Origin of the sequence: Klebsiella quasipneumoniae subsp. quasipneumoniae (assembly GCF_020525925.1) — a bacterium.
Classification (GTDB): domain Bacteria; phylum Pseudomonadota; class Gammaproteobacteria; order Enterobacterales; family Enterobacteriaceae; genus Klebsiella; species Klebsiella quasipneumoniae.
Window position 1 is genome coordinate 1127155 of record NZ_CP084876.1, and the last position, 455208, is coordinate 1582362.

At 58.2% G+C, this 455208-nt stretch carries 404 protein-coding genes, 14 tRNA genes, 3 rRNA genes, 2 other RNA genes, 7 pseudogenes and 1 other annotated feature (1 of these 431 only partly in view); of the genes and pseudogenes, 254 read left to right on the top strand and 176 right to left on the bottom strand.

Annotation, left to right across the window (positions count from 1 at the left end; genetic code table 11):
• Positions 1 to 56 precede the first annotated feature (56 nt).
• The 20 genes from mltB (at position 57) to LGM20_RS05720 (ending at position 15788) form a co-directional block, all read left to right on the top strand.
• Entirely contained in the window at positions 57 to 1136 is a 1080-nt protein-coding gene (mltB, locus tag LGM20_RS05625) for a lytic murein transglycosylase B (RefSeq protein WP_023290770.1), read from the top strand.
• A gap of 325 nt (positions 1137 to 1461) precedes the next feature.
• Positions 1462 to 2172, top strand: a complete 711-nt coding sequence (locus LGM20_RS05630; protein ID WP_072413489.1) for a metal ABC transporter ATP-binding protein — start codon at positions 1462 to 1464, stop codon at positions 2170 to 2172.
• A complete protein-coding gene (locus LGM20_RS05635; protein WP_023290767.1) occupies positions 2169 to 3032 on the top strand; it encodes a metal ABC transporter permease in 864 nt (287 codons plus the stop codon). The genes LGM20_RS05630 and LGM20_RS05635 overlap by 4 nt, the downstream gene beginning before the upstream one ends.
• A gap of 7 nt (positions 3033 to 3039) precedes the next feature.
• Positions 3040 to 3918 carry a metal ABC transporter substrate-binding protein gene (locus LGM20_RS05640; protein ID WP_032453816.1) on the top strand — a complete coding sequence of 293 codons (879 nt, stop codon included), beginning with the start codon at positions 3040 to 3042 and terminating at the stop codon, positions 3916 to 3918.
• 138 nt (positions 3919 to 4056) lie between these two features.
• Positions 4057 to 4554 carry a nicotinamide-nucleotide amidase gene (gene pncC, locus LGM20_RS05645; protein WP_044524465.1) on the top strand — a complete coding sequence of 166 codons (498 nt, stop codon included), beginning with the start codon at positions 4057 to 4059 and terminating at the stop codon, positions 4552 to 4554.
• A gap of 90 nt (positions 4555 to 4644) precedes the next feature.
• Positions 4645 to 5703, top strand: a complete 1059-nt coding sequence (recA, locus tag LGM20_RS05650; RefSeq protein ID WP_004205686.1) for a recombinase RecA — start codon at positions 4645 to 4647, stop codon at positions 5701 to 5703.
• A 70-nt stretch (positions 5704 to 5773) separates the two neighbouring features.
• Positions 5774 to 6274 carry a recombination regulator RecX gene (gene recX, locus LGM20_RS05655; RefSeq protein ID WP_044524464.1) on the top strand — a complete coding sequence of 167 codons (501 nt, stop codon included), beginning with the start codon at positions 5774 to 5776 and terminating at the stop codon, positions 6272 to 6274.
• Positions 6275 to 6524: 250 nt separating this feature from the next.
• Entirely contained in the window at positions 6525 to 9152 is a 2628-nt protein-coding gene (gene alaS / locus LGM20_RS05660) for an alanine--tRNA ligase (protein WP_032453813.1), read from the top strand.
• 363 nt (positions 9153 to 9515) lie between these two features.
• Positions 9516 to 9701 carry a carbon storage regulator CsrA gene (csrA, locus tag LGM20_RS05665; protein ID WP_000906486.1) on the top strand — a complete coding sequence of 62 codons (186 nt, stop codon included), beginning with the start codon at positions 9516 to 9518 and terminating at the stop codon, positions 9699 to 9701.
• Between the two features lie 321 nt (positions 9702 to 10022).
• A tRNA-Ser gene (locus LGM20_RS05670) sits at positions 10023 to 10115 on the top strand.
• Positions 10116 to 10119: 4 nt separating this feature from the next.
• Positions 10120 to 10196: transfer RNA gene (locus LGM20_RS05675), tRNA-Arg, on the top strand.
• A gap of 150 nt (positions 10197 to 10346) precedes the next feature.
• A tRNA-Arg gene (locus LGM20_RS05680) sits at positions 10347 to 10423 on the top strand.
• A 188-nt stretch (positions 10424 to 10611) separates the two neighbouring features.
• A tRNA-Arg gene (locus tag LGM20_RS05685) sits at positions 10612 to 10688 on the top strand.
• 96 nt (positions 10689 to 10784) lie between these two features.
• Positions 10785 to 10861 (top strand) — tRNA-Arg (locus tag LGM20_RS05690).
• Between the two features lie 371 nt (positions 10862 to 11232).
• Positions 11233 to 11547 (top strand): BON domain-containing protein, encoded by a 315-nt coding sequence (locus LGM20_RS05695; protein WP_023290762.1) that lies wholly within the window; start codon positions 11233 to 11235, stop codon positions 11545 to 11547.
• A 125-nt stretch (positions 11548 to 11672) separates the two neighbouring features.
• Positions 11673 to 12239 (top strand): fructose-1-phosphate/6-phosphogluconate phosphatase, encoded by a 567-nt coding sequence (gene yqaB / locus LGM20_RS05700; protein ID WP_004205690.1) that lies wholly within the window; start codon positions 11673 to 11675, stop codon positions 12237 to 12239.
• Positions 12236 to 12664 carry a YqaA family protein gene (locus tag LGM20_RS05705; RefSeq protein WP_023290761.1) on the top strand — a complete coding sequence of 143 codons (429 nt, stop codon included), beginning with the start codon at positions 12236 to 12238 and terminating at the stop codon, positions 12662 to 12664. Before yqaB ends, LGM20_RS05705 begins: the two co-directional genes overlap by 4 nt.
• A 66-nt stretch (positions 12665 to 12730) precedes the next feature.
• A complete protein-coding gene (gshA, locus tag LGM20_RS05710) occupies positions 12731 to 14287 on the top strand; it encodes a glutamate--cysteine ligase (RefSeq protein ID WP_023290760.1) in 1557 nt (518 codons plus the stop codon).
• Between the two features lie 165 nt (positions 14288 to 14452).
• Positions 14453 to 14968, top strand: coding sequence for an S-ribosylhomocysteine lyase (luxS, locus tag LGM20_RS05715; protein ID WP_023290759.1), 516 nt, complete (start codon positions 14453 to 14455; stop codon positions 14966 to 14968).
• A gap of 52 nt (positions 14969 to 15020) precedes the next feature.
• Entirely contained in the window at positions 15021 to 15788 is a 768-nt protein-coding gene (locus LGM20_RS05720; protein WP_032456498.1) for an AraC family transcriptional regulator, read from the top strand.
• Here the strand turns inward: LGM20_RS05720 and leuA are convergent.
• From leuA to LGM20_RS05790, 14 genes are all read right to left on the bottom strand, one after another.
• Positions 15767 to 17443 carry a 2-isopropylmalate synthase gene (leuA, locus tag LGM20_RS05725; RefSeq protein WP_044524463.1) on the bottom strand — a complete coding sequence of 559 codons (1677 nt, stop codon included), beginning with the start codon at positions 17441 to 17443 and terminating at the stop codon, positions 15767 to 15769. The genes LGM20_RS05720 and leuA overlap by 22 nt on opposite strands.
• A 136-nt stretch (positions 17444 to 17579) precedes the next feature.
• On the bottom strand, positions 17580 to 19118 hold the full coding sequence (gene emrB, locus LGM20_RS05730) for a multidrug efflux MFS transporter permease subunit EmrB (RefSeq protein WP_002914342.1): 1539 nt from the start codon (positions 19116 to 19118) through the stop codon (positions 17580 to 17582).
• 15 nt (positions 19119 to 19133) lie between these two features.
• Positions 19134 to 20306: a multidrug efflux MFS transporter periplasmic adaptor subunit EmrA gene (gene emrA, locus LGM20_RS05735; RefSeq protein WP_004205697.1), complete on the bottom strand. Its 1173-nt coding sequence runs from the start codon at positions 20304 to 20306 to the stop codon at positions 19134 to 19136.
• A 125-nt stretch (positions 20307 to 20431) separates the two neighbouring features.
• Entirely contained in the window at positions 20432 to 20962 is a 531-nt protein-coding gene (mprA, locus tag LGM20_RS05740; RefSeq protein ID WP_002914337.1) for a transcriptional repressor MprA, read from the bottom strand.
• A 90-nt stretch (positions 20963 to 21052) separates the two neighbouring features.
• The gene (gene ygaH, locus LGM20_RS05745) at positions 21053 to 21388 is read right to left on the bottom strand and encodes an L-valine transporter subunit YgaH (protein WP_004205699.1); all 336 of its coding nucleotides are present in this window, start codon (positions 21386 to 21388) and stop codon (positions 21053 to 21055) included.
• Entirely contained in the window at positions 21378 to 22124 is a 747-nt protein-coding gene (locus tag LGM20_RS05750; RefSeq protein WP_023290756.1) for an AzlC family ABC transporter permease, read from the bottom strand. Before LGM20_RS05750 ends, ygaH begins: the two co-directional genes overlap by 11 nt.
• Before the next feature lie 180 nt (positions 22125 to 22304).
• Positions 22305 to 23303, bottom strand: coding sequence for a glycine betaine/L-proline ABC transporter substrate-binding protein ProX (gene proX, locus LGM20_RS05755; RefSeq protein WP_023290755.1), 999 nt, complete (start codon positions 23301 to 23303; stop codon positions 22305 to 22307).
• Between the two features lie 77 nt (positions 23304 to 23380).
• Entirely contained in the window at positions 23381 to 24448 is a 1068-nt protein-coding gene (proW, locus tag LGM20_RS05760; protein ID WP_044524462.1) for a glycine betaine/L-proline ABC transporter permease ProW, read from the bottom strand.
• A complete protein-coding gene (proV, locus tag LGM20_RS05765; RefSeq protein WP_002914328.1) occupies positions 24441 to 25643 on the bottom strand; it encodes a glycine betaine/L-proline ABC transporter ATP-binding protein ProV in 1203 nt (400 codons plus the stop codon). Before proV ends, proW begins: the two co-directional genes overlap by 8 nt.
• A 356-nt stretch (positions 25644 to 25999) precedes the next feature.
• Positions 26000 to 26962, bottom strand: a complete 963-nt coding sequence (gene nrdF / locus LGM20_RS05770; RefSeq protein ID WP_032453806.1) for a class 1b ribonucleoside-diphosphate reductase subunit beta — start codon at positions 26960 to 26962, stop codon at positions 26000 to 26002.
• A gap of 10 nt (positions 26963 to 26972) precedes the next feature.
• Positions 26973 to 29114: a class 1b ribonucleoside-diphosphate reductase subunit alpha gene (gene nrdE / locus LGM20_RS05775; protein WP_044524461.1), complete on the bottom strand. Its 2142-nt coding sequence runs from the start codon at positions 29112 to 29114 to the stop codon at positions 26973 to 26975.
• Complete coding sequence (gene nrdI, locus LGM20_RS05780; RefSeq protein ID WP_023290751.1) at positions 29087 to 29497, bottom strand: class Ib ribonucleoside-diphosphate reductase assembly flavoprotein NrdI; 411 nt, start codon at positions 29495 to 29497, stop codon at positions 29087 to 29089. Before nrdI ends, nrdE begins: the two co-directional genes overlap by 28 nt.
• Positions 29494 to 29739: a glutaredoxin-like protein NrdH gene (gene nrdH / locus LGM20_RS05785; RefSeq protein ID WP_023290750.1), complete on the bottom strand. Its 246-nt coding sequence runs from the start codon at positions 29737 to 29739 to the stop codon at positions 29494 to 29496. The genes nrdI and nrdH overlap by 4 nt, the downstream gene beginning before the upstream one ends.
• Positions 29740 to 29922: 183 nt before the next feature.
• Positions 29923 to 30354 (bottom strand): carboxymuconolactone decarboxylase family protein, encoded by a 432-nt coding sequence (locus LGM20_RS05790; protein WP_023290749.1) that lies wholly within the window; start codon positions 30352 to 30354, stop codon positions 29923 to 29925.
• 88 nt (positions 30355 to 30442) lie between these two features.
• Here LGM20_RS05790 and pdxR point away from each other — a divergent pair, with 88 nt between their 5' ends.
• Positions 30443 to 31813, top strand: a complete 1371-nt coding sequence (gene pdxR, locus LGM20_RS05795; RefSeq protein ID WP_044524460.1) for a MocR-like pyridoxine biosynthesis transcription factor PdxR — start codon at positions 30443 to 30445, stop codon at positions 31811 to 31813.
• 119 nt (positions 31814 to 31932) lie between these two features.
• Here pdxR and LGM20_RS05800 read toward each other — a convergent pair whose 3' ends face one another.
• Positions 31933 to 32280, bottom strand: coding sequence for a DUF883 family protein (locus tag LGM20_RS05800; RefSeq protein ID WP_032432206.1), 348 nt, complete (start codon positions 32278 to 32280; stop codon positions 31933 to 31935).
• 149 nt (positions 32281 to 32429) lie between these two features.
• Here LGM20_RS05800 and LGM20_RS05805 point away from each other — a divergent pair, with 149 nt between their 5' ends.
• A complete protein-coding gene (locus LGM20_RS05805; protein WP_002914291.1) occupies positions 32430 to 32792 on the top strand; it encodes a DUF2002 family protein in 363 nt (120 codons plus the stop codon).
• Positions 32793 to 32870: 78 nt separating this feature from the next.
• Here LGM20_RS05805 and alaE read toward each other — a convergent pair whose 3' ends face one another.
• Positions 32871 to 33320, bottom strand: coding sequence for an L-alanine exporter AlaE (alaE, locus tag LGM20_RS05810; protein WP_004205719.1), 450 nt, complete (start codon positions 33318 to 33320; stop codon positions 32871 to 32873).
• A 728-nt stretch (positions 33321 to 34048) separates the two neighbouring features.
• Between alaE and stpA the strand changes: the two genes are divergently transcribed.
• On the top strand, positions 34049 to 34450 hold the full coding sequence (gene stpA / locus LGM20_RS05815) for a DNA-binding protein StpA (protein ID WP_023290746.1): 402 nt from the start codon (positions 34049 to 34051) through the stop codon (positions 34448 to 34450).
• A 75-nt stretch (positions 34451 to 34525) separates the two neighbouring features.
• Here the strand turns inward: stpA and LGM20_RS05820 are convergent, their stop codons facing one another.
• On the bottom strand, positions 34526 to 34705 hold the full coding sequence (locus LGM20_RS05820; protein ID WP_023290745.1) for a YodC family protein: 180 nt from the start codon (positions 34703 to 34705) through the stop codon (positions 34526 to 34528).
• 204 nt (positions 34706 to 34909) lie between these two features.
• Between LGM20_RS05820 and lpxO the strand changes: the two genes are divergently transcribed.
• Complete coding sequence (gene lpxO / locus LGM20_RS05825; protein ID WP_044524459.1) at positions 34910 to 35812, top strand: lipid A hydroxylase LpxO; 903 nt, start codon at positions 34910 to 34912, stop codon at positions 35810 to 35812.
• Here the strand turns inward: lpxO and LGM20_RS05830 are convergent.
• The 3 genes and pseudogenes from LGM20_RS05830 to LGM20_RS05840 all read right to left on the bottom strand — a co-directional run bounded on the left by LGM20_RS05830 (position 35793) and on the right by LGM20_RS05840 (position 37328).
• A pseudogene (locus LGM20_RS05830) lies at positions 35793 to 36339 on the bottom strand (rhodanese family protein). The gene lpxO and the pseudogene LGM20_RS05830 sit on opposite strands and share 20 nt — an antisense overlap.
• Positions 36340 to 36346: 7 nt before the next feature.
• On the bottom strand, positions 36347 to 36646 hold the full coding sequence (locus LGM20_RS05835; RefSeq protein ID WP_002914277.1) for an ArsR/SmtB family transcription factor: 300 nt from the start codon (positions 36644 to 36646) through the stop codon (positions 36347 to 36349).
• Positions 36647 to 36722: 76 nt separating this feature from the next.
• Complete coding sequence (locus tag LGM20_RS05840; RefSeq protein ID WP_044524457.1) at positions 36723 to 37328, bottom strand: FMN-dependent NADH-azoreductase; 606 nt, start codon at positions 37326 to 37328, stop codon at positions 36723 to 36725.
• A 103-nt stretch (positions 37329 to 37431) separates the two neighbouring features.
• Here LGM20_RS05840 and LGM20_RS05845 point away from each other — a divergent pair, with 103 nt between their 5' ends.
• Positions 37432 to 38328 carry a LysR family transcriptional regulator gene (locus LGM20_RS05845; RefSeq protein WP_044524456.1) on the top strand — a complete coding sequence of 299 codons (897 nt, stop codon included), beginning with the start codon at positions 37432 to 37434 and terminating at the stop codon, positions 38326 to 38328.
• 32 nt (positions 38329 to 38360) lie between these two features.
• On the opposite strand, the gene LGM20_RS05850 is transcribed toward LGM20_RS05845, so the two are convergent.
• Entirely contained in the window at positions 38361 to 40148 is a 1788-nt protein-coding gene (locus LGM20_RS05850) for a sigma-54-dependent Fis family transcriptional regulator (protein WP_044524455.1), read from the bottom strand.
• A 263-nt stretch (positions 40149 to 40411) separates the two neighbouring features.
• Between LGM20_RS05850 and exaC the strand changes: the two genes are divergently transcribed.
• The 5 genes from exaC to LGM20_RS05875 all read left to right on the top strand — a co-directional run bounded on the left by exaC (position 40412) and on the right by LGM20_RS05875 (position 47764).
• Positions 40412 to 41932 carry an acetaldehyde dehydrogenase ExaC gene (exaC, locus tag LGM20_RS05855; protein ID WP_032453792.1) on the top strand — a complete coding sequence of 507 codons (1521 nt, stop codon included), beginning with the start codon at positions 40412 to 40414 and terminating at the stop codon, positions 41930 to 41932.
• A 699-nt stretch (positions 41933 to 42631) separates the two neighbouring features.
• Complete coding sequence (locus tag LGM20_RS05860) at positions 42632 to 43213, top strand: fimbrial protein (RefSeq protein WP_044524454.1); 582 nt, start codon at positions 42632 to 42634, stop codon at positions 43211 to 43213.
• A gap of 194 nt (positions 43214 to 43407) precedes the next feature.
• Positions 43408 to 44070, top strand: a complete 663-nt coding sequence (locus tag LGM20_RS05865; RefSeq protein WP_023290737.1) for a fimbrial biogenesis chaperone — start codon at positions 43408 to 43410, stop codon at positions 44068 to 44070.
• 36 nt (positions 44071 to 44106) lie between these two features.
• Positions 44107 to 46662, top strand: coding sequence for a fimbria/pilus outer membrane usher protein (locus LGM20_RS05870; protein ID WP_044524472.1), 2556 nt, complete (start codon positions 44107 to 44109; stop codon positions 46660 to 46662).
• Between the two features lie 7 nt (positions 46663 to 46669).
• Positions 46670 to 47764, top strand: coding sequence for a fimbrial protein (locus LGM20_RS05875; RefSeq protein ID WP_044524453.1), 1095 nt, complete (start codon positions 46670 to 46672; stop codon positions 47762 to 47764).
• Here LGM20_RS05875 and LGM20_RS05880 read toward each other — a convergent pair.
• Positions 47761 to 48450, bottom strand: a complete 690-nt coding sequence (locus LGM20_RS05880) for a fimbrial biogenesis chaperone (RefSeq protein ID WP_044524452.1) — start codon at positions 48448 to 48450, stop codon at positions 47761 to 47763. The genes LGM20_RS05875 and LGM20_RS05880 overlap by 4 nt on opposite strands.
• Positions 48451 to 48486: 36 nt before the next feature.
• Positions 48487 to 49038, bottom strand: a complete 552-nt coding sequence (locus LGM20_RS05885) for a fimbrial protein (protein ID WP_044524451.1) — start codon at positions 49036 to 49038, stop codon at positions 48487 to 48489.
• Positions 49039 to 49530: 492 nt separating this feature from the next.
• On the opposite strand from LGM20_RS05885, the gene LGM20_RS05890 reads away from it, so the two are divergent.
• Complete coding sequence (locus LGM20_RS05890) at positions 49531 to 50355, top strand: transporter substrate-binding domain-containing protein (protein ID WP_369816809.1); 825 nt, start codon at positions 49531 to 49533, stop codon at positions 50353 to 50355.
• Positions 50356 to 50410: 55 nt separating this feature from the next.
• Here LGM20_RS05890 and LGM20_RS05895 read toward each other — a convergent pair whose 3' ends face one another.
• The 9 genes from LGM20_RS05895 to speB all read right to left on the bottom strand — a co-directional run bounded on the left by LGM20_RS05895 (position 50411) and on the right by speB (position 58972).
• Positions 50411 to 51031, bottom strand: a complete 621-nt coding sequence (locus tag LGM20_RS05895) for a hypothetical protein (RefSeq protein WP_044524449.1) — start codon at positions 51029 to 51031, stop codon at positions 50411 to 50413.
• Between the two features lie 156 nt (positions 51032 to 51187).
• Positions 51188 to 51982, bottom strand: coding sequence for an SDR family NAD(P)-dependent oxidoreductase (locus LGM20_RS05900; RefSeq protein ID WP_044524448.1), 795 nt, complete (start codon positions 51980 to 51982; stop codon positions 51188 to 51190).
• A gap of 60 nt (positions 51983 to 52042) precedes the next feature.
• Positions 52043 to 52975: a 2-hydroxyacid dehydrogenase gene (locus LGM20_RS05905; protein WP_044524446.1), complete on the bottom strand. Its 933-nt coding sequence runs from the start codon at positions 52973 to 52975 to the stop codon at positions 52043 to 52045.
• A gap of 5 nt (positions 52976 to 52980) precedes the next feature.
• Positions 52981 to 53709 carry a class II aldolase/adducin family protein gene (locus tag LGM20_RS05910; RefSeq protein ID WP_032453783.1) on the bottom strand — a complete coding sequence of 243 codons (729 nt, stop codon included), beginning with the start codon at positions 53707 to 53709 and terminating at the stop codon, positions 52981 to 52983.
• Complete coding sequence (locus tag LGM20_RS05915) at positions 53710 to 55230, bottom strand: amino acid ABC transporter permease/ATP-binding protein (RefSeq protein ID WP_023290727.1); 1521 nt, start codon at positions 55228 to 55230, stop codon at positions 53710 to 53712.
• 30 nt (positions 55231 to 55260) lie between these two features.
• On the bottom strand, positions 55261 to 56064 hold the full coding sequence (locus tag LGM20_RS05920) for an ABC transporter substrate-binding protein (RefSeq protein ID WP_044524443.1): 804 nt from the start codon (positions 56062 to 56064) through the stop codon (positions 55261 to 55263).
• A gap of 19 nt (positions 56065 to 56083) precedes the next feature.
• Positions 56084 to 57151 carry an isopenicillin N synthase family dioxygenase gene (locus LGM20_RS05925; protein ID WP_044524441.1) on the bottom strand — a complete coding sequence of 356 codons (1068 nt, stop codon included), beginning with the start codon at positions 57149 to 57151 and terminating at the stop codon, positions 56084 to 56086.
• The gene (locus tag LGM20_RS05930; protein WP_044524440.1) at positions 57148 to 58011 is read right to left on the bottom strand and encodes a sugar phosphate isomerase/epimerase family protein; all 864 of its coding nucleotides are present in this window, start codon (positions 58009 to 58011) and stop codon (positions 57148 to 57150) included. Before LGM20_RS05930 ends, LGM20_RS05925 begins: the two co-directional genes overlap by 4 nt.
• Positions 58012 to 58021: 10 nt before the next feature.
• Positions 58022 to 58972 carry an agmatinase gene (speB, locus tag LGM20_RS05935; RefSeq protein WP_004145693.1) on the bottom strand — a complete coding sequence of 317 codons (951 nt, stop codon included), beginning with the start codon at positions 58970 to 58972 and terminating at the stop codon, positions 58022 to 58024.
• A gap of 115 nt (positions 58973 to 59087) precedes the next feature.
• Here speB and LGM20_RS05940 point away from each other — a divergent pair, with 115 nt between their 5' ends.
• Positions 59088 to 59999, top strand: a complete 912-nt coding sequence (locus tag LGM20_RS05940; protein ID WP_002914199.1) for a LysR family transcriptional regulator — start codon at positions 59088 to 59090, stop codon at positions 59997 to 59999.
• 194 nt (positions 60000 to 60193) lie between these two features.
• Here the strand turns inward: LGM20_RS05940 and LGM20_RS05945 are convergent, their stop codons facing one another.
• Together LGM20_RS05945 and LGM20_RS05950 are read right to left on the bottom strand one after the other, a co-directional pair.
• Positions 60194 to 60817 carry a hypothetical protein gene (locus LGM20_RS05945; RefSeq protein WP_044524439.1) on the bottom strand — a complete coding sequence of 208 codons (624 nt, stop codon included), beginning with the start codon at positions 60815 to 60817 and terminating at the stop codon, positions 60194 to 60196.
• A gap of 204 nt (positions 60818 to 61021) precedes the next feature.
• Entirely contained in the window at positions 61022 to 62143 is a 1122-nt protein-coding gene (locus tag LGM20_RS05950) for an FAD-dependent oxidoreductase (RefSeq protein WP_023290721.1), read from the bottom strand.
• 185 nt (positions 62144 to 62328) lie between these two features.
• Between LGM20_RS05950 and LGM20_RS05955 the strand changes: the two genes are divergently transcribed.
• The 8 genes from LGM20_RS05955 to LGM20_RS05990 all read left to right on the top strand — a co-directional run bounded on the left by LGM20_RS05955 (position 62329) and on the right by LGM20_RS05990 (position 70504).
• Entirely contained in the window at positions 62329 to 63228 is a 900-nt protein-coding gene (locus tag LGM20_RS05955) for a LysR family transcriptional regulator (protein ID WP_023290720.1), read from the top strand.
• 120 nt (positions 63229 to 63348) lie between these two features.
• Complete coding sequence (locus tag LGM20_RS05960) at positions 63349 to 64506, top strand: alpha/beta hydrolase family protein (protein ID WP_023290719.1); 1158 nt, start codon at positions 63349 to 63351, stop codon at positions 64504 to 64506.
• Between the two features lie 22 nt (positions 64507 to 64528).
• Positions 64529 to 65449 carry a VOC family protein gene (locus tag LGM20_RS05965; RefSeq protein ID WP_044524437.1) on the top strand — a complete coding sequence of 307 codons (921 nt, stop codon included), beginning with the start codon at positions 64529 to 64531 and terminating at the stop codon, positions 65447 to 65449.
• Positions 65449 to 65808, top strand: a complete 360-nt coding sequence (locus LGM20_RS05970) for a Rieske (2Fe-2S) protein (protein WP_044524436.1) — start codon at positions 65449 to 65451, stop codon at positions 65806 to 65808. Before LGM20_RS05965 ends, LGM20_RS05970 begins: the two co-directional genes overlap by 1 nt.
• Positions 65786 to 66769: a fumarylacetoacetate hydrolase family protein gene (locus LGM20_RS05975; RefSeq protein WP_032454935.1), complete on the top strand. Its 984-nt coding sequence runs from the start codon at positions 65786 to 65788 to the stop codon at positions 66767 to 66769. The genes LGM20_RS05970 and LGM20_RS05975 overlap by 23 nt, the downstream gene beginning before the upstream one ends.
• Positions 66770 to 66772: 3 nt before the next feature.
• Positions 66773 to 67564 carry a cyclase family protein gene (locus LGM20_RS05980; RefSeq protein ID WP_023290715.1) on the top strand — a complete coding sequence of 264 codons (792 nt, stop codon included), beginning with the start codon at positions 66773 to 66775 and terminating at the stop codon, positions 67562 to 67564.
• Positions 67565 to 67793: 229 nt separating this feature from the next.
• Entirely contained in the window at positions 67794 to 68996 is a 1203-nt protein-coding gene (locus tag LGM20_RS05985) for an MFS transporter (protein WP_224222701.1), read from the top strand.
• Between the two features lie 197 nt (positions 68997 to 69193).
• Positions 69194 to 70504 carry a carbohydrate porin gene (locus LGM20_RS05990; RefSeq protein WP_043521376.1) on the top strand — a complete coding sequence of 437 codons (1311 nt, stop codon included), beginning with the start codon at positions 69194 to 69196 and terminating at the stop codon, positions 70502 to 70504.
• Between the two features lie 136 nt (positions 70505 to 70640).
• Here the strand turns inward: LGM20_RS05990 and LGM20_RS05995 are convergent, their stop codons facing one another.
• From LGM20_RS05995 to LGM20_RS06005, 3 genes are read right to left on the bottom strand one after another with little or no spacing between them, the layout of a single operon-like run.
• Complete coding sequence (locus tag LGM20_RS05995; RefSeq protein WP_044524430.1) at positions 70641 to 73085, bottom strand: beta-glucosidase family protein; 2445 nt, start codon at positions 73083 to 73085, stop codon at positions 70641 to 70643.
• Positions 73060 to 73683: an NADPH-dependent FMN reductase gene (locus LGM20_RS06000; RefSeq protein ID WP_044524429.1), complete on the bottom strand. Its 624-nt coding sequence runs from the start codon at positions 73681 to 73683 to the stop codon at positions 73060 to 73062. The genes LGM20_RS05995 and LGM20_RS06000 overlap by 26 nt, the downstream gene beginning before the upstream one ends.
• Positions 73684 to 73703: 20 nt before the next feature.
• Entirely contained in the window at positions 73704 to 74798 is a 1095-nt protein-coding gene (locus LGM20_RS06005; RefSeq protein ID WP_014907086.1) for an LLM class flavin-dependent oxidoreductase, read from the bottom strand.
• A 202-nt stretch (positions 74799 to 75000) separates the two neighbouring features.
• Here LGM20_RS06005 and LGM20_RS06010 point away from each other — a divergent pair, with 202 nt between their 5' ends.
• A complete protein-coding gene (locus LGM20_RS06010) occupies positions 75001 to 75645 on the top strand; it encodes a TetR/AcrR family transcriptional regulator (RefSeq protein WP_012967405.1) in 645 nt (214 codons plus the stop codon).
• A gap of 11 nt (positions 75646 to 75656) precedes the next feature.
• Here the strand turns inward: LGM20_RS06010 and LGM20_RS06015 are convergent, their stop codons facing one another.
• The 3 genes from LGM20_RS06015 to LGM20_RS06025 form a co-directional block, all read right to left on the bottom strand.
• Positions 75657 to 76910 carry an MFS transporter gene (locus tag LGM20_RS06015; protein ID WP_044524426.1) on the bottom strand — a complete coding sequence of 418 codons (1254 nt, stop codon included), beginning with the start codon at positions 76908 to 76910 and terminating at the stop codon, positions 75657 to 75659.
• 268 nt (positions 76911 to 77178) lie between these two features.
• A complete protein-coding gene (locus LGM20_RS06020; protein WP_224222700.1) occupies positions 77179 to 78693 on the bottom strand; it encodes a GMC oxidoreductase in 1515 nt (504 codons plus the stop codon).
• A gap of 112 nt (positions 78694 to 78805) precedes the next feature.
• On the bottom strand, positions 78806 to 80263 hold the full coding sequence (locus tag LGM20_RS06025) for an MFS transporter (RefSeq protein ID WP_044524423.1): 1458 nt from the start codon (positions 80261 to 80263) through the stop codon (positions 78806 to 78808).
• Between the two features lie 220 nt (positions 80264 to 80483).
• Between LGM20_RS06025 and LGM20_RS06030 the strand changes: the two genes are divergently transcribed.
• From LGM20_RS06030 to LGM20_RS06045, 4 genes are all read left to right on the top strand, one after another.
• Entirely contained in the window at positions 80484 to 81257 is a 774-nt protein-coding gene (locus LGM20_RS06030; RefSeq protein WP_044524422.1) for a TIM barrel protein, read from the top strand.
• 20 nt (positions 81258 to 81277) lie between these two features.
• Positions 81278 to 82291 (top strand): sugar phosphate isomerase/epimerase family protein, encoded by a 1014-nt coding sequence (locus LGM20_RS06035; RefSeq protein WP_044524420.1) that lies wholly within the window; start codon positions 81278 to 81280, stop codon positions 82289 to 82291.
• Positions 82292 to 82302: 11 nt separating this feature from the next.
• Positions 82303 to 82695 carry a C-glycoside deglycosidase beta subunit domain-containing protein gene (locus tag LGM20_RS06040; protein ID WP_023290704.1) on the top strand — a complete coding sequence of 131 codons (393 nt, stop codon included), beginning with the start codon at positions 82303 to 82305 and terminating at the stop codon, positions 82693 to 82695.
• A 272-nt stretch (positions 82696 to 82967) separates the two neighbouring features.
• On the top strand, positions 82968 to 83447 hold the full coding sequence (locus LGM20_RS06045; RefSeq protein WP_044524419.1) for an RrF2 family transcriptional regulator: 480 nt from the start codon (positions 82968 to 82970) through the stop codon (positions 83445 to 83447).
• A gap of 63 nt (positions 83448 to 83510) precedes the next feature.
• Here the strand turns inward: LGM20_RS06045 and oqxB are convergent, their stop codons facing one another.
• Positions 83511 to 86663 (bottom strand): multidrug efflux RND transporter permease subunit OqxB, encoded by a 3153-nt coding sequence (gene oqxB, locus LGM20_RS06050; protein ID WP_044524417.1) that lies wholly within the window; start codon positions 86661 to 86663, stop codon positions 83511 to 83513.
• 23 nt (positions 86664 to 86686) lie between these two features.
• Positions 86687 to 87862 (bottom strand): multidrug efflux RND transporter periplasmic adaptor subunit OqxA, encoded by a 1176-nt coding sequence (gene oqxA / locus LGM20_RS06055; protein ID WP_044524416.1) that lies wholly within the window; start codon positions 87860 to 87862, stop codon positions 86687 to 86689.
• 333 nt (positions 87863 to 88195) lie between these two features.
• On the opposite strand from oqxA, the gene LGM20_RS06060 reads away from it, so the two are divergent.
• Positions 88196 to 88549: a helix-turn-helix domain-containing protein gene (locus LGM20_RS06060; protein WP_044524471.1), complete on the top strand. Its 354-nt coding sequence runs from the start codon at positions 88196 to 88198 to the stop codon at positions 88547 to 88549.
• 19 nt (positions 88550 to 88568) lie between these two features.
• Here LGM20_RS06060 and LGM20_RS06065 read toward each other — a convergent pair whose 3' ends face one another.
• A complete protein-coding gene (locus LGM20_RS06065; RefSeq protein WP_044524415.1) occupies positions 88569 to 89141 on the bottom strand; it encodes a flavin reductase family protein in 573 nt (190 codons plus the stop codon).
• Between the two features lie 211 nt (positions 89142 to 89352).
• Between LGM20_RS06065 and LGM20_RS06070 the strand changes: the two genes are divergently transcribed.
• The 4 genes from LGM20_RS06070 to LGM20_RS06085 all read left to right on the top strand — a co-directional run bounded on the left by LGM20_RS06070 (position 89353) and on the right by LGM20_RS06085 (position 92204).
• Positions 89353 to 90237: a LysR family transcriptional regulator gene (locus LGM20_RS06070; protein WP_023290699.1), complete on the top strand. Its 885-nt coding sequence runs from the start codon at positions 89353 to 89355 to the stop codon at positions 90235 to 90237.
• Positions 90238 to 90357: 120 nt separating this feature from the next.
• The gene (locus LGM20_RS06075) at positions 90358 to 91158 is read left to right on the top strand and encodes a hypothetical protein (protein ID WP_044524413.1); all 801 of its coding nucleotides are present in this window, start codon (positions 90358 to 90360) and stop codon (positions 91156 to 91158) included.
• 259 nt (positions 91159 to 91417) lie between these two features.
• A complete protein-coding gene (locus LGM20_RS06080; RefSeq protein ID WP_044524411.1) occupies positions 91418 to 91930 on the top strand; it encodes a hypothetical protein in 513 nt (170 codons plus the stop codon).
• Positions 91911 to 92204 (top strand): hypothetical protein, encoded by a 294-nt coding sequence (locus LGM20_RS06085; RefSeq protein ID WP_044524410.1) that lies wholly within the window; start codon positions 91911 to 91913, stop codon positions 92202 to 92204. Before LGM20_RS06080 ends, LGM20_RS06085 begins: the two co-directional genes overlap by 20 nt.
• A gap of 67 nt (positions 92205 to 92271) precedes the next feature.
• On the opposite strand, the gene LGM20_RS06090 is transcribed toward LGM20_RS06085, so the two are convergent.
• The 6 genes and pseudogenes from LGM20_RS06090 to smpB form a co-directional block, all read right to left on the bottom strand.
• The gene (locus tag LGM20_RS06090; protein ID WP_044524409.1) at positions 92272 to 93204 is read right to left on the bottom strand and encodes a hypothetical protein; all 933 of its coding nucleotides are present in this window, start codon (positions 93202 to 93204) and stop codon (positions 92272 to 92274) included.
• A 12-nt stretch (positions 93205 to 93216) separates the two neighbouring features.
• On the bottom strand, positions 93217 to 94737 hold the full coding sequence (locus LGM20_RS06095) for an AAA family ATPase (protein WP_044524408.1): 1521 nt from the start codon (positions 94735 to 94737) through the stop codon (positions 93217 to 93219).
• A gap of 238 nt (positions 94738 to 94975) precedes the next feature.
• Positions 94976 to 96087, bottom strand: a protein-coding gene (locus LGM20_RS06100; protein ID WP_148673949.1) for an IS3 family transposase whose coding sequence is annotated in 2 segments (ribosomal slippage) — positions 94976 to 95826 and positions 95826 to 96087 — 1113 coding nt in all. Because the reading frame shifts where the segments join, the coding sequence is not laid out codon by codon here.
• A gap of 80 nt (positions 96088 to 96167) precedes the next feature.
• Positions 96168 to 97186 (bottom strand): annotated as a pseudogene (locus tag LGM20_RS06105) (integrase arm-type DNA-binding domain-containing protein); the annotation flags it as partial.
• A 176-nt stretch (positions 97187 to 97362) separates the two neighbouring features.
• Positions 97363 to 97725, bottom strand: a transfer-messenger RNA (tmRNA) gene (gene ssrA / locus LGM20_RS06110).
• Positions 97726 to 97869: 144 nt separating this feature from the next.
• Positions 97870 to 98352, bottom strand: coding sequence for an SsrA-binding protein SmpB (gene smpB, locus LGM20_RS06115; RefSeq protein ID WP_002914164.1), 483 nt, complete (start codon positions 98350 to 98352; stop codon positions 97870 to 97872).
• A gap of 149 nt (positions 98353 to 98501) precedes the next feature.
• Here smpB and LGM20_RS06120 point away from each other — a divergent pair, with 149 nt between their 5' ends.
• Positions 98502 to 98939, top strand: coding sequence for a type II toxin-antitoxin system RatA family toxin (locus tag LGM20_RS06120; protein WP_008806099.1), 438 nt, complete (start codon positions 98502 to 98504; stop codon positions 98937 to 98939).
• Entirely contained in the window at positions 98929 to 99219 is a 291-nt protein-coding gene (locus LGM20_RS06125; protein WP_004206851.1) for an RnfH family protein, read from the top strand. The genes LGM20_RS06120 and LGM20_RS06125 overlap by 11 nt, the downstream gene beginning before the upstream one ends.
• Before the next feature lie 69 nt (positions 99220 to 99288).
• On the opposite strand, the gene bamE is transcribed toward LGM20_RS06125, so the two are convergent.
• The 3 genes from bamE to nadK form a co-directional block, all read right to left on the bottom strand.
• The gene (bamE, locus tag LGM20_RS06130) at positions 99289 to 99630 is read right to left on the bottom strand and encodes an outer membrane protein assembly factor BamE (RefSeq protein ID WP_004206850.1); all 342 of its coding nucleotides are present in this window, start codon (positions 99628 to 99630) and stop codon (positions 99289 to 99291) included.
• A 146-nt stretch (positions 99631 to 99776) separates the two neighbouring features.
• Positions 99777 to 101438 (bottom strand): DNA repair protein RecN, encoded by a 1662-nt coding sequence (gene recN / locus LGM20_RS06135; protein WP_044524407.1) that lies wholly within the window; start codon positions 101436 to 101438, stop codon positions 99777 to 99779.
• Between the two features lie 86 nt (positions 101439 to 101524).
• On the bottom strand, positions 101525 to 102403 hold the full coding sequence (nadK, locus tag LGM20_RS06140) for an NAD(+) kinase (protein WP_002914158.1): 879 nt from the start codon (positions 102401 to 102403) through the stop codon (positions 101525 to 101527).
• A gap of 124 nt (positions 102404 to 102527) precedes the next feature.
• On the opposite strand from nadK, the gene grpE reads away from it, so the two are divergent.
• On the top strand, positions 102528 to 103118 hold the full coding sequence (gene grpE, locus LGM20_RS06145) for a nucleotide exchange factor GrpE (RefSeq protein WP_004174800.1): 591 nt from the start codon (positions 102528 to 102530) through the stop codon (positions 103116 to 103118).
• Between the two features lie 118 nt (positions 103119 to 103236).
• Here grpE and LGM20_RS06150 read toward each other — a convergent pair whose 3' ends face one another.
• Together LGM20_RS06150 and LGM20_RS06155 are read right to left on the bottom strand one after the other, a co-directional pair.
• Complete coding sequence (locus LGM20_RS06150) at positions 103237 to 104523, bottom strand: HlyC/CorC family transporter (protein ID WP_023290690.1); 1287 nt, start codon at positions 104521 to 104523, stop codon at positions 103237 to 103239.
• Positions 104524 to 104542: 19 nt separating this feature from the next.
• Positions 104543 to 105334 carry a cytochrome C assembly family protein gene (locus LGM20_RS06155; protein WP_002914153.1) on the bottom strand — a complete coding sequence of 264 codons (792 nt, stop codon included), beginning with the start codon at positions 105332 to 105334 and terminating at the stop codon, positions 104543 to 104545.
• 163 nt (positions 105335 to 105497) lie between these two features.
• Between LGM20_RS06155 and ffh the strand changes: the two genes are divergently transcribed.
• The 7 genes from ffh (at position 105498) to LGM20_RS06190 (ending at position 111106) form a co-directional block, all read left to right on the top strand.
• Positions 105498 to 106862: a signal recognition particle protein gene (ffh, locus tag LGM20_RS06160; RefSeq protein WP_002914152.1), complete on the top strand. Its 1365-nt coding sequence runs from the start codon at positions 105498 to 105500 to the stop codon at positions 106860 to 106862.
• Positions 106863 to 107110: 248 nt separating this feature from the next.
• Positions 107111 to 107359, top strand: coding sequence for a 30S ribosomal protein S16 (gene rpsP / locus LGM20_RS06165; RefSeq protein WP_002914149.1), 249 nt, complete (start codon positions 107111 to 107113; stop codon positions 107357 to 107359).
• Positions 107360 to 107377: 18 nt separating this feature from the next.
• Positions 107378 to 107926, top strand: a complete 549-nt coding sequence (rimM, locus tag LGM20_RS06170; protein ID WP_004150977.1) for a ribosome maturation factor RimM — start codon at positions 107378 to 107380, stop codon at positions 107924 to 107926.
• A 31-nt stretch (positions 107927 to 107957) separates the two neighbouring features.
• Positions 107958 to 108725 carry a tRNA (guanosine(37)-N1)-methyltransferase TrmD gene (gene trmD / locus LGM20_RS06175; RefSeq protein ID WP_002914147.1) on the top strand — a complete coding sequence of 256 codons (768 nt, stop codon included), beginning with the start codon at positions 107958 to 107960 and terminating at the stop codon, positions 108723 to 108725.
• A gap of 39 nt (positions 108726 to 108764) precedes the next feature.
• Positions 108765 to 109112, top strand: a complete 348-nt coding sequence (gene rplS, locus LGM20_RS06180; protein ID WP_002914145.1) for a 50S ribosomal protein L19 — start codon at positions 108765 to 108767, stop codon at positions 109110 to 109112.
• Positions 109113 to 109231: 119 nt separating this feature from the next.
• Positions 109232 to 109690, top strand: a complete 459-nt coding sequence (locus LGM20_RS06185) for a DUF2946 domain-containing protein (RefSeq protein ID WP_044524405.1) — start codon at positions 109232 to 109234, stop codon at positions 109688 to 109690.
• Positions 109691 to 109747: 57 nt separating this feature from the next.
• Entirely contained in the window at positions 109748 to 111106 is a 1359-nt protein-coding gene (locus LGM20_RS06190; protein WP_044524404.1) for a PepSY-associated TM helix domain-containing protein, read from the top strand.
• 8 nt (positions 111107 to 111114) lie between these two features.
• Here the strand turns inward: LGM20_RS06190 and LGM20_RS06195 are convergent, their stop codons facing one another.
• The 3 genes from LGM20_RS06195 to LGM20_RS06205 are packed head-to-tail and all read right to left on the bottom strand — an operon-like array spanning position 111115 to position 113336.
• Entirely contained in the window at positions 111115 to 111597 is a 483-nt protein-coding gene (locus tag LGM20_RS06195; RefSeq protein ID WP_023290687.1) for an OmpA family protein, read from the bottom strand.
• Positions 111598 to 111610: 13 nt separating this feature from the next.
• The gene (gene dgcN, locus LGM20_RS06200; RefSeq protein ID WP_023290686.1) at positions 111611 to 112834 is read right to left on the bottom strand and encodes a diguanylate cyclase DgcN/YfiN; all 1224 of its coding nucleotides are present in this window, start codon (positions 112832 to 112834) and stop codon (positions 111611 to 111613) included.
• Positions 112827 to 113336: a regulatory sequestration protein YfiR gene (locus tag LGM20_RS06205; RefSeq protein ID WP_023290685.1), complete on the bottom strand. Its 510-nt coding sequence runs from the start codon at positions 113334 to 113336 to the stop codon at positions 112827 to 112829. The genes dgcN and LGM20_RS06205 overlap by 8 nt, the downstream gene beginning before the upstream one ends.
• 342 nt (positions 113337 to 113678) lie before the next feature.
• Between LGM20_RS06205 and aroF the strand changes: the two genes are divergently transcribed.
• From aroF to LGM20_RS06220, 3 genes are all read left to right on the top strand, one after another.
• Entirely contained in the window at positions 113679 to 114749 is a 1071-nt protein-coding gene (gene aroF, locus LGM20_RS06210; protein WP_023290684.1) for a 3-deoxy-7-phosphoheptulonate synthase AroF, read from the top strand.
• A gap of 9 nt (positions 114750 to 114758) precedes the next feature.
• On the top strand, positions 114759 to 115880 hold the full coding sequence (gene tyrA, locus LGM20_RS06215; protein ID WP_004206843.1) for a bifunctional chorismate mutase/prephenate dehydrogenase: 1122 nt from the start codon (positions 114759 to 114761) through the stop codon (positions 115878 to 115880).
• A gap of 62 nt (positions 115881 to 115942) precedes the next feature.
• On the top strand, positions 115943 to 116815 hold the full coding sequence (locus LGM20_RS06220; protein ID WP_044524403.1) for an SMP-30/gluconolactonase/LRE family protein: 873 nt from the start codon (positions 115943 to 115945) through the stop codon (positions 116813 to 116815).
• Here LGM20_RS06220 and pheA read toward each other — a convergent pair.
• The 4 genes from pheA to bamD all read right to left on the bottom strand — a co-directional run bounded on the left by pheA (position 116812) and on the right by bamD (position 119571).
• Complete coding sequence (pheA, locus tag LGM20_RS06225; RefSeq protein WP_023290682.1) at positions 116812 to 117972, bottom strand: bifunctional chorismate mutase/prephenate dehydratase; 1161 nt, start codon at positions 117970 to 117972, stop codon at positions 116812 to 116814. The two genes, LGM20_RS06220 and pheA, sit on opposite strands and share 4 nt — an antisense overlap.
• Positions 117973 to 117996: 24 nt before the next feature.
• Positions 117997 to 118121, bottom strand: a sequence feature (Phe leader region).
• On the bottom strand, positions 118073 to 118120 hold the full coding sequence (gene pheL, locus LGM20_RS06230) for a pheA operon leader peptide PheL (RefSeq protein ID WP_100250063.1): 48 nt from the start codon (positions 118118 to 118120) through the stop codon (positions 118073 to 118075). Its footprint overlaps the feature before it by 48 nt.
• A gap of 105 nt (positions 118122 to 118226) precedes the next feature.
• Positions 118227 to 118562 carry a ribosome-associated translation inhibitor RaiA gene (gene raiA / locus LGM20_RS06235; protein ID WP_002914111.1) on the bottom strand — a complete coding sequence of 112 codons (336 nt, stop codon included), beginning with the start codon at positions 118560 to 118562 and terminating at the stop codon, positions 118227 to 118229.
• Between the two features lie 271 nt (positions 118563 to 118833).
• A complete protein-coding gene (gene bamD, locus LGM20_RS06240; protein WP_004145664.1) occupies positions 118834 to 119571 on the bottom strand; it encodes an outer membrane protein assembly factor BamD in 738 nt (245 codons plus the stop codon).
• Positions 119572 to 119702: 131 nt separating this feature from the next.
• Between bamD and rluD the strand changes: the two genes are divergently transcribed.
• From rluD to LGM20_RS06280, 8 genes are all read left to right on the top strand, one after another.
• On the top strand, positions 119703 to 120683 hold the full coding sequence (gene rluD, locus LGM20_RS06245; protein ID WP_023290681.1) for a 23S rRNA pseudouridine(1911/1915/1917) synthase RluD: 981 nt from the start codon (positions 119703 to 119705) through the stop codon (positions 120681 to 120683).
• Positions 120680 to 121411: a purine nucleoside phosphorylase YfiH gene (gene yfiH / locus LGM20_RS06250; protein WP_023290680.1), complete on the top strand. Its 732-nt coding sequence runs from the start codon at positions 120680 to 120682 to the stop codon at positions 121409 to 121411. Before rluD ends, yfiH begins: the two co-directional genes overlap by 4 nt.
• Before the next feature lie 128 nt (positions 121412 to 121539).
• The gene (gene clpB / locus LGM20_RS06255; RefSeq protein ID WP_004206837.1) at positions 121540 to 124113 is read left to right on the top strand and encodes an ATP-dependent chaperone ClpB; all 2574 of its coding nucleotides are present in this window, start codon (positions 121540 to 121542) and stop codon (positions 124111 to 124113) included.
• A gap of 464 nt (positions 124114 to 124577) precedes the next feature.
• Positions 124578 to 126117: ribosomal RNA gene (locus tag LGM20_RS06260) — 16S ribosomal RNA — on the top strand.
• 85 nt (positions 126118 to 126202) lie between these two features.
• Positions 126203 to 126278 (top strand) — tRNA-Glu (locus LGM20_RS06265).
• Between the two features lie 178 nt (positions 126279 to 126456).
• Positions 126457 to 129358 (top strand): 23S ribosomal RNA (locus LGM20_RS06270).
• Between the two features lie 99 nt (positions 129359 to 129457).
• Positions 129458 to 129573 (top strand): 5S ribosomal RNA (gene rrf / locus LGM20_RS06275).
• Together the 16S, 23S and 5S rRNA genes with 1 tRNA gene alongside form the textbook arrangement of a ribosomal RNA operon.
• 610 nt (positions 129574 to 130183) lie before the next feature.
• Positions 130184 to 131482 (top strand): MFS transporter, encoded by a 1299-nt coding sequence (locus LGM20_RS06280; RefSeq protein ID WP_023290679.1) that lies wholly within the window; start codon positions 130184 to 130186, stop codon positions 131480 to 131482.
• 3 nt (positions 131483 to 131485) lie between these two features.
• Here LGM20_RS06280 and LGM20_RS06285 read toward each other — a convergent pair whose 3' ends face one another.
• The 5 genes from LGM20_RS06285 to trxC all read right to left on the bottom strand — a co-directional run bounded on the left by LGM20_RS06285 (position 131486) and on the right by trxC (position 137206).
• A complete protein-coding gene (locus LGM20_RS06285) occupies positions 131486 to 131809 on the bottom strand; it encodes a YfiM family lipoprotein (RefSeq protein WP_004201811.1) in 324 nt (107 codons plus the stop codon).
• A gap of 41 nt (positions 131810 to 131850) precedes the next feature.
• Positions 131851 to 133206 (bottom strand): CDP-diacylglycerol--serine O-phosphatidyltransferase, encoded by a 1356-nt coding sequence (gene pssA / locus LGM20_RS06290; protein ID WP_023290677.1) that lies wholly within the window; start codon positions 133204 to 133206, stop codon positions 131851 to 131853.
• Positions 133207 to 133326: 120 nt separating this feature from the next.
• Positions 133327 to 135978 carry a bifunctional acetate--CoA ligase family protein/GNAT family N-acetyltransferase gene (locus LGM20_RS06295; RefSeq protein ID WP_044524371.1) on the bottom strand — a complete coding sequence of 884 codons (2652 nt, stop codon included), beginning with the start codon at positions 135976 to 135978 and terminating at the stop codon, positions 133327 to 133329.
• A gap of 34 nt (positions 135979 to 136012) precedes the next feature.
• Positions 136013 to 136711: a tRNA-uridine aminocarboxypropyltransferase gene (tapT, locus tag LGM20_RS06300; RefSeq protein WP_044524370.1), complete on the bottom strand. Its 699-nt coding sequence runs from the start codon at positions 136709 to 136711 to the stop codon at positions 136013 to 136015.
• Positions 136712 to 136780: 69 nt separating this feature from the next.
• Positions 136781 to 137206, bottom strand: coding sequence for a thioredoxin TrxC (gene trxC, locus LGM20_RS06305; RefSeq protein WP_002914091.1), 426 nt, complete (start codon positions 137204 to 137206; stop codon positions 136781 to 136783).
• A 203-nt stretch (positions 137207 to 137409) separates the two neighbouring features.
• Between trxC and LGM20_RS06310 the strand changes: the two genes are divergently transcribed.
• Positions 137410 to 138495 carry a tRNA/rRNA methyltransferase gene (locus tag LGM20_RS06310; RefSeq protein ID WP_023290674.1) on the top strand — a complete coding sequence of 362 codons (1086 nt, stop codon included), beginning with the start codon at positions 137410 to 137412 and terminating at the stop codon, positions 138493 to 138495.
• A 55-nt stretch (positions 138496 to 138550) separates the two neighbouring features.
• On the opposite strand, the gene ung is transcribed toward LGM20_RS06310, so the two are convergent.
• The gene (gene ung / locus LGM20_RS06315; protein WP_023290673.1) at positions 138551 to 139240 is read right to left on the bottom strand and encodes a uracil-DNA glycosylase; all 690 of its coding nucleotides are present in this window, start codon (positions 139238 to 139240) and stop codon (positions 138551 to 138553) included.
• Between the two features lie 311 nt (positions 139241 to 139551).
• Between ung and grcA the strand changes: the two genes are divergently transcribed.
• Positions 139552 to 139935 carry an autonomous glycyl radical cofactor GrcA gene (gene grcA / locus LGM20_RS06320; RefSeq protein ID WP_002914084.1) on the top strand — a complete coding sequence of 128 codons (384 nt, stop codon included), beginning with the start codon at positions 139552 to 139554 and terminating at the stop codon, positions 139933 to 139935.
• A gap of 45 nt (positions 139936 to 139980) precedes the next feature.
• On the opposite strand, the gene srmB is transcribed toward grcA, so the two are convergent.
• Positions 139981 to 141312 carry an ATP-dependent RNA helicase SrmB gene (srmB, locus tag LGM20_RS06325; RefSeq protein ID WP_044524368.1) on the bottom strand — a complete coding sequence of 444 codons (1332 nt, stop codon included), beginning with the start codon at positions 141310 to 141312 and terminating at the stop codon, positions 139981 to 139983.
• Between the two features lie 132 nt (positions 141313 to 141444).
• Here srmB and trmN point away from each other — a divergent pair, with 132 nt between their 5' ends.
• Entirely contained in the window at positions 141445 to 142182 is a 738-nt protein-coding gene (trmN, locus tag LGM20_RS06330; protein WP_044524367.1) for a tRNA(1)(Val) (adenine(37)-N(6))-methyltransferase TrmN, read from the top strand.
• Here the strand turns inward: trmN and nadB are convergent.
• A complete protein-coding gene (gene nadB, locus LGM20_RS06335; protein ID WP_023290670.1) occupies positions 142167 to 143786 on the bottom strand; it encodes an L-aspartate oxidase in 1620 nt (539 codons plus the stop codon). The two genes, trmN and nadB, sit on opposite strands and share 16 nt — an antisense overlap.
• 328 nt (positions 143787 to 144114) lie before the next feature.
• Here nadB and rseD point away from each other — a divergent pair, with 328 nt between their 5' ends.
• From rseD to acpS, 12 genes are all read left to right on the top strand, one after another.
• Positions 144115 to 144210, top strand: coding sequence for a rpoE leader peptide RseD (gene rseD / locus LGM20_RS26605; RefSeq protein ID WP_223822583.1), 96 nt, complete (start codon positions 144115 to 144117; stop codon positions 144208 to 144210).
• Complete coding sequence (rpoE, locus tag LGM20_RS06345) at positions 144207 to 144782, top strand: RNA polymerase sigma factor RpoE (protein WP_002914074.1); 576 nt, start codon at positions 144207 to 144209, stop codon at positions 144780 to 144782. The genes rseD and rpoE overlap by 4 nt, the downstream gene beginning before the upstream one ends.
• A 32-nt stretch (positions 144783 to 144814) precedes the next feature.
• Positions 144815 to 145465 (top strand): anti-sigma-E factor RseA, encoded by a 651-nt coding sequence (gene rseA, locus LGM20_RS06350; RefSeq protein WP_032453736.1) that lies wholly within the window; start codon positions 144815 to 144817, stop codon positions 145463 to 145465.
• Positions 145465 to 146421 carry a sigma-E factor regulatory protein RseB gene (rseB, locus tag LGM20_RS06355; protein ID WP_004201821.1) on the top strand — a complete coding sequence of 319 codons (957 nt, stop codon included), beginning with the start codon at positions 145465 to 145467 and terminating at the stop codon, positions 146419 to 146421. Before rseA ends, rseB begins: the two co-directional genes overlap by 1 nt.
• A complete protein-coding gene (gene rseC / locus LGM20_RS06360) occupies positions 146418 to 146897 on the top strand; it encodes a SoxR-reducing system protein RseC (RefSeq protein WP_004201822.1) in 480 nt (159 codons plus the stop codon). Before rseB ends, rseC begins: the two co-directional genes overlap by 4 nt.
• 185 nt (positions 146898 to 147082) lie before the next feature.
• The gene (lepA, locus tag LGM20_RS06365) at positions 147083 to 148882 is read left to right on the top strand and encodes a translation elongation factor 4 (RefSeq protein WP_044524366.1); all 1800 of its coding nucleotides are present in this window, start codon (positions 147083 to 147085) and stop codon (positions 148880 to 148882) included.
• A gap of 15 nt (positions 148883 to 148897) precedes the next feature.
• Positions 148898 to 149872: a signal peptidase I gene (gene lepB, locus LGM20_RS06370; protein WP_004201827.1), complete on the top strand. Its 975-nt coding sequence runs from the start codon at positions 148898 to 148900 to the stop codon at positions 149870 to 149872.
• A gap of 249 nt (positions 149873 to 150121) precedes the next feature.
• Positions 150122 to 150802, top strand: a complete 681-nt coding sequence (gene rnc / locus LGM20_RS06375) for a ribonuclease III (RefSeq protein ID WP_002914065.1) — start codon at positions 150122 to 150124, stop codon at positions 150800 to 150802.
• Positions 150799 to 151704: a GTPase Era gene (era, locus tag LGM20_RS06380; RefSeq protein ID WP_023290667.1), complete on the top strand. Its 906-nt coding sequence runs from the start codon at positions 150799 to 150801 to the stop codon at positions 151702 to 151704. The genes rnc and era overlap by 4 nt, the downstream gene beginning before the upstream one ends.
• A gap of 11 nt (positions 151705 to 151715) precedes the next feature.
• Positions 151716 to 152453 carry a DNA repair protein RecO gene (gene recO, locus LGM20_RS06385; RefSeq protein ID WP_002914062.1) on the top strand — a complete coding sequence of 246 codons (738 nt, stop codon included), beginning with the start codon at positions 151716 to 151718 and terminating at the stop codon, positions 152451 to 152453.
• Between the two features lie 11 nt (positions 152454 to 152464).
• Positions 152465 to 153196 (top strand): pyridoxine 5'-phosphate synthase, encoded by a 732-nt coding sequence (gene pdxJ / locus LGM20_RS06390; RefSeq protein ID WP_004201834.1) that lies wholly within the window; start codon positions 152465 to 152467, stop codon positions 153194 to 153196.
• A complete protein-coding gene (acpS, locus tag LGM20_RS06395; protein WP_004201835.1) occupies positions 153196 to 153576 on the top strand; it encodes a holo-ACP synthase in 381 nt (126 codons plus the stop codon). The genes pdxJ and acpS overlap by 1 nt, the downstream gene beginning before the upstream one ends.
• Before the next feature lie 12 nt (positions 153577 to 153588).
• Here the strand turns inward: acpS and LGM20_RS06400 are convergent, their stop codons facing one another.
• Entirely contained in the window at positions 153589 to 153849 is a 261-nt protein-coding gene (locus LGM20_RS06400; protein ID WP_023290665.1) for a YfhL family 4Fe-4S dicluster ferredoxin, read from the bottom strand.
• A 56-nt stretch (positions 153850 to 153905) separates the two neighbouring features.
• On the bottom strand, positions 153906 to 154754 hold the full coding sequence (locus LGM20_RS06405; RefSeq protein ID WP_023290664.1) for a MurR/RpiR family transcriptional regulator: 849 nt from the start codon (positions 154752 to 154754) through the stop codon (positions 153906 to 153908).
• 235 nt (positions 154755 to 154989) lie between these two features.
• Here LGM20_RS06405 and yfhb point away from each other — a divergent pair, with 235 nt between their 5' ends.
• Both yfhb and tadA read left to right on the top strand, forming a co-directional pair.
• A complete protein-coding gene (gene yfhb / locus LGM20_RS06410) occupies positions 154990 to 155601 on the top strand; it encodes a phosphatidylglycerophosphatase C (protein WP_023318887.1) in 612 nt (203 codons plus the stop codon).
• A gap of 62 nt (positions 155602 to 155663) precedes the next feature.
• Positions 155664 to 156173 carry a tRNA adenosine(34) deaminase TadA gene (gene tadA / locus LGM20_RS06415; protein WP_023290663.1) on the top strand — a complete coding sequence of 170 codons (510 nt, stop codon included), beginning with the start codon at positions 155664 to 155666 and terminating at the stop codon, positions 156171 to 156173.
• Here tadA and mltF read toward each other — a convergent pair.
• Positions 156170 to 157786, bottom strand: a complete 1617-nt coding sequence (mltF, locus tag LGM20_RS06420) for a membrane-bound lytic murein transglycosylase MltF (protein ID WP_044524364.1) — start codon at positions 157784 to 157786, stop codon at positions 156170 to 156172. The two genes, tadA and mltF, sit on opposite strands and share 4 nt — an antisense overlap.
• A gap of 175 nt (positions 157787 to 157961) precedes the next feature.
• Between mltF and purL the strand changes: the two genes are divergently transcribed.
• The 5 genes from purL (at position 157962) to glnB (ending at position 166306) form a co-directional block, all read left to right on the top strand.
• Positions 157962 to 161849: a phosphoribosylformylglycinamidine synthase gene (gene purL / locus LGM20_RS06425; protein ID WP_044524363.1), complete on the top strand. Its 3888-nt coding sequence runs from the start codon at positions 157962 to 157964 to the stop codon at positions 161847 to 161849.
• 591 nt (positions 161850 to 162440) lie between these two features.
• Entirely contained in the window at positions 162441 to 163862 is a 1422-nt protein-coding gene (locus LGM20_RS06430; protein ID WP_072413789.1) for a sensor histidine kinase, read from the top strand.
• A gap of 29 nt (positions 163863 to 163891) precedes the next feature.
• Positions 163892 to 164578, top strand: a complete 687-nt coding sequence (gene qseG / locus LGM20_RS06435) for a two-component system QseEF-associated lipoprotein QseG (protein ID WP_044524361.1) — start codon at positions 163892 to 163894, stop codon at positions 164576 to 164578.
• Positions 164565 to 165902, top strand: coding sequence for a two-component system response regulator GlrR (gene glrR / locus LGM20_RS06440; RefSeq protein ID WP_023290658.1), 1338 nt, complete (start codon positions 164565 to 164567; stop codon positions 165900 to 165902). The genes qseG and glrR overlap by 14 nt, the downstream gene beginning before the upstream one ends.
• Positions 165903 to 165967: 65 nt before the next feature.
• On the top strand, positions 165968 to 166306 hold the full coding sequence (gene glnB, locus LGM20_RS06445) for a nitrogen regulatory protein P-II (protein WP_002914032.1): 339 nt from the start codon (positions 165968 to 165970) through the stop codon (positions 166304 to 166306).
• 74 nt (positions 166307 to 166380) lie between these two features.
• On the opposite strand, the gene hmpA is transcribed toward glnB, so the two are convergent.
• A complete protein-coding gene (hmpA, locus tag LGM20_RS06450; protein ID WP_044524360.1) occupies positions 166381 to 167571 on the bottom strand; it encodes an NO-inducible flavohemoprotein in 1191 nt (396 codons plus the stop codon).
• A 325-nt stretch (positions 167572 to 167896) separates the two neighbouring features.
• On the opposite strand from hmpA, the gene glyA reads away from it, so the two are divergent.
• Positions 167897 to 169150, top strand: coding sequence for a serine hydroxymethyltransferase (gene glyA / locus LGM20_RS06455; RefSeq protein WP_002914027.1), 1254 nt, complete (start codon positions 167897 to 167899; stop codon positions 169148 to 169150).
• A gap of 55 nt (positions 169151 to 169205) precedes the next feature.
• Here glyA and LGM20_RS06460 read toward each other — a convergent pair whose 3' ends face one another.
• The 6 genes from LGM20_RS06460 to hcaE form a co-directional block, all read right to left on the bottom strand.
• Positions 169206 to 169628 carry a DoxX family protein gene (locus LGM20_RS06460; RefSeq protein WP_023290656.1) on the bottom strand — a complete coding sequence of 141 codons (423 nt, stop codon included), beginning with the start codon at positions 169626 to 169628 and terminating at the stop codon, positions 169206 to 169208.
• 101 nt (positions 169629 to 169729) lie between these two features.
• Complete coding sequence (gene hcaD, locus LGM20_RS06465; RefSeq protein ID WP_044524358.1) at positions 169730 to 170932, bottom strand: phenylpropionate dioxygenase ferredoxin reductase subunit; 1203 nt, start codon at positions 170930 to 170932, stop codon at positions 169730 to 169732.
• 9 nt (positions 170933 to 170941) lie between these two features.
• Positions 170942 to 171754, bottom strand: coding sequence for a 3-phenylpropionate-dihydrodiol/cinnamic acid-dihydrodiol dehydrogenase (hcaB, locus tag LGM20_RS06470; protein WP_044524357.1), 813 nt, complete (start codon positions 171752 to 171754; stop codon positions 170942 to 170944).
• On the bottom strand, positions 171754 to 172071 hold the full coding sequence (gene hcaC, locus LGM20_RS06475; protein WP_044524356.1) for a 3-phenylpropionate/cinnamic acid dioxygenase ferredoxin subunit: 318 nt from the start codon (positions 172069 to 172071) through the stop codon (positions 171754 to 171756). Before hcaC ends, hcaB begins: the two co-directional genes overlap by 1 nt.
• Positions 172071 to 172589: a 3-phenylpropionate/cinnamic acid dioxygenase subunit beta gene (gene hcaF, locus LGM20_RS06480; protein ID WP_044524355.1), complete on the bottom strand. Its 519-nt coding sequence runs from the start codon at positions 172587 to 172589 to the stop codon at positions 172071 to 172073. The genes hcaC and hcaF overlap by 1 nt, the downstream gene beginning before the upstream one ends.
• Entirely contained in the window at positions 172586 to 173947 is a 1362-nt protein-coding gene (gene hcaE / locus LGM20_RS06485; RefSeq protein ID WP_044524354.1) for a 3-phenylpropionate/cinnamic acid dioxygenase subunit alpha, read from the bottom strand. The genes hcaF and hcaE overlap by 4 nt, the downstream gene beginning before the upstream one ends.
• Before the next feature lie 135 nt (positions 173948 to 174082).
• Between hcaE and hcaR the strand changes: the two genes are divergently transcribed.
• Positions 174083 to 174967: a DNA-binding transcriptional regulator HcaR gene (gene hcaR, locus LGM20_RS06490; protein ID WP_044524353.1), complete on the top strand. Its 885-nt coding sequence runs from the start codon at positions 174083 to 174085 to the stop codon at positions 174965 to 174967.
• Positions 174968 to 175289: 322 nt separating this feature from the next.
• Positions 175290 to 176426, top strand: a complete 1137-nt coding sequence (locus tag LGM20_RS06495) for a 3-phenylpropionate MFS transporter (protein WP_044524351.1) — start codon at positions 175290 to 175292, stop codon at positions 176424 to 176426.
• Here the strand turns inward: LGM20_RS06495 and csiE are convergent.
• Positions 176423 to 177700, bottom strand: a complete 1278-nt coding sequence (gene csiE, locus LGM20_RS06500) for a stationary phase inducible protein CsiE (protein ID WP_023290648.1) — start codon at positions 177698 to 177700, stop codon at positions 176423 to 176425. The genes LGM20_RS06495 and csiE overlap by 4 nt on opposite strands.
• 124 nt (positions 177701 to 177824) lie before the next feature.
• Here csiE and LGM20_RS06505 point away from each other — a divergent pair, with 124 nt between their 5' ends.
• Positions 177825 to 178463, top strand: a complete 639-nt coding sequence (locus LGM20_RS06505; protein ID WP_044524350.1) for a DUF1007 family protein — start codon at positions 177825 to 177827, stop codon at positions 178461 to 178463.
• On the top strand, positions 178454 to 179434 hold the full coding sequence (locus LGM20_RS06510) for a nickel/cobalt transporter (protein WP_044524349.1): 981 nt from the start codon (positions 178454 to 178456) through the stop codon (positions 179432 to 179434). The genes LGM20_RS06505 and LGM20_RS06510 overlap by 10 nt, the downstream gene beginning before the upstream one ends.
• 47 nt (positions 179435 to 179481) lie before the next feature.
• On the opposite strand, the gene suhB is transcribed toward LGM20_RS06510, so the two are convergent.
• A complete protein-coding gene (suhB, locus tag LGM20_RS06515; RefSeq protein ID WP_002913995.1) occupies positions 179482 to 180285 on the bottom strand; it encodes an inositol-1-monophosphatase in 804 nt (267 codons plus the stop codon).
• A 120-nt stretch (positions 180286 to 180405) separates the two neighbouring features.
• On the opposite strand from suhB, the gene trmJ reads away from it, so the two are divergent.
• The 11 genes from trmJ to sseB all read left to right on the top strand — a co-directional run bounded on the left by trmJ (position 180406) and on the right by sseB (position 189297).
• Positions 180406 to 181140 carry a tRNA (cytosine(32)/uridine(32)-2'-O)-methyltransferase TrmJ gene (trmJ, locus tag LGM20_RS06520; RefSeq protein WP_023290645.1) on the top strand — a complete coding sequence of 245 codons (735 nt, stop codon included), beginning with the start codon at positions 180406 to 180408 and terminating at the stop codon, positions 181138 to 181140.
• 256 nt (positions 181141 to 181396) lie between these two features.
• Complete coding sequence (iscR, locus tag LGM20_RS06525; protein ID WP_002913993.1) at positions 181397 to 181888, top strand: Fe-S cluster assembly transcriptional regulator IscR; 492 nt, start codon at positions 181397 to 181399, stop codon at positions 181886 to 181888.
• A gap of 178 nt (positions 181889 to 182066) precedes the next feature.
• The gene (gene iscS, locus LGM20_RS06530; protein WP_017900428.1) at positions 182067 to 183281 is read left to right on the top strand and encodes a cysteine desulfurase; all 1215 of its coding nucleotides are present in this window, start codon (positions 182067 to 182069) and stop codon (positions 183279 to 183281) included.
• A gap of 26 nt (positions 183282 to 183307) precedes the next feature.
• Positions 183308 to 183694 carry a Fe-S cluster assembly scaffold IscU gene (gene iscU, locus LGM20_RS06535; RefSeq protein ID WP_002913991.1) on the top strand — a complete coding sequence of 129 codons (387 nt, stop codon included), beginning with the start codon at positions 183308 to 183310 and terminating at the stop codon, positions 183692 to 183694.
• A 17-nt stretch (positions 183695 to 183711) separates the two neighbouring features.
• A complete protein-coding gene (gene iscA, locus LGM20_RS06540; RefSeq protein WP_002913979.1) occupies positions 183712 to 184035 on the top strand; it encodes an iron-sulfur cluster assembly protein IscA in 324 nt (107 codons plus the stop codon).
• A 74-nt stretch (positions 184036 to 184109) separates the two neighbouring features.
• On the top strand, positions 184110 to 184625 hold the full coding sequence (gene hscB / locus LGM20_RS06545; protein WP_023290644.1) for a co-chaperone HscB: 516 nt from the start codon (positions 184110 to 184112) through the stop codon (positions 184623 to 184625).
• A gap of 15 nt (positions 184626 to 184640) precedes the next feature.
• Positions 184641 to 186491, top strand: coding sequence for a Fe-S protein assembly chaperone HscA (gene hscA / locus LGM20_RS06550; RefSeq protein ID WP_044524348.1), 1851 nt, complete (start codon positions 184641 to 184643; stop codon positions 186489 to 186491).
• Position 186492: 1 nt separating this feature from the next.
• Positions 186493 to 186828: an ISC system 2Fe-2S type ferredoxin gene (gene fdx / locus LGM20_RS06555; RefSeq protein WP_004201872.1), complete on the top strand. Its 336-nt coding sequence runs from the start codon at positions 186493 to 186495 to the stop codon at positions 186826 to 186828.
• Position 186829: 1 nt separating this feature from the next.
• Positions 186830 to 187030: a Fe-S cluster assembly protein IscX gene (iscX, locus tag LGM20_RS06560; protein ID WP_002913954.1), complete on the top strand. Its 201-nt coding sequence runs from the start codon at positions 186830 to 186832 to the stop codon at positions 187028 to 187030.
• 107 nt (positions 187031 to 187137) lie between these two features.
• Positions 187138 to 188424 carry an aminopeptidase PepB gene (gene pepB / locus LGM20_RS06565; protein WP_023290642.1) on the top strand — a complete coding sequence of 429 codons (1287 nt, stop codon included), beginning with the start codon at positions 187138 to 187140 and terminating at the stop codon, positions 188422 to 188424.
• A gap of 96 nt (positions 188425 to 188520) precedes the next feature.
• Entirely contained in the window at positions 188521 to 189297 is a 777-nt protein-coding gene (sseB, locus tag LGM20_RS06570) for an enhanced serine sensitivity protein SseB (RefSeq protein ID WP_023290641.1), read from the top strand.
• Between the two features lie 66 nt (positions 189298 to 189363).
• On the opposite strand, the gene LGM20_RS06575 is transcribed toward sseB, so the two are convergent.
• The 3 genes from LGM20_RS06575 to sseA form a co-directional block, all read right to left on the bottom strand.
• The gene (locus LGM20_RS06575; protein WP_044524347.1) at positions 189364 to 190206 is read right to left on the bottom strand and encodes a hypothetical protein; all 843 of its coding nucleotides are present in this window, start codon (positions 190204 to 190206) and stop codon (positions 189364 to 189366) included.
• 101 nt (positions 190207 to 190307) lie between these two features.
• On the bottom strand, positions 190308 to 190958 hold the full coding sequence (locus tag LGM20_RS06580) for a DUF5066 family protein (protein WP_044524378.1): 651 nt from the start codon (positions 190956 to 190958) through the stop codon (positions 190308 to 190310).
• A gap of 164 nt (positions 190959 to 191122) precedes the next feature.
• A complete protein-coding gene (sseA, locus tag LGM20_RS06585; protein ID WP_044524345.1) occupies positions 191123 to 191980 on the bottom strand; it encodes a 3-mercaptopyruvate sulfurtransferase in 858 nt (285 codons plus the stop codon).
• A gap of 206 nt (positions 191981 to 192186) precedes the next feature.
• On the opposite strand from sseA, the gene LGM20_RS06590 reads away from it, so the two are divergent.
• From LGM20_RS06590 to LGM20_RS06645, 12 genes are all read left to right on the top strand, one after another.
• Complete coding sequence (locus LGM20_RS06590) at positions 192187 to 197136, top strand: alpha-2-macroglobulin family protein (protein ID WP_044524344.1); 4950 nt, start codon at positions 192187 to 192189, stop codon at positions 197134 to 197136.
• Positions 197137 to 199461 carry a peptidoglycan glycosyltransferase PbpC gene (gene pbpC, locus LGM20_RS06595; protein ID WP_044524343.1) on the top strand — a complete coding sequence of 775 codons (2325 nt, stop codon included), beginning with the start codon at positions 197137 to 197139 and terminating at the stop codon, positions 199459 to 199461.
• Positions 199462 to 199621: 160 nt separating this feature from the next.
• Positions 199622 to 200053, top strand: a complete 432-nt coding sequence (gene ndk / locus LGM20_RS06600) for a nucleoside-diphosphate kinase (protein ID WP_004144312.1) — start codon at positions 199622 to 199624, stop codon at positions 200051 to 200053.
• Between the two features lie 290 nt (positions 200054 to 200343).
• Positions 200344 to 201510, top strand: a complete 1167-nt coding sequence (locus LGM20_RS06605) for a dual-specificity RNA methyltransferase RlmN (protein WP_044524342.1) — start codon at positions 200344 to 200346, stop codon at positions 201508 to 201510.
• A 276-nt stretch (positions 201511 to 201786) separates the two neighbouring features.
• Entirely contained in the window at positions 201787 to 202770 is a 984-nt protein-coding gene (gene rodZ / locus LGM20_RS06610) for a cytoskeleton protein RodZ (protein WP_044524341.1), read from the top strand.
• Between the two features lie 26 nt (positions 202771 to 202796).
• A complete protein-coding gene (gene ispG, locus LGM20_RS06615) occupies positions 202797 to 203918 on the top strand; it encodes a flavodoxin-dependent (E)-4-hydroxy-3-methylbut-2-enyl-diphosphate synthase (protein WP_004201890.1) in 1122 nt (373 codons plus the stop codon).
• Positions 203919 to 204009: 91 nt separating this feature from the next.
• Positions 204010 to 205284 carry a histidine--tRNA ligase gene (gene hisS, locus LGM20_RS06620; RefSeq protein WP_044524340.1) on the top strand — a complete coding sequence of 425 codons (1275 nt, stop codon included), beginning with the start codon at positions 204010 to 204012 and terminating at the stop codon, positions 205282 to 205284.
• 34 nt (positions 205285 to 205318) lie between these two features.
• Positions 205319 to 205939 carry a YfgM family protein gene (locus LGM20_RS06625; protein ID WP_023290633.1) on the top strand — a complete coding sequence of 207 codons (621 nt, stop codon included), beginning with the start codon at positions 205319 to 205321 and terminating at the stop codon, positions 205937 to 205939.
• Positions 205940 to 205949: 10 nt separating this feature from the next.
• Positions 205950 to 207128 (top strand): outer membrane protein assembly factor BamB, encoded by a 1179-nt coding sequence (gene bamB, locus LGM20_RS06630; RefSeq protein ID WP_023290632.1) that lies wholly within the window; start codon positions 205950 to 205952, stop codon positions 207126 to 207128.
• A gap of 113 nt (positions 207129 to 207241) precedes the next feature.
• Positions 207242 to 208720 carry a ribosome biogenesis GTPase Der gene (gene der, locus LGM20_RS06635; RefSeq protein WP_004144309.1) on the top strand — a complete coding sequence of 493 codons (1479 nt, stop codon included), beginning with the start codon at positions 207242 to 207244 and terminating at the stop codon, positions 208718 to 208720.
• A 118-nt stretch (positions 208721 to 208838) separates the two neighbouring features.
• Positions 208839 to 209918, top strand: coding sequence for a Gfo/Idh/MocA family oxidoreductase (locus LGM20_RS06640; RefSeq protein ID WP_044524338.1), 1080 nt, complete (start codon positions 208839 to 208841; stop codon positions 209916 to 209918).
• A 49-nt stretch (positions 209919 to 209967) separates the two neighbouring features.
• Positions 209968 to 210186 (top strand): zinc ribbon domain-containing protein, encoded by a 219-nt coding sequence (locus LGM20_RS06645; RefSeq protein ID WP_004201901.1) that lies wholly within the window; start codon positions 209968 to 209970, stop codon positions 210184 to 210186.
• Here the strand turns inward: LGM20_RS06645 and xseA are convergent.
• Positions 210170 to 211561 carry an exodeoxyribonuclease VII large subunit gene (xseA, locus tag LGM20_RS06650; RefSeq protein WP_023290630.1) on the bottom strand — a complete coding sequence of 464 codons (1392 nt, stop codon included), beginning with the start codon at positions 211559 to 211561 and terminating at the stop codon, positions 210170 to 210172. The genes LGM20_RS06645 and xseA overlap by 17 nt on opposite strands.
• A 158-nt stretch (positions 211562 to 211719) precedes the next feature.
• On the opposite strand from xseA, the gene guaB reads away from it, so the two are divergent.
• Together guaB and guaA are read left to right on the top strand one after the other, a co-directional pair.
• The gene (gene guaB, locus LGM20_RS06655) at positions 211720 to 213186 is read left to right on the top strand and encodes an IMP dehydrogenase (protein ID WP_004151980.1); all 1467 of its coding nucleotides are present in this window, start codon (positions 211720 to 211722) and stop codon (positions 213184 to 213186) included.
• Positions 213187 to 213253: 67 nt separating this feature from the next.
• Complete coding sequence (gene guaA / locus LGM20_RS06660; RefSeq protein ID WP_008803811.1) at positions 213254 to 214831, top strand: glutamine-hydrolyzing GMP synthase; 1578 nt, start codon at positions 213254 to 213256, stop codon at positions 214829 to 214831.
• A gap of 61 nt (positions 214832 to 214892) precedes the next feature.
• Here guaA and LGM20_RS06665 read toward each other — a convergent pair whose 3' ends face one another.
• Genes LGM20_RS06665 through LGM20_RS06675 form a run of 3 tightly spaced genes read right to left on the bottom strand, consistent with a single transcriptional unit; the run spans position 214893 to position 216403 of the window.
• Entirely contained in the window at positions 214893 to 215642 is a 750-nt protein-coding gene (locus tag LGM20_RS06665; RefSeq protein ID WP_044524335.1) for an alpha/beta fold hydrolase, read from the bottom strand.
• Between the two features lie 9 nt (positions 215643 to 215651).
• Positions 215652 to 215906 (bottom strand): YdgH/BhsA/McbA-like domain containing protein, encoded by a 255-nt coding sequence (locus LGM20_RS06670; protein ID WP_044524334.1) that lies wholly within the window; start codon positions 215904 to 215906, stop codon positions 215652 to 215654.
• Positions 215907 to 215941: 35 nt separating this feature from the next.
• Complete coding sequence (locus LGM20_RS06675) at positions 215942 to 216403, bottom strand: DUF6130 family protein (protein WP_032453709.1); 462 nt, start codon at positions 216401 to 216403, stop codon at positions 215942 to 215944.
• 220 nt (positions 216404 to 216623) lie between these two features.
• Here LGM20_RS06675 and LGM20_RS06680 point away from each other — a divergent pair, with 220 nt between their 5' ends.
• Positions 216624 to 217349, top strand: coding sequence for an SDR family oxidoreductase (locus LGM20_RS06680; RefSeq protein WP_077255383.1), 726 nt, complete (start codon positions 216624 to 216626; stop codon positions 217347 to 217349).
• Here the strand turns inward: LGM20_RS06680 and LGM20_RS06685 are convergent.
• Positions 217346 to 218527 carry an MFS transporter gene (locus tag LGM20_RS06685; protein WP_044524332.1) on the bottom strand — a complete coding sequence of 394 codons (1182 nt, stop codon included), beginning with the start codon at positions 218525 to 218527 and terminating at the stop codon, positions 217346 to 217348. The genes LGM20_RS06680 and LGM20_RS06685 overlap by 4 nt on opposite strands.
• Positions 218528 to 218600: 73 nt before the next feature.
• Here LGM20_RS06685 and LGM20_RS06690 point away from each other — a divergent pair.
• A pseudogene (locus LGM20_RS06690) lies at positions 218601 to 219513 on the top strand (LysR family transcriptional regulator).
• A gap of 97 nt (positions 219514 to 219610) precedes the next feature.
• On the opposite strand, the gene LGM20_RS06695 reads toward LGM20_RS06690, so the two are convergent.
• Positions 219611 to 219784, bottom strand: coding sequence for a YfgG family protein (locus tag LGM20_RS06695; RefSeq protein WP_017900441.1), 174 nt, complete (start codon positions 219782 to 219784; stop codon positions 219611 to 219613).
• Between the two features lie 370 nt (positions 219785 to 220154).
• On the opposite strand from LGM20_RS06695, the gene LGM20_RS06700 reads away from it, so the two are divergent.
• Entirely contained in the window at positions 220155 to 222383 is a 2229-nt protein-coding gene (locus LGM20_RS06700) for a sensor domain-containing phosphodiesterase (RefSeq protein WP_044524330.1), read from the top strand.
• Between the two features lie 54 nt (positions 222384 to 222437).
• Here the strand turns inward: LGM20_RS06700 and ppx are convergent, their stop codons facing one another.
• The 4 genes from ppx to purM form a co-directional block, all read right to left on the bottom strand.
• The gene (ppx, locus tag LGM20_RS06705) at positions 222438 to 223970 is read right to left on the bottom strand and encodes an exopolyphosphatase (protein ID WP_004201914.1); all 1533 of its coding nucleotides are present in this window, start codon (positions 223968 to 223970) and stop codon (positions 222438 to 222440) included.
• Positions 223971 to 223973: 3 nt separating this feature from the next.
• Positions 223974 to 226034, bottom strand: a complete 2061-nt coding sequence (gene ppk1 / locus LGM20_RS06710; RefSeq protein ID WP_002913838.1) for a polyphosphate kinase 1 — start codon at positions 226032 to 226034, stop codon at positions 223974 to 223976.
• 178 nt (positions 226035 to 226212) lie between these two features.
• Positions 226213 to 226854: a phosphoribosylglycinamide formyltransferase gene (purN, locus tag LGM20_RS06715; protein WP_023290625.1), complete on the bottom strand. Its 642-nt coding sequence runs from the start codon at positions 226852 to 226854 to the stop codon at positions 226213 to 226215.
• Positions 226851 to 227888 (bottom strand): phosphoribosylformylglycinamidine cyclo-ligase, encoded by a 1038-nt coding sequence (gene purM / locus LGM20_RS06720; protein ID WP_004201922.1) that lies wholly within the window; start codon positions 227886 to 227888, stop codon positions 226851 to 226853. Before purM ends, purN begins: the two co-directional genes overlap by 4 nt.
• 263 nt (positions 227889 to 228151) lie before the next feature.
• Here purM and bglK point away from each other — a divergent pair, with 263 nt between their 5' ends.
• The 5 genes from bglK to LGM20_RS06745 all read left to right on the top strand — a co-directional run bounded on the left by bglK (position 228152) and on the right by LGM20_RS06745 (position 233511).
• Positions 228152 to 229045, top strand: coding sequence for a beta-glucoside kinase BglK (gene bglK, locus LGM20_RS06725; RefSeq protein WP_023290623.1), 894 nt, complete (start codon positions 228152 to 228154; stop codon positions 229043 to 229045).
• Between the two features lie 9 nt (positions 229046 to 229054).
• A complete protein-coding gene (locus LGM20_RS06730; RefSeq protein ID WP_023290622.1) occupies positions 229055 to 230485 on the top strand; it encodes a 6-phospho-beta-glucosidase in 1431 nt (476 codons plus the stop codon).
• A 226-nt stretch (positions 230486 to 230711) separates the two neighbouring features.
• The gene (upp, locus tag LGM20_RS06735; RefSeq protein ID WP_004201927.1) at positions 230712 to 231338 is read left to right on the top strand and encodes a uracil phosphoribosyltransferase; all 627 of its coding nucleotides are present in this window, start codon (positions 230712 to 230714) and stop codon (positions 231336 to 231338) included.
• A gap of 86 nt (positions 231339 to 231424) precedes the next feature.
• A complete protein-coding gene (gene uraA, locus LGM20_RS06740) occupies positions 231425 to 232711 on the top strand; it encodes a uracil permease (protein WP_023290621.1) in 1287 nt (428 codons plus the stop codon).
• 98 nt (positions 232712 to 232809) lie between these two features.
• Positions 232810 to 233511 (top strand): DnaA inactivator Hda, encoded by a 702-nt coding sequence (locus LGM20_RS06745; protein ID WP_020947395.1) that lies wholly within the window; start codon positions 232810 to 232812, stop codon positions 233509 to 233511.
• Here LGM20_RS06745 and LGM20_RS06750 read toward each other — a convergent pair.
• The 3 genes from LGM20_RS06750 to bepA all read right to left on the bottom strand — a co-directional run bounded on the left by LGM20_RS06750 (position 233508) and on the right by bepA (position 236390).
• Entirely contained in the window at positions 233508 to 234431 is a 924-nt protein-coding gene (locus tag LGM20_RS06750) for an Rpn family recombination-promoting nuclease/putative transposase (RefSeq protein WP_023290620.1), read from the bottom strand. The genes LGM20_RS06745 and LGM20_RS06750 overlap by 4 nt on opposite strands.
• A 126-nt stretch (positions 234432 to 234557) precedes the next feature.
• Positions 234558 to 234917, bottom strand: a complete 360-nt coding sequence (arsC, locus tag LGM20_RS06755; protein ID WP_023290619.1) for an arsenate reductase (glutaredoxin) — start codon at positions 234915 to 234917, stop codon at positions 234558 to 234560.
• A 9-nt stretch (positions 234918 to 234926) separates the two neighbouring features.
• Positions 234927 to 236390: a beta-barrel assembly-enhancing protease gene (gene bepA / locus LGM20_RS06760; protein WP_004201932.1), complete on the bottom strand. Its 1464-nt coding sequence runs from the start codon at positions 236388 to 236390 to the stop codon at positions 234927 to 234929.
• 51 nt (positions 236391 to 236441) lie between these two features.
• Here bepA and LGM20_RS06765 point away from each other — a divergent pair, with 51 nt between their 5' ends.
• The gene (locus LGM20_RS06765) at positions 236442 to 236558 is read left to right on the top strand and encodes a hypothetical protein (protein WP_032429201.1); all 117 of its coding nucleotides are present in this window, start codon (positions 236442 to 236444) and stop codon (positions 236556 to 236558) included.
• 54 nt (positions 236559 to 236612) lie between these two features.
• Positions 236613 to 237677 carry an AI-2E family transporter gene (locus tag LGM20_RS06770; RefSeq protein ID WP_004201933.1) on the top strand — a complete coding sequence of 355 codons (1065 nt, stop codon included), beginning with the start codon at positions 236613 to 236615 and terminating at the stop codon, positions 237675 to 237677.
• 60 nt (positions 237678 to 237737) lie between these two features.
• On the opposite strand, the gene bcp is transcribed toward LGM20_RS06770, so the two are convergent.
• Both bcp and LGM20_RS06780 read right to left on the bottom strand, forming a co-directional pair.
• Complete coding sequence (gene bcp / locus LGM20_RS06775) at positions 237738 to 238208, bottom strand: thioredoxin-dependent thiol peroxidase (protein WP_004201935.1); 471 nt, start codon at positions 238206 to 238208, stop codon at positions 237738 to 237740.
• Between the two features lie 3 nt (positions 238209 to 238211).
• Positions 238212 to 238778 carry a glycine cleavage system transcriptional repressor gene (locus LGM20_RS06780; protein ID WP_002913804.1) on the bottom strand — a complete coding sequence of 189 codons (567 nt, stop codon included), beginning with the start codon at positions 238776 to 238778 and terminating at the stop codon, positions 238212 to 238214.
• A 153-nt stretch (positions 238779 to 238931) separates the two neighbouring features.
• Between LGM20_RS06780 and dapA the strand changes: the two genes are divergently transcribed.
• The 6 genes from dapA (at position 238932) to ypfH (ending at position 245580) form a co-directional block, all read left to right on the top strand.
• Positions 238932 to 239810: a 4-hydroxy-tetrahydrodipicolinate synthase gene (gene dapA, locus LGM20_RS06785; RefSeq protein WP_023290616.1), complete on the top strand. Its 879-nt coding sequence runs from the start codon at positions 238932 to 238934 to the stop codon at positions 239808 to 239810.
• Between the two features lie 16 nt (positions 239811 to 239826).
• Positions 239827 to 240861, top strand: a complete 1035-nt coding sequence (bamC, locus tag LGM20_RS06790) for an outer membrane protein assembly factor BamC (protein WP_044524328.1) — start codon at positions 239827 to 239829, stop codon at positions 240859 to 240861.
• 228 nt (positions 240862 to 241089) lie between these two features.
• A complete protein-coding gene (purC, locus tag LGM20_RS06795; protein ID WP_002913801.1) occupies positions 241090 to 241803 on the top strand; it encodes a phosphoribosylaminoimidazolesuccinocarboxamide synthase in 714 nt (237 codons plus the stop codon).
• 119 nt (positions 241804 to 241922) lie between these two features.
• Positions 241923 to 242795, top strand: coding sequence for a KPN_02809 family neutral zinc metallopeptidase (ypfJ, locus tag LGM20_RS06800; protein WP_023290614.1), 873 nt, complete (start codon positions 241923 to 241925; stop codon positions 242793 to 242795).
• A gap of 9 nt (positions 242796 to 242804) precedes the next feature.
• Entirely contained in the window at positions 242805 to 244808 is a 2004-nt protein-coding gene (locus LGM20_RS06805) for a tRNA(Met) cytidine acetyltransferase TmcA (protein ID WP_044524327.1), read from the top strand.
• Positions 244809 to 244884: 76 nt separating this feature from the next.
• Positions 244885 to 245580 (top strand): esterase, encoded by a 696-nt coding sequence (ypfH, locus tag LGM20_RS06810; protein WP_023290612.1) that lies wholly within the window; start codon positions 244885 to 244887, stop codon positions 245578 to 245580.
• Positions 245581 to 245628: 48 nt separating this feature from the next.
• Here the strand turns inward: ypfH and LGM20_RS06815 are convergent, their stop codons facing one another.
• Genes LGM20_RS06815 through LGM20_RS06825 form a run of 3 tightly spaced genes read right to left on the bottom strand, consistent with a single transcriptional unit; the run spans position 245629 to position 247343 of the window.
• The gene (locus tag LGM20_RS06815) at positions 245629 to 245832 is read right to left on the bottom strand and encodes a YpfN family protein (protein ID WP_002913768.1); all 204 of its coding nucleotides are present in this window, start codon (positions 245830 to 245832) and stop codon (positions 245629 to 245631) included.
• A gap of 26 nt (positions 245833 to 245858) precedes the next feature.
• A complete protein-coding gene (dapE, locus tag LGM20_RS06820) occupies positions 245859 to 246986 on the bottom strand; it encodes a succinyl-diaminopimelate desuccinylase (protein ID WP_023290611.1) in 1128 nt (375 codons plus the stop codon).
• A gap of 3 nt (positions 246987 to 246989) precedes the next feature.
• Entirely contained in the window at positions 246990 to 247343 is a 354-nt protein-coding gene (locus LGM20_RS06825) for an ArsC family reductase (protein ID WP_023290610.1), read from the bottom strand.
• 366 nt (positions 247344 to 247709) lie between these two features.
• On the opposite strand from LGM20_RS06825, the gene ypfM reads away from it, so the two are divergent.
• Positions 247710 to 247769 (top strand): protein YpfM, encoded by a 60-nt coding sequence (ypfM, locus tag LGM20_RS06830; protein ID WP_100181659.1) that lies wholly within the window; start codon positions 247710 to 247712, stop codon positions 247767 to 247769.
• Positions 247770 to 247896: 127 nt separating this feature from the next.
• On the opposite strand, the gene acrD is transcribed toward ypfM, so the two are convergent.
• Positions 247897 to 251010 (bottom strand): multidrug efflux RND transporter permease AcrD, encoded by a 3114-nt coding sequence (gene acrD, locus LGM20_RS06835; protein ID WP_044524325.1) that lies wholly within the window; start codon positions 251008 to 251010, stop codon positions 247897 to 247899.
• A gap of 376 nt (positions 251011 to 251386) precedes the next feature.
• On the opposite strand from acrD, the gene aegA reads away from it, so the two are divergent.
• The 3 genes from aegA to LGM20_RS06850 all read left to right on the top strand — a co-directional run bounded on the left by aegA (position 251387) and on the right by LGM20_RS06850 (position 255134).
• Positions 251387 to 253369 carry a formate-dependent uric acid utilization protein AegA gene (gene aegA, locus LGM20_RS06840; RefSeq protein ID WP_044524321.1) on the top strand — a complete coding sequence of 661 codons (1983 nt, stop codon included), beginning with the start codon at positions 251387 to 251389 and terminating at the stop codon, positions 253367 to 253369.
• Between the two features lie 58 nt (positions 253370 to 253427).
• Entirely contained in the window at positions 253428 to 254024 is a 597-nt protein-coding gene (gene nudK, locus LGM20_RS06845) for a GDP-mannose pyrophosphatase NudK (RefSeq protein WP_002913754.1), read from the top strand.
• A gap of 63 nt (positions 254025 to 254087) precedes the next feature.
• Complete coding sequence (locus LGM20_RS06850) at positions 254088 to 255134, top strand: DUF1176 domain-containing protein (protein ID WP_023290607.1); 1047 nt, start codon at positions 254088 to 254090, stop codon at positions 255132 to 255134.
• Here the strand turns inward: LGM20_RS06850 and tkt are convergent.
• Together tkt and tal are read right to left on the bottom strand one after the other, a co-directional pair.
• The gene (gene tkt, locus LGM20_RS06855) at positions 255124 to 257118 is read right to left on the bottom strand and encodes a transketolase (protein WP_044524318.1); all 1995 of its coding nucleotides are present in this window, start codon (positions 257116 to 257118) and stop codon (positions 255124 to 255126) included. The two genes, LGM20_RS06850 and tkt, sit on opposite strands and share 11 nt — an antisense overlap.
• A 16-nt stretch (positions 257119 to 257134) precedes the next feature.
• Positions 257135 to 258091, bottom strand: a complete 957-nt coding sequence (gene tal, locus LGM20_RS06860) for a transaldolase (RefSeq protein ID WP_023290605.1) — start codon at positions 258089 to 258091, stop codon at positions 257135 to 257137.
• A 294-nt stretch (positions 258092 to 258385) separates the two neighbouring features.
• Here tal and maeB point away from each other — a divergent pair, with 294 nt between their 5' ends.
• The gene (gene maeB, locus LGM20_RS06865; RefSeq protein ID WP_023290604.1) at positions 258386 to 260665 is read left to right on the top strand and encodes an NADP-dependent oxaloacetate-decarboxylating malate dehydrogenase; all 2280 of its coding nucleotides are present in this window, start codon (positions 258386 to 258388) and stop codon (positions 260663 to 260665) included.
• Positions 260666 to 260719: 54 nt separating this feature from the next.
• Here the strand turns inward: maeB and hemF are convergent, their stop codons facing one another.
• Together hemF and amiA are read right to left on the bottom strand one after the other, a co-directional pair.
• A complete protein-coding gene (gene hemF, locus LGM20_RS06870) occupies positions 260720 to 261619 on the bottom strand; it encodes an oxygen-dependent coproporphyrinogen oxidase (protein WP_044524317.1) in 900 nt (299 codons plus the stop codon).
• Entirely contained in the window at positions 261619 to 262491 is an 873-nt protein-coding gene (gene amiA, locus LGM20_RS06875) for an N-acetylmuramoyl-L-alanine amidase AmiA (protein WP_004201984.1), read from the bottom strand. The genes hemF and amiA overlap by 1 nt, the downstream gene beginning before the upstream one ends.
• A gap of 211 nt (positions 262492 to 262702) precedes the next feature.
• Here amiA and LGM20_RS06880 point away from each other — a divergent pair, with 211 nt between their 5' ends.
• The 4 genes from LGM20_RS06880 (at position 262703) to LGM20_RS06895 (ending at position 265195) form a co-directional block, all read left to right on the top strand.
• The gene (locus LGM20_RS06880) at positions 262703 to 263128 is read left to right on the top strand and encodes a GNAT family acetyltransferase (RefSeq protein ID WP_002913637.1); all 426 of its coding nucleotides are present in this window, start codon (positions 262703 to 262705) and stop codon (positions 263126 to 263128) included.
• On the top strand, positions 263115 to 263564 hold the full coding sequence (locus LGM20_RS06885; protein ID WP_032453690.1) for a DUF2919 domain-containing protein: 450 nt from the start codon (positions 263115 to 263117) through the stop codon (positions 263562 to 263564). Before LGM20_RS06880 ends, LGM20_RS06885 begins: the two co-directional genes overlap by 14 nt.
• 61 nt (positions 263565 to 263625) lie before the next feature.
• Positions 263626 to 264201, top strand: coding sequence for an RpoE-regulated lipoprotein (locus LGM20_RS06890; protein WP_023290601.1), 576 nt, complete (start codon positions 263626 to 263628; stop codon positions 264199 to 264201).
• Between the two features lie 94 nt (positions 264202 to 264295).
• Complete coding sequence (locus tag LGM20_RS06895; RefSeq protein WP_023290600.1) at positions 264296 to 265195, top strand: Dyp-type peroxidase; 900 nt, start codon at positions 264296 to 264298, stop codon at positions 265193 to 265195.
• A 10-nt stretch (positions 265196 to 265205) separates the two neighbouring features.
• Here LGM20_RS06895 and LGM20_RS06900 read toward each other — a convergent pair.
• Positions 265206 to 265570: pseudogene (locus LGM20_RS06900) on the bottom strand (DUF559 domain-containing protein).
• 200 nt (positions 265571 to 265770) lie between these two features.
• Here LGM20_RS06900 and cysP point away from each other — a divergent pair.
• From cysP to cysM, 5 genes are all read left to right on the top strand, one after another.
• Positions 265771 to 266787, top strand: a complete 1017-nt coding sequence (cysP, locus tag LGM20_RS06905) for a thiosulfate/sulfate ABC transporter substrate-binding protein CysP (RefSeq protein WP_032444750.1) — start codon at positions 265771 to 265773, stop codon at positions 266785 to 266787.
• Positions 266787 to 267620, top strand: a complete 834-nt coding sequence (gene cysT / locus LGM20_RS06910) for a sulfate/thiosulfate ABC transporter permease CysT (RefSeq protein WP_002913626.1) — start codon at positions 266787 to 266789, stop codon at positions 267618 to 267620. The genes cysP and cysT overlap by 1 nt, the downstream gene beginning before the upstream one ends.
• Positions 267620 to 268495: a sulfate/thiosulfate ABC transporter permease CysW gene (cysW, locus tag LGM20_RS06915; protein WP_004201990.1), complete on the top strand. Its 876-nt coding sequence runs from the start codon at positions 267620 to 267622 to the stop codon at positions 268493 to 268495. Before cysT ends, cysW begins: the two co-directional genes overlap by 1 nt.
• On the top strand, positions 268485 to 269579 hold the full coding sequence (cysA, locus tag LGM20_RS06920; RefSeq protein ID WP_044524313.1) for a sulfate/thiosulfate ABC transporter ATP-binding protein CysA: 1095 nt from the start codon (positions 268485 to 268487) through the stop codon (positions 269577 to 269579). Before cysW ends, cysA begins: the two co-directional genes overlap by 11 nt.
• 118 nt (positions 269580 to 269697) lie before the next feature.
• On the top strand, positions 269698 to 270609 hold the full coding sequence (cysM, locus tag LGM20_RS06925; protein WP_044524311.1) for a cysteine synthase CysM: 912 nt from the start codon (positions 269698 to 269700) through the stop codon (positions 270607 to 270609).
• Here the strand turns inward: cysM and LGM20_RS06930 are convergent.
• Both LGM20_RS06930 and ptsJ read right to left on the bottom strand, forming a co-directional pair.
• Positions 270606 to 271001: a YybH family protein gene (locus tag LGM20_RS06930; protein WP_044524309.1), complete on the bottom strand. Its 396-nt coding sequence runs from the start codon at positions 270999 to 271001 to the stop codon at positions 270606 to 270608. The two genes, cysM and LGM20_RS06930, sit on opposite strands and share 4 nt — an antisense overlap.
• Before the next feature lie 163 nt (positions 271002 to 271164).
• On the bottom strand, positions 271165 to 272463 hold the full coding sequence (ptsJ, locus tag LGM20_RS06935; protein WP_044524308.1) for a MocR-like B6 salvage transcription factor PtsJ: 1299 nt from the start codon (positions 272461 to 272463) through the stop codon (positions 271165 to 271167).
• 82 nt (positions 272464 to 272545) lie between these two features.
• Between ptsJ and pdxK the strand changes: the two genes are divergently transcribed.
• The gene (gene pdxK, locus LGM20_RS06940; protein WP_023290594.1) at positions 272546 to 273412 is read left to right on the top strand and encodes a pyridoxine/pyridoxal/pyridoxamine kinase; all 867 of its coding nucleotides are present in this window, start codon (positions 272546 to 272548) and stop codon (positions 273410 to 273412) included.
• Positions 273409 to 273648 (top strand): hypothetical protein, encoded by a 240-nt coding sequence (locus LGM20_RS06945; protein ID WP_044524307.1) that lies wholly within the window; start codon positions 273409 to 273411, stop codon positions 273646 to 273648. The genes pdxK and LGM20_RS06945 overlap by 4 nt, the downstream gene beginning before the upstream one ends.
• A gap of 40 nt (positions 273649 to 273688) precedes the next feature.
• Here the strand turns inward: LGM20_RS06945 and crr are convergent, their stop codons facing one another.
• From crr to cysZ, 5 genes are all read right to left on the bottom strand, one after another.
• Positions 273689 to 274198 (bottom strand): PTS glucose transporter subunit IIA, encoded by a 510-nt coding sequence (gene crr / locus LGM20_RS06950; protein WP_000522253.1) that lies wholly within the window; start codon positions 274196 to 274198, stop codon positions 273689 to 273691.
• Between the two features lie 42 nt (positions 274199 to 274240).
• Positions 274241 to 275968, bottom strand: a complete 1728-nt coding sequence (ptsI, locus tag LGM20_RS06955) for a phosphoenolpyruvate-protein phosphotransferase PtsI (protein ID WP_004201998.1) — start codon at positions 275966 to 275968, stop codon at positions 274241 to 274243.
• A gap of 44 nt (positions 275969 to 276012) precedes the next feature.
• Positions 276013 to 276270: a phosphocarrier protein Hpr gene (ptsH, locus tag LGM20_RS06960; RefSeq protein ID WP_002913505.1), complete on the bottom strand. Its 258-nt coding sequence runs from the start codon at positions 276268 to 276270 to the stop codon at positions 276013 to 276015.
• 380 nt (positions 276271 to 276650) lie between these two features.
• Entirely contained in the window at positions 276651 to 277622 is a 972-nt protein-coding gene (gene cysK / locus LGM20_RS06965) for a cysteine synthase A (RefSeq protein ID WP_023290592.1), read from the bottom strand.
• Positions 277623 to 277795: 173 nt separating this feature from the next.
• Positions 277796 to 278557, bottom strand: coding sequence for a sulfate transporter CysZ (gene cysZ / locus LGM20_RS06970; protein ID WP_023290591.1), 762 nt, complete (start codon positions 278555 to 278557; stop codon positions 277796 to 277798).
• 230 nt (positions 278558 to 278787) lie between these two features.
• Between cysZ and zipA the strand changes: the two genes are divergently transcribed.
• The 3 genes from zipA to LGM20_RS06985 all read left to right on the top strand — a co-directional run bounded on the left by zipA (position 278788) and on the right by LGM20_RS06985 (position 282139).
• Positions 278788 to 279834 (top strand): cell division protein ZipA, encoded by a 1047-nt coding sequence (zipA, locus tag LGM20_RS06975; RefSeq protein WP_044524304.1) that lies wholly within the window; start codon positions 278788 to 278790, stop codon positions 279832 to 279834.
• Between the two features lie 69 nt (positions 279835 to 279903).
• Entirely contained in the window at positions 279904 to 281919 is a 2016-nt protein-coding gene (ligA, locus tag LGM20_RS06980; protein ID WP_044524303.1) for an NAD-dependent DNA ligase LigA, read from the top strand.
• A gap of 1 nt (position 281920) precedes the next feature.
• On the top strand, positions 281921 to 282139 hold the full coding sequence (locus LGM20_RS06985; RefSeq protein WP_004202007.1) for a DUF3820 family protein: 219 nt from the start codon (positions 281921 to 281923) through the stop codon (positions 282137 to 282139).
• On the opposite strand, the gene LGM20_RS06990 is transcribed toward LGM20_RS06985, so the two are convergent.
• A complete protein-coding gene (locus LGM20_RS06990) occupies positions 282136 to 283134 on the bottom strand; it encodes a bile acid:sodium symporter family protein (RefSeq protein ID WP_023290588.1) in 999 nt (332 codons plus the stop codon). The genes LGM20_RS06985 and LGM20_RS06990 overlap by 4 nt on opposite strands.
• Before the next feature lie 88 nt (positions 283135 to 283222).
• Here LGM20_RS06990 and LGM20_RS06995 point away from each other — a divergent pair, with 88 nt between their 5' ends.
• Positions 283223 to 284149, top strand: a complete 927-nt coding sequence (locus tag LGM20_RS06995; protein WP_032453682.1) for a LysR family transcriptional regulator — start codon at positions 283223 to 283225, stop codon at positions 284147 to 284149.
• Positions 284150 to 284236: 87 nt separating this feature from the next.
• Here LGM20_RS06995 and LGM20_RS07000 read toward each other — a convergent pair.
• From LGM20_RS07000 to LGM20_RS07020, 5 genes are all read right to left on the bottom strand, one after another.
• A non-coding RNA gene (locus LGM20_RS07000) (RtT sRNA) lies at positions 284237 to 284374 on the bottom strand.
• A gap of 95 nt (positions 284375 to 284469) precedes the next feature.
• Positions 284470 to 284545: transfer RNA gene (locus tag LGM20_RS07005), tRNA-Lys, on the bottom strand.
• A 4-nt stretch (positions 284546 to 284549) separates the two neighbouring features.
• Positions 284550 to 284625 (bottom strand) — tRNA-Val (locus LGM20_RS07010).
• A gap of 46 nt (positions 284626 to 284671) precedes the next feature.
• A tRNA-Val gene (locus LGM20_RS07015) sits at positions 284672 to 284747 on the bottom strand.
• Between the two features lie 45 nt (positions 284748 to 284792).
• Positions 284793 to 284868: transfer RNA gene (locus tag LGM20_RS07020), tRNA-Val, on the bottom strand.
• 259 nt (positions 284869 to 285127) lie between these two features.
• On the opposite strand from LGM20_RS07020, the gene gltX reads away from it, so the two are divergent.
• Positions 285128 to 286546, top strand: a complete 1419-nt coding sequence (gene gltX, locus LGM20_RS07025) for a glutamate--tRNA ligase (RefSeq protein WP_004202014.1) — start codon at positions 285128 to 285130, stop codon at positions 286544 to 286546.
• 52 nt (positions 286547 to 286598) lie between these two features.
• On the opposite strand, the gene LGM20_RS07030 is transcribed toward gltX, so the two are convergent.
• Both LGM20_RS07030 and LGM20_RS07035 read right to left on the bottom strand, forming a co-directional pair.
• Positions 286599 to 286991: a MerR family transcriptional regulator gene (locus tag LGM20_RS07030; RefSeq protein WP_023290586.1), complete on the bottom strand. Its 393-nt coding sequence runs from the start codon at positions 286989 to 286991 to the stop codon at positions 286599 to 286601.
• Positions 286992 to 286994: 3 nt separating this feature from the next.
• The gene (locus LGM20_RS07035) at positions 286995 to 287348 is read right to left on the bottom strand and encodes a YfeC-like transcriptional regulator (protein ID WP_004202017.1); all 354 of its coding nucleotides are present in this window, start codon (positions 287346 to 287348) and stop codon (positions 286995 to 286997) included.
• A gap of 219 nt (positions 287349 to 287567) precedes the next feature.
• Here LGM20_RS07035 and LGM20_RS07040 point away from each other — a divergent pair.
• The 3 genes from LGM20_RS07040 to LGM20_RS07050 all read left to right on the top strand — a co-directional run bounded on the left by LGM20_RS07040 (position 287568) and on the right by LGM20_RS07050 (position 290138).
• Positions 287568 to 287643, top strand: a tRNA-Ala gene (locus LGM20_RS07040).
• A 41-nt stretch (positions 287644 to 287684) separates the two neighbouring features.
• Positions 287685 to 287760, top strand: a tRNA-Ala gene (locus LGM20_RS07045).
• Positions 287761 to 287966: 206 nt separating this feature from the next.
• Positions 287967 to 290138 (top strand): EAL domain-containing protein, encoded by a 2172-nt coding sequence (locus LGM20_RS07050; protein ID WP_044524302.1) that lies wholly within the window; start codon positions 287967 to 287969, stop codon positions 290136 to 290138.
• Positions 290139 to 290186: 48 nt separating this feature from the next.
• On the opposite strand, the gene nupC is transcribed toward LGM20_RS07050, so the two are convergent.
• Positions 290187 to 291389 (bottom strand): nucleoside permease NupC, encoded by a 1203-nt coding sequence (nupC, locus tag LGM20_RS07055; protein ID WP_012540950.1) that lies wholly within the window; start codon positions 291387 to 291389, stop codon positions 290187 to 290189.
• A 346-nt stretch (positions 291390 to 291735) separates the two neighbouring features.
• Here nupC and LGM20_RS07060 point away from each other — a divergent pair, with 346 nt between their 5' ends.
• Positions 291736 to 292977 (top strand): Nramp family divalent metal transporter, encoded by a 1242-nt coding sequence (locus LGM20_RS07060; RefSeq protein ID WP_004202021.1) that lies wholly within the window; start codon positions 291736 to 291738, stop codon positions 292975 to 292977.
• Positions 292978 to 293034: 57 nt separating this feature from the next.
• On the opposite strand, the gene LGM20_RS07065 is transcribed toward LGM20_RS07060, so the two are convergent.
• Together LGM20_RS07065 and mgrA are read right to left on the bottom strand one after the other, a co-directional pair.
• The gene (locus tag LGM20_RS07065; RefSeq protein ID WP_023290584.1) at positions 293035 to 293394 is read right to left on the bottom strand and encodes a DUF2502 domain-containing protein; all 360 of its coding nucleotides are present in this window, start codon (positions 293392 to 293394) and stop codon (positions 293035 to 293037) included.
• 130 nt (positions 293395 to 293524) lie between these two features.
• Positions 293525 to 294517, bottom strand: coding sequence for an L-glyceraldehyde 3-phosphate reductase (gene mgrA / locus LGM20_RS07070; RefSeq protein ID WP_023290583.1), 993 nt, complete (start codon positions 294515 to 294517; stop codon positions 293525 to 293527).
• Positions 294518 to 294697: 180 nt separating this feature from the next.
• On the opposite strand from mgrA, the gene LGM20_RS07075 reads away from it, so the two are divergent.
• Positions 294698 to 296359 (top strand): alpha-keto acid decarboxylase family protein, encoded by a 1662-nt coding sequence (locus LGM20_RS07075; protein ID WP_044524300.1) that lies wholly within the window; start codon positions 294698 to 294700, stop codon positions 296357 to 296359.
• Here LGM20_RS07075 and LGM20_RS07080 read toward each other — a convergent pair.
• The gene (locus LGM20_RS07080; protein WP_044524376.1) at positions 296356 to 297591 is read right to left on the bottom strand and encodes an ion channel protein; all 1236 of its coding nucleotides are present in this window, start codon (positions 297589 to 297591) and stop codon (positions 296356 to 296358) included. The genes LGM20_RS07075 and LGM20_RS07080 overlap by 4 nt on opposite strands.
• A gap of 263 nt (positions 297592 to 297854) precedes the next feature.
• On the opposite strand from LGM20_RS07080, the gene glk reads away from it, so the two are divergent.
• Complete coding sequence (glk, locus tag LGM20_RS07085) at positions 297855 to 298820, top strand: glucokinase (protein WP_004202027.1); 966 nt, start codon at positions 297855 to 297857, stop codon at positions 298818 to 298820.
• A 54-nt stretch (positions 298821 to 298874) separates the two neighbouring features.
• On the opposite strand, the gene LGM20_RS07090 is transcribed toward glk, so the two are convergent.
• Positions 298875 to 299612 (bottom strand): LytR/AlgR family response regulator transcription factor, encoded by a 738-nt coding sequence (locus LGM20_RS07090; protein WP_023290580.1) that lies wholly within the window; start codon positions 299610 to 299612, stop codon positions 298875 to 298877.
• Positions 299613 to 299623: 11 nt separating this feature from the next.
• Positions 299624 to 301321, bottom strand: coding sequence for a sensor histidine kinase (locus LGM20_RS07095; RefSeq protein WP_023290579.1), 1698 nt, complete (start codon positions 301319 to 301321; stop codon positions 299624 to 299626).
• On the opposite strand from LGM20_RS07095, the gene LGM20_RS07100 reads away from it, so the two are divergent.
• Both LGM20_RS07100 and alaC read left to right on the top strand, forming a co-directional pair.
• Positions 301320 to 301418, top strand: coding sequence for a hypothetical protein (locus LGM20_RS07100; RefSeq protein WP_032428955.1), 99 nt, complete (start codon positions 301320 to 301322; stop codon positions 301416 to 301418). The genes LGM20_RS07095 and LGM20_RS07100 overlap by 2 nt on opposite strands.
• A gap of 286 nt (positions 301419 to 301704) precedes the next feature.
• Positions 301705 to 302919: an alanine transaminase gene (gene alaC / locus LGM20_RS07105; RefSeq protein ID WP_044524299.1), complete on the top strand. Its 1215-nt coding sequence runs from the start codon at positions 301705 to 301707 to the stop codon at positions 302917 to 302919.
• Between the two features lie 70 nt (positions 302920 to 302989).
• Here the strand turns inward: alaC and ypdK are convergent, their stop codons facing one another.
• The 3 genes from ypdK to LGM20_RS07120 all read right to left on the bottom strand — a co-directional run bounded on the left by ypdK (position 302990) and on the right by LGM20_RS07120 (position 305050).
• On the bottom strand, positions 302990 to 303061 hold the full coding sequence (gene ypdK, locus LGM20_RS07110; protein ID WP_099119320.1) for a membrane protein YpdK: 72 nt from the start codon (positions 303059 to 303061) through the stop codon (positions 302990 to 302992).
• 337 nt (positions 303062 to 303398) lie between these two features.
• Entirely contained in the window at positions 303399 to 304595 is a 1197-nt protein-coding gene (locus LGM20_RS07115) for a CynX/NimT family MFS transporter (protein WP_044524297.1), read from the bottom strand.
• Complete coding sequence (locus LGM20_RS07120) at positions 304592 to 305050, bottom strand: nucleoside deaminase (RefSeq protein ID WP_023290577.1); 459 nt, start codon at positions 305048 to 305050, stop codon at positions 304592 to 304594. Before LGM20_RS07120 ends, LGM20_RS07115 begins: the two co-directional genes overlap by 4 nt.
• 132 nt (positions 305051 to 305182) lie before the next feature.
• Here LGM20_RS07120 and cynR point away from each other — a divergent pair, with 132 nt between their 5' ends.
• On the top strand, positions 305183 to 306091 hold the full coding sequence (gene cynR, locus LGM20_RS07125; protein ID WP_044524296.1) for a transcriptional regulator CynR: 909 nt from the start codon (positions 305183 to 305185) through the stop codon (positions 306089 to 306091).
• Positions 306092 to 306121: 30 nt separating this feature from the next.
• Here the strand turns inward: cynR and LGM20_RS07130 are convergent, their stop codons facing one another.
• From LGM20_RS07130 to LGM20_RS26610, 4 genes are all read right to left on the bottom strand, one after another.
• Entirely contained in the window at positions 306122 to 306982 is an 861-nt protein-coding gene (locus tag LGM20_RS07130; RefSeq protein ID WP_044524295.1) for a hypothetical protein, read from the bottom strand.
• Positions 306983 to 307350: 368 nt separating this feature from the next.
• Positions 307351 to 307833, bottom strand: a complete 483-nt coding sequence (locus tag LGM20_RS07135) for a WbuC family cupin fold metalloprotein (protein ID WP_044524294.1) — start codon at positions 307831 to 307833, stop codon at positions 307351 to 307353.
• A 271-nt stretch (positions 307834 to 308104) separates the two neighbouring features.
• Positions 308105 to 308371, bottom strand: a complete 267-nt coding sequence (locus LGM20_RS07140) for a GGDEF domain-containing protein (RefSeq protein ID WP_072013429.1) — start codon at positions 308369 to 308371, stop codon at positions 308105 to 308107.
• A complete protein-coding gene (locus LGM20_RS26610; protein ID WP_077255382.1) occupies positions 308364 to 308903 on the bottom strand; it encodes an MASE4 domain-containing protein in 540 nt (179 codons plus the stop codon). The genes LGM20_RS07140 and LGM20_RS26610 overlap by 8 nt, the downstream gene beginning before the upstream one ends.
• A 340-nt stretch (positions 308904 to 309243) precedes the next feature.
• On the opposite strand from LGM20_RS26610, the pseudogene LGM20_RS07150 reads away from it, so the two are divergent.
• The 5 genes and pseudogenes from LGM20_RS07150 to LGM20_RS07170 all read left to right on the top strand — a co-directional run.
• A pseudogene (locus tag LGM20_RS07150) lies at positions 309244 to 309627 on the top strand (N-6 DNA methylase); the annotation flags it as partial.
• Positions 309627 to 311385 (top strand): annotated as a pseudogene (locus tag LGM20_RS07155) (restriction endonuclease subunit S). The pseudogenes LGM20_RS07150 and LGM20_RS07155, both read left to right, overlap by 1 nt.
• Positions 311386 to 311395: 10 nt before the next feature.
• Positions 311396 to 312496 carry a PDDEXK family nuclease gene (locus LGM20_RS07160; RefSeq protein WP_044524289.1) on the top strand — a complete coding sequence of 367 codons (1101 nt, stop codon included), beginning with the start codon at positions 311396 to 311398 and terminating at the stop codon, positions 312494 to 312496.
• A gap of 197 nt (positions 312497 to 312693) precedes the next feature.
• Positions 312694 to 320199: a sacsin N-terminal ATP-binding-like domain-containing protein gene (locus tag LGM20_RS07165; RefSeq protein WP_044524288.1), complete on the top strand. Its 7506-nt coding sequence runs from the start codon at positions 312694 to 312696 to the stop codon at positions 320197 to 320199.
• Positions 320196 to 322856 carry a DEAD/DEAH box helicase gene (locus tag LGM20_RS07170; protein WP_044524287.1) on the top strand — a complete coding sequence of 887 codons (2661 nt, stop codon included), beginning with the start codon at positions 320196 to 320198 and terminating at the stop codon, positions 322854 to 322856. Before LGM20_RS07165 ends, LGM20_RS07170 begins: the two co-directional genes overlap by 4 nt.
• 58 nt (positions 322857 to 322914) lie before the next feature.
• Here LGM20_RS07170 and LGM20_RS07175 read toward each other — a convergent pair.
• The 3 genes and pseudogenes from LGM20_RS07175 to LGM20_RS07185 form a co-directional block, all read right to left on the bottom strand.
• Positions 322915 to 324104, bottom strand: a pseudogene (locus tag LGM20_RS07175) (tyrosine-type recombinase/integrase).
• A 175-nt stretch (positions 324105 to 324279) separates the two neighbouring features.
• Positions 324280 to 324354, bottom strand: a tRNA-Arg gene (locus LGM20_RS07180).
• Between the two features lie 89 nt (positions 324355 to 324443).
• Positions 324444 to 325373: a formate/nitrite transporter family protein gene (locus LGM20_RS07185; protein ID WP_044524285.1), complete on the bottom strand. Its 930-nt coding sequence runs from the start codon at positions 325371 to 325373 to the stop codon at positions 324444 to 324446.
• A 289-nt stretch (positions 325374 to 325662) separates the two neighbouring features.
• Between LGM20_RS07185 and mlaA the strand changes: the two genes are divergently transcribed.
• Entirely contained in the window at positions 325663 to 326424 is a 762-nt protein-coding gene (gene mlaA, locus LGM20_RS07190; RefSeq protein WP_032453618.1) for a phospholipid-binding lipoprotein MlaA, read from the top strand.
• A 58-nt stretch (positions 326425 to 326482) separates the two neighbouring features.
• Here the strand turns inward: mlaA and fadL are convergent, their stop codons facing one another.
• The gene (gene fadL / locus LGM20_RS07195) at positions 326483 to 327805 is read right to left on the bottom strand and encodes a long-chain fatty acid transporter FadL (RefSeq protein WP_044524284.1); all 1323 of its coding nucleotides are present in this window, start codon (positions 327803 to 327805) and stop codon (positions 326483 to 326485) included.
• 373 nt (positions 327806 to 328178) lie between these two features.
• Between fadL and LGM20_RS07200 the strand changes: the two genes are divergently transcribed.
• The 4 genes from LGM20_RS07200 to sixA all read left to right on the top strand — a co-directional run bounded on the left by LGM20_RS07200 (position 328179) and on the right by sixA (position 332771).
• Complete coding sequence (locus LGM20_RS07200; RefSeq protein WP_023290542.1) at positions 328179 to 328463, top strand: YfcZ/YiiS family protein; 285 nt, start codon at positions 328179 to 328181, stop codon at positions 328461 to 328463.
• A 158-nt stretch (positions 328464 to 328621) separates the two neighbouring features.
• On the top strand, positions 328622 to 329932 hold the full coding sequence (gene fadI, locus LGM20_RS07205) for an acetyl-CoA C-acyltransferase FadI (protein ID WP_044524283.1): 1311 nt from the start codon (positions 328622 to 328624) through the stop codon (positions 329930 to 329932).
• Positions 329932 to 332076 carry a fatty acid oxidation complex subunit alpha FadJ gene (gene fadJ, locus LGM20_RS07210; RefSeq protein WP_044524281.1) on the top strand — a complete coding sequence of 715 codons (2145 nt, stop codon included), beginning with the start codon at positions 329932 to 329934 and terminating at the stop codon, positions 332074 to 332076. The genes fadI and fadJ overlap by 1 nt, the downstream gene beginning before the upstream one ends.
• 209 nt (positions 332077 to 332285) lie before the next feature.
• Entirely contained in the window at positions 332286 to 332771 is a 486-nt protein-coding gene (gene sixA, locus LGM20_RS07215; protein ID WP_004201794.1) for a phosphohistidine phosphatase SixA, read from the top strand.
• Between the two features lie 18 nt (positions 332772 to 332789).
• Here the strand turns inward: sixA and smrB are convergent, their stop codons facing one another.
• Positions 332790 to 333341, bottom strand: coding sequence for an endonuclease SmrB (smrB, locus tag LGM20_RS07220; RefSeq protein WP_004201792.1), 552 nt, complete (start codon positions 333339 to 333341; stop codon positions 332790 to 332792).
• A gap of 167 nt (positions 333342 to 333508) precedes the next feature.
• On the opposite strand from smrB, the gene prmB reads away from it, so the two are divergent.
• Genes prmB through LGM20_RS07250 form a run of 6 tightly spaced genes read left to right on the top strand, consistent with a single transcriptional unit; the run spans position 333509 to position 338066 of the window.
• A complete protein-coding gene (gene prmB, locus LGM20_RS07225) occupies positions 333509 to 334441 on the top strand; it encodes a 50S ribosomal protein L3 N(5)-glutamine methyltransferase (protein ID WP_023290538.1) in 933 nt (310 codons plus the stop codon).
• A gap of 42 nt (positions 334442 to 334483) precedes the next feature.
• Positions 334484 to 335569, top strand: coding sequence for a chorismate synthase (aroC, locus tag LGM20_RS07230; protein ID WP_044524280.1), 1086 nt, complete (start codon positions 334484 to 334486; stop codon positions 335567 to 335569).
• Between the two features lie 2 nt (positions 335570 to 335571).
• Positions 335572 to 336396: a penicillin-insensitive murein endopeptidase gene (gene mepA, locus LGM20_RS07235; RefSeq protein ID WP_023290536.1), complete on the top strand. Its 825-nt coding sequence runs from the start codon at positions 335572 to 335574 to the stop codon at positions 336394 to 336396.
• Positions 336396 to 337205, top strand: a complete 810-nt coding sequence (locus tag LGM20_RS07240; RefSeq protein ID WP_004201787.1) for a sulfite exporter TauE/SafE family protein — start codon at positions 336396 to 336398, stop codon at positions 337203 to 337205. The genes mepA and LGM20_RS07240 overlap by 1 nt, the downstream gene beginning before the upstream one ends.
• Complete coding sequence (locus tag LGM20_RS07245; RefSeq protein ID WP_023290535.1) at positions 337205 to 337753, top strand: elongation factor P hydroxylase; 549 nt, start codon at positions 337205 to 337207, stop codon at positions 337751 to 337753. The genes LGM20_RS07240 and LGM20_RS07245 overlap by 1 nt, the downstream gene beginning before the upstream one ends.
• 31 nt (positions 337754 to 337784) lie before the next feature.
• Positions 337785 to 338066 carry a YfcL family protein gene (locus LGM20_RS07250; RefSeq protein WP_023290534.1) on the top strand — a complete coding sequence of 94 codons (282 nt, stop codon included), beginning with the start codon at positions 337785 to 337787 and terminating at the stop codon, positions 338064 to 338066.
• Between the two features lie 159 nt (positions 338067 to 338225).
• Here the strand turns inward: LGM20_RS07250 and mnmC are convergent, their stop codons facing one another.
• Positions 338226 to 340214 (bottom strand): bifunctional tRNA (5-methylaminomethyl-2-thiouridine)(34)-methyltransferase MnmC2/FAD-dependent 5-carboxymethylaminomethyl-2-thiouridine(34) oxidoreductase MnmC1, encoded by a 1989-nt coding sequence (gene mnmC / locus LGM20_RS07255; RefSeq protein ID WP_044524373.1) that lies wholly within the window; start codon positions 340212 to 340214, stop codon positions 338226 to 338228.
• 158 nt (positions 340215 to 340372) lie between these two features.
• Between mnmC and fabB the strand changes: the two genes are divergently transcribed.
• Together fabB and LGM20_RS07265 are read left to right on the top strand one after the other, a co-directional pair.
• Positions 340373 to 341593 carry a beta-ketoacyl-ACP synthase I gene (gene fabB, locus LGM20_RS07260; RefSeq protein WP_002913291.1) on the top strand — a complete coding sequence of 407 codons (1221 nt, stop codon included), beginning with the start codon at positions 340373 to 340375 and terminating at the stop codon, positions 341591 to 341593.
• Positions 341594 to 341802: 209 nt separating this feature from the next.
• Complete coding sequence (locus LGM20_RS07265; protein WP_044524279.1) at positions 341803 to 342978, top strand: MFS transporter; 1176 nt, start codon at positions 341803 to 341805, stop codon at positions 342976 to 342978.
• An 86-nt stretch (positions 342979 to 343064) separates the two neighbouring features.
• On the opposite strand, the gene flk is transcribed toward LGM20_RS07265, so the two are convergent.
• Entirely contained in the window at positions 343065 to 344042 is a 978-nt protein-coding gene (gene flk, locus LGM20_RS07270) for a flagella biosynthesis regulator Flk (RefSeq protein WP_023290531.1), read from the bottom strand.
• A gap of 110 nt (positions 344043 to 344152) precedes the next feature.
• Between flk and pdxB the strand changes: the two genes are divergently transcribed.
• From pdxB to LGM20_RS07320, 10 genes are all read left to right on the top strand, one after another.
• Positions 344153 to 345289, top strand: coding sequence for a 4-phosphoerythronate dehydrogenase PdxB (pdxB, locus tag LGM20_RS07275; RefSeq protein WP_044524278.1), 1137 nt, complete (start codon positions 344153 to 344155; stop codon positions 345287 to 345289).
• A gap of 63 nt (positions 345290 to 345352) precedes the next feature.
• Positions 345353 to 346366, top strand: coding sequence for an aspartate-semialdehyde dehydrogenase (locus tag LGM20_RS07280; RefSeq protein WP_044524277.1), 1014 nt, complete (start codon positions 345353 to 345355; stop codon positions 346364 to 346366).
• Positions 346366 to 347178 (top strand): tRNA pseudouridine(38-40) synthase TruA, encoded by an 813-nt coding sequence (truA, locus tag LGM20_RS07285; protein ID WP_044524276.1) that lies wholly within the window; start codon positions 346366 to 346368, stop codon positions 347176 to 347178. The genes LGM20_RS07280 and truA overlap by 1 nt, the downstream gene beginning before the upstream one ends.
• 26 nt (positions 347179 to 347204) lie before the next feature.
• Positions 347205 to 347864, top strand: coding sequence for a DedA family protein (locus LGM20_RS07290; protein ID WP_002913221.1), 660 nt, complete (start codon positions 347205 to 347207; stop codon positions 347862 to 347864).
• 186 nt (positions 347865 to 348050) lie between these two features.
• Complete coding sequence (gene accD, locus LGM20_RS07295) at positions 348051 to 348971, top strand: acetyl-CoA carboxylase, carboxyltransferase subunit beta (protein ID WP_004201773.1); 921 nt, start codon at positions 348051 to 348053, stop codon at positions 348969 to 348971.
• A gap of 75 nt (positions 348972 to 349046) precedes the next feature.
• Positions 349047 to 350315, top strand: a complete 1269-nt coding sequence (gene folC / locus LGM20_RS07300) for a bifunctional tetrahydrofolate synthase/dihydrofolate synthase (protein ID WP_023290525.1) — start codon at positions 349047 to 349049, stop codon at positions 350313 to 350315.
• A complete protein-coding gene (gene dedD, locus LGM20_RS07305; RefSeq protein ID WP_023290524.1) occupies positions 350305 to 351000 on the top strand; it encodes a cell division protein DedD in 696 nt (231 codons plus the stop codon). The genes folC and dedD overlap by 11 nt, the downstream gene beginning before the upstream one ends.
• Before the next feature lie 218 nt (positions 351001 to 351218).
• Positions 351219 to 351707 carry a colicin V production protein gene (gene cvpA, locus LGM20_RS07310; RefSeq protein WP_023290523.1) on the top strand — a complete coding sequence of 163 codons (489 nt, stop codon included), beginning with the start codon at positions 351219 to 351221 and terminating at the stop codon, positions 351705 to 351707.
• Between the two features lie 33 nt (positions 351708 to 351740).
• Positions 351741 to 353258 carry an amidophosphoribosyltransferase gene (purF, locus tag LGM20_RS07315; protein WP_004180758.1) on the top strand — a complete coding sequence of 506 codons (1518 nt, stop codon included), beginning with the start codon at positions 351741 to 351743 and terminating at the stop codon, positions 353256 to 353258.
• A 137-nt stretch (positions 353259 to 353395) separates the two neighbouring features.
• Positions 353396 to 353980 carry a UbiX family flavin prenyltransferase gene (locus LGM20_RS07320; RefSeq protein WP_044524274.1) on the top strand — a complete coding sequence of 195 codons (585 nt, stop codon included), beginning with the start codon at positions 353396 to 353398 and terminating at the stop codon, positions 353978 to 353980.
• A 65-nt stretch (positions 353981 to 354045) separates the two neighbouring features.
• Here LGM20_RS07320 and LGM20_RS07325 read toward each other — a convergent pair whose 3' ends face one another.
• Positions 354046 to 354207 carry a hypothetical protein gene (locus LGM20_RS07325; RefSeq protein ID WP_044524273.1) on the bottom strand — a complete coding sequence of 54 codons (162 nt, stop codon included), beginning with the start codon at positions 354205 to 354207 and terminating at the stop codon, positions 354046 to 354048.
• A gap of 40 nt (positions 354208 to 354247) precedes the next feature.
• On the opposite strand from LGM20_RS07325, the gene argT reads away from it, so the two are divergent.
• From argT to hisP, 5 genes are all read left to right on the top strand, one after another.
• Positions 354248 to 355030, top strand: a complete 783-nt coding sequence (gene argT, locus LGM20_RS07330) for a lysine/arginine/ornithine ABC transporter substrate-binding protein ArgT (protein WP_004180753.1) — start codon at positions 354248 to 354250, stop codon at positions 355028 to 355030.
• Between the two features lie 267 nt (positions 355031 to 355297).
• Positions 355298 to 356080, top strand: a complete 783-nt coding sequence (gene hisJ / locus LGM20_RS07335; protein ID WP_002913209.1) for a histidine ABC transporter substrate-binding protein HisJ — start codon at positions 355298 to 355300, stop codon at positions 356078 to 356080.
• A 66-nt stretch (positions 356081 to 356146) separates the two neighbouring features.
• Entirely contained in the window at positions 356147 to 356833 is a 687-nt protein-coding gene (locus LGM20_RS07340; RefSeq protein WP_023290521.1) for a histidine ABC transporter permease HisQ, read from the top strand.
• A complete protein-coding gene (gene hisM / locus LGM20_RS07345; protein ID WP_002913207.1) occupies positions 356830 to 357546 on the top strand; it encodes a histidine ABC transporter permease HisM in 717 nt (238 codons plus the stop codon). The genes LGM20_RS07340 and hisM overlap by 4 nt, the downstream gene beginning before the upstream one ends.
• A gap of 7 nt (positions 357547 to 357553) precedes the next feature.
• Complete coding sequence (gene hisP, locus LGM20_RS07350; protein ID WP_002913206.1) at positions 357554 to 358327, top strand: histidine ABC transporter ATP-binding protein HisP; 774 nt, start codon at positions 357554 to 357556, stop codon at positions 358325 to 358327.
• 5 nt (positions 358328 to 358332) lie between these two features.
• Here the strand turns inward: hisP and LGM20_RS07355 are convergent, their stop codons facing one another.
• The gene (locus tag LGM20_RS07355; protein WP_044524272.1) at positions 358333 to 358860 is read right to left on the bottom strand and encodes a GNAT family N-acetyltransferase; all 528 of its coding nucleotides are present in this window, start codon (positions 358858 to 358860) and stop codon (positions 358333 to 358335) included.
• A gap of 128 nt (positions 358861 to 358988) precedes the next feature.
• On the opposite strand from LGM20_RS07355, the gene LGM20_RS07360 reads away from it, so the two are divergent.
• Positions 358989 to 359096, top strand: coding sequence for a hypothetical protein (locus LGM20_RS07360; RefSeq protein WP_032429195.1), 108 nt, complete (start codon positions 358989 to 358991; stop codon positions 359094 to 359096).
• Here LGM20_RS07360 and LGM20_RS07365 read toward each other — a convergent pair.
• From LGM20_RS07365 to yfcG, 3 genes are all read right to left on the bottom strand, one after another.
• Positions 359076 to 359969, bottom strand: coding sequence for a TIGR01777 family oxidoreductase (locus tag LGM20_RS07365; RefSeq protein WP_044524271.1), 894 nt, complete (start codon positions 359967 to 359969; stop codon positions 359076 to 359078). The two genes, LGM20_RS07360 and LGM20_RS07365, sit on opposite strands and share 21 nt — an antisense overlap.
• An 18-nt stretch (positions 359970 to 359987) precedes the next feature.
• On the bottom strand, positions 359988 to 360350 hold the full coding sequence (gene folX / locus LGM20_RS07370; RefSeq protein WP_002913200.1) for a dihydroneopterin triphosphate 2'-epimerase: 363 nt from the start codon (positions 360348 to 360350) through the stop codon (positions 359988 to 359990).
• A 65-nt stretch (positions 360351 to 360415) separates the two neighbouring features.
• Positions 360416 to 361045 carry a GSH-dependent disulfide bond oxidoreductase gene (gene yfcG / locus LGM20_RS07375; protein WP_023290519.1) on the bottom strand — a complete coding sequence of 210 codons (630 nt, stop codon included), beginning with the start codon at positions 361043 to 361045 and terminating at the stop codon, positions 360416 to 360418.
• 180 nt (positions 361046 to 361225) lie between these two features.
• Between yfcG and yfcF the strand changes: the two genes are divergently transcribed.
• The 3 genes from yfcF to yfcD are packed head-to-tail and all read left to right on the top strand — an operon-like array spanning position 361226 to position 363087.
• Positions 361226 to 361870 (top strand): glutathione transferase, encoded by a 645-nt coding sequence (gene yfcF / locus LGM20_RS07380; RefSeq protein ID WP_032453600.1) that lies wholly within the window; start codon positions 361226 to 361228, stop codon positions 361868 to 361870.
• Positions 361871 to 361926: 56 nt separating this feature from the next.
• A complete protein-coding gene (gene yfcE, locus LGM20_RS07385; RefSeq protein WP_023290517.1) occupies positions 361927 to 362478 on the top strand; it encodes a phosphodiesterase in 552 nt (183 codons plus the stop codon).
• A gap of 57 nt (positions 362479 to 362535) precedes the next feature.
• The gene (yfcD, locus tag LGM20_RS07390) at positions 362536 to 363087 is read left to right on the top strand and encodes an NUDIX hydrolase YfcD (RefSeq protein WP_002913197.1); all 552 of its coding nucleotides are present in this window, start codon (positions 362536 to 362538) and stop codon (positions 363085 to 363087) included.
• 90 nt (positions 363088 to 363177) lie between these two features.
• On the opposite strand, the gene pta is transcribed toward yfcD, so the two are convergent.
• Positions 363178 to 365325, bottom strand: coding sequence for a phosphate acetyltransferase (pta, locus tag LGM20_RS07395; protein ID WP_032453599.1), 2148 nt, complete (start codon positions 365323 to 365325; stop codon positions 363178 to 363180).
• 199 nt (positions 365326 to 365524) lie between these two features.
• Positions 365525 to 366727, bottom strand: a complete 1203-nt coding sequence (ackA, locus tag LGM20_RS07400; RefSeq protein ID WP_008803940.1) for an acetate kinase — start codon at positions 366725 to 366727, stop codon at positions 365525 to 365527.
• Positions 366728 to 367065: 338 nt separating this feature from the next.
• Between ackA and yfbV the strand changes: the two genes are divergently transcribed.
• The 4 genes from yfbV (at position 367066) to LGM20_RS07420 (ending at position 370683) form a co-directional block, all read left to right on the top strand.
• On the top strand, positions 367066 to 367521 hold the full coding sequence (gene yfbV / locus LGM20_RS07405; protein WP_002913194.1) for a terminus macrodomain insulation protein YfbV: 456 nt from the start codon (positions 367066 to 367068) through the stop codon (positions 367519 to 367521).
• Between the two features lie 87 nt (positions 367522 to 367608).
• Complete coding sequence (locus tag LGM20_RS07410; protein WP_023290515.1) at positions 367609 to 368103, top strand: YfbU family protein; 495 nt, start codon at positions 367609 to 367611, stop codon at positions 368101 to 368103.
• Positions 368104 to 368114: 11 nt separating this feature from the next.
• Complete coding sequence (locus LGM20_RS07415) at positions 368115 to 368774, top strand: sugar phosphatase (RefSeq protein ID WP_023290514.1); 660 nt, start codon at positions 368115 to 368117, stop codon at positions 368772 to 368774.
• A gap of 76 nt (positions 368775 to 368850) precedes the next feature.
• A complete protein-coding gene (locus LGM20_RS07420) occupies positions 368851 to 370683 on the top strand; it encodes an SLC13 family permease (protein ID WP_044524269.1) in 1833 nt (610 codons plus the stop codon).
• A gap of 45 nt (positions 370684 to 370728) precedes the next feature.
• On the opposite strand, the gene yfbR is transcribed toward LGM20_RS07420, so the two are convergent.
• Together yfbR and alaA are read right to left on the bottom strand one after the other, a co-directional pair.
• Positions 370729 to 371328: a 5'-deoxynucleotidase gene (yfbR, locus tag LGM20_RS07425; RefSeq protein WP_002913188.1), complete on the bottom strand. Its 600-nt coding sequence runs from the start codon at positions 371326 to 371328 to the stop codon at positions 370729 to 370731.
• 81 nt (positions 371329 to 371409) lie between these two features.
• Positions 371410 to 372627: an alanine transaminase AlaA gene (gene alaA / locus LGM20_RS07430; RefSeq protein WP_004201748.1), complete on the bottom strand. Its 1218-nt coding sequence runs from the start codon at positions 372625 to 372627 to the stop codon at positions 371410 to 371412.
• Positions 372628 to 373504: 877 nt separating this feature from the next.
• Here alaA and LGM20_RS07435 point away from each other — a divergent pair.
• The 14 genes from LGM20_RS07435 to nuoN all read left to right on the top strand — a co-directional run bounded on the left by LGM20_RS07435 (position 373505) and on the right by nuoN (position 390236).
• Positions 373505 to 374431 carry a LysR family transcriptional regulator gene (locus tag LGM20_RS07435; protein ID WP_032453594.1) on the top strand — a complete coding sequence of 309 codons (927 nt, stop codon included), beginning with the start codon at positions 373505 to 373507 and terminating at the stop codon, positions 374429 to 374431.
• A gap of 650 nt (positions 374432 to 375081) precedes the next feature.
• Complete coding sequence (gene nuoA / locus LGM20_RS07440; protein ID WP_002913181.1) at positions 375082 to 375528, top strand: NADH-quinone oxidoreductase subunit NuoA; 447 nt, start codon at positions 375082 to 375084, stop codon at positions 375526 to 375528.
• Between the two features lie 15 nt (positions 375529 to 375543).
• A complete protein-coding gene (gene nuoB / locus LGM20_RS07445) occupies positions 375544 to 376218 on the top strand; it encodes an NADH-quinone oxidoreductase subunit NuoB (RefSeq protein WP_002913178.1) in 675 nt (224 codons plus the stop codon).
• A gap of 87 nt (positions 376219 to 376305) precedes the next feature.
• Positions 376306 to 378114 (top strand): NADH-quinone oxidoreductase subunit C/D, encoded by a 1809-nt coding sequence (gene nuoC, locus LGM20_RS07450; protein ID WP_004201746.1) that lies wholly within the window; start codon positions 376306 to 376308, stop codon positions 378112 to 378114.
• Between the two features lie 2 nt (positions 378115 to 378116).
• Entirely contained in the window at positions 378117 to 378617 is a 501-nt protein-coding gene (gene nuoE, locus LGM20_RS07455; protein ID WP_002913160.1) for an NADH-quinone oxidoreductase subunit NuoE, read from the top strand.
• Entirely contained in the window at positions 378614 to 379951 is a 1338-nt protein-coding gene (nuoF, locus tag LGM20_RS07460; RefSeq protein WP_002913158.1) for an NADH-quinone oxidoreductase subunit NuoF, read from the top strand. Before nuoE ends, nuoF begins: the two co-directional genes overlap by 4 nt.
• A 33-nt stretch (positions 379952 to 379984) precedes the next feature.
• Positions 379985 to 382711, top strand: a complete 2727-nt coding sequence (nuoG, locus tag LGM20_RS07465) for an NADH-quinone oxidoreductase subunit NuoG (protein WP_044524268.1) — start codon at positions 379985 to 379987, stop codon at positions 382709 to 382711.
• Positions 382708 to 383685 (top strand): NADH-quinone oxidoreductase subunit NuoH, encoded by a 978-nt coding sequence (gene nuoH / locus LGM20_RS07470; RefSeq protein WP_023290510.1) that lies wholly within the window; start codon positions 382708 to 382710, stop codon positions 383683 to 383685. Before nuoG ends, nuoH begins: the two co-directional genes overlap by 4 nt.
• A 14-nt stretch (positions 383686 to 383699) precedes the next feature.
• A complete protein-coding gene (gene nuoI, locus LGM20_RS07475; protein WP_002913152.1) occupies positions 383700 to 384242 on the top strand; it encodes an NADH-quinone oxidoreductase subunit NuoI in 543 nt (180 codons plus the stop codon).
• A gap of 10 nt (positions 384243 to 384252) precedes the next feature.
• Entirely contained in the window at positions 384253 to 384807 is a 555-nt protein-coding gene (gene nuoJ / locus LGM20_RS07480) for an NADH-quinone oxidoreductase subunit J (protein ID WP_044524266.1), read from the top strand.
• Entirely contained in the window at positions 384804 to 385106 is a 303-nt protein-coding gene (gene nuoK / locus LGM20_RS07485) for an NADH-quinone oxidoreductase subunit NuoK (protein ID WP_004865088.1), read from the top strand. Before nuoJ ends, nuoK begins: the two co-directional genes overlap by 4 nt.
• Positions 385103 to 386944: an NADH-quinone oxidoreductase subunit L gene (gene nuoL / locus LGM20_RS07490; RefSeq protein ID WP_032453592.1), complete on the top strand. Its 1842-nt coding sequence runs from the start codon at positions 385103 to 385105 to the stop codon at positions 386942 to 386944. The genes nuoK and nuoL overlap by 4 nt, the downstream gene beginning before the upstream one ends.
• Positions 386945 to 387242: 298 nt before the next feature.
• Entirely contained in the window at positions 387243 to 388772 is a 1530-nt protein-coding gene (gene nuoM / locus LGM20_RS07495; protein WP_044524265.1) for an NADH-quinone oxidoreductase subunit M, read from the top strand.
• A gap of 6 nt (positions 388773 to 388778) precedes the next feature.
• Positions 388779 to 390236, top strand: a complete 1458-nt coding sequence (nuoN, locus tag LGM20_RS07500) for an NADH-quinone oxidoreductase subunit NuoN (protein ID WP_004201737.1) — start codon at positions 388779 to 388781, stop codon at positions 390234 to 390236.
• A gap of 56 nt (positions 390237 to 390292) precedes the next feature.
• On the opposite strand, the gene rnz is transcribed toward nuoN, so the two are convergent.
• Positions 390293 to 391213, bottom strand: coding sequence for a ribonuclease Z (gene rnz, locus LGM20_RS07505; RefSeq protein ID WP_044524264.1), 921 nt, complete (start codon positions 391211 to 391213; stop codon positions 390293 to 390295).
• A gap of 57 nt (positions 391214 to 391270) precedes the next feature.
• On the opposite strand from rnz, the gene LGM20_RS07510 reads away from it, so the two are divergent.
• The 7 genes from LGM20_RS07510 (at position 391271) to menE (ending at position 398860) form a co-directional block, all read left to right on the top strand.
• Positions 391271 to 391732, top strand: a complete 462-nt coding sequence (locus tag LGM20_RS07510; RefSeq protein WP_032428946.1) for a GNAT family N-acetyltransferase — start codon at positions 391271 to 391273, stop codon at positions 391730 to 391732.
• Positions 391733 to 391867: 135 nt separating this feature from the next.
• Complete coding sequence (menF, locus tag LGM20_RS07515) at positions 391868 to 393157, top strand: isochorismate synthase MenF (RefSeq protein ID WP_044524262.1); 1290 nt, start codon at positions 391868 to 391870, stop codon at positions 393155 to 393157.
• A gap of 82 nt (positions 393158 to 393239) precedes the next feature.
• Positions 393240 to 394910 carry a 2-succinyl-5-enolpyruvyl-6-hydroxy-3-cyclohexene-1-carboxylic-acid synthase gene (menD, locus tag LGM20_RS07520; protein WP_044524261.1) on the top strand — a complete coding sequence of 557 codons (1671 nt, stop codon included), beginning with the start codon at positions 393240 to 393242 and terminating at the stop codon, positions 394908 to 394910.
• Positions 394907 to 395665 carry a 2-succinyl-6-hydroxy-2,4-cyclohexadiene-1-carboxylate synthase gene (menH, locus tag LGM20_RS07525; protein ID WP_044524260.1) on the top strand — a complete coding sequence of 253 codons (759 nt, stop codon included), beginning with the start codon at positions 394907 to 394909 and terminating at the stop codon, positions 395663 to 395665. The genes menD and menH overlap by 4 nt, the downstream gene beginning before the upstream one ends.
• A 14-nt stretch (positions 395666 to 395679) precedes the next feature.
• On the top strand, positions 395680 to 396537 hold the full coding sequence (menB, locus tag LGM20_RS07530; protein ID WP_004201730.1) for a 1,4-dihydroxy-2-naphthoyl-CoA synthase: 858 nt from the start codon (positions 395680 to 395682) through the stop codon (positions 396535 to 396537).
• Positions 396537 to 397502 carry an o-succinylbenzoate synthase gene (menC, locus tag LGM20_RS07535; protein ID WP_044524259.1) on the top strand — a complete coding sequence of 322 codons (966 nt, stop codon included), beginning with the start codon at positions 396537 to 396539 and terminating at the stop codon, positions 397500 to 397502. The genes menB and menC overlap by 1 nt, the downstream gene beginning before the upstream one ends.
• Entirely contained in the window at positions 397499 to 398860 is a 1362-nt protein-coding gene (menE, locus tag LGM20_RS07540) for an o-succinylbenzoate--CoA ligase (RefSeq protein WP_044524258.1), read from the top strand. The genes menC and menE overlap by 4 nt, the downstream gene beginning before the upstream one ends.
• On the opposite strand, the gene LGM20_RS07545 is transcribed toward menE, so the two are convergent.
• The 3 genes from LGM20_RS07545 to LGM20_RS07555 are packed head-to-tail and all read right to left on the bottom strand — an operon-like array spanning position 398857 to position 401813.
• Positions 398857 to 400374 (bottom strand): tripartite tricarboxylate transporter permease, encoded by a 1518-nt coding sequence (locus LGM20_RS07545; protein WP_023290502.1) that lies wholly within the window; start codon positions 400372 to 400374, stop codon positions 398857 to 398859. The two genes, menE and LGM20_RS07545, sit on opposite strands and share 4 nt — an antisense overlap.
• A gap of 11 nt (positions 400375 to 400385) precedes the next feature.
• Entirely contained in the window at positions 400386 to 400817 is a 432-nt protein-coding gene (locus LGM20_RS07550) for a tripartite tricarboxylate transporter TctB family protein (RefSeq protein WP_023290501.1), read from the bottom strand.
• Between the two features lie 15 nt (positions 400818 to 400832).
• Entirely contained in the window at positions 400833 to 401813 is a 981-nt protein-coding gene (locus LGM20_RS07555) for a Bug family tripartite tricarboxylate transporter substrate binding protein (RefSeq protein ID WP_023290500.1), read from the bottom strand.
• Between the two features lie 133 nt (positions 401814 to 401946).
• Between LGM20_RS07555 and tctD the strand changes: the two genes are divergently transcribed.
• Both tctD and LGM20_RS07565 read left to right on the top strand, forming a co-directional pair.
• The gene (gene tctD, locus LGM20_RS07560; RefSeq protein WP_032453566.1) at positions 401947 to 402624 is read left to right on the top strand and encodes a transcriptional regulator TctD; all 678 of its coding nucleotides are present in this window, start codon (positions 401947 to 401949) and stop codon (positions 402622 to 402624) included.
• Positions 402611 to 404017, top strand: a complete 1407-nt coding sequence (locus LGM20_RS07565) for a sensor histidine kinase (RefSeq protein ID WP_044524256.1) — start codon at positions 402611 to 402613, stop codon at positions 404015 to 404017. Before tctD ends, LGM20_RS07565 begins: the two co-directional genes overlap by 14 nt.
• On the opposite strand, the gene nudI is transcribed toward LGM20_RS07565, so the two are convergent.
• Positions 404009 to 404434, bottom strand: a complete 426-nt coding sequence (gene nudI, locus LGM20_RS07570) for a nucleoside triphosphatase NudI (protein WP_044524255.1) — start codon at positions 404432 to 404434, stop codon at positions 404009 to 404011. The two genes, LGM20_RS07565 and nudI, sit on opposite strands and share 9 nt — an antisense overlap.
• Positions 404435 to 404572: 138 nt before the next feature.
• Between nudI and LGM20_RS07575 the strand changes: the two genes are divergently transcribed.
• The 7 genes from LGM20_RS07575 (at position 404573) to yfaU (ending at position 411981) form a co-directional block, all read left to right on the top strand.
• Positions 404573 to 405502: an Rpn family recombination-promoting nuclease/putative transposase gene (locus LGM20_RS07575; protein ID WP_032453563.1), complete on the top strand. Its 930-nt coding sequence runs from the start codon at positions 404573 to 404575 to the stop codon at positions 405500 to 405502.
• A 283-nt stretch (positions 405503 to 405785) separates the two neighbouring features.
• Entirely contained in the window at positions 405786 to 406328 is a 543-nt protein-coding gene (locus LGM20_RS07580) for a YfaZ family outer membrane protein (RefSeq protein ID WP_004201712.1), read from the top strand.
• Between the two features lie 102 nt (positions 406329 to 406430).
• Entirely contained in the window at positions 406431 to 407627 is a 1197-nt protein-coding gene (locus LGM20_RS07585; protein WP_044524253.1) for a nicotinamide mononucleotide deamidase-related protein YfaY, read from the top strand.
• 203 nt (positions 407628 to 407830) lie between these two features.
• On the top strand, positions 407831 to 408616 hold the full coding sequence (locus LGM20_RS07590) for an IclR family transcriptional regulator (RefSeq protein WP_044524252.1): 786 nt from the start codon (positions 407831 to 407833) through the stop codon (positions 408614 to 408616).
• 10 nt (positions 408617 to 408626) lie between these two features.
• Positions 408627 to 409832, top strand: a complete 1206-nt coding sequence (gene rhmD / locus LGM20_RS07595; RefSeq protein ID WP_044524251.1) for an L-rhamnonate dehydratase — start codon at positions 408627 to 408629, stop codon at positions 409830 to 409832.
• Positions 409833 to 409873: 41 nt separating this feature from the next.
• Entirely contained in the window at positions 409874 to 411163 is a 1290-nt protein-coding gene (locus tag LGM20_RS07600) for an MFS transporter (protein ID WP_032453561.1), read from the top strand.
• Positions 411164 to 411177: 14 nt separating this feature from the next.
• Positions 411178 to 411981: a 2-keto-3-deoxy-L-rhamnonate aldolase gene (yfaU, locus tag LGM20_RS07605; protein ID WP_023290492.1), complete on the top strand. Its 804-nt coding sequence runs from the start codon at positions 411178 to 411180 to the stop codon at positions 411979 to 411981.
• Positions 411982 to 412002: 21 nt separating this feature from the next.
• Here the strand turns inward: yfaU and glpC are convergent, their stop codons facing one another.
• Genes glpC through glpA form a run of 3 tightly spaced genes read right to left on the bottom strand, consistent with a single transcriptional unit; the run spans position 412003 to position 416049 of the window.
• The gene (gene glpC, locus LGM20_RS07610; protein ID WP_044524250.1) at positions 412003 to 413181 is read right to left on the bottom strand and encodes an anaerobic glycerol-3-phosphate dehydrogenase subunit GlpC; all 1179 of its coding nucleotides are present in this window, start codon (positions 413179 to 413181) and stop codon (positions 412003 to 412005) included.
• Entirely contained in the window at positions 413178 to 414437 is a 1260-nt protein-coding gene (gene glpB, locus LGM20_RS07615; RefSeq protein ID WP_044524249.1) for a glycerol-3-phosphate dehydrogenase subunit GlpB, read from the bottom strand. Before glpB ends, glpC begins: the two co-directional genes overlap by 4 nt.
• A complete protein-coding gene (glpA, locus tag LGM20_RS07620; protein ID WP_044524248.1) occupies positions 414427 to 416049 on the bottom strand; it encodes an anaerobic glycerol-3-phosphate dehydrogenase subunit A in 1623 nt (540 codons plus the stop codon). Before glpA ends, glpB begins: the two co-directional genes overlap by 11 nt.
• A 272-nt stretch (positions 416050 to 416321) precedes the next feature.
• Between glpA and glpT the strand changes: the two genes are divergently transcribed.
• Positions 416322 to 417668: a glycerol-3-phosphate transporter gene (gene glpT / locus LGM20_RS07625; RefSeq protein WP_023290488.1), complete on the top strand. Its 1347-nt coding sequence runs from the start codon at positions 416322 to 416324 to the stop codon at positions 417666 to 417668.
• Between the two features lie 9 nt (positions 417669 to 417677).
• The gene (gene glpQ / locus LGM20_RS07630; protein ID WP_044524246.1) at positions 417678 to 418748 is read left to right on the top strand and encodes a glycerophosphodiester phosphodiesterase; all 1071 of its coding nucleotides are present in this window, start codon (positions 417678 to 417680) and stop codon (positions 418746 to 418748) included.
• 71 nt (positions 418749 to 418819) lie between these two features.
• Here the strand turns inward: glpQ and yfaE are convergent, their stop codons facing one another.
• The 4 genes from yfaE to ubiG form a co-directional block, all read right to left on the bottom strand.
• Positions 418820 to 419074, bottom strand: coding sequence for a class I ribonucleotide reductase maintenance protein YfaE (gene yfaE, locus LGM20_RS07635; protein WP_004201692.1), 255 nt, complete (start codon positions 419072 to 419074; stop codon positions 418820 to 418822).
• Positions 419074 to 420204 carry a class Ia ribonucleoside-diphosphate reductase subunit beta gene (gene nrdB, locus LGM20_RS07640; protein ID WP_004140835.1) on the bottom strand — a complete coding sequence of 377 codons (1131 nt, stop codon included), beginning with the start codon at positions 420202 to 420204 and terminating at the stop codon, positions 419074 to 419076. Before nrdB ends, yfaE begins: the two co-directional genes overlap by 1 nt.
• Positions 420205 to 420305: 101 nt before the next feature.
• On the bottom strand, positions 420306 to 422591 hold the full coding sequence (gene nrdA / locus LGM20_RS07645; protein WP_032453556.1) for a class 1a ribonucleoside-diphosphate reductase subunit alpha: 2286 nt from the start codon (positions 422589 to 422591) through the stop codon (positions 420306 to 420308).
• A gap of 344 nt (positions 422592 to 422935) precedes the next feature.
• Positions 422936 to 423664 (bottom strand): bifunctional 2-polyprenyl-6-hydroxyphenol methylase/3-demethylubiquinol 3-O-methyltransferase UbiG, encoded by a 729-nt coding sequence (ubiG, locus tag LGM20_RS07650; RefSeq protein WP_044524245.1) that lies wholly within the window; start codon positions 423662 to 423664, stop codon positions 422936 to 422938.
• Between the two features lie 146 nt (positions 423665 to 423810).
• On the opposite strand from ubiG, the gene gyrA reads away from it, so the two are divergent.
• Both gyrA and rcsC read left to right on the top strand, forming a co-directional pair.
• Positions 423811 to 426444: a DNA topoisomerase (ATP-hydrolyzing) subunit A gene (gene gyrA / locus LGM20_RS07655; protein WP_004201688.1), complete on the top strand. Its 2634-nt coding sequence runs from the start codon at positions 423811 to 423813 to the stop codon at positions 426442 to 426444.
• A gap of 131 nt (positions 426445 to 426575) precedes the next feature.
• The gene (rcsC, locus tag LGM20_RS07660) at positions 426576 to 429416 is read left to right on the top strand and encodes a two-component system sensor histidine kinase RcsC (protein WP_023290484.1); all 2841 of its coding nucleotides are present in this window, start codon (positions 426576 to 426578) and stop codon (positions 429414 to 429416) included.
• A gap of 44 nt (positions 429417 to 429460) precedes the next feature.
• Here the strand turns inward: rcsC and rcsB are convergent, their stop codons facing one another.
• Both rcsB and rcsD read right to left on the bottom strand, forming a co-directional pair.
• The gene (gene rcsB / locus LGM20_RS07665) at positions 429461 to 430111 is read right to left on the bottom strand and encodes a response regulator transcription factor RcsB (protein WP_002913007.1); all 651 of its coding nucleotides are present in this window, start codon (positions 430109 to 430111) and stop codon (positions 429461 to 429463) included.
• A gap of 15 nt (positions 430112 to 430126) precedes the next feature.
• Positions 430127 to 432784: a phosphotransferase RcsD gene (gene rcsD / locus LGM20_RS07670; RefSeq protein WP_044524244.1), complete on the bottom strand. Its 2658-nt coding sequence runs from the start codon at positions 432782 to 432784 to the stop codon at positions 430127 to 430129.
• Positions 432785 to 433556: 772 nt separating this feature from the next.
• Between rcsD and ompK36 the strand changes: the two genes are divergently transcribed.
• The 6 genes from ompK36 to mgtE all read left to right on the top strand — a co-directional run bounded on the left by ompK36 (position 433557) and on the right by mgtE (position 440899).
• Entirely contained in the window at positions 433557 to 434648 is a 1092-nt protein-coding gene (gene ompK36 / locus LGM20_RS07675; protein WP_044524243.1) for a porin OmpK36, read from the top strand.
• Positions 434649 to 434751: 103 nt separating this feature from the next.
• Positions 434752 to 435804, top strand: a complete 1053-nt coding sequence (apbE, locus tag LGM20_RS07680; protein WP_044524242.1) for an FAD:protein FMN transferase ApbE — start codon at positions 434752 to 434754, stop codon at positions 435802 to 435804.
• Between the two features lie 73 nt (positions 435805 to 435877).
• A complete protein-coding gene (gene ada, locus LGM20_RS07685) occupies positions 435878 to 436942 on the top strand; it encodes a bifunctional DNA-binding transcriptional regulator/O6-methylguanine-DNA methyltransferase Ada (RefSeq protein ID WP_044524240.1) in 1065 nt (354 codons plus the stop codon).
• Complete coding sequence (alkB, locus tag LGM20_RS07690; RefSeq protein ID WP_044524239.1) at positions 436942 to 437595, top strand: DNA oxidative demethylase AlkB; 654 nt, start codon at positions 436942 to 436944, stop codon at positions 437593 to 437595. Before ada ends, alkB begins: the two co-directional genes overlap by 1 nt.
• A gap of 74 nt (positions 437596 to 437669) precedes the next feature.
• Positions 437670 to 439313 carry a multidrug ABC transporter permease/ATP-binding protein gene (locus LGM20_RS07695; RefSeq protein ID WP_044524238.1) on the top strand — a complete coding sequence of 548 codons (1644 nt, stop codon included), beginning with the start codon at positions 437670 to 437672 and terminating at the stop codon, positions 439311 to 439313.
• 149 nt (positions 439314 to 439462) lie between these two features.
• A complete protein-coding gene (gene mgtE / locus LGM20_RS07700; RefSeq protein ID WP_023290477.1) occupies positions 439463 to 440899 on the top strand; it encodes a magnesium transporter in 1437 nt (478 codons plus the stop codon).
• On the opposite strand, the gene LGM20_RS07705 is transcribed toward mgtE, so the two are convergent.
• Entirely contained in the window at positions 440862 to 442100 is a 1239-nt protein-coding gene (locus tag LGM20_RS07705) for a SulP family inorganic anion transporter (protein WP_023290476.1), read from the bottom strand. The two genes, mgtE and LGM20_RS07705, sit on opposite strands and share 38 nt — an antisense overlap.
• A 281-nt stretch (positions 442101 to 442381) precedes the next feature.
• Here LGM20_RS07705 and mqo point away from each other — a divergent pair, with 281 nt between their 5' ends.
• Positions 442382 to 444016: a malate dehydrogenase (quinone) gene (gene mqo, locus LGM20_RS07710; protein ID WP_032453547.1), complete on the top strand. Its 1635-nt coding sequence runs from the start codon at positions 442382 to 442384 to the stop codon at positions 444014 to 444016.
• Positions 444017 to 444071: 55 nt separating this feature from the next.
• Here the strand turns inward: mqo and eco are convergent, their stop codons facing one another.
• From eco to LGM20_RS07735, 5 genes are all read right to left on the bottom strand, one after another.
• Positions 444072 to 444563 carry a serine protease inhibitor ecotin gene (gene eco / locus LGM20_RS07715; protein ID WP_023290474.1) on the bottom strand — a complete coding sequence of 164 codons (492 nt, stop codon included), beginning with the start codon at positions 444561 to 444563 and terminating at the stop codon, positions 444072 to 444074.
• A gap of 174 nt (positions 444564 to 444737) precedes the next feature.
• Positions 444738 to 445847, bottom strand: a complete 1110-nt coding sequence (locus LGM20_RS07720; protein WP_032453546.1) for an AI-2E family transporter — start codon at positions 445845 to 445847, stop codon at positions 444738 to 444740.
• Positions 445848 to 446034: 187 nt separating this feature from the next.
• Positions 446035 to 446111, bottom strand: a tRNA-Pro gene (locus LGM20_RS07725).
• A 76-nt stretch (positions 446112 to 446187) separates the two neighbouring features.
• Positions 446188 to 447948, bottom strand: a complete 1761-nt coding sequence (yejM, locus tag LGM20_RS07730; RefSeq protein ID WP_044524237.1) for an LPS biosynthesis-modulating metalloenzyme YejM — start codon at positions 447946 to 447948, stop codon at positions 446188 to 446190.
• A gap of 18 nt (positions 447949 to 447966) precedes the next feature.
• Positions 447967 to 448194, bottom strand: coding sequence for a YejL family protein (locus LGM20_RS07735; RefSeq protein ID WP_004195346.1), 228 nt, complete (start codon positions 448192 to 448194; stop codon positions 447967 to 447969).
• 186 nt (positions 448195 to 448380) lie between these two features.
• Between LGM20_RS07735 and yejK the strand changes: the two genes are divergently transcribed.
• Positions 448381 to 449388: a nucleoid-associated protein YejK gene (gene yejK, locus LGM20_RS07740; RefSeq protein WP_004144267.1), complete on the top strand. Its 1008-nt coding sequence runs from the start codon at positions 448381 to 448383 to the stop codon at positions 449386 to 449388.
• Between the two features lie 13 nt (positions 449389 to 449401).
• On the opposite strand, the gene LGM20_RS07745 is transcribed toward yejK, so the two are convergent.
• Entirely contained in the window at positions 449402 to 450169 is a 768-nt protein-coding gene (locus tag LGM20_RS07745; protein WP_044524236.1) for a DeoR/GlpR family DNA-binding transcription regulator, read from the bottom strand.
• Positions 450170 to 450250: 81 nt separating this feature from the next.
• Here LGM20_RS07745 and LGM20_RS07750 point away from each other — a divergent pair, with 81 nt between their 5' ends.
• Positions 450251 to 450847 (top strand): NUDIX domain-containing protein, encoded by a 597-nt coding sequence (locus LGM20_RS07750; RefSeq protein ID WP_032453543.1) that lies wholly within the window; start codon positions 450251 to 450253, stop codon positions 450845 to 450847.
• Positions 450848 to 450867: 20 nt separating this feature from the next.
• On the opposite strand, the gene LGM20_RS07755 is transcribed toward LGM20_RS07750, so the two are convergent.
• On the bottom strand, positions 450868 to 452154 hold the full coding sequence (locus LGM20_RS07755; RefSeq protein WP_044524234.1) for a serine hydrolase domain-containing protein: 1287 nt from the start codon (positions 452152 to 452154) through the stop codon (positions 450868 to 450870).
• Between the two features lie 103 nt (positions 452155 to 452257).
• Between LGM20_RS07755 and LGM20_RS07760 the strand changes: the two genes are divergently transcribed.
• The gene (locus tag LGM20_RS07760) at positions 452258 to 453145 is read left to right on the top strand and encodes a LysR family transcriptional regulator (protein WP_044524233.1); all 888 of its coding nucleotides are present in this window, start codon (positions 452258 to 452260) and stop codon (positions 453143 to 453145) included.
• Positions 453146 to 453203: 58 nt separating this feature from the next.
• On the opposite strand, the gene rplY is transcribed toward LGM20_RS07760, so the two are convergent.
• Together rplY and LGM20_RS07770 are read right to left on the bottom strand one after the other, a co-directional pair.
• A complete protein-coding gene (gene rplY / locus LGM20_RS07765; protein ID WP_044524232.1) occupies positions 453204 to 453488 on the bottom strand; it encodes a 50S ribosomal protein L25 in 285 nt (94 codons plus the stop codon).
• A 136-nt stretch (positions 453489 to 453624) separates the two neighbouring features.
• On the bottom strand, positions 453625 to 455208 hold the 3' portion of the coding sequence (locus LGM20_RS07770; protein WP_044524231.1) for a DEAD/DEAH box helicase. It continues 174 nt past the right edge of the window; 1584 of the gene's 1758 nt are visible here — the last part of the coding sequence; the start codon falls outside the window, past its right edge; the stop codon is at positions 453625 to 453627.

Here is a 455208-nt window from a genome sequence, read left to right on the forward strand (position 1 = left end):
GTCGTCGCATGCTTTACCATAATTATCCCTTGCTGAATTTGTTAAACGGAATTCCCATGTTGAAGCGTCGCTCTCTGGCTGTACTTCCCCTTTGTGTGCTCCTCGCTGCCTGCAGCAGCAAACCCAAGACTCCCGCGGAAACGGAGATGGCGAGTGGAACCGGCGGCTTTTTGCTGGAACCGCAGCATAACGTGATGCAGATGGGCGGCGACTTCGCCAACAACCCGGCAGCGGCGCAGTTCATCGATAAGATGGTGGCGAAGCACGGCTTCGACAGGCAGCAGCTGCAGGAGATACTGTCGCAGGCGAAGCGTCTGGACTACGTTCTGCGGCTGATGGATCGTCAGGCGCCGACCGGCCTGCCGCCGACCGGGCCGACCGGCGCCTGGCTGCGCTACAAGAAACAGTTTATTACCCCCGATAACGTGCAGAACGGCGTGGTGTTCTGGAATCAGTATCAGGACGCGCTCAACCGCGCTTATCAGGTCTACGGCGTACCGCCGGAAATCATTGTCGGCATTATCGGCGTGGAGACCCGTTGGGGCCGGGTGATGGGCAAAACCCGCATCCTCGACGCGCTGGCGACTCTGTCGTTTAACTATCCGCGCCGTGCTGAATACTTCTCCTCCGAGCTGGAAACCTTCCTGCTAATGGCGCGCAGCGAAAGCGACGACCCGCTGGATCTGAAAGGCTCATTCGCCGGGGCGATGGGTTACGGCCAGTTTATGCCGTCCTCCTATAAGCAATACGCGGTGGACTTTAACGGCGACGGCCATATCAACCTGTGGGACCCGGTGGATGCGATCGGCAGCGTGGCCAACTACTTCAAACAGCACGGCTGGGTGAGCGGCGATCTGGTGGCGGTGCAGGCGCTGGGCCAGGCGCCGGGGCTGGAGAATGGTTTCAAAACCAAATACAGCGTTTCGCAGCTGTCGGCGGCGGGATTAACCCCGACCCAGCCGCTGGGCAACCATCAGCAGGCCAGCCTGCTGCGCCTGGACGTCGGCACCGGCTATGAGTACTGGTACGGGTTGCCTAACTTCTACACCATCACCCGCTACAACCACAGCACCCACTACGCCATGGCCGTCTGGCAGCTTGGCCTGGCGGTTTCTCAGGCCCGCGGCGGTTATTAATACTGTCATCCGGCTGACCGATCCCAGCCTCCCCGGATAGCGGCGCGTAGCGTCTTATCCGGGCTACGGTCTGTTATCCGGCTGGCAGCCCCGGTAAGCGCAGCGCGACCGGGGGACTTCTCGTTTATCCTCCTGCTTTTTCCCGTTTGCCTGCCGCTTGTCGACCTTTGTTACATTTCCGCTCACCGACGCTGATTTACAATCTTATTTCGCCTCTGTATTGTTATGTTATAACATTAAATGGGGGGTGGGATATGTTCACATCGGTTTTTATGGCATCCGGCGCGGCGCGCCTGGCCATCGCGGGAACGCTGCTGGCGGCGCTATGGCTGGCGACCTGGTGGGCGGTGACGCTGCCATGATTGAACTGGAACAACTGGTAACCGGCTATGGCGGGGTGGCGATCACCCCTCCGCTGAGCGGGATGATATGCCCCGGCAGCCTGACGGCAATCGTTGGCCTCAATGGCTGCGGAAAATCGACCCTGCTGAAAACCCTCGCCGGGTTTCTTCCGCCGGTCAGTGGCTGTCTGCGCTGGCAGGGAAAGCGGCCGGTGATTGGCTGGCTGGCGCAGCGCCATGCCCTCGAGTCGCAGTTTCCTCTCAACGTGCAGGATGTGGTGAGCCAGGGCGCATGGCCCGGCGTGTCGCTGCTGCGCGGTCTGGGCGGCGATACCCGGCGACGCATCGGCGCGGCGCTGGAGCGGGTCGGGCTGGCGAGCCTGGCGAAAACCCCGATCGAAGCGCTCTCCGGCGGCCAGTTTCAGCGCATGCTGTTTGCCCGGGTGCTGGTGCAGCAGGCGCCGCTGGTGATGCTCGACGAGCCCTTCACCGGCATTGATGAAGCGACCAGTCGCGAACTGATGGATTTGATCCTCGACATGCACCGGCAGGGGCAGACCATCCTGGCGGTGCTGCATGATAACCAGCGGGTAGCCGACTTTTTCCCGGAGACGCTGCTGCTGACCCCCCGGCGCGCCTGCTGGGGCGCCACCCGGGCGGTTCTCCCGGCCTTCAGCCAGGCGAGGTCGGCATGATCTGGCACACCTTCTTTCAGCCTTTTATTGAATTCGGCTTTATGCGCCGGGCGCTGGTGGTCTGTCTGGCGCTGTCGCTAAGCACCACCATGCTGGGCGTCTTCCTGCTGCTGCGGCGCATGAGCCTGATGGGCGACGCGCTGTCGCACGCCATTCTCCCCGGCGTGGCGGTGGGCTATCTGCTGAGCGGCATGTCGCTGCTGGCCATGACCCTGGGCGGCTTTGTCGCCGGCATCGCGGTCGCGCTGGTGGCGGGATGGGTGAGCCGGCGGACGCCGTTAAAAGAGGACGCCAGCTTTGCCGGATTTTATCTGGGATCGCTGGCGCTGGGCGTCACCCTGGTGTCGCTGCGCGGCTCCAGCGTCGACCTGCTGCATCTGCTGTTTGGCTCCATTCTGGCGGTGGACCGTGACGCGGCGCTGTTTGTCAGCGGCGTCGCCAGCCTGACGCTGCTGTGCATCGCGCTGTGCTACCGCGGTCTGGTCAGCGAGGCGTTCGACAGCGCCTGGCTGCAGGTGAATCACCGCCGGCTGCCCGCGCTGCTGCATGGGCTTTTTCTGGCGCTGCTGGTGCTTAACCTGGTGGCGGGGTTTCAGGTGCTCGGCACGCTGATGGCGGTAGGGGTGATGATGCTGCCTGCGGTCGCCGCGCGCTGCTGGGCGCGAACGCTGCCAGGCATCCTGCTGCTGGCGGCGCTCTCCGGCGCGCTCTGCGCCTGGCTGGGTTTGAGTCTCTCCTGGGCGGCCAGTCTTCCCGCCGGGCCCGCCATCGTGCTGACCGCCAGCGCGCTGTTTTTTATTTCGCTGTTTTTTGGCACGCGCAGCCGGCTGCTGGTCGGCTGGCGCAAATTGATGGGGTAAGGAAATGATGAAACGTAGTGCAATAGTGGTCGCGCTGGCCTTCGGCCTGATGGCGCAGGGGGCGATGGCGAAAACGCTGAATGTGGTAAGCAGTTTTTCGGTGCTGGGTGATATGGTGCAGCAGGTCGGCGGGGAGCATGTTCATGTGGATACCCTGGTCGGCCCGGATGGCGATCCGCACACCTTCGAGCCGTCGCCGAAGGACAGCGCGCTGCTCAGCAAGGCCGACGTGGTGGTGGTTAACGGTCTGGGACTGGAAGGGTGGCTGGATCGCCTGATTAAGGCCTCTGGTTTTAAGGGCGAGCTGGTGGTGGCGTCGAAGGGCGTCAAGACCCATACCCTCGATGAAGATGGCAAAACGGTGACCGATCCCCACGCCTGGAACAGCGCGGCGAACGGCGCGTTGTATGCGCAGAATATCCTCGATGGACTGGTGAAAGCCGACCCGGAAGATCAAGCGGCGCTGACGAACAGCGGCAAGCGTTATATCGAGCAACTGACGGCCCTCGACGGCTGGGCGAAAGGGCAGTTCAGCGCCATTCCGCAGGCAAAGCGCAAAGTTCTCACCAGCCATGACGCCTTCGGCTATTTTGGCCGCGCTTATCACGTGACCTTCCTCGCGCCGCAGGGGCTCTCTTCAGAGAGCGAGGCCAGCGCGGCGCAGGTGGCGGCGCTGATTAAGCAAATCAACGCGGACGGCGTCCATACCTGGTTTATGGAGAACCAGCTTGACCCGCGACTGGTGAAGCAGATCGCCAGCGCCACCGGCGCGCAGCCCGGCGGAGAACTCTATCCTGAGGCGCTCTCCGCTCCGGGTGGCGTCGCGGATAGCTATGTCAAAATGATGCGTCATAACGTAGCGCTGATCGCCGCCAGCATGAAGTAGTCGTGCGATTTCTCATCCCGGCGCCGCCGGGATGATTCATTTTGGATGTCCCCTCGTAAATTCCACACCTCGTCCCCATATCTCTGTGGAAAGTGCTATCTTTGATGGCCTCTTTATCCGGAGCAAAGCGGGGCGATAATGACCGATTCAGAATTAATGCAGCTAAGCGAGAAGGTCGGCCGGGCGCTGAAGGCGCAGGGCGCGACGGTGACCACGGCGGAATCCTGCACCGGCGGCTGGATAGCGAAAGCCATCACCGATATTGCCGGCAGCTCAGCGTGGTTTGAACGCGGTTTTGTGACCTACAGCAATGAGGCCAAATCGCAAATGATCGGCGTCAGCGAAGCGACGCTGCGGGACAACGGCGCGGTGAGCGAACCGGTGGTGGTGGAGATGGCGATCGGCGCGTTGCGCGCCGCGCGCGCGGACTATGCCATCTCGGTAAGCGGCGTCGCCGGGCCGGGTGGCGGCAGCGACGAAAAGCCGGTCGGGACGGTGTGGTTTGGCGTCGCCAGCGTCAGCGGGCAAGGGGTGACGCGGCGGGAATGCTTTGCCGGAGACCGCGAAGCGGTGCGTCGTCAGGCGACGGCCTACGCGCTCAATCTGCTCTGGCAACAATTTCTACAAAAGACTTGATACTGTATGACTATACAGTATAATTGCCTCAACTGAACAAATATTAACGGCGAAGCGAACAGGCTTCACCCTGCATGATTAGGAGTAACAATGGCGATCGACGAAAACAAACAGAAAGCGTTGGCGGCTGCACTGGGCCAGATCGAAAAGCAATTCGGTAAAGGCTCCATCATGCGCCTGGGTGAAGACCGTTCTATGGACGTAGAAACCATCTCCACCGGCTCGCTTTCTCTGGATATCGCGCTGGGCGCCGGCGGTCTGCCAATGGGCCGTATCGTCGAGATCTACGGGCCGGAATCCTCCGGTAAAACCACCCTGACGCTGCAGGTTATCGCCGCAGCGCAGCGCGAAGGTAAAACCTGTGCGTTCATCGATGCGGAACACGCGCTGGATCCGGTCTATGCGCGCAAACTGGGCGTGGATATCGACAACCTGCTGTGTTCTCAGCCGGATACCGGCGAGCAGGCGCTGGAAATCTGTGACGCGCTGGCGCGCTCCGGCGCGGTTGACGTTATCGTCGTCGATTCCGTCGCGGCGCTGACGCCGAAAGCGGAAATCGAAGGCGAAATCGGCGACTCTCACATGGGCCTCGCGGCGCGTATGATGAGCCAGGCGATGCGTAAACTGGCGGGTAACCTGAAGCAGTCCAACACGCTGCTGATCTTTATCAACCAGATCCGTATGAAAATCGGCGTGATGTTCGGTAACCCGGAAACCACCACCGGCGGTAACGCGCTGAAGTTCTACGCCTCCGTGCGTCTGGATATCCGTCGCATCGGCGCGGTGAAAGAGGGCGATAACGTCGTCGGCAGCGAAACCCGCGTCAAAGTAGTGAAGAACAAGATTGCGGCGCCGTTCAAACAGGCTGAATTCCAGATCCTCTACGGCGAAGGCATCAACTTCTTCGGCGAGCTGGTTGACCTCGGCGTGAAAGAGAAGCTGATTGAGAAAGCGGGCGCCTGGTACAGCTACAACGGCGACAAAATTGGTCAGGGGAAAGCGAACGCTATCACCTGGCTGAAAGAGAACCCGGCGGCGGCGAAAGAGATTGAGAAGAAAGTGCGCGAACTGCTGCTCAACAACCAGGACTCTACGCCGGACTTCGCCGTTGACGGCAACGACGCAGAAGAAACGGAACAAGATTTCTGATATCGTCTAACAGAGTGATAAAGGGCTGCTTATGCGGCCCTTTTGCTTTTCTTAGATTATTGAGGTGCCTGTGACTGAACCTTCATCACGCCGATCCGGCTATGCTCGTCTGCTGGACCGCGCTATCCGTATCCTGGCGATGCGCGACCACAGCGAACAGGAGCTGCGGCGCAAACTGGCCGCTCCGGTGATGAGCAAAAACGGCCCCGAGGCGCTGGACGTCACCCCTGAAGAGCTGGAGCAGGTGATGGCCTGGTGTATCGAAAACCGCTATCTCGACGATAATCGTTTTGTCGGCCAGTTCATCGCCAGCCGGAGCCGCAAAGGCTATGGCCCCGCGCGCATTCGTCAGGAGCTCAGCCAGAAAGGCATTGCGCGCCAGGCCGTTGAACAGGCGATGCGCGAATGCGATATCGACTGGGTGAGCCTTGCCAGGGCGCAGGCGCAGCGTAAATACGGTGAACCGTTACCATCCGCCTTTACTGAAAAAGTGAAAATCCAGCGATTCCTGCTGTACCGTGGCTACCTGATGGAAGATATCCAGGAAATCTGGCGAAATTTTGCAGATTGACCCATCCGGGATTTTACTTCGCCGTAAAGAAAACTTATCTTATTCCCACTTTATTCCGTCGGGCCGCTGGTTGTGACAGTGCAGGCAGCGTCCTGGGCGATTATTCCTTTACACAAAATCATTCAAGCTGCATCAGGGCGGCAAGAGAGACTATCTTCCGCAGCGCACGTCAGTTCGGTGCCGGAAGAGCAAGCGCAGCCAGGACAGAGGCGACTTGAAGGATGACGTGTAGCTTGATTTCAGGATAATTATGAGCAAGAGCACCGCTGAGATCCGTCAGGCGTTTCTCGACTTTTTCCATAGCAAGGGACATCAGGTAGTTGCCAGCAGCTCCCTGGTGCCGCACAACGATCCGACCCTGCTGTTTACCAACGCAGGGATGAACCAGTTCAAGGATGTCTTCCTTGGTCTCGACAAACGTAATTATTCGCGTGCGACCACCGCGCAGCGTTGCGTGCGTGCGGGTGGTAAACACAACGATCTGGAAAACGTCGGTTACACCGCGCGTCACCACACCTTCTTTGAAATGCTGGGCAACTTTAGCTTCGGCGACTACTTCAAGCAGGATGCCATCAAATACGCGTGGGAACTGCTGACCGGTGAGAACTGGTTCGCGCTGCCGAAAGAGAAGCTGTGGGTCACCGTTTACGAGACCGATGACGAAGCATTCGACATCTGGGCCAATGAAGTAGGCGTCCCGCGCGAGCGAATCATCCGCATCGGCGACAACAAAGGCGCGCCGTTTGCTTCAGACAACTTCTGGCAGATGGGCGACACCGGTCCGTGCGGCCCGTGCACCGAAATCTTCTTTGACCACGGCGATCACATCTGGGGCGGCCCTCCGGGAAGCCCGGAAGAAGACGGCGACCGCTACATTGAGATCTGGAACATCGTCTTCATGCAGTTCAACCGTCAGGCTGACGGCACCATGGAGCCGCTGCCGAAGCCGTCCGTCGACACCGGTATGGGCCTGGAGCGTATTGCCGCGGTGCTGCAGCACGTTAACTCCAACTATGACATCGACCTGTTCCGCGATCTGATCGCCAGCGTGGCGAAAGTCACCGGCGCCACCGATCTGACGAACAAGTCGCTGCGCGTAATCGCCGACCACATTCGCTCCTGCGCCTTCCTGATCGCTGACGGCGTTATCCCGTCGAATGAAAACCGCGGCTACGTGCTGCGTCGCATCATTCGCCGCGCGATCCGTCACGGCAACATGCTGGGCGCGAAGGACACCTTCTTCTGGAAACTGGTTGCCCCGCTGATTGCCGTGATGGGCTCCGCCGGCGAAGAGCTGAAGCAGCAGCAGGCTCAGGTTGAGCAGGTGCTGAAAACCGAAGAAGAGCAGTTCGCCCGTACTCTGGAGCGCGGACTGGCGCTGCTGGATGAAGAGCTGTCGAAGCTGAAAGGCGACACCCTGGATGGCGAAACCGCCTTCCGTCTGTACGACACCTACGGCTTCCCGGTCGACCTGACCGCGGACGTCTGCCGCGAGCGCAACATCAAGGTTGACGAAGCCGGCTTTGAGGCCGCCATGGAAGAGCAGCGCCGCCGCGCGCGCGAGTCCAGCGGTTTCGGCGCGGACTACAACGCGATGATCCGCGTTGACGGCGCCTCTGAATTTAAAGGTTACGATCGTCTGGAGCTGAACGGCAAAGTGACGGCGCTGTTTATCGACGGCAAAGCGGTGGATAGCGTCAGCGCGGGTCAGGAAGCCGTGGTGATCCTCGACCAGACCCCGTTCTATGCGGAGTCCGGCGGCCAGGTGGGCGATAAAGGCGAACTGAAAGGCGCGGGCTTCTCCTTCGCGGTCAGCGACACGCAGAAGTACGGCCAAGCCATTGGTCATATCGGTAAAGTCGCCAGCGGCTCCCTGAAAGTGGGCGACGCGGTGCAGGCCGATGTGGACGAGGCTCGCCGTCAGCGTATCCGTCTGAACCACTCCGCGACGCACCTGATGCACGCGGCGCTGCGCCAGGTGCTCGGCACCCATGTGGCGCAGAAAGGCTCGCTGGTCAACGATAAAGCGCTGCGCTTTGACTTCTCGCATTTCGAAGCGATGAAGCCGGAAGAGATTCGTGCAGTGGAAGATCTGGTCAACGCGCAGATCCGTCGTAACCTGGCTATCGAAACCAACATTATGGATATCGATGCCGCGCGCGCATCCGGCGCCATGGCGCTGTTCGGCGAGAAATACGATGACCGCGTCCGCGTGCTGCAGATGGGCGACTTCTCCACTGAACTGTGCGGCGGGACTCACGCGGCGCGTACCGGTGATATCGGCCTGTTCCGCATCACGTCTGAGTCCGGTACCGCCGCTGGCGTGCGCCGTATCGAAGCGGTGACCGGTGAGGGCGCGATAGCCATGCTGCACGCGCAGAGCGATCAGCTCAGCGATATCGCACAGCTGCTGAAGGGCGACAGCCACAATCTCGGCGAGAAAGTTCGCGCCGCGCTGGAGCGTACCCGTCAGCTGGAAAAAGAGCTGCAGCAGCTGAAAGAGCAGGCTGCGGCGCAGGAGAGCGCAAACCTCTCCAGCAAAGCGGAAGAGATTAACGGCGTTAAGCTGCTGGTCAGCGAACTGGCCGGCGTGGAGCCGAAGATGCTGCGTACCATGGTTGACGACCTGAAGAACCAGCTGGGTTCGACGGTTGTGGTGTTGGCTACGGTCGCAGACGGTAAAGTTTCCCTGATTGCCGGTGTGTCTAAGGATGTGACAGATCGCGTGAAGGCTGGGGAGCTGGTTGGTATGGTCGCTCAGCAGGTGGGCGGTAAAGGGGGCGGTCGTCCGGATATGGCGCAGGCCGGTGGTACCGATGCGTCTGCTCTCCCTGCAGCGTTAGCCAGTGTGAAAGGCTGGGTCAGCGCAAAACTGTAATAACTATAAGCGCATATACCCTAAATAATTCGAGTTGCAGGAAGGCGGCGACGCAGCGAATCCCCGGGAGCTTACTCAAGTAAGTGACTGGGGGGAGCGAGGAAAGCCAACACACATGCAACCTGAAGTATGACGGGTATAGGTGCCGTAACCTCAGGGAAATGGCACCTTGCGCGAGAAACACCGATAACGATAAAGTCGGGTTGAAATTGTGTATATCGGCTAAACTTAGGTTTAACAGAATGTGATGCCATGACTGCTTATACCGCAAGGTATTTGTCATCGCTTACTTTTTGGCGTTATATGATGGATAATGCCGGGATACGAGAGACCCGACTCTTTTAATCTTTCAAGGAGCAAAGAATGCTGATTCTGACTCGTCGAGTTGGTGAGACCCTCATGATTGGAGATGAGGTCACTGTGACAGTTTTAGGGGTGAAGGGTAACCAGGTTCGTATTGGCGTAAACGCCCCTAAAGAAGTATCTGTTCACCGTGAAGAGATCTACCAGCGTATTCAGGCTGAAAAATCCCAGCAGTCCAGTTACTAAGGTTTCCGCGCCTCGCTGTTCAGTGAGGCGCATCACTTACCGTCGCTTTTTCCCTTTTTCTGTTTTTTCCCCTGCGCCATACCGCTTTTCATCACCCTTTGCTGCTTTGGTCGTTTAGCGTTATGCCTGCGTCAGGGCTGATTTCCTGTTGATAAATTGCCCTTTTTGCCGTTTTTGCACGCGAATTGCGTGCGAAGTGTGCAAACGAAAAAAGGTCTCGAAAAAGTGTTTGACTTATAAGTACCAGAAAGTAATATGTGCGCCATCGCAGCGACGAAGAGCAGAAACAAGTTCTTCGAAGCACTCGAAAGAGGCGTGTGTGGTGAGGTGGCCGAGAGGCTGAAGGCGCTCCCCTGCTAAGGGAGTATGCGGTCAAAAGCTGCATCCGGGGTTCGAATCCCCGCCTCACCGCCATTTTGCATCCGTAGCTCAGCTGGATAGAGTACTCGGCTACGAACCGAGCGGTCGGAGGTTCGAATCCTCCCGGATGCACCATCTTCTTTCTGAATTAAGAGAGAAGAGCGCTGTGAAAGCAGCGGCCCGCAGTGCGAGGCATAATCGAGTCACTCTACCGATTAGGCCGTCATACTCAGTGTGGCATGTGTTAGTTGTGACACTGACGCGTAGTAAAGCAAGTTTCCCGATGCATCCGTAGCTCAGCTGGATAGAGTACTCGGCTACGAACCGAGCGGTCGGAGGTTCGAATCCTCCCGGATGCACCATATTATCCTTAGTAACAGCAATATCGTTGTTACATGGTCTGCGAAATTTTCGCCAGCACCAGGGAGGATAACGTTGCGTAAGCAACGGCCCGTAGGGCGAGGCGTAGACGAGTCATCCTCCCGGATGCACCATTCTTGCCTGATTCTGATTATTCAGATGAATTCTGTAGTAAACTAGTTATTCCGATGCATCCGTAGCTCAGCTGGATAGAGTACTCGGCTACGAACCGAGCGGTCGGAGGTTCGAATCCTCCCGGATGCACCATATTCTCCTTAGCAACAGCGAAAATGTTGTTTCATGGTCTGCGAAATTATCGTCAGCGCCAGGAGAGTAACCCCGCAGTACAATCGCTTTCCCGATGCATCCGTAGCTCAGCTGGATAGAGTACTCGGCTACGAACCGAGCGGTCGGAGGTTCGAATCCTCCCGGATGCACCATATTCTCCTTAGCAACAGCGAAAATGTTGTTTCATGGTCTGCGAAATTATCGCCAGCATCAGGGAGGATAACGTTGCGTAAGCAACGGCCCGAAGGGCGAGGCGCAGCCGAGTCATCCTCCCGGATGCACCATATTCTCCTTAGTAACAGCGAAAATGTTGTTTCATGGTCTGCGAAATTATCGCCAGCACCAGGGCGGATAACGTTGCGTAAGCAACGGAACCCTCTTCACGCTTCCCTCGCCATCCCGATAACCGCGTTTTTCATCCCAGTTTCATCCGACTTTTTTATTGGCAAGCCGCGCTTTCCACTATAATTTATCCTTGTATATCAGCGTTATCAGGCTGAGATAAATGCAAGGAGAGAAATCCATGAAATGGTTCAAAGCAATACCTGCTTTTTGCGCGACGCTGCTGGTGGCGACGGTCCTCGCTGGCTGTGCCGGTTCGTCCACCAAAGAAAGTACCGGCGGTTACATTGACGATACCGTGGTGACCACTAAGGTGAAAACGGCGCTCTTTAACGATAAAGACATCAAGTCCTCTGAAATCAGCGTCCAGACCTTTAAAGGCCGCGTCCAGCTGAGCGGATTTGTCTCCTCCGCGGAAAGCGCTAAACGGGCGGTGGAAGTCACCCGTCGGGTGCAGGGTGTGCGAATGGTCGAAAACGATCTGCGTATTAAATAAGGCCGGCTATCCGGTCTGATGCCTGAAGGCGCCTGTGGGCGCCTTTGTCGTCTGCGCCGCTGGCCGCGACAACGACCGGCTTTTGCGTTACAGTAACCATTCATTAACCGGTTGGTGAGAAGACGATGTACGAAGGTTACGCAGGACTGATCTTTGATATGGATGGCACCATCCTCGATACCGAGCCGACCCACCGTCAGGCATGGAACGAGGTGCTGGGCCGCTACGGTATGCGTTTCGACGAACAGGCGATGGTCGCCCTCAATGGCTCACCGACCTGGCGGATTGCCCAGGCGATTATTGAACTCAACCAGGCGGATCTCGATCCACATCGCCTGGCGCAGGAAAAAACCCTGGCCGTTAAGGCGATGCTGCTGGATAGCGTACGCCCATTGCCGCTGATCGAGGTGGTCAAAGCGTGGCACGGCCGTCGCCCGATGTCGGTCGGCACCGGTAGTGAAAGCGCCGTCGCCGAAGCGCTGCTGGCGCACCTGGGCCTGCGTCATTACTTCTCCGCGGTGGTGGCGGCCGATCATGTGGTCAACCATAAACCCGCGCCCGATACCTTCCTGCTGTGCGCCGAGCGCATGGGCGTCGCGCCGGAAAAATGCGTGGTCTTCGAAGATGCCGACTTTGGTCTGCAGGCGGCGAAGCGCGCGGGAATGGACGCTGTAGACGTGCGTTTGCTGTGAGCGACGCGCTGTCACTCCTCTCGCTGTTTGCCAGTAGCTTTTTAAGCGCCACGCTGCTTCCCGGCAATTCGGAGGTTGTGCTGGTTGCGATGCTTCTTACGGGGGTTAGTCATCCGTGGTGGTTAGTATTAATAGCAACAATCGGCAATAGCCTTGGAGGGGTAACTAACGTTATTCTGGGGCGCCTGTTTCCGCTGCGTAAAACCTCGCGCTGGCAGGAGCGGGCGGCCGGCTGGCTTAAGCGCTACGGCGCGGTGACGCTGTTGCTAAGCTGGGCGCCGGTTGTCGGCGATTTACTGTGTTTGCTGGCGGGATGGATGCGCATTTCCTGGGGACCGGTACTCTTTTTCTTATGCCTTGGAAAGGCGCTGCGCTATATCGTCATTGCGGCAGCGACGCTTCAGGGCATGACGTGGTGGCACTAATTGGACTGATAGTTCATCCATTACAATTATGCTTATTCAAACGATTTCGACAGGCGGGAGGTCAAATTGATCCCGGACGTATCACAGGCGCTGGCCTGGCTGGAAAAACATCCGCAGGCCCTGCAGGGTATTCAACGTGGTCTGGAGCGGGAGACGCTGCGCGTGAACGCAGACGGTACGCTGGCGACGACCGGTCACCCTCTGGCGTTAGGCTCAGCGCTGACGCATAAATGGATTACCACCGATTTTGCCGAAGCTTTACTCGAGTTTATTACGCCGGTGGACGGCGATATTGAGCATATGCTGACCTTTATGCGCGATGTCCATCGCTATACCGCGCGTCAGCTTGGTGACGAGCGGATGTGGCCGCTGAGCATGCCTTGCTATATCGCCCCCGGTCAGGATATTGAGCTGGCGCAGTACGGCACCTCTAACGTGGGACGCCTGAAAACGCTGTATCGCGAGGGGCTGAAGAACCGCTACGGCGCGCTGATGCAGACTATCTCCGGCGTGCACTATAACTTCTCGCTGCCGATGACGTTCTGGCAGGCGAAGTGCGGTGTGGAAGACGCTGAAAGCGGGAAAGAGGCCATTTCGGCAGGCTATTTCCGCACGATTCGTAACTACTATCGCTTTGGCTGGGTGATCCCGTATCTGTTCGGCGCCTCGCCGGCGATTTGCTCTTCATTCCTGCAAGGAAAGCCGACGTCGCTGCCCTTTGAGGAGACGGGCAACGGCATGTACTACCTGCCGTACGCCACCTCGCTGCGCCTCAGCGACCTCGGTTATACCAATAAGTCGCAAAGCAATCTCGGAATTACGTTTAACGATCTGCACGAGTATGTGGCAGGATTGAAGCGCGCGATTAAAACGCCGTCGGAAGAGTACGCCAAAATCGGGCTGGAAAAAGACGGTAAGTATCTGCAGATCAACAGCAATATCCTGCAGATTGAAAACGAACTCTATGCGCCGATCCGCCCGAAACGCGTCACCCGTCGGGGCGAAACCCCGTCCGATGCGCTGCTGCGCGGCGGCATTGAGTACATTGAAGTGCGTTCGCTGGATATCAACCCGTTCTCGCCGATCGGCGTTGACGCCCAGCAGGTGCGTTTCCTCGATCTGTTTATGGTTTGGTGCGCGCTGGCCGACGCGCCGGAGATGAGCAGCGATGAGCTGCTGTGCACTCGCACCAACTGGAATCGGGTGATTCTGGAAGGCCGTAAGCCGGGCTTAACGTTGGGCATCGGCTGCGAAAGCGCGCAGTTCCCGCTGGCGCAGGTAGGTAAAGATCTGTTCCGCGATTTACGCCGCGTGGCGCAGACGCTGGACAGCATTCACGGCGGCGAGGCCTATCAACAGGTCTGCGATGAGCTGCTGGCCTGTTTTGACGATCCGGAATTAACCTTCTCAGCCCGCATTCTGCGTTCTATGATTGAAGAAGGGATTGGCGGAACCGGCCGTGCGCTGGCCGATCGTTACCGCACCCAGCTGCGTGAAGAGCCGCTGGAGATCCTGAGCGAAGAAGACTTCATCGCCGAGCGCGACGCGTCGGTGGCGCGACAGAAGAAAGTAGAAGCGGAAGACAGCGAGCCGTTTGAGGCGCTGTTGGCGCGGCACGCGTAGCGGTCGAAGCGCTGGAAAAGAAAAAGGCCACATCACTGTGGCCAAACTTTCATCTCTGATTCAGGGATGATGATGATAATAAATGCGCGTCTTTCATATACTGAGACTCGCGGCTGAACAAAGAGTTCATTTTATTTTAAAAAAATTCACTCCCGGAGGTGACGAATGCCGTTGTTAGATAGTTTCACAGTCGACCATACCCGAATGGAAGCCCCAGCGGTGCGTGTCGCGAAGAAAATGAACACGCCGCATGGCGATGAAATCACCGTATTCGATCTGCGCTTCTGCGTGCCGAACCAGGAAGTGATGCCGGAGCGCGGTATCCACACCCTGGAGCACCTGTTCGCCGGCTTTATGCGCGATCACCTGAACGGGAATGGCGTGGAAATTATCGACATTTCGCCGATGGGCTGCCGCACCGGGTTCTATATGAGCCTGATTGGTACGCCGGACGAGCAGCGCGTCGCCGACGCCTGGAAAGCGGCGATGGCCGACGTGCTGAAGGTGCAAGATCAGAACCAGATCCCGGAGCTGAACGTCTACCAGTGCGGGACCTATACCATGCACTCGCTGGAAGAGGCGCAGGAGATCGCTCGTCATATCATTGAGCGCGATGTGCGCATCAACAGCAACGACGAACTGGCGTTGCCGAAAGAAAAACTGCAGGAACTGCACATCTAGTGCTTCCGCCGCGGCCCGACGCCTGTCGCCGGGCCGCTCTCCCGACGCCGCCATGACGACCACCACCACCTTCTCCTTTCAGCACCGCCCGCTGGTGCCCTTTGCCCATGATTACGCTCACGGTGACCAGGAAGACTGGCATCAGCATGACTGCGCCCAGCTGCTGCATATTTTAAGCGGCGTGGTGCGGGTGGCGACGCCGGCAGGCTACTGGGTGGTGCCGCCCGGGCGCGGCGTCTGGCTGCCGGCGGGAACGCCTCACGCGCTGCGCATGACCGGCAACGTCGCGGCGCGCACGTTGTTTATCGATCCGCTGGCGCGCGCCGATCTTCCGGCGGGCTGCCAGATCGTACAGATCACGCCGCTGCTGCGGGAACTGATCGTCTCTTCCCTGGCGCTGGCCGAGCGCTATGCCCCCGCCAGCCGCGACGAACGGATTTATGAGCTGATCCTCGATGAGATCCGCGGGATGGCGATCCTGCCGTTTGGCCTGCCGGAGCCGCAAAGCGAAACGCTGCGCCGGCTGTGTCAGCAGGTGCGCGAGGCGCCGGGCGACGTCTGGAGCAGCAGCCAGGCGGCGAAGGCGTGCAGCATGAGCGAGCGAACCCTGAACCGCCATTTTCAGCAGCAGACTAGCCTGACGTGGCGCGAGTGGGTGCGCCGGGCGAAGCTAATGGAAGCGTTGATTCGCCTGGCGCAGGGCCACTCCGTGCTGCGGGTGGCGCTGGAGCTGGGCTACGGCAGCCACAGCGCCTTCAGCGCCATGTTTCGTCGGGTGATGGGCGTCGCCCCCAGCGACTATTTTCGTCCCCCGGCCTGATCGGCGGCGCTGAGCGCATTGCACAGCGCCTGCAGCGAGGCGCGCGCCACGTCATTATCGATACCCACGCCCCAGTAGCTTTCTCCTTGCGGAAAAACGCAGCGGATATAGGCCACCGACCGGCTGTCGCTGCGCGCGCCGAGGGTATGCTCATGATAGTCCTTGATCATAAACGGTTGCCGAAACAGCGCGCTGAGGCCGCTGGCTGCGGCGGAGAGCAGGCCGTTGCCCTGGCCCTGCAGGCGTCGGGTTTCGCCGTGGTGACGCAGCGTTGCCTGCAGGGAAAGCTGGCCATTCTGCTGGCTGGCGCTCTGATAATCGACCAGCGTCAGCGCAGACTGCGTCTGCAGCCCGTAGCGCGTGCGGAACAGCTGCCACAGCGCATGGTGGGTCATCTCTTTGCCGTCGCTATCGGTGGCCTGCTGAACGTGCTGGCTGAAGTCCTGCTGCAGCCCGCGGGGCAGCTTCAGGCCATGATTTTGTTCGATAAGCCAGGCGCTGCCGCTTTTCCCCGACTGGCTGTTGACGCGGATCACCGCCTCATAGCTGCAGCCAATATCCTGCGGGTCAATGGGCAGGTAGGGCATCCGCCATGGGTCGCCAGGCTGACGGGCATCAAACCCTTTTTTGATCGCATCCTGATGGGAACCGGAGAAGGCAGTGTAGGCCAGACTTCCCGCCCACGGGTGGCGCGGGTGAACGGGGATCTGATTGCAGTTTTCCACCACTTCCACCACCCGGTTCATCTGCTCGAAGCGAAGCTCAGGGTCGATGCCCTGGCTGTAGAGATTCATCGCCAGCGTCACCAGACAGACATTGCCGGTGCGTTCGCCGTTGCCAAACAGGCAGCCTTCCACCCGGTCGGCACCGGCCATCACCGCCAGCTCGGCGCTGGCGACGCCGGTGCCGCGGTCATTGTGCGGATGCACGCTGATGCAGACTTCGCCGCGGCGGGAGAAGTGGCGGCAAAAATATTCGATCTGATCGGCATAGACATTCGGGGTGTTGACTTCCACCGTCGCCGGCAGATTGACGATCATCGGTCGCTCGGCGCAGGGCTGCCAGACATCCGCCACCGCTTCGCAAATCTCAAGCGCAAACTCGGGCTCGGTGAAGCAGAAGGTTTCAGGCGAATATTCATATTGCCAGCGGGTCTCTGGCTGCTGTTCGCACTGCTGACGGATAAGCCGGGTGGCGCGGGTCGCGAGGGCGATCACCTCGGCCTTGTCCATGCCGAAAACCAGCTCGCGGAACAGCGGCGCGGTGGCATTGTAGAGGTGGACGGTGGCCCGGCGGGCGCCGCGCAGCGCCTCAAAGGTGCGCAGGATCAGCGGGTCTCGCGCCTGGGTCAGCACCTGGATAGTGACATCCTCCGGGATGCGCTGTTCGTCAATCAGCTGGCGGACAAAGTTGAAGTCGGTTTGTGAAGCGGAAGGGAAGGCGACCTCAATCTCTTTAAAGCCGCACTCCAGCAGCAGATCCCAGAACTGCAGTTTGCGGGCGCTGTCCATGGGCTCCGCCAGCGCCTGGTTGCCGTCGCGCAGGTCGGTCGACAGCCAGCGTGGGGCGTGGCTGATTTGCCGGTCCGGCCAGCGGCGGTCGGGCAGGGTAATCGGCGGATAGGGACGGTACTTTTCAGCAGGATGGCTCAGCATAGTGTTCTCCTTAATAGTCAGCCTCTATCCTGCCCGAGCGCCGGCTGGCGGGCTTTCGCAAACGAGACAGAAACTAGCGAGAACTGGACAACCTGACGCCGTAAAAAAGGGACCCGCAGGTCCCTTAATGTGAGGCTTAGTGCGCGCCGCCGCCGCCGCCGCCGGCGCTGAACGGGGGTCTGGCGAACCACACCAATCCCAACAGCAGGATGAAAATGGCCGCTGAGATCCAGAAGATTTCGTTGGCGGAGATAATCAGTCCCTGGTTGGTTATCTGCTGCGCTATCCAGCCGGACGCCTGCTGCTGCGTCATTCCCATCCCCTGCAGCTGATCGTAGATCTGCTGCGCATTGGGGTTGAACGGCGTCACCGATTCGGTGAGCTGCGCATGGTGCAGCGCCTCGCGGTTGGTCCACAGGGTGGTGGTGATCGAGGTCCCGATGGAGCCGGCAAGGGTACGGGTGAAGTTCGACAAGCTCGACGCCGCCGCCAGCCGTTCCGGCGGCAGGCCGGAGAGGGTGATGGTGGTCAACGGCATGAAGAAGCAGGCTACCGCGAAGCCCTGGATAAACTGCGGCCACGCCGAGGCGCCAAAGTCCATCCCCGGTTCGAAGGTCCAGGCGCGCCAGTAGAAGCAGACGGCGTACATGATAAAGCTGAAGGTGACCAGCCGTCGCATATCGAGCTTATGCGCAAAGCGGCCGATAATCGGCGACAGAATGACCGGGATCACCCCCACCGGCGCTGACGCCAGGCCGGCCCAGGTCGCGGTGTAGCCGTAGACCTCCTGCAACAGCTGCGGCAGCAGCACGATGGCCCCGAAGTAGAGCATGTAGGCCAGGCTGATACAGAGGCAGCCGATGGTGAAGTTGCGCGACTTAAACAGCGACAGATCGACAATCGGGTTATCGTCGGTCAGCTCCCAGACGATCAGGAAGCTTATCGCCACCACCGCCACGATGGTCAGAATGATAATTTCATTGGAGGAGAACCAGTCCAGCTCTTTACCCCGGTCCAGCATCACCTGCAGGCTACCGATACCGATGATCAGCAGCGCCAGGCCGACGCCGTCGATACGCCGCTGTTCGGTTTTGGTTTCCCGGTTGCGCAGGGTCTGCAGGGTCATCAGCACCACCGCCACGCCAATGGGCACGTTGATAAAGAAGATCCATCCCCAGTGGTAGTTATCGCTGATATAGCCGCCGAGGATCGGGCCGCAGATGGGGGCGACGATCACCGTCATCGACCACAGCGCCAGGGCGATAGAGCGTTTCGCCGGCGGATAGTTGCTGAGCAATAGACTTTGCGACAGCGGGATCAGCGGCCCGGCAACAATCCCCTGAATGACGCGGAAAAAGATCAGCATCGTCAGGCTGTTGGAGACGCCGCAGGCCCAGGAGGCGATGGCGAAAGCGGTGGTGGACCACAGGAACAGCTTCACCTCGCCCACGCGCTTGGCCAGCCACCCGGTGATCGGAATGGAGATGGCGTTAGCGACCCCGAACGAGGTGATGACCCAGGTCCCCTGGCTCAGCGATGAGCCAAGGTTACCGGCGATGGTCGGGATCGCCACGTTGGCGATAGTGGAATCCAGCACCTGCATGAACGTCGCGAGCGACAGCGCAATGGTCATGATGACCAGCTGCGCGCCTTCCAGCGGTTTTTGCTGTTGCATTACACTCACCCCGAATTATCCGGCGTTGGCCTGAATGATCTCGTCTATCAGTTTATTGACCGGATCGAGAGCGATTTCACGGGCATTGCTCTCGTAGACCGGGGAGCTCCGCACCTGGCTTGCCAGCATTTCGCCATCGCGATCGGTGGTGTTAACTTCCACCAGCGTCGAGAGGCCGATGCGCAGCGGATGTTCCGCCAGCTGTTTTTCATCCAGCTCGATGCGGACCGGCAAGCGCTGTACCACTTTGATCCAGTTGCCGGTGGCGTTCTGCGCCGGCAGCAGGGAGAAGGCGCTCCCGGTTCCCATATCCAGACCAACCACCTTGCCGGTGTATTTCACGTCATCGCCATAGATGTCGCTGATTACGGTGGCCGGCTGGCCGATGCGCATATGCGCCAGCTGGGTCTCTTTAAAGTTAGCGTCGATCCACAGGTTGGTCGCCGGAACCACCGCCATCAGCGGCGTGGTGGTGCCGATCTGCGCCCCAGGCTGTACCGAGCGGCGGGAAACGTAGCCGCTAATCGGGCTGACGATCTGCGTACGCTGTAGGGCCAGCCAGGCGTTACGCACTTCGGTCGCCGCCTGCAGCACCGCCGGCTGCTGTTCCAGTTTGGTACCCAGCACGATCGCCTGGTTGGCGTTGTACTGCTGGATTGCCACGTCAAGCTCGGCCTGCGCGCTGGCGACGGTGTCGCGGGCGTGCTGCAGCTCTTCGCGGCCGATGAGGTTCGCGGCGCCCAGCGGGATGCGGCGGTTCAGGTCAGCCTGCGCCTGGGCGAGGGCGGTCTTTTTGACGTCAATATTCGCCTGCAGCTGCTTGCTGTTGATCATCTGCTGACGGGTTTGACGCACGCTGGCGGCCAGCTGCGTTTTGGCTTTCTCAAACGCCTGTTGGGCATCGGTCTGATCGAGAGTGACCAGCGGATCGCCTTTCTGCACATAGTCCGTGTTGTCTGCCCAGACTTTGGTCACGCTGCCCGAGACCTGGGCCATAATTTGCACCTGGTTCCCTGCCACGTAGGCATCGTCGGTCTCTTCGTAGTGACGCAGTACCAGAAACCAGTAAATCCCATATGCCACGGCAATAATAATGAAGAGCAATGTCAGCAACAGAAGGGCGCCTTTACGCTTTCCTTTTTTGCTGCCTGGTTGCTGCGGGGTTTGGCTCTCCGCATTTGCGCTCATGTTATTCTCCACGATCTTATTATTTCACATCGGCTGAGCCGACCTGTTTATCAGAAAGGCCAGCAGAGATCTGCTGGCCTGGCTGTTTTCCTTGCAACGTAAAAATGGGCTGAGCGACGCCGCCCTTAGCGTAGAGAGTCCGCCAGCACGCCTTCTTCTTCCATTTGGTCAAGGCGGCTCAGGAGTTTGCGGGTAATGTGTTCGAGCTGATCTTTTTCGCTGGTGCTGAGTGAAGACCACAGTTGGTGCAGGCAGTTATGCTGCGGCGGCAGGACTTCACGCAAAAACTGATGGCCCTTTTCGGTCAGCTGCAGATGCAGACAGCGTCGATCGTTATCGCTCTCGCGGCGTTCAATCCAGCCGCGTTTTTCCAGTTCATCAGCGATACGGGTGGCGTTAGTACGCGACGAGCCCAGCGCACAGCTCAGCTCGGACGGCTGAATGCTGTGGTTTTCCTGCGACTCCAGCGTAATCAGCGCCATAAATAATGTCTCGTTAATTCCCTGCGCTTTGAGCATTTTATTGCGATTTTCCAGCAGCTTACCTTGCATATGCATGCAAAGACGAGTTAACAGAATCTCCTGGAACGGGAAATCTTCATGGCGGCTGGCGCGGAACTTGAGCATTTGCTCAATGGGAGTAAACGAACTATCCATTTGGGTATGACCTCATTAATTACAGCCGATATAATAACTATTGTGACAAATAAATCAAATGAATTATTGACCAAAATTGATACGCAAAGCTTAGAGCCCGCTGGCGATTTTCCAGGCCAGACCGTAGGCCAACGCCGACAGCAGGGTCGGGATAATAATGCTGCGGGTTTTCCAGAAGGCGCCCCCCAGCACCAGGAAGCCGATCAGCGTCGGCGCCAGGCGATGGGCATCGGCGAGGATCTCCGGCACGCTGGAGACCACCAGCAGCGCGCAAATCGAGGCGATGCCGATGGTATCCAGCAGCACGCTGACCGGGCCACGACGGGCAGGCCGGGCATGACCCGCGCGCAGACGCAGGGGAAGATAACGAAACAGATAGTTCACGCCGCCGACAATCACTCCGAGCAGAAGGACCTCACTGTTCATCCGGCATCCCCTTCAGCATGGCCTGGACCAGCGCCGTCAGACACCCGCAGACAATCCCGGCGAGGATCGCCGCCGGAATGGAAAATAACAGAATGCCGCCCAGCGCGCCCGCCAGCGCCGCCGTGACGCACAGCGATTGCTGGCGCTGGAAAGAGGCCAGCAGGAAGCTCATAAACAGCGCCGGCAGCATAAAGCCGAGCGCGGCTTCCACCGCCGGATAATCCACCAGCAGGCCGTTGCCGGACCAGGCGCCGGCCAGCGTGCCGCACACCCACGATGCCCATGAGGTAAACGCGAGACCGAGCATCCAGTTTTCGCTCCAGCGTCGGTTGTCGCGAACCAGCCTGGCGGTGGCGGCGGCGAAAACCTCATCGGTCAGGCCGAAGGCCCAGAGGGCGGTCTTCTTTTTGTCCAGCGCGGTATGAATGCGGCTGCGCAGCGAGGGGCCATACAGCACGTGGCGGACGTCCATCGCCATCACCGTCAGGGCGGCGACCCACAGCGAACTGCCGGCGGCCAGCATGGCGGTGATCACAAACTGGCTGGCGCCGGCGTAAATAATGCAGGAGAAAAACAGGCTTTCCAGCGGGGTGAAACCCAGCCGGGTGGCGTTCAGTCCGAAGGCGAATGCCACCGGAAGGTAGCTGATGACGATGGGGAGACTGTCTTTAATGCCTTCGCCGACGGTAGCGACACGTTCAGATAAGGCACAGGTTAAGGGCGCGGGGTTTTCCATATGAATAACTTATCGCTGGATCCATGTGAAGGTGGCAAATTGACCGATGTCCCCACCTTAACAGAGCGCGACGCGCCTTAACACTATGAAAATGCCCGTAATCCGCTTTTCCATGACCCTGACGGGATGAAAGGCGGGGAAGGGGCCCGGATAAGGCGCCGGGCCTTATCCGGGGGCGGGTTACTGCTGCGCGGCGAGCGCGGCTTTCACCCAGCTGTCGAACAGCGGCTGGTGGGCTTTAATCCAACCATCAACATGACCGTTAATGTCGGCTTCGGAAGCATGGCCTTCGTGCATCATCGCATTCTCGGCGTTGATGTCGGCGATCGGCAGCTTCATGACGCTAAACAGAGTGGCGGCGGCCGGATTTTTCTCCGCCCAGGCTTTGTTGGCGACAATGTGCATGGTGTTGACCGGGAAGCCATAGTTGGCGCCGTTGGCCAGTTTGGTATCGATGTTTTTTTGCTCGCCCGGCAGGGAGGAGAACGGCACCTGCAGCCAGACGACGTCTTTGCCAGGCTTCAGCACGTCGCTAACCCAGTACGGCGTCCAGGTGTAGTAGAGCACCGGTTTACCCTCTTTATAGCGGGCGATGGTGTCGGCCATCATCGCCGCGTAGTTGCCCTGGTTATGGGTAACGGTTTTGCTCAGGCCATAGGCGTCAATCTGGTGGTTAATCACCGCTTCGCAGCCCCAGCCCGGGGTGCAGCCGGTGAGGTCCGCTTTACCGTCGTTGTTAGTATCAAACAGTTTGGCGATCTGCGGATCTTTGAGCTGATCGATAGAGGTGATGTGGTACTGCTCGGCGGTTTTTTTATCGATCAGATAGCCCTGGGCGGCGCCTGAGACGTACACCCCCTTGCGGTAAAATTTGTTATCACCGCCCGCCGCGGCGTACATGTCATCGTGCAGCGGCTGCCAGTTGGTGGCGATAAAGGTAGTATCCCCGGCGGCAATCGAGGTATAGGCAACGTTATAGTCCACTTCGCTCGGTTTTTCGACGGTGTAGCCAAGCTTCTCCAGCGCGCGGCTGACCAGCAGGGTCTGGAAGCTCTCTTCGGAGATAGTGCTCTGGGCCGGCTTGACGGTAATTCCTTTCCCCGGCAGGTCGGCGGCGAAGGCGCTGGTGGCGATCAGGGTGGCAAAGGCGGCGGTGGCCATCATCGTGCTATGTCGCATGGTGGTTCCTCTTATTGTTTAACGGGAAGGCGGCACCCCGGCATCGGCTGGTGCCGGGGTGCGGCGCTGTTATCGACTTATCGACAGAAAGGGCGAGTGAGAAGCCCCAGCGGGCCGGTGGTGTACCAGCGGCGGTTGCCGCGACTGCGGGCGTCGCGGCCGACGGCCTGGGTGAGGCGGTCAAGAATAATCGCCAGGATCACGATCCCCACGCCGCCGACGGTGGCCAGGCCCATATCCAGGCGGCCAATGCCGCGCAGCACCATCTGGCCAAGACCGCCGACGGCGATCATTGAGGCGATCACCACCATCGACAGGGCCAGCATCAGCGTTTGGTTAACCCCGGCCATAATGGTGGGCATCGCCAGCGGCAGCTGAACTTTAAACAGCAGCTGGCGCGGGCTGGCGCCAAACGAACGCGACGCTTCGATCAGATCCGCAGGCACCTGGTTTATACCGAGGATGGTCAGACGGACGATCGGCGGCAGGGCGAAGATAATCGTCACCACCACGCCGGGCACGTTGCCGATGCCGAACAGCATCACGATCGGCACCAGGTAGACGAAGGCCGGCGTGGTCTGCATGGCATCCAGCAGCGGGCGGATAATTTTCGCCGCTCGCGGACTGCGCGCCAGCCAGATCCCCAGCGGCAGGCCGATGATCATGCAGAACAGCAGGGCGGTGAGGACCAGCGCCAGGGTGACCATCGCCTGCGACCACGCGCCGATGGCGCCGATGGCAATCAGCGAGACCAGGGTGGCGACCCCCATGCCGAGGCTGGAGATCTGCCAGGCGATCAGCGCGAAGACGATAATCGCCACCGGCGCCGGCATCCCCAACAGCAGCTGCTGGAAGGCGCTGAGGATGTAGTCGATCGGCACGCGGATCCCCTGGAACAGCGGGCGGAAGTGCAGCACGATCCAGTCGATGGCGTGGGTCACCCAGCTGTCGAGCGGGATCAGGGTCTTATGGAACGGATCCATGATACTGAACTGTTCCGGCTGCGGCGCCGGGGCGCTGTGCAGCCAGTCGGCGCCGCCGCCATTAGTCGGCGCGGCAGTTGAGGCGCCACCCCAGGCGTCTGCAGCCTGAGCGGCGCTGTCGGTTGCCGGGGCGCTGTCCCACGGATTGGTTTGATCAGCCATGATTCACCCCCTCGCGATCTAAAGCCTGGAGCAACATTCGTTTGGAAATGATGCCAATATATTGTTGTTCTTCATCCACCACCGGGACGGCGCACGGGGCGTGGCCGACGTGGGAGAGCAGATCGCTGAGCGGCGTTTGCGCCTCCACCGCCAGCGGGGCGTCAATCAGCGCCGCCTCGATCCCCTGGCCGGCGCTGAGCGCGGTTTTCAGAGAATCGATCGAGACAATCCCGACAAAGCGATTACCGCGCTCAATGACATAACCATATTCCCGGTCTTCATCCTGTAATAATTTCAGCGCAGAGCGGGGGCCAAAACCTGGCGTTTTACGAATCAGGCCGACCGGGCTACGACGGGCAATATCTTTCGCGCTGAAGACCTGGCTAATATCGACGCCGCGGAAGAAGGTGCGGACATAATCATTGGCCGGATTATTCAATATTTCATCCGGAGTGCCGACCTGAACCACTTCGCCATTTTGCATAATGGCGATACGATCGCCAATTCGCATGGCTTCATCAAGGTCATGGGAAATAAAGACAATGGTACGCTGATGCTTAGCCTGTAATTTGATCAGCTCATCCTGCATTTCGGTGCGAATGAGCGGATCGAGCGCGGAGAAGGCTTCATCCATTAACAGAATATCGGGATTAATCGCCAGGGCGCGGGCTAAACCGACGCGCTGACGCATCCCGCCGGAGAGTTCATCCGGCCAGGCGTGGGCATAATTCTCCAGCCCCACCTGACGCAGCGCTTCCCGCGCTTTTTGCTCTCGCTCAGCGGCCGGGACGCCGGCAAGCGCCATGCCAAACGCCGTATTGTCGAGCACGCTCATGTGCGGCATTAGCGCAAAGGACTGAAAAACCATCGCAATTTTTTTACGACGCACCTCGCGCAGCTCGGCGTCCGACATTTTGGCGATATCGACCCCGTCAATCAGCACCTGGCCGCGGGTGGGTTCAATCAGGCGATTGAGAAGGCGAACCATGGTGGATTTCCCCGAGCCGGAGAGCCCCATGATGACGAATATCTCGCCTTCTTCAATGGCCAGACTGGCGTCTTTGACGCCAAGCGACAGCCCCGTTTTTTCCAGTATTTGCGCTTTGTTGAGTCCTTTCTCAATATATTTGAAAGCACGATGAGGGTGCTCGCCAAATATCTTATAAAGATTTTTGATTTCTAATTTAATTGCCATGCAATAGAGAAGTTCCTGTTATTTGTTTATTGCGATATGGTACCCAATGGTGATAATGATCTTTTTACACCCTAACATACTCAGATTCTGTGACAACCCTCAATGGCGAACTCTCGGCAAAATGGAGTGAGGGACATGGCGGCACAGCCCCCGTGATATAAGGGCTGAGCGGTAATTTGTTGTGGGTAATATTTTTTGATTATCTTTGGATAATTCGACTGAAATGGACCGGTTTTCTGCTAAATATGACGAAGTGATGACGGTTAGACCATGGAGAGAATATTTGGTGGATTAATCGCGATTCTGTGAAATTGATCACCAGGAATATGCGGGCGATATTCCTGATGAAAGTACGGTTAAAAGTCCCAGTCGTCGTCGGCGGTCTCTTCCATTTTTCCTATCACGTAGGAGGAGCCGGAGCCGGAGAAAAAGTCGTGGTTTTCATCGGCGTTGGGTGACAGCGCCGCGAGGATCGCCGGGTTAACCGCCGCCATCTCCGCCGGGAACAGCGCCTCGTAGCCGAGGTTCATCAGCGCTTTGTTGGCGTTGTAGCACAGGAAGGCGCTGACGTCGTCGAACCAGCCGCTCTCGCCGTACAGTTCCCGGCTGTAGGCCAGCTCGTTGTCGTACAGATCCATCAGCAGATCGAGGGCGAAGTTTTTCAATTCTTCGCGCTTACCGGGGCTGACGATCTCCAGTCCTTTCTGATACTTGTAGCCGATGTAATAGCCATGCACCGCTTCATCGCGAATGATCAGGCGGATCAGATCCGCGGTATTGGTCAGTTTTCCCCGACTGGAGAAGTGCATCGGCAGCCAGAAGCCGGAATAGAAGAGAAAGGATTCGAGGAACACGCTGGCGATTTTTTTCTTCAGCGGCTCGTCGGCCTGATAGTAGCCCAGCATCAGCTGCGCTTTGCGCTGCAGAGGTTCGCAGCTTTCGCTCCAGGCGAAGGCGGCATCCACCTCTTTGCTGTGGCACAGCGTGGAAAAGATGGAGCTGTAAGAGCGGGCATGAACCGCTTCCATAAAGCTGATGTTCGACAGCACCGCCTCCTCATGCGGGGTCAGAGCGTCCGCCATCAGCGCCGGCGCGCCGATGGTGTTCTGAATGGTGTCGAGCAGGGTCAGCCCGGTAAAAACGCGAATGGTCAACTGTTGCTCCGCCGCGCTGAGGGTTTGCCAGGCGGGAATGTCGTTCGACAGCGGCACTTTCTCCGGCAGCCAGAAGTTGCTGGTGAGACGATTCCACACCTCCAGATCTTTATCGTCATCGATGCGGTTCCAGTTGATCGCGCTGACGCGCGTTAAATGGGTCATCCTGTTCTCCTTACAGCGCGCAGGACACGCAGCCTTCAATTTCAGTGCCTTCCAGCGCCAGCTGGCGCAGTCGGATGTAGTACAGCGTCTTAATGCCTTTCTTCCAGGCGTAGATTTGCGCCTTGTTGATATCGCGGGTGGTGGCGGTATCCGGGAAGAACAGGGTCAGCGACAGCCCCTGATCGACGTGGCGCGTCGCCTCGGCGTAGGTGTCGATGATCTTCCGGGGGCCTATCTCGTACGCATCCTGGTAGAGGGCCAGATTATCGTTATTCATAAACGGCGCGGGGTAGTACACCCGTCCGGTTTTCCCTTCTTTGCGGATCTCAATCTTCGAGACGATCGGGTGAATGCTGGAGGTAGCATGGTTGATGTACGAGATCGAGCCGGTGGGCGGCACCGCCTGCAGATAGCGGTTGTAAATGCCATAGCGCATGACGTCGTCGCGCAGCTGGCGCCAGCTTTCCCGGTCGGGCAGGGAGATGCCGGCGCGGGCGAACAGCGCGCGGACCCGTTCGGTTTTCGGCTGCCACGACTCCTGCAGATATTTGTCGAAGTATTCCCCGCTGGCGTAGCGCGACTGCCCGAAGCCGGCGAAGCGCTGGCCGCGCTCGCGGGCCAACAGCATCGAGGTGTGCAGCGCGTGCCAGGTCACGGTGTAGAAGTAGATATTGGTGAAGTCCAGCCCCTCCGGGCTGCCGTAGGCAATGCCTTCCCGCGCCAGGTAGCCGTGAAGATTCATCTGCCCCAGGCCGATGGCGTGGGAGGCGGCGTTGCCGGCCGCCACGGAGGGGACCGACTGAATGTGGCTCATGTCGGACACGGCGGTCAGGGCGCGCACCGCGGTGGCGATAGTGAGGCCGAAATCCGGCGAGTCCATGGTGTGGGCGATGTTCAGCGAGCCGAGGTTGCAGGAGATATCTTCCCCGATATGGGCATAGCTGAGATCTTCATTATAGGCGGACGGCGTACTGACCTGCAGGATCTCGGAACACAGATTGCTCATGGTGACCCGCCCGGCCACCGGACTGGCGCGGTTCACCGTGTCTTCAAACATGATGTACGGGTAGCCGGATTCAAACTGGATCTCCGCCAGGCGCTGGAACAGGTCGCGGGCGCGGATCCAGCGTTTGCGAACCCGATCGTCGGCTACCAGCTGTGGATAGAGGTCGCCGATGGCGCAGTCGGCGAAGGGTTTGCCGTACAGCCGTTCGACATCATACGGCGAGAAGAGCGCCATCTGCGCGTCTTCTTTCGCCAGCTGGAAGGTGATGTCAGGGATCACCACCCCCAGCGACAGGGTTTTGATGCGGATTTTCTCATCGGCATTTTCACGCCGGGTATCAAGGAAGCGCAAAATATCGGGATGGTGAGCGTGCAGCCAGACCGCCCCCGCCCCCTGGCGGGCGCCGAGCTGGTTGGCATAGGAGAAGGCGTCCTCCAGCATCTTCATCACCGGCACCACGCCGGAGGACTGATTTTCGATGCGCTTGATCGGCGCCCCGGCCTCGCGCAGATTGGAGAGTAAAATGGCCACGCCGCCGCCGCGCTTCGACAACTGCAGCGCCGAGTTCACCGCCCGGCCGATGGACTCCATATTATCTTCAATGCGCAGCAGGAAGCAGGAGATCAGCTCCCCGCGCTGCTGTTTGCCGGCGTTAAGGAAGGTGGGCGTGGCCGGCTGGAAGCGGCCGCTGAGTATCTCCTCCGTCAGCTGCCGCGCCTGCTGTTCATCGCCCCGGGCCAGCGTCAGGGCCACCATTACGCTGCGTTCCGCGAAATCCTCGAGGTAGTGCTTGCCGTCAAAGCTCTTCAGCGCGTAGCTGGTATAGAACTTCCAGGCGCCGAGGAAGGTCTGGAAGCGAAACGCGGCGCGCCGGGCATGGGCGAACAGCGCCAGCACAAACCCGCGATCATAGCCGGCCAGCAGCTGTGGATCGTAATACCCCTCGCGGACGAGCCAGCTGAGTTTATCCTCCTGGCTGGCAAAGGCGAGGGTGTTGGGCTGAACCTGGGTCGCCATAAAAGCCTCAACCGCCTGGCGATCTTTCTCAAACGGGATGCGGCCCTCGCTGTCGTACAAATTCAGCATCGCATTGAGGGCGTGAAAATCCACGGCGGCGGTTATACGTTCTGCGGTTGTCGTTGCCAAAATTCGCTGACTCCTTTACGCACGTTATCGATATCGTCGGGGGTTCCCATCAGCTCGAAGCGGTAGAGATAGGGCACGGCGCATTTCTGCGCGATGACATCCCCGGCGCGCCCCCAGGCGTCGCCAAAGTTGCGATTGCCGGCGGCAATCACCCCGCGGATCAGCCGACGGTTATGTACGTCGTTTAAAAAGCGGATCGCCTGACGCGGCACGGCGCCGGCGGTACCGCCGCCGCCATAGCTGGGAACGATGAGAATATAGGGCTCGTCTACCTGCAGAGGTTCACGCTCGTTCAGCGGGATGCGCACCGCCGGCAGCCCCAGGCGCTGCACAAAGCGATGGGTGTTCTCCGAACGGCTGGAGAAGTAGACGATGAGGCTCATGCGCTGGCCGTCGCGACGGAGGGGCGCAGGCGATTGATCATATCCGGGCGGAAGCCGCTCCAGCGCAGGTCGCCGGCGATCACCACTGGCAGCTGGCGAAACCCCTGCTCGCGCAGGGTGTCGGCGGCATCCGGCTGCTGGTCGACGTTGACCATTTCAAAGGCCAGTCCCCGGCTCTCCATGGCTCGTCGGGTGGCATGGCACTGCACGCAGTCATTTCGAGTGTAAATAGTAATGCGCATGATTCGTATTTCCATTTAAGATAACAGCACGGCGCTAAACGTAGCGTCGAACGTTGTGGGCCATTCGATAAGGAAATACTAGATGTAGTTATTTAAAACTTCAACCACTCAATATATAGCGTTTTTGGCAAAGCGTTCCCCCGCCGGGGTGGCCAGGCGGAGGAGGGGGAAGGCTGCGCGAAACTACAGACGCATGGCGACGGCGAGGCGGTTAAAGGCGTTCATCAGGCTGATGGCGAAGGTGAGATCGCTTATCTGACGTGGGGTAAAATGTTCGCGCAGCGGCAGGTAAACCTCATCTTCCGCATGGCTGGCGGCGATGTCGGTGACCGACTCGGCCCAGGCAAGCGCCGCGCGTTCGCCAGGGGTAAAATGGTCGCTCACCCGCCAGCCGGCCAGGGCATCCAGCTTGCTCTGCGCCATGCCGCCTTTGCGCAGCGCCTGGCTGTGCTTCTCAAGGCAGAAGGCGCAGCCGTTGATCTGCGACACGCGTAAATAGACCAGCTCCACCAGGGCGCTGCCCAGCTCGCTTTTCTCCAGCGCGAGGCTGGCCTGCACCAGCCCTTTATAGACTTCCGGGCTCAGTTCACTGAATGGCTGACGTAATTGGCTCATGGTGTTCTCCTCTCTAAGACGGCAGCCAAAATAGCACTATAATGGACTGCAAAAGATAGCCATATTGTGATGAAAAAAGCAGACCATAATGGAAGCCAGCCACCTCCCTCTCTATCAACGCATCGCCCGCCAGCTGAAATCCGCCATTGAACGTGGCGAACTGGCTCCGGGCAGCCGTCTGCCCGCCAGCCGGGTGTTTGCCCAGGAGCAGGGCGTCTCCCGGGCGACCATCGAAAACGCCTGGGGCGAACTGGTCGCCCAGGGCTGGCTCGAGCGACGCGGGCAGGCGGGAACCTTTGTCAGCGAGCGGCTCAGTCCGCGCCAGCTGGCGCCTGTGCCGCCAGCGCAGCCTGCCGCGCCGGCGGAGCCGTTGCCGTTTCAGATGGGGCTCCCGGCGCTGGATCTCTTTCCGCGCGGGCTGTGGGCGCGGGTGATGGGGCGCCGGCTGCGGACGCAGTCGCGGTTCGATCTGGCGCCCGGCGATCCCGGCGGCGACCCGCTTCTGCGTCAGGCGATCGTCGACTATCTGCGCCTGTCGCGCAGTATCGACTGCCAGCCGGAGCAGGTCCTGATCGCCGGCAACTATGCCACCGCCATGAACCTGATCCTGCGTACCCTGGCGCAGCCGGGGCAGCATATGTGGATGGAGGATCCGGGATATCCCTTTATCCGCCCGGTGGTCGAGGCCGGGCAGCTGGTGGTGGATGCGATCCCGGTGGACGACGAAGGGATGGATATCGCCTGGGGCCAGCGCCATCACCCGCAGGCGCGGTTTGCCCTGCTCACCCCGGCGCATCAGAGTCCGCTGGGAGTGGCGCTCTCGCTGCCCCGGCGTCGCCAGCTGTTGGCATGGGCCGCGGAGCGTGACGCCTGGATCATTGAGGATGATTACGATAGTGAGTTTCGCTATCGCGGCAAACCGCTGCCGCCGCTGAAAAGCCTTGATGCGCCACAGCGGGTCATCTACGCGGGCACCTTCAGTAAGTCGATGTTTCCGGCGCTGCGCACCGCCTGGCTGGTGGTGCCGACCGCGCTGGCGGCGCGTTTTCACCAGACCGTGGAGCGCCAGCCCTGCACCGTTCCCACCCTGTGGCAGCAGACGCTGGCGGATTTTATCCAGCAGGGCCATTTCTGGCGTCATCTGAAAAAAATGCGCGCCAGCTACAGCCAGCGCAGGGAGTGGCTGGAGTCGGCTCTGCAGGCGCAGGGCTTTCAGGTCACGCCGCAGCAGGGAGGGATTCAGTTGGTCATGCCCGTCAGCGGCGACGATCGCCTGCTGGCCCAACGGGCGGTGGCGGCCGGGCTGGCGGTACAGGCGTTGAGCGACTGGCGGATGCGCCATACCGGCGAGGGGGGGTTACTGATGAGTTTTACCAATATTCGCTCGCCGGCAATGGCTGGCGCGCTGGCCCGGCGACTGAGGGAGGCGATCGGCGGCGTCACGCCCGCTGGCGCATAAAAAACCCCTGCGGCCAGAGGCGCGCAGGGGCTGACGCGTATTTGTTATCTTCATTGCTTTCCGTGAAGCTGGCGGGCTTCCGCGCGCTTATCGCGCAGCGGCAGCAAACGCTATAGCTATTATCGACGTAAATTGAGCAATACGCCAATAAATACCCCGACGGCGGCGGCGGCGCCCACGCTGTGCCACGGTTTATTGCGCACGTAGGTGTCGGCGCAGCCCAGCGCATCGCACGCTGCCTGGCGCGCATCCAGCGCCGCCTGCTGCACCCGGTTGTGGCCATTAAGGCGGGCGCGGGTCTCTTTTAACAGCGACTGCGCTTTGGCACGCGCCGCTTCCGCTTCCTCTTTCGCGTCACTGCCCCACGATTTCAGCACCTCTTCCAGCGTGTCCGCTAATTGGCTGACATCGTTATGAATATCTTCGGCGTTCTCGTCAAAATTGTTGCGGTTCACATGGTTAGCCATCGTTATCTCCCTTAATTCCATCGAGTGAGTAAGTGTAGGACAAGATTTTGAATTATGCTTACTGCTGTGGTTTCTGGAATATTCCGAAAGCACTGCCCTTAATGAATAAGGTAAGGTCAATGTGCGGTAAAAGATAACGAGGAATCAGTATGTATTTAAGACCCGATGAGGTGGCGCGTGTTCTTGAAAAAGCCGGCTTCACCATGGATGTTGTGACGCAAAAAGCGTACGGCTATCGCCGCGGCGATAATTATGTTTATGTGAACCGCGAAGCGCGCATGGGGCGAACAGCGTTAGTTATTCATCCAGCGTTAAAAGAGCGCAGCAATATGCTGGCTGAACCGGCTTCAGATATCAAAACCTGCGACCATTATGAACAGTTTCCGCTGTATTTAGCCGGGGATGCGCAGCAGCATTATGGTATTCCGCACGGCTTTAGCTCACGCATGGCGCTTGAGCGTTTTCTTAATGGACTGTTTGGCGAAGCCCAGCCGGCCATGTCGACGAATTAATTCGCTGGATAAAAACCCGGGAGAAGCTGGCTGGCGGGAGGAAGCGACTGGCAGAGCCAGTCGCTGTTAACGTGTCGGTCAGGCTTTTGCCTGCTGGTAGGGCGCCACGCGGAACAGGCGGCGGCAATAGTCGAGGAAGTAGCCGTAAGCGGCGCCCATCATCATTGAAACCGCCAGGTTCGAGCTCACCGCAGCGACAATCTGGTGCCAGTCCGCACCCACGCTCCACAGAATGGCGACATAAACCGGCGACTGAAAGGTCACGTAGGCCAGCACGTCGGCCATATTTTTCATCCAGCCGGCCGGAGTGATGCGCCGGGCCTGACGCATCGCAAAGTCGCGATATATCCCGTAAGGGACAGCAATAATAATGTTGACCGGGATCGCCACCAGGCGCGACGATAACGACTGCTCAAACGTCATACCAGAGAGAAAAATTTCGATCATCATGTTGACGACGGTGCAGTAAACCACCATCGCAAAGGTGTCTGCAACCGCATGCCGCAAGCGGGAGTGCGCAGAGAACATCGGAGTGCTCCTCGAAAATGAAGTCAATAACGCCGAAAAATGCGCGTTGGTATAGCGTTTTTGGGCTGCCTGTTTTGATGTGCGTAGAGTATATCTCTGCATTAAAAGTGGCAACTAGCTATAAATTTTTATTTATTGCCTTTTTGTCGATAAAATACTCTGCGAAGGTCGGTTTTTTGCCCGTTACGCTACTTTTAGTGCTGGTTTTATTAAATTCTTTTAATTTCAAATGGTTGTGCTGTTTTGTGCCATGATATCTGACCAGGGGGTCGGTATCTGACCGCCCGCTGTGGCGCAAAATCGCGTTAGCCTGTGATAAGGATCATGTTTAGATGTTTTTATGCCATTATGCCGGTTTTTGTGGTGAAAAATTCTAAAACGATATGTGGCGTTTTATTCTTAATGACTGAGTAACTATTCATTTGGCCGCGCGGCGAGGGCCTGCGCATTCACCGACGATAAGAGGATAACCCGCTGACCATAAAGGTAATATCGCCTTCTTGATATATTTCCCTATCTCACCATCCGCCGTTTTTATTTATTCAGGGTCTTATTGGCCTGCGCTGGCGAAAAAGAAGCGGGGATTTCCCGATATAAGGTAGTTGGAAAAGGTTTACTCTCTGCATAATATATTTATCTGGATAACCGAAGGCTGGAAATAAATAAACGTTTCTATTACACTTGCCGCGTTGTGTCTTTTAATTTGCTATTTGGAAATTTTTAATTTTATGTCTTCAATGTTACACAAACTGAATAATATCCGTTCACTGCGCGCGCTGTCCCGTGAATTCTCCATTGACGTGCTTGAAGAGATGCTGGAAAAGCTCAGGATCGTCACTGAAGAAATACGTACGCAACAGCAGCTGGCGGCGCAGCAGCAGGCGGAATATCAGGAAAAAGTGAATACCTGGCTTGAGCTGATGCGCGCCGACGGTATTTCTCCTGACGAGCTGGTGGCCGATATTCAGCCGCCGATGGCGGGCGGTAAAAAGCGGAAACCGCGCCCGGCGAAATATCGTTATACCGATCATACCGGCGCCGAGAAAACCTGGACCGGCCAGGGAAGAATGCCGAAGCCGATTGCCCAGGCGGTCGCCGAGGGGAAATCGCTGGACAGCTTTTTAATTTAAAACCGATGCGGCCAGCGCCGCGACGGCGGAAAGACCCACCGCCCGGCCTGGCCTTATGATCTGCAGCGAGGGGCTTCAGCAGACGCCGAAGTCCCCCTCTTCCTGATAGGACGTCACCTCGTCTGACTTCAGCGTATAGCGTTCTCCCTGCTCCTGCGCGGCCTGAACCACCACCAGATCCTCGCCCTGCACTTCGACCACTTTCAGTTTTGGCCCGCCCGCACGCGGTTGTACCAGATCGCCGACAGAAAACATCATTCACTCCTCACTGTTAATACCACGGATGAACCTAAACCATAGCTCAACGCCCGCGCACTGAACACCGGGTGTGCTCTTTTTTGTTAAAACAATTTGGAGGTATATGTATTAATGTTGTTAATGTTTTGCTGGCGCCATACCGCTGCTGACAAGGGGGACGGCGAGGGTAGGGTTACCATCAATCAGGTCAGGAAAGACACCATGAAGTATATCATTCTGTTGATCATTGTTATTGCTGTGCTGTATGTCCATTACCGCGGACGGGTGCGCTATCGTTTCTGGCGACAGCTCTCCGACCATTCCACATTTACCGCGCCGTTGAATGGATTTATGTATTTATTTTCCCGCGTGCCGAATACGCCTTATCTGCGCCCGGAGATGTTTCCCGAGCTGGCGATATTGCAACAAAACTGGCTGGTTATTCGCGAAGAAGGCATCCGCCTCCAGCAGCTGGAGCAGATTAAAGCGGCCGATAAATATAACGATGCCGGATTTAACTCATTTTTTAAAACCGGCTGGAAACGCTTTTATCTGAAATGGTATGAGGATGCCCATCCCTCCGCCAGCCAGCTTTGCCCACAAACTACCGCGCTGCTGCGGGATATTCCGTCGGTGAAAGCGGCCATGTTCGCCACCCTGCCGGACGGCAGCCGTCTGCCGCGCCATCGCGACCCCTACGCCGGTTCCCTGCGCTTTCATCTTGGCCTGGCGACGCCGAACGATGACCGCTGCTTTATCGAGGTGGATGGTCAGCGCTACAGCTGGCGCGACGGGGAAGGCGTGCTGTTTGACGAGACCTATATCCACTATGCGGAAAATACCAGCGGTGAGAATCGGCTGATTCTGTTCTGTGATATTGAACGGCCGATGCGCTACCGCTGGGCGCAGAAGGTCAACCACTGGCTGGGGCGCAATCTGATGAGCGCCGCCTCGGCGCCCAACGACGCCAGCGATCGCACTGGCGGAATTAACCGGGCGTTTCGCTATATCTACCTGATCCGCATTGTCGGCAAGCGGCTGAAAAAATGGAATAAGACGGTCTATTACGTCGTCAAATGGCTGCTTTTCGGCGGCATTGCCTGGCTTATCTGGAGTGCGTTTTAACTCCCCTGGCACCGGTTCCACGGCATGATCGCCAGCAGGCGCGCCATGCCGCAAAAGCCGGTTATCCCGGAGAAAGTGAGCCCGGCGCCGACCGCGCCGCTGAGCAGGAAAAAGCCGCCGTTCACGGTATAGCCCAGCAGCACCCCCAGTAAGATCAGAGCGCCAGCGGCGATTTGCACCTGGCGCATCAGCGGCAGCGGTTGCGATTTATCTTCCTCAACCGGGAGCCCCGCGGCTTTCCATGCCTGAATCCCGCCCGCCAGCAGGCTGACCTGCGCCGGCGCGGCGGCGGCGGCCAGACGAATGGCGTTGTTCTGCGTCCGGGAGCCGGCCTGGCAGTGGAAGATCACGCGCTCGCCGGCCCGGGCGTTTAGGGTCGCGCCGCCGTTCAGGGTGGCGAGCGGCACCAGCTCGGCATCGGGAATATGTTCGCGCGCGTATTCATCCGCATCGCGGATATCTATCAGTCTGGCGCCCTGGGCAATCTGCACCCGGGCTTCGGCAGGGGTTAAGGTGGCGATGGTCATAGGATCCTCACGGGCAATAGAGCGTTTTCAGCGTGTTGATCACCTGCTGTACCGCAGGATGGGTGATGAAATAGTGGATGCGCTGAGCGTCGCGTTCGCTGTCGATCAGCCCCTCGTCACGCATCCGCGCGAGGTGCTGCGAGGTGGCGGAAGGGCTCAGGCCGGTAGCGCGGGCCAGTTCACCGGCGCTGGCCCGCGGCGCGTCGCATAGCATGCACAGGATCAGCAAGCGATGAGGATTGCTCATCGCTTTCATCAGCGCGGCGGCTTCGCCGGCGCGGGCCTGCAGGTCTTCGGGTGTGGTCATGTATTTTAGCTTTTTCTAAATTTAGATAACTCTAAAATAAAAAAGCCGCCAGCGCCAGCCCCTTTTTCCCCGCGACTCAGGCCGGAACGGCGAGATCGGCTATCTGCGCCCGGGCGCTGGCGATCCCGGCGTCGCGACCGTGCGGGCGGTTATCCAGCCCTTCGGCATAGATAAATTCCACCTCATGGATCCCCATCAGCCCCAGCACCGCGCGCAGATAGGGGGTGACGGCGTCGGTGGTTTCTCCCTGGTGAACACCGCCGCGGCTGCTGACGACCACCGCCCGGACGCCCTCGACCAGCCCCTGCGGCCAGCTGTCGGTGTAGCGAAAGGTTTCCCGCGCCCGCGCCACGAGGTCGAACCATTTCTTCAGATCGGTCGGGACGTTGAGGTTATACATCGGGGCGCCGATCACCAGCAGGTCGCTGGCTTTTAACTCGGCGATAAACTGGTCGGAGAGCGCTACCGCCGCGCGGATGGCCGGCCGCGGATCCGCCGCCCCGCGCAGGGCGGCAAACAGCGCGCCATCCAGCGTCGGCAGCGCCATAGCGCTGAGATCGTGTTCGCGGATCCGATCGTGGCGGCCCGCCGCCTGGCGCGCTGCGATAAATTCGTTAATCAGCTGATTGGTCAGGGAAGTTTCGCCATTAATGCTGGACTTTAATACCAGAACGTTAGCCATGATGAGTGCCTCAAGTGAAGGATAGAAGCAGAGACTAACACTGTCTTTTTTCTCTCTGGAGTGACATTATTTTCCTCTATTGTATCCCGTAAGGAACCAATCTGTGCGCGACGATCTGAACGCGATCCCCGTGTTTGTCACTGTGGTCGAGAGCGGTAACTTTGCCAGCGCGGCGACGATCCTCCACGTGACGCGTTCGGCGGTGGGAAAAACCATTGCCCGGCTGGAAGCGCGTCTCGGCGTGGCGTTATTCCAGCGCACCACCCGCAGGCAACTGCTGACGGAAGAGGGAGAGCAATTTTATCACCAGTGTCGGGAGGCGCTGGGACGCATTCGCGAGGCCGAAGAAACGCTGCAGCGCGGCAAAGGCGAGGTGCAGGGACGGCTACGGATTTCGCTGCCGGTGCTGTTTGGCCAGCGCTGCGTGGCGCCGCTGCTGTTCCGCCTGAGCCAGCGCTATCCATTGCTGAAGCTCGAGCTCCACTACAGCGACCGGCAGGTCAATCTGCTGGAAGAGGGGTTTGATCTCGCGGTGCGTATCGGGAGCCTGGCCGATACCGGGTCGCTACGGGCGCGGGCGCTGGGGGAGCATGGCATGGTGCTGTGCGCGGCGGCGGAGTACCTGCGTCGCCAGCCGGCGCCGCAGACCATCGCCGGGCTGAGCGAGCACCGCACCCTCGGCTATCTGCATAACGGTCAGCTGCAAAAATGGCAACTTTACGACCCGCAGCAGGGCGAAGTGCGCTTCACCCCGGAGGCGTGGCTGGTGCAGGATGACTTTGCCGCCATCGCCGCGGCGGCGCAGCAGGGAATGGGCATCGCCTGGCTGCCGGACTGGCTGGTGGCGCAGGCGCTCGCCGACGGGACGCTGCAGCAGGTTCTGGCGCCCAGCGACCGTGTGCGTTTCGCCATTCACGCGGTGTGGCCGGAAGGGCCGTGGCTGCCGCAAAAAACGCGGGTGACGATCGATGCCCTGCGGGCGGGGCTGGGTCTGGCGTAGCGTCCGCGGCCGGCGCGCTTTAGGCCATCGCCTCAGCGGCGTGGCCGTCCGGCACGGGCGGCGCGGCGGTATAGCGTGCTGCGGGCGATGCCCAGCATCTGCGCCGCCCGGCTGACGTTGCCGTTGACCCTGGCGAGGGTATCGACAATCAACTGCTCGTCATGGGCCTGTAACCCCCCGCGCGGCAGCGGCGCAGGCGCAGCGCGGTATGCGTCCGGCAGCGCATCGGGCGTCAGCGTGTCGCCCTCATCGGCCAGAGCCAGCATCACCTTCAGGACGCTCTGCAGCTGGCGCACGTTTCCCGGCCACGGCAGCTGGCTGAGGTGGGTCAGCAGCGCGGTGGACAGCGTCACCCGGCGCGAAGCGCCGCCCAGGTCGCGCCACAGGGTGGCGATAAAGGTTTCCAGCGCCGGCCACTCGCGTAGCGGAGGCAGTGCCAGGGCGTACTCCCGCAGGCGCCACAGCAGATCTTCGCGGAATTCGCCGGCGCTGACCCGCTGGGTCAGGTTGCGGTGCGTGGCGCAGATCAGGGCGAAGTTCACCGGCACGCTGCGGCTGGCGCCGAGCGGGGCGACCTCTTTCTCCTGCAGTACTCGCAGAAGGCGGGTCTGCAGCGCCAGCGGCATATCGCCGATCTCATCAAGAAACAGCACCCCGCCCTCGGCCTCGCGGATTTTGCCGATATAGCCGTTTTTGCTGGCGCCGGTAAACGCCCCTGGCTGGTAGCCGAAAAGCTCGGACTCGATCAGCGATTCCGGGATGGCGGCGCAGTTAATGGCGACGAATTTACCGCTGCGCCAGCGGCTGTGCTGGTGCAGCGTGCGGCTGACATACTCTTTGCCGCTGCCGGTTTCCCCCTCAATACAGAGCGCGATGCCGGCGTTAAGCAGCCGGAGCAGCTTTTCGCCTTCCCGCGGGCTGGTGAAGGGGAGCTGCATGGCCGGCGGGGCGCTCACCGCCACCCGGCGGCGGGTGGGCTCGCGCAGGCGATAGTGATAGCGGCCCTGCGGGGTGTTCAGGGGCAGGGGAACGCTGACCGCCGTTTGCGTCAGCGTCGGAAAAAGCGACGCAAAGGTGAGCTGGCCAAACTGCGCCGCGCTCAGGCCGAACTCGCGCATCGCCAGCCGGTTGCCGGCGGTAAGGACGTTGTCGGAAAAGACCAGCAGCAGTTCCTCCACGCTGTCGAGTTTGTCCACCTGCCGGTGGAGGCTCATCAGCCACTGCTCAGGATGCAGGCTCTGCTTCACCCACAGATACTCAATCTGCTTTGCCGCCGCTTTCACCCAGCCAAAGGTGTGCTGGTGGGGAAAATCCGCCGGGCCGGAGATATCCAGCACGCCGGCGATGCTTCCGTCCGGCCGCTGGAGCGGCATCGCCGCGCAGTACAAATTCTGGTTGCGGGTGAGAAAGTGCTGACGCCCATCGATTTCGCAGCCGTCGTCAATCGCCAGCGCGGTGCCGATGGCGTTGGTCCCGCGTCCGCTTTCGCTCCACAGATTGCCCGGCGCCAGCGCGACGCGCTGAGCCTTCTGCATCGCCTGGGTATCGCCGACGGTATGGAGCACCAGGCCGCCGGGGTCGGAAAGGATCACCACCGACTGCAGGTCCGCCACCTGGCGCGACAGGGCTTCCACCACCGGCTGCGCCAGCTGCTGCAGGCTGCGGTGGCTGGCGAGCCGGTCCGCCAGCTCGCCAGCGTCGAGGCGGGGAAAATCCTCGGTGGCGGGATCCAGACCGTAGCGCTGGCAGCGAGACCATGAATCGCTCAGCAGGGGATTGGCGTTAACCTCTGGGGCGAGAAGAAAGGGATTGCCTGGCACAGGGCACCTCTGGGTCGATGTTGCTGTGTTGCAATATTGTAGCTATTTGGTTTATTTGGTGTTGCGATTTGCAACACATAAGTGGAAACCCATGCGACAGTGGCTGACCATCTGCCCAGTCAGTGAATACAACCTGTTAATAAATAAACCTATTTAGAGAAAACGAAAAACTGGCATAACCCCTGCAAAGTGAGAAGCGTTCGGCGGCAAGTTTAAAAAATCAATATGCCGCTGCGTCTCAACCCTACAGAAGGAGATTTGCGATGCGTTATGCACACCCTGGCCAGCCCGGCGCCCTGGTTTCATTGAAATCCGCTTACGGCAACTTTATTGACGGTAAATTTGTCGAGCCGCTGAGCGGTGAATTCTTTATGAATACCTCCCCGGTAGACGGCAGCAACATTGCGCAGTTTCCCCGGTCGGACGCCAGAGACATTGACTTCGCCCTCGACGCCGCCCACCGTGCGGCGCCGGCGTGGGGCAAAACCTCAGTGCAACAGCGCTCCAGGCTGCTGCTGCAGGTCGCCGACCGTATTGAACAGCATCTGGAATATCTGGCGGTGGCGGAGAGCTGGGACAACGGCAAACCGATCCGCGAAACGCTGAATGCGGACCTGCCGCTGGCGGTGGATCATTTTCGCTACTTCGCCGGCTGCCTGCGCGCCCAGGAGGGAAGCACTGCCGAAATTGACGAAACCACGGTGGCTTACCATTTCCATGAACCGCTGGGGGTGGTCGGTCAGATTATCCCGTGGAACTTCCCGCTGCTGATGGCCGCGTGGAAGCTGGCCCCGGCCCTGGCGGCGGGTAACTGCGTGGTGCTCAAGCCGGCGGAACAGACGCCGCTGAGTATTACCCTGCTGCTGGAGCTGATCGGCGATCTGTTCCCGGCGGGGGTGCTGAACGTGGTGCAGGGCTTCGGCAAAGAGGCGGGCGAGGCGCTGGCCACCAGCAAGCGTATCGCCAAGCTGGCGTTTACCGGCTCCACGCCGGTCGGGCGACATATTCTCGCCTGTGCGGCGGAGAATATTATCCCCTGCACCGTCGAGCTGGGGGGCAAATCGCCCAATATTTACTTCGCCGACGTGATGGAGGGTGAAGAGGAGTTTATTGAGAAGGCGGTGGAGGGGCTGGTGCTCGGTTTCTTCAACCAGGGTGAGGTCTGTACTTGCCCGTCGCGGGCGCTGATCCATGAATCCATCTATGAGCCCTTTATGGCGCGGGTCATGGAGAAGGTGGCGCAGATCCGTCGCGGCGATCCGTTAGATACCGACACCATGATCGGCGCCCAGGCTTCCCGCCAGCAGTTCGACAAGATCCTCTCTTATATTCAGATTGCCCGGGAAGAGGGCGGACAAATCCTCACCGGCGGCGAGCGGGCGGCGATCGCGCCGGCGCTGGATAATGGTTTTTATATTCAGCCCACGCTGATTAAAGGTCGCAACGATATGCGCTCCTTCCAGGAGGAGATCTTTGGGCCGGTGATCGGGGTGACCACCTTTAAGGACGAAGCGGAAGCGCTGGCTATCGCCAATGAGACCCAGTTTGGCCTCGGCGCTGGGGTGTGGACGCGCGATACCAATCTCGCCTATCGCATGGGGCGCGGTATTCAGGCCGGTCGCGTATGGACCAACTGTTATCATGTCTACCCGGCACATGCGGCGTTCGGCGGCTATAAACAGTCCGGCGTCGGGCGGGAAACGCACAAGATGGCGCTGGATGCCTATCAGCAAACCAAAAACCTGCTGGTGAGCTACGGCACCGCGCCGCTGGGCCTGTTCTGAAGGCCATCTCATTACTGATTGATCCTCAGTCCGCAATCCGTTCGGGTTGCGGATTTTTTTTGCGTCAAAATAACCCTCTGAACGGGAGCGGTTACGGTGGCGGATAACGGCAATACATTTGGGTTAATGAAGTAATAGCTTTCATTTGAAAATTAAAATACTTCCAGAACAAGAAATTACAGCGCGGATCAGGAGCGCTTTGCCTTAATTTGTGTAGAAATGATGAAGATTAATACCAGGAAAATTCCTAATTTTTTCGTGGCGCCGGGCTTGAGCACAATAAAACAAGACGCTTTTTTGAACAATTACCTTTAAATTTGTTAATGAAATGGACATGTTGTTGTTGAGAGGTATTTAACTTTCTTTTGTATAGATATGTAAATTAACATTGAAATGCGATTTCAAAAAATAACTTTATGCCGAGCATAGTCGTTAACCTGTATGTAACATTTCATCAGGTTGCCTTTTTTTACATCGGGTAATATATTTATTTCGCACATCAAAATAACTCTTTTTCTTCTGCTTGTTATTCATGGCCACCTTTCGGCGAAATAAAGCGGAGTCAAAGGACGTGTGCCGATTATCCTGCGGAAGGAACGCAATGAACATTTACAGGGAGGAACGGACGAGCCGTTTCGCGATAGCCATGGGGCTATTGCCGATGACGGGAAAATATATTCGTTAACGATGAGATAAATAATGAAAACGCAACTTCGTATTATGGCAATTCTCATGGGAGCGCTGGTTTCTGGCGCTGCAATTTCTGTTACTACGCCAACCATTAACGTTAACCCTGGCACCAAGGCGGGTACCCAGGGTACCGGCGGACAGGTTATCTTCAATGGATCAATCACCGACAGCTCCTGCAATATCGACAGCGCATCCACCAGCCAAACGGTGGATCTGGGCAAATGGGCCAGCACCTATTTTACCAGCACAGGTTTTGAAACCACCAAAACGCCTTTCCATATCAGTGTGAAAGATTGCCCCGCCAGCGTAAAAAATGTTGCAGTGCTGTTTGACGGCGCGCGCGATCAGTCGGATAACACGCTGTTGGCGACCACCGGCGGCGCCGCTGGCGTGGCGATCAAGCTGTATGAAGATGACAAGTCTACGGCGGTCAGCCTCGGCAAAGCGTCTCAAGCCAAAAATGTCGTTGCGGGCGCGACTGCCGGCACCGGCACTGCCGACCTCAAGTTTTTCGCCGACTATATCTCCACCGGTGCGGTGACGGCAGGCGATGCTAACGGTACGGCTAATTTCAATATGATTTATAACTAATCATATTGCGCGCTATTCAGAGTCAGTCCACTGCGTCCTGATTAATTGCAGATAGCTAAAGTGATAATTGTCATAAAGTCACGGAATATATTCGTGACGGTATAGTTGTTTTTGCTAATTATCCCGACGGGTACTGGCTCTGATATTCCCTGCTTTATTTTACTGTTTGTTCAACCTTTACCTGATGGTAAGTCATGATGAAGAAAATAATTGCCGTTGCGGCCTTTCTGCTGTGCTCCACGGCAGCACAGGCCGGTATTGTCATGGGTGGAACCCGTGTGATTTATCAGGAAGGGAAGCGTGAAGCCGCTATTTCAGTCACTAATGCCGATACCCATACGCCCTATCTGGTGCAGTCGTGGGTGGAAAATTACGCGGAAAACGATAAGGCCAAGGTGCCCTTTATTGTTACGCCGCCCTTATTCCGTCTCGATCCGGAGCAAAATAACGTCCTGCGCATTAACTTTATTGGCGCCTCGCTGCCCAGCGACCGTGAATCGGTCTACTGGCTGAACGTCAAAAGTATCGCCCCGACGCCCAAGGGCGAGGTGAACAAGCTGCAGGTCAATATTAAGTCGAAATTCAAAATCTTTTATCGCCCCAACGGCCTGGCGGGCGACCCGGCTAAAGCCTGGCAGCAGCTGAAGTTTAGCCAGTCCGGCGGCCATCTGACGGTGGCAAACCCCACACCCTATTTTGTCTCTTTTTACGCCGTCGAGGTGGGCGGGCAGGCAATCGACGAGCCTGGCATGGTGGCCCCCTTTGGCGAGAAAACGTGGCCGGTGAGCGGGCACGGCACCGTCAAATGGCGGGCGATTAACGACTACGGCGGCGTCAGCGATTACGCCCAGCAGTAATTCCCCTTTGTGATGAGCTTACCGGACGGCGCCAGCATGAAAAGAATAACAACAGCCAGGGTGCGGGAGTATGCCGCGTTGCCCGTCACCGCCGGACGGGCGCTGGCGCTGGCGACGCTGCCGACGATGATGTGTTGTCTCAGCCCGCTGAGCCGGGCGCTGGCCGACGACTATTTTGATCCGGCGGCGCTGGAGTTTGCCGACCCGCAGCAGCAAACCTCCGATCTGCACTACTTCGCCAAACCCGGCGGGCAGCAGCCGGGGACTTATCCTGTCACCGTGGTGGTTAACGACCAGGAGCTGGGCCAGGCCAATATCACCTTTGTTGACGATGGCGGACAGCTGCAGCCGGTGCTGACGCCCGGGCAGCTGGCGGATTATGGGGTCAACGTCAGCGCGTTTCCGGCTTTTCAAACGCTGCATGAAGGTGAGACCTTCACCCGGATCGAGAAGTTTATTCCCGACGCCAGCAGCCGCTTCACCTTCGCTAACCAGCGCCTGACGCTGAGCATTCCCCAGGCGGCGATGAACGTGCAAAGCCGCGGCTATGTCGATCCCTCGCGCTGGGACGATGGCGTGCCGGCCGCGTTTGTCGATTACTATTTTTCCGGCGCGCAGATAAAGAATGCCGATGAAGGGGAGAGCAGCCGCTCAAACTATCTCAATTTACGCAGCGGCGTGAACCTGGGCGCCTGGCGGCTGCGCAATATCTCCTCAATGCAGTACGACCAGCAGCGCCGGCACTGGGATTCACAGAGCACCTGGCTGCAGCGCGACGTCCGCTCGCTGAAGAGTCTGCTGCGGATCGGCGATACTTACACCACCGGCGATGTGTTTGACAGCATCCCGTTTCGCGGCGTCCAACTGATGTCTGACGATGAGATGCTCCCGGACAGCCAGCGCGGCTTTGCCCCTACCATCCGCGGCGTGGCGCACAGCAATGCCAAAGTGACCGTCTCCCAGCACGGGTATGTGATCTACGAAACCTTCGTGTCGCCGGGGGCGTTCGCCATCAGCGATCTTTATCCCACCTCGCAGAGCGGCGATCTGGAGGTGAAGGTGACCGAGAGCAATGGTTCGGTGCGCACCTTTACCCAGCCCTATTCCGCCGTGCCGTATATGCTGCGCGAAGGGCGCGGCAAATTCAGCCTCAGCGCTGGTCGCTACCACTCCGGGGCGGATTCGGTGCGCTCGCCGGAATTCCTGCAGGGCACCCTGTTCTATGGTCTGTCGGCGGGATTTACCCTCTACGGCGGCACGCAGCTGGCCCAGGACTATCAGTCGTGGGCGCTGGGCCTGGGCCGCGGCTTTGGCGAGTTCGGTTCGCTGGGAGGCGACGTCACTCAGGCCGTCACCCGTACGCCGTCGGGCAAGCGCTATGCGGGCCATTCGCTGCGCGCTCAGTATCAGAAAGATTTCGTCAGCTCGGGCACCACGTTCAGCCTCGCCAGCTATCGCTACTCCTCCAGCGGCTATTACGATTTTGCCGAAGCCAGCGCCCTCGAAAGCGCGCAGGGGCAGGTGGACAACCGGCGCCGCCGGGAGGAAGTGTCGGTGTCACAACGCCTCGGCGGTCTGGGCAGTCTGGCGGTTTCCGCCTGGTCGCAGGAATACTGGCACCGGCAGAGTCGGGATGAGACGGTGCATCTCGGGTTCTACAGCGCCTGGAAAGGGATCTCCTGGGGCGTGGGCTATTACTACACCCGCGCCAGCGGCCAGCAAAAAAATGACCGCTCCTGGTCTTTCAATATCAATATTCCGCTGGGCGGTCCACTGTCCGACAGCGCGGTGAGCTACAACACCACCTCGGACAGCAATGGCTATACCTCGCAGCAGGTGTCGCTGTATGGCGCGGTGCCGACGCGGCCGAATCTGTTCTACTCGGTTCAGCAGGGCTACGGCAACCAGGAGCGGGGCACCAACAGCAGCGTCGCCCTGGACTACCACGGCGGCTTCGGCAACGCGCAGCTCGGCTATCGCCATGACACCGCCAGTAATCAGCTGACCTGGGGAGGCGCCGGCTCGGTGGTCGCGCATCCGCACGGCGTGACCTTCGGTCAGACGGTGGGCGAGAGCTTCGCCATCGTCCGCGCGCCGGGGGCTGCCGGCGTGGCGGTGCAAAACGGCAACAATGTGCACACCGACTGGCGCGGCTATGCCGTGGTGCCGTCTCTGACCACCTACCGGAAAAATGTCATTACCCTCGACACGGAGTCGATGGCGGATGATACCGACGTCGACCAGCAGGGTCAGACGGTGATCCCCGGCGGCGGCGCGGTGGTGATGGCCAACTACCGGACCCGCATAGGCAACCGGGTGCTATTTACCCTGCGCAATGCGCAGGGGCCGTTACCCTTTGGCGCCAGCGCACGGTTGGTCGGGACGGAGGAGGGCGGCAATGCGCCGGGCGGCATGGTAGCCGACGGCGGTCAGGTGTACCTCAGCGGCGTGCCGCAGGAGGGAACCCTGGCGGTGAGCTGGGTCGTCAATAACCAGTCGCAGAGTTGCACGATGCATTTTCATCTTGCGGATAACCCACAGCAGAGTCTGAATACGGTGAAAACCGTCTCCGGGCTGTGCCAGTCACGCTGAGGCGGCTATGAAATCTGTTTTTCGTCTACTTCCTTTTCTCTTTTTGCTGGCGTTGAGCGGCTATCTTCCCGGCGCGCGGGCTGAAAACTGCCGCGCGAATATCGGCCAGACCACCGTCAATATTCCCAATATCAAGTATTTGCCCACGCTGCCGGTCAATACCCAGATGACCAGCGCGATGGCGGATAACGGCAGCGGGATCCCCTTTTCCTGCGACCTGCAGCTGCCGACGGCGAGCGCCAAACGCATTGTCTACAAACAGCTGAAAACCGGCGGCTCGCCGGTGGTGATTAACGGACAGCACGTCTACCCCAGCGCCATCGACGGCATCGGCTACTCGCTTAGCTTCCAGTGCGCCGGCGGCCCGATGCGCGCTATCGACGGCAGCCACTCCGCTGGCGGCGAGTCGGTGGTGGTCTGCGACAGCACGATGCTCCCGGCGCTCATGACGCAGCAGCAGACGACGGTCAGGATCGCGGTAACCTTCTATAAGACCGGTACGGTAAAGCTGGCGGACGGGACGCATACCAACTCGTCGCCGCTGCCGCAGGTAGGGGAGGTGACCATTGAACAGCAGGCCAACGGAAACGCCGGCTTTGTCGCCAGCGCGCCGGTCAGCATTGATATCGCCGCCCTGAACGTGGACATTGGCAGCAGCGGCAGCTGCCAGGTGGCGACCTCAACGATCCAGGTCAGTCTGGGCACGGTAAACCGGGCGGAGTTTCACGGTCAAGGGAGCACCGGCGGCCAGGCGAAGCGCTTTTCGATCCCGGTGTTCTGTCCGTCGCCGACCGATGTGCGCATCGGCTTTTTCGGCGTCAGCGTGGAGAGTGATACCCTGGCGCTAAGCAAGGCCAGCAACAGCGCCAGCGGCGTCGGCGTGAAGCTGACCTACGGCAATAACCCCGGCGCGGCAGTGTCCGATGGCACCAGCGTTAAAATCAATGAGGCCAGCAACTTGCCGATCCTGAAAAGGGTAACCGGCAGTAACGCCGGCACGGCTGAGGCCATTAATTTTAACGCCCAGTATGTGCAAACTGACGCCACGGTGACGGCGGGCACAGCCGACAGCATGGTGACCTTCGCCCTCGAGTATAACTAGCGTGGGGCCGGAGCATAGGCCGCCTGAAGGGGGATCGCCACCACCGCGCCGTCATCGTCGATATAGTTCAGCTTGTACAGGCGAGCGCTGTCGGTCGTTGACACGGTATAGCTGCTGTACGGCCGGAGCATCACGTTTCTCATCGGCGAAATGTGGCCTTTATTATCGATCAGCGCCCCGTTGACCAGGGTGATATGCAGTGGGCCTGAGTTAGTTAAGCGCAGGTTATTGCCGCTCTGCTGCCACTGCAGCTTTCGCACCTCTCTGGCGAGGGTGGTGGCGATGGCGGGAGGACGATAAAAGAGCTTCAGGCGGGTGCGGACGATAAACTGCAGCGTATGGTTACCGTCTGACGGCGGCGGATTCTCCTGAATATTGACCCAGTACAGGCTTTCCCGATCGGCGGGGAGCCCGCCGCCGAGATAGATAAAGCGCAGCTGGGCGGTTTGCTGGGGGGATAAATAGACCAGCGGCGGGGTCGCCACCATCGGCAGGCCGACGCGCGACCTGTTGAGCCCGGCGTCCAGCCAGATCTGCACTTTATAAGGTGTGCGGCTGCGGTTATGAATGTTCAGGGTGGCGGCTTTGTCTTTTCCTGAGTAGACCACCCGCGTGGCATCGATGGTGATCCCGGCGCAGGCCTGAAAGGTCATGGCGCTAAACAGCACAGCCAGCTGTATTTTCATCTTCGCTCCCTTTACGTCTCATCCCTGACCGGGAAGCTATTCCTGCATAATGGTAAACCGGGCCGTTGCGTTGCCGTCACCGGGGAGTACGTGGGCTTTATCCCAGGTGTAATAGAAGGCTTTCAGACTGAAGGTGCCGGAGCCGCCGTCCACCGGGATCTCAATGCGGGGATCGTGCTGTGGATCGAGGTGTGCATCGAGGCCGAGCGGCGTCCCCGTACGGTCGGTGAGCAGAATACCCACGCTGCCGGCCGGCTTACCGCTATCGTTGAGGGCCAGCACATGATTTTCAGGCGTGGCGGTGGGAGAGGGGCCATCCACCACAATGTAGTAGGTGCCTTTCTCGCAATCTTTGACGCGAATATCGACGCCGACCGCTGGCCCGGTACCCGACTGGCTGTTTTTCAGTCTCGACAGCGGAATATCGCCCATGCTGATGTCGATGACCCCGTTATTGCCCGCCCCTTCGAGTTTGCAGGCGCCGTTCACGACCCTGCCGATGAAATTTAGCGTGCCGTCTGCCGCGTAAACCGGGCCGGCGGCCAGTCCGACGAAGAGCATCGCCAGACCCAGGGTGGTTATTTTCATGTTCATTCCTCCTGTCGTGCCGGTAAACCTGGCGCCAGGGTCATTATTTTGCGGGTCAGATACGGCACAAAATGACTTTAATCGGGCATGTTTTTTATTAATTCATTTATTTGGCAAATATATTGTCGCCTGGAATTAATATATGGTTGTTATTTATTACCTGCGTTTTCCGGGATAGTACTGTGGAGGAATGCTGGAGTAAATAAGACGGTAGTTGTCGATGTCTGAACGCGAAATATCGTGTATTTAAATAAATTATTCATTAATTCAATTGGTTACTTCGCTCTTGCTGCTGTTTTTTGTGCTTAATTCGGCACGGCGTCAGTCTGGAAAATACGATCGCTGGCGTAAAGCTACGCCCGGCGGATGAGAAATCATTCACCGGGCGATAGCCCTGTTTCGTTTTCAGATTTGCGATCGGCAACCCGATCGTCGGGTTGTATGTCCCGATGTTTAAAAATAGGATGAATTCCCTGTTACGCGCTGCGGATGATGTTGACTGAGAAGCGGCCGGCCACCCCGGCGCGAAAACCCGATAACAAAAAGGATGGCGAGATGAAACTGACGGTGGGGCTGGCGCTGACGCTGGCGATAATGACCTGTGGCGCCCAGGCGCGCGATATGCAAACCATCGAGCGCAGCGGTGAACTGAAGGTCGGCGTGCCGGGCGACTACGCCCCGCTAGCGTTTCGCAATGCCGCCGGCGAGCTGCAGGGCTATGACGTGGACATGGCCCGCGATCTCGGGCGCACGCTGGGGCTGAAGGTGAGCTTCGTCTACACCAGCTGGCCGGCGCTCGCCGCCGATCTGCAGGCGGACAAGTTTGATATTGCGATGGGCGGCGTGACGCAGACCCCGGCGCGGGCGAAGGAGTTCGCCCTCAGCCACCCGGTGGTGGCGAACGGTAAAATCGCCTTAGCCAACTGTCAGGCCGCCCCCCGGCTTGGATCGCTGGCGAAGATAGACCGTCCGGAGGTGAAGGTGGTCGTCAACCCTGGCGGCACCAACCAGAGCTTTGTCGATGAGCATATTAAGCAGGCGCAGATCATTCGCGTGAAGAACAACGTCGATAACCTGGAGGCGCTGCGGCAGAAAACGGCCGATATGATGGTGACCGATCTGATCGAAGGCGACTATTACCAGAGCAAAGAGCCCGGCGTGTTCTGCGTCGCCAACGAGACGCCGTTCGCCGGCACCGCCAGCGACAAGGTGTATATGATGAGTAAAGATAATCCGGCGCTGCTGGAGAAAGTGAACCAGTGGCTGGATAGCCAGGATAAAGAGGTTCTCAAACGGAAGTGGAAAATTCGCGGTTAAGCGCTGAGGCGCCCCACCGCCGACGGGCGCGTCCGGCGGTGGTTGTCGGCCGCGGTCAGCGCTGCGGCGACAGCGTCTGTCGCGCCAGGTCGCGGAAGTAGCAGGAGTAGCCGAGGGTGGCGGTCAGGCACAGCATATAGCCAAACGACTCGCTGCCTTCCTCCACCGTATTTTTCACCACCCGAGCGTAGTTCTCATCCAGCACGGCGTACCACAGGCCGTGCATACCGAACAGCCGCGAGAAGACCAGAATCGCCAGCAGGCCGCTGATCATCATCCCGTAATACGGGGTGCGGGTATAATCCGCCAGCTGCGACAGGGTCTGGCGCAAATGGCGCAGCGGCATCAGCAGGGACCCTGCGGTAGCCAGCAGGGCAAACCACACCCAGCTGCCATGGGAGAGTAAATCAAACAGGCCATCCAGTTCGCGGATCAGCATGGCGAGGAAGAAGCCGCCGATGAGGATATTGCTATAGCGCAGGTGGGCATATTTGCGCGCCAGCAGAAGATGAACCAGCACGATGACGGCCAGCACGCTCTCCTGAACCACTTCGGTGAGCGACACCTCCGGGATGTCGTTGCCAAATACCCGAATATCCACCCACAGGCAGAGTACCGCGATGGCGGCCGCGACCGCCGCGCCGAGAAAGAAAAGCAAGCTTCGTAACAGAGACATTAACACCACAACTTATATTTAAAACAAATATCATAAGTTTTGGGAATACATGTTCCTGTTCACTTTGTGCGACTTTGCGGCTGTTTTTTAACGTTTTGCGCTTTTTAGCGCCGGGAAAGACGACAGGGGAGGGGGACTCCCCTGAATGAGAGGACGTCAGAGAATATCATCCACCACGCCGCCGTCAACGCGCAGCGCGGCGCCGGAGGTGGCCGACGCCTGCGGCGAGCAGACGTATACCACCATATTGGCGACCTCTTCCACCGAGGCCGCCCGCTGGATCACCGAACTCGGACGATGGGTCATGACAAACGCTTTCGCCAGTTCCTCCAGCGACTGGCCGGTTTTCGCCACTTCGTCTTTCAGCATTTCGGCAAAGCCGTCGGAAATCGTCGGCCCCGGCAGAACGCTGTTAACGGTCACTCCGCTGCCGGCGACATATTTCGCCAGGCCGCGGGCCAGCGACAGCTGGGCGGTCTTGGTGACGCCATAGTGGATCATATCCGCCGGGATATTGCGCGCCGATTCCGAGGAGATAAACACCACCCGCCCCCAGCCTTTACTGACCATCGCCGGCAGCAGCCCCCGCGACAGGCGCACGCCGGACATGACGTTGGTCTGCCAGTAGTTTTCCCAGGTCGCGTCATCGGTGGCGTAAAAATCCTGCGGGCCGTAGATCCCGGCGTTATTGACCAGAATATCGACGCCGGTCACGGCCTGCAGCAGATGTGCCGCGCCGTCGGCGCCGCTGAGGTCGGCGACGGCGGGGCGCGCTTTCGCCCCCGGCACCTCATTTTGCAAGCGGGCGATCGCGGCGTTCACACTCTGCTCGCTGCGCCCGTTAAGGATGATCTCTGCGCCGCTCTCCGCCAGGCCTTTGGCGATAGCAAAGCCAATACCCGCCGTGGAGGCGGTGACCAGCGCGACTTTCCCCGATAAATCAATCTTCATGTTCCTGCCTTCTGGTTGTGGATCTCCCATTAAGCGTAGCAGCGGCGGTATCGGTAGGGATCAGTAACCGGCGTGCTTATTGACCAGGTTTTTGAGCGGCAGCCCGCGACGCTGGCGCTGAATGTTCTCCAGCAGCTGGCGGGCGATCACCTCGGCGGGGGCCGCAGAGGCCATATGCGGGGTGATCACCACCTGCGGATGGCGCCACAGCGGATCGTCCGCCGGCAATGGCTCCTGCGGGAAGACGTCGAGCACCGCTCCGGCGAGCTGGCCGCTCTCCAGCGCCGCCAGCACATCCTCATTGACCATATGCTCTCCACGCCCGCAGTTGATTAACACCGCCCCGGCGGGAAGCCGGCTGAAGAGCGGCGCGGCGAGAATACCCCGGGTCTGCGCGGTGAGCGGCAGGAGGTTAATCAGCCCGTCAAGCGACCCGAGGAAGCTATCGAGCGCCTCCTCGCCGCGGTAGCAGGTGACGCCAGCCAGCTGCTTCTCACTGCGCGACCAGCCGGAGACCCGATAGCCAAGGCGGGCCAGCTGGTCGGCGATATAGCCGCCAATTTCGCCGAGGCCCATAATGCCGATATGGAAGTCGGCGGCGGCGCGCTGGGGATAGAGCTTCCAGGTTTGGGTCCGCTGGTGGGCCAGCGCCCGGTCAAAATAACGCTGGAACCACAGCACGCCCCACAGGGCATATTCGAACATGCCGTGACGAAAGTCCTCATCGATCACCCGGCACAGCGGGATATCGCTGGCGAACAGCGCGGGCGGCAGATGATCGACCCCGGCGGACGCGGCCTGGATCAGCTTCAGCCCTGGCGAGCGGGTCAACAGCTGCGGGCTAGGGAACCAGCAGCTGGCGTACTGCGCGTCGCGCGCCGCCTGGTGATGGGGCAGGAGCGCGGTGACGTCGGGAAACTGCTGCAGGGCGGCGCAGATATCGCGGGCGAAATCCGCGTCGTTACAATCCACCACGATAGTGATATCGGACATAGGCGTTAGTCTTTGTAAGAAGTATCGAGACGGTCAAGACGGCGCAACCACGCCTGCCAGACCTGTTGACGTTCATGCTCCACGCCCATCAGCTGCTCGCAGGCGTGCTGGCTGAGGTGCGGGGCGATGGTGTGGATCGGGCTGAGGGCCGCCAGCTGGGCGGCGGCCATCTGGATCTCGCAGGCACGATTGAGGTAGAACATGATGTAAAAGGCGTCAGCCACGGTACGGCCCACCGACAGCAGGCCGTGGCTCTGCAGGATCATGGCGATATTATTCCCCAGCGAGCGCTGAATGCGCGCCCGTTCGTCGAGGTCAAAGGCCACCCCTTCATAGGGGTGGTAGCCGACGCGCTGGTAAAACTCGGTGCTGATCTGGTTGAGCTGCAGCAGGCCGTCCTCGCAGGCGGCCACCGCCATCCCCGGCAGGGTGTGGGTGTGGATCACGCAGTGGGCGTCTTCCCGGGCCATATGCACCGCGCTGTGGATGGTGAAGCCCGCCGAGTTAGCCGGCGCCTCGCCCTCTACGACCTTGCCCTGCATATCCACCACGATCAGATTGCTGGCGGTGACCTCATCAAACATCATGCCGAAGGGATTAATTAAAAAGCGCGGCTCGCCGTCGCCGGGCAGGCGCACGGAGAAGTGGGTGTAGAGGGTATCCTCCCAGCCGAACAGCGCCGCCAGACGGTAGGCGGCGGCCAGCTGCTGGCGCAGGTGTTGCTCAGTTGCCATTTAGTGCACTCCCATAAATTCACGGATTCGTTGCAGAGAAGGGGCCTCCAGCGGGCTGCGGATCACCTGCGGGGCGATGTCGGCCTGCACCACGCCGTTCTCCATCAGCACCACGCGGTCGGAAATCGACAGGGCGAAGTCCATCTCGTGGGTGACAATCAGCATGGTCATACCTTCGCGGGCCAGCGACTGAATAACCTTCAGCACCTCGCCCACCAGCTCGGGATCCAGCGCCGAGGTCGGTTCGTCAAACAGCATGATGTCCGGCTTCAGCGCCAGCGCCCGGGCGATCGCCACGCGCTGCTGCTGGCCGCCGGAGAGCTGTCCGGGGTACTTGTGGGCATGGGCCAGCAGACCGACGCGGTCGAGCAGCGCCAGGGCCTGCTCGCGGGCGACCGGCTGATCCAGCAGCTGGTGGTAGCGCGGGGCCAGCATCACGTTGTCGAGCACCGTGCGGTGGGGGAACAGGTTGAAGCTCTGGAAGACCATGCCGATGCGCCGCACCCCGGCGCGCATCTGGCGCTTATCGACGATGGCTCCGCCTTTCAGATAGTCCTCGCCGTAGAGAATGATCTCCCCGCCATCAATGCTTTCGAGGGCGTTGATGGTGCGGATCAGGGTTGTTTTGCCGGAGCCGGACGGGCCGATGATGCTGATCACCTCCCCGTTATCTACCTGCAGGTCGATGCCTTTCAGCACCTCATGCTGGCCCCAGGATTTGCGGATGCCCCGCAGATCCAGCGCCGGCGGCGCGCCGTTGACGGCCGGGGTGTTGATCGCTTCCGTCATCGCCGGCAGGCTCTGGCGCAGCGCCTGGCATTCCGCCTCGCTGAGCGTTTGCGGACGCTTGCGCTGAATATCGAGGCTATTCTCCAGCGCCCGGAACAGCCAGGTGAAGACGGTAACCACCATGACGTAGTACACCGCCACCGCCAGCAGCGTCTCCATCACGAGGAAATTTTGCGCATACAAGCGCTGGCCGGTGAGCAGCAGCTCGGGTAAGGAGACTACCGATAAAATCGAGCTCAGCTTAATGATGGTGATGTATTCATTGATCAGCGTCGGCAACGAGATGCGAAACGCCTGAGGAATAACAATCAGCCGCTGGATGCCGATAAAGCTGAAGCTCAGCGCATGGCCCGCCTCGCTTTGCCCTTTGGCCACCGACAACAGCCCGCCGCGATGGATCTCCGCCATATAGGCCGCTTCGGTGACGGTCATCGACACCAGCCCGGCGATAAACGGCACCCCGAGCAGCGGCTGGGTCAGCGGAAACAGCTGCGGCAGGTTGTAGACAAACACCAGCAGCACCATCAGCGGCACGCTGCGGAAAAACCAGATATAGAGTTCGACGGGGATCTTGATCCAGCGCGGCGCCGAGAGCTTCGCGCAGGCTAGCAGAAAACCGACCACCAGGCCGATCCCCCAGGACAAGGTGCTGATCACGATAACCGTCACGCACGCCTGCCAGAATGCCCCAATGCTAAATAATGAAAAAAAGTATCCCCAATCGAACGCCATACTGACTCCTGTTGCGCAGTGCTTATTGTCTTAATCGATGCTTTCTAAGTTGTATTTTTTGATCAGCGCGGCATATTTGCCGTTGGCTTTGAGCGTGGCGAGGGTGGCCTTGATCGCCTCCGCCAGCTCGGTGTTGCCTTTGGCGACATAGATCCCCAGCGGCAGCGGGTAGACGAGGCGCGTCGAGCTTATCCCCAGGCGACCGCGGCTCTTATCGACGATAATCTGCGCCGCCGGGGCTATCTCAAGCTGGGCGTCGATGTTCTTCGACAGCAGCGCCTGGGAGGCTTCCGGCGCCGTCGGGAACTCCTGAATAGTGATGGCCGGTTTGCCGTTTTTCAGGCACCACTCATCGGAGTGTTTTTTCAGGCTGGTCACCCAGGTGGTGCCTGCCTGCAGACCGACCTTCACGCCGCACAGCTCATCTTCGGTTTTCGGCTGCGCCGCGCCGCCCTTCAGGGCGATGATCGACGCGCCGGAGAGGGCGTAAGGGATGGCGTCGGCCTGTTTCTGGCGCTCCGGCGTCACGTACATCCCGGAGATCACCGCATCATATTTCTTGCCGATGCCGAGGATCAGGCTGGTGAACTTGGTGTCGATCAGCTGCGGTTTGGCCTGCAGATGCTCGGCAATCAGCGTCGCGAACTCCGGGTCGAGACCGACGATATTGTTATGGCTGTCATAGGACTCAAACGGCGGGTAGGTGACCTCCATCCCCACCTTAAAGACGCCCTCGGTCAGCAGTTCCGCCGCCTGGGTGACAGAGGAGAAACAGGCGCTGACGGCGAGGGTAAGCGCGACGCGGCGCGAGATTTTTTTCAGGGTGCTAGTCATCATGGATCCTCACGGGTGGTTAGGGTTTTTTTTGCTGTGCCTGTTTTTTCAGATGGCCAAAGGTATGGGTGCCGCGCGCGCGCGCCGGCAGCTGGAGCTCGCCGCGATTGACCTTCTCGCGCAGATAGCGATAGGTTTGCAGCGCCTGGCTCCACATATGCTCGCCGATGCTCAGCTCCTGATATTCGCTGGCTTCGCCGGCGGCGAGAAAGGTCGGCAGCGGGCGGATCAGCGTGTGGTAATCGCAGGCGAAAAACAGCGGGAAGGAGTACCGCTCCTGCGGCACTTTGCGCACCCGGTGGGCTGTAGCAACAAATGTGCCAGCGCTGAGCACTTCCAGCATGTCGCCGATATTGATCACGAACGCCTCTTCTCCGGCGGCGTTCGTGACGGGAGGCGCGTCGATCCACACGCTTTCTTCATTGAGGACTTCAAGCCCGGGCTGGTCGGCGAGCAGCAGGGTGAAGCACTCATAGTCGGTGTGTGCACCAATTCCGGGAACATCTTCGACGCTGGCGTCGAACGGGTAATGGATGAGCCGCAGCTTGGCCGGCGGGCAGGTCACCATCGGTTTGAAATACCCTTCCGGCAGACCGAGCGCGAGGGCGAAAGCGTCGAACAGGCGGTGGCCGAGGGCGAAGACCGCGTCGTAGTAGGCCAGCACCCGCGCGCGGAAATCCGGCAGGTCGGGCCACTCGTTGGCGCCGATCAGCGGCGTACCGGCGAGCACCAGCGGATGGTCGTCCGCCGCCTGGAAGCCAATATCGAAGGCCTCTTTATGGTCCGGCTTGCCGGCGCCGTAGATCTCTTCTCCTTCCGGGACGTAGCCCTTATGGCTTTTGGAGCGGCCGATGTAATAGTTCATCTTCTCCGCCATCGGCAGGGCGAAGATCTGCTTCGCCGCCTCGCGGACGCCGGCGATCAGCGCCGGGTCGATGCCGTGGCCGGTGATGTAGAAAAAGCCCACCTCGAGCGCCGCGCGGCCGATGGCGTCGGCCACCGCCTGGCGCCTGGCGAGATCGTCGCCGGCCAGATCGCGGATATCGATGGTCGGGAGTTCAGTAAAAGCGTGCTTCACGGCGGTCATGGCTGCGGTTCCTGTTCAGTGAGCGTTAAAAACTGCTGAAAGTGGGGCTGCTGGCGCGCGGCCATCCAGGCGTTGAGCGACCAGAGGTCGGCCACCGGAACGTTGGTGAACGGCAGATGGTGCAGATAGCCGTCGGCGCCAAACTCCGGCGTCAGGGTGGTCTGCGGGTAGCCGCGCCGGCGCTGCGAATGCCAGATTTGCTCCCAGAAGCGCTCGGCAAAGGCCAGCGCCGGCTGATACTCCGGCGCCGCCGGGTGCGGCACCTGCGGCCCCTGGTCGTAGCCCACCCGGGCCTGCACGTGATGCACGCGGTCGATAAAGGCGCTGAAGTCATCGCAGGGGTCATCCAGCAGGCGCTCGCTGACCACCACCCAGTGGCTGATGTCGGCGGTAAAGCGCAGCTGGGGGAGCTGCTGAATGATCTCCAGGGTGAGCCACGGGCTGTACAGCGAGGTGGCGCGATGGGTTTCAAAGCTGCAGGTCAACCCAAACCCGGCGGCCAGCTCGTGCGCCTTGCCGAGAAAATCGACCTGCTGCGCCAGCGGCCAGCGATCGTTGCCCGCCAGCAGATTGACAAAGCGCGGGTTGAGGCCGCTGGCCTCGGCGAAGCGGATCCGCAGGCGCGCCAGATGCTGCTCCGGCGTTTCATGCTGAGCGGGGAGCACCCCGCCGCCGCTGAAGAGAATGGCGATATACTCTAGCCCCGACGCCTGCAGGCGGTCGGCGAGCTGCCGCCGCTCCTCCGCCGTTAACGGGACGCGGGCTTCGATACCGCAGCAGCCGACGCGCTGCAGTTCATCCAGCGTTTGCGGCCAGGGGGTCGTCACTCCCCAGAGGGTGCGAAAGCATTTCAGCTCCATGGCGGCTTCCTCAGGCGTACTTCACGCCGGGCAGGACGCAGAGCATCTCGTACAGCAGGTTGGCCGCCAGCTGGGAGGTATTACCGCTCACGTCATAGGGGGGCGAGACTTCAACCAGATCGGCGCCAATCAGGTTCAGGCCGCGGCAGCCGCGGACGATCTCCAGCGCCTGAATGGAGGTCAGGCCGCCGACTTCCGGCGTCCCGGTTCCCGGGGCCCAGATAGGATCGAGGCTGTCGATATCAAAGCTGAGATACACCGGCCCGTCGCCCATCTGCTGGCGGACTTCGGCCATCAGCGGCGCCAGCGAGGTATGCCAGCACTGCTCCGCCTGCACCAGGCGAAAGCCCTGGTCGACGCCCCACTGGAAGTCCCCGGCGGCATAGCCCTGGGCGCGCTGGCCAATCTGCACCACCCGCTTGAGGTCGAGTAGTCCCTCCTCAACGGCGCGGCGGAAGGTGGTGCCGTGGGCGATTTTCTCACCGAACATCTCATCATTGGTGTCGGTATGGGCGTCGACGTGGATGAGCCCCACCGGCCCATGTTTTTTGGTCAGCGCCCGCAGGATGGGCAGGGTAATGGTGTGGTCCCCGCCGAGGGTGAGGGGGATCAGCGGATAACTATTCAAACCGGTGTAGTAATCTTCAATAATTTGCACCGATTTGAGCAAACTGTAGGTATTGATCGGCACATCGCCGATGTCGGCTACCGACAGCGAGTCGAACGGCGCGGCGCCGGTCGCCATATTGTACGGACGGATCATCACCGATTCGGCGCGAATATAGCGCGGTCCGTAGCGCGTGCCTGAGCGCTGCGAGGTGCCGATATCCAGCGGAATGCCGACAAATGCCGCATCAAGTCCCTGTAAATCTTCGATAAACGGCAGGCGCATCATCGTGGCGCGGCCGGCGAAGCGTGGCATCTCATTGCCACCCTGCGGTTGGTGAAAGAGGTTATCCATGTCTGCTCCTGAATCTGACGGATGAAACGTAACAGGAGAGATAGTGCGCAACCCGCGCTGGACTTTACATCGTCTGGCGTAAATACTCAGTTCATTTATTGGTGAACTAAATACGATGCATCACGACGCCAGCCTCAATATTCGTCAGCTGCAGGTTTTCGAGGCGGTGGCCCGCCTGGAGAGCTACAGCCGGGCCCAGCAGGAGCTGGGCATTTCGGTCTCCGCTATCAGCAATGCGATGTCGCAACTGGAGGGGCAGCTCGGCTTCACCCTCTGTCAGCGTGGGCGCGGCGGCTTTTCCTTAACGGAAAAAGGACAGCAGTTTTTACAGCAGGCGATCCGCGTGCTGAGCGAACTCAATGAGCTGGAGCGGCAGTCGGCCCTGCTCAAAGGGGAGCACAGCGGCACCCTGTGCATTTCGACGCTCGACTCCATCGAGACCGAAACGGCGCTCTCGCTGCCGGTGGTCTTGCGCAGCTTCAGCGACAAATTTCCCCATGTGCATATCAAACTGATTATTCGCACCCCGGCGGAGCAACTGAACGGGGTGCTGAACAACCATATCGACCTGGCAATCGGCAGCTACAACTCGCAGGTGCATAACATCATCAGCGAGCCGCTGTATCGCGAGCAGCACTGGCTCTATTGCAGCGATCTGCACCCGATGTTCTTCAGCCGCCAGCTCGATAAAGAGCAGATCAGCCAGTGTCCGCTGGTGACCCGCAGCTACTGGAACACCAGCGATCTCCGCCGCCGGGGCTTCAGCAAAGGCAGCGCCACCGTTGAGACCGTCGACGCCCAGCTGCTGCTGATCCTCTCGGGGAAATATATTGGCTATCTGCCGGAGCATTACGCCTGGCCGTGGATCAAAGAGAACCGCCTGCGGGTGCTGTTGCCCAACGAGTTTGGCTTTCAGTCGCCGTTCTCGGCCATCTGTAAGCGCGGGCGCAGTAATGAACCCTATCTGAAAGCGTTCCGCGATCTGCTGAAGAAAAACACGGTGGCGCGGCCGAAGTGGAATTATTAAGCGGGGCGGGCGCTTCCCTCCGCCGTGGTGGCGGGGTTCGCGCTCAGCGCGCGGTCCGGCGGGGGTGTTTTTCTGTTCAAAAAATGAACGGCGGCCGGTAGCCCGCTTGTGCTGGGGCTGCCGGGCAACTGCCTCCAGGTTATCCACAGGGTTAGGGGCCGCTGATGTGGACAGGTCGCCGGGCGGTGGGCGGGTTAGCGATTCGCTTTGATGGTTTTTTCCGCGATCGAGAGGGTGGAGAGTTTATGCAGGCAGATCAGCGCCAGACAAACCCCGCAGGCGAACAGATAACTTGCCATACAGAATTTTTGCAGACGGGATAAATGATTAATCCGCTCAATCACCGCCGGGCTGGCGAGGCCTTCATACAGGAAAGGCAAAGCCGTTAAGAAGCCGCCAATAAAATAGAGCGCCAGACTGATGACTTCGACGCATTTGCGATAGAGCCAGAAGCGATAGCCCGGCTTTTTCCATTTGAATATCCGCTTTTCATTATTGACGGAAATTAAATGCTGGCATTTGCTGTAATTATCAATATCGCTGACCGGATTTTTGCATTTCAACAGTATTTTTCTTTGTTCCATGGTCAGGTTTTTATCTTTGGTCAGCGCGGCGATACCATATTCGTACGCGATCCGTTGCAGATTAGGGTCGTCGCTGTTTTTATGCAGCGCAGCGGCGAACTCACTGATGTTTTTGCGCGAGGTGAATATTTTATCTTTAGGGAATACCCAGCCAGAACGCACGGCAAAAATTTGAATAATCAGCGGGATAATAGCGATAGCATATTTTAAGATCTCAGTCGGAATAATATTCATCTCCGTATTTTCCTTTCCATGATAACGGGGCGGGCTGAAATATACCTTAGCCATCATGATGGAGGGGTGTCAAATATCACGAGGCACGCCGGTATATTTTCCATGGCGAAAGGTGAGCGTCTGGTGAAAGAGGGGAGAGGGCGGTCGTGTCGACTAATGAACAAGAGAATACTCCGCCGGCCTGGCCGGCGGAGGGGGCGGCGTTTATATCGGTCTCGCCGTCAGGGTCATCATATCGCCGATCGCCCGCTGGCGGTCAAAATGGCGATCGCGGTGGATCTCGCTCTCGCCCACCTGCAGCGAGGCGGCCCAGATCTGCTGACAGCGCGGCCGGCGGCGGGCGTCAAAATGCGCCAGCGCGGCTGCGACGCTGTCGGTCTGCTGCAGCGCTTCGCGCAGCACGATGGCATCCTCAATCGCCATGCCCGCCCCCTGACCGAGGTGCGGGGTGGTAGCGTGAACCGCGTCGCCCACCAGTACGACACGTCCCTGATACCAGGGATCGTCGACGAATAGCTCCTCCAGCGGCTTATAGACGACCTCGTCGTTGTTAACGATATGCTCGCGCAGGCTCCCCGGTAACCCCGCGCCGGGCGGCAGACGGCGGCGCATCTCTGCCGCCAGCTGGTCGCGGGCGTAGCGGGGGTTATCCGCTTCGTGGGAGGTGATAAACAGATACATCAGATCTTCCCCCAGCGGCACCAGCCCGCAGTTGCAGCTCTCGCCCATAAAGCACATCAGATGGTCCACCTCCGGCGGACGCGGAAAGTTGTAGCGCCAAACGCCCTGACCGGTAAAGCGGGGACGATAGCGCTCGCCATACAGCATGCCGCGCACCCGGGAGTAGATCCCGTCGGCGCCTACCAGCAGATCGTAGCGCCCCTGGCCGCCGCGGCTGAAGCTCACCTCCACGGCATCGTCAACCTGACGAAAGGCGTCAATACTCTCGCCAGTGGTCAGTCGGACCCCCAGCTCCCGGGCGGTGGAACAGAGGACGTTGTGCAGGGCCAGGCGGGAGATGCCGACGTTAGCCGGGAACTGTTCACCCGCCAGCCGCTGGCCGGGAAAGCTGGCCAGCTGGTGGCCGCTCAGGGTGTGCACTGAGACGCTGTCAAACGGCCAGGCGGCGTCCAGATAGCGTTCCAGCACCCCAAGCCGCTGCATTTCCCGCACGACATTGTTCTGCTGAATGATACCGACGCCGTAGACCCGCCACTGCGGCTGGATCTCCACCACGTCGACGGCGACGCCGGCCTGGCGGAGGGCGATGGCGGTGCACAGACCGCCGATGCCGCCGCCAACGATTAATACGTTATTGATGTTCATCGTAGCTGTTTTCTCCAGGGTACAGAGTAGAGGACGTTAACCAGGCCAGCGGCGCGCTGACTAATCGCGATAAAGAATGATCGCTATCGCAAAAAACGATATCGCCGTGGAAATTGAAAACAAAAAGTTGCAGAAAAGTTAAATTAAGCCACAGGATAAGCACGCCATTTCTCGCCGGGGGACCCATGCGTTACCAACATCTTGATCTGAACTTACTGGTGGCACTGGATGTGTTACTCGATGAACAGAACATCACCCGCGCCGCGGGCCGGTTGCATATGACCCAGTCTGCCACCAGCGGGGTGCTCAACCGGCTACGCACCTACTTTGAGGACGATCTGCTCACCCAGGTGGGCAGAAAGATGCGGCCCACGCCGCTGGCGGAAGAGCTGCGGGAGCCGGTCCGCGACGTGCTGATGAAAATTCAGACCTCCATTGCCCGCCGGCCGGTGGATGAGCCGGCAACCAGTAAGCGCCATTTCCGCATTATGGCCTCGGATTACGTTATCAACGTGATGCTGAAGGATGCGCTGCAGGCGGTACACCTGCAGGCGCCGAATATGACCTTTGAGTTTTTCTCGCCGGACGCCCAGTCCACCGGCATGCTCAACCGCGGCGAGCTGGATATCATCGTGGCGCCGGAGCGTTTTATGGCCGCCGACCATCCCGCCGAAGCGCTGTTTGACGAAGAGTTTGTCTGCCTGGCCTGGGCGGACAATCCCCACACCGGCGAGGCGCTGACCCTTGAAGCTTGGCAACAGCTGGGGCACGTGTCGGTGGTCTTTGGCCGCGAGCGGCAGCCGGGGCTGGAGGGCAATCTGTTTGCCGAGTCGGGGCTGAGCCGCCGTATCGAGGTGGTGACCCACAGCTACCACTGCGTTCCGCAGCTGCTGATCGGCACCTCGCGGATCGCCACGCTGCACCGGCGGCTGGCGGAGCAGTACGCGGCGATGCTGCCGCTGCGTCTTTTCCCGGTCCCGGTGACGCTGCCGGTCATGCGCGAATTTATTGGCTGGCACCGCTCGCTGGATAACGATCCTATCTTCGGCTGGCTGAAAGCGAAAATCGTCGCCAGCGCACGCTAACCCACTGGTATTGCTCCCGTCGATACCTGACATCCTGAGACATGATTGGTCGCCCGCAGGTGCTTTATGTGACAGTGCCTGCGCTACAGCGATTGCGACTGAATGTTGAAGGATGACCCTATGTTTCGCTATTTCCCTAAAAACTATGTCTGGAACCTGTCGGTGGATCTCTCCATCGAGATGGGCGCCCGCATCGGTGAGATCGAAGAGATGTGCGCGCCGCTATTGGCCGCGTCCGAGCATCCCGACGCCGAAGGCACCCGCGCGTTCCGGGAAACCTGGTCCCGCATGGCCGATAAATTATGCGCGCTGGCCGGCGAAGATGAGGCGCGGGGGCGGCGGCTGTCGGCAGGAGAGAAATATCTTCGGGCGGCCAACTATTACCTGACCTGCGAGCGCCTGCAGGCGCATGGCGCGCCGGACCGCGATGCGCTGTACCGCCGCTTTCTCGATGTCTTTGCCGCCGGGCTGCACCATACCCATGCCAACTGTCAGCGGGTGACTATTCCCTACGAGGGCAAAACCCTGTCGGCGCTTTACGTCCGCGCTGAAGGGGCGACCGGCCGCGCGCCGCTGCTGGTGCAGGTCAACGGTCTCGACTCCACCAAAGAGATGAAATATCTGGTGGGGCTGCCGCAGTGGCTGGCGCGGCGCGGGGTCTCCTCGCTGGTGGTCGACCAGCCGGGAACCGGCGAAGCACTGCGTCTTCACGGCATGCAGGCCCGCTATGACAGCGAGCACTGGGCCAGCCGGATCGTTGACTGGTTGGAACAGCACCCGGAGGTGGATGCCGGGCGCATCGGCATGGAAGGGGTCTCGCTGGGCGGCTATTACTGCCCGCGGGCGGTGGCGTTTGAGCCGCGCTTCGCCTGCGGCGTGGTGTGGGGCGCCAATCACGACTGGCGGGAGGTACAGCAGCGCCGCCGCGAACGCGAAGGCGATTTTCCGGTACCGCACTACTGGCAGCATGTGCGCTGGGTGTGGGGGGGCGAGGATATCGACGCTTTTATGCGCATCGCGGAGAACGTCCATCTCGACGGCATTCTCGACCGCATACGGGTGCCTTTCCTCGTCACCCATGGTGAAAAGGACTCGCAGATCCCGGTGAAATGGGCGCAGCGCACCTACGACCAGCTGGTGAACAGCCCGCGCCGCGAGCTGAAAATTTTTACTGACCGCGAGGGCGGTGTGCAGCACTCCAGCTTCGACAACTCGATTAACGCCGGGCACTACATCGCTGACTGGGTGGCGGAAGCCCTCGGCGGCCGGGTGGCCTGAACACGCATAAGGAACAACCGCGATGAATATTCTTGGTCCGGATTATCTGGTATTTGGCGTCGATGACCTGGCGGGCTGCCGACAGTTTCTTCTCGACTACGGTTTACGCGAGCAGGAGAACGGTTTCTTTAGCGCGCTGGATGGCACCGGGGTGCTGCTGCGGGAGCGTGACGATCCATCGCTGCCCGCGGCGCTGCCCAGCGGCAGCCAGCTGCGGGAAACCGTCTATGGCGTGGCGGATAGCGCCACCCTTGAGGCGATCGCCGAGACGCTGCGCCGCGATCGCGAGGTGAAGCTCGGCGCCGACGGCGTGCTGCGCTGCGTCGATGATGCCGGCTTTGCCCTCGGGTTTCGCGTCAGCCAGCGCCAGCCGCTGCAGCGGGAAGGGGAGAAAATCAACGCCCCGGGGGATCGCGCCGGGCGGCCGGTCAACCAGACCGGGGCCAGCGCTGACATGGCGGCAGAGCCGCGCTCGCTCTCCCATGTGGTCTATTTTGTGCCGGACGCCGCGCGCGCGGAAGCCTTCTATCAACGGCTGGGCTTTGTCTGTACCGATCGCTTCACCCACGTTGGCCCCTTCCTGCGGCCCGCCGGCACTCAGGATCACCATACCCTGTTTCTGATCCAGGCCCCGCCGTTTATGACCGGTATTGAACACTTTACCTTTCATCTCGGCGGCCCCACCGAGCTGATGATGGCCGGCAGCCGCTTTCAGCAGAAGGGGTATCAGACCTTCTGGGGGCCGGGGCGCCATCAGCTGGGATCGAACTGGTTCTGGTACTTCAACAGCCCGCTCGGGTGTCACATCGAATACGACGCCGATATGGATCAGCACGATGACCACTGGCAGCCGCGCGAAGCGCTGCCGGGAGCCGATAACTCGCAATATTTCCTGCTGGGGTATCGCGAGAAGTGGGCCCCCGGTCCGGATAACGCCCGCTGATGGTTCGCCTGTGCCGTGCCGACATCCTGGCCGAGGGCCAGGCGCGGGGATTTGACCCTACGGGCAGCGGGCAGGCGACGGTGATTGCCTGCCGCTATCAGGGAATGCTCTATCTGTGGCGTAACCGCTGTCCGCATCTGGATACCCCGATGAACTGGCGGCAGGACGCTTTTTTCAACGCCCGGGGCGACCGGCTGGTCTGCTTCGCCCACGGGGCGATTTTTATGCCGGACAGCGGCCTCTGCGTGCAGGGCGCCTGCGTAGGCCAACGTCTGAGTCCGCTGGCTGGCGATGTGGACGCCGACGGCTGGCTCTGTCTGCTGGAGGAGGCAGGTCATGAAACTGGCAACACGAGATAATGGTGAACGCGACGGCTGCCTGGTGGTGGTCTCGGGGGATTTGACGCTGATGGCCGATGCGGCGGATATCGCACCGACGCTTCAGCAGGCGCTGGAGCAGGCCGCGCGGGTCTGGCCTGCGCTGCAGGCGCGCTATCAGGCGCTCAATGCGCGCCGCTACCCGGCGGCGCAGCCCTATGATCCCCGGCGCCTGCTGGCGCCGCTGCCCCGCGCCTGGCAGTGGCTGGACGGTTCGGCCTTCCTCAGCCATGGCGAGCGCATGCAGCGGGCCTTTCATCTGCCGCCGATTGCCGGCGCCGACCAGACGCCGCTGATGTATCAGGGCAGCGGGGACGACTTTCTTGCCCCCCACGCCGGGATAGTCTGCCGCCGGGTCGAGGACGGTCTCGACTTTGAGGGCGAGTTCGCGGTGGTGGTGGACGAGGTGCCGCAGGGGTGCTCGCCGCAGCAGGCGCTGAGCTGTATCCGCCTGATCGTCTTGCTCAACGATATCAGTCTGCGGGCGCTGGCGCCGCGCGAGATGCAGACCGGGTTTGGTTTTATTCATGCCAAACCCGCCTCGGCCTTTGCGCCGGTGGCCCTTACCCCGGATGAACTGGGAGAGGCCTGGCAGCACGGGCGGGCGGCGCTGACGCTGCAGGTGACCCGCAATGGCGAGCCGTTTGGCTGCCAGTCGGGCAGCGAGATGCATTTCCATTTTGGCGAACTGATTGCCCATGCGGCGCAGACCCGCCGCCTGCGCGCCGGGACGGTGGTGGGTTCCGGTACGGTGTCCGGGCCGGACGCCAGCCGCGGCGCCAGCTGTATCGCCGAGGTGCGGGCCATAGAGATGCTGGCCTTCGGCGAGCCGCGCACGCCGTTTTTGTCCCCGGGGGAGCGGGTGACGATGGAAGCCCACGCCCCTGATGGCCGGCCGCTGTTTGGCGTGCTGGATCAACATGTTGTGATGTTAACGGAGTAAACCATGATCAATCTTTTACAGGGGCGTCGGCTGATCGACCTCTCCGTCACCCTGGATAACAATCCCTGGACCGACCCGCCGCCGCTGCTGCCGAACATTGAGTATCAGGATCATCAGCAGGGATGGCCGGAAATGGCGGCGATGTTTCCGGGACTGGAAAAAACGCAGATGCCGGGAGAGGAGGCCTGGGCCTCGGAGCGCCTGACCGTGACGCCGCACAATGGCACCCATATGGATGCTCCATGGCACTATAGCTCAACCACCAACGGCGGCGAACCGGCGTTTGGCATCGATGAGCTGCCGCTGGAGTGGTGCCTGCGCCCCGGCGTCCGGCTGGATTTTCGCCATGTCGCCGACGGGGCGATCCTGCAGCCGGAGGATCTGCAGCGCGAGCTGGCGCGGATCGATTATCGCCTGTCGCCGCTGGATATTGTGTTAATCAATACCGCCGCCGGCGCCCGCTACGGCCAGCCGGATTATCTGCAGCGCGGCTGCGGCATTGGCCGGGCGGCAACGCTGTGGCTGCTGGAGCAGGGGGTACGGGTGGTCGGCACCGACGCCTGGAGCTGGGATGCGCCCTTCCACTTTACCCGCGAACGCTTTCAGGCCAGCGGCGACGCCGGGCTGATCTGGGAAGGACATAAAGCCGGCAGGGAGATCGCCTATGGGCAAATGGAGAAGTTGAGCAACCTGGAACAGCTTCCCGACCACGGCTTCTGGGTGAGCTGTTTTCCCTACAAGATCCGCCGCGGCTCGGCCGGTTTTATCCGCGCGGTGGCGATTGTCGACGCCTGAAGGAGTCGATGGTTATGTTAATTTAATGTGAATGCATTGTATTAATTGTGATAGCAATCGCAGTCCATGCCACCTGCATCCGGTAGGGTAGAACGGTATGTGTGCTGAGTTCGCTGCGGCGTGTTCAGCCAGGATACCGGGGCGACAGAGCGCCTTTCTTTATCGATAAAAAATAGAACTGTAATTCATATTCTAAATAAAAAGAAGTGACGGAGAGCGGAAGATGGTGATGCACAAGGTTTCAGCAACCCCGTGCGAGGCGGGGGCCGTACAGGCGATTTTACTGATGTTGGCGGCCCTGTTGCCGATCATGGGGACCTTGACCATGCTGCCGGTGATGCCGCTCCTGTTCGGCCATTTTGCCGCGCAGCCGCACGCCCAGCTGCTGGTGCCGATGATCATCACCATTCCGGCGGTGAGCATGGCGCTGCTGGCTCCGCTGGCGGGGAGGGTGGGCGATCGCCTGAGCCGTCGTCGCCTGCTGATTGCCGCCACTGCTCTGTACGCGGGGTTTGGCCTGCTGCCGGTGATGCTCGACGATCTGTATGCCATTCTGCTGGCGCGGCTGGTGATGGGCATCGCCGACGCCTTTATTCTTACCACCGCCAATGCGCTGATTGGCGACTACTTTGCCGGCGAGGCGCGCAGCAAATGGCTGGCGGTGCAGAGCGGCATCGGTTCGATACTGTCGACGCTGATCGTGCTGGGCGCTGGCCTGCTGGGCACCCTGGGCTGGTATGGCCCGATCTACCTGTATGCGCTGGCGATCCCGGTCTTTATCGGCCTGTGCCTGTTCACCGCTGAGCCGGCGACCCGCCGTCGCGCGGACAGCGTCGCTGACGAGGAGCCTGTCGCTTTTCCAGGGCGCAAAATGGCGACGATCGGCCTGATTACCCTCGCCAGCGCAATCCTCTACTTTCTCGAGCCGCTGCAGATAAGCCAGGTGTTCAGTCAGCTCGGGCTGACCTCCAGCAGCCAGATCGGCATCGCCACCGCCGTTGCGGGCATTGGCGTGCCGCTGGGCGCCTGGCTGTATGGCCGCAGCGCCAGGCAGCGTGTCGACAGGCAGTTTTTCCTTTTTTACGCCATTTTTGGCCTCGGTCTGCTGTTTATCGCCGTGGCCCACAATCCGCTGGCCGGCGTGGCGGCAGCATTCGTCGCGCAGGTTGGTAACGGAATGCTGATCCCTCTGATGCTGGCCTGGATGTTGGAAGCCCTGCCGGCGCCGCACCGGGCGACGGGGATCGGCATCTGGCACACCTTCTTTTTCCTCGGCATGTTCATCAGCCCGGTTCTGATGACCTTGCTGAACGGCATGACCGGCAGTATGCAGGACAGCCTGCTGCTGTTTGCGCTGCTGACGCTGGCTATCGCCGGCGCGACGGGTATCGCCAGCGCCCGGATGGGGGGCCGCCGCGCGCTGGCTCGTTAATTTCACCTGACGACATAATTACCACACGCCCGCCGGTCTCCCGGCGGGAAGGGGAGGCCATTATTTAGAAAAAGCGTACACCTTATTTAGCGTTAACTTTCAGCCTAATTAATCCCTGTAAATAAACGTATTGTGACTAATTTATTTTTCACGATATGGCGCATCTTACCTGCAAAAAATAAAAATGAGGGTTTATTATGAGTCTCTGCTGTACCGACGTAAGTAAGAAAATAGTGTTTCCACTTTCGGCGCTGACGCTGGCGATATTCTCCAGTACCGCGCTGGCCGATACCTGGACCTGTGAGCAACTGGATAAACTGAATACCCGCTCCGCGCAGGTCGTCAGCCCTCCGTCGACCTGCGAATCGCTCATCGGCGATATTGGCGGCTTTCGCAGCGCGCTGGCCGACCGCGGGTGGGGCGTCCAGTTAAGCTGGAACCCGATGGTGATGTACGATCTGAAAGGCCAGTCCGCCGACCCGCAACAATATGCCGGGCAGAATTTTACCTGGTCGCAAAATATGTCGCTGAACGTCACCTACGATTTAAGCCGAATTGGTTTTAGCAAAGACGCGCAATTTACTTTTTCTCCCCAGTGGGCGACCTCTAATTATCATGATAGCTATCCGGAACTGCATAATATTGCGGTGCTGGCGGTGAACCAGCCCTTATTAAACGGCCAGCTGGAACTGCAGTATGGTTTTTATCCGTTAATTCGTCAGTTTTACGGCATGGTGCTGGGGGGGAACTCCTCGTCAGCCGCGCTGGGGCCGACCAGCGTGATCCCGGTGCAGGTGGGGATCAGCCTCAACGCGCCGACGCCGACCTTCACCGCCATCGTCCGCGACAGCGATAAGAAGTTCTATAACAACTTTGCCGTCAGCCGCAGTATGTCGCCTGCCGGACATCTCGACGACGTGGAGCAGAACCCCTCGGGGCTGAAATGGCACGTCGATGGCGCCAACCCGATCCTGGTTAATGAGTTTGGCTTTAAGCAGGCGGCGGGCGAGTCGCAGCGATCGCTGTGGTTCCGCGCCGGGGCTATCTATAACACCTCGCACTACCAGTATTTTGACCAGCCCGGCGACAGCAGTAGTAACTATGCGTTCTACGTCGCCAACACCATGCAGCTGACCCAGCCGAAAAAAGGGCTTCCGCTGGGGCTGTATCTCGATGTGAAAGCGGACTACGCGCCGGACGATCGCAATGCTTACACCAGCGACTTTCAGGTGACCTTCTTTGACATCGGCCTGTTTCCGGGCCGCGAGCAGGATATGACCTCGCTGGGCTACACCCGCTCCTTTATCAGTAAAAAGTTCCGCGATTATGTCGGCGAGGCGGGGATGGAAGCGCCGCAGAGCATCAACGCCATCTCCCTGTCGCACGCCCTGCGCGTGACGAAAGGTATTTACTGGATCAACGGTATCACCTGGCAGGATAACCCGACGCTGGTGCCGAAGCATGAGTCGGCGGTCCTCTGGCAGTCCTCGATGTACTGGAACTTCTGACACCGATCGCCTCAGGCTTTTAACCCCGCCCGCCGGTACGCTGCCGCCGGGCGGTTTTTTTTTCGCGAATCGGCTGGCGCAGGAATAAAAAAAGAGGGCCGGCATGTTGCCGACCCTCTTTGACATCGATCCGGGCTTAGCCCCGGTGGCTGATTTTCCCGTCGGGAGTCAGCACGAAATCGAAGGTTGCCCGGATATCGTCGCTGGCGAAACCCACCGCCAGCTGCCAGGGGCCGCTGGCCAGGCGCCATTCCTGGGCTGGCACCTGCCAGCGCTGCAGCGCGTGACGCGGCAGGGCAAGGGTCAGGGCGACTTCCTCGTGCGCCGGGACGCTGACCGCCGCAAACTCCGCCAGCGCCGACCAGGCCGTCTCCGGCCCCCGCAGGTAGAGCTGGACCACTGCTTTTCCGGCGCGGGCGGCGCGGTTTTCCAGCCGGCAGCGCAGCTGCAGAGCGTCCACCTCGTCGCCTGTCAGCGCGGCGGCGCTCAGGGTGATATCGGCATACCCCAGACCGTGACCAAAGGCCCAGGCGGCGGGGCGTTCGCGGGCGTTAAACCAGCGATAGCCCACCTGCTGGCGCTCGTGGTACCAGAGGTCCCCTGCGGCGTCCGGCGTCAGGCTGCGCACCGGATAGTCGTCCAGACGCTGGGCGAAGGTCACCGGCAGGCGACCGCCAGGCTCACGATCCCCGGCCAGCACCGAGGCCAGCGCCGGGCCAAACTCCTGGCCCGGATACCAGACGACCATGACCGCCGCCGCGTCGGCGAGACACCCGGTATCCACCGGATGGGCGACGTTGAGCACCACCACCGTCCGCGGATTCGCCGCGCAGACGGCGCGGATCAGGGCGACCTGATGCGCCGGCAGCGCGGTAGCGTCCCGGTCGATGCTCTCCAGACCGGCATCGGCCGTTTCCCCGATCACCAGCACCACGCTGTCGGCCGCCCGGGCATGGTCGACCGCCTGCTGCAGCAGGTCGATGGTTTGCGGGGGCTGGCAGCCGAACCAGATGCCGTGGGCGATACTGCTGCCCAGCGCCATCTCGGCCCGGAAGGTCAGGGTTTCCCCCGCCTGCAGCGGGAAGTCGAGACGGATATGCGGGGCTTGCATCAGCTTGCCCATGATATCCCCCTCCAGCGCCTCGCCGTTAAAGGTCGCCATGCGCTCGCCGTTCAGCTGCAGGGCGATCTCCCCGGTGCCGCCGATCCAGAAGCCGTAGCGGCCGCTCACCGGCGCGGTGAACTGGCAGCTTACCGTCACGGTGGCGCGTTCGGTCAGGCGCAGCATGTCGCCGACGCCCGGCATATCGCGGAACCAGATCAGCGAGGAGGCGTCGCGCACCTCCTGATGAACCACGCCCCCGTCGGCGGTGGCGTAGGCAACGTCCAGGCCGCGCTCGCCGGCGGCGGTGCGCAGCGGCAGATGATGCAGAGGCGGGATGCGGTAATCGCTCTCCACCCCCTGGGCATAGCTTATTTCGACCCCTGCGGCGGAAAAGCGCTGGCGAATGGCCTCCAGAGGAGAGATCAGCCCCGGCATCAGCGCCACTCTGGCAAAGGTCCCGCCCTGGAAGCAGGGCGTCGTGGCGTTGGGGCCAATCACCGCCAGCCGCTGTCCCGCCTGCGCGGCGAGGGGCAGCAGCCGCTGGCGATTGTGCAGCAGGACAAACCCCGCCGCCGCCGCCTCTTCGAGGGTGTGACGCCGCTGCGCCTCGGCGGCGGCAGAGCCATCCCAGGGCAGGGGATGGCTGACCCGTTCGGCCAGCCGCGCCAGCCGGATGGCGGCATCGTCCAGCCGCCGGGCGTCGCTGTCGGTGTCCATCAGCGCGGGCAGCAGGCGCTCGCCCATATGGCGGGCCGGGCCCGGCATCTCCAGATCCAGCCCGGCGCGGAAGCTGGCCGGGCCGTTCTGGGTGCCGAACCAGTCGGACATCACCAGCCCGTCCCAGCCGAGATCGCGCTTCAGCCACTGGCTGATGGCCTGATGCTGCTCGGCGCAATAGATCCCGTTCACCCGGTTATAGGCGGTCAGCATGCCCCAGACGCCGCGGCTGGCCGCCACTTCGAACGGCCAGAAATAGACTTCGCGCAGGGTGGCTTCATCGACAACCACGTTCATGGTCCGCCGATCGGTTTCCGAATCATTGCAGACCATATGCTTGACGATGCAGCCCACCCCCTGACGCTGGACGCCGTCGATCCACGCCGCGCCGAGCTCGGCGATATGCCGCGGGTCTTCGCCGAAAAGCTCAAACGCGCGGCCGGCAAGGGGGCTGCGCAACAGGTTCAGGTTAGGCGCCAGCAGCGCCTGCGTTCCGGTGCGCAGCGCCTCCTCGCCGATGACGCCGCCAACCCGGCTGACCAGCTGGCGGTCCCAGCTGGCGCCAAGCGCCAGCCCGCAGGGGCTGAGCAGGGCAATATCCCGCTCGTCAACCCGGCCGCCGGTGATCCCCATCGGGCCGTCGGACAGGGTGACTGAACCCAGCGTGGAGTGGGGGATAGGGTGGGTGGACCACATCCCCATCCCGGCGGTGAGCCGCGCTTTTTCGGCAACGCTAAGCGACAGACTGAGCGCAGGCATCGGCATGTCTCCGTAAGGGGGCATCGGGGGCGAAGGCCAGCGCTTGTTCGGCTACGGTGGCCAGCGCGCGCTGGACCGCGTCGTCGGTGCAGCGGCCCTCGCTGTCGAACAGCGACACGCCGGCGGTGTTGAGGGTCACCCCCAGCGGAGTCGGCCAGCCGCGCAGGGCGTGAACGATCCCACGCATGGCGCCGAGGGTGGTGTTGCAACCCTGCCAGCCGGCGGCGGTGACGATGCAGCCCACCGCCCGGCCATCAAGATAGACCCGGCTGTCGCCGCGCAAATCTTCCAGCAGGTCGATGGCGTTCTTCACCAGACCAGACACCCCGCCGTGGTAGCCCGGCGAGGCCAGCAGAATGCCGTCGGCCTGGCGCACGGCGTCGACAAACGCCGTTTCCTGCGGCGTGCGGGTGGTGACTTCCGGGTTAAACGGCGGCAGGGCCGCCAGTTCAGCGCCGCCGAACAGCTGGGTCTGCGCGCCGAGCGTGCGGGCGTGGGCCAGCGCGGCGGCGAGGGCGCGCTCGGTGCTGGAGCCCGGGCGGGTGGTGCCGCCGATGCCGATCAGCAGCGGTGGGCGTGAGAAAGCAGGTTTATTCATAGCAGGATCTCCCGGTCGGATTAGCGAAAGCGCGGCAGGATCTGGTCCGCAAACAACGAGATCGACTGCTGGCTCAGGCGCAGGCGCTCCTCGGTCAGCGGGCCGTTGGTGAAGCCGAGCAGCACGTTGCCGATGCCCAGCTGCTGATGGCGTTCCAGCTCCTCGGCGACGGTCTCCGGGCTGCCGTACAGGCACCAGGTTTTGATCCACTCTTCGCTGAAACAGTCCGGATGGCGGTGCAGCGTAACGCCGCTGAACTCTTCCGCCCGCTTGTTGTACTCATATTCCCGGTCGATGGCCTGCTGGTACCAGCCCATGATCTGCAGCATCTCTTCGCGGGCCTGCTCGTCGGTGGGGGCGATATGGACGCACTGCCAGGTGTGGGTGGTCCACGAGAGGCAGTGGTTCACCACCTCGTCGCTATGGCCGGCGTTGAGCAGGGCATCGCGGTAGCGGGTGAAATAGTGGGTCAGCTGGCCAAACGGATCGTTGCTGGCCGGGATCGGCGGAGTAAACGCGGGAATAAAGGCCGGCCAGCCGTTATCGGCGGCGCGCTGCATGCTGGTTTCACGCAGCGCCACCGGCATAATGCGGTTGAACGGTTTTTGCCAGGGGGCAGGAACGATGCGCTGGACTACCGCGCCCTTATAGTGGCCGGTTTCGAAAATGATCGGATCGTCTTCAATATTTTTCTCCCACAGCCGCTGGACCAGATCGAGGTTCTCCTGCAGCAGGCTGGAGGCGTCCTTGTAGTTCACGCCAAAGCCGATCATCTCTTCCGGCGTGGTGCCGCTGCCGATGCCCACCAGCAGGCGGCCTTCGGTGAGTTGATCCAGCAGGTTAACGCGCTCGGCGAAGCGCACCGGGTGGTGCAGCGGGACGGTGGTCACCGACATGCCGAAGTGGATCTTTTTCAGCTGGCCGGCCAGGTAAGCGGCGAAGACAAACGGATCGCTGGACATCGGCGCATAGCCGGTGAAGTGATGGTCTGGCATAAAGACCGCATCGAAGCCGCGATCTTCGGCCTGGCGCGCATGATCGATCAGCGACTGCATGACAAAACGATCCTGCTCGGGGGCGGTGGAACGGCCGACGAGGAAAACAGAGAAACGCATAGCAACTCCTGGGTTGTGTGGTGGTTGTTATTATTAAATAGAACTAGAATTATGATTCTAGTTGTTTATCAAAGAATGAAAATGACCGCCATCACACTTTTGCCACATCGCCGACGGGGGAGTCGGGTGGGCAATTTGCAGCGTGGTCGCTAACTGCAATACACTGCGGGGGTTTTCTATGGATAAAGAGGTGAGAACTGCGATGACCGATCTTCCCGCGATGCGCCAGCCGAAACAGGACCGGAGCCGGGTGGCGCTGGAGCGGCTGATGGCCGCCAGCCGTGAAATCCTGCATGAAGGCACCTTTGAGCTGCTGACCATTGCTGAAATCAGTAAACGCTCGGGCGTTTCTGTCGGCTCGATCTATGCCCGCTTCGGCGGCAAAGAAGATCTGTTTATCGCCGTCATGATGGAGGTGATGCAGGAGCTGGACGCCGAATGGCAGCAGCTGATCCAGCAGCTGCACGCGCGCAATCTGCCGCTGCGCCAGCGGCTTCCGGCGCTGATGGATGTCCAGGCGGAGTATCTGCGTCGCCATGCCGGGATCCTGCGGCCGTTTATGGCGCGGGCGGATGATGAGCGCGTGGCGGGGATTGGTAAAGCCGCTTACCAGAAAAATGAGCAGACCTTTATCGACCAGCTGCTCGACGCCGCGGCGGAGATCCGCCACCCGGAGCCAGAGCAGGCCGCCCGCTTCTGCTTTACGGTTTCGTATGCCGCGCTGGCGCGCTTCCTCGGCCTGGGGTCGGCGGCAGAAGCCGCCGGCGAGGGCGACTGGGAACAGCTCAAACGCCATCTGGGCATGATGTGTCTGAGCTATCTGGTTACCCCCGTCGAGGCGGGCTAAGCCGCGGGATTTTACTTCGCTAACTGCCAGGCGCTGGCCTGCTTGTGCTGACGCAGGCGCTGGCTATGGCGGGAGAAGGTATAAAGAAATATCGCGGCGGCCAGCACCAGCACCAGCGCCGCGATGCCGAGCGTCAGGAAGGCGCTCAGCACATCGTTCCCGGCCCGCAGGCGGATCGCGCCGACGATAATCGGGCTGACGAACATGCCCGCGAAGAAGGCCCCGGACCAGGCGCCCATCGCCCGGCCGCAGTAGGCGGGCGGAATCAACGATCCTACCCAGTAAATCATCGCATTAATCGCCATGCCGGCACCCAGCTGCTGGATGGCGGAGCCGATCCCCATGGCGATCAGCGTCCGCGATTCGCCCACCACCAGCATTCCGATCCCCATCAGGCAGAGCATGATGGCGAGCACGCGCTCCGGCGTATAGCGGCGGGAGACCAGACCGAACAGCAGCGAACCGACCGGCACGGCGAGGCTGACCAGCGACATAATCAGGCCGATACGCTGTGGGCTGGCGTTTTGCAGGGTATGAAAGGCGTTGGCGCCGTTGATGGTGTACACGTAATAAATGATGGCGCAGACAAAGGTAAGCATGCTGAGGGCGATCACTCGCGGCCACGGAAACGGATTATGCTGCGCCGCCTGGGCGGCGTGCTGTGGACGGGCCGCCTGAGCGGGTTCGAACATCCAGAAGTACATCGCCAGAAACAGCAGGATGGCGACAAAGTAGATCATAAAGGCGCCGTTCCAGCGCAGGGCGGTCAGATAGCCGGAGCTGGCCAGCACCAGCACCGCCAGCGCCGGGCCAATCACCCCCTGCACCGTCAGCCAGAAGCGGCGCTGTTTGTCGTCAAAGTAATCGATCAGCATGGTGTTAGCGATGGTCAATACCACCGCCTCCGCCAGCCCGACGCCGAGGCGGCTGCAAAAGATGACGGTCAGGGAGGTGATGTACAGCGGCATTGTGCCGCAGATGCCATACAGCAGCGTGGCGCTGAGCAGCAGTTTGCGGCGGCCAAATTTATCCGCCAGCCAGCCGGTGCAGGGCCCGGCGATGGCGATCACCAGACCGGGCGCGGTGAGCATCAGCGGCACCAGGGTTTCGACATAAGGCACGCCGGCGAAGTGCTGGATCAGCGTCGGGACCGCCGGCGCCAGGGAAACGATCGCCAGGATGGGCAGAAAGGCGGTCAGGGCGATGATGATGCCCTGGATCGCGCCGGCTTGCGGCGCGTGGGGCGGATTCAGACTATGGCTCACGACGTTCTCCTTTTATCGCGCGGGTCGCCTGTCGTTGGCGGCGGCGCGGTTTTTTAGTATGCAGGTCAGGGATACAGGTGGCGGCGGGAATAGCCGCGGATTTAAGAGTAGGAGCAGGAACGGCGCGGGGAAAAATTGTGATTACGTATGTGATCCATCACAAACAAAAATACCATTGGTTTTGTATGGTTTTTGCGGCAATAAAAAGGCGACCGGTGTCGCCTTTCGCGGGGAGCGGGGCCGCTTGTGCCCCGGTGAGCCAGAGGCGCTACAGCAGCCGCGCCACGATATCGTCAGCGGCGAGGATCGCCAGCGCGACGCTGGTCAGCGTCGGGTTGCAGGCGGTTGAGGTGGGGATCGCCCCGTTGCCGCCGACGTACAGATTGTGAAAACCCCAGACCCGCGAGCGGCGGTCGGCCACGCTGTTGCCGTCGTTCGCTTCTCCCAGGCGACAGGTTCCCTGGTAATGCAGCGAGGTGCCCGCCGGCAGGATCATGGCCTCCCCGCCGGGCGCCACGCGGCCCAGCGCGGCGCCGACGCGTTCAGTCACTGCCACCGCCTGCTGTAAACGGCGGCGATCGCCGTCGGTTAACTGATAGTTCAGCTGCATTTTCGGCAGCCCTACGGCGTCGGTTTCATCACTGAAGACGATCCGATCCTCCTCGCGCAGCTCCTTGGCGAGGAACAGCCCCAGGCCCACCACCGGCTTCGCCGGGGTACCCGACGGCTGGGCAAAGGCGATCGGCGAAGTATCCATCTGCATCAGTTGACCGTGGAACGGAAAATCGGGCTCATGGAACGGCAGCCAGGTGACGCCGGAGACATTGTCCCGTCCGTCGCGCACCGGGGAGGTCGGCGCGACGGCGGCCGGCGGGGCGTCCACTTCAATCAGGGCGATCACCTGCGGCTGATCGTTGAGCCAGCGCCCCAGCGCCCGCGGACGGATGCCCGAGGCGTACAGCAGCTGCGGCGTACGCAGCGCATCGGCGGCGACCACTACCGCTTTGGCCGTCACCACATACTGTTCGCCGGTACGCAGATCGCGCAGCTCCGCCCCGCGGGCGACGCCGTCCTCGCTGAGGATCCGCGTGCACAGGGTGGCGGTGCGGATCTCCACCCCGCGCTGGCGGCGGGTCTCTTCCTCCGCCAGCTCGCCGAGCACCGCGTCGACGCCGGACCAGCGCGGCTTGCCCTCCGGCGTCGCGGCGCAGGCCAGCGGCATAGGCTGCGCCAGCCGCGCCGGCGGACGGTCGCTGGCGAAGTGCTGATTAAGGGCATCGACGATTTGCCGGCCGATGGCGGTGGCCGGAAATCCTTCGCGGGTCACCTGCAGATAATGCTCTGCCGACTCCCAGGCGTCGGCCATCTCCCGGGGATCGAGAAAGGGAATGACTTCGCTGCCGCCCGGTCGCGGACAGGCGCAGGTCCAGTGGACGCCCATGCCGCCGAGGTTAGTGGAGAGCGCGGCGGCCGGCATGCCGCTGTGGGGCGCCGTCGGGTCGAGAAGATGGGTGCCGGGCCGCGCCTGCAGGGCGTCTGCCGGCAGGTTTTCTGGCAGGGCGGCCAGCGGAAACGCCCGGGCGCGGTCGTAGGCCGTTTCCCGCTGCGCTGGCGCCAGGTTGCGGATATTAACCCCGGTGGCGGGCGTCAGCGCTTCGCCGGCTTCCACCACCAGGATCCGCGCGGCGCGGCGGTCGGCAATCCGCCGCGCGAAAGCGGCGCCTACCGGGCCGCTGCCAATAATCAGTACATCGATGTTCTCATCCATATCAGTCCTTGCCATTGTTGTTCTCCGGGCGCATGCCCGTTGCAGGTGTACAGAAAATAGGTACTACAGCTTTGTGCGTCCTGATAAATGGTTCCTCATGATAGCAGCCATTGCCGGACGCGATAGGTCATGGCTTCCCTGGCGGGGGAAGCACCGAGACGGGCAGCAGGCGGCTGAGGGCGGCAATCGCCAGCAGGATCAGGGCGCCAAGGGTCAGCAGGGTGATAAACGCCCCGCGCCAGGCGTCCGGCGCGGAGGCGCTTTGCGCCAGATAGAAACCGCCAAGGGTCGCCATGCCAAGGGCGGCGCCAAACTGCTGGCCGGTGCGAAATAATCCCGACGCCGCGCCGGCATGGGCCACCGGGATCGCCGCCATGGCAAAGGCCGGCAGCGGGGCGGAGATAAGCCCCATCCCACAGCCGCACAGGCCGAACCCGAGACCCAGCGCGGTCAGCGGCAGCGTCCCCGGCGCCGCGGCGATCCCGTAGCCCATCAGCAGCAGGCCGCTCATCTGTACGGCCACCCCGACCAGCGTCACGTTACGCCCAAGACGAGGCGATAGCCGGCGGCCGGCGACGGCGATGGAAAACATCGCCCCGAGGGCGAAGGGGATGTGCAGCAGGGCGGTATGGAACGGGCTGAAGCCCAGCCCGCTCTGCAGCACCAGCGCGGTGGCCAGCAGCAGCGAGGCGGTGGTCAGCTGATAGAGCAGGGTGATGACGATCCCGGCGCGAAAGAAGCGGTCGCGCAGCACCGCGGGGGGTAACAACAGCGTGCCGCCCCGGCGTTCACGGCCCAGCAGATGACGCCAGAGGAGGGCCACCGTGATGAGCGACAGCAGCGGCGGCAGCGCCATCCATAGCGGCCAGCGCAGGGCGGGGCCTTCGATCAGGGTGAGCAGCAGCGCGCCGCCGCCCACCACCGCCAGCAGGGTACCCAGCGGATCGATACCTTTGGCCGCCGGGCTGCGCACCGCCGGCAGCGCCCGCCAGGCCAGTATCACGGCGACGACGATCACCGGCACGTTGATCAAAAAGATCGGCCGCCAGCTGAGGCCGAACAGATTGCTTTCGATGATGATCCCGCCGAGCACCGGGCCGAGGATCCCGGCGGCGCCGCCGAGCAGGCCGAAAATACTCATCACCCGGAAACGTTCGTGCGGGCGATACAGAACCTGCATCAGGGAGAGGATTTGCGGGCCCATCATCGCCCCGCTGGCCCCCTGCGCAATACGCATCGCCACCAGCATCTCCGGGCTGGCGGCCAGCCCGCAGCCGGCCGACGCAGCGCCAAACGCCAGCAGGCCGCTGATAAACAGCCGCCGGTAGCCATACAGATCGCCGAGCCGACCGCCGGTGAGCAGCAGAATGGAGAAAAAGAACAGGTAGCCGGTGACCACCCATTCAATTTGCCGCGGGCTGGCGAGCAGATCCCGCTGTACCACCGGGATGGCGACATTAATGATCGAGACGTCGATGATCTCCAGCACCAGCGCTATCGAAACCACCAGCGTGGCCAGCGTGCGCTGCCGCTCGCTGGTATAGGGAGGCGCCTGAACCGCGGCCGCCGAAGCGTTATTGAGCATGATGTACCTTCAGATTTGGTTAAAAACTTGTTAAATATTGTTGACAATTTATAGCAACCAGAGATTAGAATTAGAGCACTCATTCTGGTTATGCCGCGTCAGATCCTGCTGTTGACCGCGAAGCCAGAAGGGAAGGCGTCACACTGCCGCTCCGAAACAGAATAAGAATTCTTATTCTAATTTTGTTTGTTTTGATCTGGCAAGTAGAGAAGGGGGTCGGATGTATTTGTCCGCATGTATTGAATGGCTGTTTCGTGAAGAGTATCCCGATTTCAGCGATCGGGTCCGGGCGGCGAAAGCGCAGGGATTCAGCCACGTTGAGTTTCATCTCTGGCGTGATAAACCGCTGACGGCGCTGGCGCAGGCGCTGGAGGAGACCGGCGTGAGGCTGTCGAGCTTCGTGGTGGAGCCCCGGCGCAGCCTGGTGGATCCGGCGGAGCATGAGCAGTTTCTGGCGGCAGTGAGCGACAGCCTGGCGGCCTCGCGCCAGCTGGGGTCGCCGCCGCTGGTGGTGGCCTCCGGCTTCAGCCGCGAAGGGGTGGCGATCGCCGAACAGCAGGCGCAGGCGATCCACATCCTGCGCCAGGCGGCGACGCTGGCGGAAGCCGCCGGGGTCACTCTGCTGCTGGAGCCGCTCAACACCCGCATCGATCATCCGGGGATGTTCTTAAACGACACCCGGCTGGCGCTGGACATTATCGAGGCGGTCAACAGCCCGCGGCTGCAGCTGCTGTTTGACGTCTATCACTCGCTGGTGATGGAAGAGGAGATGGAGGAGGTGCTCGGCGGCAGAATGCACCGGGTGGGACACGTGCAGATAGCGCAGGCGCCGGAACGTAACGAACCGGATCCGCGCAGCGGCGAGTGGCCAGAAGTGATCGCCCGGCTGCAACGCCTGGGCTACAACGGGGCCATTGGCCTGGAGTATAAACCGTCGCTGCCCGCAGCGGCCTCGGTGGCCCGCGCCCGCGAAGCGACCGGCTTATCCTGTTAACCAACTTACCTGGTACTTTTATGACTCAGAAAATAAAACGCGGCGTCAGTCTGTACAGCTTTCAGAATGAGACCTATCTCGGCAAGATGTCCCTCGATCAGGCGATCGGTCACTGCGCGACGTTCGGCGCCCGCGGCATTGAAGTCGTCGGCGAACAGACCTTCGCCGGCTGGCCGGAGTGCGGCATGCCGGAGGCGGCGATCGCCGACTGGCGCCGTCTGATGCAGCGCCATGACACGGTGCCGGTGTGCCATGACTTTATGCTCGATTATAAACGCTATAAAGACCGGCCGATGCCGTTTGACGAGCAGGTGCGCAGCGTGCAAAACGACATCGATTTTGCCGCCCGGCTGGGCATGCGCTTTATCCGCTCTCTGGTTTCCGTGGCGCCGGAGGTGCTGGTGGCGGCGGCGCCTTATGCGGAAGACAAAGGGATCACCATTCTGCTGGAGGTGCACGCCCCGCTGCATTTCGACCATCCGTGGATTATTCGCCATGCCGAAGCCTATGAAAAAGCCAACACCCGGGCGCTGGGCTTCCTGCCGGATATGGGGATGTTTTTAGCCCGCTTCCCGCGGGTGTGGAAAGAGCGCTTTATTCGTAACGGTTGCCCGCAGGCGGCGGCGGATTTTATCGAGAAAGCCTATGAGGAGCGGACGCTCAGCGAATACGTGATCCTGGATGTGATGCAAAAATGGGGGCCGGGCCCGCAGCTGGCGATGGCGGAAACGCTGCGCCACAACGCGGCGTTCGAGCCGAAGCGGATGCTCGATTTTATGCCGCGGATCCACAACATTCATGCCAAATTCTACGAAATGACCGACGAGATAAGCGAATGGTCAATTCCCTACGATGAGATCTTCCGCGTGCTGCAGAAGGGCGGCTATGAGGGGTATGTGTGCTCCGAGTATGAAGGCAACCGCTGGGTGGAAGATGCGCAGGAGGTGGACAGCCTGGAGCAGGTCCGCCGCCAGCAGCTGATGTTCTGTCGCCTGTTAGATGAAACCCCACCCCCGGCGCTGCTGGGTCAGTAAGGAGCATTATCATGTTTGATCAGCATATTATCTGCCGCGAAGGTTTCGGCAACGTCACCCGCGACGGGGAAGTTATCGGCGTGCGCTTTTTGGCCCGTCTGCCTTACTACCGCGGTCTGGGTCTGTCGATGGTGGAAGATATCGCCGTGACCCTCAACGGCGAAGCCATCCCGCGGCAGGCGATCCGCCTGGCGCTGCGCGGCCGGGAGTGGACGCTCGACGAGCTGGAGAGCGTCTACGACGACCGGTGGAACTTCGGTGAAAAGGCGACCATCACGGTGCTCAAACCCGGCGGCCTGCCGGCCGGCTGGCATCGCCTGAAGGTGGCCGAGAGGCTGCGGATCTCCTATCTGCCGTTTGTGCCGGTGACCACCTTTGAAACCGAGCTGGAGTTAACGGCGTAACCTCCCGCAGGATCCGCTGCCGTTATGGCAGCGGATTTCTATACCACGGGGCAGCCACCGGGGAGCGCTGAGGAGATTGCCGTCCAGTCAAACCGCTTCGGAAGAGCGCGGTTTCTCAGCCCGCCTGTGCAGACGAAATAGGAAAATTTACTTCGCAGGCTAACCGCAGATTGCTTCAAAAAAATTCCCGTATTTGTTATATTGTTGTTCATTGATTACTCACCTCTGCGGTGCCAAAAAGAACAAGATTCACCGCAACCCAGGACAATACCATGTTAGATTACCGCTTCCCGACAGCTTTGCAGATGGTTCTCAGCGTAGCAATGGCGGAGCAGATGGGTGAACGTTCGACGAGTGCGATTCTGGCCTACGGCCTGGAAGCCAACCCGAGCTTTATCCGCAAATTAATGGTTCCGCTCACCCGTGACGGCATCATTGTCTCCACGCTTGGCCGCAACGGCTCTATTCATCTTGGCCGCCCGGCGGACAAAATCACTCTGCGTGATATCTATCTTTCCGTTATCGAAGATAAAAAACTGTGGGCGTCGCGCCCTGACGTCCCGGCCCGCTGCGTGGTCAGCGCCAACGCCTGCTGGTACTTCAAATCGGTCGCTGACGAAGAGGAGCAGGCTTCGCTGAACGTCCTCGCTCGCCATACCGTGGCCAGCGCGCTGGAGGCGCTTAAAAACGCCGATACCAGCGGCTGCGACCCGGTACCGGAAATGATCGCCCGCTTTAAAAAAGCGCATTAATCCTGGTCCTGACGAAAAAAAACCGCCTTCAGCTGAAGGCGGTTTTTTGTTATTTGCCGCAGGCTAGGCGGGCAGATCCTCCTCGACCGGCTTACTGCGGGTCACCAGTTTCCGTAGCGTCACGTAAAACACCGGCGTCAGGAACAAACCGAACAGCGTCACCCCCAGCATCCCGGAGAACACCGTGATCCCGGTGACGCCGCGGACTTCCGCCCCTGCGCCGTGGCCGAGGATCAGCGGAATGGTCCCGGCGATAAAGGCGATGGAGGTCATGACAATCGGGCGCAGTCGCAGGCGGCACGCCTCCAGCGCGGCTTCCATGATGCCTTTGCCCTGAATCTCCAGCTCGCGGGCAAACTCGACGATCAGAATGGCGTTTTTACAGGCCAGGCCCATCAGGACCACCAGCCCCACCTGCACGAAGACGTTGTTGTCGCCCCCGGTCAGCCAGACGCCAAACAGCGCGGAGAGCATCGTCATCGGCACGATAAGGATCACCGCCAGCGGCAGGGTCCAGCTTTCATACAGCGCCGCCAGCACGAGGAACGCCAGCAGCACCGCCACCGGGAAGACGATCAGCGCCGTATTGCCCTGGGTGGCCTGCTGGAAGCTGAGATCCGTCCATTCAATATTCATTCCATTCGGCAGCACCTGTTTAGACATGGCATCCAGCAGCGTCATCGCCTGCGAGGAGGAGAGGACGCGCGGATCGGCATCGCCAATCAGGTCCGCCGCCGGATAACCGTTGTAGCGGATCACCGGATCCGGGCCGTAGGTGGTACTGATATTCACCATACTGCCGATCGGCACCATTTCGCCCTGATTATTGCGGGTGCGCAGATTGGCGATATCTTCCACGCTCTCGCGGTACGGCCCGTCAGCCTGGGCCATCACGCGCCAGGTACGCCCGAACTGGTTAAAGTCATTGACATAAGACGAGCCGAGATAGGTCTGCAGCGTGCCGAACAGATCGGTCAGCGATACTCCCTGCGCTTTCGCCTTATCGCGATCGACCTGGACATCCAGCTGCGGCACGTTAGCCTGGTAGGTCGAGATCGGGAAGTGCATCCCCGGCGTCTGCATAATCGTCCCGGACATGGCATTCACCGCGCTTTGCAGCGCGCCATAGCCCAGCCCGCCGCGATCCTGGATGTAAAGGGAGTAGCCGGAGCCCTGACCCAATCCTAAAATCGGCGGCGGCAGGATGGAGAAGCCAAATCCCTGCTGGATTTGCGCAATTTTGGCGTTGATCTCCGCGTTGATTTCCGCCGCCGAGTGTTTGCGCTGGTCGAACGGTTTCAGGCCAAAAAAGACCGTCCCGGTATTCGGCGTGTTGGTGAACTGCAGCGCGTTAAGACCGGGGAAGGCGACCGCATAATCGACCCCTTCGGTATTCATCCCGATCTCGCTCATTTTGCGGATCACCGCATCGGTGCGCGCCAGCGACGAACCTTCCGGCATCTTCACGCCGCCAATCAGGTACAGTTTGTCCTGGGTGGGAATAAACCCGCCGGGGACGACTTTAAACATCACCCCTGCGGCGCAGAGCAGCAGCAGGTACACCACAAACACCGCGCCACGGCGGCCGAGGGTTTTGCTCACCAGCCCCTGATAGCCGTTCGAGCTGCGCAGGAAAAAGCGGTTAAACGGACGGAAAATCCAGCCGAACAGACGATCGATCAGCCGGGTAGGGAGGTCTTTTTTCGCGCCGTGCGGCTTTAACAGCAGGGCCGCCAGCGCTGGGGAGAGCGTCAGCGAGTTGATGGCCGAGATCACCGTGGAGATGGCGATGGTCACCGCAAACTGCTTGTAGAACTGACCGGTCACGCCCGAGAGAAACGCCATCGGCACGAACACCGCGCACAGCACCAGCGCAATAGCGATAATCGGCCCGGAGACCTCTCGCATCGCCTGATGCGCCGCGGCAAGCGGCGCAAGCCCCTCTTCGATATTGCGCTCGACGTTTTCCACCACCACGATGGCGTCATCCACCACGATACCAATCGCCAGTACCAGCCCGAACAGGCTCAGGGTATTCAGCGAGAAGCCCAGCAGATAGAGAATGCTGAAGGTACCGACCACCGATACCGGCACCGCGATCAGTGGGATAATCGACGCGCGCCAGGTCTGCAGGAACAGGATCACCACCAGCACCACCAGCACCACCGCCTCCAGCAGCGTCTGCACCACCGCGCGGATGGAGTCGCGCACGAACACCGTCGGGTCGTACGGCGCCGCCCACTTCATATCTTCCGGGAAGCGGGTGGCCAGCTCGGCCATTTTGGCGCGCACGGCGTTCGACAAATCGATGGCGTTAGCGCCCGGGGACTGGAAGATACCGATCCCGACCGCATCCTTGTTGTTGAGCTGGGAGCGCAGCGCATAGCTACCGGAACCCATCTCGATGCGCGCCACGTCGCGCAGGCGGACCAGCGAGCCGTCCTGCGCTGTTTTCAGAATGATATTGCCAAACTCTTCTTCGGTATGCAGACGGCCCTGGGCGTTAATCGAGATCAGGAAGTCGCTCTCCTGCGGCAGCGGCTCGGCGCCAAGCTGTCCGGCGGAGACCTGGACGTTTTGCTCCTGCATCGCCGTGACCACGTCCGAGGCGGTCAGCCCGCGCGCCGCCACCTTATTGGGATCCAACCAGACGCGCATCGCATATTCGCCGGAACCAAATATCTGGATCTGGCCGACGCCGGGCAGGCGCGCCAGCTCATCCTTCACCTTCAGCGTGGCGTAGTTGCGCATATACAGCGAGTCGTACTTACCGTTTGGCGAAAACAGATGCACCACCAGGGTCAGCGTCGGGGACTGTTTCTGGGTGGTGATCCCCAGACGGCGCACATCCTCCGGCAGACGCGCCTCCGCCTGCGCGACCCGGTTCTGCACCTGAACCTGCGCCTGATCCGGGTCGGTACCCGGGCGGAAGGTCACGGTGGTCACCAGCACGCCGTCGGAGCCGGCGACCGATTTCATGTACATCATGTTTTCAACGCCGTTGATCGCTTCCTCCAGCGGCGTCGCCACGGTCTCGGCAATCACTTTCGGGTTGGCGCCGGGATACTCCGCGCGCACCTGCACGCTGGGGGGCACGACGTCAGGATATTCGCTCACCGGCAGCAGCGGGATGGCGATTAACCCGGTGATAAAAATTAAAATCGACAGCACCGCGGCGAAAATTGGCCTGTCGATAAAAAAGCGGGAAAAGTCCATGTCTTGGATTCTCTGATTAGGGATCAGTTGAGGGCGGCGCTAGGGGTCATGGCAACGGTTTTGGCGTTAACCGGCATACCCGGCATAAACACTTTTTGTAAGCCGTCGACGATGACGCTATCCCCAGGCTTCAGACCCTGCTTCACGACGCGTAAACCGTCGGCCAGCCGCCCCGGCGTGATATCACGTCGCTGCGCTTTGCCATCTTTATCAACGATATAGACATATTTACGATCCTGATCGGTGAGCACCGCTTTGTCGTCGATAAGCGTAGCCTGGAACGCCGCGCTGCCCGGCAGACGCACGCGGGCAAACAGACCCGGCGTGAACAGCCGCTGCGAGTTATCCAGCAGGGCGCGCATGCGGATGGTGCCGGTGCTCGGCGTTAACTGATTATCGAGAAAATCCACTTTGCCCTGATGGGGGTAGCCCTCCTCGCCAACCAGGCCAATCTCCACCGGGAGCGCCTGATTATCGCTGGACGCGCCTTGCCCGCGGCGGGCGAGATTCTGATAGTGCAGGTAGGTTGACTCGTCGACGTCAAAGTAGACGTACACCGTCTTCTGCGAGACCAGGGTGGTGAGCACGCTGGCGGTGTCGCCCGCCGTGACCAGGTTGCCGCTGGTGATCAGCGCGCGGCTGGCGCGGCCGTCGATAGGGGCGGTCACTTTGGTGAAGTCGAGGTTAAGCTGCGCGGCATCCACCGCCGCCTGCGCGGCGCGAATATCGGCCTGCGCCTGTACCGCGGCTGACCGGCGCTGCTCCCACTCTTCACGGGAGACGAGGTTGGTATGAACTAATTTATCGGTGCGGTTCGCCTCGCTTTGCGCCAGGCTGGCCTGCGTTTTGGCTCTCGCCAGCGTCGCCTGCGCCTGCTCCAGCGCGGCGCGATAGGTTCTGTCGTCTATCGTGAACAGCACCTGGCCCTTTTTCACCTCCTGGCCGTCGGTATAATTCACTTTATCAATATATCCCGAGACGCGGGGGCGGAGCTGAACGCTCTCCACCGCTTCAATGCGACCGTTGAAACTATCCCACTGACTGATCGACTTCACCAACACCTTAGCGGCGCTGACGGCAGGCGCGGGCGGCGCGGCGTTTTGCGCGACGCTGTCGTCGCAGCCGACGAGCAGAAAAGAGAGCATCATCGCGCCGAGCGCGGTCAGGTGAATGTTTCCCCAGGTTTTTTGCAGGCTCATTATTTTTATTCCAGTCATTGTAGCCGCCGGGCAAGACGCAGCCTGAGAGGCTGCGCTACTTCCTTTGTCCGGGCTGGCTTAAGGCCATTTGTGTCGATCATCGCCACAAAATTGTAACAATCTCGAATACACTATCGCGGCGATTGTAGGAAGGCGCTTAACTAAGTGCAAGAATAATTGTTGCACTTTATGTGCGATCCTCACCGGAGAAAAAAGGCGCGATCCTGGCAGGGTTTTAAATGCAACAATAAAACTTGCATTTTGTGTAAAACCAGGCCACCTTTTAATGCAACTGCTAAAGATGCTTTTAACCGGCCGCGAGGGGGAAATATGATGAACACTGGCGCCATCATTCAGGATCTGATCGACTGGATCGACAACCATCTTGATAGCCGTCTGGATATTGATACCGTTGCCCGGCGAGCCGGCTATTCGAAGTGGCACCTGCAGCGGATCTTCAAAGAACATACCGGGCACCCCCTCGGGGAGTATATCCGGGCGCAAAAGCTGCAAAAATCGGTCGAACGCTTAGCCCACAGCAACGAGCCGATCCTCAACGTGGTGATCGCCCTCGGCTTTGACTCCCAGCAGTCTTTCAACCGCAGCTTCAAGCGCCAGTTTGGCCAGGCGCCCGGCGTCTGGCGCCGGAGTATCAGCCGCTCTGCCGCGCAGACATCTCGTCAGTGATGCTCATGACCGGGGAGGGTCAGTCCTTACCCGGTCCATGATCGAATTTGCTGCCTTTGCCGATGGCATAGAACTGCCCGCCTGCGACATAGTGAACGGTCCGTAGTTCGTCCGGCGCATCATCAAAGATCCAGTGTCCGTTGCGGAATACCCGGTCATCGCTCCAGGCGGCGACGATGTCGCCCATAAACAGATTGTGCTGTTGCTGGATGTCCGGGTAAGGCATCACTTTGCACACCAGCCAGCCCGCGCAGCCGGCGACAAGGGGGAGATCGAACCCCGGCTGATAAAAGAAGGGGATGGTGTCGTTTTTATCCGGCGCATCGGCATAGCTGCGCCCGCCAGCGTAGAGGACGGTTGCCATCTGGCTGACTACGGGGATCTGCACGACGAAATAGCCGCTCTTTTCCACCAGCTGACGAGTGAAGGCCTGGGGGCCGATATAGGCCACCACTTTTCGCTCGCCTGCCAGCCCAACCCAGGCGGCTGACATGACATTTTCGACGCCATCATATTTTGCGGAAATCATGGTGGTGGACCCGACCTGCAATAAACGATACGCCTTACGTAATTCGACAGGCTGAACGGACATTATTTTTCCTTTATGCTTGTTATTTAACGTGTTGATTCTCTGGATGTTTATTGAGGGAATGGTCATTTTTGGCCCCTCACGCGATATCCACAGCGCAACGATACGCCAGGCGATTAAGCGCAAAAAGATGCGTAAATTGTTTTCATTATTCATAATCAACGAATAATCATGCCGCCTGTCGGTAGGCTGCTCGCTACAGGGGAGAAAGAAGGTGGATCGTATCCAGGCTATGCAGATGTTTATGCGCGTCGCGGAGGCAGGGAGCTTCGTGCGTGCCGCGGAAACCCTTTCCCTGCCGGCCTCCACTGTCACCAGTACCATTAAAAACCTTGAGAAATACCTGAAGGTGCGACTGCTGAACCGGACCACAAGGCGGGTGAGCCTGACTCCGGAAGGGATGCAGTATCTGGCGCAGTGCCGGGAAATTCTCGCCCTCATCGAACATAGCGAATCCAGCCTGAGCGAGTCTGTCGCGCGGCCTCAGGGGCGCCTGCGGGTTGATATGCCCGCGGGCATCGCGCATTTCATCGTCATGCCCCATCTGCAAGACTTTTACCGACGTTACCCTGATATCTACCTGATGATCGGGGTCAGCGATCGGCAGGTCGATCTCATTCAGGAAGGCGTCGACTGCGTGATACGCACGGGAGAGCTGAACAACTCCAGCCTGGTGGCCCGGCCTCTGGGCCGCTTTCGCTGGGTCACCTGCGGGTCACCGGACTATCTCAGGGAATATGGCGTGCCGCCATCACCGGAGGCGCTCTCTCAGCACCGGGCCGTGCATTATTTCTCCGGCCAGGCGAGGCGGGCCGATGAGTTCCGCTTCCTTCGCCACGGCGAGACTTTTTCTGTACCCGTCAGCGGCACCGCCGCGGTGAATGAAACGGGGCTTTATATAAAAATGTGCCTGGCAGGATTTGGGCTGGCGCAGCTGGCGGAGAATATCGTGGCTGACCACCTGCGGGAGGGGAGGCTGGTGGAAGTGCTGGCGGACTGGCAGCCGCCCCCGGTACCCGTCACGTTGCTCTATCCGCACCAGCGCTTTCTCTCTCCCGCCGTGCGGGCGTTTGCTGAGTGGATGAGCGAGGTGGTTTGAGGGGATTATCGTTTCGGGAGCCCCTCATGGGAGCGCAGGGCTCCTGCAGAAATATCTGGTCTGCCGATCAATCACTCGATATTCTGTAATGCTTTGTCTTTTTTGTGAACAGGAAAAAGTATGTTTAATACGCTCCCCGATTTACACAGAAGTTTTGCAGAGCAACTGAAGCTTAAATTACAGTCTGACCCGCGGATCCTCGCCCTTCTCGCCGGCGGCTCGTTTATCCATGGCGGGTTTGATCAATACTCCGATCTCGATTTCGTGGTGGTGGTCGACCCTCTCTATTATGACGAAATCATGGCTCAGCGTATGGCGTTCGCCGGAACCCTCGGCCATCTGCTACATGCTTTCACCGGGGAACACGTCGGCGAGCCTCGGCTGCTGATCTGTCTGTTTGGCCCGCAACTTCTGCATGTCGATCTCAAATTTATCACCCTGGACATGCTCACTCAGCGCGTTGAGGAGCCTGCCGTGCTATTTACCCGTGATAGCGATGCTCTCCAGCGCCAGCTGGCAAAATTTAGCGCTTACTGGCCGAACATGACGCCGGAGTGGTTTGAGTCCCGAGCCTGGATCTGGCTGCATTATGCCGGGGTTAAACTGGGCAGGGGCGAACTCTTCGAAGCGCTGGGGATGCTGTCCTTCTTCCGCGAACAAGTGCTGGGACCGATGCTGTTCCGTCGCGCCAATCTACCGCAACGCGGGGTACGCCGAATAGAAGCCCTCGGCATTGATCCCGATGGCCTGCTGACTTCCACTCTGGCAACGCACGATCGTCACTCTGTCGGGATTGCCATCCGAAGGGCTGCCGACGCTTATGTCAATCTGCGGGCTGATGCGCTGCCTGACAATATTGCAGACGATGCGGCGCGGTGGGCGGTCTTTGCCATGCTGGACGCCTATTCTGACAGGGAGTAAATCTATCCCTCCGGCCGCTGACGCGGCCGGAGTATGAAAGATGTCGTTGGTGGTCTAATCCTGAGAGGGATGGGTTGCCGGGTTAGCGGTAACGCGAAAACAACAGAGCTTTTCGTTGGGCCTATCAATGGGCCTAAAAGGTTCGGATTTAATTAGCTCTCTTCGGACTTCGCGGGACAAATTGAGGGCACAAAAAAGTCCGCAGAGCTTGCGCCGTGCGGGCTCTTAGGACTTCATCGGATGACTCTTGTAATCACCGATGGAGAATTTTGGTGGGCTGCTAGCCGGATGTGGTGAAAAAGGTGACTACGAGAAGGCGATCAACACCAAGATTGGTCAATCGAAAACCTGTTTCTCACTTCGAAATAACGATGTCACATTCCCAGTCCAGCTATCTAAACCACGATTTGACGAAACAGGGACTGGCACCGGTTCAGTGATCCTCGATGGCCTCGTAGAGCAGGGCTTAATGGCTTTTGTTAAAGGCTGGGATAACAACACGCTTGAGACAACAGATGAAGGTAAACAAGCCAAAATCTGGGATGCTAAGGAAGGTGTTTGTATTGGTCGCCGCGTTGTTGATGAAGTGAAGGAATGGACTGAGCCGGGGAATGGTAATCAGAAAGTTGTTCGTATCACCTATACTTGGAAATTAACTGATGTTCCATCATGGGTGGACAAAAGCGCGTTTTCTGGTGTGAAAGGGATGAATGAAGCTGCTGATGGTGCCATGAACCTTGTTAAAATCAGCAATGGCTGGAAAGCGAACTAAGGAAAACAATACCATCAAGTGTCCGTCTTGCCTGAAAGAAAGTCAGAGAGGCGTCCATGTCTGCACCGGCTGCATGGCAACTGTTTTATATGGAGCCTTCCCCGGCTGGTATGCTTTCGTGGCTATCTTCTTGTCCTTCAGCCTGTTTATATTGATTGGAATGTTTACAGGCATGGCGGGTGCTACTATCAGTCTGCCTATAATTTTTATTGTGGCTTTTATAGCTGGTAAGGCGATCTTCTCTGATAATGTTGTGTTTAGGCGTAAACTTTAATTTTTATAGAGAATACCATTCGTTAAACTTTTAATACTGAATGGTATTCTCTTGTTGATGGTGAAAGTTACCGGATGTTGATAATATTTGTGTTTGGTATTTTATTATATATATCTAAGAACAACTTACCAAGTAAGTATTTTTTATACTCTCTTTTGTCAAATCTTAAAAAGTTACTTTCTGAATTATTCCTAAAATAGGATATCCCAGTAGATAATGCATGCTCAAAATTTAATTTTGCAGTAGCGAACTCTATTGCTTCGATTGTCAACTCTTGATATCTTTCAATTATCAAGAAAGTATCTATGGAGTTTTTAACTGAAGTGTTTTCTGGATCGAAAGATATTTCTATTCTTATTTTCTCTGGTGATGAAATCATGCCATCTGTGAATGTTAAAACACCATCGTCATGTGTTAGAACGAAATTTATATTTTCATCATCCCATAATGGGTTCAAATGTTCATTTTCAAAAAAATCAATTGTACCTTTAAGGCTTGAGTTACATGCACTACAGCTTGGGATTAAATTATTAATAACTAATGCAAGGTGGGGGAAATCATCCTTACTATAAAAATGATCTAATGTGGGGCGGAAACCTCGATTCTTTTTTTGTATCGAAAATGCATATGCTTGATTGCAATATGGACATGTTCTAGTTATTGATTTATTACATAACGTATATGCATTCCATGATCCAGATTTTCTAACAAATTTATTGTAATTAAAAACAGCTCTTATTGCTTTATCGAACTGTTTCGATATGTCGGGTGTTATTAACAGTCTACTTTTATATTCCTTATATATATTTATACTGTCCAATATGTCAGCTTTACCTGCTAGTATTAATAAATGATGTACCTCTGCAATGAAGTTTTTAGCTTCATCTCTTCCTGTGGAACGACGAGTTTTTTTATTTAGAAAATCACATATCAAATCATTTAAATAACAAGTATGTAATTGTAGTGCATTTTCCCAATTGTTTTTAATTGAAATAATCATATATAAATACCCTCAAGCCTTATTCTGCATAATTAATCGTTCAAGTTCATTTTTTATTAGAGGGTTGTCTATATTTTCTATGATGTAATAATCTTCTTCGGTCAATGTATTCTCGGGTATTTTACTGATGACTTTTTCAATTTTATTTGTTGCAAACTCCCCGATAGTTTTAGTTCCGAAAGACTCATTTAGTAAAATATAAAGAGGAGATGCAAATCCACTCAAGGTGTTATTTTCAACTGGTAGTCTGCTTATAAAATCTTTGGGGACGTCTGTCGCTAGCAATGGAGAATGTGTAGCTAAAATAAGTTGTAAGTGTTCTATCCCCAGAGATACTTTCAGCGAGCCTAACATTTTATTCAAACTGGAAATATATTTCCTTTGCCATTCCATATGCAAAAAAGCATCACCCTCATCTATTAATAAAAGTATTGACCTAATACCTCTATCTGAAAGTTTAGTAATGGAATCTGATATAGCACCAATTTGAGCTAAGATAGCAATCTGCCCAGAACTCATTTCAGAAAATTCAATTTTGAAAATATCATTCAAATTGTATTTAGTTAATATCTTCTGACCTTCATAAGGATTTATTTCGAACTCGAATCTTAAGTATGTTTCATTGAAGCGTGAATCTCTTATTATGTTATGATTATTTACTTCACGCTCTAAAATATTTACCAAACTATCTATTTTACTTTCACACTCCAAATGCAATTTATTTTCCCTGAATTTTCTACTTAAACGAACATTTAAATTTAAATATTTGTTTAACAAGAAAGTTACTACACTATCATTAAACTGTTTTTTTGTACTTGCCCACTCTATTACACTAAATATGAAAAAAAGTTTATCCTCACCTACTTTATGATGTATTTCATCAATCAAATGACCGGAGCAAGTCTGCAATATATAATCAATCTCTGCTTGAAGGTTTTTATTGGTGCTGTATTTTATAGTGTCGGGATTGTTATTATCTTTGTTCGCATCAATTTTTTCTCGTAATGATAATATTTCAACGAGACCATGGTTTAGTAGTATACTACTCTGATTAAGATCTTTATTATCTAAGGCTATATTTAGTATCAATCGTGCTATTTTGCTAATATTTGTTGCTTTCATCGCAACAATCTTTGGGGAAATATCAAAGTCAGATATTAAGTCTTTATGTCCTATAAGATCAAATACGGTGTTTTTTCCATTCGGGGTTGGAGATGCATTTATAAACCTACTATCTCTGATATCCAACTTTGGCCTAAATGGTAGTGGTGTAAAATAAACAACACCCCAGCGTTTAATTTCAGAATGCTCTATTCTCTCGCCGCGAGAGTTTAATATAGAACATTCACTTACTATTCGCATATTATTTTTAGGGAAGAAATAATTAATTATACTACATAAGCATTTTGTCTTTCCTGAACCATTTATACCAATAAGTAAAGATAATGAATCCATCGAATAAATGTTAATATCGACAGTTCCATTTTTTCTTAGTTTTATTTCTGTTCCATTTATTATTATTTCACTGATCATGATTTTCCTTTGTGCATTATTATCAAACAAATGATTTAAGTGACATAAAAATTAGATGATATAAAAATATCACGTATCTTATCCACGTTGCAATTCATATTTATCCAGAATTTCATGGTCGAAAAGTTGGTTTGCCAATGTTTATTTTTGACGATTTAAGCTGATTGTCTTTAGGAGAGAAATCAATTCTGTTATCTGTTTCTGATTGATCTGTCTTGGGGCTGTAAGCGCACCCGTTTTAGTTCCACGCACTTTTTGAGATTTCCGGGGTTTCAGCCATCAGCCGGTATTCTTCCGGCGTCAGGTTATTCAGGGATTCGTGGGGGCGCTCGCCGTTATATTCAGCCAGCCAGCGCTCTGTAATTTCCCGTGCTTCATTCAGTGTTCTGAACAGATAAAAATCCAGTATTTCTGTTCTGTATGTCCGGTTGAACCGTTCGATAAAGGCATTCTGCGTTGGCTTGCCGGGCCTGATAAACTCCAGCATCACACCATGCTCTTCTGCCCATTGTGCCAGCGTCAGCGAGACCAGTTCCGGACCGTTATCCATCCGCATCTTTAGCGCATATCCGCGGTTTGCCACGATCCTGTCCAGCACTCTCACGACTCGCTGCGCCGGGATATTCAGGTCAATTTCGATCGCCAGTGCTTCGCGGTTAAAATCATCCACCACGTTGAAGGTCCGGAAGCGTCTGCCGCACACCAGCGCATCGTGCATAAAATCGATGGACCAGCTCTGGTTCATCGCCTCTGGCGTCACCAGCGGAACCGGATTGCGCACTGGCAGGCGCTGTTTTCCCTTACGGCGAAAATTCAGTTTCAGCAGGCAGTAAATCCGGTGAACGCGCTTATGGTTCCAGCTTTTGCCCTGCCTGCGCAGCACCTGAAAAAGCTTTTTAAATCCGTATCGCGGATAGCGTTCAGCCGCCACGGTCAGCGCCATAATGACTGGCTCATCACGTTGCGTATCCGGCTGATAACGAAATACCGTCCTGCTCAGCGACAATATCCTGCATGCCTGACGTAAGCTCATGGCAAACTGCGCGGTCAGATAGCTGACCAGCTCACGCTTTATCGCTGGTTTTAAAGCTTTTTTTCAATAACGTCTTTCAATGCGCGGCACTCGAGGCTCAGGTCCGCAAACATCTGTTTCAACCGGCGGTTTTCATCTTCGAGGTCCTTCATCTTTTTGATATCAGAGGCTTCCATACCGCCGAACTTCGCTTTCCAGTTGTAGTACGAGGCCTCAGAAATCCCGGCTTCGCGGCACACATCTTTGACGGTGCGTCCGGCTTCGACGGACTTCAGAACGGCAATGATCTGGTGTTCGGTGAATCGGGCTTTGCGCATGGCGATCTCCTCCAGGAACATAATCAGTATGCAGGAAGATCTCTAAATGTGAATGGTCCGCTTTACCGGGATACTTACACAACCAGTTCACCGCCAAGCCCCATACGGATTAGTGCTGCATTAGCAGTTTGCTCATGTATATGGGTCAGTGGCGTTTTTATGCTGGGGAATACCCATTCACGATGACTGCTGATAGGCTGCATATTTTCGAGTATACGGAGTGCTTCTTTGCTGAGAGGCACTTTATGCGGACGTTTCATCTTCATAAATTCAGGTGGGATGTTCCAGATTTTGTTCTCTATATCGATATCTGCCCACCGAGCTCGTACAGCTTCCCCCGGACGGACCCACGTCAACAATTGCCACTCAATTAGCATACGGGTTTCCAGACGGACTGAGGCATTAGCTAGAGCAGCCATAAATCTTGGCAACTCGTTGGGGGGAAGGACTGGCATGTTTTGTTTTTGGGTTTGCTGAAGCGCTGGCCAAGGTTATCAGCAGGATTGAATTCAATGAGTTCTTCTGTCGCGGCGTAACGGAAAATTTCGTTCAGGCGGGAAATGATACGGCGTAAGGTTTCGAGAACACCACGTTGCTCAATGGGATCAAGATGCTGCTTCAATAGTTTAGGACGGATCTCTTTTATTGGAACATTTCCAAGAGCGGGGAAGATATTTCGTTCAAGACTACGCCAGATGTCAACTGCGTGGTCTTTAGATATACCGGAAGTCTTAATCTTCTCATCCAACCACTTTCGAGCAACTGCTTGGAGCGTGTGTTCGGTAGCATCTTTTAGAGCATTAGCTTTATCTGTGTTGTGGATCTGAGGGTCAGTGCCATTAGCAAGCAAGGATAGATATTCATTACGTAAAGCCCTTGCTCTTGCTAACGTGAGGTGAGGGTAGGTTCCAAGGCTCATCTTCGTGCGTTTTTTAGTTACTGGCACTGCATATCTGAAATACCAATTTTTCTTCCCCCCTTTTGAGAGTGGGGCTATTCGTAGCATTAGGCCATCGCCATCGAATAGATTGATTTCTTTGTCTGCAGGTTTTGTGTTTTTGATTTCAGTGTCTGTGAGTTTCTTAGCGAGTTTTGCTATTTTGGGACCCTCAGTTTTTGGACCCTTTGCAATGGGTCCCAAAAAGGGGGCCATAAGTAGTGGTTCTCAGCAATTCCCAGTAGACTATTCTGGACACAAAAAAGCCCGCAGGGCTTGCGCCGTGCGGGCTCTTAGGACTTCATCGGATGACTCTGGTAATCACCGATGGAGAATTTTGGTGGAGCTGGCGGGAGTTGAACCCGCGTCCGAAATTCCTACATCCTCGGCACTACATGCTTAGTCAGTCTTTACATTCGCTTGCCAGCTGCGGACAGACACGCCACTAACAAACTAGCCTGATTAGATTTAACGCTTCAACCCCAGGCAGGGCATCCACGCGATCTCTTTTGGGTTTGACCTCTCTTTGATCCCCGTCTTAAGAGCGGAAGCTAGGGAGAGAGGGCTCAGAGCAGGTTATTAAGCTGCTAAAGCGTAGTTTTCGTCGTTTGCGACTATTTTTTGCGGCTTTTTACGAGGCCAACCGCCCCTCGGCATGCACCTTGGGTTTCGCAAATCCCGTCGAATCCAGAATCAGCCCCAATGTGTAGGTCAAGTATAACAGATTTGTGAATGTCGTTACCAGCCCCATAGCGCAGGATTCTTTCAGCAGGGGTGGACGAAAAAGCAGCATCAACAAAGATATAGCGTAAGGGCCAGCGAGAGCCGGCCCTCAGGGGAGGGGGTTAGCGTCCGGCGTGCTTCATAATACGCGCCTTATCCAGCGCCCATTCACGATCTTTCAGATCGGTACGCTTGTCATGCTGTTTCTTACCTTTGGCGACGCCGATTTTCACTTTGCACCAGGCATTCTTCCAGTACAGCGACAGGGCGACAACGGTGTAACCTTCGCGGTTAATGCGGCCGTATAGCGTGTCGAGTTCGCGCTGGTTGAGCAGCAGCTTACGGGTACGCGTCGGGTCGCAGACATAGTGGGTGGAAGCCACGGCCATGGGCGTAAAGTTGGCGCCGAACAGGAAGGCTTCGCCATCCTTCAGGATGACATAGCTATCGCCGATGTTGGCTTTGCCTGCACGCAGGGATTTGACTTCCCAGCCCTGCAGGGCGAGACCAGCCTCGTATTCATCTTCGATAAAGTATTCGTGACGGGCGCGTTTATTCAGCGCAATGGTGGCTGATCCAGGTTTGTGGGCTTTTTTCTTAGTCATAATGTCCTGAAGTCATCGTCTTATACACAGTTACCTCGATCGCATCCTGCGAGGTGTACTGCGCATCTTAGCACGAGTTGCGGCACAGCGTTTTTTTTAGCAGCAGATAAATGATATTATTTGCACTGTGTTTAAATGTGGAACCTGCTATGCCTCAGATTAGCCGTACTGCGCTGGTGCCTTTCAGCGCGGAACAGATGTATCAACTGGTAAACGATGTGAAGTCCTATCCTGATTTTCTGCCAGGCTGCACCGGTAGCCGCGTGCTGGAATTCGGGCCGACGCAAATGACGGCGGCGGTTGATGTGTCCAAAGCCGGCATCAGTAAGACCTTCACGACCCGGAATACACTGACCAGCAACCAGAGCATTTTGATGAGCCTGGTGGATGGCCCGTTCAAGAAGCTGATTGGCGGCTGGAAGTTTATTCCGCTGAGCCCGGAGGCGTGCAAAATCGAGTTCCATCTCGATTTTGAGTTTACCAATAAGCTGATTGAGATGGCCTTTGGCCGGGTCTTTAAGGAACTGGCCGCCAACATGGTGCAGGCGTTCACTTCGCGCGCCAAAGAGGTCTACAGTGCCAGCTAATATTCGTGTTGAGGTCGCTTACGCGCTGCCTGAAAAGCAGTACCTGCAGCGGGTCACTCTGGACGAGGGGGCGACGGTCGAGCAGGCGATTATCGCCAGCGGCCTGCTGGCGCTGCGTGATGACATCGATCTGGCGAAAAACAAGCTGGGTATTTACAGTCGTCCGGTTAAGCTGCACGACGAAGTCCATGACGGCGACCGGGTGGAAATCTATCGCCCGCTGATCGCAGATCCGAAAGAGCTGCGTCGCCAGCGGGCGGAGAAAAACGCCGCGAAGTAAACCGCAGCAGCAGACCCGCTATCGGCCATAAAAAAAGCGCTCATTGAGCGCTTTTTGCTTTTCCGGGCCTTACTGACTGGTCAGCGCGGGCTTGTTATCAATGTTGGTTAACACGCCGCCATTGTTGAAGGTCAGGGTCAGGGTCTGCTGAGTCACTTTCTCGTGGCCCGGCTCCTGACGGAATACATAGAACCAGGTGTTGGTGCCGAACGGATCCGACATCATTGGCGTTCCGAGAGCATAAGCAACCTGCTGTTGCGTCATACCGACACGAATTTTTGCTACATCGTTAGGTGCCAGATAGTTACCCTGGTTGATGTCAGGACGGTAAACCACTCGTTCCAGAGTGGAACAGCCTGCGGTCAACATAAGAAGAACCGCTGCGGCAGCAGTCAGCGTTTTACAGCGCATAGTGATTTGATTCCTTTTTGGGCCCGAGCAGTACGTGGCTCATCTGTAATATGCCGATAATAATAGACCTTCGCGCCGATGGAAACCTCCGGCTGCGGTCAGCAGGCAATTTGCTGTTCACTATGACCCTGTGAAAATCAAAAAGTTTACGCCGCAAGCAACTCTTTCGCGTTCGCCAGGGTGTTGCGCGTGACCTCGCTGCCGCCCAGCAGGCGAGCCAGCTCCTGCAGACGAGCACGCTTATCCAGCGGCTGCATATGGGTTTCGGTCATCTCGCCATCGGTCTCTTTGCAGACAAAGAAATGATGGTGGCCGCAGCCTGCGACCTGCGGCAGGTGGGTAACGCACATCACCTGCGTGGACTCGCCCAGCTGGCGCAGCAGCTTGCCGACCACCGCCGCGGTCGGGCCGCTGATGCCGACGTCCACTTCGTCGAAGATCAGCGCCGGGGTTTCCATTTTACGCGCGGTGATCACCTGAATCGCCAGCGCAATACGCGACAATTCGCCGCCAGAGGCCACTTTCGCGATCGGCTGCAGCGGCTGCCCCGGGTTAGTGGTGACGCGGAACTCAATATGATCGGCGCCGTCGGCGGTGAGATGGCGTTCATCGAAAGCGACCTCAATCGCGAAGACCCCGTGCGGCATCGAAAGTGAGTGCATACTCTCGGTGATAAGCTGGGTTAGCTCGTCGGCGCTGGCCTGGCGCAGGGCGTGCAGCTGGCGCGCGGTCTCCAGCGCCTGCTGATGATGTTCGACCACCTGCTGGCTGAGGGATTCCAGCGAGCCGGCGCTGTCGTCCAGCAGGCGCTGCTCTTCGAGCATCGCCTGATAAACCGCCGGCAGATCTTCCGGCATCACCTGGTGTTTACGCGCCAGCGCGATTTGCCGGGAAATCCGCTGCTCAAGTTCGAACAGACGATTAGGATCGAGGTCCAGACGGTCGTGATAGTGGCGCAGCTCATCGCTGGCCTCGCTGAGCTGAATGGCCGCCTCTTCCAGCATATCCAGCACGCCGGAAAGCTTGCTGTCCATACCCACCAGCTCGCTGACCAGCTGCTTCGCGGTATAAAGCTGGCTCTGCAGGTTGGCTTCTTCGCCGTCCGCCAGTACCGTCAGGGCGTGCTGACAGGTGCTGAGCAGCTGACCGCTGTTGGCCAGGCGTTTGTACTCTTCGTCAATCTGCTCAAACTCTCCCGCCAGCGGGTTAAATTCGTTCAGCTCTTTAAGCTGGTACTGCAGCAGATCGGCGCGGGCGGCGCGCTCCTGGCTCTGCTGCTGATGCTGGGCCAGCTCGCGGCAGCTCTGGTGCCACTGGCGATAGTGCTCTGCCATGCGCTGAGTGAGCGCATACTCACCGGTATAGCCGTCGAGCAGCGTTTTCTGGTGTTCGGGTTTGGTCAACAGCTGGTGCGCATGCTGGCCGTGGATCTGGATCAGCAGCTGGCCCAGCTCGCGCAGCTGCGAGAGCGGGACGGCGGTGCCGTTGATGAAGCCGCGCGAGCGGCCGTCGGCGCTGATCACCCGGCGAAGTAAACACTCACGCCCGCTCTCCAGCTGGTTCTCTTCCAGCCAGCGCTGGGCGGCCGGGGTATCTTTCAGCGCGAAGCGCGCGCACAGGTCGGCACGGGTGGCGCCGCGACGCACCATGTCGGCTTCCGCTCTGCCGCCGAGGCACAGCCCCAGCGCGTCGATGGCAATGGATTTCCCGGCGCCGGTTTCCCCGGTGATGGCGGTCATACCGCTGTGGAAATCAATTTCCAGTTCACGAACGATAGCAAAATTACTGATGGTGAGTTGCGCCAACATAGCTGCCTTCCTGTATGAAAAACCAATACTGTGTTTTCGTACAGTATAGACTGGTTTTTTATCCAGTAAAGAGGCAGCGATGTAAATCAGAACAATTTTTTCGACCAGCCGAGCTTGGTGCTTAATGTATTGAAATAGCTGTAGTCTTTGGGATGAATCAGATTGAGGTGGTAATCGCAGCGGCGGATGAGGACATCTTCGCCATCCTGGATCGGCAGGGCAATCTGACTGTCGCAGCTGATCTCCAGATCGCTGCAGCGGTGAGAGAAGCGCAGGCGGATGGTGCTGTCGCCGTTGATCACCAGCGGTCGCGCCGAGAGGGTGTGCGGGAACATCGGCACCAGGGTGATGGCGTCCAGCGACGGGGTGAGGATCGGGCCGCCGGCCGACAGCGAATAGGCTGTTGAGCCGGTCGGAGTGGAGATAATCAGACCATCGGAGCGCTGGGAGAAGGCGAAGACTTCATCGATATAGACTTCGAACTCAATCATATGCGCCACTTTGCCGGGGTGCAGCACCACTTCGTTGATGGCGGTGCTGATGCGTTTCTGGCAATCCTGCTGGCACACCTGGGCTTCCAGCAGAAAGCGTTTCTCGGCGATGTAGTGGCCTTCCAGCACGTCGGCGAGCTGCTGCAGGGCGTTGTCCGGGTCCAGGTCGGTGAGAAAGCCGAGGTTGCCGCGGTTAATGCCGATGACGTTAATGTCATAACGGGCCAGAGTCCGCGCCGCGCCGAGCATATTGCCGTCGCCGCCCACGACCACCGCGAGGTCGGCCTGTTGGCCAATCTCCGCCAGCGTGCCGGTTTTCACGTTGCTGAGCTGGAGTTCATGGGCGATCTGCTGTTCAACCAGCACTTCATACCCTTTGCTGCACAGCCAGCGCCAGAGCATTTCATGTGTGGTCAGGGCGGTGGGGTGACGAGGATGTCCCACAATGCCGATACACTTGAAATGGTTCTTCATGATCTGGATGTCCTTGCGTTAAATGAAATAGTGACAATCTGTCCGCTTCCCTTGAAACCCGGAAACTGATCCCCATAATAAGCGAAGTTAGCGAGATGAATGCGAAAAAAACGCGGAGAAATTCATGAGTAGTAAAGAACAGAAAACGCCTGAGGGGCAAGCCCCGGAAGAAATTATCACGGAGCAGCACGACGACGTTGAGGCGGTAGAGCCTGAAGTTTCGGCTGAGCAGGTGGATCCGCGCGATGAAAAAATTGCGAATCTGGAAGCCCAGCTGGCTGAAGCGCAGAAACGTGAACGTGAAGTGATGCTGCGTGCCAAAGCCGACGAAGATAACCTGCGTCGTCGTACCGAGCAGGATATCGAGAAAGCGCACAAATTCGCGCTGGAAAAATTCGTCAATGAACTGCTGCCGGTGATCGACAGCCTGGACCGCGCGCTGGAAGTGGCCGACAAGGCTAACCCGGAGCTGGCGCCGATGGTGGAAGGGATCGAACTGACCCTCAAATCTATGCTGGACGTAGTGCGTAAGTTTGGCGTGGAAGTGATCGCCGACACCAACGTTCCGCTGGATCCGAACGTCCACCAGGCCATTGCGATGGTCGAGTCTGAAGACGTGGCGGCGGGCAACGTGCTGGCCGTGATGCAGAAAGGTTACACCCTGAACGGCCGCACCATTCGCGCCGCGATGGTGACGGTAGCAAAAGCGAAATAACGTTTGCTGCCTTGCTCAACGGCTGCCCGCGGGCGGCCGTTTTTTATGCCATCGCTCCCGGCGCGAGAAAAAAAACGGCGGGCCCCAGCCCACCGTGATGTTAATTCCTTCGCTCGCGCTACTCCGCGACGCTCTCGCGTAATGATTTCACCGGCATCACTTTCACCTGTTTGATCATGTTGTCCTGCACGTCGAGGATATCAATATCATACTGCTCAATGCGCACGCGGGTGCCCGGGACCGGGATCTCTTCCAGCGCTTCAAGGATGATGCCGTTGATGGTGCGCGCTTCATCTTCCGGCAGGTTCCAGTTGAACGCTTTGTTGATCTCGCGAACGTTGGCGCTGCCGTCGATTATCACCGTACCGTCGTTGAGCGGGGTCACCTCCTCCGCCAGGGTGGGTGACATGGAGGTGGTGAAGTCGCCGACAATCTCTTCAAGAATATCTTCTACAGTAACCAGCCCCTGAATATCGCCGTATTCATTAACCACCAGGCCGACTTTCTTTTTATTGCGCTGAAATTTCACCAGCTGGGTGCTGAGCGGCGTCCCTTCCGGAACAAAGTAGATCTCATCTGCCGCCCGCAGCATGATCTCTTTTGTGAACTCTTTCTTCTCCGTCATCAGGCGGTAGGCTTCACGGACGCGCAGCATGCTGATGGCATCGTCCAGCGAATCGCGGTAGAGCACAATGCGGCCGTGTGGGGAGTGGGTCAGCTGGCGGACGATAGATTTCCAGTCGTCATTGATGTCGATGCCGACAATCTCATTGCGCGGCACCATGATGTCGTTAACGCTGACCTTCTCCAGGTCCAGCACCGACAGCAGCATATCCTGATTGCGTCGTGAGATTTGTGAACGGGATTCATTCACAATCGTGCGCAGTTCATCTTTACTCAGGGCGCTGCTGATGACGGTATCGGTGCGGATGCCCATCATGCGCATCAGCATGCGGGTGATGGTATTCAGCAGCCACACCAGGGGCATCATCAGCACCTGCAGGGGCGCCAACAGGAAGCTGCTGGGGTAGGCGACCTTTTCCGGATAGAGGGCGGCGATGGTTTTCGGCAGGACTTCGGCAAACACCAGCACCACAAAGGTGAGCACGCCGGTGGCGATCGCGACGCCGGCATCGCCGTAGAGGCGCATGCCGACGATGGTGCCCAGCGCCGAGGCGAGAATGTTGACGAGGTTATTGCCGATGAGCACAAGGCTAATCAGGCGGTCCGGCTTGCGCAGCAGCTTCTCCACGCGCTTGGCGGGGCGGTTGCCTTGTTTCGCCATATGACGCAGCCGGTAGCGGTTCAGCGTCATCATGCCGGTTTCGGAGCCGGAGAAATAGGCAGAGATAATCACCATGACGATCAGCGTTATGATCAGCGTGGTGGTGGAGATATGTTCCACGTAGGATTCCTTAAAAGACTTAGCTCACGAACTGTTGCAGCACGCGGCTACCAAAATAGGCCAGCGTCAGCAGACCGGCGCCAGCGACGCTGAACCAGACCACACGACGTCCGCGCCACCCTTCATGATAGTGGCCCCACAGCAGGACGATATAGACGAACCACGCAATAATCGACAGCACCGCTTTATCAATGTTTTCGCTGCTGAACAGATTGTGCATATAGAACAGACCGCTACACAGCGTCAGGGTCAGCAGCACCACGCCGACCTGGGTGATGTGGAACATTTTGCGCTCAATGCTCATCAGCGGCGGCATTTCGCTACTGAAGGCCAGCTTTTTGTTCTTTAACTGGTAGTCGATCCACGCCAGCTGTAGCGCATACAGCGCGGCAATGATCAGCGTGGCGTAGGAGAAGAGCGACAGGCCGATATGCACCAGCATCCCCGGGGTGGTTTCCAGGTGGGTGATATATTCGTTAGGCACGAAGGTGGCGAAGGCCAGATTGATCAGCGCGAAGGCATAGACGATAGGCAGCAGCAGCCAGCCGCGATTGCGCGAGGCCACGATAGTCATGACCGTACAGATCATCAGGCTCACCAGCGACCCGACGTTCAGTAAGCTGAGGTTTTGCCCGCTCTCGCCGCCGGGGAATATCCGTGCTTCCAGCGCAAAAGCATGGCAGATCAACGCGATAGTCGCTGATAAAATCGCCATTCGCCGCCAGCTGCTGTTTTTTTGCAGCAAGCCGGGGATAATCAGCGCGAGGCTGACGGAGTAGGCGACAAGGGCGAGTAGAGCAAAAACAGGCATAGGTGTCGGCTGTTGGATAAATAAGAAAGAGAAGCAGTATAACGTCAGCAGGCCTCTGCTCCAACCGTTGCAGCACATTCAGATTGATGTCGTGTTATACTCCGCCACATTCGTTTTGTGTGTCGCTGCGGCGACCGACCGTTTCCACCTCAGGCGAGAGACAATGTTTGATAATTTAACCGATCGTTTGTCGCGTACGCTGCGCAACATTAGCGGCCGCGGACGCCTTACAGAAGACAATATTAAAGACACCCTGCGCGAAGTGCGCATGGCGCTGCTGGAAGCGGACGTTGCGCTTCCGGTGGTACGTGATTTCATCAGCCGCGTCAAAGAGAGCGCGGTCGGCCATGAAGTCAATAAAAGCCTGACCCCGGGTCAGGAGTTCGTCAAAATCGTCCGCAACGAGCTGGTGGCGGCGATGGGCGAAGAGAACCAGACCCTCGACCTGGCGGCGCAGCCGCCGGCGGTGGTGCTGATGGCGGGCCTGCAGGGCGCCGGTAAAACCACCAGCGTCGGTAAGCTGGGGAAATTCCTGCGCGAGAAGCACAAGAAGAAAGTGCTGGTGGTTTCCGCGGACGTTTACCGCCCGGCGGCGATCAAACAGCTGGAGACCCTGGCCGAGCAGGTCGGCGTCGACTTCTTCCCGTCCGACGTCGGCCAGAAGCCGGTTGATATCGTCAACGCGGCGCTGAAAGAAGCGAAGCTCAAATTCTACGACGTGCTGCTGGTGGATACCGCCGGTCGTCTGCACGTTGACGAAGCGATGATGGACGAAATTAAGCACGTCCACGCCGCCATTAATCCGGTTGAAACCCTGTTCGTCGTCGATGCGATGACCGGCCAGGATGCGGCGAATACCGCCAAAGCCTTTAACGAAGCGCTGCCGCTGACCGGCGTGGTGCTGACCAAAGTGGACGGCGACGCCCGCGGCGGCGCGGCGCTGTCGATTCGCCATATTACCGGCAAGCCGATTAAATTCCTCGGCGTCGGCGAGAAAACCGAAGCGCTGGAGCCGTTCCATCCGGACCGCGTCGCCTCTCGCATCCTCGGCATGGGCGACGTGCTGTCGCTGATCGAAGATATCGAGAGCAAAGTCGACCGCGCGCAGGCCGAGAAGCTGGCCTCCAAGCTGAAGAAAGGCGACGGTTTCGATCTCACCGACTTCCTTGAGCAGCTGCGCCAGATGAAAAACATGGGCGGCATGGCCAGCCTGATGGGCAAGCTGCCGGGTATGGGCCAGATCCCGGACAACGTGAAAGCGCAAATGGATGACAAAGTGCTGGTGCGTATGGAGGCGATCATCAACTCGATGACCCTGAAAGAGCGCGCCAAGCCGGAAATCATCAAAGGTTCACGTAAGCGCCGTATCGCCGCCGGCTGCGGGATGCAGGTGCAGGATGTGAACCGTCTGCTCAAGCAGTTCGACGACATGCAGCGCATGATGAAGAAGATGAAGTCGAAAGGCGGCATGATGAAGATGATGCGTGGCATGAAAGGGATGATGCCGCCAGGCTTCCCGGGCCGCTAATCGGCCTGGCTTGTTTGCCATTTCGCCACCGGGGTGTGCTCGCCATCCTCACGTACTACGTGTACGTTCCGGTGGCTGCGCGCACGCCGGCAGCGAACTGACTGCACCGCCGACGGCCTTTTACAGCAGACTTATCAACTGCTGATTGCATTTTCCCCAGAAATCAGTAAAATTTTCGGGCTTTTAATATGACACCGGGCTCCGTTCCTCGATGGGGCCCGGTTGTTTTATTCACACAAGAGGATGTTATGGTAACTATTCGTTTAGCACGTCACGGCGCTAAAAAGCGTCCGTTCTACCAGGTTGTTGTCACCGACAGCCGTAATGCACGCAACGGTCGCTTCATCGAGCGCGTTGGTTTCTTCAACCCGATCGCTAACGGTGCGGAAGAAGAGACTCGCCTGGATCTGGATCGTATCGCTCACTGGGTTGGCCAGGGCGCTACTGTTTCCGATCGCGTTGCCGCGCTGATCAAAGCCGCTAACAAAGCAGCTTAATCTGTCACGGTGGTCATGATGAGCAAGCAACACACCGCACAAGCACCTGTTGATCCGATCGTATTGGGGAAAATGGGTTCTTCCTACGGTATCCGTGGTTGGCTCAGAGTGTTTTCCTCCACCGAAGACGCCGAAAGCATTTTTGACTATCAGCCCTGGTTAATCCAGAAGGCGGGTCAGTGGCAGGTCGTTGAGCTGGAAAGCTGGCGCCACCACAATCAGGACATCATCATCAAGCTGAAAGGCGTTGACGATCGTGATGCCGCGAATCTACTGACTAATTGCGAAATTATCGTGGATTCATCGCAGTTGCCGGAGCTGGAAGAGGGTGACTACTACTGGAAAGACCTGATGGGCTGCCAGGTAGTGACAACGGAAGGCTATAGCCTCGGTAAAGTCATCGATATGATGGAAACCGGGTCTAATGACGTGCTCGTCATCAAGGCAAACCTGAAAGATGCATTTGGTATCAAGGAGCGGTTGGTTCCGTTCCTCGATGGGCAGGTTATCAAGAAAGTCGATCTCACTACGCGTACTATCGAAGTAGATTGGGATCCTGGTTTTTAAATTCTCCGGATAAACGGTAAAAGACGGCGCTATGTGGATTGGCATAATTAGCCTGTTTCCTGAAATGTTCCGCGCAATTACCGATTACGGGGTAACTGGCCGGGCAGTAAAAAATGGCCTGCTGAGCATCGAAAGCTGGAGTCCTCGCGACTTCACGCATGACCGGCACCGTACCGTGGACGATCGTCCTTACGGCGGCGGACCGGGGATGCTAATGATGGTGCAACCCTTACGGGATGCCATTCATGCAGCAAAAGCCGCGGCAGGTGAAGGCGCGAAGGTGATTTATCTGTCACCTCAGGGACGCAAGCTTGATCAAGCGGGCGTCAGCGAACTGGCAACGAATCAGAAACTGATTCTGGTGTGCGGTCGCTACGAAGGGATAGACGAGCGCGTAATCCAAACCGAAATTGACGAAGAATGGTCAATCGGCGATTACGTTCTCAGCGGTGGCGAGTTACCGGCAATGACGCTGATTGACTCCGTTTCCCGGTTCATTCCGGGGGTACTGGGCCATGAAGCATCAGCAACGGAAGATTCCTTTGCTGATGGGTTGCTGGATTGTCCCCACTATACCCGTCCTGAAGTGTTAGAAGAGATGGAAGTACCGCCAGTATTGCTGTCGGGAAACCATGCTGAGATACGTCGCTGGCGTCTGAAGCAGTCGCTGGGCCGAACCTGGCTTAGAAGACCTGAACTTCTGGAAAACCTGGCTCTGACTGAAGAGCAAGCAAAGCTGCTGGCGGAGTTCAAAACTGAACACGCGCAACAGCAGCATAAACATGATGGGCAGGCGTGAGCCCCCAATATCAGTTTACCCAGGATAAGAGATTAAATTATGAGCAACATTATTAAGCAACTTGAACAAGAACAGATGAAGCAGGACGTACCTTCCTTCCGTCCGGGTGATACCGTGGAAGTGAAAGTATGGGTTGTTGAAGGTTCCAAAAAACGTCTGCAGGCATTCGAGGGCGTGGTTATCGCTATTCGTAACCGCGGTCTGCACTCTGCATTCACTGTTCGCAAAATTTCCAACGGCGAAGGCGTTGAGCGTGTCTTCCAGACTCACTCTCCGGTAGTTGACAGCATTGCTGTTAAACGTCGTGGTGCTGTACGTAAAGCTAAACTGTACTACCTGCGTGAGCGCACTGGTAAGTCTGCTCGTATCAAAGAGCGTCTTAACTAAGATTCGCTTTCGCGACATCCTTACAAAAAGGGCTGGCCTCAGGGCCGGCCCTTTTTTTATCTTTGTTGTAACCATCGTGATGTAAATCATTTACAATACGCCCTCTATTCGGAGGGGCGGTGGTCAGCAACAGTTTTCAGCAAACGACACCTAAACGGCGAGCCGCCTGGCTGGCGCTGTTGGCGATCCTGCTGATCGTCGTGGCTCCCCTGATCTCCGTCTCCCTGCAAAAAGACCCCATGAGCGCCATGCCCGGCATGCACCACGCCATGATGATGGACAGCTCGCCAGCGAGTATGGCGCAGATGCCTGGCCACGAGATGGCGACGACGCATAGCGCAGACGGCGCTACGCATACCGGACACGAACTGCCGCTGGATCATGCCGAAGCGTGTGGCTATTGCGTGCTGTTAGCCCATGTCCCGGGTCTGCTTTTCGCGCTGGCGCTGTTCGTCGCCATGCTCCTGCGGCGCATTCGCCTGCCGGCTTCTCGGCCGGTATTAAAACACTGGCGTTACTTTCCCTGGCTTTACCCCGAAACCCGCGCCCCGCCGCGGCTGTCTGCTTTTTCCCTTTAATAAAAATGAATCTGCGCACTGCGCAACGACCTCTTTTTGCTTTGAAAAAGGAAAAGTATGACAACCTGCACCTCGCGCGCGGCATGGCTGAACCTGCTGCGTCGCCTCCATTTCTATATCGGGCTGTTTATCGGACCGTTTATCTTTGTCGCTGCCCTGACCGGCACGCTGTACGTGGCGACGCCGCAGCTGGAAAACTGGCTCTATCACGATGCGCTGTATGGCCTTCCCGAAGGCACCCCGCAGCCGCTCAGCGCCCAGATTGCGGTGGCAGAAGAAGCGACCCAGGGTAATCTGCGGCTGCTGGCGGTACGTCCGGCCCCCGCGGTGGGCGAGACCACCCGCATTATGTTTGCCGATCCGAGTCTCGGGGAGTCGGAATCCCGGGCCATTTTTGTCGATCCGATCGCGCTGCGGGTGAAGGGCGATATGACGGTCTACGGCACCAGCGGCATCCTGCCGCTGCGGCAGTGGATTGACTATGCGCATCGTTCGCTGCTGCTGGGCGACAGCGGGCGGCTCTACAGCGAACTGGCTGCCTCATGGATGTGGGTGGCCGCGCTGGGGGGCATTGCCCTGTGGGCGATGACGCGTCCAAAACGGCGGCTCAATAACGCCCTGCAGAATCATCGTCGGCTGCACGTGACGCTGGGCTGGTGCTTACTGCTGGGCATGCTGCTCTTCTCCGCCACCGGCCTGACCTGGTCGCAATGGGCCGGCGGCAACGTGGATAAAATGCGGGCGGCTTTCGGCTGGTGGACGCCGCAGGTCAATACCCTGCTGCACGGTGAGGCGCCGATGGCGCACGATCCCCATGCCGGGCATCATAGGGAGGCGATGGCCATGAACCAGCATCAGCCAGCGCAGTTTGACCAGGCGCTGGCGGTGGCCCGTCAGGCGGGGCTGAACGCCAGCCGGCTGGAGATCCGTCCGCCGGTGTCAGACGAACGCGCCTGGACGGTGAATGAGATCGACCGCCGCTGGCCGACGCAGGTGGACGCGGTGGCGATCGATGGCGCCTCGATGCAGGTGGTGGATCGCACCCATTTTGCCGACTTTCCGCTGATGGCGAAGCTTACCCGCTGGGGCGTCGATTTCCATATGGGGATCCTCTTTGGTCTGGCGAATCAGCTGCTGCTGGTGGGGTTTGGCTGCGCGCTGTGCGTAACCATCGGCGTGGGGTACCGGCTGTGGTGGATACGCCGTCCGCCACAGGCCCTCTGGGATCCGGCGCTTTCCCTGCTGCAGGCATGGCTGTCGCTCGCCTGGCCTGCCCGTGGGCTGGTGCTGGGGATAGCGTTAGCCCTGGGGCTGGCCATGCCGTTGATGGGGATCAGCCTGGTGCTGTTCATTGCCGTTGACTACCTGCGCTGGCGCGCGGCAACGGCAATGAGGATAGCGAAGTCCAGCGATTAAGCGGACGTCTACGGCGTGCTGATGACCACCGTGACCCGGCGGTTTTCAGCGCGCCCGGCCGCGGTATCGTTGCTGGCGATCGGGTATTTTTTGCCAAGGCCGCGGGTGACTAAATTACTGCGCGGGATATGGGCGCCTTCCGCCCAGGCATCGGCTACGCTGTTGGCCCGCTTAAGCGACAGGGCTTCGTTATAACTATCCTCACCATAATTATCGGTGTGGCCTTCAAGGCGGCTATGTGTAATCCCGGTTGTCGCCAGCCGCGAGGCCATTTGGGTGATCTGCTGGCGGCTGTCGGGACGTAGTCGGTAGTCATTCTTGTCAAACAGGATGCTATCGGATAAGCCCAGGGACCAATCACCATTGCTTTCAGTGAAGCCATAAGATTTCATCGCCGCCACCTGCTCAGGGGTAAATTTTCCCTGAGGAGCCTGGCAACCTGTCAAAAGCGCCGCCGCCATCAGGGCGGGGGCGAAATATTTCCTGATCATAATGCGTCCTTTATTATTTCAGCATCTGCTGGATACGTTGGTTTTTCATCCGATACATATTCTGATCGGCAAGTTCTTGCAGTGATTCCGCCGTGGCGTGTTCCCACGCCAGGGCATAACCGACGCTCAACGAGAGCGTGGCGCTATGGCCATTGTGCAGGTTGAATGGCGGAAGAAATTGTTCTGACAGCGCCTGGCACAGGGCCTGGACTTCTGCTTCCGAGCGCACCTCGCGCAGCAGAACGGCAAACTCATCGCCGCCAAGACGCCACGCCAGATGGCGTTTACCGGCGAAAGTCATCAGGCGGCTGGCGACTTCCATCAGCACTTTATCGCCCGCCGCATGTCCCCAGTTGTCATTGATCAATTTGAAGTTATCGCCATCAAGAAACAGTAACGCTGAGGTCTGGTGATCCACTTCATTTTTCATCAGCTCGGCGAGCGCGTTGCGAAAGGCGGCGCGGTTAGCCAGGCCGGTCAACGGATCGTGTAACGAGCTGCGCAACAGCTGAGCATTTTTGGCCTGCAACTGGCGCTGCCAGTCCTCCATCTCCCCCAGCAGACTGTTAAAGTCCTGGGCAAACAGATGGAACTCCTCGATACGCTCCTCCGGCACCCGCCGGGAGAAGTGGCGGTTTTCGCGAATATCATGCACGACCTCGGTGATGCTCTGCAGGGCGGCGACGATCCCCCGGTGCAGGGAGTGGGTCAGCAGCAGGCCGATGAATGAGGCGAGCAGAATGCTGCCGGTCAGTACCAGAATCGAGATGCCGAGAAAGTGGCTAATCAGTTCATCCAGCGCGGTCAGTCGCAGCTCGCCGATTTGTTTCCCCTGGTGCCAGATGGGCTGCACCGTGGGCTCCGGAAACAGCCATTTACTGATAAGACCGCTCACTTGTTCTTTGTTGGCCAGCGGTTCGTGGCGCCAGGCGGCGAAGTGCTGCTTCTGGCCGTTGAGCACGATCGCCTGGGAAATCTGCCCTTGCTTCCCCAGCGAAGCGAGGGTCTCCTCTGCTGCCGCGCTGTCGCCAAACACCAGGGCGGCTTCGAGGCTGCGGCCCATGGTCGCGGCAGTGAGCTCAAGATTTTTCTGCGCGTACTGCTTGAGCGTGAAAATAGAGGCCGTGCTCAGCAGCAGCCAGACCAGCGTCATGGAGATCACCACGCTTATCACGCTAATGCGACGCAGCGCGCGTTTGAACGTCGGGCGCGATGTCTGTGAAAAGTCCTTATTCATGTGGTTTCTTCCGGGCAAGCATCAGGACGTCCGGGTTAACCCGAACCCCGCTGTGCGTCAGAACGTCCAGATTAACGGAGAAGCGGACCCTGTCGTCGTTGATGATCAGGCAAAACGCGCTACCAATTGAGCAATCCGTATTTTGTTCTGCGATGAGTAACAGCGGCCTCGAGCCATAGCGGCGAGTTAATTCCGACTGTTGGGTCGGCGTTTCGCTGCCAAAATAAAAACCATCGCAGGTCGTTTTTAACGCTTCTTCACTATTACGTACTATCACCGGTTGATAAGGCAATGCATCCGGCGCTTCATGAGCCAGGCTATGGGTGAAGCGTGATGAGGCAAAAATGCATAGCTTCGGCGCCCCTGTTAATGACGGCCAACGGGTGTAGGTCACGATCCCGGAAACAATAGCGCGAACATGTTCTGAAGGTCCGGCAGCAAAAACAGGAGATACCGCGATGAGAAAAAATACAGTCAATAAAAGACGGTGTAATACTGTCATTAACGCTTCCGTCAAATTCGCCATAGCGCGGGAATAGCCGCTGCCGATGCCCGGCGAAGAATACCACTGATAGCAAAACCCGTCATTAGATGCGCCCTTTGCTTTGGGACAAATCTCACCAGGATTTTTCGTAATGCCGATGGCGCTGGCGAGCAATTTTGGCGCGATTTCACCATCTGTAAATATTATTGTACGGTTAATGGCGTGGTAAGGGCCAATTAATTTATCGCTGTAAAGTAAAATTTACGGAATATGGATTGAATTCTTTACTTCGTATGGTATCGTTACGTCATGCCCGCTGAGGCAACCCTTATCGCAAACGAGCTACACAGGATCGCAATCATGCAAAAAGACGCGCTGAACAACGTACATATTACCGACGAACATGTATTAATGACCCCGGAGCAACTGAAGGCGGAATTCCCCCTGAGCGTTGAACAGGAAGCGCAGATCGCGCACGCCCGTGAAACCATCTCCAATATCATCGCCGGTCGCGATCCGCGCCTGCTGGTGGTCTGCGGTCCTTGCTCCATTCACGATCCGGAAGCGGCGATCGAATATGCTCGTCGGTTTAAAGCCCTTGCCGCAGAGGTCAGCGATAGCCTCTACCTGGTGATGCGCGTCTATTTTGAAAAACCCCGTACCACCGTCGGCTGGAAGGGGCTGATTAACGATCCGCATATGGATGGTTCGTTTGATGTTGAAGGCGGCCTGAAGATTGCGCGTCGTCTGCTGGTCGAGCTTGTGAATATGGGACTGCCGCTGGCGACGGAAGCGCTGGATCCCAACAGCCCGCAGTACCTTGGGGATCTGTTCAGCTGGTCCGCCATCGGCGCGCGAACCACGGAATCTCAGACGCACCGCGAAATGGCCTCTGGTCTTTCCATGCCGGTAGGCTTTAAAAATGGCACCGACGGTAGCCTGGCCACGGCTATCAACGCTATGCGCGCCGCGGCGATGCCGCACCGCTTCGTCGGTATCAACCAGGCCGGGCAGGTCTGCCTGCTGCAAACGCAGGGTAACCCGAACGGCCATGTGATCCTCCGCGGCGGTAAGGCGCCGAACTACGGTCCGGAAGATGTGGAGAAATGTGAAAAAGAGATGGCGCAGGCGGGACTGAAGCCGTCGCTGATGGTAGATTGCAGTCATGGGAACTCCAATAAAGATTTCCGTCGCCAGCCGGCCGTGGCTGAATCCGTTGTCGCGCAGATCAAAGATGGCAATCGCTCCATTATCGGCCTGATGATCGAGAGTAATATCCACGAGGGCAATCAGTCCTCTGAACAGCCGCGTGAGGCGATGAAATACGGCGTTTCGGTAACGGATGCCTGCATCAGCTGGGAAACCACCGATGCGCTGCTGCGTGAACTGGATAAGGATCTCCGCGGCCACCTGGCGGCCCGTTTGGTGTAAGAGGAAAGTATGGTTGCTGAACTGACCGCGTTACGCGATCAAATTGATGAAGTGGATAAAGCGTTGCTTAGCCTGCTGGCTAAGCGCCTGGAACTGGTGGCCGAAGTCGGCGAGGTGAAGAGCCAGTATGGCCTGCCGATTTACGTCCCGGAACGCGAGGCGGCGATGCTCGCCTCCCGGCGTGAAGAGGCGGCTGCGCTCGGCGTTCCGCCGGATCTGATCGAGGACGTTCTGCGTCGCGTGATGCGGGAATCCTATTCCAGCGAAAACGACAAAGGCTTTAAAACCCTTTACCCGAATCTGCGGCCGGTGGTGATCGTCGGCGGCGGCGGGCAGATGGGGCGTCTGTTTGAGAAGATGTTAACGCTGTCCGGCTACCAGGTGCGCATTCTGGAAAAAGAGGACTGGGCGCGGGCGACGGATATCGTCGCTGATGCCGGTATGGTCATTGTCAGCGTGCCGATTCACACCACCGTGGAGACGATCGCCAGGCTGCCGCCGCTGCCGGCGGATTGCATTCTGGTCGACCTTGCCTCGGTTAAAGCAGAGCCGCTGCAGGCGATGCTGGCGGCGCATCAGGGCCCGGTACTCGGCCTGCACCCGATGTTCGGTCCGGACAGCGGCAGCCTTGCCAAGCAGGTGGTGGTCTATTGCGATGGCCGCCAGCCGGAGGCCTATCAGTGGTTCCTCGAGCAAATTCAGGTCTGGGGCGCGCGCCTGCATCGCATCAGCGCGGTGGAGCACGATCAGAACATGGCCTTTATTCAGGCGCTGCGCCACTTTGCCACCTTCGCCTATGGTCTGCATCTGGCGGAAGAGAATGTGCGCCTTGAGCAGTTGCTGGCGCTCTCGTCACCCATTTACCGGCTGGAGCTGGCGATGGTGGGCCGTCTGTTTGCCCAGGATCCGCAGCTCTACGCCGACATTATTATGTCCTCGGAAAACAACCTGGCGCTGATTAAGCGCTACTACCAGCGGTTTGGCGAGGCGATCGGTCTGCTGGAGCAGGGCGATAAGCAGGCGTTTATCGATAGCTTCCGTAAAGTCGAACACTGGTTTGGCGATTACGCCCAGCGTTTCCAGAGCGAGAGCCGCACGCTGCTGCGTCAGGCGAACGATAATCGGCAGTAAAGCGAAAAAGATGTATACAATAAAGCCAGCGACCGCTGGCTTTTTTTATAGGGATGACAACGATGGCTGAACCACAACCGCTGTTTGACTACACCGGATACCTGCCGGAATGCCCGACCTGGAGTGAGGCAGAGCAGGCCCTCTACTGGGCCGATATCATGGAATGTGAAATTCACCGCTACGATACCCGCAGCGGCGAACACCAGGTGCTGCAGTTTCCGGAGGAGGTCGGCTGTTTTTCGCTGCGCGAGAAGGGCGGTTTTATCGTTGCATTGCGCAGCGGTATCTGGCTGACCGACGCCCACGGTCTGCTGCGGCGGAAAGTCTGCGATAACCCGAGCAACCCGGAACTGGCGCGGTTTAACGACGGCGGGACCGATCGCGACGGGCGCTTTTATGCCGGCACCTTCTGGGGCCCGGGGGATTACAACGGCGCGCTGCTGATGCGGGTCGATAACGACCTGAAGCCGACGGTGATCCAGTGCGACATCCATGGCGCCAACGGTCTGGCGTTTAGCGCCGACCGGCGCTGGATGTATACCTCCGATACGCCGAACGCCGTGATTTACCGTACGCCGCTGGATGAGCAGGGTGAGCCTGGCCGGCGCGAAGTCTTTCGCCGTTTTCTGCCGGGCGAAGGGATCCCGGACGGGGCGGCGATTGACGTGGAGGGATGTTACTGGAGCGCAATGTTTGACGGCTGGCGGATCGCTCGTTTCTCTCCGCAGGGTGAGGAGCTGGAGTCCTACCCGATGCCGGTACGTTGCCCGACGATGGTCTGCTTTGGCGGGGCGGATATGAAAACGCTCTACATCACCACCACCCGGGAAAACATGGCGGACGATGAGCTGGCGCAGTATCCGCTGTCCGGCGCTATCTTCACCCTGCCGGTGGCGGTGGCAGGGATGAAGAAATTGCCGTTCCGCGAACGCTAAACCGGATCCACCGGCACGACGTTTTCGCTGGGGTAGCAACCGAGAACCTTCATGGAGCGGGTGATCTCCGCCAGCTCCTTCAGCGCCTTGCGCATGGGCAGCGAGTCCAGGTTTGCCTGAATATCGAGATAAAACATCTCTTCCCATGGATTGCCATGGATTGGGCGAGACTCCAGTTTGGTCATGATCAGATTGTGATTGCGCAGCACCAGTAAGGCCTCCACCAGGGCGCCCGCCTGCTGACCGGTCGCCATTAACAGCGTGGTCTTCGCCGGAACCTGATCGGAGACGTTCACCGCTTTGCGCGCCAGAACGAGGAAGCGCGTAATATTCTGCGTCTGGTTGGCCTGGCAGTGCTCCAGCACCTGCAGACCGTACAGGGCGCCGCCCGCTTCGCTGCCCAGTGCCGCGACGGCCGGGGAGTTCGCCTGCGCGACTTTTTCCATCGCCGCTGAGGTGCTCTCGGTATATTCAATCTTCCAGTGCGGGTAGCGGCTCAGATACTGGCTACACTGCTGGAACGGCTGCGGATGGCTGTAGACGGTCTGAATTTTATCGGCATCCGTCGAGGTGCTGACCAGTACGCAATGATCGATAGGGATCGTCAGTTCGCCAACGATCGACAGGCTGGTGTGCTGCAGCAGATCGTAGACGTCGTTGATCCCGCCGGAGCTGGTGTTTTCAATCGGCACTACGGCGTAATCGGCCTGACCGGTCTCCACCTGATTAAAAATATCGGCGAACTTCGCGCAGCCGCTTTCAATAAACTGCTCAAAGTGGCGAGCGGCGTACTGACGCGCCGCCAGATGCGAATAAGAACCTTTGGGACCGAGGAACGCCACGCGAGCCGAATGCGGGTTAATTTTATTCAAGTGCTGCTGCAACAGGGTTTGCTGGGTCAGAACAGAGTCTTCGATAATCAGCTGGAACAGGCGGGTGATGTAGTGTGCATCCAGATTATGACGCTTGCCGAGGGTCATCAGACGCTCCAGCAGATCGCGTTCGCGGTCAATATCACGCACCGGACGATGTGAGGCCAGTTTGGCTTTACCAACCTCAACAGCCAGCCCGCGACGCTCCGCCAGCAGAGCAAGCAGTTTCTCATCCAGCGCGCTTATCTTGTCGCGCAGCGCCAGTAATGGGTTTTCCTCGGTCATAGATGTTGCCTTTGTTGTTATCAAATAAAAAAGGCCTCCCGGGTGGGAGGCCTTATTGTTCGTCTTCGCATTCTTTCTTATACGACGAATTGCCTCCCGGTCAGGGGAAGGTAAAAAAGAATGCGAAGAAGAACGGGACGAGTTTCATGATGAATTCCTTTAAGTAGTGGGGATTACAGTACCTGTACTGTTTTCACTCTGTCAATAAAAAACGCGCCCGAAGGCGCGTGGCATGACACAACTTAAGTTAAGGATTACTCTTCTTCTTCCACAAAGCCTGCCTCTTTCACCGACGTCGCGGCGCGGCGGGCTTCCCCTTTGTGTTGCACTTTATTGAGCTGCCGTTCCAGCTTGTTGATCAATTCGTTAATGGCGGCGTACATATCTTCATGACGCGCACTGGCAACCAGATGGCCGTTTGGCGTGTTGATGGTTGCGTCAGCGATAAAACCCTGCGGCTCCTTAGACAGAATGATGTGCGGGTTAATTAAATGAGTTTGCCACTTATCCAGTTTGGCGAGACGGTCTGCGACATGCTGGCGGATTGCCGGAGTAATTTCCATTTGTTTACTGGTAATGTTCATTGTCATAAATTTTACCTCTTGTCTTTCCCGTCTTGGTGAATCCAGCATACCTTTCCCAATGTCAAAATGTGTGATCTAAATCACATTTTATTGTCACTTTTTGTCAATGAATTCATTTTGTGAGACAGGGCAGGAAGAGATGAGATTTTACTTGTCGAACCCGACAAAGCAGGCCATATTTGATGAGTTAACCCGGCGCTAAACCGCTTCAGCTAGCCAGGATAATGGATAAAAAAACGGCAGCCAGAGGCTGCCGTTTGCGATCTATGAATCAGGCTCAGGTGTTCTTGCTGTTCGCGGCGATAATCTTCGCGACTTTGTCCGCCTGAGCGTTCATCTGCATTTGACGATAGGCGTTTTCCATCTTCGGCAGGGCATCGCGGGTGGCCTGGGTATCCGGATAGTTACGCATCATACCTTCCACGCGGTTAACGACGGCAACCCATGCGCCGCGGTCGGTGTAGTAATCCACCACCGACAGCTCATACTTCGCCAGGCGATCTTTCAGGAACACCATGCGCTTATAGGCGTCAGTGGCATACTGGCTGTTCGGGTAACCACGTACCAGTTTGGAGAAGTCATTGAAGGCATCGCGCGCGTGCTGCGGATCGCGGTCGGAACGATCGACGCCGAAGAAGCCCTGCAGGGCGCTGTCATCCAGAGCCATGTTGGTCAGGCCGCGCATATAGATGACGTAGTCGATGTTCGGATGGGTGGGGTTCAAGCGCATGAAGCGATCGATGGCGGCCTGAGCCAGCGGCAGATCGGCGTTTTTGTAATACGCATAAATCAGATCCAGCTGTACCTGTTGGGAATAAGGGCCGAATGGATAACGGTTATCCAACGCTTCCAGTTGCGTTATCGCCTGTTTCCAGTTACCGTCCTGCAGTTTTTGCTGGGCGGTCGCGTAGATTTCATTCGGCGGATTATCAGGCACCTCTTCCTTAGAGCCGGAGCAACCCACCAAAGCCAGGCTCAGTGTGGCGGCTGCCACCAGGTATTTCATGCGCGTCATGACGTTTTGACTTCCTCAAAATGTTTATGCGGGAGAATCTCTGTTCCTGCTCCCGATTAAGACCAGCTACAATAGCACACTATATTAAACGGCAAAGCCGTAAAACCCAACGTTAAACGAAGAAGCTGTATATGGCACAACGAGTACAACTCACCGCAACGGTGACCGAAAATCAACTCGGTCAACGCTTAGATCAGGCTTTGGCCGAATTGTTCCCTGATTATTCGCGATCGCGGATAAAAGAATGGATCCTCGACCAACGCGTATTAGTCAATGGCGCCATTGGCGATAAACCGAAAGAAAAAGTGCTGGGGGGAGAACGCATCGCTATCGATGTGGAAATCGAAGAAGAGGCGCGCTTCCAGCCGCAGGATATTCCGCTCAATATCGTTTACGAAGATGACGACATCCTCGTGATCAACAAACCGCGCGATCTGGTTGTACATCCTGGCGCGGGCAACCCCGACGGTACTGTGCTGAATGCGCTGCTGCACTACTATCCGCCTATTGCCGATGTGCCGCGTGCGGGTATCGTCCACCGTCTGGATAAAGACACCACCGGTCTGATGGTGGTGGCGAAAACCATTCCAGCGCAAACCCGGCTGGTGGAGTCGCTGCAGCTGCGCGAGATCACCCGTGAGTACGAAGCGGTGGCGATCGGTCATATGACCGCCGGCGGTACGGTGGAAGAGCCGATCAGCCGTCACCCGACCAAGCGTACCCATATGGCGGTGCACCCTATGGGCAAGCCGGCGGTGACCCACTACCGCATTATGGAACATTTCCGCATTCATACCCGTCTGCGCCTGCGTCTGGAAACCGGGCGTACGCATCAGATCCGCGTGCATATGTCGCATATTACCCATCCGCTGGTAGGCGACCAGGTGTATGGCGGCCGGCCGCGTCCGCCGAAGGGCGCGTCGGAGGAATTCATCACCGCGCTGCGTAAATTCGACCGCCAGGCGCTGCACGCCACCATGCTGCGTCTGTACCATCCGATTACCGGTATTGAAATGGAGTGGCATGCGCCCATCCCACAAGATATGGTCGAGCTCATCGAGGCGATGCGCGCCGATTTTGAAGCCCATAAGGACGATATTGACTGGTTATGACTAAACTGATTGTACCGCAGTGGCCAATGCCCGGCAGCGTGGCGGCCTGTAGTTCTACCCGCATCGGCGGCGTGAGTCTGCCGCCCTATGACTCGCTCAATCTGGGCGCCCATTGCGGCGACAATCTGCAGCATGTCGAAGAAAACCGGCGGCGGATGTTTGCCGCCGGCGGCTTGCCGTCTTACCCGGTTTGGCTGGAGCAGGTTCATGGTACCGATGTGCTCACGCTGGACGGCGGACCCTATCCGTCGAAACGCGCGGATGCCTCTTATAGCCGTACGCCAGGGACTGTCTGCGCGGTGATGACCGCTGACTGCCTGCCGGTCCTGTTCTGTAACCGCGCGGGTACCGAAGTCGCTGCGGCGCATGCGGGATGGCGCGGCTTATGCGAAGGGGTTCTGGAAGAGACGGTCGCCCGTTTCGCCGATAAAGCCGAAAACATTATGGCGTGGCTGGGGCCCGCCATCGGTCCGCAGGCGTTTGAGGTGGGGCCAGAAGTTCGCGACGCTTTTATGGCGAAGGATGAGAATGCGCACCGTGCTTTTCGTCCGGCAGGCGAAAAATATTTTGCTGATATCTACCAACTGGCTCGGCAGCGTCTGGCAAACGTCGGCGTTGAGCAGATTTTCGGCGGCGATCGCTGCACGCTAAGCGAAAAGGATGATTTTTTCTCTTACCGGCGCGACAAGACCACCGGTCGTATGGCAAGTTTCATTTGGCTGATATAACCTAGAGAATCAAGACGATCCAGAAGGCAAACTTATTTTTCGCATAGTTCAGGTCTTTAACCTTGAATAATTGAGGGATGACCTCATTTAATCTCCAGTAGCAAATTTGACCTGTTATGGGAGGAGTTATGCGTCTGGATCGTCTTACCAATAAATTCCAGCTTGCTCTTGCCGATGCCCAGTCGCTCGCACTCGGGCACGACAACCAATTCATCGAACCTCTTCATTTAATGAGCGCCTTGCTGAATCAGGAAGGGGGATCGGTACGTCCTTTATTAACCTCGGCGGGCGTGAATGCCGGGAAACTGCGCACTGACATCGAACAGGCTCTGAGCCGTTTACCGCAGGTGGAAGGCACCGGCGGCGATGTACAACCTTCTCAGGATTTAGTGCGGATCCTGAACCTTTGCGACAAGCTGGCGCAAAAGAAAAAGGACAATTTTATTTCGTCAGAACTGTTTGTTCTGGCGGCGCTTGAATCACGCGGTACGCTGACCGACCTTTTAAAATCCGCCGGAGCAACAACCGCCAACGTGACCCAGGCGATTGAACAAATGCGCGGAGGTGAAAGCGTGAACGATCAGGGTGCCGAAGACCAACGTCAGGCATTGAAGAAATTTACCGTCGATCTCACCGAGCGTGCCGAGCAGGGCAAGCTGGACCCGGTTATCGGCCGTGATGAAGAGATCCGCCGTACCATTCAGGTACTGCAGCGCCGTACCAAAAACAATCCGGTGCTGATTGGTGAACCCGGGGTGGGTAAAACCGCTATCGTCGAAGGCCTGGCGCAGCGTATCGTCAACGGCGAAGTGCCGGAAGGGCTGAAAGGCCGCCGGGTGCTGGCGCTGGATATGGGCGCGCTGGTGGCCGGGGCGAAGTACCGCGGTGAGTTTGAAGAGCGTCTGAAAGGCGTGCTGACCGACCTGTCGAAACAGGAAGGCAACGTCATTCTGTTTATCGATGAACTGCATACCATGGTTGGCGCGGGTAAAGCCGATGGCGCGATGGATGCAGGCAACATGCTCAAGCCGGCGCTGGCGCGTGGTGAACTGCACTGCGTCGGGGCGACGACGCTTGACGAATACCGTCAGTACATTGAAAAAGACGCTGCGCTGGAGCGCCGCTTCCAGAAAGTGTTCGTCGCCGAGCCATCGGTAGAAGATACCATCGCTATTCTGCGCGGCCTGAAAGAACGTTATGAACTGCACCACCACGTGCAGATCACTGACCCGGCAATCGTGGCGGCGGCGACCTTGTCGCATCGTTACATTGCCGACCGTCAGCTGCCGGATAAAGCCATCGACCTTATCGATGAGGCGGCGTCCAGCATCCGTATGCAGATCGACTCGAAGCCGGAAGAGCTGGACCGTCTCGATCGCCGTATCATCCAGTTGAAACTGGAGCAGCAGGCGCTGAAGAAAGAGTCTGATGAGGCGAGTCTGAAGCGTCTTGATATGCTCAACGAGGAGCTGGCGGATAAAGAACGGCAGTACTCGGTGCTGGAAGAAGAGTGGAAAGCGGAAAAAGCGTCCCTCTCCGGCACTCAGACCATCAAAGCCGAGCTGGAGCAGGCGAAAATCGCCATCGAACAGGCGCGTCGCGTCGGTGACCTGGCGCGGATGTCTGAGCTGCAGTACGGCAAAATTCCGGAACTGGAGAAACAGCTGGCGGCAGCCACTCAGTCCGAAGGGAAAACCATGCGTCTGCTGCGTAATAAAGTGACGGATGCTGAAATCGCCGAAGTGCTGGCCCGCTGGACCGGTATCCCTGTCTCCCGCATGATGGAAAGCGAGCGTGACAAACTGCTGCGTATGGAGCAGGAACTGCATCACCGGGTAATTGGCCAGGATGAGGCGGTTGAAGCGGTATCTAACGCGATTCGCCGCAGCCGCGCTGGGCTATCCGATCCGAACCGACCGATTGGTTCATTCCTGTTCCTTGGTCCGACCGGGGTCGGTAAAACCGAGCTGTGTAAAACGCTGGCTAACTTTATGTTCGACAGCGACGACGCGATGGTGCGCATCGATATGTCCGAGTTTATGGAGAAACACTCCGTCTCGCGTCTGGTCGGTGCGCCTCCGGGATACGTCGGTTATGAAGAGGGCGGTTACCTGACCGAGGCGGTGCGCCGTCGTCCTTATTCCGTCATCCTGCTGGATGAAGTGGAAAAAGCGCACCCGGATGTGTTCAACATCCTGCTGCAGGTACTCGACGACGGGCGCCTCACTGATGGGCAGGGGAGAACGGTCGACTTCCGTAATACGGTGGTCATCATGACCTCGAACCTCGGTTCCGATCTGATTCAGGAACGGTTCGGCGAGCTGGATTACGGACATATGAAAGACCTGGTGCTGGGAGTGGTCAGCCAGAACTTCCGTCCTGAGTTCATCAACCGTATCGATGAAGTGGTGGTCTTCCATCCGCTGGGTGAGAAACACATTGCTTCTATTGCCCAGATCCAGCTGCAGCGTCTGTATAAACGTCTGGAAGAGCGCGGATATGAAGTGCGGATGTCCGATGAGGCGCTGAAGCTGCTAAGCGCCAACGGGTACGATCCGGTATACGGCGCGCGGCCACTGAAACGCGCTATTCAGCAGCAGATTGAGAACCCGTTAGCCCAGCAGATCCTTTCTGGTGAGCTGATTCCGGGTAAAACCGTCGAGCTGGTAGTGAAAGACGACCGTATCGTGGCAGTGCAGTAAGTCACAAAACGACAAAAACGGGCCCAGCGGGCTCGTTTTTGTTTAAAAACCAGGCAAGAATTAAAGCTCAATACCTGATTTGGTTGAAAAGTGAGCGGTTGAATTCTTTTTTTGAATTTATCCTTGTCACTTCAGAATTACCCCCTATAATGCGCCTCCACTGACACGGAACAACGGCAAGCAAGCCGCCGGGACAGCAGGATTCAACAGCGAAAGCAACGTTGAAAACCGACAGAGAAAAGCAAAATAAGCGCTTGACTCTGAATGAGGAAAACGTATTATACGGGACCTCGCGACAGAGCGCTAAAGCGCGTCGCAACTGCTCTTTAACAATTTATCAGACAATCTGTGTGGGCACTCAAAGTGACATGGATTCTTAACGTCCCCGGACGAAAAATGAATACCAAGTCTCAAGAGTGAACACGTAATTCATTACGAAGTTTAATTCTTTGAGCATCAAACTTAAATTGAAGAGTTTGATCATGGCTCAGATTGAACGCTGGCGGCAGGCCTAACACATGCAAGTCGAGCGGTAGCACAGAGAGCTTGCTCTCGGGTGACGAGCGGCGGACGGGTGAGTAATGTCTGGGAAACTGCCTGATGGAGGGGGATAACTACTGGAAACGGTAGCTAATACCGCATAATGTCGCAAGACCAAAGTGGGGGACCTTCGGGCCTCATGCCATCAGATGTGCCCAGATGGGATTAGCTAGTAGGTGGGGTAACGGCTCACCTAGGCGACGATCCCTAGCTGGTCTGAGAGGATGACCAGCCACACTGGAACTGAGACACGGTCCAGACTCCTACGGGAGGCAGCAGTGGGGAATATTGCACAATGGGCGCAAGCCTGATGCAGCCATGCCGCGTGTGTGAAGAAGGCCTTCGGGTTGTAAAGCACTTTCAGCGGGGAGGAAGGCGACAAGGTTAATAACCTTGTCGATTGACGTTACCCGCAGAAGAAGCACCGGCTAACTCCGTGCCAGCAGCCGCGGTAATACGGAGGGTGCAAGCGTTAATCGGAATTACTGGGCGTAAAGCGCACGCAGGCGGTCTGTCAAGTCGGATGTGAAATCCCCGGGCTCAACCTGGGAACTGCATTCGAAACTGGCAGGCTAGAGTCTTGTAGAGGGGGGTAGAATTCCAGGTGTAGCGGTGAAATGCGTAGAGATCTGGAGGAATACCGGTGGCGAAGGCGGCCCCCTGGACAAAGACTGACGCTCAGGTGCGAAAGCGTGGGGAGCAAACAGGATTAGATACCCTGGTAGTCCACGCCGTAAACGATGTCGATTTGGAGGTTGTGCCCTTGAGGCGTGGCTTCCGGAGCTAACGCGTTAAATCGACCGCCTGGGGAGTACGGCCGCAAGGTTAAAACTCAAATGAATTGACGGGGGCCCGCACAAGCGGTGGAGCATGTGGTTTAATTCGATGCAACGCGAAGAACCTTACCTGGTCTTGACATCCACAGAACTTAGCAGAGATGCTTTGGTGCCTTCGGGAACTGTGAGACAGGTGCTGCATGGCTGTCGTCAGCTCGTGTTGTGAAATGTTGGGTTAAGTCCCGCAACGAGCGCAACCCTTATCCTTTGTTGCCAGCGGTTAGGCCGGGAACTCAAAGGAGACTGCCAGTGATAAACTGGAGGAAGGTGGGGATGACGTCAAGTCATCATGGCCCTTACGACCAGGGCTACACACGTGCTACAATGGCATATACAAAGAGAAGCGACCTCGCGAGAGTAAGCGGACCTCATAAAGTATGTCGTAGTCCGGATTGGAGTCTGCAACTCGACTCCATGAAGTCGGAATCGCTAGTAATCGTAGATCAGAATGCTACGGTGAATACGTTCCCGGGCCTTGTACACACCGCCCGTCACACCATGGGAGTGGGTTGCAAAAGAAGTAGGTAGCTTAACCTTCGGGAGGGCGCTTACCACTTTGTGATTCATGACTGGGGTGAAGTCGTAACAAGGTAACCGTAGGGGAACCTGCGGTTGGATCACCTCCTTACCTTAAAGAACCTGCCTTTGTAGTGCTCACACAGATTGTCTGATGAAAGTAGAGAAGCAAGGCGTCTTGCGATTGAGACTTCAGTGTCCCCTTCGTCTAGAGGCCCAGGACACCGCCCTTTCACGGCGGTAACAGGGGTTCGAATCCCCTAGGGGACGCCACTTGCTGGTTCGTGAGTGAAAGACGCGTGCCGATATATCTCAAAACTCATCTTCGGGTGATGTTTGAGATATTTGCTCTTTAAAAATCTGGATCAAGCTGAAAATTGAAACGACACACTGTTTAAGTGTGTTCGAGTCTCTCAAATTTTCGCAATCTGAAGACATCTTCGGGTTGTGAGGTTAAGCGACTAAGCGTACACGGTGGATGCCCTGGCAGTCAGAGGCGATGAAGGACGTGCTAATCTGCGAAAAGCGTCGGTAAGGTGATATGAACCGTTATAGCCGGCGATGTCCGAATGGGGAAACCCAGTGCAATTCGTTGCACTATCGTTAACTGAATACATAGGTTAACGAGGCGAACCGGGGGAACTGAAACATCTAAGTACCCCGAGGAAAAGAAATCAACCGAGATTCCCCCAGTAGCGGCGAGCGAACGGGGAGCAGCCCAGAGTCTGAATCAGCTTGTGTGTTAGTGGAACGGTCTGGAAAGTCCGACGGTACAGGGTGATAGTCCCGTACACCAAAATGCACAGGTTGTGAACTCGAAGAGTAGGGCGGGACACGTGGTATCCTGTCTGAATATGGGGGGACCATCCTCCAAGGCTAAATACTCCTGACTGACCGATAGTGAACCAGTACCGTGAGGGAAAGGCGAAAAGAACCCCGGCGAGGGGAGTGAAAAAGAACCTGAAACCGTGTACGTACAAGCAGTGGGAGCACCTTCGGGTGTGACTGCGTACCTTTTGTATAATGGGTCAGCGACTTATATTCTGTAGCAAGGTTAACCGTATAGGGGAGCCGCAGGGAAACCGAGTCTTAACTGGGCGTTAAGTTGCAGGGTATAGACCCGAAACCCGGTGATCTAGCCATGGGCAGGTTGAAGGTTGGGTAACACTAACTGGAGGACCGAACCGACTAATGTTGAAAAATTAGCGGATGACTTGTGGCTGGGGGTGAAAGGCCAATCAAACCGGGAGATAGCTGGTTCTCCCCGAAAGCTATTTAGGTAGCGCCTCGTGAACTCATCTTCGGGGGTAGAGCACTGTTTCGGCTAGGGGGTCATCCCGACTTACCAACCCGATGCAAACTACGAATACCGAAGAATGTTATCACGGGAGACACACGGCGGGTGCTAACGTCCGTCGTGAAGAGGGAAACAACCCAGACCGCCAGCTAAGGTCCCAAAGTCATGGTTAAGTGGGAAACGATGTGGGAAGGCACAGACAGCCAGGATGTTGGCTTAGAAGCAGCCATCATTTAAAGAAAGCGTAATAGCTCACTGGTCGAGTCGGCCTGCGCGGAAGATGTAACGGGGCTAAACCATGCACCGAAGCTGCGGCAGCGACACGATGTGTTGTTGGGTAGGGGAGCGTTCTGTAAGCCTGCGAAGGTGACCTGTGAGGGTTGCTGGAGGTATCAGAAGTGCGAATGCTGACATAAGTAACGATAAAGCGGGTGAAAAGCCCGCTCGCCGGAAGACCAAGGGTTCCTGTCCAACGTTAATCGGGGCAGGGTGAGTCGACCCCTAAGGCGAGGCCGAAAGGCGTAGTCGATGGGAAACAGGTTAATATTCCTGTACTTGGTGTTACTGCGAAGGGGGGACGGAGAAGGCTATGTTAGCCGGGCGACGGTTGTCCCGGTTTAAGCATGTAGGCTGATTATCCAGGCAAATCCGGATAATCAAGGCTGAGGTGTGATGACGAGGTACTACGGTACTGAAGTAACAAATGCCCTGCTTCCAGGAAAAGCCTCTAAGCATCAGGTAACATCAAATCGTACCCCAAACCGACACAGGTGGTCAGGTAGAGAATACCAAGGCGCTTGAGAGAACTCGGGTGAAGGAACTAGGCAAAATGGTGCCGTAACTTCGGGAGAAGGCACGCTGGTGTGTAGGTGAAGTCCCTGCGGATGGAGCTGAGACCAGTCGAAGATACCAGCTGGCTGCAACTGTTTATTAAAAACACAGCACTGTGCAAACACGAAAGTGGACGTATACGGTGTGACGCCTGCCCGGTGCCGGAAGGTTAATTGATGGGGTTATCCGTAAGGAGAAGCTCTTGATCGAAGCCCCGGTAAACGGCGGCCGTAACTATAACGGTCCTAAGGTAGCGAAATTCCTTGTCGGGTAAGTTCCGACCTGCACGAATGGCGTAATGATGGCCAGGCTGTCTCCACCCGAGACTCAGTGAAATTGAACTCGCTGTGAAGATGCAGTGTACCCGCGGCAAGACGGAAAGACCCCGTGAACCTTTACTATAGCTTGACACTGAACATTGAGCCTTGATGTGTAGGATAGGTGGGAGGCTTTGAAGCGTGGACGCCAGTCTGCGTGGAGCCAACCTTGAAATACCACCCTTTAATGTTTGATGTTCTAACGTAGGCCCCTAATCGGGGTTGCGGACAGTGTCTGGTGGGTAGTTTGACTGGGGCGGTCTCCTCCCAAAGCGTAACGGAGGAGCACGAAGGTTAGCTAATCCTGGTCGGACATCAGGAGGTTAGTGCAATGGCATAAGCTAGCTTGACTGCGAGCGTGACGGCGCGAGCAGGTGCGAAAGCAGGTCATAGTGATCCGGTGGTTCTGAATGGAAGGGCCATCGCTCAACGGATAAAAGGTACTCCGGGGATAACAGGCTGATACCGCCCAAGAGTTCATATCGACGGCGGTGTTTGGCACCTCGATGTCGGCTCATCACATCCTGGGGCTGAAGTAGGTCCCAAGGGTATGGCTGTTCGCCATTTAAAGTGGTACGCGAGCTGGGTTTAGAACGTCGTGAGACAGTTCGGTCCCTATCTGCCGTGGGCGCTGGAGAATTGAGGGGGGCTGCTCCTAGTACGAGAGGACCGGAGTGGACGCATCACTGGTGTTCGGGTTGTCATGCCAATGGCACTGCCCGGTAGCTAAATGCGGAAGAGATAAGTGCTGAAAGCATCTAAGCACGAAACTTGCCCCGAGATGAGTTCTCCCTGAGACTTTAAGTCTCCTGAAGGAACGTTGAAGACGACGACGTTGATAGGCCGGGTGTGTAAGCGCAGCGATGCGTTGAGCTAACCGGTACTAATGAACCGTGAGGCTTAACCTTACAACGCCGAAGATGTTTTGGCGGATTTGAGAGAAGATTTTCAGCTTCGATACAGATTAGTCGATGCGTCCGCAGGACGTGTTGATAAAACAGAATTTGCCTGGCGGCACTAGCGCGGTGGTCCCACCTGACCCCATGCCGAACTCAGAAGTGAAACGCCGTAGCGCCGATGGTAGTGTGGGGTCTCCCCATGTGAGAGTAGGGAACTGCCAGGCATCAAATAAAGCAGAAAGCCCAGTCGAAAGACCGGGCTCTTTGTTTTGTCTGTTGTCTGTCGGTGAGCGCTCTCCGGAGGAGGACAAATCCGCCGGGAGCGGATTTGAACGTTGCGCAGCAACGGCCCGGAGGGTGGCGGGCAGGACGCCCGCCATAAACTGCCAGGCATCAAATAAAGCAGAAAGCCCGGTCGAAAGACCGGGCTTTTTGTTTTTGCGTTTAAAAAGAACCCCGTCCCGAAAGGTGCGGGGTTTTTTGCTGTGTGGTGTATGCCTCCCCCGGTGGCGCTGCGCTTACCGGGGCTACGGATCCGTAGCCCGGACAAGGTGCGCAGCACCGCCTCCGGGGAAAATCCCGCCATACCCGCACCATTATCTTCATTCAAAGCAACATAAAACCCCGTCATGGCAAACCCTTCGCCATAATCCACTTTTTCCTTGCCTCTGCGCTGGCGTTGATCGCGAAAACCGTGCTTGCGAAAAAAAATGTGAATGCAATCACATATAAAGATATAACAATTATATAACATTTAGTTTACTAACTAATTTGTCTGCGTGACGTGGTACGCCCGACAAGACAGACTGCAGTCTTTGCTGGAGCAATATAACAATGACAGAGAGTAGCATTACCGAACGGGCCGCGCCGGAGCAGGCCGATACCCGTCGTCGTATTTGGGCAATTGTTGGCGCTTCCTCGGGAAATCTGGTTGAGTGGTTTGATTTTTATGTCTACTCATTCTGCTCGCTCTATTTTGCCCATATCTTCTTTCCCTCCGGAAATACCACCACTCAACTTTTACAAACGGCAGGCGTATTCGCCGCCGGATTTCTGATGCGTCCTATCGGTGGGTGGCTGTTTGGTCGGATCGCCGACCGCCGCGGACGTAAAGCTTCCATGCTTATTTCGGTCTGTATGATGTGCTTTGGTTCACTGGTGATTGCCTGCCTGCCGGGCTACGCGGTCATCGGCACCTGGGCTCCGGCGCTGCTGCTGTTGGCCCGTCTGTTTCAGGGGCTGTCGGTCGGTGGAGAATATGGCACCAGCGCGACCTATATGAGTGAAGTGGCGATTGAAGGAAAGAAAGGCTTCTATGCCTCTTTCCAGTACGTCACGTTAATTGGCGGTCAACTGCTGGCGGTATTAGTGGTCGTGGCGCTCCAGCAGGTGCTGAGCGACGAAGATTTGCATGCCTGGGGATGGCGTATTCCTTTTGCTCTCGGGGCAGTACTGGCTATCGTCGCGCTGTGGCTGCGTCGCCAGCTGGACGAAACCTCGAAGCAGGAGACCCGGGCGCTGAAAGAGGCTGGCTCATTTAAAGGGTTGTGGCGTAATCGCCGGGCTTTCGTGATGGTGTTGGGCTTTACTGCCGCCGGATCGCTGACCTTCTATACCTTTACTACCTATATGCAAAAGTATCTGGTCAACACGGCGGGCATGACGGCCAGCACCGCCAGCGTGATCATGACCGCGGCGCTGTTCGTTTATATGCTGGTTCAACCGCTGTTCGGCGCCTTTTCGGATAAAGTTGGCCGCCGTACCTCCATGCTGTGCTTTGGCGTGCTGGCGACATTATTTACCGTGCCTATCCTGAGCGCCTTGCAAAAAGTGAGCTCACCCTATGCTGCCTTCGGCCTGGTGATCTGCGCCTTGCTGATTGTCAGTTTCTATACCTCGATCAGCGGCATCCTGAAGGCCGAGATGTTCCCGGCGCAGGTTCGCGCGCTTGGGGTAGGGCTGTCCTATGCCGTCGCGAATGCCCTGTTTGGCGGCTCGGCGGAATATGTCGCGCTGTCGCTGAAATCGGCGGGGATAGAGCACGCGTTCTACTGGTACGTGACGGTGATGGCGGCCATCGCCTTCCTGGTCTCCCTGATGCTGCATCGCAAAGGCAAAGGCCTGCGTCTTTAGCCGTTACTGGTGCGCCAGTTGCCAAACAGCGTAGCCGGTGGTCGCGCCGGCTACATCCCAGGCGAAATCCTTCCAGCTCCAGCCGCTGCCTGCCGGGCGGCTGTCCCAAAGCTCTTTTGAGGCGCCGAGGCTGACGGAAAACATCAGGCCGATAGCAGCGCTGCGGTCCCGGCTGTAACCCTGATGTTGCGCATATTCATTGCCGGCGGCAGACAGCATCGCCGAGGCCAGAAAATGCTGGGCTTTGTCCTGACCGGACCATGCATCATTTGCCATGTGGCTGCAGCCCGTTAACATCAGCGAAGCAATCACGATTATCGTACGCATAGCGCTTCCAGAAAAAAGCCCCGTCGAGGCGGGGCTGATTGTCAGAGAATACGGCTGATCAGCCGGTCAATGCGGATCCGCCGCAGTCGGCGGATCAGTTTACGCACTTTCACCGGATAGTCGGCAATACTTTGCAGATCCCGATAATGTTTCACCACCGTGGTGTGGGTGCGGATGAGCTTCAGCTCTTTCTCCCGCATGGCTCCCAGCTGCTGCTTTGGATCGTGGATCAAAATGGCATTTTCCAGATCGAGTCGCCAGGCGCGCGGGTTAAGGTTGTTGCCGGTGAGCAGCATCCACTCGTCGTCAACCCACATGCCCTTCAGGTGGTAGCTGTTATCGTCATCCTTCCACAGGCGGACGATCAGCTGATCGGTATTCACATAATACTGCAGCCGGCTGAGGAAACGCCGCAGGTTGATCTCATACAGATAAGGAAGCGCGCCGATGATTTTAAACGGCTGATCTTCCGGAATATAGAAATCGTTAGCGGTTTTATCGCCGACAATAATCTCCACCTGTTTACCGTCGCGCAGCAGCTGGATGATATTTCTTACCAGCACGGCAGGAAGGTTGAAGTAGGGGGTGCAGATCGTTAACTTGTGCTCGGCACAGGGCATCAGGTGAAAGATAGTTTTGTTCAGCAGGCTGGATTTCCCCAGGCCTACCAGCGGGGTGACGGAGAGTTCTTCGTCACCGGCGGTGCCGACAAAATGGTAGCTGCGGTCGCGCAGCTCCTGACGGTACTGGCGAATATCGTTTTTGATTTCCGGACTTTTTGGCCGATCCGGTCTGTCGAGACGATTCACGCCGCGTCCCTGAACCAGATTATTGTCGACCCAGTCGAACATGACGTCCGCCATTTTGCCGTTACGGATGCACTGATAGCGGTCATAGCGGTACTTATCATGCTGATGCAGATAAACATCGTTCAGGCTGGCGCCGCTGTAGAGGACGCAGTCATCGATAATAAAGCCTTTGAAATGGAGAACGCCGAGCGCCTCCCGGGTGTTAATCGGCACGCCGTAAACGGGGATCTCTACGCCCGGATTTTCATTGGCCATCCGACAATACCAGTCAGCATTGGTGTTGGAGGCGGCGGCGCCGATACGGCCACGTTGAGCGCGGTGCCAGTCAACGAGGACGCGAACATCCAGTTGCGGACGCTGACGTTTGGCGTCATAAAGGGCCTGCAAAATTCCTTTTCCGCCATCATCTTGCTCCAGGTAGAGCGCAATAATGCATATACGCTGAGTGGCGTTGGCAATCCGGGTCAGTAACGCTTCCCTGAAATCCGCAGGGGCGTAAAAGAACTCTACATCATCAACTGACTGAGAAAGCTTAGGGAGTTGGGCAAGGTGTTGTTGATGTTTATTACGCTTAAATTTTGACAACATCACAGTGCGTTTCTTCTCTGTTTATTGAAGGGTCTTCTGTACCATGCAGACGACGTAAGCGGGCAATAATACCATTACTACCCGCTAATGTGGTCAACAATTGCGGTCAGCGTCGCGCGATTATCCCTGATTCAGGGGCAGCGACAGACTGACAATCCCATCTTCCAGCTGAATATCAACGGTGAATCCCAGCTTTCTGGCGAGGCCGATCATGCCTCGGTTATTCGGCATCGTAATCCCATTCAGCCGTTGCAGGCCATGGCTTTGCGTATAGGCGATCAGCTTTTCCAGCAGCCTTCGCCCCAGGCCTAACCCTTTCAAATCTGAACGGACCAGCACAGCAAACTCGGCATCAATATTGTCAGGGTCGGAGATCGCCCGCGTCACGCCGAGGATCTCGCTCTGTTCCGCGGTGGTCCTGACGGCGACGAACGCCATTTCTCGATCGTAGTCGATCTGGGTCATATTGGCTAAGTCGTCATGGGTAAATTCGTTGATCTCACTAAAATAGCGATAATAGAGATCTTCTTTGGTGACCTGAGCGATAAACGCGAGCAACTGCGGTTCATCTTCCGGAAGGATCGGCCGGAACAGACAGCGATCGCCATTTTTCATCACCACCCACTCCTCCAGCTGGTGCGGATAGGGACGAATAGCGAGACGGCTTTCACTGTCGCCGCTAAAGGGAGCAAGCCCCAGGGTAACGTCCAGCGCCGTAAACTCGTTGCCGGAGGCGAGCAGGGGGTGAATATCCAGTCGCTGGATCTCCGGGCAGTCGACGATCAGGTTCGAGACCTGAACCAGCAGCTGGCTTAAGCCTGCGATATCCAGCGGTCGCAATGCGCTGCGGCCGCGGATCTTCTTATTTTTGATCGCCTGGATCACCAGATAACGCGCCAGGTTCATATTCAGCGGCGGCAGCGCCACAGCGGCCTGGTCCTCGGCCCGCCACTCCACGCCGCCTTCGCCCAGCATAATCAACGGGCCGAAGAGGGGATCGTGCTCAACCACCACTCTCAGCTCCTGGGCGCCGGCGCGATTGGCCATACTCTGCACCAGCAGGCCATGAATGCGCGCCTGGGGCCAGGCCAGCCTGACGCGATCGATCATCGCATCCGCTGCCTGCTGTACTTCTGCCGCGGTACGCAGATACAACATAACCCCCTGTACTTCTGATTTGTGCGGAATATCCGGGGAACGCAGCTTCAACGCAACCGGATAGCCTATCTGCTCAGCGATATGCACCGCTTCCGCGCTGTCAGCGGCGATCCAGGTTGGCAGTGTGTGGATACCGTAGGCCCGGAGCACCGGGCTGACCTCGTGGGTATCCAGCGTAGTGGCGCCGTCATCTATCGCTTGCTGGAGCAGAGCATGCGCTTCGCTGGTATTGGCGGTTAACGAGTCCGGCAGCACTGGAGTCTCGCGCAGCTGTTTCTGGTTACGGCGGTACTCGACCATATGCATAAAGGCGGTGATGGTGCCCTCCGGCGTACGGTAGGTGGGAAGGCCGGCATCGCTGAACAGCCGTCGCGCCTCCTGGGAAGAGAATTCGCCGCACCAGTTGGTCAGCACGGTGACATATTTGCCACGCGGATGGTGCTTCAGGGCGTCTATCAGCGCCAGGGCGCTCTCGGTGCCCGGCGCGGCGGCGCTGGGCGAGTGGATCACCAGCAGCGCGTCGTAGTCCTGACTGTTAAGCAGAATGTTCACCGCCCGCTGATAGTGTTCGCTGCTGGCGTCATCGCGTAGATCCAGTGGGTTGGCGATCTCAACGCCGCCCGGCAGCGCCTGGCGCAGGGCGCCGCGCGTCTCCTCGCTGAGGGTCGCCAGCTTACCGTTACGCAACCAAAGCTCATCCAGCGCCAGCGCCGCCGGCGCCGCGCCGTTGCTGACGATCATCAGTTTTTCACCGCGCAGCGGGCGCATATGGCTCAGGGTTTCTACGGCGGAGAACAGCTCATGGGTATCCTGGACCCGCAGCAGACCAGCACGCTGGATGGCCGCATCCCATGCCGGATCCATCCCTGAATTGACGTGCAACAGTTTCTGCGCCGCGGGACTACGGCCGCTTTTGATCACCAGGATTGGCTTGTTTCGCGAGGCGCTGCGCGCGGCGGAGACAAACCGGCGCGCGTCGCTGAGATGCTCAAGGTAAAGCAAAATGGCGCTGGTTTTGCTGTCGCGGGCCAGAAAGTCCAACAGGTCATCGACATCTATATCCAGGCTATCGCCCAGCGCGATGAAGTAGGAAAACCCCATCTCGCGCTGTTGCGCCCAGTCAAGGATGGTGTTGGAGACGGCGGCCGACTGCGAGATAAAGGCCAGTTTACCGCGGTGGATCGCGACCGGCGAAAAGCTGGCGTTCAGGCCTTGCCACGGCGCCAGCAGCCCCAGGCTGTTTGGGCCGAGCAGGCGCATCTGATAGCGCGCAGCGCATTCGAGCAGCGCCGGATACTGTTCCGGCTGCGAAGAGAGGATGATGCAGGTCTTGCAGCCTTTCTGCCCCAGGGCTTCGAGCAACTCGAGATTACGTCGCGCGTTGGTACAAAGCACCGCCAGATCCGGCGTAAACGGCAGCTTCTCAATGGTGGGCCACGCCAGCACCCCAAGCACCGCCTTCCAGGCGGGGGTCACCGGCAGTACCGGGCCATTGAAGCCGCCGGCTAGCAGGTTGCGCATCATGAGATAGCCAGCGCGCTGCGGCTTCATTGATGCGCCAATAACGGCGATGGATTTTGGTCGCAGCAGCGCTTCCAGGCCTCGTTGGCTCATACCGGTCTCCTTTCATCCCAGTGACCGAATGATTTTAAACGTTTTCCGCCTGGCCCGCTGTGATACTGCCCTTATGCTGGGTTTTTCCCGCCAGGTAGCGGGTCCGGAAGCGGGTGAAGTGTTCGCCAAGCGCTGCGGCGGCCGGCGCATCGCCCGCCAGATCCAGCAGGGCGATGGCCACTTCCGCGGTACAATATTGTCCGTCGGCGTGCGCCTCGCGCAGATGGTAGGCTGAGATGCGCGACAGATCGACGGAGATGATCGGCAGCGCGTCCAGATAAGGGCTCTTACGGAACATTTTACGCGCTTCGGTCCAGGTGCCGTCGAGCATGATAAACAGCGGCGGTTTGCCGGACGGCGGCGCGCTCAGGACCTGGCGCTCCGGTGCGGCGTAGGAGGCGGGGAACACCACCATCGGCTGGTAATCGGGATGGGCGACCAGATCGAGCAGCCCCTGCGGCGGCTCGGTTCTCGACCATTGATAAGCCTCGGTATTCGGCAGAATATCGGCGATGAGCCGGCCGGTGTTGCTGGGCTTCATCGGCTCCGTATCAAACATCACCAGGCAGAAACGACTGGTGGCCTGCGCCGGCGTTAACGTGGCGCACAGGCACTGCTTGAGCGGCAGCAGACAGCGCTGGCAGCGGCGGATGCGGTTGCCGCGAGCAAGGAAAGGGCGGGTGGCTCGCGCGAGACGTTCGGCGCGCAGGCGAAGGACAGCGTTATCAGTCATGGGAGTCGCTAGTGAAAAACGCTATTGTCGCAGAGGCGAAAACGGGGCACAAGCGGTGCCCCGGAAGGATTACTGCTGTCCGGCTTCGTTCAGCCAGCTATCAAATGGCGCTTTTGGCACCGCGCCATTAAGCATGTCGATCACTTCGCCATTTTTGAACATCATGATGGTCGGGATGCTGCGGATACGAAACCGTGCGCTAAGCTCACGTTCCGCTTCGGTGTTAACTTTCACAAAACGCATCTTCCCGCTACGCTCTTCCGCGACGTCTTCAAAGATCGGCGCGAAGCTGCGGCAGGGACCGCACCATGGCGCCCAGAAATCGACAACGACCGGCAGATCGTCCTTTAAGAGTTTATCCAGCGTTGCCCCGGTCGCGTTGATGACGTCGCCATCAAAAAGATCGTGACCGCAGCGTCCGCACTTTGCGCCATCCGCGCTACGATCGTCCGGGAGGCGGTTCAGAGCCTGACAACTGGCACAAACGGTATTCATAACTAACCTCTGGTTATGGGTTGCAACGTGGCACGTGGCCGATATGTTTCTGTGATGTTACATATTATCGATTAAGTGTTATTTAAGGACAATGCGTTTTGTTCGATGAGTGCAATAGAGGCCGTCTTTTAAACGAAATCATGGCGAAGCGATGACACATCGGGTAATCTGCGCGCTTCGCGCAGCGCAGGTGGAGAAAATTGATGAGCGACGAACTGAAAAATAAAAGCGGCAAGGTCAAAGTGATGTATGTCCGCAGTGATGATGATTCTGACAAACGCACCCATAACCCACGTACCGGGAAAGGGGGAGGTCGTCCAGGAAAATCTCGTGTTGACGGCCGCAGCCGCCCTGCGCGTGACGAACGAAACAGCCGCGGTGACGATCGTAAACGCGATGACCGCAAGCGTGATGAGCGCAAGCGCGATGATTTTAATCGTGACGATGCGTCCCCGTGGCGTACCGTTTCTCGCGCTCCTGGCGATGAGACGCCGGTAAAAGAGGATCATGGCGGGATCAGCGGGAAGAGCTTTATCGATCCGGAAGTACTGCGTCGCCAGCGTGCGGAAGAGACCCGCGTGTATGGTGAAAACGCCTGTCAGGCCCTGTTCCAGAGCCGCCCGGAAGCCATTGTCCGCGCCTGGTTTATCCAGAGTGTGACGCCGCGCTTTAAAGAGGCGCTGCGCTGGATGGCGGCTAACCGTAAAGCCTATCATGTGGTTGATGAAGCCGAGCTGGCGAAAGCCTCCGGGACCGATCACCACGGCGGCGTCTGCTTCCTGATCAAAAAACGCCACGGTACCTCTGTTGCCCAGTGGGTCGCGAAGGCCGCAGAAGAAGATTGCGTTCTGGCGCTGGAGGACGTGGGTAACCCGCACAACCTCGGGGCGATCATGCGCAGCTGCGCGCACTTCGGCGTGAAGGGTGTTGTGGTTCAGGATGCCGGCGTGCTGGAGTCCGGCGCGGCGATCCGTACGGCGGAAGGCGGTGCGGAACATGTTGAACCGATCACCGGCGACAGCTTCATCGATACTCTGGATCAGTTCCGTCAGGCGGGCTACGCGATTGTCTCGACCTCCAGCCATAATGGTACCCCGCTGTTTAAAGCCGAGCTGCCGAAGAAAATGGTGCTGGTGTTAGGCCAGGAGCGCGATGGCCTGTCGGATGCAGCCATCTCCAGCGCGGACCTCAGCGTCGCCATCGATGGTACCGGCAATGTCGAAAGCCTGAACGTCTCTGTGGCGACCGGCGTCCTGCTGGCGGAATGGTGGCGTCAGAACAAGGCGTAATACCTGTCCCTGAATATAAAAGCCAGCTGATGCTGGCTTTTTTTATGGCTGTCGATCACTCGCTTTCGGCGGGAAGGACCGGCATCCAGTCAATCGGCGCTTCGCCGCGATCGGCCAGCCACTGATTGGTTTGCACGAAATGGTTGCTGCCAAAGAAGCCGCGATGCGCGGAGAGCGGTGAAGGGTGCGGCGCCTTCAGTACGCAGTGGCGCTGGCGATCGATAATCGCGCCTTTCTTCTGCGCATGGGAGCCCCACAGCAGAAAGACCACCCCCTCGCAGTGCTCATTGATTAACGCGATTACCTTATCGGTAAACGTCTCCCAGCCGAGGCTGGCGTGCGAGTGCGCCTGCCCGGCGCGGACGGTCAGGACCGTATTAAGCAGGAGCACCCCCTGGCGCGCCCAGCTTTCCAGGTAACCATGGGTAGGGCGGGTAAAGCCAGGGATAGTGGCCTCCAGCTCTTTGTACATATTCAGCAGCGAGGGCGGGATAGCGACGCCGGGGCGAACCGAGAACGCCAGACCGTGGGCTTGCCCCGGGCCGTGATAGGGGTCCTGACCGAGAATGACGACTTTGACATCGCCCAGTTCGGTAAAGCGAAACGCATTAAAGACATCTTTTTGCGGTGGATAGATGGTGATCCCGGACTGGCGCTCTTCGGCGACGGTCTTCAGAGTATTGAGAAAATAGGGTTGTTGCTTTTCATCCGCCAGCACGTCATGCCAGGTTAAAGGGGTGGTCATCTTGCTCTCCTGCAAAGGGTCATCGCTATAGCTTAACGGCTTCTTTCTACAGAACAAAATCGGCACGGCTTGACGCGGGCCTTTATGCAAAAAAAATTGAAAATTTACAAAATTATTTATAGCGGCTTATGGCGTAACTTGATGTAAAACAATAAAATCCTTGCATAACCACTTAGAGTGAGTGGTTTTTATTGATTTACATCAAAGAATGCCGAGGGTGTGGCTGATATATATACACTCATACAACAATGGTTTTACCAATTGGCCGCGAAGAGGCCAAAATCGAATAAACACTGCCTGGGAGGCATCAAATGATTACTGGTATCCAAATTACTAAAGCGGCAAACGACGACCTGCTGAACTCTTTCTGGCTGCTGGATAGCGAAAAAGGCGAAGCGCGTTGCCTGTGCGCCAAAGGTGGTTTTGCGGAAGATGACGTGGTGGCAGTCAGCAAACTGGGTGAAATCGAATACCGTGAAATCCCGGTAGACGTGAAACCAGAAGTTCGCGTGGAAGGCGGTCAGCACCTGAACGTTAACGTGCTGCGTCGCGAAACCCTGCTGGACGCGGTTGAGCATCCGGAAAAATACCCGCAGCTGACCATTCGTGTTTCCGGCTACGCGGTACGCTTCAACTCCCTGACTCCGGAACAGCAGCGCGACGTTATCGCTCGTACCTTTACCGAAAGCCTGTAAGGCTAACGCCAGATGTGAAAACGCCGGGATATCCCGGCGTTTTTTTTACTCTTCGCTCGACACTGATGGTGTCCCGGTCGCGCTTGGCTTCCGGCGCTTACCGATATTTTTCGTATCGCGGTGGCGCTTCTTCACCCGCGGCTTCTCTTTTTCTTTCTCTTTTTTCTCGGCGCGTTTCGCCAGCACTTTCTTCGATGGTTTACCGGTCAACTTCTCGCTTGGCGCGCGGGTTTTGGGTCGCAATTCATCAATCACGCGAGCTTTCAGCGGTTCTTCAACGTAGCGGCCGATCTTGCCCAGCAGCAGGTGATCGTGCGCTTCAACCAGCGAAATCGCGGTGCCTTTCTTACCTGCGCGGCCGGTACGACCGATACGGTGCAGATAGATGTCGGCGGTGCGCGGCATATCGAAGTTAAAGACGTGGCTGACGTCCGGAATATCGATACCGCGGGCGGCGACGTCGGTGGCGATCAGCACGTTTACGCGGCCGTCGGTCAGACGCTTAATGGCTTCGTTACGCTTGGCCTGCACCATCTCGCCTTCCAGCCAGCAGGTGTTAATCCCCGCTTCACGCAGCCAGTTGGCCAGCTCATGCACGCGCTCGCGCTTGCGCACAAAGACGATAGCGCGGGTAGCTTCCGGCTGTTGCAGCAGATTCACCAGCAGCCTGGTCTTATGTTCGATATCGTCCGCGCGATAGTACCATTGATGGATTTTCTTACGCTCGCGAGTCGACGGGGTAGCGGAAACTTCAACCGGCTCTTCCAGCAGGCGCTCAGCGAAGTCTTTGATCGCATCGCCTTCCAGCGTCGCGGAGAACAGCATGGTCTGCTTGCGCCAGCGGGTTTCACCGGCGATGGTTTCGATATCCTGCGCAAAGCCCATGTCCAGCATGCGGTCGGCTTCATCGAGGATCAGGGTCTCGACGGCGCGGCAGTCGAAGTTCTCTTCTTTTATATACTGCAGCAGGCGACCAGTGGTGGCGACCACGATGTCCTGGTTTTCGCTGAACACTTCCGCGTGGTTCATGTAGGCTACGCCGCCGGTAATGGTGGCGATATCCAGATGGGTATGCTTCGCCAGCTCGCGGGCGTGGTCAGCCACCTGCATCGCCAGCTCACGGGTCGGCGTCAGGATAAGAATACGCGGCGGGCCGGATTTCTTACGCGGGAAATCGAGCAGGTGCTGCAACGCTGGCAGCAGATACGCCGCCGTTTTACCGGTGCCGGTCGGCGCTGAACCGAGAATGTCACGGCCATCGAGCGCAGGCGGAATAGCGGCGGCCTGAATGGCTGTCGGGCGAGTGAAACCTTTATCCTGGAGGGCTTCCAGCAGGTTTTCATCGAGTTCAAGTTCGGAAAAAGTCGTTACAGTCATGTTCTACCTCTGAGTGGGCCGCCGATTATAGACGTTACTGACGTAATGTTCATCTGTTTGTAAGGCTATCTGTTCTCCGGTATTGTGCATAGCCTTACGTTCAGGAGTTTTTTGTCGGCAAGGTTATTGAGGATGTCTCAGTCGAAGTTTGCGCTGCCGCGCAATGGTTTTACCTTCAAACAGTTTTTTGTCGCCCACGATCGTTGCGCGATGAAGGTGGGTACCGACGGCATTTTGCTCGGCGCCTGGGCGCCGATTGCCGGGGTGAAACATGTGCTGGATATTGGCGCCGGCAGCGGCCTGCTGGCGCTAATGCTCGCGCAGCGTACCGGCGATGATGTGCGTGTCGATGCGGTCGAACTGGATGAGGAGGCCGCCGCCCAGGCGCAGGAAAATGCCCTTGCGTCGCCATGGGCTTCGCGGGTTGAGGTCTGTCAGGTCGATATTCATCAGTGGCAGCCGCCGCAGACCCGACGCTATCAACTGATAATCAGTAACCCGCCCTTTTTTGCGGAAGGGGTGCCTTGCGCCACCTCGCAGCGGGAGCAGGCGCGGTATACCACGACGCTCGATCACGCTTCTCTGCTGACCTGTGCCGCTGAGCATATCACCGAAGAAGGCTTTTTTTGCGTGGTGCTGCCGGTCGATATCGGAAATGCGTTTATCGAACGGGCAACCGCGATGGGCTGGCACCTGCGACTGCGCACTGATGTGGCGGAGACCGAGATGCGGCCGCCGCATCGGGTGCTGCTGGCTTTCTCCCCGACGGCGGGGGAGTGTTTCAGCGACAGGCTGGCGATCCGCGGGCCAGAGCAGCAGTATTCAGAAGGCTTTACCGCTCTGACCGAGGATTTTTATCTCTTTATGTGAGCCAGGGGCGACAATATCGACGGACCGCTGTTCGGCAGCGGCTGCGGATAGTCGAGGGTGTAATGCAGTCCCCGGCTCTCTTTGCGCAACATCGCGCAGCGTACGATAAGTTCCGCCACCTGCACCAGATTGCGCAGCTCCAGCAGATTATTCGAGACGCGGAAGCGGGCGTAATACTCATCCAGCTCCTGCTGCAGCATGGTAATGCGCCGCAGGGCGCGCTCCAGCCTGCGGGTGGTGCGCACAATCCCCACGTAATCCCACATCAGCAGGCGCAGCTCGTGCCAGTTATGCTGGATAACCACCAGTTCATCCGGGATCTCCACCTGACTTTCATCCCACGCCGGCAGGGTGCTGACCTTCTGGGCCAGCGGCAGGCGACGGGCAATATCTTCTGCGGCGGACCAGCCGTATACCAGACACTCCAGCAGCGAGTTCGAGGCCATACGGTTCGCGCCGTGCAGCCCGGTATAGCTGACTTCGCCGATGGCGTATAACCCATCGACGTCGGTGCGGCCATTATCATCCACCATCACGCCGCCGCAGGTGTAATGCGCGGCAGGGACGACCGGCACCGGATCTTTGGTTAAATCAATTCCCAGACCGAGCAGCTTTTCGTAAATCATCGGGAAGTGCTGGCGAACAAACGCCTCGGGTTTATGGCTGATATCAAGGAACATACAGTCAACGCCAAGGCGCTTCATCTCATGATCGATGGCGCGGGCGACGATATCGCGTGGGGCCAACTCGCCGCGTTCGTCAAAGTCCGGCATAAAGCGGGTGCCGTCCGGGCGTTTAAGGTGGGCGCCTTCGCCGCGCAGCGCTTCGGTCAGCAGGAAATTGCGCGCCTGCGGATGATACAGCGCGGTGGGGTGAAACTGGTTGAATTCCAGATTCGCCACCCGGCAGCCCGCCCGCCAGGCCATCGCGATACCGTCTCCGGAAGAGACGTCGGGGTTAGTGGTGTATTGATAAACCTTGGCGGCTCCGCCGGTGGCGAGCACTACCGCCTTCGCGCTGCAGGTTTCCACGCGCTCTTTATTGCGGTTCCAGATCCATGCCCCGACCACCCGGCGCGTGCCCGGCAGGCCAATCTTATCCGATACGATCAAGTCGACGGCATTGCTGCGCTCAAGGATGCGGATATTGGGATGGGCGAGGGCTTTATCGACCAGCGTCGTCTCCACCGCTTTGCCGGTAGCGTCGGCGGCGTGAAGAATGCGCCGATGGCTGTGGCCCCCTTCGCGCGTGAGATGATAGCTCTCTTCGCCATTGGCCTGGACCTGGGTGTCAAACAATACGCCCTGATCGATAAGCCACTGGACGCATGGTCTGGCGTTGCTGGCGACGAAGGTGACCGCATGGCGATCGCATAACCCTGCGCCGGCGATCAGGGTATCTTCGACATGGGATTCAATACTGTCGGTCTCGTCGAAGACGGCGGCAATCCCGCCCTGCGCATAGAACGTCGAACCTTCGCTGATCGGCCCTTTACTCAACACCGTCACCGAACTGTGCTCTGCCAGGCGCAGCGCAAGAGAGAGGCCGGCAGCGCCGCTGCCGATAATCAACACATCACAAGAGAAGTCAGGAGTGGTATTCATCGTCTTTGTTTAATTTACTAAACACATTTAGCTCACAATAGCACCAGCTCGTGAGGAATCGTACAATTTTTTTTAACTGGCGTTGTGACGGCTAAACAGCAGGCGAGCGGAAACGGTCTGGAGCACGGCGAAAATGAGACGCGTGGCAGGTTGATAGCATTGGATTTTATAGTGAAATAAACGCCGTGTTACGATACCCTTCAGACGGGCCTGCGCTTTTTCTTATTGACTAACCTATCGTTTAGCAACCTGGGCATATAATGATTGATAACGATCTGCCGCCGTTGCCAGACAAAAAACAAAAGCGTAACGGAACTTTATTGTTTTCATACACTCCAAGAGTCAGCTTGCTCATAATGCAGATTTTGGGTGGTGTTTTGAAGACGCATGGGAATTGGGTTTGGGGAGACATTACCTCGGATGAGCGAGCAGTTAACGGATCAGGTCCTTGTTGAACGGGTCCAGAAAGGAGATCAGAAAGCGTTTAATTTGCTGGTAGTGCGCTATCAGCATAAGGTCGCGAGCCTGGTTTCCCGCTATGTACCGCCGGGCGATATCGCTGACGTCGTTCAGGAATCGTTCGTTAAGGCATGGCGTGCGCTGGACTCTTTCCGGGGAGATAGCGCTTTTTACACCTGGTTATACCGTATCGCCGTCAATACGGCGAAGAATTATCTGGTTGCTCAGGGACGCCGTCCGCCGTCCAGCGATGTTGACGCTAACGAGGCGGAAAACTTCGAAAGCGGCGGGGCGTTGAAAGAAATTTCGAACCCTGAGAACTTAATGTTGTCAGAAGAACTGAGACAAATAGTTTTTCGTACCATTGAATCGCTTCCGGAAGATTTACGCATGGCAATTACGTTACGGGAGCTGGATGGCCTAAGCTATGAAGAGATAGCCGCTATCATGGATTGTCCGGTTGGGACGGTGCGTTCGCGTATCTTCCGGGCGCGAGAAGCTATTGATAATAAAGTTCAACCGCTTATCAGGCGTTGACGATAGCGGAATACTGGAAAAGGGTATCAGGCATGCAGAAAGAAAAACTTTCGGCTTTAATGGATGGTGAAACGCTGGATAACGAACTGCTCAACGAGCTGAGTCGTTCTTCTGAGATGCAAAAAACCTGGGAGAGTTATCACCTTATCCGCGATACGCTGCGTGGCGATACCGCAGAGGTGCTGCAATTTGATATCTCCGCCCGGGTGATGGCCGCCATTGAAAATGAGCCCGTTCGTCAGACGGCGCCGCTTATTCCTGAATCTCAGCCCGCACCGCACCAGTGGCGGCAGATGCCGTTCTGGAACAAAGTGCGTCCGTGGGCTAGCTCACTGACCCAGATGGGCGTTGCCGCCTGCGTATCGCTTGCGGTTATCGTCGGCGTCCAGCACTATAATGGGCAGTCTGATGCCGCTCAGCAGCCAGAGGCGCCGGTGTTCAATACGCTGCCGATGATGGGTAAAGCGAGCCCGGTAAGCCTTGGCGTACCGGCTGACGTATCAGCAGGTAGCGGCCAGCAGGCTCAGGTCCAGGAACAGCGTCGGCGGATTAACGCCATGCTGCAGGACTACGAACTGCAGCGCCGCCTGCACGCTGAGCAGCTTCAGTTTGGCCAGGCCCAGACTCAGCAGGCCGCAGTCCAGGTGCCGGGTTATCAAACTTTAGGAACGCAATCGCAGTAATGAAGCAACTTTGGTGTGCCATGTCGCTCATGGCAGGCAGTCTGTTGTTCTCTGTCAACGCCTCGGCTGATACATCGTCCGGGGCGTTGTTGCAGCAGATGAACCTGGCCAGCCAGTCCCTCAATTATGAGCTGTCTTTCGTCAGCATCAGCAAACAAGGCGTTGAGTCGCTGCGCTATCGTCACGCGCGACTGAACAATCAACCGCTGGCGCAGCTTCTGCAGCTGGACGGTCCGCGCCGGGAAGTGGTCCTGCGCGGTACGGAAATCAGCTATTTTGAACCCGGCCTCGATCCGTTCACCCTGAACGGCGACTATATCGTCGATTCGCTGCCGTCGTTGGTTTACAGCGATTTCAAACGTCTCAGCGCAGCCTATGATTTTATCTCCGTGGGCCGTACCCGTATCGCCGACCGCCTCTGCGACGTGATCCGCGTCGTGGCTCGCGACGGCACGCGCTATAGCTTTATCGCCTGGCTGGACGCTGAGACCAAGCTGCCGCTGCGCGTCGATTTGCTCGACCGCGACGGTGAAACGCTGGAGCAGTTCCGGGTCGTCTCTTTCAACGTTGGCGATAACGTCAGCGCCAGCATGGAGACGCTGGCGAAAGCGAATTTGCCGCCGCAGCTGTCGGTGCCTGAAGGGGGCGACAAAGCCAACTTCAACTGGGCGCCAACGTGGCTCCCTCAGGGCATGACTGAGGTCTCCAGCAGCCAGCGTCGTCTGCCCACCTTTGATGGTCCGGTAGAATCACGTCTCTATTCCGACGGCTTGTTCAGCTTCTCGATCAATATCAACCGCGCCACCGCGGCCAGCAGCGACCAGCTGTTGCGCACCGGCCGACGCACCGTCAGCACGACGGTACGCGATAACGCGGAGATCACCGTGGTGGGCGAACTGCCGCCGCAGACGGCGAAGCGTATCTCAGACAGCATTAAATTCAAGGCAGTACAATGATCAAAGAGTGGGCCACCGTGGTTTCCTGGCATAACGGCGTGGCGCAGGTGCACTGCGACGTTAAAGCCTCCTGCAGCAGTTGCGCCTCCCGCGCCGGCTGCGGCAGCCGGGTATTAAACAAGCTGGGGCCGCAGACCAGCCATACCATCAGCGTGCCCTGCGAGCAGCCGTTGACGGCGGGGCAAAAAGTGGAGCTGGGGATCGCCGAGAGCAGTCTGCTGGGTTCGGCGCTGTTGGTCTACATGGCGCCGCTGGTGGGTCTGTTTGTGATGGCGTCGATCTTCCAGGTGCTGTTTGCCAGCGATATCGCTTCGCTGTGCGGCGCGCTGCTGGGCGGCGTCGGCGGGTTTCTGGTGGCGCGCGGTCTGTCGCCGCAGCTGGCAGCGCGCCAGTCGTGGCAGCCGGTGATTCTGAGCGTCGCGTTGCCGCCGGATCTGGTGCGTATCGAAACGCCTTCCTCCGACATGGGTCAGTGATTTCACTGGCCCTTATCTTTATTTACCCTTCCTGTTACAACGCCACAATTTCTGCGGTTATGCTGGATCTAACAGCATTTCCTGGTTTCAAGGATGTAGTGTAGAATGCGGCGTTTTCGGATTAAAAAACGTCAGGCACAGTACAGCGGCCTCATGATACTCGTAAGGCATAATTAACTCTAAATATGAAGAATATACGTAACTTTTCGATCATCGCTCACATCGACCACGGTAAGTCGACGCTGTCTGACCGTATCATCCAGATTTGCGGTGGCCTTTCTGATCGTGAAATGGAAGCCCAGGTTCTGGACTCCATGGATCTTGAGCGCGAACGCGGGATCACCATCAAGGCGCAGAGCGTCACCCTGGACTATAAGGGCAACGACGGTGAGACCTATCAGCTGAACTTTATCGACACCCCGGGCCACGTGGACTTCTCTTATGAAGTTTCCCGTTCCCTCGCCGCGTGCGAAGGCGCGCTGCTGGTGGTTGACGCCGGGCAGGGCGTAGAAGCCCAGACCCTGGCCAACTGCTACACCGCGATGGAGATGGACCTGGAGGTCGTTCCGGTACTCAACAAGATCGACCTGCCTGCGGCCGACCCTGAGCGCGTAGCGGACGAAATTGAAGATATCGTCGGGATCGACGCCCACGACGCGGTGCGCTGCTCGGCGAAAACCGGCGTCGGCGTGACCGAGGTGCTGGAGCGTCTGGTGCGCGATATTCCGCCGCCGGAAGGCGATCCGGACGCGCCGCTGCAGGCGCTGATTATCGACTCCTGGTTCGATAACTACCTCGGCGTAGTGTCGCTGGTACGAATTAAAAACGGCACCATGCGCAAGGGCGACAAGATCAAGGTCATGAGTACCGGCCAGGTCTATAACGCCGACCGTCTGGGCATCTTCACGCCGAAACAGGTTGACCGTACCGAGCTGAAATGCGGCGAGGTAGGCTGGCTGGTCTGCGCGATCAAAGACATCCTTGGCGCGCCGGTGGGCGATACCCTGACCGCCGCCCGCAACCCGGCAGACAAAGCGCTGCCTGGCTTTAAGAAGGTGAAACCGCAGGTGTATGCCGGCCTGTTCCCGGTGAGCTCCGATGATTATGAAGCTTTCCGCGACGCGCTGGGCAAACTGAGCCTCAACGACGCCTCTCTGTTCTACGAGCCGGAAAGTTCTACCGCGCTGGGCTTCGGCTTCCGCTGCGGCTTCCTCGGCCTGCTGCACATGGAGATCATTCAGGAGCGTCTGGAGCGTGAATACGATCTTGACCTGATCACCACCGCGCCGACGGTAGTTTACGAAGTGGAGACCACCTCCAAAGAAGTTATCTACGTCGACAGCCCGTCCAAGCTGCCGCCGCTGAATAATATTCAGGAGCTGCGTGAGCCGATCGCCGAGTGTCACATGCTGCTGCCGCAGGAGTTCCTCGGCAACGTGATCACCCTGTGCGTGGAGAAGCGCGGCGTGCAGACCAACATGGTTTACCACGGTAAACAGGTGGCGCTGACCTACGAAATCCCGATGGCGGAAGTGGTGCTCGACTTCTTCGACCGTCTGAAGTCTACCTCCCGCGGCTATGCGTCGCTGGACTACAACTTCAAACGCTTCCAGGCGTCGAACATGGTACGCGTCGATGTGCTGATCAACGGCGAGCGCGTCGATGCGCTGGCGCTGATCACCCACAACGATAACGCGCCGTATCGCGGCCGCGAGCTGGTGGAAAAGATGAAAGATCTTATTCCGCGTCAGCAGTTCGACATCGCGATTCAGGCGGCCATCGGCAACCACATCATCGCGCGCTCTACCGTGAAACAGCTGCGTAAAAACGTGCTGGCGAAATGCTACGGCGGTGACGTCAGCCGTAAGAAAAAGCTGCTGCAGAAGCAGAAAGAAGGTAAGAAGCGTATGAAGCAGGTCGGTAACGTTGAACTGCCGCAGGAAGCGTTCCTCGCCATTCTGCACGTTGGTAAAGACGGCAAATAACCCTAAGGAGTTGGCATGGCGAACATGTTTGCCCTGATCCTGGTGATTGCAACCCTGGTGACGGGCGTTTTATGGTGCCTGGACAAGTTCATTTTTGCACCGAAACGTCGTGAGCGTCAGGCCGCTGCTCAGGCAGCGACCGGCGAGCAGCTGGACAAAAAGACGTTGAAGAAAGTCGGCCCGAAACCGGGCTGGCTGGAAACCGGCGCATCGGTTTTCCCGGTGCTGGCGATCGTTCTGGTGGTACGTTCATTCATTTATGAGCCGTTCCAGATCCCGTCAGGTTCGATGATGCCGACTCTGCTGATTGGCGATTTCATCCTGGTGGAGAAATTTGCCTACGGCATTAAAGATCCTATCTACCAGAAAACGCTGATCGAGACGGGTCATCCGAAGCGCGGCGACATCGTGGTGTTTAAATATCCGGAAGACCCGCGCCTGGACTACATCAAGCGCGCGGTGGGGCTCCCGGGGGATAAAGTCACCTACGATCCGATTGCCAAGCAGGTCACTATTCAGCCGGGCTGCAGCTCCGGACAGGCCTGCGGCAACGCGCTGCCGGTGACTTACTCCAACGTGGAGCCGAGCGATTTCGTTCAGACCTTCTCCCGCAGCAACGGCGGCGAAGCGAGCAGCGGTTTCTGGCAGCTGCCGAAGGGCGAAACCAAAGCCGACGGCATTCGCCTCACCGAGCGTCAGGAGACGCTGGGCGACGTCACGCATCGTATTCTGATGGTGCCGATTGCTCAGGATCAGGCTGGCATGTATTACCATCAGAGCGGTCTGCCGCTGGCCACCTGGATTGTGCCGCCGGGTCAGTACTTCATGATGGGCGACAACCGGGATAACAGCGCCGACAGCCGTTACTGGGGCTTTGTGCCGGAAGCAAACCTGGTCGGGAAGGCCACCGCTATCTGGATGAGTTTTGAAAAGCAGGAAGGTGAATGGCCGACCGGCGTGCGGTTATCGCGCATTGGTGGAATTCATTGATTTCATCTGCTGAATTCACGCCGCTGCTGTTATCGCAGCGGCGCGAATTATTTAGTATTTAAATCCATTCAAACTAACGACATCCCGTGTCGTTGCGTATAGAATATCCCCCCGAAGTTTTTGGTTGTCGCTCTGCCGGGTGACACTGCACACGAAAGCGTATTGGTCTGTTTCAACTTACTGTTTGAAGCGTATGCTCAGGTCGGTTTCGTGTGCTGCATCTTTGACGCATTCATTTATTGGTAACGCATGAACCCCATCGTAATTAATCGGCTTCAACGAAAGCTGGGCTACACTTTTCATCATCAGGAGCTGTTGCAACAGGCATTAACTCACCGCAGTGCCAGCAGCAAACATAATGAGCGCCTGGAATTTTTAGGCGACTCCATTTTAAGTTTCGTGATCGCTAATGCGCTGTATCATCGCTTTCCTCGCGTGGATGAAGGCGACATGAGCCGTATGCGCGCGACGCTGGTGCGCGGCAACACGCTGGCGGAAATCGCCCGCGAGTTTGAACTGGGCGAATGCTTGCGCCTCGGGCCGGGCGAACTGAAAAGCGGCGGTTTCCGTCGTGAATCGATTCTCGCGGACACCGTTGAAGCGTTAATTGGCGGGGTTTTCCTCGACAGTGATATTCAGAACGTTGAACGCTTAATCCTCTCCTGGTACCAGACTCGTCTGGACGAAATCAGCCCGGGCGATAAGCAAAAGGATCCGAAGACGCGTCTGCAGGAGTATCTGCAGGGTCGTCATCTGCCGCTGCCGTCCTACCTGGTAGTCCAGGTGCGCGGCGAAGCGCACGATCAGGAATTTACTATCCACTGCCAGGTCAGTGGCCTGAGTGAACCGGTGGTTGGCACAGGTTCCAGCCGTCGTAAGGCGGAGCAGGCTGCCGCCGAACAGGCGCTGAAAAAGCTGGAGCTGGAATGAGCGAAGAAAAAAGTTATTGTGGGTTTGTCGCCATCGTGGGTCGTCCAAACGTTGGCAAATCCACGCTGTTGAATAAGCTGCTTGGGCAGAAGATCTCGATCACCTCCCGTAAAGCGCAGACTACCCGTCACCGCATCGTCGGCATCCATACCGAAGGGCCGTATCAGGCGATTTACGTCGATACTCCGGGCCTGCATATGGAAGAAAAGCGCGCCATTAACCGCTTAATGAACAAAGCGGCCAGCAGCTCTATTGGCGATGTTGAGCTGGTCATCTTCGTGGTGGAAGGCACTCGCTGGACGCAGGACGACGAGATGGTGCTCAACAAGCTGCGCGACGCGAAAGCGCCGGTGATCCTCGCGGTCAACAAAGTGGATAACGTGCAGGAAAAAGCGGATCTGTTACCGCATCTGCAGTTCCTCGCCAGCCAGATGAACTTCCTCGATATCGTGCCGATGTCGGCGGAAACGGGGACCAACGTCGACACCATCGCGTCGATCGTGCGTAAGCATCTGCCGGAAGCGATCCACCACTTCCCGGAAGATTATATTACCGATCGTTCTCAGCGCTTTATGGCTTCCGAAATCATCCGTGAAAAACTGATGCGTTTCCTCGGCGCTGAGCTACCGTACTCCGTCACCGTGGAAATCGAACGTTTCGTGACCAACGAGCGTGGCGGTTACGACATCAACGGCCTGATCCTTGTCGAGCGTGAAGGGCAGAAGAAGATGGTGATTGGCAACAAAGGCGCCAAAATCAAAACCATCGGCATCGAAGCGCGTAAGGACATGCAGGAGATGTTTGAAGCGCCGGTCCACCTCGAGCTGTGGGTCAAAGTGAAATCCGGCTGGGCCGATGATGAGCGCGCCCTGCGCAGTCTCGGTTATGTTGACGACCTCTGAGTTAACGCAACGTGGATGGATGGCAGCGCGCCTTTGTCCTGCATAGCCGACCGTGGAGCGAAACCAGCCTGATGCTGGACGTCTTCACGGAAGAATCCGGTCGCGTGCGCCTGGTTGCCAAGGGCGCACGCTCCAAACGCTCGAATCTTAAAGGCGCTTTACAGCCCTTTACCCCCTTGCTGGTTCGCTTCGGCGGCCGCGGCGAAGTCAAAACCCTGCGCAGCGCGGAAGCTGTCTCGCTGGCGCTGCCGCTCAGCGGCATCACCCTCTACAGCGGTCTTTACGTTAACGAGCTTATCTCCCGTGTGCTTGAGCACGAAACGCGCTTCTCCGAACTCTTTTTTGACTATCTGCACTGCATTCAGGCGCTCGCCGGGGCCAGCGGCTCGCCGGAGCCTGCGCTGCGGCGCTTTGAGCTGGCGCTGCTCGGACACCTGGGCTATGGCGTGGATTTTCTCCACTGTGCCGGGAGCGGCGAGCCGGTGGACGACACCATGACCTACCGCTATCGCGAAGAAAAAGGCTTTATTGCCAGCCTGGTGATTGATAACAACACGTTTACCGGGCACCATTTGAAAGCGTTGGCGAGTCGCGAGTTTCCTGATGTTGATACGTTGCGCGCCGCAAAGCGCTTTACCCGTATCGCCCTGAAGCCCTATCTCGGCGGCAAACCGCTCAAGAGCCGGGAATTGTTTCGCCAGTTTATGCCCGCGCGAAAGGCGCGAGCGGATAATACGAATAATGATTAACGAGGATTGTCATGGCTGAATTACTGTTAGGGGTCAATATTGACCATATCGCGACCTTGCGTAACGCCCGCGGCACCGCTTACCCGGATCCGGTTCAGGCGGCTTTCATTGCCGAACAGGCCGGCGCCGACGGCATAACCGTGCATCTGCGCGAAGACCGCCGCCATATCACCGATCGCGATGTGCGTATCCTGCGCCAGACGCTGCACACCCGCATGAACCTTGAAATGGCGGTCACCGAAGAGATGCTGACGATCGCCTGCGAAACCAAACCGCATTTCTGCTGCCTGGTGCCGGAGAAGCGTCAGGAAGTGACCACCGAAGGCGGACTGGACGTGGCCGGCCAGCGCGACAAGATGCGTGATGCCTGTCAACGCCTGGCGGATGCCGGCATCCTGGTCTCCCTGTTTATCGATGCGGATGAAGCGCAGATCAAAGCGGCGGCGGACGTTGGCGCGCCCTATATCGAAATCCACACCGGCTGCTATGCCGATGCTAAAACCGACGCCGAGCAGGCGAAGGAGCTGGAACGTATTGCCAAAGCGGCCACCTACGCCGCCAGCCTCGGCCTGAAGGTCAATGCGGGTCACGGTCTGACCTATCACAACGTGAAAGCGATTGCTGCGCTGCCGGAAATGCATGAGCTGAATATCGGCCACGCGATTATTGGCCGGGCGGTAATGAGCGGCCTGAAAGAGGCGGTGGCGGAAATGAAACGTCTGATGCTGGAAGCGCGCGGCTAATGGCCATCCTCGGGCTGGGTACCGACATCGTCGAGATCGCCCGCATCGAGGCGGTGATCGCCCGCAGCGGCGATCGCCTTGCCCGCCGGGTGCTGAGCGACCATGAATGGAGCATCTGGGAGCAGCACCAGCAGCCGGTGCGTTTTCTGGCGAAACGCTTTGCGGTCAAGGAAGCGGCGGCGAAAGCGCTGGGGACCGGGATCCGCAACGGGTTGGCCTTTAATCAGTTCGAAGTTTACAACGATGAGCTGGGCAAGCCGAAGCTGCGGCTATGGGGTGAGGCGCAACGGCTGGCGGAACGACTGGGGGTAAGCCATATTCATGTCACGCTCGCCGATGAGCGCCATTACGCCTGCGCCACGGTGATTGTCGAAAGCTAAGCCGGGAAGCGGTTAAATTTTATCCGCGTGGTGCATCAGGACGAATTTATCCCACAGCTGTTCTTCATTCTCGACGTGTGCCGGATCTTTCAGAATGGTATTTGGGATCGGGCACACCTTCTGGCAGGTGGGCGTGTCGTAATGGCCCACGCATTCGGTGCAGCGGTCGCTGTTAATCTCATAAATGCTATCACCCATCGAAATGGCCTCATTGGGGCACTCCGGCTCGCACATATCGCAGTTGATGCATTTTTTGGTAATTAACAGCGCCATCAGGAAAATCTCAGAAACAACACAAACAGGGCGGGCATTATACGCCCATTTTCTGCTCAGACCAGCTTTTTCACCAGCGCTTCGCTATGGCGAATGCGCTCCGGCGCCCGCTCCAGATCCTGCTGCACCAGCCCCATAAACAGCAGGTCGGTGAGCATCATTTGCGCGCTGGTGGAAGAGATGGCCGCGCTGCGCGTCGCCTGCTCTTCGGCGATGGTGTACAGGCAGTGGGTCGCCTGCTGCTGCAGAGCGTTAGGGCTAAAGCCGGTGATCGCCAGGATCCTGGAGCCCACGCGCAGCGCTTCACCGGCCGCCATATTGATCTCCCGACGCTCGCCGGAGTAAGAGATCGCCAGCAGCAGATCGTCGCTGGACATGGCCTGCACCGTCGCCAGCAGGGCGTGCATATCCTGCTCCGAAACAGCATTAACGCCGATCTTCATCAGCTTCCAGCTAAAGTTACGCGCTACCAGGCCGGACGCGCCAATCCCGGTGACGATCACCCGCCGGGCGTTGCGCAGCAGCGTGACGGCTTCCCGCAGCGTCTCTTCAGTGTTGACGTCCAGCGAGGCATGCATGGCGGCGACATTGTCTTTAATGAGTTTCTCGCCCACCAGACGCAGCGGGTCGTCACCGCGAATGTGGTTATGTACCGGAACGGAGTGCGGATCCGGGCTGCTGGCCAGCGCTTCACTCAGCGCCAGCTTCAGCGCCGGAAAGCCTTTGAACCCCAGTTTCTGGGCAAATTTAACCACGCTGGACTGACTCACACCGGCTTCCACCGCCAGCTGTTGCGAGCTGAGGTGCCGGGTGTCATCGGGTTGGCTCAGAATAAAATCGGCCAACTTTTTGTCGCTCGCCGCCAGGGTGGGATAGCGCTGACGAATACGCGTTAAACAGTTCATTGGAGCTCCGCTGGAGCCGTCCGGCTCGTGTCTGACAGAATTTTTATTCGATTATAAGGGGTATACCACGAATTAAAAATTCATAAGCCACAATTTTTCCTTCGCCTGCTAATTTAATTCTTCCTTAACGGCAGGGATGTTTTCCCTCTTCTTGGCATAAGACTGTTAAGCTTACCCTAACGAGAAGCGAATCCTGAGAGAAGGAGGCAGTTTGCAGCACAGTGAACGGAGAGTGGTGTTTTTCGATCTGGACGGAACCTTGCATCAACAGGATATGTTCGGCAGTTTTCTGCGCTACCTGCTGCGCCATCTGCCGCTGAACCTGCTGCTGGTGGTGGCGATGGGGCCGGCGATCCTTGCCGGGCTGGCGGTGTGCGGGCGGGCGGCGCGCTGGCCGATGAGCCTGCTGCTGTGGGCGTCAACCTTTGGCCGTCGCGAGGCGGTACTGAAGCGGCTGGAAGCGGAGTTTGTCGGCTGGTTTCGTCATCATGTGACGGCGTTTCCGGTGGTTCATGCGCGGCTGACGGCCTACCTGACCAGTACCGATGCCGACGTCTGGTTGATCACCGGCTCGCCGCAGTCGCTGGTGGAACAGGTCTATCGCGATACCCTCTGGCTGCCGCGGGTGAATCTGATAGCCAGCCGCACCGCGCGCCGCTGGGGCGGCTGGGTATTGACCCTGCGCTGCCTGGGCCATGAAAAGGTGGTGCAGCTGGAGAAAAAGATTGGCGCTCCGCTGCAGCTGTATAGCGGCTATAGCGATAGCGAGCAGGATAACCCATTGCTCGGCTTTTGCCAGCATCGCTGGCGGGTCACCCCGCAGGGAGAGCTGCAGCAACTGGAGTAATAGTGTGTAATTGATAGCTCCCATGTATAATGCGCCCCGCTTTTTCTGCTGGAGTGGCCGCTGTGTCTGACCTCGAACTCAATGATGAATACTGGATGCGTCATGCCCTGACGCTGGCGAAGCGCGCCTGGGAAGAGGGCGAGGTGCCGGTGGGCGCGGTGCTGGTGCATAACAATCAGGTCATCGGCGAGGGCTGGAACCGGCCGATAGGCCGTCACGACCCCACCGCCCATGCGGAAATTATGGCCTTACGCCAGGGCGGGCTGGTGCTGCAAAACTATCGCCTGATCGACGCCACGCTGTACGTGACCCTCGAGCCCTGCGTGATGTGCGCGGGCGCGATGGTGCACAGCCGTATCGCCCGCCTGGTGTTTGGCGCCAGGGATGCCAAGACCGGCGCCGCCGGCTCGCTGATGGATGTTCTGCACCACCCGGGAATGAACCATCGGGTTGAGATTAGCGAAGGCGTGCTGGCGGGATCCTGCTCTGCCATGCTGAGCGACTTCTTCCGCTGGCGGCGGGAAGAGAAAAAAGCGCTGAAGAAAGCCCGGGAGCAGAACGGGGAAAGTTAATACAGGTGGCCGGGGAGTTTCATCCGGGCATTATCCATCTGTTTATCGGCGCGAAACTTGAAAAAGGGCAGGGTGGTCTCCTGCGGCTGTTCGAGCTCATTGGGGAGCACCGCCGGGTAATCCTCCGCCAGGGCCAGCGTTTGCTGCTGCTGGCGCTCCTTTTCTGACAAATAGCCGACAAGGCTTATCTGATATTTGCGGATGTTTTCCACATAGGCGTAGGCCTCATGGCCGCGGGCATAGCCGTATTTAAGTTTGCTGTAATAGGGTTTCTGGCTCAGCAGGGGTAAACGCAGCTTAACGTCTGCCCAGCTGTTGGGATTGCCTTTCTGTTTGCGGGTGAGCGCCATGGCGTCCAGCATATGGGCATAGCCCATATTGTAAGCGGCCAGCGCAAACCAGATGCGTTCATCTTTCGGGATCGAATCCGGCACTTTATCCATCATATCCTGGAGATAGCGCATACCGCCGTCGATACTCTGCGCCGCATCGGTCCGGTCAGTCAGCCCCAGACTCTGCGCCGTATTACGCGTAAGCATCATCATGCCGCGCACGCCGGTAGGCGAGGTGGCCTGCGGATCCCAGTGGGATTCCTGCCAGCTGATGGCGGCCAGCAGGCGCCAGTCGATCTCGCGGGCGTACTTTTCAAACAGCGGCTGCACCTCCGGAAGAATGTTTTCCACCGCGCGCAGGAAGGTGCGGGTATCGACATAATCGAAATCGTTGCCGTGGCCGAGGTACTTCTCTTCCAGGCGCGCCAGGGTGCCGTCTTCATTAATATTGTTGAAGAAATCAAGCATCGCCGCCGACAGCGAATTATCGTCGTCCCGAGCGCTGAACCAGGTGACCGGCTGTTCGTCGGTGATATCGAGGGCTACCGCCAGCTCCGGATGGACGCGCTGAAACAGGCTGACGGCCACCGAGTCGGCGATGGTGTAATCGAGTTTGCCGTCAATCACCGCCTGCATCAGCGCGGTGGTGCCGCGCTTTTCGTCCACGCGCCAGGCAAGATCCGGGTATTTCTCCGCTTTCAGTACCTGGAGATCGTTGATCGCCACGTGACCCGGGGCGATGGCGAGCTGCTCGGCGGTCAGCGCCGCGAGGCTGCGCGGCCGGGTATTGCCGACGCGATAGACCAGCTGTTGGGAAACGGAGTAGTAGCCAGGGCCGGCCTGGTAGTTTTTCACCCGCTCCTGGTTATAGACCAGCCCGGCGGCCAGCATATCGGCCTGGCCGTCGTCGAGGTCGTCAAACAGCTGGCTGATGTTCTGGCGGACGGTTATCTTAAGCGTCACGCCGAGGTAGTCGGCAAACTGCTTCGCCAGTTCGTAGTCCAGGCCGAAGGTTTTATTGTTCATGGTGGCGAAGGTCATCGGCGAGTTGATGGTGCTGATGCGTAGCTCGCCGCGAGCGATAATGCCCGCCACCCGGTTCTCCGGTTTACCGGACCAGGGGATCGACGGCCACAGGGCAGCCGCCAGCAAAAGGGTGACAATGCCGATGAGCAGATAATTAATCTTTAATTTTTTCAGCGCGTTAATCTTCTGCAGCTTCAGGTTCCTCAGCAGGCGATGTCCGGAAAAAACGCAAGGTTGTCGTCGAATGAGCGGCATTCTGCTTAAGAATGCGCCAGTTGGCAACTTATTCGCGATGGACGTCACATTTATTGATAAACAGCATCAATGATTTTATTTCTACGCAAACGGTTTCGTCGGGGCGCAGGATTCACTATAATGACGCCCGTTTCCCCCCCTGGCTCACCCTGAAAGCTTCGAAGACGAGAGACTTATGATGGAAATTTTGCGTGGTTCACCTGCACTGTCGGCATTCCGTATTAATAAACTGCTGGCACGATTTCAGGCGGCCAACCTTCCGGTAAGCGCCATATATGCCGAGTATATTCATTTTGCCGATCTGAACGCCCCGCTGAGCGCTGACGATCGCGAGCGCCTGGCGCGACTGCTTAAGTATGGCCCGAGCTTAAACAGCCATACCCCGACCGGTAAATTACTGCTCGTGACCCCTCGCCCTGGCACCATCTCTCCCTGGTCTTCTAAAGCTACCGATATCGCCCATAACTGCGGCCTGGCTCAGGTTGTGCGTCTGGAGCGCGGCGTGGCGTATTATGTTGAAGCCTCGACCCTGACCGAAGCGCAGTGGGCCGCGGTGGCGGCGGAACTGCACGACCGCATGATGGAGAGCGTCTTCGACGCGCTGGAAGCGGGCGAAAAGCTGTTCGCTCACCATCAGCCGACGCCGGTGACCAGCGTTGACCTGTTGGGCGAAGGGCGTCAGGCGCTGATTGACGCCAACCTCCGTTTGGGGCTGGCGCTGGCAGATGACGAAATTGACTACCTGCAGGACGCCTTTACCCGTCTGGGACGCAATCCGAACGATATCGAGCTGTATATGTTCGCCCAGGCGAACTCAGAGCACTGTCGTCACAAAATTTTCAACGCCGACTGGATCATCGACGGCGAACAGCAGCCGAAGTCGCTGTTCAAAATGATCAAAAACACCTTCGAAAAAACGCCGGACTACGTCCTGTCGGCCTATAAAGACAACGCCGCGGTGATGGAAGGGTCTGAAGTGGGGCGCTATTTTGCCGACCACCAGACCGGACGCTATGACTTCCATCAGGAGCCGGCGCACATTCTGATGAAGGTGGAAACCCATAACCACCCGACGGCCATCTCCCCATGGCCGGGCGCGGCAACCGGCTCCGGCGGCGAAATCCGCGATGAAGGCGCCACCGGCCGCGGCGCGAAGCCGAAAGCGGGCCTGGTGGGCTTCTCGGTTTCCAACCTGCGCATCCCGGGCTTCGAACAGCCGTGGGAAGAAGATTTCGGCAAGCCGGATCGCATCGTCACCGCCCTGGACATCATGACCGAAGGCCCGCTGGGCGGCGCGGCGTTTAACAACGAATTTGGTCGCCCGGCGCTGAACGGCTACTTCCGCACCTATGAAGAGAAAGTCACCAGCCATAACGGTGAAGAGCTGCGCGGCTACCACAAACCAATCATGCTGGCCGGCGGTATCGGCAACATCCGCGGCGAGCACGTGCAGAAGGGCGAGATTACCGTCGGCGCGAAGCTGATCGTGCTGGGCGGTCCGGCGATGAACATCGGCCTCGGCGGCGGCGCGGCGTCTTCCATGGCCTCCGGCCAGTCCGATGCCGACCTCGATTTCGCCTCCGTCCAGCGTGACAACCCGGAAATGGAGCGTCGCTGTCAGGAAGTGATCGACCGCTGCTGGCAGCTCGGCGACGCCAACCCGATCCTGTTTATCCACGACGTCGGCGCCGGCGGTCTCTCCAATGCCATGCCGGAGCTGGTCAGCGACGGCGGCCGCGGCGGTAAATTCCAGCTGCGCGATATCCTGAGCGATGAGCCAGGCATGAGCCCGCTGGAGATATGGTGTAACGAATCGCAGGAACGTTATGTCCTGGCGGTCGCCCCGGAGCAACTGCCGCTGTTCGACGAGCTGTGCCGCCGCGAGCGCGCGCCTTATGCGGTTATCGGCGAAGCCACCGCCGAGCAGCACCTGAGCCTGAGCGACAGCCACTTTAACGATCAGCCGATCGATCTGCCGCTGGACGTCCTGCTTGGCAAAACGCCGAAAATGACCCGTGACGTGCAGACCCTGAAAGCCCAGGGCAGCGCGCTGGATCGCCAACCGATTACCATCGCCGATGCGGTTAATCGCGTTCTGCACCTGCCGACGGTGGCCGAGAAAACCTTCCTCGTGACCATCGGCGACCGCACCGTGACAGGTATGGTCGCCCGCGACCAGATGGTCGGCCCGTGGCAGATCCCGGTGGCCAACTGCGCGGTCACCACCGCCAGCCTCGACAGCTACTACGGCGAAGCGATGGCGATGGGCGAGCGCGCCCCGGTTGCTCTGCTGGACTTCGCCGCCTCCGGCCGTTTGGCGGTTGGCGAAGCGCTGACCAATATCGCCGCCACGCAGATTGGCGAGCTGAACCGCGTGAAGCTGTCGGCTAACTGGATGGCCGCCGCCGGCCACCCGGGCGAAGACGCGGGTCTGTATGAGGCGGTGAAAGCGGTGGGCGAAGAGCTGTGCCCGGCGCTGGGCCTGACCATTCCGGTCGGCAAAGACTCAATGTCGATGAAAACCCGCTGGCAGGAAGGCAGCGAGCAGCGTGAGATGACCTCTCCGCTGTCGCTGGTGATCTCCGCCTTCGCCCGTGTCGAAGATGTTCGTCATACCGTCACGCCGCAGCTTTCGACGGAAGATAACGCCCTGCTGCTGATCGACCTCGGTAAAGGGCACAACGCGCTGGGCGCGACGGCGTTGGCGCAGGTCTATCGCCAGCTCGGCGACAAGCCGGCTGACGTGCGCGATGTCGCGCAGCTGAAAGGCTTCTGGGATGCGATGCAGGCCCTGGTGGCGCAGCGTAAACTGCTGGCCTACCACGACCGCTCCGACGGCGGCCTGCTGGTTACCCTGGCGGAAATGGCCTTTACCGGCCACTGTGGACTGGAAGCGGATATCGCCGCGCTGGGCGACGACCGTCTGGCGGCGCTGTTCAACGAAGAGCTGGGGGCGGTGATTCAGGTCCGCGCCGCAGACCGTGAGGCAGTGGAAGCCATTCTGGCGGTTAACGGCCTGGCGGACTGCGTGCATTACCTCGGTAAAGCGGTCGAGGGCGATCGCTTCGTGCTGACCGCCAGCGGTCAGACGGTGTTTAGCGAAAGCCGCACCACCCTGCGCATGTGGTGGGCGGAAACCACCTGGCAGATGCAGCGTCTGCGTGACAACCCGGCCTGCGCCGATCAGGAGCACGAGGCGAAAGCCAACGACGCCGATCCGGGCCTTAATGTGAAGCTCTCGTTTGATATTAATGACGACGTCGCCGCGCCGTACATTGCCACCGGCGCGCGTCCGAAAGTGGCCGTCCTGCGCGAGCAGGGGGTGAACTCTCACGTTGAAATGGCGGCAGCCTTCCATCGCGCCGGCTTTGACGCCATCGACGTGCATATGAGCGACCTGCTGGCGGGCCGCACCGGTCTGGGCGATTTCCATGCCCTGGTGGCCTGCGGCGGCTTCTCCTACGGCGACGTGCTGGGGGCAGGCGAAGGCTGGGCGAAGTCGATTCTGTTCAACGAGCGCGTGCGCGATGAGTTCGCGACCTTCTTCCATCGTCCGCAGACCCTGGCGCTCGGCGTGTGCAACGGCTGTCAGATGATGTCCAACCTGCGCGAGCTGATCCCGGGCAGCGACCTGTGGCCGCGCTTTGTGCGCAACCAGTCTGACCGCTTTGAAGCGCGCTTCAGCCTGGTGGAAGTGACGCAAAGCCCGTCTCTGCTGCTGGAAGGCATGGTTGGCTCACAGATGCCGATTGCGGTCTCCCACGGCGAAGGGCTGGTGGAAGTGCGCGACAGCGCGCATCTGGCCCAGCTGGAGAGCAAAGGTCTGGTAGCGCTGCGCTTCGTGGACAACTTCGGCAAAGTGACCGAAACCTATCCGGCGAACCCGAACGGTTCCCCGAACGGTATCACCGCGGTGACCAGCGAAAGCGGGCGCGCGACCATCATGATGCCGCACCCGGAACGCGTCTTCCGCACCGTAAGCAACTCCTGGCACCCGGAAAACTGGGGCGAAGACAGCCCGTGGATGCGTATCTTCCGCAACGCGCGTAAACAGCTGGGTTAATCTTCCCGAAGCGTGTCTCGCGAACGTATCGGCCCCCTGCTCAGGCAGGGGGCTTTTTTTATCTGTGACGGCCGGCACGCCAGGGTGTCGGGAATCACCGACAACTGGCATATTGCGGTGTCGTCAAAAGGCGACACTTAAGTTATTGATTTAAATGATGAGTAAACTGGGGCATATTTAGTGTCGCTAATTGGCGACATTATGGATAAAAAGTATACAGCGCTGGAATGGTTGGATTTTATGGTGAAAGTCATATATATCAACGTGTTAATAAAATGTTTTGAAAGATGGCATAGTTCATGCATAATATTAACCAGTGGCTCATTCACCTTCTTATGTCAGCCCCTTCGGGACGCGCTACATAAACTTCGAATGACGCACAAACAGGTGCCTGCCGTCCAACTCCTGATAACAGCCTGGCTTTATCAGACATCGGGCGAAACGTCGAGTAAGGCACCGCCTCATTTCTCAACAAAGCCAGGCCTTGCGCCTGGCTTTGTTGTTTCTGCGGCGCCGTGGCGACGGGTATCGCTTTTCTCCGCCGCGCTCCTCAGTTAGCATCGACCAGAGCTAATGATTGAGACCACACCCTTGAAGCGACTCTCTCTTTTTCCCCGTTCGCTGCGTCAACTGGTGACGCTCTCCTTTGTGCTGATCCTGCTGCCGTTGCTGGTGCTGGCCTGGCAGGCCTGGCAGAGCCTCAATGCCCTCAGCGCCCAGGCGGCGCATATCAACCGCACTACGCTGGTCGATGCCCGCCGCAGCGAGGCGATGATCAATGCCGCGCTGGAGATGGAGCGCAGCTATCGCCAGTACTGCGTGCTGGACGATCCGACGCTGGCGCGCGTCTATCAAAACCAGCGGCAGCGCTACAGCCAGATGCTGGACGCGCACGCCGGCGTGCTGCCGGACGAGAAGCTCTGGCAGGCGCTGCGCCAGGATGTCAGCGATCTGGCGCAGCTGCAGTGTAACAACAGCGGCCCCGACGCCCAGGCAGCCGCCAGACTGGAAGTGTTCGCCAGTAATAACAGCGACATGGTCCAGGCGACCCGGGCGGTGGTCTATTCCCGCGGCCAGCAGCTGCAGCAGGAGATTGCCGAGCGCGGCCAGTTTTTCGGCTGGCAGGCGCTGGTGCTGTTTCTGCTGAGCCTGGCGCTGGTGCTGCTTTTTACCCGCATGATCATCGGCCCGGTGAAAGGCATCGAAAGAATGATCAACCAGCTGGGGGCTGGGAAGTCGCTGGACGACGCGGCATTGTTTACCGGCCCGCGCGAGCTGCGCTCGGTGGGCAAGCGCATTATCTGGCTCAGCGAGCGCCTGGCATGGCTGGAGTCGCAGCGACATCAGTTTCTTCGCCATCTGTCGCATGAGCTGAAAACCCCGCTGGCCAGTATGCGTGAAGGCACCGAGCTGTTGGCCGACCGTGTCGCCGGGCCGCTGACGCCGGAGCAGCAGGAGATCGTCGAGATCCTCGACAGCAGCAGCCGCAACCTGCAAAAGCTGATTGAACAGCTGCTGGACTACAACCGCAAACAGGCCGACGGCCCGGTAGCCCGGGAAGAAGTGGACCTGGTGGAGCTGGTGGAAAACGTCGTGGCGGCGCACAGTTTGCCCGCGCGGGCTAAACTGATGCATACCGAGCTGGCGCTGCAGGCGCGGCATTGTCTGGCAGAGCCTGCGCTATTGATAAGCGTAATGGATAATCTCTACTCCAATGCGGTGCACTATGGCGCTGAATCCGGTAACATTCGTATCCATAGCTACCGGCACGGAGAGCAGGTGCGTATTGATGTCGCCAACAGCGGCGAACCGATCCCGGCCGCGGAAAAGAATATGATTTTTGAGCCCTTTTACCAGGGGAGTCACCAGCGTAAAGGGGCCGTGAAAGGCAGTGGACTGGGGTTAAGCATCGCCCGCGACTGCGTCCGTCAGATGCAAGGGGAGCTCAGTCTGGTTGACGCCCCCGCCGGGCAGGTCTGTTTTCGCATTATGCTTCCCTCAGCGCCGGAATAATCCAACTAATGAATCGATATCGGGGAACTATGTCCCAATTCCTGGCCTGGCGCCGTTCCCTTAGCGGATGGCTGCTCTCAGGCATTGCTTGTCTGACGCTGGCGGGGTGTTCCGCCGGCTTCTCGCCGCATAGTGCGGAAGGTGCCGCCGCCCCCGGGCAGGCGCAGCATCAGGTGGCCGATTTTGTCGCGGTGGACTGCGCCGATATCTGGGCGCACAGCAGCGATGCCAGCGACAAAAACCCCCTCTACTGGCTGCGGGGCATTGACTGCGCCGATCGTCTCGCGCCGGCGCAGGCGCGAGCGGAGGCGAAACGCCATACCGACGACAGCTGGCAGGACGCGTTCCGCCGCGGCATTCTGCTTGCCGATGCCAAAATTACCCCTGACGAGCGCCGCGGGCTGGTGGCGCGTCTCGACACCTTCAGCCCGCAAATCGCCGTTCAGGTCCGCCCGCTGTATCAGCTCTGGCGCGACGGGCAGACCCGTCAGCTGCAGCTGGTGGAGGAGCGAGCCCGCTACGCGAAGCTTCAGCAGTCCAGCGATAGCGAGCTGGAGACGTTGCGCCAGCAGGAGCAGTCGCTGCGCGAACAGCTGGAGCTGACCACCCGTAAGCTGGAGAATCTGACCGATATTGAACGCCAGCTCTCCAGCCGCAAGCCGGGCGGCAATTTCGGCAGCGAAAAAGTGCCGGAGGTGATCCATGACGATCCGTAAACCGGCGCGTTTGCTGCTGGTGGATGACGATCCGGGGCTGCTGAAGCTGCTGGGCATGCGGCTGGTCAGCGAAGGCTATAGTGTGGTCACCGCCGAGAGCGGCCCGGAAGCGCTGCGCGTGCTGGGGCGTGAGAAGGTGGATCTGGTGATTAGCGATCTGCGGATGGATGAAATGGACGGTCTGCAGCTGTTCAGTGAGATCCAGAAGGGGCAGCCCGGCATGCCGGTGATCATTCTCACCGCCCATGGCTCGATCCCCGACGCGGTGGCGGCCACCCAGCAGGGCGTCTTCAGCTTCCTGACTAAGCCGGTTGATAAAGACGCCTTGTATCAAGCCATTGATGAGGCGCTGGAGCAGCGCTCGCCAGCCACCGACGAAGCCTGGCGTCAGGCCATTGTCACCCGCAGCCCGCTGATGCTGCGCCTGCTCGAGCAGGCCGGGATGGTGGCGCAGTCCGACGTTAGCGTGCTGATTAATGGCCAGAGCGGGACCGGGAAGGAGATAGTCGCCCAGGCGATCCACAACGCCAGCCCGCGTCATGACAAGCCGTTCGTGGCGATTAACTGCGGCGCGCTGCCGGAACAGCTGCTCGAGTCCGAACTGTTCGGCCATGCGCGGGGCGCCTTTACCGGCGCGGTCAGCAACCGCGAAGGGTTATTCCAGGCCGCCGAAGGCGGTACGCTGTTTCTCGATGAGATCGGCGATATGCCGGTCGCCCTGCAGGTGAAGCTGCTGCGCGTCCTGCAGGAGCGTAAGGTACGCCCGCTCGGCAGCAACCGCGATATCGAGATCAACGTGCGGATCATCTCCGCCACCCACCGCGACCTGCCGAAGGCGATGGCCCGCGGCGAGTTTCGCGAAGATCTGTTCTATCGCCTCAATGTGGTTAACCTGAAGATCCCGCCGCTCTCCGAACGCACGGAAGATATTCCGCTGTTGGCCAACCATCTGCTGCGTCAGTCCGCCGATCGCCATAAGCCGTTCGTTCGGGCGTTTTCCAGCGATGCGATGAAGCGGCTGATGGCCGCCAACTGGCCGGGCAATGTGCGCCAGCTGGTGAACGTGATTGAGCAGTGCGTGGCCCTGACCTCGTCGCCGGTGATCGGCGATGCGCTGGTGGAGCAGGCGCTGGAGGGCGAGAACACCGCCCTGCCGACCTTCGTGGAGGCGCGCAATCAGTTTGAGCTGAACTACCTGCGCAAGCTGCTGCAGATTACCAGGGGCAACGTCACCCACGCCGCGCGGATGGCTGGACGCAACCGCACTGAATTCTATAAGCTGCTGTCGCGCCATGAGCTCGACGCCAACGACTTTAAAGAGTAGCTCCGCAACATAGCGCAAGTTATGATACGGTAAGCAACCGGTTACGCGACTAAGACAGGAACACCATGAAAAAGATTGATGCGATTATTAAACCTTTCAAACTGGATGACGTGCGTGAAGCGCTGGCCGAAGTCGGCATCACCGGGATGACGGTAACGGAAGTGAAAGGCTTTGGCCGCCAGAAAGGGCACACCGAACTCTACCGCGGCGCGGAGTATATGGTTGATTTTCTGCCGAAAGTGAAAATTGAAATCGTGGTGACCGACGATATCGTCGATACCTGTGTGGATACCATCATCCGTACCGCGCAGACCGGCAAAATCGGTGACGGTAAAATCTTTGTCTTTGATGTCGCGCGCGTGATTCGTATCCGTACCGGCGAAGAAGACGACGCGGCGATTTAACGCTCGCCGCTCGCTGTAGTATTGCCGGGTGGCGCTGCGCTTACCCGGCCTACAAATCCCCGCGTCGTCGGGGCTTACAGCACCTTATGCGGCCCGAAGCATTCGTAATGAATGTTGCCGCTGCTCACGCCCAGATCTACCAGCTGCTTCGCGGCAAACTGCATAAACGCCACCGGGCCGCAGAGATAGAACTGCATTTGCGGGTCGCCGATCTTGCCGGCCAGGGCCGTTAAATCCATCAAACCTTCGCTATCAAACGCGCCGGATTCACGGTCCGCTTCGCTCGGGCTGCGGTACCAGACGTGAGATGTAAACTTCGGCAGGGTTTCACCCAGCGTTTTAACTTCGTCCGCGAAGGCGTGCACGTCGCCGTTCTCTGCCGCATGGAACCAGTTCACCTGACCCTGATGGCGGCTCTTCGCCAGCGCATCCAGCATCGCCAGCATCGGCGTTTGCCCGACGCCGCCGGAGAGCAGAGTGACCGGCGTCTGCTGTTCAACGTTAAGGAAGAAGTCCCCGGCCGGCGCCGCGAGATAGACCACATCGCCTTCGCTGGCATGGTTATGCAGCCAGCTGGAAACCTGGCCGCCTTCTTCGCGTTTAACCGCGATGCGGTAGCCCTTGCCGTCCGCTTTGCGGGTCAGGGAGTACTGGCGAATTTCCTGATATTCGAAATCTTCCGGCTTCAGCCAGATGGCCAGATACTGGCCAGGCTGGTAATCGGCGACCGGCTGGCCGTCGACCGGCTCGAGCTCAAAGCTGGTGATAAGCTGGCTGCGCGGGGTTTTCTTCACGATGCGGAACGCGCGGGTCCCTTCCCAGCCGCCGGTTTTACTGGCGTTTTGCTGATAGATCTCGGCTTCGCGGCCGATAAAGACGTTCGCCAGCACGCCGTAAGCTTTCCCCCAGGCATCAAGGACTTCCTGACCCGGGCTGAACATTTCATCGAGGGTCGCCAGCAGATGGCTGCCCACGATGTTGTACTGCTCCGGTTTGATCTGGAAACTGGTGTGTTTCTGGGCGATTTTTTCCACCGCCGGCAGCAGGGCGGGCAGGTTATCGATATTGCTGGCGTAGGCGGCAATGGCGTTGAACAACGCTTCTCGCTGGTCGCCGTTGCGCTGGTTGCTCATATTGAAGATCTCTTTGAGCTCCGGGTTATGCGCAAACATACGATCGTAGAAATGGGCGGTTAATTTTGGTCCAGTCTCTACCAGCAGGGGGATGGTGGCTTTGACCGTAGCGATGGTTTGAGCGTCGAGCATAGCGTGCTTCCTTGTGTGTTACCTTAATGATGTATTTTAAATGCATCTTAAGGAAATAACCCTGCGTTGTAAATGGTTCTTTAACACTTTCCGCCGTTGCAGTTACAACATGAAGAATTTGCATCACAATCCTGAAAAGAAATCCGTTGATACTGAGAGAGGCGTTATTGCTCAAAGCCTTGTGTCATGCGGAGCCAAACGTTTGCGTAAAATCCTTTGTCAAGACCTGTTATCACAGAATGATTCGGTTATACTGTGGGCCGTTGTCCAATCGGACCGCCTTTTTAGGCCGAAATTTTATTGTTAGCTGAGTCAGGAGATGCGGATGTTAAAGCGTGAAATGAACATTGCCGATTATGATGCCGAACTGTGGCAGGCTATGGAGCAGGAAAAAGTACGTCAGGAAGAGCACATCGAACTGATCGCCTCCGAAAACTACACCAGTCCGCGCGTGATGCAGGCGCAGGGCTCTCAGCTGACCAACAAATATGCTGAAGGATATCCGGGCAAGCGTTACTACGGCGGCTGCGAATATGTCGACGTGGTTGAGCAGCTGGCTATCGACCGCGCGAAAGAGCTGTTCGGCGCTGACTATGCTAACGTCCAGCCGCACTCCGGCTCCCAGGCTAACTTTGCCGTCTACACCGCGCTGCTGCAGCCGGGCGATACCGTGCTGGGGATGAACCTGGCGCAGGGCGGCCACCTGACTCACGGCTCTCCGGTTAACTTCTCCGGCAAACTGTACAACATCATCCCTTACGGTATTGATGAGTCCGGCAAAATTGACTATGACGACATGGCGAAGCAGGCACAGGAACATAAACCGAAGATGATCATCGGTGGTTTCTCCGCTTACTCCGGTATCGTTGACTGGGCAAAAATGCGTGAAATCGCTGACAGCATCGGCGCATACCTGTTTGTCGACATGGCGCACGTGGCAGGCCTGATTGCCGCTGGCGTGTATCCGAACCCGGTTCCGCATGCTCACGTCGTGACCACCACCACCCACAAAACCCTGGCGGGTCCGCGCGGCGGCCTGATCCTGGCGAAAGGCGGTAGCGAAGAGCTGTACAAGAAACTGAACTCTGCGGTATTCCCAAGCGCGCAGGGCGGCCCGCTGATGCACGTTATCGCAGCGAAAGCGGTGGCGCTGAAAGAAGCGATGGAGCCAGAGTTTAAAGTTTACCAGCAGCAGGTTGCGAAAAACGCCAAAGCAATGGTGGAAGTGTTCCTGAACCGCGGCTACAAAGTGGTGTCTGGCGGTACTGAGAACCATCTGTTCCTGCTGGACCTGGTGGATAAAAACCTGACCGGTAAAGAAGCTGACGCTGCCCTGGGGCGCGCCAACATCACCGTCAACAAAAACAGCGTGCCGAACGATCCGAAGAGCCCGTTCGTAACCTCCGGTATCCGTATCGGTTCTCCGGCAGTGACTCGCCGCGGCTTTAAAGAAGCGGAAGTCAAAGAGCTGGCTGGCTGGATGTGTGACGTGCTGGACAATATCAATGACGACGCGGTCATTGAGCGCGTGAAAGGCAAAGTCCTGGATATCTGCGCCCGCTTCCCGGTTTATGCGTAAGCGTTAGCGTTGACATCAAAAAGGCCGCGTTTGCGGCCTTTTTTGCGTCTGGGGATTAGCGGCGGTCGAGCGAAATCGCTCCGGGGCCGGTTACCGCCAGCAGCAGGAAAGCGCCGGCGATGCTGACGTTTTTCCAGAAGTTAATCATGTTCGGCAATACCGCATCGCCAGTCATATCCCAGTAGTGATGGCCAATCACCGCGGTGCCCAGGGTGTAGAAGATAAAGATGACCGCCAGCGGGCGGGTGAAAAAGCCCAGCACAATTAAAATGGCGGCAGGCACTTCCATAATGACGGCGATAATCGCCGCCAGGGTCGGCATCGGCGCGCCGGAGGCGGCCATGTACTGCACCGTACCGTCAAAGCCCAGCAGTTTGGGGTAGCCAAAAAGAATAAACAGAACTACCACGGCGATGCGGGCGATAAGCAGTAGCAGAGAGCGGGATGCGCCAAAATCAAAATAGCGGAGTGTGTTCATAATCAGCTCGTTATGAGAGAAGTGTCCTTTAAACGTAATACACGTTTTTGCTTCCCGCCACGTTAGTTCTGGCAACATCCCCGGTCTGCTGAACAACGAAATTACCGCGTTTTTAACGGGACGCTTTCATCGCATAGCGTTTCGGCGTTCACCGCTTGACCACTCTGGATGAGCTTGCGCAGCGTGCGGATCTCGCGACCGTGATTGAGGGTGACCGCGCCGGTTAACACGCCGTCACGCAGCTGGAACCAGATCGCTTTGCGATCGGCGGGCGCTCCCCGACACCACCACTTTTCGCCCTGCATATCGCCAATAAACTGCAGGTTATCTTCGTACTGATCGGTCCAGAACCAGCCTGGCGCCCTGGCGGGGCGTGGTTTGCCAAGCATGGCCGCAGCGGCAATCTGCGCCTGGATATTGGCATTTTCCCAGCTCTCGACGCGCGACAGCGAACCATCTGATTGCCGCGTCAGCGTGACGTCGCCGGCGGCAAAAATAGCCGGGTCCGAGGTCCTGCCGTCGGCATCCACGACGATGCCATTGTCGGTCTCCAGCCCGGCGCGGCGCGCGAGAGCATCGTTAGCCACGATGCCAATGCCATATACGACCGTCCCGGCGCGCAGGGTTTTGCCACTCTGTAAAGTGAGGGTGAGGTGGGTTCCCTGTTCCGCCTGTTCGATGGCGCGGTTCAACAGCACCCGTACCCCGGCCTGGCGATGGCGGGCCAGCAGGTAATCGCGGACCGGCGGCGGGGCGTTGCGACCCATCACCGTCGACGCCTGCTCCACCACCGTGACGCGACAGCCGCGCTGAATAGCGCTGGCGGCCAACTCCAGGCCGATGGTGCCTGCGCCGACGATAACCACCTCACTCCCTGGCTGCAGCGCCGCGCGCAGACGCGCAGCATCGCCGGCGTGTCGCAGGGTCAGGCAACGTTCCCCCAGCGCGTCGAGCAGCGGCAGCGGCCTGGCGGCGGCTCCGGTCGCCAGCAGCAGTTGTCGCCAGTGAAAGACGCGATTGTCTGCCAGCGTCAGGCTCTGCGCCTGACGATCGATATCGCGCAGCGTCACACCGAGATGCAGCTGGACGTTGTTGTCCTGCCACCAGCTGGCGGGGAGCACCGGCTGTCGCTGCGGATCTGCATCCAGCAGCATCGCTTTCGACAGCGGCGGGCGCTCATAGGGTAAATGGGGTTCATCAGAAAACAGGTGCAGGGGACCCTGGTAACCCTGCTGGCGGAGGGCCGCGGCGGCCATCGCCCCGGCCTGTCCACCGCCGATAATGGCAATCATCGGTTCGCTCATCATCACTCCTTAAAGGTTTAGTCCGGCGGCGACATGGCGGATCCCGCGGATCCCCAGCCCGCCATCGGCATTGATCATCACCCCGCTCAGCGTCCGATTATTCCGTCGGGAAGCCAGCATGACGTACGGGCCGGTGAAATCGACCGGTTCGGGGAAAAACTGCAGTGGCAGGATGGCGGCGATCTTCTCCGCCGTCAGGGAGTGCATTATCGTGGTGTCGCTTTGCCCCAGCGCCTGCGGGCCGCGCAGATCGGTCGCCATTCCGCAGGGACCAACGCCGTTGACCCGCACCTTCGGCGCCAGCTCGTAGGCCAGCTGGCGAATTAAGCCGGTCGCCGCATGTTTGCTGGCGGTGTAGAGCGGGCCGCCGCCGCCCGGATACCAGGCCGCGTTGGAGAGGGTCAGAATAATGCTGCCTTCGCTGGCGATTAATGCCGGGGCGCAGGCCTTAGCGCCGAGCAGATAGCCCAGCACGTTGACGTTGAACAGCTCATGGAAGCTATTCTCCAGCGCCTCCGCCGGGGTGTCCATCAGGGAGGCGTTATGATCCCAGATGCCGGCGTTGCCGATAAAACAGTCCAGACGGCCATAGGTGGTGAGGATCTGATCCACTGCGCGCTGATAATCACCGTAGCGGGTTACGCTGCCTTCCACCGCCAGCACCCGATCGCCAAAGCGCTGGCGCAGGCTGGCGACTTTCGCGCCGGACAGTTCGAGGGTCGCGACCTTCGCCCCCTCGTCAATAAAGCGCTCAATCAGCGCCAGACCCAGTCCGGAACCGCCGCCGGTAATCAACACCACGTTATCGCGTAAATCGCTCATCAGGCCTCCTCAGGAATATCAATAAACACCTCACCGCCTTCCACGTGCACGGTATAGGTGGTCAGCGGCTCGGTGGCGGGCAGACACAGCGCTTTGCCGGTTTTCAGGCAGAAACTGGCGGCGTGTAGTGGACATTCCACCGTCGCGTCGTCTTCCAGGTAGCCTTCGGACATCGACGCGTTGCCATGGCTGCAGCGATCGTTAACGGCATAAAACGCTCCGCCAATATGGAACAGGGCAATAACGGGAGAGGTCTCCAGGCGGAGGGCTTCCCCCTCCGGCAGCTCCACGGTGGAGCAGGCGAATATTCGATTCATCAGAAGAGTACGCTCAGGTTGTGGGACGCGATCACTGCCTGATCGAGCACGATCTCTCGAGCCGTCAGGCGCCACTCGCCGCCAGGCAGACGGCGGACGGTGTCCCTCCGCGTGCCGACGTAGCAGGTCTCGTCACGCTCCTTTTGCGCGCGATATAGCAGATAGTTAAGGCGCACGGCGAAGCGATCCGGTTGTCCGGTTTCGCTGATCTGCAGGTTGCTAATCAGATGGCGGGTGCGGGATGGCGGCTCCTCTGCCCATGCCATGCCGGTCTCCAGGCGAGCAATCCGGCGCTCAAGCTGGTCTTTGTTGTCATTAAAGATCCAGGTGGTCGGCGGCTGGACCCCTTTGCGACGGTCGCGGGTCTGGGCGTTGACGGTCGTGCGCATGGTGTAGCGGATCTCGTCGTCCAGCTGCGTCAGCCAGTCGCGAAACTGCCAGTCGTCCAGCAGACGCGCCTCTTCGTAGAGGAACTGGCTGATGCTGTAGTGCAGTTCAGCAGAGACTAAGGCGCTCATTTCATCACCTCCTGCTGGTAAGCGGCGGTTTTTTCCTGCACTTCCTGCCACGTTTCGCTGCTTAACAGATCGGCCCAGCGCTGGTACATACCGCGGGCGGCAGTTTCGGAAAAGATATAGTTGGTTATCCCCGGAATGCCGTCTGTGCGGCGTTTTTCCTCGCCTAATCCCATCTCCAGGCACAGGCTGGTGTGACGCGCCCGGTGTCCTTTCAGCAGTTTTTGAATTTCACACCAGTTTTCCGAGTCATCCTGCTCGAGGAAACCAGCCGGACCAAAGGCGCGCGTGGCGCTGTTTTCGAACGCCGCTTTGACCTCATCGGAGGCGGCTTTATCGGTGAGACAGAATGCCCAGACCTCGACCCGATCCGGTCCTCGCGGGTGCCAGACGCGCAGCGTGGCGGTACCGTTTAGCCACGAGAGGGTCGGGAAGATGTTATTGTGACCTGCGAGGCGCAGGGCGCGGACGGTGCCCAGCCGCTGCTCGGCTTCGGCAAAGGTATCGCGGTAATAGCGGGAGACCTCGCCGTCGACCCAGACGTTAGCGTCCGGCTGTTCGGTGAAGAAAAAGCCGCTGCCGTGCCCCTCCTGACCAAACTGCAGCGCGTCTTTGGCAGTCTCCCACACCGGGCGGGCGGTCTGTCCTTCGCCCAGGCGCTTTTCACTGCCATCATCTTTCGCGCCCAGCACCTGCACCGCCGAGGCGTGGCTGAACAGCGCGTGATACTGGTCGCTGGCGAACTGCTCGGCAGGGAATTTCCAGTTGCAGTCGATGGTCCACTTCTGTACGCCGCCAACGATCTCGGTCCCGCCTTCACGACGGTCGAGGACGCCGTCAAGATACCAGGCCATATCGCCCAGATAGTCACGCAGCGTGGGGGCTGTAGGATCCCAGTTGGCGAAAATAAGGCCTTTGTAACTTTCCACACACGGGACTTCATTAAGCCCCCAGTGGGACTTGCACAGCCCCTGCGGGTAGGCGCGCGGCTCGAGCGGGACGTCGATCAGCTCGCCGTCGATGCCATAAGACCAGCCGTGATAGGGGCAGGTGAAGGCCCGGGTATTGCCGCAGTCGGCGTAGCTCACGCGCATCGCGCGGTGACGACATTGATTTAAAAAGGCTTTAATGCTGCCGTCCTTTTGGCGGACCACCACCACGGCATCTTCACCCATGTACGTGTTAAAGAAATCCCCTGACCGCGGGATCTGGCTTTCATGGGCCAGAAACAGCCAGCAGCGGCCAAAGATCCGCTCCAGCTCAAGCTGATAGATCTCAGGGTCGGTATAGATCCGTGGGGTGACGCGACCGTTTTGCGGGTCGACCAGTTGGTAGACATCGGTTTTCATTTTGATGGTCATTTTTTTCATCCTGTGGGGTAAGAGGTATTGACCTTCTCTTTTTTGTGTCATCCTTATGTTGCTTGTGGGTTATCAATGTGTGAAATAGTTAATTTCTACCAGCTGAGATGTTTTATCGATAACAAGGAGGGGTTGATGGAATTGAGGCACCTGCGCTATTTCGTCGCGGTGGCGCAGGAACTAAACTTCACCCGCGCGGCAGAAAAACTGCATACCTCGCAGCCTTCGCTGAGCAGTCAAATTCGCGATCTGGAACAGTGCGTCGGCGTGTCGTTGCTTGAGCGCGACAAACGCAAGGTGACGCTGACGGCGGCGGGGGAGTGTTTTCTGCAGGATGCGAAGGCGATACTCGACCAGGCAGAGAGTGCCAAAATGCGCGCGCGAAAAATCGTCCAGCACGATAACCACCTGGCGATTGGTTTTGTTCCGTCGGCCGAAGTCAATTTGCTGCCCGGCGTTCTGCCCTTGTTTCGCCGCAAACAACCGAATACCCGGGTTGAGCTGGTCAGTCTTATCACCACCGAGCAGGAAGATAAAATTCGCAGCGGTGAACTGGATATCGGACTGATGCGCCACCCGATCTACAGTCCGGAAATTGACTATCTTGAGTTGCTCCACGAACCGCTGGTGGTGGTGCTGCCGGTAGATCATCCGCTGGCGAAAGCAGAGAAGGTGAGCGCCAGCCAGCTGGACGGCGTTGATTTTGTCAGCACTGACCCGGCGTACTCTGGTGCGCTGGCGCCGATCGTCCAGGCGTGGTTCGAACAGCAAAAAAGCCAGCCGCGTATTGTCCAGGTGGCGACCAATATTCTGGTGACCATGAATCTGGTGGGGATGGGGCTCGGGGTGACTTTGATACCCGGTTATATGAATCATTTTAATACTGGCCGGGTGGTTTTTCGTCCTATCGCCGGCAATGCCCCGACCATTGCGCTGCTGATGGCATGGAAAAAAGGCACCATCAAGCCGGCGCTGGCCGATTTTATCGCCACGGCCAGAGAGCATGCGGCTGCAGGATAATCTCCTGTCTGTAGCGGACCGCTGACGGGCGGCGGCGCCTGAACGTCGGTCGTAAGCTGTGATGAACTTCACGATTTTAACGCAAACTTTCAGGGTTATGTCTGTCAGCCTGTCTGGTCTGTCATCCTACGCCATGGCTACCTCCAACGCCTCGGGCACTGCGTTTCAGCCGCGGTATCCGCCGGAATGCCATTTTTTCCGCCAGGGGCGTCGCCCGGAGAACGAGGCACCATGGTGAATAAACCGCCTTTTTCCGCTTTCTGCCTGACTTGCGTCCGCCGGGGTTTATCGCCAGACTGTCGCCTCCATTCGGGAGGGAATCATGGTCTTGCACTCCACGCGCTGGCTGGCGCTCAGTTACTTCACCTACTTTTTTAGCTACGGTATTTTTCTGCCCTTCTGGAGCGTCTGGCTGGCCGGTAACGGACTGACCCCGGAAACCATCGGCATCTTGCTCGGCGCCGGTCTGGTAGCCCGTTTTCTCGGCAGCCTGCTGATCGCCCCGCGGGTGAGCGACCCCTCCCGGCTGATCGCCGCGCTGCGCGTGCTGGCGCTGTTAACCTTGCTCTTCGCGCTGGCCTTCTGGGCCGGCAGCCACGTCGCATGGCTGCTGGCGATCATTGTGGGCTTCAACCTGTTCTTTTCGCCGCTGGTGCCGCTGACGGATGCCCTGGCCAATACCTGGCAAAAGCAAATCACCATGGACTATGGCCGGGTGCGGCTATGGGGCTCTATCGCCTTTGTGATTGGTTCGGCGCTGACCGGCAAGCTGGTGAGCCTGTTTGATTACCGGGCGATCCTGCTGATGCTCAGCCTGGGCGTCGCCTCGATGCTGCTCGGCATGCTGCTGAAACCGTCGGTGATGCCCGAGGGGGCGTCGCGCCAGCAGCAGGGGGCCGGGCTGGCGGCCTGGCTGACGCTGGTGCGCCAGAGCTGGCGCTTTCTCGCCTGCGTTTGCCTGCTGCAGGGGGCGCACGCCGCCTACTACGGCTTTAGCGCCATTTACTGGCAGCAGGCAGGCTATTCGGCCTCGGCGGTGGGCTATTTGTGGTCGCTAGGCGTGGTGGCGGAAGTGGTGATCTTCGCGCTGAGTAAAAAGGTGTTCCGCCGCTTCAGCGCGCGGGATCTGCTGCTGCTCTCTGCCCTGTGCGGGCTGGTCCGCTGGACGCTGATGGGCTGGAGCACGGCGCTGCCGGGGCTTATCCTCGCGCAGATCCTTCACTGCGGCACCTTTACGGTGTGTCATCTGGCGGCGATGCGCTATATCGCCGCCCGCCAGGGCAGCGAAGTGATCCGCCTGCAGGCCGTCTACTCCGCGGTGGCGATGGGCGGCAGTATTGCCATCATGACCGTCTTCGCCGGCTTCCTCTACCAGCACCTGCACCAGGGCGTGTTCTGGGTGATGGCGCTGCTGACCATCCCGGCGCTGGCTATCCGGCCAAAAACGGTGGCGGCCTAGTCTTCGAGCATCGCGCAGATATGCTGCTGCTGGCGTTCAGTGAAGCAGTTCTCCGCGTGGATCAGCGGCGGTGAAAACAGCGGCAGCGCCGTCGCATAGGGGGTGACGATAAGCGTCACCCCTTTGGGCGCCCCCTCTTTCTGAAAGCGCTCTACGCTCTGGTATTTAATGTTCAGCGGCAGCAGCGTCAGTTCGCGCAACTGCTGCTCCAGGGCCGCCTCCATATCCGGATTATCATCGGTCAGCAGCAGAACCTGCTTCTCATGCAGGTCGCTTTTCTGCATCAGCCAGGCGCCAAAGATCACTGCGATTAAGCCGGTCTCTTCCTCATTAAAACGGACGTGCCAGGCCTCCTCGAATTCGCTCAATGCCGCCTGGGTGGTGCGCAGTAAGCGAGGATAGAGCCGGCTCACTTCCTCTGTGAGCGTGTTATCGATGCCGATAGCAAACACGCTGCGGATCAACGCCTGCGACAAGTGAATATAAAGCTGATCGCTCAGCCCCTGCTCGTCACTGAACGACCTGCCGGCGAGCATCTGGAAGCGGTGGATCAGGCCGGAAATAGCCAGCCGCAGGCGTCGATCCTGCGGGTGACCATCGCGGAGCGGATCGGGGGTTTTGAGCATCATAAACAGCAGCGAGAGGAAAAAAGGCTCTCCGACATGCGGCGTCGCGCCGACCCGACGCTGCCAGTGGCGGACAATCTCCTGCGCCAGGGTGAACTCGGCGGCGGTCTGCGCCCAGCGTTGCTGTTCATCATTGAAGTCGGGTGAATATCCCCGGTGATGCTCAAGCAGACAGTACTGCAGGTACAGGCGCAGAAACTGAACGTCCCGGCAGTCGAACTGGCGATTGAGCGCTCGCGCGCAGCGGTTCACCAGCGCCTGCAGGTTAGTATCATCGTACAGGGTACGGGCGATGCCTTCCTGTTTAAGCTGCGTTTTCAGCGCCGGGGTAAAATGATGGTTAACGAACTGCGGGCACAGGCGCAGGCCCCGCCGCAGCGCATGCAGCAGGCATAAACGTTGGTCGAGCGCGGCGCCTTCAATCCGATAGCTGCCGTCCACCTGTGACCGAAGGGTCAGGCGGTGGTAACGCTGAATTTCGCGTCCGGTCTCCTCAATATCCTGCCGGGCCGTGGTCTCATCAACGAGGTTGATTCTGCCAAGCCGTTCAGTCGTTACCGACTGTCCGGGCAGATAAAACATCAGGAGCACCTGGCTACGGCGCTGTGGACTGGAAAGCGCAGATGGTGGTTCAATGACGGTCATCATCTGGTAAGTTCCAGTTAGGGTTTCCGCTAAGAATAGACAATGACAGCGGCGGGGGCAGGGAAGTGCGCCCGCTTTAGCTCAGGATTGCTGGCGAAGTTCACAGAATTTTTCACGTGAGGAACAGATGAACAGAGTGAAACAATGCACCAGCGCGGCGTTTTTCATGGTTTTATCATGGACAGCCGCCGCGCATCCGCATAGCTTCATCAGTTTGCAGAGCGAGCCGGTGGTCAAAGAGGGCTTGCTTAGCGGGTTTAAAATGCGCTGGACGATGGATGAAATTACCTCATCGGATCTGCTCTACGACGCCAGAAACGCTAAACCAGGCAGCGAAGTATGGAAAAAACTGGCGGCGGAGGTGATGGCCAACGTGCTCGGCCAGCACTATTTCAGCGAGCTGTGGCACAACGGCCAGCGGGTGAAATTTGAAAATCGCCCCGACGGCTACGGTCTTGAGCGCGACGGCCTGCAGGCGGTACTAACCTTCACCCTGCCGCTGGCGACGCCGCAACCCGTTGCCGGACAGACATTTACCTTTTCCACTTTCGACCCGACCTACTATGTCGACATGTTTTATGACAAAGATAGCGATTTTTCCCTGCCCGCAGCGCTGCAGGCCGACTGTAAGGCAACGGTAATGACGCCAAAACCGAATGACAAAATGCTCTCATACGCCCAGTCGCTGGATAAAGCGGATGCGCCGCCGGAGGATATGGCGCTGGGCAGCTATTTTGCCCAGAAGGTGACCCTGACATGTCAGTAATTTTTACCCCGCGCACGCGCGCGTCGCGCTGGAAAGCGCTGTGGCCGTTGGCGCTACTGCTGGCCGTGAGCGTCACGGGCGGCTTCTGGCTGTGGCAGGCCTGGCCGCAGGTGCTGATGCAGAGCGCGTTCTGGCAGCGCGCGCTCAATCTGGAGCTCAGCCGCCTGCTGCAGGCGGTGGCGGAGAATCCGGCGGCGGCGGGGCTGTCGCTGCTTGGGTTCAGCTTCGTTTACGGGGTGCTCCATGCCTTAGGGCCCGGCCACGGCAAAATTGTCATTACCACCTGGCTTGCCACCCATCCTTCGAAGTTGAAATCGAGTATTAACCTGACGCTGGCCGCCTCTTTATTGCAGGGGCTGGTGGCTATCGCGCTGGTGGTAGTGGTGCTGGCGCTGCTGCAGCTGCCGGCGCGCCAGCTGCATCTCAGTAGTTTCTGGCTCGAGAAGGGGAGCTATTTGCTGGTGGGCGCGTTAGGTCTGCTGCTCTGCTTGAGGGCGCTGAAAAAGCTGCGTCTGCTGCTGAGCCGGCCAACGTTTACCGCGTTTACCCCGCATCATGTTCATAACGAACACTGCGGCTGCGGGCATCAGCATCTCCCGGCCCCGGAGCAGCTGCAGGCCGGCGACGACTGGCGGGCTCGCACCGTGATTGTCCTGTCGATGGGCATGCGTCCCTGCTCGGGGGCGATCATGGTCCTGCTGTTCAGCAAGGTGATCGGGGTGTTCAACTGGGGGATGGCGGCGGCGCTGGCGATGGCGGCAGGGACCTCATTGACTATCACGGCGCTGGCGCTGCTGGTGCATAGTTTTCGCCAGCTGGCGGTGAAGCTGGGTCGGCATCAGGCGCCGCCGCTGTGGCGCCAGGTGGGCTGGCTGACGCTGGCGCTGGCCGGCGGCGTGGCGCTGCTGGTGGCCGCTGTCGTGATGTGGAGTAGCGCGATCGCGCCAAGCGGCGGTTTGCGGCCGTTTTAGAACATAAAAAAAGGAAGCCGCGGCTTCCTTTTTACATCTGCAAGAGATTAACGCTTCAGCGCGTCGCTCAGCTGCTCGCGCATATTCGCCAGCATCGCTTTCACCACACGCGGGTTACCGGCAACGATGTTGCCCGTCAGCATATAGTTATGACCGCCGGTGAAGTCGCAAACAATAGCGCCTGCTTCACGGGCGATCAGCTCGCCTGCGGCGAAATCCCATGGTTTCAGGGCAATTTCAAAGTAACCGTCAACGCGGCCGGCGGCAACGTAGGCCAGATCCAGCGCGGCGGAGCCGGTGCGGCGGAAATCGGCGCATTCGGTGAACATGTTGCCGAGAATATTCATGTAAGTGGTGGCGTGCTGCTTCGCCTTGAACGGGAAGCCGGTCGCGATGATGGTGCCGTCGAGGTCGCGAGCGTTGCTGCCGCGCAGACGGTAGCCGTTCAGCTGCGCGCCCTGGCCGCGGGTCGCGGTGAACAGTTCGTTACGCATCGGATCGTAAACCACCGCGACTTCAGTACGGCCTTTGATGCGTACGGCGATGGAAACAGAGAAGTGCGGCAGACGTTTAACGAAGTTGGTGGTGCCATCCAGTGGATCGATAACCCATTGAACATCCTGCTCTTCACCAGCGTGTTCACCGCTTTCTTCGGTGATAATGGTGTGCTGCGGGTAAGATTTGCGAATGGTTTCGATAATAATCGCTTCGGCGGCTTTATCGACGTTGGTCACAAAATCATTGCTGCCTTTCTGGCTGGTTTCTACGGTGTCTGGCGTTTCGTAGTGTTTGGCAATTAAATTACCCGCCTTGCGCGCGGCGCGCACGGCGATGTTCAGCATCGGATGCATCGGTCTCTCTCACTGGATGTTAAAGAACGGGAAAAAACGGCGCATATAATAACAGCGAATTCTGCTTATGTCTCCGTTTTATGGTAGCATGCCCGAATAATCTTTAGCCGAAGAACCATAATGCTGCAAAATATTCGAATCGTACTGGTAGAAACCTCCCACACCGGCAATATGGGCTCCGTTGCCCGCGCGATGAAAACCATGGGCTTAACCAACCTGTGGCTGGTCAATCCGCTGGTGAAACCTGATTCCCAGGCCATTGCGCTGGCCGCGGGCGCCAGCGACGTCATTGGCAACGCGCAGATCGTCGATACCCTTGATGAAGCGCTGGCGGGCTGTAGCCTGGTGGTTGGCACCAGCGCGCGCTCCCGCACGCTGCCGTGGCCGATGCTCGATCCCCGCGAATGCGGCCTGAAAAGCATCGCCGAAGGCCAGCATGCGCCGGTGGCGCTGGTGTTTGGCCGCGAGCGCGTTGGCCTGACCAACGACGAACTGCAGAAGTGTCACTACCATGTGGCCATCGCCGCCAACCCGGAGTACAGCTCGCTGAACCTGGCGATGGCGGTGCAGGTTATCGCCTACGAAGTGCGGATGGCCTGGCTGGCGGCGCAGGAGCAAGCGCAGCCGGCGGTTGAGCACGAAGAAGCGCCGTACCCGCTGGTGGATGACCTGGAGCGTTTCTACGGTCATCTTGAGCAGACGCTGCTGGCGACGGGCTTTATTCGCCCGAATCATCCGGGGCAGGTGATGAACAAACTGCGTCGTCTGTTCACTCGTGCGCGCCCGGAAAGCCAGGAGCTGAACATCCTGCGCGGCATGCTGGCCTCGATTGACCAGCAGAATAAAGGCAAGTAACCGCGTTGATGCCGGATGGCGCTGCGCTTATCCGGCATGCAAATCACGCGGCCCTTGCTATCTCCTGGTGGGAGAGGGCCGGGGTGAGGGCGCCCGGCAACGCGGAAGGAAAACGGCACGGAAAGCCAAATACCTGACTAAAACAGTCAAGTAAATAGTTGACCAAATTACTCGGGAATGTCAGACTTGGCCCTGCTATGCAATACCCATATTAATAAAAAGCCCGGCCAGGGGCGAGTTTGAGGTTAAGTAAGACATGAGACTGACATCTAAAGGGCGTTATGCCGTGACCGCGATGCTTGACGTTGCGCTCAACTCTGAAACGGGCCCGGTGCCGTTGGCAGATATTTCAGAGCGTCAGGGAATTTCGCTTTCCTATCTGGAACAGCTGTTCTCTCGCCTGCGTAAAAATGGCCTGGTTTCCAGCGTTCGTGGCCCAGGCGGCGGTTATCTGTTAGGTAAAGATGCCGGCAGTATCGCCGTCGGCGAAGTCATTAGCGCCGTGGACGAATCCGTTGACGCCACCCGTTGCCAGGGCAAGGGCGGCTGTCAGGGCGGCGATAAATGCCTGACTCACGCGCTGTGGCGCGATCTGAGCGAACGCCTGACCGGCTTCCTGAACAATATCACCCTCGGGGAACTGGTGAATAACCAGGAGATCCTCGATGTTTCCGGTCGTCAGCATCAGCACGAAACCCAGCGCAATGCGCGCACCCAGGACGCGATCGACGTTAAGCTGCGCGCCTGAGTGACCCGTCCCGTTTCGGGCTGCGGCTGACAGGGCGAGGCAGCGCGAAACGGCGGGACAACGATTATAAAGAGCTTTCAGAATCAGGCCGGGATGCTCCGACATTCCGTGTACTCGGTCGTACATCAAGCCGGTTGCCTGATTCCTTGCATTGAGTGATGTACGGAGTTTAAGAGCAATGAAATTACCGATTTACCTCGATTACTCCGCAACCACGCCGGTGGACCCGCGTGTTGCCGAGAAAATGATGCAGTTCCTGACCATGGACGGGACCTTTGGTAACCCGGCCTCCCGTTCCCACCGTTTTGGCTGGCAGGCTGAAGAGGCGGTTGATATCGCCCGCAATCAGATTGCCGAGCTGGTCGGTGCCGACCCGCGCGAAATCGTCTTTACCTCTGGTGCGACTGAATCCGACAACCTGGCGATCAAGGGTGCAGCCAACTTTTATCAGAAAAAAGGCAAGCACATCATCACCAGCAAAACCGAGCATAAAGCGGTTCTGGATACCTGCCGTCAGCTGGAGCGCGAAGGCTTCGAAGTGACCTACCTGGCGCCGCAGAGCAATGGGATTATCGATCTGAAAGAGCTGGAAGCGGCGATGCGTGATGACACCATCCTGGTTTCCATCATGCATGTGAATAACGAAATCGGCGTGGTGCAGGATATCGCTACCATCGGCGAGATGTGTCGCGCCCGCGGTATCATTTACCACGTAGACGCCACCCAGAGCGTGGGCAAGCTGCCTATCGATCTGAGCCAGCTGAAAGTTGACCTGATGTCCTTCTCCGGTCACAAAATCTACGGTCCGAAAGGCATCGGCGCGCTGTACGTGCGTCGTAAGCCGCGTATTCGTATCGAAGCGCAAATCCACGGCGGCGGCCACGAGCGCGGTATGCGTTCCGGTACTCTGCCTGTTCACCAAATCGTCGGCATGGGTGAAGCTTACCGTATCGCCAAAGAAGAGATGGAAAGCGAGATGGCGCGTCTGCGCACGCTGCGCAACCGTCTGTGGAACGGCGTGAAGGATATGGAAGAAGTGTACCTCAACGGCGACCTCGAGCAGGGCGCGCCGAACATTCTTAACGTCAGCTTCAACTATGTTGAAGGCGAGTCGCTGATTATGGCGCTGAAAGACCTGGCGGTTTCCTCCGGTTCAGCCTGTACTTCCGCGAGCCTTGAGCCATCCTACGTGCTGCGCGCGTTAGGCATGACTGATGAACTGGCGCACAGTTCTATTCGTTTCTCTTTAGGTCGTTTCACTACCGAAGAAGAGATTGACTACGCCATCAACCTGATTCGTAAATCCATTGGCCGTCTGCGCGAGCTTTCTCCACTGTGGGAAATGTTCAAACAGGGCGTGGATCTGAACAGTATTGAATGGTCACATCACTAATTCGGCACCAATAAGGAGAATTCATCATGGCTTACAGCGAAAAAGTTATCGATCATTACGAGAACCCGCGCAACGTCGGCTCTTTTGACAACAGCGACGAGAACGTCGGCAGCGGCATGGTCGGCGCGCCGGCCTGCGGCGACGTGATGAAGTTGCAGATTAAAGTCAACAATGAAGGTATCATTGAAGACGCGCGCTTCAAGACCTACGGCTGCGGTTCCGCTATCGCTTCCAGCTCTCTGGTCACCGAGTGGGTGAAGGGTAAATCCCTGGACGAAGCGCAGGCGATCAAGAACACCGATATCGCCGATGAACTGGAGCTGCCGCCGGTGAAAATTCACTGCTCTATTCTGGCGGAAGACGCGATTAAAGCCGCGATTGCGGATTACAAAAGCAAACGTGAAGCAAAATAATTAGTTGAGGTTTTGTTATGTCGATTACTCTTAGCGACAGTGCAGCAGCGCGAGTCAATGCCTTCCTGGCAAACCGCGGAAAAGGGTTTGGCCTGCGCCTGGGCGTGAGAACCTCCGGCTGCTCAGGTATGGCCTATGTACTGGAGTTTGTTGACGAGCCGGCGGCTGAAGACACCGTGTTTGAAGACAAAGGCGTGAAGGTCGTGATCGACGGCAAAAGTCTGCAATTCCTCGACGGCACGCAGCTGGACTTCGTCAAAGAAGGCCTTAACGAAGGGTTCAAGTTCACTAACCCTAACGTCAAAGATGAGTGCGGCTGCGGCGAAAGCTTTAACGTATAATCGGTACTCCCCAACCCCACCGCGGTCACGCCGCGCGTGGGGTTTTCGTTTAGATGCATGACCCTGAGGTTACTATGGACTATTTCACCCTCTTCGGGTTACCAGCCAGCTATACCCTCTCGCTTGAACAACTGGCTGTCCGGTATCAGGATCTGCAGCGCCAGTACCATCCGGATAAATTTGCCAGCGCGCCCGCTGCGGAACAGCTTGCGGCGGTTCAGTATTCCGCCACCATTAACCAGGCCTGGCAGACGCTGCGCCATCCCCTGACCCGCGCAGAATACCTCCTCTCGCTGCATGGCTTCGATCTGGCCAGCGAGCAGCATACCGTTCGCGATACCGCGTTCCTGATGGAACAGCTGGAACTGCGCGAAGAGCTGGATGAGATCGGCCAGGCGAAAGACGAAGCGCGGCTGGAAGGCTTTATCAAACGAGTGAAAGCGCTGTTTGATACCCGCCATCAGCTGATGGTTGACCAATTGCATAATGAGAGCTGGGAAGCGGCGGCGGACACGGTTCGTAAGCTCCGTTTCCTCGATAAACTGCGCAGCAGTGCTGAAGAACTCGAAGAAAAACTGCTCGATTTTTAATTTTCGGAAGCAATTATGGCCTTATTACAAATTAGTGAGCCCGGCCTGAGCGCCGCGCCGCACCAGCGTCGTCTGGCGGCCGGTATCGACCTGGGCACCACCAATTCTCTGGTGGCTACCGTGCGTAGCGGCCAGGCCGAGACTCTGCCCGATCATCAAGGCCGCTATCTGCTGCCGTCGGTGGTGAATTACCACGCATCGGGGCTGACCGTCGGCTATGACGCCCGGGTGAACGCCGCCCAGGATCCCGCCAATACCATCAGCTCCGTGAAACGGATGATGGGGCGCTCCCTCGCCGATATCCAACACCGCTATCCGCATCTGCCGTATCAGCTGCAGGCCAGTGAAAACGGCCTGCCGATGATCCAGACCGCCGGCGGCCTGCTGAACCCGATTCGCGTCTCCGCCGATATCCTGAAAGCGCTGGCCGCCCGGGCCACTGAAGCGCTGGCCGGCGAGCTCGACGGCGTGGTCATCACCGTCCCCGCTTACTTTGATGACGCCCAGCGTCAGGGGACCAAAGACGCGGCGCGTCTGGCGGGTCTGCACGTGCTGCGACTGCTTAATGAACCGACCGCGGCGGCTATCGCCTATGGCCTTGATTCCGGCCAGGAAGGGGTGATTGCGGTCTACGATCTCGGCGGCGGCACCTTTGATATTTCTATTCTGCGCTTAAGCCGCGGGGTGTTTGAAGTGCTGGCCACCGGCGGCGACTCGGCCCTCGGCGGCGATGATTTCGATCATCTGCTGGCGGACTACCTGCGCGAGCAGGCGGGCTTCAGCGACCGTAGCGACAACCGCCTGCAGCGTGAGCTGCTGGATGCCGCCATCGCGGCGAAAATCGCCCTTAGCGATGCCGAGGTGGCGCACGTTGAGGTCGGCGGCTGGCAGGGCGATATCACTCGCAGCCAGTTTAACGATCTGATCGCCCCGCTGGTAAAACGCACGTTAATGGCCTGCCGCCGGGCGCTGAAAGACGCTGGCGTTGAGGCGCAAGAGGTGCTGGAAGTGGTGATGGTCGGCGGTTCCACCCGCGTGCCGCTGGTGCGCGAGCGCGTCGGCGAATTCTTCGGTCGCACCCCGCTGGCCTCCATCGACCCTGACAAAGTCGTCGCCATTGGCGCGGCGATCCAGGCCGATATTCTGGTCGGCAACAAGCCTGACAGCGAACTGTTGCTGCTCGACGTTATCCCGCTGTCGTTAGGGCTGGAAACCATGGGCGGCCTGGTGGAGAAAGTGATCCCGCGTAATACCACCATTCCGGTGGCCCGCGCCCAGGAGTTCACCACCTTCAAAGATGGCCAAACGGCGATGTCCATTCATGTGATGCAGGGCGAGCGTGAGCTGGTGCAGGATTGCCGCTCCCTGGCGCGCTTTGCGCTGCGCGGTATCCCGGCGCTGCCGGCGGGCGGGGCGCATATTCGCGTCACCTTCCAGGTGGACGCCGATGGCCTGCTGAGCGTCACGGCGATGGAAAAGTCGACCGGCGTGGAAGCCTCTATTCAGGTGAAACCGTCTTACGGTCTGACCGATGGCGAAATCGCCACCATGATTAAAGATTCGATGAGCTACGCCGAACAGGATATTCAGGCGCGCATGCTGGCTGAACAGAAAGTGGAAGCCGCACGCGTCCTGGAGAGCCTGACAAGCGCGCTGGCCGCCGACGCCGCGCTGTTAAGCGCCGCGGAGCGTCAGGCTATCGATGCCGCTGCGGAGCAGGTACGCGCCGCCGCGGCAGGCGACGACGCCGACGCCATTAAAGAAGCGATTAAAAATATCGACACACAAACCCAGGAATTCGCCGCCCGCCGTATGGATCAGTCGGTCCGTATCGCGCTGAAAGGCCAATCCGTGGACGAGGTTTAAAATGCCAAAAATTGTATTTCTGCCCCACCAGGACCTGTGTCCGGATGGCATCGTTGTGGAAGCTGAGACCGGTGAAACTATTCTGGATGCGGCGCTGCGTAGCGGCATCGAGATTGAACACGCCTGCGAAAAATCCTGTGCCTGCACCACCTGCCACTGCATCGTGCGTGAAGGCTTTGACTCGCTTGCGGAAAGTACCGAAGATGAAGACGATATGCTGGATAAAGCCTGGGGACTGGAGCCTGACAGCCGCCTGAGCTGCCAGGCGCGCGTCACCGACGAAGATCTGGTCGTTGAGATCCCGCGTTACACCATCAACCACGCACGCGAGCACTAATATGGCACTGAAATGGACCGACAGTCGTGAAATCGGCGAAGCGCTGTATGACGCTTACCCTGACCTCGACCCAAAAACCGTTCGCTTTACCGACATGCATCAGTGGATTTGCGATCTGGAAGAGTTTGATGATGACCCGAACGCATCCAATGAAAAAATTCTCGAGGCGATTCTGTTAGTCTGGTTAGACGAAGCCGAATAATTTTCGCATCATGATTTATGCGGCGGTATAAAGTCGGATGAATCATTGAGCGAGAGAACGTTACGGGCTGCCATACGGTGGCCCGTTTGCTAAGAAGGATAATGATAATGACCGAAGCCATGAAGATTACGCTTTCCACTCAGCCAGCCGATGCGCGCTGGGGAGAAAAGGCGTCTTACAGCATTAATCATGACGGCATCGCCCTGCATCTCAACGGCAAAGACGACCTGGGCTTGATTCAGCGCGCGGCGCGTAAAATTGACGGCATGGGGATCAAGCATGTCGCGTTAAGCGGCGAAGGCTGGAACACCGACCGCGCGTGGGCGTTCTGGGCGGGTTATAAAGGCCCGAAAGGCACTCGTAAAGTTGAATGGCCGACGCTGGACGATGCGCAGAAAAGCGAGCTGGATAACCGTCTGACCATTATTGACTGGGTGCGCGACACCATCAATGCGCCGGCGGAAGAGCTGGGCCCGGAACAGCTGGCGCAGCGCGCCGTCGACCTGCTGTGCAGCGTGGCGGGCGAGAAGATGAGCTATCGCATCACCAAAGGCGAAGATCTGCGTGAGCAGGGCTATCTCGGCCTGCACACGGTGGGCCGCGGCTCCGAGCGTCCGCCGGTTTTGCTGGCGCTGGACTATAACCCGACCGGCGATAAAGAAGCCCCGGTATACGCCTGTCTGGTAGGTAAAGGCATCACCTTTGATTCCGGCGGCTACAGCATCAAACAGAGCGCCTTTATGGATTCAATGAAATCCGATATGGGCGGCGCGGCGACTATCACCGGCGCCCTGGCCTTCGCTATTACCCGCGGGCTGAACAAGCGCGTGAAGCTCTATCTGTGCTGCGCCGACAACCTGATCAGCGGTAACGCTTTCAAACTGGGCGATATTATTCATTATCGCAACGGCAAAACCGTCGAAGTCATGAACACCGACGCCGAAGGTCGTCTGGTGCTGGCGGATGGCCTGATTGACGCTTCGGCGCAGAAGCCGGAGCTGATCATCGATGCCGCCACCCTGACCGGCGCGGCGAAAACCGCGCTTGGCAACGACTACCACGCGCTGTTCAGCTTTGACGATGCGCTGGCGAATCGCCTGCTGGCGAGCGCCCAGGCGGAAAATGAAGCGTTCTGGCGTCTGCCGCTGGCCGAATTCCACCGTCATCAGCTGCCCTCTAATTTCGCGGAACTGAACAATACCGGCAGCGCCGCCTATCCGGCCGGCGCCAGCACCGCGGCGGGCTTCCTGTCCCACTTCGTGGAAAACTACCACCAGGGCTGGCTGCACATCGACTGTTCGGCAACCTATCGCAAATCAGCCGTTGAGCAGTGGTCGGCGGGCGCGACGGGGCTTGGCGTACGTACTATCGCCAATCTGCTGACGGCTGAGTAATGGCCTTGCCGGGTGGCGCTATGCTTACCCGGCCTGGAAAATCCGCAGGCCCGTGCGGACGTAGCGCCGCCGGGCGATTTTTGAAGTAGCCAAACTATGTCCGAAACCAAAAACGAATTAGAAACCCTGCTGGAAAAAGCGGCTACCGAGCCCGCTCATCGTCCGGCATTTTTCAGCGCGCTGCTTGAGGCCACCGTCTGGGTACCAGGCCGCGCAGCCGATGGCGAGCAGATTGTCGAGGATAGTGCGCTGGATCTACAGCACTGGGAAAAAGATGACGGCACGTCGGTCATTCCGTTCTTCACTTCGCTTGAGGCCCTGCAGCAGGCGGTGGAAGATGAACAGGCTTTCGTGATGATGCCGGCCCGCACGCTGATGGCGATGACTCTCGGTGAATCGCTGTTCCTCAACCCGAAGCTGCCGAACGGTAAAGCGTTTACCCCGCGCGAAATCAGCCATCTGCTCGGGGAAGAGGGCAGCCCGCTCAGCACCCAGACGGTGCTGGAAGGGGGGGAAGCGCTGCTGCTGTCTGAAGTCGCCGAGCCGCCGGCGCAGATGGTGGATTCGCTGACCACGCTGTTCAAAACGCTGAAAACCGTCAAGCGGGCGTTCCTGTGCTCGATCAAAGAGCACGCCGACGCGCCCGCTAATCTGCTGATCGGCATTGAAGCGGAAGGGGATATCGAGTCCATCATTCAGACCACCGGCAGCGTGGCCACCGATACCCTGCCCGGCGATGAGCCGATCGATATTTGCCAGGTGGTGGAAGGCGAGAAGGGCATCAGCCACTTTATGATTGCCCATATCACGCCGTTCTATGAAAAGCGCTGGGGCAGCTTCCTGCGCGATTTCAAACAAAACCGCATTATCTGACAGCGGGGGCGGTTGCCCCCGGTTTCGGTATGCTTTCAGCTCGATGCAAAAGCGGGGTTGCAAAAGTTAATGCAGGGCGGCAACGATCCGCGGATAGGCTGACACCATGTTATAGAGCAGAAATCCCGTCACGCACAGCGTGACGACGCCGTTGAAGAGCGCCATATCCCCGCGCCAGGCACGGCACCTTTCCTCTCCCAGCAGATAGCGTAGCGCTGCTACCAGCCCGGCGACCAGCATAAACGCCAGTAACACCCCTACCATCTGCGCAATGACGATATACCAGCCCAGCGGCGTATTCACGCCCCGGGCGCTCATCAGCGCGATCTGCGCCGGCAAAATCGTCTGGAACCCGAGGGTGAGGAGCATCAGAAGGCGCAGATCCGCCAGCTGAGCGTCGAACGTGCGGGCCAGACGTCGGGCGTCACGCAGCAGCAGCACCCCTGATGCCACCGCCGCGGCAACGCTGACGTGCTGGAGAATAAAAATATAAAACGCCAGGGTCCCGGATCCGACCCGGGACAAAAAGAACAGATTGCAAAAGACCATGACCAACAGGCCAAATTTCATCGCCCAGGCACGGAGTACCTCGCCGGGCCAGCGGCGGCTTGACGCCGGGTTGTGCATCATCCATGCGGCAAGCGTCGATTTACCGTAACCGGGCGCGAGCAGCACCATCAGAAAACCCAGCAGCGCCTGATGACCATAGGTGATCAGCGGGACGTCTTCCAAAGTGACGCCGAGAAAGCGGGTATAAACGGAAACGGGCGCAGGAACCAGGCTTAACCATGTCCGGTTCCATTGCGGCCAAAAGTAGAGGATTGCGCCGCCGACCAGCAGGCCAGCTATGCCTCCCAGCCAGGGAAGGCGCGGGGAATAGGCAGAATGTGGGTTGGAGACTAATGCCATTTTCACTCCTTGTGGTGCCATCAGGTTATGGATTAAACGCTCACTCCTGGCGCTGGCCCCGACGGCGCGTGTTAATCGCGCTATCGGTGGGAAATGGAGAATTAGTCAGGACAACCTTCGAGCCTGGCGTAAAGATCCTCATGAATATATTCCAGCTCCAGCAAGGCGCCATCGCGTGACTCGTTGAGGGCTTGTTGATGCTGCCATTCGTCGTGGCTCTCCTTTCCACCGGTAAAAATCCCCTGCAAATATTCAATCAGCGACGATTCTGCCAGCCAAAGCTCATTCTCTTTACCCTCGAAGCGGACGACAGGATATTCACCCTGTTCATCACGCTCGGTGACATAGATAAATACCTGCTGATCCCCGGGATGGCAGAGGCGAATCAGGGCAGGAAGACGCGGATCGTCGTTCCAGACGGGCATTAGCTCTTCAAAATCCAGCCCGATCATATCAAGGCCATTCATATAATAAGCCTCTTCATCCAGTGAGTCGGAAAGCAGGACGCCATGTTCATCAATGGCGTTCAGAGCCGATTCCAGCACCCGTTGACCGTAGGGGCTTGTCAGCTGGCAATCGTAGGCCAGCAGCGCTTTCAGACTCTCCGGAAGCGCCACGGTTTCGCTATTTTGCGGATCACGGTATTTCCGGACGCGCAGGCGATCCACTTCGTCTACAGGCATCGGTTTCGGGGTGGGATTGCGGTTGTGCTTGTGTACGACATCCATGAGATCCGCTAATGAAAAAGCCATCATTCAATTTCCTTATATAGTGGGCGGCAGTAAAGCCAACACGGCAGGCGCAAGCCCTGCGGCAGCACAGAGTAGCTGGTTTAGCGACTGGCAGGAGAATGAGGCGGAGAAAATCAGAAATTATTTAGTGGCCGCGGGACGGGACGTCCGCGGCCATGCGGCGTTTACTGAGCGGCAGGAGCCGGTTCAATCGGCAGATCGCTGCGCGCCCCCCATTCGCTCCATGAGCCGTCGTACAGACAGACGCCGTTCACGCCAAGCGTGGTGAGCGCCAGCACGACCACCGCCGCCGTCACGCCGGACCCGCAGCTGGCGATAATGGGCCGATCAAAATCGACGCCCTGACGCAAAAAGATGTCGTTCAGCTCGTCGACGGTCTTCAGCTCGCCGTTAATCACCAGCTCTGTCCACGGGACGTTCAGCGCGCTGGGGATATGCCCGCGCCGCAGGCCCGGGCGCGGTTCGTCAGCCTGGCCGTTAAACCGGGCTGCCGGACGCGCATCGACAATCTGCGCCGATCCTTCATGGCTGACCAGCAGCACGTCTGTCAGGCGCTTAATTTGCTGAGGATCGAACCGCACGTCGAATTCTCCTTCGGCCACCTCCGGCACCCCTTGTTCCAGCGGCAGCTCGTCGCGACGCCAGCCCTCCAGCCCACCGGCCAGAATCGACACTTTCTCCACGCCAAAGGCGCGCAGCATCCACCAGGCGCGCGGGGCGGAAAACAGATTGCCTTCGTCATAGACGACCAGGTGCTTATCGCTGCAGACGCCCAGTTCGCGCATGGCCACGGCAAACGCCTCGGCGCGCGGCATCATATGCGGCAGCGGGCTGGTGTGATCGGACAGCGCCTCGATATCGAAAAACAGCGCGTTCGGCACGTGGCCGACGCGGTACTCCGCGGCCATATCGCGCAGGGCCTCCTGCCCGGCGGGCGCCATGCGGGCGTCGATAATCTGGATCTCCGGGTCATCAATATGTTCCGCCAGCCAGTCGGCGGCGACAAAAAACGAGGTGGACATAGGTGCCTCCGTTTTACTATTCATGACTGAATTGTCGGCGTTTTATCGGGTGCTGACAAGTTAAGGACGCCAGAGTGGGGACGACGTCACGGCACTTTTCTGATTAATCGGCAGAAACCCGCGTCATCACTGTTGAGAAGCGCCGCCTTAACGCATAATAAAAAGTGATAATTTGCATCAGGCCCACCGGCCGAGGGGTTAGAAGGATGAAACCATTTCGTTTAGCGGCGCTGTCACTGGCGCTCCTTACCGCATTTTCATTAACCGGGTGTGATGACAGCGGTACACCGCAGGCTACGGCCCCGACGCCGGCCGCCGATAGCGGCCCTGGCGCGGCGGCAAAACCGGACAGCGCCCAGCTGGCGGCGCTGGCGGAAAAAAGCCAGGGCAAAGCGCTGACGCTGCTCGACGCCTCGGAGGTGCAGCTGGATGGCGCCGCGACCCTGGTGCTGACCTTTTCCGTATCGCTGCAGCCGGACCAGGATTTCTCCCGCAGCGTGCACCTGGTGGATAAGAAGAGCGGTAAGGTTGATGGCGCGTGGGAGCTGGCGCCGAACCTGAAAGAGCTGCGTCTGCGTCACCTTGAGCCAAAGCGCGAGCTGATTGTCTCGGTCGACCCGACGCTGACCGCCCTGAACAAGGCGACGCTCGATAAACCGTTCGAGAAGACCCTGACTACCCGCGATATCGCGCCAAGCGTCGGATTTGCCAGCCGCGGCTCGCTGCTGCCGGGCAACGTGATCGCCGGGCTGCCGGTGATGGCGCTGAACGTCGATAACGTCGACGTGAACTTCTTCCGCATTAAGCCGGAATCGCTCTCGGCCTTCGTCAGCCAGTGGGAATACCGCAATTCATTAAGCAACTGGGAATCCGACGAGCTGCTGAAGATGGCCGATCTGGTATACAGCGGCCGCTTTGACCTCAATCCGGCGCGCAATACCCGCGAAAAGCTGCTGCTGCCGCTGAGCGACATCAAGCCGCTCCAGCAGCCTGGCGTCTACGTGGCGGTCATGAACCCGGCGGGTCATTATAGCTACAGCAACGCGGCGACGCTGTTTACCCTTAGCGACATCGGCGTGTCGGCGCATCGCTACCACAACCGGCTGGACGTCTTTACCCAGAGCCTGGAAAACGGCGCCGCCCAGTCTGGTATCGATGTCCAGCTGCTCAACGCCAAAGGGCAGACCCTGGCGCAGGCGAAAAGCGATAGCCAGGGCCACGTCACCCTGCAAACCGATAAAGAAGCCGCGCTGCTGCTGGCGCGCAAAGAGGGACAGACCACGCTGCTCGACCTCAAACTGCCGGCGCTGGATCTGGCGGAGTTCTCCATTGCCGGCGCGCCAGGCTTCAGCAAACAGTTCTTTATGTTTGGCCCACGGGATCTCTATCGTCCGGGCGAAACGGTGATCCTCAATGCGCTGCTGCGCGATAGCGACGGCAAGCCGCTGGCGGAACAGCCGGTGAAGCTGGAGGTGGTCCAGCCGGATGGCCAGGTGATCCGCTCGGTGATGAGCAAACCGGTTAACGGCCTGTACCAGTTTACTTATCCGCTCGACAGCGGCGCGGCCACCGGCATGTGGCACATTCGCGCCAGCACCGGCGACAACCAGCCCCGCGAGTGGGATTTCCACGTCGAAGACTTTATGCCGGAACGCATGGCGCTGAAGCTGACGCCGCAGGCGGCGCCTGTCGCGCCGAATGCCGATGTCGCCTTTGATGTCAGCGGCGCTTATCTCTACGGCGCGCCGGCCAGCGGCAACACGCTGCAGGGCAAACTGTTCCTGCGCCCGCTTCGCGACGCCGTCGCCGCGCTGCCGGGCTTTGAGTTCGGCGATATCGCAGAAGAAAATCTCTCCCGCAGCCTTGATGAAGTCCAGCTGACGCTGGATGAAAAAGGCCATGGCGAAGTGACCACCTCCAGCCAGTGGCAGGATAGCCATTCGCCGCTGCAGGTGGTGTTGCAGGCGAGCCTGCTGGAGTCCGGTGGGCGTCCGGTCACCCGTACGGTTAAGCAGCCGATCTGGCCTGCCGAGGCGCTGCCGGGGATCCGCCCGCAATTTACCCTGAAGGACGTTTACGACTACCGCACCGACACCACGGTGAAGCAGCCGGTGGTGGATGAAAACAGCAACGCCGCGTTCGATATCGTCTATGCCGACGCCAAAGGCGAGAAAAAAGCCGTTTCCGGCCTGCAGGTGCGGCTGATCCGCGAGCGCCGGGATTATTACTGGAACTGGTCCGATAGCGAAGGCTGGCAGTCGCAGTTCGATCAAAAAGATCTGCAGGAGGGCGAGGAGTCGCTGGATCTGCAGGCCGGCCAGATCGGTAAAGTGAGCTTTCCGGTAGAGTGGGGCTCCTATCGCCTGGAGGTGAAAGGACCGGACGATGTCGTCAGCAGCGTGCGCTTCTGGGCGGGCTACAGCTGGCAGGATAACAGCGAAGGCACCGGCGCAGCGCGCCCGGACCGGGTCACCATGAAGCTGGATAAACCGAGCTATAAGCCGGGCGACACCATCAGGCTGCACATCGCCGCCCCGGCGGCGGGTAAAGGCTACGCGATGGTGGAATCCAGCGAAGGGCCGCTGTGGTGGCAGGAGATTGACGTACCCGCCGAGGGGATGGACCTGTCGATCCCGGTGGATAACGCCTGGAATCGCCACGACCTCTACCTCAGCACGCTGGTGGTTCGCCCCGGCGATAAATCCCGCTCGGCGACGCCGAAACGCGCGGTGGGCCTGCTGCATCTGCCGCTGGGCGATGAAAACCGTCGCCTGACGCTGGCGCTGGAGGCCCCGGATAAAATGCGCCCCAACCAGCCGCTGACGGTGAAAGTGAAAGCCAGCGTCAAAGAGGGAGAGGCGCCGAAGCAGGTTAACGTTCTGCTCTCGGCTGTCGATAGTGGGGTGCTGAATATTACCGATTACGCCACCCCGGATCCGTGGAACGCCTTCTTTGGCCAGAAACGTTATGGGGCGGATATTTATGATATTTACGGCCAGGTGATTGAAGGGCAGGGGCGTGTGGCCAGTCTGCGCTTCGGCGGCGATGGCGACGAGTTAAAACGTGGCGGTAAACCGCCGGTTAACCATGTGACCATCATCGCCCAGCAGGCGCAGCCGGTAGTGCTGAACGATCAGGGCGAAGGGACGGTGACGCTGCCGATCGGTGATTTTAACGGCGAGCTGCGGGTGATGGCTCAGGCCTGGACGGCGGATGACTTCGGCAGCAGCGAAGATAAAGTGGTGGTGGCCGCCCCGGTCATCGCCGAGCTGAATACCCCGCGCTTCCTCGCCAGCGGCGACACCACCCGTCTGGCGCTGGATCTCAGCAACCTGACCGATAAACCGCAAACTCTGCAGGTACATCTTGCCGCCAGCGGACTGGTGACCTTGACCGAGGGTCAACTAACGTCGGTGCAGCTGGCGCCGGGGGCGCGCAGCACGCTGTTTGTGCCGGTGAGCGCGCTGCCGGGCTTTGGCGATGGCCAGGTGAGCGCCACTATCAGCGGCCTGAGCCTGCCGGGGGAAACCTTCGCCCCGCTGCAGAAGCAGTGGAAAATCGGCGTTCGTCCGGCGTTCCCGGCGCAGACCGTCAACAGCGGCGCCGTGCTGCAGCCCGGCGAAAGCTGGCAGGCGCCGGCGGCGCAATCGGCAGGTTTCGCCCCGCAGACGCTGCAGGGCCAGCTGCTGCTCAGCGGCAAGCCGCCGCTGAATCTTGCGCGCTATATCCGCGACCTGAAAGCCTATCCTTACGGCTGCCTTGAGCAGACCGCCAGCGGCCTGTTCCCCTCCCTGTATACCAGCGCGGCGCAGCTAAAAGCGCTGGGCATCAGCGGGGACAGCGACGAAAAACGTCGCGCGGCAATCGATGTCGGGATCTCGCGCCTGCTGCAGATGCAACTGGAAAACGGCGGCTTTGCGCTATGGGATAAAGAGGGGCCGGAAGAGTACTGGCTGACCGCTTACGCCATGGATTTCCTTGTTCGCGCGGGCGAGCAGGGCTATAGCGTACCGGTCAACGCCATTAATAAAGGTAATGAACGCCTGCTGCGCTATCTTCAGGAGCCGGGGCTGATGACCGTGCGCTACAGCGACGACGCCCAGGCAAGCCGCTTTGCCGCTCAGGCCTATGCCGCACTGGTGCTGGCGCGTCAGCAAAAAGCCCCGCTCGGCGCATTGCGTGAAATCTGGAGCCGTCACGACCAGGCGCGATCCGGCCTGCCGCTGCTGCAGCTCGGCATTGCGCTGAAAACCATGGGCGATGCGCCGCGCGGCGATGAGGCCATGAAGCTGGCGGTTGCCACGCCGCGCCATGATGAGAATCGCTGGCTGGGCGATTACGGCAGCTCGCTTCGCGATGACGCGCTGAAGCTGGCGCTGCTGGAAGAGAACAAGCTGCTGCCGGAGGCGCAAAACACGCTGTTGAGCACGCTGTCGGAAGAGGCCTACGGCCAGCGCTGGCTGTCGACCCAGGAAACCAACGCTCTGTTCCTTGCCGGGCGCACGCTGGCCGAACTGCCGGGCGACTGGCAGGCGCAAACCTCGCTGCAGGCCGAGCCGCTCGCTGGCGATAAAGCGCAAACCCGTAACCTCGACGGCGATCGGCTGGCGACGTTGCAGGTGAGCAACACCGGCAGTCAACCGCTGTGGCTGCGTCTGGACAGCAGCGGCTATCCGCAAAGCGCGCCGCAGCCGGGCGGCAACGTCCTGGGGATTGAACGCGCCGTTTTCGATACCCAGGGGCGGCAGAAGTCGCTGTCGTCGCTGCGCAGCGGCGAACTGGTGCTGGTCAAGCTGGAGGTGACCGCCAGACGCAACGTGCCTGACGCGCTGGTGGTTGACCTGCTGCCGGCGGGACTCGAGCTGGAAAACCAGAATCTGGCCAACAGCAGCGCCAGCCTGCAGGAGAATGGCGAAGCGGTGCAAAACCTCCTTAACCAGATGCAGCAGGCCGATATTCAGCATATCGAGTTCCGCGACGACCGCTTCGTCGCCGCTGTCGCGGTCAATGAAGGTCAGCCGGTGACGCTGGTCTACCTGGCGCGGGCGGTCACGCCGGGCACCTACCAGGTCCCGCAGCCGCAGGTGGAATCGATGTATGTGCCGCAGTGGCGGGCGACCGGGACCGCCAGCGGTCCGCTCACCGTGACGCCGTAAATGGGCGTAGTGCATCGGGTAAAACGCCGCTGGCGCTGGCTGGCGGCGTTTATTTTTCTGCTGTGGCTGGCGGTTCTGACCGCCGATCGCCTGTGGCCGCTGCCGCTGCATGACGTCACGCCTGCCCGGGTGGTCGTGGCGGAGGATGGGACCCCCCTATGGCGGTTTGCCGACGCGCAGGGCGTCTGGCGTTATCCGGTGACTCTCGCCGACGTGTCGCCGCGCTATCTGCAGGCGTTTATTCAGTATGAGGACCGCTGGTTCTGGCGCCATCCGGGGGTCAATCCCTTCGCTGTAGTGCGCGCCGCCTGGCAGGATCTCACCTCCGGGCGGGTCATTTCCGGCGGCAGTACCCTCACCATGCAGGTGGCGCGCCTGCTCGATCCCCACCCCCGCACTTTCGGCGGCAAGCTGCGCCAGCTGTGGCGGGCGCTGCAGCTGGAGTGGCATCTGTCAAAGAGCGAAATCCTGACCCTGTATCTGAATCGTGCGCCCTTTGGCGGCACCCTGCAGGGGATCGGCGCGGCCAGTTGGGCTTATCTCGGCAAGCCGCCCGCGCAGCTCAGCTACGGCGAGGCGGCGCTGCTGGCGGTGCTGCCCCAGGCGCCCAGCCGTTTACGTCCGGACCGCTGGCCGCAGCGGGCCCAGGCGGCGCGGGATAAAGTCCTTGCGCGCATGGTCAGCCAGGGCGTCTGGCCGAGGCTGGCGGTAAAGGAGGCGATGGAGGAGCCGGTGTGGCTGTTTCCGCGGCAGATGCCGCAGCTGGCGCCGCTCTTCGCCCGCCGGACGCTGGCGACCAGTCGTGAGGAAAAAGTGGTGACGACCCTCGATGCCGGACTGCAGCGGCAGCTCGAGGATCTGGCGCTGAACTGGAAGTCGCGCCTGCCGCCGCGCAGTTCGCTGGCGATGGTTGTCGTCGACCACACGGATATGAAAGTCCGCGGCTGGGTGGGGTCGGCGGATATTACGGACGACAGTCGCTTTGGCCACATTGATATGGCGTCGGCGGTCCGTTCGCCTGGGTCGGTGCTGAAACCCTTTATTTATGCGCTGGCGATGGATGAAGGACTGATCCATCCGGCGTCGTTATTGCAGGATGTGCCGCGGCGCTTTAGCGATTATCGCCCCGGTAACTTTGACAGCGGCTTTCACGGCCCGGTGAGCGCCAGCGACGCGCTGGTGCGCTCCCTGAATCTGCCGGCGGTCCAGGTGCTCGAAGCCTACGGGCCCAAACGTTTCGCGGCGAATTTGCGTAATGCCGGGTTGCCCCTGATGCTGCCCGCCGGCGCCGAGCCGAATCTGTCGTTGATCCTCGGCGGCGCCGGGGCGAGGCTGGAAGATATCGTCGCGGCGTACAGCGCCTTTGCCCGCCACGGGAAGGCGGCGCGGCTGCGCATGACGCCCGGAGACCCGCTGGTGGAAAGGGCGCTGATATCCCCGGGGGCGGCGTGGATCGTCCGGCGCATCCTGGCCGGCGAAGCGCAGCCGGTTCCCGATGCCTCACTCCCGCAAGCGGTGCCGCTGGCCTGGAAGACCGGCACCAGCTACGGGTATCGCGATGCGTGGGCGGTGGGCCTCAATGCGCGTTATCTGATTGGCATCTGGACCGGGCGTCCGGACGGTACGCCGGTGGTGGGGCAGTTTGGCTTCGCCAGCGCGGTGCCGTTGCTCAATCAGGTCAATAATCTGCTGCTCGCCCGCCCGGCGATGAGCCGCGGCGGCCTGCCGGTCGATCCGCGACCGGCAACGGTTAGCCGCGGGACGCTCTGCTGGCCCGGCGGCCAGGCGCTGCCGGCGGGCGACAGCAACTGCCGTCGTCGCCTGGCCAGCTGGCTGCTGGAAGATAGCCAGCCGCCGACCCTGCTGCTGCCGGGGCAGGAGGGCGTGCGCGGGATCCGCTTCCCGGTGTGGCGCAATGAACACGGCGAACGGGTGGCGGCGGATTGTCCCGGGGCGCGCGAAAGTGTGGTGGAGGTCTGGCCGCTGCCGCTGGATCCCTGGCTACCGCCGGGGGAACGTCGCTCCGCGCGTCTGGGGCCGGCATCGAAGGCATGCCCGCCGTTGCAAACTCAGGATGCCGCGCCGCTGGTGCTCTCCGGGGTCCGCGAGGGGGCGGTGATTAAACGTCTGCCGGGGGAGGCGCGGGTGATGTTGCCCCTGCAAACCAGCGGTGGTGAAGGGCGGCGCTGGTGGTTTATCAACGGCCAGCCGATAGATGCCGCCGGCGCGAGAACCACGCTAACTCTGGATAAGCCCGGCGAGTGGCAGCTGGTGGTGATGGATGAGGCAGGACAAACGGCGGCCGCGCGTTTTACCCTGCAATAACCAGGGTAAATTTGTTGTTGGCGGTTTGTGTTTTCAATACTCATCTTATTTTAACAAAATGTTACCTTCAGCCGTAGGCAGGGGCGGGGATGCTCATTATAATGCGCGCCAGGCCATACGATCGTATGCGCAACAACAGAACATTTAATTAGAGGTAATCATGGCTATTGAACGTACTTTTTCCATCATCAAACCAAACGCGGTGGCAAAAAACGTTATTGGCAGCATCTTTTCCCGCTTTGAAGCTGCAGGGTTCAAAATCGTCGGCACCAAAATGCTGCACCTGACCGTAGAGCAGGCTCGTGGTTTCTATGCAGAGCACGAAGGTCGCCCGTTCTTCGACGGTCTGGTTGAGTTCATGACCTCCGGCCCGATCGTGGTTTCCGTCCTGGAAGGCGAAAACGCCGTTCAGCGTCACCGTGACCTGCTGGGCGCCACCAACCCGGCAAACGCCCTGGCGGGTACCCTGCGCGCTGACTACGCTGACAGCTTCACCGAGAACGGCACCCACGGTTCCGACTCTGTAGAATCCGCTGCACGCGAAATCGCGTTCTTCTTTGCTGAAGGCGAGGTTTGCCCGCGCACTCGCTAATCCTCGTCGTCTTTTCGACCGTCGCGGCGTTGGCTACGCGCGTTCACCCCGGTCACATAGTTATCTATGCTCCCGGGGATTCACTTGCTTGCCGCCTTGCGACAATCGAAAAGCCATAGAGGATTAAGCACGCGGTTACGATTTTTTTATCATTGACTGCGTGCAGGCATGGCTTCCATGCGCCAGAATTTGTAGAATATAGCGCCCCTGGACGAGCTGTCGCTCTCCGGGGCGTTTCTTTTTCAACCCACCTGGGGCCATAACGTGTAATAACGAGGCCGGAAAACATTATGTCTGAACAAATTATCACGCCTGATACCGCCGCTCTGACGGTGCCGAACAAAGATGCCAAAATCAACCTGCTGGATTTAAACCGTCAGCAGATGCGCGAGTTTTTCAAAAACATGGGCGAGAAGCCTTTCCGCGCCGATCAGGTGATGAAATGGATGTATCACTACTGCTGCGACGACTTTGATGAGATGACTGACATTAACAAAGTCCTGCGCAGTAAACTGAAAGAAGTGGCGGAGATCCGCGCCCCGGAAGTGGTTGAAGAGCAACGCTCAACCGACGGGACCATCAAATGGGCGATTGCCGTTGGCGATCAGCGCGTCGAGACCGTCTATATCCCGGAAGAAGACCGCGCCACCCTGTGCGTCTCCTCCCAGGTAGGCTGCGCGCTGGAGTGTAAATTCTGCTCCACTGCCCAGCAGGGCTTTAACCGCAACCTGCGGGTTTCCGAAATTATCGGCCAGGTCTGGCGCGCGGCGAAAATCGTCGGCGCGGTGAAGACCACCGGCGTACGTCCGATCACCAACGTGGTGATGATGGGCATGGGCGAGCCGCTGCTGAACCTCAACAACGTCGTTCCGGCGATGGAAATCATGCTCGACGATTTCGGCTTTGGCCTCTCCAAACGTCGCGTCACCCTGTCGACTTCCGGCGTGGTGCCGGCGCTGGATAAACTCGGCGATATGATCGACGTCGCGCTGGCCATCTCCCTGCACGCGCCGAACGACACCATTCGTGACGAAATCGTCCCGATCAACAAAAAGTACAACATCGAGACCTTCCTCAACTCGGTGCGCGGCTATATTTCGAAGTCCAACGCCAACCAGGGCCGGGTGACCATCGAGTACGTGATGCTGGATCATGTCAACGACGGCACCGAGCACGCCCACGAACTGGCGGCGCTGCTGAAAGATACGCCGTGCAAGATCAACCTGATCCCATGGAACCCGTTCCCGGGCGCGCCGTATGGCCGCAGCTCCAACAGCCGCATCGACCGTTTCTCCAAAGTTCTGATGGAGTACGGCTTTACGACCATCGTGCGTAAAACGCGCGGCGACGATATCGATGCCGCCTGCGGTCAGCTGGCGGGCGACGTCATCGACCGTACCAAGCGCACGCTGCGTAAGCGGATGCAGGGCGAAGCGATTGACGTAAAAGCGGTCTGACAAATGATGGCCCGTGCAGCGCAGGCGGCACGGGTCATATTTATGACCAATAGCCAGGCGAAATACGCTGATTCGGTTAATAATTACGGTGCGTTTTTGTCGACTTTGAGGCAGTATGTAGCGGCACAACAACCGCTTAGCATTCAATTTTGATTCGTCTCTGTGATCGCGCGGCTGACAGTCCTATACTGTGAGGCTGACGTACCACAGATGTCTCGCGGCGCCGGCTTTTTCCCGCGCTGAACTTTAAATTTCACGTACCAGTAGTTGTAGCGAATGAATACTGAAGCCACTCAAGATCATCAAGAAGCAAACACCACGGGCGCGCGTCTGCGTCACGCCCGCGAACAACTCGGACTTAGCCAGCAAGCGGTGGCAGAACGCTTATGCCTGAAGGTGTCCACGGTTCGTGATATTGAAGACGATAAGGCGCCTGCCGACCTCGCTTCCACCTTCCTGCGCGGGTACATCCGCTCCTATGCTCGCCTCGTACATATCCCGGAAGACGAGCTGCTGCCGATGATGGCTAAGCAAGCGCCCATCCGCGCGGCGAAAGTCGCGCCAATGCAGAGCTTCTCTTTAGGTAAACGTCGCAAAAAACGCGACGGCTGGCTGATGAGCTTCACCTGGCTGGTGCTGTTTGTGGTTATCGGCCTGAGCGGCGCCTGGTGGTGGCAAGACCATAAGGCGCAGCAGGAAGAGATCTCCACCATGGCCGATCAGTCTTCCGCTGAGCTGAACAGCGGCGACACCAGCAGCCAGAGCGTGCCGCTGGATACCAGCGCCCCGGCAGCCCCGACCGCCGATAGCGCTGCGAACAGCGCGCCAACCGATACCGCCAGCGCCCCGACCACCAGCGCCCCGGCCCAGACGCCGGCGGACAATAACGCCGTTGTCGCGGCTTCCCAGGCCAATGTCGATACCGCAGGCGCGGCGCCGGCTACCCCAGCCTCGCCATTGCCGACCGATCAGGCGAACGTGACGAACCCGGCGGCGGCGGCGCAGGATCTGGTGATGAACTTTTCCGCCGATTGCTGGCTGGAAGTGAGCGATGCCACCGGCAAAAAACTGTTCAGCGGCCTGCAGCGTAAAGGCGGCAACCTGAACCTGAGCGGTCAGGCGCCGTATAAGCTGAAAATTGGCGCCCCGGCTGCGGTAGAGATCCAGTATCTGGGCAAGCCTGTCGATTTAAGTCGTTTTATCAGAACTAACCAGGTTGCGCGTCTGACCCTTAATGCCGAATCATCACCGGCGCAGTAACAGACGGGTAACGCGGGAGATTTTTCATGCATAACCAGGCTCCGATTCAACGTAGAAAATCTAAACGTATTTACGTTGGTAATGTGCCAATTGGCGATGGGGCTCCCATCGCCGTTCAGTCAATGACTAATACGCGCACCACTGATGTGGCGGCAACCGTAAATCAAATCAAAGCGTTAGAGCGCGTGGGCGCGGATATTGTCCGCGTCTCTGTTCCGACGATGGACGCCGCCGAGGCGTTCAAACTGATCAAACAGCAGGTCAACGTCCCGCTGGTCGCCGATATCCACTTTGACTACCGTATTGCGCTGAAAGTCGCGGAATACGGCGTCGACTGCCTGCGTATCAACCCGGGCAACATCGGCAACGAAGAGCGCATCCGCATGGTCGTAGATTGCGCGCGCGATAAAAATATCCCGATCCGCATCGGCGTTAACGCCGGCTCGCTGGAAAAAGATCTGCAGGAAAAATATGGCGAGCCGACGCCGCAGGCGCTGCTCGAATCCGCCATGCGCCATGTCGATCATCTCGATCGCCTCAATTTCGACCAGTTTAAAGTCAGCGTTAAAGCCTCCGACGTCTTCCTGGCGGTAGAGTCTTATCGCCTGCTGGCGAAACAGATCGATCAACCGCTGCACCTCGGGATCACCGAAGCGGGCGGCGCGCGCAGCGGCGCGGTGAAATCGGCGATCGGTCTTGGGCTGCTGTTGTCCGAAGGGATCGGCGATACGCTGCGCGTCTCGCTGGCGGCGGATCCGGTGGAGGAGATCAAAGTCGGCTTCGATATCCTCAAATCGCTGCGTATTCGTTCCCGCGGTATTAATTTCATCGCCTGCCCGACCTGTTCGCGTCAGGAGTTTGACGTTATCGGGACGGTGAACGCCCTGGAGCAACGTCTGGAAGATATCATCACTCCGATGGATGTTTCGATAATCGGCTGCGTGGTGAACGGCCCGGGCGAAGCGCTGGTTTCCACCCTCGGCGTGACCGGCGGCAACAAGAAAAGCGGCCTGTATGAAGACGGCGTGCGTAAAGATCGCCTGGACAACAACGACATGATCGACCAGCTGGAAGCGCGGATCCGCGCCAAAGCCTCGATGCTCGATGAAGCCCGTCGGATTGACGTTCAACAGCTTGAAGCAAAATAACGTGTTGGGAAGCGATACGCTTCCCGTGTATGATTGAACCTGCGGGCGCGAGGCGCCGGGGTTCATTTTTGTATATATAAAGAGAATAAACGTGGCAAAGAACATTCAAGCCATCCGTGGCATGAACGATTATCTGCCGGGCGAAACCGCTCTCTGGCAGCGCATTGAAGGCTCACTGAAGCAGGTGCTCGGTAGCTACGGTTACAGCGAAATCCGTTTGCCGATTGTAGAGCAGACCCCGTTATTCAAACGCGCGATCGGCGAAGTGACCGACGTGGTTGAAAAAGAGATGTACACCTTTGAGGACCGCAATGGCGACAGCCTGACGCTGCGTCCGGAAGGGACGGCGGGCTGCGTACGAGCCGGCATCGAACATGGTCTGCTGTACAATCAAGAACAGCGCCTGTGGTACGTCGGGCCGATGTTCCGCCACGAGCGTCCGCAGAAAGGCCGTTACCGCCAGTTCCATCAGATCGGCGCCGAAGTTTTCGGCCTGCAGGGGCCGGACATCGATGCGGAGCTGATCATGCTGACCGCGCGCTGGTGGCGTGAGCTGGGCATCTCCGATCATGTCAGCCTTGAGCTGAACTCCATCGGTTCTCTGGAAGCCCGCGCCAACTACCGCGACGCGCTGGTGGCTTATCTCGAGCAGTTTACCGATAAGCTTGATGAAGACAGCAAACGCCGGATGTATACCAATCCGCTGCGGGTGCTGGACTCCAAAAACCCGGACGTGCAGGCGCTGCTGAACGACGCGCCGGCGCTCGGCGATTATCTCGACGAAGAGTCGAAAGCCCACTTTGCCGGCCTGTGCGCGTTGCTTGACGATGCCGGGATCCGCTATACCGTCAACCAGCGCCTGGTGCGCGGCCTCGACTACTATAACCGCACCGTGTTTGAGTGGGTGACCACCAGTCTCGGTTCTCAGGGCACCGTCTGCGCCGGCGGCCGTTACGACGGTCTGGTTGAGCAGCTTGGCGGTCGTGCCACCCCGGGCGTGGGCTTCGCCATGGGTCTGGAACGTCTTGTTTTACTGGTCCAGGCAGTGAATCCGGAATTTAAAGCCGATCCTGCTGTCGATATATACCTGGTAGCCTCCGGGACCGATACTCAGTCCGCCGCCATGCGTCTGGCTGAGCAGGTTCGCGATGCGCTGCCCGGCGTGAAACTGATGACCAACCACGGCGGCGGCAACTTTAAGAAGCAGTTCGCCCGTGCCGATAAATGGGGCGCACGTATCGCCCTGGTGGTGGGTGAGTCAGAGATCGCTGACGGAAACGTGGTAGTGAAGGATTTACGCTCAGGTGAGCAAACTACCGTAACGCAGGAGAGCGTTGCCGCGCATTTGCGCACACTTCTGGGTTAATCTCCCGGGAATTATTAGTCAGGAGAAGGACTGCGTGGAAACTTTTAACAACGAGAACGATCAGGTCGATGCGCTGAAGCGCTTCTTTGCCGAAAACGGCAAAGCGCTGGCGGTCGGGGTGATTTTAGGGATTGGCGCGCTGGTTGGCTGGCGCTACTGGACCTCCCATCAGCAGGATACCGCCAGAGACGCGTCGCTGGCTTACGAAAAGGCGACTTCCGCGCTGAAATCAAATACGCCAGACGTGCTGTCAGGGGCGGAGAAGTTCGCGGCTGACAATAAAAATACCTACGGCGCCTTCGCCTCTCTCGAGCTGGCACAGCATTTTGTTGAACAGAACGATCTGCCGAACGCCGAAAAGCAGCTTCAGCAGGGGCTGGCGGCCGCGTCTGATGATAACCTGAAATCGGTTATCAGTATGCGTCTTGCCCGCGTTCAGCTGCAGATGAAGCAGGCTGATGCGGCGCTGAAAACCCTCGACAGCATTAAAGGCGAAGGTTGGACCGCGATTGTGGCTGATTTGCGCGGCGAAATTCTGTTGAGCAAAGGCGATAAGCAAGGGGCCCGTGCGGCGTGGGAAGCTGGCGTGAAAAGCGATGCTTCTCCTGCGCTCAGCGAAATGATGCGTATGAAAATGAATAATTTGTCCATCTGAGAGGGACTCGATGCAATTGCGTAAATTACTTTTGCCAGGGCTGCTTTCCGTTACCTTGCTGAGCGGGTGTTCGCTGTTTAATAGCGAAGAAGATGTGGTGAAAATGTCACCGCTGCCGACGGTAGAAAACCAGTTTACGCCGTCCACGTCCTGGAGCACCTCGGTTGGCGATGGTATCGGCGAATTTTACTCTAACCTTCATCCGGCCTTCGCCGACGGCGTGGTTTATGCCGCTGACCGTAAAGGCACCGTCAAAGCGCTGAGCGCTGACGACGGCAAAGAGGTGTGGTCGGTGAATCTGGCGGAGAAAGATGGCTGGTTCTCGCGTACCCCGGCGCTGCTTTCCGGCGGTGTGACCGTCTCGGGCGGCCATGTTTATATCGGCAGTGAGAAAGCGCAGCTGTATGCGCTGAATACCAGCGATGGTACCGTTGCCTGGCAAACCCGCGTCGCCGGCGAAGCGCTGTCGCGCCCGGTGGTGAGCGATGGCATGGTGCTGGTCCACACCAGTAACGGCCAGCTGCAGGCGCTGAATGAGACCGATGGCGCCGTGAAGTGGACGGTTAACCTGGATATGCCTGCGCTCTCCCTGCGCGGCGAATCCGCTCCGGCCACCGCCTACGGCGCGGCGATCGTGGGCGGCGACAATGGCCGCGTCAGCGCGGTATTGATGCAGCAGGGGCAGATGATTTGGCAGCAGCGTATTTCCACGGCCACCGGGCCGACGGAAATCGACCGTCTGAGCGACGTCGACACCACGCCGATTATCGTCAACGGCGTTGTCTATGCGCTGGCTTACAACGGTAACCTGACCGCGCTGGATCTGCGCAGCGGCCAGATTATGTGGAAGCGCGAGCTGGGTTCGGTGAATGATTTCATCGTCGATGGCAACCGTATCTATCTGGTTGACCAGAATGACCGCCTGCTGGCGCTGACTACCGATGGCGGCGTGACCCTGTGGACACAAAGCGATCTGCTGCACCGTTTGCTGACCGCGCCGGTGTTGTATAATGGCAATCTGGTGGTCGGCGATAGCGAAGGCTATATGCACTGGGTGAACCCGGAAGATGGCCATTTTGTGGCGCAGCAGAAAGTGGACAGCTCCGGTTTCCTGACCGACCCGGTTGTGGCCGATGGTCGACTGCTGATCCAGGCGAAAGACGGTACGCTGTACGCGATTACGCGTTAATTACCGCTGTCGTGAGTGATTAAGAAACGGCCCCTGGCAGACAGGGGCCGTTTTGACTTTTTTAAAAACGTCGTTATGACGATGTTGCTTAGTGATTGTATGAGGCATTTAACATGATACCTGTGGTCGCGCTTGTCGGGCGCCCTAACGTTGGAAAATCCACGCTCTTTAACCGCCTGACGCGCACTCGTGATGCGCTGGTTGCGGATTTCCCGGGGCTGACTCGTGACCGTAAGTACGGTCGGGCCGAAGTCGAAGGCCGCGAATTCATCTGTATCGATACCGGTGGTATTGATGGTACGGAAGAGGGCGTGGAAACCCGGATGGCGGAGCAGTCGCTGCTGGCAATCGAAGAGGCCGATGTGGTGCTGTTTATGGTCGATGCGCGCGCGGGCCTGATGCCGGCGGACATCGCGATCGCTAAACACCTGCGCTCTCGTGAAAAGCCCACCTTCCTGGTGGCTAACAAAACCGACGGCATCGACGTCGACCAGGCGATGGCGGACTTCTGGTCGCTCGGCCTGGGCGATATCTATCCTATTGCCGCTTCGCACGGCCGCGGCGTGACCAGCCTGCTTGAGCAGGCCCTGCTGCCATGGGTCGATGAGGTTAATCCTCAGGAAGAAGTGGATGAAGACGCTGAATACTGGGCAAAATTCGAAGCTGAGCAGAACGGTGAAGCGGAAGAAGAGCCGGAAGACGATTTCAATCCGCAGGATCTGCCGATCAAGCTGGCGATTGTCGGACGTCCTAACGTCGGTAAATCGACGCTCACCAACCGCATCCTCGGCGAAGATCGCGTGGTGGTCTACGATATGCCGGGCACCACCCGCGACAGCATTTACATCCCGATGCAGCGTGACGAGCGCGAATACGTGCTCATCGATACCGCCGGGGTGCGCAAGCGCGGTAAAATTACTGACGTGGTGGAGAAATTCTCGGTCATCAAGACGCTGCAGGCGATTGAAGACGCCAACGTCGTGCTGCTGGTGATTGATGCCCGCGAAGGCATCTCCGATCAGGATCTGTCGCTGCTGGGCTTTATCCTCAACAGCGGCCGCTCCCTGGTGATCGTCGTCAACAAATGGGACGGCCTGAGCCAGGAAGTGAAGGAGCAGGTGAAAGAGACCCTCGACTATCGTCTGGGCTTTATCGACTTTGCCCGGGTGCACTTCATCTCCGCCCTGCACGGCAGCGGCGTCGGCAACCTGTTTGAATCGGTACGTGAAGCCTACGATAGCGCAACCCGCCGCGTAAGCACCGCGATGCTCACCCGGATCATGAACATGGCGGCGGAAGATCATCAGCCACCGCTGGTTCGCGGCCGTCGCGTGAAGCTGAAATATGCCCACGCCGGGGGCTACAACCCGCCTATCGTGGTGATCCACGGTAACCAGGTGAAGGATCTGCCGGATTCCTACAAGCGCTATCTGATGAACTATTTCCGTAAATCCCTGGACGTGATGGGTACGCCAATCCGTATCCAGTTCAAGGAAGGGGAAAACCCGTTCGCCAACAAGCGCAACACCCTGACGCCGAACCAGATGCGAAAACGTAAGCGCCTGATCAAGCACATCAAGAAAAGCAAATAATCATTAAACCCGCTTCGGCGGGTTTTTTTGTGGCCGCCATGCCGGTAAATGTCAAAACCATCCGCCATAATCCCGCGATACTTCGCCGGGAACAGATCGGCTCAGGGGTGGACTAAACATGCAAATTGGATTTATCGGCCTCGGCGCGGTGGTGGAAACCGCCTATTTACCCGCGCTGCGTCGCCTCGGATACCGTATTGACAGCTGCCAGGGCTATGACCTGGACAGCAGCAGAGCGCTGCCGGGGATCCAGCGCTGCAGTTCGCTGTCGGCGTTGCTGGCCAAACCCCTGGATACGCTCTTCATCACCACGTCATCCCTCCAGCACCTGCCCGTGCTGGAGAGGGCGTTAGCCAGCGCCATTCCCCGCATCGTGGTGGAGAAACCGATAGTGGCCAACCTTGAGCAGGCCGCGCGGCTGCGGGCGCTGCTGGCACCGGCGGGGGAGGCCGGTCGGGTGCTGGCCCTCGACCACTGGATGGCGCGTGGGTTAGCCCTGAACGCTCTTGCTCCGCCGTGGCAGGCGGAAGAGGAGGCCAGAGGCCTGCCGCCGCCGCACCTTTCAGCGCAGGATATCGCCTGGATAGAAGGCTATTTGCAGGAGCCAAGCGGCTTTAACGCTGCCGGAGAACCGGTCGCGCTTAACTTCGCCACCGGCGAGTTGGATACCCGGCGGCTGCGTCATCCTGACGGCGTGATCCTCGATATCGGTACCCATGTCCTGGCGATGCTGCGGGAAACGCTGCTCGACTGCGGGGGCGATGTGACGCTGGACCTCGCCGTTCGGGCGGCGAAAGACCGTCTCGGCCGAGATATTGCTCATGGGGATACGGTCACTGCCGAGGGAGAGGCGCATCTGCAGGGACGCCTGGGCGATATCCCGCTGAATATCTGGCTTAACAAATATGCCGGTCCCGCGGGCGGGCAAAAGGGAATGCGGATAGGGCTGCGGGACGGGCGACTGCTTGCCCTCGATCGCGCCCCTGATGGCGAGGTGGCGACGCTACAGGACGGCGAGCGGATCCAGCGCTGGACCCGGCCCGGAGCGATCTATGCGCACTGTCTCGATGAGCAGATCCTTGGCGCGGAGAATGTGTTTACCCGGACGCCCGAAAGCGTGGCCGGGCTGACGCGGCGTCGGCTTGAGGAAGTGGAATGGCTGCTCAGGTTGCAGCAGCAATTACGCGGCCCTCATTAAACCCGGAACATGATAAAATAGGTGCAGATAAACGTTGAAAGGAATGGTTATGGAACTTGATTGCCCTCTGTGCCACGCGCCGTTAGATGTCAAAGGCAGCAGCGCGCATTGCGCTCAGTGCGAAAGGGTATTTGCCCTTGAGGCGCGCTGCCCGGAATGCCACCAGCCGCTGGAGGTGCTGAAGGCGTGCGGCGCGGTGGATTACTTTTGCCAGCACGGGCACGGCCTGATCTCGAAAAAACGGGTGGAGTTTATTCCGCTGGTTTAGGCGGCGATGGCTTTCTGGCCCGCGTTTTTTTCACCGGCGCAATCTGCCTCACTTCACTTTCGACCCAGCCGTCTTTCAGGCGGGTGGTGAGCAGATCGCCGGTTTTGACCTGTTTTGTCTGCTTCAACACCGTGCCGTCGCTCACCGAAGTGACGCTATAGCCGCGCGCCAGGGTGGCTAAGGGACTCACCGCCTCCAGATGGGTCACCGCGTGCCCAAACCGTTCACGCCGCTCGCTGAGGCGGCTACGCATCGTTTCCGCCAGCCGGTATTCCAGCTGCTGGACGCGCGATTGCGCCCGGTGGATACGCGGCTGCGGGTTATAGTGATTCAGGCGCTGAACAGTGCGCTTTTGCCGCTGCTCGGCGCGTTTAAGCTGCGATTCCACGGCGATGCGCATCCGCTGGCGCAGGCGTTCCAGTGCGGTCTGCTGGCGGGCCAGCCGCAGCTGCGGGTGCTGCTGCTGCAGACGATGGAACAACTGGGTAAAACGGCGCTGGCGACTGGCGAGGAAATAGTCCATCGCCATCTCCAGCCGCTGCTGCCCGGCCTGTAGCTGGCGCAGCAGCTCCTGCTGATTACGGCTGACGATCTCCGCGGCGGCAGAAGGGGTCGGCGCTCGCAGGTCGGCAACAAAATCAGCGATAGTGACGTCGGTTTCATGACCGACGGCGCTGACGATAGGGATCTGGCTGGCGAAGATAGCGCGCGCCACCCGCTCATCGTTAAAACTCCACAGATCCTCCAGCGAACCACCGCCGCGTCCGACAATCAGCACGTCACACTCCTGACGCGCGTTCGCCAGCGCGATGGCGCGCACAATCTGCCCGGGGGCATCGTCACCCTGGACCGCGGTCGGGTAGACGATCACCGGCAGCCCGGGGTCGCGGCGTCTGAGGACATGAAGAATATCGTGCAGCGCGGCGCCGGTTTTCGAGGTGATGACCCCGACGCAGCGGGCGGGGGAGGGGAGCGCCTGCTTATGTTTTTGATCGAACAGCCCTTCCGCGGTTAACTGCGCTTTCAGCTGCTCATACTTCTGCTGCAGCAACCCTTCGCCGGCGGGCTGCATGCTTTCGACGATAATCTGGTAGTCGCCGCGCGGCTCATACAGGGTGATGTTGGCGCGAACCAGCACCTGCTGCCCATGCTGTGGGCGAAACGTGACCCGGCGGTTGCTGTTGCGGAACATCGCGCAGCGCACCTGGGCGTTATCGTCTTTTAAGGTGAAGTACCAGTGGCCGGAAGAAGGCTGGCTGAAGTTAGAGATCTCGCCGCTGATCCAGACCTGGCCCATTTCGCGCTCAAGCAGCAGACGCACCGTCTGATTGAGGCGGCTAACGGTAAAAATTGCGGGGGATTGAGAGGGTAACATGTGAGCAAGATCAAACTTTAAATCAGCAGGTTATTCAGTCGATAGTAACGCGCTCAGAGGGGATGGCAAGTATTATTTGCAAAAAAGGGTAGATGCAATCGGTTACGCTCTGTATAATGCCACGGCAATATTTATCCACCCTGGTCGAGATATTGCCCATGCTACGTATCGCTAAAGAAGCCCTGACGTTTGACGACGTCCTCCTCGTTCCCGCTCATTCTACCGTTCTGCCGAATACAGCCGATCTCAGCACTCAGCTGACGAAAACCATTCGTCTGAATATTCCTATGCTCTCCGCAGCCATGGATACCGTAACGGAAGCGCGTCTGGCTATTGCCCTGGCACAGGAAGGCGGCATCGGCTTTATTCACAAAAACATGTCCATCGAGCGCCAGGCGGAAGAAGTTCGCCGCGTGAAGAAACATGAGTCCGGCGTGGTCACCGACCCGCAGACCGTTCTGCCGACCACCACCCTGCGTGAAGTGAAAGAGCTGACCGAGCGTAACGGCTTCGCCGGCTACCCGGTGGTTACCGAAGAGAACGAGCTGGTCGGCATCATCACTGGCCGCGACGTGCGTTTCGTCACCGATCTGAACCAGCCGGTCAGCGTCTACATGACCCCGAAAGAGCGTCTGGTTACCGTTCGTGAAGGCGAAAGCCGTGAAGTGGTCTTTGCGAAGATGCACGAAAAACGCGTTGAGAAGGCGCTGGTTGTGGATGAGAGCTTCCACCTGCGCGGGATGATCACCGTAAAAGACTTCCAGAAAGCGGAACGTAAACCGAATGCCTGTAAAGATGAGCAGGGCCGTCTGCGCGTAGGCGCTGCGGTCGGCGCCGGCGCGGGCAACGAAGAGCGTGTTGATGCGCTGGTGGCTGCGGGCGTTGACGTCCTGCTGATCGACTCCTCTCATGGCCACTCCGAAGGCGTTCTGCAACGTATTCGTGAAACGCGCGCGAAATACCCGGACCTGCAGATCATCGGCGGCAACGTCGCCACTGGCGCAGGCGCGCGTGCGCTGGCGGAAGCCGGCTGCAGCGCGGTGAAAGTGGGCATCGGCCCGGGCTCCATCTGTACTACCCGTATCGTGACCGGCGTAGGCGTGCCGCAGATCACCGCGGTTTCCGACGCGGTGGAAGCGCTGGAAGGCACCGGTATTCCGGTTATCGCCGACGGCGGTATCCGTTTCTCCGGCGACATCGCTAAAGCGATCGCGGCCGGTGCGGCGGCAGTGATGGTCGGCTCCATGCTGGCCGGTACCGAAGAATCCCCGGGCGAAATCGAACTTTACCAGGGCCGCTCTTACAAATCCTATCGCGGGATGGGCTCCCTCGGCGCGATGTCGAAAGGCTCCTCTGACCGCTACTTCCAGAGCGATAACGCCGCTGACAAACTGGTGCCGGAAGGTATCGAAGGCCGCGTGGCCTATAAAGGCCGCCTGAAAGAGATCATTCACCAGCAGATGGGCGGCCTGCGCTCCTGTATGGGTCTGACCGGCTGTGGTACCATTGACCTGCTGCGTACCAAAGCTGAATTCGTACGCATCAGCGGTGCGGGCATTCAGGAAAGCCACGTTCACGACGTGACCATCACCAAAGAGTCCCCGAACTACCGTCTGGGCTCCTGATTTCTTCGCCCGACCTTGCGTCGGGCGATTTATTTACTCTGTTTCACTTGCCTCGGAATTAGCGTCAATGACGGAAAACATTCATAAACATCGCATTCTCATTCTCGACTTCGGGTCACAGTATACTCAGCTGGTGGCGCGTCGCGTGCGTGAGCTGGGCGTCTACTGTGAGCTGTGGGCATGGGATGTCACGGAAGCACAGATCCGCGAATTTAATCCAAGCGGCATCATTCTTTCCGGCGGCCCGGAAAGCACCACCGAAGAGAACAGCCCGCGCGCGCCGCAGTATGTGTTCGAAGCCGGCGTGCCGGTATTTGGCGTCTGCTACGGTATGCAGACCATGGCGATGCAGTTGGGCGGCCATGTAGAAGGCTCTAACGAGCGTGAGTTTGGCTACGCGCAGGTTGAAGTGGTTAACGACAGCGCGCTGGTGCGCGGTATCGAAGACTCTCTGACCGCGGACGGCAAACCGTTGCTGGACGTGTGGATGAGCCACGGCGACAAAGTCACCGCCATCCCGTCTGACTTCGTCACCGTCGCCAGCACCGACAACTGCCCGTTCGCCATTATGGCCAACGAAGAAAAACGCTTCTACGGCGTGCAGTTCCACCCGGAAGTGACCCATACCCGTCAGGGGATGCGTATGCTGGAGCGCTTCGTGCGCGATATCTGCCAGTGCGAAGCCCTGTGGACCCCGGCGAAAATCATCGACGACGCCGTTGAGCGTATCCGCCAGCAGGTTGGCGATGACAAAGTGATCCTCGGCCTCTCCGGCGGCGTGGACTCTTCGGTGACCGCGATGCTGCTGCACCGCGCCATCGGCAAAAACCTGACCTGCGTATTCGTGGATAACGGTCTCCTGCGTCTGAACGAAGCCCAGCAGGTGATGGACATGTTCGGCGACCACTTTGGCCTGAACATTGTTCACGTCGAAGGCGAGCAGCGTTTCCTCGACGCGCTGAAAGGCGAGAACGATCCGGAAGCGAAACGTAAGATTATCGGCCGCGTCTTCGTGGAAGTGTTCGACGAAGAAGCGCTGAAGCTGGACGACGTCAAATGGCTGGCGCAGGGCACCATCTACCCTGACGTTATCGAATCTGCCGCTTCCGCTACCGGTAAAGCGCACGTCATCAAATCTCACCACAACGTGGGCGGCCTGCCGAAAGAGATGAAGATGGGGCTGGTTGAGCCGCTGCGCGAGCTGTTCAAAGACGAAGTGCGTAAGATCGGTCTGGAGCTGGGTCTGCCGTACGATATGCTCTACCGTCATCCGTTCCCGGGTCCGGGCCTCGGCGTGCGCGTGCTGGGCGAAGTGAAGAAAGAGTACTGCGACCTGCTGCGTCGCGCCGACGCTATCTTCATCGAAGAGCTGCACAAAGCTGACCTGTACAACAAAGTGAGCCAGGCGTTCACCGTGTTCCTGCCGGTTCGCTCCGTCGGTGTGATGGGCGATGGCCGTAAATACGACTGGGTGGTTTCCCTGCGTGCGGTGGAAACCATCGACTTCATGACCGCGCACTGGGCGCACCTGCCGTATGATTTCCTCGGCCGCGTCTCTAACCGCATTATCAATGAAGTGAACGGTATCTCCCGCGTGGTGTATGACATCAGCGGTAAGCCGCCAGCAACGATCGAGTGGGAATAACGCCCGCCCGTTAATCGTTTTTGATTTAAGCCCGCATCCTGCGGGCTTTTTATTGCCTGTCTCATTTCACCGCTTGCTCAATCACCCGGGCAATCTCCACCGGTTGGCTCACCATCGACACATGGCTTGCCGCCACCTCAGTGGTTTTCGCATCAATCGCCTTCGCCATCGAACGCTCCAGATCCGGATTGATCATCCGGTCATTCTTGCTGACCACATACCAGCTCGGCTTATCATGCCAGGCCGCATGCGTGACCTTTTCGGTAAAGGCCTCCGCGCGGATCGGGCCCTGGGTGGCGATCAGCCTGTTTTGCTCAGCAGCCTTAATATCTGGCGCAAAGTCCTGGCGTACCGATTTTTCAGGTAACCAGAGAAAACCCTCTGCGGTTTTAGCAATACCTGCGCTGCCCGGTGGGGCAGGGTAGCTCCCCGCCAGATCCGCAGTCGACTGGCCCGAGTCCGGGGCAAACGCCGCCACGTAAACCAGCGATTTGACCCGCGCAGCGTTACCCGCCTCGCTGATCACCGTCCCGCCCCAGGAGTGGCCTACCAGCACCACATCCCCGTGGGCCCGGGCGATGGCGCGCTGGGTTGCGGCGACATCCTCTTTCAGCGAGTTGAGCGGCAGCTGAACGGCAATGACCTCGGTATGCTGGCGTTGCAGTCTGTCGATCACCTGGTTCCAGCTGCTGCCGTCGGCAAAAGCGCCGTGCACCAGCACCACGGTTTTATTGCTACTCGCCAGTGCGGTACCGCTGGCGGCGGCCAGCAGCAGGCCCACCGCGAAGGTATGAAGAGACTGTTTTTTCATGGTGACGCCTCAACGGTAAATATCTGCGGTGCCCGACAGGGTGTTGTTCCCCCCGGCGGAGGTAATGCGAAACGCACCGGCGCCCGCTTTAACGGCTTTGGCCTGCAGTTTCGCCTCCAGATCCGCCAGCGACGTTGCGCCGCTGCTGTCGGAAACGGTGCCAATTTTTTGCAGCCCCTGAGGCTGGTTAATTTCCCGGGCAGCGAAAGCGGAAGACGCCATTGCGGCGGAGAAGGTCAGAACAGCAATCAGTAATGCTTTCATGGTTAAGATCCTCAAAAATAAGTGACTGGTGGCGTTCAGTGCATAACCGCAGCATGCGGCGGTACGATGAATTCGACGGTCTTGCGATCAACAGGTTTATGGGTTGGATCGGCGAGAATAAGGGTCACCTTGTGATGACCGGCAGGCAGGCCCACCAGAATAACCGGCTCGCCGCTGGCGTCGGCCCAGTGCCAGGGGTTGTCATCCACGATGACGTGGATATGGCCGATGCGCGGCGCCACTTTCAGCGCCTCGGGCCCGAACACCGGTTCAATACGCATGTTCTCGGCGCGGTATTGAATAAAGACCGCACCTTTACTCAGCGGGCCCGCCAGCGGCGGATCCACAATCAGTGTTGCCGGTGGCTGGGGCTGTTCGGGCGGTGCAACGGCGGCGGGGCCGTTAACATCCGCGGCGCTGAGTCCGCTAAGCGGTGCAGCCCAGGCGCAGCCTGATGTCAGCGCGAACAGCGTGAAGAGTAAATGTGGACGTATCATCGGGGTATCTCCTCATCGGGTCATCAATGGCGACAGCCTCATAAAACCATTTTTATGTATCGGGTCTGTTTGCTGTGGGCGGCTTTTTTGTATGGCTGCGTAAGCAGGGCGGCGTGGATACAGTGCGATACATTCCGCGCATGCGAAGGGCTGTATCTGCTGGCATGGTGTCTGCAGAGGCACCCGGGTGGGTGCTACAGCAAACAGGAGAATGACCATCATGAATCACGAAAAGGTAGCGTTGATTTTCGGCGGCGCGCGCGGTATCGGGGCGGCCATTGCGGCGCGACTGGCGCACGAGGGCTATCGGGTTGCCATCACCTGGGTATCACGCCCGGATCGGGCGCAGGCGCTGGTCTCAACGATTGAGCAACGGGGCGGTCAGGCGATAGCCATTGAAGCCGACAGCGCAGACCCCAGGGCTATCCAGGCCGCGGTGGATAAGACATTACGGCACTACGGCAGGCTGGATGTCGCGGTGGTAAATGCGGGCGTGCTGCGTCTCGGTACCCTTGAGGCCTATTCGCTGGACGATCTGGATACCACCCTGGCCGTCAACGTGCGTGGTGTCTTCCTTGCCATTCAGGCGGCGGTTAAGCCGATGGCGGAAGGGGGGCGTGTGATCACCATCGGCAGTAATACCGCGGTGCGTACCGGCCATGTGGGCAGTAGCGTGTATGCCATGAGTAAAGCGGCTGTCGCCTCAATGGTGCAGAACCTTGCGCTGGATCTGGCGCCACGGCGCATCACGATTAACAACATCCAGCCGGGGCCCATCGCCACCGATATGACTGCCGGAATGGCGGAGCAGATCGTCGGGCGCATTCCCTTGCAGCGTATGGGCGAACCGGACGAAATCGCCTCGCTGGCGGCCTGGCTTGCCGGTGAATCGTCCGGCTACATGACGGGTACAAGCCTGACCATCGACGGTGGCTTTGTGCTCTAGTCGCTAAGGGCAGGGATACCCTCAGCCTGGTGCGATGCCTGCCCCTTGACGATAGCCACCGCCAGTACGGCAATCAGCAGCGTTAACCCCCACGACAGCCACATCGCCCCGATCGTCCCTAAAGCCCGGTTCAGCCACGCATAGGCCAGCGGGGAGGCCGCCGCCATCAGCTGGGCCGGGATCAGCAGCACCCCGGTGCGTCTGGCGTACGCTTCAGGGGCAAACAACTGCAGCGGCAGCGTGGCTTTGACGATGGTCACCAGCCCGTTAATCGCCCCGTAGCCCAGCACAAAACCGGCGGCTGACCAGAGAAAAAGCGAGCTACTCAGGCCGAGCATAAAGCACACCGGCATAGCCAGCGCGGTAAGCAGCGTCAGGCGAAGCGGGGTGAGCCCCGCCCCGGCCACCACCTCCAGAAACCGTGCACCAGTCTGTCCAACGCCCCATAACATGCCGACGGCAACCGGCAGACCGACGCTTATGATAAATTCCGGCAGATGGGTGGAAGTGCCATTAGAGACAAAGGTGATCAGCGCGATAAACGCGGCGTACAGCCAGCCGTTTCGCCGATCCCGTACCGCGGCAGGGGCGGCGGGTTTATTGACGATAAAGCCTGTTTTATTGGGTAGCGACAGGGTTAACGCGGCGCTTAGCAAGCCGAACAGGGCATAGATCAGCAGTGCTTCCCGCCAGCTCATGGCCGCGAGCAGAGCCTCCCCCAGCGGCCAGAACACCACCGAGGCCAGCCCACCCGTCAGGGTTATGCGGGAGATCGTCCGTCGCGCCTGCTTGCCGTAGAGATTAACCAGCGCGGCAAACAGCGCGTCATACAGCGACAAACGCATGCCGATGCCGGTCAACAGCCAGGCGCTGTACCAGGCGACAAGCGAGTGTGCGTCAGCCATAAGCAGACAACCGACGGCGAGCAGCAGGGAGCCTGCCATCACCACGCGTTGCCCGCCAGCACGCGACAGCAGCCGGGCGACAAACGGCGAGAGGGTGGCCATCACCAGCATGGCGAGCGTCAGGCCTGAGTAGATTTGTGGGGATGACCAGCCGGTATCTGCCGACATCGCCCCGGCAAAGGTGCCGGGCATATAAAAAGAGATACCCCAGTTGATCAGTTGCTGAGCGCCCGCCGTGAAGGCGAGGCGTCGGGGAATAGCCGGTGTTTCCATGGTTTTTCATTCCGTTAAGACAGTTGTCCTGAGCATACCCGGCAGGCTATTGTTCTGGCAGAGCGGCCACCTTATGCGCGGTATAAGAGAAACTTTGCATGACAACACTGAACCTGGGAAACCTGGCGACCTTCCGGCTGGTCGTACAGCGCGGCAGCTTCTCCGCCGCCGCCGACGCGCTGGGGATCTCCCAGCCTGCCGTTAGCCTGCAGGTGCGTCAGCTGGAGCAATTTTTACAGACTCGGCTGCTGGAGCGCACCGGGCGTGGGATCAAGGCGACGGCGGCGGGTATGGCGCTGCTGGCCCACAGCGAGCAGATCGATCGGGCGGTGAATAGCGCGGTGCAGTCGGTCAGCGCATTTAGCCAGGAAGTTAATGGCTCGTTGACGCTGGGGACCGGCGCGACGGCATGCATTCATCTTCTTCCGCCGCTGCTGCAGCATCTTCGTCAGCAGCACCCGCTGTTGACGGTGGGGGTGACCACCGGCAACACGCTGGATATCGTCCGGGCGGTGGAGGAAAACCGGCTCGATCTTGGACTGGTTACCCTGCCCGTGCAGGGGCGCAGTCTGGCAGTGACCGCAGTGGTTGACGAGGAGTTCGTGGTCATTCATCCCAGCCACGAGGCGGGGATCCCGGCGGTGTGCACCCCTGAAGCGCTGCAGGCGCTGCCGCTCATTGCCTTCGAGGCGGGCAGCGGCACGCGGGATCTGATTGACCGCTGGTTCCGTTCGGCGGGCCTGGCGGTCACGCCGGTGATGCAGCTGGGAAGCATCGAGGCGATCAAACGCATGGTGCGGGCCGGGCTGGGCTACAGTATTGTGCCCCGCATGGCGGTGGAGCAGGCGGAGGATCGCTGTGGCTTAACGGTACATTCTCTGGCCCCGTCGCTGTACCGTCAGCTGGCGGTTGTCATGCGTCAGGATAAAGTGATTACCAAAGGAATGGCGGAAATGCTGCGTCTGCTACAGGCCGTGCGCTTATAAATCGCCAGCGGCAACACATGCCTCGTCAGGGATAGAGTCTCGAAAACGGGCGTCTCTGACAGCGGTTGGGGGCGCACCCGGCATCGGGCTCAACGGGTTACTCGCGGGCGGAAGGCTCGACGGTGAGCGTTGACTCCTGCGACGCTTTTTTATCCTGGTGATGGTACCAGGCGCCAATGGAGGAGTAGACAAAGCGTCCAAAGAAGAAGAGAAAGCTGATAAGCAGTACGATACGGGTCATGCGACGGTTAAATCGATGTCGTTTACGCATACTGGGTGCCTGACTCACAAAAGGTTCCTTGAAGTATACCCGAAGATGGGCGATGGGGGTATTAAGGCACAGGAACGAGGTGGGGTCAATTGATGCAGATGTAAAAGTGCGGCAGTGAAAACATTAATTAATGTTATATAAGATAATCGGCGTATTTACATGCTCACTTTATTAGCCAAGGAATGGTGAAAAAATAAGTTTTATTAATGTTGGTGTCAGCATTTGTTGATTTATATCAACAGCCTCATTCTCTTGGCCACTAAAATCAGCGGACGTTACCGTATCGTTATTACTTATGCGGTCAGCATGGGGTGGTTGGATGCCTGCCTGAATATGCCTCGCAGGAGCAGAGGCTCTCTGTAGAGCACCTATGAATTTATTAAAATACTATCAACAATATCGCGACAAATGGTGGGCCTTACCGCTTCTCCTGCCTGTGCTGTTATTACCCCTTGCCAGAGGGATGAATACATATACCGTGCTGAATGGTCACATGGTTTATCTTTATTATCTTCCCCTGGCGCTGGTGCTCAGCCTGATGATGTTTTTCGGCTGGGCGGCGATCCCCGGTATTATCGTTGGCCTGCTGCTTACGCTGGCCCGGGGCATGACGCCGGAACAGGCCTTTGGCGTACTGTTCCATTTTCTGATCCCCTGCGTACTCTGCTGGGGCGGATACCGCATCTTTGTTCCCCAACGGCAGCAGGTATCGCATGGTAACGTCAGACTGATGCCGCATCGTTTGTTCTGGCAAATGCTGCTCCCTTCGGTCATTTTTCTGATTCTGTCGCAGATCGCCGAGTTTCTGGGGCTGCATCCGCGCACAACGGAGATGACCGGCATCTCGCCGTTTAGTTTACGGTCGTTAATCACCTTTCAGGCGCTGATGGTAGGGTGCCTGACCGGCGTGCCCTTATGTTATTTACTGCTGCGGGTAATTCGTAACCCTTTTTATTTGCGCGGATTTATTTCTCAGGTTCGCTTACAAATTGATCCAAAAATAAAAAAAATTGAAATCATCAGCTGGGTGGCGATATTAATCCTGCTGCTGGGGCTATTATTGATGCCGCTTAATGATAGCAGCACTATATTTAGTACAAATTATACATTATCCTTACTGATGCCGGTGATGCTGTGGGGGGCGATGCGTTTTGGCTATCGCTTTATCTCGCTGATCTGGACGCCGGTACTGATCGCCGTGATCCATTTTCATTACCGTTATTTACCCATTTATCCAAGTTATAACACTCAGCTGGCGATCACCTCGTCAAGCTATCTGGTGTTCTCGTTTATTGTCGCCTATACGGCGATGCTGGCGACACAGCAGCGGCTGATCTACGCCCGCGTCCGACAGATGGCCTTCCTCGACCCGGTGGTACATATGCCGAATCTGCGGGCGCTGAGCCGGGCGCTGAACGGCGCGAGCTGGTCGACGCTCTGTTTTTTGCGTATTCCTGAGCTTGAGCTGCTGGGCCGCCACTACGGGGTGCTGTTGCGCATTCAGTATAAGCAAATGCTGGCGAATCACCTGCGTGCGCTGCTGCAGCCGAACGAAGCGGTATATCATCTTGCCGGTCACGATTTAGTGTTTCGTCTCAACAGCGAAGGGCACCAGGCGCGCATTCACTTAATTGAGCGCTCCCTGCGACAGTTCCGTTTTCACTGGGACGGGGTCCCCCTGCAGCCGCGGATCGGCATGAGCTATTGCAACGTCCGCTCGCCGGTGAAGCATCTGTATTTGCTGCTTGGCGAGCTGAACACGATTGCCGACATGTCGCTGGCCAGCGGCCATCCGGAGAATTTGCAGCGCCGCGGCGCCGGGCATGTCCAGCAGGATCTGAAAGACAAAGTGGCGATGATGAACCGCATCCTCAAGGCGCTGGAGCAAGACCATTTTGTCCTGATGGCGCAGCCTATCCAGGGTATTCGCGGCGACAACTACCATGAAGTGTTGTTGAGGATGAAAGGGGAGTCGGGGGAGCTGACAGGGCCAAACGAGTTCCTGCCGGTGGCGCACGAGTTTGGGTTGTCCACGCGCGTGGATCAGTGGGTCATTGAGCACACCCTGGCCTTTATGGATGCCAACCGGCGGGCGCTGCCCGGTCTGCGGCTGGCGATCAACCTCTCTCCGGTCTCGCTGAGCCGCAGTCAGTTTCCCGAGGAGGTGGAAAACCTGCTGCAGGCCTATAACATTGAGCCATGGCAGATTATCTTCGAGCTGACCGAAAACTATGCGCTCAGCAACCCCGAGCTGGTTTGCCAGACATTAGAGCGTCTGCGGGCGCTGGGCTGCCGGGTGGCGATCGATGATTTTGGTACCGGCTACGCCAGCTATGCGCGGTTAAAAACGATGAACGTCGATATTCTTAAAATCGACGGCAGCTTTATTCGCAATCTGCTCGCCAGCAGTCTTGATTACCAGGTGGTGGACTCTATCTGTCGTCTGGCGCGGATGAAGAACATGCAGGTGGTGGCCGAATATGTCGAGTCGCCGGAGATACGCCAGGCGGTTATCGCGCTGGGGATAGATTATATGCAGGGCTATGATATTGGCGTCCCGGTACCTCTGGCGCAGCTGGCGGAGGGGATGAGCGCCTGAAGCGGTAAAAAGCCGGGCGCGATGGCCCGGCTCGAATGCTATCCACAGAGGCGATCAGGCGTCTGGCTCTTCTTCCGCAATCTTCAGCAGCCACTCCGGCACACCTTCCCAGTACTGCTGCTCTTTTTCCAGATCCAGCAGCACCAGCGCATTCTGGCTAAACCAGTTGTGCGGGAAGGTCAGCGTCCAGTGGTGAGCTTCCGTCTGCAGCCGTAGCGTCGGCGGCGTTGTGGTGGCCTGACGCTGGTTATTCAGCAGCACGCCGAGGCGCAGCAGCTGGATCAGCGGCAGAAACTGCTTTTTCCTGAACAGCGTAAAGCGCGGCAGGTCGTCGAGTTTTATCGCTTTGCGATGATAGCGCACCAGCGTGGCCATCAGCATCTGCTGCTCCTGGTTGAAGCCCGGCAGGTCGCTGTTCTGCAGAATGTAGGCCGAGTGGCGGTGCATGCCGCTGTGGTTAATATTCAGGCCCACCTCATGGAGCATCACCGCCCACTTCAACAGCGCCGCGAGGTGTGGATTGGCCAGCTTCGGATTCTGCTCCTGCCACTGCTCCAGCATAAGGGTGGTGGTTTCCAGCACCCGGCGCGCCTGTTCGCGATCGATGTTGTACTGATTCGCCAGACTCTGCGCCGTGCGGCTACGAATATCCTGGTGGCGGAAACGGCCTTCCATTTCGTACAGCACGCCTTCACGCAGCGCGCCATCAGACAGACGAAGCTCTTTAATGGCTAACGCGTCAAACACGCCGCACAGGATCGCCAGCCCCGGGGCAAAGACCGCTTTACGGTCTTCCGAGAGGCCGGGCAGGCTGAGCGCGTCGAAGTTTTTATGCTTCAGCAGCTCACTGACCAGCATTTCGAGGCGTTCCGGCGTAATAAACCCGTCCTTCTCGCCCATCGCCACCAGCACTTCCTGGGCGGCTTTAATGGTGCCGGAGGCGCCCAGCGCCACGGTCCAGCCCTGAATACGGAACTGCCAGGCCAGGGTTTCCAGCTTTTGTACCGCCGCCAGGCGAGCGCGCTGAAAATTTTCTTTATTGATCGTCCCGCCCGGGAAGTAGGCTTGGGAGAAACTCACGCACCCCATGCGGCGGCTTTCCACCAGGCGGGGCTCAAAATCTTCACCGATGACCAGCTCGGTCGAACCGCCGCCGATATCAATCACCAGCTTACGGCCGCGCTCCGGCTGCGTGTGCTCCACGCCCATAAATATCAGGCGCGCTTCTTCGTTACCGGAGATGATCTCGATCGGGTAGGGGATCACTTTTTCCGCGCGTTTAAGAAACTCCGCCGCATTGGTCGCCTGACGCAGCGTATGCGTCCCGACGATGCAGACGCTGGAGGGAGAAAATCCCTGCAGGCGTTCGGCAAACAGCGACAGGCAGTTCAGCCCGCGGGTCATGGCTTCTTCGCTCAACACCGAGTTTTCATCGAGGCCATCGGCCAGATGTACGCGCTGTTTCAGGCGTCCGATGATCTGCATGGCGCCGTCGACGACACGGGCGATCACCATATGAAAACTGTTCGAACCAAGGTCAACCGCAGCGAACTCCTGCGGTCGAGGGGTTTTTTCGTTTATTGGCATAGGTTAGTCGGGTTGTTCGAGTGATTTGAGATAATCGTAAATCGCCATCTGAGCGCGCACTTTACGGCGATTGCCGCGCGGCACATAGCGATTACTCAGTTCTTTATCAAGATAGCGCGCTTTTACCGTATCGTTGAACAGGATATCAAAAATATCCAGCACCCGCTGTTTCAGGCGCGGGTCGAGCAGCGGGGCGGCAACTTCGATACGATAATCGATATTACGCGTCATCCAGTCGGCAGAGGAGAGCCAGACCTGCTTATCGCCACCGTTTTCAAAACAGTAGACCCGGTCGTGCTCGAGGAAACGGTCCACAATGCTGATGACGCGAATATTTTCGCTGATGCCTTCCAGACCGGGGATCAGCGAGCACATGCCGCGGATCAACAGGTTGACCGGCACGCCGGAGCTGGAGGCGGCATACAGTCTGTCCACCAGCCCTTTGTCCACCAGGTTGTTCAGCTTCAGGGTAATACCGGACGGTTGCCCGTTCTGCGCATTAGCGATCTCGCGGTCGATCATCTCATACAGCAGACGACGCGAGTTCTGCGGCGACACCAGCAGGTAATCGAAGCTAACCGGGCGGTAGGGGTTTTCAATAAAGTTAAACACCCGGCGGACTTCATTGGTAATGCGCGCATCGGCGGTTAACAGCGAATAGTCGGTATAGATCCGCGCGGTCTTCTCGTTGAAGTTACCGGTGCCGATGTGGGCGTAGCGCACCACCTCATCGCCTTCTTTACGCGAGATAAGGAACAGCTTGGCGTGGATCTTCAGGCCCGGCGCGGAGAAGATAACGTGAACGCCCGCTTCCGTCAGGCGTTTCGCCCAGTGAATGTTGGCCTCTTCGTCAAAACGCGCCTGCAGCTCCACCACCACGGTGACTTTTTTACCGTTGTGGGCGGCGTGGATCATCGCGTCGATGATGCGCGAATCCTTGGCCACGCGGTAGATGTTGATTTTGATCGCCAGTACGCTGGGGTCGAACGAGGCCTGGCGAAGCAGCTCCAGCACATGCTCAAAAGTATGATAGGGGTAGTAGAGCAGCACATCGCGTTCGCGAATGGCGTCGAAGCCGTTGCGGAATTTATCAAACCACAGATGACGCAGGCGCGGCATAGGTTTATTGACCAGATTGGCCTTACCCACGTTCGGGAAGCCGATAAAGTCTTTAAAGTTGTGATAGCGGCCGCCCGGCAGCATTGAGTCATAGTTGGAGATGGAGAGCTTATCGCGCAGCATTTCGACCATCGCGTCCGGCATATCGCGCTGGTAGACGAAGCGAACCGGCTCGGCGGTCAGGCGCTGTTTCAGGCTGGAGGACATCAGCTCCATCAGGCTCGACTCCATCTCATGCACCAGATCGTACTCGGCGTCACGGGTCATTTTCATCGAGTAGGCGTTCAGCGCATCGTAATCAAAGAAGCCTTTAAAGATGTCGTCCAGGCAATAGCGCAGAATGTTATCCAGCAGGATCATTGGCTTACGGCGACGAGGCGCTTCCGGCGGCAGGTTTACGAAGCGCGGGACCTTATCCGACGGAATTTCCAGCAGGGCATAGTTGATGTTTTCCCCGCGGATAATCTCCACCGCCAGATAGGTGTAATCATCTTTCAGAAACTGCACGAGGTCCGTTTCGCGGTTAATCAGGATCGGCGAGATATGCTGGCGCAAATACTGTTTAAAGTAGTTGCGCAGCCAGGCCTGCTGATTGACGGACAGCTGACGCTCATTGATCAGGAAGATCTGGTTGCGCGCCATCTCCAGCAGCAGTTCGTTATACAGACTATCGAATTCCTGATCGGCCTTCAGAACGCGGGCCTGGATTTTGCCTAACAGGTGGCGAGAATGGGCGGTACTGCCTTGTTCTTCACTGATAATAATCCGGCGCTTAAGCTCAGCGAAGCGCACTTTGTAAAACTCATCAAGGTTGTTGGAGTAGATCCCTAAGAAGCGCATGCGCTCAATCAGTGGGTTACTCTTGTCCGCCGCTTCCTGCAGCACGCGCTCGTTAAAAGACAACCAGCTGAGTTCTTTTTCGATGTATAGCTTTTCCTGGCCCATTACCGCTCACACTCCGTTTTACTCACAGGACGTAGACTATTATGACGAATTTTTCTGCATAGCGATTTACTGTGTCACAACTATATGACAGTAAGAAGAATTATTTCTGTGAGATGTTTGATTAATAAACAATTTTAATTAAAAAAAGCCCCGCGATGGCGAAAGGCGGGGCTGTTGTTCATTCTTCAGCGGCATAGCCCTGGGGGGGAAGCTGTCGTTCATCCAGCCAGGCGTGGTTGCCCTCCATGCGCAGACGTCCCTCGACGAACCAGCTTATCACCAGCGGATAAATGGCATGTTCCTGGGTCTGAACCCGCGCCGTGACCTCTTCCTCGCTGTCGCCAGCAAAGACCGGCACTTTGGCCTGCAGGATAACCGGACCGCCGTCCAGCTCGTCGGTGACGAAGTGCACCGAGGTCCCATGCTCCTCGTCACCGTTTTCCAGCACCTGGCGATGGGTATGCAGGCCAGGATACTTCGGCAGTAACGAAGGGTGGATGTTCAGCAGACGTCCCTGATAGTGGCTGACGAAGGCGGGGCTCAGGATACGCATATAGCCCGCCAGCACCACCAGATCCGGGGCGTAGGCGTCAATTTCATGCATCAGCTGACGATCGAACGCTTCCCGGTCGGCAAACTGACTTTGCGCCAGCGCGTGGGCCGGGATCCCGGCCGCGCGCGCGCGCTCAAGGCCGAACGCATCGGCCTTGTTACTGAATACCGCACGCAGGGTGCCGTTGATCTGTTTCCGGCCGCAGGCGTCGATGATCGCCTGCAAATTACTGCCGCTACCGGAAATCAGCACCACAATGTTTTTCATGCAATGACCACACGCTGTTCGGAATCGGAGGCTTTGATATACCCGATTTTCCACGCGTTTTCACCTTTCTCGTTCAGCAGGGCAATGGCCTTGTCTGCTTCTGCAGCCGGCAGGGCGATAACCATCCCCACGCCGCAGTTAAAGGTACGGTACATCTCATGCTGGCTGACGTTACCGGCGGTTTGCAGCCAGTTGAAGACGGACGGCCACTGCCAGGAAGACTCATCAATCACCGCCTGGGTGTTGTCCGGCAGCACGCGCGGAATATTTTCCCAGAAGCCGCCGCCGGTCAGATGGGCGATGGCGTGGACGTCAACGCTGGCAATCAGGTCGAGAACCGATTTCACATAGATGCGGGTCGGCGCCAGCAGATGGTCGGCCAGCGGTTTGCCGTCAAGGTCGGTGGTCTGCGGGTCAACGCCGCTAACTTCAATAATCTTACGCACCAGCGAATAGCCGTTAGAGTGCGGGCCGCTGGAGGCCAGCGCCACCAGCACGTCGCCGTCAGCGACTTTGCTGCCGTCGATGATTTCTGATTTTTCCACCACCCCGACGCAAAAACCCGCCACGTCGTAATCTTCGCCGTGGTACATCCCCGGCATCTCTGCGGTCTCACCGCCCACCAGCGCGCAACCGGACTGCAGGCAGCCTTCGGCGATGCCGTTGATGACGCTGGCTGCGGTATCGACGTCCAGTTTACCGGTGGCGTAATAATCAAGGAAAAACAGCGGCTCAGCGCCCTGAACCACCAGGTCGTTCACGCACATGGCGACAAGGTCGATGCCGATGGTGTCGTGACGCTTCAGATCCATTGCCAGACGCAGCTTGGTACCGACGCCGTCGGTGCCGGAGACCAGTACCGGCTCGCGGTATTTCTGCGGCAGTGCGCACAGCGCGCCGAATCCGCCCAGTCCACCCATCACTTCCGGGCGACGGGTTTTCTTCACCACGCCCTTAATACGGTCGACGAGAGCGTTGCCTGCATCAATATCCACGCCGGCATCTTTATAGCTGAGAGAGGTTTTGTCGGTCACTGCGAAGTCTCCACGCGTTTGCGGTAAGCAAGAAAAATCGGCGCAATTCTAACAGGGAAAGCAAACGTTTGCGAGCCTGCTTTACAGTCGGCGTAAAACCGTTGGCGGATGGTCAAATTTGATACTGCTCACGAAAATGAAACCGGGTACAGCCTTGTGCTTGCCTCAGTGTCAGGGAATCCTCATCATACGAATGAAACCGGTTTCTGTGGTTGGCCGCCGTGTGGATCACCGGTGCATTATGCTCGACAGGGGAGGGATGAATGAAGATTGCGGCATTTGATATCGGCGGCACCGCGCTAAAGATGGGCGTCATGACCCGCGACGGCAGGCTGTTGGAAACCGCGAAGCAGTCAATCAATGACAGCGATGGCGATCATATCTTACAGACCATCCTGTCGTGGCTGGCGGCCCACCCGTCGTGCGAAGGTATAGCCATCAGCGCGCCGGGCTATGTCGATCCGCACAGCGGCTTTATCACCATGGGCGGCGCTATCCGTCGATTTGATAACTTCGCCATGAAATCGTGGCTCGAGACGCGAACCGGGCTGCCGGTCTCGGTGGAAAACGACGCCAACTGTGTGCTGCTGGCCGAGCGCTGGCAGGGCAAAGCGGCGGAAATGGCCAATTTTCTGGTGCTCACTATCGGCACTGGCATCGGTGGAGCGATTTTTTGCCAACATCAGCTGATCCACGGGGCGCGTTTTCGCGCCGGTGAGTTCGGCTATATGCTTACCGATCGTCCCGGCGGACGCGATCCCCGTCGCTACTCGATGAATGAAAACTGCACCCTGCGGGTGCTTCGCCATCGCTATGCGGAACATATTGGCGCACCGCTGGATAGCGTCACTGGCGAAATGATTTTTGACCGCTACGACGCCGGCGACCCGGTTTGCCAGCGTCTGGTCGCCGAGTTCTTCAATGGCCTGGGCCATGGCCTTTATAACCTCGTCAATATCTTCGATCCGCAGACTATTTTTATCGGCGGCGGCATTGTGGAACGCCCTGGATTTCTGACGCTGCTGCGCCAGCATCTGGCCTGGTTCGGCATTGCCGACTATCTCGATACCGTCAGTCACGGCAATGATGCCGGCCTGATTGGCGCGGTTTACCATTTCAATCAGCACTATCGTTCGCCTGGCGACGATCGACCTTAGGGAGAGATTATGTCCGGATTTAAAGAAGGTTTTCTGTGGGGCGGCGCGGTGGCGGCGCATCAGTTAGAGGGCGGCTGGCAGGAGGGGGGCAAGGGGGTCAGCGTGGCGGATGTCATGACCGCCGGCGCCCACGGGGTGCCGCGGGAAATCACCGACGGCGTGGTAGCGGGGAAAAACTACCCGAACCATGAGGCGATCGATTTTTATCATCGCTACCCGCAGGACCTGGCGCTGTTTGCCGAAATGGGATTTAAATGTTTCCGCACCTCGATTGCCTGGACGCGTATTTTCCCGCAGGGCGATGAACAGGAGCCGAACGAGGCTGGCCTGCAGTTTTATGACGATCTGTTCGACGAATGTCTGAAACACGGTATTGAACCGGTCATTACGCTGTCGCATTTTGAAATGCCCTATCACCTGGTCACCGAGTACGGCGGCTGGCGTAACCGCAAGCTGATCGACTTTTTCGTGCGCTTCGCCAGGGTCGTCTTCACCCGCTACCAGCATAAAGTGAAGTACTGGATGACCTTCAATGAGATCAACAACCAGGCCAACTACCATGAGGACTTTGCCCCCTTCACCAACTCCGGTCTGAAGTATGTGCCGGGTGAAGATCGGGAACCGGTGATGTACCAGGCCGCACATTATGAGCTGGTGGCCAGCGCCCTGGCGGTGAAAGCGGCGCGCGAGATCAACCCTGCTCTGCAGATAGGCTGCATGATCGCCATGTGTCCCATCTATCCGCTGACCTGCGCGCCGGACGATATGATGATGGCGATGAACGCCATGCACCGCCGGTACTGGTTCACCGACGTCCACGTGCGCGGCCGCTATCCGCAGCATCTGCTCAACTATTTTGCCCGCCGCGGCTTTAGCCTGGACATGACCGAAGCCGATCGTCAGGCGTTAACCGAAGGCTGTGTCGACTACATCGGCTTTAGCTACTATATGTCCTTCGCCACCAAAGCCACCGAAGATAACCCATTGCTCGATTATGATGAAACCACCAGCCTGGTCTCCAACCCGTACGTGAAAAAGTCGGACTGGGGCTGGCAGATAGATCCGGTTGGCCTGCGCTATTCGCTGAACTGGTTCTGGGATCACTATCAGCTACCGCTGTTTATTGTCGAAAACGGTTTTGGCGCGATCGATGTTCGTGAAGCGGACGGCAGCGTGGATGACCAGTACCGTATCGATTATCTCTCCGCCCATATCGCGGAGATGAAAAAGGCGGTGGTCGAAGATGGTGTTGACCTGATGGGCTATACCCCGTGGGGCTGTATCGATCTGGTTTCCGCCGGCACGGGGGAGATGAAAAAACGCTACGGCTTTATCTACGTGGATAAAGATAATGAAGGCAACGGCACGCTGGACCGCAGTAAGAAGAAGTCGTTCGACTGGTATAAGAAGGTGATTGCCAGCAACGGGGAGCAGCTATAATTTCCCGATGGCGCTGCGCTTATCGAGCCTGCGTGGTTTCCAGTCCGGGTAAGCGTTAGCGCCGCCCGGCAGAACCCCGCGCTAAAACCGGAGCCTCGTCTCCGGTTTTTTTGTCTCTAAATCACTTTGCTTGATATACGTCAAGCAAGATGGGTATGGCCTAATCCGAAAAAAGCGGTATAATCCCGCGATTTTTTTTGTGGCTGCCCCTCAGAGGAGAAAGAGAATGAAGATTGTGGAAGTCAAACACCCACTCGTCAAACACAAGCTGGGCCTGATGCGCGAGCACGACATCAGCACCAAACGCTTCCGTGAACTCGCCTCAGAAGTGGGCAGCTTACTGACTTATGAAGCCACCGCCGATCTGGCAACCGAGAAAGTGACCATCGAAGGCTGGAACGGCCCGGTGGAAGTTGAGCAGATCAAGGGCAAGAAAATTACCGTCGTGCCTATCCTGCGCGCAGGCCTCGGCATGATGGAAGGGGTGCTTGAGCACGTGCCAAGCGCGCGTATCAGCGTGGTGGGTATTTATCGCAATGAAGAAACCCTTGAGCCGGTACCTTACTTCCAGAAGCTGGTGTCCAACATCGATGAGCGTATGGCGCTGGTGGTTGACCCGATGCTGGCCACCGGTGGGTCGATGATCGCCACTATCGATCTGCTGAAAAACGCCGGCTGCACCAGCATCAAGGTGCTGGTGCTGGTGGCGGCGCCGGAAGGGATTGCCGCGCTGGAGAAAGCGCACCCGGACGTTGAGCTGTATACCGCCTCTGTCGATAAGGGACTGAACGAACACGGGTACATCATTCCCGGTCTCGGCGATGCCGGCGACAAGATCTTTGGTACGAAATAATCGAATAACGATAAATAAGCCGACTTTGAGAGTCGGCTTTTTTTTGAATAAAACACACATAACTAACCATCTCAGAGGAAAACACTATGACGCGCCGTGCTATCGGGGTGAGTGAAAGACCGCCGCTTTTACAGACTATCCCGCTTAGTTTGCAGCACCTGTTTGCCATGTTCGGCGCAACGGTGCTGGTGCCAATCCTGTTCCACATCAACCCGGCCACCGTGCTGCTATTCAACGGTATTGGTACGCTGCTGTACCTCTTTATCTGTAAAGGCAAAATCCCGGCGTATCTGGGATCGAGTTTCGCCTTTATCTCTCCGGTGCTGCTCCTGCTGCCGCTGGGCTATGAAGTGGCGCTGGGCGGTTTCATTATGTGCGGCGTGCTGTTCTGCCTCGTCTCCTTTATTGTCAAAAAAGCCGGTACCGGCTGGCTGGATGTGATGTTCCCCCCGGCGGCGATGGGGGCCATCGTGGCGGTTATCGGTCTGGAGCTGGCAGGCGTGGCGGCCAATATGGCCGGGCTGCTGCCAGCCGACGGCCAGTCACCGGACAGCAAAACCATTATTATCTCGATGGTAACCCTGGCGGTGACGGTGTTTGGTTCGGTCCTGTTCCGCGGCTTCCTGGCGATTATCCCGATCCTGATTGGCGTTCTGGTGGGCTATGCGCTGTCGTTTGTGATGGGAGTGGTTGATACCACCCCGATCGCCGAAGCGCACTGGTTCGCGCTGCCAACCTTCTACACGCCGCGTTTTGAATGGTTCGCCATCTTCACCATTCTGCCCGCTGCGCTGGTGGTGATTGCCGAGCACGTCGGTCACCTGGTGGTGACGGCCAATATCGTCAAACGCGATCTGATCCGCGACCCGGGCCTGCATCGTTCGATGTTTGCCAATGGCCTGTCGACGATCATTTCCGGCTTTTTCGGCTCGACGCCTAACACCACCTACGGGGAAAATATCGGCGTGATGGCGATTACCCGCGTCTACAGCACCTGGGTTATCGGCGGCGCGGCGATCATTGCGATTCTGCTCTCCTGCGTCGGCAAACTGGCGGCGGCGATCCAGATCATCCCGGTGCCGGTGATGGGCGGCGTGTCGCTGCTGCTGTACGGGGTGATCGGCGCCTCGGGGATCCGCGTACTGATTGAATCGAAGGTGGATTACAGCAAAGCGCAGAATCTGATCCTCACCTCCGTGATCCTGATCATCGGCGTCAGCGGTGCCAAAGTGCACATTGGCGCCGCTGAGCTGAAAGGGATGGCGCTGGCCACCATCGTCGGTATCGCGCTCAGCCTGATTTTCAAGCTTATCAGCGTCCTGCGTCCGGAAGAGGTGGTTCTCGACGCCGTGGATAGCGAAGAGGTTAAATAACGATCGCCTGACCGGGCGGCGATCCCGCCCGGTTCTCTCCTGACCTAAATCTGTGATAAACTCTTCGCGTTTTTCTGTAAGCCTATGTTGAGGTCCATCTGAACGCACCGGCACAGCTCTCTTTGCCACTGTATCTTCCTGACGACGAAACCTTCGCGAGTTTCTGGCCGGGTGATAATCCTTCTCTACTTGCTGCCCTCCAGAACGTACTGCGCCAGGAACACAGCGGGTATATTTATATCTGGTCACGTGAAGGGGCGGGTCGCAGCCACCTGTTACACGCCGCCTGCGCCGAGCTTTCCCAGCGCGGGGATGCCGTAGGCTACGTGCCGCTGGATAAACGCACCTGGTTTGTGCCGGAGGTGCTGGAGGGGATGGAACAGCTGGCCCTGGTCTGCATCGATAACATCGAGTGCGTCGCCGGGGATGAGCCCTGGGAAATGGCCATCTTTAATCTCTACAACCGGATCCTGGAATCAGGTAAAACCCGGCTGCTGATCACCGGCGACCGGCCGCCGCGGCAACTGAATCTTGGTCTGCCGGATCTTGCCTCGCGGCTTGACTGGGGGCAGATCTATAAGCTGCAGCCGCTGTCGGATGAAGACAAACTGCAGGCCCTGCAGCTGCGCGCCAGACTGCGCGGCTTCGAGATGCCGGAGGACGTGTGCCGCTTCCTGCTGAAGCGGCTGGATCGCGAGATGCGCTCGCTATTTATGACCCTCGATCAGCTGGATCATGCCTCGATTACCGCTCAGCGCAAGCTGACGATCCCCTTCGTGAAAGAGATCCTTAAACTCTAGTCCGCCTGCGGAGTCAGTTCCTCCTCCGTCAGCCCGGTCAACCGGGCGACCAGGTCGCGCGCCAGGCCACTGTGTAGCATAGCGGCGGCGATACGCTGCGCCTCTTCTTTCCGGCCTTCCTGACGGCCCTGCGCCAGTCCCTGCGCCAGGCCCCGCTCCAGACCCTGCTGTTCCAGATATTCCGCAATTGTCATCAACGTCTCCTTGTGCTGCGGCGTACGTAACGCCAGCTCGCGAATGAACTTGATCGGCTCTCGCGCATTGCCTGCCTGCACCAGATAGTGCATCAGGGCTTGTACCTGCGATTCCGTCGCCAGACCAGTCAATAATAATTCGCTCAGTTTGTCGAGGAGCTGCGCCAGATCGCGTTGTCGAATATGTTTTTGCAGTAACTCCAGCGTCGCCATGCGCTGGTGGGTGGCAATGTCGTCATCCGGAATGACGGTAATGTCCGCCAGCGGAAACGCCCCATGATAAAGGTGGCCGGCCAGCTCCGGAGCGACGAATTCATCGAGCCAGCGCAGTGAGAACGGGTAGGGGCTTACCAGACCGTGGTAGAAGAGAACAGGGATCACCAGCGGCAGCCGATCGTGGCCGGCATCAAGGTGGCGCTGCATGGCGGCGATGGCGTAGCGCATCAGACGAAAGGCCATATGCCGGTCGGGCGTGCTCTGGTGTTCGATAAGCGCATAAATATAGCCGTCTCCCGCCGTGGTTTTCAGGGAATACAGAATGTCGGCGTAAAAGGGACGCAGATCGTCTTCGACAAAATGCCCGGACTCGAGATGCAGCGTACGCAGATCGCACACTTTAAGCAGCGTCTCGGGCAGGTACAGCCGCAGAAAATCGCGGGCGGTATCAGGGTGGGAGAGATAGGTCTTAAATACGGCATCGTGAGGCGTTGAGGTTGGTTTTTTCATGTTCATCCGTCCAGTGGATTGAGCGTTAGATGAACAGTAGCACTGCAAGACGGGCGGGAGGGATTGGCGTGGAAGATCTGGAATCAGCTACGTAAAAAAAGCGCCGCGTAGCGCGGCGCGGGTGGCTTAGCTCACGATCTCAAGGACCTGCTCCGGTGGTCGGCCAATACGCGCCTGGCCGCGGCTGACGACAATTGGGCGTTCGATGAGCTTAGGGTTGTCGACCATCGCCTGTATCAGCGCGGCGTCGCTGAGCGCCGGGTTGGCAAGATTGAGCGATTTATACAGATCCTCTTTCTGGCGCATGAGCTCGCGGGGGCTCTCCATACCCAGCAGCTGCAGCAGTTGACGCAGCGTCCCGGCATCCGGTGGCGTCTCAAGATAAAGCACCACCTCAGGATCGATGCCGTGGCTCTTCAACAGGCTCAGCGTTTCGCGGCTCTTCGAGCAGCGTGGGTTATGGTAAATTTTTACCGCGTCGGTCATGGGGTCTCCTTACATTTTTTGGTAGGGGCGGAAGCGGGCCTGTAGCTCACGTAGCTGGTCGATGCGGGCATCGTAGCGGGCCTGCTGCAGACTACCGAGTTTCACTTGCGAGCTGGCGCTGCTGAGCAGGGAAATCGCCTGTTCCAGCTGGCCGACCAGCGCCATGCTTTCTGCCCGCGCCGCCAGCTCCTGGTCGCGATTGCCCAGGGCGCCTTCCGCCTGCGCCAGCAGGTCCCAGCCGTTGCCATCCTCTTTATAGGTAAAGGTATAACGATTCAGGATGGTCGCCGCTTCCCCGGGCTGTCCGCCCTGCAGGAGGGCGTTGGCCAGGTTCAACTGCAGCACCGGATTGGTGCGCAGTTCACGAGCGTTTTTAAGGCGGTTGATGGCGTCGCCGGTTTTCTTCTGTCCGAGGTCGATATCGGTGGCCAGATCGAGATACCAGGGATTTTGCGGATCGGCGCTGAGCAGCGGCTGCAGCGTTTTGCGCGCCTGGTCAAAGTTGTTGCTTTCCATCGCCAGCAGGGCGCGGCCATACTGCGCGGCATGCTGCTGGCGGATATTGCCTTTATCCCAGGCGTTGAGCAGATCGGTGCCTAGCTTATTGTCGCCGTTGGTGTACATTCCGAGGGTACGCGCCTTCGCCAGATAGAAGTCCGCTGAGGACTGCACGACAACCGGGCGCATCTGGTTGGCGCGGTTACGAGCATCGGCAAGCCGGCTTTCCGGCAGGGGGTGGGTGAGCAGCATTTCCGGCGGCCGCGTTGAGTAGCGCGATTCATCAAGCAGTTTACCCATAAACATCGGCATGGCCTGCGGGTCGAATCCTGAGCGTTGCAGAACCTGAATACCGATCCGGTCGGCCTCTTCTTCGTTCTGACGGGTGAAGCTGATCATGCCCTGTTGGGTGCCGGCCAGCGTCCCGGTCAGCGCCGCCATCCCGGCCTGCGGGCTGGCCATCGCCAGCAGAATTGAACCCAGCGCGCCGACCCAGGTCAGCGGCGCATTGCGTTTCTGATCTTCCATTGCGCGGGCGAGATGCCGCTGCGTAACGTGGGAAATTTCGTGCGCCATGACAGAGGCCAGTTCGCTCTCGTTATCGGAGTAGCGGAACAGGGCGGAGTGGAGGACCACATTGCCGCCGAAGAAGGCGAAGGCGTTAATTTGGTCGTTATTAATCAAATAGAAGTGGAATGGGGTGCGTACCGAATTCGCATGCGAGACCAGACGCATGCCCAGCCCGTTGATATATTGCACCAGCAGAGGGTCGTTGATCAGCGGCGCGCTGCCGCGCAGCTGGCGGACGTAGTAATCCCCCATCTGCATTTCCTGACCAATCGACAACGTGCTTCCTGCGGAGGTCCCCATGTCCGGCAGGGTATCTGCGGAGTCAGCAAAAGCAGGGCCTAACGAACCCAGCGTCAGCGACGCGATCACGGTCGCCACCAGCGTTTTCTTCAACTGCCTGAACATAACCTCTGTCCTGTAATGTGGGTGTGCCAGTTTGACCGATTGTGCGACGCAATGTTCCCTGGCCGCATCCCAGCGAGTTTAGCTGGCGTTAGACGCATTGAAAATAGGTTCTTCACGGCGGAGACGGGTTTGTCTGCTGCGCATCAAAAAGCGAAGTCTTTTTTGTGACATTTCGATACAATTCCCCCGTTTGTCGCCGCGTTGCGCTTCAGGGAAGGTTTTATGCTCGAGATGTTAATGCAGTGGTACCGCCGTCGATTCAGCGACCCTGAGGCGATAGCGCTGCTGGTTATTTTGCTTGCCGGTTTCGGCATCATGTTCTTTTTCAGCGGCCTGCTGGCCCCGTTACTGGTGGCTATCGTGCTGGCCTATCTGCTGGAGTGGCCGACCGTTCGCCTGGAGCGCATCGGCCTGTCGCGCACCTGGGCGACCTCGCTGGTGCTAATCCTCTTTGTGGGTATTCTGCTCTTGCTGGCCTTTGTGGTGCTGCCGGTGGCCTGGCAGCAGGGGATCTACCTTATCCGCGATATGCCGGGCATGCTTAACAAGCTCTCTGATTTCGCCGCCACGCTGCCGCGGCGCTATCCGGCGTTGATGGATGCCGGCATCATCGATGCGATGGCGGAAAATATGCGCACCCGGATGCTGACGGTGGGCGACTCGGTGGTCAAGTATTCTCTCGCCTCGCTGGTGGGGCTGCTCACGCTGGCGGTCTATCTGGTGCTGGTGCCGCTGATGGTCTTCTTCCTGCTGAAGGATAAAGAGCAGATGCTCAACGCGGTACGCCGCGTGCTGCCGCGAAACCGCGGTCTGGCCGGGCAGGTGTGGAAGGAGATGAACCAGCAAATCACCAACTACATTCGCGGTAAGGTGCTGGAGATGATTGTCGTCAGCGTCGCCACCTGGATTGGCTTTATCCTTTTCGGCCTCAACTACTCGCTGCTGTTGGCGGTGCTGGTGGGCTTCTCGGTGCTGATCCCCTATATCGGCGCGTTTGTGGTGACCATTCCGGTGGTAGGGGTGGCGCTGTTTCAGTTTGGCGCAGGCACCGAGTTCTGGAGTCTGTTCGCGGTCTATCTGATTATTCAGGGACTGGATGGTAACCTGCTGGTACCGGTGCTGTTCTCGGAAGCAGTGAATCTGCACCCGCTGGTGATTATCCTGTCGGTGGTGATCTTTGGCGGTTTGTGGGGATTCTGGGGAGTCTTCTTCGCCATTCCGCTGGCCACGTTAATTAAAGCGGTGGTGCATGCCTGGCCGGATGGTCTGGTCGTCGACGACGACTAAGGCATTGAGGATAAAAAAAGACGCCGGGCGAGGTTTTCTCCCCCGGCGTCTTGCTTTGCATCAGGCGTTTTCTTTCAGCCAGTTCAACACCACGTCGTGGTGATTGCTGGTTTTGAAGTCATCAAAGACGTGTTCGATTTTGCCATCGGCATCGACGAGGAAGCTGATACGGTGGATCCCGTCGTAGGTTTTCCCCATAAAGGATTTTTCGCCCCAGACGCCAAACTGCTCGCAAACCTGATGGTTTTCATCAGACAGCAGCGTAAAGTTCAGCAGCTCTTTTTCGGCGAAACGGGAGAGCTTTTCCGGTTTATCGGTGCTGATGCCCAGCACTTCCACACCGGCTTTTTTCAGGTCGTCCATATTATCGCGCAAGCCGCACGCCTGGACGGTGCAGCCCGGGGTCATGGCTTTCGGGTAAAAATAAACCAGGACACGCTGTCCCTGGAAGTCGGTTAAATTTACTTCCTCGCCGTCCTGGTCCGGTAAGCTAAATTTCGGTGCAAGATCACCGGCTTTCAGTGGGGTCATGGGTTAAACTCCATCCTGTTCATCATGCTGTGAATAATTAACGATGTTAATACTGCCTTGTGCGTTGAGTTCTGTACATAGGGCTTTGAACGCTTGTTCGATATTTGCTGCATTTTGCGTCGCAGGGCTGTGAGCCGTTATCTGGATAAAAAGCTGCGCGGAATCGCCGTCTCCCGGCTGCGTGCGGGACACCAGTTCCGCGATATTCATATTCCATGTATCGCACAGGGCAGTGAAGCGCTCGATGATATGCGGTGAGTCCGGCACCTCAACCTGGACCCAGACGGTGTTTGGCATGGCCTGCGGCGGGCGCGCGGTGGTGCGTTTCATCACGATCAACAGCTCCAGCTCCGCGCCTTTCAGCGGCAGGGTTGATTCGATCAGGTTAATCGCATTCCACGAACCGGAAAGCAGCATGATAAACGTAAACTCATCACCGAGCATGGCCAGCCGGCTGTCTTCGATATTACAACCGCAGCTGCTGACGTGGCGAGTGATCGTATTCACGATGCCGGGACGGTCAGCCCCCAGGGCGGTAATAACCAGATAGTGTTGTAATGAGGCTGTCAAACCTGTTCTTCCTTTAAAAAGGTGAGGTAACATTAGGAAAGCATAAAAAAAACCGCCATACAACATCCCTGATGGCGTCGGGTCTCTTGCTTTTATTGCAGCTCCAAACGTAACATTGAGAATCTTGTCGCACTTCTGCTCTGAGGATGGCCCATGTTCACGGGAAGTATTGTAGCGCTTGTCACGCCGATGGATGAAAACGGTAATGTCTGCCGGACAAGCCTGAAAAAACTGATTGATTACCATGTCGCCAACGGAACCTCGGCGATCGTTTCGGTAGGGACTACCGGTGAATCCGCAACGCTGAGCCATGAAGAGCATGGCGACGTGGTGATGATGACGCTGGAACTGGCTGACGGGCGTATCCCGGTTATCGCGGGAACGGGAGCCAATGCAACCGCAGAGGCGATTAGCCTGACCAAACGTTTTAACGACAGCGGCGTAGTCGGCTGCCTGACGGTCACTCCTTATTATAACCGTCCGACCCAGGAAGGCCTGTTCCAGCACTTTAAAGCTATCGCCGAACATACTGACCTGCCGCAAATTCTGTATAATGTGCCGTCCCGTACCGGTTGCGATATGCTGCCGGAAACCGTTGGCCGTCTGGCGCAAATTAAAAATATTGTCGGTATTAAGGAAGCAACAGGGAACTTAAGTCGTGTTCACCAGATCAAAGAGCTGGTTTCAGACGACTTTATTCTGCTGAGCGGTGACGATGCGACCGGTATGGACTTTATGCAGCTCGGCGGCGTGGGCGTGATTTCCGTTACCGCCAACGTGGCGGCGCGCGAAATGGCCGACATGTGCCGTCTGGCGCTGGCGGGTCAATTTGCCGAAGCCCGGGCGATTAACCAGCGTCTGATGCCATTGCATACAAAATTATTTGTCGAACCCAATCCTATCCCGGTGAAATGGGGATGCAAGGCGTTGGGTCTTGTGGCGACCGATACGCTGCGCTTGCCGATGACGCCTATCACCGACCAGGGTCGTGAAGCCGTTACCGCCGCGCTGAAGCATGCCGGTTTGCTGTAAAGTTTAGGGAGATTTGATGGCTTACTCAGTACAGAAGTCGCGCCTGGCGAAGGTTGCGGGTGTTTCGCTGGTTCTACTCCTCGCGGCCTGTAGTTCCGACTCGCGCTATAAGCGTCAGGTGAGCGGTGATGAGGCCTATTTACAGGCGTCACCGTTGAGCGAACTTCACGCGCCGGCGGGGATGATCCTGCCGATTCAGGTGGGTGATTACAATATTCCGGTGGCCAACAGCACCGGCGCGGTCGGCAAGGCGCTGGACATTCGCCCGCCGGCGCAGCCGCTGGCATTGGTTAGCGGCGCCCGCACCCAGTTCAACGGCGATACCGCGACGCTGATGGTCGAAAACGGCCGCAGCGGTTCGCTGTGGGCGCAGGTTACCAGCATTCTTCAGTCGAAGAACTACGTTATCGCCAAGCGCGATGATGCGAGCCAGACGCTGAACACCGACTGGGTTGAGTGGAACCGTCTTGATGAAGATCAGCAGTATCGCGGTCGTTATCAAATCTCCGTCAAACCGCAGGGCTATCAGCAAGCGATTGTGGTCAAGCTGGTGAATCTGGAGCAGGCGGGTAAACCGGTTGCCGATCCGGCGTCACTGCAGCGCTACAGCACCGCCATGCTGAACGTCATTTCGGAAGGCCTGGACATGAACGCCACCAGCGCCCAGAACGCCGCTCAGCGCAGCGCGGGCGCCACCTTCGACGTGCAGAGCGCTGCCGACGATACTGGCCTGCCAATGCTCGTCGTTCGCGCGCCGTTTAACATGGTGTGGCAGCGTCTGCCGGGCGCCCTCGAGAAAGTGGGGATGAAAGTGACCGACAGCACGCGCTCTCAGGGCAGCATGGCGCTGACCTACAAGCCGCTGTCTGACAGCAGCTGGCAGGAGCTGGGCGCACGCGACCCGCAGCTGGTCTCCGGTGACTACAAACTTCAGGTCGGCGACCTCGATAACCGCAGTAGCCTGCAGTTCATCGACCCGAAAGGCCACACCCTGACGCAGTCGCAAAATGACGCTCTGGTAGCCGTATTCCAGGCCGCATTTAACAAGTAATCAAAAGGGCTGGAGCAATCCGGCCCTTTTAATATATAGTGACGCAAACGTGTGCGTATACACATCATCCTTCAAATTGCCTCTTTGTTGGCCGCCTTCGTTCAACCCAGTCACTTACTTTTGTAAGCTCCTGGGGATTCGCTCAGTTGCCGCCTCGATGCACTTTGAATGATTTTGTGTATAGGTGGAAACGTATTTTTAGGCTCAATATCACTGGAGTAGTGAAAGATGAAAAAGCAAGCTGAGTTGTATCGTGGTAAGGCGAAGACAGTATACAGCACCGATAATCCGGACCTGCTGGTACTGGAATTCCGTAACGATACGTCAGCAGGTGATGGCGCGCGCATCGAGCAGTTCGATCGTAAAGGCATGGTGAATAACAAGTTCAACCACTTCATTATGAGCAAACTGGCAGAAGCGGGCATCCCTACCCAGATGGAAGCGCTGCTCTCCGATACCGAATGCCTGGTGAAAAAACTGGATATGGTGCCGGTGGAGTGTGTGGTGCGTAACCGTGCGGCAGGCTCGCTGGTAAAACGTTTAGGCATTGAAGAAGGTATCGAGCTGAATCCGCCGCTGTTCGATCTGTTCCTGAAAAACGATGCCATGCACGATCCGATGGTCAACGACTCCTACTGCGAAACCTTCGGCTGGGTGAGCAAAGAGAATCTGGCGCGGATGCGCGAGCTGACCTACAAAGCTAACGACGTGCTGAAAAAATTGTTCGATGACGCCGGTCTGATTCTGGTGGACTTTAAGCTGGAGTTTGGTCTGTTCAAAGGCGAAGTGGTGCTGGGCGATGAGTTTTCGCCGGACGGCAGCCGCCTGTGGGACAAAAACACCCTTGATAAAATGGACAAAGACCGCTTCCGCCAGAGCCTTGGCGGCCTGATCGAAGCCTACGAAGAAGTGGCTCACCGCCTGGGCGTTAAGCTCGACTAACTCGCCCGCCGCCAGAAGATGGTCTCATCTTCTGGCGTCTCTTGCTGTTTCCTGTGGTAATCCTGCGCTGAACCGCCTACGATCTCTGCTATTGATACATAACAGGGAATGAGGTGCTTATGCGCTGGCAAGGGCGTCGCGAAAGCGACAATGTTGAAGATCGACGCGGTCAATCGGGCTCGCCGTTTGGCGGCGGGGGCGGCGGCTTCCGGCTGCCGAGCGGGAAGGGCGGCATTGTGCTGCTGATTATTGTGCTGGTGGCGGGCTATTACGGCGTGGATTTGACCGGCATGCTGACCGGCGAACCGATGCCGCAGCAGCAGACCTCCACGCAGCGCTCCATCAGTCCAAAAGACGATGAAGCGGCGAAGTTTACTTCGGTGATCCTGGCCACCACCGAAGATACCTGGGGACCGATCTTTGAAAAGATGGGCCGCCAGTACCCCCAGCCAAAGCTGGTGCTCTACCGCGGCGCGACCCGTACTGGCTGCGGTACCGGCCAGTCGGTGATGGGGCCGTTCTACTGTCCTGCCGACAGCACGGTCTATATCGACCTGTCATTCTACGATGAGATGAAAAATAAACTGGGCGCCGACGGCGACTTTGCCCAGGGGTACGTCATTGCCCATGAAGTGGGTCATCACGTACAAAAACTGCTGGGCATTGAGCCGAAAGTCCGCCAGCAACAGCAGCATGCCACCGAGGCCGAAGCCAACCGGCTGTCGGTTAAGATGGAGCTGCAGGCAGACTGCTTCGCCGGCGTCTGGGGCCATAATATGCAGCAGCAGGATATTCTGGAAACCGGCGATCTGCAGGAGGCGCTGAACGCCGCCGAGGCCATCGGCGATGACCGTCTGCAGCAGCAGAGCCAGGGTCGGGTGGTACCGGACAGCTTTACCCACGGCACGTCAAAACAGCGCTACACCTGGTTCAAACGCGGTTTCGACAGCGGCGACCCGGCGCAGTGCAACACCTTCGGCAGCGCCCTGTAATCGCCACCGATGATGGACGCGCTGCTTGACCTCACCGCGCAGATGGCGCGGGAGGGAATTCGCCGCCTGCTGGTACTCAGCGGCGACGAGGCCTGGACGCTGCAGCAGGCGCAGGCGCTGCGGGAGAGGCTCGCCGGCGATGGCCTGTGGGTGGGCCCCGAGCCGGTTTTCGCGCCCGGGGTGGCGCCTGGCGCCCTGAAGACGCTGCTGGGGCGGGAAGTCATGCACGCCTTTTTCGATGCCCGGCGCGGATTTGATGTAGCCGCCCTGGCGGCCCTGAGCGGTACCCTGCGGGCGGGAAGCTGGCTGGTGCTGCTGACGCCCCCCTTCGCCGACTGGCCGTCCCGGGTGGATGAGGACTCCCTGCGCTGGAGCGATACGCCCGACCCGATCTCTACCCCCCACTTTGTTCTCCGCTGCTGTCGGCAGTTTATCGCCGACCCCGATGTGCTGCTCTGGCGGCAGTCGGACTCGCCGCGGCTCCCGCTGGCCGTCCCGCGCCCTGACTGGCATCCCGCCGAGGGTCACCCGCTGGCCGAACAGGCGGTGATCCTTGCGCAATTGTTGCGTCTACCGCCCGGTATCGCGGCGGTGACGGCTGAACGAGGGCGTGGCAAATCCGCCCTCGCGGGCATGTTGCTGCGCCAGCTCGCGGGCGAGGCCATCGTTACCGCCCCGACCCGCAGCGCCGTCGATGTGCTGGCGAGCTTTGCCGGCGAGGCGTTTCGCTTTATGGCGCCTGATGCGCTGCTGTCGTCGAAAGAAACGGCGTCCTGGCTGATTGTCGATGAGGCCGCGGCCATTCCGGCTCCGCTTCTCCGGCAGCTGGTAAGCCGTTTTCCCCGCACGCTACTCACCACGACGGTGCAGGGTTATGAGGGCACCGGGCGCGGGTTCCTGCTGAAATTTTGCGCCAGCCTGCCCCATCTGCAGTCGTTCAGCCTGAGCGCGCCGATCCGCTGGGCAGTGGGCTGCCCGCTGGAGTCAGCCATCAGTCAGCTGCTGATCTTCAGCGATGAGGCATTTTGCGATGCGCCGACGGGGGAGGTTGCCGTGGAAGAGGTCGATCAGTCCAGCTGGCAAACGCGGCCGGCGCTGCCGGAGGCGATGTACCAGCTGTTGTCCGGGGCGCATTACCGCACTTCTCCTCTCGATCTGCGGCGCATGATGGACGCGCCGGGCCAGGCTTTCCGCTGCGCACGCGCCGGCGGCGCGGTGGCGGGCGCGCTGTGGCTGGTGGCCGAGGGGGGACTTTCTCCTGAACTCAGCCGGGCGGTGTGGGCGGGTTTTCGCCGGCCGCGAGGGAACCTGGTCGCCCAGTCGCTGGCGGCGCATGGCGGCAGTCCCCTGGCGGCGACGCTGCGCGGGCTGCGGGTCAGTCGGATCGCCGTCCACCCCGCCCGCCAGCGCGAAGGGCTGGGGCAGCAGATGATCGCGGATATCGCCGCCGATGCCGCAGGTTATGACTATCTCTCCGTCAGCTTTGGCTATACCCCTGAGCTGTGGCGCTTCTGGCAACGCTGCGGGTTTATCCTCGTGCGGCTGGGCACTCATCGCGAGGCCAGCAGCGGATGCTATACCGCGATGGCTCTGTTCCCGCTGACTGCAGCGGGGCATCAGCTCGCGCAGCGGGAGGCACAGCGGCTACAACGCGATGAATACTGGCTGCGCCCGTGGCGGGACGCGCCCGCGCCGCTGCCGGCCGTTTCAGGGGCTATGCTTAGTGAGGAGGACTGGCTGGAAGCGGCCAGCTTTGCCTTCGCCCATCGCCCGCTGGCTGCGGCGCTGGGTTGCCTCAATCGTCTGCTGATGCAGGTCGACATGCCGTTGCCGGCGCTGCGCGGGCGCCTGCAGGGGGAAGAAGAGGCCGAACTCTGCGCCGCGCTGCAGCTAACAGGGCGTAAAGCTCTGCTGGCGAGATGGCGTCAGGAGGCCGCTGACGCCTTGCGCTTCCTCGATGCAGCGCGCGCTGAGGCGCTGCGTCAGCAGGTAGCGCACCTGCAATTTTTTTAACTAACTCATTCAGTTAAATGGCATGGTCATATCTGGCGAGCGGCGTACACTGCCCGCATACACAAAGGAGACAGCCATGAAACACGATCATTTTATTGTTCAAAGCCCTGCGACGCCTGCGCAACAGCTGTTGCTGCTGTTTCATGGCGTGGGGGATAACCCGGTCTCCATGGGGCAAATTGGCAGCTGGTTCGCGCCGCAGTTTCCTGATGCGCTGATCGTTAGCATTGGCGGGGTGGAGCCTTGCGGTCCCAACGGCCGGCAGTGGTTTTCGGTGCAGGGAGTGACGGAAGAGAATCGTCAGCAGCGTATCGACGCCATTATGCCGACCTTTATTGACATTGTGCGCTACTGGCAGGAAAAGAGCGGCGTCAGCCCGCTGGCCACCGCGCTGATCGGCTTCTCTCAGGGGGCGATCATGTCGCTGGAGAGCATCAAAGCGGCGCCGGATCTGGCTTCGCGGGTGATCGCTTTTAATGGCCGCTACGCGACGCTGCCGGTCACTGCAACGACGGCCACCACCATTCACCTGATCCACGGTGGTGACGATCGGGTTATCGATCTGGCGTGGGCGGTGTCGGCTCAGGAGGCGTTGTTGCAGGCGGGGGGCGACGTGACCTTAGATATTGTTGACGATCTGGGGCATGCCATCGACGATCGCAGCATGCAGTTCGCGATTGAGCGACTGCGCTATACCGTGCCGAAGCACTATTTTGATGAGGCGCTGAGCGGCAGTACGCCGAAAGGGGACGATATCATCGAAATGCTGTAACCCCGGCGGCCGGGGTTACAGGCGGGCGGTACCGCGATAAAGGCAAACTTACGGTTTCTTAGACTGGTCGTGCTTCGGCCAGTCGTCGTCATCGTCCCATTTATCGTTAAAATCACGGTGCGGCGGCAGATCGGGTTTGTTGTTGAGGAATTTTTTGTGGTCAACGCGGTTCAGATCTTTAATCACGTTGATAATTACCCCCACCAAAAAGACCAGCACCAGAATCCACCAGTGTTTAATAAGCCATTCCATGCGCGCTTCCTCTTTACGTCAGTACGTCAGGCGACCAGCTGTTCCATTACGCGTTGATACATCCGCGCCAGCAGCTGCAGGTCGGCGGCGTTCACACATTCATTAATTTTGTGAATCGTGGCGTTCACCGGGCCCAGCTCTACCACCTGCGCCCCCATGCGCGCGATAAACCGTCCGTCTGAGGTGCCGCCGTTGGTTAACAGCTGCGGTTTGATCTCATTATAGTGCTCAATCGCGTTGACGACCGCATCCACCAGCTTGCCCCGTCCGGTGAGGAACGGTTGGCCGGAGAGCCACCACTCCACGCTGTAACGCAGCTGGTATTTTTCCAGCAGGGCGACCACCCGGGCTTTGATCATCTCGTCCGTCAGTTCCGTACTGAAGCGGAAGTTGAACTGGACGAACATATCGCCAGGGATCACGTTGTTGCTGCCGGTGCCGGACTGCACGTTGGCAATCTGCATGCTGGTCGGCGGGAAGTATTCATTGCCTTTATCCCACTCGATAGTGACCAGCTCCGCCAGCATCGGCGCCGCGCGATGGACGGGGTTATCGGCAAGGTGCGGATAGGCGACATGGCCCTGTACGCCGTGAATGGTCAGATTGCAGGTCAGCGAGCCGCGACGGCCGTTTTTCACCACATCGCCGACCACTTCGGTACTGGAGGGTTCGCCGACCAGACAGTAGTCCAGACGCTCGTTACGCGCCATCAGCGTCTCCACCACTTTGACGGTGCCGTTTTTGGCGCTGGCCTCTTCATCAGAGGTAATCAAAAACGCCAGCCGGCCCCGGTGGTTCGGGTACTGCGCGACAAAACGCTCAGCGGCAACCACCATCGCCGCCAGCGAGCCTTTCATATCCGCCGCCCCGCGGCCAAACAGCATCCCGTCGCGGATGGTGGGTTCGAACGGCGGATTGATCCAGCGGTCGGCGTCGCCTGCCGGGACCACGTCGGTGTGGCCGGCGAAGGCCAGCGTCTCGCCGTGGCCGCGCCAGGCCCAGAAGTTCTGCGTATCGCCGAAATCCATCGGTTCAACGGTAAAGCCGATCGCACGCAGGCGTTCAATCATTAACGCCTGGCATCCCGCATCATCGGGGCTAAGGGAAGGGCGGCGAATAAGCTGCTGAGCCAGCTCAATGACCGGGCAAGACATAGACTATACCTCGTTAAACTGCTGATAACTTGCTTCACTAAAACCCAGCAGCATAGGACGACCGGGCGCGCAGAGCAATGGGCGTTTGATAATCGCCGGCATTTCCAGCATCAATGCGGCGGCGGCATCGGCATTATCGATGCTATTGCGCAGCGATTCGTCCAGCTTGCGCCAGGTGGTGCCGCGGGTGTTCAGCAGCGCCTGCCAGCCCAGTTCGGCAATAAAGGTATCCAGTTGCGCGCGGTCGAGGCCATCGGCGCGGTAGTCATGGAAGCGATAGTCAATCTGATGCGCTTCCAGCCAGCGGCGGGCTTTTTTAATGGTATCGCAGTTTTTAATTCCGTACATGGTGAGCATAGATAAACCTTTAACATTCAATTAAGCGGTTAACTCAGATATTTCCGAATATATAAGCCTTATTGAAATAATACGTGATTCAGATGAATAAATATAACTTTTTACCGGGTATCTTATGCCATGTTTTAGGATGATTAAAATTCGCCCAGTCGCGGGCATGATGTGAGGGCACTAACAATATTACGAAAATGTTGCCTGATGGTGCTCTGCGTCACATAATTTTTACATACGAGACGGCATAGTGGCGGCAACCAGAGGTTTTATCTCTGTCAGCGGTCCACAAGACAATCAGAGCAATAGGGGAGCACAACTTCCCATCAGCAATGAAGTTATATAGAATCGACCATAATAATAAGAGAGGCTATTATGATTGAACATGAACTGGGGAACTGGAAAGATTTTATTGAAGGCATGCTTCGTAAATAAATTTCCGCAATGTGAGCAGGGGAATAACGCGACGTAAATAAGCGCGTCATGGTTCTGAACACATAAAGAAGGCGACCATCCAGGTCGCCTTTTCTGTTATTCCGGCTCGCCGCCGACGCCCGACGGTTTATTGCGGACGCTCCTTCAGCGGAAAGCGGCGGCGCACCAGCACAAAGAACAGCGGTACGAAAAAGATGGCCAGCACGGTGGCGGAGATCATCCCGCCCATCACCCCGGTACCGACCGCATGCTGGCTGCCGGAGCCGGCTCCGGTGCTGGTGGCCATCGGCAGGACGCCGAAGATAAACGCCAGCGAGGTCATCAGAATGGGGCGCAGGCGCTGACGGCAGGCCGACAGCGTGGCGCTGAGCAGATCCTGGCCTTTCTCGTTGAGCTCATTGGCGAACTCGACGATCAGAATGGCGTTTTTCGCCGACAGGCCGATCACCGTCAACAGGCCCACCTGGAAGTAAACGTCATTCTCCAGGCCGCGCATCCAGGTCGCCAGCAGGGCGCCAATCACCCCGAGCGGGACCACCAGCATCACCGAGAACGGCACCGACCAGCTCTCGTACAGCGCCGCCAGGCACAGGAACACCACCAGCAGAGAAATCGCGTACAGGGCCGGCGCCTGAGCGCCGGAGAGGCGTTCCTGATAGGACATGGCGGTCCATTCGAGGCCAAAGCCGGTTGGCAGCTGCGCGGCCAGTTTCTCCATCATGTCCATCGCGGTACCGGTACTGATGCCCGGCGCCGCCTCACCGACGATCTCCACCGCCGAATAGCCATTGTAGCGCTCCAGACGCGGCGAGCCGGTTTCCCAGCGCGAGGTGGCGAAGGCCGAGAACGGCACCATCGTGCCGCTGCTGTTGCGGACGTACCAGAGATTGATATCGTCAGGCAGCATTCGATATTTCGCCGCCGCCTGGACGTAGACTTTCTTCACCCTCCCGCGATCCATAAAGTCGTTGACGTAGCTCGACCCCCACGCGGTTTGCAGCGTATCGTTGATGTCGTCAATGGAGACGCCCAGCGCCTGAGCTTTACGCTGATCGATATCGACCTGCAGCTGCGGGCTGTCGTCGAGCCCGTTATGCCGGACCCGGGTCAACAGCGGGTTTTTACCCGCCAGCTCAAGCAGCGTATCGCGCGCCGCCATCAGCGCATCGTGCCCCTTACCGGCGTGATCTTCCAGCTCCATATCGAAGCCTGCCGAACTGCCGAGGCCGCTGATCGCCGGCGGGCTGCTGGCGATGACCCGGGCTTCGTTGATCTGATTAAACGCTTTGGTGGCGCGTTCAATAATGGCAAAGGAGGAGCCGGTTTGCGGATCGCGCTGGTCCCAGTCTTTGAGGCGCACGAACATACGGGCTACGTTCTGCCCGTTGCCGCCGGGGCCGGAGCCAACGGTAGCGAACACCGACTCCACGTTTTGCTTCTCGTTAATGAGGAAGTAATCTTCCGCTTTCTGCACCACTTTCAGCGTCTGCTGTTGGGTGCTGCCGCTCGGCAACTGTACCGAGGTGGTGAACATCCCCCGATCCTCCAGCGGCAGGAATGAGGTGGGCAGATGCAGGAACAGGAACACCATCCCGCCGAGCAGAACGACGTAGATCAGCATCCAGCGCAGTGAGCGATGAAGAATTTTGCCGACGAAGGTTTCATAGCGGCTGGCGCTGCGGTTAAAGGTGCGGTTGAACCAGCCGAAGAAGCCTTTTCTCTCATGAGATTCACCTGGCTTAACCGGTTTGAGCAGGGTAGCGCAAAGGGCCGGGGTGAGGATCATGGCCACCAGCACCGAGAGGACCATCGCCGCGACGATAGTAATTGAGAACTGGCGATAGATAGCGCCGGTGGTGCCGCCGAAGAAGGCCATCGGCACAAACACCGCCGACAGCACCATCGCGATCCCCACCAGCGCGCCCTGAATTTGTCCCATCGATTTGCGGGTGGCTTCCCGCGGCGACAGGCCTTCCTCGCTCATGATGCGCTCAACGTTTTCCACCACCACGATGGCGTCATCCACCAGCAGGCCGATAGCCAGCACCATCGCGAACATCGTCAGGGTGTTGATGCTGTAGCCACAGGCATAAAGCACCGCGAAGGTGCCCATCAGCACCACCGGCACGGCGATGGTCGGGATCAGGGTGGCGCGGAAGTTCTGCAGGAACAGATACATCACGAGGAAAACCAGCAGGATCGCCTCCAGCAGGGTTTTCACCACGTCGGTAATGGAAGCCTTCACGAAGGAGGTGGTCTCGTAGGCGACTTTATATTCCAGCCCGTGCGGGAAATACTGCGACAGCTCATTGAGGCGAGCGATCACGCGCTCCGCGGTGGCCATTTCGTTGGCGCCGGAGGCGAGCTTAATTCCCAGGCCAGAGGCGGCCTGGCGGTTATAGCGGCTAAGATAGTCGTACTTCTCCGCCCCCATCTCCACGGTAGCGACATCGCCGAGGGTCACTTCTGAACCATCCTGATTGACGCGCAGGGTGATATTGCGAAACTGTTCCGGGGTTTGCAGCAGAGATTGCGAGTTGATGGTGGCGTTCAGCGCCTGCTTATCGACGGAAGGCGTGCCGCCGAGCTGGCCGACGGCAATCTGGGCGTTCTGCGAACTGATGGCGTCGGTAACATCCTTGGTGGTCAGCTGGAAGCTATTGAGCTTTGCCGGATCGAGCCAGATGCGCATTGAGTATTGCGAGCCGTAGGCGTCGATATCCCCTACGCCGTTGACGCGGCTGAGCGGGTCCTGAATGTTACTGGCGACGTAGTCGGCGATATCCTGTTTATCCATACTGCCGTCGGTGGAGACGAAGGCGAGGGTCAGGATATTGGTATCGCCAGTCTTGCGCACCGTTACCCCCTGGTTTTGCACCGCCTGCGGCAGTTTACGCATCGCCGACTGCAGCTGGTTTTGCACCTGCTGCACGGCTTCGTCCGGGTCGGTACCGGCGGTAAAACTGAGGGTGATGGTCGCCTGGCCGGTGGCGCTGCTCTGGGATGACATATACATCAGGTTATCGAGGCCGGTCATATTCTGTTCGATAACCTGGGTGACGGTATTCTCCAGGGTTTGCGCGGAAGCGCCGGGATAGTTGGCCGTGACCCGCACATTCGGCGGGGCCAGATCGGGATACTGTTCAACCGGTAGCGACAAAATGGCAAGGGTGCCCGTCAGGCATAACAGGATTGCCAGCACCCACGCAAAAATGGGGCGATCGATAAAGAAATTCGCCATCAGAATAAAAACCTCATATGCACATGTTCTTGTTATTGCACAGCCTGTGCCACTTTAGCCCCAGCGCCTCCGGCAATCGTGGAGAAATTAAGGAGATAGTGTAATTTATCATGTTGCTTTTGCCGTATCGTAAAGAAACATCGAACTTTCCTGCCGCCGGGTCGGCCACTCCGCTTCGCCCGCAGCACCCGGGGACGCATTATTCCTTGCCGGTGTGAAACCTGATTTCATTTAAGTCAAAAAAATTGATCCAAAACGGATTCTTTCCAGAAAAAGGGTATCTTGGGCAAATGAACATTGTTCCGGCCTCGTCTTGTCGGGTAATAAATAGGCATGCGCATTAAGGGGTTATTCACCAATAAGACAAAAGGAAGCCATGAACCACTTTATATTGAGCGATAGCCGAAAATGTATCGGTTGCCAGGCCTGCGAAGTGGCCTGCGTAATGGCGCATAACGAGGAGCAACATGCGCTGACCCCGCAGCGCTTTTTGCCCCGTATCACCGTGATTAAAGCAGAAGGGCAGCGTAACGCCATCACCTGCCGCCACTGCGAAGACGCCCCCTGCCTCCGCAGCTGCCCCAACGGCGCCATCGCCCAGACTGGCGACAGCGTTCAGGTCTGTCAGGAGAAATGCATTGGCTGTAAATCCTGCATGGTGGCCTGCCCGTTCGGGGTGATGCAGGTCGTGGTCACGCCGCAGGCCGCAGGCCAGGTGAAAACCAGCGCGCAAAAATGCGATCTGTGCGCGGGCCGCGAGGCGGGACCGGCCTGTGTGGAAAACTGTCCGGCGCAGGCGCTGAGCCTCGCCGACGATGAGACATTGACCACGCTGGCCAGGCAGCGGCGTCTGCGATCGGCCTGCCAGGAGGCGCAGCCGTGGCAGCGCGGCGCGGCCCCCGCCAGGCAGCCCGACGCTGGCGAGAAGGCCAGGCAAATGGCGATGACGCCGCCGCGCGGAGAGCCGGATAAGCTGGCGGCGGAGGCGCGTAAGAGCCACTTTGAGGAGATCTATCAGCCGTTCACCCCGACGCAGGCCCGGCAGCAGGCCGCCCGCTGCCTGAAATGTGGAGAACACAGCATCTGTGAATGGACCTGTCCACTGCATAACCACATTCCGCAGTGGGTCGAGCTGGTGAAGGCAGGGGATATCGCCGCCGCGGTCGCCCTGTCCCATCAGACCAACTGTCTGCCGGAGATCACCGGCCGCGTCTGCCCTCAGGACCGGCTGTGTGAGGGCGCCTGCACCCTGCGCGATGAAAGCGGCGCGGTCACCATCGGCAATATTGAGCGATTTATATCCGACCAGGCGCTGGCCAGCGGCTGGCGTCCGGACCTCTCGCAGGTTAAGCCGAGCGGCAAACGGGTGGCGATTATCGGCGCCGGACCGGCCGGGCTGGCCTGCGCCGATGTGCTGGTGCGCCACGGCGTACAGCCGGTGGTCTTTGACCGTCATCCGGAGATCGGCGGCCTGCTGACCTTCGGCATTCCGGCGTTCAAGCTGGATAAGTCACTGTTGGCCCGGCGGCGGGCGATTTTCTGCGAGATGGGCGTCCACTTTGAGCTCAACTGCGAGGTGGGGAAAGATATCCCCCTGGCGACGCTGCTGGCTGAGTATGACACGGTGTTCGTCGGCGCCGGAACCTATCGCTCCATGAAGGCCGGCCTGCCGAATGAAGAGGCGCCCGGGGTCTACGATGCGCTGCCGTTTCTTATCGCCAACACCAAACAGGTGATGGGGCTGACGGAATCGGCGCAGGAGCCTTATGTCAACACCGCCGGGCTGAACGTGGTGGTGCTGGGCGGCGGCGATACGGCGATGGACTGCGTGCGCACCGCGCTGCGCCATGGCGCCCGCCAGGTGACTTGCGCCTATCGGCGGGATGAAGCCAACATGCCGGGCTCGAAAAAAGAGGTCAAAAACGCCCGCGAAGAGGGGGCGCTCTTTGAGTTTAATGTCCAGCCGGTGACGCTTGAGCTGGACGAGAACGGACGGGTGAACGGGGTTCGCTTTTTGCGCACCGAGCTTGGCGCTCCGGACGCCGGCGGAAGACGCCGCCCGACGCCGATCCCCGGCAGCGAGTTTGTTATGCCGGCAGAGGCGGTGATCATGGCCTTTGGCTTCCACCCGCACCGCATGCCCTGGCTGGAAGCGGCCGGGGTGGCGCTGGACAGCCAGGGGCGGATAAAAGCCGGAGTGGAGAGCCGTTACCGTTATCAGACCAGTCAGGAGAAGATCTTTGCCGGCGGCGATGCCGTACGCGGCGCCGACCTGGTGGTAACGGCGATGGCGGAAGGCCGTCACGCGGCGCAGGGGATCCTTGACTATCTGGGGCTGAAAACGACGCCGCTTCACTGACGACAAACCCGGCTCCGCAGCGTAGTATGAGGGCGTCCTTTTACGCTGTGGGGTCGGTATGTCACTCAATATTCACGTCATTAAAGATAAAATCCTCTCTGAGAACTGGTTCGTACTACGCAACATGACCTATGAGCTGACGCGGGCGGACGGCAGCGTCGTGCGCCACAAACGCGAGGTCTACGATCGCGGCAATGGCGCCACCGTGCTGCTGTATAACCGCCATAAGCAGACGGTGGTCCTGGTGCGTCAGTTCCGGGTCGCCACTTGGGTCAATGGTAATCATGACGGCATGCTGATTGAAACCTGCGCCGGGCTGCTGGACAACGACGAGCCGGAGGCCTGCATTCGGAAAGAGGCGGTGGAAGAGACCGGCTATGAAGTGGGCGAGGTGCGAAAGCTGTTTGAGCTGTTTATGTCGCCAGGCGGCGTCACCGAAGTGGTGCATTTCTTTATCGCCGAGTACAGCGACGCCCAGCGAACCACCAGCGGCGGCGGGGTGGATGACGAAGCCATCGAGGTGCTGGAGCTGCCCTTTAGCCAGGCGCTACAGATGGTCGCTGATGGGGAGATCCGCGACGGGAAAGCGGTCATTCTGCTGCAGTATCTGCAAACCTCCGGCCTGATGTCGGGGAACTCTGACAAATCCGATTGAGTCAGCGGCTGCCGTTGTCCAGGATAGGCGCCGTGGTCGGGTTTATCTGGGGTCGGGCGGTTCATGCTTTTTCGCATCATTTTTTTCCTCTTTCTGGCGGTGCTGCCTTGCTCACAGGCATGGTCGGCACCGGCGCAGCAGCGCTTCAACGACTGGCAGGTCACCTGTAATAACCAAAATTTCTGCGTCACCCGCAACGTGGGGCTGCATTATGGTCTGGTGATGACCCTCAGCCGCAGCGCCGGGGCCGCTACTGACGCCAGCCTGCGTATCGAACTGGGCGGCACCGGCAATCCGGTGGCGACGCTCGCGCCGATAGCGCCGCGCCTGCTGCTGGATGGTAAACCGCTGTCCCTGACCGACAAGCGCTGGCGCATTGAAGATAAACTCATTAAAACCGACGACAGCGTGACGATCGATGCCTTCCTTCAGCGGGTCCAGGAGGGAAAAACCCTCTCGCTGGCCAACGGCCTGCAGACCATCTCCCTGCAGGGGCTAAAAGCGGCCCTGTTATTTATCGATGCCCGGCAAAAGCGGGTGGGCAGCGAAACGGCCTGGGTCGGCAAAGGGGAGGAGCCGCCGCTCAGCGTACCGCCGGCGCCGGCGCTGCGCGCGGTGGCGAGCGCGGTCACGGCGCAGTCGCCGCTGGGACGTGATGAACTCAACGATCTGATGGATTACGGCAATGAGCGGATGAGCAACAGCAACTGCTCCCTCGATCCGTTCCGCCGCGAAATTCGCGTCACTGCGCTGACGGATGACAAAGTGCTGCTGATGACCAGCTGTGAATCCGGGGCGTACAACACCGTCTGGCTGGCCTGGCTGGTCTCCCGCCAGCGCCCGTATGTCGCCCGTCAGGTGCGGCTGACGCTGCCATTTCAGCCGCCCGGCGAGGCGCCGCGGGAGATTGAGCTGATTAACGCCAGCTATGATGACCGTCGTCATGAGCTGGTGACCCTGGACAAGGGGCGCGCGTCTGGCGATTGCGGGATCCAGACCCGCTGGCGTTTTGACGGCCAGCGGTTCAGCCTCTCCCGTTACGCACAGCAGCCGACGTGCGACAACTGGCAGGGGCCAGATGCCTGGCCCACGCTGTGGATCACCCGTTAAGCACCTGTTCGGCGGTGGCGACGATACGGTCGACCGTAAAGCCAAAGAACGGGAACAGCTGCTCCGCCGGGGCGGATTCACCGTAGCCGGTCATGCCGACGATCTTGCCTTTTAAGCCGACATATTTATACCAGTAGTCCGCTATCCCGGCCTCGACGGCCACCCGGGCGCTGACGTCCGACGGCAGCACCGACTCGCGCCAGGCCTCGTCCTGAGCATCAAACACGTCGGTGGAGGGGAGCGAAACCACCCGCACATTCACTCCGTTGGCCAACAGTTTTTCCGCCGCCAGGACGGTGATTTCCACTTCCGAGCCGGTGGCGATGAGGATCAGGTCGGGTTTGCCGCCGGCATCCTTCAGCACGTAGCCGCCCCGGGCGATATCCTGAACCTGTTGCGGGGTACGCGGCATCTGCGCCAGGTTTTGTCGCGACAAGATCAGCGCCGTCGGTCCGCCCTGACGCGCGATGGCCGCCTGCCAGGCGACGGCGGTCTCCACCTGGTCGCAAGGGCGCCAGGTGCTGAAGTTGGGCGTCAGCCGCAGACTGGCCAGCTGTTCCACCGCCTGGTGGGTCGGACCGTCCTCCCCAAGACCGATGGAGTCATGGGTATAGACCATGATCTGCCGGGCCTTCATCAGGGCCGCCATGCGCGCGGCGTTGCGGGCGTATTCCACAAACATCAGAAAGGTCGAGGTATAGGGAATGAAGCCCCCGTGCAGGGCGATGCCGTTGGCCACCGCGGTCATGCCGAATTCGCGCACGCCGTAGTGAATATAGTTGCCGGCGGCATCCTCTTTAATCGATGTCGAGCCAGACCAGATGGTCAGGTTACTCGGCGCGAGATCCGCCGAACCGCCCAGCAGCTCCGGGAGGTGCGGCCCGTACGCGTTCAGCGCATTCTGCGAGGCTTTACGGCTGGCGATCTTCGCCGGCTCGGCCTGCAGCTTCGCCACGTAGTCACGCGCCGTCGCGGCAAAATCCTCCGGCAGGGCGCCTGCCATGCGACGGGTCAGCTCAGCGGCCAGTTCCGGGAACTGCTGCTGGTAGGCGGCGAATTTCTCGTTCCAGGCGTGCTCGGCTTTTTCGCCGCGTGGCCGCGCATCCCAGCCCTGATAGATCTCTTTCGGGATCTCAAAGGGCGGATATTTCCAGCCCAGCTGCTGGCGGGCCAGGGCCACCTCTTTTTCACCCAGCGCCGCGCCGTGCGACTCCTCTGAGCCGGCTTTGTTGGGCGAACCGAAGCCGATGATGGTCCGACAGATGATCAGCGACGGCTTATCTTTCACCGCCTGCGCTTCCGTAATGGCTTGTTTGATGGCCTGCGGATCGTGGCCGTCGATATCGCCGATCACATGCCAGTGGTAGGCGCGGAAGCGTTCCGCTGTATCGTCGGAAAACCAGCCTTCGGTTTTGCCGTCAATGGAGATGCCGTTGTGATCGTAAAAACCGATCAGCTTGCCCAGTCCGAGCGTGCCTGCCAGCGAACAGGCTTCATGGGAGATCCCCTCCATCAGACAGCCATCGCCCATGAAAACCCAGGAGTGATGGTCGATAATCTCATGACCGGGGCGGTTAAACTGCGCCGCCAGGGTGCGTTCGGCAATGGCCATACCGACGGCGTTCGCCAGCCCCTGGCCCAGCGGGCCTGTGGTGGTCTCCACCCCGGGGGTATAGCCATGCTCCGGGTGACCCGGCGTTTTAGAGTGCAGCTGGCGGAACTGCTTCAGCTCTGACAGCGGCAGATCGTAGCCGGTCAGGTGCAGCAGACTGTAGAGCAGCATCGACGCGTGGCCGTTGGACAGAATAAAGCGGTCGCGGTCCACCCAGCCAGGGTTCTGCGGATTGTGCTTAAGAAAATCGTTCCACAGCACTTCGGCAATATCTGCCATCCCCATTGGCGCACCGGGGTGGCCGGAATTGGCTTTCTGCACCGCGTCCATACTCAGGGCGCGGATGGCGTTGGCAAGCTCTCTTCGGGACATAGTTTTCTCCGTGAGACTAAAGTGACAGTTTGGCGGCAAGCAGATCTTCCAGTTTGCGTTGATCGACGGCGAACAGGCGGATACCCTCCGCCAGCTTTTCGACCGCCATAGGATCCTGATTATGTTCCCAGCGGAACTCCGCCTCGCTGAGCGGCACCGGGCGCGGCAGGATCTGGCTGGCAGGGATCAGTTTGCGCACCACCGGGGCGTCGCTGGCCTGCAGCTCTTTTAATAAAGGCGGGGCGATGGTCAGGCGGTCGCAGCCGACCAGGGCGAGGATCTGCTCGGTGCGGCGGAAGCTGGCGCCCATCACGATGGTGTTGTATTTATGCTGTTTGAAGTAGTCATAGATATTGCGCACGGATTTCACTCCTGGATCTTCCTCAACCACGTAAGGATCCAGCGGTTTGCGCGCCTGATACCAGTCATAAATACGCCCGACGAAAGGGGAGATCAGATAGACCCCGGCTTCGGCGCAGGCCCGGGCCTGGGCGAAGGAAAACAGCAGCGTCAGGTTGCAGTGGATCCCCTCTTTTTCCAGCGTTTCGGCGGCGCGGATCCCCTCCCAGGTGGAGGCCAGCTTGATCAGGATCCGTGACTTATCAATGCCCATCTCCTGATACAGCGCCACCAGATGGCGCGCCTTCTCGATACTCTTCTCCCGGTTGAAGGAGAGCCGGGCGTCCACCTCGGTGGAGACACGGCCAGGAATGCTTTTGAGGATCTCCGCGCCAAAATTGACCGCCAGCTTATCGCAGGCGTGAGTTACCTGCGCTTCGCGGCTGCCTCCTTGCTTTTTGGCCCAGGCGATCGCGTCGTCGATGAGTCCGCTATAGGACGCCAGCCCGGCGGCCTTCAGCAGCAGGGAGGGGTTGGTGGTGGCATCTTCCGGATGGTAGTGGCGGATGGATTCGATGTCGCCGCTGTCGGCGACCACGGTGGTGAACTGCTTAATACTGTCTAGCTGATTCATGGATAAGTCCTCCTGGAACAAGGTGTTACATGAGTGCTTGCCGGTATGCGGTATAAATATTGATGAGGTACATAACCAAAAAGCATAGCAGACGGGGCTATTATTGGCGGCGAATCCGGGTAACATAACCGCTATAAATTGATAACAACCAGATCATAGCGATGGCCAGAGTTTGGCGGTGTTCAAAGTTTATCGCCCCGCCAGGAGGGATACTGTCTGCCACTGAAAGGTGAACGACAGGATGGTCATCACGCTTTTTCCCTACGAACGATACGTGAAAGAAAGGAATATAAAATGGATGAGCAGTTAAAACAGAGCGCCCTCGACTTCCACGAATTTCCGGTTCCCGGAAAAATCCAGGTCTCGCCGACCAAACCTCTCGCCACCCAGCGCGATCTGGCGCTGGCCTACTCGCCGGGCGTCGCGGCCCCCTGTCTGGAAATCGAAAAAGATCCGCTGGCGGCTTACAAATATACCGCCCGCGGCAACCTGGTGGCGGTCGTCTCCAACGGCACTGCGGTGCTGGGGCTTGGCAACATCGGTGCCCTGGCCGGCAAACCGGTAATGGAGGGCAAAGGCGTCCTGTTTAAGAAATTTGCCGGCATCGATGTGTTTGATATCGAAGTCGATGAGCTGGACCCGGACAAATTTATTAACGTCGTCGCCGCCCTCGAGCCGACCTTCGGCGGCATCAACCTCGAAGATATTAAAGCGCCGGAGTGTTTCTACATTGAGCAGCAGCTGCGCGAGCGGATGAATATTCCGGTGTTCCATGACGATCAGCACGGCACGGCGATCATCAGCACCGCGGCGATCCTCAACGGCCTGCGCGTCGTTGAGAAGAATCTGTCCGACGTGCGGATGGTGGTCTCCGGCGCGGGGGCGGCGGCTATCGCCTGCATGAACCTGCTGGTGGCGCTGGGGATGCAAAAGCACAACATCGTGGTCTGCGATTCGAAAGGCGTTATCTATAAGGATCGTGAGCCGAACATGGCGGAAACCAAAGCGGCCTACGCGGTGGAAGACGACGGCAAACGCACCCTCGATGACGTGATCGACGGCGCGGACATTTTCCTCGGCTGCTCCGGTCCGAAAGTGCTGACCCCGGAGATGGTGAAGAAGATGGCGCGCGCGCCGCTGATCCTCGCCCTGGCCAACCCGGAGCCGGAAATTCTGCCGCCGCTGGCGAAGCAGGTCCGCGATGACGCCATCATCTGCACCGGCCGCTCCGACTACCCTAACCAGGTCAACAACGTCCTCTGCTTCCCGTTCATCTTCCGCGGCGCGCTGGACGTCGGCGCGACGGCGATCAACGAAGAGATGAAGCTGGCGGCGGTGCATGCCATTGCCGAGCTGGCCCACGCCGAGCAGAGCGAAGTGGTGGCCTCCGCCTACGGCGATCAGGATTTAAGCTTTGGCCCGGACTATATTATTCCGAAACCGTTCGATCCGCGGCTGATCGTCAAGATCGCCCCCGCGGTGGCGAAGGCGGCGATGGACTCCGGCGTGGCGACGCGCCCGATCGCCGATTTTGACGCCTATATCGAGAAGCTGAGCGAGTTCGTCTATAAGACCAACCTGTTTATGAAGCCTATCTTCTCTCAGGCGCGCAAAGAGCCGAAGCGCGTGGTGCTGGCGGAAGGGGAGGAGACCCGGGTGCTGCACGCCACCCAGGAGCTGGTGTCGCTGGGGCTGGCCAAACCGATTCTGGTGGGGCGCCCGAGCGTGATTGAAATGCGCATCCAGAAGCTGGGCCTGCAGATCAAGGCCGGCGTTGACTTCGAGATCGTCAATAATGAATCCGACCCGCGGTTTAAAGAGTACTGGAGCGAGTACTACCAGCTGATGAAACGCCGCGGCATTACCCAGGAGCAGGCGCAGCGGGCGGTGATTAGCAACACCACGGTGATTGGCGCCATCATGGTTCACCGTGGCGAAGCGGATGCGATGATCTGCGGCACCATTGGCGAGTACCACGACCACTACCGCGTGGTGCAGCCGCTGTTCGGCTATCGCGACGGCGTCAGCACCGCTGGGGCGATGAACGCGCTGCTGCTGCCGAGCGGCAACACCTTTATCGCCGACACCTATGTCAATCACGATCCATCGCCGGAAGAGCTGGCGGAGATCACCCTGATGGCGGCGGAAAGCGTGCGTCGCTTTGGTATCGAACCGCGGGTGGCGTTGCTGTCGCATTCCAACTTTGGCTCTGCCGACTGCCCGTCCGCCAGCAAGATGCGCAGAACCCTTGAGCTGGTGAAGGCGCGCGCGCCGGAGCTGATGATCGATGGCGAAATGCATGGCGACGCCGCGCTGGTGGAAAGCATTCGCAACGATCGCATGCCGGACAGCCCGCTGAAGGGGTCGGCCAATATTCTGGTGATGCCGAATATGGAAGCCGCACGGATCAGCTATAACCTGCTGCGCGTCTCCAGTTCGGAAGGGGTCACCGTCGGGCCGGTGCTGATGGGGGTAGCGAAGCCGGTGCATATCCTGACGCCGATCGCCTCTGTGCGTCGCATCGTGAATATGGTGGCGCTGGCGGTTGTCGAAGCGCAAACCGAACCGCTGTAAACGTCATAAAAAAGCCCCGGTACTCCGGGGCTTTTTGCTCTGATTTGGCGTCGCTCAGATCCAGGCTTTCACTTTAATAAACTCGTTCAGCGCCGCCTCAGGGCTGCCGGCCTCCGGCTGGTAATCATATTCCCAGCGCACCAGCGGCGGCATCGACATCAGAATAGATTCCGTCCTACCGCCGGTCTGCAGACCGAACAGGGTGCCACGGTCCCAGACCAGATTGAATTCGACGTAGCGGCCGCGGCGATAGAGCTGAAAATGGCGCTCACGCTCGCCGTACGGCGTGGCTTTTCGGCGTTCGACGATGGGTAAATAGGCGTCAGCGTAACCGTTACCCACTGCCTGCATAAAGGCGAAGCAGTGGTCAAAATCCGGGGTGTTCAGGTCGTCAAAGAACAGACCGCCAATCCCGCGCTGTTCCTGGCGGTGCTTCAGATAGAAATACTCATCGCACCATTTTTTATAGCGCGGATAGACGGCTTCGCCGAACGGCAGACACAGATCGCGGGCGGTACGATGCCAGTGGACGGCATCCTCTTCAAAGCCGTAGTAGGGGGTTAAATCAAAGCCGCCGCCGAACCACCACACCGGCTCGGCGCCAGGCTTTTCGGCAATAAAGAACCGCACGTTGGCGTGGCTGGTGGGCACATAGGGGTTCAGCGGATGGACCACCAGCGAGACGCCCATGGCTTCAAAGCTGCGTCCGGCCAGCTCCGGGCGGTGGGCGGTGGCGGAGGCTGGCATGGCGTCGCCATGGACATGGGAAAAGTTGACCCCCGCCTGCTCGAACACATTGCCGTCGCGCAGCACCCGGCTGCGTCCGCCGCCGCCACCTTCCCGCCGCCAGGCGTCTTCAATAAACGGCGCGCCATCCACGGCGCTTAGCTGCTGACAGAGGCTGTCCTGCAGCTGGAGCAGAAAAGTTTTAACCTGCGCGGCATCGGGTTTCATTAACGTCTCTTCGAATGGGCTTTCTGGTTATCGAACCAGTGGAAATAGCTGATAATGCCGTTGGCAATCGCGGTGGCGATTTTCTGCCGGAAGGCGGTGGTGCCGAGCAGTTTTTCCTCGTTCGGGTTCGTAATGAACGAGGTTTCCACCAGCACGGACGGTATAGACGGCGACTTCAGCACCACGAACGCCGCCTGTTCGGTATTGCGGCTGTGCAGCTTATGCACCGGCTTGATCTTTTTCAGGATATGCGAGCCCAGCGTCAGGCTGTTTTTAATGGTGTCGGTCTGTACCAGATCGAACAGCACCTGCTGCAGCAGATGGTCTTTATCCGTCGCTTTCTTACCGGCGACCTCGTCGGCGCGGTTTTCGCGATCGGAGAGGTATTTCGCCATGGCGCTACTGGCGCCGCGGTTTGACAGAGCGAACACCGAGGCGCCGGCAGCGCTCGGGTTGGTGAAGCCATCGGCGTGGATCGACATAAACAGATCGGCGCCGTGCTGATGGGCAATCTCCACGCGGTCATACAGCGGGATAAAGGTATCGCCGGTGCGGGTCAGGCGGGCATCAATGCCGTTGCTGCGCAAGATGCTGCGCACGTTCTTAGCGATCGCCAGCACCACATGCTTCTCTTTCGAGCCGTTATGGCCGATAGCCCCGGTGTCGATGCCGCCGTGGCCCGGGTCGAGCATCACAATGCGGCGAGCGCCGGCCTTTTTGGCGGCGGGTTTGCTGTGTCCATTTGATGTTTTCAGTGGCTGCTCTTTTGCGCTGACCTGTGCAGTAACGCCGCTCAGCGTCATGGCAGCCAGCCCGGCTTTCAGCACCTGACGGCGCGAAGCAAGTATTTTTAAAGGTTTAAAAGTGCTCATTCGGCCTGAATTGTAAACAAGTGATGTCCAATGTTATATCGTATCGCGTTTGCCGTTACGACCATTCAAAATAAGAATTGTTTTACTTTTCATTTCAATACATGACAAAGTCATATTATGCCATTTTTTGTCGCTGATTTCGCCTGATATTGGCTATCAGTCATATTCGCGCCATAATCACTGTTTTTAACCGTCAATGGTGGGGAATACCATGGAGATTCGCGTTTTTCGCCAGCAGGATTTCGAAGAGGTTGTGACGCTGTGGGAGCGTTGCGATCTGCTGCGTCCCTGGAACGATCCGGAGATGGATATTGAGCGCAAGCTGAATCACGATGTCAGCCTGTTCCTGGTGGCGGAAGTGAACGGCGAAGTCGTCGGTACGGTGATGGGCGGATATGACGGCCATCGCGGGTCGGCCTACTATCTGGGCGTCCATCCTGAATATCGCGGTCGGGGGATCGCGAACGCGCTGCTCAACCGTCTGGAGAAAAAGCTGATTGCTCGCGGCTGCCCGAAAATCAATATTATGGTCCGCGAGGACAACGACGTGGTGCAGGGGATGTACGAGCGGCTGGGCTATGAGTACGCCGATGTCCTGACCCTGGGCAAACGCCTGATTGAAGATGAAGAATACTGAGTTTATCCCCGCCGATTTTGATGCCCATGGCCGTCTGCGTCTGCCTTTCCTTTTCTGGTGCGTGCTGTTGTTACAGGCCCGCACCTGGGTGCTGTTCTTGATGGCCGGCGCGTCGCGTCAGCAGGGCGACGCGATTCTAAATCTGTTCTATCCCGATCACGACCGCTTCTGGCTCGGTCTACTCCCCGGCGTGCCGGCGGTGCTGGCCTTTCTGCTTAGCGGCTATCGTCAGCGCCTGCCGCGCCTGTGGCGGGCGATGCGCTGGCTGCTGGTGTTATCGCAAGTGCTGCTGTTGCTGTGGCAGCCGATGCTATGGCTGAGCGGCGAATCTCCCTCCTCGCTGACCATCGGACTGCTGGCGGCGGATGGTTATGCCCTGTGGTGGCTGGCGACCAGCCGTCGCCTCGGCGCCTGTTTTCGCCAGACCACCTTTTAATGGCACTTTTTGCCGATCGTGAACTCCAACATGCGTTGAATGACTCAGAAAGGATTGTGATATGAAATCGCTACGTGTAATGCTCTGCGCGCTTCCGCTGGCGCTGACCGGCTGCTCAACGATGAGCGCGGTCAACTGGTCGGCGGCCTATCCGTGGAACTGGTTTGGTTCTTCCACCGAGGTGACCGAGCAGGGGGTGGGGAAACTGACGGCGTCCACACCGCTCAACGAACAGGCCATTAGCGATGCGCTGGGGAGCGACTACCGTTTGCGCAGCGGAATGAAGACCGATAAGGGGAATATCGTCCACTACTTTGAAGCGCTGAAAGACAACAGCGTGGCGCTGACCATCAATGGCGACAACGGCGCCATCAGCCGGATTGACGTCCGCGATGCCGAAATCAAAACCGCCAGCGGCGTGAAAATCGGCACACCGTTCAGCGACCTGTACAGCAAAGCCTTCGGCAACTGCCAGAAAGGCAGCAATGACAATGGCGCGGTCGTCGAGTGTCAGGCCGAGGGGAGCCAGCATATCAGCTACGCCTTCACCGGTCACTGGAGCGGCCCGGACGAGCTGATGCCCTCCGACGATACGCTGAAAAACTGGAAGGTCAGCAAAATTATCTGGCGTCGCTAAATTGATCTGAAGAGACACGACGGCCCTGAAAAACGGTTACAATGGCGCGTTAGCAACGCGACAGCGTTGTAGTTGCATCATTTCAGGAGGAGCGATGTCTCAGGTTCAGAGCGGCATTTTGCCGGAACATTGCCGCGCGGCGATTTGGATTGAAGCCAATATCAAAGGGGACGTTAACGCCCTGCGCGAAGCGAGCAAAAATTTTGTCGATAACGTGGCCACCTTCCAGGCTAAATTCCCCGACGCTAAACTCGGTGCGGTGGTGGCGTTCGGCAATACCGTCTGGCGTCAGCTGAGCGGCGGCGAAGGGGCGGAGGAGTTAAAAGATTTTCCGGTCTACGGCAAAGGGCTGGCGCCATCCACCCAGTATGACCTGCTGATTCATATTTTATCCGCCCGCCATGAAGTGAACTTCTCGGTGGCGCAGGCCGCGCTGGCCGCCTTTGGCGACGCTATCGAGGTGAAAGAAGAGATCCACGGCTTCCGCTGGGTGGAAGAGCGTGACCTCAGCGGCTTCGTCGACGGCACCGAAAACCCGGCGGGGGAAGAAACCCGTCGTGAAGTGGCGGTGATCAAAGACGGCGTGGACGCGGGCGGCAGCTACGTATTCGTCCAGCGCTGGGAGCATAATCTCAAACAGCTGAACCGCATGAGCGTGCCGGATCAGGAGATGATGATTGGCCGCACCAAGGATGCCAACGAAGAGATCGATGGCGACGCACGTCCGGTCACGTCTCACCTGAGCCGCGTTGACTTAAAAGAAGATGGCAAAGGGCTGAAAATCGTCCGCCAGAGCCTGCCGTATGGCACCGCCAGCGGTACCCATGGCCTCTATTTTTGCGCCTACTGCGCGCGTCTGTACAACATCGAGCAGCAGCTGCTGAGCATGTTCGGCGATACCGACGGCAAACGCGACGCGATGCTGCGCTTCACCAAACCGGTGACCGGCGGCTATTACTTCGCGCCGTCCCTGGAGCGTATTCAGGCGCTGTAATGCTTTCCCCTCACCCTAACCCTCTCCGTGAGGGAGCGGGCCGGGGTGAGGGGGAGAGTTCCTCGAGCGTGCGCAGGATCACCTGCAGCACGCCGGTTTCGTTCCGGTCATACTTGTTATTCCAGAAGCGTAAAACGGTCCAGCCCTGCTGCTTAAGCCATGTTGTGCGCCGGGCATCGTATTCAGTCCGGCTGTCATGCTGGCCGCCGGCGAGCTCAATCACCTGGCAAAATCTTGAATATAGGGTCCGGCGGGTTGCTGGCGGCGAAACTTGTAGCTGGCAAAACGGCGATCGCGCAGCTGGTGCCACAGGCGGCGCTCCTGCGGCGTCAGGTGGCGGCGCAACTGCCGGGCGTCATTTGTGCTGTTTTCCATTAACAAAGTGTGCCAAGCTGTTCGCTCCTCATCCGATTTCATCACCTTATTTGCCAGCCGCTTTCAGCTAAGCTTTGCCAGGTGCTTATTCCCTTTTCGACTTCCAAATCGCCAAACGGTATATAAAACCGTTACTCCTTTCGTACCCGTTATAAATATGATGATCATCAGTAAATGATCATTTTTGATAAGGGTGCGCAATGGCCGTTAAATCACTGAAAAAAGGATATCTGGCGCTGGCGGCTTCCATGCTGCTGGTGGCGCAGGCGCAGGCGACGGAGCTGCTGAACAGCTCCTATGATGTCTCCCGCGAGCTGTTTGCCGCCCTTAACCCGCCTTTTGAGCAGCAGTGGGCGAAGGACAATGGCGGGGACAAGCTGACCATCAAGCAGTCGCACGCTGGCTCGTCCAAGCAGGCGCTGGCGATCCTGCAGGGCCTGAAGGCGGACGTGGTGACCTACAACCAGGTGACGGACGTGCAGATCCTGCATGACAAAGGCAACCTGATCCCGGCCGACTGGCAAAGCCGCCTGCCGAACAACAGCTCGCCGTTCTATTCGACGATGGGCTTCCTGGTGCGCAAAGGCAACCCGAAAAACATTCATGACTGGAACGACCTGGTCCGCTCTGACGTTAAGCTGATCTTCCCGAACCCGAAAACCTCGGGCAACGCGCGGTACACCTACCTGGCGGCCTGGGGCGCGGCGGATAAAGCCGACGGCGGCGATAAAGCCAAAACCGAACAGTTTATGACCCAGTTCCTGAAGAACGTCGAAGTCTTCGACACCGGCGGACGCGGGGCGACCACCACCTTCGCTGAGCGCGGCCTGGGCGATGTGCTGATCAGCTTCGAGTCGGAAGTGAACAATATTCGCAAGCAGTATGAGGCGCAGGGATTTGAAGTGGTGATCCCGAAAACCAACATTCTGGCGGAGTTCCCGGTGGCCTGGGTGGATAAAAACGTCAAAGCCAACGGCACGGAAAAGGCGGCGAAGGCCTACCTGAACTGGCTCTACAGTCCGCAGGCGCAGACCATCATTACCGACTACTACTATCGGGTAAACAACCCGAAAGTGATGGATTCGCTGAAGGATAAATTCCCGCAGACCGAACTGTTCCGCGTGGAGGACAAGTTTGGCTCCTGGCCTGAGGTGATGAAAACCCACTTCGCCAGCGGCGGCGAACTGGACAAACTGCTGGCGGCGGGGCGTAAGTAATGTTTGCTGTGTCGTCCAAGCGCGTGCTGCCGGGCTTTACCCTGAGCCTCGGCACCAGCCTGCTGTTTGTCTGTCTGATTCTGTTATTACCGCTCAGCGCGCTGGTGATGCAGCTGGCGCAGATGAGCTGGGCGCAGTACTGGGATGTGATCACCAACCCGCAGGTGGTGGCGGCCTATAAGGTGACGCTGCTGTCGGCGTTCGTGGCCTCGATTTTTAACGGCGTCTTCGGCCTGCTGATGGCGTGGATCCTTACCCGCTATCGTTTTCCGGGCCGCACGCTGCTGGATGCCTTAATGGATCTGCCGTTTGCGCTGCCGACGGCGGTGGCCGGCCTGACCCTGGCTTCGCTGTTTTCGGTTAACGGCATTTACGGGGAATGGCTGGCGAAGTTCGATATTAAAGTGACCTATACCTGGCTCGGTATCGCCGTGGCGATGGCGTTCACCAGCATCCCCTTCGTGGTACGTACCGTGCAGCCGGTGCTGGAAGAGCTGGGACCGGAATATGAAGAAGCAGCGGAAACGCTGGGCGCTACGCGCTGGCAGAGCTTCCGCAAGGTGGTGCTGCCGGAGCTGTCGCCAGCGCTGCTGGCGGGCATTGCCCTGTCGTTTACCCGCAGCCTCGGCGAATTTGGCGCGGTGATTTTTATCGCCGGCAACATCGCGTGGAAGACGGAAGTGACGTCGCTGATGATCTTTATTCGACTGCAGGAGTTTGACTATCCGGCGGCGAGCGCCATCGCCTCGGTGATCCTGGCCGCCTCACTGCTGCTGCTGTTTTCCATCAATACCCTGCAGAGTCGCTTTGGTCGACGCGTGGTAGGTCACTAATGGCGGAAGTTACTCAATTGAAACGCTACGACGCGCCCCGCATCAACTGGGGAAAATGGTTTCTGATTGGCGTCGGGATGCTGGTCTCCGCCTTCATCCTCGTGGTGCCGATGCTTTACATCTTTATCCAGGCCTTCAGCAAAGGGTTAATGCCGGTGCTGGAAAACCTGGCCAATCCGGACATGCTCCACGCCATCTGGCTGACGGTGATGATCGCCTTGATTACCGTGCCGGTGAACCTGGTGTTCGGGACCTTGCTGGCCTGGCTGGTCACGCGCTTTACGTTCCCGGGACGCCAGCTGCTATTGACGATGCTGGATATCCCGTTCGCTGTCTCGCCGGTGGTAGCCGGTCTGGTTTATCTGCTGTTCTACGGCTCTAACGGTCCGCTGGGCGGCTGGCTTGATGCGCATAACCTGCAAATCATGTTCGCCTGGCCGGGCATGGTGCTGGCGACGATCTTTGTCACCTGTCCGTTTGTGGTGCGTGAGCTGGTGCCGGTGATGATGAGTCAGGGCAGTCATGAAGATGAGGCGGCGGTCTTGCTGGGCGCTTCCGGCTGGCAGATGTTCCGCCGGGTGACGCTGCCCAATATTCGCTGGGCGCTGCTGTACGGCGTGGTGTTGACCAACGCCCGCGCCATCGGCGAATTCGGCGCGGTGTCGGTGGTCTCCGGTTCGATCCGCGGAGAAACGCTGTCGCTGCCGCTGCAAATTGAATTACTGGAGCAGGATTACAACACCGTCGGCTCGTTTACCGCCGCGGCCCTGCTGACGTTAATGGCTATTCTGACCCTGTTTTTAAAGAGTATGTTGCAATGGCGTCTGGCCAATCAGGAAAAACGCGCGCAACAGGAGGGAAATCATGAGCATTGAGATTGCCAATATTAAGAAATCGTTTGGTCGCACCCAGGTGCTGAATGATATCTCGCTGGATATCCCTTCCGGACAAATGGTTGCGCTGCTGGGGCCTTCCGGCTCCGGGAAAACGACCCTGCTGCGGATTATCGCCGGGCTGGAGCATCAGACCAGCGGTCATATCCGCTTCCACGGTACCGACGTCAGCCGGATGCACGCCCGCGACCGTAAAGTGGGCTTCGTCTTCCAGCACTATGCGCTGTTCCGCCATATGACGGTGTTCGATAACATCGCCTTTGGCCTGACCGTGCTGCCGCGCCGCGAACGACCCAACGCCGCGGCGATTAAAGCCAAAGTGACCAAACTGCTGGAGATGGTGCAACTGGCTCACCTGGCGGATCGCTATCCGGCGCAGCTGTCCGGTGGTCAGAAACAGCGCGTGGCGCTGGCGCGCGCCCTGGCGGTAGAGCCGCAAATTCTGCTGCTGGATGAACCTTTCGGCGCGCTGGATGCGCAGGTGCGTAAAGAGCTGCGCCGCTGGCTGCGTCAGCTGCATGAAGAGCTGAAATTTACCAGCGTGTTCGTCACCCACGATCAGGAAGAGGCGATGGAAGTTGCCGACCGGGTGGTGGTGATGAGCCAGGGCAACATCGAACAGGCCGATGCGCCTGAACGCGTGTGGCGTGAGCCGTCGACCCGCTTCGTGCTGGAGTTCATGGGGGAAGTGAATCGCCTGCAGGGGGTTATCCGCGGCGGACAGTTCCACGTTGGCGCTCACCGCTGGCCGTTAGGCTATACCCCGGCTTACCAGGGGCCGGTGGATCTGTTCCTGCGTCCGTGGGAAGTGGACATCAGCCGCCGAACCAGCCTGGATTCGCCGCTGCCGGTGCAGGTCCTGGAGGCCAGCCCGAAAGGCCACTACACCCAATTAGTCGTCCAGCCTCTGGGGTGGTATGACGAACCGCTGAGCGTAGTGTTAACGGGCGATGAGGCGCCGTCCCGCGGAGAACGGCTGTTCGTCGGGCTGCAAAACGCGCGCCTGTACAACGGTTCCGAGCGTATCGAGCCGCGCGGCGAGCTTGCTCTGGCGCAGTCGGCCTGATAGCTTAAATCCATGTGCTTTTGCCGGGTGACGCTGTGCTTACCCGGTCTGGAATTATCATGCGTCTGGTAGGCCGGGTAAGCGAAGCGCCGCCCGGCTTTTTTATTGAGTAAAAATCGTGAATACACTCGAACACACCATCGGCAATACCCCTCTGGTCAGGCTTCAGCGTCTGGGGCCGGACAATGGCAGCGAAATCTGGGTCAAACTTGAAGGCAATAATCCAGCCGGTTCGGTGAAAGATCGCGCTGCGCTGTCGATGATCGTTGAAGCGGAAAAGCGGGGCGAAATTCAGCCCGGCGACGTGCTAATTGAAGCGACCAGCGGCAACACCGGTATCGCGCTGGCGATGATCGCCGCGCTGAAAGGCTACCGGATGAAGCTGCTGATGCCCGATAACATGAGCCAGGAGCGCCGGGCCGCGATGCGCGCCTATGGCGCCGAGCTGATCCTGGTCACCAAAGAGCAGGGGATGGAGGGGGCCCGCGACCTGGCCCTGGAGATGGCTCAGCGCGGGGAGGGCAAACTGCTCGATCAGTTCAACAACCCGGACAACCCCTACGCCCACTACACTACCACCGGGCCGGAAATCTGGCAGCAGACCGCGGGGCGTATCACCCACTTTGTCTCCAGTATGGGGACCACCGGCACCATTACCGGCGTGTCACGTTTTCTGCGCGAACAGAGTAAACCGGTGACCATTGTCGGCCTGCAGCCGGAGGAGGGCAGCAGTATTCCCGGGATACGCCGCTGGCCGGCAGAGTATATGCCGGGGATCTTTAACGCTTCGCTGGTGGATGCGGTGCTGGATATTCATCAGCAGGATGCCGAGAACACCATGCGTCAGCTGGCGGTACAGGAAGGCATTTTCTGCGGCGTCAGCTCTGGCGGCGCGGTAGCCGGGGCGTTACGTATCGCTCGTGAAAATCCAGGCGCGGTGGTGGTGGCGATCGTCTGCGATCGCGGCGATCGCTACCTCTCCACCGGCGTGTTCGGCGAGGAACACTTTAGCCAGGGAGCGGGTATTTAATCATCGAGCAGGTCGGCGCCGTAGGAGTTATCGACGGTGCACAGCCAGCGCTCGCCCTGCTTCTGAAAGACATAGGTTGCGCGTCGCGTAACCTGTGTTATCCCCTGTGCCGTCGGGATATCCAGCCGGGTCTCCATAATCACCAGCGCATTGCCGCCGCCCTCGATGACCTCCATTTTCCCCTGAGTCACTATCAGCCGGTGCTGGAAATAGTCGGCAATGGCGATAAACGCTTTGCGGATATTCTCTTTCCCTCTGACCACCATGCCCGGTTTGACGACCAGCGCGGCGTCTTCCGCGTAATAGCCCATCAGGGTATCGTAATCTTCCTGCGAGATAGCGCGGTCGCAGGCCTCAATGACTGTTTTTAGCGTCAGGTCAATGTGATGCATCTCTGGTGCTCCTTATTGTGAGCGATTTATCAGCCACCGAGAGCGTTGTATCCGTCTCGACGTTCCGGTCATGCAGGTAAGACTACGCCAGTTTTCGTTTAATTTTTCAGTAACTTGTCGACAGCTGCCATCCCTCCCCGATGCGTTCGGCGCACTGCCTGCGTCAGGGGGCGTTTAACACCTGGGCTATATCGGCCGCCAGGCGGGCAATCTCAGCGTCGCTCAGGCGGCCCAGCGACAGGCGTAGCCCGTGGGAGGGCGTACGGATGCCAAACACCTCCCCCTCGCGGACCAGCCAGCCGGCCCGGGCCAGGCGTAAGGCGTAGGGTTGGCTCGCCGTTGGCAGCGGCAGCCAGAAATTGAGGCCATCGCCAGGCGCAGCATGACTGTCGCCGTGCCGGGCCAGCGCTGCCGCCAGTTTCTCATTCTGTTGCCGATAGTGACGGCGGGTCTCCGTCATCGAGGCGATAAACGCCTTATCGGTGAGACAGGCCAGCGTCAGATCCTGCAGCAGATGGCTGACCCACTGGCTGCCGGCGTTAAGCCGCAGACGCAGCGCGGAGGAGGTGTCGACATCGCTGGCGATAAAAGCCAGCCGCAGGTCTGGCCCGAGGGTTTTTGACATCGAACGCACCACCGCCCAGCGTTGGGTGCTCGCTGGCAGAGGAGAAAACCAGGGCGTGGCCGACAGCAGGGCAAAATGGTCATCGACGATCGCCAGTACCTGCGGATAGCGGGCCAGCACCTCCCGCAGGGCATGCGCCCGGGTTTCCGTCAGGCTACAGCCGGTAGGATTGTGCGCGCGCGGGGTCAAGATCACCGCCCGCGCGCCGTTGCGTAACGCCTCCTCCAGCCCGTCTGGATCCATCCCCTCGGCATCCACCGCCACCGGGCAGGGGGTAAAGCCAGCGTAACGCACCATATTGATGCTGCTGAGAAAACAGGGATCTTCAACCACCACGCCGTCGCCGGGGAGCAGCAAGGCGCACAGCAGACGCTCCAGCGCGTCAATCGCCCCGCTGGCGAGATTCAGGGCAAAGGGAACGGTTATCTCCCTGGCAAACCATGCCTCAGCCCATTCTCCTAGCCGCGGCTCGATGGGGGCATCGCCATACAGGCGGGGCGTGCGGGCAATTTGGCCCAGATAGCGTGGTAAATCAGGCAGCCTGGCGGGATCCGGATTGCCGCTGGAAAGATCGTTCAGCGGCGTCGTGGGGTCACCGCCTTCCAGCGCTGGCAGCGGATCCCGGGCTTTGATAGCTGTGCCGTTTCGTCCCTGGCTGACGGCCAGCCCGGAGGTGACCAGCCGTTTATAGGCGGCGGCGACGGTATTGCGATTCACCGCAAGCTGGCTGGCGAGCTCGCGGACCGGCGGCAGAACCTCTCCGGGCTGCAAGCCACCGCTCTGCACCAGATGGCGGATATGATCGAAGATATCGCTGGCGGTTTTTCCGGCAAACATTATTGACCTATGACAAAATGAAATTTAGCATAGGACGAATCATAATCAGAGCGTGACCCGCTGTCCAGCGGGGGGAGAAAAGATGGGCCAGCAAGATGACATACAATCAGTGCTCTTTCACGACAAAAGCCGGGCGTCGGAAGTCGATATCGTCGCCGTGCAGTCGCAGGTAGTCTACGGCAGCGTCGGCAACAGCATCGCGGTACCGGCGATTAAACAGCACGGTCTGCGCGTGCTGGCGGTGCCGACGGTGCTGTTCAGCAATACGCCCCATTATGAGACGTTCTATGGCGGCATTATCCCGGAGGAGTGGTTTGTCGGGTACCTGCAGGCGCTGGAGGAGCGCGACGCGTTGCGCGAACTGCGTGCGGTGACCACCGGTTATATGGGCAACGCCGTGCAAATTGAACGTCTGGCGCAGTGGCTGACGCGGGTCCGCGACCGCCATCCCGATCTCTGTATTCTGGTGGATCCGGTGATTGGCGATGTCGACAGCGGTATCTACGTCAAGGCCGAGATCCCGGACGCCTATCGTCAGCACCTGCTGCCGCTAGCGCAAGGGATCACCCCTAATCTGTTTGAGCTGGAGACGCTGAGCGGCCAGCGCTGTCGCAATCAGCCGGAGGCGGTCGCCGCGGCGCGTAGCCTGCTGTCGGACAGCCTCAAATGGGTGGTGATCACCAGCGCGCCGGGAGAGGCTGATTCGACGATCAATGTGCTGGTGGTGACGGCCGATGCGGTGGAGGTGGTGGTTCACCCGCGGGTGGAGACGGATTTAAAGGGTACCGGCGATCTGTTCTGCGCCGAGCTGGTGAGCGGGTTGCTTTCCGGCCTGGCGCTGGGTGCTGCGACGGAGGCAGCCGCCCAGCGCGTGCTGGAGGTGATGAACTGGACTGCCGCGCAGGGATGTGACGAACTGATCCTGCCTCCGCTGGAGAAACAGAGATGAAAAGCTATCGATTAGTAATCCGTCAGCAGGGACGCATTGTTGGTCATTTTGATACTTCAGGGGAGGCGGCGCTGGAGGATGCCTGCGTGGCGCGGTCGCTGTTCGGCCTGGCCGGTGGATATCAGTGTGAACTGCTGGTCTCTGACAGCGAGCGGCGAATTCTGGAGAGCACTCCGGAAGGATTGCGTATCTTATCCCGCGAAAAATGCTATCAGCCGGTGACCCACGCGATATAAAAAAATGGCGCCTTTCGGCGCCATTTTTATGCAGCAGATATTACTTCTTGATGCGGATTACCGGGGTTTCACCCACGGTCACGCTACCGGACAGTTTGATCAGCTCTTTGATCTCGTCCATATTGGAGATAACCACCGGAGTCAGGGTCGACTTGGCTTTCTCTTCCAGCAGCGGCAGATCGAATTCGATAACCGGGTCGCCGACTTTCACGCGCTGGCCTTCTTCAGCGATACGCTTGAAGCCTTCGCCTTTCAGTTCAACGGTATCAATACCGAAGTGAACGAACAGCTCGATGCCGCTATCAGATTCAATAGAGAACGCATGGTTGGTTTCGAAAATTTTACCAATGGTACCGTCTACCGGCGCGACCATTTTGTTGCCGGTCGGTTTGATGGCAATCCCATCGCCCACAATTTTTTCCGCAAAAACCACATCCGGCACGTCTTCAATGTTGACGATCTCACCGGAGAGGGGAGCAACAATCTCAATAGTTCCGGTGTCTTTCTTGTCATCAGAAACCAGAGATTTCAATTTATCAAACAAACCCATGATCTTCTCCTAAGCAGTAATTTGGGCCGCGCATCTCGTGGATTAGCAGATTGTTTTTTCTTCAATGAACTTGTTAACCAGCGTCATTAACTCGTCCGTTGTCGGTTGAGCAAGAGCCTGCTCTGCTAATACTTTCGCATCTTCGAAGTTCGTGTTACGAATAATCTTCTTGATGCGCGGGATGGAAATGGCGCTCATAGAGAATTCGTCCAGCCCCATACCCAGCAACAGAAGTGTAGCACGTTCATCGCCCGCAAGCTCACCGCACATGCCAGTCCATTTACCTTCAGCGTGAGAAGCATCAATAACTTGCTTAATCAGATTCAGTACAGACGGTGACATCGGCTGGTAAAGATGTGAAATCATATCATTACCACGGTCAACTGCCAGAGTATATTGCGTTAAATCATTGGTGCCGATACTAAAGAAATCAACTTCTTTGGCCAGATGACGAGCAATGGTCGCCGCAGCCGGTGTTTCCACCATCACGCCGATCTCAATGGATTCGTCAAATGCTTTACCTTCGTCACGCAGTTCCTGTTTGTAGATTTCGATCTCTTTCTTCAGCGCACGCACTTCTTCAACAGAGATGATCATCGGGAACATAATGCGCAGCTTACCGAAAGCGGAGGCACGCAGGATGGCGCGAACCTGATCGCGGAGGATCTCTTTACGATCCATCGCGATACGCACAGCACGCCAGCCGAGGAACGGGTTCTCTTCTTTCGGGAAGTTCATGTACGGCAGCTCTTTGTCGCCGCCGATGTCCATGGTACGCACGATAACGGCCTGAGAGCCACAGGCTTCAGCCACCGCTTTATAAGCCGCAAACTGCTCTTCTTCGGTTGGCAGCGCGTCGCGATCCATGAACAGGAATTCAGTACGATACAGGCCTACGCCTTCGGCGCCGTTGCGCTCAGCACCTTCGACGTCGCGAACGGTACCGATGTTGGCGCACACTTCAACCTGATGGCCGTCGAGAGTAATCGCCGGCAGATCTTTCAGTTTCGCCAGTTCGGCTTTTTCTTCCGCAACCTGAGCCTGCAGATTACGCAGCGCTTCAATTTGCTCGTTAGACGGGTTGATCAGAACCTGGTTGTTCACCGCGTCGAGAATCAGATAGTCGCCGTTTTTCACCTGCGCCGTGATGCTGCCGGTGCCCACGATGGCCGGCAGTTCGAGGGAACGCGCCATGATGGAGGTGTGGGAGGTACGGCCGCCCGCGTCGGTGATGAAACCCAGCACTTTTTTCAGGTTCAGCTGTGCGGTTTCTGACGGGGTCAGATCGGCGGCGACGAGGATGACTTCATCCTGAATCGCGCTCAGATCGATGATGGCCAGACCAAGGATGTTGCGCAGCAGGCGCTTACCGATATCACGTACGTCAGCCGCACGTTCTTTCAGGTATTCATCGTCCAGCTCTTCCAGGGCAGTGGCCTGACCGTCGATAACTTCATTGGCTGCCGCGTCGGCAGTCATATGCTTATCTTTAATCAGGGCTATGATTTCCTGCTCAAGCTCCTCATCTTCCAGCAGCATAATATGCCCTTCGAAGATGGCTTCTTTTTCTTCACCGAAAGTTTCACCAGCTTTGGTTTTGATGACCTCCAGCTGGGCGGAGGCCTTGGCGCGGCCGCTCAGGAAACGTTCGACTTCCTGATCAACCTTATCGGCAGAAATTTTCTTCCGGTCGATGACAATTTCATCTTCCTTCAGCAGCAGTGCTTTGCCGAAGGCGATACCCGGGGATGCTAAAATGCCTGAAATCATAACCCTACCTTACTTGTGACTGATATGAAAAAGAACCCGTGAACTTACTCGAGTTCAGCCATCAGTTTAACCAGATGCTCAACCGCTTTCTGTTCATCTTCGCCTTCCGCGGAGAGGGTTACTACGGTGCCCTGGGTCAGGCCCAGAGTCTGCAGTTTGAACAGGCTTTTGGCGCTGGCGCTTTTGCCGTTGGAGGTTACAGTGATCTCAGAAGTGAAGCCTTTAGCTTCTTTAACAAACTGAGCAGCAGGGCGGGTGTGCAGACCGTTCGGAGCGGTAATGGTAACTTCTTGCTGGAACATTATATTTCCCCAACTTATAGGTTTAGTGTTGTGGACCTAAAGTCTAGTCTAACGACTCGACTTTAGCCTGTATTGTTAGCGCCGGCGTTACGTTTCCGGCCTTGGCGTCGGCAGCGCCTGGCGCTGCGAAGACCTGCGGGCCATTGACGTCTAGCACGTCATTAAACATTATGCCGCGAAAGGAAGACTTGAACCAAATCATAAAATCGATTCAGCTGGCGGAAATCCTCTTCTGAATAATTTCGCGCATCAAAATAAATGTGCTGGTTAAATACCAGACCCTACGAGGTGAATCAATGCCAGGAGGGGTAAAACTTTGACGTATGCCACAAAAAAGCACCTGAAAAGGTGCTTTTTTACACATTATTTACAAGCTGGCACTACTGTTGCAGTTCTTTCTCGGTGAAGAGATCGGCAAACAGCGCGGTGCTTAAATAACGCTCACCCGAGGAAGGCAGGATAACCACAATATTCTTATTGGTAAAGGCTTCATCTTCCTGCAGCTTCAACGCCGCGGCAACGGCGGCCCCGGAAGAGATACCCGCGAGGATGCCTTCTTCTTCCATCAGGCGGCGTGCCGTGGAGATCGCTTCATCATTGGTGATACCGATCACTTTGTCCACCAGCTTCAGATCCAGGTTACCAGGAATGAAGCCGGCGCCGATGCCCTGAATTTTGTGCGGGCCCGGCTTGAGCTCTTCACCCGCCAGCGCCTGGGAGATAACCGGCGAATCGGTCGGTTCAACCGCGACGGTGAACAGATCTTTTTTGCCCTTGGTGTTTTTAATGTAGCGGCTGACGCCGGTCAGCGTACCGCCGGTACCTACGCCGGAGATGAAAACATCCACCTGACCGTCGGTGTCTTCCCAGATTTCCGGGCCGGTGGTCTTTTCGTGGATTTCCGGGTTAGCCGGGTTGCTGAACTGCTGCAGCAACAGGAATTTTTCCGGGTTGCTGGCGACAATCTCTTCCGCTTTCTGAATGGCGCCTTTCATGCCTTTGGCGCCTTCGGTCAGCACCAGGTTGGCGCCCAGCGCTTTCAGAAGCTTACGACGCTCGATGCTCATGGTTTCCGGCATGGTTAGCGTTAGCTTGTAGCCGCGAGCCGCCGCCACGTAGGCGAGGGCGATACCGGTGTTGCCGCTGGTCGGTTCGACCAGTTCCACGCCAGGTTTCAGCACGCCGCGCTTTTCAGCATCCCAGATCATATTGGCGCCGATACGGCATTTTACGCTAAAGCTCGGGTTACGAGATTCTACCTTTGCCAGGATACGGCCGTTACCAATGCGGTTCAGTCGTACCAGCGGCGTATGACCGATAGTCAGGGAGTTGTCTTCAAAAATCTTACTCATGGCCCGTCCTTAACTGTATGAAATTTGGGGGTACGGCATCAGCATACCCGCTTAAAGAATATGCGGAAGTAAGGATTTAGCATATCTATATGCGGAAGGGAAATAATGATGATCAAGAAGGAATAAGTGAGATATAAGGAGCGGCTCTCGCCGCTCCAGGGGAGGTGCTGCTGTTACTTCCAGCTGGCGTGTCTGTCGCGATAGCAATCGACCCACATGGCGGTGGCGCCGCAGATAGCCACCGGTAGGATCACCAGGTTTAACACCGGGATCATGGTGAACAGGCTGGTGAGCGCGCCAAACTGCATATTCATCACCTTGCGGCTGCGCAGCGCTTCGCGCATGGTCCTGAAGGGGACCTTGTGGTTATCGAAGGGGTAATCGCAGTATTGAATCGCCAGCATCCATGCGCTGAACAGAAACCAGAGTACCGGGGCCACCGTCTGGCCAACGCCGGGTATAAAGTAGAGCAGCAACAGTACGATGGCGCGGGGCAGGTACCAGGCCAGCTTCTGCCACTCACGCTTCATGATGCGCGGAATATCCTTCATGATGCCAAAGACGCCGACGTCCGGCGGGGTGGCGCCAGTCAGACGCGCTTCCAGCTGTTCCGCCAGCAGGCCGCTGAACGGGGCGGCAATCCAGTTGGCAATAGTAGAAAAGAAATAGCCAAACACCAGCAGGATCGACAGCACCACCACCGGCCACAGCAGGTAATTTAGCCACTGCAGCCAGTCAGGCACATGGCTCATCAGCGAAGGGATCCAGCTGTCGAGACGGGTAAACAGCCACCAGAAAGCACCGCCCATCAGCAGCACGTTAACCAGTAAAGGCAGGAAGACATAACGACGTATGCCCGGCAGCCTGATGAGTTTCCAGCCCTGCGAAAAGTAGTATACGCCGCTACGCGGGGTCGGTGCGGATGATGAAACCATAGCCAGGCATTGCTCCTTTTTGAACATCCAGTGTGAATGCTCGCTTATTTTATCTGGTCGTCAGACAATAACCAGTTAGGAAATGTTCGAAAAAACAGCAAAAAGCACGATTTAGTTCATCTTTATGTGGTGAAAGCGACCGACGCACTTGCACTTGAGGTAATCGGCAAATACTCTTAGTGAGTAAATGTTTGCCGTGGTGGCAAGGTGTTAGAACAACAGAGAATATAATGATGCAGGATTTGCGTCTGATATTAATCATTGTTGGCGCGATCGCCATAATCGCTTTACTGGTACATGGTTTCTGGACCAGCCGTAAAGAACGTTCTTCGATGTTTCGCGATCGCCCACTGAAACGTATGAAGTCGCGCGACGATGAGTCGGAAAACGACGACTTTGATGATAATGTTGAAGGCGTAGGTGAAGTCCGCGTTCATCCGGTGACTCACGCTCCGCACGGCGCGCATGGGGAGCATGAAGCCCCTCGTCAGGCGCCGCAGCACCAGTACCAGCCGCCTTACGAGCGCCAGATGCAGCAGCCTGTGCGTCCTGAGGAACCGGTTCGTCAGGCGCCGCCGCGCCAGGCCCCGGCACAACCGCAGGGACAACCGTCTGCGCCGCATGCGGCTCCGCAGCCTGGCTGGCAACAGCCGCAACCCGCGCAGCCGCAACACCAGCCGCAACCTGCTGTGCAACAGCCTGTCGCGCCGCAGCCGGTGACCCCGACCGTCGCCCAGCCGCAACCGGCCGCTCCGCAGCAGCCTGCGTCCCAGCCTGTTGCCGCGCCGCAGCCCGCGGTTGCTGAACCGCAGCCGACAGAGCAGCAGCAGCCTGCAGCGCCCCAGCCGAAAGAGCGTAAAGAGACGGTCATCGTGATGAACGTTGCCGCGCACCATGGCGCGCAGCTTAACGGCGAGGTGCTTATCAATAGCATCCAGCAGGCCGGGTTCAAGTTTGGTGAAATGAATATTTTCCACCGCCATCTGAGCCCGGACGGCAGCGGCCCGGTACTGTTCAGCCTGGCCAACATGGTGAAGCCGGGGACCTTCAATCCGGACAGCATGGCGGATATGATGACCCCTGGGGTGACTATCTTTATGCAGGTCCCTTCCTACGGTGATGAACTGCAGAACTTCAAGCTGATGCTGCAGTCTGCGCAGTATATCGCCGATGAAGTGGGCGGCGTGGTGCTTGACGATCAGCGTCGCATGATGACGCCGCAAAAACTGCGTGAATACCAGGATCGTATTCGCGAAGTGAAAGACGCGAACGCCTGACGTCGCGCGTTATCTCAACTCCTTCTCAACCCCCGCCTGTCGGGGGTTTTTTATCATTGATGGTGTGATATGGAACCGATCGAACAACAACTGACTGAACTGCGAACCACGCTTCGCCATCATGAATACCTGTACCACGTTATGGACGCACCGGAAGTGCCCGATGCGGAGTATGACCGGCTGATGCGCGAGCTGCGCGAGCTGGAGAGCCAGCATCCGGAGCTGATTACCCCGGATTCACCGACTCAGCGCGTGGGGGCGGCGCCGCTGACCGCCTTCAGCCAGATCCGCCATGAAGTGCCGATGCTGTCGCTGGACAACGTGTTTGACGAAGAGAGCTTTCTGGCCTTCAACAAGCGGGTGCAGGATCGCCTGAAAAGCACTGACCCTCTCATCTACTGCTGCGAGCTGAAGCTCGACGGCCTCGCGGTGAGCATTCTCTACGAAAACGGCGTGCTGGTGCAGGCGGCGACCCGCGGCGACGGCACCACCGGCGAGGATATTACCTCTAACGTGCGAACCATTCGCACCATCCCGCTCAGGCTGCATGGCGATAATATTCCCGCACGTCTGGAAGTGCGCGGGGAAGTGTTCCTCCCGCAGGCCGGGTTCGAAAAAATCAATGAAGAAGCTCGACGCACCGGCGGAAAAGTGTTTGCTAACCCGCGCAATGCGGCGGCGGGCTCGTTGCGCCAGCTGGATCCGCGCATTACCGCGAAGCGACCGCTTACTTTCTTCTGCTACGGCGTTGGGGTGCTGGAGGGCGGTGAGCTGCCGGCCAGCCACTCGGCCCGTTTACAGCAGTTTAAAGCATGGGGATTACCGGTGAGCGATCGCGTCACCCTATGTCATACCCCCGAGGAAGTGCTCACTTACTATCGTAAAGTCGAGGAAGATCGTCCCCATCTGGGCTTTGACATTGATGGCGTGGTGATCAAAGTCGATTCGTTGGCGCTGCAGGAGCAGTTAGGTTTCGTGGCCCGCGCGCCGCGCTGGGCCGTGGCCTTTAAGTTCCCCGCCCAGGAGCAGATGACTTTCGTCCGGGACGTGGAGTTCCAGGTGGGCCGCACCGGGGCGATTACGCCGGTGGCGCGCCTGGAGCCGGTCCATGTCGCCGGCGTGCTGGTGAGTAATGCCACGTTGCATAATGCCGATGAGATCGAACGCTTAGGCTTGAAAATCGGCGACAAGGTGGTGATTCGCCGGGCAGGCGACGTGATCCCTCAGGTGGTCAACGTGGTGCTTTCCGAACGCCCGGCAGATGCCCGGGATGTTGAATTCCCGACCCACTGCCCGGTCTGTCAGTCCGACGTTGAGCGAGTGGAAGGCGAGGCGGTAGCCCGCTGTACCGGCGGCCTTATCTGCGGCGCGCAGCGTAAAGAGTCGCTCAAGCACTTTGTCTCCCGTCGCGCGCTGGACGTTGACGGCATGGGCGACAAGATAATCGACCAGCTGGTGGAGAAAGAGTACGTCCATACCCCGGCGGATCTGTTCCGACTGACCGCAGGGAAACTGACCGGGCTGGATCGGATGGGGCCGAAGTCCGCGCAAAACGTGGTCAACGCTCTCGAGAAAGCCAAAGAGACAACCTTTGCGCGTTTCCTCTACGCCTTAGGCATTCGCGAGGTAGGAGAAGCGACGGCGGCGGGCCTGGCGGCGCATTTCGGCACCCTCGAGGCCCTGGAGCAGGCTTCCATTGAGGAGCTGCAGAAGGTCCCTGATGTCGGCATTGTGGTCGCCACCCATACCTTCAACTTCTTTGCCGAAGAGAGCAACCGCGATGTCATCGCGCAGCTGCTGACGGAAGGGGTTCACTGGCCGGCGCCGGTGGTGGTGAAGGCGGATGAGATTGACAGCCCGTTTGCAGGCAAAACCGTCGTCCTGACCGGCAGCCTCAGTCAGCTGTCGCGGGATGACGCCAAAGCGCGTCTGGTGGCGCTGGGGGCGAAGGTGGCGGGCAGCGTATCGAAGAAGACCGATCTGGTGATTGCTGGCGAAGCGGCGGGTTCTAAGCTGGCGAAAGCGCAGGAGCTCGGCATCGAGGTGATTGACGAAGCCGAAATGATGCGTCTGCTGGGAGAATAACGTGGATAAAGCGCAGCTGGTGGAGATCGCCAATACTGAGATGCCGTTCGGTAAATACAAGGGGCGTCGTTTAATCGATGTCCCGGAGGAGTATTTATTGTGGTTCGCGCGCAAGGATCAATTCCCTGCCGGCCATCTCGGCGAGCTGATGGCGCTGACCCTGCTGATTAAAAGCGAGGGGCTGAGCGATCTGGTCCAGCCCCTGAAGAAAGCGCGTTAAGCTTTGGCGGCGTTGGCCTTTTCCTGAGCGAGACGCGCATCGGTTTGCTGTTTATAGCGCCGCGCCAGCACCGCGCAGACCATCAGCTGGATTTGATGGAAGATCATCAGCGGCAGCACCATGATGCCGAGGATGGAGGTCGGAAAGAGAATATTGGCCATCGGGATGCCGTTGGCCAGGCTCTTTTTCGAACCGCAGAAGACGATGGTAATTTCATCGGCTTTGTTAAAGCCGCAGCGGCGGGCGACGAACACATTGACCGCGATGACGATGGCCAGCAGCACCAGGCTGACCACCACGATAAACAGCAGCGATCCCAGACCCACTTTATGCCAGATGCCGTTCACCACCGCCTCGCTAAAGGCGGAGTAAACCACCAGCAGAATCGAGGTCTGGTCGGTCTTACCAATCCACTTCTTATGCTTCGCCACCCAGTTGCCGATCCACGGCCGCGATAAATGGCCGAGCACGAAAGGCAACAGCAGCTGCAGCATGATCTTTCCGACCTGCTCGAGGCTACCGCCTGCGCCATGAAGGTTCATCAGGGCACCCACCAGCAGCGGTGAAACAAAGATGCCCAACAGGCTGGAGGCCGAGGCTGAGCAGACCGCCGCCGCGACGTTGCCTCCGGCCAGCGAGGTGAAGGCGATGGCGGATTGCACGGTGGCCGGCAGAATGCACAAATAAATAAAGCCGCTGTAGAGCATCGGATCGACCTTCACCGGCGCCCACCAGGCAAACAGAACCCCCAGCACCGGGAAGAGAATAAAGGTGCTGCACATCACCCACAGATGCAAACGCCAGTGGCTGCCGCCGGCGATAATTGCCTCCCGGGAGAGTTTGGCGCCGTGCATAAAGAACAGCAGGGCGATGGCGGCGGTGGTCAGATGTTCAAAGAAGGGGACGAAAGCGCCACGGGCCGGGAAGAATGAGGCCAACAGGACAACGGTGACCAGGGTTGCCGTAAACGGATCGAGAATGCGGAAAAGTTTCATAAACGCTCCTGAAAAGAGATGCGTTATTGTGCTTTTTTTGATTTGAGAAATAAAATTGATTTATTGCATCTATTCATGAATAAAAAAGATGAATTACTCTCTGCGTCAGTTAAAAGTATTTGTTACCGTCGCCCGCGCCAGGAGCTTTAGCCGGGCGGGGGAGATGATTGGCTTAAGCCAGTCGGCCGTCAGCCACAGCGTCAAGGAGCTGGAGCATCAGACCGGGGTCCGTCTCCTCGACCGTACCACCCGGGAGGTGGTCCTCACCGAGGCGGGTCAGCAGCTGGCAGGCAGGCTGGAGCGTTTGCTCGATGAGCTGGCGGTGACGCTGCGCGATGCCGGTCGGGTAGGCCAGCAGCTGAGCGGCACCGTCAAGGTTGCCGCCAGTCAGACGATTTCCGCCCACCTTATTCCCCAGTGTATTGCCCACAGCAATCGTCGCTATCCTGATATCGATTTCGTGCTGCACGACCGGCCTCAGCAGTGGGTGCTGGAGAGTATTCGCCAGGGGGAAGTGGATTTCGGCATTGTGATTGACCCTGGCCCGGCGGCGGACCTGCAATGTGAAGTGGTCCTGGCGGAACCTTTTTTGCTGCTCTGCCGGGAGGATCATCCTTTTGCCAGCCTGACTGAAGTGCCATGGCAGGCGCTACAGGATGAGAGACTGATCCTGCAGGACTATGCCTCCGGCAGCCGTCCGCTGATTGATGCGGCTCTCAGCAGGCTGGCTGTCCGGGCTAACATTGTGCAGGAGATTGGCCATCCGGCAACGCTGTTTCCGATGGTGGAGTCGGGAATTGGCATCAGCGTACTGCCGGCGCTGGCGCTGCCGTTACCGCAGGGAAGCCATCTGGCGGTGAAGCGACTCACTCCGATAATGGAGCGGCAGCTGATGCTGGCATGCCGGAAAAATCGCTCGCTGTCGACCGCCGCCCAGGCGTTATGGGAAATCGTGCGAGAAGAAGGGGAGAATCTCACCGCCGCCAGGGTTGAAGATCCGCTGTATCAGCGTTGATAGCGGTTTATCGCCACGGGGAGGCTCGTGGCCAGAGCGTGAGTTCCGCGCATAGCAAAAAGGCGCCTTTAGGGCGCCTTTTTACATTGGTGGGTCGTGCAGGATGACTCGGCTTCGCCTCGCCCTTCGGGCCGTCGCCGCAAGCGGCTCCGTTGTCTCACTGCGTTCGACCCGAACCTGCTGCAGAGACACTCGTCTCATCCTGAGACTCGCCCTGCGGGCCAACGCCGCCGCGTTGTTCAAAATTGTTCCCGACAATTTTGTCGAATCGTTGAGTTCCACGCATAGCAAAAAGGCGCCTTTAGGGCGCCTTTTTACATTGGTGGGTCGTGCAGGATTCGAACCTGCGACCAATTGATTAAAAGTCAACTGCTCTACCAACTGAGCTAACGACCCGAAGTGGTGGGTGATGACGGGATCGAACCGCCGACCCCCTCCTTGTAAGGGAGGTGCTCTCCCAGCTGAGCTAATCACCCACTTCGGTACTTCATATTTTGACAGAAAATCCAGCTGGCGAGAAAGTGGTGGGTGATGACGGGATCGAACCGCCGACCCCCTCCTTGTAAGGGAGGTGCTCTCCCAGCTGAGCTAATCACCCACTTCTCAATTTTCTGTTCTACACGGCGGAGACTACGTTAAGTAGTGGTGGGTGATGACGGGATCGAACCGCCGACCCCCTCCTTGTAAGGGAGGTGCTCTCCCAGCTGAGCTAATCACCCCCGCTGTGTGGAGTCGCATTATAGGGAGAGTTGAAAATGAGTCAACGCCTTTTCTAAAGAATTCGTTCGTTCGTCGTAAAATTAAACAAAGCGATCGCAAAACCGGCGTCATAGCATGATTTATAAACAAAAACGGCAAACCGCGACGTTCCGACGGGAACAACATTGAGGAATCAGCCCACGGTGTTAGAATATTGACCCATAATTTCCACCGGACATTGCCGGCTATCGGCATCTTTATTAAACGTAAGGCCAATTCATGAAAATCAAAACTCGCTTCGCGCCAAGCCCAACCGGCTATCTGCACGTTGGCGGTGCGCGTACTGCTCTCTATTCCTGGCTTTTTGCCCGTAACCACGGCGGTGAGTTTGTACTGCGTATTGAAGACACCGATCTCGAACGCTCCACCCCGGAAGCAATTGAAGCCATCATGGATGGCATGAACTGGCTGAATCTGCAATGGGACGAAGGTCCCTATTACCAGACTAAACGTTTCGATCGTTATAACAACGTGATCGATGAGATGCTGGAAGCCGGTACCGCTTATAAATGCTATTGCTCAAAAGAGCGTCTGGAAGCGTTGCGCGAAGAGCAAATGGCGAACGGTGAGAAGCCGCGTTACGATGGACGCTGCCGCCATAGCCACGAGCATCATGCCGATGATGAGCCGTGCGTGGTGCGTTTCGCCAACCCGCAGGAAGGGTCGGTTATTTTTGACGATCAGATCCGCGGACCTATCGAGTTCAGCAACCAGGAGCTGGACGATCTGATCATTCGCCGTACCGATGGTTCCCCGACCTACAACTTCTGCGTCGTAGTGGATGACTGGGACATGGCGATCACCCACGTGATCCGTGGTGAAGATCATATCAACAACACGCCGCGCCAGATCAACATCCTTAAAGCGCTGAATGCGCCGGTGCCGGTATACGCGCACGTATCGATGATCAACGGCGACGATGGCAAGAAACTCTCCAAACGCCACGGGGCGGTCAGCGTGATGCAGTATCGCGACGATGGCTACCTGCCGGAAGCGCTGCTGAACTATCTGGTGCGTCTGGGCTGGTCCCATGGCGATCAGGAGATCTTCACCCGCGAAGAGATGATCGAGTTCTTCTCGCTGGGGGCGGTCAGCAAATCCGCGAGTGCGTTCAACACCGACAAGCTGCTGTGGCTGAACCATCATTACATCAATACGCTGCCGGCGGAGTATGTGGCGACGCATCTGCAGTGGCATATTGAGCAGGAAAATATCGATACCCGCAACGGTCCGCAGCTGGCCGAGTTGGTGAAGCTGCTGGGCGAGCGTTGCAAAACGCTGAAAGAGATTGCCCAGAGCTGCCGCTACTTCTATGAAGAGTTCGCTGAGTTCGACGCCGACGCGGCGAAGAAACATCTGCGTCCGGTAGCGCGTCAGCCGCTGGAAGTCGTCCGCGACAAGCTGGCGGCGATTAGCGACTGGACGGCGGAAAACGTCCACCACGCGATTCAGGCGACCGCTGATGAGCTGGAAGTGGGCATGGGTAAAGTCGGTATGCCGCTGCGCGTGGCCGTTACCGGTGCAGGGCAGTCTCCTGCGCTTGACGTTACCGTCCATGCAATCGGCAAGTCCCGTAGCGTAGAGCGTATCAATAAAGCGCTGGCTTTTATCGCTGAGCGCGAAGGCCAGGCGTCCTGACGGGGACGTAGATGATATAACGGCAGGATACCCCTGCCGTTTTTTTTGTCTGTTACGCCGGGCTGGCGATGCCGAGGCGGGCAAGAAAACCGCTAATCCCTTCCCGGGCCAGCAGGTCGCGGAGCTGTAGCTGTTCTGCCGGAGTCATCAGTTGCAGGGTTTCTGTGATTTGCCGCCAGATCGCGTCCGCTTCATTGACCAGGTAAGCGCCTGGCGATTCCGCGAGATGATTGTCGCTAAACAGATGGCGTCTGGCGGGAATGTTCGTCAGAAACTCGCGCACCGGTTGGTCGATGACCACCAGCCGCGCTCGGCCTCCTTTGACGCCGGGTATCGTTTCCGTGCGCCATTTCTTCTCACGAACCCAGCGATTGATCGTTTGTCTCGCCAGCCCCAGGCAGTCGGCAAGCTCTGCGGGCGTCATTTTATCTTTTAGTTTCATCATGGTTTACCGATCGCGGATCCCTAACCGAAGCAGCAACCCGGTGATCCCCTCGCGCAATAGCAACGACATAAGCTGCTTCTGCTCGCTGGGAGTGAGTTCTTTACAGAGGGTCAGCAGCAGCGATTCCAGATCGCTGTCGTGGGGAGAATAGGTGCCGGGCGTCTCCGCCACGCGCTGGGCGCTGCGGATAAACTCCCTGACTTGCTCATTGACATGGACCAGGCGCGCCTTACCGCCCTGGACGCCAGGCCGCGGAGAGGTCTGCCAGCCTTCTTTCCGCACCCACTTATTGATAGTTTGCCGGCTGTAGCCGGTCAGATGGGCGATTTCTTCAGGTGTCATTCGTTCCTTGAGCATACTATTTCCTGAGTAAATGTATGGGAATTAGCTGTCCATGTTATAGCATCCTTTTACTGGAAAAGGTGACCTGTTTAACTTCTGGCTGCGATAAGGCTCGCAATCTCAGCAGGTTGCCTGCTTTTTCAGCGATTGAATCGAGAAGGATAATTTTGCCGTTGACACCTGAGCGAGGAATTCATATTATGCCGCCCGTCAACACGACACGCTTTACGTTACGGGGCTATAGCTCAGCTGGGAGAGCGCTTGCATGGCATGCAAGAGGTCAGCGGTTCGATCCCGCTTAGCTCCACCAAATTCTGCACCCAGCGGATTTGGTTCGTAAAGAGGTCCTGTGGGGCTATAGCTCAGCTGGGAGAGCGCTTGCATGGCATGCAAGAGGTCAGCGGTTCGATCCCGCTTAGCTCCACCAAAATTCAGAACCCTCGCTTCGGCGGGGGTTTTTTTTATCTATTTTCATGTAAAGCACTTTCTGGTTACGTCAGTTAATCTCCAGCTATTAAAATCGAAAGTAATTTCAGACTTTTTCCTGATAATTCACCTTGCTTGCCCTAAATAAGCAACATAACATTTCCCCCATTAAGCGTAATGAGGTTGCCGGAGTTTTAATTAACAATAATGGTTGATAAAATTAACATTAATATCAAAAAAACTCTGTTGGCCTTTATCGTCTGTTTAGTCGCTATTCCGCTGGCTCGTTTTATTTCACCGCAAACGGTTATTGATGGCAATCTTATTTATATTGCCTGGCTGCCAATCAGCGTAATGTTTTCTGTTATTTTTATCTTTGGTCGCTATGCGATTGCGCCATTAATTCTCGCATTTGCCATTACCAATAGCTTGATTATTAAATTAACGCTACCGCAGGCGTTTATCTTACTCTTTTGTCAGCTGTTTGCGGTGTTCGTCTCCTGCGCTATTCTAAGACTGATGGTGGGTAAGCGCTGGCGCTGTGGTCCAACGGCGAAACATATGGGGGCGCGGATCTTCTGGGGTGGGTTCTTCGCGCCGGTGCTGCTGAAAATCACCATGTACCTCGCCGGACAATATTTTGCGTTTCCCCTATCTATTACCAGCTATTTTGGTAGTATGCCGTTGATTTACACCGTAATAGATATTCAAAGTTTAATTAGCGCAGCATTAATTTTTACCACCTTTTTATATTATCCAATGCGGATGATTATCAATCCACGCTACGCTCGACGATTCTGGCGGCAGGAATGTTTACCGTGGCTGGCAGCAAAATATCGTTCCTTTACGCTATATTGGTTTATTGCGCTGGCGGTGATATTAACGCTATTGTGTGCGCCGTATCAGTCTGAATTTATTGCCGGTTATTTAGTTCCGGTGATTTTTATCGTCTACTTTATCGGGATTAGCCGGATTGGTCATGCGCTGCTGCGTATTTCATGGTCGGTTTCGGCTTTTTTACTGGTGGTGTATAACAAAAACTTTCTCCAGGGCGTCCAAAGCGAGTATTCATTATCCTTTGTGCTCTCAGTGTTAATCTCCTTTACTATCTGTTTGTTTTATATGGCAGACACCTATGCCCGCAGCGATCGCAATAAACGCCGCTGGCGTAGTCAGGCGGAAGAAGATCCGCTGACTGGCTTGCCTAACCTGCGCGCGCTGGAGAGCCATTTACAAAGCTGTCCGCAGCAGGTTATCTGCAGCCTGCGTATTCATAATCTCGACTTTCTCAGCAGGCATTATGGCCTGATGATGGGGGTGGACTGTAAACGGCAGATTATTCGGGCGCTGCAACCGCTGCTGGGGGCGGCGGATAAAGTTTTCCAGGTGCCGGGCAGCGAACTGATCCTCGTGCTTGATGGACCGGAACCCTCATCCCGTTTGCACCATATGGTCGCGGTTCTCAACCACAAAAAATTCAGCTGGCACAATCAGCCGCTGGATCTGGAGTTTGGCGCGGCCTGGGGCCGCGACGACGGTCAGCGCGAGGGACTTCACCAGATGCTGGGTCAGCTAAGCTGGCTTTCCGAACAGGCGGGCAGCGAACGTCGGGTGCTGGCGCTGGATGAGGAGCAGGAGCTGGTGGTGGATCAAACCACCGAGCAGGTGCGCCTCCTCATGCGCGTCAAGCAGGTGCTCAAAGAGCGGGCGCTCATGCTCTATGCGCAACCGATTCAGAACAGGGAAGGGGAGGGATATCATGAGATCCTCACCCGGATGCGCTGTGGCGATAGCGTCATTATGCCCGATCAGTTTATCCCGTTGATTGTGCAATTTAACCTCAGCCAACGTTTCGACATGCTGGTGCTGGAGACCTTGTTCAGCGTGCTTCATCAGCACGCTGGCCAGCGATTCTCGGTCAATCTGCTGCCTGCGACCCTGATGCAAAAGGATAGCGCCGCGCAGATTATCGCGCTGTTTCAACGCTATGCGGTCTCACCAGACCTTATCACTATTGAAGTCACTGAAGAGCAGGCCTTTTCCAATGCCGACATCAGCCGGCAAAATCTTGAAGCGCTGCGCGCGTTTGGCTGCGCCATCGCCATTGATGACTTTGGCACCGGATATGCGAACTATGAACGACTGAAGCATCTCCAGGCCGATATCATCAAGATTGACGGCTGCTTCGTCCGCGACATCCTCACTGACCCGCTGGACGCCATTATGGTGAAATCGATTGTCGAGATGGCGCGGGCGAAACAGATGAGCGTGGTGGCGGAATATGTCGAAAGCGAACCGCAAAAAGCGCGCTTGCTGGAGCTGGGGGTGAATTATCTGCAGGGCTACCTGGTGGGCAAGCCTCAGCCGCTGGGCGAATGACGGGTAAAAAAAAGCCGGGCATCGCCCGGCTCAGATGACTGGCGCCTGTTACAGAACCAGAGCCGCAATAGAAGCAGACAGGACGCTGACCAGCGTGGAGCCGTAAACCAGCTTCAGACCGAAGCGAGAAACCACGTTGCCCTGTTCTTCGTTCAGACCTTTGATCGCCCCGGCGATGATGCCGATAGACGAGAAGTTGGCGAAGGAGACCAGGAAGATAGAGATAATGCCTTCCGCGCGCGGGGAGAGCGTCGAGGCGATTTTCTGCAGATCCATCATGGCGACGAATTCATTGGAGACCAGCTTGGTAGCCATAATACTGCCCACCTGCAGCGCTTCGCTTGCCGGCACGCCCATCACCCAGGCGACCGGGTAGAAGATATAGCCAAGGATCCCCTGGAAGGAGATGCTGTAGCCGAACCAGCCGGTCACAGTGGCGAACAGGGCGTTCAGCGCGGAGATCAGCGCGATGAAGCCGATCAGCATCGCCGCCACGATAATCGCGACTTTAAAGCCCGCCAGAATGTACTCGCCCAGCATCTCGAAGAAGCTTTGACCTTCGTGCAGATTCGACATCTGCAGATTTTCTTCACTCTCTTCCACACGGTACGGGTTAATCAACGACAGAACGATAAAGGTGCTGAACATGTTGAGTACCAGCGCCGCGACGACGTACTTCGGCTGCAGCATGGTCATGTATGCGCCAACGATGGACATCGATACGGTGGACATCGCGGTCGCCGCCATGGTGTACATACGGTTGCGCGACATTTTGCCGAGAATATCTTTATAGGCAATAAAGTTTTCCGACTGGCCGAGGATCAGCGAGCTGACGGCGTTGAAGGACTCCAGCTTGCCCATGCCGTTGATTTTCGACAGCACGGTACCGATGGCGCGAATAACAATCGGCAGGATGCGAATATGCTGCAAAATACCGATCAACGCGGAAATGAAGACGATAGGGCACAGAACCTTAAGGAAGAAGAAGGCCAGACCTTTGTCGTTCATGCTGCCGAACACGAAGTTTGTCCCTTCGTTGGCAAAGCCGAGAAGTTTTTCAAACATCTCGGAGAAGCCTTTCACAAAACCCAGACCAATATCGGAGTTCAGGAAGAACCAGGCCAGCAGGACTTCAATGACAAGCAGTTGAACAACATAACGAATACGGATCTTTTTACGGTCATGACTGACCAACAGGGCCAGTATAGCCACCACAACGATCGCGAGGACAAAATGCAAGACGCGGTCCATAGTTGCTCCAAATATGAGGCAGGTTAAATTTCCGTGCACATTCTATGCAACGGCTTTAAAGAAAACGAGATCAATTGCACACTATTGCAAGGAACTGTGACCAATGGCAAAAATAGTGATCAAACATCCACTTTTGTTATGTTACGTAAAGGTTTTAAAAGTTGCATTCTTGTACTACTCTTAATAGCGGGCGCGATCGGGTTTACTGACGCCCGTTTTTCATTTCCGGCCAGCAATTGTTCCCTCCTATCACAGCAATCATTATCTCCATTCTAAATGAACTTGATAATCATTCGCATTTTGATAGCATGAAACATAGCAAAGGCTATATTTCCAGAGGCAGAAGATGACTAGCAGTCGCGTTGAGAATAGCAGTAGTCGCGCCGCGCGCAAGGTGAAGCTCGCCTTAATGGGGCCAGCTTTCGTCGCTGCCATTGGCTATATCGATCCGGGTAATTTCGCCACGAATATTCAGGCTGGCGCCAGCTTTGGCTATCAGCTGCTGTGGGTGGTGGTATGGGCCAACCTGATGGCAATGCTGATCCAGGTGCTCTCTGCCAAACTCGGCATTGCCACCGGTAAAAACCTGGCCGAGCAGATCCGCGACCATTACCCGCGCCCGGTAGTGTGGTTTTACTGGGTGCAGGCGGAAATCATCGCCATGGCCACCGACCTGGCCGAATTTATCGGCGCTGCGATTGGCTTTAAGCTGGTGCTGGGCGTATCGCTTCTGCAAGGGGCGGTGCTGACCGGGGTGGCGACCTTCCTGATCCTGATGCTGCAGCGGCGCGGACAAAAACCGCTGGAGAAGGTGATTGGCGGCTTGCTGCTGTTTGTTGCCGTCGCCTATGTCGTTGAGTTGATCTTTTCCCAGCCCGCGCTGGCTCCCCTGACCAAAGGGCTGGCGATCCCTACGCTGCCCAACGGCGAGGCGGTATTCTTAGCCGCCGGGGTGCTGGGGGCCACCATTATGCCGCACGTGATCTACTTACACTCCTCGCTTACCCAGCACCTGCACGGCGGGACGCGAAAAGAGCGCTATAACGCGACCCGCTGGGATGTGGCGATCGCCATGACCATTGCCGGGTTCGTCAACCTGGCGATGATGGCGACCGCCGCGGCGGCATTCCATTTCAATGGCCATACCGGCGTCGCCGATCTTGATCAGGCTTACAGAACGCTGGAGCCGCTGCTGAGCCATGCGGCGGCGACCATCTTTGGCCTCAGCCTGGTCGCTGCAGGTTTATCATCGACGGTGGTGGGGACTCTCGCAGGTCAGGTGGTCATGCAGGGCTTCATTCGCTTTCATATTCCGCTGTGGTTTCGCCGGGCGGTCACTATGCTGCCGTCGTTTGTCGTCATTCTGCTGGGGCTGGATCCAACGCGCATCCTGGTGATGAGTCAGGTGTTGCTGAGCTTTGGTATTGCGCTTGCCCTGGTACCGCTGCTGATATTTACCAGCAATGCAAAGCTAATGGGAGACCTGGTGAATACCCGCTGGGTGAGAGGCATCGGCTGGGCGATAGTCGCGATTGTGGTGAGCCTGAACGGCTGGTTAATTGTGGGATCGCTGCTCGGGGTGGATTAATGGCCTCCTGATGCGGAATAAAGCGAAGGGGAGCCGATGGGCTCCCCTTTTCGTCTGTTAGTGATGGCCATGTCCATGACCGTGACCGCGCCCGCCGGGACCACGTCCCCAGCCGCCGCGGCGATCGTCGCGGTCGCTCCAGCCCGCGCGATAGCCGCGCTCCCAGGCTTTATCTCTGCCTTTGTACCAGCCTTTGTGCCAGCCGTTGTCATGACGATGCCAACGGTTATCACGCCATTCATAGTGACGACGCCAGTAATCACGGTCGCGCCAGCTGCCACCGTCCCAGTAGTTACCGTAATTGTCACGATCGCCAATTTGTAATTTTATCGATGGCAACAGGGTGATTTCACCAGCGTTAGCGACTAATGGCGCTGCGGCCAGCAGTACTGCTGCCAGAATCAGTGACCTGAACATACTCTTCTCCTTCACGATCGGGGCCCTAAGCGGCCTGTTAACGTGATATTACGGGCCGGTAAAGACCTATCGCATCGGACGAACTCCGAAAGCACAGAAAAGAGCACTTTTTGCTAAAGTAACATTTGCTTTACAGCGCCAGGATGGCATCAATCGCGGCGCACTCTTCGGCGCTGAAATGACGATGTTTCAGCATTCCGACAGCGTCATCCAGCTGGGCGGTTTTGCTGGCGCCGATCAGTACGGAGGTGACTTTCTCCTCACGCAGCACCCAGGCCAGCGCCATCTGCGACAGCTTCTGCCCGCGTGCTTCCGCCAGCGTATTCAGCTGACGAATTTTTTCTAATCTGGCGCTGGTCAGCTGCTCCGGCTGCAGAAAACGACTGCTGCTGGCGGCACGTGAGTCTGCCGGAATGCCGTTGAGATAGCGGTCGGTGAGCTGTCCGCCGGCCAGCGGTGAAAACGCTATACTTCCCACCCCTTCCGTCTGCAAAAAATCCAGCAGCCCCTCTTCCACGCCGCGTTCAAACATGGAGTAGCGGGGCTGGTGAATGACGCAGGGGGTGCCGAGATCGTTAAGGATCTTCACCGCCTCCCGCGCCTGGGCCAGCGGATAGTTGGAGATGCCGACGTACAGCGCTTTACCCTGGCGGACAAGGTGATCAAGCGCGCGCATCGTTTCCGTCAGCGGTGTTTCCGGGTCCGGGCGGTGATGATAAAAAATATCGACATATTCCAGCCCCATGCGCTGCAGGCTCTGGTTAAGGCTGGCCACCAGATATTTGCGTGAACCCCAGTCGCCGTAAGGGCCGTCCCACATTGTGTAGCCCGCCTTGGTGGAGATGATCAACTCATCGCGATAGGGCAGGAGCGCCTCTTTGAGGATGCGGCCAAAATTGCTCTCCGCCGAGCCCGGCGGCGGCCCATAGTTGTTGGCCAGGTCGAAATGGGTAATGCCGAGGTCAAATGCGTGCTGGAGCATCTGCCGGCTGGTTTCCACCCGCGTTTCATCGCCAAAGTTATGCCACAGACCGAGAGAAATTGCCGGCAGCTGAAGGCCGCTGCGGCCGCAGCGACGATAGGCCATCGTTTGATATCGCGTGGTACTTGCCTGGTAAACCATTCTTCCTCCGCAGATAAAACAGGGTGTGTATACGTTTACACTAATCAATGTTCTGCGTGGAGTACACCGCTTTTTCGGCGTAATTATTGCTTTACACCGCCTTTATCGCCCCCTTTCTGGACAGGCGGATCGCTTATTCAATACTCAAATTACACCTGCGCCAAAATGAGGAAAATGGATATGCAACCGACTTACACTATTGGGGATTATCTGCTGGATCGCCTCGTCGACTGCGGTATTGACCGCTTGTTCGGCGTGCCGGGAGATTACAACTTACAGTTTCTCGACCGGGTCATTGCGCACAATGCGTTGGGGTGGGTCGGCTGCGCCAACGAGCTCAATGCGGCCTATGCTGCTGACGGTTATGCACGCATTAAGGGAGCCGGTGCGTTACTAACAACCTACGGCGTCGGCGAATTGAGCGCCCTGAACGGCGTGGCGGGCAGCTATGCGGAGCATATTCCGGTATTACATATCGTCGGCGCGCCCTCCACTGGCGCTCAGCAGCGCGGCGAACTGCTGCATCACACCCTGGGCGACGGCGATTTCCGCCATTTTGCGCGGATGAGCGAGCAGATCACCTGTAGCCAGGCGCTGCTGACCGCCGGTAACGCCTGCCATGAGATCGACCGTGTTCTGCGCGATATGCTGACGCATCATCGGCCTGGCTATCTGATGCTGCCGGCCGATGTCGCCAGAGCGGCAGCGATTGCCCCAGCGCAGCGCTTGCTGGTGGAGGCCGCTCCGGCGGATGAAAACCAGCTCGCCGGATTCTGCGAGCATGCCAGCCGCCTGCTGCGGGGCAGTCGACGCATCTCCCTGCTGGCGGACTTCCTCGCGCAACGCTATGGCCTGCAAAACACGCTCCGGGAATGGGTAGCGAAAACCCCCGTCGCCCACGCCACCATGCTAATGGGCAAGGGGCTGTTCGATGAGCAGCAGAGAGGTTTTGTCGGCACCTACAGCGGTATCGCCAGCGCGCCGCAGACCCGGGAGGCCATCGAAAACGCCGACACCATCATCTGCATCGGCACGCGCTTCACCGACACCATCACCGCGGGATTCACCCAGCATCTGGCGCGGGATAAGACGATAGAGATCCAGCCCTTCGCGGTCAGGGTGGGCGATCACTGGTTCAGCGGCGTGCCGATGGATCAGGCACTGGCTGCGCTGATGACCCTTTCCGCACCGCTGGCGGCGGAGTGGGCTGCGCCTCAGGTCGTGGCGCCGGAAGTGGAGGAGGGGGCCGACGGCGAACTCACGCAGAAAAATTTCTGGGCGACGGTGCAGGGGGGGCTGCGTCCCGGCGATATTATTCTCGCCGACCAGGGGACGGCCGCCTTCGGCATTGCCGCGCTGAAGCTGCCGTCAGAGGCGTCGCTGATCGTCCAGCCGCTGTGGGGCTCGATTGGTTTTACCCTCCCGGCCGCCTATGGCGCGCAAACCGCGGCGGCAGAGCGGCGGGTGGTGCTGATCGTCGGCGATGGCGCCGCCCAGCTGACGATTCAGGAGATGGGCTCTATGCTGCGCGATAAGCAAAAGCCGCTTATTCTGCTGCTGAATAACGAAGGGTATACCGTGGAGCGGGCGATTCACGGCCCGGAGCAGCGCTACAATGACATTGCCCTGTGGGACTGGCGACGCCTGCCGGAAGCCTTCGCCCCGGACGTTGCCTCGCGCTGCTGGCGGGTTACGCACACCGATGAGCTACGGGAGGCGATGGCGGAGAGCATCACCTCCGATACGCTCACCCTGGTGGAAGTGATGCTGCCGAAAATGGATATCCCCGATTTCCTGCGCGCGGTGACGCAGGCGCTGGAGGAACGAAACAGCCGCGTTTAGTCGGTATGGTGTCTGGCAATCATCAAGGGCCTCCCGGCCAGCAGCAGCCAGGCCGGGAGCATCACAATGCACAGCAGCGGCAGCAGCGTGGTGTCCGGCACCACCACGGCGGCCATAAACAGGCTCAGCCAGCCGTCGCGGGTGACGACCAGCACCATGCCGAGGATCGCGCAGGAGACGGTGATCGCCGCCGGCACGGCGGCCACGTGGGCATGCAGCATCAGTCCCAGCGCCACGCCGACGAAGACCGCGGGGAAAATCCGCCCGCCGCGAAAGCCGCAGGCCGAGGCGAGAACCAGCTCAGCCAGTTTAACCAGCGCGATGAGCAGATAATCCGAGGCGGTCAGCGTCTGGCTGAAGGCCAGCTGCTGCATCTCATCCAGCCCCTTAAACAACGTTAAATGTCCGCCAATGGTCCCGAGGATCCCTAACAGCAAGCCGCCGAGGCCCAGCGTCAGGATCGGGTTTTTCAGGCGGTGCATCAGCGTGTGCAGGCGCGGCAGACACCAGACGGCGACCATACCGACGGCGATAGCGATCAGGGCGACGATCATGCCGCTGACAATATCGACGAAGTGCATCTGGCTATAGTGTGGGAGCGGCAGCGTGAAGTGGGGGTGGAAAAACAGCCCGGTCGTCAGCGCGCCCGCGGCGGCGGCAAGCATCGGGGCAAACAGACGATCCCATAGCGGCGACTCGTTGCTGCTGTTGAGGGTTTGCGAAAAAATCAGCGCGGCGGCCACCGGGGTGCCGAAGAGGGCGCCGATGGTGCCTGAGGCCGCGAGAATGGTCCAGTCAAGAGAGCTGACCCGCGGGAACAGTCGGGAGCCGACGGCGACGGCCAGCGCAATATTCACCACCATAATCGGATGCTCCGGGCCGAGGCTGACGCCGCCGGCGAGGCCAAGGATCAGCGCCGCCAGCAGGCCGGGCAGCGCGCCGGTGGCAATGGGCGCGCCGATTAACGACTCGGTCGCCGGGTCCGGCCCGGCATGCCCCGGGCTGTAACGGACGACCAGGCCCACCGCGATCCCCGTCGCCGTGAGAATGGCGATGATCCACAGCGGGTTCTCGGCGCTTACTCCAAACTGCACAGGCAGATTGCTCCACAGGATGCGCTGCAGCAACGCGGCAACCTTCATCGCGCCGATCAGGATCAGACTGGAGGCGATGCCAATCAGGATTGCCGGCACCGACAGGATCAGCATTGTTCTGGCGCGAGGATGGAGCATGACAATGTCCTTGTTAAAGTTCAGGAGCACTACTTTGCCTTTGTCGGCGGGGACCGTCGATGCAAATGGTGCTGAAACGATAAAGTTAAGGCGGCGTCTGATACCCGTGGCCTCGTTAATAGGCTACTTTGCATTGATTACAAACTAAATGTGACCTGTGTCGCTAAACAAGGGGCGTCCGCGAGTTGGACGTTGTTGTTAAGCCGCCATGAATTTACAGTGTGCCAAAAGATTTATTTTGACTTTAGCGGAGCCGTAACGGAATGACAAAATTTGCTTTAGTAGGAGATGTCGGGGGGACCAACGCCCGCCTGGCGCTGTGTGATCTGGCGAGCGGAGAGATCTCTCGTGCAAAGACCTATTCCGGGCTCGATTACCCCAGTCTGGAGGCGGTGGTACGCGTCTATCTCGAGGAGCATCAGGTGACGGTCAGCGAAGGCTGTATCGCTATCGCCTGCCCGATCACCGGCGACTGGGTGGCGATGACCAACCATACCTGGGCCTTCTCCATCGCCGAGATGAAGCGCAACCTTGGCTTTGCGCACCTGGAGATTATTAACGATTTCACCGCCGTTTCAATGGCCATCCCGATGCTGAAAGCCGAGCACCTGATTCAGTTCGGCGGCAGCGCGCCGGTAGCCGGCAAACCGATCGCCGTTTATGGCGCCGGAACCGGGCTGGGCGTAGCCCATCTGGTACACGTTGATAAACGCTGGGTCAGTCTGCCGGGCGAAGGCGGCCATGTCGATTTTGCGCCGAACAGCGAAGAAGAGGGCATTATTCTGGAAGAGCTGCGCGCTGAGCTGGGGCATGTCTCCGCAGAACGCGTCCTCTCCGGTCCTGGTCTGGTCAACCTTTATCGCGCGATAGTCAAATCGGATGGTCGACTGCCGGAGAACCTGCAGCCGCGTGAGGTCACCGAGCGGGCGCTGGCGGATAGCTGCACCGACTGTCGCCGGGCGCTGTCGCTGTTCTGCGTCATTATGGGGCGCTTCGGTGGAAACCTGGCGCTGACCCTGGGGACGTTTGGCGGCGTCTATATCGCTGGCGGCATCGTGCCGCGCTTCCTGGAGTTCTTTAAAGCCTCCGGCTTCCGCGGCGGTTTTGAGGACAAAGGTCGTTTTAAAGCCTATGTCCAGGATATCCCGGTTTACCTGATCGTGCATGACAACCCAGGCCTGCTGGGCTCCGGCGCGCATCTGCGTCAGACGCTGGGTCAAGTGCTGTAAGCGCATTCCTCCCGGGCTACTGTCGTAGCCCGGCCAGGCGGGGAGCCCCGCCGTCTACAGATTCATCAGCTGGCGAAACTCTTTCACTTTACTGCGACTGACCGGAACCTGAAACTCCAGGTCGCGCAGGCGTAGCACATAGGTATTGTTAAACCACGGCTCAATTTCCCGAATTTTGCTGAGATTCACACAGTACGAGCGGTGACAGCGAAAGAAATGTGCGGTGGGCAGTTTGCTGCAGAATTCGGTAATGTTCATCGGCATGACGAATGACTCCCGGCGAGTGTAGACGAAGGTCATCTTCTCGTGCGCCTCGGCATAATAGATATCATGAATGCTGGTGACGATGATCCGCTCATCTTTTATCAGATTGATGGTGTCGTTTTCCCGAGGCGCCACGCTGGTTAACCCGGAAGCGGCGTTATTTTGCTGCTGCCAGGCGGCGGTCAGCTTCTGCAGCATATTGATGATGCGCGACTCCTGGTAGGGCTTCAGAATGTAGTCAAACGCCTCCAGCTCAAAGGCTTCCACGGCGTGTTCTTTCCACGCGGTGATAAAGACGATAAAAGGCTTATGGGCGAACTGGCTGATGTTCTGCGCCAGCAGAACGCCGTCCAGCGATGGAATATTGATATCGAGAAAGATGGCGTCGACCTTGTTGTGCTGGAGAAATTTCAGCACGTCCAGTCCGTCGTCAAAGCTGCCGACGATCTCCATCTGGCTGTGGGTGTTGATAAGCCAGGAGAGTTCCTGTTGGGCCAGAAACTCATCTTCCACAATGATAACTTTCATCTTTTCTCCGCTCATGACAACAGAGACTCCGTCAGCGCCTGCGGCGTAGAGTGATTGGGGACATAAAAAGCGATCTCCGTTCCTGGCGTCAGGGTGCGGATATGCAGCCCCTCGCCATAGAGAAGTTTCACCCGATGATGAACGTTGAGCAGGCCGATTTTGTTACCCGGCATTTCATCGGCTTCCACGCGGGCGACCACGGCGGGATCGATGCCGTTGCCGGTGTCGCGAACGCTGATGCGAACCCGATTACCGCACTCATTGATGCCGATCGTCACTACGCCTTTCCCTTTACACGGCTGAATGCCGTGCACAATGGCATTTTCCACCAGAGGCTGGATAAGCAGGCTTGGGATCACGCAGCTGACGTCGTCGTCAATATCATAGATAACCGTCAGTTTGTCGCCGAATCGCGCCTGTTCAATGGCGATGTAATCTTTGATCTGATACAGCTCTCGTTTGATATCAATCTGCTCATCGTCTTTTAATTCGATGTTATAGCGCAGATAGCGCGACAGATTAAAAATGAGCTGGCGCGCGGTGTCCGGATTAAGGCGAATCGAGGAGGAGATCGCGTTCAGGGCATTGAATAAAAAGTGCGGGTTAATCTTGCTTTGCAGAGCGCGCAGCTCCGCTTTGTTGGCCATCTCCCGTAGCTGTTCGGCGCGGGAAACCTCCAGCTGGGTGGAGATGATTTGTGACAGGCCTATCGCCATCTCCTGCAGCGTCGAGGTGATGCGATGGGCGTGGCAGTAATAGATTTTTAGCGTACCGGTGACCACCCCTTTTTCCCACAGCGGAATGACCATCAAGGAGTGGATCTCCGGCGTGCGGTGGGCTTCATCATTGTTTTTAATAATGATTTTTCCATAACGGATGGCCTGTCGGGTGGTGGGACTGATGACATCGTTATGATGTTGATAGTTGGCTTCACCGACGCCCACGTAGGCCAGCACGTGTTCCGTATTGGTGATCGCCACCGCGTCGGCGGTAATGTCGCGGCGGATAATGTCGCAAACCTGGCGCAGAGAATCGCTGTTGACCTGACGGAACAGCGGCAGGGTTTTGTTGGCAATGTCGAGCGCCAGTTTCGCCTGCCGCGCGGCGCTGGCCTCCTTTTCCCCTTCCACGCTCTGCACCAGCAGCACGATAAAACCGATGCAGACGCTGCCGAGGATCATCGGGATACCAATTTTCGAGACAATATCCACGCCGAGGCTGAGGGAAGGGGCCCAGATCACCACCAGGATCATGGTCAGAGTCTCGCAGACCATTCCGGCCAGAATGCCGATTTTCCAGCGTTGATCGCGGGCCACTTTGCGGTTAATCAACCCCGACAGCAGGCCGGCGATGATGCTGGTGATAAAGCAGGGCACGGCGGTCACGCCGTCAATATCAATCAGATAGCGGTGCACACCGGCAATCACCCCGACAATGGCCCCCACCCAGGGACCAAACAGGATCCCGCCGGACATCACGGCGATGATGCGCACGTTTACCAGCGATCCTTCCACCGGCACACCGGACCAGGTACTGAAGAGCGCGAACAGCGAGAAAATGGCGGTGACAGCCAGCAGCTCTTTCGGCGTATGCGCCGACTTATGCAACAGTTCGCGGAACAGGCGCAGGCGAATGAGAAAAAACAGGCAAATAAGCATCAGGGCCGCACGATCATAGACCGCCAGCATCATAGTAAAGATTTCGTGCATGGGTGCGCCGCGTCAGTGGCCAGAAAAGGACATGATAAAAAACCTGACGACAGAAGACCAGCCGCAGAAAAATAATGAGGAAAAGGCGCACTTTTAAAAGGGGATTGAGGGGTGGGGAGGCGATGTACCGCCAGACGCCAGAAGAAACGATAAATACCCGTGATAGAAAAGATATCAATATGTTACCACTTGCAGACAAAACGGTATTCATTCCGCAGCGTACTGCCGTATTTAGCGCAGACGATACCCGTTTTTAACGCCAGTGATTATTTTTCGTCAGGGCACTCGACAACGTGATTTTTTTCAGGTTATTTTCTAAACGAGCCGCAACAGCGGCAGCGTCGCTCGGACGGTCCGGGCGCTAACGTTAATCAGAGGAACCTATGGCTGAATCCAGTCCTGAACGCCGTTTTACGCGTATCGATCGTCTCCCCCCGTACGTTTTTAATATTACTGCCGAACTGAAAATGGCTGCGCGCCGGCGCGGCGAAGATATTATCGATTTCAGTATGGGCAATCCCGATGGCGCGACGCCGCCGCATATCGTGGAAAAACTCTGCACCGTCGCCCAGCGGCCTGACACCCATGGTTACTCTACCTCGCGGGGGATCCCACGCCTGCGTCGCGCTATTTCGCGCTGGTATGAAGAACGCTATAACGTCGATATCGATCCGGAATCGGAAGCGATCGTCACCATTGGTTCGAAAGAGGGGCTGGCGCACCTGATGCTGGCGACGCTGGATCATGGCGACACCGTGCTGGTGCCGAACCCCAGCTACCCGATCCATATCTACGGCGCGGTGATTGCCGGGGCGCAGGTGCGCTCGGTGCCGCTGGTGGAAGGGGTGGATTTCTTTAACGAACTGGAACGCGCCATCCGCGAGAGCTATCCGAAGCCGAAGATGATGATCCTTGGCTTTCCCTCAAATCCGACCGCGCAGTGCGTCGAGCTGGATTTCTTTGAAAAGGTTGTCGCCCTGGCGAAGCAGTATGACATCCTGGTCGTCCACGATCTGGCCTATGCCGATATCGTGTATGACGGCTGGAAAGCGCCCTCCATCATGCAGGTGCCCGGCGCGCGCGATGTCGCCGTCGAGTTCTTTACCCTGTCGAAAAGCTATAACATGGCCGGCTGGCGCATTGGCTTTATGGTCGGCAATAAGACCCTGGTGAACGCGCTTGCCCGCATCAAAAGCTACCATGACTACGGCACGTTTACGCCGCTGCAGGTGGCGGCGATCGCTGCCCTGGAGGGCGATCAGCAATGCGTGCGGGATATCGCTGAACAGTATAAGCGCCGCCGCGATGTGCTGGTGAAAGGGCTCCATGAGGCCGGCTGGATGGTGGAGTGTCCGAAAGCGTCCATGTACGTCTGGGCGAAAATTCCGGAACCTTATGCCGACATGGGCTCGCTGGAGTTCGCGAAAAAGCTGCTTAACGAAGCGAAGGTTTGCGTTTCTCCGGGGATTGGCTTTGGCGATTATGGCGATACCCATGTCCGCTTCGCGCTGATCGAGAACCGGGACCGGACGCGTCAGGCGATCCGCGGCATTAAGGCGATGTTCCGCGCGGATGGCTTGCTGCCCGTCGCGAGCTAGCGCTTCGGCGAATACGCTATAACAAAAACGGGAGCCTCTGGGCTCCCGTTTTTTTTGACACCGCTGCAGTCTAGATCATCAGGGCAAAAGTACCGGCCCAAACGATGACCATAAAAGAGAGGCCCATAAAGAAGTATTTCACGACTCATCACTCCACGCGCTTATGCGACGTTCAAATGAATTAATTGTTCTGTTTTTCAAGGGCTGTCGCTGGTGAAATCTCACCCTGCGGCAGCTCGCAATTCTGTGCGTTAAGTGCTCCAGATGGCGCTAATGTACGCCTAAAAAATCAGGGAAACAAGAGGCATTTTTTTATTAATTTTTAGTTACTTACGAGTGTCGTGATTCGGCGACACATTAATTTCGCCTGGTAATAAATTTAGCGCCAGCGACGCTGCGAAAACGGGTTTCTCATCAGGGCGATTAGCGGGGCTAGTCAGGCTTGGCGCGCGGCATTCACGTTGCCACGCGCCACCGGTTTAATGCAGATCAGAGGCGCGCTGTCGCCACTCGGCAGGGTAGTGTGCCGGGATAAAGCGCAGCGTGATCGCCATGAGTAACAGGACACAGAGCGCATGCCAGGACCAGTCAAGGGTGTAGTTCCCGCTCAGGCTACGCAGCAGGCCGGAAAGCCAGGGAGACAGGCCGGCGATAATAAATCCGATACCCTGCATAAAGGCTACCAGCCGGCCGGCCACCGTCGGTTGTCCGGCGTGATCGAGGGCCAGCACCAGGCACAGAGGAAACGCGCCGCCCAGACCGACGCCGCAGGCGAGAGCCCAGAGCGCGGAGAAGTGCTGCGGCAGCCAGATGAAGCCGCAGAAGCCAATCAGCTGGAGCGCCAGAGCAAACAGAAGAAGCTGGCGCCGGTCATCCTGGCGAGCCAGCGCCGGCAGCAGCAGCGCGCCCGCGGTTTGCCCAACCGTCAGCAACGCCAGCAGCGAGCCGCTGTACTGGGCGCTGTCGCCAAGCTGCATATAATAGGGCGGCAGCCAGGCGATCAGACTGGCGTAGCCGGCATTGATCAGTCCGAAATAGAGCCCCAGCGTCCAGGCGCGGCGCTGGCCAATAATCGCTACCCGGGGGGCGGCGCTGGTCTGATGCGGAGCACGGGGCAGGTGCCGGCAAATCGCCAGCCAGCTGAGCAGGGCGAGGAGGGCGGGGAGCGCCCACCAGGCCAGCGCATCCCGCCAGGCTGTGCTGTGCGACGCCAGCCACGGCGTTAACGCGGCGCCTAACCCGCCACCGCCCATTAGCGCAGCTGACCATAGCCCCATTACCAGCGGCGTCCGTCGGGCGAATAAGCGCTTAATCACCGCCGGGATGGCAGCCTGGATGATGCCGATGCCAACGCCTCCTGCCAGGGCGCTGGTGAGCAGTAGGCCGCTATTCGGGGCGATTTCCCGCAACAGGGCGCCCGCCGCGATAATCAGCAGGCTTAGCGCAATGCTACGGTTTTGACCGACATGACGATCGACCCAGCCGCCGGCCAGCGCCAGCACGCCCATCGCTACCACCGGCAGGGCGGTCAGTAGCGCGGCCAGGGTATAGCTCATCCCGCTGGCGGCGCGGATCTCCGGAAGCAAAGGGCCGATGGAGGTGAGCAGCGGCCGCATATTTATGCCGATCAGCACCAGGATCCCCAGCGTCAGATTCTGTCGCAACACGGCTTTCATGGCTGCTGTTCCGCCCACCGCTGATAAACTGCCAGCCCCTCCGGCTGGGGGCGATGATGGATCGGCAACGTCTGCTGCGCCAGCGGCTGCTGCAACTGCTGATAAATCGCGGCGGTAGATAGCTGAAAAGGCTCTCCGTCCTGATTGCTGTTGGCGAAAAATACTTCCCGCACGCCGGTTAAATAGAGTGCGCTAAGACACATCGGACAAGGCTGTCCGCTGGCGTAAATAACGCATTCGCGCAGAACTTCGCTTCCCAGCCTGGCGGCAATATCGCGAACGGCATTCAGTTCGGCATGCGCCGTTGGGTCGCCGCTCAGATGAAAGGTGTTGACGGCTTCGGCGACAACCTCGTTATGGCGCACCATCACGGCGCCAAAGGGGCGACCACCGTGGGTTGTGTTGTGTTTTGCCAGCGCTAAGGCGCGCTGGAGATAGCGATCGTGAGCGGACATAGTCACTCCTGCATAAGATGATGTTCAAGGTAAAAGAGGCAACGGGTCGTGCGTAGAGGGTACGTAACTTGTTTCATAAGTTAAAAGACTTATTTATGATGAACCCTAGTTGAATTACTTATAGGTAAGCGGATGCTCCTGCGCCATCTTTCCTACTTTATCGCTGTGGCAGAACACCGTAGCTTTACCCGCGCCGCCGCGGCGCTGCACGTCTCCCAGCCGGCGCTGTCACAGCAGATCCGCCAGCTGGAAGCCATGCTGGAGGTTCAGCTTTTCGACCGCTCTGGCCGTTATATCCGGTTAACCGATGCCGGAGAGATCTGGCTGGAGTATGCCCGCCGGGCGTTACGCGATCTTGAGGAGGGGCGGCGCGCTCTGCATGACGCTGAGGATCTGCAGCGCGGCAAACTCCGCATTGCCATGACGCCGACCTTCACCACCTATATGCTGGGACCGCTGGTGGAAAACTACTATCGACGCTACCCCGGCGTGAAATTGCTGATCCAGGAGATGAACCAGGAGCGCATGGAAATGATGTTGCTGCAGGATGAACTGGATGTCGGCATCGCCTTTGACGACAGTCGTTCCCCGGATATTGTCGTTCAGCCGCTGCTGACGGAAACCCTCGCGCTGGTGGTGAGCCGCACGCATCCTCTGGCCAGAGAGAACGCGCTCAGGCTGCAGGCGCTCGACGCGCAGCCGCTGATTTTACTGAGCAGCGAGTTTGCCACCCGGGAGCAGATCGATCGTTATTGTCGTCGTCATCGGCTCGAACCTGACGTGCAGATGGAGGCCAACTCTATCGGCGCCGTTCTGTCGGTCATTCGGCGAACGCCCCTTGCGACACTGCTGCCGGCGGCGATCGCCGGGCAGTATGATGATGTGGTGGCGATTGAGCTGGAACCCGCGCTGCTGCAGCGAACGGCCTGTTTGCTCCAGCGCAGGGATGCGTGGCAGAGCGCCGCGGCACGCGAATTTATCGTCCTGGCGCGGGAGATTGCGCTAACGCTTGAGCAGGAAAACCGCCTGCCTCCTGCCTGAAGGTGTGCGTCGCTCGGCGGCGAGCCAGGATTAACGATGGGCTGCGTTGCTGGTGTCGGCCTCGTCGGGCAGGGCATTCTCTCTAAGCATGACTTCCTCCTTAAGCCTTTCCAGCACGTGATGAAAGAGCTGGGTCTTGTCAGGCTCAGCCATTTGCTGCAATTTCACATTAAATAAACTATGGGACAGAATAAGATCGTGGATAAATTCCAGCAGTACCTCACTTTGCGGAAGTGAGGTTAATTCCTGATGGATATAACCGGTTTGTTGCCGTAGCGGATTTTTTGTGACATCCATCGGTCGGGCGCTAATGCTATGGGCAAATATTTTCTCAATTGCCTGACTGGTAATATAGAGCCGATTCAATGACAGGATGGGGTTTTCGGCTTCCTGCGGAATGAAGTGACAATAAACAAACGGTTTCTCAGGCAGCATCATGCTGAACCTGTTTTCACGATGAATATCGTTAGGCGCCTCCAGCAACGCCATTAAATTCCGGCTGTGCGGATGCCAGAGTCCTGAAGCTGTGACCTTGACGTTGAACTGCGTGACGGTATTCCCGCTCTGGGTTTCCATGACGGGAATATCGCCATCAATCCGCAAAATGCTATGGATATGGGAGTGTGGCGACCAGTAGGTTTCAAGCGTCTCAGATGAATTGAGTGGATTAAATGTGTTGGTTACCTCTTTTTCCTGATGAGAAAGGACGGCGAGTTTTAGTGTTCCCCGCGTCGGGTTAAGCTTCAGGCATAGATTGATCGCACCGATATCATGCCAGTGAAGAATGTCTTCAATTTCACAGTTTAATAATTTTTGCGCCCGGGAAAGGGAACAATACTCCATTGGCGGTAAATTATTTAATTTCCAGATATTCCGTTCTGTTATATTCATAAGAATTGTTTATTGCAGAAAAATAGCGGTCAGTATTAGCAATGAAAATCTGATGGTCATGTGCTTTTTTTTTGTTAACGTCGCTGGTCTGATTGATGAAATTCATTCATGTTGGGAATATTATATCAATAAGATGATTATTCTTATTGTTACGTCAGCCATTCACTTGATGGTGTAATCCTATCATTTATTTCGCTCGAGAAAAATAGTTTGCTTAGCGCCTGAATACAACACTTTTTTTGTTTTTTTATTAACGACCTCGACGAGAGGGAACGCATCATGAAGAGAATGTGGATCTTGAAATCAATGCCTGGACGACAGGGATAACGCAAACGGATGCTCGCGGCATCCGTTTGCGGCGGCCAAGCTTACCGGGTTACAGAGGGATAGCGATCTCCTGGCTGCGCGATGGCATACCAGGCCATCATCTCCGCGGTACCCGGCTGACCTTCTGCTGGCGCCCAGTCCATAGTGTCGATTTCAGCAAGCGGTTGATAAGCGCCTTGTTTGACTTCAAATACCATTCCACCAGCGTCGAGTGAGAGCACCGTATGCCAGGTGCCAGGCTCCATTTCCAGCGCCATGCAGGTTTCACCCAGCACCACCCGGTTAGTGATCGCGCCATGATCATCAAAATTTAGCACCACAAAGCGACCTTTCAGCGGCAGCAAAAGTTCAAAGGTATGTCGGTGCCGGTGCGGGCGGATATAGGTGCCGGGTTCCATAGCGATAGCCAGACGCTGCACCGGGTCGCTCAGCTCAGGGTGAAAATTGCGATGGGCACGTAAGCGCGGGGAACTGGCCGCCGCTTCGCTCTGCTGCTGCATATCGCTAAGGGTGATCTGTTTCATATCAACGCCTGGCTCCTTTGTTGTCCAGAGAGTGTTGCATCGGCTGGGCGGCAGGTTGACGACCAGGCCACGCGATATTGTACGCATAAAGCGTGTTGCTGTCGGTTAATTGTCGAGGCTATAGAGTGCAGGAGGGCTTCTGCCAGGCAACCACGCAATTCCTACCTGCTTTTTTTGCCTGGTACAGGGCGCCGTCGGCACGGTTAAGTCATTCATTCTATACCGTTTTAGGATCCTCCGTTGTGGCAAGACCGATACTGATCGTAACGCTTTAGGCCAGTTTAACCCTGCTGCTGACGTCGCCTGGGTTGATAATGGTCTGGCGGGTCCGCTCGGCGATGAGTTGCGCCTTCTGTTGGCCCACGTCAGACAGTAATAGCGCAAATTCCTCGCCGCCTGTTCTGGCCACAATATCATCTCTGCGAACCTGATCCTGAAGTACCCCGGCCACATACTGAATAACAAGATCTCCCTGAAAGTGACCATATTTGTCATTGATGCGCTTGAAATGATCGATGTCGCATAACAAGTTAGACAATGGTTTTGCACAGAGACCCGTTGCATTTTTTTATCAGCACAAGGTAAAAATAACGGCGGTTATACAGCTGCATCAGATAATCACGAATCGAGTTCTGATAGGCATTCTCATATTTATTGTTGGATAATTGATAAAGATTAAACGCATTAAGGAAAATAATGATAATAAAGATCAGAGTGCCCAGCGTTTCGAAAAGCCTCGCTTTATAACCTGTGTTCTCGCTAGCGACATCTGCGGTTGTTAAGAAAGAGAAGGTTAAGATATAAACGAAGTAGTAAAAATAGATTCCTGTCCAGAATATATTTCTGAAGCGGGTTAATGCCATCGTCGTGAAAAAAAAGAACGTCCATATGTAAGCCATTATATTACTGGCTAAGCGAATCGTTGGTTCATACAGGTGGATTGAGGAAAATCCAACAATCAGGACGATAGCTAAGGTCAGGCTTACACAGGCAAAGGTAATAATAATGTGATTATGGGAGGCCAGCAGGCGATGCGAACGAAACTTGAATACTAATGCCGCGGTGATGATTTAGGTGAGTGTTAACGCGTTGCGGTAAAAATAGATGAGTCTGATGGCCTGTTCATTAGGTCATACCTGTCAGGGCAAGAAAACTATGTTTTTATGATCGTGAATATCAATATTTTGAATGTCTGTCGGGAGTGAGCAGTATGCTTTTCGTGCGGTCGCTGAGGACGATGTCATTACGTTTTACAACTCGTCTTTTCCTGTGAGTTGTTCATTTTAGTCGCAAAATTATAACTGGTGTTTTCCTCTTTTTAAAAAGAGGAATGGCGCCACAGGTTTTATATCTATAAATAAATCACTTTGTGCGTTAACAGGAAGGGGGCATTGATGATCAGGTCGGTACCTTCTGTTCTTCACCAAAGGCCAGCCAACTAAAGAGGTATGGTTCTACGAGCACCCGTACCCGGATGGGGTGAAGAACTACAGCAAAACCAAACCGATGAAGTTTGAAGCGTTCCAGGCGGAAATCGACTGGTGGGGGAATGAAGCTGACGATTTTGCCAGCCGCGAAGAAAACAACCAGGCGTGGAAAGTGGGCATCGACGACATCATTGCCCGCAACTTCAACCTTGATATCAAGAACCCGTATCAGGGTGAAACCATCAGCCACGATCCGGATGAACTGCTGGCGCAGTACCAGACGCAGCAGGCGGAAATCGGCGAGCTGCGTAACCAGCTGCGCGATATCCTCGGAGCCGCGCTGGCGGGCAACAAGGGGGCGAACTGATGGCCGTTGAGAAACTGATCACCGACCACATTGATATCTGGTCCTCTGCACTGCAAACCCGCTCCATGGCCGGGCGCGGCAGTAACGGTAAAATCGACCTCTATGGTATGAAGAAACTGCGCGAGCTGATTCTGGAACTAGCGGTGCGCGGCAAACTGGTACCGCAGGACCCGAATGATGAGCCAGCGTCAGAGCTGTTAAAGCGTATTGCCGCAGAGAAAGCGGAGCTGGTAAAACAGGGTAAAATTAAAAAGCAGAAGCCGTTGCTTAGGATTAGCGAGGATGAAAAGCCGTTTGAGCTGCCGGAGGGGTGGGAGTGGATCACTTTAAGTGAGATTGCCACGATTAATCCAAAGATAGAAGTAACAGATGATGAGCAAGAAATTTCTTTTGTCCCAATGCCATGTATTTCTACCCGATTTGATGGTGCTCATGACCAAGAAATAAAAAAATGGGGTGAGGTGAAGAAAGGCTATACGCATTTCGCGGACGGGGATATTGCGTTAGCAAAAATAACACCTTGCTATTGAAAATAGTAAGGCGGTGATTTTTAAGGGATTAAAAGGTGGTGTTGGAGTAGGTACAACAGAATTACATGTTGCTCGTCCGATAAGTTCAGAGCTAAACCTTCATTATATTCTTCTTAATATAAAATCACCTCATTATTTAAGTATGGGGGAATCAATGATGACTGGTTCTGCCGGTCAAAAACGAGTCCCAAGAAGTTTCTTTGAAAACTATCCAATACCGTTTCCACCAAATACAGAGCAGGCCAGAATAGTAGGGACTTTTTCGAAACTAATGTTCCTCTGCGACCAACTGGAACAGCAATCTCTAACCAGTCTGGACGCACATCAGCAACTGGTGGAAACCCTGCTGGCAACGCTGACTGATAGCCAAAATGCCGAAGAACTCGCCGAAAACTGGGCGCGAATCAGCCAGCATTTCGACACGCTGTTTACCACGGAAGCGAGTATTGATGCGCTTAAGCAAACTATTCTACAACTGGCGGTGATGGGTAAACTTGTGTCGCAAGATCCTAACGACGAACCTGCTTCTGAACTGCTAAAACGTATTGAGCAGGAAAAAGTGCAACAGATTAAAGAAGGCAAAATTAAAAAACAAAAACCGTTGCCGTCAGTAAGCGATGATGAGAAGCCGTTTGAGTTGCCGCAGGGGTGGGAATGGTGTCGACTGCCTGATCTTGGTGAATTAGCTAGAGGTAAATCGAAACACCGACCTAGAAATGATCCTGCATTATACGTAGATGGTAACTTTCCTTTAGTGCAAACAGGGGATGTTTCACGTTCCAATGGGTCGATTAAGACATTTACTGCGTTGTATAATGAGTTAGGTGTTAAGCAGAGTAGAATTTGGCCAAAAGGGACTTTGTGTATCACTATCGCTGCAAATATTGCTGATTCTGGAATGTTAGAATTTGACGCTTGTTTTCCTGATAGTGTTGTAGTTTACTCCCCATATATTACCGATATTCCTGTTAAGTATTTTGATTTCTTTATGAGAACAATGAAGTCTTCGCTAGAGAAATATGCCCCCTCAACTGCTCAAAAAAATATCAATTTAGATATTCTTAGCCAAGTATTTGTGCCATGCCCGCCACTCAATGAGTTCGGACGTATTGTTTGCAAAGTAGAAATTTTATTTTCTCTTTTGGACACCCTCAAATCCCGTCTGCAATCCGCCCAGCAAACCCAGCTCCACCTGGCGGACGCGCTCACCGACGCAGCATTAAATTAAGGAACAGACGATGCCGGTTCATCATGCAATCTGGCGAGTGGGGGAGAACCCTCAACCGCTGACCATCAGCAAACTCGCCAGCGAGCAACTGTTGGAGAAGATGATTTTAAACGATCCGACGATTCTCTCCGATCAGTGGATGATCATCGGCCATCAGGAAAATACGCTCGATAAAGGGCGTATCGACCTGCTGGCGATTGCGCCGGATGCCTCGCTGATCCTGATTGAGCTCAAGCGCGACCGCACGCCGCGTGAAGTGGTCGCGCAGGCGTTGGATTACGCTTCCTGGGTGGATGATTTAACCGCCGATCGTTTGTCGCAAATTTATGAAAAATTCTCCGGCGGCGGCAATCTGGGCGATGCATTTCAGCAACGCTTCAATGCTGAACTTGAAGACGACGCCATCAACAAGTCACACCAGATAATCATCGTCGCGGCAGAGCTGGACCCTTCTACCGAACGCATCGTCGACTATTTGAGTAAATACGGAATCTCGATTAACGTACTGTTCTTCAAGGTGTTCCAATATGGTGACGAGCAGTTCCTGAGCCGAACCTGGCTTATCGATCCTGGCGAAACGCAAACCAATGCCGCACAGGCCACGGCTACCAGCGCCAACGCGAAAGAACCCTGGAACGGCGAGTTTTACGTCTCGTTTGGCGATTCAAACAGTCGCGTCTGGGAAGAGGCGCGTCGCTATGGTTTTATCAGCGCGGGGGGCGGGAGTTGGTACAGTCAGACCTTAAAACAGCTTCAGCCTGGCAACCGCGTCTGGGTGAAAATACCGGCAACGGGTTACGTCGGCGTCGGTATTGTACAGAGCGGCGTTGAGCCTGCCGGCAGCTTCACCATCAACACTGACGACGGTGAAAAGCGGGCGATGGATGTGCTTAAGTACAGCGATCTCTATCACCTGAATGCGGATGACCCCGACAAGTCTGAGTATTTTGTCCCAGTGAAGTGGCTGGAAACCCGCAGTGAGCAAGAGGCGGTAAACGAAGTCGGATTCTTCGGCAATCAAAACACAGTGTGTAAGCCCACCACGCCGAAATGGCGTCACACCGTCGAAAAATTAAAACTCTATTTTAAAAGCTGGGATATTCAAGTGTAAAATCTCAAACTAACGAGAGGCCTGAAAAGGCCTTTTGTCATTTCTTCACCGGATAGATTCTTATCGAGACGCGCAAGGGAGAGTCGCGCCCGCCTGTTTTACGCTAGCGGTCTGCTAGTGACAGCCAGCTCGCAGGGAGTGAGCTGACCGTGTTTAACGCCCTACCGAGGGGCGTAAATTGCATACAGAGGTTAATGATGGCTAAAGCGCACTCCACGCCGCTCAACGATATTGCGATTATCGCTGCGAATTTAAAAGACCGTTATAAAAACGGCTTCCCTGTTTTGAAAGAAATTGTGCAAAACGCGGATGATGCGCAGGCATCATCCTTAATCTTTGGCTGGAGCCCGGGCATTGCCGGATCCGATCATCCATTACTGGGTGATCCTGCGCTTTTCTTTATCAATAATGCGCCGCTGACACTCGAAGATGTAGAGGGGATCCTCTCCATTGGCATTGGCACCAAACCGGGCGACGAAAATGCGGTGGGGAAATTTGGGCTCGGTATGAAAAGCCTGTTCCATCTCGGTGAAGTATTCTTTTACCAGTCTTTTGACTGGCATACCGCCTCGGCCAAATCAGACGTTTTTAACCCCTGGGACAGTTACAGGTCTGCCTGGGCCGAGGTGAGCGTGCAAGATAAAGTTCGTCTTGAGGATGAAGTCCGCGCAATTACCCAAAATGAGTGTGATGGTTATTTCGTTGTCTGGGTTCCGCTGCGTTCAGAGAGTATCTATCAGGCCCGGCAAGATGATGAAAACTTTATTATTGTTGGCGAAGACTATCGTTATGAGGTGCCTGATTTTATCACTGACCGGCGATTAGGGGATAAGCTCGCCAGCCTTTTACCGCTGATGAAAACCTTGCAGGACATTGAGCTGGTTGTGAAAACAGGGCAGGGGTATCAGCGTCAAATACATATCTCGCTGCCTGAAAAGGCGACTCGCCCACAATTTACCAATCTTAATGGTGCTGGGGAATGGCAAGGCAACATTAGCGTTCAGCATGCTGGATTGCCGGACCCTCAGCAAAAATACTACGTCGGGCATGAGGTTTTGCTGAATACGCCTGAGTTTTCTGCCCTGAAATCACAACGCACCTGGCCATTCAGTTATTCACGAGAAGGTAAGAAGACCGCGGATAAAGCGCTGCCTCATGCCGCTGTGGTGATGCTGGCGGAGAAAGTACCTGAAGGAGAGGCAACGCTGACGGTGGAATGGGCGGTGTTTTTACCTTTAGGTGAGCAGGACACCGCGCAGCATGCGCAGAAACAAAAATTCTCTCTTTCTGGTCAATACTCGTATCAAATTATTCTGCACGGCTACTTTTTCATTGATGCCGGGCGAGTGGGTATCCAGGGGTTGGCTACACTCACCAGCGCCACGCCGTTATTCAATGCCCCTGATTCTCCTGCTCAGGAACAACTGGTTCAGGAATGGAACCGCTGTCTTGCTACTCAGGGAACGTTGCCGTTATTACCGAAAGCGCTTGCCTCTCTTATGTCGCTTATTCACGCCGGAGATGCGGAAAAAGCGGCAATTTCGGATGGTGTGCGTAGAGCTTTGCGCAACAATAATGCCTGGCTCCATTGGGTAACGTTGTACCATCTGTGGGTATGCGAACTAACGCGGGATGGAAGTCAGTGGTATTTAGTTGATGCGAACACTCCCGTTCGTCTATTGCCTGCCACACCTTCAGGTGAAGCGCATCGCCCCTGGGAAGTGCTGCCCGCGCTGGAAAGCCTGGGTGTAACGCATAGATTTATCGATGAAACGCAGCCGAATATCTATAACGAATTTAAAAGTAAGTGGCAGTTGTCAGAGATTCAGGCGTTGCTACAGGCCATACCGTCAATGGTGTTTACAGCACCAAAGCTCACGAACTATCTCAATCAACTGCTGAAAGCGTTGCCGATTGCGTCGGATAATTATTCCCGTGACCTGATGTCGTTGCTCAGGAAAACGTTCTCTGACGTGCCGTTGGTGGAGCTTTCACGAAACCAGACGGCGATCGGTGAATTGATGGCGCTCATTCGGCCGACCTGGCGTTACAGAATTGCCATTGACCGTCAGGAGCAGGCCCTGTGGGAAACGCTTGGCCGTACGGTTATGGATACGCTGCTGGTGCCCGCTTTTCTCGATAACAGTAAAGAGCCCGCCAGTGCCTCTTTAAACTGGGAGACCGTCGGGAGCCTGCTGCAGGCGATGCAGGCGCAGGCTTCTGCCAGCGATGACTTTGAAAAACTGGTGCGGGATTTTATCGGCAAACTCTCCGCTCCCGATCGACTGGAGTTGTACCGCCGGTTTGATATATTGAAGATCTTTAAGGTTTCGCAGCCCACCGGTGCGCCATACCTTGAAACGCGCCGTCATCTGCTTGACTTAAAACAAAAGCGCAGAGTCTTCAAACGTGGAGGCAGCGCCAACTTTGGCGTGGGGTTAAGCGCATTGTTGCAGCAGGCGCTGATCGAAAAAGAGGTCGTCCTGATCACCAATGATATTAATCAGACCCTATTTGGTGGTTCAGAATATTCAGAAGCGCAGGAGTGTGACAGCGAGGGTGTGGTCCATCTGCTTGAGCTTCACCCTCGTCTGGATTTGCCGGCAAAACGCATTGACTTGCTTAATAAAATGGCTGCGGACGGTGACAAATTCGGCCCCAGAGAGCGGCTTGCCTATCGCTATCTGATGCACGGTAATTCGGCTGATACCGGCGAGACTGAATTGTGGAAAGCGGGTAAGGCGCATCCTGTATGGGCAAAAATACTTTCTGATGCTAATTCACAACAGCGTAAGTGGACCATTATTTCGCCAGAGATTGAGCAGAACCTCGGGCTGACTCCCGGATTCGAGAAGGCGCTCAGGCTTGATAGTGTAACGCCGGATCATGTGATCCAGCGCTTCAAAGAAAGCCTAGAATATCTGGAGTTTGATGACTTATCTGCAGAAGATGCGGAAGAAGTTCTGTTGCACATTGGGCGCGCTATGGGTGAAACAATGTGGCGGCAGATGGCGCTTCATCGTAGGGAAGGCAAAGAGGGGTACATATCCCTTGATGAGCGTTGTTTCTTACGTGGGGGGCGCATTGAACTGCCCACTGAATTGAATGACAACGTGACGTTCATCCAGTCCGCCAGCCAACCGGAAGTGCAGGAGCAGCAGCGCAAATATCTGCCAATGGTGAACGCTGAGCATGCAATCATGCTGGCTTTATCTGAGCCGAATCCGGGACAATTCTGCGATTTTATCCTGCAATTGTTAATGCAGCCGACGAATGACGTGTCTTCAGAGAGAGCGTTCAACAACCTGCGCAGCCAGAAATGGCTTTTGCACCGTGGTGTGGCGATAGCACCAGAAAATATTCTGGATATCAGCGCGAAAGACTATCCGGAGATCGCGAAGCTGACTGAAGCGACGCCGCGCATCGCTCTGCTTGAGGATATTGTTCTATCAGATGACGCTAACCGTGCGCTGAGTCCATGGGTCGTGCGAGGTAAGGCTGCGTTTTACAAAGCGCTCACTGTGGCAGGTACACTTCCGCTTTATGCTATCGGCAGCAGCTTACGTCTCACTGACACGATTATTCTTCAGGCCAGTGACAGATCTTACGCGTTTGATAACTTTGACGGCTGGCGGCTTTTAATTGAGTGCCTCAAAGGTGCTGAGTCACTTGAGGGCAATGAGGCCATCAATGCGCTGAGTTTTGCGCATCCGGTGACAGACAAGATAGTTTCCAGCTACCGACGTCTTGTCGACAGCATGAATCCAACCCAAGGCGTTGAATTGCGTAAAGCGCTGTTAAGCTCGCTGTGTCATACCCATTCAGAACCCTCCAGCGTACTGCGTTCAATGCAGCTCAGGACGGCAGCGGATACCTGGGCGTTAGCCACCGATCTCTGTTATGGCGTAACGGGCGCAGAACGTAGTGCTGTTCTACATGATGACGACTGGGCGTATTTGTCCCCCTGGCTGCAGGCTAATGACTTGTCGGTAGACAGTACTGAGTCCGAAGGGCATCTCAGTCATGTTGAGTATTCTGCCAGTGTCTTAAGGGAATACTTTGCGCCCTGGGAACGTTGGGTTCCACGTAAGGCAATCGCTGCGCTGCTGGCCTTGCTGGCGGGGAATCGTAAGGTTCGTAAGCTGTGTGAAAGTTACCTGGGGCTGCAAAGTTATGCCCTGTTCGTGAATGAACTGTCGCAAGACAGTAAACCCTTAACCAACCATGACGCTCACTTTGCTGGGTTAACGCTCTTACAGTGTATTGAGAAATATGCCTTTGCCGTGAAGGTTTACGAAGAAAACACGTTGCAGGTTCACTCACTGTTCCAGGAACGTTTGACCGTGGCGCTGGCAACTGATCTGGATACGATCTTTGTGGGTCAGCACGGCTACGCTTTTTATACCGGCCAGGCACCGCAAATCTTCATTCGCCGATTTTCCCCAGACCAGTACACGCCTCAGCAACTTTTGGCGATTCTGAAACGCAGCACCAGTTGGCTGCAGGAAGGTATTTATCTGCAGAGGGCAAGGCTGGACACGCTCTGGCAATCCTTTGAGCAGGCCGAGCAGCTGGATGTGAATATCGCTCGCGTCACAATTCTGAATAGCATCGTAGAACGCCTGAAAACGCTGGGCCTTAAAAACTCTCAGCTTAACGTTTTAATGAGAGCCTATGAGAGTGAGCTTCACTCTCTTGCTGAAAGTAGTGACGGCAAGTCGCTCCACAGCCCGAGGCTCACTGAAATTGTCTATGACATTGCGAATGCCATCCGAGATCGCCCTGAGCTGCAGGCTGAAATATTAACAGCGGTCAGAAAGCGTATAGAGGATGCTCAGTATCAGCCATCAAGCGTTCCTTTTGAGCTGTTCCAGAATGCCGATGATGCGGTAGAAGAGTTGTTTACGCTGGATAGCGATGCCCGTCATGAGCGGGGGCACCAGAAATTTATGGTGAAAGAGCAAAACGGCGGGTTGTCGTTCTTCAACTGGGGTCGAGAAATAAACCGCTTCCAGAGCGTGAAAAATGAGCAAGTCGAGAATGTTCATGATGGCTACAAAAACGATCTGAAAAAAATGCTGGCGCTTTACCAGTCAGATAAAGAGCAGGGCGTTACCGGCAAGTTCGGTCTTGGCTTCAAAAGCTGTCTGCTGGTGTCTGATAATCCTTACCTATTGTCGGGGCGGCTGGCGACTAAAATAGCGGGTGGAATTGTGCCCGAGTCCTGTGACGCTGAAAGCTATAAACAACTAAATCAACTCACTGAAAGTGCCGCGATAAATGGCTTGTCACCAACTCTTGTGTATTTGCCACTGCGCCAGCATATGCAAGCGGAAATGGTGTTAAAAGATTTTACTCTGTATGCAGGTTTACTAAATCTTTATGCACGTAACTTGCGCCAGATTGTCATTGATGAGCATGAATGGCGCTGGGAGCCTGCTCAGTATAAACGTATTCCTGGTCTGTCATTGGGCAAGGTTATGTTGCCGAACAGCAAGGGTGTTCAGTCACCAGTGCGAGTGGCGGTTTACCAGACCGAAATCGATTATGAACGCTGCCATCTAGTTTTCCAGGTCACGCGCAGGGGCCTGAGAGGTTTTGACACTCATATTCCGCGATTGTGGAATTTGTCTCCGTTGATGAGTGATACCCGGCAGGGTTTTTTGATTAACGCTGGATTTGAGGTTGATATTGGTCGGCGCCAGTTGGCTATTGAAGCTGAACGTAACCGGGGCATAATTCAGAAAGCAGGGGCGAAAGTTCATTCTCTGCTGGAATTGCTCTGGCGTGAAACTGAGTATAACTGGGAGGCGCTGGTTGCTGAGTGGGAACTAAGCCCAGAATTAACTCATAGTCAGTTTTGGGAAAGCATATGGGACGTAATGTCTACAGGCATCAGTAACGACGCTACCGCGATGGAAAATGAAAAGTTGCTACAGCAACTTTACGAAAGCGAAAACGGCATCATGAGCTTCTATCGCTCATATCCCGCGCTGCCCAACGGATTTAAAGAGCAGGCTGCCGGGCTGATAAAGTGGAGCGACAGAGTGCGTTGTGCGGATGAACTGGTTTCTCGTCTGGCGAGTTCACTGATTTATCTCCCTGCGTTTCAGGCATTGCACAGTGCACAGTGCCTGGTAGCAGACACGACGGGAGGCAAACTTAAAGTCGAAACTAAACTGTCGCTTGAATCGTTATTAAGTGCGTCATTGCCGGATAAACAGGGCGTTGATATCCAACATTTGGTTCCACGGGATGCTGAGAAGCTGGCAGTCGTATTTAACGAAGAGTTCGATAAGCGACTAGGTGAACTGACAGGCTGGCAGGATAAAATTGAGGCTTTCAGAAAACAGCTGACGAACTTGCATGTGCTGACACAAGCAGGCTCTACACGCCCGATTAGCCAAATTTTGCTCGGTAACACTCCTTGTGCCGAAAAAAATGAACGGTTGATCTCTGGGTTTGCCCCTGCCGATGCCATCATTTCATCATCTTATTCTACGCAGGCGTGTGAATTTATTGTTTATTGCAAGCGCAGAAGTCAGGGATATGTTTTTGAGGATTTAGTCAAATGGGCAAAGCGCAAAGACCTGGCGGCTGATAATCAAAAGCGGCAGGCATTTTGTCGTTTTCTGATTGAAGGCATAGAAGGTGAAAAACTGGCGGGTATGCTGATGGAAGAGATACCGCCAGAGTGGTTGCTTGAGCTTAAGCTGCGTCCAGGTGCATTTCCGGCAGACTGGCACTGGAGCAATAATGACATTGCCTCTCTCCTGCAGGGACGGTTGCTGACTAATAGCGACAGAACAAGGGCATGGGAGCGCGAGATTCGCGAGACACCGAAAGAATACGAACCGTTGGTGACGCCTGCTGAGGCGATGCAAAAAATACACCGCTGGTGGGAAGAGAACCAGCAGGAGGAGTTGGCGAAATACAATACCCGACTCTATCCGGAAGGTTGGTTTGACTGGGAAGCTTTAAAAAATGACTCTGACGATCAGAGTTCGCGTCTGGCGTTATTGAAACTGCTTTATCTTGGCTCATGCCAGACCATTGGCCGGACTCAGGAAGAGCAACACCGTGCCGCGATTGAGCATTTTGAGGACAAAGGCTGGTGGGATACGTTTGTTAATCCTGATGCTGCGCAGCAGTGGCTGGATGTGATGGATGAATATCTAAACGAGTCTTTTGACGGTGATAGGTATCGTATCTGGTTGCAGATATTACCGTTGTATCGTTTTTCCAGACACTTAGATACCTATCGCGAACTGCTGGATATGTCGGAAGCGTTCCTTGAGGATATTGGGGATTTACTGCGACCGGCATCCAGTTCCAGGCTTTCGGGAACCGGGATAGGTGTCGTTCCAGAATTACGTGCAACGCTTGGAACCGGGGTGAACTTCATTTTCCGTGAACTCGTGCGTAATAACGTGTTTACCGACTCTAATATTCATCAATATTGCTTCTCTGCACCAGAGCGCGTCAGACGTCTGTTGTGGGCGATGGAGTTTGAAGAAATAAATGTTAAGCAGTCGTCTGCCAGTGATTCTATTCTGCTGTGGACGTTTTTCAGCAAACACCTTGGTGAGGAAAATGCGACCTTTAATCATTGTTTCGACATACCGCTGCGCATTTTAACCAGTGACGAGAAAAGCTCGCTTCGCATTGAAATATTTGGGCAGGATCCCCTGGAGTACGTATGAAAATGACATTTCAGCAGGGCCAACAAGTACGGCATGAACGCTTTGGGCTGGGGACGATTGAACTCCTGAGGGAAAATACCGCACTCATTCGTTTCGAGTCGAGTTTTGAAGAGCGTCCTCTTTCCGAGCTGGAACCAGTACGCAGCGCACAAGATGCTTTAGCTGAAGGTAATTATGACGATCTGCGTGAAGTCCTTGCGCGCAGTCAGGCGCTTGCGATCCGCTCCATCAATGATAGTTGGGGGGTGTTCTCCACTTCACGTATCAACCTGCTGCCGCATCAGTTATGGGTATGTCACCGCGTGTTACGGCAATGGCCGGTACAAAAGCTGATTGCTGATGACGTAGGGTTGGGGAAAACCGTTGAGGCAGGGCTGATCCTTTGGCCGCTGCTGGCGAAAAAACGTGTACAGCGTCTGTTGGTTTTAGCGCCTGCATCGTTAGTACCGCAGTGGCAGGAGCGTTTGCGGCAGATGTTTGATATTCGTTTGTCCCTCTACTCCACGGAAATTGATACTGAGCGATCAGATTACTGGAATACGCATCCCTGGGTGGTCGCTTCATTGCCGACACTGCGAAAAGATATTAATGGCAGGCACGAGCGAATGCTCAAAGCAGACGACTGGGACTTGCTGATCATCGATGAAGCACATCACCTTAACTCGCTAGAAGATTCGGGGGCGACTCAGGGCTATCGATTTGTGCAGAAGCTTATCGATCACGGTAAGTTCGCCTCGCGGCTTTTTTTCACAGCTACCCCGCATCGCGGGAAAAATTACGGCTTCTTTGCCCTGCTGAGGCTTTTACGTCCAGACTTGTTTGACGTGAATAAGCCATTTGAAACTCAGCAGCATCATGTTCGGGATGTTGTGATTCGCAATAATAAGCAAACCGTCACGAATATGGACGGTGAACGTTTGTTCAAGACCGTCAACGTGACCTCACAGACCTATCATTTTTCTGAGGCTGAACAGTCATTCTATGACCGGCTCACACGATTTATTCTTTCAGGGCAGGCCTACGCTTCGTCGCTGAGCTCCGCAAACCAGCAGGCTGTGCAACTGGTGTTAACTGCAATGCAGAAACTGGCGGCAAGTTCGGTAGCGGCAATTTATGCCGCAATAAATGGGCGTATTGCTAGGCTCGGGGAAAATCAGAAAAAGCTACAGGCGCTGAGTGATGAAATGAATGCCATCATGAGTGATTCTCAGGCCCCGGATCTCGATGATGCCTACATTGCGCTTGAAAGCGAATATGTTCAAATGTCTGCTTCGGTTCAACTTATGCAGAATGAGCTGCCCATGCTTGAAGAGCTGCAGGCGTTGGCGGGGAATGTAGAATCGGAAACGAAAATCCAGACCCTACTTAATGTCCTGGAAACCACGTTTCTTAATCGCACCGTCGTATTCTTTACTGAATATAAAGCGACACAGGCTCTGCTAATTAATACTCTGAATGCTCGCTTTGGCTATGGCTGTGTCAGCTTTATCAATGGCGAAGGACGGCTGGAAGGGATTTACAATAAACAAGGTGTCAAAACGTCATGGAGTATGGATCGATACCATGCTGCGGAGCAATTTAAAAGCGGGCAGGTACGCTTTATTGTTTGTACAGAAGCCGGTGGTGAAGGTATTGATTTGCAGGACAACTGTTATTCCATGATTCATGTTGATCTGCCGTGGAATCCGATGCGTCTTCACCAGCGTGTAGGGCGACTCAATCGCTATGGCCAAAAACATCAGGTTGAAGTTATTACTTTACGCAACCCCGATACTGTAGAGTCCAGAATTTGGGATCTATTAAACAGCAAAATAACCACAGTTATGCGTTCTTTGGGCGACGCGATGGAGGAACCGGAAGATCTGTTGCAGCTTATTCTTGGGATGAGTGATAAAGGGTTTTTCAATTCACTTTTTGCTGATGGCCTGATACAAAAACCAGAGACTCTAAATACATGGTTCGATTCCAGAGCAGGGACCTTCGGAGGTCAGTCGGCGGTCAGCGTAGTTAAGGGGCTCGTTGGTCATGCTGATAAATTCGAATATCAGAATTTACAGGAAGTCCCTAAGTTGGATCTAAATAACATGTATAGTTTTTTAGAAAATATGCTCAAATTGAATGGCCATCGTCTTGAGAATGAGGGGGGGACACTTTCTTTCGTTACACCGAAAGAGTGGATAACCCAGTTTGGGATTAAGAAAAAATATAATAACATGACGTTTGACAGAATATCTGAAGACAAGTCACTTGAAGTGCTTGGCGTTGGGCACGTTATTTTAAATAATGCGATCGCGCAGGCAGAGAAATTCAATGCGTCAACGGCGGTAGCTCGGGGAATTTCTGCGCCTTTACTCATTTATATTCTTCGCGATCAAATTACTGGTGACAGTAATGTACATTCATTCACCGTTGTAGGTGTATTACTGAATGACGAACCGAAAGTTCTGGTGAACGACGACCTTGTCCATCAATTATCTGTTATTTATGAAGGTATGCCTAAGGGATCACCAGTTGTAAAACTTGATAGTACCTATCAAATTGATTCTGCCAGTGATCTTAAAATTGCAGAGATATCGTTAGAACAGGCAATTGCTTCGTTAAATTTGCCTTACGAAAAAGTCAGTTGGAACCACACAGCAACATTTATACCTCAATAAATTATTTTATTATAGATACCAACTCCACCTTTAAAACAAAGGTGGAGTTGGTTTATGATTATTCCTTATGGAGACGCATTTCACAATTTTGAATATAATCACCATACCACTTCATCATTTCCCTACGACCATCCAGATACTGGGCATGGTTATAAGTACCACGAATCGAGTTTTTATCTACATGTGCTAGCTGTGTTTCAATCCAGGCCGTGTTAAAACCTTGCTCATGAAGAATGGTACTCATAGTGTGGCGAAAACCATGGCCGGTAGCTCTTTTATCATATCCAATTCTCTTCAAAACCATGTTAACACTGGCTTCACTCATCGGTTTATTAACATCATTTCGTCCAGAGAAAATAAACTGATAGCTTCCAGTGAGTTGTTTCAGTTGCTGAAGGGCTTGCAAGGATTGGCTAGATAGCGGGACGAGATGCGTTCGCTTCATCTTCATCCTGTTTTAGGTATTTCCCAGAGACTGTTTTCGAAGTCAATTTCGCACCATTCAGCCATTCGTAACTCTACTGTTCTTAATCCAGTTAGCATCACCAAACGAGTCGCGAGCAGAGTTATTAAACTACCTGAATAATTTGATAATTTCTGTAAAAATTCAGGTAATTCAGGCACTGTCAGAAAGGGATAATGATGTTTTTCATATCCTTGCAATGCGCTGGCAAGATCTGCGGCTGGATTGTATTCAGCACGCCCCGTGACTATTGCGTATCGAAAGACTTCACTGCAGCGTTGGCGAACTTTACTGGCTAACTCTGGCGCGCCACGTTTTTCTATACGCTGAAGAACGGATAAAAGCTCTAGCGGCTTGATTTCGTTAACAGGCCTGGAACCTAAATGAGGGAAAACATTATTTTTGAATCCACGATTAACATAATCGGCATAGTTTTTTGACCATCCAGAGATTTTCGCGTTGTACCACTCTGTAGCTATTGCCTCAAAGGTATTTGTGATTGATCGTTTTTTGGCGAGTAGTTCTGCTTTTTTTACTTCACCTGGATCTTGATCGTTAGCCCGAATTCTCCTTGCGTCATCGCGCCTGGTTCGTGCATCAGCCAGAGAAATATCTGGGTATGTACTAAATGATAATTTTTTCTCTTTACCAGCAAATCTGTATTTCATCCGCCAGTATTTTGAACCGTTAGGGTTAACCTGGAGATACAGTCCACCACCGTCAGCGAGTTTATAGGCTTTGTCTCTGGGCTTTGCAGTCTCGACCTGACGCGCATTTAAGGGCATTTGGGGGCCTCATTTTTCATTGAACAGGATAAGCCCCCACTAAGGCCCCCAAACGTTTATTGATTCACGTTGAGATGGGTAGATATCGGTTGACATCACACAGCCAGAACAGAGGGTTTATCACTGATTATAAGGGGATTTTATTGAATTCGGTAGACGTCAGGAGAGTTGTATATGGCGTCCCCTGCAGGAATCGAACCTGCAACTAGCCCTTAGGAGGGGCTCGTTATATCCATTTAACTAAGGGGACAAGGCGGCACGAGTATAGCGTTTTTCGCCCGCCTGAGTAAGAGCTATACCGTCTGACTGCTTAAACCCTCGCCATTCTAAGCGCTTTTTTTATGCCCGGTCGGCATTTTTGGCTTTTGCAGCAGCCTGCGCGCGGGCTTCCGCTTTTCGCTTGTTGCTCATGTCGTTACGGATCTGCGCATGGCTCAGCAGTGCGAAGATGAAGGTCCCGCCGCAGATATTACCCGCCAGCGTCGGAAGGGCGAAAGGCCAGATGAAGTCGCTCCAGGGAAGGCTTCCGTTAAATACCAGATAGAGGATTTCCACCGAGCCCACCACGATATGGGTGGTATCCGCCAGGGCGATGAGCCAGGTCATCAGAATGATCACCACGATCTTGGCGGCGCCGGCAAGGGGAAACATCCAGACCATGGTGGCGACCAGCCAGCCGGAAATAATCGCATTGGCGAACATCTCCGTCGGGCTGTTTTTCATCACATCTTCGGCGATGCTGACGAAGGCCTGGCGGGTCGGCTCATCAAAAACAGGCATATAATTGAAGGCCCATGCGGCCACCGCGGTGCCGATGAGATTGCCCGCCAGCACCACAGACCATAGCCGCATGAGTAAACCGACGTTTCCGGGGGTGGGATTGTGCATCACCGGCAGTACGGCGGTGACCGTATTTTCCGTGAACAGCTGCTGGCGGGCCATAATTACGATAATAAAGCCGAAGGTATACCCGAGGTTCTCGAGTAAAAACCCTCCCGGGATCCCCTCCAGCTTGACGTGAAAAATCCCTTTCGCCAGCAGGGAGGCGCCCATCGACAGACCGGCTGCAATCGCCGACCACAGCAGGGCCAGCGCATCGCGCTCCATCTCTTTTTCCCCTTCCTGGCGAATATGTTCATGGATCGCCATCGCCCGAGAGGGAAGGCGATCTTCGTCAACTTCTATCTCTTCACCGCGCTGTTTTTCTTCACTTTCGACCTCGCGTTCGTCATCCGCAGGCTTTAATTTGTTATCGTCTGGTTCATCCATTTCACGGCCCTCGCTGACAATTTATCTAGTTAAAGCGTAGCGGCTTTCCCTGGCGACTGGCTGGGGATACTCTTAAATCGCAAAAATGGTTACGCCAGATTTTTATCGCTCCGCTAGAATAGGAGCCCCGCGATCTCGTTATTCCCAGGCTATGATCAAATCAACAACTTGGGTGATATAGACATCGTTCAACGTGCTGTTACAATCGCTCACATCTGTACGGGCGGAAACGTTGTCTTTCCGTCATGGATGGCAACTCGCGATAGCCATAAAAACCAGGGAGACATCTATGAATTATCGCCTGTCGGCGCTTGCGCTTGGCGCCACATTGCTGGTGGGATGTGCCAGTTCCAGCTCTGGCGATCGGCCGCAGGGGCGCTCAGACCCGTTAGAAGGGTTTAACCGCACGATGTTTGACTTCAACTTTAACGTGGTTGATCCTTACGTGCTTCGTCCCGTCGCGGTGGCATGGCGTGACTATGTTCCGCAGCCGGCGCGCAATGGCTTAAGCAACTTCACCAGCAACCTGGAAGAGCCGGCGGTGATGGTGAACTCCTTCCTGCAGGGCGACCCGTATAAAGGTATGGTCCACTTTACCCGCTTCTTCCTGAACACCATCCTCGGGATGGGGGGTCTGATCGATGTCGCCGGGATGGCTAATCCGCAGCTGCAGCGCGTTGAACCGCATCGTTTCGGCAGTACGCTCGGCCACTATGGCGTCGGCTATGGTCCGTATGTGCAACTGCCATTCTACGGCAGCTTTACCCTGCGTGACGAAGGCGGCGATATGGCCGATGGCCTCTATCCGGTGCTTTCCTGGCTGACCTGGCCGATGTCAATCGGCAAATGGGCGGTAGAAGGGATTGAGACGCGCGCTCAGCTGCTGGATTCCGACGGCCTGCTGCGTCAGTCTTCCGATCCTTACATTCTGGTGCGTGAGGCTTACTTCCAGCGTCATGACTTTATCGCCAACGGCGGTAAGCTGACCCCGGCGGACAATCCGAACGCCCAGGCCATTCAGGATGAACTGAAAGATATCGATTCACAGTAATCTGCGAATAAAAAAAGGGTGAACATAATGTTCACCCTTTTTTGTTGCGCGCTGCTTATCAGAAGCGGTAGTTGAAGTTGGCGCCGTACAGCCAGGCGGTCCCTTCGGAGCGGAAGGTATACGGGCCTTCCTTGATTTCCACATGCTGCCCGTGCATATAGGAAATCCCGACGTCAACCGACGCATCCTTGTTGAACGCGTAGGTGGTACCCGCGCTCAGCCACAGGCGATCCTGGTCCGGAATGGAAATGGAGCGATTGTTGGCCGGTACCGGGCTGTCGTCGAAGGCGATACCGGTGCGGAAGGTCCAGTTATCGTCGTAATAATAGGTCGTCCCCAGCGCTACGCGGTAGGCGTCCTTAAAGCCTTCCTCTTTATAGAACAGCGTCTGGCCGTTGCTGCCGGTGGCTTTCAGCTCCTGGAACTGGCTCCAGCTGGTGTAGGTCAGACTATAGTGGACCGCCCACTGCGGCGCCACGCGGTTATAGCCCGACAGTTCCCACATTTCCGGCAGGTTAAGGGTCAGTGAACCGTCGGTGGTCTGGCCGTTAGTACCCGCCGGCAGACCGAAGTTGCCAAGGATCTGGTTATAGGCCGCTGGCAGACTGCTGCGATAGTTACCGTCGAAATCGATCTTGACCTCGGAACGGTAGGTTAAACCGTAGCGGTTGTTCTTATCCAGCTCATAGAGGATACCGGCGTTCCAGCCAAAGCCCCACGCATTGCCGTTAAGATGGGCGATCTGCGTGTCGGCTGGGATCTTCGCCACCTGGCCTGCCAGCGCCGGCGGCAGCGCGCCAGAGCCAGCGACAATCTGGCCCAGATCGCCTGCATAGCGCTCGATCTTCGCCTTAGCGTAGACCGCATCGAAACCTAAGCCAAAGCTCCAGTTGCTGTCGAGGCGATAGGCGCCGCTCAGGTTGAAGTTAGCCGTAGTCAGGTCGGTTTTACCGCCCATGCTGCCGGCCGCATAATCATCGTTATACTCTGTTGCCAGGCCGTAGTTGGAGGTGATGGACGCCCCCCAGCCGAACTGATCGTTAATCGGCGCGACAAAGTGGAAGTTGGGTACCCACGCCGTCGGGGCGATATTGTCCGCATTCAGGCTTTTGCCGGTGGGGGAAGTCCCGGAGACATTGACGCCCGGGTCGACAAAAACGGCGCCCGCCGACATAGTCGGACGGTCAAACATCATAATTAATGCCGGGTTACGACTGGCATTGCCTGCATCGTCTGCGATAGCCCCTTCACCGGAATAGGCCCGACCCAGCCCTGATGAAGAGAATTCGTTGAGCTGGAAGCCTGCTGACCAGGCCTGGGTGGAAACAAGTGCGACAGCCACTGCAAGGGCAGATTGGGTAAAGCGGGTTTTCTGGCTCATGCCCATAACCTCATTGAGTTATTTTTTTTTAAACTATGTTACATGCCGTAACAGAAGCGCGGAAGTGTAGGGTCTGCGGTACAACAGAGAAATCAGACCAGTGCGCTGAGTATAGGTCTGACCAGATGAGTTGTTGCAAGTTTGTTTATGAAGTTTTTCAATTGTGATAACAGAAACGCGATCCAGCTGGCAAAATTGTCGGGGGGAAGGCGACGGAGAAAAGGTGATTTTTGTTTTAGATCATTTTTAAGTGTGATTTCTGTCACTTAACGCCGTGATAGCGATTCTCGGCTGGAGGCAAACCGGAGGGCGGGCGTAAAATAGGCACATTAATTGTCTGGCACCGCAGGTGCATATCCAGAGGAAATCTACGATGAGTAAATGTAGCGCTGATGAAACCCCGGTTTGCTGCTGTATGGATGTTGGGACCATTGTCGACAACACCGACTGCACCGCCTCATACAGCCGCGTATTCGCCAACCGTGCGGAAGCAGAGCAAATGCTCGCCGCGCTGAGCGAAAAAGCCCGCAGTGTGGAATCTGAACCGTGCAAAATTAATCCCGTCTTCGCCGACGTTGACGGCGGCGTAAAGCTGGATATCGATTTTGTGTTTAGCTGTGAAGCCGAATCCCTCATCTTCCAGCTGGGTCTGCGTTAATCCCTCCGCTTAGCGCCCCGTGAACGGGGCGTTATCTTTTCTGTTCAATGTGTTTTGGCTCGCAATTTTTCGCTTCCCCGATTGGCTTAATGTAAAAAATTAGTTAACAATGTTATCAGGTCAGACCACTTGGTTGTCTTGGTTAACAGGGGAGAGTTATGAGTCAGGCATTACCGCTTATCACCCGTCAGGGCGATCGCATTGCCATTGTCACAGGGTTACGCACGCCGTTTGCGCGTCAGGCGACGGCATTTCATGGCGTTCCTGCCGTTGATTTAGGAAAAATGGTGGTTGGCGAAATGCTGGCGCGCAGCGATATTCCTGTGGAAGCCATTGAACAGCTGGTCTTCGGTCAGGTCGTGCAGATGCCGGAGGCGCCGAATATCGCCCGGGAAATTGTGCTCGGTACCGGAATGAGCGTGCACACCGACGCCTACAGCGTCAGTCGCGCCTGCGCCACCAGCTTCCAGGCCGTGGCGAATGTCGCTGAAAGCCTGATGGCCGGCACCATCCGCGCCGGTATCGCCGGCGGTGCCGATTCCTCCTCTGTGCTGCCTGTCGGCGTCAGCAAAACGCTGGCCCGCGCGCTGGTCGATGCGAACAAAGCCCGCACGCTGAGCCAGAAACTAAAGCTGTTTTCCCGCCTGCGGCCGCGCGACCTGCTGCCGGTTCCCCCGGCGGTGGCGGAATATTCAACCGGCTTACGGATGGGCGATACCGCCGAACAGATGGCGAAAAGCTGGGGGATAAGCCGGGAACAACAGGATGCGCTGGCGCATCGATCACACCAGCTGGCGGCTAAAGCCTGGGAAGAGGGAAAGCTGTCCGCGGAGGTGATGACCGCCTATGCGCCCCCCTTCCGCGAGCCGCTGGAGCAGGACAACAACATCCGTAAAAATTCAACCCTCGCAGATTACCAAAAGTTACGCCCGGCCTTCGACCGTAAACATGGCACCGTTACCGCCGCCAACAGCACGCCGCTGACGGATGGCGCGGCGGCGGTGATCCTGATGACCGAGTCGCGGGCCAAAGAGCTGGGTCTGACGCCGCTGGGTTATCTGCGCAGCTATGCCTTTACCGCCATCGACGTCTGGCAGGATATGCTGCTGGGGCCCGCATGGTCCACGCCGCTGGCGCTGGAGCGCGCTGGCCTGACGCTGGCAGATCTCACGCTTATCGATATGCACGAAGCTTTCGCCGCGCAGACGCTGGCCAATCTTCAGTGCCTGGCAAGCGACCGCTTTGCCCGCGAGGTGCTGGGGCGTGCGCAAGCCACCGGTGAGGTGGATGAGAGTAAATTTAACGTCCTCGGCGGCTCTATCGCCTACGGTCATCCCTTTGCCGCCACCGGCGCGCGGATGATCACCCAGACGCTGCATGAGCTGCGGCGACGGGGAGGGGGATTTGGTCTGGTGACGGCCTGCGCGGCAGGCGGTCTGGGCGCGGCGATGATTGTGGAGGCTGAATAATGGATACGGTTTCCGCTTTTAAGCTTGAAGTCCGTGCGGACAACATCGCGGTGATTACCATCGATGCCCCGGGTGAAAAAATGAATACCCTGAAGGCCGAGTTCGGCAATCAGGTGCGGGGACTGATACGCCAGATACGCGACGATAAGTCGGTGCGCGGCGTGGTATTTATCTCCGCCAAAGCCGATAACTTTATCGCCGGCGCAGATATCAACATGATTGCCCGCTGCCGCAGCGCGCAGGAGGCGGAAGCGCTGGCCCGCCAGGGGCAGCAGATTATGGCCGAGATCCATGGCTTGTCGATTCCGGTCATTGCCGCCATCCATGGCGCTTGTCTGGGCGGCGGACTGGAGCTGGCGCTGGCCTGCCATGGCCGCATTTGTAGCGATGACGAAAAAACCCGACTCGGGTTGCCGGAGGTACAGCTTGGCCTGCTGCCGGGTTCCGGCGGGACGCAGCGTTTACCGCGGCTGATCGGCGTCAGTACGGCGCTGGATATGATGCTCACCGGCAGGCAGTTACGGCCGCGCCAGGCGCTGAAGGCCGGTCTGGTGGACGAGGTGGTGCCGCAGACAATTTTACTGCAGACGGCGGTGGAGCTGGCGCTGAAGGGGCGCCCGGCCAGCCGCGAGGTGCCTGTTCGCGAACGCGTGCTGGCGGGCCCCCTGGGTCGCCATCTGTTATTCCAGTACGTCGGCAAGCAAACGCAGCGCAAGACCCAGGGCAACTACCCGGCGGTGAAGCGAATTTTGCAGGTCGTCGAGAATGGTCTGGCCCATGGCTGCAGCAGCGGTTACGCCGAAGAGGCCCGCGCGTTTGGCGAACTGGCGATGACCCCGCAGTCGCAGGCGCTGCGATCGATCTTCTTTGCCAGTACCGATCTGAAAAAAGACCGTGGCGCCGAGGCGGAACCCGCTCCGCTGAGAAGCGTTGCCGTCCTGGGCGGCGGCCTGATGGGCGGGGGGATCGCCTATGTGACTGCCTGTAAAGGCGGACTGCCGGTGCGAATCAAAGATATTCAGCCGGGCGGGATCAACCACGCCTTAAAGTACAGCTGGGATCTGCTGAACAAACAGGTTCGCCAGCGTCGACTGCGCCCCAGCGAGCGCGATCGTCAACTGGCGCTGATCACAGGCACTACCGACTATCAGGGCTTTACCCATCGCGACGTGGTGATTGAGGCGGTATTCGAGGACCTGGCGCTGAAACAGCGGATGGTCAGTGAAGTGGAGCAAAACGGCGGGCCGCAGACTATCTTTGCCTCGAATACTTCGTCGTTACCGATAGGCGATATAGCCGCCCATGCCAGCCACCCTGAGCGGGTGATCGGCCTGCACTTTTTCAGTCCGGTGGAGAAAATGCCGCTGGTTGAGGTGATCCCGCATAAAGGAACCGATCCGCAGACCATCGCCACGGTGGTGCAACTGGCTAAACGTCAGGGGAAAACGCCGATCGTGGTGGCGGACAAAGCGGGCTTCTATGTAAACCGCATCCTCGCGCCGTATATAAATGAAGCGATGCGCCTGCTGGTGGAGGGAGAACCGGTTGAGGTGATTGATAAGGCGCTGGTGAAATTCGGTTTCCCGGTGGGACCGGTTCAACTGCTGGATGAAGTGGGTATTGATACCAGCACCAAAATTATTCCCGTGCTGGAGAATGCCTTTGGAGAGCGTTTCAGCCCGCCTGCAAACATCATTGACGCGATTTTGAAGGACGATCGCAAAGGTAGAAAAAATAATCGTGGTTTCTATCTTTATGAGACAAAAGGGCGTAAAAGCAAAAAACGGCCCGACCCGGCAGTCTATCCGCTGCTGGGCATCGACCGCCCCCAGTCGCGGTTGTCTGCGCAGCAGGTGGCGGAGCGCTGTGTGATGATGATGCTTAACGAGGCGGCGCGCTGCTTTGATGAGCAGATTATCCGTAGCGCGCGCGATGGTGATATCGGCGCCGTATTTGGTATAGGGTTTCCGCCATTTCTTGGCGGCCCGTTCCGGTATATGGATACTATCGGCGCGGGTGAAGTTGCCGCGATCCTGCAGCGCCTGGCCGCCCAGTACGGCCCACGTTTTACACCCTGTGACACTTTATTACGCATGGCCGAACAGGGGACCACCTTTTGGCCAGCGGATGAACGGATGACCTAAGTTATGGTCAAAGAAGGTAAATCCGGCTGCGGATGACGCTGTTGATTGGCTGTTTTGTAAACAATCATTGACTATACTTACGCCATTGAGGTAAAAAACAGCGTTTCATTCGTTGAATGGATCAGGCACAATGCCCGGCCACCGGGTCACCTGCGTATTGTCTTCGCAGGCCAAACTACGGTGCTTCTGGTTAACAAAAGCGGTGCAATATGCAAGTTTTTATTATGCGTCACGGCGACGCTGCCCTCGATGCAGCCAGCGACTCGGTTCGTCCATTAACCGTATGCGGTTGTGATGAGTCTCGTCAGATGGCAACCTGGCTGAAAGGTCAAAAAGTGGATATTGAGCGCGTTCTTGTCAGTCCCTATCTGCGTGCGGAACAGACGCTGGATATTGTTGGGGAGTGCATGAACCTGCCGAAACATGTCGACGTGATGCCGGAACTCACGCCGTGCGGCGATGTGGGAATGGTGAGCGCCTATCTGCAGGCGCTGGCAAATGAAGGCGTGGCGACGGCGCTGGTCGTCTCCCACCTGCCGCTGGTGGGGTACCTGGTCTCAGAGCTGTGCCCGGGGGAAACGCCCCCGATGTTCACCACCTCGGCTATCGCCTGCGTTAATCTGGACGCCGACGGCAAGGGTGAATACCTCTGGCAGAAAAGCCCCTGCAATCTCAAGATGGCCAACGCCATCTGACGACCCCGGAGCTCGCCGTCAAGGCAGCTCCGGCGGTTGCCACTCCTCGACCTCAATCAGAATCAGCAGTGCGGCGTCACCGCCGTACTCTTTTGGCGCCTGATGAAAAGCCATGATGTGTGGATGCTGCGCCAGCCACAGCGGGGTTTGCTGTTTGAGAATGTGCTTACCGTGCCCGTGCATCACGCAGGCGCAAAACACATGCTCGCGGCGGCAGGCGGCAATCAGCGCGCCCAGTTCCTGTTTGGCCTGCTGCTGGGTGAGCCCATGCAGATCGAGAAACAGTTCCGGCGAATAATCCCCACGGCGCAGCTTTTTCAGCTCAAAATGGCTGACGTCGGCGCGGACATATTTTGTCGAGCCTTCGGTATTCAGTAACGGCTGAAACTCATCGGAAAAATAGTGGCTGTTGTCGGCCTGTTCCTGCAGCAGACGCTTAGGGGCAACCTCGGTGATTTTCTTGCGCTGCGGGCGGTGAACGATGGTGTCCTGTTTGATCTTCCGCGTGCCGGTCATCAGCTGACGGAACAGCGCCTGATCCTCCTCGCTAAGCGATGTCTTCTTTTTCATTGTCCGCTCTCATTAATACTTTGCGCTAGTTTACCCGACTCAATATCCCTTCGGGCAAGGAAAACCTGTTTTTTCCCCCGCCACCCCACGCAAGAATGCTGATTTATCGCCGTCTTCATGGCACACTAGCCGCCGAATTTATAGCAGAGTGTGCCCTGGAGGATGTCGTGGATAAAATTTTTGTTGATGAGGCAGTCAATGAGCTGCATACCATTCAGGACATGCTGCGCTGGGCGGTAAGCCGTTTCAGCGCTGCTAATATCTGGTACGGTCACGGGACTGACAACCCATGGGACGAGGCGGTACAGCTGGTGCTGCCTTCGCTGTATCTGCCGCTGGATATTCCGGAAGATATGCGCACTGCGCGCCTGACCTCCAGCGAGAAACACCGCATTGTAGAGCGGGTGATTCGCCGCGTGAACGAGCGTATTCCCGTCGCCTATCTGACCAACAAAGCGTGGTTCTGCGGCCATGAGTTTTACGTCGATGAGCGAGTGCTGGTGCCGCGCTCCCCGATCGGCGAACTGATCAATAACCAGTTTGCCGGGCTGATTACCCATAAGCCGCAGCATATTCTTGATATGTGCACCGGCAGCGGCTGCATCGCCATTGCCTGCGCCTATGCCTTCCCGGAAGCTGAAGTCGACGCCGTGGATATCTCCCCGGACGCGCTGGCCGTCGCCGAGCACAATGTGGAATCCCATGGCCTGATCCATCACGTGACGCCGATCCGTTCCGACCTGTTCCGCGACCTGCCGAAGCTACAATACGATCTGATCGTCACTAATCCGCCGTATGTCGATGAAGAGGACATGGCCGATCTGCCGGAAGAGTATGAGCATGAGCCGGTTCTGGGTCTGGCCTCCGGAAGCGATGGCCTGAAGCTGACGCGCCGCATCCTCGGCAATGCGCCGGATTATCTCAGCGACGACGGGATTCTGATTTGTGAAGTCGGTAACAGCATGGTACATCTGATGGAGCAGTATCCGGACGTGCCGTTTACCTGGCTTGAGTTTGATAACGGCGGCGACGGCGTCTTTATGCTGACCAAACAGCAGCTGATTGACGCTCGCGCGCACTTCGGTATTTATAAAGACTAAAAAAAACAACACGCCAACATAACGACAAAGAATGGAGCCGTGATGGCAGGAAATACAATTGGACAACTCTTTCGCGTCACCACCTTCGGCGAGTCGCACGGCCTGGCGCTGGGCTGCATCGTTGACGGCGTGCCGCCGGGCATTCCGCTGACCGAAGCCGATCTGCAGCACGACCTCGATCGTCGTCGCCCGGGTACCTCGCGTTACACCACGCAGCGTCGCGAGCCGGATCAGGTCAAAATCCTCTCCGGCGTCTTCGAAGGCGTCACCACCGGGACCAGTATCGGGCTGCTGATTGAGAACACCGATCAGCGCTCGCAGGATTACGGCGCGATCAAAGATCTGTTCCGTCCTGGCCATGCGGATTACACCTACGAGCAAAAGTATGGTCTGCGCGACTATCGCGGCGGCGGTCGCTCCTCCGCCCGCGAAACCGCGATGCGCGTGGCGGCCGGGGCGATTGCCAAAAAATTCCTCGCCGCGAAGTTCGGCATCGTCATTCGCGGCTGCCTGACGCAGATGGGCGACATTCCGCTGGCCATTAAAGACTGGGATCAGGTTGAACAGAATCCTTTCTTCTGCCCGGACCCGGAGAAAATCGACGCTCTCGATGAACTGATGCGCGGTCTGAAAAAAGAGGGCGACTCCATTGGCGCCAAAGTGACCGTCGTCGCCGACGGCGTACCGCCGGGCCTTGGCGAGCCGGTCTTTGACCGCCTTGACGCCGATATCGCCCACGCGCTGATGAGCATCAACGCCGTGAAAGGCGTGGAGATTGGCGACGGTTTCGACGTGGTGAAGCTGCGCGGCAGCGAAAACCGCGATGAGATCACCAAAGCCGGATTCCAGAGCAACCACGCCGGCGGCATTCTTGGCGGCATCAGCAGCGGTCAGCAGATCGTTGCCAACATCGCGCTGAAGCCGACCTCCAGTATTACCGTTCCCGGTCATACCATTAACCGCTTTGGCGAAGAGGTGGAGATGATCACCAAAGGGCGTCACGATCCGTGCGTCGGCATACGCGCCGTACCGATCGCTGAGGCGATGCTGGCGATTGTCTTAATGGATCACTTTATGCGTCAGCGCGCGCAGAATGGCGACGTGACGACGACAATTCCACGCTGGTAACCATGAAAAACACCGTTATCGCCCTGCTGGCGCTGCTGGCCAGCGCCGGCAGCCTGGCCGCCACGCCATGGCAGAAGATATCCCAGCCAATTGGCGGCAGCGCGCAGTCGATTGGCGCGTTCTCCAATGGCTGTATCGTTGGCGCCGAGGCGCTGCCGCTGAACGCCGCCGGCTATCAGGTGATGCGTACCGATCAGCGTCGCTACTTCGGTCATCCGGATCTGGTTCAGTTTATTCAGCGCCTGAGCAATCAGGTGCACAATAAAGGCATGGGGACCGTGCTGATTGGCGACATGGGGATGCCGGCAGGCGGCCGCTTTAACGGCGGCCACGCCAGCCATCAGACGGGCCTCGATGTCGATATCTTCCTCCAGCTGCCGCAGACGCGCTGGACATCGTCCCAGTTGCTGAAGCCGCAGGCCCTGGATCTGGTCGCCAGCGATGGCAAACGCGTGGTGCCGTCGCTGTGGAGTCCGCAAATCAGCCAGCTGATCAAGCTGGCGGCGGAAGATAGCGAAGTGACCCGCATCTTCGTCAACCCGGCGATTAAACAGCAGCTGTGTCTGGATGCGGGCAACGACCGCCAGTGGCTGCGCAAAGTTCGTCCCTGGTTCCAGCATCGCGCCCATATGCACGTCCGTCTGCGCTGCCCGGCGGGCAGCCTGGAGTGCGAAGATCAGGCGCCGCCGCCGGCCGGCGATGGCTGCGGTGCGGAGCTGCAGAGCTGGTTCGAGCCACCTAAACCCGGGTCTACCCCACCTGTGAAGAAGACGCCGCCGCCGTTGCCGCCTTCCTGCCAGGCGCTACTGGATGAGCATGTGCTGTAATGGATAGTTTTATCGAGTTGTTTTCCGTATCGCCGCTAGTGCTGGTGGTGCTTTTCTTTGTCGCCATCCTGGCCGGTTTTATTGACTCACTGGCCGGGGGCGGGGGCTTACTGACCGTGCCGGCGCTAATGGCCGCCGGTATGCCGCCGGCCCAGGCGCTGGCGACCAATAAGCTGCAGGCCTGCGGCGGATCGCTGTCGGCGACCCTCTATTTTGTCCGCCGCAAGGTGGTCAATCTCGCCGATCAGAAGCTGAATATTCTGATGACCTTTATCGGTTCAACCGCCGGCGCGCTGCTGGTCCAGCACGTGCAGTCCGATATTCTTAAGCAGATCCTGCCGTTGCTGGTGATCGGCATCGGTCTCTATTTTCTGCTGATGCCGAAACTGGGCGAAGCGGACCGACAGCGTCGTCTCTACGGCCTGCCGTTTGCGCTGGTCGCCGGCGGCAGCGTCGGGTTTTACGATGGCTTTTTCGGCCCCGGCGCCGGTTCGTTTTATGCGCTGGCGTTTGTCACTCTGGCCGGGTTTAACCTGGCGAAGTCGACGGCCCACGCCAAACTGCTCAACGCCACCTCGAACGTCGGCGGCCTGCTGCTGTTTATTATCGGCGGAAAGGTTATCTGGGCCACCGGCTTTGTGATGATGGCCGGCCAGTTTATTGGCGCCCGCGCCGGCTCCCGGCTGGTGCTGAGCAAAGGGCAATCGCTGATCCGACCGATGATCGTTATCGTTTCGGCGGTGATGAGCGCGAAACTTCTCTACGACAGCCACGGGGCTGAGATTTTGCAGTGGTTGGGAATTCATTAATGCAACAGCAACACCATTATCAGCAGCTTATTGACCTCTTCAACAGCTGCTTTGCCGCAGATTTTAATACTCGCCTGGTGAAAGGCGACGATGAGCCGATCTACCTCCCGGCGGACGATGACACGCCATATCACCGTATCGTCTTCGCGCACGGTTTTTTTGCCAGCGCTCTGCACGAGATCTCCCACTGGTGCATCGCCGGCAAAGCCCGCCGCGAGTTGGTGGATTTTGGCTACTGGTACTGTCCGGACGGCCGCGATGCGATGACCCAAAGCCAGTTTGAGGACGTGGAGGTGAAACCGCAGGCCCTGGAGTGGCTGTTCTGCGTGGCGGCGGGATTTCCGTTTAACGTCAGCTGCGACAATCTGGAAGGTGACGTTGAACCCGATCGCATCGCCTTTCAGCGCCGGGTACATGCCCGGGTGATGACTCTGCTTGAACAAGGGATCCCCGAACGTCCGGCGCGTCTTATTCGCGCATTACAACACTATTATCAAACGCCGCCATTGACGGCAGAACACTTTCCGTGGCCGGAAGACCTGCACTAAGGCCACACATTACATGACAAGAGGTAAGATGATGATCGCGGAGTTTGAATCACGCATTCTGGCGCTGATTGACAACATGGTAGACCACGCCAGTGATGATGAACTGTTTGCCGGCGGTTATCTGCGCGGCCACCTGACGCTGGCGGTGGCTGAGCTGGAAGGTGAGGGCGAACATTCAGCGGAAGCGGTACACAGCAAAGTCAGCCATAGCCTGGAGAAAGCCATCGGCGCTGGCGAACTGTCGCCGCCGGACCAAATTCTGGTGCAGGGCATGTGGGAAAACCTGTATCAGCAGGCGAAAAATCAGGCCTGATCCATGATGTAGGTCGGATAAGCGTAGCGCCATCCGACACGCTAACGGCGCAACCAGGATTTACCCTGTTTGCGCTGTGCTTCGCCGGGCTACCGTGTTGGTCGCCCGGATGAGGCCGGGAATGTCGCGCTTCCCAGGGATTTTTCTCCCCTTGCGCTGTTACTTCACCGCTTTTCCCTTCAGCAGTTTTCTCACCCATAGCCGATTCGGATTCAGCGCCGCCAGGGTGCCGCTATCCAGCGGCAGCGGTTCTGCGCTCATCTGCGCCGCCAGCAGCTCAGCGCTTAACGGCGCGGTGCAAATGCCTCGCGATCCGAGGGCGCCAAGCATAAACAGGTTATGAAAGACCGGCGCGCTACCGGCGTTATCCTGCCGTTCGTGGAGGCTGGCGTATTGCGTCAATGTCGCCGCATAGTCCGGCACGTTGCCGACCATCGGCAGATGATCGCGGGTGGCGCAGCGCACGCCGCAGCGGGCGTCACTGGCGCTAATATCCACGTCCTGCGGCCACTCCGCGCCCGGGAAGCAGTCGATCAGCCGTTGCCGGTTGTGCTGCTGATCTTCTTCGCTGAAGGTGGTGTCGGTTTTGCCGCGATGGTAGCTGGCGCCAATGCAGTGCTGCTGATTTTGCGGATTCTGCGGCGTCAGGTAGCCGTCGTAGCACAGCACCTGGCGCAGGGCGGAAAGCCGCGGGGTAGTGGGTATATGGCTGACCTGGCCGCCAACGGGGTAGACCGGCAACGGCGCGGTTTGCGCAAAATCCGATATGCGGTGGCCGTTGGCCAGCACGACCGCCTGATGATAGCGCTGCCGGTTGAGCAGCCAGCCATCGCCCTCCGCGCTCAACGTCTCGACCTGATAACCATAATGCACGTGCAGTCCGCGAGTCGCCGCCAGCGCCAGCAGCTCGGCGGTGAGCTGCTGCGGGCACAGCCAACCGCCGGCCGGATAGGTTATGCCGCCGCAGCCGGTCTCGACGCCGGTCAGCTCCGCGGCCTGCTCCGCCGTCACCGCGCAGGCGATATCAGGGGGCAGCTCCAGGGCCAGCATCTGATTGATTTTGTGTGCGCTTTTTTCATCCCAGCCAAGCTGGGTGACCCCGCACCATTGATGATCGAACAGCACCGGCAGCGCGTCGTAGGTGCGGCGGGCGAAGGTAAAGGCGGCCGGGAAAAAGCGCGCCAGCGCCGGATCGTGCTGGCTTAACAGCGGGTAGAGCGCGCCCTGGCGATTACCGGAGGCGCCCTGCGCCGGGGCGTCGTCCGCACAGTAAAGGGTCACCTGCCAGCCGCGACGCAGCAGCGCCAGGGAGAGCAGGGCGCTGGCGATACCGCCGCCGACGATGGCCGCCTCGCGGGCCTCGCTCCCGGGGCGGGCGAACCAGGGCGCGCGCGCCGGAAAGGTCAGCGTTTGCGCCATCTCGCCGGTCAGCATCTCCCGTTTGCGGCCGAAGCCTTTGGTTTTACGCAGGGTAAACCCGGCTTCCTGTAGACCGCGGCGGACAAAACCGGCGGAGGTAAAAGTGGCCAGCGTCCCGCCGGGACGCGCCAGGCGCGCCATGGCATTGAACAGATCCTGGGTCCACATGTCGGGATTTTTCGCCGGGGCAAAGCCGTCGAGAAACCAGGCGTCCACCTGCTGATTCAGCGAATCATCCAGCTCTCTGGTCAACTCGTTGATATCGCCAAACCACAGATCGAGCGTGACCCGTCCGCCGTCGAGCAGCAGACGATGGCATCCGGCGAAGGCCGAAGGCCATTGCGCCTGCAGCTGTTCCGCCCATGGAGCCAGCTCTGGCCAGCGCTTGTGCGCCAGGCGGAGATCTTCCGCCTTCAGCGGATATTTCTCAAAACTGATGAAATGTAACCTTTGCAGGGTAACGTCCGGGTTATCGCGAACAAAAACGTCAAACGCCTGCCAGAGGGTGAGGAAATTGAGCCCGGTGCCGAAGCCGCTCTCCGCGACGATCAACAGTGGGCGAGGGTGGCTGGAGAAGCGCTCCGGCAGGCGATTTCCGCCGAGAAAGACGTAGCGTGTCTCTTCCAGACCGTTGTCATTGGAAAAGTAAACATCGTCAAAATCTCGGGAAACAGGTGTACCCTCAGCATTGAATTCCAGGTTGGCGGGTTGTATAGCGTTTTGTTTCACGTAAGTTACTCGAATCACAAGGCGTAGCGCGATCTTAGCGATGTGTGCCTGAGGGCGCAAATTTATACACAAAATGTCTGATCGGACTTGTTCGGCGTACAAGTGTACGCTATCGTGCGACACGAAACTTAAAATAGTGCGACTTACAGAGGTATTTAATGAAACGTGCAGTGATTACTGGCTTGGGCATCGTTTCCAGCATCGGTAATAACCAGCAGGAAGTCCTGGCATCTCTGCGTGAAGGACGTTCAGGGATCACTTTCTCTCAGGAGCTGAAAGATTCAGGGATGCGCAGCCACGTATGGGGCAACGTCAAACTGGATACCACTGGCCTCATTGACCGCAAAGTAGTGCGCTTCATGAGCGACGCCTCCATCTATGCTTACCTGTCCATGGAACAGGCCGTTGCCGACGCAGGTCTGGCGCCGGAAGCATACCAGAATAACCCGCGTGTCGGCCTGATCGCAGGCTCCGGCGGCGGCTCCCCGAAATTCCAGGTCTTCGGCGCCGATGCCATGCGCAGCCCGCGTGGTCTGAAAGCCGTGGGTCCGTATGTGGTCACCAAAGCGATGGCTTCCGGCGTTTCCGCCTGCCTCGCCACGCCGTTTAAAATCCACGGCGTTAACTACTCCATCAGCTCCGCCTGCGCCACTTCCGCACACTGCATCGGTAACGCGGTAGAGCAGATCCAGCTGGGCAAACAGGATATCGTCTTTGCCGGCGGCGGCGAAGAGCTGTGCTGGGAAATGGCCTGCGAGTTCGACGCCATGGGCGCGCTGTCCACCAAATACAACGACACGCCGGAAAAAGCCTCCCGCACCTATGACGCCAACCGTGACGGCTTCGTTATCGCCGGCGGCGGCGGTATGGTCGTGGTGGAAGAGCTGGAACACGCCCTGGCGCGCGGCGCGCACATCTATGCGGAAATCGTCGGCTACGGCGCAACCTCCGATGGCGCAGACATGGTAGCCCCATCCGGTGAAGGCGCAGTGCGCTGCATGCAGATGGCGATGCACGGCGTTGATACCCCGATCGACTACCTGAACTCCCACGGTACTTCCACGCCGGTCGGCGACGTGAAAGAGCTGGGCGCGATCCGCGAAGTGTTCGGCGACAACAGCCCGGCTATCTCGGCGACCAAAGCAATGACCGGTCACTCGCTGGGCGCTGCTGGCGTGCAGGAAGCTATCTACTCCCTGCTGATGCTGGAGCACGGCTTTATCGCGCCGAGCATCAACGTCGAAGAGCTGGACGAGCAGGCTGCCGGCCTGAACATCGTCACCAAACCGACTGACGCTAAGCTGACCACCGTGATGTCCAACAGCTTCGGCTTTGGCGGCACCAACGCCACGCTGGTGATGCGTAAATACAACGCCTAATCGGCACGCGATGCACTGAGGGGAGCCACCGGCTCCCCTTTTTTGTCATCTTGACAGGGTAAGAGCCCGCAGGCACACTGCTGGCGGATCCATTAGTCTCTCCACTAATGCGTAAGCGTTTAACGTCAACCAACGCGCCTTAACCCTGATAGTCAGGTGGAGGGGGCGTGTCGCTTTGCTCGCCTTACTCTGCGAATCTGGAGTAATGCATGTCCGCAGTCACTGAAACAACATCTCATTCATCCGCGAATTTGTCGCTTTTTCGCATTACGCTCGCCGTCTTTTTGACCTATATGACCGTCGGTTTGCCGCTGCCGGTGATCCCGCTGTTTGTCCATCAGGAGCTGGGATTGGGTAACACCATGGTCGGCGTAGCGGTGGGGATCCAGTTCCTCGCCACCGTTCTTACCCGCGGCTACGCCGGGCGCCTGGCAGACCAGTACGGCGCCAAACGCTCCGTCCTGCAAGGGATGCTGGCCTGCGCCCTGGCCGGCGCGGCCTGGCTGGCCGCTGCGCTGCTGCCGCTGCCGGTGTTAGCGAAGCTGGGCCTGTTGCTGCTGGGCCGCCTGATCCTCGGGTTTGGCGAAAGCCAGCTGCTGACCGGCAACCTGAGCTGGGGGATGGGGCTGGTGGGGCCGGCCCGCTCCGGCAAAGTGATGTCATGGAATGGCATGGCGATGTACGGCTCGCTGGCGGTGGGCGCCCCGCTGGGATTGTTAATTTACAGCCACTTTGGCGTGGCGGTCCTGGCCTGCGTCACCATGGGACTACCGCTTGTCGCCTTGCTCATCAACGGCACGGTGCGCAAAGTGGCGGCGCACGGCGGTGAGCGGCCTTCACTGTGGAGCGTCATCGGCATGATCTGGCGGCCGGGTATTGGCCTGGGCCTGCAGGGCGTCGGTTTTGCGGCGATCGGCACCTTCGTTTCTCTCTATTTTGCCAGCCAGAACTGGCCGATGGCCGGATTTACCCTGACGGCGTTTGGCGGCGCCTTTGTGCTGATGCGGGTGCTGTTTGGCTGGATGCCGGATCGGTTTGGCGGCGTTAAAGTGGCGATGGTCTCGCTGCTGATAGAGGCGGTCGGTCTGACGCTGCTGGGGCTGGCGCCCGGCGTCTGGGTGGCGCTGGCCGGCGCGGCGCTGACCGGATGCGGCTGTTCGCTTATTTTCCCCTCGCTTGGCGTGGAGGTGGTGAAGCGCGTCCCGGCGCAGGTGCGCGGCACTGCGCTCGGCGGCTATGCGGCCTTTCAGGATATCTCTTATGGCCTGACCGGGCCGCTGACCGGTCTGCTGGCCACTTCGCTGGGCTACTCGTCGGTATTCCTTGCCGGCGCCCTCTGCGCGGTGCTGGGGATCCTCGTCACCCTCATCTCATTTCGCCGCTAGGTTGTTGTCAGGCCAGAAATCGCCGTAGTCAGCACTGCGGCGTTTGGCATGAAAGGGTGCCGTGAACGCCGCCAGTGCCTGCTCGGCTACAGCAGGAGCCACAGCACCAGGAGCAGGACAACCGCGCCCAGCGCCAGCTGCCAAGGCTTAACGGCCCATGTCCGCCGGGTCACGGGCTCCTCCTGCGGGATCGCCAGCGTCTCCTGGGCGCGGGCTACCCGCAGCACAAACACCTTATTCAGCAGCGCCAGGATCTGCGCCGGGCTCAGCGTGGTCTGGGGCGTGACCTGCCAGTTGCGACGGGCAAAGTCGACAATCTTCTGCCACTCCGCGGCCTCCAGCGGCTGCTTGAGCGCCCCCTGCAGCGAGGTAAGCGTGGGCGCGCTTTGCGCGCTGAGCGTCTGCCGCGCCTGCAGCCAGTACGAAAGCGGCGTGAAGTGCGTCGCCGGGATCAGCTCCCCGGACTTGACGCCGCAAAGTTCCAGCATGGACTGCCAAATCAGTTTGCTTGGTTCGCCGGTGGCGGCCGCCAGCTTAGTCACCAGCTGATTGAGCGTGTTGTGCTCGGCCGGCAGCAGTGGACGAAGGGTCGGCGGGCGCTGCTGCGGCTGCGGGATCGACAGCTGACCGCGCTGCAGCAGATGCAGAATGTTCTCCAGTTGCGACTGGCTGAGGGCATGCAGCGCCGTTTGCCCATAATGCTGACGAATATAATCGCTCACCGCCTGGCGGTTATTGCCCTGGCCGAGCAGATCGCTGAGCTGCGCCAGGGTCTGGCGATGATGATGATTGTCCTGCGCGGCGGCCAGGCGCTGGTTGAGACTGGCCTCGGCGGCGCTGAAATGGCGGGCCAGCAGGGGCGTGTCGCCTTTCAGTCCGAGGTCATGTTTGACGCAGGCCCACACTTCCGCATTCTGCTGCGAGGTCAGCGCCACCAGGCGCGTGATCAGTCGCTCCAGGACGGTGCGTTGCTGCATGGAAAGCGAAGGTTCGCCGGTGGCGGCAGTGCCTGATGGGCCTCGCCCTGGAGGACGGTCTGGCATATCTGCAAGGGGGTGCGTCATGATTCATCCTTTCGATATCGCGGTGCTGGAACCAGGTGATGAGTATGCCTGGCGGCCAGATTATGGCACACTTCCCCGGTTAACTCTCGTTCTCAGACAGGTACTGAACTGTGAAAATCCTCGTTGATGAAAATATGCCCTATGCCCGTGAGCTTTTTAGCCGTTTAGGCGACGTGCAGGCGATCCCGGGCCGCCCGGTCCCGGCCGATGCCCTGACCGATGCGGATGCCTTAATGGTGCGCTCGGTCACCCGGGTCAATGAAGCATTGCTTGCCGGCAAGGCCATCAGGTTCGTCGGCACCGCGACCGCAGGCACCGATCATGTCGATCAGGCGTGGCTGCAGCAGGCGGGGATTGGTTTCTCCGCAGCGCCAGGCTGTAACGCCATTGCGGTGGTGGAGTATGTCTTTTCATCGCTGCTGATGCTGGCCGAACGTGACGGCTTCTCGCTGCGCGATCGCACCGTCGGGATTGTCGGCGTCGGTAACGTCGGCGGGCGGCTGCAAAAGCGTCTGGAGGCGCTGGGCATCAAAACCCTGCTCTGCGATCCGCCGCGCGCTGACCGCGGCGACGAAGGCGACTTCCGCTCCCTTGACGATCTGGTCCAGCAGGCCGATGTCATCACCTTCCATACCCCGCTGTATAAAGAAGGGCAATATAAAACGCTGCATCTGGCTGATGAGGCGCTGATTAGCCGCCTGAAGCCCGGAACGATTTTGATCAACGCCTGCCGCGGGTCGGTGGTGGATAACGCCGCGTTGCTGAAACGGCTGGAAGCCGGTCAGTCCCTGAGCGTGGTGCTGGACGTTTGGGAGCCGGAGCCGGATCTCAACGTAGAGCTTCTCAAGCGGGTAGATATCGGCACGGCGCACATCGCCGGCTACACCCTTGAAGGGAAGGCGCGCGGGACGACGCAGGTATTCGAAGCCTATAGCGCCTTTATCGGCCATCCGCAACAGGTGGCGCTGGATACCCTGTTGCCGGCCCCGGAGTTTGGCCGCATCACCCTGCATGGCCCGCTCGATCAGCCGACGCTGAAAAGACTGGTTCATTTGGTGTATGATGTGCGCCGCGATGATGCGCCGCTGCGGAAGGTGGCGGGCGTCGCCGGTGAATTCGACAAGCTGCGTAAAAATTATCAGGAACGTCGCGAATGGTCTTCGCTGTACGTGCAGTGCAGCGATGAGCAGGCGGCGACGCTGTTGCGCCAGCTCGGTTTTAACGCCGTGCATCATCCTGTTCGTTAATATCTTCTTAATGCCCCTGCCGGATACTCCGGCAGGGCCGCTTTATTTCTGGAGTAAACCACCATGTCTGAAGGCTGGAATATTGCCGTACTGGGCGCAACGGGCGCCGTAGGCGAAGCCCTGCTCGAAACTCTCGCTGAACGCCAGTTCCCGGTGGGGGAGATTTTTGCTCTGGCGCGCAATGAAAGCGCGGGCGAACATCTGCGTTTTGGTGGCAAGTCGGTGATCGTCAAGGACGCCGCCGAGTTTGACTGGACCCAGGCCCAGCTGGCCTTCTTTGCCGCAGGTGTCGAAGCCAGCGCGGCGTATGTCGAAGAAGCGACAAACGCCGGGTGCCTGGTTATCGATCTCAGCGGCCTGTTTGCGCTGGAGCCGGACGTACCGCTGGTGGTGCCGGACGTGAACCCGTTCGTGTTAGGCGATTACCGCAACCGCAATCTGATTGCGGTGCCCAACAGTCTGACCAGCCAGCTGCTGACGGCGCTGAAGCCGCTTATCGATCAGGGTGGATTGTCGCGCATTAGCGTCACTAACCTGCTTTCCGCCTCAGGGCAGGGGAAAAAAGCGGTGGATGCGCTGGCAGGGCAGAGCGCCAAGCTGCTGAACGGCATCCCCATCGATGAAGACGATTTCTTTGGCCGTCAGCTGGCGTTCAACATGCTGCCGCTGCTGCCGGATCGTGAGGGTAGCGTGCGCGAAGAGCGCCGTATCGTCGATGAAGCGCGCAAAATTCTTCAGGATGACGGGCTGATGATCTCCGCCAGCGTCGTCCAGTCGCCGGTCTTCTACGGCCATGCGCAGATGGTGAACTTTGAAGCGATGCGTCCGCTGGCGGCGGAAGAGGCGCGTGACGCCTTTACCCGCGGCGAGGAGATCGAACTTTCTGAAGAGGGCGAATTCCCCACTCAGGTTGGCGACGCCTCCGGCAACGCCCGTCTCTCCATCGGCTGCGTGCATAATGATTACGGTATGCCGGAGCAAGTCCAGTTCTGGTCGGTGGCGGATAACGTCCGCTTCGGCGGCGCGCTGATGGCGGTGAAGATCGCCGAGAAGCTGATTGAGGAGTACCTGTACTGATGTCTGAGATGGAGCAACAGCCGGTCTGTAAAATCGCGCTGGGCATCGAGTACGACGGTAGCAAATATTACGGCTGGCAGCGGCAAAACGAAGTATGCAGCGTGCAGGAGAAGCTGGAAAAGGCGCTCTCGCAGGTGGCGAACGAACCCATTACCGTCTTTTGCGCTGGCCGCACCGACGCCGGTGTCCATGGCACCGGCCAGGTGGTGCATTTCGAAACCCGGGCGCAGCGTAAAGATGCCGCCTGGACGCTGGGGGTAAATGCGAATTTACCTGGTGACATCGCGGTGCGTTGGGTCAAACATGTCCCGGCGGATTTTCACGCCCGGTTCAGCGCCACGGCGCGCCGCTATCGTTACGTCATCTATAATCATCGCCTGCGTCCGGCGGTATTAAGTCAGGGCGTCACGCATTTTCACCAGCCGCTCGACGCCGCGCGCATGCAGCGTGCCGCACAGTGTCTGCTGGGGGAGAATGACTTTACCTCGTTTCGCGCGGTGCAGTGCCAGTCGCGTACCCCGTGGCGCAACGTGATGCATATTAACGTTACCCGCTACGGCGCTTATGTGGTGGTGGATATCAAAGCGAATGCCTTTGTACATCATATGGTCAGGAATATTGTGGGCAGCCTGATGGAAATCGGGGCCGGAAACCAGCCGGAGAGCTGGATGGCAGAACTGCTGGCAGCAAAAGACAGGACGCTCGCTGCGGCAACGGCAAAAGCGGAAGGGTTGTATCTGGTGTCGGTGGATTACCCGGCCCATTATGATTTACCGGTGCTGCCAATGGGCCCGCTGTTTCTGGCGGACTAATAGGGTCATTAAGGGTAAAGACAAACATGGACTTGATTCACTTTTTAATTGATTTCATCCTGCATATTGATGTGCACCTGGCCGAGCTGGTCGCCCAGTATGGCGTCTGGGTTTATGCCATTCTGTTTTTGATTCTGTTCTGCGAAACCGGGCTGGTGGTAACGCCGTTCCTGCCGGGGGATTCCCTGCTGTTCGTCGCGGGCGCGCTCTCGGCCCTGCCCACCAACGATCTGAATGTCCACCTGATGGTATTGCTGATGGTCATCGCGGCTATCGTCGGCGATGCGGTCAACTACACCATTGGCCGGCTGTTCGGCGAAAAGCTGTTCAGCAACCCGAACTCGAAGATTTTCCGTCGCAGCTATCTGGATAAAACCCATAGCTTCTACGAACGTCACGGCGGAAAAACCATTATCCTGGCGCGCTTTGTGCCGATAGTCCGAACCTTCGCGCCGTTTGTGGCGGGAATGGGGCATATGTCCTATCGTCATTTTGCGGCCTATAACGTCGTCGGGGCGCTGCTGTGGGTGCTGCTGTTCACCTACGCCGGCTATCTGTTTGGCGATCTGCCGGTGGTGCAGGAGAACCTGAAGCTGCTGATCGTGGCGATCATCGTGCTTTCCGTCCTGCCGGGCGTGATTGAGATTATTCGCCATAAGCGGGCGGCGGCGAAGCAGGCGAAGTAGTTTAGCCTGCGTTGCGCGTGACGGTGCACGAGCGTCACGCGCAGCGGTTTGACCACTTTTTTATCCCATGTTCCGGGATGATATGATTTAATGTGCAACATTCATGGTCTGTAAGAGGCAAAAATGGCATTATGCGCCCCTTACGACAAAACTGGCATCGACCAGGTTCAGGCAGAAAGGTTATCAATGAGCTGGATTGAACGAATTAAAAGCAACATCACTCCCACCCGCAAGGCGAGCATTCCTGAGGGTGTATGGACCAAGTGCGACAGCTGCGGTCAGGTACTCTACCGCGCCGAGCTGGAGCGCAACCTGGAGGTTTGTCCTAAGTGCGATCACCATATGCGCATGTCGGCGCGTAATCGCCTGCATAGCCTGTTGGATGAAGGTTCCCTGGTGGAACTGGGTAGCGAACTTGAGCCAAAAGATGTGCTGAAGTTCCGCGATTCAAAAAAATACAAAGACCGCCTGGCGTCCGCTCAAAAAGAGACGGGCGAAAAAGACGCGCTGGTGGTGATGAAAGGTACGCTCTACGCGATGCCGGTGGTGGCCGCGGCCTTTGAATTCTCCTTTATGGGGGGATCGATGGGTTCCGTCGTTGGCGCACGCTTTGTGCGCGCGGTGGAGCAGGCGCTGGAAGATAACTGCCCGCTGATCTGCTTCTCCGCCTCCGGTGGCGCCCGTATGCAGGAAGCGCTGATGTCGCTGATGCAGATGGCGAAAACCTCCGCGGCGCTGGCAAAAATGCAGGAGCGCGGATTACCGTACATCTCTGTGCTGACCGACCCGACCATGGGCGGCGTATCGGCGAGCTTTGCGATGCTGGGCGACCTGAACATTGCCGAGCCGAAAGCGCTGATCGGCTTTGCCGGTCCTCGCGTCATTGAGCAGACCGTACGTGAGAAGCTGCCGCCGGGATTCCAGCGCAGTGAGTTCCTGATTGAAAAAGGGGCGATCGATATGATCGTTCGCCGTCCGGAAATGCGTCTCAAGCTGGCCAGCATTCTGGCGAAGCTGATGAACCTGCCGGCGCCGGTTGCCGCTTCGGAAACGCCTCATGAAGGCGTGGTGGTGCCGCCGGCACCGGATCAGGAACCCGAGGCCTGATAAAGCAGAGGGCAGGGCCTGGCGGCGCTGCCCTTTTTTATTCAAACGCGTTAACCGTCAATTCTTGCGGGCATCATGGAAAAAGATCCTATTCCTCAGGCCACGTCGCCCCTGGCTACGTGGCTTTCTTATCTGGAACATCTGCACAGTAAAACCATCGACCTGGGGCTGGCGCGCGTCAGCGAGGTCGCGCGGCAGATGGATATCGTCAAACCGGCGCCGTTCGTCTTTACGGTCGCGGGCACCAATGGCAAAGGCACCACCTGCCGCACGCTGGAAACGGTCCTGATGGCGGCGGGCTATAAAGTGGGTGTCTACAGCTCTCCGCATCTGGTGCGCTACACCGAACGCGTGCGCATTCAGGGCGCGGAACTGCCGGAGGCAGCGCATACGGCCTCGTTTGCGGAGATTGAAGCGGCGCGGGGCGACATCTCGCTGACCTATTTTGAGTACGGCACGCTCTCTGCGCTATGGTTGTTTAAGCAGGCGCAGCTGGATGTGGTGATCCTGGAGGTGGGCCTCGGCGGCCGTCTCGACGCCACCAATATCGTGGATGCCGACGTCGCCGTGGTCACCAGCATCGCCCTCGATCATACCGACTGGCTGGGACCGGATCGCGACAGTATCGGCCGGGAGAAAGCCGGTATCTTCCGTGCCGGTAAACCGGCGGTGGTAGGGGAGCCGGATATGCCGCACACCATTGCTGAAGTGGCGCGCGAGAAGGGCGCGCTGCTCCAGCGCCGCGGCGTCGACTGGCGCTATGAGGTGGAAGGCGAGACATGGTCCTTCCGCGACGCGGGCGGGGCGTTAAGCCGCCTGCCTCTGCCTCAGGTGCCGTTGCCGAATGCCGCCACGGCCGTGGCTGCGCTGCGCGCCAGCGGCCTTGCCGTGGATGACGCTATCCTGCGCGCGGGGATCCGCGACGCGATGCTGCCGGGACGCTTTCAGATAATCAGCGACGCCCCGCGGGTGATCCTCGATGTGGCGCATAACCCGCACGCGGCGGCTTATCTCGCCGGGCGTCTCAAAACGTTAGCGAAAACGGGACGCGTGCTGGCGGTTATTGGTATGCTGCATGATAAGGACATCGCCGGTACGCTGGCCAATCTGACGCCGGAAGTTGACGTCTGGTACTGCGCGCCGCTGGAGGGTCCGCGCGGGGCGACGGCGGAGCAGCTGGTGGAACATTTGCGTGGCGGCACAGTCTATAGCAGCGTGGCGCAGGCATGGCGCGCGGCCATGGCTGACGCTCAAGCGGAAGATACAGTGCTGGTGTGTGGTTCATTTCACACGGTAGCGCAGGTAATGGAAGAGATTGACGCGGGGAGAATCGGTGGCGAGTAAGTTTCAGAACCGTTTAGTCGGGACAATCGTGCTGGTGGCGCTGGGGGTGATTATCCTGCCAGGGCTGCTGGACGGGCAGAAAAAGCATTATCAGGATGAGTTTGCCGCGATCCCGCTGGTGCCGAAACCCGGCGATCGCGATGAACCGGATATGCTGCCGGCGGCGACTCAGGCGCTGCCTTCGCAGCCGCCGGAAGGGGCGGCGGAGGAGGTGCGGGCTGGCGATGCCGCTGCGCCATCGTTAGATCCGTCGCGTATCCCGGTGAACAGCAACAGCTTCGATGACGTTCAGGAGCCGGTGGTTGCCGCGAAACCGCAGCCTAAACCCCAGCCGAAGCCGCAGCCGAAGCCGCAACAGCAGGCTGCTACGCCTACCCCTCCGCCGGCTAAGCCTCAGCAGCAGCAACCACCGCAGCAGCAGGCGGCCCTGCCGGCGCCGACCGGCAAGGCCTATGTGGTCCAGCTGGGCGCGTTGAAGAACGCCGATAAGGTGAACGAGATCGTCGGTAAGCTACGGGCATCGGGCTTCAAAGTCTATACGTCGCCTTCGACGCCGGTACAGGGTAAAATTACCCGTATCCTCGTCGGCCCGGATGCGTCAAAAGACAAGTTGAAGGGCCAGCTGGGCGATCTGCAACAGATCTCCGGGCTCAGCGGGGTGGTGATGGGCTTCACCCCGAACTGATGGTTTTTTTCCGCCATGCGGAGAGAACGCGGCGGGGCTAAACGCCCCGCAAACCCTGTCTCAGCCGCCCTGAAGAGGCGAAAGGCAGTCTGGCGTTGAATGTTTTTTCAGCGCCATTTTTATTTCTGTAGGGCAAGGAAATCCCTACGCAAACGTTTTCTTTTTCTGTTAGAATGCGCCCCGAACTGGACGACAGGGCGTAAAATCGTGGGACGTATATGGTCTGGATTGATTACGCCATTATGGCGGTGCTGGGTCTTTCTTGCCTGGTCAGCCTGATCCGCGGCTTCGTTCGCGAAGCTTTATCGTTAGTCACGTGGGGTTGCGCGTTTTATGTCGCCAGCCACTACTACGCTGACCTGTCTGTCTGGTTTACGGGCTTTGAGGATGAACGGGTTCGAAATGGGATTGCTATTGCGGCGCTGTTTATCGTGACGCTCATCGTTGGCGCTATCGTGAACTATGTGATAGGCCAGCTGGTGGAGAAGACCGGTTTGTCAGGTACCGACAGGGTATTGGGGATCTGCTTCGGCGCGCTACGTGGGGTGCTGATCATCGCCGCTATCCTGTTCTTCCTTGACACCTTTACCGGGATGGCGAAGAGCGATGACTGGCAGCAGTCGCAGTTTATTCCCTATTTTACCCCCGTCATCAGATGGTTTTTTGAATACCTGCAAAGCTCGTCAAGTTTCTTGCCTAAAGTATAGACTTTGGGTCGTTGCTGAACGAGGAAAAGACGTATGTGCGGTATTGTCGGTATCGCCGGTGTTATGCCGGTTAACCAGTCGATTTATGATGCGCTAACGGTGCTCCAGCACCGTGGACAGGATGCCGCTGGCATCATCACCATTGATGCCAACAACTGCTTCCGGTTGCGTAAGGCTAACGGGCTGGTAAGCGACGTATTCGAAGCCCGCCATATGCAGCGTATGCAGGGCAATATGGGGATTGGCCACGTGCGTTACCCCACGGCGGGCAGCTCCAGCGCCTCCGAAGCGCAGCCGTTTTACGTCAACTCGCCGTATGGCATCACGTTGGCGCATAACGGCAACCTGACCAACGCCCATGAGCTGCGTAAAAAGCTGTTTGAAGAAAAACGCCGCCATATCAATACCACCTCAGATTCCGAAATCCTCCTCAATATTTTCGCCAGTGAGCTGGATAACTTCCGTCACTACCCACTGGAAGCGGACAACATCTTTGCCGCGATTGCGGCGACCAACCGCCTGATCCGCGGCGCGTACGCTTGCGTGGCGATGATCATCGGTCATGGCATGGTGGCCTTCCGCGACCCGAACGGCATTCGTCCGCTGGTACTGGGCAAACGTGACGTAGGCGATGGCCGCACCGAGTATATGGTGGCCTCGGAAAGCGTGGCGCTTGACACCCTTGGCTTTGAATTCCTGCGCGATGTGGCGCCGGGCGAAGCGGTTTATATTACCGAGAAGGGCCAGCTGTTTACCCGTCAGTGCGCCGATAACCCGGTTAGCAACCCGTGCCTGTTCGAGTATGTCTATTTTGCCCGTCCGGACTCGTTTATCGACAAAATTTCCGTCTACAGCGCCCGCGTCAATATGGGGACTAAGCTTGGCGAAAAGATTGCCCGCGAGTGGGAAGATCTGGATATTGACGTCGTTATCCCGATTCCGGAGACCTCCTGCGATATCGCGCTGGAGATCGCCCGCATCCTTGACAAGCCTTATCGTCAGGGCTTCGTGAAGAACCGCTACGTCGGCCGCACATTTATCATGCCGGGTCAGCAGCTGCGTCGTAAGTCTGTGCGCCGCAAGCTCAACGCCAACCGTGCGGAGTTCCGCGATAAGAACGTGCTGCTGGTGGACGATTCCATCGTCCGCGGCACCACCTCGGAGCAGATCATCGAGATGGCGCGCGAAGCAGGGGCGAAAAAAGTGTATCTGGCCTCAGCCGCGCCGGAAATTCGTTTCCCGAACGTGTACGGTATCGATATGCCGACCGCCAACGAACTCATCGCCCATGGCCGCGAAGTGGATGAGATCCGCCAGATCATCGGCGCCGATGGCCTGATTTTCCAGGATCTCAACGATCTGATCGAAGCGGTGCGCGCGGAAAATCCGGATATTCAGCAGTTTGAATGCTCAGTGTTCAACGGGGTATACGTCACCCGGGATGTCGACCAGCAGTACCTCGACTACCTCGATTCCCTGCGTAACGATGATGCCAAAGCGGTTCAGCTGCAGAACGAAGTCGAAAACCTCGAGATGCACAACGAGGGTTAAGCCGTTCGCGCGTCGCGGGCCCGCCGTTCCTGATGGAAGGCGGGCCTTTTTTTCGCCCGGCAACCGTGCGTCAATGGTTGCGCCAACGGCTATAATCCGGCAAAGTCTGCGGCACGACGCGCAAGGGGTAACTGAACGTGAAACGACTGATTATTGGCATTTCCGGCGCCAGCGGCGCCATCTATGGCGTGCGGATGCTGCAGGTGCTACGGAATGTGCCGGATATTGAAACCCATTTGATCCTCAGCCAGGCGGCGCGCCAGACGCTGGCGATGGAGACCGACTTTACCGTGCGTGAAGTACAGGCGCTGGCTGATGTGGTGCATGATGCCCGCGACATCGCCGCCAGCATCTCCTCCGGCTCGTTTAAAACCGCCGGGATGGTGATTTTACCCTGCTCAATGAAAACGCTCTCGGGTATTGTCCATAGCTACACGGATGGTCTGCTGACGCGGGCGGCGGATGTGGTGCTGAAGGAGCGTCGTCCGCTTGTGCTCTGCGTGCGGGAGACCCCGTTCCATCTTGGCCATCTGCGTCTGCTGGTGCAGGCCGCGGAGCTGGGGGCGGTGATTATGCCGCCGGTGCCGGCCTTCTACCATCGGCCGCAAAGCCTGGATGATGTTATCAACCAGACCGTCAACCGGGTGCTCGATCAGTTCGACATTAGCCTGGAACAAGACTTATTTACTCGCTGGCAAGGAGCTCAGGATTGCACCAAATAGGTGCGTGAAATGTACGCTTGCGCTGCGGTGGTGCAAATTTGTCGCCCCGATCAAATCCTCGACATTTATTTCGTCTTTTTGCGCTCAGGCGCTGCGGTTTCGCCAGTAATGCTGGTATCTTCCCTTTTAAGACAATCCCGCAACTTTATTTTAACAAATTTAACCCTGTTCCCGGCACGCACCGGGAAGATGGCACAAAAACTGCAGGATTGCTCGGCAATCACCATAACAAGCAACGCACCACATCACGACACTTAAGGGTACTGTATGAAGAAGACGATTCTGGCTCTCTCTTTACTCGTGGGAATGAGCAGCACGGCCAGCGTGTTCGCTGCTCTGCCGCAGAGCATTCGCATTGGCACTGACGCGACCTATGCGCCGTTTTCGTCGAAAGACGCGAAAGGGGACTTTGTTGGCTTTGATATCGATTTAGGCAATGAACTGTGCTCTCGTATTAAGGTGAAATGTACCTGGGTCGGCAGTGATTTTGACTCCCTGATCCCCTCCCTCAAGGCGAAGAAAATTGACGCCATCATCTCCTCGCTCTCCATCACCGAGAAGCGCCAGCAAGAGATCGCCTTCTCTGACAAGCTTTATGCCGCCGACTCCCGTCTGATCGCGGCCAAAGGCTCGCCGATCCAGCCGACGCTGGAGGCGCTGAAAGGTAAACACGTCGGCGTGCTGCAGGGCTCCACGCAGGAAGCCTATGCTAACGATCGCTGGCGCAGCCAGGGCGTTGACGTGGTGGCCTATCAAAACCAGGACCTGATCTATTCCGACCTCTCCGCGGGTCGTCTGGATGCGGCGCTGCAGGATGAAGTCGCCGCCAGCGAAGGCTTCCTCAAACAGCCCGCCGGGAAAGATTTCGCCTTCGCCGGCCCGTCGGTTAAAGACAAAAAGTACTTTGGCGACGGCACCGGTATCGGCCTGCGTAAGGACGACGCCGAGCTGAAAGCCGCGTTTGATAAAGCGCTGGGCGAGATGCGCAAAGACGGCACCTACGACAAAATGGCGAAGAAATACTTCGATTTTAACGTCTACGGCGACTAAGACTGCCGCAGGCCCGCGCTATCGGGTGGGCCTGCCGCCATGCTCGTGTAAAAGCCCTGAAAAGGTGCATCGCCAGACGCTGTGGCTCATTTTAGTGCAAAGGCGGCCGCTTTTGTGGCTAAAAAATGCATAGTTAAGCGTTTGTGATGCAAAAAAATGGCCTTTCTGGTGCATAAATCTTTGCCCTCAAGGGGCGAATAATGGCACGATAACTGGTGTTAATAGTTCTAATAAACCCGTTAGAATGACAGTCTGTCGAGGATAGTTATGAAAAAACTGGCGTTGTCTCTCTCTTTAGCGCTGGCCCTTTCCAGCGTTTCCACGGTCTTTGCCGCTATTCCGCAAAAAATTCGTATCGGTACCGATCCGACTTATGCTCCCTTCGAATCGAAGAATGCGCAGGGGGAATTGGTGGGTTTTGATATCGATCTGGCAAAAGAGCTGTGTAAGCGTATTAATACCCAATGTACCTTTGTGGAAAACCCGCTGGATGCGCTGATCCCCTCTTTAAAAGCGAAGAAAATCGACGCGATTATGTCTTCGCTGTCGATTACCGAAAAGCGTCAACAGGAAATCGCTTTCACCGACAAACTGTATGCGGCTGATTCGCGTCTGGTGGTGAAAAAGGGCAGCCCCGTGACGCCGGACCTCGCCACTCTGAAGGGGAAGCGCGTGGGCGTGCTGCAGGGCACGACGCAGGAAACTTATGGTAATGAGCACTGGGCGCCGAAAGGTATCGAGATTGTCTCCTATCAGGGACAGGACAATATCTATTCCGACCTGACCGCCGGCCGTATTGATGCCGCTTTCCAGGATGAGGTCGCGGCCAGCGAAGGGTTCCTGAAACAGCCTATCGGTAAAGATTACCAGTTTGGCGGTCCGTCGATTAAAGACGAAAAGCTGTTCGGCGTCGGCACCGGTATGGGGCTGCGTAAGGAAGACAACGAACTGCGTGAAGCGCTGAATAAGGCGTTTGCAGAGATGCGTAAGGACGGCACCTACGACAAGCTGGCGAAAAAATATTTCGATTTTAACGTATACGGCGAATAATTCTCACGCCTCACCACTGCGCGTCCGATTCACGCGCAGTGGTGGATGACAGACAGGGTAGGCAGCATGCTGTATGGGTTTTCACAGGTTATTTTGCAGGGTGCGCTCGTCACCCTGGAGCTTGCGCTCAGCTCGGTCGTTCTCGCCGTCCTGATCGGGCTGGCGGGCGCGGGCGCAAAGCTATCGAGCAACCGTCCTCTGGCGCTGGTGTTTGAAGGCTATACCACACTGATCCGCGGCGTCCCCGACCTGGTGCTGATGCTGTTGATTTTCTACGGCCTGCAGATTGCGCTCAACAGCGTCACCGACGCGTTGGGCATGTCGCAGTTTGATATTGACCCGATGATCGCCGGGATAATTACCCTTGGCTTTATCTATGGCGCCTATTTTACGGAAACCTTCCGCGGCGCCTACCTGGCGGTGCCGAAGGGGCATATCGAAGCGGCCACCGCCTTTGGCTTCAGCGGCGGGCAGACGTTCCGGCGCATCCTGTTCCCGGCGATGATGCGCTACGCGCTGCCGGGGATCGGCAACAACTGGCAGGTTATCCTCAAGGCGACGGCGCTGGTCTCGCTGCTGGGGCTGGAGGATGTGGTCAAAGCCACGCAGCTGGCGGGCAAAAGCACCTGGCAGCCGTTCTACTTCGCCATCGTCTGCGGCCTGATTTATCTGGTGTTTACCACCCTGTCTAATGGCGTACTGCTGCTGCTCGAACGCCGCTATACCGTTGGCGTGAAGAGGGCTGACCTGTGATTGAAATTATTCAGGAGTACTGGAAATCACTGCTGTGGACCGACGGGTATCGCTTTACCGGCGTGGCGATTACCTTATGGTTGCTGATCTCTTCGGTGGTCATGGGGGGCATCCTGGCGGTCTTTCTGGCAATCGGCCGCGTTTCGAGCAATAAGTTCATCCAGTTTCCCATCTGGCTGTTTACTTACATATTTCGCGGCACGCCGCTGTACGTGCAGCTATTGGTCTTTTACTCCGGCATGTACACCCTGGAAATCGTCAAAGGCACTGAACTGCTGAACGCCTTTTTCCGCAGCGGGTTAAACTGTACGGTGCTGGCGCTGACCCTGAACACCTGCGCCTATACCACCGAAATTTTCGCCGGCGCGATCCGCTCGGTACCGGCGGGCGAAATTGAAGCGGCGCGGGCCTACGGCTTCTCTTCGGTCAAACTGTACCGCTGCATCATCCTGCCTTCCGCGCTGCGGATTGCGCTGCCGGCCTACAGTAACGAAGTGATCCTGATGCTGCACTCAACGGCGCTGGCGTTTACCGCCACGGTGCCGGATCTGCTGAAAATCGCCCGCGATATCAACTCGGCCACCTATCAGCCGTTCACCGCCTTCGGCATCGCCGCGGTGCTCTATTTAATTATCTCGTATGTGCTGATTAGCTTGTTCCGCAAAGCGGAAAAGCGCTGGTTGCAGCATATCAAACCTTCTTCAACGCATTGAGAACGCCATGTCCGACAATAAATTAAACGTTATCGATCTGCATAAACGCTATGGGGAACACGAGGTGCTGAAGGGCGTCTCGCTGCAGGCGAAAGCCGGGGACGTTATCAGTATCATCGGTTCATCGGGTTCCGGGAAAAGTACCTTTTTGCGTTGTATTAACTTCCTTGAAAAACCGAGCGAAGGCACGATCGTCGTCAGCGGCCAGAATATTGGCCTGGTACGGGATAAAGACGGCCAGCTGAAGGTAGCCGACAAGAACCAGCTGCGCCTGCTGCGCACCCGGTTGACCATGGTGTTTCAGCATTTCAATCTGTGGAGCCATATGACGGTGCTGGAGAACGTCATGGAGGCGCCGATTCAGGTGCTGGGCTTAAGCAAACAGGAAGCGCGCGAACGGGCGGTAAAATACCTGGCCAAGGTCGGGATAGACGAACGTCAGCAGGCGAAATACCCGGTGCATCTTTCCGGCGGCCAGCAGCAGCGTGTCTCTATTGCCCGCGCGCTGGCGATGGAGCCGGAGGTGCTGCTGTTTGATGAGCCGACCTCCGCGCTGGATCCGGAGCTGGTGGGCGAAGTGTTACGCATTATGCAGCAGCTGGCGGAAGAGGGGAAAACCATGGTGGTGGTGACCCACGAAATGGGCTTTGCCCGCCACGTCTCTTCGCATGTCATTTTCCTGCATCAGGGAAAAATTGAAGAAGAAGGGCATCCGGACGCGCTGTTCGGCGCGCCGAAAAGCCCGCGCCTGCAGCAGTTTCTGAAAGGTTCGCTGAAATAAACGGCTCACCCGGCGTCCGCGGGCGCCGGGTGGGATCCACGCTCCAGCCGGTAGATCCAGTCATCGTAATCGACGCCGTTCAGATGATAGGCTTTCTCCAGCACCTGCGTGCGTACAAAGCCCTGCTTCTCCAGCAGGCGCGATGAGCCACGATTCTCTGCCAAAACCCAGGCATTGATAGCCCGCACCCCCAGCGTACTGAAACCATAATCGCAGATCGCCTGCAGCGCTTCGCTGGCATACCCTTTTCCCTGAGCCTCGGGCAGCAGCGCATAGCCGACGTCGGCCTCGTGCGGATTTTTAGGGCTGACGCGAAGCCCAATATCGCCCAGCGCATCGCCGCGCTGATTACGCAGAACATACACGCCGGGATCGGCGCAGCGACTGGCGAACACGCTGCGCAACGCCTCCTCGCTTAACATTTCGCCCATAAAACGCATCACCTGCGGATCCTGGCGCAGGCGCAGAAAAAAGGGCCAGTCATCGGTAACAAAGCGGGTAAGCGAAAGGCGAGGCGTGGTGATGGTCGTCATAAAGCAGTCAATACAAAGAAGGAAAGGCCTACCTTAGCACTTTACTCCGCCTGTTAACACCGGCGAACCGGCCCGCTGTCGATGAACTCAGGCGCTTCAGGGCGCGGGTTGCCCGGGATAGGGCGACGCTGCAGCGCCAGGCTGAGACCATCCTGGCGTGGGGCATTAGCCAGCAGAATGGAATCAGGGGAGCCAATGCCCCCCCTTGTCAGCCATTAACTCAGCACATCCTTTAGCGCTTCGTCGAGATCGTACCAGCGGAAGGCGAAGCCGGCGGCTTCCAGCCGCTTAGGCAGCGCGCGCTGACCGCCGAGCACCAGGACGGCGGATTCGCCCATCAGCAGGCGGATGGCGGCGGCGGGGACGCGGAAAATCGCCGGTCGATTGAGCGCATGACCCAGCGCGTGGGCGAACTGCTCGTTATGCACGGGATAGGGCGAAACCATATTGAACGGGCCGCGCAGATCGTTATCCAGCAGCCACAGAATGCCGTTAACCATATCGTCGATATGGATCCAGGCCAGGTACTGTCTGCCGCTGCCGATAGGCCCGCCGAGGCCGAGCTTAAAGGCTGGGGTCATTTTGCCGAGAATACCGCCCCGCGGCGCCAGTACCACGCCGGTGCGCAGCAGACAGACGCGAGTGCGCTCGCTTTGCGCTTCGCAGGCAATTTGCTCCCAGCGGGCGCAGAGCTTATGGGTAAACTCATTGTGCGGCGGCTCTTCTTCGGTCACCACCCCTTCGCCGAGGTCGCCGTAATAGCCGGTGGCTGACCCGCTGATCAGCACGGAGGGAGGGGTGTCGCTGGCGTGGATCAGGCCCACCAACCGCTGAGTGAGATCCCAGCGACTATGGCATAAGCGCTGTTTCTGTTCGGCGGTCCAGCGTTTATCGGCGATGGGTTCGCCCGCCAGATTGATGACGGCATCGATGTCATTGAGGTGGTGATGGCCCTCGAAATCGCGCCACAGCGTGACGCGCGGATCGAGACGGGCGCGGGCGGTATCCGGATGCCGGGTGGAGACCGTGACGCTATGCCCGAGCTCCAGCAATCTGGGTATCAGATGTCGGCCAATCAGGCCGGTACCACCAGTAAGCAGGATCTTCATACCACCTCCCTGACATGGTTAGCGCCGCCAGCTCATGGTCATGGATACCGAGTCGGCATAGCGCAGCGCGTGAAGTTTATCGATCTCCACTTCAGCATATGTGACCCAGTGATGTTCGCATGCGATATTCAGCACATCCTGAGTTAATTTTTCCAGCAGCGAAAAACGACCATTCTCAAGATGGCTGATGATGCGTTTGGTAATGGTGCGGTAGTTCAACGCATCATTAATGTCCTCGCTGTCGCGCGCTTTATCGGCAGGGTAGTGAATGGCCACATTCACCACCACGTCCTGGCGGTTGGCGATCTCTTCCTCTTTAATACCAATAAAAGTACGCAGGCGCAGGTTCTTAATACGAATAATGGCGTCTGGTTGAGACATTGCAGGCTTCCTCCGTGGTGTAAGTCCTGCAATCATACAACAAAGCGCGACGGGCGAGCAGGGGGTTAATAAGACTGAATTTTTAGCATCGCTTCCACCGTCGCCGGCCGCTGCTTAATGCGCTCATACCAGTTATGCACCGCCGGATAGTTCGCCAGATCGATCCGCTGGCGGACATGGCAGTTCACCCAGGGCCAGGCGGCGATGTCGGCGATGCTGTAGTGGTCCCCGCCCAGCCACGGGCTGGATCCCAGGCGGTGATTCAGTACCCCGTAGAGTCGCTGGGTTTCCACCTGAAAACGCTCAATCGCGTAGGGCACGGTTTGCGGCGCTGAGTGGGAAAAATGCTGATTTTGCCCTAGCATCGGTCCCAGGCCGCCGACCTGCCAGAACAGCCACTGCAGGGTGGTATAGCGCGCCCGCAGCTCCCCGCTCAGCAGCTTGCCGCTTTTTTCCGCCAGATAGAGCAGAATGGCGCCGGACTCAAAGACGCTCAACGGCGCGCCGCCGTCGGCAGGCATGTGGTCGACGATAGCCGGAATTTTGTTATTCGGCGAAATCGCCAGAAACTGCGGATGAAACTGCTCCCCTTTACCGATATCGACCCGGATTAGCCGATAAGCCAGCTGCGCCTCTTCGAGAAAGAGGGTGATTTTGTGGCCGTTTGGGGTGGGCGCATAGTAGAGATCGATCATAATATTTCCCGCCGTCGTGGGTCGCAAACTGATCGAGTATAGGTGAAGCTGCGCGACCCGGGAGAAAATCCGCGAGCGGCGCGTCGGTCTGTCGCCAGCCACGCAGCGGGCGAGCAGTGACATCGCCTGTAAGACAGGCTATGTTGGTTTATTGCCCTGTCTACCAACCCTGAGGAAGCTATGAGCCAGCCTGTGATTACCCTGTGGTCCGATGCCGATTTTTTCTCACCGTACGTGATGTCTGTCTATGTCGCGCTGCAGGAAAAGAGCCTGCCTTTTAGCCTTAAAACCATCGACCTGAACCGCGGCGAACATCTGCAGGCCGGCTGGACGGGCTATGCCGCCACCCGTCGCGTACCGCTGCTTGAGGTTGACGATTTCGCGCTGAGCGAGTCTTCGGCGATTACCGAATATCTGGATGAACGTTTCGCGCCGCCTGAGTGGGAGCGCCTTTATCCACACGATCTGCAAAAGCGGGCCCGCGCCCGGCAGATCCAGGCCTGGCTGCGCAGCGATCTGGTGCCCATTCGTGAAGAGCGATCCACCGCCGTGGTGTTTGGCGGAGTGAAAATGCCGGCGCTCAGCGAGGCAGGCAAGCGGTCGGCGGAAAAACTGTTTGCCACCGCGACCACACTGCTGGCCCACGGCGGGCAAAATTTATTCGGCGAATGGTCTATTGCCGACGCCGACCTGGCGCTGATGCTCAATCGTCTGGTTCTCAATGGCGATGAGGTGCCGGAGGCGCTGGCGGATTATGCGGCGTTCCAGTGGCAGCGGGCCTCAATCCAGCGTTACGTGGCGCTTTCCGCCAAACGCGGAGGCTGATAACCCGCTGCGCTTCCGCTATCATAGAGGCATCGTAACCAGTGGAGATGGAACCTATGAAGCTGATGTTTGCCTCCGATATTCATGGTTCGCTGCCCGCCACGGAACGCGTGCTTGAACGTTTCGCGCAAAGTGGCGCCAGGTGGCTGATCATCCTCGGCGATGTGCTTAATCACGGACCGCGCAACGCGTTGCCGGAAGGCTATGCGCCGGCGGAGGTGGCCGAGCGGCTGAACAGCGTGGCGGAGCGCATCATTGCCGTCCGCGGTAACTGCGACAGCGAAGTGGATCAAATGCTGCTTCGTTTTCCCATGACCGCGCCCTGGCAGCAGGTGCTTGGCGAAGGCTATCGCCTGTTTCTGACCCACGGTCATCTGTATAGCCCGGACAATTTGCCGCCACTTGCCGCTGGCGATGTCCTGGCGTATGGCCATACTCATATTCCGGTTGCTGAAAAACGCGGGGCGATCTCTCTGTTTAATCCAGGCTCAGTGAGTATCCCGAAAGGGGGATATTCCGCCAGCTATGGGCTACTGGATGAGGGGCGTCTGCAGGTTTTAGCACTCAATGATAATCAGGTTATTGCAGAGGTCGCAATTTACCCGTAATTTAGCCCTCAATCATAAAGACGCGCCGCAAGAGCGCTTTTAAAGTAAGGTTTCCTGATGGCGGAACAGAATCATTTGGCAAGCACAGAATGGGTCGATATTGTTAATGAAAACAATGAGGTGATAGCACAGTCCAGCCGCGAGCAGATGCGCGCGCAGTGCCTGCGCCACCGGGCGACCTATATCGTCGTTCACGACGGAATGGGGAAAATTCTGGTGCAGCGACGCACCGAGACAAAAGACTTTCATCCGGGCATGCTGGATGCCACCGCCGGCGGCGTCGTGCAGGCTGATGAGCAATTGCTGGAGTCGGCCCGCCGCGAGGCGGAAGAGGAGTTAGGCATCGCCGGGGTGCCGTTCGCTGATCACGGCCAGTTCTACTACGAAGATAAATTCTGCCGCGTCTGGGGAAGCCTGTTCAGCTGCGTTTCCCACGGGCCGTTTGCCCTGCAGGAAGAAGAGGTAAGCGAGGTGTGCTGGTTAACGCCGGAAGAGATCACCGCCCGCTGCGATGAGTTCACGCCCGACTCCCTGAAAGCGCTGGCGCTGTGGATGACCCGCAACGCCGGTAACGAGTATGATGACGCGGAAGAGAGCGAGCGCGAATAATCGCGCGAACGCGTGGCAGCAAACGCTGTTCGCCTCCTGACAAAAAAAGGCAGCCATCTGGCTGCCTTTTGCTTTTCTCTCAGCGAGCGATTACTTCTGCTGCTGAGCTGACTGAATCGCGGTCAGTGCGATGGTGTAGACGATATCGTCTACCAGCGCGCCACGAGACAGATCGTTGACCGGCTTGCGCATACCCTGCAGCATCGGCCCGATGGAGATCAGGTCGGCAGAGCGTTGTACCGCTTTGTAAGTGGTGTTACCGGTGTTCAGATCCGGGAAGATGAACACGGTCGCGCGGCCAGCTACCGGCGAGTTCGGCGCTTTGGATTTCGCGACGTCAGCCATCACCGCGGCGTCATACTGCAGCGGACCGTCGATCATCAGGTCAGGACGTTTTTCCTGCGCCAGGCGGGTCGCTTCGCGGACTTTTTCTACATCGCTACCCGCGCCGGAAGTACCGGTGGAGTAGGAGAGCATCGCCACGCGCGGTTCGATGCCGAAGGCAATCGCGGAGTCAGCAGACTGAATCGCGATTTCCGCCAGCTGCTCTGCGGTCGGATCCGGGTTGATCGCGCAGTCGCCGTAAACGTAAACCTGTTCCGGCAGCAGCATGAAGAACACCGAAGAGACCAGCGAGCTGCCCGGTGCGGTTTTGATCAGCTGCAGCGGCGGACGAATGGTGTTGGCGGTGGTGTGTACCGCGCCGGACACCAGGCCGTCGACTTCGTCTTGTTCCAGCATCAGGGTGCCGAGAACCACGTTATCTTCCAGCTGCTCGCGGGCGACCGCTTCGGTCATGCCCTTGCTCTTACGCAGTTCGACCAGGCGAGCCACGTAGCTTTCGCGTACCACTTCCGGGTCGACGATTTCGATACCGGCGCCCAGCTCAACGCCCTGCGCTGCCGCAACACGGTTGATCTCATCCGGGTTACCCAGCAGCACACAGGTGGCGATCCCGCGTTCGGCGCAGATAGCGGCGGCTTTCACGGTACGCGGCTCGTCGCCTTCCGGCAGAACCACGCGTTTGCCGGCTTTGCGCGCCAGCTCGGTCAGCTGGTAGCGGAAGGCTGGCGGGGAGAGACGACGGCTGCGCTCGGAGGTCGCGGTCAGCGATTCGATCCAGTCGGCGTTGATGTAGTTGGCGACGTATTCCTGAACTTTCTCAATGCGCTCGTGATCGTCAACCGGTACTTCGAGGTTGAAGCTCTGCAGGCTCAGGGAGGTCTGCCAGGTGTTGGTGTTGACCATGAATACCGGCAGGCCGGTGGCGAAGGCGCGTTCGCACAGCTTGCTGATGCGCGCGTCCATTTCATAGCCGCCGGTCAGCAGGATGGCGCCGATTTCCACGCCGTTCATCGCAGCCAGGCAGGCGGCAACCAGCACGTCAGGACGATCTGCGGAGGTAACCAGCAGCGAGCCCGCGCGGAAGTGCTCCAGCATGTGCGGGATGCTGCGCGCGCAGAAGGTCACGGATTTGACGCGGCGGGTGTTGATGTCGCCTTCGTTGATGATGGTCGCATTCAGGTGATGGGCCATGTCGATCGCGCGGGTGGCGATCAGATCGAAGCTCCACGGTACGGCGCCCAGCACCGGCAGCGCGCTGCCGTTTTGCAGCTGAGCCGGGTCGATCTTCACGACTTTCGCTTTGGATGAGTCGTCGAAGATTTCTGACAGGTCAGGACGGGTACGGCCCTGCTCGTCGACCGGCGCATTCAGTTTGTTGATGATAACGCCGGTGATGCTGGTGTTTTTCGCGCCGCCAAAGCTGTTGCGGGTCAGTTCAATACGCTCGTTCAGCTGTTCTGGCGTATCGGTGCCCTGCGACATCACGAAGACGATTTCCGCGTTCAGGGTTTTGGCGATTTCAAAGTTCAGCGCCTGGGCGAACTGATGCTTACGGGTCGGCACCAGGCCTTCCACCAGTACTACTTCCGCGTCCTGAGTGTTCGCGTGGTAGTTGGCGATGATCTCTTCCATCAGCACATCTTTCTGATTGCTGGAGAGCAGAGACTCAACGTGGTTCATCTTCAGCGGTTCAGCAGCGGTGGTGGTGGAGGAGCTGGCGCGAACGATGGTGGTGGTCTGGTCCGGGGCATCGCCGCCGGAGCGCGGCTGGGCGATAGGTTTAAAGACACTCAGACGAACGCCTTTGCGTTCCATAGCGCGGATCACACCGAGGCTGACGCTGGTCAGGCCTACGCTGGTACCGGTAGGAATTAACATGATAGTACGGGACACGGTATATCCTCTTTCGTTACCGCCAGTATCAGGCGGGATACAAAACAGCACCACCAGCGACCCGTCATACTCCACGTTGCACGTGCGTTGGCTCTACTTGCTCACCCCGGTCGCGTACGCGCTGTACGCGCCGGGGATCTGCTGTGTCGCCGCCTTCCTGCAGCTCGAAGTATTGTGGGTCAGGGCTGGCGGTGTGGAATTATGCGGTCAGACGGCTGGCGTCTTGCGCGATGACCAGCTCTTCGTTGGTCGGGATAACCACGGCAGGACGGGTGCCTTCTTTGTTGATGAAGCCAGACTTGCCGAAGCGGGCAGCCAGGTTACGCTCATGGTCAACTTCAAAGCCCAGTACGCCCAGTTTGCCCAGCGACAGCTCACGCACCATCGCGGCGTTTTCACCGATGCCGCCGGTGAAGATCACGGCGTCGAGACGGCCGTCCATCAGCGCGGTGTAGGAGCCGATGTATTTCGCCAGGCGGTGGCAGTAGACGTCCATCGCGCGTTTAGCGTCGGCTTTTTCCTGGTAGTTGTCTTCCACGTAGCGGCAGTCGCTGGTGACTTCGGTCAGGCCCAGCAGGCCGGACTCTTTGGTCAGCATTTTGTTGATGGCGTCAACGCTCATGCCCAGGGTGTCGTGCAGATGGAAGATGATGGCCGGATCGATATCGCCGGAGCGGGTACCCATCACCAGGCCTTCCAGCGGGGTCAGACCCATGGAGGTGTCAACGCACTTGCCGTTACGAATAGCGGAAACCGAACCACCGTTGCCGAGGTGGCAGGTGATGATGTTCAGCTCTTCAACCGGCTTGTTCAGGATCTTAGCGGCTTCCTGAGTCACGTAGAAGTGGCTGGTGCCGTGCGCGCCGTAACGACGAACGCCGTGCTCTTTGTACAGGCTGTACGGCAGGGCGTAGAGATAGGATTCTTCCGGCATGGTCTGGTGGAACGCCGTATCGAATACTGCCACGTTTTTGTCTTTCAGGTGCGGGAAGGATTTCAGCGCTTCAGCGATGCCGATCAGGTGTGCCGGGTTGTGCAGCGGGGCGAAGGACGCGGCGTCTTTAATGCCCTGAATCACGGACTCGTCGATGACTACGGAGCTGGTGTATTTTTCGCCGCCGTGGACGATACGGTGGCCGATTGCGGTCAGCTGAGCAGACAGTTCTGGTTTTTGTGCCAGAATAGTGTTAACGATAAAGTTCAGTGCTTCGCTGTGCGCGGCGCCCGCGCCTAATTCGGCTTCTTGTTTGCCGCCGTCAATTTTCCATTTGATACGGGCTTCCGGCAGGTGGAAGCATTCCGCTAAACCGGACAGGTATTCGTCGCCGTTCACGGCGTCAAGGATAGCAAATTTCAGAGAGGAGCTACCGCAGTTCAGAACCAGTACTAACTTACTCGACATGGAAGTACCTTTTTATGATACGTGGCTAAAAAAACGTCAGTGTGTCATTAGCGTAGCGCAGGATGACCTCGACATTTATGATTAACATCATGCCTTGTTCTGTTTTCAGGCACGATGAGATAAGTACATTTGATTTTATGCCATTTTGCATAATTTTCAGCCAATGGCAGAATATGCGATAATTTGACTAGCCTGGCAAAAGAGTCTATCCGCCCTTTCAGGCGGGCACAGGATACCTGATTGCGGTATCCTTTGCCAAAATCTTTTGAACGATGTCATGCATAGTTGGTGTTTTGCACGAATTTTTTAAGTTTTATATGTAAAGTTGAGGTAAAGCCATGTCGACCCCTGAGAAACGCCCCGTTAGCTTCTTTAGCTTGTTCAACCGCGGGCAGCACTACGCCAAGACCTGGCCTCTCGACAAGCGCCTCGCGCCGGTATTTATCGAAAACCGCATCATTCGTGCCACCCGCTACGCCATCCGCATCATGCCGCCGATCGCCATTTTCACTCTCTGCTGGCAGATAGCGCTGGGCGGCCAGCTGGGTCCCGCCGTGGCCACCGCGCTGTTTGCATTGAGCCTGCCGATGCAGGGGTTATGGTGGTTGGGTAAACGTTCAGTGACGCCGCTGCCGCCTTCCATTCTTAACTGGTTCTACGAAGTACGCGGCAAACTGCAGGAGGCGGGGCAGGCGCTGGCGCCTGTCGAAGGCAAGCCCGATTATCAGGCGCTGGCTGACACGCTTAAGCGCGCCTTCAAACAACTCGATAAAACTTTCCTTGATGATTTGTAATTCACTACGGAAAACGCATATAAAAGAAGGCGCATGATTTATGCGCCTTCTTTATTTCACGCCCTACCGTGCTACAGGAGTCACAACATGGAAATGACCAATGCGCAGCGTCTGATTTTATCCAATCAGTACAAAATGATGACGATGCTCGACCCGGACAATGCGGAGCGCTACCGTCGTCTGCAAACCATCATTGAGCGTGGGTATGGGCTGCAGATGCGTGAACTGGACCGCGAGTTCGGCCAGTTGACGGAAGAAACCTGCCGTACCGTTATCGACATCATGGAGATGTACCACGCGCTACACGTCTCCTGGACCAACCTGAAAGACGCGGAGGGTATCGACGAGCGTCGGGTCACCTTCCTCGGCTTTGATGCCGCCACCGAAGCGCGTTTTCTCGGCTACGTGCGCTTTATGGTCAATGTTGAAGGCCGTTACAGCCACTTTGACGCCGGCACCCATGGCTTTAACTCGCAGACCCCGATGTGGGAGAAATATCAGCGGATGCTGAGCGTCTGGCACGCCTGCCCGCGCCAGTATCATCTGAGCAGTAACGAAATTAACCAAATCATCAATGCCTGAGGGAGGTGCCCGTGCAGTGTAAAGGTTTCCTGTTCGATTTAGACGGGACGCTGGTGGATTCCTTGCCGGTGGTGGAGCGTTCATGGTGCAAGTGGGGGGATCGTTTCGCCATCGACCATGATGAAATTCTCAGTTTTATTCACGGCAAGCAGGCCATTACCTCCATTCGCCATTTTATGCCGGGTCGCAGCGAGGAGGATATCCAGGCCGAATTCCGTTATCTCGAGCAGATGGAAGCCACTGATATCGAAGGCATCGTCGCCCTGCCGGGGGCGTTAGCCCTGCTGAATTCGCTCAATGAGGCTGGGATCCCGTGGGCGATTGTCACCTCCGGCTCGATTCCGGTTGCGCACGCGCGTCACCGCGCGGCGGGCCTGCCGATGCCGGAGGTGTTTGTCACCGCTGAGCAAGTGAAGCACGGCAAGCCGGCGCCGGACGCCTATCTGCTGGGCGCCGAGCGGCTGGGGCTGCCTGCCGGGGAGTGCGCGGTGGTGGAAGATGCGCCGGCGGGGCTGCTCTCCGGGCTGACGGCAGGCTGTCGCACCATCGCGGTCAAGGTGCCTGCCGATGCCCCCCGTCTGGATGAAGCCGACCTCGTGCTGAGCAGCCTGGAAGATCTGCTGGTTGAACGCCAGGCCGACGGCGTGGTGAATGTGCGTCTTAAAGCGTAAACCCATGATTTCGCCCCGCGTCGTCGGGGCTTTTTTATGCCACTATGTCGACTCCCACTTGTGACAAGGAAACGTTGTGAACGGTGAATTGATTTGGGTTTTATCCCTCCTGGCCATCGCGGTTGTGCTGTTTGCTACCGGCAAGGTGCGCATGGATGCTATCGCCCTGATGGTCATTGTCGCCTTTGTCCTCAGCGGCACGCTGACGCTGACCGAAGCTTTTTCCGGGTTCAGCGATCCTAACGTGATCCTGATTGCCGCCCTGTTTATTATCGGCGACGGCCTCGTGCGTACCGGGGTAGCCACCAAGATGGGCGCCTGGCTGGTGAGCGTAGCAGGCAACAGCGAAACCAAAATGCTGATCTACCTGATGCTCACCGTCGCCGGGCTGGGCGCGTTTATGAGCTCCACCGGCGTGGTCGCCATTTTCATTCCGGTGGTCCTTAGCGTCTCGGCGCGGATGAATACCTCCCCCTCGCGGCTGATGATGCCGCTGAGCTTTGCCGGGCTTATCAGCGGGATGATGACCCTGGTGGCGACGCCGCCCAACCTGGTGGTCAACAGCGAACTGCTGCGCGAAGGGCTGCACGGCTTCAGTTTTTTCAGCGTCACGCCGATTGGCCTGGTGGTGCTGATCCTGGGCATCGTCTATATGCTGGCGGTGCGCTTTATGCTGAAGACGGATAATGGCGAATCCGCGCGCGATGGACGAAAAAGAAGCACCTTCCGCGATTTGATTCGCGAATATCACCTCACCGGCCGCGCCCGCCGGCTGGCGATCCGACCCGGTTCGCCGATGATCGGTCAGCGGCTGGATGATTTAAAGCTGCGTGAGCGCTACTGTGCCAACGTCATCGGCGTTGAGCGCTGGCGGCGGTTCCGTCGGGTGATTGTTAACGTCAACGGGGTATCGGAATTTCGCGCCCGCGACGTCCTGCTGATCGATATGTCCGCCTCCGATGTCGACCTGCGCCAGTTCTGCGGCGAGCAAATGCTCGAGCCGATGGTGCTGCGCGGCGAGTATTTTGCCGATCAGGCGCTGGATGTGGGGATGGCGGAGGTGGCGCTGATCCCGGATTCAGAGATGATAGGCAAAACGGTGCGTGAGATAGCCTTCCGCACCCGGTTTGGTCTCAATATCGTCGGCATGAAGCGCGATGGCAAAGCGATGGATGGTTCCGTGGTCGATGAGCCGCTGCAGCTCGGCGATATCCTGCTGGTGGTCGGCAACTGGCGGCAAATTGCCCTGCTGGCGAAGCGCGGTCGGGATTTCGTGGTGCTCAATATGCCGGTTGAGGTCGATGACGCTTCGCCGGCCCACAGCCAGGCTCCGCACGCGATTTTCTGTCTGGTGCTGATGGTGGCCCTGATGCTGACGGATGAAATCCCCAACCCTATCGCCGCGATCATCGCCTGTCTGCTGATGGGCAAATTCCGCTGCATCAACGCCGAAAGCGCCTACAAGGCGATCCACTGGCCGAGCATTATTCTGATTGTCGGGATGATGCCGTTTGCCCTGGCCTTGCAGAAAACCGGTGGGGTGGATCTGGTGGTCAAGGGACTGATGGACGTTGCCGGAGGCGAGGGGCCTTATCTGATGCTCGGCTGCCTGTTTGTGATGTGCGCGGCGATAGGCCTGTTTATCTCTAACACGGCCACCGCTGTGCTGATGGCGCCTATTGCCTTAGCGGCGGCGAAGTCGATGGGCGTGTCGCCCTATCCCTTTGCCATGGTGGTGGCGATGGCGGCTTCGGCGGCGTTTATGACCCCGGTCTCCTCGCCGGTCAACACCCTGGTGCTTGGCCCGGGTAAGTATTCCTTCAGCGACTTTGTAAAGATTGGCGTGCCCTTTACCGTGCTGGTAATGGTGGTCTGCGTCCTGCTGATCCCGGTGCTCTTCCCGTTTTAAGGTATGCAGGCCGGGTAGGGGGCGACCGCTGCCCGGCCTGAAAAATTACAGCGGCGAATCCTGGCTGATTTCATCCAGCGACAGCTGGAAGCTCGGGACAAACACCTGCATAAAATAATCCATCTCCGCGCTGCGCCGCGACGCCAGCGTTTTTTCCAGACGGCCTTTGGCCAGCAGAAATTCATTGTTGCCCGCCGACAGCTCTTCGAGGCATTTCAGGTAGGCGCAGAGGGCGTCAGCCTGTTTGACGATCGACTGCTCTTCCTCACTGTAGTGATGCTCGTCAATCAGCGGTTCGAAAATATCGCGCAGCTCGTCAGGCACCATATCCACCAGCTTCTGCTGGGCGATTTTCTCAATCGCCTTATACTCCTGGGCAATCTGCGAATTGAAATATTTCACCGGAGTAGGGAGATCGCCAGTTAAGACTTCCGAGGCGTCATGGTACATCGCTAACAAGGCGATACGCTCGGCGTTGACCTGGCCGCCGAATTTGCGGTTTTTGATCGCCGCCAGCGCGTGGGCGACCATCGCCACCTGCAGGCTGTGCTCGGAGACATTTTCAGTGCGCACGTTGCGCATCAGCGGCCAGCGGTTAATCAGTTTCAGACGGGAGAGGTGGGCAAAGAAATGACTCTGACTCATAGGAACCCTTAATCAGTGACAACATCGGGTTCCATTGTGCGCAGGGATCGCCGCCGGATGCAAATGCCGGCGGCGGCACGATTACAGCTGATGGTAGCCGGAGAGGAAGCGGCCGAAGCGGGAGATCGCCATCTCCAGGTCGTCTTCGCGAGGCAGGGTCACAATGCGTACGTGATCCGGCCACGGCCAGTTAAAGGCAGTACCCTGCACCAGCAGCACTTTCTCCTGCAGCAGGAAATCGAGCACCATTTTCTGGTCATCGTGAATATTGAAGCGTTTGGCGTCGATTTTCGGGAACATGTACAGCGCGCCTTTTGGCTTCATGCAGGAGACGCCCGGAATATCGTTGATCAACTCCCAGGCGCGGTTGCGCTGTTCATACAGACGCCCGCCGGGAATGATGAATTCGCTGATACTCTGGTAGCCGCCCAGCGCCGTCTGGATAGCATGCTGGGCCGGCACGTTGGCGCACAGACGCATTGACGCCAGCATTTCCAGTCCTTCGATATAGCCTTTCGCATGTTTTTTCGGGCCATTCAGCACCATCCAGCCCTGACGGAAGCCGGCGACGCGGTAAGTTTTCGACAGTCCGTTGAAGGTCACCGTCAGCAGATCGGGCGCCAGAGCGGCAATGGAGTGATGCTGGGCTTCGTCGTAGAGGATCTTGTCGTAGATCTCATCGGCGAAAATAATCAGGTTGTGCTGGCGGGCGATCTCCACGATCTCCTGCAGCAGTTCTTTGGAATAGACCGCGCCGGTGGGGTTGTTGGGGTTGATGATCACGATCCCGCGGGTGCGAGGCGTAATTTTAGCGCGGATATCGTCAAGATCCGGGAACCAGTCAGAGGATTCGTCACACAGATAGTGCACCGCTTTACCGCTGGAAAGGGACACCGCCGCCGTCCACAGCGGGTAGTCCGGGGCGGGAACCAGCATCTCATCGCCGCTGTTTAACAGCGCCTGCATCGCCTGGACAATCAGTTCGGACACGCCGTTGCCGATGTAAATATCTTCCACGGTGACATCGCGCATTCCCCGCGCCTGGTAATGCTGCATGATGGCTTTACGCGCCGAGTACAATCCTTTCGAATCGCAGTAACCCTGGGCGGTAGGCAGATTGCGGATGACGTCGACGAGGATCTCGTCAGGGGCTTCGAAGCCGAAGGGCGCCGGGTTGCCGATGTTCAGTTTCAGAACCTTATTGCCTTCTTCTTCAAGACGTTTCGCTTCTTTCAGAACCGGGCCGCGGATGTCATAACAGACGTTCTCTAACTTGCTGGATTTTTCGATGGGGGACATGAATCTTGACCTTTTAGCTGTTATCGCCACTCCCTGCCGTGGAAGTCAGCACGGAACAATGTACTCCGCCTCCCCGCTGTTTTGAAGGCTTTGCAGGAGAAGATTTTGCTAACGCAGGATTTTAAGCGTAATTGATTTATCTGCTGCTTGCTGATTTTTCCTGTGGTTTATGCCTTTTCATGGCATTTTTTCGGTCGTCTATGTTGAGGTAGTGCCTTTTTTACCATCATTTATCTGGTTTGTTTGTCGGGTAAACGGGGGGGCTGAAGAATGGATGGCCGCAAAAAAACGCTATCCTTAATGTAATAGCGGTTGATTTGTAATCTTGATGTTAAGTAATTTTAATAAAAAACTGTGCGCAAGCGCATTATTATTATTTTTGACAGGTAATAATCTGAGGTTTGTTAATTTATATTAAATGTTGAAAAAAATTTAAAATTAACTCAGTTAATCCTTATTAAGGCTTATAAAAAGGATGGGAATCGGTTAGAATATCGCCGTTAATATCAGTGCTAGTCGGTATGATTTACGGCTGAATTGGTATCTAATATATTGTTATTACAGAATTTTATTGTTCGTTTTTCGCCAGAAAAGAAGTCCGGCGAAAGAGAGGCTTTCTCACCACCACTGTGCGATTTCCCGGGGCGACGTATGACGCCTTGCTGGCCGTGGTAATTAATAATAATGAGGAATACGAACAATATATTACTCCGGTGTTCTGCGCATTTGCTCAGATGAGTACTTTGGCATGTAATAACGTTCGTCCAGTTGTTTATCCGCCATCTGACGGTGAGCACAAGGCTCAGGGAATAGCCGGAAACCTGGCGTAAAGCATCAACAAGGCAGGTCAGCGTTAGCCACCTGTAAGTGAAGAAAGATGATTAATACAACACGTCCGATACTCAACCTCGATCTCGATCTGCTGCGCACCTTTGTAGCCGTCGCTGATTTGAACACCTTCGCCGCCGCCGCCGCCGCAGTGTGCCGTACCCAGTCCGCGGTCAGCCAGCAAATGCAACGCCTGGAGCAGCTGGTTGGCAAGGAGCTTTTCGCTCGTCACGGACGCAATAAACTGCTGACCGAGCAGGGCATTCAGCTGCTGGGCTATGCCCGCAAAATCCTGCGCTTTAACGATGAAGCCTGCATGTCGCTGATGTATGGCAGTCTGCAGGGGGGACTGACTATCGGCGCGTCGGAAGAAACCGCTGATACTATCCTGCCGTTTCTGTTAAACCGCATCGGCTGCTTCTATCCCAGAATGACGCTGGAGATTAAAGTCCATCCCCACGCCGTCATCATGGCGATGCTGAGCGGGGGAGAGGTCGATCTGGCATTAACCACCCATCAGCTTCCCGGTTTTACCGCTTTCACGCTGAGAACATCGCCTACCCTCTGGTACTGTGCGGCGGACTACGTGCTGGCGAAAGGGGAGTCGATCCCCCTGATCCTGCTCGAAGAGCCTGGCCCGTTCCGTGAGGACATCATCGCCGCGCTGGAGGCTGCCCGCGTCTCCTGGCATCTGGCCCACGGCGCCTCGTCGCTCTCCGGGGTGAAAGCGGCAGTGAAAGCCGGGCTGGGGGTCACCGCGCGTCCGGTCGAAATGATGAGCCCGGATTTGCGCGTGGCCGGCATTAGCGATGGCCTGCCGGTCCTGCCGGATACCCGGTACGTCGTCAGCTGCAATCCGCAGACGGTGAGCGAACTACCGCAGGCGATTTTTCAGTCTCTGAGCCAGGAGAGCGATCCCTGGCGCGCGGGGCCGGCACTTACTCCGGAAGAGGGAGGAAGCACCTTCATTTTGTGAGGTTATGTTGCTAACAAAGATCACAAAAACTGGTAACAGAATGTAAGTGTCCAAAAAGAGCCTCAGGGCTGGGTTTCTCGTCTGGTGGCTCTTTTTTTTGCACTCTTATTGATGTTTTGAATCTTTTTTTTATTTCTTTGCAGAAAAATCAGCATATTGGCGTGACCGGGCGCTCACCTTGCCGACTTTTTCCTGCACTTTCAACACTTCCTGCTAATGTTAAAAAACCGGATGGATTGTTGCCGATTTCCTGGGGTAATTAACAAAACCGTGTCGCAGATCAAGAAAATACCCCTCTTTGGGGGGAGGAATCGAGGCTAAATCCTGTCAAAATAGCAGGGATTTTTGATTTACGACGGAAACGGACACGATTCAACAACACTAAAACCGAACAGTATGCAAGGTTATTTCGCATAAAAGGGCATTTAATGTTAATGAAAAGATTCCAATGTAAATTAATGTTATGAAAACTTTTGTTAAAGTTGACAAAAGGTTAAAGAAAGGGGTAAAAAGCCACGGCATCTGGGCTTCTCACATCTTCCAGGGACGCTTTTTTGCACGGTTATTTTTTATTCCTCCCGTGAAACGCTGTGGCGTTCATCTGCCAGTAAGAGCAGAGGGTTTTGGCGCTACACTTTTTTGGTTAAGCAATGCGTATGTCAACATCCACTGAAGTCATCGCTCATCACTGGGCATTCGCTATATTTCTCATCATCGCTATCGGTCTGTGCTGCCTGATGCTCGTCGGCGGCTGGTACCTTGGCGGTCGCGCGCGCGCGCGTAGCAAAAACACGCCGTTTGAATCGGGGATCGACTCCGTTGGTTCGGCCCGCTTACGTCTTTCTGCGAAGTTTTATCTGGTTGCCATGTTCTTCGTGATCTTCGACGTGGAAGCCCTGTATCTCTACGCATGGTCGACCTCCATCCGCGAGAGCGGCTGGGTCGGCTTTGTGGAAGCCGCAATTTTCATTTTAGTGCTACTGGCTGGTCTGGTTTATCTCGTTCGCATCGGCGCACTGGACTGGACGCCTGCGCGTTCCCGTCGCACGCTGGTTAACCCGGAAACAGACAGTCCCACTAACCGTCATATGCAGTAAAAGCGAGGCAATAAGATGGATTATACGCTCACCCGCATAGATCCTAACGGTGAGAACGACCGTTACCCCCTGCAGAAACAGGAGATCGTTACCGACCCCCTGGAGCAGGAAGTCAACAAAAGCGTGTATATGGGGAAACTCGAACACGCGCTGCATGACATGGTGAACTGGGGCCGTAAGAACTCAATTTGGCCGTATAACTTCGGCCTTTCTTGCTGTTATGTGGAAATGGTGACGTCATTCACTGCGGTGCATGACGTTGCGCGCTTTGGGGCCGAAGTTCTGCGCGCCTCTCCGCGTCAGGCGGACCTGATGGTGGTCGCCGGAACCTGCTTCACCAAAATGGCGCCGGTTATTCAGCGTCTCTATGATCAGATGCTGGAGCCGAAGTGGGTGATCTCCATGGGCGCCTGCGCGAACTCCGGCGGCATGTACGACATCTATTCCGTCGTCCAGGGCGTGGATAAATTCATTCCGGTCGATGTGTACATCCCGGGCTGCCCGCCGCGTCCGGAGGCCTATATGCAGGCGCTGATGCTGCTGCAGGAGTCCATTGGTAAAGAACGTCGTCCGCTCTCATGGGTGGTTGGCGATCAGGGCGTCTATCGCGCCAATATGCAGTCGGAACGCGAGCGTAAACGCGGCGAACGTATTGCAGTGACCAATCTGCGGACGCCGGACGAGATTTAATTTGCGCCTGCGGGCGGGAGAACCACTTCGCAAATCAATCTACAACAGCGCGAAGTCTCGCCCGGCAGTCACCACGGACCTTTTGCAATGGTGAACAATATGACCGATTTAACCGCGCATGACGCCGCACCAGCCTGGCAAACCCGCGATCACCTTGATGACCCGGTGATCGGCGAACTGCGCAACCGCTTTGGGCCGGATGCCTTTACCGTTCAGCCAACCCGCACCGGCGTACCGGTGGTATGGGTCAAGCGCGAACAGCTGCTTGAGGTGGGTGATTTCCTGAAGAAATTGCCGAAGCCTTACGTGATGCTGTTTGACCTGCACGGCATGGACGAACGTCTGCGCACGCACCGCGATGGCCTGCCCGCCGCGGATTTTTCCGTTTTCTATCACCTGATTTCCATCGACCGCAACCGCGACATCATGCTCAAGGTGGCGCTGTCTGAAAACGATCTGCATCTGCCGACCTTCACCAAACTGTTCCCCAACGCCAACTGGTATGAGCGTGAAACCTGGGAAATGTTTGGTATTACCTTCGATGGCCACCCGAACCTGCGTCGCATCATGATGCCGCCGACCTGGGAAGGCCACCCGCTGCGTAAAGACTACCCGGCGCGCGCCACCGAATTCGATCCGTTTGAGCTGACCAAAGCCAAACAGGATCTGGAGATGGAAGCGCTGACTTTCAAACCGGAAGAGTGGGGCATGAAGCGCGGCACCGACAACGAGGACTTCATGTTCCTCAACCTCGGTCCGAACCACCCCTCCGCGCACGGTGCGTTCCGCATTATTCTGCAGCTGGATGGCGAAGAGATCGTCGACTGCGTGCCGGACATCGGTTACCACCACCGCGGCGCCGAGAAGATGGGCGAGCGCCAGTCCTGGCACAGCTACATCCCGTACACCGACCGTATTGAATACCTTGGCGGCTGCGTCAACGAGATGCCGTACGTGCTGGCCGTGGAAAAACTGGCCGGGATCACCGTGCCGGATCGCGTCAACGTGATCCGCGTAATGCTCTCCGAACTGTTCCGCATCAACAGCCACCTGCTGTATATCTCTACCTTTATTCAGGACGTCGGCGCGATGACCCCGGTCTTCTTCGCCTTTACCGATCGGCAGAAAATCTACGATCTGGTGGAAGCGATCACCGGTTTCCGTATGCACCCGGCGTGGTTCCGCATCGGCGGCGTCGCGCACGATCTGCCGCGCGGCTGGGATCGTCTGCTGCGTGAGTTCCTCGAGTGGATGCCGAAGCGTCTGGACTCCTATGAAAAAGCCGCCCTGCGCAACACCATTCTGAAGGGCCGTTCCGTCGGCGTGGCAGCCTATACCGCTAAAGAGGCGCTGGAGTGGGGCACCACCGGCGCAGGCCTGCGCGCCACCGGTATCGGCTTCGACGTGCGTAAATGGCGTCCTTATTCTGGCTATGAAAACTTCGACTTCGAAGTCCCGACCGGGGGCGGCGTCTCTGACTGCTACACCCGCGTGATGCTGAAAGTCGAAGAGCTGCGCCAGAGCCTGCGCATTCTTCAGCAGTGCCTCGACAATATGCCGGAAGGGCCGTTCAAAGCGGATCACCCGCTGACCACGCCGCCGCCGAAAGAGCGCACGCTGCAGCATATCGAAACCCTGATCACCCACTTCCTGCAGGTATCGTGGGGCCCGGTCATGCCGGCCAACGAATCCTTCCAGATGATTGAGGCGACCAAGGGGATTAACAGTTACTACCTGACCAGCGACGGCAGCACCATGAGCTACCGTACCCGCGTCCGCACGCCGAGCTTTGCGCACCTGCAGCAGATCCCGTCGGCGATCCGCGGCAGCCTGGTATCCGACCTGATCGTCTATCTGGGTAGTATCGATTTTGTTATGTCAGACGTGGACCGCTAATTATGCACGAGAATCAACAACCACAAACCGAGGCTTTTGAGCTGAGTGCGGCAGAGCGTGAGGCTATTGAGCACGAGAAGCACCACTACGAAGACCCGCGTGCGGCGTCCATCGAAGCGCTGAAAATTGTTCAGAAACAGCGCGGCTGGGTGCCGGATGGCGCGATCTACGCTATTGCCGATGTGCTGGGCATCCCGGCCAGCGACGTCGAAGGCGTGGCGACGTTCTACAGCCAGATTTTCCGCCAGCCGGTTGGCCGTCACGTGATCCGCTACTGCGACAGCGTGGTGTGCCACATTACCGGCTATCAGGGGATTCAGGCCGCCATCGAGAAGAAGCTGAACATCAAGCCAGGGCAGACCACCTTTGATGGCCGCTTTACCCTGCTGCCGACCTGCTGCCTGGGCAACTGCGACAAGGGACCGACCATGATGATTGATGAGGACACTCACAGCCATCTGACGCCGGAGGCAATTCCTGACCTTCTGGAGCAGTACAAATGAAAACCGTAATTCGTACTGCGGAAACGCATCCGCTCACCTGGCGCCTGCGCGACGACAAGCAGCCGGTCTGGCTGGACGAGTATCGCAGCAAAAATGGCTATGAAGGGGCGCGAAAAGCGCTGACCGGCATGGCGCCGGACGAGATCGTCACGGCGGTAAAAGACGCTGGCCTGAAAGGGCGCGGCGGCGCGGGCTTCTCCACCGGTCTGAAGTGGAGCCTGATGCCGAAAGACGAGTCCATGAACATCCGTTACCTGCTGTGTAACGCCGATGAAATGGAGCCGGGCACCTATAAAGACCGCCTGCTGATGGAGCAACTGCCGCACCTGCTGGTGGAAGGCATGCTGATCTCCGCGTTTGCGCTGAAGGCCTACCGCGGCTACATCTTCCTGCGCGGAGAGTATATCGAAGCGGCCCAGCATCTGCGCCGCGCGATTGCCGAAGCCACCGAGGCGGGCCTGCTGGGGAAAAACATCCTCGGCACCGGTTTTGACTTCGAGCTGTTTGTCCACACCGGGGCAGGGCGCTATATCTGCGGCGAAGAGACGGCGCTGATTAACTCCCTGGAAGGTCGCCGCGCTAACCCGCGCTCCAAGCCGCCGTTCCCGGCGAGCTCCGGCGTGTGGGGTAAGCCGACCTGCGTCAACAACGTGGAAACCCTGTGCAACGTGCCGGCGATTTTGGCCAACGGCGTTGAGTGGTACCAGAACATCTCCACCAGTAAAGATGCCGGCACCAAGCTGATGGGCTTCTCCGGCCGCGTGAAGAACCCGGGCGTCTGGGAGCTGCCGTTCGGCACCACTGCCCGCGAGATCCTGGAGGATTACGCCGGCGGCATGCGCGATGGCCTGAAGTTTAAAGCCTGGCAGCCGGGTGGGGCAGGGACCGACTTCCTCACCGAAGCGCACCTCGATCTGCCGATGGAGTTCGAAAGCATTGGTAAAGCGGGCAGCCGTCTGGGCACCTCGCTGGCGATGGCCGTTGACCACGAGATCAACATGGTCTCGCTGGTGCGCAACCTCGAAGAGTTCTTCGCCCGCGAGTCCTGCGGCTGGTGTACGCCGTGCCGCGATGGGCTGCCGTGGAGCGTGAAGATCCTGCGCGCCCTGGAGCGCGGCGAAGGCCAGCCTGGCGATATCGAAACCCTTGAGCAACTGTGTCGATTCCTGGGCCCGGGTAAAACCTTCTGCGCGCACGCGCCGGGCGCGGTTGAGCCGCTGCAGAGCGCGATTAAATATTTCCGCGAAGAATTCGAGGCTGGCATTAAGCAGCAGTTCAGCAATACCCATGCAATCAACGGGATTCAGCCGAACCTGCTTAAGACGCGCTGGTAATCTAAAGGTTTTTTTATTTTTGGAAGCACGCTAATGGCTACGATTCATGTAGACGGCAAAGAATACGAGGTCAACGGAGCGGACAACCTGCTGGAGGCTTGTCTCTCTCTTGGGCTTGATATTCCCTACTTTTGCTGGCACCCGGCGCTAGGGAGCGTCGGTGCTTGCCGCCAGTGTGCGGTGAAGCAATATCAGAACGCGGAAGACACGCGTGGTCGCCTGGTGATGTCCTGTATGACTCCGGCATCCGACGGCACCTTTATTTCTATCGACGATGGCGAAGCGAAGCAGTTCCGCGAAAGCGTGGTGGAGTGGCTGATGACCAACCACCCGCACGACTGCCCGGTCTGCGAAGAGGGCGGCAACTGCCACCTGCAGGATATGACGGTGATGACCGGCCATAGCTTCCGCCGCTATCGTTTTACCAAGCGTACCCACCGCAATCAGGATCTGGGGCCGTTTATTTCTCACGAAATGAACCGCTGCATCGCCTGCTACCGCTGCGTGCGCTACTACAAAGATTATGCCGACGGCACCGATCTGGGCGTCTATGGCGCCCACGACAACGTCTACTTCGGCCGCCCGGAAGATGGCACCCTGGAGAGTGAATTCTCCGGCAACCTGGTGGAAGTCTGCCCGACTGGCGTCTTCACCGATAAAACCCACTCCGAGCGCTATAACCGTAAATGGGACATGCAGTTTGCGCCGAGCATCTGCCAGCAGTGTTCCATCGGCTGTAACATCAGTCCGGGCGAACGCTATGGCGAACTGCGTCGTATCGAAAACCGTTATAACGGGACCGTTAACCGCTACTTCCTCTGCGACCGCGGTCGTTTCGGCTATGGCTACGTGAACCTGAAAGACCGTCCGCGTCAGCCGGTTCAGCGCCGCGGCGACGATCTGATTACCCTCAACGCCGAGCAGGCGATGCAGGGCGCGGCGGATATTCTGCGCCAGTCGAAGAAAGTGATCGGCATCGGCTCCCCGCGCGCCAGCATTGAAAGCAACTTCGCGCTGCGCGAGCTGGTGGGCGCCGACAACTTCTATACCGGCATCGCCAAAGGCGAACAAGCGCGCCTGCAGATGATGCTGAAAGTGCTGCGCGAAGGTGGGATCCACACCCCAAGCCTGCGCGATATCGAATCCTACGACGCGGTACTGGTGCTGGGCGAAGACATTACCCAGACCGGCGCGCGCGTCGCGCTGGCGGTGCGTCAGGCGGTGAAAGGGAAAGCACGCGAAATGGCGGCGGCGCAGAAAGTGGCCGACTGGCAGATTGCGGCGATCCTCAACATCGGCCAGCGTGCCAAACACCCGCTATTCGTCACCAACATCGATGACACCCGCCTGGATGACATCGCCGCGTGGACCTACCGCGCGCCGGTGGAAGATCAGGCGCGTCTCGGCTTCGCCATCGCCCATGCGCTGGACGACAGCGCGCCGGCGGTTGACGGCCTGAGCCGCGAACTGCAGGGTAAAGTCGATGTCATCGTCCAGGCGCTGGCCGGGGCGAAAAAACCACTGATTATTTCCGGGACCAACGCCGGCAGCATGGAGATCATCCAGGCCGCCGCTAACGTGGCGAAAGCCCTGAAAGGCCGCGGCGCCGACGTCGGCGTGACGATGGTTGCCCGCGCGGTGAATAGCGTCGGTCTGGGTATGATCGGCGGCGGTTCTCTTGAAGAGGCGCTGGACGAACTGGAAAGCGGCGCCGCAGACGCGGTCATCGTGCTGGAAAACGACCTTCACCGTCATGCTTCCGCCGCCCGCGTCGACGCAGCGCTCTCCAAAGCGCCGCTGGTGATGGTGGTTGACCATCAGCGCACGGCGATTATGGACAAAGCGCACCTGGTGCTCTCCGCGGCAAGCTTTGCGGAAAGCGACGGTACCGTGGTCAACAACGAAGGCCGCGCTCAGCGCTTCTTCCAGGTCTACGACCCGGCCTACTACGACGCGAAAACCGTCATGCTGGAAAGCTGGCGCTGGCTGCATTCCCTGCACAGCACCGTTAACAACCGTCAGGTTGACTGGACGCAGCTGGACCACGTCATCGATGCCGCGATTGCCGCCCTGCCGCAGCTGGCGGGCATTAAAGACGCCGCGCCGGATGCGACCTTCCGCATTCGCGGTCAGAAGCTGGCGCGTGAACCGCACCGCTACAGCGGCCGCACGGCGATGCGCGCCAACATCAGCGTCCACGAACCGCGTCAGCCGCAGGATAAAGACACCATGTTCGCCTTCTCCATGGAAGGGAACAACCAGCCGTCCGCCCCGCGTTCGCAGATCCCGTTCGCCTGGGCGCCGGGCTGGAACTCCCCGCAGGCATGGAACAAGTTCCAGGATGAAGTGGGCGGGAAACTGCGCCACGGCGATCCGGGCGTCCGTCTGTTTGAAGCGTCCGCCAGCGGGCTGGAATACTTCACGGCGGTGCCGGCCAGCTTCCAGGCTGAAGACGGGAAATGGCGTATCGCGCCGTACTACCACCTGTTTGGCAGCGATGAGCTGTCACAGCGCGCGCCGGTGTTCCAGAGCCGGATGCCTGAGCCGTACATCAAGCTGAACCCGGCGGATGCCGCGAAGCTTGGCGTCAACGCCGGGGCGATGCTCTCCTTTAGCGTGGAAGGCCAGACCCTGCGTCTGCCGCTGGTTATCTCTGAAGGTCTGACCGCAGGACAGGTTGGCTTACCGATGGGCATGCCGGGCATTGCGCCGGTACTGACCGGATCGCGTATTGATTCACTGCAGGAGGCGAAAGCATGAGCTGGTTAACGCCGGATCTTATCGACATTCTGTTAAGCATCCTGAAGGCCGTGGTCATTCTGCTGGTGGTGGTCACCTGCGGCGCGTTCATGAGCTTCGGCGAGCGTCGTCTGCTCGGTCTGTTCCAGAACCGCTACGGGCCAAACCGGGTGGGCTGGGGCGGTTCGCTGCAGCTGGTCGCCGACATGATCAAAATGTTCTTTAAAGAGGACTGGGTTCCGCGCTTCTCGGATCGCGTGATCTTTACTCTGGCGCCGGTGATCGCCTTTACTTCGCTGCTGCTGGCCTTCGCCATTGTGCCGGTCAGCCCGACGTGGGTGGTGGCCGATCTGAACATCGGGATCCTGTTCTTCCTGATGATGGCAGGCCTGGCGGTGTACGCGGTGCTGTTCGCCGGTTGGTCGAGCAACAACAAATACTCCCTGCTGGGGGCGATGCGTGCTTCCGCGCAGACCCTGAGCTACGAAGTGTTCCTCGGCCTCTCCCTGATGGGCGTGGTGGCGCAGGCGGGGTCATTCAACATGACCGATATCGTCAACAACCAGGCGCATCTGTGGAACGTTATTCCGCAGTTCTTCGGCTTCGTGACGTTCGCCATCGCCGGCGTGGCGGTGTGTCACCGTCACCCGTTCGACCAGCCGGAAGCGGAGCAGGAGCTGGCCGATGGTTACCACATTGAATATTCCGGCATGAAGTTCGGTCTGTTCTTCGTGGGTGAATACATCGGTATCGTCACCGTTTCAGCGCTGATCGTCACGCTGTTCTTCGGCGGCTGGAATGGCCCGTGGTTACCTCCTTTCATCTGGTTCGCGCTGAAAACCGCGTTCTTCATGATGATGTTCATTTTGATCCGCGCATCATTACCTCGTCCGCGCTATGACCAGGTAATGTCCTTTGGCTGGAAGGTATGCCTGCCGTTAACGCTGGTCAACTTGTTGGTAACGGCGGCTGTCATTCTCTGGCAGGCGCAATAAGGGGTGAATTGAACATGACCTTAAAAGAATTATTGGTGGGGTTCGGCACCCAGGTCCGGAGTATCTGGATGATTGGCCTGCATGCCTTCGCCAAACGTGAAACCCGGATGTACCCGGAAGAGCCGGTCTATTTGCCGCCGCGTTATCGCGGCCGCATCGTGCTGACGCGCGATCCGGACGGTGCAGAGCGCTGCGTCGCCTGTAACCTGTGTGCGGTAGCCTGCCCGGTGGGCTGTATTTCGCTGCAGAAAGCAGAGACGGTAGACGGCCGCTGGTACCCTGAGTTCTTCCGCATCAACTTCTCACGCTGCATCTTCTGCGGTCTGTGCGAAGAAGCGTGCCCGACCACGGCGATCCAGTTGACCCCTGACTTCGAGCTGGGTGAATACAAACGTCAGGATCTGGTGTACGAAAAAGAGGATCTGCTGATTTCCGGTCCGGGCAAATACCCGGAATATAACTTCTACCGGATGGCGGGTATGGCAATCGACGGCAAAGATAAGGGCGAAGCGGAAAACGAAGCTAAGCCGATCGACGTCAAGAGCCTGTTACCGTAAGGAGAGGGCAATGGAATTCGCTTTTTATATCTGTGGCCTGATCGCCATCCTCGCAACCTTGCGGGTCGTCACCCACACCAATCCGGTGCATGCGCTGCTGTACCTGATCATTTCGCTGTTAGCGATTGCCGGGGTGTTCTTCTCGCTGGGCGCTTACTTCGCCGGGGCGCTGGAGATTATCGTTTACGCCGGGGCCATTATGGTGCTGTTCGTCTTCGTGGTGATGATGCTCAACCTGGGCGGCAGCGAAATCGAACAGGAACGCAAATGGCTGCAGCCGGGGATCTGGATTGGCCCGGCCATCCTCTCCGCGGTGCTGCTGGTGGTTATCGTTTACGCTATCCTGGGGATTAACGACCAGGGTATCGACGGCGCGGCGATCAACGCCAAAGAAGTGGGTATTGCGCTGTTTGGGTCGTACGTCCTGGCGGTGGAGCTGGCCTCCATGCTGCTGCTGGCGGGCCTGGTAGTCGCCTTCCATATTGGCCGCGAAGAGCGCGCCGGCGAGGTGCTGAGCAACCGCGTGAACGACAGCGACAAAAGAAAAACGGAGGAACACGCATGATCCCCTTAACACATGGACTGATCCTCGCGGCCATCCTGTTTGTGCTTGGTCTGACGGGGCTGGTGATCCGCCGCAATCTGCTGTTTATGTTGATCAGCCTGGAAATCATGATTAACGCCGCCGCGCTGGCCTTTGTGGTGGCGGGCAGCTACTGGGGCCAGACTGATGGTCAGATTATGTATATCCTCGCTATCAGCCTCGCGGCTGCGGAAGCGAGTATCGGTCTGGCGCTGCTGCTGCAGCTCCATCGTCGCCGCCAGAACCTGAACATCGATTCAGTAAGTGAGTTGCGTGGATGAACATGCTTGCCTTAACCATTCTTTTGCCATTGATTGGCTTTGTGCTGCTGGCCTTTTCCCGCGGGCGCTGGTCGGAAAACCTTTCCGCCACCGTTGGCATGGGCTCGGTAGGCCTGGCGGCGCTGGTCACCGCCTACGTCGGCGTTGACTTTTTCGCTAACGGCAAACAGGCGGTCAGCGTGCCGCTGTGGACCTGGATGTCGGTTGGGGATTTCAACATCGGCTTCAACCTGGTGCTGGACGGCCTGTCGCTGACCATGCTCTCCGTGGTGACCGGCGTCGGCTTCCTGATCCATATGTTCGCCTCCTGGTATATGCGCGGTGAAGAGGGCTATTCCCGCTTCTTCGCCTACACCAACCTGTTTATCGCCAGCATGGTGGTTCTGGTACTGGCCGATAACCTGCTGCTGATGTACCTGGGTTGGGAAGGGGTGGGTCTCTGCTCTTACCTGCTGATCGGTTTCTACTACACCGATCCGAAGAACGGCGCCGCAGCGATGAAAGCGTTTGTGGTGACCCGCGTCGGCGACGTGTTCCTCGCCTTCGCGCTGTTCATTCTTTATAACGAACTGGGTACCCTCAACTTCCGCGAAATGGTTGAGCTGGCGCCGCAGCACTTCGCTAACGGCAGCACCACGCTGCAGTGGGCGACGCTGATGCTGCTCGGCGGCGCGGTCGGTAAATCCGCCCAGCTGCCGCTGCAAACGTGGCTTGCCGATGCGATGGCGGGTCCGACGCCAGTCTCCGCGCTGATCCACGCCGCCACCATGGTTACCGCGGGCGTCTACCTGATCGCCCGTACCCACGGTCTGTTCCTGATGACGCCGGAAGTGCTGCATCTGGTCGGGATCGTCGGGGCGGTAACGCTGGTGCTGGCGGGCTTCGCCGCGCTGGTGCAGACCGACATCAAACGCGTTCTCGCTTACTCCACCATGAGCCAGATTGGCTACATGTTTCTCGCGCTGGGCGTGCAGGCATGGGATGCGGCGATTTTCCATCTGATGACCCACGCGTTTTTTAAAGCGCTGCTGTTCCTGTCGTCGGGTTCGGTGATTCTCGCCTGCCATCACGAACAGAACATCTTCAAGATGGGCGGCCTGCGCAAATCTATTCCGCTGGTGTACGTCTGCTTCCTGGTGGGGGGCGCGGCGCTGTCCGCTCTGCCGCTCATTACCGCAGGCTTCTTCAGTAAGGATGAGATTCTGGCGGGGGCGATGGCCAACGGCCATATCAACCTGATGGTGGCGGGCCTGGTCGGCGCCTTTATGACCTCGCTGTACACCTTCCGCATGATTTTCATCGTGTTCCACGGTAAAGAGCAAATTCACGCGCACGCAGGGAAGGGGATCACCCATCATCTGCCGCTGATTGTGCTGCTGGTGCTGTCCACCTTCGTTGGCGCGCTGATCGTGCCGCCGCTGGAAGGCGTCCTGCCGCAGACCACTGAACTGGCGCACGGCAACGTGATGACGCTGGAGATTGCCTCCGGGATCATCGCCATTGCCGGCATCCTGATCGCCGCATGGCTGTGGCTGGGCAAACGCACCCTGGTGACCTCTATCGCCAACAGCGCGCCTGGCCGCTTCTTCGGTACCTGGTGGTTCCATGCCTGGGGCTTCGACTGGTTATACGACAAAGTCTTCGTTAAGCCATTCCTCGGCATTGCCTGGCTGCTGAAGAGCGATCCGCTGAACGCATTGATGAACATCCCGGCGATCCTCTCCCGCTTCGCAGGTAAAGGCCTGCTGGTGAGCGAGAACGGCTATCTGCGCTGGTATGTGGCGTCAATGAGCATCGGCGCGGTGGTGGTGCTGGCGCTGCTGATGGTATTGCGTTGAGTTTGAGAACCATTGTGTTGCCCGGCGGCGCGCTGCTTGCCGGGCCTACGGGACCGTAGGTCGGGTAAGCGTTAGCGCCACCCGACACAACAAGCCTCAAACCGAAGTGAATTTTCTGTGAGAATTCGTTGAAAATCAGGTCGTAAAGGACAGGCATTATCGGCGAAGTCAACGTGGACGCCGCCTGCGCGGAGCAACCGGAGCGTATTAAAGTACGTGAGGATTGTGAGCACAGCCGGAGTTCGCTATGACGAGTAAGATAGCCTGAACCGGACTTAAATAAGGAATAAAAATCACCATGTTATTGCCTTGGTTGATATTAATCCCCTTTATCGGCGGCTTCCTGTGCTGGCAGACCGAACGCTTTGGCGTGAAAGTGCCGCGCTGGATCGCGCTGATTACTATGGGACTGACGCTGGCGCTTGGCCTGCAGCTGTGGATGCAGGGCGGCTATTCTCTGACGCAATCCGCGGGTATTCCGCAGTGGCAGTCTGAGTTCGTGCTGCCGTGGATCCCACGCTTCGGCATTAGCATTCATCTGGCGATCGACGGCCTGTCGCTGCTGATGGTGGTGCTGACCGGTCTGCTCGGCGTGCTGGCGGTGCTCTGTTCCTGGCGCGAAATCGAAAAATACCAGGGATTCTTCCACCTCAACCTGATGTGGATCCTGGGCGGCGTCATCGGCGTGTTCCTCGCCATCGACATGTTCCTGTTCTTCTTCTTCTGGGAAATGATGTTGGTGCCGATGTACTTCCTGATCGCGCTGTGGGGCCACAAAGCCTCTGACGGTAAAACGCGTATCACGGCGGCCACCAAGTTCTTCATCTACACCCAGGCGAGCGGCATGGTGATGCTGATCGCCATTCTGGCGCTGGCATTCGTCCACTTCAACGCCACCGGCGTGTGGACTTTCAACTATGAAGAGCTGTTGAAAACCCCGATGTCCCACGGCGTGGAATACCTGCTGATGCTCGGCTTCTTCATCGCCTTCGCGGTGAAAATGCCGGTGGTGCCGCTGCACGGCTGGCTGCCGGACGCCCACTCCCAGGCGCCGACCGCCGGTTCCGTCGACCTCGCGGGGATCCTGCTGAAAACCGCGGCCTACGGTCTGCTGCGCTTTGCGTTGCCGCTGTTCCCGAACGCCTCCGCCGAGTTTGCGCCCATCGCGATGTGGCTGGGCGTGATCGGGATCTTCTACGGCGCGTGGATGGCCTTTGCGCAGACGGATATCAAACGTCTTATCGCCTACACCTCCGTGTCCCACATGGGCTTCGTGCTGATTGCTATCTACACCGGCAGCCAGCTGGCGTATCAGGGGGCGGTGATCCAGATGATTGCTCACGGTCTCTCCGCGGCGGGTCTGTTTATTCTCTGCGGCCAGCTGTACGAACGTCTGCATACTCGTGACATGCGTCAGATGGGCGGTCTGTGGAGCAAAATCAAATGGCTGCCGGCGATGTCGATGTTCTTCGCCGTCGCCACCCTGGGGATGCCGGGCACGGGTAACTTCGTCGGCGAATTTATGATCCTGTTCGGCAGCTATAAAGTGGTGCCGGTGATCACCGTGATCTCGACCTTTGGTCTGGTATTCGCGTCCGTTTACTCGCTGTCGATGCTGCATCGCGCTTATTTCGGTAAAGCGAAAAGCGAAATCGCGGCGAAAGCGCTGCCGGGGATGTCCCTGCGTGAACTGTCTATCATCCTGCTGCTGGTGGTGCTGCTTGTGCTGTTGGGCTTCTTCCCGCAGCCGATCCTCGACACCTCGCATGCTGCGATGAGCAACATTCAGCAGTGGTTTGTTAATTCTGTTTCTACTACAAGGCCGTAATTCGCCATGACAATAACTCCACAACAACTGATCGCACTGCTACCGCTGCTGATCGTCGGCTTGACGGTGGTGGTTGTGATGCTCTCCATTGCGTGGCGACGCAATCATTTTCTCAATGCCACGCTGTCGGTTCTCGGACTTAACGCCGCGCTGGTCTCGCTCTGGTTCGTCGGCCAGAACGGGGCGATGGACGTCACGCCGCTGATCCGCGTTGACGGCTACGCTATGCTCTATACCGGGCTGGTGCTGCTGGCGAGCCTCGCGACCTGTACTTTCGCCTACCCGTGGCTTGAGGGTTACAAGGACAACAAAGAAGAGTTCTACCTGCTGGTGTTGATTGCCGCCCTGGGTGGTATTCTGCTGGCCGGTGCGAATCATCTGGCGGCGCTGTTCCTCGGCATCGAGTTGATCTCCTTGCCGCTGTTCGGCCTGGTCGGCTACGCCTTCCGCCAGAAGCGTTCGCTGGAAGCGAGCATCAAATACACCATCCTCTCAGCGGCAGCCTCCTCTTTCCTGCTGTTCGGTATGGCGCTGGTGTATGCGAACTCCGGCAACCTGTCCTTCCTTGCGCTGGGCAAGAGCCTGGCGGACAACACCCTGCACGAGCCGCTGCTGCTGGCGGGGCTCGGCCTGATGATCGTCGGTCTTGGCTTTAAGCTGTCGCTGGTGCCGTTCCACCTGTGGACGCCGGACGTTTACCAGGGGGCGCCTGCGCCGGTCTCCACCTTCCTGGCGACCGCCAGCAAGATTGCTATCTTCGGCGTGGTGATGCGTCTGTTCCTGTACATGCCGGTGGGCAACAGCGAAGCGGTGCGCGTGGTGCTGGGGCTGATCGCCTTCGCCTCTATCATCTTCGGTAACCTGATGGCGCTGAGCCAGACCAATATCAAACGTCTGCTCGGTTACTCTTCAATCTCCCACCTCGGCTATCTGCTGGTGGCGCTGATCGCCCTGCAAAGCGGCGAAATGTCGATGGAAGCCGTTGGCGTCTACCTGGCCGGCTACCTGTTCAGCAGCCTCGGCGCGTTCGGCGTGGTCAGCCTGATGTCCAGCCCATACCGTGGCCCGGACGCGGACTCGCTGTTCTCCTACCGCGGTCTGTTCTGGCACCGTCCGATCCTGTCGGCGGTGATGACGGTGATGATGCTCTCCCTGGCCGGTATCCCAATGACTCTCGGCTTTATCGGTAAGTTCTACGTACTGGCCGTCGGTGTTCACGCCCATCTGTGGTGGCTGGTTGCCGCGGTGGTTGTCGGCTCGGCGATCGGTCTCTACTACTACCTGCGCGTGGCGGTGAGTTTGTACCTGAGCGCGCCGGAGCAGCTGAACCGTGATGCGCCGTCGAACTGGCAGTACAGCGCGGGCGGTATCGTGGTGCTGATCTCTGCCCTGCTGGTGCTGGTGCTCGGTATCTGGCCGCAGCCGCTGATTAGCATCGTGCAGCTGGCGACGCCGCTGATGTAAGTTGATTGCCTCAATAAAAAAACCGCCGGAATGGCGGTTTTTTTATGCCCGGAATGTTACGCCACCCTGTAGACCATAAAGTCTTCCGCCAGCAGGGTGTCCGGGAAAATCTCCCGGCATTCCGCCAGCATCCGCAGGCAGCCTTCGGCATCGTAGCGTGAGCTAAAGTGGGTGGCGATTAGCGTGCCGACCCCCGCTTCTTTGGCAAGCGCTGCGGTCTGCTGGCTGGAAGAGTGGCCGCGGCTATTGGCTTTCTCCGCCATCGCCTGCTCCAGCGTGGTTTCGTGCACCATCACATCCGCCCCGCGCGCCATTTCCAGCGCCTGCGGGCAGGGGGCGGTATCGCCGAAGATGGCCAGCGTTTTACCCGGCGTAGCGGGCCCCAGGTAGCGGCTGCCGTCGATCGTCCGGCCATCCGCCAGCGTGACCTGTTCACCGCGCTTAAGCCGGTGAAACAGCGGTCCGGGGGGCACGCCGTCGGCAATCAGCTGGGCGGCGTCGAGGGCGCCGGGCTTGTCATGCTGCTCAATGCGATACCCGTAGCACTCCACTGGATGGCTGAGCGGGAACGCGGTGACCCGATAGCCCTCTTCGTCGAACACCAGACCGGGGCCAACTTCGACGATGGTCAGGGGATAATCGGTCCACGAACCGCTGAGGCGCAGCGCGGTGTCAATGAATTCCTTTATTCCTTTTGGTCCGTAGACCGTCAGCGGCAGCGAATTCCCCTGCATCGAGCGGCTGCACAGCAGGCCGGGCAGGCCGAACAGATGGTCGCCGTGCAGATGGGTAATAAAGATCTTATTCAGTTTGCCTGGATGATGGGGCGTATGCAGAAATTGATGCTGGGTCCCTTCGCCGCAGTCAAACAACCACATTTCGGCGCGGGTTGGCTGTTGCAAATTGAGTATTATCGACGTCATATTACGCGTGCGGGTCGGCACCCCGGCGGATGTCCCCAAAAAAGTTAATTCCATCGTCCAGTGTCCTCAGGGCGAGTCGCAAAGTATCAGTATATCAATAAGGAGCAGCAGATGATGACCTGGCAGGATCTCCATCATAGTGAACTTACCGTTCCCCAACTGTATGCGCTGCTGAAGCTGCGCAGCGAAGTCTTTGTCGTGGAGCAGCAGTGCGCCTATCAGGATGTCGACGGCGATGATTTGGTCGGGGAAAATCGCCATCTGCTCGGCTGGCGCGATGGCGAACTGGTGGCCTATGCGCGGATCCTTAAAAGCGAAGAGACGTACGATCCGGTGGTGATTGGCCGGGTTATCGTCAGCCCCGCCGCGCGCGGCGAAAAGCTCGGCCATCAGCTGATGGCGCAGGCGCTGGCCAGCTGTCAGCGGCACTGGCCGCAAAAGGCGATTTACCTCGGGGCGCAGGCGCATCTGCAAGCCTTTTACGCCCACTTCGGTTTTACGCCAGTGACTGAGGTCTATGATGAGGATGGCATTCCGCACATCGGCATGGCGCGGGAAAGCCGCGCTCTCTGACCCCTGAACACTCGCGTCCCAACCTTGTTCCGGGCCGGCGAGCGGGGGAGTTAAAACCCGCTCCCTCGTCATGGGTACTGCTATTCCGCCGTTGAACCCCTTATAATGTGGGGTTTTACTACCGTGGAGGTTTGCGTGCTGTCTGTTTCCACTGCGCTGGCCCGTTTACGTGACGGCCTGAGTGAGCCCTTTCCTGACTCACCCGGCACGCGAATTATCGATATTGCCTTTCCGCTGAATGATGCCTTCGATCCGCTGCTATGGTGCGGCCAGCAGCCGCAGTGGCCGCAGTTCTACTGGCAGCAGCGCAATGGCGACGAGGAGCTGGCGGCGCTGGGGGCGGTAAAAAGCTTTCCCTCGCTCGACGCCGCAAACCGCTTTTTACACCAGGCCGGGCGGCAGGATCTGCGCATCTGCGGCCTGAATGCGTTTGCCCCGCAGCAGGGCCGGCTGGTGCTGCCGCGTCTGGAGTGGCGTCGGTGCGGCGGCAGGGCCGTGATGCGGCTGGTGCTGCACAGCGACCTCTCCCTGCGCGACGATGCCGTGACGGCGCGTGATTTTCTCGCCAGTCTGACCACCGCCCAGGCGACACCTGGCGGCGTGCCGCCGCTGCTGAGCGAGCGCCACTCCTCCGATTATCCCCAGTGGCAGGCAATGATAGACCAGGCGACGCAGGCCATCGCCGCCGGCGACATGGATAAAGTGGTGCTGGCGCGGGCAACCGACCTGCAGTTTGCCGCCCCGCTGGATGCCGTGAGCATCATGGCCGCCAGCCGCAGCCGCAATCTTAACTGTTTTCATTTCCTGATGGCGTTCAATGCCCGGCAGGCGTTTTTCGGCTCCACGCCGGAGCGGCTGTGGCGCCGGCGCGGCGCGCTGCTGCGCACCGAAGCGCTGGCGGGCACCGTCGCTAATCATCAGGATGACGCGAAGGCGCAGCAGCTGGCCGACTGGTTGATGAAAGACGACAAAAATCAGCGGGAAAACATGCTGGTGGTGGAGGATATCTGCCAGCGCCTGCAGAGTGAGGCCTCGACGCTGGACGTTCTGCCGCCGCAGGTGGTGAGGCTGCGCAAGGTGCAGCATCTCCGACGCTGCATCTGGACCGAGCTGGCGGAGCCTGACGACAGCCGCTGTCTGCTGCAGCTCCAGCCCACCGCCGCGGTGGCCGGCCTGCCGCGGCGGGCGGCGCTGGCATTCATTCAGCGCCATGAACCTTTTTCCCGTGAATGGTACGCCGGTTCCGCCGGGTATCTGTCGCTGGCGCAAAGCGAGTTTTGCGTGGCGCTGCGTTCGGCGAAAGTGGACAACGACACTCTGCGACTGTATGCCGGGGCGGGGATCGTCAGCGGCTCCGATGCGCAGCAGGAGTGGCAGGAGATTGACAACAAAGCGGCCGGGCTGCGCTCGCTGCTGTGTCCATAAGACGGGAATGACGATGCATATCAAAACGCCGTCACTTTGCCTTATCTATACTTAGCATCAATATTTGATACCGGACAATTTCATGTCAGTAAGCGCATTTAACCGACGCTGGGCGGCGGTGATCCTGGAAGCTTTAACGCGCCACGGCGTGCAGCATATCTGCATTGCGCCGGGCTCGCGCTCGACACCCTTAACCCTGGCGGCGGCGGAAAACCGCGCCTTTATCCATCATACCCATTTTGACGAACGCGGCCTCGGCCACCTGGCGCTCGGTCTGGCGAAAGCCAGTCGCCAGCCGGTGGCGGTTATTGTGACCTCCGGGACCGCCACCGCGAACCTATATCCGGCGCTGATTGAGGCGGGGCTTACCGGGGAAAAGCTGATTCTCCTGACCGCCGACCGTCCGCCGGAGCTGATCGACTGCGGCGCCAATCAGGCGATTCGTCAGCCGGGGATGTTCGCCTCCCATCCGTCGCAGACGATTTCTCTGCCGCGTCCCTCGCAGGATATTTCCGCCCGCTGGCTGGTCTCGACCCTCGACCAGGCATTGGGCGAGCTGCACGCCGGCGGGGTGCATATCAACTGCCCGTTCGCCGAACCGCTGTATGGCGATATGGATGATACCGGCGTGGAGTGGCAGCAGCAGCTCGGCAACTGGTGGCAGAGCGATAAACCCTGGTTACGTCAGGCGCTGCAGATGGAAAGTGAGAAACAGCGCGACTGGTTCTTCTGGCGGCAAAAGCGCGGCGTGGTCGTGGCGGGCAGAATGAGCGCCGCCGAAGGGAAAAAAGTGGCCGAGTGGGCGCAAACCCTCGGCTGGCCGCTGATCGGCGATATCCTGTCACAGACCGGGCAGCCGCTGCCGTGCGCTGACCTGTGGCTGGGCAACGGCAAAGCGGTGAGCGAGCTGGCGCAGGCGCAGATCGTGGTTCAGCTCGGCAGCAGCCTGACCGGCAAGCGGGTCCTGCAGTGGCAGGCCACCTGCGAGCCTGATGAATACTGGCTGGTGGATAATCTGCCCGGCCGTCTCGATCCGGCGCAGCACCGCGGCCGTCGTCTGCTCGCCAGCATTGACCGCTGGCTTGAGCTTCACCCGGCGGAGAAACGCCAGCCGTGGGCGACGGCTATTCCTGAACTGGCCCGACAGGCGTGGGAGGCGGCGGTCGCCAGCAACGAACCCTTTGGCGAAGCGCAGCTGGCGCAGCGAATTCGGCGCTATCTGCCGGAACAGGGGCAATTGTTTGTCGGCAACAGCCTGGTGGTGCGCCTGATCGACGCCCTGGCGCAGCTGCCGGCTGGCTACCCGGTTTACAGCAACCGCGGCGCCAGCGGCATTGATGGCTTGATCGCCACCGCCGCCGGCGTCCAGCGCGCCAGCGCCCGGCCAACCCTGGCTATCGTCGGCGATCTTTCGGCGCTGTACGATCTCAACTCGCTGGCCCTGCTGCGCCAGGCGTCGGCGCCGTTGGTGCTGATCGTGGTGAACAACAACGGCGGGCAGATTTTCTCCATGCTGCCGACGCCGCAGGACGAGCGGCGCCAGTTCTACTTAATGCCGCAGGACGTTGATTTCAGCCACGCGGCGGCGATGTTCGGCCTGGTCTATCATCGCCCGGCTGACTGGCAGGCGCTGGATGAGGTGCTGGCCGGCGCCTGGCGCAGGGCAGGGGCGACGGTGATTGAGCTGGCGGTCAATGAGACCGACGGCACGCAGACCCTCCAGCAGCTGCTGGCGCAGGTAAGTCGCCTGTGACCCTCAGCGCTGCAGTCGAACATGGCCAGCCGGGTTATCCCTGGCTGGTCTTTCTGCACGGTTTTTCCGGCGACCGCCATGAGTGGCGGGAAGTAGGCGACGCGTTTCGCGCCTGGCCGCGGCTGTATCTCGATCTGCCGGGCCACGGCGGCTCGGCGGATATCGCGGTGCAGGACTTTGCCGGGGTCAATATTTTGCTGCAGGCTACGCTTAATAGTTACAACATACTTAACTACTGGCTGATCGGTTACTCGCTGGGGGGCCGGGTGGCGATGAACTTCGCCTGCCAGCCGCGCGCGGGCCTGCGCGGCCTCGTCGTGGAGGGCGGCCATCCGGGGCTGCAGGATGCCGAAGCGCGGCAGGCGCGGCGCAGCAACGACAGCGCCTGGGCGGAACGTTTTCGCCATGAGCCGTTGGCGCAGGTCTTTGCCGACTGGTATCAGCAGCCGGTCTTCGCTTCACTGGATGCCGGGCAGCGCGCGGCGCTGGTCGCCTTACGCAGCCGGAACAACGGCGCGACGCTGGCCGAGATGCTGCAGGCGACCTCCCTTGCCGGGCAGGCCGATCTGCGCGCGTCCCTGCAGGCGCGCGATTTCCCCTTTCATTACCTGTGCGGCGAGCGCGACGCGAAGTTTCGCGCCATCGCGCAGGCGCTCGCGGCGGATCTCCATCTTATTCACCATGCCGGACACAACGCGCACCGGGACAACCCGGCGGCGGTGATTGCCTGTCTGGCGCAGATTCTGGCAAGTTAACTGAAGGACATTCTATGATCTCTCTTGATGAAGCAATGCTCTATGCCCCTGTTGAATGGCACGATTGTTCCGAAGGCTATACCGATATTCGCTATCACAAATCGGCCGACGGCATTGCCAAAATCACAATCAATCGCCCGCAGGTGCGCAACGCCTTCCGCCCGCTGACCGTCAAAGAGATGATCCAGGCGCTGGCGGATGCTCGTTATGACGACAATATCGGGGTGATTGTCCTGACCGGGGAAGGTGAGAAAGCCTTTTGCGCCGGCGGCGATCAGAAAGTCCGCGGCGATTACGGCGGCTATCAGGACGACTCCGGCGTGCATCATCTCAACGTACTCGACTTTCAGCGCCAGATCCGCACCTGCCCGAAACCGGTGGTAGCGATGGTGGCCGGCTACTCTATCGGCGGCGGCCACGTGCTGCACATGATGTGCGATCTGACCATCGCGGCGGAAAACGCCATCTTCGGTCAGACCGGGCCGAAAGTCGGCTCCTTCGACGGCGGCTGGGGCGCCTCCTATATGGCGCGCATCGTCGGGCAGAAAAAAGCGCGCGAAATCTGGTTCCTCTGCCGTCAGTATGACGCGCAGCAGGCGCTGGACATGGGGCTGGTGAACACCGTGGTGCCGCTGGCGGATCTGGAAAAAGAGACGGTGCGCTGGTGTCGTGAAATGCTGCAGAACAGCCCAATGGCGCTGCGCTGCCTGAAAGCGGCGCTGAACGCCGACTGCGACGGCCAGGCCGGTCTGCAGGAGCTGGCGGGCAACGCCACCATGCTGTTCTACATGACGGAAGAGGGACAGGAAGGCCGCAATGCCTTCAACCAGAAACGTCAGCCGGACTTCAGCAAATTTAAACGGAATCCCTAATGCGCGTTTCGCAGGTTTACCGCTGGCAGATACCGATGGACGCGGGCGTGGTGCTGCGAGAACGGCGGTTAAAAACCCGCGACGGGCTGTTCATCCACCTGCGGGAGGGTGAGCGGGAGGGCTGGGGGGAAATTTCTCCCCTGCCGGGATTCAGCGCAGAAACCCTGGCGGAGGCGCAGGCGGCGCTCCTGCCCTGGGCTCAGGCCTGGCGCGACGGCGCGGAGCCGGCGCTTCCTGCGCTGCCCTCTGTCGCCTTTGGCATCAGCTGCGCGCAGGCGGAGCTCAGCGGCGAGCTGCCGCAGGCCGCGGATTATCGCGCGGCGCCGCTCTGCTCCGGCGATCCGGATGAGCTGTTCGCCAGACTGGCGGCGATGCCCGGCGAGAAAGTCGCTAAGGTGAAAGTGGGGCTCTGGGAGGCGGTCCGCGACGGCATGGTGGTTAATCTGCTGCTGGAAGCCATCCCCGACCTGCAGTTGCGTCTGGATGCCAACCGGGCCTGGACGCCGCTGAAAGCGCAGCAGTTTGCGAAATATGTCGATCCGGCGTATCGCCAGCGCATTGCCTTTCTTGAGGAACCTTGTAAAACGCGGGAGGACTCGCGGGCCTTTAGTCGCGAAACCGGGATCGCTATCGCCTGGGATGAAAGCCTGCGCGAGGCGGATTTTCGCTTCGTCGCCGAGCCTGGCGTGCGCGCGGTGGTGATCAAGCCGACGCTAACCGGCAGTTTACATCGGGTTCAGCAGCAGGTCGCCGCGGCCCATGCGCTGGGGCTGAGCGCGGTGATCAGCTCGTCGATCGAGTCCAGCCTCGGGTTAACCCAGCTGGCGCGGGTTGCCGCCTGGCTGACGCCGCAGACCATCCCCGGACTGGACACCCTGTCGCTGATGGGCGCCCAGCTGGTGCGGGCGTGGCCGGAAAGCACCCTGCCGATGCTCAGCATCGATACGCTGGAGCCGCTGCTGTGACCTTTCGCGACTGGCCCTGGCGGCACTGGCGCCAGCGGCGCGGAGAGGCGCAGGCGCTGCGCCTGAATGACCAGCCGCTGACCTGGCGCGACCTGTGCGCCCGCGTTGACGCCCTGGCGGCCGGGTTTGCCGCGCAGGGCGTAACCGAAGGTCACGGGGTGGCGCTGCAGGCTTTTAACCAGCCGTCGACGCTGCTGGCCTGGCTGGCGCTGCTGCAGTGCGGCGCGCGGGTGCTGCCGCTGAATCCGCAGCTGCCGACGGCGTTGCTGCAGGAACTGCTGCCAGCGTTGACCGTCCAGCATCAGCTGGTGCTTAACGGCGATGCGCTGCCGGGGGATTTACCGGCGTTAACCCTGCAGGCGACAACGGGAACCCATGCTGTGCCGTGGCGTGGGGATCGTTTCGCCTCAATGACGCTGACCTCGGGGTCGACCGGTTTGCCGAAGGCGGCAGTGCATCATGCCAGCGCCCATCTGGCCAGCGCCGCCGGCGTGCTGGCGCTGATGCCGTTTGCCGCAGAAGATGACTGGCTGCTGTCGCTGCCGCTGTTTCATGTCTCCGGCCAGGGGATTATGTGGCGCTGGCTGCTGGCCGGCGCGCGGCTGACGGTGCGCGATAAACAACCGCTGGCGCAGATGCTGCAGGGCTGTACCCATGCTTCGCTGGTGCCGACTCAGCTGTGGCGCCTGCTGAATGACGATGCTGCGCTTTCCCTCAAGGCGGTGCTGCTCGGCGGCGCGGCGATCCCGGTCGAATTGACCGAGCGGGCGTGGGGGCAGGGGGTACGCACCTACTGCGGCTATGGCCTGACCGAATTCGCTTCCACCGTCTGCGCTAAAGAGGCCGACGGCTCGGCGGATGTGGGCGCGGCGTTGCCGGGGCGGGAGATGAAAATCGTTGCCGGCGAGGTCTGGCTGCGGGCGGCGAGCATGGCCGCGGGCTACTGGCGCGACGGTCAATTGTTGCCATTGACCAACGACGAAGGGTGGTTTGCCACCCGCGATCGCGGCGAGATCATCGATGGACGGCTTACTCTCCTCGGGCGCCTGGATAATCTCTTTTTCAGCGGTGGGGAAGGGATCCAGCCGGAGGAGGTGGAACGGATCATCGGGGCGCATCCGCAGATACAGCAGGCGTTTGTCGTGCCGCTGGACGATGCGGAATATGGCCAGCGTCCGGTAGCGGTGGTGGAATGCGATGACGGCTGCGAAATGAGCGTGCTGGCGGCATGGAGCGCGGAACGGCTGGCGCGTTTCCAGCAGCCGGTGCGTTGGCTGCGGCTGCCGGAAACGTTAAAGAACGGTGGGATTAAGATCTCGCGCCGGGCGCTGCGCGAATGGGTCAATTCGCCGGCTTAGCCGATATTGGCTTCGGCGCGACGCTGGCGCTGTTTACGCCGCAGACGCAGCAGCGGCGGCACCACCAGCACGGCGATAGCCAGCACCAGCAGCGTTTTGGTCACCCCGCTTTGCCACAGGATCGCCAGATTGCCGTTGCTGATCGACAGCGCGCGACGCAGGTTCTGCTCCAGCATCTCCCCCAGCACGAAGCCAAGGATCAGCGGCGACATCGGGAAGTGCATTTTGCGCATGATGTAGCCGAGCACCCCGAGCCCCACCATCAGCAGCAGGTCAAAAGTGGTGCTGTGTACCGCGTAGACGCCGACGGCGGAGACCGCGGCGATGGCCGGGACCAGAAACCACAGCGGAATGGTCAGCATACGGGTGAACAGGCCGATCAGCGGAATGTTCATAATAAGCAGCATCACGTTGGCGATCAGCAGGGCGGCAATCAGCCCCCAGACGATATCCGGCTGCTCGGTGAACATTGCCGGGCCGGGGGTGATGTTATACAGCGTCAGCGCGCCCATCATCACCGCGGTGGTGCCGGACCCCGGCACGCCGAGCGTCAGCATGGGAATAAAGGAACCGCAGGCGGAGGCGTTATTGGCCGCTTCCGGCGCCGCCACGCCGCGAATATCGCCCTTGCCGAAGTTATCGCTGTTACCGCTGAGTTTTTTCTCCGTCATGTAGGTAATGGCGCTGGCGATGGTCGCCCCGGCGCCGGGCAGAATGCCGACGAAGAAACCCACCACCGAAGAGCGCAGGGTCGCGCCGACGCACTGCGCGGCCTCTTTGGTGTTAAACAGCATCCGTCCGGTTTTCCGCACCAGCGTTTGTCCGCCGCTGGTGCTCTCCAGCATCAACAGGATCTCTGAAACCGAGAACAGGCCGATCACCACCACAATAAACTGTACGCCGTCCGAGAGATGGACGCTGTCGAAGGTGAAGCGGTAAACCCCGGTATTGGCGTCCACCCCTACCGTCGCCAGACCCAGGCCGATTAACGCCGCGAGGAACGACTTCAGCGGGTTCTGCGCCATCATGCTGCCAAGACAGGCGATGGCGAAGACCATCAGCGCGAAGTATTCCGCCGGACCGAACGCCAGCGACCACTGGGCGAGCAGCGGCGCGAACAAAATAATACCGCCGATGGCGATCATTGAGCCAAAGAAGGAACTGACGGCGGAAATCGACAACGCAACGCCGCCGCGACCCTGCTGGGCCATCGGATAGCCGTCGAGGGCGGTCATAATGGCGGCGGCATCGCCGGGCACGTTCAACAGAATTGATGAAATACGCCCGCCGTATTCGCAACCGATATAGACCGTCGCCAGCAGGATCAGCGCCGATTCCGCGGGTAAATGCAGGGCGAAAGCCAGCGGCAGCAGAATCGCCACGCCGTTGATAGGCCCCAGCCCCGGCAGGAGGCCGACGATAGTCCCGACAAAGCAGCCGATCAGGGCGATCAGCAGGTTCTCCGGCGTCATGGCGACGGCGAAGCCCTGCGAGAGATAGATCCAGGTATCCATAAACGCCTCCGTTAATTAAACCAGATGCCAAGGGGCAGGGTAACATCGAGCAGGGTGTCGAAGGCGTACCATAACGACACGCCCATCGCGACGCCGGCAATGCCCGCCGCCGGCAGCGTCGCGCCGAACAGCAGACCAATGATCGCCGTCAGCAGCGCGGTGGCCAGCGGAAAACCGAGCCATTCAAACCCCCAGGCGTAGACCACCAGCACCACGACCATGGTCAGCAGACGCTGCAGCACATGCCGTCCCGGCCACTCGACGGCGTCCGGGCGACGTAGCAACATTAACGCCGAGCACAGCAGCATCAGGCCGATGATCCCGAGCGGGAAGGGACGCGGGCCGACGGGTTCATAGGCGTATTCGCTGTGGATCTGCCAGGCGATAAACAGACCGCCAATACATAACAACAGCCACACTCCGGCAAAAATACGATCGCTCATTAGCGCCTCCGCGGATTATTTTGCCAGGCCAAAGGCTTTCGCCTGTTCGCGATAGTCGTTGACCTGCTGCTTAACGTAGGTATCGAGCTCCTTGCCGTTCATGTTGAATTCAAACAGGCCGCGCAGTTCACGTTGCTTTTTGAACGCTTCGGTTTGCTGCAGTTTAGTGAATTCATCGACCCACCACTGGTACTCGGCGTCGCTGACTTTCGGGCCCATAAAGAAGCCGCGAATAATCGGCCAGACTAGGTCGTAGCCCTGCTCTTTAGCGGTGGGGACATCGGCGAGCGCGCCCGGCAGTCGTTCACTGGAGAAGACCGCCAGCACGCGGATTTTATTGCCCTGCAGATAGGGCACCATCTCGCTGAGATCGCCGGAGACCGCCTGCACATGGTTACCGAGCAGCGCGGTCACCGGCTCGCCGCCGCCCTCAAAGGCGACGTAGCGCATTTTATGCGGGTCGACGTTGGCTTTTTGCGCCAGCAGCGCCGCTTTCATCCAGTCCTGGCTGCCGATGGAGGCCCCGGCGCCAATCACGATACTGGAGGGATTTTTCTCCATCGCGGTCATAAACGACTTCAGGTCTTTCCATGGCGAATCGGCGCGCACGGCGATCATGCCGTAGTCGGTGCCGACGCTCGCCAGCCAGCGCACGTCATCGACGCTGTAACGGCCGAATTTACCCTGCGACAGGTTCAGCAGCGAGCCGCCGGAGAAGGCGACGACGGTCCCCGGCTCTGCCGGGCGCTGGGCGACAATGGCGTTGTAGGCTACCGCGCCCACGCCGCCGGGCATATAGGTGACGCGCATCGGTTTCTCGATAGCGCCGGTTTCCATCAGGCTCACCTGAATCAGCTTACAGGTCAGGTCAAAGCCGCCGCCGGGTTTAGCGGGCGCGATACATTCGGTGCGGGACGGGGCCTCTGCGGCGAAGGCGGATGTGGTGCAAAGGCACAGCGCGATGGCGCTCAGATGGCGGAAAAATGGCGTTTTCATAGGCTTCCTCAGCAGGTACAGGGCAGGTTTTTTTGATTATGTGAACCGACATATGGCGATTCGGTTGCATGATTGTTAAAACAGTTACCTTTCATTTCCCTTTCAATGCAGCAGCAACGTTACAGGATGTGATATGCGTCTCTTATTAGCCGAGGATAATCGTGAGCTGGCTCACTGGCTGGAAAAAGCGCTGGTGCAGGGCGGTTTTGCCGTGGATTGCGTCGCTGACGGGCGTGCGGCCGACCATCTGCTGCAAAGCGAGCAATATGCGCTGGCGGTGCTGGATATCGGTATGCCGGGGTTCGATGGCCTTGAAGTGGTGCAGCGGCTTCGCAAGCGCGGGCAGACCCTGCCGGTGCTGTTGCTGACCGCCCGCAGCGCGGTAGCGGACCGGGTGAAGGGCTTAAATGCCGGCGCGGATGACTATTTACCTAAGCCCTTTGAGCTGGAAGAGCTCGACGCCCGCCTGCGGGCGCTGCTCCGGCGCAGCGAAGGGCAGGTGCATGAGGTGCAGCAGCTTGGCGAGCTGGCGTATTGTGACGAAGGCTATTTTTTACTCCGCGGCCAGATGTTGTCTCTGACGCCGCGCGAGCTGGCGCTATTGAAGGTGCTGATGTTTCGCCGCACCCGCCCGGTTTCCCGTCAGCAGCTGTTCGAACAGGTGTTCAGCCTCAGCGATGACGTCAGTCCGGAAAGCATCGAACTCTACATTCATCGTCTGCGCAAGAAACTTCAGGCGAGCAATGTGCGTATAACCACCCTGCGCGGTTTAGGCTATCTGCTTGAGTGCGAGCGCCATGAGATGGAGTAAGCCGCAATCGCTCTATGCTCAACTGTTGCTGTTTCTCGGCCTGCCGCTGGTCCTGCTGTGGGGACTCTCCGCGTTTAACAGCTACGTCAGCGCGTTGCAGGCGGCGACGCAAGCCTACGATCGTACCCTGCTGTCGTCGGCGCGGACGGTGGCCGAGCAGCTGGTGGTTCGCGGAGGGCAACTGGAGGTGAATGTGCCCTGGGTGGTGCTGGACAGCTTCGAGCTCAATATGAACGATCGTCTCTATTACAAGGTGCTCGACCCGCAGGGGAAGGTCATTTCCGGCTATGACGATCTGCCCGCGATGCCGCCCTCCACCTCGCGAACTCAGCTCTATCCGGCGCTGGCGTGGTTTTATCATACCGAATATCGCGGTCAGGCAATCCGCGTGGCGCGCCTGCTGCAGCCCATCAACGAAGGCGGCATCGTTGGCATGGCGGAGATATATATTGCCGAAACGCTGCAGTCCCGCCGCTGGCTGGCCGGACAATTACTCTTCTCATCCTGGGTGTCGCAGGGGTTACTGGTCCTGTTGACGCTGGTGCTGGCAGCCTGGCTGCTGCGCCGCGTGCTGCGGCCCATGCGTCAGCTCTCCGCGCTGATGGTGCGCCGTGAACCCGGTCTGCTGACGCCGCTGCCGGAGCTGCTGCCCTGGTCGGAAACGCGGCTGCTGATTGTCGCGTTCAACCGCTACATCGACCGCCTGCGGGTGATGATCTCCCGCCAGGAGCGCTTCAGCGCCGATGCGTCCCATCAGCTGAAAACACCGCTGGCGGTGCTGAAAACGCAGGCTTCGGTAGCCCTGGCCAGCGACGATCCGCAACTGTGGCGCGAAAGTCTGCAGGCGATGCGCGCCACGCTGGACGATACGGTCTTGTTAACGGAGCGGTTGTTGCAGCTGGCGACGGTAAAACAGCGGGAGCAGGCGTTTGCGGTGATTAACTTGCCGGAGATTGTGCGCAACAGCTGCTTTTCACGTATCGCGCAAGCGCGGAGCAAACATATCGATCTTGGCTACGAGGGCGAGCAGTCGGCGGTATATGTGGCAGGCGATAGCGTTCTGCTGGGGGAGCTGTGCGCTAACCTGCTCGACAATGCCATTCGCTATACCCCGGAATATGGAACGGTCACGCTTAGCCTGCATCGCGATGGCGAAGTCGTCACGCTAAGTGTGGAGGATAGCGGTCCGGGCATCGAGGAAAACCTGATTAATCAGGCGCTGATGCCGTTTCGCCGCCTCGATAACGCGGGCGCGATTCCCGGCGCCGGGCTGGGCCTGGCGCTGGTTAACGATATTGCACGTTTGCATCGTAGCCACCTGCAGCTTTCGCGCAGCGAAAGCCTGGGCGGACTGAAGGCGACGCTGCGCCTGCTGACCGTGGCGTCAGAGTAGCCCCTTCATGCTCAGGGTGAGGCGGGTGGCGGCATTGAGATCGTAGTTTTTAAGCTCATCCGCTTTCACCCAGGCGTAATCGTCAAACTCCTCGTTGATCGTTACGTCGCGATTGGCGCTAACGCAGTCGAAGATTAGATAGATCATATAGATCGTTTCCTGGCGCCCGTCGGGATAGGTTTTCACGCGGGTATCGTCGCGGAAGCTCCATGGCGTGATACGGGTCAACTGCAGTTTTTCGCCAAGCTCCTCGCGGACTTCGCGTCGCAGCGCCTCTTCAATACTTTCCCCCGGCTCCACGCCGCCGCCGGACAAGGCCCATTGTCCGGGAAAAACGCCGCGGTCAGCAGCCATCTTGCACAACAGGTAATGGCCATCATTTTGGATTAGCGGGCAAACAATCGTCCTTTGACGCATGATTTTTCTCCTTCGCAGTAAGTCGGGCCGGGTATCGAGGAAACAGTTTGCGAGGCGCCTCGGCAAACCGCAAGGGAAATACGGCGCTGGCTTTACAGAGTGATAAGTTAAGCGAAAATTATCGTATGGAGAGCCACCATGGAAAGGACCACCCATTCCCCACATGACGCCGTGTTTAAACACCTACTGTCGCATCGGGCGACGGCGCGGGATTTTCTGGACATTCACCTTCCTGAACATTTGCGAGAATTATGCAATCTGCAAACGTTGCAGTTGGAGTCCGGAAGTTTTATCGATGAAGACCTGCGCGCCAGCCATTCCGATATTCTTTACTCGCTGCAAACCCAGGCGGGGGACGGATATATCTATCTGCTTATCGAACATCAAAGCTCTGCGGACCGTCATATGGCATTTCGCCTGATGCGTTATGCGATAGCAGCGATGCAGCGCCATCTGGATAAAGGACATACGCAACTGCCATTGGTGATCCCGCTGCTTTTTTATCATGGGCAAGTCTCGCCCTGGCCGTATCCCATGTGCTGGCTGGAAGGATTTGCTCATCCGCAAACCGCGCGGCAAGTATACAATCAGGATTTTCACTTAATCGATATCACGGTGCTTCCTGACGATACAATAATGCAGCACCGACGGGTCGCGATGCTTGAGTTGCTGCAAAAGCATATCCGGCAACGCGATATGATGGAACTGCAGGAGCAACTAGCCAGCCTGTTGGCGCTGGGATACACTAGCCGCAGACAGCTCAGGACGCTGCTTCACTATTTATTACAGGCAGGAAATGCCGCCGATCCGGTCGCCTTTTTACGTAATCTTGCGCAAAATGTCCCCAGACGGCTGCATAAGGAGACGCTAATGAACATTGCCCAGTTTCTGGAACAACGCGGCCATCAGCAGGGCCTTGAGCAGGGCCTGCAGCAAGGTCTTGAACAGGGAGAACAATTGGCTGCGCAACGTATTGCCCAGGCGATGCTGGAAAACGGGCTTGATCTGGCGCTGGTGGCGAAGCTGACGGGGCTTGCGCCGGAGCGCCTGGCCTTGCTCGCCCATTAATTTTTCTGCTTCCTTCAAACAGCCTGCGCAATGGCGATTGCGCAGGTAAATATAGATTTATTCAATCAATACAACCTAATTAAATATAATTCTACTGAATATGAATGCGGTGAAATTTACATTCTTTCGCAAATGCGCGGCGGTATTGCTGTAAAAAGACGCAACTGGTTACACTCTTGTGAAAAATCATTTCGCCAGGTCATTGATTCCTGACGAGTGCGCAGTAGAATTTTCAGGTTTTTTCGGGACTTCTTTGATTTTAATTTTCTGGATAGAGTAAATAATGAAAAAAAGCATTTTTATGGCGCTGGCTGGCGTCATGCTGGTCTCTTCGGCGGCCCATGCGATCAGCGTTACCGGCGAAGCAGGCGAGCATTACACCAACCTTGGGGTCGGCTTCGGCACCGAGTCCACCGGTCTGGCTGTTTCGGGTAACTGGCTGCACAGCGATAACGACGGCGACGCCGCGGGTTTAGGCCTGGGCCTGAATATTCCGCTGGGGCCGTTCCTGGCGACCGTGGGCGGTAAAGGGGTATACACCAACCCGAAACAGGGTGATGAAGGTTATGCGGCCGCGGTCGGCGGCGGCCTGCAGTGGAAAATCGGCGACAGCTTCCGTCTGTATGGCGACTACTACTACTCTCCAGATTCCCTCTCCAGCGGCATTGACAGCTATCAGGAAGCCAACGTCGGCGCCAGCTGGACCATTATGCGTCCGCTCAGCATCCAGGCAGGCTATCGCTATCTGAACCTGGCGGGCAAAGATGGCAACCGCGATAACACCATCGCCGACGGCCCGTACATCGGCGCCAGCGCCAGCTTCTAATCTCCTCCGGCGCGGTCTCTTCTTGCCGCGCCAGATTTTCCTCCTCGTCAGCCTCCCGCTTTGCGTTATAGTATTTGCCACCTGGCAGGCAAGGAGTGAGCAATGTTGAATGTGGAAATGCTGTCCACTGGCGATGAAGTGTTGCATGGTCAAATCGTTGACACCAATGCAGCATGGCTGGCGGATTTCTTTTTTAATCAGGGTTTACCATTAACGCGCCGTAATACCGTCGGCGACGATCTCGATGCGCTGGTGGCGATTCTTCGCGAACGCAGCGAACAGGCGGATGTGCTGATCGTCAATGGCGGCCTCGGCCCAACCAGCGACGACCTGAGCGCGCTGGCCGCGGCCACCGCGAAAGGCGAAGGACTTATTTTGCATCCGGAGTGGCTGGAAACCATGACCCGCTTCTTTGCTGAACGCGGGCGGCCGATGGCGGAAAGCAACCGTAAGCAGGCGGAAATCCCCGCCAGCGCCGAGATGATCAATAACCCGGTGGGCACGGCCTGCGGCTTTGCCATCCAGCTCAATCGCTGCCTGATGTTTTTCACCCCCGGCGTTCCCTCTGAATTCAAAGTGATGGTCGAGCAGGAGATTTTACCGCGCCTGCGCCAGCGCTTTACGCTGCCGGAACCGCCGGTATGCCTGCGGCTGACCACTTTTGGCCGCTCGGAAAGCGAGCTGGCGCAAAACCTCAATCCGCTGACGTTACCGCCTGGCGTAGTAATGGGCTACCGCTCGTCGATGCCGATCATTGAGCTGAAGCTGACCGGACCGGCTGAGCAGCGTGACGCCATGCTGGCCCTGTGGCCGGAAGTGCGTAAAGTGGCTGGCGACAGCCTGATTTTCGAAGGCACTGAAGGGTTACCGGCGCAGATTGCACGCTGCCTGCAGGAGCGGCAGCTGAGCCTGACGCTCAGCGAGCAGTTTACCGGCGGTCTGCTGGCGCTCCAGCTGTCCCGCGCCGGCGCGCCGCTGCTGGCCAGCGAAGTGGTCCCGGCGCAGGAGGAGACGCTGGCGCAGGCGGCCCGCTGGGCGGCCGAGCGGCGCATTAACCATTTTGCCGGCCTGGCCCTGGCGGTGAGCGGCCAGGAAAACGATCATCTTAACGTGGCCCTGGCCACCCCCGACGGCACCTTCGCGCTGCGGGTGAAGTTTAGCGTCACCCGCCACAGCCTGGCGGTACGCCAGGAAGTCTGCGCCATGATGGCATTAAACCTGCTGCGTCGCTGGCTGAATGGCCAACCGCTGGCCAGTGAACATGGCTGGATTAACGTGGTGGATTCCCTCTCAATGTAAGTCGTTTCCCGGCGCGCGGGCTTCTCCCGGGCGCCGGTTGTCCAGCCTGTTGTACTCTCCTGAAAAAATTCTGTGCGTTAAGTCGCAATTTTCCGCTGCGAACGGTCCAGCATACGGGAAAGCGATTGCCCCGCGATGTCGCTCACACTTTACCGCCCGGACAACCGCAACACTGATTCCAGTATTCAGGATTGGAGTCCAGTATGTTGGAATCAACGAAAGTCCCGGCGCTGACCCGCGCGATTGAGATCCTCAATTTAATTGGCCGCATCGGACCCTGCAGCGCGGCGACGATAATAGCGGAGCTGGGGATCCCGAAAAGCACGGTTTATCTGCTGCTGGGCGAGCTGAAAAAGCAGCGCTTCATCAGTATGGATAATCAGGATAACTACTGCCTGTGGACCAAACTGGTGGAGCTGGCCGGGCAGGCGCTAAGCAAAATGGACCTGCGCGAGCTGGCGCGGCCGCGCCTGACTCGCCTGATGGATGAGTGCGGCCTGCTCTGCCATTTGGGCATTATCGATCACGGTAACGCCTACTACATTCTGAAAATTGAATCACCCGCCACCATTAGCGTGCGTTCGCACGAAGGAAAGAGCCTGTCGCTTTACCGCTCCGGGATCGGCAAATGTTTGCTGGCCTGGCAGCCCGCCGGGGTTCAGGCATCGATTATCGATGATCTGCAGTGGGAGCGGGCTACGCCAACGACCATCAGCAATGCTCAACAGCTGCGGGAGGAGCTGGGGCGGATCCGCGCCCGGGGCTGGAGCTTTGATAATGGCGAGGACTATCCGGACGTGCGCTGCGTGGCCGCCCCGGTTTTTAACGCCAATAACGACCTGACCGCCGCCATCTCGGTGGTGGGTACCCGTCTGCAAATCAATGAAGACAATCGCGATTACCTTGCCGGTAAGGCGATTGCCTGCGCGAAAGATATTTCACGACTGCTGGGGTGGAAAAGCCCCTTTGAACAACTCGCCTCATCATAAGGAGAACACCATGACCCTACCGAAAATTAAACACGTCCGCGCCTGGTTTACCGGCGGCGCCACCGCAGAGCAGGGCGCCGGCGGCGGCGATTACCACGATCAGGGGGCTAACCACTGGATTGACGATCATATCGCCACCCCGATGAGCAAATACAAACAGTATGAGCAGTCCCGCCAGTCGTTTGGCATCAACGTGCTGGGCACGCTGATTGTGGAAGTGGAAGCCGACAACGGGCAGACCGGCTTTGCCGTGTCGACGGCCGGAGAGATGGGCTGCTTTATCGTGGAAAAACATCTCAACCGCTTTATCGAAGGCAAATGCGTCAGCGATATCAAACTGATCCACGACCAGATGCTCAACGCCACCCTTTACTACGCAGGATCCGGCGGTCTGGTGATGAACACTATCTCCTGTGTCGACCTCGCGCTGTGGGATCTGTTCGGGAAAGTGGTTGGCCTGCCGGTCTACAAACTGCTGGGCGGAGCGGTGCGTGACGAAATCCAGTTCTATGCCACCGGCGCTCGTCCGGATCTGGCGCAGGCGATGGGCTTTATCGGCGGCAAAATGCCCACCCACTGGGGGCCGCACGATGGCGACGCCGGGATCCGCAAAGACGTCGCCATGGTGGCGGACATGCGCGAAAAATGCGGCCCGGATTTCTGGTTAATGTTGGACTGCTGGATGAGCCAGGACGTTAACTATGCCACCAAACTTGCCCATGCCTGCGCCCCTTACAACCTCAAGTGGATCGAGGAGTGCCTGCCGCCGCAGCAGTATGAAGGTTATCGCGAGCTGAAGCGCCAGGCGCCGGCCGGGATGATGGTGACCAGCGGTGAGCACCACGGCACCCTGCAGTCCTTCCGCACCCTGTCGGAGACCGGAATCGATATTATGCAGCCCGACGTCGGCTGGTGCGGCGGCTTAACCACGCTGGTGGAGATAGCGGCTATTGCTAAAGCGCGCGGGCAGCTGGTGGTGCCGCACGGCTCGTCGGTTTACTCACATCATGCGGTGATCACTTTCACCAACACGCCGTTCAGCGAGTTTCTGATGACCAGTCCTGACTGCGCTACGCTGCGTCCGCAGTTCGACCCGATCCTGCTCGGCGAGCCGGTGCCGGAGAGGGGGCGCATTCATAAATCGGTACTGGATAAACCCGGCTTTGGCGTCGAGCTCAATCGCGACTGCAACCTGAAACGTCCTTATCAACACTGATCCCCCGGGCCGCCCGGCGGCCCACGCCTGAGGATATTATGATGAGCAACACTCTGCTGGAGAGCGTGGTGAAGAAAAACCGCGCCCGCTTAATCCCCTTTATGCTGGCGCTGTACGTGCTGGCGTTTCTTGACCGTTCGAATATCGGTTTCGCCAAAGAGACCTACCAGCTGGACACTGGCCTCAGCAACGAAGCCTATGCGCTGGGGGCGGGGATTTTCTTTGTGGTCTATGCCTTTCTTGGGGTGCCGGCCAACCTGCTGATGCGCAAATTTGGCGCCAGAAAATGGATCGGCTGCACCACGCTACTGTGGGGCGTGCTGTCGGCGGCGATGGCGTGGGCGGATACGGAAGCGAAATTCCTGCTGGTACGTACCCTGCTGGGCGCGGCGGAGGCGGGCTTCTTCCCCGGAATGATCTACCTCACGTCTCAGTGGTTTCCCCAGCAAAACCGCGCCAGCATTATGGGGCTTTTTTATATGGGGGCGCCGCTGGCGCTGACCCTCGGTTCGCCTTTATCCGGCGCGCTGCTGGAGATGCATGGGTTTATGGGCCATCCCGGCTGGTTCTGGATGTTTGTGATTGAAGGCCTGCTCGCCGTCGCCGCAGGAGCGTTCACCTTCTTCTGGCTGGACGATTCGCCGCAGCATGCCCGCTTCCTGAGCGCGGCGGAGAAACAGGCCCTGATAAGCGAGCTGGCGCGAGAGGAGGAGAAAAAGGTCACCTCGCGTCTGTCCGATGCGCTGCGTAACGGGCGGGTCTGGCAGCTGGCGCTGATCTACATGACCATTCAGGTGGCGGTCTATGGCCTGATTTTCTTCCTGCCCACTCAGGTCGCCGCGCTGTTGGGCACCAAAGTCGGCTTCATTGCCTCGGTGGTGACGGCTATTCCGTGGGTGGCGGCGCTGTTCGGTACCTGGCTTATCCCTCGCTACTCCGATCGTACCGGCGAGCGGCGCAATATTGCCGCGCTGACGCTGCTGGCGGCAGCGGTCGGGATTGCGGTTTCCGGGCTGGTGGCGCCGGTGCTGGCTATCATCGCGCTGTGCGTGGCGGCGGTTGGGGTGATTGCCGTGCAGCCGGTCTTCTGGACGATGCCGACGCAGCTGCTCTCCGGCACGGCGCTGGCCGCCGGGATTGGCTTCGTTAACCTGTTTGGCGCCATCGGCGGCTTTCTGGCGCCGATCGTTCGCGTGCAGGCCGAAACGCTGTTCGCCAGCAGCGCCGCTGGACTGTTAACCCTGGCCGGCGTGGCCATCATCGGGGTGATCATCATCTTCTCATTAAGCCTCACCCGCGCGGTTCCTCAGCGCGGCGGCGTACAGCATTGATTAAAGGAATCGCTATGAACGCACTGTTATCAAACCCCTTCAAACGTGGATTATTACGCGGTGAGACGCAAATAGGCCTGTGGCTGAGCTCGACCTCCTCCTATCTGGCGGAGATTGCCGCCACTTCCGGATATGACTGGCTGCTGATCGACGGCGAGCATGCCCCGAACACTATTCAGGACCTTTATCATCAGCTCCAGGCCATCGCCCCTTACGCCAGTCAGCCGGTGATCCGTCCGGTGGAGGGCAGCCGCAGCCTGATAAAACAGGTGCTGGATATTGGCGCCAGAACGTTGCTGGTGCCGATGGTCGATACCGCCGAGCAGGCGCGGGAAGTCGTCTCGGCAACCCGTTATCCTCCCGTCGGTAGCCGCGGCGTTGGCGCCGGCGTGGCCCGGGCGGCGCGCTGGGGCAGAGTGGAGAATTATATGGCGGAGGCGAATGACGAACTCTGTCTGCTGATTCAGGTGGAGAGCCGAACCGCGCTGGAAAATCTGGACGCTATCCTCGAGGTGGAGGGCATTGACGGGGTGTTTATCGGGCCGGCGGATCTCTCCGCTTCGCTGGGACACCCGGACGATGCTGGCCATCCTGACGTGCAGCGGGTGATTGAGCAGAGCATCCGGCGCATTCGCGCGGCGGGAAAAGCGGCCGGATTTCTGGCGGTCGACCCGGCGATGGCGGAAAAATGTCTCGCCTGGGGGGCCAATTTCGTCGCCGTCGGGGTCGATACCATGCTGTACACCCAGGCGCTGGACCGCCGGCTGGCGATGTTTAAATCCGCCAGCGCTCAGCCGCAGGAGAAAGCGAGCTATTGACGGCGCAGGCTGGCGCCGGACTCAGGCGAGCGCCTGCGCCAGCACCGTCAGCGGATGTTCGCAGCGTTTGCTGGTGGACATTTCTATCTGCCATTTACAGGTCTCGCAGTCGGTGACGACGATGTCGGCGCCGCTCTCCTCAATCTGACGGAACAGGGGGGCGCCGATAGCCTGGGATACCGCGTAATTCTCAGTCTTAAACCCGTAGGTGCCGGCGATGCCGCAGCACTGCGAATCCAGCACTTCCAGCTGCAGGCCAGGGATCAGCCGCAGCAGTTCGAGGGTATACAGCGACCAGCCCATTTTCTCCATATGGCACGGCGTGTGATAGACCACCTTCAGCGGCAGCGGGCGCAGCGGCAGCGTTTTGCCACTATCCAGTTGTTTCCAGATCCAGCGAGTGGCCAGCTCCACCCGGTCGCGGAGATCGCTGTTGTCGACATCAAGGAGATGCGGGTATTCATCGCGCAGCGTAAAGGTGCAGGTCGAGGAGGTGGCGATGATCGGCAGCGCGTTTTCCCGCATCGCGGCGACGTTGCTCTGCGCCTGCTTACGCGCTTTGTCAAAAAAGCCGTTGGCGATCAGCGGCACGCCGCAGCATTTTTCCCGTGATAACAACTGCACGCCGGTGCCCAGCGCATTGACGACGCGAATCAGATCCTTGCCCAGCTGCGGGTGGTTATAGTTGACGTAGCAACCATGAAAGAAGGCCACCTGCTCAGGGTACTGCGCCTGTCTGGCCGCGAGCTGGCGGTAAGCGCGGCGGAAGGTGCCGAAGCCATATTTTGGCAGCGTGCGGCGATGATCGATATTGAGCGCCGCGTCGAGCAGGCGGCGTACCGGTTTTAAGCCGGTGGTGGCGTTTACCAGTGGGGCAAAGGGGGTGGAAAGGGTGCCCATCAGGTCGGTATGGCTGAGAATAGCGTCGCGCAGGGTCGGTTTTTGCTGGCCATACTGTGCCCGGGCGCGCTGAATGATATCGCCAATTTTCACATCCGACGGGCAGGGGACCTCACAGCGCTTGCAGTTAATGCAGTACTTGAGCGCCTCATCGTACAGCGCGCCATCCTTCAGGCGCAGGCGTTCGCCGTCCGGCCCCGCCTGTTTCGGCCCGGGATAGCGCGGATTGACCCGGCTGACCGGACAGGTGGTGGTACAGACCGTGCACTTAATGCAGCTTTCAAAACGGGTATCGTTCATGGTCGGCCTCCGGCGAGGGCGTGGATCTGTCTGGCGGCGTGCAGTGCGGTGACGGCGCAGACCCCGCCGCCGCAGCCGAGCTGAATGGCATCGAACCCGCCGAGCAGCGAACCGATGGCGAAAAGATTGCTGAACGGCTGCCCGCCCAGCATGGGGCGCAGCAGGGCATCGGTTTTCACCCCGAAGCGCTGCCACGGCTGGGAGGCAAAGAAGTCGCGCTGGTACCAGTCGTCGCGCGGCAGGGTCTGCTGTAGATCGAGACCGAGAATGGGTTCGCGCACGCTATCCCGCGTGGCGACAAGACCGTTACTGAAAAAGCTGCCGCTGGCCAGCACGGTAAAACCCGGACGCAGCGCAATATCGCCGTGATTTCGCGTCCAGACGGCCTCGACGGCGCCCTGTCGATGGCTGATGTTCACCACTTCATCGCCGGCAAGCCAGGTGCCGCCGCCGCGAATAAACTGCCGCTGCAGCAAACGGTGCAGGCGCATCCCGGGAACCGAAGGCGGCAGCGTCGGCAGCAGACGCAGCGGGCAGGGCAGGCGCGCCTGCAGCCAGTGGTACAGGCGATCGTCGGCGAGGCCAAAGCAGGCGGGCATGATCAGCAGCTCATGCTGTTGCGCCAGCGGCAGCAGCGCCGCATGCAGGGCAGGCCAGTGGTTTTCATCGTCGAGGAGGCGGGCGATATTGGCGGCGCGAAACTCGGTGGGGTTGTCACGTAAAACATCCAGCAGCGGTAACTCGATTTCCGCCGCTACGGCGGTGACGCCGGTTTGCCCGAGCGCGGCGGCGGCGAGATGCGGCTGAAAATCGGCAAAGCCGCTGATCCCCACCAGGCAGACCCCCTGTCGGGGGAGTGGCGCGACAGGAACCTCCTGCGGCGATAGCCACGCCGCGCGCAGCGTCCCCAGCGGCGTTACCCGCCGGTGCGGGCGGTGCGCGTCGCCCTGCATCACCGCGCCGCAGGCGGCCAGCAGGGCTTCAGTTTGTTTTGCGTATTCGAGCACCGCCCCGGCGCCGAGCCGGGAATAAGGATGCTCAGGAAGCAGTTCAGCGAGCTGCTGCAGACCTTGCGCGAGGTCAGTGACGTTATCGCCGTTCGGCAGCGCCGAGAGCAGATCTAACGACGCGGAGGAAAAATGCAGCGCGCTTTGCCCGCGGCTGATGATAACGCTGCGCAGGCCGGACTGATTCAGCGTCAGGCCGCACAGCAGGCCGGCCAGTCCGCCGCCGATAATCGCGCAGTCAAATTTCATCCTGATGCTCCTGTGGTAGTCCGCACAGGCCGAGGTAGACCCAGCGGGTGAATTCGCTTTCGCGCAGCGCGTCGCCCCAGGCGATGGGCTGCACGCCCTTCCAGCGCTCATTGAGAAACGCCGACAGCTGGGTCAACGACTGCGCGGGGGTGGTGACGTTAAAGCGCTGCAGCAGACCGGCGGCGCGGCAGGCGCAGAGTTCCCCCTGGCAGGTCCCCATGCCAATCCGGGTACGGCGGCGCAGGTCGAGCAGGGTGTGGACCGCCAGATTTTCCACCGCGTATTTCACTTCACCAGCGGTGACGGCTTCGCATTCGCAGACCAGACTACGGTGCTGGCGACTGTCGCCAAGCCAGGCCGGCGTGCGATCGCCATGGCGGTAGACAGCAGAGCCGCGCAGCGGGCCCGGCAGGGAGATAATTTTTCGCAGGGTGCTTTCCGTCGGCTCCTGCGACCCGGGGAGCGGGCTCTCGGCCGTGGAACAGGGGGTGGTGTTGCCCAGCTTACGACAGACGGCGTCGGTGGCCCACTCGGCCATCAGGCGATAGGTCATCAGCTTGCCGCCGGTGATGGTAATGAAGCCTTCCATGCCGTCGCGCTGAGCATGGTCGAGCAGGACGATGCCGCGGCTGACGCTGCGTCCGCTGGGATCGTTGTCGCTGGCCACCAGCGGGCGCACGCCGGAGTAGGCGCGGAGGATCCGGGTGCGGCCCATGACCGGCGCCAGCTTTTCACCTTCGCGCAGCAGGGTTTCGACTTCCGCGGTCGTTACCCGGTTGTCGTCAATTTCGTCATAAGGAATATGCATCGAGGTGGTGCCGATCAGCGAGATGGTATCCCCAGGCACCAGAATATCGGCATCGGCCGGCTTACGGCAGCGGTTGATCACCAGGTTGTTAATCCGGTGGTCAAGGATCAACAGCGATCCCTTCGCCGGAAACATGGTGATGCGCAGGTCGGCATATTCCGCAATGCGCTGCCCCCAGATCCCGGCGGCATTGACCACTACCCCGGCGTACAAGGCGCGGGTCTGGTGAAGCTGACGATCGTATACCTGGACGCCACAGACGCGGTCGCCCTGGCGCAGCAGGCCTGTCACTTCGCAGCCGGTGAGGATCTGCGCGCCGTGTTCGCGGGCGTCGAGCATATTGGCCGCGGTGAGGCGAAACGGGTCAATGGTGCCATCCGGGACCTGCACCGCCCCCAGCAGCGTCGGGTTGACGGCGGGCTCGCGGCGCAGCGCCTCCTGCGCAGAAAGCGGCGTGGCCTCTATGCCAGCCTGCTGGCAGGCGGCGATAAAGGTCTGCTGCCAGGCCAGATCGTCTTCAGGCAGGGTAATGAACAGACCGCCGGCCGGTTCGATACAGTGACGGGCGATGCGGCGCAGGATGCGGTTCTCATTGATGCATTCGCGGGCGGATTCGTTGTCGGTCACCGCATAGCGGGCGCCGCTGTGCAACAGCCCATGATTACGGCCGGTGGCCCCGGTGGCGATATCATGGCGCTCAATGAGCACTGTGCGTAATCCGCGTCGGGCGCAGTCGCGGGCGATGCCGGCGCCGGTTGCTCCGCCGCCGATGATGATGACCTCGCTATCAAGACGTCCCGTCATCTTCAGCTCCTCTGCTTTCGTTTACCGCCATTTAGCCACAATCAATAAGGTTATTGTTTGATTTCGAGCATATTCGCGCGTTATTTGAGCGCATTATGTGATTTTGTGCTCACATTGGAACCTTTTGTCATATTTCTGTAACAAATTGTGCGATATTTCACAGTATCAGCTCTACGTATTGCCTACCATCGCGGCCAGATTCGAAGTTGGTGATTAATCTGGGATTGTTGTCGTGACGTCAGTAAAAAACAGCAAGGGCCACGGAGGCTGATATGTTAAGTATTTTTAAACCCGCCGCGCATAAAGCGCGTTTGCCAGCCGCGGAGATCGACCCGCTCTATCGTCGGTTACGCTGGCAGATTTTTATCGGCATCTTCTTTGGTTATGCCGCTTACTATCTGGTTCGTAAGAACTTTGCCCTGGCGATGCCCTATCTTATCGAGCAAGGTTTCTCTCGCGGCGATCTCGGTTTCGCCCTTTCCGGCATCTCCATTGCCTACGGATTTTCGAAATTCATCATGGGATCGGTCTCTGACCGTTCGAATCCGCGCATTTTCCTGCCGGCGGGGCTGATCCTCGCCGCGCTGGTGATGCTGGTGATGGGCTTCGTACCGTGGGCCACCTCGAGCATCATGATCATGTTCGTGCTGCTGTTCCTCTGCGGCTGGTTCCAGGGGATGGGCTGGCCGCCGTGCGGCCGTACCATGGTCCACTGGTGGTCGCAGAAAGAGCGCGGCGGAATTGTTTCAGTGTGGAACTGCGCGCATAACGTCGGCGGGGGGATTCCGCCGCTGCTGTTCCTGTTGGGTATGGCCTGGTTTAACGACTGGCATGCGGCGCTCTATATGCCGGCTTTCGGCGCTATTCTGCTGGCGATTTTCGCCTTCGCGATGATGCGCGATACGCCGCAATCCTGCGGCCTGCCGCCGATCGAAGAGTATAAAAACGACTACCCGGACGATTACAGCGAAGAGCATGAACAAGAGCTGACGGCGAAGCAGATCTTTATGCAGTACATTCTGCCGAACAAGCTGCTGTGGTACATCGCGGTCGCCAACGTCTTCGTTTATCTGCTGCGCTACGGCATTCTCGACTGGTCGCCGACCTACCTGAAAGAGGTGAAGCACTTCGCGCTGGATAAATCCTCCTGGGCCTACTTCCTGTACGAGTACGCGGGGATCCCGGGCACCCTGCTGTGCGGCTGGATGTCGGATAAAGTGTTTAAAGGCAACCGTGGCGCCACCGGCGTGTTCTTTATGACCCTGGTCACCATCGCCACCGTCGTGTACTGGCTGAACCCGCCGGGTAACCCGGGCGTCGATATGGCCTGTATGATTATTATCGGCTTCCTGATCTACGGCCCGGTGATGCTGATTGGCCTGCATGCGCTGGAGCTGGCGCCGAAGAAAGCCGCCGGCACCGCCGCAGGCTTCACCGGCCTGTTCGGTTACCTCGGCGGTTCCGTGGCCGCGAGCGCCATCGTCGGCTACACCGTCGATTTCTTCGGCTGGGACGGCGGCTTTATGGTGATGATCGGCGGCAGCGTGCTGGCGGTTGTCCTGCTGGTTATCGTGATGCTCGGTGAACGCCGCCATCATCAACAGCTGAAGCAAGCCTAAGGAGCGGCGATGAACATGAAACTCACCGCGCTAATGAGCGGCATGATGTTGGCCAGTTCGGCGCTGTGCTTCAGCGCGACAGCGGCGGATAAAATGGTTATCGCCCACCGGGGCGCCAGCGGTTATCTGCCTGAACATACCCTGCCGGCGAAAGCGATGGCCTACGCTCAGGGGGCGGATTACCTTGAGCAAGACCTGGTGATGACCAAAGACGACCGACTGGTGGTGTTGCACGACCACTATCTGGATCGGGTGACCGACGTCGCTCAGCGCTTCCCGCAGCGGGCGCGTCAAGATGGCCGTTTTTACGCCATCGACTTTACCCTGGCCGAGATCAAGTCGCTGACGTTTACCGAAGGGTTTGAGCCGAAAGACGGCAAGAATGTGCAAACCTATCCCGGGCGTTTCCCGATGGGCAAATCCGATTTTCGCATTCATACCTTTGAAGAAGAGATTGAGTTTGTCCAGGGGCTGAATCATTCCACCGGCAAAAACATCGGTATTTACCCGGAAATCAAAGCGCCGTGGTTCCACCATCAGGAAGGCAAAGATATTGCCGCCAGCACGCTGAAAGTGCTGAAAGAATATGGCTACACCAGCAAGCAGGATAAGGTCTATCTGCAGTGCTTTGACGCCAACGAGCTCAAGCGTATTAAGCATGAGCTGGAGCCGAAGATGGGCATGGATCTCAAGCTGGTGCAGCTTATCGCCTATACCGACTGGAATGAAACCCAGCAGCGGCAGGCTGACGGCAAGTGGGTGAACTACAACTATGACTGGATGTTCAAGCCGGGGGCCATGGCGCAGATTGCGCAGTACGCCGACGGCATTGGTCCGGATTATCATATGCTGGTGGCGGAAGGCTCAAAGCCGGGGGCGGTGAAGCTGACGGCGATGGTGAAGGAGGCGCACGCCAGCCATCTGCAGGTGCATCCGTATACTGTGCGCGCGGATCAACTGCCGGAGTACGCCAGCAACGTCAATCAGCTCTATGACCTGCTGTATCGCCAGGCGGACGTCGATGGCTTGTTTACCGATTTCCCGGATAAAGCGGTGCAGTTTCTGGACGCTAAGCAGTAAAAAGCCGGGTTTACCCGGCCTGTGAACGGCAGTTTTGTCGGGCGCATAAGCGTTACGCCGCCCGACAAAACTTACATCTCAATTTCGATATCGCCCTTCGCCCGGCAGCAGCAGGGCAAAATTTCTCCCGGCTGGATAAAGGCCAGCGGCTCGGTCAGCCAGTCAACCTGGCCGGAGACCAGACGAGTGCGGCAGGAGCCGCAATAGCCTGCGCGGCACTGATACTCGACGTCGATATTATGCGATTCAAGAGCAGCCAACAGGGAAGGGTGTTCATCCTGACACTCAAGGCGAGTGTCAGAGATTTTCAAGAAGATCCGCTTCATTACAGCTGGAAGTTGCTCAGGTCGTCGGCATCGACTTCAGAGTCGATCTGGCCGACCAGGTAAGAGCTGACCTCTACTTCCTGCGGCGCCACCTGGACGTTGTCGGAGACCAGCCAGGTGTTGATCCACGGGATCGGGTTGGAACGGGTCTGGAACGGCAGATCGAGGCCCACCGCCTGCATGCGGATATTGGTGATGTACTCGACGTACTGGCAGAGAATATCTTTGTTCAGGCCAATCATCGAGCCGTCGCGGAACAGATAGTCCGCCCACTCTTTCTCCTGCTGCGCCGCCAGCACGAACAGGTCATAGCACTCCTGCTTGCACTCTTCGGCGATTTCCGCCATTTCCGGATCGTCGCTGCCGGAGCGCAGCAGGTTCAGCATATGCTGAGTGCCGGTCAGGTGCAGCGCTTCATCGCGGGCGATCAGGCGGATAATTTTGGCGTTGCCTTCCATCAGTTTGCGCTCGGCAAAGGCGAAGGAGCAGGCGAAGCTGACGTAGAAGCGGATCGCTTCCAGGGCGTTAACGCTCATCAGGCACAGATAGAGTTTCTTTTTCAGCTCGCGCAGATTGACGGTCACGGTCTTGCCGTTGACGGTGTGGGTGCCTTCGCCCAGCAGGTGCCAGTAGCTGGTCATCTCGATCAGCGAATCGTAATAGTGGGAGATCCCCTCGGCACGCTTCTGGATCTGCTCGTTGGTGACGATATCGTCGAACACGGTCGCCGGGTCGTTGACGATGTTGCGGATGATATGGGTGTACGAGCGCGAGTGAATGGTCTCGGAGAAGGCCCAGGTTTCCACCCAGGTCTCCAGCTCCGGGATGGAGATCAGCGGCAGCAGCGCCACGTTCGGGCTGCGGCCCTGGATGGAGTCGAGCAGCGTCTGGTACTTCAGGTTGCTGATGAAAATGTGTTTTTCATGTTCCGGCAGCGCCTGGTAGTCAATGCGATCGCGGGAGACGTCAACCTCTTCCGGGCGCCAGAAGAAGGAGAGCTGTTTTTCAATCAGCTTTTCAAAGATATCGTATTTTTGCTGATCGTAGCGGGCCACGTTAACCGGCTGGCCAAAAAACATTGGCTCAAGCAGCTGATCGTTTTTCGTCTGTGAAAAAGTGGTGTATGCCATTGAAGTGAGTCCTGTTGAACTGTATTGCCCGGCGGCGATGCGTTGGCCGGGCCTACAAAATCGTAGGCCGGGTAAGCGTAGCGCCACCCGGCAAAAATACCTTAGATCTTACAAGCGCCGCTTTCGCAGCCGTCGTCCTGGATGGACGGGGCCAGGTCATCCTGAGCGTCTTCAGCGCCATCACGGGTGTTGTGATAGTACAGCGTTTTGACGCCGAATTTATAGGCGTTGAGCAGGTCTTTCAGCAACTGCTGCATCGGCACTTTTCCGGAAGGGAAGCGCGTCGGATCGTAGTTGGTATTCGCAGAGATCGACTGGTCGATAAACTTCTGCATGATACCCACCAGCTGCAGGTAGCCGTCGTTGTTCGGCATTTCCCACAGCAGTTCGTAGGCGTTCTGCAGGTTTTCGTAGTCCGGCACCACCTGGCGCAGGATCCCATCCTTCGACGCTTTGATACTCACGTGGCCGCGCGGCGGCTCGATGCCGTTGGTGGCGTTGGAGATCTGCGACGAGGTCTCGGACGGCATCAGCGCGGAGAGCGTGGAGTTACGCAGGCCGTGGGTTTTGATGGACGCGCGAAGCGCTTCCCAGTCGTAGTGCAGGGACTCGCTGACGATGCCGTCCAGGTCTTTTTTATAGGTATCGATCGGCAGGATACCCTGCGCATAGGTGGTTTCGTTGAACCACGGGCAAGCGCCCTGTTCGATAGCCAGTTCGTTGGAGGCCTTCAGCAGGTAGTACTGAATCGCTTCGAACGTTTTGTGGGTCAGGTTGTTGGCGCTGCCGTCGGAGTAGCGTTTGCCATGCTTCGCCAGATAGTAAGCGAAGTTGATCACGCCGATGCCCAGCGTACGGCGGCCCATCGCGCCGCGTTTGGCGGCCGGGATGGGGTAATCCTGATAGTCGAGCAGCGCGTCCAGGGCACGCACCGCCAGCACCGCCAGCTCTTCCAGCTCGTCGAGGCTGTCGATAGCCCCGAGGTTGAAGGCCGACAGGGTGCACAGCGCGATTTCGCCGTTTTCGTCGTTGACGTCTTCCAGCGGTTTAGTCGGCAGGGCGATCTCCAGGCACAGGTTAGACTGGCGCACCGGGGCGACCACCGGATCGAACGGGCTGTGGGTGTTGCAGTGGTCGACGTTCTGGATGTAGATGCGGCCGGTGGAGGCGCGCTCCTGCATCATCAGCGAGAACAGCTCAACCGCTTTAATGCGCTGCTTGCGAATGCTGTCGTCCTGCTCGTACTGGGTGTACAGGCGCTCAAATTCGTCCTGATCGGCGAAGAAAGCGTCATACAGGCCCGGGACGTCGGAAGGGCTGAACAGGGTAATGTCGCCGCCCTTCAGCAGACGGGTGTACATCAGCTTGTTGATCTGCACCCCGTAGTCCATGTGACGAACGCGGTTGGCGTCGGTCCCGCGGTTGTTTTTCAGCACCAGCAGGCTTTCCACTTCCAGATGCCACATTGGGTAGAAGAGGGTCGCCGCGCCGCCGCGTACGCCGCCCTGCGAGCAGGACTTCACCGCGGTCTGGAAATGTTTGTAGAACGGAATGCAGCCGGTGTGGAAGGCTTCGCCGCCGCGGATCGGGCTGCCCAGCGCGCGAATGCGGCCGGCGTTGATGCCGATGCCGGCGCGCTGGGAAACGTATTTCACAATCGCGCTGGAGGTAGCGTTGATGGAGTCCAGGCTGTCGCCGCACTCGATCAGCACGCAGGAGCTGAACTGACGGGTTGGGGTACGCACGCCGGACATGATCGGCGTCGGCAGCGAGATTTTAAAGGTCGACACCGCGTCGTAGAAACGCTTGATGTAGTCCAGACGCGTTTCGCGCGGGTAGTTAGAGAACAGGCAGGCAGCCACCAGAATATAGAGGAACTGCGCGCTCTCATAAATTTCGCCGGTGACGCGGTTTTGTACCAGATACTTGCCTTCCAGCTGCTTAACGGCAGCGTAGGAGAAGTTCATGTCGCGCCAGTGGTCGAGGAAACCGTCCATCTGCTGGAACTCTTCTTCCGTGTAGTCTTCCAGCAGATGATGATCGTATTTACCCTTCTCGACCATCTTCACCACGTGATCGTAAAGCGCCGGCGGCTCAAACTGGCCGAAGGCTTTTTTACGCAAATGGAAAATCGCCAGACGCGCGGCGAGGTACTGGTAATCCGGCGCCTCGCGGGAGATCAGATCCGCAGCGGCTTTGATAATGGTTTCGTGGATGTCCGCGGTTTTAATGCCGTCATAGAACTGGATATGCGAGCGCAGCTCTACCTGGGAAATCGAAACGTTATTCAGTCCTTCTGCCGCCCAATCCAGTACGCGATGGATTTTGTCGAGATTGATGCGCTCGGTGGTTCCGTCGCGCTTTGTCACCAGCAGACTCTGATTCATGTGGATTTTACCTGTCCGTGAAAGAAAATATCCCCCGTTTATCCACAGAAGGCCGTTGTGACTAACTCTGTGGATAAATACTATATGTAGGGGGTTGTCGATAAAAGGAACGCTATATGGTGAGTATTTTAGTAAGGAATCTTTTGAGTACAAGGGTTGATTTTGACGTTAAATTGAGGTTGCGGAAGGGTAATAATCCGCAAGTCCACGTCGCATAAGGCCTGGAGAAGAAGTCAATAAAACAGAAAAAAAAATGAAAATTTGATCGAGTGCTGATTTCTTCATCGGAAGAAATAATCACGCGGCTTGATGCCGCGCAATCATCATAAGCGCAGGTGCTGACGTCACGCTTTTTTGGCGCTGGTATGCAACATATAGTTAACATCAACCCCCGGCGCCAACTTGAAGGTGTTGGTCAACGGATTGTAATGCAGGCCGATGATATGCTGCTCTTTCAGAGAAGTCTGATCTACCCAGCCCAGCAGTTCGGCCGGCTTGATAAACTTTTTCACATCATGAGTGCCTTTGGGCACCATCTTCATGACATATTCCGCGCCGACCACCGCCATCAGCCACGCTTTACCGTTACGGTTGATGGTGGAGAAGAAGACCTGGCCGCCAGGCTTCACCAGCCGCGCGCAGGCGCGGACGACCGACTGTGGGTCAGGGACGTGCTCCAGCATCTCCATGCAGGTGACGACGTCATACTGCTGCGGATGCTTCGCGGCATGTTCTTCAACCGTTTCCTGAACATACTCCACCTGAATTCCGCTCTCCAGGGCGTGCAGTTTCGCCACCTGCAGCGGCTCGGCGCCCATGTCCAGCCCGGTGACCGTCGCGCCTTCGCGCGCCATGCTCTCGGCGAGGATGCCGCCGCCGCAGCCGACATCGAGGACTTTTTTACCGAACAGGCCGCCAGAGCGTTCGGCGATATAGCCCAGCCGCAGGGGGTTAATGCGGTGGAGCGGTTTGAACTCGCCCTCCAGATCCCACCAGCGCGAGGCGACGGCTTCGAATTTGGCGATTTCAGCATGATCGACGTTAGGGGCTACCGACGTTTTTTCGGCATTCATGGGCGCTTTTACTCCTTTTCTGTTCAGACCTGCGAGTATATCAGCAGCGCGCCATGAATAAACCGTATTGCTTTACCTCTCTTAGCGCGGCTGTGTTATAATTTGCGACCTTTGAATCCGGGATACAGTAGAGGGATAGCGGTTAGATGAGCGACCTTGCGAGAGAAATTACACCGGTCAACATTGAGGAAGAGCTTAAGAACTCTTATCTGGATTATGCGATGTCGGTCATTGTTGGCCGTGCGCTGCCGGATGTCCGAGATGGCCTGAAGCCGGTACACCGTCGCGTACTTTACGCCATGAACGTATTGGGCAATGACTGGAACAAAGCCTATAAAAAATCAGCCCGTGTCGTTGGTGACGTAATCGGTAAATACCACCCGCACGGCGACTCCGCGGTATACGACACCATCGTGCGTATGGCGCAGCCGTTCTCGCTGCGTTACATGCTGGTGGACGGGCAGGGTAACTTTGGTTCCATCGACGGCGACTCCGCCGCGGCGATGCGTTATACCGAAATTCGTCTGGCGAAAATCGCTCATGAGCTGATGGCCGATCTTGAAAAAGAGACGGTCGATTTCGTTGACAACTATGACGGCACGGAGCGTATTCCGGACGTCATGCCGACCAAAATTCCTAACCTGCTGGTAAACGGCGCCTCCGGGATCGCCGTCGGGATGGCCACCAACATACCGCCGCATAACCTGACGGAAGTGATCAACGGCTGTCTGGCCTATGTCGACGATGAAGACATCAGCATTGAAGGGCTGATGGCGCATATTCCTGGCCCTGATTTCCCGACCGCCGCCATTATCAACGGCCGTCGCGGTATTGAAGAGGCCTACCGCACCGGTCGCGGTAAAGTCTACATCCGCGCGCGCGCGGAAGTGGAAGTGGACGCGAAATCCGGCCGCGAAACCATCATCGTGCATGAAATTCCCTATCAGGTGAACAAAGCGCGCCTGATTGAGAAAATCGCCGAGCTGGTAAAAGAAAAACGCGTGGAAGGCATCAGCGCGCTGCGTGACGAGTCTGATAAAGACGGGATGCGCATCGTGATTGAAGTGAAGCGCGACGCGGTAGGGGAAGTGGTGCTCAACAACCTCTATTCCCAGACCCAGCTGCAGGTCTCCTTCGGCATCAACATGGTTGCGCTGCACCATGGCCAGCCGAAGATCATGAACCTGAAAGACATCATCGCCGCCTTCGTGCGCCACCGCCGCGAAGTGGTGACCCGTCGCACCATTTTCGAGCTGCGTAAAGCCCGTGACCGCGCGCATATCCTCGAAGCGCTGGCCGTGGCGCTGGCCAATATCGACCCGATTATCGAACTGATCCGTCGCGCGCCGACCCCGGCTGAAGCGAAAGCGGCGCTGGTTGCCCAGGCGTGGGATCTCGGTAACGTCGCGGCGATGCTGGAGCGTGCCGGTGATGACGCCGCGCGTCCGGAATGGCTGGAGCCCGAGTTCGGCGTGCGCGAGGGTAAATACTACCTGACCGAGCAGCAGGCCCAGGCGATTCTGGATCTGCGTCTGCAGAAACTGACCGGCCTTGAGCATGAAAAACTGCTCGACGAATATAAAGAGCTGCTGGAGCAGATCGCGGAACTGCTGCACATCCTCGGCAGCGCCGACCGTCTGATGGAAGTGATTCGCGAAGAGCTGGAGCTGATCCGCGACCAGTTCGGCGACGAACGTCGTACCGAAATCACCGCCAACAGCGCTGATATCAACATCGAAGATCTGATCAACCAGGAAGACGTGGTGGTCACCCTGTCGCATCAGGGCTATGTGAAGTATCAGCCGCTGACCGACTACGAAGCACAGCGTCGTGGCGGTAAAGGCAAATCGGCAGCGCGCATTAAAGAAGAAGACTTTATTGACCGCCTGCTGGTGGCCAACACCCATGACACCATCCTCTGCTTCTCAAGCCGCGGTCGTCTGTACTGGATGAAGGTCTATCAGCTGCCGGAGGCCAGCCGCGGCGCGCGCGGTCGTCCGATCGTCAACCTGCTGCCGCTGGAAGCCGATGAGCGTATCACCGCTATCCTGCCGGTCCGCGAGTATGAAGAGGGCGTCAACGTCTTTATGGCCACCGCCAGCGGTACCGTGAAGAAAACCGCGCTGACCGAGTTCAGTCGTCCGCGTTCCGCCGGCATTATCGCGGTGAACCTGAACGAAGGCGATGAGCTGATCGGCGTCGATCTGACCTCTGGTCAGGACGAAGTGATGCTGTTCTCCGCGGCCGGCAAGGTCGTGCGCTTCAAAGAAGATGCCGTTCGCGCCATGGGCCGTACCGCCACCGGCGTACGCGGCATTAAGCTGGCGGAAAACGACAGCGTCGTCTCGCTGATTATTCCGCGCGGCGAAGGCGCGATCCTGACGGTGACGCAAAACGGTTACGGTAAACGTACCGCCGCGGCTGAGTATCCGACCAAGTCGCGTGCCACCCAGGGCGTTATCTCGATCAAAGTCACCGAGCGTAACGGTTCCGTGGTCGGCGCCGTACAGGTGGATGATTGCGATCAGATCATGATGATCACCGACGCCGGGACGCTGGTGCGTACCCGCGTTTCCGAAGTGAGCATCGTGGGCCGTAACACCCAGGGCGTGATCCTCATCCGCACCGCGGAAGATGAAAACGTGGTGGGGCTGCAGCGCGTCGCTGAGCCGGTAGACGACGAAGAACTGGACGCCATCGACGGTAGCGCGGCGGAAGGCGATGACGATATCGCCCCGGAAGCGGATACCGATGACGACATCGCCGAAGACGAAGAGTAATCGTCCCAGGTAAATGTTCTGAAAGGGCCGGGTATTCTCCCGGCCCTTTTTGCATTAACATTGCGGCAAAGCCGGTTTACCGCTACTTTAACCCCATTCTGTTGAGTCCCTGACGGCCGAGCATCGCCACATTGAAATATCTTGCCTCTTTTCACACAACCCTGAAGGTTTCACGTTATCTGTTCAGAGCGCTGGCGGTATTGCTGTGGCTGCTGATTGCGTTTGTCTCTGTATTTTATATCGTCAACGCGCTCCACGAGCGGGAAGCCGAGATCCATCAGGAGCTCAATCTCAACGCCGATCAGGCCCAGCGCTACATTCAGCGTACGGCGGATGTGATTAAAGAGCTGAAGTACGTCGCCGGTAACCGGCTGTCGGCAGGGGATGCGGTAGCGCAAGGGCAAAGCGGCGATATTGCGATCCCCAGCTTTGAACCCCTGTATCCTGACTCCGACTGCAGCGCGATGAGTAGCGCCTGGCGTAATTCGCTCCAATCGCTGGCGTGGTTTATGCGCTACTGGCGGGATAATTTTACCGCCGCCTACGACCTTAACCGTATCTTTCTCATCGGCAGCGATAATCTCTGTATGGCCAACTTTGGCCTGCGTGACGTGCCGATTGAGCGCGATCAGGCGCTGAAAGTCCTGCATCAACGCATTGAGCAATACCGCAATGCGCCGCAAAACGAGCGCGGCAACAACCTGTTCTGGATAAGCCAGGGCATGCGCCCCGGGGTGGGCTATTTTTACGCCCTGACGCCGATCTATATGGCCAATCGCCTGCAGGCGATGCTCGGCGTTGAGCAGACCATCCGCATGGAAAGCTTCTTTACGCCGGGCAGCCTGCCGATGAGCGTGACTATCTTCGACGATAACGGCCAGCCGCTGATCTCCCTGGCCGGCGCGGAAAGCAAAATCCAGAGCGAAGCGAAATGGATGCAGGAGCGAATGTGGTTTGGCTACAGCGCGGGTTTCCGCGAGCTGGTGCTGAAGAAAAGCCTCGCGCCGTCCTCCCTGAGCATCGTCTATTCCGTCTCGGTAGACCAGGTGCTGGAGCGGATCCGTATGCTGATCATCAACGCCATCGTTCTCAATATCCTCAGCGGCGCGATGCTGTTTGCGCTGGCGCGGATGTATGAGCGGCGCATTTTTATCCCTGCGGAAAATGACGCTCAGCGGCTGGAAGAGCATGAGCAGTTCAACCGCAAAATCGTGGCCTCCGCCCCGGTGGGGATCTGTATTCTGCGCACCCTCGACGGGACCAACATTCTCAGTAACGAGCTGGCGCACAACTATCTGAACATGCTGACCCATGAGGACCGCCAGCGGCTGACGCAGATCATCTGCGGCCAGCAGGTCAACTTTGTCGATGTGCTGACCAGCAACCATACCAACCTGCAGATTAGCTTTGTCCACTCGCGCTATCGCAACGAAAACGTGGCGATTTGCGTGCTGGTGGACGTTTCCGCCCGCGTGAAAATGGAAGAGTCGCTGCAGGAGATGGCCCAGGCGGCGGAGCAGGCCAGCCAGTCGAAATCGATGTTCCTTGCCACCGTCAGCCATGAGCTGCGTACTCCGCTGTATGGCATCATCGGCAACCTCGATCTGCTGCAGACCAAAGCGTTGCCGAAGGGCGTCGATCGCCTGGTGACGGCGATGAACAACTCCTCAAGCCTGCTGTTGAAAATCATCAGCGATATTCTCGATTTCTCCAAAATCGAGTCCGAGCAGTTGAAGATCGAGCCGCGGGAATTTTCCCCGCGCGAGGTCATGAACCATATCTCCGCCAACTATCTGCCGCTGGTGGTGCGCAAGCAGCTGGGTCTGTACTGCTTTATCGAACCGGACGTTCCGGAACAGATGTCCGGTGACCCGATGCGCCTGCAGCAGGTGATCTCCAACCTGCTGAGCAATGCGATCAAGTTCACCGACACCGGCTGCATTATCCTGCACGTCCAGTGCGCGGGGGATTATCTGCAGATTAGCGTCCGCGACACCGGGGAGGGGATCCCGGCGAAAGAGGTATTGCGCCTCTTCGACCCCTTCTTCCAGGTGGGGACCGGCGTGCAGCGCAACTTCCAGGGCACCGGCCTTGGCCTGGCGATCTGTGAAAAACTGATCAGCATGATGGATGGCGATATCGCCGTGGAAACGGAGCCGGGAATGGGCAGCCGCTTTACCATCCGCATCCCGCTGTATGGCGTGCAGAACACGCCGCAGATGACGGCGAACGGTTTCGCTGGCAAGACCTGCTGGCTGGCCATCCACAACACCTCGCTGGCGATGTTCGTCACCTCGCTGCTCAGCTATCACGGCCTTACGGTACGTCGTCATGCCGGAGAAACCCCGGACGCCGAGGATGTCTTACTCACTGACGATGAAGCGCTGAGCGGCTGGCAGGGAAGGGCGATGGTCATCTTCTGCCGTCGTCATATCGGTATTCCGCAGGAACGGGCCGCCGGCGAGTGGCTGCATAGCGTGACGACGCCGCATGAACTGCTGCCACTGTTGGGGCGTATTTTCCACGTCGCGCTGGCCAGTGCGGACAATAGCCGGGCGTTGATGGCGCCGGAGGCGCAGGCCGGCAATAACGACGACATGATGATCCTCGTGGTCGACGATCATCCGATCAACCGGCGCCTGCTGGCGGATCAGCTGGGATCGCTCGGCTACCAGTGCGTGACCGCGAACGACGGGGTCGACGCGCTCAACGTCCTCAGCAAGCAGCACATCGATATCGTGCTCAGCGACGTCAACATGCCTAATATGGATGGTTATCGCCTGACGCAGCGCATTCGTCAGCTTGGCCTGACGCTGCCGGTGATTGGCGTCACGGCCAATGCCCTGGCGGAAGAGAAGCAGCGCTGTCTGGAATCGGGGATGGACAGCTGTCTGTCCAAGCCGGTGACGCTTGACGTGCTGAAGCAAACGCTGACGGTATATGCGGCGCGGGTACGTAAAGGGCGGGAATAACGGGGAACTCCGTCTCGCCGGGGCGAGACGGAGAGAGCGTAGGATTACTCTTTGTCCGTCGCGCTCAGCGAGACGGAGGAGAGGTAGTTCAGCAGGGCGATGTCGTTTTCGACGCCCAGCTTCATCATCGCCGACTTTTTCTGGCTACTGATGGTTTTGATGCTGCGGTTAAGCTTTTTGGCGATCTCGGTCACCAGGAAGCCTTCGGCGAACAGACGCAGCACTTCGCTCTCTTTCGGCGACAGGCGTTTATCGCCATAGCCGCTGGCGCTGATTTTTTCCAGCAGACGAGAGACGCTTTCCGGGGTGAATTTCTTCCCTTTCTGCAGCGCGGCCAGCGCTTTTGGCAGATCGGTCGGCGCCCCCTGCTTGAGGACGATCCCTTCGATATCCAGATCCAGCACCGCGCTGAGGATCGCCGGGTTGTTGTTCATGGTCAGAACAATGATCGACAGATCCGGGAAGTGGCGCTTGATGTATTTAATCAGCGTGATCCCGTCGCCGTATTTATCACCGGGCATGGACAGATCGGTGATCAGCACATGGGCGTCCAGCTTCGGAAGATTGTTAATAAGGGCCGTGGAGTCTTCAAACTCGCCAACGACGTTCACCCACTCAATTTGCTCAAGTGACTTACGAATACCGAACAGTACGATCGGATGGTCATCGGCAATAATTACGTTCATAGTGTTCATGTATAAGGCTACCTTCTACAGCAAGCTCTTGACGTAAGCGTCAATGTCGCTGATATATTTTTCTATGCCTTGCGCATCCTTTTCGCGAATCAGATGCTCAAGCGTTTCACATAACTGTTTGCCGGGTATCAGATTAAGCATAGCAAATGCCCCTTTGAGGCGGTGGGCGGTTTGTGCCAGAGCAGCAAAATCGCCCGCTTCGATTTCAGTATACAATCTCTGAACATCATCCGGTACCGTATCGGCAAACAGTGCGTAATAGCCGCTGGCATGGAGTTCGGCGTTACTCTCGTTTCCTGAGGTGGCGGGCTGAACCGCCTCCTCCGCCAGCTGCTGCTCAATAAGCTGCAGGATAGCCTCCTGCATCGCCGTGCTAATATTAAAGTTGACCCGCAGTTGGCCCGGGCCGATTTTGCGTATCCCAACCTCATCATCGCTTAAAAGCAAGCCCGAAGCAGTAAGATTAGACGGATTATCCGTTAAATACAGATCGAACGCTTGACTTGTCGCCCGATCGTCCGGCGTGATGCAGGACGCCCCCCAGCTCTCCAGCTGGCGGGTGACAATCCGCCGCACTTCGCTGGAGGTCACATCCAGCAGGACGATAACGTCATCCAGCAGATGTTCTCCCGCCTCTGGCGCCTCTTCGCTGGCCGGCATTTTCAGATGCAGGCTATAGCGAGTCCCCAGCGACTCTCGCGCTTTGATGGTCAACTGCCCGCCCAGCTTGCGCGTCATGCGGTCACATAACCAGAAGGTGAGGGCGTTCGCTTTGCCGTACAGATCGCTCTGGGTCTCATTGAGATACGGGAAGTGCATATTGTCGATCTCGTTAGCCGAGACCCCGTTGCCGGTATCGAGAATGCGGAAGGTCAGGCGATCGCTGGCCGACTCTTCCTGGCAGACGTCGAGGGTGATCTTGCCGATCGGCGTGGTGGTGACGGAATACTGGATCAGCAGCACCAGCGTGCGCCGCAGCGCTTCACGGTCGCCATAGCGTTGCTCGCCGGCAGGCAGCGCGTTATTGATAAGCAACTGCAGCCCCTTGCGCTTCATCGCCGGCAGCACCTCCGGTACGACGTCGTCGATCAGCTCCTGCACCGAGAACAGCGACTGGCTGGTTTTCCAGGCATCGCTTTCCAGCAGGTTAGCCAGCTGAATGTCATCGATCAGTGTGACCAGCTCATCGGCATGCTGCGCCAGCGTCAGGTTCTCCGCGCCGTCGAGCGCCGCTGCCTCGGCCGCCAGGTTCAGGGCGGGCTGCTTCAGGGCGCTGCCGATATGCTGCATAAAGGCCGCCCGGCCCTGCTGGTTTTTCTCATACAAGCGCTGGGCCTGTTTGAGCTTTTTATTGACCAGCACTTCGCGGTCCTGGTCTCGGATAATCAGGATCTGCGTGCGCGGCGCTACCTGGCTGCGATACTGGCGGATCTCATACTGTTCGTTGTTGACGGTGGCCTGGATCACCCCCTGATGCTGATCCGCCATGTTGGTGATGTTCTGCAGGTTCAGGTGCGGAAGCAGATGGTCGGCAATCGGGTTGCTGATCACCGTTCGGTTGGCTTCCTGATCGTGGACGAGCAGACCCAGCGGCAGCAAAGACACAATTTCTTCATTAATGGCGCGCAGTAAACGCAGTTCGCTATTGGCGGCGGAGGGGAGCCCGGCGCCCGAGGCGCTGCTGCGTCCTTTATAATGCCGAAAGGCGGTGAAACCGAACAGGGCCAGCGCCAGCAGGCCAATGTTAAGCAGCAGCGGCAGAAGAATGTTCTGCAGGGACTCCAGCAGCATGGTGCTCATCGGGACCGTCCACAGCACCTGCATACCGGTGGTGCTGATGTCGGTGGCGATGTCAATCTGCATGCCGTTGAAGGTGATCCCGATATGATCGCTAGCCTCTTTCTCGGGGCTGGCGGCAACATTTTGCGAGGGATCAGGCTCGATACGGAAGCTGTCCAGCGCCATGCCCGGCGGGATCAGATCGTTAATCGGCAGGTCGAAGGCGACCACTGTCGCCAGGTGTCCTGGCTGATTGAAGGTAGTACGTAACGTAAAGTAGTGCGCGTTCTGCCAGGCAAGATGGCGCAGCGGCGAGAAGGTCTCGCGCTCATCAAGGGTATTGGCCTGCAGCAGCATTTCCGCGCGCCGTGATTCCACCACGCTGCTGATGGTTGACTCTTTAAAGCTTGAGGAGAGGTCCTTCAACGGCAGGGTGGAGATGAGAATCAGGCTATTATCCAGACCATTGAGATAGTACATCGACCACGGAATGGTCTCCGCGCCCCACAAAATATCCAGATAATCGGACATTTTCTGCGTCATCTCGAGGGTCGAGCTGTCGTGGGAGCCAAAGATCAGGGCTTCGGTTTTACGTCGGGGCTTCTCCAGATAGTACACGTCCTGCTTTAAACGCGTCTCCTGCAGGCCGCCGCTGGCGGTGTTGGAAGAGGTGGCGGCGATATTGTCGTAGATTTGCCAGGTGGCATAGCGCCAGGTATCAATGCGCTGGTGCAGGGCATGAGAGACATCAACCACCTGATAGCTCTTCTCTTTCAGCCAGGCATTGACGGCGCTTTGAATCATCACCCCCATCGTCGCCAGCAGGACAATAACCATCAAAATGAAGAAGCGGCTGATGTTGCCGGGGATCAGAGAGAATTTTTTCGGGGTCATCTTGTGGCTGAACGACTCATCATTGTTTGTAAACAGGATGTAGCGCCAGAGTAACTGGCAACAAAGCAGATGCTGCAGGCAGTATAAAGGCTAATGGCGTAAATCCATACTACAGATTGGCGCCAGCGGCGCGATACCGCCCAGGAATTATCTTAGAAACGAAGCGTAAATGAAACCGCGTCCGCAAGGCTGACAGCTAACGATATTGGCAGAAACAAAAGCGAAGAATCGCACGAAATAACAAGACATTGGCAGAATAAGCACGAAAGGCGGCCTAATTGATTGATTAATAGTCGTTAGGGAATCATTGGCTGTAGCACAGATAAATTAAAGTTGTGTAAAGAAGGGTAAAAAAAACCGGATGCGAGGCATCCGGTTGAAATAGGGGTAAACAGACATTCAGAACTGAATGACGGTAATAAATAAAGTTAATGATGATAGCGACTCTTATTTTAGTCACCAATGATCATTTTGTTTTACCATTCAGTGCTATAGGCTTGGTTTTGTATATCATATTGATTTTGAATGGCTAAATAATTTTTTTGATTATTAGTGCGTATTTCCCTGGCCATTTTGGGGTGAAAAAAAGTTCCGCTGCATTTACAAATTGAAACATCTTGTGGGAACTTTGAAACATCTTAGAAGTTTTAGTATCATATTCTTGTTGGATTATTCTGCATTTTGCAGCACAATGAAATAGCCGACTGATTAGAAGGGTAATCAGTAAGCAGTGGCATAATAAAAGGCATATAACAAACAGAGGGTTAATAACATGAAAGTTAAAGTACTGTCCCTCCTGGTACCGGCTCTGCTGGTAGCAGGCGCAGCAAATGCGGCTGAAATTTATAACAAAGACGGCAACAAATTAGACCTGTACGGTAAAATTGACGGTCTGCACTACTTCTCTGACGACAAGAGCGTCGACGGCGACCAGACCTACATGCGTGTAGGCGTAAAAGGCGAAACTCAGATCAACGACCAGCTGACCGGTTACGGCCAGTGGGAATACAACGTTCAGGCGAACAACACTGAAAGCTCCAGCGATCAGGCATGGACTCGTCTGGCATTCGCCGGTCTGAAATTTGGCGACGCGGGCTCTTTCGACTACGGTCGTAACTACGGCGTAGTATACGACGTAACGTCCTGGACCGACGTTCTGCCGGAATTCGGCGGCGACACCTACGGTTCTGACAACTTCCTGCAGTCCCGTGCTAACGGCGTTGCAACCTACCGTAACTCTGACTTCTTCGGTCTGGTTGACGGCCTGAACTTTGCTCTGCAGTACCAGGGTAAAAACGGCAGCGTCAGCGGCGAAGGCGCGACCAACAACGGTCGTGGCGCTCAGAAACAGAACGGTGACGGCTTCGGTACCTCTGTAACTTATGACATCTTTGATGGCATCAGCGCTGGTTTCGCGTACTCTCACTCTAAACGTACCGACGATCAGAACAACCTGGTTCTGGGTAACGGCGACAACGCTGAAACCTACACCGGCGGTCTGAAATACGACGCGAACAACATCTACCTGGCCACTCAGTACACCCAGACCTACAACGCGACCCGCGCTGGTTCTCTGGGCTTTGCTAACAAAGCGCAGAACTTCGAAGTGGTTGCTCAGTACCAGTTCGACTTCGGTCTGCGTCCGTCCGTCGCTTACCTGCAGTCTAAAGGTAAGGATCTGGAAGGCTACGGCGACCAGGACATCCTGAAATATGTTGACGTGGGCGCGACCTACTACTTCAACAAAAACATGTCCACCTATGTTGACTACAAAATCAACCTGCTGGACGACAACAGCTTCACCCGCAACGCCGGTGTTTCTACCGACGACGTGGTTGCCCTGGGCCTGGTTTACCAGTTCTAAGTTGCAAACTGCATAACAAAAAGGCGCCTCTGGCGCCTTTTTTTATGTCTGGTTTAACCTCGCTGGTATACTCTTGTCGCCCTGGTAAGAGGAGCCTCGATTAATGGATATGACTTTCTTTCGCGCCGCGCTGTTGGGCGCCTGCGTACTGTTCTCTGGCTGCGATTCAGCCACCACTCCCGCGACACCCGCCTCAACGGCCACCGTACTGGATGGTAAAACGATGGGCACCTTCTGGCGGGTCAGCGTTATCGGCGTGGATGAGGCAAAGGCCCAGGCGCTGCGCGCCAAGGTTCAGGCCCAGCTGGACGCCGACGATCGCCTGCTGTCGACCTGGAAAAACGACTCGGCGCTGATGCGTTTCAACCACGCGGCGGATACCCGGCCCTGGCCGGTGAGCGAAGCGATGGCGGACATCGTGACCCTGTCGCTGCGGATTGGCGCCAAAACGGACGGCGCGATGGACATCACCGTGGGGCCGCTGGTCAATCTGTGGGGCTTTGGCCCGGATAAACAGCCGGTCGCCACCCCGGATGCGCAGGCGATCGCCGCGGCGAAAGCGCGCATCGGCCTGCAGCATCTGCAGGTTATCAATCAGAGCGGCAGGCAGTTCCTGCAAAAAGATATTCCCGATCTGTTTGTCGACCTCTCCACCGTGGGGGAAGGCTATGCCGCCGACCACCTTGCGCGCTTGATGGAGCAGGAGGGGATCTCCCGCTATCTGGTGTCGGTGGGCGGGGCGCTGGTCAGCCGCGGGATGAATGGCGAAGGCAAGCCCTGGCGGGTGGCGATCCAGAAACCGACCGACCGGGAAAACGCCGTTCAGGCGATTGTCGACATCAATGGCCACGGCATCAGCACCTCCGGCAGCTATCGCAACTACTATGAACTCGACGGGAAACGTATCTCACACGTCATCGACCCGCAGACCGGGCAGCCGATAACCCATAAGCTGGTCTCGGTGACCGTTATTGCGCCAACGGCGCTGGAGGCGGACGGCTGGGATACCGGGCTGATGGTGCTGGGGCCGGAAAAAGCGCAGCAGGTGGTGCGCGAGCAAGGGCTGGCAGTCTACATGATCGTCAAAGAGGGGGAGGGCTTTAAAACCTGGATGTCGCCGCAGTTCCGTACCTTCCTCGTCGGCGAAAAAAATTAAAAAGCAAGATTGCGGGTTTTTTGCGGCGGGCTTTACCGCAGACTGAGGATACACTTACAGCAGGAGACCCGTGATGAAACCGATAGTTGCCGATACTGATGACCGCCGCTGGCAGGCGGTCTGCGAGCGTGATACCCGGGCCGATGGTCAGTTCGTCTTTGCGGTACTGACCACCGGCATCTGCTGCCGTCCCTCCTGCCGCTCGCGGCGCGCGCGGCGGGAAAACGTGCGCTTTTTTGCTGACGTCGCTGCTGCCGTGGCGGCGGGATTCCGCCCCTGCAAACGCTGCCAGCCGGATAAAGCCTGCCCGCAGCAGCAAAGGATCGATAAAGTGGCGCAGGCCTGTCGCTTGCTGGAGCAGGAGGCGCCCCTGACCCTCGAGGCGCTGGCGCGCGAGCTGGCGGTCAGCCCGTTTCATTTCCACCGTTTATTCAAATCCGTGACCGGTATGACCCCCAAAGCCTGGCAGCAGGCGTGGCGCGCGCGACGCCTGCGCGAGGCGCTGGAGCAGGGGAAACCGGTGACCCGCGCCGCGCTGGCGGCCGGCTTCCCCGACAGCAGCAGCTATTATCGCCAGGCCGATGCCGCCTTAGGGATGACCGCCAGCCAGTTTCGCCGCGGCGGCGCCGCCACCGTGGTGACCTGGACGACGGGCGACTGCGCGCTGGGCCGCTGCCTGGTGGCGCAAAGCGAGCGCGGCGTCTGCGCCGTGCTGCCGGGTGATAACGATGCTGCATTGCTCGACGATCTGCGCCAGCGCTTTCCCCGCGCCGAGTTGCGCCAGGGCGACCCTGAGTTTCGTCGTCAGATGGCGGAGATTTTCGCCCACCTCGACGACAGCCGGCGGCCGGTGTCGCTGCCGCTGGATCTGCAGGGCACCGCGTTCCAGCTGCAGGTCTGGCAGGCGCTGCGGCAGATCCCGGCGGGTGAGACCCGCAGCTACCGCCAGGTGGCGGAGCATATTGGCCAGCCGCGGGCGGTAAGAGCCGTGGCCGGCGCCTGCGCGGCGAATTCGCTGGCGGTGATCGTTCCCTGCCATCGGGTGGTGCGTGAGAATGGCGCGCTGTCCGGTTATCGCTGGGGAACCGCGCGAAAAGCGCAGCTGCTGGCGCGCGAGGCGCAACGAGAGGAGGAGTAATGCTCGATCTGTTTAGCGATACCCCGCCGTGGCAGGAGCCGCTGGCCCCCGGCGCGGTGGTCCTTCGGCGCTTTGCCCGCGAGCACGCTCCGGGGCTGCTGCAGGCGATTGCCGACGTCGCCCGTCAGTCGCCGTTTCGCCAGATGGTCACGCCGGGCGGGTACACCATGTCGGTGGCGATGACCAACTGCGGCCGGCTGGGCTGGACCACCGATCGCCACGGCTACCTCTACGCCCCGGTCGACCCGGTAACTCATCACACCTGGCCGCCGATGCCGGCCGTATTCCGTGAACTGGCGCTGGCGGCAGCCGTGGCCGGCGGCTATCCGGACTTTTCCCCCGACGCCTGTCTGATTAACCGCTACCAGCCCGGCGCAAAGCTGTCGTTGCATCAGGATAAAGATGAACAGGATCTGCGGGCGCCGATCGTCTCGGTCTCGCTGGGGGTGCCGGCCATCTTTCAGTTTGGCGGGTTGCAGCGCAGCGACCCGCTGCAGCGGCTGCTGCTGGAGCATGGCGATGTGGTGGTCTGGGGCGGGGAGTCGCGCCTGTTTTATCATGGCGTTCAGCCGCTGAAAGCGGGCCATCATCCCGAGACCGGAGACTGTCGATATAACCTCACCTTTCGGCAGGCGGGCCGTCCCGGCGATTAAAATAAGAATTATTCTTGATGTCACCGGCGAGCCGTTTAAACTGCTGGCTGTTTTGCTTTTCCGGATAGCCTGTTATGGAACTTCTTTCTCTCGTCTGGCGCCAGTATCGCTGGCCGTTTCTGGGCGTTATTGCCCTCAGCCTGCTCAGCGCCGCGCTGGGTATCGGCTTAATCGCCTTTATTAACCTGCGCCTGATCGCCACTGTCGATACCTCGCTGCGGGTGCTGCCGGAATTTCTTGGCCTGCTGGGGCTGTTGATGGCGGTGACCCTGGGCTCGCAGCTGGCGTTGACCACCCTCGGCCACCATTTTGTTTATCGCCTGCGCGGCGAGTTTGTGAAACGCATCCTCGATACCCAGATTGAACAGGTGGAGAAGATCGGCGGCGCGTCGCTGCTTGCCGGGCTGACCAGCGATATCCGCAATATTACCATCGCCTTTGTACGCCTCCCTGAGCTGGTGCAGGGGATCATTCTCACCTTCGGCTCCGCCGCTTATCTGGCCTGGCTGTCAGGAAAAATGATGCTGGTGACGGCCCTGTGGATGGCGCTCACCATTTGGGGCGGTTTTGTGCTGGTGTCGCGGGTCTACAGACATATGGCCAGCCTGCGCGAAACGGAAGATAAGCTCTATCACGACTACCAGACGGTGCTGGAAGGGCGCAAAGAGCTGACCCTCAACCGCGAGCGCGCGGAATATGTGTTTAATCAGCTCTACCTCCCGGACGCCCGTGAGTACCGGCACCACATCGTTCGCGCCGATACCTTCCATCTCAGCGCGGTCAACTGGTCGAATATTATGATGCTTGGCGCCATCGGGCTGGTGTTCTGGATGGCCAACAGCCTCGGCTGGGCCGATACCGCCGTGGCGGCGACCTACTCCCTGACGCTGCTGTTTTTGCGCACGCCGCTGCTCTCCGCCGTCGGCGCGCTGCCCACGCTGCTGAGCGCCCAGGTGGCATTCAACAAGCTGCGCCAGTTCTCCCTCGCCCCTTACCGGGCCGATTTCCCCCGGCCGCAGCCGCAGGCTGACTGGCAGACGCTGGAGCTGCGCGATGTCACTTTCCATTATCCGGACCATCGCTTTGCGGTAGGGCCGCTTAATCTGACGCTAAAACGCGGCGAACTGGTGTTTCTGATCGGCGGCAACGGCAGCGGCAAGTCAACCCTGGCGATGCTCCTGACCGGCCTGTATCAGCCGGTTTCCGGTCAGATTCTGGTGGACGGCCAGCCGCTGGCGGCGGATAAACCGGAGGCGTACCGCAAACTGTTCTCCGCCGTGTTTACCGACGTCTGGCTGTTCGACCGTCTGCTCGGGCCGCAGGGCGAGGAGGCCGATCCGGCGCTGGTGGCAACGTGGCTGGAGCGTCTGCAAATGGCCCATAAGCTGCAGCTGGAAAACGGTAAGATCGGCGACCTGCGGCTGTCGAAAGGGCAGAAGAAGCGCGTGGCGCTCCTGCTGGCGCTGGCCGAGTCCCGGGATATCATTCTGCTGGATGAATGGGCGGCGGATCAGGATCCGCATTTCCGCCGCGAGTTCTATCAGGTCCTGCTGCCGTTGATGAAGCAGATGGGGAAAACCGTGTTCGCCATCAGCCATGACGATCACTACTTCCAGCACGCCGATCGCCTGCTGGAGATGCGTGCCGGGCAGCTGTCAGAGCTCACCGGCGAAGAGCGGGCGCAGGCCTCCCGCGATGCGGTGGCCCGCACGGCCTGATTCACGCTGCGCGCCCGGGGAAAGCCCGGGCGCCGCTGAAATTTTCAGCGTCTACATTGCTGACGGTTATTATTTCCCCCTCCTCGCGCTATGCTTAAGGCTTCCGGCCCGCAGGCCGGCTCACTATTCTCAAAAGGATTGCCCGACCGATGTCCGTTTTGCATAAAAAAAGCGCCCGCTTGCGTGACGAAGAGCGCGCCCGTCTGATTTGGCTGTTGAGCACCGATAAAGCGGTGACCTCTGCGCTGCTGGGCAAACTGACGCTGGCAGAACGTTACGATGAAGGTACGCTCGCCGATGACCTGGCCGAAGTGGAAATCCTGGTCTCGCATCTGCCGCCGCCGGATCTCGCCGATGCGCTGGAAGCGCTCCCCTATGACGCCCGCACCGCGCTGTGGTGCCAGGTGCCCGACGATAAACGCGGCGAAGTGCTGCTGGAAGCCTCAGAAAACGTCTGGGGCGACCTCATCGATAAGATGAGCGACCACGAGCTGCTGCAGGCGATGCAGCCGCTGGATATCGATGAACAGGTTTACCTGCTGCAGCATCTGCCGCGCAACCTGACCGGACGGTTGCTGGCGACCCTGCCGGCCGAGAAGCGCGCCCGTATTCGCCAGATCATGCGCTACGCCGACAACAGCGTCGGGTCGATCATGGAGTTTGAGGTCATTACGGTGCGGCCGGAGGCCACCCTGGCGGCGGTCCAGCGCTATTTGCGGCGTCTCGGTAAAATGCCGGAGAACACCGACAAACTGTTTGTCACCACCCGCAATAAGCTGCTGCTCGGCGAGCTGGAGCTGCAGACCATTCTGCTTAACGATGCGCAGAAGCGGGTGGGGGAGGTGATGGAGGGCGATCCGGTCACCTTTCAGCCGCACGAAGAGGCGGAGAAGGTGGCGCGCACCTTCGAACGTGATGACTTGCTCAGCGCCGCCGTTATCGATGCCGATGGTAAGCTGATCGGCCGTCTGACCATCGATGAGATCGTCGATGTGGTCTATGAAGAGACCGACAACGATCTGCGGCGGATGGGCGGTCTGAGCGATGAAGAAGATGTCTTCGCCCCGGTCAGCAAGGCGGTGAAAACGCGCTGGGCGTGGCTGGCGGTCAACCTGTGTACGGCGTTTATCGCTTCCAGGGTCATCGACGGCTTCGAACACACCATTTCTCAGCTGGTGGCGCTGGCCTCGCTGATGCCGATCGTCGCCGGGATCGGCGGCAATACCGGCAACCAGACGATCACCATGATCGTCCGGGCGATGGCGCTGCAGCAGATCCAGCCCGGCAGCTTTACCTTCCTGATCCTGCGTGAAATGGGCGTTGCGCTGATTAATGGCCTGGTGTGGGGCGGGATCATGGGGGGCATCACCTGGTGGCTGTATGACGATCCGCAGCTTGGCGGAGTGATGACGCTGGCCATGATGCTCAACCTGCTGATGGCGGCGATGATGGGCGTCATCATCCCGATGGTCATGGTGAAGCTGGGGCGCGATCCGGCGGTCGGCTCCAGCGTGATGATCACCGCTATCACCGACACCGGCGGCTTCTTTATTTTTCTGGGGCTGGCGACGCTGTTTCTGATGTAGCCTGCGCTTTTGCCCGCAGGCGGCGGGGGATGATCGCCATCGCGACGATCCCCGCCAGCACGCCAATCGCCAGATTGCTGGTTCCCACCGTCGCGGCGACGGTCACCAGCATCACCAGCGTTTCCGGCCACGGATTGCGCGCCAGCTCGCCCGGGCGAATGCTGTGCCAGCTAAAGGTCTTCACCGCCACGATCACCATCACCCCGGCCAGGACCGCCATCGGGATCTTCGCCATCACCTGGCTGAGCGCTGTCACCAGCAGGAGCAGCACCAGACCGGCTATCGCCGTAGAGAGACGGCTGCGGGCTTTGCCCATTTCCACGTTAACGATGGTCTGGCCGATCATCGCGCAGCCCGCGATACCGCCATAACAGCCGGCGAGGATGTTGGCGATACCCAGCCCGGCGCTCTCCCGCGATTTATTCGACGGCGTATGGGTCAGGTCATCCACCAGCTTAGCCGTCAGCAAAGACTCCATCAGGCCGACAAAGGCGATGCTGAGGGCGCACGGCCAGATAATCTGCAGCGTGGCAAGATTGAGGGGAACGGTCAGGGCGGTGAATCCCGGCAGGCCGCCGCTCATCGAGCCTTCATCGCCGACGGTCGGCAGCAGCTGGCCGGTGGTGACGGTATAGAGAGTGAGCGCGACGATGGCGATCAGCGGCGCCGGGATAGCCTTAATAAAGCGCGGCGCCCACAGGACGATAAGCAGCGTCAGGACAAACAGGCCGACGATGAGCGGCTGGCGGCTCCAGAAGTGCGGCACCTGGGCAAAGAAAATCAGGATCCCGAGGGCGTTGACGAACCCGGTCATCACCGCCGGGGGGATAAAGCGCATCAGGCGCGCCATGCCGCACAGACCAAACAAAATTTGAATAATACCCGCCAGAATGACGGCTGGCAGAATGTAACCCACGCCGTGCTGATGCACCATCGGGCCAATGACCAGCGCTACTGAGCCCGCGGCCGCGGTGACCATCGCCGGGCGTCCGCCGAGTAGCGACATCGCCAGACAGAGCACCACGGAAGCAATCAGGCTCACCTGTGGGTCAACGCCGGCGATGACAGAAAACGAAATCACTTCCGGGATTAACGCCAGGGCGGTGAGCACGCCGGCCAGGGCTTCGCGCGTCAGCAGCGACGGAGAACGGAGGATGGTGCGCAGGTTGCCGGAAGCGGCGGAGTCAGAAACTGGAGGCATAAAAAAAGTTCGCAGCTTATAAAAAAAGGAGGAGCGGTGTCAGACCCAGCTTCCGTGCGGTCTGTCACAAAACCAGGGATGATAGCGCGGAATCTACCAGCGCACCAGTACAAAAAGTGATTTGCTGTATACATTTATTAAACATTTTTATAACGGATCTCAAAACAGAACTTAAAATTTAAACAATATTTAAATTTTTGAGCTTCGGTGGTAACGTGAGGGGTGAGAATCGTATCACCTGCGCTAAATAAAAACAGCGAGTAAAGTAAGGCTCAAATCCGATGAATAAAAAGATGGCCGTACCACGCTCACAGGCGGTTGGTCCCAACAGCACTCGGACCAACACCCGCCATGAGCAAGAGACGGATGTATTGTTGATTGGCGGCGGCATTATGAGCGCCACACTGGGAACCTGGCTGCAGGAGCTTGAGCCAGACTGGTCTATTACCATGGTTGAGCAGATGTCCAGCGTGGCGGAAGAGAGCTCAAACGGGTGGAACAATGCGGGGACCGGCCACGCGGCGCTGATGGAGCTGAACTACACGCCGCAGACCGCCAACGGCATCAATATCGACAAAGCGGTCGACATCAACGAAGCCTTCCACATCTCGCGTCAGTTCTGGGCGCATCAGGTGACGCGCGGCGTCCTGAACAAACCAAAATCATTCATTAACAGCGTGCCGCACATGAGCTTTGTGTGGGGCGAAGATAACGTCAACTTCCTGCGCGCGCGCTATGCGGCGCTGCAGCAGAGTGAACTGTTCCGCGGCATTCGTTACTCTGAAGACCATCAGCAGATCAAAGCCTGGGCGCCGCTGGTGATGGAAGGTCGCGACCCGCTGCAAAAAGTGGCCGCCACCCGTACGGAAGTGGGAACCGACGTCAACTATGGCGAAATCACCCGCCAGCTGATCGCCAGCCTGCAAAAGCATGATAATTTCTCCCTCCAGTTGGGCACCGTGGTACGTCGCTTCAAGCGCAACGCCGACAAGAGCTGGACGGTCACCCTCGCGGATGCCGACAACCGTCGTCAGAAGCGGGTTATCAAAGCCAAATTTATCTTTATCGGCGCCGGCGGCGCGGCGCTGACCCTGCTGCAGGAAACCGGCATTCCACAGGCCAAAGAGTATGCGGGCTTCCCGGTCGGCGGCCAGTTCCTGGTCTGCGAAAATCCGGAGGTGGTAAACCACCATCTGGCGAAGGTTTACGGCCAGGCCGAAGTGGGCGCGCCGCCGATGTCGGTGCCGCACATCGATACCCGTATTATCGACGGTAAACGCGTGGTGCTGTTCGGGCCGTTCGCGACCTTCTCGACCCGCTTCCTGAAGAACGGTTCGCTGTGGGATCTGCTGGCCTCGACCAATACCTCGAATATCCTGCCGATGCTCAACGTCGGCCTGGACAACTTCGATCTGGTGAAATATCTGATTAGCCAGGTGATGCAGAAAGATAAAGATCGTCTGGCCGCGCTGTGCGAATACTATCCGGAAGCGCGGAAAGAGGACTGGCGGTTGTGGCAGGCCGGTCAGCGCGTGCAGATCATCAAGCGCGATGCGAAGAAGGGCGGGGTACTCCGCCTGGGCACCGAAGTGGTCAGCGATGACGAAGGCACCGTCGCGGCGCTGCTCGGCGCATCGCCAGGCGCCTCCACCGCGGCGCCTATCATGCTGCAGCTGATGGAAAAAGTGTTTAAGGACAAAGTTAATTCGCCGGAATGGCAGGCCAGGCTGAAGGCGATCATCCCGACCTACGGTATTCGCCTTGATGGCAACCCGGCGGAGATTGAGAAAGCGCTGGCGTGGACCAGTGAAGTGCTGGAGCTGAAATATGAGCCAGCCGCCGCGATGGATGAAGCCCCGCAGGCGGAGCTGAAGCCGCTGAGCGGCGGCAAGCCGATAGCGGATATCGCGCTCTGACAAAAACGGCAGCCTGCGGGCTGCCGTTTTTTTATTGCCGTTTTAATGGCGCGCCTTAGCGGACCTCGGCGTTACCGATAGTCTCCTCCGCGCGCCAGATGCGATATTTCACATCGACATTGGTCGGCGTGTAGACGACGATCGGCAGCTTGCTGTTGTAGCGCAGCATGGCGTCATCGCCGAGGCCGGCAGTCACAAATTTCTTCGTTTTCTTGCCGTCCGGGCAGGCCATCATGGTGGATACCGGGCCGCTCAGCTTATCAAAAACATAGTAGTCATAACCCCAGCCTTCCAGGGTTTTGCTTTCCAGCTCCCCGCCAAGACGATGGTGGTTGCAGTCAACTTCCAGCGTCTGGCCGATCATCAGCTCAACCTTCAGCGCCGATTCATCCTGCTGCTGCGGCAGCTGAATAACCTGACGCTTCATGCCTTTTTCCGCTTTCGGGAACGGCGCGACTTTTTCCAGCGGCTGGTCTGCGGCCAGGGCGCCGGCAGACATGCAGGCGGCGGTCAGCAGAGAAACGGCTAGCGTAGTGATTTTTTTCACGGTTGATCATCCTTTATTTTCGTTCCTGACAGAGATAGCCTATCATCACTTTGCTAAATGTTAAGATTTATTTACCATTTTTTGCAAAATGAATAGTGTTATCTACTGGTAAGATGTCGGCCGCGCAGAGCGCAACAGGGGCGCTGGCAGGCCGCCAGAGGCCTGCCGGTGAAATTATTCATTACGGCTATTTTTCGCTTCCTCAATAAATTCTTCATCGATTTCATCAGTGTTGCCAGCGTGTTCCCGCCCCGACAGCAAATTCCAGCAGGCGATAAACAAGGCGGCGATCAGCGGGCCGATAACAAAGCCGTTAATACCGTAGATCTCCATGCCGCCGAGGGTGGCGATCAGGATCAGGTAGTCCGGCATTTTGGTATCCTTGCCCACCAGCAGCGGACGCAGAATGTTGTCCACCAGGCCAATCACAATGACAAAGAAGCCGACAATAAAGGCGCCCTGCCACAGCTGGCCGGTGGCAAACAGGTAAATCGCCGCCGGCACCCAGATAATGGCCGAGCCTACCGCCGGGATAAGCGACAGGAACGCCATCAGCGCGCCCCAGAGAATGCTGCCGTCCAGACCGGCGATCCAGAAGGCAAAGCCGCCCAGCGCCCCCTGCGCCAGCGCCACGGCGACGGTGCCTTTTACCGTGGCGCGAGCCACCGCGGCGAACTTAGCGAACAGGTGCTGCTTCACGTAGCTGGATAACGGCAGAGATTCGAGGATCAACAGCACCAGGTGAGGGCCATCCTTCAGCAGGAAGAACAGCAGGTAGAGCATAATGCCGAAGCTGACGGTGAAGCCAAAGGTGCCTTTACCAATCAGAAACGCGCTGCCGGCCAGATACTGGCCGCCTTTCAGGGCGACATCGGAGAGCTGCTGCTGGATCTGCTGCGCGCTATCCAGGTTATGTTCGGCGAGGAAGCTTCTGGCCCAGCCGGGGAGGTGGGCGATCAGGCTGGCGACCACCGTCGGGAACTGGGTATCGTTATGCTGCAGTTTGCTGTACACCACGTTCAGCTCGTAGGCCAGTGACGACAGGATAATCGCCAGCGGCGTGAACACGATAAGGCAGATAATGACGATGGTCATCAGCGCCGCAAGGCCGTTACGTTCGCCGAGGCGGGTGCGCATCTTGTTTTTGACCGGATTGAAAATCACCGCGAGGATGGCGGCCCAGAGGATGGCGGAATAATAGGGTGAGAGAACATCAAAAAAGGCCAGGGTTACAATGAAGACGATAAGGATGAAAAATCCTTTGGTAAGTCCATTAACTCTCATGTCATCCGCTCCTGCTTATGAGTCATACGGTCGAATAATAGATGCTACGACGTAATTTACCATCAGGATAGTCGTACTCTATACGCTGTGGCGCGGAAAGGGCACAAATTCAACGAGCTGAGGTGAACAGGCGTAAAAGAGGGGCATAAAAAAACCAGCCTTAAAAGGCTGGTTTCTCAGGGATTTTTGGTCGGCACGAGAGGATTTGAACCTCCGACCCCCGACACCCCATGACGGTGCGCTACCAGGCTGCGCTACGTGCCGACGCGTGGGGAACAATATTACCCGTTCCCCAGGCGAATGCAAGCGGGTCGCGCGCGATTGATTCATAATTAATCAATCAGTTAGCGATAAAGCGTTTTTCATCGGTCAGGACCTGCAGCAACAGGCTGAGCTGCGGTTTCTGATCTTTGATTTTCTCACCGTCGCGGCTCCAGGTGGTATAGGTGCCGTTATGGTTGAGGACCACGGTGATAGCCGGGGTGGTAATGGCCAGCGTATCGCCGTTGGCCGCGGTGACCCAGTTCCGACGCCGCGCGGCGCTGAACAGATCTTCCCCCTGCGAATACTCATTGGCCGGCGTCGACACGTGAAGCAGGCGCTGCATCAGCGTGGTCATCACATCTTTGTTATCGGTCAGGGTGGCAATTTCCTGGGCCGGCGTGCCCGGCCAGTGAATAATCAGCGGCACCTGCAGCTGCTCGCGCGACCAGTCGAACGGGTCGTGTTTGACGTTAAGCGGCTTGCCGTGGCCGCCGGTGATAATGACCACCGTATTATCGAGCTTGCCGCCTTCGCGCAGCGCGGTCAGCACCCGATCGATCTGGGCATCAACGTCGCCTGCCGCCTTGCTATAACGGCGGACAAAGCCCTGCTGCTGCGTATCGTCGAGGGTGGTGCCATTGAGCGAGACCCACGAGAACCAGCGATTCTCATCCTGCGCGTAACGGTCCAGCCAGCCGATCCACTGATTGGCGGTCTGCTCGTCGCTCTGGGTCTTCGCGCTCGGCAGCGAGAAGTCGGAGAGCAGCGCCTGGCGATACAGCGGGCTGCTAAACCCATCGGAAGAGAACAGGCCCAGCTGGTAGCCCTGCTGGTTGAGAGCGGTGATCAGCGCCGCGGGAATACGCGCCGAGAGGACACCGTCCATATAGCCTGGCGAAATGCCGTAGAACAGGCCAAACAGGCCGCTGTCGGCGGTATTGCCCGAGCTCATATGCTGGGTAAAGTTCACGTTTTCTTTGGCAAACGCCGCCAGCGCCGGCATCGTTTTTTCAAACCGCGAGTAGTTCAGGTTGTCGACGGTGATCAGTAGCACATTATAGCCCGCGCCGAGGTCGCGGTAGCGCAGGTTACTGAGCGGATACTGGACCGATACCGCCTCCGGCGCCCCTTGCTCCACCAGGCGACGCTGATAATCCTCGGCGTCGAGCAGGCCATGTTTCTCAAGGAAACGTCGGGCGGTCATCGGATAAGAAAGCGGTAGATTCGCTCGCTGCATGGTGATCGGGCGATAAAAATTGGCATCCGCCCAGATATAGACCAGGTGGCTGCTGATGAACGACAAAAAGAAGAACCAGGCGACCGGGCGGGCATAATGGCGGCGACGCGTCAGGCTGCGCAGTTTTTGCCAGCTCCAGGTGGCGAAGAGCATTTCAATCAAAAAGATGACCGGGACGCTGATAAACATCAGCTGCCAGTCGCGCGCCATCTCATTCTGGTCAGGGTTGATGACCAGCTCCCAGACCACCGGGTTTAAATGAAGATGAAAGCGGGTAAAGACCTCGCTGTCTATCAGCAGCAGCGTCATCCCGGCGGTGGCAAGGATCACCGACAGGAAGCGCATCAGGCGCTGCGAGACCACGATAAAGGTCAACGGAAAGAGGATCAGCACATAGCTGGTAAACACCAGGAAGCTGAAGTGCCCGACGAGACTGACGTACGAAAAGAGTCGTCCGGCAAGCGTCGTCGGCCAGTCGGCGACAAAAAGGTAGCGGCTGCCGAGCACCATGGCCAACAACATGTTGAACAGGGCGAACCAGTGCCCCCAGCTAACCATCTGGGAGACTTTTTCTCGGTAGGGCTGACGTAGAGTCACCATATACTGTTGCTGTTATCCTTAATGCGCTGGATCGTCGTTAATCGAAGATTGCAAAGCCTGCGCGAAAGAACGGGCGATGGCCTGACGCTGCGCCGGCGCGACGCTACTGTTGATCAGGTTGGTCACCATATTGCCTAACACCATCAGTGAAAGGTCAACCGGGGCTTTGTGTGATTCCAGGACGTTCGTCAGCTCGCTGAGCAACTGTTCGACCTGTTGATCGCTATAGCGGGAAATTTGCGGCATAAACTCAAAATCTGTTTGTTCGTGAAAGGGCAACATATTACCGTAGCAGCAGCTTTTTTTCCGCATTTTTTCGCCGCGGCGCAAAAGCGCACCGATCGTCAGTCATGACGTCGAAATGTGTGGCGCCAGTTGCGTCGGCAACCCGGCGGTGGTTGAATACCGCCCGGTCTAAAAGGAGAGTTTAACATGAGTCTGGATATCGACCAGATTGCCCTGCATCAGTTAATCAAACGTGATGAACAAAATCTGGAGCTGGTGCTGCGCGAGTCACTGCTGGAGCCGAACGCGACGGTCGTCGAGATGATGGCTGAACTGCACCGGGTTTATAGCGCCAAAAGCAAAGCCTATGGCTTGTTCAATGAAGAGAGCGAACTGGCGCAGGCGCTGCGCCTGCAGCGTCAGGGGGAAGAGGAGTTTCTGGCGTTCAGCCGCGCGGCGACCGGCCGCCTGCGCGATGAGCTGGCGAAATACCCGTTCGCCGAAGGGGGCATTGTCCTCTTCTGTCAGTATCGTTACCTGGCGGTCGAGTATCTGCTGGTGGCGGTGCTCAATAACCTGAGCAGCATGCGCGTCAACGAAGAGCTGGATATCCGCTCGACCCATTATCTGGATATTAACCATGCCGATATCGTCGCGCGCATCGATCTGACCGAGTGGGAAACCAATCCAGAGTCGACCCGCTACCTGACCTTCCTGAAAGGGCGGGTGGGGCGCAAAGTGGCCGATTTCTTCATGGATTTCCTCGGCGCCAGCGAAGGTCTCAACGCCAAAGCGCAGAACCGCGGCCTGCTGCAGGCGGTGGATGACTTTGCCGCCGACGCGCAGCTTGATAAATCCGAGCGACAGAATGTGCGTCAGCAGGTCTATGCTTACTGCAATGAACAGCTGCAGGCCGGGGAAGAGATTGAGCTGGAGTCGCTGTCCAAAGAGCTTGCCGGCGTCAGCGAAAAGAGCTTCCAGGAATTCACCGCCGAGCAGGGCTACGAGCTGGAAGAGAGCTTCCCGGCGGATCGCAGCACCTTACGTCAGCTGACCAAGTTTGCCGGCAGCGGCGGCGGTTTGACCATTAACTTCGACGCGATGCTGCTGGGCGAACGCGTATTCTGGGATCCCGCCACCGATACCCTGACCATTAAGGGCACCCCGCCGAACCTGCGCGACCAGCTGCAGCGCCGGACGTCCGGCGGCAACTAAGCGCCACGCCCCGTCAGCGCGACCGCTGAACGGGGACGATCTCCACGCCGCTCTGCACCAGCCGCTGGCGCAGCGCGGCGTCGGGCTCCCCATCGACGATAAGCGTACTGGCGAGGTTCAGCTCGCCGATGGCAAAGGCCGACGCGGCGTTGAGCTTTTCCCGGGAGGCCATCACCACGGTTTCCGCGGCCCTGGCCGCCAGCGCGCGCTTGATGCCTGCCTCTTCATAATCACCGGTGGTAAAACCCGCTCGCGGGTGGACGCCGGTCACCCCCATAAAGAACACATCGGCGTTGATCCGCGCCATTGCTTCCAGCGTTTCAGGGCCGACGGCGACAACCGAATGCTTAAACACTTTGCCGCCGAGCAGGATCACCTCGATTCGCGGGTGATCGACCAGCGCCACGGCGATGCCGGGGCTGTGAGTGACCACCGTGCAGCTGAGGTCGGCGGGTAATAAGCCGATCATCGCCGCGGTGGTGGTGCCGCCATCGACAATCACCACCTGTCCAGGCTGGATCAGGGCGGCGGCAGCGCGCGCTACCGCCTGTTTGGAGGCGATTTGCACGCTTTTGCGTGTTTCAATAGGGGCGATGGCGGCAGAGACGGGCAGCGCCCCGCCGTGGACCCGCTGCAGTTTTCCTTCCGCCGCCAGCTCGCGCAGATCGCGGCGAATGGAGTCCTCAGAGACGTTAAACCGTTGGCTCAGCTCCCCGGACATCACCTGTTTTTCCTCCGCAAGGATCTGCAGGATTTGCTGTTTTCGTTGACTGGCGAGCATGATTTTTCCTTCACGAGTGATCTTGTTTATGCACGATTATGCATGTTATGGTGCCTGCTGTCATCTGAAAGGGGATATAACATGCAAACTCACGCACCGCACGTCCGACACGTTCGCGAGACGCTGCTCTCTGATAACTGGTACACGCTGAAAAAATATACCTTTGAACTGCAGCGCCGGGACGGACGCTGGCAGGAGCAGAGCCGCGAGGCCTACGATCGCGGCAACGGCGCGGTCATTTTACTCTACAACCGGGAAAAGCGGACGGTGGTCCTGACCCGTCAGTTCCGTTTTCCGGTGTTTACTCACGGTCACGACGGATATCTCATTGAAGCGGCGGCAGGGCTGTTGGATAACGCCTCGCCGGAGGCGCGGATCGTAGCCGAAGCGGAAGAGGAGACCGGCTTTCGGGTGACGCGCATCGAGCCCCTCTTCACCGTCTTTATGAGCCCCGGATCTGTCACCGAAAAACTCTACTTTTTTATCGCCGAATATCAGGCCGATGACCGGCAGGGAGACGGCGGCGGGCTGGCGGCGGAAGGTGAGGACATTGAAGTGCTGGAGTGGCCCCTGGCGCGGGCGCTGCAGGCCATTCGCGATGGCGAGATCATGGATGCCAAAACCATTATCCTGCTGCAGCACCTGGCGCTGAATGCCGACACGCTCCTCGCCGGCTGAGCGGCAAGGAGCAGGGAGGGTTAACGCAGCTCGCGGGCAATGGCGCTGTACATCAGCGCCGCTTCCAACGGCTGGGCGTTAAAGGAGGGTTCCGCCTGCGGCCAGGTCGACCATTGGACGATCACCAGGTGTTCCGCGCGGTTCACCATGATCACCTGGCCGTAGATCCCCAGCGCCCACAGCGAGTCTTTCAGCCCTTCCTGCGGCGTCGGCTGGACGTTTTGCGCATTCGCCGGTATGGCGTTATTCCACCACTGATAGCCGTAGATACCTTGCGGATGCGCCGCCGAGACCGAGTTTAGCGCAGTGGTCCAGCTTGCGGCCTGATCGAACCAGCCCGCCGGCACCAGCTGTTTGCCGTTGCTTAACCGACCATCGCGGGCGACGAATTCGCCGAAGCGGCCCCAGTCTTCAAGGGTGGCGTTAAAGCCGTGGGCGCCGACATCGTGCTTCCCTTGCTGATAAGCATGCCATACGCCGTCGTGGGCCATCCCGACGGGCCGCCACAGCGACTGCTCAAGCCAGGCGGCCAGCGACATGCCGGTGGCGCGCTCCAGGATATCGCCCAGCAGCCAGGCGCCGCCGGAAGAGTAGGACCACTGCTCGCCCGCCGGATGTTTGCGCGCCAGGCCGGTGACGATCTTGCGCACGCAGGCATAGGCCCCGGGCTGCGCCTCGCACTGGGTCAGGCGGGCGAAGTGCGACTGCGGGTCGGTGTAGTCTTCATTCCATTCCACACCGCTGGTGTGCTGCATCAACTGCTTCAGCGTCACGCCGTCCCAGGCGGTGCCTTTCAGTTCGGGTTCATAAACGGTAATCAGATCATCGAGGGAGTGGATCTTACCCTGCTGAATGGCGATGCCCACCAGCGTTGAGACCACCGATTTTCCCACCGAGCGTGAGGTCCACAGGGTGGTATCGGTGTTGCCGTCGCCAAGATATTTCCAGGCGACTTTGCCGTCTTTCAGCACCAGCATACCGCTGACGTTCTCGCGCTTCAGGTAATCCTGCAGGGTCCAGGTGTGGCCGTTAAGGGTATAGCGGGCATCGGTCAATTGTTTTTCAGCGCGTTCCAGCGGCGCCGAGGCGCCGTGGCGGAAAACATCGCCGGCATAGTTGCGATAGTCATTTCGAAAGCCAATCACGCGTGAAGTCTGATCCCAGCTGAGCATATCTTTGGCGGCGGGTAGCGTTTGGTCGTAAGGCGTTGGGCAGACATCCAGCGTCAGGTCGCCGCAGCGTTGTGCCATTGCCGCGGCCGGCAGCGCCGCCAGGATTAACGCCAGGGCCAGTGGTTTTCTTATCATCTTCCTTTCCTCGTTTGCCATAGATTCGCATCGCAGTATATAAATCGGCGCGCGGCGGCTAAAATCAGCAAAGGGGGGATTTTCCCCCGAAAGGGAGAGAAGGATGAAAACCCTGCAGTATTCTTTCGCGCAGATTGAAGCATTCGCCACCATCGCCGAGACCGGCAGCCTGTCGCGGGCGGCTATTCGGTTAGGTAAAGACCGAACCACGCTGCGCGATCTGCTGGACTATCTGGAAGATGCGCTGGGCTATCGGCTGTTCAGCCGGGAAGGGCGTACCCTGACCTTAACCGCCGAAGGGGAGCAGCTTTTTCGTCAGGCGCATCTGCTGTTGCGTCAGGCGCAGGCTTTCGAGTCTTTTGCGCAAACGCTGCCGCAAACCGCCGGGCAGGCGCTGCGTCTGGTGTACGATCCCTTTATCCCACGTGATTTTCTCTGCGCGCTGGCCGATACGCTGGCCCGGCGGCAGATCCGGTTAAGCTGCTGGAGCGCCTCACGGGGCGAAGCCGAGCAGGCGCTGAGCGATGGCGTGGCGGATATGGCGATGTGCCAGGCCAACAACCGCACGCTGGGCAGCGAAATGGAGTGGCGGGCGCTCGGCACCGTGGATCTGCGTTTCTACGCGGCGGACCGCCTGTTCCGGGATGCGGCGCGGCCGCTGACGCTGCTGAATCTGTCGTTGACGCCGCAGCTGGTGATGCACCGGCGCAGCGACGATCAGATTGCCCGCCGGCTGCAGATCTCCGGCCATACGCTGTATATGAACGAAATTACCCTGCTGCGCCATGCGATGGAGCAGGGGCGGGGCTGGGGGTTTTTACCGGACCATTTGCGGCCAGGCGAGTGGCAGGGAGTCGGTGAAATCGCGACGGAGGTCGGCAGTCAGGGGCTGAACGTCACCATGGTGATGCTCTGGCTGCCCGGAATGAATAAGCACCGGCTGCTGAGCGACATCGTGGACGAGGCGCCGGCGCTTTGGCGGCGCGGATAACAAAACGCCCCGGAGCCGAAGACCCCGGGGCGCTTGCCATACAACTTGCTATCGGCGATTACGCGCGAACGAAGTCGATGTGAGTCAGTTTCGGCTTGAACGCGTGGCGCTGAACAGCCTGAACTTTGACTTTTTCTTCTTTGCCATCAACAACGACGGTCAGAACTTCGCCGTAAAACTCAGCTTTGCCCTGCATGTTCCATACTTTGTCGTGGTCCAGTTCGATAGCAACCGGAGCAGCTTCGCCACCGTAGATGATTGCCGGGAACTTGTTAGCTGCGCGCAGGCGGCGGCTCGCACCCTTACCCTGCTCTTTACGTACTTCTGCGTTGATAGTAAACATTCATGTCTCTCTATATATAAAGCCTGCTACAGGCGACCCAGCAACAGGCGGATTATCTGCTTTGCGAATGCAAAAGCGGGCGGCATTATAGCCGCCAAACGACACACGGGCAATCAAAACCTCAGCTTTCGGGTGATTAACGCAGCTCGTTGGCGCGGCGAAAACGCCCCTGATAATCGAACACTTTTTCCCGCACCTGCCAGTACTGGCCTTTCATGCGGGCGACGACAAAGTCCGGATGGCGCAGCAGCGCCTGCTGGGCCACGATATCCGCCGGCGTTATCCAGCGCAGCGGCACTCCAGGCGTGCGGGTATGCGGGCGGATAAACAACTGCTCAAAGGCGGTACGCTGGGCGGGCGTTTGCAGACGGAAGCGCTCACTGACGTCGGCGCCGTCCTCATCGTAGTAGGTGATTTTCAGCCACGGGCCTTTCTCGTCGCTACCGTGCTGCAGGGCCATGCCGCTGCAGCGCAGCACCAGCGCGTCCTTCAGCTTCAGCGCCGCCTTCAGCATGTCGTCCGGGTCAACCAGAATGGTGTCGCACTCCCGGCAGCGGCGGGCGGCGATATCGTTTTCCGCGTTGCACTGCGGGCAGTTTTTGAAACGAAAGCGGAAGTCGCACTGTTCGCGGTGGCCGTCGTCATCTTCGAACCACCCCTGGCAGCGGCGGCCAAAATGCTCAATCAAGGTGCCGTCGGCGGTGGTTTTGCCCCAGAAGGTGTTGGCGAAGCCGCAGGCCGGGCAGAAGACCTGCACCGGCACGTTGTCGCTTTTGCCCTTCGGCGTCCCCACTTCCGGGGCGTACAGGTCGTGCGGGTTGCCGGCGTAGTCGAGGATCAGACAGTCGGTTTTTCCCGGCGCCAGGCGCAGGCCGCGGCCAACGATCTGTTGGTAAAGACTCACCGACTCGGTGGGGCGGAGGATGGCGATCAGGTCGACGTGCGGGGCGTCGAAGCCGGTGGTTAGCACCGCGACGTTCACCAGATAGCGATACGCCTGCGCTTTAAACGCCTCGATGATGCGATCTCGCTCCGGACCCGGGGTTTCCCCGGTGATCAGCGCCGCCTGGCCTGCCGGCAGCAGGCCGGTCACTTCCCGGGCGTGCTCCACGGTGGCGGCGAAGATCATCACCCCTTTGCGGCTTGCGGCGAACTCCACGATCTGGCTGACGATATGCGGTGTAATGCGCTGCTGTTTTTTCAGTTCGTGATTAAGATCGGCCTCGCTGAACAGGCCGTTGCTTTGCGCCTGCAGGCGGCTGAAATCGTACTGTACCACCGGCATATCGAGGCGTTCCGGCGGCGTCAGGTAGCCGTGCTTAATCATATAGCGCAGCGGCAGCTCATAGATGCAGTCGCGGAACAGCGCTTTTTCATCGCCACGCACCATCCCGTGGTAGTGGAACTGATAGATCCACCCCTTGCCGAGGCGGAACGGGGTCGCCGTCAGGCCGAGCAGCCGGAGCTGCGGGTTGACCTGCCGCAGGTGGCTGATGATCTGCTGATACTGGCTGTCGTCATCATCGCTGATGCGGTGGCATTCATCGACGATCAGCAGCGAAAACTCGCTGCGAAATTGCGCCAGATTACGCGCCACCGACTGGACGCTGCCGAACACCACTTTGCCGTGGCTCTCTTTACGCTGCAGTCCGGCGGCAAAGATATCCGCCTCGAGGCCAAGGGTGCAGTATTTAGCATGATTCTGCGCCACCAGCTCTTT

What these genes read in the sequence shown, in the direction of transcription:
- suhB (WP_002913995.1), bottom strand. Translation starts at nt 180,285, where the DNA reads ATGCATCCGATGCTGAACATCGCCGTGCGCGCCGCGCGCAAGGCGGGT.
- stpA (WP_023290746.1), top strand. Translation starts at nt 34,049, where the DNA reads ATGTCTTCAATGTTACACAAACTGAATAATATCCGTTCACTGCGCGCG.
- nrdF (WP_032453806.1), bottom strand. Translation starts at nt 26,962, where the DNA reads ATGACCCATTTAACGCGCGTCAGCGCGATCAACTGGAACCGCATCGAT.
- ygaH (WP_004205699.1), bottom strand. Translation starts at nt 21,388, where the DNA reads ATGAACAGTGAGGTCCTTCTGCTCGGAGTGATTGTCGGCGGCGTGAAC.
- nuoK (WP_004865088.1), top strand. Translation starts at nt 384,804, where the DNA reads ATGATCCCCTTAACACATGGACTGATCCTCGCGGCCATCCTGTTTGTG.
- LGM20_RS06010 (WP_012967405.1), top strand. Translation starts at nt 75,001, where the DNA reads ATGACCGATCTTCCCGCGATGCGCCAGCCGAAACAGGACCGGAGCCGG.
- LGM20_RS07695 (WP_044524238.1), top strand. Translation starts at nt 437,670, where the DNA reads ATGGAACTTCTTTCTCTCGTCTGGCGCCAGTATCGCTGGCCGTTTCTG.
- cysA (WP_044524313.1), top strand. Translation starts at nt 268,485, where the DNA reads ATGAGCATTGAGATTGCCAATATTAAGAAATCGTTTGGTCGCACCCAG.
- rhmD (WP_044524251.1), top strand. Translation starts at nt 408,627, where the DNA reads ATGACCCTACCGAAAATTAAACACGTCCGCGCCTGGTTTACCGGCGGC.
- bglK (WP_023290623.1), top strand. Translation starts at nt 228,152, where the DNA reads ATGAAGATTGCGGCATTTGATATCGGCGGCACCGCGCTAAAGATGGGC.
- smpB (WP_002914164.1), bottom strand. Translation starts at nt 98,352, where the DNA reads ATGACTAAGAAAAAAGCCCACAAACCTGGATCAGCCACCATTGCGCTG.
- mltF (WP_044524364.1), bottom strand. Translation starts at nt 157,786, where the DNA reads ATGCCGCTCATTCGACGACAACCTTGCGTTTTTTCCGGACATCGCCTG.
- csrA (WP_000906486.1), top strand. Translation starts at nt 9,516, where the DNA reads ATGCTGATTCTGACTCGTCGAGTTGGTGAGACCCTCATGATTGGAGAT.
- LGM20_RS06155 (WP_002914153.1), bottom strand. Translation starts at nt 105,334, where the DNA reads ATGCCTGTTTTTGCTCTACTCGCCCTTGTCGCCTACTCCGTCAGCCTC.
- LGM20_RS05820 (WP_023290745.1), bottom strand. Translation starts at nt 34,705, where the DNA reads ATGTTTTCTGTCGGCGATCTGGTACAACCGCGTGCGGGCGGGCCAAAA.
- nuoH (WP_023290510.1), top strand. Translation starts at nt 382,708, where the DNA reads ATGAGCTGGTTAACGCCGGATCTTATCGACATTCTGTTAAGCATCCTG.
- LGM20_RS06580 (WP_044524378.1), bottom strand. Translation starts at nt 190,958, where the DNA reads ATGGCTTTTTCATTAGCGGATCTCATGGATGTCGTACACAAGCACAAC.
- speB (WP_004145693.1), bottom strand. Translation starts at nt 58,972, where the DNA reads ATGGATAACCTCTTTCACCAACCGCAGGGTGGCAATGAGATGCCACGC.
- LGM20_RS07265 (WP_044524279.1), top strand. Translation starts at nt 341,803, where the DNA reads ATGTCCGCAGTCACTGAAACAACATCTCATTCATCCGCGAATTTGTCG.
- LGM20_RS06685 (WP_044524332.1), bottom strand. Translation starts at nt 218,527, where the DNA reads ATGGAAACACCGGCTATTCCCCGACGCCTCGCCTTCACGGCGGGCGCT.
- LGM20_RS06030 (WP_044524422.1), top strand. Translation starts at nt 80,484, where the DNA reads ATGTATTTGTCCGCATGTATTGAATGGCTGTTTCGTGAAGAGTATCCC.
- yfbR (WP_002913188.1), bottom strand. Translation starts at nt 371,328, where the DNA reads ATGAGTCAGAGTCATTTCTTTGCCCACCTCTCCCGTCTGAAACTGATT.
- ackA (WP_008803940.1), bottom strand. Translation starts at nt 366,727, where the DNA reads ATGTCGAGTAAGTTAGTACTGGTTCTGAACTGCGGTAGCTCCTCTCTG.
- hcaB (WP_044524357.1), bottom strand. Translation starts at nt 171,754, where the DNA reads ATGAGCGATTTACGCGATAACGTGGTGTTGATTACCGGCGGCGGTTCC.
- rpoE (WP_002914074.1), top strand. Translation starts at nt 144,207, where the DNA reads ATGAGCGAGCAGTTAACGGATCAGGTCCTTGTTGAACGGGTCCAGAAA.
- LGM20_RS07135 (WP_044524294.1), bottom strand. Translation starts at nt 307,833, where the DNA reads ATGAAACAGATCACCCTTAGCGATATGCAGCAGCAGAGCGAAGCGGCG.
- nudI (WP_044524255.1), bottom strand. Translation starts at nt 404,434, where the DNA reads ATGCGTCAAAGGACGATTGTTTGCCCGCTAATCCAAAATGATGGCCAT.
- LGM20_RS06065 (WP_044524415.1), bottom strand. Translation starts at nt 89,141, where the DNA reads ATGTCCGTTCAGCCTGTCGAATTACGTAAGGCGTATCGTTTATTGCAG.
- sseB (WP_023290641.1), top strand. Translation starts at nt 188,521, where the DNA reads ATGTCCGAAACCAAAAACGAATTAGAAACCCTGCTGGAAAAAGCGGCT.
- proV (WP_002914328.1), bottom strand. Translation starts at nt 25,643, where the DNA reads ATGGCAATTAAATTAGAAATCAAAAATCTTTATAAGATATTTGGCGAG.
- der (WP_004144309.1), top strand. Translation starts at nt 207,242, where the DNA reads ATGATACCTGTGGTCGCGCTTGTCGGGCGCCCTAACGTTGGAAAATCC.
- LGM20_RS07550 (WP_023290501.1), bottom strand. Translation starts at nt 400,817, where the DNA reads ATGAGCGATCGTATTTTTGCCGGAGTGTGGCTGTTGTTATGTATTGGC.
- LGM20_RS05990 (WP_043521376.1), top strand. Translation starts at nt 69,194, where the DNA reads ATGAGTCTCTGCTGTACCGACGTAAGTAAGAAAATAGTGTTTCCACTT.
- pdxR (WP_044524460.1), top strand. Translation starts at nt 30,443, where the DNA reads ATGGAAGCCAGCCACCTCCCTCTCTATCAACGCATCGCCCGCCAGCTG.
- LGM20_RS05835 (WP_002914277.1), bottom strand. Translation starts at nt 36,646, where the DNA reads ATGACCACACCCGAAGACCTGCAGGCCCGCGCCGGCGAAGCCGCCGCG.
- nrdI (WP_023290751.1), bottom strand. Translation starts at nt 29,497, where the DNA reads ATGAGCCTCATCGTCTACTTCTCCAGCCGTTCGGAGAACACCCATCGC.
- aroC (WP_044524280.1), top strand. Translation starts at nt 334,484, where the DNA reads ATGGCAGGAAATACAATTGGACAACTCTTTCGCGTCACCACCTTCGGC.
- LGM20_RS07050 (WP_044524302.1), top strand. Translation starts at nt 287,967, where the DNA reads ATGGTTGATAAAATTAACATTAATATCAAAAAAACTCTGTTGGCCTTT.
- LGM20_RS05985 (WP_224222701.1), top strand. Translation starts at nt 67,794, where the DNA reads ATGCACAAGGTTTCAGCAACCCCGTGCGAGGCGGGGGCCGTACAGGCG.
- LGM20_RS07565 (WP_044524256.1), top strand. Translation starts at nt 402,611, where the DNA reads ATGAGATGGAGTAAGCCGCAATCGCTCTATGCTCAACTGTTGCTGTTT.
- LGM20_RS07555 (WP_023290500.1), bottom strand. Translation starts at nt 401,813, where the DNA reads ATGAAAACGCCATTTTTCCGCCATCTGAGCGCCATCGCGCTGTGCCTT.
- nuoE (WP_002913160.1), top strand. Translation starts at nt 378,117, where the DNA reads ATGCACGAGAATCAACAACCACAAACCGAGGCTTTTGAGCTGAGTGCG.
- LGM20_RS05925 (WP_044524441.1), bottom strand. Translation starts at nt 57,151, where the DNA reads ATGACCGCCGTGAAGCACGCTTTTACTGAACTCCCGACCATCGATATC.
- dgcN (WP_023290686.1), bottom strand. Translation starts at nt 112,834, where the DNA reads ATGAATAAGGACTTTTCACAGACATCGCGCCCGACGTTCAAACGCGCG.
- LGM20_RS06680 (WP_077255383.1), top strand. Translation starts at nt 216,624, where the DNA reads ATGAATCACGAAAAGGTAGCGTTGATTTTCGGCGGCGCGCGCGGTATC.
- LGM20_RS06695 (WP_017900441.1), bottom strand. Translation starts at nt 219,784, where the DNA reads ATGCGTAAACGACATCGATTTAACCGTCGCATGACCCGTATCGTACTG.
- LGM20_RS05970 (WP_044524436.1), top strand. Translation starts at nt 65,449, where the DNA reads ATGGTTCGCCTGTGCCGTGCCGACATCCTGGCCGAGGGCCAGGCGCGG.
- cvpA (WP_023290523.1), top strand. Translation starts at nt 351,219, where the DNA reads ATGGTCTGGATTGATTACGCCATTATGGCGGTGCTGGGTCTTTCTTGC.
- mprA (WP_002914337.1), bottom strand. Translation starts at nt 20,962, where the DNA reads ATGGATAGTTCGTTTACTCCCATTGAGCAAATGCTCAAGTTCCGCGCC.
- recN (WP_044524407.1), bottom strand. Translation starts at nt 101,438, where the DNA reads ATGTTGGCGCAACTCACCATCAGTAATTTTGCTATCGTTCGTGAACTG.
- trmD (WP_002914147.1), top strand. Translation starts at nt 107,958, where the DNA reads ATGTGGATTGGCATAATTAGCCTGTTTCCTGAAATGTTCCGCGCAATT.
- tyrA (WP_004206843.1), top strand. Translation starts at nt 114,759, where the DNA reads ATGGTTGCTGAACTGACCGCGTTACGCGATCAAATTGATGAAGTGGAT.
- LGM20_RS05930 (WP_044524440.1), bottom strand. Translation starts at nt 58,011, where the DNA reads ATGGAGCTGAAATGCTTTCGCACCCTCTGGGGAGTGACGACCCCCTGG.
- truA (WP_044524276.1), top strand. Translation starts at nt 346,366, where the DNA reads ATGTCTGAGATGGAGCAACAGCCGGTCTGTAAAATCGCGCTGGGCATC.
- LGM20_RS07510 (WP_032428946.1), top strand. Translation starts at nt 391,271, where the DNA reads ATGATGACCTGGCAGGATCTCCATCATAGTGAACTTACCGTTCCCCAA.
- hcaF (WP_044524355.1), bottom strand. Translation starts at nt 172,589, where the DNA reads ATGAGCGCCTTAGTCTCTGCTGAACTGCACTACAGCATCAGCCAGTTC.
- LGM20_RS06095 (WP_044524408.1), bottom strand. Translation starts at nt 94,737, where the DNA reads ATGATCAGTGAAATAATAATAAATGGAACAGAAATAAAACTAAGAAAA.
- oqxA (WP_044524416.1), bottom strand. Translation starts at nt 87,862, where the DNA reads ATGAGCCTGCAAAAAACCTGGGGAAACATTCACCTGACCGCGCTCGGC.
- nrdH (WP_023290750.1), bottom strand. Translation starts at nt 29,739, where the DNA reads ATGCGCATTACTATTTACACTCGAAATGACTGCGTGCAGTGCCATGCC.
- srmB (WP_044524368.1), bottom strand. Translation starts at nt 141,312, where the DNA reads ATGACTGTAACGACTTTTTCCGAACTTGAACTCGATGAAAACCTGCTG.
- LGM20_RS05975 (WP_032454935.1), top strand. Translation starts at nt 65,786, where the DNA reads ATGAAACTGGCAACACGAGATAATGGTGAACGCGACGGCTGCCTGGTG.
- glpA (WP_044524248.1), bottom strand. Translation starts at nt 416,049, where the DNA reads ATGACGGGACGTCTTGATAGCGAGGTCATCATCATCGGCGGCGGAGCA.
- LGM20_RS05720 (WP_032456498.1), top strand. Translation starts at nt 15,021, where the DNA reads ATGACGACCACCACCACCTTCTCCTTTCAGCACCGCCCGCTGGTGCCC.
- LGM20_RS06750 (WP_023290620.1), bottom strand. Translation starts at nt 234,431, where the DNA reads ATGAAAAAACCAACCTCAACGCCTCACGATGCCGTATTTAAGACCTAT.
- cysP (WP_032444750.1), top strand. Translation starts at nt 265,771, where the DNA reads ATGGCCGTTAAATCACTGAAAAAAGGATATCTGGCGCTGGCGGCTTCC.
- nuoB (WP_002913178.1), top strand. Translation starts at nt 375,544, where the DNA reads ATGGATTATACGCTCACCCGCATAGATCCTAACGGTGAGAACGACCGT.
- LGM20_RS07240 (WP_004201787.1), top strand. Translation starts at nt 336,396, where the DNA reads ATGGATAGTTTTATCGAGTTGTTTTCCGTATCGCCGCTAGTGCTGGTG.
- LGM20_RS05875 (WP_044524453.1), top strand. Translation starts at nt 46,670, where the DNA reads ATGAAATCTGTTTTTCGTCTACTTCCTTTTCTCTTTTTGCTGGCGTTG.
- LGM20_RS06280 (WP_023290679.1), top strand. Translation starts at nt 130,184, where the DNA reads ATGACAGAGAGTAGCATTACCGAACGGGCCGCGCCGGAGCAGGCCGAT.
- LGM20_RS07325 (WP_044524273.1), bottom strand. Translation starts at nt 354,207, where the DNA reads ATGGTGATTGCCGAGCAATCCTGCAGTTTTTGTGCCATCTTCCCGGTG.
- ypfJ (WP_023290614.1), top strand. Translation starts at nt 241,923, where the DNA reads ATGCGCTGGCAAGGGCGTCGCGAAAGCGACAATGTTGAAGATCGACGC.
- hcaR (WP_044524353.1), top strand. Translation starts at nt 174,083, where the DNA reads ATGGAATTGAGGCACCTGCGCTATTTCGTCGCGGTGGCGCAGGAACTA.
- LGM20_RS06770 (WP_004201933.1), top strand. Translation starts at nt 236,613, where the DNA reads ATGCTCGAGATGTTAATGCAGTGGTACCGCCGTCGATTCAGCGACCCT.
- glnB (WP_002914032.1), top strand. Translation starts at nt 165,968, where the DNA reads ATGAAAAAGATTGATGCGATTATTAAACCTTTCAAACTGGATGACGTG.
- LGM20_RS07130 (WP_044524295.1), bottom strand. Translation starts at nt 306,982, where the DNA reads ATGAATATAACAGAACGGAATATCTGGAAATTAAATAATTTACCGCCA.
- hisP (WP_002913206.1), top strand. Translation starts at nt 357,554, where the DNA reads ATGTCCGACAATAAATTAAACGTTATCGATCTGCATAAACGCTATGGG.
- rimM (WP_004150977.1), top strand. Translation starts at nt 107,378, where the DNA reads ATGAGCAAGCAACACACCGCACAAGCACCTGTTGATCCGATCGTATTG.
- trmN (WP_044524367.1), top strand. Translation starts at nt 141,445, where the DNA reads ATGTCTCAGTCGAAGTTTGCGCTGCCGCGCAATGGTTTTACCTTCAAA.
- LGM20_RS05695 (WP_023290762.1), top strand. Translation starts at nt 11,233, where the DNA reads ATGAAATGGTTCAAAGCAATACCTGCTTTTTGCGCGACGCTGCTGGTG.
- pdxJ (WP_004201834.1), top strand. Translation starts at nt 152,465, where the DNA reads ATGGCTGAATTACTGTTAGGGGTCAATATTGACCATATCGCGACCTTG.
- emrB (WP_002914342.1), bottom strand. Translation starts at nt 19,118, where the DNA reads ATGCAACAGCAAAAACCGCTGGAAGGCGCGCAGCTGGTCATCATGACC.
- LGM20_RS05965 (WP_044524437.1), top strand. Translation starts at nt 64,529, where the DNA reads ATGAATATTCTTGGTCCGGATTATCTGGTATTTGGCGTCGATGACCTG.
- zipA (WP_044524304.1), top strand. Translation starts at nt 278,788, where the DNA reads ATGATGCAGGATTTGCGTCTGATATTAATCATTGTTGGCGCGATCGCC.
- cynR (WP_044524296.1), top strand. Translation starts at nt 305,183, where the DNA reads ATGCTCCTGCGCCATCTTTCCTACTTTATCGCTGTGGCAGAACACCGT.
- luxS (WP_023290759.1), top strand. Translation starts at nt 14,453, where the DNA reads ATGCCGTTGTTAGATAGTTTCACAGTCGACCATACCCGAATGGAAGCC.
- hcaD (WP_044524358.1), bottom strand. Translation starts at nt 170,932, where the DNA reads ATGAGCGAACCGATGATTGCCATTATCGGCGGTGGACAGGCCGGGGCG.
- pheA (WP_023290682.1), bottom strand. Translation starts at nt 117,972, where the DNA reads ATGACCGAGGAAAACCCATTACTGGCGCTGCGCGACAAGATAAGCGCG.
- LGM20_RS07545 (WP_023290502.1), bottom strand. Translation starts at nt 400,374, where the DNA reads ATGGATACCTGGATCTATCTCTCGCAGGGCTTCGCCGTCGCCATGACG.
- iscS (WP_017900428.1), top strand. Translation starts at nt 182,067, where the DNA reads ATGAAATTACCGATTTACCTCGATTACTCCGCAACCACGCCGGTGGAC.
- mgtE (WP_023290477.1), top strand. Translation starts at nt 439,463, where the DNA reads ATGTCCGTTTTGCATAAAAAAAGCGCCCGCTTGCGTGACGAAGAGCGC.
- LGM20_RS05640 (WP_032453816.1), top strand. Translation starts at nt 3,040, where the DNA reads ATGAAACGTAGTGCAATAGTGGTCGCGCTGGCCTTCGGCCTGATGGCG.
- ppk1 (WP_002913838.1), bottom strand. Translation starts at nt 226,034, where the DNA reads ATGGGCCAGGAAAAGCTATACATCGAAAAAGAACTCAGCTGGTTGTCT.
- LGM20_RS06495 (WP_044524351.1), top strand. Translation starts at nt 175,290, where the DNA reads ATGGTCTTGCACTCCACGCGCTGGCTGGCGCTCAGTTACTTCACCTAC.
- rnc (WP_002914065.1), top strand. Translation starts at nt 150,122, where the DNA reads ATGAACCCCATCGTAATTAATCGGCTTCAACGAAAGCTGGGCTACACT.
- LGM20_RS06645 (WP_004201901.1), top strand. Translation starts at nt 209,968, where the DNA reads ATGGAACTTGATTGCCCTCTGTGCCACGCGCCGTTAGATGTCAAAGGC.
- hscB (WP_023290644.1), top strand. Translation starts at nt 184,110, where the DNA reads ATGGACTATTTCACCCTCTTCGGGTTACCAGCCAGCTATACCCTCTCG.
- raiA (WP_002914111.1), bottom strand. Translation starts at nt 118,562, where the DNA reads ATGACAATGAACATTACCAGTAAACAAATGGAAATTACTCCGGCAATC.
- folC (WP_023290525.1), top strand. Translation starts at nt 349,047, where the DNA reads ATGGAAAAAGATCCTATTCCTCAGGCCACGTCGCCCCTGGCTACGTGG.
- LGM20_RS07435 (WP_032453594.1), top strand. Translation starts at nt 373,505, where the DNA reads ATGATTAATACAACACGTCCGATACTCAACCTCGATCTCGATCTGCTG.
- yejK (WP_004144267.1), top strand. Translation starts at nt 448,381, where the DNA reads ATGAGTCTGGATATCGACCAGATTGCCCTGCATCAGTTAATCAAACGT.
- LGM20_RS06850 (WP_023290607.1), top strand. Translation starts at nt 254,088, where the DNA reads ATGCTTTTTCGCATCATTTTTTTCCTCTTTCTGGCGGTGCTGCCTTGC.
- ubiG (WP_044524245.1), bottom strand. Translation starts at nt 423,664, where the DNA reads ATGAATGCCGAAAAAACGTCGGTAGCCCCTAACGTCGATCATGCTGAA.
- amiA (WP_004201984.1), bottom strand. Translation starts at nt 262,491, where the DNA reads ATGAGCACTTTTAAACCTTTAAAAATACTTGCTTCGCGCCGTCAGGTG.
- lepA (WP_044524366.1), top strand. Translation starts at nt 147,083, where the DNA reads ATGAAGAATATACGTAACTTTTCGATCATCGCTCACATCGACCACGGT.
- LGM20_RS07340 (WP_023290521.1), top strand. Translation starts at nt 356,147, where the DNA reads ATGCTGTATGGGTTTTCACAGGTTATTTTGCAGGGTGCGCTCGTCACC.
- LGM20_RS06020 (WP_224222700.1), bottom strand. Translation starts at nt 78,693, where the DNA reads ATGGCAAGGACTGATATGGATGAGAACATCGATGTACTGATTATTGGC.
- yfaU (WP_023290492.1), top strand. Translation starts at nt 411,178, where the DNA reads ATGAACGCACTGTTATCAAACCCCTTCAAACGTGGATTATTACGCGGT.
- LGM20_RS07590 (WP_044524252.1), top strand. Translation starts at nt 407,831, where the DNA reads ATGTTGGAATCAACGAAAGTCCCGGCGCTGACCCGCGCGATTGAGATC.
- LGM20_RS06665 (WP_044524335.1), bottom strand. Translation starts at nt 215,642, where the DNA reads ATGAAAAAACAGTCTCTTCATACCTTCGCGGTGGGCCTGCTGCTGGCC.
- hcaC (WP_044524356.1), bottom strand. Translation starts at nt 172,071, where the DNA reads ATGAATCGAATATTCGCCTGCTCCACCGTGGAGCTGCCGGAGGGGGAA.
- nadK (WP_002914158.1), bottom strand. Translation starts at nt 102,403, where the DNA reads ATGAAGAACCATTTCAAGTGTATCGGCATTGTGGGACATCCTCGTCAC.
- LGM20_RS06700 (WP_044524330.1), top strand. Translation starts at nt 220,155, where the DNA reads ATGAATTTATTAAAATACTATCAACAATATCGCGACAAATGGTGGGCC.
- LGM20_RS07250 (WP_023290534.1), top strand. Translation starts at nt 337,785, where the DNA reads ATGATCGCGGAGTTTGAATCACGCATTCTGGCGCTGATTGACAACATG.
- tapT (WP_044524370.1), bottom strand. Translation starts at nt 136,711, where the DNA reads ATGACTGATAACGCTGTCCTTCGCCTGCGCGCCGAACGTCTCGCGCGA.
- accD (WP_004201773.1), top strand. Translation starts at nt 348,051, where the DNA reads ATGAGCTGGATTGAACGAATTAAAAGCAACATCACTCCCACCCGCAAG.
- yejM (WP_044524237.1), bottom strand. Translation starts at nt 447,948, where the DNA reads ATGGTGACTCTACGTCAGCCCTACCGAGAAAAAGTCTCCCAGATGGTT.
- LGM20_RS06675 (WP_032453709.1), bottom strand. Translation starts at nt 216,403, where the DNA reads ATGATACGTCCACATTTACTCTTCACGCTGTTCGCGCTGACATCAGGC.
- exaC (WP_032453792.1), top strand. Translation starts at nt 40,412, where the DNA reads ATGCGTTATGCACACCCTGGCCAGCCCGGCGCCCTGGTTTCATTGAAA.
- grcA (WP_002914084.1), top strand. Translation starts at nt 139,552, where the DNA reads ATGATTACTGGTATCCAAATTACTAAAGCGGCAAACGACGACCTGCTG.
- LGM20_RS05805 (WP_002914291.1), top strand. Translation starts at nt 32,430, where the DNA reads ATGTATTTAAGACCCGATGAGGTGGCGCGTGTTCTTGAAAAAGCCGGC.
- smrB (WP_004201792.1), bottom strand. Translation starts at nt 333,341, where the DNA reads ATGAAAAAGAAGACATCGCTTAGCGAGGAGGATCAGGCGCTGTTCCGT.
- alaS (WP_032453813.1), top strand. Translation starts at nt 6,525, where the DNA reads ATGAGCAAGAGCACCGCTGAGATCCGTCAGGCGTTTCTCGACTTTTTC.
- rseC (WP_004201822.1), top strand. Translation starts at nt 146,418, where the DNA reads ATGATCAAAGAGTGGGCCACCGTGGTTTCCTGGCATAACGGCGTGGCG.
- LGM20_RS06285 (WP_004201811.1), bottom strand. Translation starts at nt 131,809, where the DNA reads ATGCGTACGATAATCGTGATTGCTTCGCTGATGTTAACGGGCTGCAGC.
- acrD (WP_044524325.1), bottom strand. Translation starts at nt 251,010, where the DNA reads ATGGCGAATTTCTTTATCGATCGCCCCATTTTTGCGTGGGTGCTGGCA.
- ndk (WP_004144312.1), top strand. Translation starts at nt 199,622, where the DNA reads ATGGCTATTGAACGTACTTTTTCCATCATCAAACCAAACGCGGTGGCA.
- LGM20_RS05880 (WP_044524452.1), bottom strand. Translation starts at nt 48,450, where the DNA reads ATGAAAATACAGCTGGCTGTGCTGTTTAGCGCCATGACCTTTCAGGCC.
- yfiH (WP_023290680.1), top strand. Translation starts at nt 120,680, where the DNA reads ATGACTAAACTGATTGTACCGCAGTGGCCAATGCCCGGCAGCGTGGCG.
- LGM20_RS05630 (WP_072413489.1), top strand. Translation starts at nt 1,462, where the DNA reads ATGGCTGGCGACCTGGTGGGCGGTGACGCTGCCATGATTGAACTGGAA.
- LGM20_RS05895 (WP_044524449.1), bottom strand. Translation starts at nt 51,031, where the DNA reads ATGTCTCTGTTACGAAGCTTGCTTTTCTTTCTCGGCGCGGCGGTCGCG.
- nadB (WP_023290670.1), bottom strand. Translation starts at nt 143,786, where the DNA reads ATGAATACCACTCCTGACTTCTCTTGTGATGTGTTGATTATCGGCAGC.
- LGM20_RS06510 (WP_044524349.1), top strand. Translation starts at nt 178,454, where the DNA reads ATGTCAGTAATTTTTACCCCGCGCACGCGCGCGTCGCGCTGGAAAGCG.
- LGM20_RS06765 (WP_032429201.1), top strand. Translation starts at nt 236,442, where the DNA reads ATGTTCCCTGGCCGCATCCCAGCGAGTTTAGCTGGCGTTAGACGCATT.
- LGM20_RS06090 (WP_044524409.1), bottom strand. Translation starts at nt 93,204, where the DNA reads ATGATTATTTCAATTAAAAACAATTGGGAAAATGCACTACAATTACAT.
- mltB (WP_023290770.1), top strand. Translation starts at nt 57, where the DNA reads ATGTTGAAGCGTCGCTCTCTGGCTGTACTTCCCCTTTGTGTGCTCCTC.
- glyA (WP_002914027.1), top strand. Translation starts at nt 167,897, where the DNA reads ATGTTAAAGCGTGAAATGAACATTGCCGATTATGATGCCGAACTGTGG.
- yfcE (WP_023290517.1), top strand. Translation starts at nt 361,927, where the DNA reads ATGAAGCTGATGTTTGCCTCCGATATTCATGGTTCGCTGCCCGCCACG.
- LGM20_RS07115 (WP_044524297.1), bottom strand. Translation starts at nt 304,595, where the DNA reads ATGAAAGCCGTGTTGCGACAGAATCTGACGCTGGGGATCCTGGTGCTG.
- mgrA (WP_023290583.1), bottom strand. Translation starts at nt 294,517, where the DNA reads ATGGTTTACCAGGCAAGTACCACGCGATATCAAACGATGGCCTATCGT.
- menC (WP_044524259.1), top strand. Translation starts at nt 396,537, where the DNA reads ATGCGCGTTTCGCAGGTTTACCGCTGGCAGATACCGATGGACGCGGGC.
- nuoC (WP_004201746.1), top strand. Translation starts at nt 376,306, where the DNA reads ATGGTGAACAATATGACCGATTTAACCGCGCATGACGCCGCACCAGCC.
- tkt (WP_044524318.1), bottom strand. Translation starts at nt 257,118, where the DNA reads ATGTCCCGAAGAGAGCTTGCCAACGCCATCCGCGCCCTGAGTATGGAC.
- LGM20_RS06460 (WP_023290656.1), bottom strand. Translation starts at nt 169,628, where the DNA reads ATGAACACACTCCGCTATTTTGATTTTGGCGCATCCCGCTCTCTGCTA.
- purL (WP_044524363.1), top strand. Translation starts at nt 157,962, where the DNA reads ATGATGGAAATTTTGCGTGGTTCACCTGCACTGTCGGCATTCCGTATT.
- rplS (WP_002914145.1), top strand. Translation starts at nt 108,765, where the DNA reads ATGAGCAACATTATTAAGCAACTTGAACAAGAACAGATGAAGCAGGAC.
- alkB (WP_044524239.1), top strand. Translation starts at nt 436,942, where the DNA reads ATGCTCGATCTGTTTAGCGATACCCCGCCGTGGCAGGAGCCGCTGGCC.
- LGM20_RS05980 (WP_023290715.1), top strand. Translation starts at nt 66,773, where the DNA reads ATGATCAATCTTTTACAGGGGCGTCGGCTGATCGACCTCTCCGTCACC.
- LGM20_RS06060 (WP_044524471.1), top strand. Translation starts at nt 88,196, where the DNA reads ATGAACACTGGCGCCATCATTCAGGATCTGATCGACTGGATCGACAAC.
- purN (WP_023290625.1), bottom strand. Translation starts at nt 226,854, where the DNA reads ATGAAAAACATTGTGGTGCTGATTTCCGGTAGCGGCAGTAATTTGCAG.
- nuoM (WP_044524265.1), top strand. Translation starts at nt 387,243, where the DNA reads ATGTTATTGCCTTGGTTGATATTAATCCCCTTTATCGGCGGCTTCCTG.
- LGM20_RS07080 (WP_044524376.1), bottom strand. Translation starts at nt 297,591, where the DNA reads ATGCTCCATCCTCGCGCCAGAACAATGCTGATCCTGTCGGTGCCGGCA.
- ptsH (WP_002913505.1), bottom strand. Translation starts at nt 276,270, where the DNA reads ATGTTCCAGCAAGAAGTTACCATTACCGCTCCGAACGGTCTGCACACC.
- LGM20_RS06575 (WP_044524347.1), bottom strand. Translation starts at nt 190,206, where the DNA reads ATGGCATTAGTCTCCAACCCACATTCTGCCTATTCCCCGCGCCTTCCC.
- LGM20_RS06990 (WP_023290588.1), bottom strand. Translation starts at nt 283,134, where the DNA reads ATGAAACTTTTCCGCATTCTCGATCCGTTTACGGCAACCCTGGTCACC.
- LGM20_RS06590 (WP_044524344.1), top strand. Translation starts at nt 192,187, where the DNA reads ATGAAACCATTTCGTTTAGCGGCGCTGTCACTGGCGCTCCTTACCGCA.
- LGM20_RS06945 (WP_044524307.1), top strand. Translation starts at nt 273,409, where the DNA reads ATGAAAAGCTATCGATTAGTAATCCGTCAGCAGGGACGCATTGTTGGT.
- rcsD (WP_044524244.1), bottom strand. Translation starts at nt 432,784, where the DNA reads ATGACCCCGAAAAAATTCTCTCTGATCCCCGGCAACATCAGCCGCTTC.
- LGM20_RS05790 (WP_023290749.1), bottom strand. Translation starts at nt 30,354, where the DNA reads ATGAGCCAATTACGTCAGCCATTCAGTGAACTGAGCCCGGAAGTCTAT.
- LGM20_RS06220 (WP_044524403.1), top strand. Translation starts at nt 115,943, where the DNA reads ATGGCTGAACCACAACCGCTGTTTGACTACACCGGATACCTGCCGGAA.
- LGM20_RS06505 (WP_044524350.1), top strand. Translation starts at nt 177,825, where the DNA reads ATGAACAGAGTGAAACAATGCACCAGCGCGGCGTTTTTCATGGTTTTA.
- ppx (WP_004201914.1), bottom strand. Translation starts at nt 223,970, where the DNA reads ATGCCAATAAACGAAAAAACCCCTCGACCGCAGGAGTTCGCTGCGGTT.
- gyrA (WP_004201688.1), top strand. Translation starts at nt 423,811, where the DNA reads ATGAGCGACCTTGCGAGAGAAATTACACCGGTCAACATTGAGGAAGAG.
- hcaE (WP_044524354.1), bottom strand. Translation starts at nt 173,947, where the DNA reads ATGACCATCAAAATGAAAACCGATGTCTACCAACTGGTCGACCCGCAA.
- iscA (WP_002913979.1), top strand. Translation starts at nt 183,712, where the DNA reads ATGTCGATTACTCTTAGCGACAGTGCAGCAGCGCGAGTCAATGCCTTC.
- LGM20_RS07760 (WP_044524233.1), top strand. Translation starts at nt 452,258, where the DNA reads ATGAAAACCCTGCAGTATTCTTTCGCGCAGATTGAAGCATTCGCCACC.
- purC (WP_002913801.1), top strand. Translation starts at nt 241,090, where the DNA reads ATGAAAAAGCAAGCTGAGTTGTATCGTGGTAAGGCGAAGACAGTATAC.
- LGM20_RS05635 (WP_023290767.1), top strand. Translation starts at nt 2,169, where the DNA reads ATGATCTGGCACACCTTCTTTCAGCCTTTTATTGAATTCGGCTTTATG.
- purF (WP_004180758.1), top strand. Translation starts at nt 351,741, where the DNA reads ATGTGCGGTATTGTCGGTATCGCCGGTGTTATGCCGGTTAACCAGTCG.
- LGM20_RS06075 (WP_044524413.1), top strand. Translation starts at nt 90,358, where the DNA reads ATGTTTAATACGCTCCCCGATTTACACAGAAGTTTTGCAGAGCAACTG.
- ompK36 (WP_044524243.1), top strand. Translation starts at nt 433,557, where the DNA reads ATGAAAGTTAAAGTACTGTCCCTCCTGGTACCGGCTCTGCTGGTAGCA.
- LGM20_RS06670 (WP_044524334.1), bottom strand. Translation starts at nt 215,906, where the DNA reads ATGAAAGCATTACTGATTGCTGTTCTGACCTTCTCCGCCGCAATGGCG.
- LGM20_RS05900 (WP_044524448.1), bottom strand. Translation starts at nt 51,982, where the DNA reads ATGAAGATTGATTTATCGGGGAAAGTCGCGCTGGTCACCGCCTCCACG.
- dapE (WP_023290611.1), bottom strand. Translation starts at nt 246,986, where the DNA reads ATGTCTTGCCCGGTCATTGAGCTGGCTCAGCAGCTTATTCGCCGCCCT.
- proX (WP_023290755.1), bottom strand. Translation starts at nt 23,303, where the DNA reads ATGCGACATAGCACGATGATGGCCACCGCCGCCTTTGCCACCCTGATC.
- LGM20_RS06040 (WP_023290704.1), top strand. Translation starts at nt 82,303, where the DNA reads ATGTTTGATCAGCATATTATCTGCCGCGAAGGTTTCGGCAACGTCACC.
- hemF (WP_044524317.1), bottom strand. Translation starts at nt 261,619, where the DNA reads ATGAAACCCGATGCCGCGCAGGTTAAAACTTTTCTGCTCCAGCTGCAG.
- bamB (WP_023290632.1), top strand. Translation starts at nt 205,950, where the DNA reads ATGCAATTGCGTAAATTACTTTTGCCAGGGCTGCTTTCCGTTACCTTG.
- ung (WP_023290673.1), bottom strand. Translation starts at nt 139,240, where the DNA reads ATGACCACCCCTTTAACCTGGCATGACGTGCTGGCGGATGAAAAGCAA.
- ispG (WP_004201890.1), top strand. Translation starts at nt 202,797, where the DNA reads ATGCATAACCAGGCTCCGATTCAACGTAGAAAATCTAAACGTATTTAC.
- LGM20_RS05995 (WP_044524430.1), bottom strand. Translation starts at nt 73,085, where the DNA reads ATGCCTGCGCTCAGTCTGTCGCTTAGCGTTGCCGAAAAAGCGCGGCTC.
- nrdA (WP_032453556.1), bottom strand. Translation starts at nt 422,591, where the DNA reads ATGAATCAGAGTCTGCTGGTGACAAAGCGCGACGGAACCACCGAGCGC.
- LGM20_RS06045 (WP_044524419.1), top strand. Translation starts at nt 82,968, where the DNA reads ATGTTAGATTACCGCTTCCCGACAGCTTTGCAGATGGTTCTCAGCGTA.
- fadJ (WP_044524281.1), top strand. Translation starts at nt 329,932, where the DNA reads ATGGATACGGTTTCCGCTTTTAAGCTTGAAGTCCGTGCGGACAACATC.
- LGM20_RS07745 (WP_044524236.1), bottom strand. Translation starts at nt 450,169, where the DNA reads ATGCTCGCCAGTCAACGAAAACAGCAAATCCTGCAGATCCTTGCGGAG.
- LGM20_RS06885 (WP_032453690.1), top strand. Translation starts at nt 263,115, where the DNA reads ATGAAGAATACTGAGTTTATCCCCGCCGATTTTGATGCCCATGGCCGT.
- LGM20_RS07200 (WP_023290542.1), top strand. Translation starts at nt 328,179, where the DNA reads ATGAGTAAATGTAGCGCTGATGAAACCCCGGTTTGCTGCTGTATGGAT.
- LGM20_RS06310 (WP_023290674.1), top strand. Translation starts at nt 137,410, where the DNA reads ATGAGCGACGAACTGAAAAATAAAAGCGGCAAGGTCAAAGTGATGTAT.
- LGM20_RS07090 (WP_023290580.1), bottom strand. Translation starts at nt 299,612, where the DNA reads ATGAAAGTTATCATTGTGGAAGATGAGTTTCTGGCCCAACAGGAACTC.
- LGM20_RS05800 (WP_032432206.1), bottom strand. Translation starts at nt 32,280, where the DNA reads ATGGCTAACCATGTGAACCGCAACAATTTTGACGAGAACGCCGAAGAT.
- rnz (WP_044524264.1), bottom strand. Translation starts at nt 391,213, where the DNA reads ATGGAATTAACTTTTTTGGGGACATCCGCCGGGGTGCCGACCCGCACG.
- trmJ (WP_023290645.1), top strand. Translation starts at nt 180,406, where the DNA reads ATGCTGCAAAATATTCGAATCGTACTGGTAGAAACCTCCCACACCGGC.
- fadI (WP_044524283.1), top strand. Translation starts at nt 328,622, where the DNA reads ATGAGTCAGGCATTACCGCTTATCACCCGTCAGGGCGATCGCATTGCC.
- oqxB (WP_044524417.1), bottom strand. Translation starts at nt 86,663, where the DNA reads ATGGACTTTTCCCGCTTTTTTATCGACAGGCCAATTTTCGCCGCGGTG.
- LGM20_RS06190 (WP_044524404.1), top strand. Translation starts at nt 109,748, where the DNA reads ATGACAACCTGCACCTCGCGCGCGGCATGGCTGAACCTGCTGCGTCGC.
- LGM20_RS06080 (WP_044524411.1), top strand. Translation starts at nt 91,418, where the DNA reads ATGGAGAATTTTGGTGGGCTGCTAGCCGGATGTGGTGAAAAAGGTGAC.
- LGM20_RS07575 (WP_032453563.1), top strand. Translation starts at nt 404,573, where the DNA reads ATGGAAAGGACCACCCATTCCCCACATGACGCCGTGTTTAAACACCTA.
- fadL (WP_044524284.1), bottom strand. Translation starts at nt 327,805, where the DNA reads ATGAGCCAGAAAACCCGCTTTACCCAATCTGCCCTTGCAGTGGCTGTC.
- LGM20_RS05885 (WP_044524451.1), bottom strand. Translation starts at nt 49,038, where the DNA reads ATGAAAATAACCACCCTGGGTCTGGCGATGCTCTTCGTCGGACTGGCC.
- LGM20_RS06195 (WP_023290687.1), bottom strand. Translation starts at nt 111,597, where the DNA reads ATGATCAGGAAATATTTCGCCCCCGCCCTGATGGCGGCGGCGCTTTTG.
- uraA (WP_023290621.1), top strand. Translation starts at nt 231,425, where the DNA reads ATGACGCGCCGTGCTATCGGGGTGAGTGAAAGACCGCCGCTTTTACAG.
- LGM20_RS07120 (WP_023290577.1), bottom strand. Translation starts at nt 305,050, where the DNA reads ATGTCCGCTCACGATCGCTATCTCCAGCGCGCCTTAGCGCTGGCAAAA.
- LGM20_RS05865 (WP_023290737.1), top strand. Translation starts at nt 43,408, where the DNA reads ATGATGAAGAAAATAATTGCCGTTGCGGCCTTTCTGCTGTGCTCCACG.
- LGM20_RS06605 (WP_044524342.1), top strand. Translation starts at nt 200,344, where the DNA reads ATGTCTGAACAAATTATCACGCCTGATACCGCCGCTCTGACGGTGCCG.
- upp (WP_004201927.1), top strand. Translation starts at nt 230,712, where the DNA reads ATGAAGATTGTGGAAGTCAAACACCCACTCGTCAAACACAAGCTGGGC.
- LGM20_RS07755 (WP_044524234.1), bottom strand. Translation starts at nt 452,154, where the DNA reads ATGATAAGAAAACCACTGGCCCTGGCGTTAATCCTGGCGGCGCTGCCG.
- tctD (WP_032453566.1), top strand. Translation starts at nt 401,947, where the DNA reads ATGCGTCTCTTATTAGCCGAGGATAATCGTGAGCTGGCTCACTGGCTG.
- pbpC (WP_044524343.1), top strand. Translation starts at nt 197,137, where the DNA reads ATGGGCGTAGTGCATCGGGTAAAACGCCGCTGGCGCTGGCTGGCGGCG.
- hisJ (WP_002913209.1), top strand. Translation starts at nt 355,298, where the DNA reads ATGAAAAAACTGGCGTTGTCTCTCTCTTTAGCGCTGGCCCTTTCCAGC.
- LGM20_RS05890 (WP_369816809.1), top strand. Translation starts at nt 49,531, where the DNA reads ATGTTGACTGAGAAGCGGCCGGCCACCCCGGCGCGAAAACCCGATAAC.
- pdxK (WP_023290594.1), top strand. Translation starts at nt 272,546, where the DNA reads ATGGGCCAGCAAGATGACATACAATCAGTGCTCTTTCACGACAAAAGC.
- LGM20_RS05920 (WP_044524443.1), bottom strand. Translation starts at nt 56,064, where the DNA reads ATGACTAGCACCCTGAAAAAAATCTCGCGCCGCGTCGCGCTTACCCTC.
- menD (WP_044524261.1), top strand. Translation starts at nt 393,240, where the DNA reads ATGTCAGTAAGCGCATTTAACCGACGCTGGGCGGCGGTGATCCTGGAA.
- mlaA (WP_032453618.1), top strand. Translation starts at nt 325,663, where the DNA reads ATGAATTATCGCCTGTCGGCGCTTGCGCTTGGCGCCACATTGCTGGTG.
- LGM20_RS07095 (WP_023290579.1), bottom strand. Translation starts at nt 301,321, where the DNA reads ATGCACGAAATCTTTACTATGATGCTGGCGGTCTATGATCGTGCGGCC.
- LGM20_RS06405 (WP_023290664.1), bottom strand. Translation starts at nt 154,754, where the DNA reads ATGAACTGTTTAACGCGTATTCGTCAGCGCTATCCCACCCTGGCGGCG.
- nuoN (WP_004201737.1), top strand. Translation starts at nt 388,779, where the DNA reads ATGACAATAACTCCACAACAACTGATCGCACTGCTACCGCTGCTGATC.
- pncC (WP_044524465.1), top strand. Translation starts at nt 4,057, where the DNA reads ATGACCGATTCAGAATTAATGCAGCTAAGCGAGAAGGTCGGCCGGGCG.
- csiE (WP_023290648.1), bottom strand. Translation starts at nt 177,700, where the DNA reads ATGATGACCGTCATTGAACCACCATCTGCGCTTTCCAGTCCACAGCGC.
- LGM20_RS06730 (WP_023290622.1), top strand. Translation starts at nt 229,055, where the DNA reads ATGTCCGGATTTAAAGAAGGTTTTCTGTGGGGCGGCGCGGTGGCGGCG.
- cysZ (WP_023290591.1), bottom strand. Translation starts at nt 278,557, where the DNA reads ATGGTTTCATCATCCGCACCGACCCCGCGTAGCGGCGTATACTACTTT.
- lpxO (WP_044524459.1), top strand. Translation starts at nt 34,910, where the DNA reads ATGAAGTATATCATTCTGTTGATCATTGTTATTGCTGTGCTGTATGTC.
- alaA (WP_004201748.1), bottom strand. Translation starts at nt 372,627, where the DNA reads ATGTCCCCCATCGAAAAATCCAGCAAGTTAGAGAACGTCTGTTATGAC.
- rpsP (WP_002914149.1), top strand. Translation starts at nt 107,111, where the DNA reads ATGGTAACTATTCGTTTAGCACGTCACGGCGCTAAAAAGCGTCCGTTC.
- LGM20_RS07365 (WP_044524271.1), bottom strand. Translation starts at nt 359,969, where the DNA reads ATGAAGATCCTGCTTACTGGTGGTACCGGCCTGATTGGCCGACATCTG.
- iscX (WP_002913954.1), top strand. Translation starts at nt 186,830, where the DNA reads ATGGCACTGAAATGGACCGACAGTCGTGAAATCGGCGAAGCGCTGTAT.
- arsC (WP_023290619.1), bottom strand. Translation starts at nt 234,917, where the DNA reads ATGACCGACGCGGTAAAAATTTACCATAACCCACGCTGCTCGAAGAGC.
- grpE (WP_004174800.1), top strand. Translation starts at nt 102,528, where the DNA reads ATGAGTAGTAAAGAACAGAAAACGCCTGAGGGGCAAGCCCCGGAAGAA.
- glpB (WP_044524249.1), bottom strand. Translation starts at nt 414,437, where the DNA reads ATGAAATTTGACTGCGCGATTATCGGCGGCGGACTGGCCGGCCTGCTG.
- nuoG (WP_044524268.1), top strand. Translation starts at nt 379,985, where the DNA reads ATGGCTACGATTCATGTAGACGGCAAAGAATACGAGGTCAACGGAGCG.
- glrR (WP_023290658.1), top strand. Translation starts at nt 164,565, where the DNA reads ATGACGATCCGTAAACCGGCGCGTTTGCTGCTGGTGGATGACGATCCG.
- rseB (WP_004201821.1), top strand. Translation starts at nt 145,465, where the DNA reads ATGAAGCAACTTTGGTGTGCCATGTCGCTCATGGCAGGCAGTCTGTTG.
- LGM20_RS05945 (WP_044524439.1), bottom strand. Translation starts at nt 60,817, where the DNA reads ATGAATATTATTCCGACTGAGATCTTAAAATATGCTATCGCTATTATC.
- nuoJ (WP_044524266.1), top strand. Translation starts at nt 384,253, where the DNA reads ATGGAATTCGCTTTTTATATCTGTGGCCTGATCGCCATCCTCGCAACC.
- menB (WP_004201730.1), top strand. Translation starts at nt 395,680, where the DNA reads ATGATCTCTCTTGATGAAGCAATGCTCTATGCCCCTGTTGAATGGCAC.
- LGM20_RS06995 (WP_032453682.1), top strand. Translation starts at nt 283,223, where the DNA reads ATGAATTACTCTCTGCGTCAGTTAAAAGTATTTGTTACCGTCGCCCGC.
- bepA (WP_004201932.1), bottom strand. Translation starts at nt 236,390, where the DNA reads ATGTTCAGGCAGTTGAAGAAAACGCTGGTGGCGACCGTGATCGCGTCG.
- LGM20_RS06000 (WP_044524429.1), bottom strand. Translation starts at nt 73,683, where the DNA reads ATGAATAAACCTGCTTTCTCACGCCCACCGCTGCTGATCGGCATCGGC.
- LGM20_RS06640 (WP_044524338.1), top strand. Translation starts at nt 208,839, where the DNA reads ATGCAAATTGGATTTATCGGCCTCGGCGCGGTGGTGGAAACCGCCTAT.
- LGM20_RS06205 (WP_023290685.1), bottom strand. Translation starts at nt 113,336, where the DNA reads ATGACAGTATTACACCGTCTTTTATTGACTGTATTTTTTCTCATCGCG.
- sixA (WP_004201794.1), top strand. Translation starts at nt 332,286, where the DNA reads ATGCAAGTTTTTATTATGCGTCACGGCGACGCTGCCCTCGATGCAGCC.
- glpT (WP_023290488.1), top strand. Translation starts at nt 416,322, where the DNA reads ATGTTAAGTATTTTTAAACCCGCCGCGCATAAAGCGCGTTTGCCAGCC.
- nuoF (WP_002913158.1), top strand. Translation starts at nt 378,614, where the DNA reads ATGAAAACCGTAATTCGTACTGCGGAAACGCATCCGCTCACCTGGCGC.
- LGM20_RS07355 (WP_044524272.1), bottom strand. Translation starts at nt 358,860, where the DNA reads ATGACGACCATCACCACGCCTCGCCTTTCGCTTACCCGCTTTGTTACC.
- cysT (WP_002913626.1), top strand. Translation starts at nt 266,787, where the DNA reads ATGTTTGCTGTGTCGTCCAAGCGCGTGCTGCCGGGCTTTACCCTGAGC.
- LGM20_RS05915 (WP_023290727.1), bottom strand. Translation starts at nt 55,230, where the DNA reads ATGGCGTTCGATTGGGGATACTTTTTTTCATTATTTAGCATTGGGGCA.
- era (WP_023290667.1), top strand. Translation starts at nt 150,799, where the DNA reads ATGAGCGAAGAAAAAAGTTATTGTGGGTTTGTCGCCATCGTGGGTCGT.
- bamE (WP_004206850.1), bottom strand. Translation starts at nt 99,630, where the DNA reads ATGCGCTGTAAAACGCTGACTGCTGCCGCAGCGGTTCTTCTTATGTTG.
- bamC (WP_044524328.1), top strand. Translation starts at nt 239,827, where the DNA reads ATGGCTTACTCAGTACAGAAGTCGCGCCTGGCGAAGGTTGCGGGTGTT.
- LGM20_RS05955 (WP_023290720.1), top strand. Translation starts at nt 62,329, where the DNA reads ATGCGTTACCAACATCTTGATCTGAACTTACTGGTGGCACTGGATGTG.
- alaE (WP_004205719.1), bottom strand. Translation starts at nt 33,320, where the DNA reads ATGTTCTCTGCGCACTCCCGCTTGCGGCATGCGGTTGCAGACACCTTT.
- LGM20_RS06815 (WP_002913768.1), bottom strand. Translation starts at nt 245,832, where the DNA reads ATGGAATGGCTTATTAAACACTGGTGGATTCTGGTGCTGGTCTTTTTG.
- crr (WP_000522253.1), bottom strand. Translation starts at nt 274,198, where the DNA reads ATGGGTTTGTTTGATAAATTGAAATCTCTGGTTTCTGATGACAAGAAA.
- LGM20_RS05905 (WP_044524446.1), bottom strand. Translation starts at nt 52,975, where the DNA reads ATGTCCGATATCACTATCGTGGTGGATTGTAACGACGCGGATTTCGCC.
- clpB (WP_004206837.1), top strand. Translation starts at nt 121,540, where the DNA reads ATGCGTCTGGATCGTCTTACCAATAAATTCCAGCTTGCTCTTGCCGAT.
- aegA (WP_044524321.1), top strand. Translation starts at nt 251,387, where the DNA reads ATGAACCACTTTATATTGAGCGATAGCCGAAAATGTATCGGTTGCCAG.
- LGM20_RS05910 (WP_032453783.1), bottom strand. Translation starts at nt 53,709, where the DNA reads ATGGCAACTGAGCAACACCTGCGCCAGCAGCTGGCCGCCGCCTACCGT.
- pssA (WP_023290677.1), bottom strand. Translation starts at nt 133,206, where the DNA reads ATGTTGTCAAAATTTAAGCGTAATAAACATCAACAACACCTTGCCCAA.
- guaB (WP_004151980.1), top strand. Translation starts at nt 211,720, where the DNA reads ATGCTACGTATCGCTAAAGAAGCCCTGACGTTTGACGACGTCCTCCTC.
- LGM20_RS07750 (WP_032453543.1), top strand. Translation starts at nt 450,251, where the DNA reads ATGCAAACTCACGCACCGCACGTCCGACACGTTCGCGAGACGCTGCTC.
- LGM20_RS07185 (WP_044524285.1), bottom strand. Translation starts at nt 325,373, where the DNA reads ATGGATGAACCAGACGATAACAAATTAAAGCCTGCGGATGACGAACGC.
- LGM20_RS05860 (WP_044524454.1), top strand. Translation starts at nt 42,632, where the DNA reads ATGAAAACGCAACTTCGTATTATGGCAATTCTCATGGGAGCGCTGGTT.
- hmpA (WP_044524360.1), bottom strand. Translation starts at nt 167,571, where the DNA reads ATGCTCGACGCTCAAACCATCGCTACGGTCAAAGCCACCATCCCCCTG.
- lepB (WP_004201827.1), top strand. Translation starts at nt 148,898, where the DNA reads ATGGCGAACATGTTTGCCCTGATCCTGGTGATTGCAACCCTGGTGACG.
- LGM20_RS07030 (WP_023290586.1), bottom strand. Translation starts at nt 286,991, where the DNA reads ATGATGAAACTAAAAGATAAAATGACGCCCGCAGAGCTTGCCGACTGC.
- fabB (WP_002913291.1), top strand. Translation starts at nt 340,373, where the DNA reads ATGAAACGTGCAGTGATTACTGGCTTGGGCATCGTTTCCAGCATCGGT.
- LGM20_RS07060 (WP_004202021.1), top strand. Translation starts at nt 291,736, where the DNA reads ATGACTAGCAGTCGCGTTGAGAATAGCAGTAGTCGCGCCGCGCGCAAG.
- yfcD (WP_002913197.1), top strand. Translation starts at nt 362,536, where the DNA reads ATGGCGGAACAGAATCATTTGGCAAGCACAGAATGGGTCGATATTGTT.
- alaC (WP_044524299.1), top strand. Translation starts at nt 301,705, where the DNA reads ATGGCTGAATCCAGTCCTGAACGCCGTTTTACGCGTATCGATCGTCTC.
- LGM20_RS06120 (WP_008806099.1), top strand. Translation starts at nt 98,502, where the DNA reads ATGCCTCAGATTAGCCGTACTGCGCTGGTGCCTTTCAGCGCGGAACAG.
- sseA (WP_044524345.1), bottom strand. Translation starts at nt 191,980, where the DNA reads ATGTCCACCTCGTTTTTTGTCGCCGCCGACTGGCTGGCGGAACATATT.
- nuoL (WP_032453592.1), top strand. Translation starts at nt 385,103, where the DNA reads ATGAACATGCTTGCCTTAACCATTCTTTTGCCATTGATTGGCTTTGTG.
- rodZ (WP_044524341.1), top strand. Translation starts at nt 201,787, where the DNA reads ATGAATACTGAAGCCACTCAAGATCATCAAGAAGCAAACACCACGGGC.
- bamD (WP_004145664.1), bottom strand. Translation starts at nt 119,571, where the DNA reads ATGACGCGCATGAAATACCTGGTGGCAGCCGCCACACTGAGCCTGGCT.
- yqaB (WP_004205690.1), top strand. Translation starts at nt 11,673, where the DNA reads ATGTACGAAGGTTACGCAGGACTGATCTTTGATATGGATGGCACCATC.
- ffh (WP_002914152.1), top strand. Translation starts at nt 105,498, where the DNA reads ATGTTTGATAATTTAACCGATCGTTTGTCGCGTACGCTGCGCAACATT.
- recA (WP_004205686.1), top strand. Translation starts at nt 4,645, where the DNA reads ATGGCGATCGACGAAAACAAACAGAAAGCGTTGGCGGCTGCACTGGGC.
- LGM20_RS07160 (WP_044524289.1), top strand. Translation starts at nt 311,396, where the DNA reads ATGCCGGTTCATCATGCAATCTGGCGAGTGGGGGAGAACCCTCAACCG.
- rseA (WP_032453736.1), top strand. Translation starts at nt 144,815, where the DNA reads ATGCAGAAAGAAAAACTTTCGGCTTTAATGGATGGTGAAACGCTGGAT.
- LGM20_RS07290 (WP_002913221.1), top strand. Translation starts at nt 347,205, where the DNA reads ATGGACTTGATTCACTTTTTAATTGATTTCATCCTGCATATTGATGTG.
- gltX (WP_004202014.1), top strand. Translation starts at nt 285,128, where the DNA reads ATGAAAATCAAAACTCGCTTCGCGCCAAGCCCAACCGGCTATCTGCAC.
- rluD (WP_023290681.1), top strand. Translation starts at nt 119,703, where the DNA reads ATGGCACAACGAGTACAACTCACCGCAACGGTGACCGAAAATCAACTC.
- LGM20_RS07580 (WP_004201712.1), top strand. Translation starts at nt 405,786, where the DNA reads ATGAAAAAAAGCATTTTTATGGCGCTGGCTGGCGTCATGCTGGTCTCT.
- LGM20_RS05960 (WP_023290719.1), top strand. Translation starts at nt 63,349, where the DNA reads ATGTTTCGCTATTTCCCTAAAAACTATGTCTGGAACCTGTCGGTGGAT.
- LGM20_RS07170 (WP_044524287.1), top strand. Translation starts at nt 320,196, where the DNA reads ATGAAAATGACATTTCAGCAGGGCCAACAAGTACGGCATGAACGCTTT.
- iscR (WP_002913993.1), top strand. Translation starts at nt 181,397, where the DNA reads ATGAGACTGACATCTAAAGGGCGTTATGCCGTGACCGCGATGCTTGAC.
- tal (WP_023290605.1), bottom strand. Translation starts at nt 258,091, where the DNA reads ATGAATCAGCTAGACAGTATTAAGCAGTTCACCACCGTGGTCGCCGAC.
- cysW (WP_004201990.1), top strand. Translation starts at nt 267,620, where the DNA reads ATGGCGGAAGTTACTCAATTGAAACGCTACGACGCGCCCCGCATCAAC.
- mepA (WP_023290536.1), top strand. Translation starts at nt 335,572, where the DNA reads ATGAAAAACACCGTTATCGCCCTGCTGGCGCTGCTGGCCAGCGCCGGC.
- LGM20_RS06895 (WP_023290600.1), top strand. Translation starts at nt 264,296, where the DNA reads ATGTCTCAGGTTCAGAGCGGCATTTTGCCGGAACATTGCCGCGCGGCG.
- proW (WP_044524462.1), bottom strand. Translation starts at nt 24,448, where the DNA reads ATGGCTGATCAAACCAATCCGTGGGACAGCGCCCCGGCAACCGACAGC.
- LGM20_RS07705 (WP_023290476.1), bottom strand. Translation starts at nt 442,100, where the DNA reads ATGCCTCCAGTTTCTGACTCCGCCGCTTCCGGCAACCTGCGCACCATC.
- LGM20_RS07600 (WP_032453561.1), top strand. Translation starts at nt 409,874, where the DNA reads ATGAGCAACACTCTGCTGGAGAGCGTGGTGAAGAAAAACCGCGCCCGC.
- LGM20_RS06085 (WP_044524410.1), top strand. Translation starts at nt 91,911, where the DNA reads ATGGCTGGAAAGCGAACTAAGGAAAACAATACCATCAAGTGTCCGTCT.
- LGM20_RS07735 (WP_004195346.1), bottom strand. Translation starts at nt 448,194, where the DNA reads ATGCCGCAAATTTCCCGCTATAGCGATCAACAGGTCGAACAGTTGCTC.
- maeB (WP_023290604.1), top strand. Translation starts at nt 258,386, where the DNA reads ATGGATGAGCAGTTAAAACAGAGCGCCCTCGACTTCCACGAATTTCCG.
- ptsI (WP_004201998.1), bottom strand. Translation starts at nt 275,968, where the DNA reads ATGATTTCAGGCATTTTAGCATCCCCGGGTATCGCCTTCGGCAAAGCA.
- flk (WP_023290531.1), bottom strand. Translation starts at nt 344,042, where the DNA reads ATGACGCACCCCCTTGCAGATATGCCAGACCGTCCTCCAGGGCGAGGC.
- yfcF (WP_032453600.1), top strand. Translation starts at nt 361,226, where the DNA reads ATGAGCCAGCCTGTGATTACCCTGTGGTCCGATGCCGATTTTTTCTCA.
- hscA (WP_044524348.1), top strand. Translation starts at nt 184,641, where the DNA reads ATGGCCTTATTACAAATTAGTGAGCCCGGCCTGAGCGCCGCGCCGCAC.
- nuoA (WP_002913181.1), top strand. Translation starts at nt 375,082, where the DNA reads ATGCGTATGTCAACATCCACTGAAGTCATCGCTCATCACTGGGCATTC.
- LGM20_RS07720 (WP_032453546.1), bottom strand. Translation starts at nt 445,847, where the DNA reads ATGAGAGTTAATGGACTTACCAAAGGATTTTTCATCCTTATCGTCTTC.
- apbE (WP_044524242.1), top strand. Translation starts at nt 434,752, where the DNA reads ATGGATATGACTTTCTTTCGCGCCGCGCTGTTGGGCGCCTGCGTACTG.
- pepB (WP_023290642.1), top strand. Translation starts at nt 187,138, where the DNA reads ATGACCGAAGCCATGAAGATTACGCTTTCCACTCAGCCAGCCGATGCG.
- aroF (WP_023290684.1), top strand. Translation starts at nt 113,679, where the DNA reads ATGCAAAAAGACGCGCTGAACAACGTACATATTACCGACGAACATGTA.
- nupC (WP_012540950.1), bottom strand. Translation starts at nt 291,389, where the DNA reads ATGGACCGCGTCTTGCATTTTGTCCTCGCGATCGTTGTGGTGGCTATA.
- glpC (WP_044524250.1), bottom strand. Translation starts at nt 413,181, where the DNA reads ATGAACGATACCCGTTTTGAAAGCTGCATTAAGTGCACGGTCTGTACC.
- acpS (WP_004201835.1), top strand. Translation starts at nt 153,196, where the DNA reads ATGGCCATCCTCGGGCTGGGTACCGACATCGTCGAGATCGCCCGCATC.
- yfaE (WP_004201692.1), bottom strand. Translation starts at nt 419,074, where the DNA reads ATGAAGCGGATCTTCTTGAAAATCTCTGACACTCGCCTTGAGTGTCAG.
- LGM20_RS06930 (WP_044524309.1), bottom strand. Translation starts at nt 271,001, where the DNA reads ATGCATCACATTGACCTGACGCTAAAAACAGTCATTGAGGCCTGCGAC.
- iscU (WP_002913991.1), top strand. Translation starts at nt 183,308, where the DNA reads ATGGCTTACAGCGAAAAAGTTATCGATCATTACGAGAACCCGCGCAAC.
- LGM20_RS07585 (WP_044524253.1), top strand. Translation starts at nt 406,431, where the DNA reads ATGTTGAATGTGGAAATGCTGTCCACTGGCGATGAAGTGTTGCATGGT.
- guaA (WP_008803811.1), top strand. Translation starts at nt 213,254, where the DNA reads ATGACGGAAAACATTCATAAACATCGCATTCTCATTCTCGACTTCGGG.
- ptsJ (WP_044524308.1), bottom strand. Translation starts at nt 272,463, where the DNA reads ATGTTTGCCGGAAAAACCGCCAGCGATATCTTCGATCATATCCGCCAT.
- rcsB (WP_002913007.1), bottom strand. Translation starts at nt 430,111, where the DNA reads ATGAACACTATGAACGTAATTATTGCCGATGACCATCCGATCGTACTG.
- bcp (WP_004201935.1), bottom strand. Translation starts at nt 238,208, where the DNA reads ATGACCCCACTGAAAGCCGGTGATCTTGCACCGAAATTTAGCTTACCG.
- nudK (WP_002913754.1), top strand. Translation starts at nt 253,428, where the DNA reads ATGTCACTCAATATTCACGTCATTAAAGATAAAATCCTCTCTGAGAAC.
- LGM20_RS05750 (WP_023290756.1), bottom strand. Translation starts at nt 22,124, where the DNA reads ATGGAAAACCCCGCGCCCTTAACCTGTGCCTTATCTGAACGTGTCGCT.
- nuoI (WP_002913152.1), top strand. Translation starts at nt 383,700, where the DNA reads ATGACCTTAAAAGAATTATTGGTGGGGTTCGGCACCCAGGTCCGGAGT.
- LGM20_RS07165 (WP_044524288.1), top strand. Translation starts at nt 312,694, where the DNA reads ATGGCTAAAGCGCACTCCACGCCGCTCAACGATATTGCGATTATCGCT.
- LGM20_RS06025 (WP_044524423.1), bottom strand. Translation starts at nt 80,263, where the DNA reads ATGCTCAATAACGCTTCGGCGGCCGCGGTTCAGGCGCCTCCCTATACC.
- LGM20_RS06295 (WP_044524371.1), bottom strand. Translation starts at nt 135,978, where the DNA reads ATGAGCCAACGAGGCCTGGAAGCGCTGCTGCGACCAAAATCCATCGCC.
- trxC (WP_002914091.1), bottom strand. Translation starts at nt 137,206, where the DNA reads ATGAATACCGTTTGTGCCAGTTGTCAGGCTCTGAACCGCCTCCCGGAC.
- LGM20_RS07100 (WP_032428955.1), top strand. Translation starts at nt 301,320, where the DNA reads ATGGGTGCGCCGCGTCAGTGGCCAGAAAAGGACATGATAAAAAACCTG.
- folX (WP_002913200.1), bottom strand. Translation starts at nt 360,350, where the DNA reads ATGTCTCAACCAGACGCCATTATTCGTATTAAGAACCTGCGCCTGCGT.
- glpQ (WP_044524246.1), top strand. Translation starts at nt 417,678, where the DNA reads ATGAACATGAAACTCACCGCGCTAATGAGCGGCATGATGTTGGCCAGT.
- xseA (WP_023290630.1), bottom strand. Translation starts at nt 211,561, where the DNA reads ATGTTACCCTCTCAATCCCCCGCAATTTTTACCGTTAGCCGCCTCAAT.
- LGM20_RS06890 (WP_023290601.1), top strand. Translation starts at nt 263,626, where the DNA reads ATGAAATCGCTACGTGTAATGCTCTGCGCGCTTCCGCTGGCGCTGACC.
- yfcG (WP_023290519.1), bottom strand. Translation starts at nt 361,045, where the DNA reads ATGATCGATCTCTACTATGCGCCCACCCCAAACGGCCACAAAATCACC.
- LGM20_RS06400 (WP_023290665.1), bottom strand. Translation starts at nt 153,849, where the DNA reads ATGGCGCTGTTAATTACCAAAAAATGCATCAACTGCGATATGTGCGAG.
- emrA (WP_004205697.1), bottom strand. Translation starts at nt 20,306, where the DNA reads ATGAGCGCAAATGCGGAGAGCCAAACCCCGCAGCAACCAGGCAGCAAA.
- argT (WP_004180753.1), top strand. Translation starts at nt 354,248, where the DNA reads ATGAAGAAGACGATTCTGGCTCTCTCTTTACTCGTGGGAATGAGCAGC.
- rplY (WP_044524232.1), bottom strand. Translation starts at nt 453,488, where the DNA reads ATGTTTACTATCAACGCAGAAGTACGTAAAGAGCAGGGTAAGGGTGCG.
- ligA (WP_044524303.1), top strand. Translation starts at nt 279,904, where the DNA reads ATGGAACCGATCGAACAACAACTGACTGAACTGCGAACCACGCTTCGC.
- LGM20_RS05950 (WP_023290721.1), bottom strand. Translation starts at nt 62,143, where the DNA reads ATGAACATCAATAACGTATTAATCGTTGGCGGCGGCATCGGCGGTCTG.
- LGM20_RS05870 (WP_044524472.1), top strand. Translation starts at nt 44,107, where the DNA reads ATGAAAAGAATAACAACAGCCAGGGTGCGGGAGTATGCCGCGTTGCCC.
- yfbV (WP_002913194.1), top strand. Translation starts at nt 367,066, where the DNA reads ATGTCGACCCCTGAGAAACGCCCCGTTAGCTTCTTTAGCTTGTTCAAC.
- LGM20_RS07410 (WP_023290515.1), top strand. Translation starts at nt 367,609, where the DNA reads ATGGAAATGACCAATGCGCAGCGTCTGATTTTATCCAATCAGTACAAA.
- LGM20_RS07065 (WP_023290584.1), bottom strand. Translation starts at nt 293,394, where the DNA reads ATGTTCAGGTCACTGATTCTGGCAGCAGTACTGCTGGCCGCAGCGCCA.
- dapA (WP_023290616.1), top strand. Translation starts at nt 238,932, where the DNA reads ATGTTCACGGGAAGTATTGTAGCGCTTGTCACGCCGATGGATGAAAAC.
- cysK (WP_023290592.1), bottom strand. Translation starts at nt 277,622, where the DNA reads ATGAGTAAGATTTTTGAAGACAACTCCCTGACTATCGGTCATACGCCG.
- nrdB (WP_004140835.1), bottom strand. Translation starts at nt 420,204, where the DNA reads ATGGCATACACCACTTTTTCACAGACGAAAAACGATCAGCTGCTTGAG.
- LGM20_RS07245 (WP_023290535.1), top strand. Translation starts at nt 337,205, where the DNA reads ATGCAACAGCAACACCATTATCAGCAGCTTATTGACCTCTTCAACAGC.
- LGM20_RS06035 (WP_044524420.1), top strand. Translation starts at nt 81,278, where the DNA reads ATGACTCAGAAAATAAAACGCGGCGTCAGTCTGTACAGCTTTCAGAAT.
- LGM20_RS05940 (WP_002914199.1), top strand. Translation starts at nt 59,088, where the DNA reads ATGCATCACGACGCCAGCCTCAATATTCGTCAGCTGCAGGTTTTCGAG.
- LGM20_RS07075 (WP_044524300.1), top strand. Translation starts at nt 294,698, where the DNA reads ATGCAACCGACTTACACTATTGGGGATTATCTGCTGGATCGCCTCGTC.
- glk (WP_004202027.1), top strand. Translation starts at nt 297,855, where the DNA reads ATGACAAAATTTGCTTTAGTAGGAGATGTCGGGGGGACCAACGCCCGC.
- LGM20_RS07035 (WP_004202017.1), bottom strand. Translation starts at nt 287,348, where the DNA reads ATGCTCAAGGAACGAATGACACCTGAAGAAATCGCCCATCTGACCGGC.
- LGM20_RS07280 (WP_044524277.1), top strand. Translation starts at nt 345,353, where the DNA reads ATGTCTGAAGGCTGGAATATTGCCGTACTGGGCGCAACGGGCGCCGTA.
- ada (WP_044524240.1), top strand. Translation starts at nt 435,878, where the DNA reads ATGAAACCGATAGTTGCCGATACTGATGACCGCCGCTGGCAGGCGGTC.
- qseG (WP_044524361.1), top strand. Translation starts at nt 163,892, where the DNA reads ATGTCCCAATTCCTGGCCTGGCGCCGTTCCCTTAGCGGATGGCTGCTC.
- LGM20_RS06805 (WP_044524327.1), top strand. Translation starts at nt 242,805, where the DNA reads ATGATGGACGCGCTGCTTGACCTCACCGCGCAGATGGCGCGGGAGGGA.
- LGM20_RS05840 (WP_044524457.1), bottom strand. Translation starts at nt 37,328, where the DNA reads ATGGCTAACGTTCTGGTATTAAAGTCCAGCATTAATGGCGAAACTTCC.
- LGM20_RS06005 (WP_014907086.1), bottom strand. Translation starts at nt 74,798, where the DNA reads ATGCGTTTCTCTGTTTTCCTCGTCGGCCGTTCCACCGCCCCCGAGCAG.
- mqo (WP_032453547.1), top strand. Translation starts at nt 442,382, where the DNA reads ATGAATAAAAAGATGGCCGTACCACGCTCACAGGCGGTTGGTCCCAAC.
- LGM20_RS06880 (WP_002913637.1), top strand. Translation starts at nt 262,703, where the DNA reads ATGGAGATTCGCGTTTTTCGCCAGCAGGATTTCGAAGAGGTTGTGACG.
- leuA (WP_044524463.1), bottom strand. Translation starts at nt 17,443, where the DNA reads ATGCTGAGCCATCCTGCTGAAAAGTACCGTCCCTATCCGCCGATTACC.
- ypfH (WP_023290612.1), top strand. Translation starts at nt 244,885, where the DNA reads ATGAAACACGATCATTTTATTGTTCAAAGCCCTGCGACGCCTGCGCAA.
- fdx (WP_004201872.1), top strand. Translation starts at nt 186,493, where the DNA reads ATGCCAAAAATTGTATTTCTGCCCCACCAGGACCTGTGTCCGGATGGC.
- LGM20_RS06825 (WP_023290610.1), bottom strand. Translation starts at nt 247,343, where the DNA reads ATGCTCACCATGTACGGAATTAAAAACTGCGATACCATTAAAAAAGCC.